General features: G+C 42.5%; 430 protein-coding genes, 23 tRNA genes, 15 rRNA genes, 1 other RNA gene, 8 pseudogenes, 2 riboswitches and 3 other annotated features (1 of these 482 only partly in view). Of the genes and pseudogenes, 73 read left to right on the top strand and 404 right to left on the bottom strand.

What is annotated here, in order from left to right; genetic code table 11:
* The 10 genes from MHI33_RS02380 to MHI33_RS02335 form a co-directional block, all read right to left on the bottom strand.
* Window positions 1-7571, bottom strand: partial view of a non-ribosomal peptide synthetase gene (locus MHI33_RS02380; RefSeq protein ID WP_340908807.1) — the 5' portion only. The gene continues 2560 nt to the left of window position 1, outside the view; the window shows 7571 of its 10131 coding nt (coding positions 1-7571); its start codon is at window positions 7569-7571; its stop codon lies off the left edge, out of view.
* 63 nt (window positions 7572-7634) lie between these two features.
* Window positions 7635-11468 (bottom strand): non-ribosomal peptide synthetase, encoded by a 3834-nt coding sequence (locus MHI33_RS02375; RefSeq protein WP_340908804.1) that lies wholly within the window; start codon window positions 11466-11468, stop codon window positions 7635-7637.
* A 44-nt stretch (window positions 11469-11512) separates the two neighbouring features.
* A complete protein-coding gene (locus MHI33_RS02370; RefSeq protein WP_340908801.1) occupies window positions 11513-22201 on the bottom strand; it encodes a non-ribosomal peptide synthetase in 10689 nt (3562 codons plus the stop codon).
* A 20-nt stretch (window positions 22202-22221) separates the two neighbouring features.
* A complete protein-coding gene (locus tag MHI33_RS02365; protein ID WP_340908798.1) occupies window positions 22222-32928 on the bottom strand; it encodes a non-ribosomal peptide synthetase in 10707 nt (3568 codons plus the stop codon).
* Window positions 32929-33074: 146 nt separating this feature from the next.
* A riboswitch (cyclic di-GMP riboswitch) is annotated at window positions 33075-33167 on the bottom strand.
* Between the two features lie 369 nt (window positions 33168-33536).
* Window positions 33537-34340: an ABC transporter permease gene (locus MHI33_RS02360; RefSeq protein ID WP_185108292.1), complete on the bottom strand. Its 804-nt coding sequence runs from the start codon at window positions 34338-34340 to the stop codon at window positions 33537-33539.
* A complete protein-coding gene (locus tag MHI33_RS02355; RefSeq protein WP_185108290.1) occupies window positions 34333-35202 on the bottom strand; it encodes an ABC transporter permease in 870 nt (289 codons plus the stop codon). The genes MHI33_RS02360 and MHI33_RS02355 overlap by 8 nt, the downstream gene beginning before the upstream one ends.
* A complete protein-coding gene (locus MHI33_RS02350; RefSeq protein ID WP_185108288.1) occupies window positions 35202-36293 on the bottom strand; it encodes an ABC transporter ATP-binding protein in 1092 nt (363 codons plus the stop codon). Before MHI33_RS02350 ends, MHI33_RS02355 begins: the two co-directional genes overlap by 1 nt.
* Window positions 36294-36301: 8 nt before the next feature.
* Window positions 36302-37387 (bottom strand): ABC transporter substrate-binding protein, encoded by a 1086-nt coding sequence (locus tag MHI33_RS02345; RefSeq protein WP_340908790.1) that lies wholly within the window; start codon window positions 37385-37387, stop codon window positions 36302-36304.
* Window positions 37384-39369, bottom strand: coding sequence for a hydantoinase B/oxoprolinase family protein (locus MHI33_RS02340; protein WP_065098775.1), 1986 nt, complete (start codon window positions 39367-39369; stop codon window positions 37384-37386). Before MHI33_RS02340 ends, MHI33_RS02345 begins: the two co-directional genes overlap by 4 nt.
* Complete coding sequence (locus MHI33_RS02335) at window positions 39359-41428, bottom strand: hydantoinase/oxoprolinase family protein (RefSeq protein ID WP_126741562.1); 2070 nt, start codon at window positions 41426-41428, stop codon at window positions 39359-39361. Before MHI33_RS02335 ends, MHI33_RS02340 begins: the two co-directional genes overlap by 11 nt.
* A gap of 367 nt (window positions 41429-41795) precedes the next feature.
* On the opposite strand from MHI33_RS02335, the gene MHI33_RS02330 reads away from it, so the two are divergent.
* From MHI33_RS02330 to MHI33_RS02315, 3 genes and pseudogenes are all read left to right on the top strand, one after another.
* Entirely contained in the window at window positions 41796-42224 is a 429-nt protein-coding gene (locus MHI33_RS02330; protein WP_044140469.1) for a NucA/NucB deoxyribonuclease domain-containing protein, read from the top strand.
* A gap of 295 nt (window positions 42225-42519) precedes the next feature.
* Window positions 42520-43029: pseudogene (locus MHI33_RS02320) on the top strand (methyl-accepting chemotaxis protein); the annotation flags it as partial.
* A gap of 120 nt (window positions 43030-43149) precedes the next feature.
* Window positions 43150-43536: a competence protein ComJ gene (locus tag MHI33_RS02315; RefSeq protein ID WP_113768527.1), complete on the top strand. Its 387-nt coding sequence runs from the start codon at window positions 43150-43152 to the stop codon at window positions 43534-43536.
* Between the two features lies 1 nt (window position 43537).
* Here the strand turns inward: MHI33_RS02315 and MHI33_RS02310 are convergent, their stop codons facing one another.
* Window positions 43538-44344 carry an aminoglycoside N(3)-acetyltransferase gene (locus MHI33_RS02310; RefSeq protein ID WP_065098771.1) on the bottom strand — a complete coding sequence of 269 codons (807 nt, stop codon included), beginning with the start codon at window positions 44342-44344 and terminating at the stop codon, window positions 43538-43540.
* Between the two features lie 28 nt (window positions 44345-44372).
* Window positions 44373-44789, bottom strand: a complete 417-nt coding sequence (locus MHI33_RS02305; RefSeq protein ID WP_044140465.1) for an Lrp/AsnC family transcriptional regulator — start codon at window positions 44787-44789, stop codon at window positions 44373-44375.
* A gap of 115 nt (window positions 44790-44904) precedes the next feature.
* Between MHI33_RS02305 and MHI33_RS02300 the strand changes: the two genes are divergently transcribed.
* A complete protein-coding gene (locus tag MHI33_RS02300; protein ID WP_044140464.1) occupies window positions 44905-45669 on the top strand; it encodes an MBL fold metallo-hydrolase in 765 nt (254 codons plus the stop codon).
* Between the two features lie 55 nt (window positions 45670-45724).
* On the opposite strand, the gene MHI33_RS02295 is transcribed toward MHI33_RS02300, so the two are convergent.
* Window positions 45725-46048: a YckD family protein gene (locus MHI33_RS02295; protein WP_044140620.1), complete on the bottom strand. Its 324-nt coding sequence runs from the start codon at window positions 46046-46048 to the stop codon at window positions 45725-45727.
* A 180-nt stretch (window positions 46049-46228) separates the two neighbouring features.
* Here MHI33_RS02295 and MHI33_RS02290 point away from each other — a divergent pair, with 180 nt between their 5' ends.
* Window positions 46229-47101, top strand: a complete 873-nt coding sequence (locus MHI33_RS02290) for a transporter substrate-binding domain-containing protein (RefSeq protein ID WP_185108286.1) — start codon at window positions 46229-46231, stop codon at window positions 47099-47101.
* 12 nt (window positions 47102-47113) lie between these two features.
* Entirely contained in the window at window positions 47114-47791 is a 678-nt protein-coding gene (locus MHI33_RS02285; protein WP_065098770.1) for an amino acid ABC transporter permease, read from the top strand.
* A gap of 46 nt (window positions 47792-47837) precedes the next feature.
* Here the strand turns inward: MHI33_RS02285 and MHI33_RS02280 are convergent, their stop codons facing one another.
* From MHI33_RS02280 to MHI33_RS02260, 5 genes are all read right to left on the bottom strand, one after another.
* Window positions 47838-49136 carry an arsenic transporter gene (locus tag MHI33_RS02280; protein WP_065098769.1) on the bottom strand — a complete coding sequence of 433 codons (1299 nt, stop codon included), beginning with the start codon at window positions 49134-49136 and terminating at the stop codon, window positions 47838-47840.
* A 113-nt stretch (window positions 49137-49249) separates the two neighbouring features.
* Window positions 49250-50482 carry a PucR family transcriptional regulator gene (locus MHI33_RS02275; RefSeq protein ID WP_044140461.1) on the bottom strand — a complete coding sequence of 411 codons (1233 nt, stop codon included), beginning with the start codon at window positions 50480-50482 and terminating at the stop codon, window positions 49250-49252.
* A 127-nt stretch (window positions 50483-50609) separates the two neighbouring features.
* Window positions 50610-52157: an L-glutamate gamma-semialdehyde dehydrogenase gene (gene pruA, locus MHI33_RS02270; protein WP_058015278.1), complete on the bottom strand. Its 1548-nt coding sequence runs from the start codon at window positions 52155-52157 to the stop codon at window positions 50610-50612.
* Window positions 52158-52180: 23 nt separating this feature from the next.
* Window positions 52181-53098, bottom strand: a complete 918-nt coding sequence (locus tag MHI33_RS02265) for a proline dehydrogenase family protein (protein WP_065098768.1) — start codon at window positions 53096-53098, stop codon at window positions 52181-52183.
* 160 nt (window positions 53099-53258) lie between these two features.
* Window positions 53259-53972: a nucleotidyltransferase domain-containing protein gene (locus MHI33_RS02260; protein ID WP_311771816.1), complete on the bottom strand. Its 714-nt coding sequence runs from the start codon at window positions 53970-53972 to the stop codon at window positions 53259-53261.
* A gap of 137 nt (window positions 53973-54109) precedes the next feature.
* Here MHI33_RS02260 and MHI33_RS02255 point away from each other — a divergent pair, with 137 nt between their 5' ends.
* The gene (locus MHI33_RS02255) at window positions 54110-54424 is read left to right on the top strand and encodes a hypothetical protein (RefSeq protein ID WP_113768521.1); all 315 of its coding nucleotides are present in this window, start codon (window positions 54110-54112) and stop codon (window positions 54422-54424) included.
* Between the two features lie 238 nt (window positions 54425-54662).
* Here MHI33_RS02255 and MHI33_RS02250 read toward each other — a convergent pair whose 3' ends face one another.
* A complete protein-coding gene (locus MHI33_RS02250; protein WP_044140456.1) occupies window positions 54663-55619 on the bottom strand; it encodes an acetylxylan esterase in 957 nt (318 codons plus the stop codon).
* Between the two features lie 235 nt (window positions 55620-55854).
* Here MHI33_RS02250 and MHI33_RS02245 point away from each other — a divergent pair, with 235 nt between their 5' ends.
* Window positions 55855-56640, top strand: coding sequence for a carbon-nitrogen family hydrolase (locus MHI33_RS02245; RefSeq protein ID WP_044140455.1), 786 nt, complete (start codon window positions 55855-55857; stop codon window positions 56638-56640).
* A gap of 111 nt (window positions 56641-56751) precedes the next feature.
* Here the strand turns inward: MHI33_RS02245 and MHI33_RS02240 are convergent.
* The 6 genes from MHI33_RS02240 to MHI33_RS02215 all read right to left on the bottom strand — a co-directional run bounded on the left by MHI33_RS02240 (window position 56752) and on the right by MHI33_RS02215 (window position 63641).
* Window positions 56752-57902, bottom strand: a protein-coding gene (locus MHI33_RS02240) for an IS3 family transposase (RefSeq protein WP_106030396.1) whose coding sequence is annotated in 2 segments (ribosomal slippage) — window positions 56752-57629 and window positions 57629-57902 — 1152 coding nt in all. Because the reading frame shifts where the segments join, the coding sequence is not laid out codon by codon here.
* 234 nt (window positions 57903-58136) lie between these two features.
* A complete protein-coding gene (locus MHI33_RS02235) occupies window positions 58137-59513 on the bottom strand; it encodes an MFS transporter (protein WP_340908753.1) in 1377 nt (458 codons plus the stop codon).
* Window positions 59514-59633: 120 nt separating this feature from the next.
* Window positions 59634-60641 carry a LacI family DNA-binding transcriptional regulator gene (locus MHI33_RS02230; RefSeq protein ID WP_003213988.1) on the bottom strand — a complete coding sequence of 336 codons (1008 nt, stop codon included), beginning with the start codon at window positions 60639-60641 and terminating at the stop codon, window positions 59634-59636.
* 77 nt (window positions 60642-60718) lie between these two features.
* Window positions 60719-61666, bottom strand: a complete 948-nt coding sequence (locus MHI33_RS02225; RefSeq protein ID WP_044139274.1) for a dihydrodipicolinate synthase family protein — start codon at window positions 61664-61666, stop codon at window positions 60719-60721.
* 558 nt (window positions 61667-62224) lie between these two features.
* Window positions 62225-62782, bottom strand: a complete 558-nt coding sequence (locus MHI33_RS02220; RefSeq protein ID WP_106066515.1) for a shikimate kinase — start codon at window positions 62780-62782, stop codon at window positions 62225-62227.
* An 85-nt stretch (window positions 62783-62867) separates the two neighbouring features.
* The gene (locus MHI33_RS02215) at window positions 62868-63641 is read right to left on the bottom strand and encodes an IclR family transcriptional regulator (RefSeq protein WP_065098761.1); all 774 of its coding nucleotides are present in this window, start codon (window positions 63639-63641) and stop codon (window positions 62868-62870) included.
* Between the two features lie 148 nt (window positions 63642-63789).
* Between MHI33_RS02215 and MHI33_RS02210 the strand changes: the two genes are divergently transcribed.
* A complete protein-coding gene (locus MHI33_RS02210; RefSeq protein ID WP_340908748.1) occupies window positions 63790-65148 on the top strand; it encodes a hypothetical protein in 1359 nt (452 codons plus the stop codon).
* A 45-nt stretch (window positions 65149-65193) separates the two neighbouring features.
* On the opposite strand, the gene MHI33_RS02205 is transcribed toward MHI33_RS02210, so the two are convergent.
* The 9 genes from MHI33_RS02205 to MHI33_RS02165 form a co-directional block, all read right to left on the bottom strand.
* Window positions 65194-66510 carry an MFS transporter gene (locus MHI33_RS02205; protein ID WP_268454233.1) on the bottom strand — a complete coding sequence of 439 codons (1317 nt, stop codon included), beginning with the start codon at window positions 66508-66510 and terminating at the stop codon, window positions 65194-65196.
* Window positions 66511-66555: 45 nt separating this feature from the next.
* On the bottom strand, window positions 66556-67758 hold the full coding sequence (locus MHI33_RS02200; protein ID WP_268454231.1) for a CaiB/BaiF CoA transferase family protein: 1203 nt from the start codon (window positions 67756-67758) through the stop codon (window positions 66556-66558).
* A 124-nt stretch (window positions 67759-67882) separates the two neighbouring features.
* Window positions 67883-68263: a cupin domain-containing protein gene (locus tag MHI33_RS02195; RefSeq protein ID WP_065098758.1), complete on the bottom strand. Its 381-nt coding sequence runs from the start codon at window positions 68261-68263 to the stop codon at window positions 67883-67885.
* A 22-nt stretch (window positions 68264-68285) separates the two neighbouring features.
* Complete coding sequence (locus MHI33_RS02190) at window positions 68286-70046, bottom strand: thiamine pyrophosphate-binding protein (RefSeq protein ID WP_340908741.1); 1761 nt, start codon at window positions 70044-70046, stop codon at window positions 68286-68288.
* 34 nt (window positions 70047-70080) lie between these two features.
* Window positions 70081-70857 (bottom strand): type I 3-dehydroquinate dehydratase, encoded by a 777-nt coding sequence (gene aroD, locus MHI33_RS02185; protein WP_340908739.1) that lies wholly within the window; start codon window positions 70855-70857, stop codon window positions 70081-70083.
* Between the two features lie 9 nt (window positions 70858-70866).
* Window positions 70867-72300, bottom strand: a complete 1434-nt coding sequence (locus MHI33_RS02180) for an aldehyde dehydrogenase family protein (RefSeq protein WP_340908736.1) — start codon at window positions 72298-72300, stop codon at window positions 70867-70869.
* Window positions 72297-73154, bottom strand: coding sequence for a citryl-CoA lyase (locus tag MHI33_RS02175; RefSeq protein ID WP_340908733.1), 858 nt, complete (start codon window positions 73152-73154; stop codon window positions 72297-72299). Before MHI33_RS02175 ends, MHI33_RS02180 begins: the two co-directional genes overlap by 4 nt.
* 521 nt (window positions 73155-73675) lie before the next feature.
* Window positions 73676-74497 (bottom strand): ammonia-dependent NAD(+) synthetase, encoded by an 822-nt coding sequence (gene nadE, locus MHI33_RS02170; RefSeq protein WP_044139266.1) that lies wholly within the window; start codon window positions 74495-74497, stop codon window positions 73676-73678.
* Between the two features lie 196 nt (window positions 74498-74693).
* The gene (locus MHI33_RS02165) at window positions 74694-75290 is read right to left on the bottom strand and encodes a DUF1989 domain-containing protein (protein ID WP_106066523.1); all 597 of its coding nucleotides are present in this window, start codon (window positions 75288-75290) and stop codon (window positions 74694-74696) included.
* A gap of 79 nt (window positions 75291-75369) precedes the next feature.
* Between MHI33_RS02165 and MHI33_RS02160 the strand changes: the two genes are divergently transcribed.
* Window positions 75370-76722: an amino acid permease gene (locus MHI33_RS02160; RefSeq protein ID WP_340908729.1), complete on the top strand. Its 1353-nt coding sequence runs from the start codon at window positions 75370-75372 to the stop codon at window positions 76720-76722.
* Here MHI33_RS02160 and MHI33_RS02155 read toward each other — a convergent pair.
* The 7 genes from MHI33_RS02155 to MHI33_RS02125 all read right to left on the bottom strand — a co-directional run bounded on the left by MHI33_RS02155 (window position 76717) and on the right by MHI33_RS02125 (window position 83333).
* Complete coding sequence (locus MHI33_RS02155; protein ID WP_340908726.1) at window positions 76717-77475, bottom strand: YqcI/YcgG family protein; 759 nt, start codon at window positions 77473-77475, stop codon at window positions 76717-76719. The genes MHI33_RS02160 and MHI33_RS02155 overlap by 6 nt on opposite strands.
* Window positions 77476-77654: 179 nt before the next feature.
* Complete coding sequence (locus MHI33_RS02150; RefSeq protein WP_003216904.1) at window positions 77655-78038, bottom strand: UPF0715 family protein; 384 nt, start codon at window positions 78036-78038, stop codon at window positions 77655-77657.
* Between the two features lie 100 nt (window positions 78039-78138).
* On the bottom strand, window positions 78139-78768 hold the full coding sequence (locus MHI33_RS02145; RefSeq protein ID WP_044139262.1) for a LysE family translocator: 630 nt from the start codon (window positions 78766-78768) through the stop codon (window positions 78139-78141).
* Between the two features lie 113 nt (window positions 78769-78881).
* A complete protein-coding gene (locus tag MHI33_RS02140; protein WP_340908723.1) occupies window positions 78882-80069 on the bottom strand; it encodes an MFS transporter in 1188 nt (395 codons plus the stop codon).
* Window positions 80070-80123: 54 nt separating this feature from the next.
* Complete coding sequence (locus tag MHI33_RS02135; RefSeq protein WP_340908720.1) at window positions 80124-81170, bottom strand: Gfo/Idh/MocA family protein; 1047 nt, start codon at window positions 81168-81170, stop codon at window positions 80124-80126.
* Window positions 81167-82033 (bottom strand): HAD-IIB family hydrolase, encoded by an 867-nt coding sequence (locus MHI33_RS02130; protein WP_340908717.1) that lies wholly within the window; start codon window positions 82031-82033, stop codon window positions 81167-81169. Before MHI33_RS02130 ends, MHI33_RS02135 begins: the two co-directional genes overlap by 4 nt.
* Window positions 82008-83333, bottom strand: a complete 1326-nt coding sequence (locus tag MHI33_RS02125) for a DegT/DnrJ/EryC1/StrS family aminotransferase (protein ID WP_065098748.1) — start codon at window positions 83331-83333, stop codon at window positions 82008-82010. Before MHI33_RS02125 ends, MHI33_RS02130 begins: the two co-directional genes overlap by 26 nt.
* Before the next feature lie 109 nt (window positions 83334-83442).
* Here MHI33_RS02125 and MHI33_RS02120 point away from each other — a divergent pair, with 109 nt between their 5' ends.
* Complete coding sequence (locus MHI33_RS02120; protein ID WP_265208794.1) at window positions 83443-84432, top strand: LacI family DNA-binding transcriptional regulator; 990 nt, start codon at window positions 83443-83445, stop codon at window positions 84430-84432.
* A gap of 39 nt (window positions 84433-84471) precedes the next feature.
* Here the strand turns inward: MHI33_RS02120 and MHI33_RS02115 are convergent, their stop codons facing one another.
* From MHI33_RS02115 to MHI33_RS02105, 3 genes are all read right to left on the bottom strand, one after another.
* Window positions 84472-86094 (bottom strand): L-lactate permease, encoded by a 1623-nt coding sequence (locus MHI33_RS02115; protein ID WP_265208795.1) that lies wholly within the window; start codon window positions 86092-86094, stop codon window positions 84472-84474.
* Between the two features lie 39 nt (window positions 86095-86133).
* A complete protein-coding gene (locus MHI33_RS02110; protein ID WP_003217251.1) occupies window positions 86134-87081 on the bottom strand; it encodes an L-lactate dehydrogenase in 948 nt (315 codons plus the stop codon).
* Between the two features lie 217 nt (window positions 87082-87298).
* Complete coding sequence (locus tag MHI33_RS02105; protein WP_113386686.1) at window positions 87299-88729, bottom strand: YfcC family protein; 1431 nt, start codon at window positions 88727-88729, stop codon at window positions 87299-87301.
* A gap of 153 nt (window positions 88730-88882) precedes the next feature.
* Between MHI33_RS02105 and MHI33_RS02100 the strand changes: the two genes are divergently transcribed.
* The gene (locus MHI33_RS02100; protein ID WP_340908709.1) at window positions 88883-90010 is read left to right on the top strand and encodes a M20 peptidase aminoacylase family protein; all 1128 of its coding nucleotides are present in this window, start codon (window positions 88883-88885) and stop codon (window positions 90008-90010) included.
* 47 nt (window positions 90011-90057) lie between these two features.
* Here MHI33_RS02100 and MHI33_RS02095 read toward each other — a convergent pair whose 3' ends face one another.
* The 15 genes from MHI33_RS02095 to MHI33_RS02025 form a co-directional block, all read right to left on the bottom strand.
* Window positions 90058-90780, bottom strand: coding sequence for an SDR family oxidoreductase (locus MHI33_RS02095; RefSeq protein ID WP_340908706.1), 723 nt, complete (start codon window positions 90778-90780; stop codon window positions 90058-90060).
* A gap of 123 nt (window positions 90781-90903) precedes the next feature.
* Entirely contained in the window at window positions 90904-91659 is a 756-nt protein-coding gene (locus MHI33_RS02090; protein ID WP_340908703.1) for an alpha/beta fold hydrolase, read from the bottom strand.
* A 109-nt stretch (window positions 91660-91768) separates the two neighbouring features.
* Window positions 91769-92650, bottom strand: a complete 882-nt coding sequence (locus MHI33_RS02085) for a glycine betaine ABC transporter substrate-binding protein (RefSeq protein ID WP_185108268.1) — start codon at window positions 92648-92650, stop codon at window positions 91769-91771.
* On the bottom strand, window positions 92650-93495 hold the full coding sequence (gene opuAB / locus MHI33_RS02080) for a glycine/proline betaine ABC transporter permease subunit OpuAB (protein WP_044139281.1): 846 nt from the start codon (window positions 93493-93495) through the stop codon (window positions 92650-92652). The genes MHI33_RS02085 and opuAB overlap by 1 nt, the downstream gene beginning before the upstream one ends.
* 10 nt (window positions 93496-93505) lie before the next feature.
* Window positions 93506-94774 carry a glycine/proline betaine ABC transporter ATP-binding protein OpuAA gene (gene opuAA / locus MHI33_RS02075; protein ID WP_044139249.1) on the bottom strand — a complete coding sequence of 423 codons (1269 nt, stop codon included), beginning with the start codon at window positions 94772-94774 and terminating at the stop codon, window positions 93506-93508.
* A gap of 401 nt (window positions 94775-95175) precedes the next feature.
* On the bottom strand, window positions 95176-96270 hold the full coding sequence (locus MHI33_RS02070) for a toxic anion resistance protein (RefSeq protein ID WP_044139248.1): 1095 nt from the start codon (window positions 96268-96270) through the stop codon (window positions 95176-95178).
* A gap of 14 nt (window positions 96271-96284) precedes the next feature.
* Window positions 96285-97901, bottom strand: coding sequence for a YceG family protein (locus MHI33_RS02065; RefSeq protein ID WP_340908697.1), 1617 nt, complete (start codon window positions 97899-97901; stop codon window positions 96285-96287).
* A 70-nt stretch (window positions 97902-97971) separates the two neighbouring features.
* Window positions 97972-98787 carry an HAD family hydrolase gene (locus MHI33_RS02060; protein WP_340908693.1) on the bottom strand — a complete coding sequence of 272 codons (816 nt, stop codon included), beginning with the start codon at window positions 98785-98787 and terminating at the stop codon, window positions 97972-97974.
* The gene (locus MHI33_RS02055; protein WP_034620706.1) at window positions 98784-99893 is read right to left on the bottom strand and encodes a cysteine protease StiP family protein; all 1110 of its coding nucleotides are present in this window, start codon (window positions 99891-99893) and stop codon (window positions 98784-98786) included. The genes MHI33_RS02060 and MHI33_RS02055 overlap by 4 nt, the downstream gene beginning before the upstream one ends.
* Complete coding sequence (locus tag MHI33_RS02050) at window positions 99886-101217, bottom strand: phosphoribosyltransferase family protein (protein ID WP_340913755.1); 1332 nt, start codon at window positions 101215-101217, stop codon at window positions 99886-99888. Before MHI33_RS02050 ends, MHI33_RS02055 begins: the two co-directional genes overlap by 8 nt.
* Window positions 101207-102397, bottom strand: a complete 1191-nt coding sequence (locus MHI33_RS02045; RefSeq protein WP_044139242.1) for an HpcH/HpaI aldolase/citrate lyase family protein — start codon at window positions 102395-102397, stop codon at window positions 101207-101209. Before MHI33_RS02045 ends, MHI33_RS02050 begins: the two co-directional genes overlap by 11 nt.
* Window positions 102398-102495: 98 nt before the next feature.
* Window positions 102496-103275: a TerC family protein gene (locus MHI33_RS02040; RefSeq protein WP_106066540.1), complete on the bottom strand. Its 780-nt coding sequence runs from the start codon at window positions 103273-103275 to the stop codon at window positions 102496-102498.
* Window positions 103276-103412: 137 nt separating this feature from the next.
* Complete coding sequence (locus tag MHI33_RS02035; protein WP_003216935.1) at window positions 103413-103991, bottom strand: TerD family protein; 579 nt, start codon at window positions 103989-103991, stop codon at window positions 103413-103415.
* 41 nt (window positions 103992-104032) lie between these two features.
* Window positions 104033-104614, bottom strand: a complete 582-nt coding sequence (locus MHI33_RS02030; protein WP_034664247.1) for a TerD family protein — start codon at window positions 104612-104614, stop codon at window positions 104033-104035.
* Window positions 104615-104634: 20 nt separating this feature from the next.
* A complete protein-coding gene (locus MHI33_RS02025; RefSeq protein WP_044139240.1) occupies window positions 104635-105237 on the bottom strand; it encodes a TerD family protein in 603 nt (200 codons plus the stop codon).
* A gap of 421 nt (window positions 105238-105658) precedes the next feature.
* Between MHI33_RS02025 and MHI33_RS02020 the strand changes: the two genes are divergently transcribed.
* Both MHI33_RS02020 and MHI33_RS02015 read left to right on the top strand, forming a co-directional pair.
* On the top strand, window positions 105659-106651 hold the full coding sequence (locus tag MHI33_RS02020; protein ID WP_340908684.1) for an LLM class flavin-dependent oxidoreductase: 993 nt from the start codon (window positions 105659-105661) through the stop codon (window positions 106649-106651).
* Between the two features lie 208 nt (window positions 106652-106859).
* Window positions 106860-107900 (top strand): acyltransferase family protein, encoded by a 1041-nt coding sequence (locus MHI33_RS02015; RefSeq protein ID WP_113768655.1) that lies wholly within the window; start codon window positions 106860-106862, stop codon window positions 107898-107900.
* 21 nt (window positions 107901-107921) lie between these two features.
* Here MHI33_RS02015 and MHI33_RS02010 read toward each other — a convergent pair whose 3' ends face one another.
* Window positions 107922-108701 carry a glucose 1-dehydrogenase gene (locus MHI33_RS02010; protein ID WP_065098733.1) on the bottom strand — a complete coding sequence of 260 codons (780 nt, stop codon included), beginning with the start codon at window positions 108699-108701 and terminating at the stop codon, window positions 107922-107924.
* A gap of 120 nt (window positions 108702-108821) precedes the next feature.
* Complete coding sequence (locus MHI33_RS02005) at window positions 108822-109250, bottom strand: cell wall hydrolase (RefSeq protein WP_003217242.1); 429 nt, start codon at window positions 109248-109250, stop codon at window positions 108822-108824.
* A 538-nt stretch (window positions 109251-109788) separates the two neighbouring features.
* Between MHI33_RS02005 and MHI33_RS02000 the strand changes: the two genes are divergently transcribed.
* Entirely contained in the window at window positions 109789-110847 is a 1059-nt protein-coding gene (locus MHI33_RS02000; RefSeq protein WP_185108256.1) for a DUF4352 domain-containing protein, read from the top strand.
* A gap of 97 nt (window positions 110848-110944) precedes the next feature.
* On the opposite strand, the gene MHI33_RS01995 is transcribed toward MHI33_RS02000, so the two are convergent.
* Entirely contained in the window at window positions 110945-111280 is a 336-nt protein-coding gene (locus MHI33_RS01995; RefSeq protein WP_065098732.1) for a hypothetical protein, read from the bottom strand.
* A 376-nt stretch (window positions 111281-111656) separates the two neighbouring features.
* Between MHI33_RS01995 and MHI33_RS01990 the strand changes: the two genes are divergently transcribed.
* Both MHI33_RS01990 and MHI33_RS01985 read left to right on the top strand, forming a co-directional pair.
* Complete coding sequence (locus MHI33_RS01990) at window positions 111657-112208, top strand: hypothetical protein (RefSeq protein ID WP_185108586.1); 552 nt, start codon at window positions 111657-111659, stop codon at window positions 112206-112208.
* A gap of 154 nt (window positions 112209-112362) precedes the next feature.
* On the top strand, window positions 112363-113715 hold the full coding sequence (locus MHI33_RS01985; protein WP_265209170.1) for an IS1182 family transposase: 1353 nt from the start codon (window positions 112363-112365) through the stop codon (window positions 113713-113715).
* Window positions 113716-113836: 121 nt separating this feature from the next.
* On the opposite strand, the gene MHI33_RS01980 is transcribed toward MHI33_RS01985, so the two are convergent.
* Both MHI33_RS01980 and MHI33_RS01975 read right to left on the bottom strand, forming a co-directional pair.
* A complete protein-coding gene (locus MHI33_RS01980) occupies window positions 113837-115012 on the bottom strand; it encodes an ABC transporter permease (RefSeq protein ID WP_340908674.1) in 1176 nt (391 codons plus the stop codon).
* Window positions 115012-115751, bottom strand: a pseudogene (locus tag MHI33_RS01975) (ATP-binding cassette domain-containing protein). The gene MHI33_RS01980 and the pseudogene MHI33_RS01975 overlap by 1 nt, the downstream one beginning before the upstream one ends.
* Before the next feature lie 160 nt (window positions 115752-115911).
* Between MHI33_RS01975 and MHI33_RS01970 the strand changes: the two are divergent.
* Together MHI33_RS01970 and MHI33_RS01965 are read left to right on the top strand one after the other, a co-directional pair.
* Entirely contained in the window at window positions 115912-116613 is a 702-nt protein-coding gene (locus MHI33_RS01970) for a LytR/AlgR family response regulator transcription factor (protein WP_106032912.1), read from the top strand.
* A gap of 11 nt (window positions 116614-116624) precedes the next feature.
* A complete protein-coding gene (locus MHI33_RS01965) occupies window positions 116625-117590 on the top strand; it encodes a sensor histidine kinase (RefSeq protein WP_340908673.1) in 966 nt (321 codons plus the stop codon).
* A 30-nt stretch (window positions 117591-117620) separates the two neighbouring features.
* Here the strand turns inward: MHI33_RS01965 and MHI33_RS01960 are convergent, their stop codons facing one another.
* Window positions 117621-118550 carry an aldo/keto reductase gene (locus MHI33_RS01960; protein ID WP_185108592.1) on the bottom strand — a complete coding sequence of 310 codons (930 nt, stop codon included), beginning with the start codon at window positions 118548-118550 and terminating at the stop codon, window positions 117621-117623.
* Between the two features lie 396 nt (window positions 118551-118946).
* Here MHI33_RS01960 and MHI33_RS01955 point away from each other — a divergent pair, with 396 nt between their 5' ends.
* Window positions 118947-119987 (top strand): DUF4352 domain-containing protein, encoded by a 1041-nt coding sequence (locus tag MHI33_RS01955; RefSeq protein ID WP_113768650.1) that lies wholly within the window; start codon window positions 118947-118949, stop codon window positions 119985-119987.
* 53 nt (window positions 119988-120040) lie between these two features.
* On the opposite strand, the gene MHI33_RS01950 is transcribed toward MHI33_RS01955, so the two are convergent.
* From MHI33_RS01950 to MHI33_RS01940, 3 genes are all read right to left on the bottom strand, one after another.
* Complete coding sequence (locus MHI33_RS01950) at window positions 120041-121126, bottom strand: SEC-C metal-binding domain-containing protein (protein ID WP_113768649.1); 1086 nt, start codon at window positions 121124-121126, stop codon at window positions 120041-120043.
* Window positions 121127-121317: 191 nt separating this feature from the next.
* Window positions 121318-122259 (bottom strand): response regulator, encoded by a 942-nt coding sequence (locus MHI33_RS01945; RefSeq protein WP_113768648.1) that lies wholly within the window; start codon window positions 122257-122259, stop codon window positions 121318-121320.
* Window positions 122260-122263: 4 nt separating this feature from the next.
* On the bottom strand, window positions 122264-123550 hold the full coding sequence (locus tag MHI33_RS01940) for an ATP-binding protein (RefSeq protein ID WP_113768647.1): 1287 nt from the start codon (window positions 123548-123550) through the stop codon (window positions 122264-122266).
* 518 nt (window positions 123551-124068) lie between these two features.
* Between MHI33_RS01940 and MHI33_RS01935 the strand changes: the two genes are divergently transcribed.
* Window positions 124069-125049 (top strand): glutaminase, encoded by a 981-nt coding sequence (locus MHI33_RS01935; protein WP_185108594.1) that lies wholly within the window; start codon window positions 124069-124071, stop codon window positions 125047-125049.
* A gap of 33 nt (window positions 125050-125082) precedes the next feature.
* Window positions 125083-126510 (top strand): alanine/glycine:cation symporter family protein, encoded by a 1428-nt coding sequence (locus tag MHI33_RS01930; RefSeq protein ID WP_065098724.1) that lies wholly within the window; start codon window positions 125083-125085, stop codon window positions 126508-126510.
* A gap of 39 nt (window positions 126511-126549) precedes the next feature.
* Here MHI33_RS01930 and MHI33_RS01925 read toward each other — a convergent pair whose 3' ends face one another.
* The 4 genes from MHI33_RS01925 to MHI33_RS01910 form a co-directional block, all read right to left on the bottom strand.
* The gene (locus MHI33_RS01925; RefSeq protein WP_106029660.1) at window positions 126550-127410 is read right to left on the bottom strand and encodes an alpha/beta fold hydrolase; all 861 of its coding nucleotides are present in this window, start codon (window positions 127408-127410) and stop codon (window positions 126550-126552) included.
* A 309-nt stretch (window positions 127411-127719) separates the two neighbouring features.
* Window positions 127720-128085 carry a VOC family protein gene (locus MHI33_RS01920; RefSeq protein WP_065098723.1) on the bottom strand — a complete coding sequence of 122 codons (366 nt, stop codon included), beginning with the start codon at window positions 128083-128085 and terminating at the stop codon, window positions 127720-127722.
* 100 nt (window positions 128086-128185) lie between these two features.
* Window positions 128186-129568: an amino acid permease gene (locus MHI33_RS01915; protein ID WP_113768644.1), complete on the bottom strand. Its 1383-nt coding sequence runs from the start codon at window positions 129566-129568 to the stop codon at window positions 128186-128188.
* 66 nt (window positions 129569-129634) lie between these two features.
* Entirely contained in the window at window positions 129635-131143 is a 1509-nt protein-coding gene (locus MHI33_RS01910) for a class I adenylate-forming enzyme family protein (RefSeq protein ID WP_265209026.1), read from the bottom strand.
* A gap of 261 nt (window positions 131144-131404) precedes the next feature.
* Between MHI33_RS01910 and MHI33_RS01905 the strand changes: the two genes are divergently transcribed.
* Both MHI33_RS01905 and MHI33_RS01900 read left to right on the top strand, forming a co-directional pair.
* Window positions 131405-131842: a MarR family winged helix-turn-helix transcriptional regulator gene (locus MHI33_RS01905; protein WP_044139220.1), complete on the top strand. Its 438-nt coding sequence runs from the start codon at window positions 131405-131407 to the stop codon at window positions 131840-131842.
* A gap of 273 nt (window positions 131843-132115) precedes the next feature.
* Entirely contained in the window at window positions 132116-133468 is a 1353-nt protein-coding gene (locus tag MHI33_RS01900; protein WP_265209170.1) for an IS1182 family transposase, read from the top strand.
* A 124-nt stretch (window positions 133469-133592) separates the two neighbouring features.
* Here MHI33_RS01900 and MHI33_RS01895 read toward each other — a convergent pair whose 3' ends face one another.
* From MHI33_RS01895 to MHI33_RS01880, 4 genes are all read right to left on the bottom strand, one after another.
* Entirely contained in the window at window positions 133593-134726 is a 1134-nt protein-coding gene (locus MHI33_RS01895) for a zinc-dependent alcohol dehydrogenase (RefSeq protein ID WP_113768642.1), read from the bottom strand.
* Window positions 134727-134875: 149 nt separating this feature from the next.
* The gene (locus tag MHI33_RS01890) at window positions 134876-135898 is read right to left on the bottom strand and encodes a quercetin 2,3-dioxygenase (protein WP_065098719.1); all 1023 of its coding nucleotides are present in this window, start codon (window positions 135896-135898) and stop codon (window positions 134876-134878) included.
* A gap of 80 nt (window positions 135899-135978) precedes the next feature.
* Window positions 135979-136542, bottom strand: a complete 564-nt coding sequence (locus tag MHI33_RS01885; protein WP_065098837.1) for a TetR/AcrR family transcriptional regulator — start codon at window positions 136540-136542, stop codon at window positions 135979-135981.
* A 38-nt stretch (window positions 136543-136580) separates the two neighbouring features.
* A complete protein-coding gene (locus tag MHI33_RS01880; RefSeq protein WP_340908650.1) occupies window positions 136581-138062 on the bottom strand; it encodes an amidase in 1482 nt (493 codons plus the stop codon).
* Window positions 138063-138230: 168 nt separating this feature from the next.
* Between MHI33_RS01880 and MHI33_RS01875 the strand changes: the two genes are divergently transcribed.
* Window positions 138231-139862 carry a S8 family serine peptidase gene (locus MHI33_RS01875; protein ID WP_438498079.1) on the top strand — a complete coding sequence of 544 codons (1632 nt, stop codon included), beginning with the start codon at window positions 138231-138233 and terminating at the stop codon, window positions 139860-139862.
* Between the two features lie 37 nt (window positions 139863-139899).
* Here the strand turns inward: MHI33_RS01875 and MHI33_RS01870 are convergent, their stop codons facing one another.
* Entirely contained in the window at window positions 139900-140439 is a 540-nt protein-coding gene (locus MHI33_RS01870; protein WP_207802147.1) for a DUF402 domain-containing protein, read from the bottom strand.
* Window positions 140440-140554: 115 nt separating this feature from the next.
* Between MHI33_RS01870 and MHI33_RS01865 the strand changes: the two genes are divergently transcribed.
* On the top strand, window positions 140555-140758 hold the full coding sequence (locus MHI33_RS01865; protein WP_044139216.1) for a hypothetical protein: 204 nt from the start codon (window positions 140555-140557) through the stop codon (window positions 140756-140758).
* Window positions 140759-140805: 47 nt separating this feature from the next.
* Here MHI33_RS01865 and MHI33_RS01860 read toward each other — a convergent pair whose 3' ends face one another.
* Window positions 140806-141354: a GNAT family N-acetyltransferase gene (locus MHI33_RS01860; RefSeq protein WP_044139215.1), complete on the bottom strand. Its 549-nt coding sequence runs from the start codon at window positions 141352-141354 to the stop codon at window positions 140806-140808.
* 213 nt (window positions 141355-141567) lie between these two features.
* Here MHI33_RS01860 and MHI33_RS01855 point away from each other — a divergent pair, with 213 nt between their 5' ends.
* Window positions 141568-142785 carry a multidrug effflux MFS transporter gene (locus MHI33_RS01855; protein ID WP_065098717.1) on the top strand — a complete coding sequence of 406 codons (1218 nt, stop codon included), beginning with the start codon at window positions 141568-141570 and terminating at the stop codon, window positions 142783-142785.
* 62 nt (window positions 142786-142847) lie between these two features.
* Here MHI33_RS01855 and MHI33_RS01850 read toward each other — a convergent pair whose 3' ends face one another.
* From MHI33_RS01850 to MHI33_RS01835, 4 genes are all read right to left on the bottom strand, one after another.
* Entirely contained in the window at window positions 142848-143018 is a 171-nt protein-coding gene (locus MHI33_RS01850; protein ID WP_181462024.1) for a hypothetical protein, read from the bottom strand.
* Entirely contained in the window at window positions 143015-143602 is a 588-nt protein-coding gene (locus MHI33_RS01845; protein ID WP_044139213.1) for a DUF1700 domain-containing protein, read from the bottom strand. Before MHI33_RS01845 ends, MHI33_RS01850 begins: the two co-directional genes overlap by 4 nt.
* Window positions 143595-143912, bottom strand: a complete 318-nt coding sequence (locus tag MHI33_RS01840; protein WP_003217253.1) for a PadR family transcriptional regulator — start codon at window positions 143910-143912, stop codon at window positions 143595-143597. Before MHI33_RS01840 ends, MHI33_RS01845 begins: the two co-directional genes overlap by 8 nt.
* Window positions 143913-144015: 103 nt before the next feature.
* Complete coding sequence (locus MHI33_RS01835; protein WP_034320763.1) at window positions 144016-144846, bottom strand: YitT family protein; 831 nt, start codon at window positions 144844-144846, stop codon at window positions 144016-144018.
* Between the two features lie 332 nt (window positions 144847-145178).
* On the opposite strand from MHI33_RS01835, the gene mmuM reads away from it, so the two are divergent.
* The 3 genes from mmuM (at window position 145179) to MHI33_RS01820 (ending at window position 148305) form a co-directional block, all read left to right on the top strand.
* Window positions 145179-146117: a homocysteine S-methyltransferase gene (mmuM, locus tag MHI33_RS01830; protein ID WP_044139212.1), complete on the top strand. Its 939-nt coding sequence runs from the start codon at window positions 145179-145181 to the stop codon at window positions 146115-146117.
* 46 nt (window positions 146118-146163) lie between these two features.
* Entirely contained in the window at window positions 146164-147567 is a 1404-nt protein-coding gene (mmuP, locus tag MHI33_RS01825; RefSeq protein WP_065098714.1) for an S-methylmethionine permease, read from the top strand.
* 117 nt (window positions 147568-147684) lie between these two features.
* The gene (locus MHI33_RS01820) at window positions 147685-148305 is read left to right on the top strand and encodes a hypothetical protein (protein WP_044139210.1); all 621 of its coding nucleotides are present in this window, start codon (window positions 147685-147687) and stop codon (window positions 148303-148305) included.
* Window positions 148306-148649: 344 nt separating this feature from the next.
* On the opposite strand, the gene MHI33_RS01815 is transcribed toward MHI33_RS01820, so the two are convergent.
* A complete protein-coding gene (locus tag MHI33_RS01815; protein ID WP_326480644.1) occupies window positions 148650-149132 on the bottom strand; it encodes a hypothetical protein in 483 nt (160 codons plus the stop codon).
* Window positions 149133-149443: 311 nt separating this feature from the next.
* Entirely contained in the window at window positions 149444-152113 is a 2670-nt protein-coding gene (locus tag MHI33_RS01810; RefSeq protein WP_340908626.1) for a S8 family peptidase, read from the bottom strand.
* Between the two features lie 241 nt (window positions 152114-152354).
* On the opposite strand from MHI33_RS01810, the gene MHI33_RS01805 reads away from it, so the two are divergent.
* From MHI33_RS01805 to MHI33_RS01780, 6 genes are read left to right on the top strand one after another with little or no spacing between them, the layout of a single operon-like run.
* Window positions 152355-152813 (top strand): PTS sugar transporter subunit IIA, encoded by a 459-nt coding sequence (locus tag MHI33_RS01805; protein WP_044139206.1) that lies wholly within the window; start codon window positions 152355-152357, stop codon window positions 152811-152813.
* A complete protein-coding gene (locus MHI33_RS01800) occupies window positions 152810-153139 on the top strand; it encodes a PTS fructose transporter subunit IIB (RefSeq protein ID WP_007498438.1) in 330 nt (109 codons plus the stop codon). Before MHI33_RS01805 ends, MHI33_RS01800 begins: the two co-directional genes overlap by 4 nt.
* Before the next feature lie 36 nt (window positions 153140-153175).
* Entirely contained in the window at window positions 153176-154294 is a 1119-nt protein-coding gene (locus MHI33_RS01795; RefSeq protein ID WP_065098710.1) for a PTS fructose transporter subunit IIC, read from the top strand.
* A gap of 28 nt (window positions 154295-154322) precedes the next feature.
* A complete protein-coding gene (mngB, locus tag MHI33_RS01790; RefSeq protein ID WP_217012762.1) occupies window positions 154323-156986 on the top strand; it encodes a mannosylglycerate hydrolase in 2664 nt (887 codons plus the stop codon).
* Window positions 156987-157043: 57 nt separating this feature from the next.
* Window positions 157044-157928 carry an ROK family protein gene (locus MHI33_RS01785; RefSeq protein ID WP_217012763.1) on the top strand — a complete coding sequence of 295 codons (885 nt, stop codon included), beginning with the start codon at window positions 157044-157046 and terminating at the stop codon, window positions 157926-157928.
* Window positions 157925-159844: a BglG family transcription antiterminator gene (locus tag MHI33_RS01780; RefSeq protein ID WP_340908614.1), complete on the top strand. Its 1920-nt coding sequence runs from the start codon at window positions 157925-157927 to the stop codon at window positions 159842-159844. Before MHI33_RS01785 ends, MHI33_RS01780 begins: the two co-directional genes overlap by 4 nt.
* Before the next feature lie 58 nt (window positions 159845-159902).
* Here MHI33_RS01780 and arr read toward each other — a convergent pair whose 3' ends face one another.
* The 4 genes from arr to licT form a co-directional block, all read right to left on the bottom strand.
* Window positions 159903-160319 carry an NAD(+)--rifampin ADP-ribosyltransferase gene (arr, locus tag MHI33_RS01775; RefSeq protein WP_065098706.1) on the bottom strand — a complete coding sequence of 139 codons (417 nt, stop codon included), beginning with the start codon at window positions 160317-160319 and terminating at the stop codon, window positions 159903-159905.
* Window positions 160320-160786: 467 nt separating this feature from the next.
* Window positions 160787-162208 carry a glycoside hydrolase family 1 protein gene (locus MHI33_RS01770; protein ID WP_126741731.1) on the bottom strand — a complete coding sequence of 474 codons (1422 nt, stop codon included), beginning with the start codon at window positions 162206-162208 and terminating at the stop codon, window positions 160787-160789.
* 19 nt (window positions 162209-162227) lie between these two features.
* The gene (locus tag MHI33_RS01765) at window positions 162228-164087 is read right to left on the bottom strand and encodes a beta-glucoside-specific PTS transporter subunit IIABC (RefSeq protein ID WP_340908610.1); all 1860 of its coding nucleotides are present in this window, start codon (window positions 164085-164087) and stop codon (window positions 162228-162230) included.
* 233 nt (window positions 164088-164320) lie between these two features.
* Window positions 164321-165157, bottom strand: coding sequence for a BglG family transcription antiterminator LicT (gene licT, locus MHI33_RS01760; protein ID WP_034664343.1), 837 nt, complete (start codon window positions 165155-165157; stop codon window positions 164321-164323).
* A gap of 185 nt (window positions 165158-165342) precedes the next feature.
* On the opposite strand from licT, the gene MHI33_RS01755 reads away from it, so the two are divergent.
* Window positions 165343-165543 (top strand): hypothetical protein, encoded by a 201-nt coding sequence (locus MHI33_RS01755; protein WP_185108614.1) that lies wholly within the window; start codon window positions 165343-165345, stop codon window positions 165541-165543.
* A gap of 34 nt (window positions 165544-165577) precedes the next feature.
* Here the strand turns inward: MHI33_RS01755 and MHI33_RS01750 are convergent, their stop codons facing one another.
* A complete protein-coding gene (locus MHI33_RS01750; protein WP_034664347.1) occupies window positions 165578-167197 on the bottom strand; it encodes an APC family permease in 1620 nt (539 codons plus the stop codon).
* Window positions 167198-167540: 343 nt separating this feature from the next.
* Window positions 167541-168509: an oxygen-dependent tRNA uridine(34) hydroxylase TrhO gene (gene trhO / locus MHI33_RS01745; RefSeq protein WP_044139195.1), complete on the bottom strand. Its 969-nt coding sequence runs from the start codon at window positions 168507-168509 to the stop codon at window positions 167541-167543.
* Window positions 168510-168698: 189 nt separating this feature from the next.
* Here trhO and MHI33_RS01740 point away from each other — a divergent pair, with 189 nt between their 5' ends.
* Window positions 168699-169772: an iron-containing alcohol dehydrogenase family protein gene (locus MHI33_RS01740; RefSeq protein WP_407707543.1), complete on the top strand. Its 1074-nt coding sequence runs from the start codon at window positions 168699-168701 to the stop codon at window positions 169770-169772.
* Window positions 169773-169822: 50 nt separating this feature from the next.
* Here the strand turns inward: MHI33_RS01740 and MHI33_RS01735 are convergent, their stop codons facing one another.
* From MHI33_RS01735 to MHI33_RS01720, 4 genes are all read right to left on the bottom strand, one after another.
* Window positions 169823-170650, bottom strand: coding sequence for an aldo/keto reductase (locus MHI33_RS01735; RefSeq protein WP_044139194.1), 828 nt, complete (start codon window positions 170648-170650; stop codon window positions 169823-169825).
* A gap of 90 nt (window positions 170651-170740) precedes the next feature.
* Complete coding sequence (locus MHI33_RS01730) at window positions 170741-171148, bottom strand: DUF5301 domain-containing protein (RefSeq protein WP_340908599.1); 408 nt, start codon at window positions 171146-171148, stop codon at window positions 170741-170743.
* Between the two features lie 27 nt (window positions 171149-171175).
* Window positions 171176-171637, bottom strand: a complete 462-nt coding sequence (locus MHI33_RS01725) for a DUF523 domain-containing protein (RefSeq protein WP_217013225.1) — start codon at window positions 171635-171637, stop codon at window positions 171176-171178.
* A gap of 353 nt (window positions 171638-171990) precedes the next feature.
* Window positions 171991-172449 carry a MarR family transcriptional regulator gene (locus MHI33_RS01720; protein ID WP_003216997.1) on the bottom strand — a complete coding sequence of 153 codons (459 nt, stop codon included), beginning with the start codon at window positions 172447-172449 and terminating at the stop codon, window positions 171991-171993.
* Between the two features lie 216 nt (window positions 172450-172665).
* Here MHI33_RS01720 and MHI33_RS01715 point away from each other — a divergent pair, with 216 nt between their 5' ends.
* Window positions 172666-173433, top strand: coding sequence for a GNAT family N-acetyltransferase (locus MHI33_RS01715; RefSeq protein WP_265209014.1), 768 nt, complete (start codon window positions 172666-172668; stop codon window positions 173431-173433).
* 42 nt (window positions 173434-173475) lie between these two features.
* Here MHI33_RS01715 and MHI33_RS01710 read toward each other — a convergent pair whose 3' ends face one another.
* The gene (locus tag MHI33_RS01710) at window positions 173476-174648 is read right to left on the bottom strand and encodes an MFS transporter (RefSeq protein ID WP_003217034.1); all 1173 of its coding nucleotides are present in this window, start codon (window positions 174646-174648) and stop codon (window positions 173476-173478) included.
* A gap of 77 nt (window positions 174649-174725) precedes the next feature.
* Window positions 174726-174825: riboswitch (purine riboswitch) on the bottom strand.
* 394 nt (window positions 174826-175219) lie between these two features.
* Between MHI33_RS01710 and proS the strand changes: the two genes are divergently transcribed.
* Window positions 175220-176653 carry a proline--tRNA ligase gene (gene proS / locus MHI33_RS01705; protein ID WP_265209013.1) on the top strand — a complete coding sequence of 478 codons (1434 nt, stop codon included), beginning with the start codon at window positions 175220-175222 and terminating at the stop codon, window positions 176651-176653.
* Window positions 176654-176795: 142 nt separating this feature from the next.
* Entirely contained in the window at window positions 176796-176972 is a 177-nt protein-coding gene (locus MHI33_RS01700; RefSeq protein ID WP_167331440.1) for a hypothetical protein, read from the top strand.
* 51 nt (window positions 176973-177023) lie between these two features.
* On the opposite strand, the gene MHI33_RS01695 is transcribed toward MHI33_RS01700, so the two are convergent.
* From MHI33_RS01695 to MHI33_RS01665, 7 genes are all read right to left on the bottom strand, one after another.
* Complete coding sequence (locus MHI33_RS01695) at window positions 177024-177800, bottom strand: sulfite exporter TauE/SafE family protein (RefSeq protein WP_265209012.1); 777 nt, start codon at window positions 177798-177800, stop codon at window positions 177024-177026.
* Between the two features lie 58 nt (window positions 177801-177858).
* Entirely contained in the window at window positions 177859-178089 is a 231-nt protein-coding gene (locus MHI33_RS01690; protein WP_003216954.1) for a sulfurtransferase TusA family protein, read from the bottom strand.
* A gap of 33 nt (window positions 178090-178122) precedes the next feature.
* Complete coding sequence (locus MHI33_RS01685) at window positions 178123-179250, bottom strand: MBL fold metallo-hydrolase (RefSeq protein WP_217013175.1); 1128 nt, start codon at window positions 179248-179250, stop codon at window positions 178123-178125.
* A 14-nt stretch (window positions 179251-179264) separates the two neighbouring features.
* Window positions 179265-179825: a sulfurtransferase TusA family protein gene (locus tag MHI33_RS01680; protein WP_113768621.1), complete on the bottom strand. Its 561-nt coding sequence runs from the start codon at window positions 179823-179825 to the stop codon at window positions 179265-179267.
* A gap of 47 nt (window positions 179826-179872) precedes the next feature.
* A complete protein-coding gene (locus tag MHI33_RS01675; RefSeq protein ID WP_113768620.1) occupies window positions 179873-180226 on the bottom strand; it encodes a rhodanese-like domain-containing protein in 354 nt (117 codons plus the stop codon).
* 14 nt (window positions 180227-180240) lie between these two features.
* Window positions 180241-180723, bottom strand: a complete 483-nt coding sequence (locus MHI33_RS01670; RefSeq protein ID WP_106061691.1) for a DsrE/DsrF/DrsH-like family protein — start codon at window positions 180721-180723, stop codon at window positions 180241-180243.
* A gap of 125 nt (window positions 180724-180848) precedes the next feature.
* The gene (locus MHI33_RS01665; RefSeq protein WP_003217059.1) at window positions 180849-181109 is read right to left on the bottom strand and encodes a metal-sensitive transcriptional regulator; all 261 of its coding nucleotides are present in this window, start codon (window positions 181107-181109) and stop codon (window positions 180849-180851) included.
* Window positions 181110-181291: 182 nt separating this feature from the next.
* Between MHI33_RS01665 and MHI33_RS01660 the strand changes: the two genes are divergently transcribed.
* The gene (locus MHI33_RS01660; protein WP_217013174.1) at window positions 181292-181798 is read left to right on the top strand and encodes a hypothetical protein; all 507 of its coding nucleotides are present in this window, start codon (window positions 181292-181294) and stop codon (window positions 181796-181798) included.
* Window positions 181799-181939: 141 nt separating this feature from the next.
* Here the strand turns inward: MHI33_RS01660 and MHI33_RS01655 are convergent, their stop codons facing one another.
* Window positions 181940-182149: a hypothetical protein gene (locus tag MHI33_RS01655; RefSeq protein ID WP_217013173.1), complete on the bottom strand. Its 210-nt coding sequence runs from the start codon at window positions 182147-182149 to the stop codon at window positions 181940-181942.
* Window positions 182150-182567: 418 nt separating this feature from the next.
* On the opposite strand from MHI33_RS01655, the gene MHI33_RS01650 reads away from it, so the two are divergent.
* The 4 genes from MHI33_RS01650 (at window position 182568) to MHI33_RS01635 (ending at window position 188088) form a co-directional block, all read left to right on the top strand.
* Window positions 182568-184631 carry a thioredoxin domain-containing protein gene (locus MHI33_RS01650; RefSeq protein WP_321160738.1) on the top strand — a complete coding sequence of 688 codons (2064 nt, stop codon included), beginning with the start codon at window positions 182568-182570 and terminating at the stop codon, window positions 184629-184631.
* A 152-nt stretch (window positions 184632-184783) separates the two neighbouring features.
* Window positions 184784-185554 carry a SurA N-terminal domain-containing protein gene (locus tag MHI33_RS01645; RefSeq protein WP_340908580.1) on the top strand — a complete coding sequence of 257 codons (771 nt, stop codon included), beginning with the start codon at window positions 184784-184786 and terminating at the stop codon, window positions 185552-185554.
* A gap of 225 nt (window positions 185555-185779) precedes the next feature.
* Window positions 185780-187114 (top strand): glycerol-3-phosphate transporter, encoded by a 1335-nt coding sequence (glpT, locus tag MHI33_RS01640; RefSeq protein WP_050943401.1) that lies wholly within the window; start codon window positions 185780-185782, stop codon window positions 187112-187114.
* A gap of 92 nt (window positions 187115-187206) precedes the next feature.
* The gene (locus MHI33_RS01635) at window positions 187207-188088 is read left to right on the top strand and encodes a glycerophosphodiester phosphodiesterase (RefSeq protein WP_065097716.1); all 882 of its coding nucleotides are present in this window, start codon (window positions 187207-187209) and stop codon (window positions 188086-188088) included.
* 40 nt (window positions 188089-188128) lie between these two features.
* On the opposite strand, the gene MHI33_RS01630 is transcribed toward MHI33_RS01635, so the two are convergent.
* The 33 genes and pseudogenes from MHI33_RS01630 to MHI33_RS01470 form a co-directional block, all read right to left on the bottom strand.
* On the bottom strand, window positions 188129-189517 hold the full coding sequence (locus MHI33_RS01630) for an amino acid permease (RefSeq protein ID WP_106032882.1): 1389 nt from the start codon (window positions 189515-189517) through the stop codon (window positions 188129-188131).
* Window positions 189518-189735: 218 nt separating this feature from the next.
* Complete coding sequence (locus MHI33_RS01625) at window positions 189736-190494, bottom strand: DUF4097 family beta strand repeat-containing protein (RefSeq protein WP_268483258.1); 759 nt, start codon at window positions 190492-190494, stop codon at window positions 189736-189738.
* A 24-nt stretch (window positions 190495-190518) separates the two neighbouring features.
* Window positions 190519-191202, bottom strand: coding sequence for a bacitracin ABC transporter permease (locus tag MHI33_RS01620; protein WP_268483256.1), 684 nt, complete (start codon window positions 191200-191202; stop codon window positions 190519-190521).
* A 50-nt stretch (window positions 191203-191252) separates the two neighbouring features.
* On the bottom strand, window positions 191253-191885 hold the full coding sequence (locus MHI33_RS01615; RefSeq protein ID WP_445661785.1) for a TetR/AcrR family transcriptional regulator: 633 nt from the start codon (window positions 191883-191885) through the stop codon (window positions 191253-191255).
* 236 nt (window positions 191886-192121) lie between these two features.
* A complete protein-coding gene (locus tag MHI33_RS01610; protein WP_340908572.1) occupies window positions 192122-193069 on the bottom strand; it encodes an alpha/beta fold hydrolase in 948 nt (315 codons plus the stop codon).
* A gap of 201 nt (window positions 193070-193270) precedes the next feature.
* Window positions 193271-193423, bottom strand: a complete 153-nt coding sequence (locus tag MHI33_RS01605; RefSeq protein WP_340908569.1) for a hypothetical protein — start codon at window positions 193421-193423, stop codon at window positions 193271-193273.
* Window positions 193420-193635: a helix-turn-helix transcriptional regulator gene (locus MHI33_RS01600; RefSeq protein WP_003217221.1), complete on the bottom strand. Its 216-nt coding sequence runs from the start codon at window positions 193633-193635 to the stop codon at window positions 193420-193422. The genes MHI33_RS01605 and MHI33_RS01600 overlap by 4 nt, the downstream gene beginning before the upstream one ends.
* Before the next feature lie 188 nt (window positions 193636-193823).
* On the bottom strand, window positions 193824-194429 hold the full coding sequence (locus MHI33_RS01595; protein WP_065097723.1) for an ABC-2 transporter permease: 606 nt from the start codon (window positions 194427-194429) through the stop codon (window positions 193824-193826).
* The gene (locus tag MHI33_RS01590) at window positions 194413-195288 is read right to left on the bottom strand and encodes an ABC transporter ATP-binding protein (RefSeq protein ID WP_025206645.1); all 876 of its coding nucleotides are present in this window, start codon (window positions 195286-195288) and stop codon (window positions 194413-194415) included. The genes MHI33_RS01595 and MHI33_RS01590 overlap by 17 nt, the downstream gene beginning before the upstream one ends.
* Window positions 195289-195293: 5 nt before the next feature.
* Entirely contained in the window at window positions 195294-195665 is a 372-nt protein-coding gene (locus MHI33_RS01585) for a GntR family transcriptional regulator (protein ID WP_003217079.1), read from the bottom strand.
* 162 nt (window positions 195666-195827) lie between these two features.
* Window positions 195828-196955, bottom strand: a complete 1128-nt coding sequence (locus MHI33_RS01580; protein ID WP_335351428.1) for a DUF418 domain-containing protein — start codon at window positions 196953-196955, stop codon at window positions 195828-195830.
* A gap of 128 nt (window positions 196956-197083) precedes the next feature.
* Window positions 197084-197299, bottom strand: a complete 216-nt coding sequence (locus MHI33_RS01575) for a hypothetical protein (protein WP_283924102.1) — start codon at window positions 197297-197299, stop codon at window positions 197084-197086.
* A 23-nt stretch (window positions 197300-197322) separates the two neighbouring features.
* Window positions 197323-197745, bottom strand: coding sequence for a TlpA family protein disulfide reductase (locus MHI33_RS01570; RefSeq protein ID WP_065097726.1), 423 nt, complete (start codon window positions 197743-197745; stop codon window positions 197323-197325).
* A complete protein-coding gene (locus MHI33_RS01565; RefSeq protein ID WP_050943428.1) occupies window positions 197745-198260 on the bottom strand; it encodes a HEAT repeat domain-containing protein in 516 nt (171 codons plus the stop codon). The genes MHI33_RS01570 and MHI33_RS01565 overlap by 1 nt, the downstream gene beginning before the upstream one ends.
* Before the next feature lie 19 nt (window positions 198261-198279).
* A pseudogene (skfF, locus tag MHI33_RS01560) lies at window positions 198280-199670 on the bottom strand (sporulation killing factor system integral membrane protein).
* A gap of 19 nt (window positions 199671-199689) precedes the next feature.
* Complete coding sequence (locus MHI33_RS01555; protein WP_340908560.1) at window positions 199690-200412, bottom strand: ABC transporter ATP-binding protein; 723 nt, start codon at window positions 200410-200412, stop codon at window positions 199690-199692.
* 199 nt (window positions 200413-200611) lie between these two features.
* A complete protein-coding gene (locus tag MHI33_RS01550; protein WP_340908558.1) occupies window positions 200612-201001 on the bottom strand; it encodes a RidA family protein in 390 nt (129 codons plus the stop codon).
* A 170-nt stretch (window positions 201002-201171) separates the two neighbouring features.
* On the bottom strand, window positions 201172-201936 hold the full coding sequence (locus MHI33_RS01545) for an ABC transporter permease (protein WP_340908555.1): 765 nt from the start codon (window positions 201934-201936) through the stop codon (window positions 201172-201174).
* A complete protein-coding gene (locus MHI33_RS01540; protein WP_126741713.1) occupies window positions 201933-202850 on the bottom strand; it encodes an ABC transporter ATP-binding protein in 918 nt (305 codons plus the stop codon). The genes MHI33_RS01545 and MHI33_RS01540 overlap by 4 nt, the downstream gene beginning before the upstream one ends.
* A 14-nt stretch (window positions 202851-202864) precedes the next feature.
* Window positions 202865-203056, bottom strand: a complete 192-nt coding sequence (locus MHI33_RS01535; RefSeq protein WP_277687451.1) for a PLD nuclease N-terminal domain-containing protein — start codon at window positions 203054-203056, stop codon at window positions 202865-202867.
* Window positions 203057-203213: 157 nt separating this feature from the next.
* The gene (locus tag MHI33_RS01530; RefSeq protein ID WP_113768605.1) at window positions 203214-203570 is read right to left on the bottom strand and encodes a DUF2200 domain-containing protein; all 357 of its coding nucleotides are present in this window, start codon (window positions 203568-203570) and stop codon (window positions 203214-203216) included.
* Between the two features lie 405 nt (window positions 203571-203975).
* Window positions 203976-205778, bottom strand: a complete 1803-nt coding sequence (glmS, locus tag MHI33_RS01525) for a glutamine--fructose-6-phosphate transaminase (isomerizing) (RefSeq protein WP_044139155.1) — start codon at window positions 205776-205778, stop codon at window positions 203976-203978.
* Window positions 205779-206352: 574 nt separating this feature from the next.
* A complete protein-coding gene (gene glmM, locus MHI33_RS01520) occupies window positions 206353-207699 on the bottom strand; it encodes a phosphoglucosamine mutase (protein ID WP_044139154.1) in 1347 nt (448 codons plus the stop codon).
* A 25-nt stretch (window positions 207700-207724) separates the two neighbouring features.
* Window positions 207725-209134: a CdaR family protein gene (locus MHI33_RS01515; RefSeq protein WP_065097736.1), complete on the bottom strand. Its 1410-nt coding sequence runs from the start codon at window positions 209132-209134 to the stop codon at window positions 207725-207727.
* Entirely contained in the window at window positions 209127-209948 is an 822-nt protein-coding gene (cdaA, locus tag MHI33_RS01510) for a diadenylate cyclase CdaA (RefSeq protein WP_003217057.1), read from the bottom strand. Before cdaA ends, MHI33_RS01515 begins: the two co-directional genes overlap by 8 nt.
* Window positions 209949-210164: 216 nt before the next feature.
* Window positions 210165-210791 carry an anti-sigma-W factor RsiW gene (gene rsiW / locus MHI33_RS01505; protein ID WP_034664492.1) on the bottom strand — a complete coding sequence of 209 codons (627 nt, stop codon included), beginning with the start codon at window positions 210789-210791 and terminating at the stop codon, window positions 210165-210167.
* Window positions 210792-210805: 14 nt separating this feature from the next.
* Window positions 210806-211369, bottom strand: coding sequence for an RNA polymerase sigma factor SigW (sigW, locus tag MHI33_RS01500; protein ID WP_003217112.1), 564 nt, complete (start codon window positions 211367-211369; stop codon window positions 210806-210808).
* A 183-nt stretch (window positions 211370-211552) separates the two neighbouring features.
* Complete coding sequence (gene rocF, locus MHI33_RS01495; RefSeq protein WP_065097737.1) at window positions 211553-212464, bottom strand: arginase; 912 nt, start codon at window positions 212462-212464, stop codon at window positions 211553-211555.
* 136 nt (window positions 212465-212600) lie between these two features.
* A tRNA-Gln gene (locus MHI33_RS01490) sits at window positions 212601-212672 on the bottom strand.
* Window positions 212673-212676: 4 nt separating this feature from the next.
* A tRNA-Tyr gene (locus tag MHI33_RS01485) sits at window positions 212677-212761 on the bottom strand.
* Window positions 212762-212789: 28 nt separating this feature from the next.
* Window positions 212790-212862 (bottom strand) — tRNA-Thr (locus tag MHI33_RS01480).
* A 3-nt stretch (window positions 212863-212865) separates the two neighbouring features.
* A tRNA-Val gene (locus tag MHI33_RS01475) sits at window positions 212866-212941 on the bottom strand.
* Window positions 212942-212948: 7 nt separating this feature from the next.
* Window positions 212949-213023: transfer RNA gene (locus MHI33_RS01470), tRNA-Glu, on the bottom strand.
* A 221-nt stretch (window positions 213024-213244) separates the two neighbouring features.
* On the opposite strand from MHI33_RS01470, the gene murQ reads away from it, so the two are divergent.
* The 6 genes from murQ to MHI33_RS01440 are packed head-to-tail and all read left to right on the top strand — an operon-like array spanning window position 213245 to window position 220977.
* Window positions 213245-214156, top strand: coding sequence for an N-acetylmuramic acid 6-phosphate etherase (gene murQ, locus MHI33_RS01465; RefSeq protein WP_065097738.1), 912 nt, complete (start codon window positions 213245-213247; stop codon window positions 214154-214156).
* A 14-nt stretch (window positions 214157-214170) separates the two neighbouring features.
* Complete coding sequence (locus MHI33_RS01460) at window positions 214171-215040, top strand: MurR/RpiR family transcriptional regulator (protein WP_065097739.1); 870 nt, start codon at window positions 214171-214173, stop codon at window positions 215038-215040.
* Window positions 215037-216410: a PTS transporter subunit EIIC gene (locus MHI33_RS01455; protein WP_126741710.1), complete on the top strand. Its 1374-nt coding sequence runs from the start codon at window positions 215037-215039 to the stop codon at window positions 216408-216410. Before MHI33_RS01460 ends, MHI33_RS01455 begins: the two co-directional genes overlap by 4 nt.
* Window positions 216411-216429: 19 nt before the next feature.
* Window positions 216430-217785, top strand: coding sequence for a penicillin binding protein PBP4B (gene pbp4b, locus MHI33_RS01450; protein WP_268483216.1), 1356 nt, complete (start codon window positions 216430-216432; stop codon window positions 217783-217785).
* 13 nt (window positions 217786-217798) lie between these two features.
* Window positions 217799-219718: a glycoside hydrolase family 3 protein gene (locus MHI33_RS01445; RefSeq protein WP_340908542.1), complete on the top strand. Its 1920-nt coding sequence runs from the start codon at window positions 217799-217801 to the stop codon at window positions 219716-219718.
* A gap of 11 nt (window positions 219719-219729) precedes the next feature.
* Window positions 219730-220977 (top strand): exo-beta-N-acetylmuramidase NamZ family protein, encoded by a 1248-nt coding sequence (locus MHI33_RS01440; protein ID WP_217013160.1) that lies wholly within the window; start codon window positions 219730-219732, stop codon window positions 220975-220977.
* Window positions 220978-221016: 39 nt separating this feature from the next.
* Here the strand turns inward: MHI33_RS01440 and MHI33_RS01435 are convergent, their stop codons facing one another.
* The 4 genes from MHI33_RS01435 to MHI33_RS01420 form a co-directional block, all read right to left on the bottom strand.
* Window positions 221017-221982 carry a bile acid:sodium symporter family protein gene (locus tag MHI33_RS01435; RefSeq protein WP_044139145.1) on the bottom strand — a complete coding sequence of 322 codons (966 nt, stop codon included), beginning with the start codon at window positions 221980-221982 and terminating at the stop codon, window positions 221017-221019.
* Window positions 221983-222039: 57 nt separating this feature from the next.
* Window positions 222040-223482, bottom strand: a complete 1443-nt coding sequence (locus MHI33_RS01430; RefSeq protein ID WP_268508167.1) for a SulP family inorganic anion transporter — start codon at window positions 223480-223482, stop codon at window positions 222040-222042.
* A gap of 331 nt (window positions 223483-223813) precedes the next feature.
* Window positions 223814-224782 (bottom strand): flagellin Hag, encoded by a 969-nt coding sequence (hag, locus tag MHI33_RS01425; RefSeq protein WP_126741704.1) that lies wholly within the window; start codon window positions 224780-224782, stop codon window positions 223814-223816.
* Complete coding sequence (locus MHI33_RS01420) at window positions 224772-224954, bottom strand: hypothetical protein (RefSeq protein ID WP_113768596.1); 183 nt, start codon at window positions 224952-224954, stop codon at window positions 224772-224774. The genes hag and MHI33_RS01420 overlap by 11 nt, the downstream gene beginning before the upstream one ends.
* 610 nt (window positions 224955-225564) lie before the next feature.
* Between MHI33_RS01420 and MHI33_RS21990 the strand changes: the two are divergent.
* Together MHI33_RS21990 and MHI33_RS01415 are read left to right on the top strand one after the other, a co-directional pair.
* A pseudogene (locus MHI33_RS21990) lies at window positions 225565-225735 on the top strand (tyrosine-type recombinase/integrase); the annotation flags it as partial.
* 505 nt (window positions 225736-226240) lie between these two features.
* Entirely contained in the window at window positions 226241-226396 is a 156-nt protein-coding gene (locus MHI33_RS01415) for an Arm DNA-binding domain-containing protein (RefSeq protein WP_340908531.1), read from the top strand.
* 89 nt (window positions 226397-226485) lie between these two features.
* On the opposite strand, the gene MHI33_RS01410 is transcribed toward MHI33_RS01415, so the two are convergent.
* Together MHI33_RS01410 and MHI33_RS01405 are read right to left on the bottom strand one after the other, a co-directional pair.
* A complete protein-coding gene (locus MHI33_RS01410; protein ID WP_186325117.1) occupies window positions 226486-226623 on the bottom strand; it encodes a hypothetical protein in 138 nt (45 codons plus the stop codon).
* On the bottom strand, window positions 226623-227735 hold the full coding sequence (locus tag MHI33_RS01405) for a Rap family tetratricopeptide repeat protein (protein ID WP_340908529.1): 1113 nt from the start codon (window positions 227733-227735) through the stop codon (window positions 226623-226625). Before MHI33_RS01405 ends, MHI33_RS01410 begins: the two co-directional genes overlap by 1 nt.
* A 271-nt stretch (window positions 227736-228006) precedes the next feature.
* On the opposite strand from MHI33_RS01405, the gene MHI33_RS01400 reads away from it, so the two are divergent.
* Both MHI33_RS01400 and MHI33_RS01395 read left to right on the top strand, forming a co-directional pair.
* Entirely contained in the window at window positions 228007-228528 is a 522-nt protein-coding gene (locus MHI33_RS01400) for a hypothetical protein (RefSeq protein ID WP_340908526.1), read from the top strand.
* An 8-nt stretch (window positions 228529-228536) separates the two neighbouring features.
* Complete coding sequence (locus MHI33_RS01395) at window positions 228537-229487, top strand: hypothetical protein (RefSeq protein ID WP_340908523.1); 951 nt, start codon at window positions 228537-228539, stop codon at window positions 229485-229487.
* Between the two features lie 174 nt (window positions 229488-229661).
* Here MHI33_RS01395 and MHI33_RS01390 read toward each other — a convergent pair whose 3' ends face one another.
* The 16 genes from MHI33_RS01390 to MHI33_RS01320 all read right to left on the bottom strand — a co-directional run bounded on the left by MHI33_RS01390 (window position 229662) and on the right by MHI33_RS01320 (window position 243149).
* Window positions 229662-230462, bottom strand: a complete 801-nt coding sequence (locus MHI33_RS01390; protein ID WP_340908518.1) for a peptidoglycan recognition protein family protein — start codon at window positions 230460-230462, stop codon at window positions 229662-229664.
* 51 nt (window positions 230463-230513) lie between these two features.
* Window positions 230514-230777 carry a phage holin gene (locus MHI33_RS01385; RefSeq protein WP_340908516.1) on the bottom strand — a complete coding sequence of 88 codons (264 nt, stop codon included), beginning with the start codon at window positions 230775-230777 and terminating at the stop codon, window positions 230514-230516.
* 12 nt (window positions 230778-230789) lie between these two features.
* Window positions 230790-231002 (bottom strand): BhlA/UviB family holin-like peptide, encoded by a 213-nt coding sequence (locus MHI33_RS01380; protein ID WP_034620157.1) that lies wholly within the window; start codon window positions 231000-231002, stop codon window positions 230790-230792.
* A gap of 61 nt (window positions 231003-231063) precedes the next feature.
* Complete coding sequence (locus MHI33_RS01375; protein ID WP_217967886.1) at window positions 231064-231207, bottom strand: XkdX family protein; 144 nt, start codon at window positions 231205-231207, stop codon at window positions 231064-231066.
* Window positions 231204-231578 carry a hypothetical protein gene (locus tag MHI33_RS01370; protein WP_340908510.1) on the bottom strand — a complete coding sequence of 125 codons (375 nt, stop codon included), beginning with the start codon at window positions 231576-231578 and terminating at the stop codon, window positions 231204-231206. The genes MHI33_RS01375 and MHI33_RS01370 overlap by 4 nt, the downstream gene beginning before the upstream one ends.
* Window positions 231579-231583: 5 nt before the next feature.
* A complete protein-coding gene (locus tag MHI33_RS01365) occupies window positions 231584-232711 on the bottom strand; it encodes a hypothetical protein (RefSeq protein WP_340908508.1) in 1128 nt (375 codons plus the stop codon).
* 17 nt (window positions 232712-232728) lie between these two features.
* Window positions 232729-233112, bottom strand: a complete 384-nt coding sequence (locus MHI33_RS01360) for a phage tail-collar fiber domain-containing protein (RefSeq protein ID WP_106025136.1) — start codon at window positions 233110-233112, stop codon at window positions 232729-232731.
* 12 nt (window positions 233113-233124) lie between these two features.
* A complete protein-coding gene (locus MHI33_RS01355; RefSeq protein ID WP_340908501.1) occupies window positions 233125-234048 on the bottom strand; it encodes a YmfQ family protein in 924 nt (307 codons plus the stop codon).
* Window positions 234035-235081, bottom strand: a complete 1047-nt coding sequence (locus MHI33_RS01350; protein WP_340908498.1) for a baseplate J/gp47 family protein — start codon at window positions 235079-235081, stop codon at window positions 234035-234037. The genes MHI33_RS01355 and MHI33_RS01350 overlap by 14 nt, the downstream gene beginning before the upstream one ends.
* Window positions 235074-235502: a DUF2634 domain-containing protein gene (locus MHI33_RS01345; protein WP_319610189.1), complete on the bottom strand. Its 429-nt coding sequence runs from the start codon at window positions 235500-235502 to the stop codon at window positions 235074-235076. Before MHI33_RS01345 ends, MHI33_RS01350 begins: the two co-directional genes overlap by 8 nt.
* Complete coding sequence (locus MHI33_RS01340; protein ID WP_106048402.1) at window positions 235502-235783, bottom strand: DUF2577 family protein; 282 nt, start codon at window positions 235781-235783, stop codon at window positions 235502-235504. Before MHI33_RS01340 ends, MHI33_RS01345 begins: the two co-directional genes overlap by 1 nt.
* Window positions 235780-236886, bottom strand: coding sequence for an XkdQ/YqbQ family protein (locus MHI33_RS01335; RefSeq protein ID WP_340908489.1), 1107 nt, complete (start codon window positions 236884-236886; stop codon window positions 235780-235782). Before MHI33_RS01335 ends, MHI33_RS01340 begins: the two co-directional genes overlap by 4 nt.
* Window positions 236887-236897: 11 nt before the next feature.
* Window positions 236898-237560 carry a LysM peptidoglycan-binding domain-containing protein gene (locus MHI33_RS01330; protein WP_340908487.1) on the bottom strand — a complete coding sequence of 221 codons (663 nt, stop codon included), beginning with the start codon at window positions 237558-237560 and terminating at the stop codon, window positions 236898-236900.
* Complete coding sequence (locus tag MHI33_RS01325; RefSeq protein WP_340908485.1) at window positions 237553-242520, bottom strand: transglycosylase SLT domain-containing protein; 4968 nt, start codon at window positions 242518-242520, stop codon at window positions 237553-237555. Before MHI33_RS01325 ends, MHI33_RS01330 begins: the two co-directional genes overlap by 8 nt.
* A gap of 3 nt (window positions 242521-242523) precedes the next feature.
* Complete coding sequence (locus MHI33_RS21985) at window positions 242524-242676, bottom strand: hypothetical protein (protein WP_404841050.1); 153 nt, start codon at window positions 242674-242676, stop codon at window positions 242524-242526.
* Window positions 242677-242699: 23 nt separating this feature from the next.
* Complete coding sequence (locus tag MHI33_RS01320) at window positions 242700-243149, bottom strand: phage tail assembly chaperone (protein ID WP_044139479.1); 450 nt, start codon at window positions 243147-243149, stop codon at window positions 242700-242702.
* 151 nt (window positions 243150-243300) lie between these two features.
* On the opposite strand from MHI33_RS01320, the gene MHI33_RS01315 reads away from it, so the two are divergent.
* Entirely contained in the window at window positions 243301-243390 is a 90-nt protein-coding gene (locus tag MHI33_RS01315) for a putative holin-like toxin (protein ID WP_074041930.1), read from the top strand.
* Window positions 243391-243640: 250 nt separating this feature from the next.
* On the opposite strand, the gene MHI33_RS01310 is transcribed toward MHI33_RS01315, so the two are convergent.
* The 48 genes from MHI33_RS01310 to MHI33_RS01075 all read right to left on the bottom strand — a co-directional run bounded on the left by MHI33_RS01310 (window position 243641) and on the right by MHI33_RS01075 (window position 274623).
* A complete protein-coding gene (locus MHI33_RS01310; RefSeq protein ID WP_044139480.1) occupies window positions 243641-244084 on the bottom strand; it encodes a phage tail tube protein in 444 nt (147 codons plus the stop codon).
* Between the two features lies 1 nt (window position 244085).
* Complete coding sequence (locus tag MHI33_RS01305) at window positions 244086-245432, bottom strand: phage tail sheath family protein (protein WP_340908477.1); 1347 nt, start codon at window positions 245430-245432, stop codon at window positions 244086-244088.
* A 2-nt stretch (window positions 245433-245434) separates the two neighbouring features.
* Entirely contained in the window at window positions 245435-245617 is a 183-nt protein-coding gene (locus tag MHI33_RS01300) for a hypothetical protein (RefSeq protein ID WP_144527395.1), read from the bottom strand.
* Between the two features lie 19 nt (window positions 245618-245636).
* A complete protein-coding gene (locus MHI33_RS01295) occupies window positions 245637-246098 on the bottom strand; it encodes a phage tail terminator family protein (RefSeq protein WP_340908474.1) in 462 nt (153 codons plus the stop codon).
* Between the two features lie 4 nt (window positions 246099-246102).
* Entirely contained in the window at window positions 246103-246609 is a 507-nt protein-coding gene (locus MHI33_RS01290) for an HK97 gp10 family phage protein (RefSeq protein ID WP_340908470.1), read from the bottom strand.
* Complete coding sequence (locus MHI33_RS01285; protein WP_340908468.1) at window positions 246606-246962, bottom strand: DUF3599 family protein; 357 nt, start codon at window positions 246960-246962, stop codon at window positions 246606-246608. The genes MHI33_RS01290 and MHI33_RS01285 overlap by 4 nt, the downstream gene beginning before the upstream one ends.
* On the bottom strand, window positions 246959-247351 hold the full coding sequence (yqbG, locus tag MHI33_RS01280) for a protein YqbG (protein WP_340908466.1): 393 nt from the start codon (window positions 247349-247351) through the stop codon (window positions 246959-246961). Before yqbG ends, MHI33_RS01285 begins: the two co-directional genes overlap by 4 nt.
* Window positions 247352-247356: 5 nt before the next feature.
* Window positions 247357-247749, bottom strand: a complete 393-nt coding sequence (locus MHI33_RS01275; RefSeq protein WP_081277210.1) for a YqbF domain-containing protein — start codon at window positions 247747-247749, stop codon at window positions 247357-247359.
* Between the two features lie 5 nt (window positions 247750-247754).
* A complete protein-coding gene (locus MHI33_RS01270) occupies window positions 247755-248684 on the bottom strand; it encodes a phage major capsid protein (protein ID WP_340908459.1) in 930 nt (309 codons plus the stop codon).
* A 23-nt stretch (window positions 248685-248707) separates the two neighbouring features.
* The gene (locus MHI33_RS01265; protein ID WP_340908458.1) at window positions 248708-249868 is read right to left on the bottom strand and encodes an XkdF-like putative serine protease domain-containing protein; all 1161 of its coding nucleotides are present in this window, start codon (window positions 249866-249868) and stop codon (window positions 248708-248710) included.
* Window position 249869: 1 nt separating this feature from the next.
* Window positions 249870-250787, bottom strand: coding sequence for a phage minor head protein (locus MHI33_RS01260; protein WP_340908456.1), 918 nt, complete (start codon window positions 250785-250787; stop codon window positions 249870-249872).
* Window positions 250784-252304 carry a phage portal protein gene (locus MHI33_RS01255; protein ID WP_340908454.1) on the bottom strand — a complete coding sequence of 507 codons (1521 nt, stop codon included), beginning with the start codon at window positions 252302-252304 and terminating at the stop codon, window positions 250784-250786. The genes MHI33_RS01260 and MHI33_RS01255 overlap by 4 nt, the downstream gene beginning before the upstream one ends.
* A complete protein-coding gene (locus MHI33_RS01250) occupies window positions 252304-253599 on the bottom strand; it encodes a PBSX family phage terminase large subunit (RefSeq protein ID WP_340913752.1) in 1296 nt (431 codons plus the stop codon). The genes MHI33_RS01255 and MHI33_RS01250 overlap by 1 nt, the downstream gene beginning before the upstream one ends.
* Window positions 253600-253607: 8 nt before the next feature.
* Window positions 253608-254492 (bottom strand): phage terminase small subunit, encoded by an 885-nt coding sequence (gene terS, locus MHI33_RS01245; protein ID WP_340908452.1) that lies wholly within the window; start codon window positions 254490-254492, stop codon window positions 253608-253610.
* Window positions 254493-254538: 46 nt separating this feature from the next.
* On the bottom strand, window positions 254539-254787 hold the full coding sequence (locus MHI33_RS01240; RefSeq protein ID WP_065098997.1) for a hypothetical protein: 249 nt from the start codon (window positions 254785-254787) through the stop codon (window positions 254539-254541).
* Window positions 254788-254926: 139 nt separating this feature from the next.
* Window positions 254927-256204 (bottom strand): site-specific DNA-methyltransferase, encoded by a 1278-nt coding sequence (locus tag MHI33_RS01235; RefSeq protein WP_340908449.1) that lies wholly within the window; start codon window positions 256202-256204, stop codon window positions 254927-254929.
* Between the two features lie 54 nt (window positions 256205-256258).
* Window positions 256259-256603, bottom strand: coding sequence for a structural protein (locus MHI33_RS01230; protein ID WP_262089543.1), 345 nt, complete (start codon window positions 256601-256603; stop codon window positions 256259-256261).
* 137 nt (window positions 256604-256740) lie between these two features.
* On the bottom strand, window positions 256741-257016 hold the full coding sequence (locus MHI33_RS01225) for a spore coat protein (RefSeq protein WP_340913750.1): 276 nt from the start codon (window positions 257014-257016) through the stop codon (window positions 256741-256743).
* A 123-nt stretch (window positions 257017-257139) separates the two neighbouring features.
* Entirely contained in the window at window positions 257140-257319 is a 180-nt protein-coding gene (locus MHI33_RS01220; RefSeq protein WP_340908447.1) for a hypothetical protein, read from the bottom strand.
* Window positions 257320-257870: 551 nt separating this feature from the next.
* Window positions 257871-258302, bottom strand: a complete 432-nt coding sequence (locus MHI33_RS01215) for a YrhA family protein (protein WP_340908446.1) — start codon at window positions 258300-258302, stop codon at window positions 257871-257873.
* 10 nt (window positions 258303-258312) lie between these two features.
* Entirely contained in the window at window positions 258313-259959 is a 1647-nt protein-coding gene (locus MHI33_RS01210; protein WP_445661767.1) for a T7SS effector LXG polymorphic toxin, read from the bottom strand.
* Window positions 259960-260089: 130 nt separating this feature from the next.
* Complete coding sequence (locus MHI33_RS01205) at window positions 260090-260473, bottom strand: ArpU family phage packaging/lysis transcriptional regulator (RefSeq protein WP_340908444.1); 384 nt, start codon at window positions 260471-260473, stop codon at window positions 260090-260092.
* Between the two features lie 75 nt (window positions 260474-260548).
* Window positions 260549-260911, bottom strand: a complete 363-nt coding sequence (locus MHI33_RS01200; protein WP_319610212.1) for a hypothetical protein — start codon at window positions 260909-260911, stop codon at window positions 260549-260551.
* A 26-nt stretch (window positions 260912-260937) separates the two neighbouring features.
* On the bottom strand, window positions 260938-261270 hold the full coding sequence (locus MHI33_RS01195; RefSeq protein ID WP_340908440.1) for a YopX family protein: 333 nt from the start codon (window positions 261268-261270) through the stop codon (window positions 260938-260940).
* 19 nt (window positions 261271-261289) lie between these two features.
* Window positions 261290-261991 carry a Rha family transcriptional regulator gene (locus MHI33_RS01190; protein ID WP_340908438.1) on the bottom strand — a complete coding sequence of 234 codons (702 nt, stop codon included), beginning with the start codon at window positions 261989-261991 and terminating at the stop codon, window positions 261290-261292.
* 121 nt (window positions 261992-262112) lie between these two features.
* Entirely contained in the window at window positions 262113-262325 is a 213-nt protein-coding gene (locus tag MHI33_RS01185) for a hypothetical protein (protein WP_268507013.1), read from the bottom strand.
* Window positions 262326-262340: 15 nt separating this feature from the next.
* Window positions 262341-262544, bottom strand: a complete 204-nt coding sequence (locus tag MHI33_RS01180) for a DUF6877 family protein (protein WP_340908431.1) — start codon at window positions 262542-262544, stop codon at window positions 262341-262343.
* A 208-nt stretch (window positions 262545-262752) separates the two neighbouring features.
* Window positions 262753-262977 carry a hypothetical protein gene (locus tag MHI33_RS01175; RefSeq protein ID WP_340908429.1) on the bottom strand — a complete coding sequence of 75 codons (225 nt, stop codon included), beginning with the start codon at window positions 262975-262977 and terminating at the stop codon, window positions 262753-262755.
* 32 nt (window positions 262978-263009) lie between these two features.
* Window positions 263010-263216: an XtrA/YqaO family protein gene (locus MHI33_RS01170; RefSeq protein ID WP_099681638.1), complete on the bottom strand. Its 207-nt coding sequence runs from the start codon at window positions 263214-263216 to the stop codon at window positions 263010-263012.
* Between the two features lie 73 nt (window positions 263217-263289).
* The gene (locus MHI33_RS01165; protein ID WP_319610217.1) at window positions 263290-263571 is read right to left on the bottom strand and encodes a hypothetical protein; all 282 of its coding nucleotides are present in this window, start codon (window positions 263569-263571) and stop codon (window positions 263290-263292) included.
* Window positions 263572-263858: 287 nt separating this feature from the next.
* A complete protein-coding gene (locus MHI33_RS01160; protein WP_340908423.1) occupies window positions 263859-264566 on the bottom strand; it encodes a hypothetical protein in 708 nt (235 codons plus the stop codon).
* Window positions 264554-265003 (bottom strand): RusA family crossover junction endodeoxyribonuclease, encoded by a 450-nt coding sequence (locus MHI33_RS01155; RefSeq protein ID WP_144500299.1) that lies wholly within the window; start codon window positions 265001-265003, stop codon window positions 264554-264556. The genes MHI33_RS01160 and MHI33_RS01155 overlap by 13 nt, the downstream gene beginning before the upstream one ends.
* Complete coding sequence (locus tag MHI33_RS01150) at window positions 265000-265593, bottom strand: hypothetical protein (protein WP_340908416.1); 594 nt, start codon at window positions 265591-265593, stop codon at window positions 265000-265002. The genes MHI33_RS01155 and MHI33_RS01150 overlap by 4 nt, the downstream gene beginning before the upstream one ends.
* On the bottom strand, window positions 265590-265793 hold the full coding sequence (locus MHI33_RS01145) for a hypothetical protein (RefSeq protein WP_340908414.1): 204 nt from the start codon (window positions 265791-265793) through the stop codon (window positions 265590-265592). Before MHI33_RS01145 ends, MHI33_RS01150 begins: the two co-directional genes overlap by 4 nt.
* A 14-nt stretch (window positions 265794-265807) precedes the next feature.
* Entirely contained in the window at window positions 265808-267100 is a 1293-nt protein-coding gene (gene dnaB / locus MHI33_RS01140) for a replicative DNA helicase (RefSeq protein WP_340908412.1), read from the bottom strand.
* Window positions 267072-267359 carry a replicative helicase loader/inhibitor gene (locus MHI33_RS01135; RefSeq protein ID WP_268453807.1) on the bottom strand — a complete coding sequence of 96 codons (288 nt, stop codon included), beginning with the start codon at window positions 267357-267359 and terminating at the stop codon, window positions 267072-267074. Before MHI33_RS01135 ends, dnaB begins: the two co-directional genes overlap by 29 nt.
* A complete protein-coding gene (locus tag MHI33_RS01130; protein WP_277687312.1) occupies window positions 267356-268210 on the bottom strand; it encodes a hypothetical protein in 855 nt (284 codons plus the stop codon). The genes MHI33_RS01135 and MHI33_RS01130 overlap by 4 nt, the downstream gene beginning before the upstream one ends.
* A gap of 201 nt (window positions 268211-268411) precedes the next feature.
* On the bottom strand, window positions 268412-269116 hold the full coding sequence (locus MHI33_RS01125; RefSeq protein WP_268453810.1) for an MBL fold metallo-hydrolase: 705 nt from the start codon (window positions 269114-269116) through the stop codon (window positions 268412-268414).
* On the bottom strand, window positions 269113-270036 hold the full coding sequence (locus MHI33_RS01120) for a recombinase RecT (RefSeq protein WP_277687311.1): 924 nt from the start codon (window positions 270034-270036) through the stop codon (window positions 269113-269115). Before MHI33_RS01120 ends, MHI33_RS01125 begins: the two co-directional genes overlap by 4 nt.
* On the bottom strand, window positions 270033-272006 hold the full coding sequence (locus MHI33_RS01115; RefSeq protein WP_340908402.1) for an AAA family ATPase: 1974 nt from the start codon (window positions 272004-272006) through the stop codon (window positions 270033-270035). The genes MHI33_RS01120 and MHI33_RS01115 overlap by 4 nt, the downstream gene beginning before the upstream one ends.
* Window positions 272007-272108: 102 nt before the next feature.
* Window positions 272109-272327, bottom strand: a complete 219-nt coding sequence (locus tag MHI33_RS01110) for a YqaI family protein (RefSeq protein ID WP_340908400.1) — start codon at window positions 272325-272327, stop codon at window positions 272109-272111.
* Entirely contained in the window at window positions 272324-272521 is a 198-nt protein-coding gene (locus MHI33_RS01105; RefSeq protein ID WP_340908399.1) for a hypothetical protein, read from the bottom strand. Before MHI33_RS01105 ends, MHI33_RS01110 begins: the two co-directional genes overlap by 4 nt.
* A 179-nt stretch (window positions 272522-272700) precedes the next feature.
* On the bottom strand, window positions 272701-272877 hold the full coding sequence (locus MHI33_RS01100; protein WP_159159923.1) for a hypothetical protein: 177 nt from the start codon (window positions 272875-272877) through the stop codon (window positions 272701-272703).
* Window positions 272878-273153, bottom strand: coding sequence for a hypothetical protein (locus MHI33_RS01095; RefSeq protein WP_340908393.1), 276 nt, complete (start codon window positions 273151-273153; stop codon window positions 272878-272880).
* A 1-nt stretch (window position 273154) separates the two neighbouring features.
* Window positions 273155-273412 (bottom strand): helix-turn-helix domain-containing protein, encoded by a 258-nt coding sequence (locus MHI33_RS01090; RefSeq protein WP_260856975.1) that lies wholly within the window; start codon window positions 273410-273412, stop codon window positions 273155-273157.
* Between the two features lie 72 nt (window positions 273413-273484).
* The gene (locus MHI33_RS01085; RefSeq protein ID WP_340908390.1) at window positions 273485-274048 is read right to left on the bottom strand and encodes a hypothetical protein; all 564 of its coding nucleotides are present in this window, start codon (window positions 274046-274048) and stop codon (window positions 273485-273487) included.
* Window positions 274049-274166: 118 nt separating this feature from the next.
* A complete protein-coding gene (locus MHI33_RS01080) occupies window positions 274167-274370 on the bottom strand; it encodes a helix-turn-helix domain-containing protein (protein WP_144459767.1) in 204 nt (67 codons plus the stop codon).
* Window positions 274371-274401: 31 nt separating this feature from the next.
* On the bottom strand, window positions 274402-274623 hold the full coding sequence (locus tag MHI33_RS01075) for a helix-turn-helix transcriptional regulator (RefSeq protein ID WP_340908386.1): 222 nt from the start codon (window positions 274621-274623) through the stop codon (window positions 274402-274404).
* A 161-nt stretch (window positions 274624-274784) separates the two neighbouring features.
* On the opposite strand from MHI33_RS01075, the gene MHI33_RS01070 reads away from it, so the two are divergent.
* From MHI33_RS01070 to MHI33_RS01055, 4 genes are all read left to right on the top strand, one after another.
* A complete protein-coding gene (locus tag MHI33_RS01070; RefSeq protein WP_144459765.1) occupies window positions 274785-275108 on the top strand; it encodes a helix-turn-helix domain-containing protein in 324 nt (107 codons plus the stop codon).
* Window positions 275109-275124: 16 nt separating this feature from the next.
* Entirely contained in the window at window positions 275125-275766 is a 642-nt protein-coding gene (locus tag MHI33_RS01065) for a hypothetical protein (RefSeq protein ID WP_340908380.1), read from the top strand.
* Between the two features lie 75 nt (window positions 275767-275841).
* Window positions 275842-276363 carry an ImmA/IrrE family metallo-endopeptidase gene (locus MHI33_RS01060; protein WP_340908378.1) on the top strand — a complete coding sequence of 174 codons (522 nt, stop codon included), beginning with the start codon at window positions 275842-275844 and terminating at the stop codon, window positions 276361-276363.
* Window positions 276356-277549 (top strand): tyrosine-type recombinase/integrase, encoded by a 1194-nt coding sequence (locus MHI33_RS01055; protein ID WP_340908376.1) that lies wholly within the window; start codon window positions 276356-276358, stop codon window positions 277547-277549. Before MHI33_RS01060 ends, MHI33_RS01055 begins: the two co-directional genes overlap by 8 nt.
* A gap of 93 nt (window positions 277550-277642) precedes the next feature.
* On the opposite strand, the gene MHI33_RS01050 is transcribed toward MHI33_RS01055, so the two are convergent.
* The 5 genes from MHI33_RS01050 to MHI33_RS01030 form a co-directional block, all read right to left on the bottom strand.
* Window positions 277643-277715 (bottom strand) — tRNA-Thr (locus tag MHI33_RS01050).
* 1 nt (window position 277716) lies between these two features.
* Window positions 277717-277791, bottom strand: a tRNA-Asn gene (locus MHI33_RS01045).
* Window positions 277792-277833: 42 nt separating this feature from the next.
* A 5S ribosomal RNA gene (gene rrf / locus MHI33_RS01040) occupies window positions 277834-277949 on the bottom strand.
* A gap of 61 nt (window positions 277950-278010) precedes the next feature.
* Window positions 278011-280941: ribosomal RNA gene (locus MHI33_RS01035) — 23S ribosomal RNA — on the bottom strand.
* A gap of 182 nt (window positions 280942-281123) precedes the next feature.
* Window positions 281124-282672 (bottom strand): 16S ribosomal RNA (locus MHI33_RS01030).
* Together the 16S, 23S and 5S rRNA genes with 2 tRNA genes alongside form the textbook arrangement of a ribosomal RNA operon.
* A 377-nt stretch (window positions 282673-283049) precedes the next feature.
* Here MHI33_RS01030 and pdaB point away from each other — a divergent pair.
* The gene (gene pdaB, locus MHI33_RS01025) at window positions 283050-283814 is read left to right on the top strand and encodes a polysaccharide deacetylase family sporulation protein PdaB (protein ID WP_106066808.1); all 765 of its coding nucleotides are present in this window, start codon (window positions 283050-283052) and stop codon (window positions 283812-283814) included.
* On the opposite strand, the gene MHI33_RS01020 is transcribed toward pdaB, so the two are convergent.
* A complete protein-coding gene (locus MHI33_RS01020; protein ID WP_065097627.1) occupies window positions 283807-284409 on the bottom strand; it encodes a KinB-signaling pathway activation protein in 603 nt (200 codons plus the stop codon). The two genes, pdaB and MHI33_RS01020, sit on opposite strands and share 8 nt — an antisense overlap.
* 90 nt (window positions 284410-284499) lie before the next feature.
* Here MHI33_RS01020 and gerD point away from each other — a divergent pair, with 90 nt between their 5' ends.
* Window positions 284500-285084, top strand: coding sequence for a spore germination lipoprotein GerD (gene gerD, locus MHI33_RS01015; RefSeq protein WP_003217144.1), 585 nt, complete (start codon window positions 284500-284502; stop codon window positions 285082-285084).
* 38 nt (window positions 285085-285122) lie between these two features.
* On the opposite strand, the gene MHI33_RS01010 is transcribed toward gerD, so the two are convergent.
* The 3 genes from MHI33_RS01010 to MHI33_RS01000 all read right to left on the bottom strand — a co-directional run bounded on the left by MHI33_RS01010 (window position 285123) and on the right by MHI33_RS01000 (window position 287500).
* A complete protein-coding gene (locus MHI33_RS01010; protein ID WP_065097628.1) occupies window positions 285123-286181 on the bottom strand; it encodes an Mrp/NBP35 family ATP-binding protein in 1059 nt (352 codons plus the stop codon).
* 103 nt (window positions 286182-286284) lie between these two features.
* Window positions 286285-286998, bottom strand: a complete 714-nt coding sequence (gene cwlD / locus MHI33_RS01005) for an N-acetylmuramoyl-L-alanine amidase CwlD (RefSeq protein WP_065097629.1) — start codon at window positions 286996-286998, stop codon at window positions 286285-286287.
* 58 nt (window positions 286999-287056) lie between these two features.
* Entirely contained in the window at window positions 287057-287500 is a 444-nt protein-coding gene (locus MHI33_RS01000; protein WP_340908368.1) for a YbaK family protein, read from the bottom strand.
* 147 nt (window positions 287501-287647) lie between these two features.
* Here MHI33_RS01000 and MHI33_RS00995 point away from each other — a divergent pair, with 147 nt between their 5' ends.
* Window positions 287648-288217, top strand: coding sequence for a DUF4825 domain-containing protein (locus MHI33_RS00995; RefSeq protein ID WP_106067681.1), 570 nt, complete (start codon window positions 287648-287650; stop codon window positions 288215-288217).
* A 37-nt stretch (window positions 288218-288254) separates the two neighbouring features.
* Here MHI33_RS00995 and MHI33_RS00990 read toward each other — a convergent pair whose 3' ends face one another.
* The 12 genes from MHI33_RS00990 to MHI33_RS00935 form a co-directional block, all read right to left on the bottom strand.
* Complete coding sequence (locus MHI33_RS00990) at window positions 288255-289253, bottom strand: serine hydrolase (protein ID WP_340908364.1); 999 nt, start codon at window positions 289251-289253, stop codon at window positions 288255-288257.
* Between the two features lie 110 nt (window positions 289254-289363).
* Window positions 289364-289837 carry a GNAT family N-acetyltransferase gene (locus tag MHI33_RS00985; RefSeq protein WP_340908361.1) on the bottom strand — a complete coding sequence of 158 codons (474 nt, stop codon included), beginning with the start codon at window positions 289835-289837 and terminating at the stop codon, window positions 289364-289366.
* Between the two features lie 31 nt (window positions 289838-289868).
* Window positions 289869-290615, bottom strand: coding sequence for an amidohydrolase family protein (locus tag MHI33_RS00980; protein ID WP_340908359.1), 747 nt, complete (start codon window positions 290613-290615; stop codon window positions 289869-289871).
* A 97-nt stretch (window positions 290616-290712) separates the two neighbouring features.
* Window positions 290713-291228: a GNAT family N-acetyltransferase gene (locus MHI33_RS00975; RefSeq protein ID WP_319610842.1), complete on the bottom strand. Its 516-nt coding sequence runs from the start codon at window positions 291226-291228 to the stop codon at window positions 290713-290715.
* A 318-nt stretch (window positions 291229-291546) separates the two neighbouring features.
* Window positions 291547-292371 (bottom strand): hypothetical protein, encoded by an 825-nt coding sequence (locus MHI33_RS00970; protein WP_065097441.1) that lies wholly within the window; start codon window positions 292369-292371, stop codon window positions 291547-291549.
* A gap of 75 nt (window positions 292372-292446) precedes the next feature.
* On the bottom strand, window positions 292447-293679 hold the full coding sequence (locus MHI33_RS00965) for a Fic family protein (RefSeq protein ID WP_065097442.1): 1233 nt from the start codon (window positions 293677-293679) through the stop codon (window positions 292447-292449).
* A 178-nt stretch (window positions 293680-293857) separates the two neighbouring features.
* Complete coding sequence (locus MHI33_RS00960; RefSeq protein WP_065097443.1) at window positions 293858-294226, bottom strand: helix-turn-helix domain-containing protein; 369 nt, start codon at window positions 294224-294226, stop codon at window positions 293858-293860.
* Between the two features lie 19 nt (window positions 294227-294245).
* Window positions 294246-296780 carry a MucBP domain-containing protein gene (locus MHI33_RS00955; protein ID WP_065097444.1) on the bottom strand — a complete coding sequence of 845 codons (2535 nt, stop codon included), beginning with the start codon at window positions 296778-296780 and terminating at the stop codon, window positions 294246-294248.
* A 66-nt stretch (window positions 296781-296846) separates the two neighbouring features.
* Complete coding sequence (locus MHI33_RS00950; RefSeq protein WP_065097445.1) at window positions 296847-297554, bottom strand: hypothetical protein; 708 nt, start codon at window positions 297552-297554, stop codon at window positions 296847-296849.
* A gap of 343 nt (window positions 297555-297897) precedes the next feature.
* Complete coding sequence (locus MHI33_RS00945; protein WP_065097446.1) at window positions 297898-298950, bottom strand: replication initiation factor domain-containing protein; 1053 nt, start codon at window positions 298948-298950, stop codon at window positions 297898-297900.
* A 70-nt stretch (window positions 298951-299020) separates the two neighbouring features.
* Window positions 299021-299428 (bottom strand): hypothetical protein, encoded by a 408-nt coding sequence (locus MHI33_RS00940; RefSeq protein ID WP_065097447.1) that lies wholly within the window; start codon window positions 299426-299428, stop codon window positions 299021-299023.
* A gap of 338 nt (window positions 299429-299766) precedes the next feature.
* Entirely contained in the window at window positions 299767-300009 is a 243-nt protein-coding gene (locus MHI33_RS00935) for a hypothetical protein (protein ID WP_056767823.1), read from the bottom strand.
* Window positions 300010-300201: 192 nt separating this feature from the next.
* Here MHI33_RS00935 and MHI33_RS00930 point away from each other — a divergent pair, with 192 nt between their 5' ends.
* Window positions 300202-300594: a helix-turn-helix domain-containing protein gene (locus tag MHI33_RS00930; RefSeq protein WP_056767820.1), complete on the top strand. Its 393-nt coding sequence runs from the start codon at window positions 300202-300204 to the stop codon at window positions 300592-300594.
* 196 nt (window positions 300595-300790) lie between these two features.
* Here MHI33_RS00930 and MHI33_RS00925 read toward each other — a convergent pair whose 3' ends face one another.
* Both MHI33_RS00925 and MHI33_RS00920 read right to left on the bottom strand, forming a co-directional pair.
* Entirely contained in the window at window positions 300791-300937 is a 147-nt protein-coding gene (locus tag MHI33_RS00925; protein WP_155758692.1) for a hypothetical protein, read from the bottom strand.
* A complete protein-coding gene (locus MHI33_RS00920) occupies window positions 300934-302046 on the bottom strand; it encodes an AimR family lysis-lysogeny pheromone receptor (protein ID WP_065097448.1) in 1113 nt (370 codons plus the stop codon). The genes MHI33_RS00925 and MHI33_RS00920 overlap by 4 nt, the downstream gene beginning before the upstream one ends.
* Before the next feature lie 261 nt (window positions 302047-302307).
* Here MHI33_RS00920 and MHI33_RS00915 point away from each other — a divergent pair, with 261 nt between their 5' ends.
* Window positions 302308-303333 carry a tyrosine-type recombinase/integrase gene (locus MHI33_RS00915; protein WP_065097449.1) on the top strand — a complete coding sequence of 342 codons (1026 nt, stop codon included), beginning with the start codon at window positions 302308-302310 and terminating at the stop codon, window positions 303331-303333.
* 155 nt (window positions 303334-303488) lie between these two features.
* Here the strand turns inward: MHI33_RS00915 and rpsI are convergent, their stop codons facing one another.
* The 131 genes and pseudogenes from rpsI to metG form a co-directional block, all read right to left on the bottom strand.
* On the bottom strand, window positions 303489-303881 hold the full coding sequence (rpsI, locus tag MHI33_RS00910; RefSeq protein ID WP_003217273.1) for a 30S ribosomal protein S9: 393 nt from the start codon (window positions 303879-303881) through the stop codon (window positions 303489-303491).
* A 20-nt stretch (window positions 303882-303901) separates the two neighbouring features.
* On the bottom strand, window positions 303902-304339 hold the full coding sequence (rplM, locus tag MHI33_RS00905) for a 50S ribosomal protein L13 (protein WP_003217042.1): 438 nt from the start codon (window positions 304337-304339) through the stop codon (window positions 303902-303904).
* Window positions 304340-304505: 166 nt separating this feature from the next.
* A complete protein-coding gene (gene truA, locus MHI33_RS00900; protein ID WP_106066802.1) occupies window positions 304506-305249 on the bottom strand; it encodes a tRNA pseudouridine(38-40) synthase TruA in 744 nt (247 codons plus the stop codon).
* An 11-nt stretch (window positions 305250-305260) separates the two neighbouring features.
* On the bottom strand, window positions 305261-306058 hold the full coding sequence (locus tag MHI33_RS00895; RefSeq protein ID WP_044139647.1) for an energy-coupling factor transporter transmembrane component T family protein: 798 nt from the start codon (window positions 306056-306058) through the stop codon (window positions 305261-305263).
* Entirely contained in the window at window positions 306055-306924 is an 870-nt protein-coding gene (locus tag MHI33_RS00890) for an energy-coupling factor ABC transporter ATP-binding protein (protein ID WP_340908343.1), read from the bottom strand. The genes MHI33_RS00895 and MHI33_RS00890 overlap by 4 nt, the downstream gene beginning before the upstream one ends.
* Window positions 306900-307742: an energy-coupling factor ABC transporter ATP-binding protein gene (locus MHI33_RS00885; protein WP_044139649.1), complete on the bottom strand. Its 843-nt coding sequence runs from the start codon at window positions 307740-307742 to the stop codon at window positions 306900-306902. Before MHI33_RS00885 ends, MHI33_RS00890 begins: the two co-directional genes overlap by 25 nt.
* A gap of 107 nt (window positions 307743-307849) precedes the next feature.
* The gene (rplQ, locus tag MHI33_RS00880) at window positions 307850-308212 is read right to left on the bottom strand and encodes a 50S ribosomal protein L17 (RefSeq protein WP_003216944.1); all 363 of its coding nucleotides are present in this window, start codon (window positions 308210-308212) and stop codon (window positions 307850-307852) included.
* A 76-nt stretch (window positions 308213-308288) separates the two neighbouring features.
* Window positions 308289-309233, bottom strand: a complete 945-nt coding sequence (locus MHI33_RS00875) for a DNA-directed RNA polymerase subunit alpha (RefSeq protein ID WP_003217009.1) — start codon at window positions 309231-309233, stop codon at window positions 308289-308291.
* A gap of 175 nt (window positions 309234-309408) precedes the next feature.
* Complete coding sequence (rpsK, locus tag MHI33_RS00870; protein ID WP_003217231.1) at window positions 309409-309804, bottom strand: 30S ribosomal protein S11; 396 nt, start codon at window positions 309802-309804, stop codon at window positions 309409-309411.
* A gap of 20 nt (window positions 309805-309824) precedes the next feature.
* Window positions 309825-310190 (bottom strand): 30S ribosomal protein S13, encoded by a 366-nt coding sequence (gene rpsM, locus MHI33_RS00865; RefSeq protein ID WP_003217023.1) that lies wholly within the window; start codon window positions 310188-310190, stop codon window positions 309825-309827.
* Between the two features lie 21 nt (window positions 310191-310211).
* Complete coding sequence (gene rpmJ, locus MHI33_RS00860; protein ID WP_003156543.1) at window positions 310212-310325, bottom strand: 50S ribosomal protein L36; 114 nt, start codon at window positions 310323-310325, stop codon at window positions 310212-310214.
* Window positions 310326-310356: 31 nt separating this feature from the next.
* Window positions 310357-310575, bottom strand: a complete 219-nt coding sequence (infA, locus tag MHI33_RS00855) for a translation initiation factor IF-1 (RefSeq protein ID WP_003217190.1) — start codon at window positions 310573-310575, stop codon at window positions 310357-310359.
* Window positions 310553-310860: pseudogene (locus MHI33_RS00850) on the bottom strand (KOW domain-containing RNA-binding protein). Before MHI33_RS00850 ends, infA begins: the two are co-directional and overlap by 23 nt.
* Window positions 310861-310887: 27 nt before the next feature.
* The gene (gene map / locus MHI33_RS00845; protein ID WP_003217210.1) at window positions 310888-311634 is read right to left on the bottom strand and encodes a type I methionyl aminopeptidase; all 747 of its coding nucleotides are present in this window, start codon (window positions 311632-311634) and stop codon (window positions 310888-310890) included.
* Window positions 311631-312284 (bottom strand): adenylate kinase, encoded by a 654-nt coding sequence (locus MHI33_RS00840; RefSeq protein ID WP_012008711.1) that lies wholly within the window; start codon window positions 312282-312284, stop codon window positions 311631-311633. The genes map and MHI33_RS00840 overlap by 4 nt, the downstream gene beginning before the upstream one ends.
* A 55-nt stretch (window positions 312285-312339) precedes the next feature.
* A complete protein-coding gene (secY, locus tag MHI33_RS00835; protein ID WP_044139651.1) occupies window positions 312340-313632 on the bottom strand; it encodes a preprotein translocase subunit SecY in 1293 nt (430 codons plus the stop codon).
* A 1-nt stretch (window position 313633) separates the two neighbouring features.
* Window positions 313634-314074, bottom strand: coding sequence for a 50S ribosomal protein L15 (gene rplO / locus MHI33_RS00830; protein WP_340908339.1), 441 nt, complete (start codon window positions 314072-314074; stop codon window positions 313634-313636).
* Between the two features lie 30 nt (window positions 314075-314104).
* Window positions 314105-314287 carry a 50S ribosomal protein L30 gene (gene rpmD, locus MHI33_RS00825; protein ID WP_003217067.1) on the bottom strand — a complete coding sequence of 61 codons (183 nt, stop codon included), beginning with the start codon at window positions 314285-314287 and terminating at the stop codon, window positions 314105-314107.
* A gap of 13 nt (window positions 314288-314300) precedes the next feature.
* The gene (gene rpsE / locus MHI33_RS00820; RefSeq protein ID WP_003217179.1) at window positions 314301-314801 is read right to left on the bottom strand and encodes a 30S ribosomal protein S5; all 501 of its coding nucleotides are present in this window, start codon (window positions 314799-314801) and stop codon (window positions 314301-314303) included.
* Window positions 314802-314825: 24 nt separating this feature from the next.
* Complete coding sequence (rplR, locus tag MHI33_RS00815) at window positions 314826-315188, bottom strand: 50S ribosomal protein L18 (protein WP_012008708.1); 363 nt, start codon at window positions 315186-315188, stop codon at window positions 314826-314828.
* Window positions 315189-315220: 32 nt separating this feature from the next.
* Complete coding sequence (gene rplF, locus MHI33_RS00810; RefSeq protein WP_126741734.1) at window positions 315221-315757, bottom strand: 50S ribosomal protein L6; 537 nt, start codon at window positions 315755-315757, stop codon at window positions 315221-315223.
* 31 nt (window positions 315758-315788) lie between these two features.
* The gene (gene rpsH / locus MHI33_RS00805) at window positions 315789-316187 is read right to left on the bottom strand and encodes a 30S ribosomal protein S8 (protein WP_003217040.1); all 399 of its coding nucleotides are present in this window, start codon (window positions 316185-316187) and stop codon (window positions 315789-315791) included.
* A 31-nt stretch (window positions 316188-316218) separates the two neighbouring features.
* On the bottom strand, window positions 316219-316404 hold the full coding sequence (gene rpsN, locus MHI33_RS00800; RefSeq protein WP_008356542.1) for a 30S ribosomal protein S14: 186 nt from the start codon (window positions 316402-316404) through the stop codon (window positions 316219-316221).
* A gap of 22 nt (window positions 316405-316426) precedes the next feature.
* On the bottom strand, window positions 316427-316966 hold the full coding sequence (gene rplE, locus MHI33_RS00795; RefSeq protein WP_340908335.1) for a 50S ribosomal protein L5: 540 nt from the start codon (window positions 316964-316966) through the stop codon (window positions 316427-316429).
* A gap of 25 nt (window positions 316967-316991) precedes the next feature.
* A complete protein-coding gene (gene rplX / locus MHI33_RS00790; protein ID WP_003217151.1) occupies window positions 316992-317303 on the bottom strand; it encodes a 50S ribosomal protein L24 in 312 nt (103 codons plus the stop codon).
* Between the two features lie 35 nt (window positions 317304-317338).
* Window positions 317339-317707: a 50S ribosomal protein L14 gene (gene rplN / locus MHI33_RS00785; protein WP_003216882.1), complete on the bottom strand. Its 369-nt coding sequence runs from the start codon at window positions 317705-317707 to the stop codon at window positions 317339-317341.
* Between the two features lie 39 nt (window positions 317708-317746).
* Window positions 317747-318010, bottom strand: coding sequence for a 30S ribosomal protein S17 (gene rpsQ, locus MHI33_RS00780; protein WP_003216906.1), 264 nt, complete (start codon window positions 318008-318010; stop codon window positions 317747-317749).
* Between the two features lie 25 nt (window positions 318011-318035).
* Window positions 318036-318236 (bottom strand): 50S ribosomal protein L29, encoded by a 201-nt coding sequence (gene rpmC / locus MHI33_RS00775; protein WP_003217155.1) that lies wholly within the window; start codon window positions 318234-318236, stop codon window positions 318036-318038.
* A complete protein-coding gene (rplP, locus tag MHI33_RS00770; protein WP_003217039.1) occupies window positions 318226-318660 on the bottom strand; it encodes a 50S ribosomal protein L16 in 435 nt (144 codons plus the stop codon). The genes rpmC and rplP overlap by 11 nt, the downstream gene beginning before the upstream one ends.
* Before the next feature lies 1 nt (window position 318661).
* Entirely contained in the window at window positions 318662-319318 is a 657-nt protein-coding gene (rpsC, locus tag MHI33_RS00765) for a 30S ribosomal protein S3 (protein WP_003217241.1), read from the bottom strand.
* 3 nt (window positions 319319-319321) lie between these two features.
* Entirely contained in the window at window positions 319322-319663 is a 342-nt protein-coding gene (gene rplV, locus MHI33_RS00760) for a 50S ribosomal protein L22 (RefSeq protein ID WP_007496316.1), read from the bottom strand.
* Between the two features lie 17 nt (window positions 319664-319680).
* Complete coding sequence (gene rpsS / locus MHI33_RS00755) at window positions 319681-319959, bottom strand: 30S ribosomal protein S19 (protein ID WP_003216920.1); 279 nt, start codon at window positions 319957-319959, stop codon at window positions 319681-319683.
* A gap of 57 nt (window positions 319960-320016) precedes the next feature.
* Entirely contained in the window at window positions 320017-320850 is an 834-nt protein-coding gene (gene rplB, locus MHI33_RS00750; RefSeq protein WP_003217065.1) for a 50S ribosomal protein L2, read from the bottom strand.
* Window positions 320851-320878: 28 nt separating this feature from the next.
* On the bottom strand, window positions 320879-321166 hold the full coding sequence (rplW, locus tag MHI33_RS00745; RefSeq protein WP_003217016.1) for a 50S ribosomal protein L23: 288 nt from the start codon (window positions 321164-321166) through the stop codon (window positions 320879-320881).
* Window positions 321166-321789, bottom strand: a complete 624-nt coding sequence (gene rplD, locus MHI33_RS00740; protein ID WP_003217216.1) for a 50S ribosomal protein L4 — start codon at window positions 321787-321789, stop codon at window positions 321166-321168. The genes rplW and rplD overlap by 1 nt, the downstream gene beginning before the upstream one ends.
* A 27-nt stretch (window positions 321790-321816) precedes the next feature.
* Window positions 321817-322446, bottom strand: a complete 630-nt coding sequence (gene rplC, locus MHI33_RS00735; RefSeq protein ID WP_003217069.1) for a 50S ribosomal protein L3 — start codon at window positions 322444-322446, stop codon at window positions 321817-321819.
* Window positions 322447-322483: 37 nt separating this feature from the next.
* The gene (rpsJ, locus tag MHI33_RS00730) at window positions 322484-322792 is read right to left on the bottom strand and encodes a 30S ribosomal protein S10 (RefSeq protein ID WP_003156464.1); all 309 of its coding nucleotides are present in this window, start codon (window positions 322790-322792) and stop codon (window positions 322484-322486) included.
* Between the two features lie 218 nt (window positions 322793-323010).
* Window positions 323011-323970 (bottom strand): alpha/beta fold hydrolase, encoded by a 960-nt coding sequence (locus MHI33_RS00725; protein WP_044139652.1) that lies wholly within the window; start codon window positions 323968-323970, stop codon window positions 323011-323013.
* Window positions 323971-324079: 109 nt separating this feature from the next.
* Window positions 324080-325270 (bottom strand): elongation factor Tu, encoded by a 1191-nt coding sequence (gene tuf / locus MHI33_RS00720; protein ID WP_044139653.1) that lies wholly within the window; start codon window positions 325268-325270, stop codon window positions 324080-324082.
* A gap of 118 nt (window positions 325271-325388) precedes the next feature.
* Window positions 325389-327467, bottom strand: a complete 2079-nt coding sequence (fusA, locus tag MHI33_RS00715) for an elongation factor G (protein WP_340908330.1) — start codon at window positions 327465-327467, stop codon at window positions 325389-325391.
* 54 nt (window positions 327468-327521) lie between these two features.
* On the bottom strand, window positions 327522-327992 hold the full coding sequence (gene rpsG, locus MHI33_RS00710; protein ID WP_003216884.1) for a 30S ribosomal protein S7: 471 nt from the start codon (window positions 327990-327992) through the stop codon (window positions 327522-327524).
* Between the two features lie 120 nt (window positions 327993-328112).
* Window positions 328113-328532 carry a 30S ribosomal protein S12 gene (rpsL, locus tag MHI33_RS00705; protein WP_003216962.1) on the bottom strand — a complete coding sequence of 140 codons (420 nt, stop codon included), beginning with the start codon at window positions 328530-328532 and terminating at the stop codon, window positions 328113-328115.
* Window positions 328533-328644: 112 nt separating this feature from the next.
* Window positions 328645-328893, bottom strand: coding sequence for a 50S ribosomal protein L7ae-like protein (locus MHI33_RS00700; protein ID WP_003216985.1), 249 nt, complete (start codon window positions 328891-328893; stop codon window positions 328645-328647).
* Between the two features lie 145 nt (window positions 328894-329038).
* Window positions 329039-332638 carry a DNA-directed RNA polymerase subunit beta' gene (gene rpoC, locus MHI33_RS00695; RefSeq protein ID WP_065097640.1) on the bottom strand — a complete coding sequence of 1200 codons (3600 nt, stop codon included), beginning with the start codon at window positions 332636-332638 and terminating at the stop codon, window positions 329039-329041.
* 61 nt (window positions 332639-332699) lie between these two features.
* Complete coding sequence (gene rpoB / locus MHI33_RS00690) at window positions 332700-336281, bottom strand: DNA-directed RNA polymerase subunit beta (RefSeq protein ID WP_340908325.1); 3582 nt, start codon at window positions 336279-336281, stop codon at window positions 332700-332702.
* A gap of 255 nt (window positions 336282-336536) precedes the next feature.
* Window positions 336537-337142, bottom strand: coding sequence for a class I SAM-dependent methyltransferase (locus MHI33_RS00685; RefSeq protein ID WP_340908322.1), 606 nt, complete (start codon window positions 337140-337142; stop codon window positions 336537-336539).
* A gap of 96 nt (window positions 337143-337238) precedes the next feature.
* On the bottom strand, window positions 337239-337604 hold the full coding sequence (rplL, locus tag MHI33_RS00680) for a 50S ribosomal protein L7/L12 (RefSeq protein ID WP_003216952.1): 366 nt from the start codon (window positions 337602-337604) through the stop codon (window positions 337239-337241).
* 41 nt (window positions 337605-337645) lie between these two features.
* The gene (rplJ, locus tag MHI33_RS00675) at window positions 337646-338146 is read right to left on the bottom strand and encodes a 50S ribosomal protein L10 (RefSeq protein ID WP_003217048.1); all 501 of its coding nucleotides are present in this window, start codon (window positions 338144-338146) and stop codon (window positions 337646-337648) included.
* Window positions 338147-338215: 69 nt separating this feature from the next.
* Window positions 338216-338356 (bottom strand) — a sequence feature (ribosomal protein L10 leader region).
* A gap of 48 nt (window positions 338357-338404) precedes the next feature.
* Window positions 338405-339103 (bottom strand): 50S ribosomal protein L1, encoded by a 699-nt coding sequence (gene rplA, locus MHI33_RS00670; protein ID WP_065097642.1) that lies wholly within the window; start codon window positions 339101-339103, stop codon window positions 338405-338407.
* A gap of 99 nt (window positions 339104-339202) precedes the next feature.
* Window positions 339203-339628, bottom strand: coding sequence for a 50S ribosomal protein L11 (rplK, locus tag MHI33_RS00665; RefSeq protein ID WP_003216956.1), 426 nt, complete (start codon window positions 339626-339628; stop codon window positions 339203-339205).
* Window positions 339629-339799: 171 nt separating this feature from the next.
* A complete protein-coding gene (gene nusG / locus MHI33_RS00660; RefSeq protein ID WP_003217197.1) occupies window positions 339800-340333 on the bottom strand; it encodes a transcription termination/antitermination protein NusG in 534 nt (177 codons plus the stop codon).
* Window positions 340334-340503: 170 nt separating this feature from the next.
* Window positions 340504-340680: a preprotein translocase subunit SecE gene (gene secE / locus MHI33_RS00655; RefSeq protein ID WP_003216942.1), complete on the bottom strand. Its 177-nt coding sequence runs from the start codon at window positions 340678-340680 to the stop codon at window positions 340504-340506.
* Window positions 340681-340715: 35 nt separating this feature from the next.
* The gene (gene rpmG / locus MHI33_RS00650) at window positions 340716-340865 is read right to left on the bottom strand and encodes a 50S ribosomal protein L33 (RefSeq protein ID WP_012008694.1); all 150 of its coding nucleotides are present in this window, start codon (window positions 340863-340865) and stop codon (window positions 340716-340718) included.
* 76 nt (window positions 340866-340941) lie between these two features.
* Window positions 340942-341598 carry an RNA polymerase sporulation sigma factor SigH gene (gene sigH / locus MHI33_RS00645; RefSeq protein WP_003217132.1) on the bottom strand — a complete coding sequence of 219 codons (657 nt, stop codon included), beginning with the start codon at window positions 341596-341598 and terminating at the stop codon, window positions 340942-340944.
* A 63-nt stretch (window positions 341599-341661) separates the two neighbouring features.
* Window positions 341662-342174 (bottom strand): ribosome-dependent mRNA decay endonuclease Rae1/YacP, encoded by a 513-nt coding sequence (gene rae1 / locus MHI33_RS00640; protein WP_044139659.1) that lies wholly within the window; start codon window positions 342172-342174, stop codon window positions 341662-341664.
* Window positions 342175-342176: 2 nt separating this feature from the next.
* Window positions 342177-342926 (bottom strand): 23S rRNA (guanosine(2251)-2'-O)-methyltransferase RlmB, encoded by a 750-nt coding sequence (gene rlmB, locus MHI33_RS00635; RefSeq protein ID WP_003217141.1) that lies wholly within the window; start codon window positions 342924-342926, stop codon window positions 342177-342179.
* Window positions 342910-343341, bottom strand: coding sequence for a Mini-ribonuclease 3 (locus MHI33_RS00630; RefSeq protein ID WP_003217007.1), 432 nt, complete (start codon window positions 343339-343341; stop codon window positions 342910-342912). Before MHI33_RS00630 ends, rlmB begins: the two co-directional genes overlap by 17 nt.
* Before the next feature lie 3 nt (window positions 343342-343344).
* Entirely contained in the window at window positions 343345-344745 is a 1401-nt protein-coding gene (gene cysS / locus MHI33_RS00625) for a cysteine--tRNA ligase (protein ID WP_065097643.1), read from the bottom strand.
* Window positions 344742-345395 (bottom strand): serine O-acetyltransferase, encoded by a 654-nt coding sequence (gene cysE, locus MHI33_RS00620; protein WP_012008691.1) that lies wholly within the window; start codon window positions 345393-345395, stop codon window positions 344742-344744. The genes cysS and cysE overlap by 4 nt, the downstream gene beginning before the upstream one ends.
* Window positions 345396-345476: 81 nt before the next feature.
* Window positions 345477-345708: a binding site (T-box leader), on the bottom strand.
* Window positions 345708-347159: a glutamate--tRNA ligase gene (gene gltX / locus MHI33_RS00615; RefSeq protein ID WP_268453928.1), complete on the bottom strand. Its 1452-nt coding sequence runs from the start codon at window positions 347157-347159 to the stop codon at window positions 345708-345710. Its footprint overlaps the feature before it by 1 nt.
* 94 nt (window positions 347160-347253) lie before the next feature.
* On the bottom strand, window positions 347254-347730 hold the full coding sequence (gene ispF, locus MHI33_RS00610; protein ID WP_003216928.1) for a 2-C-methyl-D-erythritol 2,4-cyclodiphosphate synthase: 477 nt from the start codon (window positions 347728-347730) through the stop codon (window positions 347254-347256).
* 3 nt (window positions 347731-347733) lie between these two features.
* Window positions 347734-348423, bottom strand: coding sequence for a 2-C-methyl-D-erythritol 4-phosphate cytidylyltransferase (gene ispD, locus MHI33_RS00605; RefSeq protein ID WP_034665643.1), 690 nt, complete (start codon window positions 348421-348423; stop codon window positions 347734-347736).
* A 13-nt stretch (window positions 348424-348436) separates the two neighbouring features.
* A complete protein-coding gene (locus tag MHI33_RS00600; RefSeq protein ID WP_003217214.1) occupies window positions 348437-349537 on the bottom strand; it encodes a PIN/TRAM domain-containing protein in 1101 nt (366 codons plus the stop codon).
* Between the two features lie 153 nt (window positions 349538-349690).
* Window positions 349691-350770, bottom strand: a complete 1080-nt coding sequence (gene disA, locus MHI33_RS00595; protein WP_065097644.1) for a DNA integrity scanning diadenylate cyclase DisA — start codon at window positions 350768-350770, stop codon at window positions 349691-349693.
* A 2-nt stretch (window positions 350771-350772) separates the two neighbouring features.
* Window positions 350773-352152: a DNA repair protein RadA gene (radA, locus tag MHI33_RS00590; RefSeq protein ID WP_034620767.1), complete on the bottom strand. Its 1380-nt coding sequence runs from the start codon at window positions 352150-352152 to the stop codon at window positions 350773-350775.
* Between the two features lie 93 nt (window positions 352153-352245).
* Window positions 352246-354681 carry an ATP-dependent protease ATP-binding subunit ClpC gene (gene clpC, locus MHI33_RS00585; RefSeq protein ID WP_034665649.1) on the bottom strand — a complete coding sequence of 812 codons (2436 nt, stop codon included), beginning with the start codon at window positions 354679-354681 and terminating at the stop codon, window positions 352246-352248.
* Window positions 354678-355769, bottom strand: coding sequence for a protein arginine kinase (locus MHI33_RS00580; RefSeq protein WP_065097645.1), 1092 nt, complete (start codon window positions 355767-355769; stop codon window positions 354678-354680). Before MHI33_RS00580 ends, clpC begins: the two co-directional genes overlap by 4 nt.
* Before the next feature lie 4 nt (window positions 355770-355773).
* Window positions 355774-356331 (bottom strand): UvrB/UvrC motif-containing protein, encoded by a 558-nt coding sequence (locus MHI33_RS00575; protein WP_034620770.1) that lies wholly within the window; start codon window positions 356329-356331, stop codon window positions 355774-355776.
* A 14-nt stretch (window positions 356332-356345) separates the two neighbouring features.
* Window positions 356346-356810 carry a CtsR family transcriptional regulator gene (locus MHI33_RS00570; protein WP_060697832.1) on the bottom strand — a complete coding sequence of 155 codons (465 nt, stop codon included), beginning with the start codon at window positions 356808-356810 and terminating at the stop codon, window positions 356346-356348.
* Between the two features lie 178 nt (window positions 356811-356988).
* Window positions 356989-357104: ribosomal RNA gene (gene rrf, locus MHI33_RS00565) — 5S ribosomal RNA — on the bottom strand.
* A gap of 61 nt (window positions 357105-357165) precedes the next feature.
* Window positions 357166-360096 (bottom strand): 23S ribosomal RNA (locus MHI33_RS00560).
* A gap of 182 nt (window positions 360097-360278) precedes the next feature.
* A 16S ribosomal RNA gene (locus MHI33_RS00555) occupies window positions 360279-361827 on the bottom strand.
* Between the two features lie 126 nt (window positions 361828-361953).
* Window positions 361954-362029, bottom strand: a tRNA-Ala gene (locus tag MHI33_RS00550).
* 8 nt (window positions 362030-362037) lie between these two features.
* Window positions 362038-362114: transfer RNA gene (locus tag MHI33_RS00545), tRNA-Pro, on the bottom strand.
* A 7-nt stretch (window positions 362115-362121) separates the two neighbouring features.
* Window positions 362122-362198, bottom strand: a tRNA-Arg gene (locus MHI33_RS00540).
* Between the two features lie 11 nt (window positions 362199-362209).
* Window positions 362210-362295, bottom strand: a tRNA-Leu gene (locus MHI33_RS00535).
* 12 nt (window positions 362296-362307) lie between these two features.
* Window positions 362308-362379: transfer RNA gene (locus tag MHI33_RS00530), tRNA-Gly, on the bottom strand.
* Between the two features lie 30 nt (window positions 362380-362409).
* Window positions 362410-362492: transfer RNA gene (locus MHI33_RS00525), tRNA-Leu, on the bottom strand.
* Window positions 362493-362499: 7 nt separating this feature from the next.
* Window positions 362500-362575 (bottom strand) — tRNA-Lys (locus MHI33_RS00520).
* A 37-nt stretch (window positions 362576-362612) separates the two neighbouring features.
* A tRNA-Thr gene (locus MHI33_RS00515) sits at window positions 362613-362688 on the bottom strand.
* A gap of 33 nt (window positions 362689-362721) precedes the next feature.
* Window positions 362722-362797, bottom strand: a tRNA-Val gene (locus MHI33_RS00510).
* Window positions 362798-363589: 792 nt separating this feature from the next.
* A 5S ribosomal RNA gene (gene rrf / locus MHI33_RS00505) occupies window positions 363590-363705 on the bottom strand.
* Between the two features lie 61 nt (window positions 363706-363766).
* A 23S ribosomal RNA gene (locus MHI33_RS00500) occupies window positions 363767-366697 on the bottom strand.
* A gap of 182 nt (window positions 366698-366879) precedes the next feature.
* Window positions 366880-368428: ribosomal RNA gene (locus MHI33_RS00495) — 16S ribosomal RNA — on the bottom strand.
* A 342-nt stretch (window positions 368429-368770) separates the two neighbouring features.
* The gene (gene lysS / locus MHI33_RS00490) at window positions 368771-370270 is read right to left on the bottom strand and encodes a lysine--tRNA ligase (RefSeq protein WP_327840498.1); all 1500 of its coding nucleotides are present in this window, start codon (window positions 370268-370270) and stop codon (window positions 368771-368773) included.
* Between the two features lie 90 nt (window positions 370271-370360).
* Window positions 370361-371362, bottom strand: a complete 1002-nt coding sequence (gene dusB, locus MHI33_RS00485) for a tRNA dihydrouridine synthase DusB (RefSeq protein WP_044140419.1) — start codon at window positions 371360-371362, stop codon at window positions 370361-370363.
* Window positions 371355-371588: a helix-turn-helix domain-containing protein gene (locus tag MHI33_RS00480; protein ID WP_044140418.1), complete on the bottom strand. Its 234-nt coding sequence runs from the start codon at window positions 371586-371588 to the stop codon at window positions 371355-371357. Before MHI33_RS00480 ends, dusB begins: the two co-directional genes overlap by 8 nt.
* On the bottom strand, window positions 371540-372043 hold the full coding sequence (folK, locus tag MHI33_RS00475) for a 2-amino-4-hydroxy-6-hydroxymethyldihydropteridine diphosphokinase (RefSeq protein WP_106066812.1): 504 nt from the start codon (window positions 372041-372043) through the stop codon (window positions 371540-371542). Before folK ends, MHI33_RS00480 begins: the two co-directional genes overlap by 49 nt.
* Window positions 372040-372402, bottom strand: coding sequence for a dihydroneopterin aldolase (folB, locus tag MHI33_RS00470; protein WP_080772974.1), 363 nt, complete (start codon window positions 372400-372402; stop codon window positions 372040-372042). Before folB ends, folK begins: the two co-directional genes overlap by 4 nt.
* A complete protein-coding gene (gene folP / locus MHI33_RS00465; protein WP_340908300.1) occupies window positions 372395-373252 on the bottom strand; it encodes a dihydropteroate synthase in 858 nt (285 codons plus the stop codon). Before folP ends, folB begins: the two co-directional genes overlap by 8 nt.
* A gap of 9 nt (window positions 373253-373261) precedes the next feature.
* Complete coding sequence (gene pabC / locus MHI33_RS00460) at window positions 373262-374110, bottom strand: aminodeoxychorismate lyase (protein WP_044140414.1); 849 nt, start codon at window positions 374108-374110, stop codon at window positions 373262-373264.
* A complete protein-coding gene (gene pabA / locus MHI33_RS00455; protein WP_060595368.1) occupies window positions 374107-374700 on the bottom strand; it encodes an aminodeoxychorismate/anthranilate synthase component II in 594 nt (197 codons plus the stop codon). Before pabA ends, pabC begins: the two co-directional genes overlap by 4 nt.
* Window positions 374701-374713: 13 nt before the next feature.
* Window positions 374714-376132 (bottom strand): aminodeoxychorismate synthase, component I, encoded by a 1419-nt coding sequence (gene pabB / locus MHI33_RS00450; RefSeq protein ID WP_044140411.1) that lies wholly within the window; start codon window positions 376130-376132, stop codon window positions 374714-374716.
* A 124-nt stretch (window positions 376133-376256) separates the two neighbouring features.
* On the bottom strand, window positions 376257-377180 hold the full coding sequence (gene cysK, locus MHI33_RS00445) for a cysteine synthase A (protein WP_044140410.1): 924 nt from the start codon (window positions 377178-377180) through the stop codon (window positions 376257-376259).
* 77 nt (window positions 377181-377257) lie between these two features.
* Window positions 377258-378160 (bottom strand): peptidyl-prolyl cis-trans isomerase, encoded by a 903-nt coding sequence (locus MHI33_RS00440; protein ID WP_223250718.1) that lies wholly within the window; start codon window positions 378158-378160, stop codon window positions 377258-377260.
* Between the two features lie 52 nt (window positions 378161-378212).
* Window positions 378213-379088, bottom strand: a complete 876-nt coding sequence (gene hslO, locus MHI33_RS00435) for an Hsp33 family molecular chaperone HslO (RefSeq protein ID WP_283924092.1) — start codon at window positions 379086-379088, stop codon at window positions 378213-378215.
* Between the two features lie 15 nt (window positions 379089-379103).
* Window positions 379104-379880: a type III pantothenate kinase gene (locus MHI33_RS00430; RefSeq protein WP_008341820.1), complete on the bottom strand. Its 777-nt coding sequence runs from the start codon at window positions 379878-379880 to the stop codon at window positions 379104-379106.
* A 162-nt stretch (window positions 379881-380042) separates the two neighbouring features.
* Window positions 380043-381947, bottom strand: a complete 1905-nt coding sequence (gene ftsH / locus MHI33_RS00425) for an ATP-dependent zinc metalloprotease FtsH (protein WP_044140407.1) — start codon at window positions 381945-381947, stop codon at window positions 380043-380045.
* 95 nt (window positions 381948-382042) lie between these two features.
* Entirely contained in the window at window positions 382043-382582 is a 540-nt protein-coding gene (gene hpt, locus MHI33_RS00420; protein ID WP_003217950.1) for a hypoxanthine phosphoribosyltransferase, read from the bottom strand.
* A pseudogene (tilS, locus tag MHI33_RS00415) lies at window positions 382579-384001 on the bottom strand (tRNA lysidine(34) synthetase TilS). Before tilS ends, hpt begins: the two are co-directional and overlap by 4 nt.
* Before the next feature lie 97 nt (window positions 384002-384098).
* Window positions 384099-385106 carry a protein kinase domain-containing protein gene (locus MHI33_RS00410; RefSeq protein WP_034665743.1) on the bottom strand — a complete coding sequence of 336 codons (1008 nt, stop codon included), beginning with the start codon at window positions 385104-385106 and terminating at the stop codon, window positions 384099-384101.
* Window positions 385090-385824 carry a vWA domain-containing protein gene (locus tag MHI33_RS00405; RefSeq protein WP_003217969.1) on the bottom strand — a complete coding sequence of 245 codons (735 nt, stop codon included), beginning with the start codon at window positions 385822-385824 and terminating at the stop codon, window positions 385090-385092. Before MHI33_RS00405 ends, MHI33_RS00410 begins: the two co-directional genes overlap by 17 nt.
* 77 nt (window positions 385825-385901) lie before the next feature.
* A complete protein-coding gene (spoIIE, locus tag MHI33_RS00400; protein WP_340908281.1) occupies window positions 385902-388385 on the bottom strand; it encodes a stage II sporulation protein E in 2484 nt (827 codons plus the stop codon).
* A gap of 204 nt (window positions 388386-388589) precedes the next feature.
* Window positions 388590-388661: transfer RNA gene (locus tag MHI33_RS00395), tRNA-Glu, on the bottom strand.
* 26 nt (window positions 388662-388687) lie between these two features.
* Window positions 388688-388761: transfer RNA gene (locus MHI33_RS00390), tRNA-Met, on the bottom strand.
* 177 nt (window positions 388762-388938) lie between these two features.
* Window positions 388939-389334: a S1 domain-containing RNA-binding protein gene (locus tag MHI33_RS00385; RefSeq protein WP_044140403.1), complete on the bottom strand. Its 396-nt coding sequence runs from the start codon at window positions 389332-389334 to the stop codon at window positions 388939-388941.
* Window positions 389335-389416: 82 nt separating this feature from the next.
* Window positions 389417-389791, bottom strand: coding sequence for an FtsB family cell division protein (locus tag MHI33_RS00380; RefSeq protein WP_003217952.1), 375 nt, complete (start codon window positions 389789-389791; stop codon window positions 389417-389419).
* An 18-nt stretch (window positions 389792-389809) separates the two neighbouring features.
* Window positions 389810-390448, bottom strand: coding sequence for a spore cortex biosynthesis protein YabQ (gene yabQ / locus MHI33_RS00375; protein WP_003217942.1), 639 nt, complete (start codon window positions 390446-390448; stop codon window positions 389810-389812).
* The gene (gene yabP, locus MHI33_RS00370; RefSeq protein ID WP_003217974.1) at window positions 390445-390753 is read right to left on the bottom strand and encodes a sporulation protein YabP; all 309 of its coding nucleotides are present in this window, start codon (window positions 390751-390753) and stop codon (window positions 390445-390447) included. The genes yabQ and yabP overlap by 4 nt, the downstream gene beginning before the upstream one ends.
* 74 nt (window positions 390754-390827) lie before the next feature.
* Window positions 390828-391088 carry an RNA-binding S4 domain-containing protein gene (locus MHI33_RS00365; RefSeq protein WP_003217975.1) on the bottom strand — a complete coding sequence of 87 codons (261 nt, stop codon included), beginning with the start codon at window positions 391086-391088 and terminating at the stop codon, window positions 390828-390830.
* Window positions 391085-392569, bottom strand: coding sequence for a nucleoside triphosphate pyrophosphohydrolase (mazG, locus tag MHI33_RS00360; protein WP_217013149.1), 1485 nt, complete (start codon window positions 392567-392569; stop codon window positions 391085-391087). The genes MHI33_RS00365 and mazG overlap by 4 nt, the downstream gene beginning before the upstream one ends.
* Entirely contained in the window at window positions 392559-394163 is a 1605-nt protein-coding gene (locus MHI33_RS00355; RefSeq protein ID WP_217013150.1) for a putative polysaccharide biosynthesis protein, read from the bottom strand. The genes mazG and MHI33_RS00355 overlap by 11 nt, the downstream gene beginning before the upstream one ends.
* Window positions 394164-394356: 193 nt before the next feature.
* Window positions 394357-394893 carry a stage V sporulation protein T gene (gene spoVT / locus MHI33_RS00350; RefSeq protein ID WP_003217990.1) on the bottom strand — a complete coding sequence of 179 codons (537 nt, stop codon included), beginning with the start codon at window positions 394891-394893 and terminating at the stop codon, window positions 394357-394359.
* Between the two features lie 139 nt (window positions 394894-395032).
* The gene (mfd, locus tag MHI33_RS00345) at window positions 395033-398566 is read right to left on the bottom strand and encodes a transcription-repair coupling factor (protein WP_113768767.1); all 3534 of its coding nucleotides are present in this window, start codon (window positions 398564-398566) and stop codon (window positions 395033-395035) included.
* A 67-nt stretch (window positions 398567-398633) separates the two neighbouring features.
* Window positions 398634-398864, bottom strand: a complete 231-nt coding sequence (locus MHI33_RS00340) for an anti-sigma-F factor Fin family protein (RefSeq protein WP_003217967.1) — start codon at window positions 398862-398864, stop codon at window positions 398634-398636.
* A 55-nt stretch (window positions 398865-398919) separates the two neighbouring features.
* A complete protein-coding gene (gene pth / locus MHI33_RS00335) occupies window positions 398920-399486 on the bottom strand; it encodes an aminoacyl-tRNA hydrolase (RefSeq protein WP_044140398.1) in 567 nt (188 codons plus the stop codon).
* A gap of 139 nt (window positions 399487-399625) precedes the next feature.
* Complete coding sequence (locus MHI33_RS00330) at window positions 399626-400252, bottom strand: 50S ribosomal protein L25/general stress protein Ctc (RefSeq protein ID WP_217013151.1); 627 nt, start codon at window positions 400250-400252, stop codon at window positions 399626-399628.
* A 137-nt stretch (window positions 400253-400389) separates the two neighbouring features.
* Window positions 400390-401343: a ribose-phosphate diphosphokinase gene (locus MHI33_RS00325; RefSeq protein ID WP_003217907.1), complete on the bottom strand. Its 954-nt coding sequence runs from the start codon at window positions 401341-401343 to the stop codon at window positions 400390-400392.
* 22 nt (window positions 401344-401365) lie between these two features.
* A complete protein-coding gene (gene glmU / locus MHI33_RS00320) occupies window positions 401366-402736 on the bottom strand; it encodes a bifunctional UDP-N-acetylglucosamine diphosphorylase/glucosamine-1-phosphate N-acetyltransferase GlmU (protein ID WP_065097659.1) in 1371 nt (456 codons plus the stop codon).
* Between the two features lie 210 nt (window positions 402737-402946).
* Window positions 402947-403243 (bottom strand): septation regulator SpoVG, encoded by a 297-nt coding sequence (spoVG, locus tag MHI33_RS00315; RefSeq protein WP_034324487.1) that lies wholly within the window; start codon window positions 403241-403243, stop codon window positions 402947-402949.
* A gap of 225 nt (window positions 403244-403468) precedes the next feature.
* Window positions 403469-403846 carry a 2-iminobutanoate/2-iminopropanoate deaminase gene (ridA, locus tag MHI33_RS00310; RefSeq protein ID WP_003217959.1) on the bottom strand — a complete coding sequence of 126 codons (378 nt, stop codon included), beginning with the start codon at window positions 403844-403846 and terminating at the stop codon, window positions 403469-403471.
* A gap of 37 nt (window positions 403847-403883) precedes the next feature.
* The gene (purR, locus tag MHI33_RS00305; RefSeq protein ID WP_113768769.1) at window positions 403884-404717 is read right to left on the bottom strand and encodes a pur operon repressor; all 834 of its coding nucleotides are present in this window, start codon (window positions 404715-404717) and stop codon (window positions 403884-403886) included.
* A 55-nt stretch (window positions 404718-404772) separates the two neighbouring features.
* On the bottom strand, window positions 404773-405642 hold the full coding sequence (ispE, locus tag MHI33_RS00300; protein WP_044140396.1) for a 4-(cytidine 5'-diphospho)-2-C-methyl-D-erythritol kinase: 870 nt from the start codon (window positions 405640-405642) through the stop codon (window positions 404773-404775).
* 149 nt (window positions 405643-405791) lie between these two features.
* Window positions 405792-405973: pseudogene (locus tag MHI33_RS00295) on the bottom strand (small, acid-soluble spore protein, alpha/beta type).
* Between the two features lie 163 nt (window positions 405974-406136).
* A complete protein-coding gene (gene veg / locus MHI33_RS00290) occupies window positions 406137-406394 on the bottom strand; it encodes a biofilm formation stimulator Veg (protein ID WP_003217979.1) in 258 nt (85 codons plus the stop codon).
* Window positions 406395-406607: 213 nt separating this feature from the next.
* Window positions 406608-407492, bottom strand: a complete 885-nt coding sequence (gene yabG / locus MHI33_RS00285) for a sporulation peptidase YabG (RefSeq protein ID WP_034620903.1) — start codon at window positions 407490-407492, stop codon at window positions 406608-406610.
* Between the two features lie 133 nt (window positions 407493-407625).
* Window positions 407626-408504: a 16S rRNA (adenine(1518)-N(6)/adenine(1519)-N(6))-dimethyltransferase RsmA gene (gene rsmA / locus MHI33_RS00280; protein ID WP_044140395.1), complete on the bottom strand. Its 879-nt coding sequence runs from the start codon at window positions 408502-408504 to the stop codon at window positions 407626-407628.
* The gene (rnmV, locus tag MHI33_RS00275; RefSeq protein WP_012008650.1) at window positions 408497-409057 is read right to left on the bottom strand and encodes a ribonuclease M5; all 561 of its coding nucleotides are present in this window, start codon (window positions 409055-409057) and stop codon (window positions 408497-408499) included. Before rnmV ends, rsmA begins: the two co-directional genes overlap by 8 nt.
* A 161-nt stretch (window positions 409058-409218) precedes the next feature.
* On the bottom strand, window positions 409219-410421 hold the full coding sequence (locus MHI33_RS00270) for a ubiquitin-like domain-containing protein (RefSeq protein WP_340908261.1): 1203 nt from the start codon (window positions 410419-410421) through the stop codon (window positions 409219-409221).
* Between the two features lie 244 nt (window positions 410422-410665).
* Window positions 410666-411433, bottom strand: coding sequence for a TatD family hydrolase (locus tag MHI33_RS00265; RefSeq protein WP_003217927.1), 768 nt, complete (start codon window positions 411431-411433; stop codon window positions 410666-410668).
* A gap of 81 nt (window positions 411434-411514) precedes the next feature.
* Window positions 411515-413515: a methionine--tRNA ligase gene (gene metG / locus MHI33_RS00260; protein WP_340908258.1), complete on the bottom strand. Its 2001-nt coding sequence runs from the start codon at window positions 413513-413515 to the stop codon at window positions 411515-411517.
* Between the two features lie 520 nt (window positions 413516-414035).
* Between metG and MHI33_RS00255 the strand changes: the two genes are divergently transcribed.
* The gene (locus MHI33_RS00255; RefSeq protein WP_087975202.1) at window positions 414036-414326 is read left to right on the top strand and encodes an AbrB/MazE/SpoVT family DNA-binding domain-containing protein; all 291 of its coding nucleotides are present in this window, start codon (window positions 414036-414038) and stop codon (window positions 414324-414326) included.
* Window positions 414327-414371: 45 nt separating this feature from the next.
* On the opposite strand, the gene rsmI is transcribed toward MHI33_RS00255, so the two are convergent.
* From rsmI to tadA, 25 genes are all read right to left on the bottom strand, one after another.
* On the bottom strand, window positions 414372-415250 hold the full coding sequence (gene rsmI / locus MHI33_RS00250; RefSeq protein WP_065097667.1) for a 16S rRNA (cytidine(1402)-2'-O)-methyltransferase: 879 nt from the start codon (window positions 415248-415250) through the stop codon (window positions 414372-414374).
* Complete coding sequence (locus MHI33_RS00245; RefSeq protein WP_003217970.1) at window positions 415228-415524, bottom strand: GIY-YIG nuclease family protein; 297 nt, start codon at window positions 415522-415524, stop codon at window positions 415228-415230. The genes rsmI and MHI33_RS00245 overlap by 23 nt, the downstream gene beginning before the upstream one ends.
* The gene (locus tag MHI33_RS00240) at window positions 415511-416254 is read right to left on the bottom strand and encodes a tRNA1(Val) (adenine(37)-N6)-methyltransferase (RefSeq protein ID WP_003217966.1); all 744 of its coding nucleotides are present in this window, start codon (window positions 416252-416254) and stop codon (window positions 415511-415513) included. Before MHI33_RS00240 ends, MHI33_RS00245 begins: the two co-directional genes overlap by 14 nt.
* Window positions 416255-416309: 55 nt before the next feature.
* Complete coding sequence (yabA, locus tag MHI33_RS00235; RefSeq protein ID WP_003217957.1) at window positions 416310-416663, bottom strand: DNA replication initiation control protein YabA; 354 nt, start codon at window positions 416661-416663, stop codon at window positions 416310-416312.
* Window positions 416664-416677: 14 nt separating this feature from the next.
* Complete coding sequence (locus tag MHI33_RS00230; RefSeq protein ID WP_003217932.1) at window positions 416678-417505, bottom strand: PSP1 domain-containing protein; 828 nt, start codon at window positions 417503-417505, stop codon at window positions 416678-416680.
* A gap of 2 nt (window positions 417506-417507) precedes the next feature.
* The gene (holB, locus tag MHI33_RS00225; RefSeq protein WP_065097669.1) at window positions 417508-418497 is read right to left on the bottom strand and encodes a DNA polymerase III subunit delta'; all 990 of its coding nucleotides are present in this window, start codon (window positions 418495-418497) and stop codon (window positions 417508-417510) included.
* Between the two features lie 11 nt (window positions 418498-418508).
* On the bottom strand, window positions 418509-418949 hold the full coding sequence (locus tag MHI33_RS00220; protein WP_044140388.1) for a YaaR family protein: 441 nt from the start codon (window positions 418947-418949) through the stop codon (window positions 418509-418511).
* Window positions 418950-418961: 12 nt separating this feature from the next.
* Entirely contained in the window at window positions 418962-419291 is a 330-nt protein-coding gene (locus MHI33_RS00215; protein WP_012008640.1) for a cyclic-di-AMP receptor, read from the bottom strand.
* 79 nt (window positions 419292-419370) lie between these two features.
* Complete coding sequence (tmk, locus tag MHI33_RS00210) at window positions 419371-420009, bottom strand: dTMP kinase (RefSeq protein WP_106067703.1); 639 nt, start codon at window positions 420007-420009, stop codon at window positions 419371-419373.
* Window positions 420006-421415, bottom strand: coding sequence for an aminotransferase class I/II-fold pyridoxal phosphate-dependent enzyme (locus MHI33_RS00205; RefSeq protein WP_340908251.1), 1410 nt, complete (start codon window positions 421413-421415; stop codon window positions 420006-420008). The genes tmk and MHI33_RS00205 overlap by 4 nt, the downstream gene beginning before the upstream one ends.
* 77 nt (window positions 421416-421492) lie before the next feature.
* Complete coding sequence (locus tag MHI33_RS00200; RefSeq protein WP_065097672.1) at window positions 421493-422551, bottom strand: toxic anion resistance protein; 1059 nt, start codon at window positions 422549-422551, stop codon at window positions 421493-421495.
* Window positions 422552-422570: 19 nt separating this feature from the next.
* On the bottom strand, window positions 422571-423185 hold the full coding sequence (locus MHI33_RS00195; RefSeq protein ID WP_106067705.1) for a 5-bromo-4-chloroindolyl phosphate hydrolysis family protein: 615 nt from the start codon (window positions 423183-423185) through the stop codon (window positions 422571-422573).
* 128 nt (window positions 423186-423313) lie between these two features.
* Window positions 423314-423505: a sigma factor G inhibitor Gin gene (locus MHI33_RS00190; RefSeq protein ID WP_044140383.1), complete on the bottom strand. Its 192-nt coding sequence runs from the start codon at window positions 423503-423505 to the stop codon at window positions 423314-423316.
* A 171-nt stretch (window positions 423506-423676) separates the two neighbouring features.
* Window positions 423677-423792: ribosomal RNA gene (gene rrf / locus MHI33_RS00185) — 5S ribosomal RNA — on the bottom strand.
* Between the two features lie 61 nt (window positions 423793-423853).
* Window positions 423854-426784, bottom strand: a 23S ribosomal RNA gene (locus MHI33_RS00180).
* A 98-nt stretch (window positions 426785-426882) separates the two neighbouring features.
* Window positions 426883-426958 (bottom strand) — tRNA-Ala (locus MHI33_RS00175).
* A 14-nt stretch (window positions 426959-426972) separates the two neighbouring features.
* Window positions 426973-427049 (bottom strand) — tRNA-Ile (locus MHI33_RS00170).
* A gap of 95 nt (window positions 427050-427144) precedes the next feature.
* A 16S ribosomal RNA gene (locus MHI33_RS00165) occupies window positions 427145-428693 on the bottom strand.
* A 276-nt stretch (window positions 428694-428969) separates the two neighbouring features.
* Window positions 428970-429233 (bottom strand): pro-sigmaK processing inhibitor BofA family protein, encoded by a 264-nt coding sequence (locus MHI33_RS00160; protein ID WP_003218084.1) that lies wholly within the window; start codon window positions 429231-429233, stop codon window positions 428970-428972.
* Between the two features lie 66 nt (window positions 429234-429299).
* Entirely contained in the window at window positions 429300-429524 is a 225-nt protein-coding gene (locus MHI33_RS00155; protein WP_003218088.1) for a YaaL family protein, read from the bottom strand.
* 18 nt (window positions 429525-429542) lie between these two features.
* Window positions 429543-430139 (bottom strand): recombination protein RecR, encoded by a 597-nt coding sequence (recR, locus tag MHI33_RS00150; RefSeq protein WP_340908240.1) that lies wholly within the window; start codon window positions 430137-430139, stop codon window positions 429543-429545.
* Window positions 430140-430154: 15 nt separating this feature from the next.
* Complete coding sequence (locus tag MHI33_RS00145) at window positions 430155-430478, bottom strand: YbaB/EbfC family nucleoid-associated protein (RefSeq protein ID WP_008342011.1); 324 nt, start codon at window positions 430476-430478, stop codon at window positions 430155-430157.
* A gap of 26 nt (window positions 430479-430504) precedes the next feature.
* Window positions 430505-432217, bottom strand: a complete 1713-nt coding sequence (gene dnaX / locus MHI33_RS00140) for a DNA polymerase III subunit gamma/tau (protein ID WP_065097771.1) — start codon at window positions 432215-432217, stop codon at window positions 430505-430507.
* Between the two features lie 329 nt (window positions 432218-432546).
* Window positions 432547-432811: signal recognition particle sRNA large type (gene ffs, locus MHI33_RS00135), an RNA gene on the bottom strand.
* Between the two features lie 76 nt (window positions 432812-432887).
* The gene (gene tadA / locus MHI33_RS00130; protein ID WP_044140444.1) at window positions 432888-433364 is read right to left on the bottom strand and encodes a tRNA adenosine(34) deaminase TadA; all 477 of its coding nucleotides are present in this window, start codon (window positions 433362-433364) and stop codon (window positions 432888-432890) included.
* A gap of 79 nt (window positions 433365-433443) precedes the next feature.
* Between tadA and MHI33_RS00125 the strand changes: the two genes are divergently transcribed.
* From MHI33_RS00125 to MHI33_RS00110, 4 genes are all read left to right on the top strand, one after another.
* Complete coding sequence (locus tag MHI33_RS00125; RefSeq protein ID WP_065097772.1) at window positions 433444-433998, top strand: isochorismatase family cysteine hydrolase; 555 nt, start codon at window positions 433444-433446, stop codon at window positions 433996-433998.
* A 99-nt stretch (window positions 433999-434097) separates the two neighbouring features.
* Window positions 434098-435345 (top strand): glycoside hydrolase family 18 protein, encoded by a 1248-nt coding sequence (locus MHI33_RS00120; protein WP_235355576.1) that lies wholly within the window; start codon window positions 434098-434100, stop codon window positions 435343-435345.
* Between the two features lie 79 nt (window positions 435346-435424).
* Entirely contained in the window at window positions 435425-436048 is a 624-nt protein-coding gene (locus MHI33_RS00115) for a deoxynucleoside kinase (RefSeq protein WP_044140447.1), read from the top strand.
* Window positions 436045-436704, top strand: a complete 660-nt coding sequence (locus tag MHI33_RS00110) for a deoxynucleoside kinase (RefSeq protein WP_003218104.1) — start codon at window positions 436045-436047, stop codon at window positions 436702-436704. Before MHI33_RS00115 ends, MHI33_RS00110 begins: the two co-directional genes overlap by 4 nt.
* Window positions 436705-436792: 88 nt before the next feature.
* Here the strand turns inward: MHI33_RS00110 and MHI33_RS00105 are convergent.
* From MHI33_RS00105 to pdxS, 5 genes and pseudogenes are all read right to left on the bottom strand, one after another.
* Window positions 436793-436885, bottom strand: a tRNA-Ser gene (locus MHI33_RS00105).
* 129 nt (window positions 436886-437014) lie between these two features.
* Window positions 437015-437350, bottom strand: a pseudogene (locus tag MHI33_RS21980) (methyl-accepting chemotaxis protein); the annotation flags it as partial.
* 597 nt (window positions 437351-437947) lie between these two features.
* On the bottom strand, window positions 437948-439222 hold the full coding sequence (serS, locus tag MHI33_RS00095; RefSeq protein ID WP_106067747.1) for a serine--tRNA ligase: 1275 nt from the start codon (window positions 439220-439222) through the stop codon (window positions 437948-437950).
* 49 nt (window positions 439223-439271) lie between these two features.
* Window positions 439272-439488, bottom strand: a binding site (T-box leader).
* Window positions 439489-439541: 53 nt separating this feature from the next.
* A complete protein-coding gene (gene pdxT, locus MHI33_RS00090; protein ID WP_050945825.1) occupies window positions 439542-440132 on the bottom strand; it encodes a pyridoxal 5'-phosphate synthase glutaminase subunit PdxT in 591 nt (196 codons plus the stop codon).
* A gap of 20 nt (window positions 440133-440152) precedes the next feature.
* Window positions 440153-441037, bottom strand: coding sequence for a pyridoxal 5'-phosphate synthase lyase subunit PdxS (gene pdxS / locus MHI33_RS00085; protein WP_044140451.1), 885 nt, complete (start codon window positions 441035-441037; stop codon window positions 440153-440155).
* 245 nt (window positions 441038-441282) lie between these two features.
* On the opposite strand from pdxS, the gene pdxR reads away from it, so the two are divergent.
* Entirely contained in the window at window positions 441283-442761 is a 1479-nt protein-coding gene (gene pdxR, locus MHI33_RS00080) for a MocR-like pyridoxine biosynthesis transcription factor PdxR (RefSeq protein WP_106067748.1), read from the top strand.
* Between the two features lie 38 nt (window positions 442762-442799).
* Here the strand turns inward: pdxR and MHI33_RS00075 are convergent, their stop codons facing one another.
* Entirely contained in the window at window positions 442800-444125 is a 1326-nt protein-coding gene (locus MHI33_RS00075; RefSeq protein WP_044140453.1) for a D-alanyl-D-alanine carboxypeptidase family protein, read from the bottom strand.
* Window positions 444126-444285: 160 nt separating this feature from the next.
* The gene (guaB, locus tag MHI33_RS00070; protein WP_065097777.1) at window positions 444286-445752 is read right to left on the bottom strand and encodes an IMP dehydrogenase; all 1467 of its coding nucleotides are present in this window, start codon (window positions 445750-445752) and stop codon (window positions 444286-444288) included.
* Between the two features lie 121 nt (window positions 445753-445873).
* On the opposite strand from guaB, the gene MHI33_RS00065 reads away from it, so the two are divergent.
* A complete protein-coding gene (locus MHI33_RS00065) occupies window positions 445874-446812 on the top strand; it encodes a YaaC family protein (protein ID WP_065097778.1) in 939 nt (312 codons plus the stop codon).
* Between the two features lie 41 nt (window positions 446813-446853).
* Here MHI33_RS00065 and rrf (MHI33_RS00060) read toward each other — a convergent pair.
* From rrf (MHI33_RS00060) to dnaA, 12 genes are all read right to left on the bottom strand, one after another.
* Window positions 446854-446969: ribosomal RNA gene (rrf, locus tag MHI33_RS00060) — 5S ribosomal RNA — on the bottom strand.
* 61 nt (window positions 446970-447030) lie between these two features.
* Window positions 447031-449961 (bottom strand): 23S ribosomal RNA (locus MHI33_RS00055).
* Between the two features lie 98 nt (window positions 449962-450059).
* Window positions 450060-450135: transfer RNA gene (locus MHI33_RS00050), tRNA-Ala, on the bottom strand.
* Between the two features lie 14 nt (window positions 450136-450149).
* A tRNA-Ile gene (locus tag MHI33_RS00045) sits at window positions 450150-450226 on the bottom strand.
* A gap of 95 nt (window positions 450227-450321) precedes the next feature.
* Window positions 450322-451870 (bottom strand): 16S ribosomal RNA (locus MHI33_RS00040).
* A 365-nt stretch (window positions 451871-452235) separates the two neighbouring features.
* Window positions 452236-454737: a DNA gyrase subunit A gene (gene gyrA / locus MHI33_RS00035; RefSeq protein ID WP_065097564.1), complete on the bottom strand. Its 2502-nt coding sequence runs from the start codon at window positions 454735-454737 to the stop codon at window positions 452236-452238.
* Between the two features lie 230 nt (window positions 454738-454967).
* Window positions 454968-456884: a DNA topoisomerase (ATP-hydrolyzing) subunit B gene (gene gyrB, locus MHI33_RS00030; protein WP_044139139.1), complete on the bottom strand. Its 1917-nt coding sequence runs from the start codon at window positions 456882-456884 to the stop codon at window positions 454968-454970.
* A 57-nt stretch (window positions 456885-456941) separates the two neighbouring features.
* Window positions 456942-457187, bottom strand: coding sequence for an extracellular matrix regulator RemB (remB, locus tag MHI33_RS00025; protein ID WP_041815080.1), 246 nt, complete (start codon window positions 457185-457187; stop codon window positions 456942-456944).
* 17 nt (window positions 457188-457204) lie between these two features.
* The gene (gene recF / locus MHI33_RS00020; RefSeq protein ID WP_044139026.1) at window positions 457205-458317 is read right to left on the bottom strand and encodes a DNA replication/repair protein RecF; all 1113 of its coding nucleotides are present in this window, start codon (window positions 458315-458317) and stop codon (window positions 457205-457207) included.
* A 16-nt stretch (window positions 458318-458333) separates the two neighbouring features.
* Window positions 458334-458549, bottom strand: coding sequence for a S4 domain-containing protein YaaA (yaaA, locus tag MHI33_RS00015; RefSeq protein WP_003215257.1), 216 nt, complete (start codon window positions 458547-458549; stop codon window positions 458334-458336).
* A gap of 150 nt (window positions 458550-458699) precedes the next feature.
* Window positions 458700-459836 carry a DNA polymerase III subunit beta gene (dnaN, locus tag MHI33_RS00010; RefSeq protein WP_044139028.1) on the bottom strand — a complete coding sequence of 379 codons (1137 nt, stop codon included), beginning with the start codon at window positions 459834-459836 and terminating at the stop codon, window positions 458700-458702.
* Between the two features lie 196 nt (window positions 459837-460032).
* Window positions 460033-461373 (bottom strand): chromosomal replication initiator protein DnaA, encoded by a 1341-nt coding sequence (dnaA, locus tag MHI33_RS00005; protein WP_003214781.1) that lies wholly within the window; start codon window positions 461371-461373, stop codon window positions 460033-460035.

The following is a 461373-nucleotide window of genomic DNA, read 5'->3' as shown; positions in this document are numbered from 1 at the left end:
TTTAATACATCTTCCTGTATGATGCGCCACGATATTCCATCCATCACAAGATGGTGGGCTGCGATAAAGAGTTCAGACGTACGATCACTTGTCTGAAAAAGAATGGCTTTGATCACTTCTCCCCGCTCTAATGACAGTGTTCCTTGACAAGCGCTTGTCTCCAAGCGGATTTGATCCAGCGCTTCCTCATGAGAAACATTCGTCAAATCAAAGAATGTGACACAAGGGGTGATGCCAGGCGCACGAATGGTTTGAATCCATGTGCCGTCTGCTGCTTTTGTATAAATCGCTCTCAGCATATCGTGATGATCGACAAGCTTTGAAAGAACTTGTGATAACTGCTCGGGTTGTATAGATTGCTTGAATTCAATATGAGCTGATAGATTCCAATAATCTTGGTTTGTCATCGATTGCTCAAGGAACCAAGATTGGATTGGAAGCAGACGAACATCTCCTGTAACAGGTGATTGATCATAAGACACAGATACATCTGCTTTTTTCATAGCACGTGCCAGCTGTGAAATGGTCTGTTTTTCAAATACATCTCTCGGCTGTATGATGTAGCCTTCCTGTGCAAGGCGTGCCACCATTTGTATGACAATAATAGAATCTCCGCCAAGCTCAAAGTAGTTATCATGAACACCAATTGAAGGAGTGCCAAGAAGCTGAGTCCACACTTTTTCCAGCACTCGTTCTTCCTCACTGAGTGCCTGTTCTGCTGGTTTGTCTGCTTCTTCCTGTCTCCACACTGGCGGCGGGAGACGCTTTTGATCTACCTTGCCGTTTGGCGTGAGCGGCAGTTCCTCGAGCTCTATGAATAGGCTCGGTACCATATAATCTGGCAGTCTATCATTTAATTTGCGGCGAAGGTCTTGCTGGGTCCATGCACCTTTTTGGACAAAGTAACCGATGAGGCGCTTATGACCACTCCCGTGCTGATGCGGAATGACCGCACATTCTATGATGTCTTCAACACTCAGCATAGCGACTTCAATTTCTCCACATTCGACGCGATGTCCGCGTATTTTCACTTGATGATCGATTCTTCCAAGGCAGTCGATGATGCCATTTGGGAGCCAGCGGCCCATATCACCTGTTTTATATAAACGCTCTCCTTTATGGAAAGGATGCGGGATAAATGATTGCGATGTTTTTTCTTCATCTCCAAGGTAACCTAGTGCCAGCCCTGTTCCTCCAACATAAATCTCTCCAATGACACCTTGCGGAACCGGCTGCAGCTGGTCGTCTAATACATAGGCTTGTGAATAAGCAATTGGCTGACCGATAGGGACGGTCGTCTGCCCTTCGTCTAATGAGTGAATGTGATGCACACAAGAGAACGTCGTGTTTTCAGTTGGTCCATAGCCGTTTAAAAGCCCTTCAGGTAAATACGGAAGTGCCTTACGAATATGAGCAGTTGAAAGCGCATCACCACCGACCAATAATGCATCGAATCCAGATAAAGCTTCTGGATGTTCCTCTGTCAATCGGTTGAACAGCGGCACTGTCAGAAATCCTGTTGTGATCTTGTATGATGTCAGCGTGTTAGCCAGTGTATCCATTGATAAAACCGTATTTCGATCGGTGAGAATCAGTCTTCCCCCGTTTAGAAGAGCTCCCCATATTTCATACGTAAAGGCATCAAAGGAGAAGCTGGCGATTTGTAAAATACGCGTATGTTCATCAAGGGTGACATAATCTGTTTCACAGACAAGCCGGATGACTGCTTGATGCGGGATCAATACCCCTTTTGGCTGTCCAGTTGATCCTGAGGTGTAATTGATATAAGCGAGTCCATCAGGTTTTAAGGCAGCAGGTATGAGTTCTGCTTCTGATAAAAATTCTTCATATCCCTCATCAAGACAAATGAGTTCGGTTTGACTGATGGACACCTTTTTCAGCCATTTATTTTTTGTCAGTAACAGCTGAATACCTGTATCCCTCAGCATATAATCAATGCGGGCATCTGGATATTCAGGATCAATCGGCACATAGGCGCCTCCTGCTTTCACAATCGCCAGCACCCCAAGAATCATTTCAGGCGACCTATCGATGAGCAGCCCTACTGGTTCATGCGGTGTCACACCTCGCTGCTGCAGAGAAGCCGCAAGCCGGTCGACTTTCTCTTGTAACACACGATACGTCCACTGCTCTTCCCCGAATTCGAGGGCGATGGCATCGGGTGACTTTCTCACCTGGGCTTCAAACCGTTCCGTGATGAGAAGCGGGCCTGCATGCTGATCTGTTTTGCCGCTCCATTCATAGAGCAGCTGATGCTTCTCTTTTTCTGGCAGGTAATTCATTTGTCTAATCGGCTGTGCTGGATTTTCACAAATACGCTCAAGCAGATGCTCGTAGTACCGAAGGAACCGGTCCATCGTGTCGTCAGAAAATAAGTCCACATCATACTCCAGTTTTAGTTGAAGACCCTCCGCTCCTTCAAAAACAAACAGAGATAGATCTAATTTGGCGGTATCGTTATCTTCAATGGCTAAAACAGATGTCGCTTCTCCCATCGGAGAAGCCTCAAGCGGCAGATTTTGCAAAACGAACATGACCTGAAACAGCGGCTGTTTGCCAGCTTCACGTACAATATTCAGCTCATCTACGACCATTTCAAACGGCACATCCTGATGCGCATAAGCGCCCATTGTTGTTTCTTTCACCCGTTCTAATAGGTCAGTGAAAGCAGGATTCCCGCTATGATCGATCCGAAGTGCCAGCGTATTGACGAAAAATCCGATGAGCTGCTCCATCTCCGTCCGATTTCTCCCAGCAATGACTGACCCAATCACAAACTCATCCTGTGAAGACAAACGGTGAAGCAATGTAGAAAAGGCAGTCAGTAGCGTCATATAAAGGGTACTGTCAGTTTTTTTAGAAAGCTCAGCCAGCTGATCTGAAAGCGACTTCGACAGGTGGTATTTTTTCGTTTTTCCCTTGTAGGATTGAACGGCTGGCCGCGGGTAGTCATACGGCAAAACCAAATCTTCTACAGGGACTGCAAATTGCTCCTTCCAATAGGAAACCTGCTTTTGCAGCGTCTCTCCAGTCAAATACTCCTTCTGCCATAGGGTGTAATCCGCATATTGAATCGGCAGTGGTGAAAGATCAGGTTCTCGGCGGTCAATCATCGCTGTATACCATTCAGACAGCTCTCTTGCGGCAATCCCAACCGACCAGCCATCTGACACAATGTGGTGAATGGACATTAGCAGCAAATGATCTGTTTCCGACAGACGAATCAGTTTTACCCGAAAGAGCGGATCACGCTCTAAGTGAAAAGGTGTGCTCGCCTCACTTTTTGCCCATTCAGCCGCTTTTTGTTCTTTTTCTTCCTGTGACGTCAGATCTGATAGATCCACCACTTCAATCTCTGGAAGGGTCATATGCTCATGGATGATCTGCACCGGTTCATCGCCGCTCATGGTAAAGGAAGTTCTAAGCGACTCATGCCTTTGCACCATTTGCTGAAGACTGCGCTGAAGCACCTTCACATCTAAAGGGCCATTCATCCGAAAGGAAATTGTATTATTGTAAAAAGGCAGATCAGGCTGTAATTGATAGAGAAACCACTGTCTTTGCTGGGCATAAGACATCGGAATCTCCTGACCCTTTGCCATTTTCCGCACCTGTACCGCTTCATCCACTTTTGCATGCGAATCGATCCATGCCGCTAATTCCCCAAGTCTCGTATGCTCAAAAAGAACAGCGAGCGGCACGTCAAATCCCATTCTTTGTCTCACCGCAGACAGCATTTGCGTTGCCTTGAGCGAATGACCCCCGAGTAGAAAGAAATGATCACCACAGCTGACATTTGAGACATCAAGCAACTCGGACCAAATGCTTGCCAACAGTTTCTCCGTCTCCGTTTGAGGCGCTCTGTCCTCGGCTTCCTGGCCACTTTCCTCAATGAGTGCTTTGAAATGCGCTTCATCCGGCATGCCATCCTCTGATTCTTTCCAGTATTCCTCAGGAAATAGATGGACGGAATATTCACCAGATAGATGAGTCTGCAAACACGTATAAATGGACTGATACAGCCGTTCTTCAATGGCTTTTGTTTTGTCGGTTTTGTAAAAGACATACACGGCTTTCTCTGTTCGGCTCTCCGCATGAAGCATCTCTTGAATGTCCTGCTTCGACCGATCTAATCCCATATAAATGAGAGGTGCATCTGTCATCAAACATGCCAGCATCGTCTGCAAGCCCGCCCGCTTCGGAATCGGAAGATAGCCTCTTTCTTTTAAGATGCCTTTGATCATCGAACCCTCGCTCATGCCGATCTCATCCCACATGCTAAAGCTAAAGCAGTACGGCTTCACGGTAGATGTCAGCCTCTGATAATGAGCAAATTGTTCAACGAACTCATTGGCAGCGCAATAAGCGCCTACGGTCATCCCGCCCTTTAATGTTCGTGCTGATGAGCTAGAAAGAAATAAGACGTTCTGCCGTTTAGAAGCCGCTTCATGAAGCGCAATCGTGCCATATACCTTTGCTTCGTACATCGCATGTAAGGACACAGACGTCATGTCAGCAAGCAGCTCTTCTTGAATGATGCCAGCGAAATGAATCACGCCATGCAGCCTTTTGCCCCGAGCCACCTCTTGTCTCGAGATAAGGGCTTCAAGGGCTTTTGCATCCGTCAAGTCCACTTCTTCATAATGAACAGTGCCGCCGCGTTTTTCCGCTTGTTTCTCAAGTGAGGTCAATACGTCTTGCTGCTCCGCAGATAAAGCTTCTCGTGCCTTTCTTCCAAGCAGCACAAGATGCGCTTGATAGGATGTTAGAAGATGCTCACTTAGCATCCGTCCTATTCCGCCAAGCCCGCCTGTCATCACGTAAAGCCCCGATGATTCAAATGGCGGTTTTTTCCTCTTTTGTTCCCTTTCCAGATGAAGCGGCGCTATAAGAGGAATATAACGAACACCTTCGCGATAAGCAGCGACATGATGACTTGTGCCATGTATGAGCTCTGTCATGATCGCCGATACATGAGAATGACCAACCGATTCTGTTAGAGAAAAATCAAGACATCGCACCTTGATAAACGGCCATTCATGATGGACAGCTGTCATCAATCCCGCTGTTGTTGCTTTTTCCACATGATGTACTTTGTCTTCTGGCAAATTCATCGCATGAGCGGAGACAAAGGTCATCTCTACAGGTTCCTCATAGGCGGCGATCGCTTTTGTTACATACAATGCACTCATGCTGCCAGTCTTCTGGGCTTCCTTCGCTATTTCCGCCTGTAATGTGTCTTTCTTGTTTGTGTAGTTCCAAAGGTGAATGATTTGTTTCACCGAAACGCCATACGAACGGAGCGTCTCAAAGAGTTGTTCGTAGTCTGACGGCCGATTCGGATGGATGATGAAGTGAGTGGGTGTGAGTTGTGTGAATGCTTGACCCGGCTCAACCGTGATATAGGTTTGTTCATGGTTTGAGAGGAATTTCAATTGATCTGCAAGCCCTAACTCATCTGCAAAGATCACCATGTCCCCTGCTGTTTGCTTTTCGGTTTCATGAAGCGGAGCGGGTGTCCACTTCTTTTGATAACTCCAATCAGGCAAGGTGTGTTCATTTTCAAGTCTGATGTCCAGTTCCTTGATGATTTCGTCGAATTCACCTTCCTGCCACCTTGTCTTGAGCTGTGCCCTTTCTATTTTTCCAGAGCTTGTTTTCGGAAAGGCATGCTTCTGGACCGGAATAATCCTTGATGCATAAAGACCCATTTTTGTTGCAATATGGGTTTTGATATGCTGGCTAGCCCTCATGATATAAGCAGGCTCATACAGCTTCGGTGTAAAAAAGAGAATCAGTTCATCGGATGCAGATGCCTCCATCCGAACGGAGCAAGCTGCCACAAAGCTTGTTTCTACGCCGGGTACTTCCTCTGCCATGGCTTCAATTTCATAGTTGTAATAATTTTTCCCGTTGATGATGATCATGTCTTTTTCTCTACCGGTTAATGTCAGCCTTCCTTCATGCAGAAAGCCTAAATCACCCGTGTGGAACCAGCCCTCTGTTTGAAAAACCTCTTGATTCGCTTCGTCATTCTTGTAATAGCCCTTCATTGTCGTCGGCCCTTTGATTTGCACGCTGCCAATATGATCTTCGGGAAGAAGCTCATGCTCATGGTTGACAATACGAATCGTGATACCCGGAATCGGTTTCCCGAGCTCTGTAAAGCTGACTGTTCCAGTTTCGCGTGCCTCTGCTGGTCTTAGCTGCTCTGTCAGCGATGTTTCTTCAAAGGTCAGCACCCCGCTGTTTTCATCTCCCCGCTCAATCGCAAAAGAGAAGACAACAGCTGATGAGATTTCTGACATGCCGAATGCCGGTCTGATGACGTCTCCTTTTAAGCCGTGCGGAGCGAGCAGGTGTAAAAACCGGTGGATCGTCTTCGGTACAACCGCTTCTGCCCCATTGATCATACAAGTCATAGCAGAAAGATCCCAAGACCCTGAAGAGATTTCTTTCTCATAATCATTGATCATCGCAAATGCGAAGTTAGGTGCCCATGTCTTCGTTGCACGATAGCGGTCCATCCAGTCAAGCCAGCGCAGCGGCTGAGCGATGAAGTCATCTGTTCTTGCTCGAATTTGCTCACAGCCTGTGTACACATTGACAAGATGGAACATGACAATGCCGCCAATATGATCTAATGGCATCCAGTCTAACGAGACATCTTCTTGTGTAAACCCATTGGCTGCCACTGTTCCTTTGACATTTGCCAGCACACTTCTATGAGAATGCTCTACGCATTTGGGCATCCCTGTACTTCCAGACGTTAAGATAAAAAAGACGGAATCATCGGGCGTGACTGGGTGTGCTTCTAGATCTCTTTCTAAAGTAAGCATTGGTTCAACGGCTGCAACACGTAATTGATCTGTATGCCACAGTAAAGCTAATCCTTGCACCTCATCAATCAGCGAGTCATCCGTGAGAATGAGCGGATGCTCCAGCAGGTTCCAAGCGTGATGAAGCTTCTTCACTGAGGCGTTCATTTCACGATAGGTCGGGGCTGCTGATACAAGTGTTGGGACAAATCCGCCTAATACACATGCCCAAAAGGCCGTGACCATCGCATGATTCGATGAAAATTGAAAGAACACAGGATCTCCAGGCTCAAGGCCTAGTGCCTTTAAACCCGTCAGAACTCGCTCGGCATCCTCCTTTAACTGCGCGTAGGATTGCGTGAGCTCGTTTTCACTATTGATGATATAAGTCAGCCCGTTTGTTGTTTTGGCTGCCTCAGTTAGAGCGTCCTGCAAGGTTTGAGCTCCTGCACGAACATCTATATCCCCTCCATAGGAAATGGCAGGGGGCATGTCCGCTAAAGCAGGTGAAGCCATTTGCGTTTGTATCCATTCAGCTGCGGCCTCCTGCTCCATGTGATGGTCTAGAAATAAATGAGAGAGGTGATATGGCCGAGGTCGAATGGTTTTTTCACGAGAAAAAACAGCGAAGCGTTCGATTTCGTTGGTTTGTAAAATGGTATTCTGTACATCTTGTAAAATCGTATCCATTGATTCATGTACATTCGATTGATTAATGATTGATGGTTTCATATGAGTTCCTTCCCTTTTTTGACAGGCAGGGCTGCCATTGTGCACCCCTGCCTCATCTAAAGTTTACAAGACTATTTCTCTATTTTTATGATGGACTATTTCTTTAATTAGCTGTGCATTTCGGGCGGCACATTCTTTGTTTTTGAACATGTCCGCGTGCTGACCATAGCCTTGATATTGGCGATAAGCGCCGGTCGTCGCAGCTTCCCAACTTTCCATCCAGTCTGGTATCGCGATGTGCTCTTCGGATTGGATAAAATCAATGTCTGCTTGTATCTCTCCCTGGTTCACCCCCTTAACAAAAGTTTCATAGTAAGCCCTCGTTTTTTGAGCAAGCTCGTCTTGAATGAGCTCCGCTTGGGCCAGTTCACTTTGCCTCGACTGATGGACGATCGCGGCAATATCTTCATCAATGGATCGTCCTTCTAAATCACTTTCTCCTATTTTCTTATAGGAATCGATCATGATGACTTTTTCGACGGTCCGCCCTGCTTGTTCGAGCGATTGAACAAGCTCAAAGGCTAGGTAGCACCCGCCAGAGTAACCCATCAAAGTCAGCGGCCCTTCAGGCTGAAGGTGCTGGATATGCTGAACGTATTGCGTGATTCGGTGATCAGCTTCAATAAAGTCAAAGGCGATCAAACGAACACCATCGAGCGTTTTTGCGGCTTCCTGATAGATAAAGCCATAGCCTGGTAATGGCGGTAGAGCAAAGACTGTTGGCGTTTGAGATTCATTGAATACAAGATAGCCGGCGGCTTTCTGATCCTGCTGTTGAATATAACGGCTGATTGCTTCAATGGTAGGCGTCTCAAACAGCAAGTGAATGGGCACCTGAACATCGAATTCCTTTGACACCTTGGATAAAAGCGACATCGCTTTTAATGAATGCCCGCCAAGCTCAAAGAAATGGTCATCTGTGCTGATATCTTCTCGTTCAAGCACTTCCCGCCACATCACAAGTAGCTTTTGTTCTACCTCATTTATCGGAAGCTTCACATGACGGTTTCCTTGAGACACCTCTGGCTTTGGCAGCTGACGTTTATCAACCTTTCCATTTGGCGTAAGTGGCATTTTCTCAAGTCTGATCAGGTCATGAGGCTGCATGTAAGCCGGAAGTTTCCCCTTCAGCCCTGATTTGATCACATCCAGTTTATCCTTCCACTCCTCCTCACACGTCATATAGGCGAGCAGCCTTGTATGCTGCGTGTTATGCTGATCAGCTATAAGGGCCGCTTGTTTTACACCTGGATGCATGAGAAGGTGGGCTTCAATTTCTGTCAGCTCAATTCGGTGACCGCGAATTTTCACCTGATCATCCACTCTGCCTGCATACTCAATCAAACCGTCCGTTCGAAAATAAGCCAAGTCTCCTGTACGATACAGCCTTTCTCCCGTAGCGAATGGATGCGCGATAAAGACTTGTTTTGTCAGATCAGGACGATTCAAATACCCCTTCGCAAGCCCTTTGCCGCTCAGACAAAGCTCTCCGACCATTCCAATCGGCTGAAGCTGCCTGTGCTGACTCAATATATAAGCACCCGTCTGGTTGAGCGGCTTTCCGATTGGAATCGAACGGGCTTCCATCGGCAGAGCCTCATCGACTGGGTAATAAGTGGCGAATACTGTTGATTCGGTTGGGCCATAGACATTGATGAGTCTGCCTTTCCCCATGACAGCAAAGGCTTTCCTCACATGCTGTACCGATGCCCGCTCTCCGCCGAATAGCACCTTGCGCACACTGCGCATCCAGTCGGTTTCTTCATCAACAAGGAGATTAAATAATGCCGTTGGAACAAACATGACAGAAATGTTTTCCCTTTTAATCAATCCCGTCAGCTCGCCCATGTTTAAAATGGTCTCTTTTTTCGGCAGGACAAGCTTTGCTCCGTTTAAAAGTGCGCCATACACATCAAATGTAAAGCCATCAAATACGCTGTTGGATAATGACAGCAGTGTATCTGTTTCTGAAATGGTTAAGTAGTTTGTATTTTTGACCACCCGGGCAATATTCGAATGGGTCGTCATGATGCCTTTTGGCTGACCTGTTGTACCAGACGTATACATGATGTAAGCCGTATCGTGTAAGCCTGCTTCAAGCGGCAGATTCTCTGAGCTCATCAGTGAAATTTCTTGATCATCTGCAAACAGATACTTTCCATCAAACGCAAGTGCCTTCACTTGACCGATAAAGGATGAGTGAGTCAGAAGATGCGTTGCCCCGCTGTCTTTAAGCATGTATTGAATGCGGCTTTCGGGATAATCGGGATCAATAGGCACATAGATTGCACCTGCTTTTAAGACAGCCAGCAGGCTGACAATTAGTTCAGGCGTGCGGCCGGCTAAAATGGCGATGACCGTTTGATGCACGACCCCATTTTTTTGCAAATGTCTTGCCAATCGGTTGGCTTGTTCATTCAGCTCCGCATATGTCATCGTGTGCTCACCTGCTGATAATGCGACCGCATTCGGCTGTTTGCGGACATTATGCTCAAACCATTTCGACAAATATAGCTGGTCATGCTCAAGCTCGGGCGCATTCCATTCCTCAAGAATCAGCTGCTTTTCCTGTTTCGTGACAAGTGTAAGTGTATGAACCGATTGATCAGGATGCTTGATCGCCTCGCTCATCAATAGACTCAGCTGCTCCTTTAACCGTTGAACAAATTGAGGATCAAATGCTTGTTGATTAAAGGCCAGCTTCAATTGCAATTGTTCTCCTGGTGATGCCAGCAAATTGAGATCATAGTTCGATTTTTCATACACATTCATGTTTTCCACAGTAAACCCTAACCGCGCCTCTTGCTCGTCCTTCTTTGCGGCTGGGACATTTTCAAACACGACAATATGATCAATGAGTGGCTGATGACCTGTCTTTGCCTGAATATCATAAATCGGAATATATTGATGCGGCTCAGCCGCAAGAGATTGCTGCTGCGTTTCTGACAGAAGAGAACGGAATGTCATGTCATCTGTCAGTTGAATTCTTCTTGGGATGACATTGATGAACAAGCCAACCATTCTGTCAACACCAGCCAAATCTGCCGGACGCCCCGACACAACCGTGCCAAACAGCACATCATTTGAACGCTGATATCTGCTCAGCAGAATTGACCAGACCGATTGCAGCACACTGCTTAACGTTGCATTTTGCTGGAACGCTAACTCTGATAAAGCAGCCGTTTCTGCCTTACTCATCGACCATTCCAATTCGCCTAATTCATGTTCATTCGTTTGCTTTCTCTGTTCTTTAAAGGTAGATTGCCCATCAAACCCGGCTAATGATTGCTGCCAATATTGAAGTGATGCTTGTTTATCTTGTTTTTCAAGCCATTGAATATATTCTTTGTACGGTTTAACCGGTTCCAGCTTGTAAGGGATGTCATGTAAAAGGGCATGATAAATCGCAAATAACTCCTGCACCACAAGCCCAAAGCACCAGCCATCAAGAAGGATATGATGATAGCTCCATATCCAGCGATAGCTGGCAGGGCCCGTTTGGAAAACAGTTGCCCGCATGAGAGCATCCTTCGAAAGGTCAAATCCTCTCAGGCGATCCTGTTGTTTAAATGTCTCAAGACGTACAAGCTGTTCGTCTTCAGAAAGATTCTGCATGTCCACCACATCAAGCGTAATAGGACGTTTCTTCAGCACAACTTGGACAGGGCGCTTCACTTTTTCGTGGAGAAATACGGTACGAAAAATATCGTATCGCTCCACGATGACATTCATGCTTTTCTCAAGTAAGTCATGGCGCAGTGTACCCTTTACGTTCATATCCATTTGCTCTACATAAAAGCCCTTTTCTTGGTGATGGAGGGTATGAAACAGCATGCCTTCTTGCATCGGTGACAGATAATACATGTCTTGAACTTGATCCCTTTTAAATGAACTCATCTATTTCATCCTCCCTTCCCGTTTTTATGACTGATCTCATGTTGTTAGGTCAATTTCTCCTCAAGCATGTCAAATATATCGTCCATTTCATCCATATCAAGGTCACCAGCAGAGAAATCACTTGGCGTAAATTCTCGTTCGTGCTGCGCTAAACAATGAGTCATGATGGATTGTATTTTTTCCTTTAGCAATGCCATGAACTGCTGTATCGTCTCTTCATCATATTCATCTGAACAATATGAACAAGACAACATGAATCGATTGTGTTGAACAAGACCACTGAGGTTCAGCTTATAGACAGCTTCTGAATCAGGGCTTGCTTGTCGTCCCATATCATAGGTGGATGGTCCAAAGAGTTCTGTCGTCACTTCCTGATCAATCTGCCCAAGATAGTTCAAGCTGATTTCAGGTTGTACATGTTTTCCTGACGACTCAGTGAGATATTTTAAAATCCCGTAGCCGATCCCTTTATTCGGGACACGCCGCAGCATTTCTTTCGTTCCTTTAATCTCCTCAGCTATGCTCTGATCCGGCTTTGCTTTCAGTACGACTGGATACATACTCGTAAACCAGCCAACCGTGCGGGAGACATCCAGTCCTGATAAAATATCCTCTCTTCCATGACCTTCAAGCTGCACATGTACATGGGACTCACCTGTCCACTCCTGAACGGCAAGACCGAGCGCACATAGAAGAATATCGTTCATTTCCGTTGTGTACGGTAGATGAATGTCGGTCAAAAGATGCTCGGTTTCAGACTCTGAAAGCTGCATCTGTACTGCTTTTGTTTGAGCAACTTTTCTTTTCGTTACTTTATGATCAACAGGTAAAGTGGTGATTGGGGTCCTGTCAATCTCATTCCAGTACTCACTTTGGCTTTTTAACGGTTTGGACTGTGCGTATCGTTCGATCGCCTCTGCCCATTCTTTAAAGGAGTGGGTTTTAGGCGGTAGGACGATTGTTTGTCCTTGAACTGCCTGTTGATAAAGAGACATAAAGTCCTCTAGTAAAATTCGGCATGAGACACCATCAATCACAAGATGGTGTGTCACGATAAGTAAGTGATCGCCATCTTTTGCACGGAAACAGATCACTTTCATGAGCGGACCTGTTTCGAGGTTCAGCTGACGCTGATACTCGTTGGCATAGGTGGAAATGGCTTTTTTCATGTCGTGCTCTTTAGAGACATCATGAGAAATAACCGCAATTGGTTCAGTGAGCTCGCGCTGATTGTATTGCAGGATGCTGCCATCCTCTTGCCTGTATACCATGCGCAGTGCATCATGATGTGAAAGTAATTTCTGCATCACTTGTTCTGTCATCAAAAGGTCAAATCCATTTGGCGCATGAAGCATCATCGAGAGATTCCAATGATGCTGGTCAGTGAATGTTCGTTCAAAGAACCAGCGTTGAATTGGAGTCAACATGACTTCCCCTTCAACCGATGATTGGTCAGCTGTCAGTTGATCAGCTTCTTCGATATATGGGCGTAGCTCCGCAATCGTTGGATACTGGAATAGTAGTTTCATATCAAGCTTCCAGCCCGCTTGTGTGAGCCTGCTTGCCATTTGAATGCCTTTAATCGAGTCTCCACCAAGGAAGAAGAAGTGATCATGAATGCCGACTTGGCTGACGCCAAGCACGTCTTTCCAAATGCCGCATAGAAGCGTTTCGACTTCGTCTCTTGGCGCTTCGTATGCTGTTTGGTTCGCTTCCATATCAGGTGCTGGCAATGCTTTCAGATCGACCTTGCCATTTGCCGTCATCGGCAGTTGGTCAAGCTTGATGATCCATGAAGGCACCATATAGTCTGGCAACGTGCGTTTTAGACTTTCTTTCATGTCGGCCGTTTCTTCATCTGTGATGACGTAAGCGGCAAGCGCATCTTGTTCGCTGGCATCTTTCACCGTTGTCACAACTGCTTCTTTGACTGAATTCAATTCAAGAAGCTGAGCTTCAATTTCTGACAGCTCAATCCGGAAGCCACGAATGTTGACCTGATGGTCTTTTCTGCCGAGATAGATCAGCTCGCCATCCTCCGTCCATTTCACTAAGTCGCCTGTCAGGTACATACGCTCACCTGAATAAAATGGATCTGAGACAAATCGTTTGTTGGTTTCCTCCGGAAGATTCCAGTACCCTCTTGCCAGTCCTTTTCCTACGATCACAAGCTCACCCGGTACGCCTGGCGGCGAGAGATCATATAACGAACCCATAATGTAAAAACGAGTATTAGCAATCGCTGTTCCAATCGGAAGCGTACCTTGATCTGGATTGATGATCCCGCTTGTCGCCACGACGGTGTTTTCTGTTGGACCGTAGTTATTCACGAGTTGATAAGGAACTGGTTTTACCTGTTTCAACTTGTCTCCGCCTGTTAGTAAGTAACGCAGAGAATGATTATCCATTGACATAAACTGCTCGCTTAGCTGGGTCGGCAGGAACGCAATGGTGATATTTTCATCATTGAAATACGCATTGAGCTTGATCATATCGAGACGAATCGCTTCATCAATGATGTGCAGCTCTGCGCCGGCAATCCATGTCGGGAACATTTCCCAAATAGAGGCGTCAAAGCCAAAGCCGGCATATTTGGCGGTTCGGTCCGCATTGGTCACTTGGAAGGCATCATTGTGCCAGAACGCAAGATTCACAAGGGACTGGTGTTCGACCATGACACCCTTCGGCTGTCCTGTCGTTCCAGACGTGTAAATCATATAGGCGAGATCTGTTGGTTTGACATGAACCTGAACATCGTGAGCTTCACCTTCTACGGCATCTTCTATGAACAGGACATGACCTCTGAATGAAGATGGTGCAGTCAGTCCTTTTTGCATGAGAAGAACCTCTGCCCCGCTGTCTTCCAGCATATAAGCAATGCGCTGATCAGGATAATCCGCATCAATTGGAACGAATGCCGCACCTGCCTTAAGGACGCCAAGGACGGCTGCCGTCATATCAAGTGATGGGCGAGTGAAAATACCGACACGGTCTCCTCGTTTTATGCCGTTTGAGATGAGTCTTGAAGCGACTGTATTTGAACGGCTGTTCAGTTCCTCATACGTCCAGCTTGTTCCGCAGAAGGTCGCCGCTTTTTGTTTCGGTGCTTCAAATGCTTTAGCCTCAATCAGTGCATGAACGGTTTGATCTGACGGAACGTTTAGGACAGGACCTGACCATTCATTGATCAGCTCTTGTTTTTCCTCTTCTGTTAAGATCGAAAGCGATGAAATTGGTTCATTTAGCTTCACCAGCATCTCGTCTATAATTTGTTCATAATATCGACTCCAACGCTGAATGGTCTTCTTTTTAAACAGCGCTGTTGCATACTCAAAGCGTAAGCCCACTTGGTCCTTTTCTTCGAATACACCGAGCGTTACATCAAATTTTGCATGAACTGTCTCTTGCTGTTTTTGCGAAAGCTTGAGTCCATTTAGATTCGGTAACGTCATATCACGGTCATCCGTTGTCAGCATGACACTAAACAATGGGTTGCGGCTCGTGTCTTTCGGCAGATCTAACTGTGCCACCAATTCCTCAAACGGAAATTCTTGATGTTCATAGGCTGATAGACTTCGATCTTTCATTTTTTCAAGTAATTGTGCTGTCGTTTCCTCGAGCTGCACTTCATGTCGAAGAGCCAGTGTATTCACAAACATGCCTGGAACCCGTTCGATTGAAGCATGTGTACGTCCTGCTGTGACAGCGCCTATAACGATATCTGTCTGCCCAGTTAATTTGGAAAGGAAAATAGCAAATGCCGTTTGCATGACCATGTTCATGCTCACACCTTTTTCAGCCATGAGTGCTTTAATGGTCTGCACCTTTTCAGAAGATAACCATCTATCGACTCGGTCTCCTTCAAATGACTGTACATGAGGGCGCGGAAAATCAAGTGGCAGTGCCAAATCTTCAGGTGGCTCTGCGTATTGCTCCACCCAATATTGACGCTGTTTCTCGAGCAGCGCTTGCTGCTTTTCTTCCTGTTGCCATACTGCATAATCCTTGTAGTGCAGCTGAACTGGCGGTAACGTCTTTTTCTCATACAGCTCTGCCAATTCTTGAATGAGCAGACTGCGTGTGACACCATCTGCGATGATATGGTGCATATCCATCATGAACATATATTTTTCTTCAGAAAGCTTCGCCACCTTTGCCCTCATTAATGGTGCTTGATGTAATGAGAATGGGGTGATGAATGCGTCTATGACAGGTTGCTCATGACCTTTCTCTACTTCAACAACCTCTAACGTAAACGGCACTCGGCGATACACTTTTTGAACGGGTACGCCATCAATTTCTACAAAGGCTGTCCGCAATGATTCATGTCGTTCGATCAAGGCTTGCAGCACTTCTTCTAGCTGCTTTACATCTAGACTGCCTTCCATCATCAATACGGCAGGCATATGGTAAGTCACTGCTTCTGGATGCAGCTGCTGCAACACATACATCCGCTTTTGAGCAGAAGAGACAGGATAGAAATCTTGCTTCTCCGCCGGCTGAATGGATGTCATGTCCGAGGAACCCACTTCTTCTAAATAAGCTGCCATCGCGCGTATCGTTGGCTTTTCAAAAAGGACTTTGAGCGGCACATGCTTGTTCAGCTTGGCTTGCATTTTTGAAATGAGCACCATGCCTTTGAGGGAATGACCTCCCAATTCAAAGAAGTGATCATGCACACCTATTTGTTCAACCGCAAGTACTTCTGACCAAATATCGCAAAGCGTCTGCTCAAGTGCCGTTTCTGGTGCTACATGCACCGCGCGATTCATATGCACCTCGTGCGGAAGCGGCAGAGACTTCGCATCTACCTTTCCGTTTTGCGTGAGCGGGATGTGGTCGACTTTGACAAAGTACGTTGGGATCATATAATCCGGCAGTGTCTCCGCAAGCTTTTCTCTAAACGTCAGTGTTCCAATCGGTTCAGGCGACGTGTAATAAAGTGCAAGCTCTGGTAAACGGGACATATGAAGTACTTTGACATACACATCTTGAATGGATAATCGTGCACGTGCGGCATGCTCAATTTCCTGCTTCTCAATACGATAGCCGCGGATTTTCACTTGATCATCTATTCTTCCGAGAAACTCAATGTCTCCATTTGCATGCTGTCTGACCAAATCTCCTGTACGATACATCCGCTCTTCAGGAAAATACGGATTTTCCAGAAAAAGCTCTGCCGTTAATTCAGGCTGATTCAAATACCCTCTCGATACACCTTCCCCTGATATATAAAGCTCTCCATGTGCACCATACGGAACGAGGCGCTGCTGACGATTGAGTGCGAGCGCTCTTGTGTGAGCAATTGGCTGCCCGATCACAGAGCGATCCTTCAATTCGCCTAGCTCTTGCTTTATGATCAGCTTGGTCACAGTTCCAATGGTTGTCTCTGTCGGGCCGTAGTGGTTCATCACAGCCACACATGGATGCTGTTCCATAAATATCTCAACGTCTTCAGAGACAATCGGTTCTCCTCCAAGTATGACAAGGCGTAAAGCGTTAAATGCATGATCTTTCGAATCTGCCATCATATGAAATAAGGATGGTGTCATTTTGATATAAGTCAGCTCTTGTTCATCAATTAAACGCATGAGTCGTACCGGGTCTGTATACACATCTTCACGAGGCACATACAGGGTTCCTCCTGCCTTTAAGACAGGGAAAATGCTTGTGTAACCAAGATCGTATGCATAAGAAGAAAGAAGTGCCGTCCGATCGCATTCTTGCAATGTCACCTCATTTGTCAGCCAGTTAACGTAGTGTGATAGATTACGATGCGTGAGCTGAACACCCTTCGGTTTTCCTGTTGTCCCAGATGTGTAAATCACATACGCAAGTTGATCGGCTGATGCTTCCGGCAAATCTAGCGTGCGGCTTTGTAGTACTGCTTTTTCAATCTGCACGACCTGAATCGACTTGTGATGTTGATAGGACCCTGCAAGAGACTCATTTGTTACGATCACTTGTGCACCTGAATCTTCTAATGTGTAGTTGATACGTTCCGCAGGGAAGGCCGGATCAATTGGTACAAATGCACCTCCTGCTTTCATCACACCAAGCATTGAAACGATGACATAGACAGAGCGATCAAGAATCAGCGCTACAGTCTTTTCTTTCTCGACGCCTCGTATCTTCAGTTCACTGCCAATTGCATTTGACATGTCTTCCAGCTCGCGGTAAGTGAGCTTCCGTTGATCATCCATCACCGCAATGGCATCTGGTGTTTCCTTTGCCTGACGTGAAAGTTGGACGTGGAAAGGCTCATGATGATTTGTTTGCACTTCGTCTTTTTTCTCCAACCGCTCTATTTGCTCATGCTGTTCAAGAATAGGGAGCAAGCCGATCTGTTCCTCCGGGTGTTGGACCGCTTCATGAATAATCGCAAGAAGATGAGTTCCGAATCTGCGGATCGTCTCTTCTTTAAATAACGCCGCTGCATAGTCAAAGCTCAGCTTTAATGCTCCTTCTCGTTCAAATGCTTCTAGAGACAAGTCAAATTTGACTGAGTGATGCTGTATGGCATAAGGCGAAATGTGCAGGTCACCGAGCTTTAGCGCGGGAACCTCCATGTTCTGCATGTTAAATGACACGCTAAAGAGCGGGCTTCGGGTTGTATCACGATCTAACGGAAGACGTGCAATTAACTCTTCAAGCGGATAGCTTTGATGAGCAAAAGCATCAACACTCGTTTCTTTTATTTCTTCAAGCAGCTGTAAAAATGTTTTCGTTTGCTCTGGTTTTCCGCGTATCGCAACGGTGTTGATAAACATCCCTGGCATGTCCTGTATATCAGGATGTGTCCGTCCTGCAACAGGGGAACCAACGATGATATCTTCCTGACCGCTATAGGTGGCAAGCAGCACCTGAAAAGCAGATAACAAGAACATGTACATGGTCGTATCTGTTTTCTGAAGCAGGTCATGAATCCGCTGAGTCGTCGCTTGATCACAGCCAAACATGAATCGTTCTCCTGAAAAATCACGTTCCGCTGGACGCGAATAATCCGTTGGCAGCTCTAATACTGGCAAGTCTCCTTCGAATTGCTTCAGCCAATAGGCTTCATGCTCCTTCTGTTTCTCCGTCTCTTCTTCACTTAACTGCCAGACAGCGTAATCTTTATAATGAATGGTTCTTTCTGCAAGAGCTTCGCCATCATAGGCCTTCGCCAAATCTTGTATGAACGTCTTCATGGAGCTGCCATCTGTAATGAGATGATGCGCTTCCAAGACGAGAAGATGACGGTTTTCACTGACCTTCAACAGCTGAGCTCGCAAAAGGGGTGCCGCTGTTAAATCAAATGGCGTCTGACGTTCAGAAAGAAATGCTTCCGCCTCTTCTTCCTTGATGTCATGGACGGGAAGATCAAATGCCGTCCAATCATTCACTCTTTGAACAATGTCTTCTCCATTTATATGAAAACTCGTTCTTAGAATTTCATGCGTTTGGATCAACTGATCGAACGCTGATTTGAGCCGCTGATATTGGAGTGTTCCTTCAAGCGTTAAGACGATTGGAATATGATAATTCGTGCTGTCTGGTTCGAGTGTCTGCAAAATGTATAAACGACGCTGAGCTGGTGATACCGGATATTCATCCGCCTGCTCTGCTGGTATAATCGGATGTCCCATTTCTTCTTGACCATCCTGATCGATATATGCCGCTAATGAACGAACCGTCGGCTTCTCAAAAATCACTTGAATCGGCACTTCCTTTTGTAGCACCTCTTGAATCTTCGCAGACATCATCATCGCTTTGAGAGAGTGCCCGCCAGCCATGAAGAAATGTTCATCTACTCCGACCGTTTTTCCAAGGAGCTCCTCCCAAATTTGAGCGAGTGCCTTTTCTGTCTCCGTCTCAGGCGGAATGATTTCCTTTTTCTCCTGATGCGCTTCGTCCGGCTTTGGTAAAGCTTTTCGATCTACCTTGCCGTTCGATGTGAGTGTAAAAGCATCCAGCTTCATCACATGGTGCGGCACCATATAAGCCGGGAGCTCTTGATTAAATAAATCTCGCACTTCTTCTTCTGTCATTGTCCCTGTGAAGTAAGCGGTGATTTCCTTTTCATCTGAGGAAAACGAATGGACAAGCACAACCGCATCATCTATGCCCGCTTTTTGCTGAAGCACTGTTTCAATTTCACCAAGCTCAATACGGAAGCCTCGAATTTTCACTTGATCATCTGTCCGGCCGAGGAATTCGATCTGGCCATCCGCGCCATACCGAGCCCAATCCCCTGTTCGATACAAACGGCCTGACGGCTTAAAAGGATCTGCCAAGAATACTTGGTTGGTCAAATCTGGACGATGGAGATACCCTCTTGCGACACCATCTCCGCCAACATACAGCTCTCCTGGCGCTCCAATTGGCTGCAATCGTTGATCATCATCTAAAATATAAGCCGACGAATGGTTAATCGGCTGACCAATTGGAATCGGACCCGTTTCATCTCCTCTTACTTCGTAAATGGTCGAGATGGTTGTATTTTCTGTTGGACCATAGGCATTCAGCAAGACAAGTGCTGGATGATGCTGTTTCACAAGCTCCGCACTCTTCACATTGATCACGTCACCGCCTGTAATTAATGTGGTTAATCCTTTGAACATTTGCGGCCGCTGCTGAGCGAGCTGATTAAATAACCCAGTCGTTAAAAAGAGCGCCGAGATCTGATGTGTTTGGATAAATTGTTCGAATCTATTGATATCCAATAAAGTATCACGGTCAACAGGATACAGCGTCGCACCACCCAGTAGCGTGGTAAAGATTTCAAAGGTAATGGCGTCAAAGCTGACCGCTCCTGTATGCGCCATACTATCCGACTTATTCAAGCCTAATTTCTCCTGAGAGCAAGCCAATCTCACAATATGCTGATGCTCAATTTGCACCCCTTTTGGCTGTCCAGTTGATCCAGATGTATACATGATATACGCCAAGTGAGATGGAGACGTCTGGGCTGATACATCCATGTGTGAGTGATGAGGCTTACTCGTCACATGTACAGCCTTGATCTGTTCATCAACTGGCGGCTGACTGTCAGCATGAAGCAAAATGGATGCGCCGCTATCTTCAAGCATCCATCGGATTCTCTCCTCAGGCTGGGAAGGGTCAATTGGTACATAAGCTGCCCCTGCGTGTAGAACTGCTAAGATGGCGATCACCGCATCAGCTGATCGATTCATATACACTGCGACAGCATCTCCTGGCTGTACGCCTTTCTCTATAAGACTGCCAGCTAAACGACTGATTTCTTGTCCGAGCTCCTCGTACGTGAATGTTTGATCGCCTTCAACTAATGCCAGATGGTCAGGCTGCGCCTTCATACGTTCTTTGAGCAGCTCAGGAATAGACAGATGCTTCGGATAATCTCGCTCCGTCTGATTCCACGCTTTTATCTGTTGCTTCTCTTCTTCCGTGATACATGTCACGTCATGAAGGCGTACATCAGTGTTTTGGATGATTTGCTTCATGAGATTAGTTAGATGTTTCGATATGTTTTCAATGACCTTTTCTTCAAAAGCTATGGCGTTGTATTTGATTTTCAATGTCCACGTTTCACCGGGATACACAAGGACATTTAGGTCAAAATTCGTTTGTTCAAATCCGTCCTTTACATCAATGGAAAAACCAAGACGCGCAGACATGGTGTCACCAGACAGCTCCTGATCTAAAGGATAGTTTTCAAACCCAACCAAATGATCAAAGAGCTGCCCTCCAGCAGCTGTTTTCTGCTGAATGTCATAAAGCGGCATAAAATCATAGTTTTCCGCTTCCAATGCATGCTGCTGTACCTTTTGAAACAACTGTTTGAACGTCTGCTTCTGATCCAATGTCACTCGAACGGGTATCGTATTGATAAACAGCCCTGCCATGCGCTCAATTCCAGATACACTTGGAGGTCTGCCCGATACAACGGTGCCGAATGTGACATCATCAGCTGCATGATAGGTGCCTAAAAGAACAGACCAGACCGCCTGAAACAGGTTCGGGGCTGTCACTTGGCATTGTCTTGCTACATTTTGAATGGCTTGTACCGTTTGAGCATCCCATGTAAATGTCCATTCCTGATGGTCGTATTGTCCGTTCGCTTCTTTTTGCTGCAGTAGCCCTTGATGCTGAACCGCTCCATCTAGACGCTCCTGCCAATAGCTTTCCGCTTCTTGTTTATTTTGCTTTCCAAGCCACTGGATATAATCTGCATAAGGCTTACCCTGTGAGCGATCCGGCGTTCGACCGTTCCGAAAAGATTCATAGTAATGAAACAGTTTTTTCATTAAAACACCCATGGACCAACCATCCATGATGATGTGATGGTTGCTCCAAATGAGATGCCAATTTGTTTCATTTAGTTGAAAAACAGCGACCTTCAATAACAGATCATTTGTTAAATGAAATCCTTGCTTTCTCACTTGTTTTTTATATTGATCCAATACCTTTTGCTGCTCTTGATGATTCAGATGTGATAGATCCTCTCGATACACATCGAGATGACGTTCAGCCAGTACAACCTGACGAGGCTTTTGTAATTGTTGATAAACAAAGGCTGTACGGAGAATGTCATATGTCCGTATGAGCTCATTGAGACTTTTTTCAAAAAGAGCGTGATCAAATTCTCCGCTTATTCCAAGCTCAAGCTGTGTGAAATAAGAGGAGGAATTAGGGTCTAGCATGGCATGATAGAGCATGCCCTCCTGCATGGGTGTTAAAGGATATACCTTTTGAATCTTCTGCTTGCTCATATGTCCACCTCTTCGTTTGCTTAAAATATATCCATTAGCTTTTCAAGTTCATCCATCGTGAGATCTTCATCACCCACATCACTAGGTGTCATCTGGGTTTCCTCCTGTGATACGCAATGTGAGATCAGCGCCTTCACATTCTTTTCAAGAAGGTCCTTGAATTGTTCCATCGTACGTTCTTCAAATTCAAGATGATGATAAGAAATCGTCACATGGAGCATGGCTTGTTCGACGAAACCAACAATATCAAGTGCATGAGGTTTCTCTGATTCAGGACTCAGCGATTGGCCTGCATCCCACGTTGAGCGGCTTAACTCACCGATGATCTGTTCATCAAACTGACCAAGATAGTTAAAGCTGATATGTGGCACGAGATCAAATGAGATATCGTCCTTCATCTTGTCAGGGGTTAAATATTTTAATATGCCATAGCCGATTCCCTTGTTCGGGATGTGCCTGAGTTCCTCTTTTAAATGCTTGATCTGATAAGAAAGATCGTCTGCATGCGACATATCCAGTAACACAGGATACATACTTGTAAACCAGCCAATCGTCCGTGATACATTGACCGCAGGGAGGATGTTCTCTCTCCCGTGTCCTTCAAGATGTATAAAGTGTCTATCTTCACCTGTCCACTCTTTCATGGACAATCCGAGTGCTGTCAGCAAAATATCATTGATGTCTGTTTGATATGCTTCATGTACATCTGTCAGCAGACTGCGTGTTTCCTCCTCAGACAATGTAAAACGAATGGTCTGTGTATGAAGCATCCGCTGATCCTCCGTCACATGATCCTTTTGAAGCGGCGTAACGGAATGCGCAAGTACCTTTTTCCAATAAGCTCTTTCCGACAGCAACTCATCTGACATCGCGTATTCCGTCAGCTTCTGGGCATATTCTTGGAAAGAGTGTGTTTTTTCAGGAAGTGTCAGGACTTCCCCGCGCTTCGACTGTTCATAAAGAGCCATAAAATCTTCAAGGAAAATACGCCATGACACACCATCGATGACAAGATGATGTACAGCGAGCAGTAAATGATCCCCTTGATCCGTTCGGAAAATGGCTGGCTTTACTAAAGGTCCTTCCGCTAGCGATATACTCGCCTGCACTTCATTTGCCAGCTTTTCTACCTGCTGGATTTGCTGCGACAGTTCCCCTTGTACTTCTACCACATCAACAGCCACCAAGTTTTCTTCGATTTTTCGATGACGCTGGATCACGCGTCCTTCTTCAAGCGGATACACCATTCGCAAGGCATCGTGATGGATCATGAGCTGCTCCAACACTTGCTGAACGATGGTTTCATCCAAGCCATTTGGCGCTTGGAGCATAACTGATTGGTTCCAATGGTGCTGACTCGTAAAGTTTCGTTCAAAGAACCAGCGCTGAATCGGTGTGAAAATGACTTCTCCTTCGACAGGTGATTGGTCAGCTGTCAGTTGATCGGCTTCTTCGATATATGGGCGTAGCTCCGCAATCGTTGGGTACTGGAATAGTAGTTTCATATCAATCTTCCAGCCCGCTTGTGTGAGCCTGCTTGCCATTTGAATGCCTTTAATCGAGTCTCCGCCAAGGAAGAAGAAGTGATCATGAATGCCGACTTGGCTGACGCCAAGCACGTCTTTCCAAATGCCGCATAGAAGCGTTTCGACTTCGTCTCTTGGCGCTTCGTATGCCGTTTGGTTCGCTTCCATATCTGGTGCTGGCAATGCTTTCAGATCGACTTTTCCATTTGCCGTCATCGGCAGGTGGTCTAGCTTGATGATCCATGAAGGCACCATATAGTCTGGCAACGTGCGTTTTAGACTTTCTTTCAGGTCGGTCGTTTCTTCAGCTGTGATGACGTAAGCGGCAAGGGCATCCTGTTCGCTGGCATCTTTGACCGTTGTCACAACTGCTTCTTTGACTTCTGCCAGCGCAAGGAGCTGCGCCTCAATTTCTGACAGCTCAATCCGGAAGCCACGGATGTTGACCTGATGGTCTTTTCTGCCGAGATAGATTAGCTCGCCATCCTCTGTCCATTTCACCAAATCACCTGTCAGGTACATGCGCTCACCTGGATAAAATGGATCTGGGACAAAACTTTTCTCTGTTTCCTCCGGAAGATTCCAGTACCCTCTTGCCAGTCCTTTTCCTGCGATCACAAGCTCACCCGGTACGCCTGGCGGCGAGAGATCATATAACGAACCCATAATGTAAAAACGAGTATTAGCAATCGCTGTTCCAATCGGAAGCGTGCCTTGATCTGGATTGATGATCCCACTTGTCGCCACGACGGTGTTTTCTGTTGGACCGTAGTTATTCACGAGTTGATATGGAACAGGCTTTACCTGTTTCAGCTTGTCTCCGCCTGTTAGTAAGTAACGCAAGGAGTGATTGTCCATTGACATAAACTGTTCGCATAGGTGAGTTGGCAAGAACGCAATGGTGATATTTTCGTCATTGAAATACGTATTGAGCTTGATCATATCGAGACGAATCGCTTCATCAATGATGTGCAGCTCTGCGCCGGCAATCCATGTCGGGAACATTTCCCAAATAGAGGCGTCAAAGCCAAAGCCGGCATATTTAGCGGTTCGATCCGCATTTGTCACTTGGAAGGCATCATTGTGCCAGAACGCTAGATTCACAAGGGACTGGTGCTCGACCATGACACCTTTCGGCTGTCCTGTCGTTCCAGACGTGTAAATCATATAGGCGAGATCTGTTGGTTTGACATGAATCTGAATTTCTTGTGCTTCGCCTTCTACCGCATCTTCTATGAACAGGACATGCCCTGCGAATGAAGATGGTGCAGTCAGTCCTTTTTGCATGAGAAGAACCTCTGCCCCGCTGTCTTCCAGCATGTAGGCAATACGCTGATCCGGATAATCCGCATCAATTGGAACGAATGTCGCACCTGACTTCAGGACGCCAAGGACGGTTGCCGCCATATCAAGCGATGGGCGAGTCAGAATACCGACACGGTCTCCTCGTTTTATGCCGTTTGAGATGAGTCTTGAAGCGACTGTATTTGAACGGCTGTTCAGTTCCTCATACGTCCAGCTTGTTCCGCAGAAGGTCGCCGCTTTTTGTTTCGGTGCTTCAAATACCTTAGCCTCAATCAGTGCATGAACGTTTCGATCTGACGGAACGTTTAGGACAGGGCCTGACCATTCACTGAGCAGTTTTTGCTGCTGCTTCGGTGATAATAGCTGCATTTGATCTAGCGATTGATCTGGCTCTGATACCATTTGTTCCAATAAATGAAGGAAAAACTCCTTCCACTTTTCGATCGACGACTGTTGAAAGATAGAAGAATTAAAATCGAACACAAGCTCAATGTGATCAGCCGATTCGTTTCCAGTTAAGGTCAAATCAAATTTGGCGATATTCTCTTCGAATGGCTCTGGAACAATGTGAAGTCCATCCATCGTTAAATCACGGATATCCGCATTTTCCATTGAGAACACCACATCAAAGATTGGATGACGGCTAGTGTCTCGAACCGTTTGTACTTGGTCTACCAATTCTTCAAATGGGTACAACTGATGCTCATTTGCCTCTAACACAAGCTGATGAACATTTGACGCAAATTCCGCAGCTGTCAGATGTCCTGCTGGCTTTGTTCTAAGTGCCAGCGTGTTCACAAACATACCAATGACAGATTGAATATCCGGATGAGTTCTGCCCACAATCGGCGAACCGATGATGATATCTTCTTGTCTTGATAGCTTGCTTAAAAGGGTACTGTAGCAAGTGAGCAGGACTGTATACGTCGTACTGTTGAGCGCTCTGACCAGCTCATCCAATTTGGCTTTAAGCGGCCCATTGATTGTAAATGAGACGCGATCTCCTGCGAATGTTTGCACTTTTGGTCTTGGCAGGTCTTCAGGCAGTGCCAGTACAGGCAGGTCTCCTTGTAATTGCTTCAGCCAAAACGCCTCTTCAGCTTCTATTTGTGCAGCAAACGTCTCGCTTTTTGACCAAACCGCATAATCCTTATATTGAACAGGTAATTTCTCTAATTTGTCTCCTCGATACAAGGCTGAAAGCTCCTCAATTAAAATGCCCACAGATGCACCATCTGAAATGATATGATGCATATCAATCAGCAAATAATGGACATTTACGGAAGCAGAAACTAGACCTACTCTGAGTAGAGGCGCCTTTTCTATATCAAATGGACGGATAAAGTCATTCATCAATTCCTGTATGTCTCTTCCGTTCCCTTCGATTGTCTCAATGTCTACGGAGATGTTTGGTTCAATCCGTTGAACAGGTTCATTCTGAACAAAATCAAAGCTCGTTCGGAATGCTTCATGACGATGGGCAAGCTGTTCAATCGCTTTTTTAAATCGTTTTTCATCAAAAGCACCTTCTAGCTTTAAAGCAGCCGGCATATGATAGCTTTGCTCCGCGTCGGTCATTTTCTCCAATACAAACAGCCGTTTCTGAGCAGATGTCACTGGATAATAGGCCGCTTCTTCTGCAACCTCCACCCGCTTGATCTCCGTTTGATCCGCTTGATCAACCGCAAAGGCAAACGCCTCTAATATTGGGGATTCAAATAAAGACTTTAAAGTGAGCTCCACGTGCATCTCTTCATACAGCTTGTTCAGCATTTTCATGCCGCGCAGCGAATGACCACCGCATTCAAAGAAATGATCGTGCCTGCCGATTCGCGGCACTTCAAGAACTTCTTCCCAAATGCGCGCCACGAGACGCTCCGTTTCTGTTTGAGGAGGGATGTACTCATTTACCCCTTGCTCACTTAGGTCAGGCACCGGTAGCGCGCGCCTATCTACCTTGCCGTTATTCGTCAGCGGAAGCTCGTCTAATTGCATGAAGAATGACGGCATCATATACACAGGCAGTTCACGCCCTGCTTGCTCGCGTAAATCAGTTAATGAGACAGACCCTTCGGCTGTAAAATACGCACATAATGTGTCATTTGGAGCTGCAATGACGACGGCTTCCTTTAATTGCGGATGGCGCAGCAGCTGATGCTCAATTTCTCCAAGTTCAATACGCTGACCTCGAATCTTCACTTGATGATCGATTCGTCCAATGAATTCAATCTCTCCATTTGACAGCCAGCGGGCAAGATCACCTGTTTTATACATCGCCTCATCAGGGCGGAAAGGATTTTTCACAAATTTTTCGCTTGTGAGTTCTGGCTGCCCATAATATCCTTTTACCAGTCCATCACCAGCGACACATAACTCTCCTGCTACACCTGGCGGTTGCAGCTGTCCAAATTCATCTACAATATAAACAGCCGTTTGACTCACTGGCTTTCCGATTGGAATGGATAACGCCTGCTCCTCAATGTGATTCACTGGATAATACGTAGTGAAAATCGTACTTTCAGAAGGACCGTACATATGAACAAGTTTGCCTTCCCCTACCGTTTCAAGTGCAGTCATGACATGAGGCACGGAAGCACGTTCTCCGCCAAATAGAACTTTTCTAACGTTCTTCAGGCTGTCTTTTTTCATATCGATAAGTAAGTGAAAAAGAGCTGTCGTGATCATTAAAATACTGACTTTCTCCTTCTCAATCGCTCCAGAAAGCTCATTCATGTTTAAGATATGATCCTTTGGCAGAACAATCAGTTTCGCACCGTTTAATAAAGCACCAAACACATCAAACATAAAAGCATCAAATACATAGTTTGATAAACTCATCACCGTATCTTCCTGATAAATGGCGAGATAATTTGATTGCTTCACTGTTCTCAAAATGTTCCGGTGTGTCACCATATTTCCTTTAGGTTTTCCAGTTGTACCAGATGTATAGGTCAAATTCGCCAAATCCTCTGGCAATACACGAATGTCTATATTGCTGTCTGATTGCTGAACAATTGCCTGATCTTCTGTTTCGATGATGGTTCCTTCGAAAGAAGCAAGTACCGAACGATGGCGCAGCACTTGATGTGTCAATAAGAATTGCGCACCGCTGTCTGTTAAAAAGTGCTTCACGCGTTCATCAGGGAAATCAGGATCAATTGGTACATAGACGCCGCCCGCCTTAAGTACAGCTAGAACAGAGAGTACCATCTCATTAGACCGTTCAAAGAATAAGGCTGCTTTCATCCCTCTTTCAAACCCATGTTCACGTAAATAATGAGCCAGCTGATTCACACGGTCATTTAGTTCTTGGTAAGAAAGAATCACACCTTCACATTGGAGGGCAGACTTATGACCGTGCGCCTGCACCTGTGCTTCAAACTGTGTCACAATGGTTTCTTCTGACGGATAAGGCGTCGGTAACGGATTCCACAGATTCAGTTGAGCTTCTGCTTCTTGTTCAGAGAGTAATCGATAAGATCGAATCGCCTCCTCCGGCGCTTGAACCATCTGCTTCAGCAAATACATATAATGATGCAGCATCTGCTCGGCTGTACTTCGTTTAAATAGCGCCGTACTGTAATCGAGGACAAAGGATAACCCTTGATCTGACTCCATCGCTTGCAGCGTTAAATCAAACTTTGCAATATGGAAATTGGTTTCTTCGATTTCAACTTGCATTTCTCCTATATGCTGGGCTGATCCATGATCTGGCATGAGTGTAAAAACGGTATCGAATAATGGATGACGGCTAAAATCCCTTGGCACATTCAGTTTTTCAAGCAGTCGTTCAAATGGATATTGCTGATGCTCAAATGCATGCATCGTCTTTTCCTTCACTTGCTCGATCAACTGCGACATGCTTCCATTCGGATCAACCTCGGACCGCAAAGCAAGTGTCTGGACAAACATGCCAATCATGTCATCCAAATCTGCATGCACTCGCCCCGCCGCCGGTGTTCCAACCACGAATTCCTTTTGACCCGTGTACTTCGCAAGCAATGTATAGTAAGCAGAAAGCAGAACCGTATACAGTGTCGTGTGGTGTTTTGCCGCAAGCTCCTGCAATTGCACCTTTAACGTTTCATTGATTTCTTTGATCACACGATCCCCTACAAACGACTGGACTGCTGGGCGCTGATAATCGGTCAGCAGCTGTAAAGCAGGAAGATCACCCGAAAATTCCTGCAGCCAGAATGCCTCTTCTTTTTGAAAACCTTGTTGTTCTTGCCAAACAGCATAGTCCTGATATTGAAGCTTCAATGGGTCTTTGACCGATCCCTCGTAAGCATCTGACAGCTCACGCAGCATCAAATCAATCGAAAGACCATCTGAGATCAGGTGATGCATATCGAAAAAGAGCAGGTGCTCCTGGTCATGTAATGACTTCAAGCCAATACGAAGAAGTGGTGCACACTCAAGGTTAAAGGGTCTGACAAATCGCTTCATATTTTCTTCCATCGTGCCGCCTGTTAGCTGTTCGATTTGAAATGGCACGGATGGAGCTATCCGCTGACGAGGAATACCTTTCAACGTATGAAAAGACGTACGCAGCATATCATGACGTATGATGAGTTTTTCAAAGGCTTCCGTCAGCTTCTCTTGGTGCAGTGTTCCTTTTAACCTCACAACAGCTGGCATATGGTATGCAGTGCTTTGCTCCAATTGGCTCACCATATAAACGCGCTGCTGTGGAGGTGACAATGGATAATGGTCTAAGGCAGGTGCTTTAGGTATCACCGTTTCAGAAGATGTTTCCGCTTGCTCAATGTAGGCAGCCAAAGCGGCAATGGTCTGCTGTTCAAATAAAATGGACAGCGGCACCTCCACCTGAAAATCTCGCTGAACATGTGTGAGTACAGTCATTGCTTTCAGCGAATGCCCCCCTCGTTCGAAGAAGGAATCATATATACCAATCTTCTCTTGACCAAGGATTTTTCCCCACAAACGCACAAGCTTCGTTTCGATCTCGTTTCTAGGCGCAGCATAAACAGCTTGAACGGCTTTATCACCTTTTAAGGCAGCAAGTGCACGACGATCGACTTTGCCGCTGACTGTGAGTGGAAATGCATCGAGCTCTTTGAAATAGAGCGGCATCATGTAAGCTGGTAGCTGATGTTTGATAGCAGCTTGCAGCATGTCAACTGACACATTTTCATGACGAGCTTGATAGTAAGCACTTAACACCTTTTCCCCGTCTGCTTCTTCGACAACAAGTACAATAGCTTGATCCACTCCATCTACCTGCTCCATCACTGCTTCAATTTCGCCTGTTTCTATGCGGTAACCCCTTATTTTCACTTGATCATCCATTCTGCCAAGATAATCAATTGTGCCATCCGGAAGCCATCTGACTAGATCTCCTGTTCGATACATCCGCTCATCTGGAGAAAATGGATCTGCCGTAAATACTTTCTCCGTCAATTCAGGCTGATTCACATAGCCTCGTCCAACACCTATCCCTGCAATGCACAGTTCTCCAGCAGCCCCCTGTACCTGTAATTGATCATGGTCATTTAAAATGTAAAGACGGTGATGACCGAGCGGCTTTCCGATCGACACATAACGCTGCTGTTCAGAGGATTCGCGCAGCTCACTTAGTTCTAGGCGATGAACCGCCGCATCGACACACGTCTCAGTCGGACCATACACATTCCACAAATTAAAATCAGGCTCACTCATCCGAACCGCTTCGATAAGAGAATATGCTGCTTTCGCAGGCAATGCTTCTCCCCCAACTAACATATGCCTCAAGGACAGCCCATCTAATTCGGCTGCAAGTAAAAGCTGCACATGCGCCGGTGTTCCGTCCGCTGCTTCAATTTGATGTTTTCTATAATAAGCCGCTAATTGAACACCATTTCTCGTTGTTTCTCGCGGGATGATATGAAGCGTATGCCCAAATAATAGTGCAGCAAAGATTTGTTTCACCGATGCATCAAAATGGAATGGTGCAAGAAGCGCCATTTGAAGCTCACTCGCCTCTTCATAAACCTCATGATGCAAGGCATGGACCAAATGATGTAGCTGAAGATGCTCAATCATGACGCCCTTCGGCTTTCCAGTCGTCCCCGATGTATAAATCATATATGCCAAATCCTCTGGTACCGACTGATCTACAAGCTGTGGCAACAGTTCATCATCTAATGCGATTTGCTGCTGCACGACCATTTTTTCCGAGAGGACACGGTATGTTGAAACGAACGATTCCTCAGTTAACACAATGGAAGCACCAGAGTCCTCCACAATATATTGAATACGCTCCTCAGGTAATGCTGGATCAATCGGTACATACGCCCCGCCAGCCTTTAATATGCCGAAGATCGCCACCATAGCCTCTGCCTTCCGATCCATTAGGACAGCAACAGGCACATCACGCGAGACACCTTTCATTTGTAAAAAACGCGCCAGCTTTTCTGCCTTTTGAAACAGCTCTCCATAAGTAAATGCTCCATTTTCTGCTACAACAGCTGTCCGCTCTGCATACTTATTGGCTGTCTCATCAAACAAGTGGTGAACCGGCTTTTCAGCTGGCTTTTCAAACGGTTTTCTCTCAGATAATTGAAGCAGTTCCTTTTGTTCATCTGGTGGAAGTAAAGGGAGTTTCCCGATCAGCTGGTCAGGCTGGGAGACCGCCGCTTCTAGTATGATCAAGAATCGATCAAACATCTTACTGATTTCTTCTTCGGTGAATACATCTGTACGGTAGTCCAAATCAATGGTCAATGTATCTGTATCCCAGCGGTCCTTTACATGAATGGAAATATCATTCATTCCGCTCCCGCTAAAGATCGGTTCAGTAATAAAAGACAGATTCTCTTTTTTCTGCCACTGCATGACCTGGTATTCTAAAGAAATATCAAAAAGGCGTCCTGTAAACCCTTCTCTTTCACGTAAATCATTCATGAGGAGATTGTAAGGGTACTTTTGGTGACGCAAGATCTTCATTTGATCCGCCATGACCTGTTTGACGAAATCAAGAAATGATTGCGACCCTTGAACAGATGCACGCATCGGAATGGTGGAAACAAACATACCAATCATCTTTTTTTCTTTGGCATTCGTTCGGTTGCCCATAAAGGTTCCAAGGACAACATCCTCCATACCGCTAAAACGATGCAAATACATATAAACAGTAGACATGAACATCGAGAGCATACTGACTTTCTGCTCTTCACAAAACGTACGAAGTTTCTCCTTCAAAGAATCTGGAATATCCCCTGAAAATCGCTCCGCATGTAAACTCATCTCGTATCCCTTATGCGGTTTTAAAGAAGCGAAATCTGGAATATTGGCAAATTGTTCATTCCAAAAAGCTTGGTCTTTTTGAAATCGTTTAGAAGTTTCATAGCTTTGCTCACTCATGATGTGGTCAACGAAGGAAATCTCCTCAACCGGTGAGATGTCTACCCCCTGCAGCATGTCCTGGTACAAGTCGATGATGCGATTTCCCATTAAGATAATGGAGATACCATCCGCCACAATATGATGTGCTTTACAAAACAGCCAGCACTCTTGATCACTGATTTGAAAGACCTTAAATTCAATCAAGAGGCTGTCAATCAACGGCATCGGCTCACGGATTTGTTCATTCGCCCAAGCCCTCACTTCTTCTTCACTCCAGCCCTTCTCCATGCGAATCGGCTGTTCTTCATAAGGCTTGATATATTGAACAGGCTCCTCCTGCTCATGCCGATACACCAGCCTCAACCGAAGGGAGTCAGTTTGGCGAATGTACGCTTGAAGCACGTCAACGACCAAAGATGGATCTAAACCTGATACCGATCTCAATCTGGCGAATCCACCCAAATTAGAAATACTTGTACCTGGATAAAATCTTTCCGTGTAGAATACTCGCTTTTGCGCATGTGTTAAGGGGTAATAAACTGTATTCATTTTCATCCTCCGCCTCTTCTGTGTTTTCTCCACCAATGTGACAACCCTGCACCCTCTATATCAAAAGAACCAAGTCTATTCCATTAAAATAGACAGAATACGGAAAGAAGCCCACCCCGAATAAAACGGAGGGACTCCCATTTTGATTCGGTAACCTGCCGACCATAGTAAAAAAGCAACATTTACCTTAGGACATGGCTTTGCGTCTCTACGTTTCCATAGATTTGCCTTTTTCTTCTTTTCTTTTTAAATATTTTCTATTTACGTCCACTTTATATGAAATTATTGTTTTTTTCACCGAAAAATGGGTGTAAAGATTCATGCGTTATGCCGAATGAATCACATAATAATTTACGATATTTACCGAAAATAACTAATAATAGTTGCGTTCAACCGAAAATAATCGACTAAATACCGCAAAAATTTCATCTTTCCCCTTAAATTTTGCAAATATGACCGAAAATGTAGGATAGAGGTCTCCGTCCACCCTCCACAATTTCTTAAATCTTAAGAACTATATTTCCTAAAAAATTGAAAATATTTACCGTAAAAACAACACAAAAAGAGCTGCCATTTCAAATGACAGCTCCCTTGTTTCTTCATTATATTTACATCACCTTAGACAGGCCAATTGTTTTTTCAATAATGAGCAACGCAATGATAGAAATGATAATAAATATGACAGATATCGCATTGACACTCGGATCAAAGGTTTGCTCAATGTAATTAAACGTCCTGACGGGAATCGTAATCGTTTGAGGAGAGGAAACGAACAAACTAATCGATATTTCCCCAAATGACGTCACAGCTGAAAACACCCCGCCTGCAATAATTCCTGGCTTTATCAAAGGCAGCGTCACTCGAAAGAATGTGCGAATGGGTCCTGCGCCAAGATTCATTGAAGCTAGCTCAAGCCGTGGGTCCAAATTCGATACACTGACGCCTACTGTTCGAACCACATAGGGAAAGCCAATAATGACGTGACCTATAACAAGCGCCCACAAAGACCCCGTAAACCCCATAGCCGTAAACAAATAAAGCATGGCAATCCCTAACACTACTTGAGGAATCATAAGAGGTGACAAAATGAAGGCTTGAATAGCCTCCTTTCCCTGAAAGGAAAGCCTTGCTAAAGCATACGAAGCCATCGTGCCTAAAAGAACCGTGAGAGGCGTTACGATGAATAGCAAAATCACACTGATACGCAGAGACTCCATCCATTCTGGATTCGACACGACCTCTTGAAACCAACGAACAGAGAACGAAGTCGGCGGAAATTCAGGAAAGGCATTTGGACTAAAAGCAGATAGGACAATGACAAGAACAGGTATGGTCAAAAAGAGATAAACCAATGACCCAGCAGTCCAAATCAGGATGGAAAGCAAGCGATCACCTAATGATTTTTTACGCATGCATCCTCGCCTCCCAGCGCTTCAATAGATAGCTTAATAAACTGACCGCCACAAGCACACAAACCAATAACGTAAAGGACATCGCTGCAGCAAGAGGCAAGTTATACACCTGCATGACTTGCTGATAAATAGACAGCGGCAGCAGCGGCTGCATTCTTCCGCCGACTAAGAGCGGAGTGATATAGCTCCCAGCTGCCAGCGAAAAGACAATGATAGCCCCTGTCACCATCCCTGGAATGGTCAATGGAAAGGTCACATGAAAGAAGGTTCGAATTCGTCCAGCTCCTAGACTCATAGAAGCCGGTCGTAAATGACGATCCATATCGGTTAAGCTCGTCGCAATAGGCAGCACTGCAAAAGGCAGCATGACCTGAACATAAGCAATAATCACCGCATTCATATTCCACAACATAGAGAGCGGCTTCTCAACCACATGTAAATCTAATAACATGCCATTGATCAGACCATTTTGTGAAAGAAGGACAATCCATGCAAACGTCCGAATCACAACACTTGTCAAAAGCGGGGAGACAAGTAAGATATAGAAAAATGCCCGCAGACGTGGATGAGGTGCCTTGACGAGCACGTATGCTGCAGGGTATGCCATCAATAAACAAATCACCGTTGTCTGTAAGGCTACCCACACTGTACTTCCAATCGCCTTCACATACGCATCTGTCGTGAACACATGTATATATTGAGAAAAGCTATACGTTTGTAATGTGTTCATCATTGAATCCACATCACGAAAACTGAGGACGAACATCATCACAAGCGGTGCTAGAAGAAATACAACAAGGAACAAACACGCCGGCAGCAGCATGAACCAATGAAATCGCTGATTCTTTTTCTTGATACGCATCACGTATGCACCTTCGAATCTAGGAAAACAATATCTTCAGGCTGCCAATTGATATGAATAGCTTCTCCAGCTTTCGGCAGTTCAGGAAATGCTGCATCGGAAGCATGGACAATCATTTCACCGCTATCGAGCTCTACCACCAAACGTAATGAGTGACCAATATAACTGACATCTGCCAGCACGCCTGATACATGGTTAGACTGAACGTCTTCCCGCTCAGAAGATATGTTGATTCTTTCCGGACGGAGCATGAGTAAATGCTTCTCCTTCTTCTCTTGGTGTGCCGCTGCCTTTAACTGAACTTCCTGCCCGTTTGACTGGATTAAATGAGGAACGATAAATATAGCTTTCGCTTCATCATAGACTGCCTCGAATAGGTTCACTTGTCCGATAAATTCAGCAACAAATCGATTGTTTGGCTGGCGGTACACCTCTAAAGGCGTTCCAATCTGCTGGATTTTCCCCTCTCCTAAAATCCCAACCCGATCAGAAAGACTTAATGCTTCCTCTTGATCATGGGTCACGAGAATGGTGGTAATTCCGACATTCCTTTGAATATTTCGAAGCTCCGTCTGCATATTTTTTCTTAGTTTTGCATCTAGGTTGCTGAGCGGTTCATCAAGAAGAAGAACAGATGGCTGAATCGCAAGCGCCCTTGCAATCGCTACCCGCTGCTGCTGTCCACCACTTAATTGATGCGGCATACGTTTCGCAAACGCCTCTAATTGCACAAGAGATAAACTCTCCATTACCTTCTCTTTGATTTCAGCCTTCTTTTTCTTTTGAACCTTTAACCCATACGCCACATTATCAAATACGGTCAGATGCGGAAAGAGTGCATAGCTTTGAAAAACCATACCCGTTTTTCTTTGATAAGGCGGTAAATTCGTCACATTCTGATCACCAATATAGACGACACCTTTTGTTGGTTCTAAAAAACCGCCAATGATGTTTAATAACGTTGATTTCCCGCAGCCGCTAGGACCAAGAAGGGAGAAAAACTCTCCCTCTTTCACCGTAAGACTGACATCGTTAAGAGCAATCTGCTCGCCGAAATGCTGGCTGATATGTTCTAAATGAATTCCACTCATACGATCACCTATTTTCCTCCGCCTAATACTTCGTTCCATCGATTTGTCCAATTTCCCAGCTCCGAAGTTGCTGTTTCGTAATCTACCCAAGTCAGCTTGCTATAATAATTCTCTCCAACCTTGACCTTCCCCTTAATCTTGTCACCGTATTTCACATCAGAATTCGACATACCATAATAAGATTTTTCCGAGAAAGCTTCCTGAGCTTCTTTTCCACTTAAATAGTTTAATAGTTTGCAAGCCGCTTCCTCATGCTGACTTCCCTTCGTTAAAGCCCAGCTCGCAACTGCTGCAACAGCGCCTTCTTTCGGATATGAAAAACCAATACTCATTCCTTCTTCTTCAAGTGCAAATGCTCGTCCATCCCAATATGGAACTGCTACGACGTCACCACGTTCTAACAAGGTTTGAATAGACCCTGGATTATCTGGAAAAGCAGCAACATGCCCTTTTAATTGCGAAAGGCTTTTAAAAGCTTTATCAATATCCTTAGGATTTGATTCTGTCCCCCCTTGAGCATGGACAAGCGCAGAGAAAAATTGCAACCCGGCTGAATAAGTCGGAGATGAAATGGCTACCTTCCCTTTTAGCTGACTGCTCCATAGGTCTGTCCAGCTGTTTGGTTCCTGCTTTACGAGGTCTTTTCGATAAGCAATTCCAAGCTGACCCATACTAAAGCCTGCTGCATATTGTTTTCCATCAACAGTGAGCTTCTTTTGGACAGAACGGTAAAGTTTTTTGACATTCGGTGCTTGATCTTCATCGATAGGTGCAAGAACGTTTGCTGCAATGCCTCTTTGAATCGTATCAGGCTGTAAAATAAGCAGGTCATACGGTGGATTTTTACCATTTGACGCTTTTAATTTTGTAAACCATTCAGAATCCGCACCAGAGACGGTTTGGACTTTAATTCCCGTATCTTTTTCAAACTTTTCGAGGATCGGTTTGATATTCTTTTCCCAATCGCCCCCGTATACGCCAACGATCACAGTCTGCTGCTGTTTACCTTGATCCTGTCCATTCCAACCGCAAGCTGTCAGCAGTAAAATCATTGACAGAACACCTGCAAAAATAGTGATTAATCTTCTTTTCATGATTCATTTCCCCCTTTTTGTCCATCCATATGACGAAGTGCTTGAATAATATCTTTCTTTGTTAACGGCTCATTTCTATGACTGAAATATTGATGAACTGCATGTTTATAATGTGTACGTTCATTGGCTGGGTAGGAACGCAGCCGCACAGCAAGCTCGCTACTGGCTTCATCCGTCCATACTTTCTCATAAGCTTCTCTGTGTTCTCCGACATCCCACATGATATTAGCAGGATGATTACCCTTTTCACGAAACTGATTCGTTTGCTCCTCATCAATCTTCCATTCATTTTGGTCTAGATACACTTTAACGCCATATTGCTGCAGCGCTCTTTCTTCACTTAATAAACCTGCTTCCACTTCATGAAGGACTTTTTCTTTCTCTCTTGCAAATGGATTTCCCCAACCGCCTCCACTTGGTGATATCAATTGCACAATATCGCCTTTTTCAAGACGCAGAACATCTATTTTCGGCTGGTCTTGTTTTTCACCTATTGCTGTGACTAGCTTGACCTCACCGATAGCTCCCGCTCGTCCGCCCATTAGCCCCCAAGGCTGAAACTTCATACGTTCCATACCTCGTGCGGTCACCATGGATTCAGGCTTGATCATTTCAAATTCCAAACCAATCGCATGTCCGCCTCTGTTTTCTCCTGCTCCGCCTGTGTTTGGCAAAATCTCATATCGGTGAACATGAATATCAATATGCTGTTCTAAACTCTCAATAGGTGTATTCTTCAAAAAGCCAGACGAATGATCAATACCATCTACTCCGTCCGTTCCATTTTGAGCACCACCGCCTCCGCCTAATGGTTCGACAACAGACATTTTCCTGCCGCCTGTTTGATTATCAGGAACAGAGAGAACAACAATAGCTGATTGACCTGCACCTGCTGCCGGCACTGCTTCAGGTAACAGCTTACCAATGGCGCCTAGCACGACATTGAACAACCGCATCGTAATTGAATGCCGAATACCAACAGAAGCCGGGTATTCTGGATGCACTAGCGTCCCTTTAGGGGAAATCACTTCAATCGGATATGTGATTCCGCCATTAATCGGTATATAGGGATCTTTACTAATAATGTAATTAATCAATCCTTGATATAGGAAGGAATGCTTCTGACCATTGGTGACAAGGTTAAAAGCTGTTTTCACTTGCGGGTCACACTCAGAAAAATCAAGCGTTAGCCGCTTTCCTTTGACCGTTAACTTAATTTTCAACCGTATCGGCACATCCGAGATCATATCATCATCTAAATAATCAGCGAATTCACTCGTTCCATCCGGAATGGCTTCAATGACCTTTCCTGCACGAACCTCAGATTGTTTCAGGAGGTCCATCATTCCTTGTTTCACTTCATTTATTCCAAATTTCCCGATCATTTCTTTTAAGCGAATTTCTGCTGTATTTACTGCAGCAATCATTGCATTGATATCCCCATCATTTAAATGACTGGCTCGGCTGTTGGCTCTTAAAAAAGTACGTACGACCTGATTCTCTTTTCCGCCTTCATAAATTTTCACTGGCGGTATTCTTAATCCTTCTTGATGAACATCGGTCGCTGTCGGCGAAATACTCGAGGGCACAAGTCCGCCCACATCACTTACATGAACAAAAGACCAAGCATAGCTGACAATTTCACCATCTACGAAGATCGGCTTAATGATATGGACATCCGGCAGGTGAGTCGCTAAACCATCTGTCGTATAAGGATCATTTGTGATGATAATATCTCCTGGCTGCATCGGTCCGCTCTCTTCAATCGCTTTTTTAAGACTCAGCCCTAAAAAGATTGTGACACCCACTGTCTTCGGATAAACAAAGAAATCTCCAGAAGGCGTGGCTAACGCTGTCGCAAAGTCAGCTGATTCTTTAACGAAAGTCGTAAAAGACGTCCGCTCAATGACATGTCCCATGCCAGATGCAATTGCATTAAAATAACTGCGCATCATCTCAAGCTTTGCTGGATCAGTTCTCATATAAAGCCGCCTCCCTTGAAATCACCAAGTTCCCTGATTGATCAATGCTACCTGCCCAATTTGGCAGAATCAATGTTGTCGTATCATCCTGCTCAATGATGGCAGGTCCATTAATGACAGAGCCTACTGACAAAGTATCTCTGTAATAAATAGCTGCTTCATATTCTTTTTCTTCTATAAAGATTCGCCTGTATTCATGTGGCTTCAAAGATTGTCCGCTGCTTTCATGAACAGGTGTGAAAGGCAGTGGCGGCGTCTCGCCTATGACTCGAACTCGTAAATGAGTAAACTCGATGTTCGCCTGATCATCTCTATGCCCATATTGACGCTGATGTAGCTTGTGAAAGGCTTCAATGAGTTGATGGATATCTTGTTCTTGCTTCAGCCATTCAGCTGATAATGGTAATTCAATCTCAAAGGCTTGTCCTTGATAACGTGCATCTGCCAATAATAGTATGGATGTCTGTTTAATATGCTGAATGTTCTGCTGACTGAACCAATCAGTCGCTTTTCGAGAAAGCATCTCATAATCTTGTTTTAGTTGATCTATCGAGTAGTCTTGTAAACATATTTTCTTCGACAGTACCGCATCATGAATAAAATCAGCGTTCAAGGCACCTAATGCACATAATGTTCCTGGACTTGGAGGAACGACCACGTTTTTCGCATGAATTTCTCTCGCAAGGAAATTCGCTACAACCGGTCCTGCTCCGCCAAACGCTAGTAAACTAAAATCTCTTGGGTCAAACCCTTGCTGCTCCATGACATTGCTTAATTCTGTGTACATATTGGCGACAGCTACTTGAATCAGCTGGTCAGCCGCTTCTTCTACCGTTTTGTTGAGCTGGTCAGCAATTGGCTGAAAGGCCTTTTCCGCCGCGAACAGCTGTAGTTGTAAATGTCCTCCGGCAAAACGCTCTTGATTGAGATAACCACATATGAGGAACGCGTCAGTTAAGGCGGCTTTCATTCCCTTTCCATACGAAGCTGGTCCCGGCTGTGAGCCAACTGATTCTGGTCCTGCTTTGAGAAGCCCACCCTGATCAATCCATGCAACCGAACCCCCGCCTGCCCCTATTGAATACATCGCAACAGATGGAAGAATGATCGGAAAACCTGAAAGCTGATTTGACTGAGCCATTGTAGGCTGTCCATTTTGAATAATGGAGATATCTGCACTCGTCCCCCCAACATCAAACGTGATCAGATTGGATTCGTTTGCAGCGGCTGCAATTCTTGCCGCACCAATGACACCAGCTGCCGGACCAGAAAAAAGTGTTTTAACAGGTGAAGTTGCTGCACTTTCTGCATCCATTAAACCACCATTTGATTGTGTAATGTATGGAGAAATTGGTACACCTTCTTCTTTCAAACGGCTTTTCAATGTTTGTAAATACTGTTTCACCTTTGGTTGGATATACAAATTGACAACAGACATCACAGTACGCTCGTATTCTCTCATTTGGGGCCATAATTCAGATGAAGTAAGGACTTCTAATTGCGGATAATGGTGTTTGATATAGGCTTTTGCCTGTAATTCATGAACTGGATTTTGATAGCTATGTAAAAAAGAAATGACAATACCTGCTAGTCCTTTAGACATAACCTGCTGGACAGCATGATCTAATTGCTGCAGATGGAGAGGTTTTTTGATCGTACCATCGTGTATCAACCTTTCAGAGATTGGATATACATGCTTTCGAGGTATCAATGGTTCTGGCAAACGAGAATTGAAGTCATAAGGAATGGGTAATCGTAAACGCTGTAGTGACAATATGTCTTGAAAGCCTTCCGTCACAAAAAGGGCCAAATCTGCTCCTTTTCTCTGCAATAATGTATTAAGACCGATTGTCATGCCATGTACGAGATATTGGATTTTAGATAAATCAACACCTCTGTCTTTTAGAAGTTTTAGCCCATTGATAATTCCCTGAGCTGGGTCGTCAGTCACTGTGGGTGTTTTGAGTTCAGTTAGCGCCCCTGTTGCTTCATTCATCAGCGATAAGTCAGTAAATGTTCCGCCTATGTCTATGCCAAGCCGATAAGAGACATCCGCCATTTGTACTTCCCTCCTACAATGTAAATAGAATGATATTTTGATAAATTACGACATTTTTTGATATTTGACTCCATATTATTAAAGCATATCGGTCTAGTCAATTTTATTTTTTCAAAATTTCTGTGTGTTAAATTCTTGAAATTAGCCCAAAAAGCAGTGATAAAGCCATTTTGATAAAGCATAATCTTTTTATGAACTGAAAAATTAAAATTTTTATGAATTTTTACAAATGTGAAAAGCAAGAAAATGGATAAAAACCGTTTTTCGAACTTTAAAAGGCGTTTTTTCAAAACCAGGAGTAATTGGTAAGTAATTCTGCTATACTTCTGTTTACAAAATACGCAAACAAGAAAGAGAGCTAGCATCTATGAAACTTCTTAAAATCATTCTCTTGCTTTTACTGATCGTCGTTGGTGTAGCAACAGGCTATATTCAGCTGGAGCAAAGTAAACAAGAGACGACGAATTCATCTTATGACAAAACGATTCACTTCCCATCAGATCGTTACCCCGAAACCGCTAAGCACATAGAAGAGGCCATTGATGAAGGCCATTCATCCGTATGTACGATTGACCGTAAACATAGCGATGAACAAAGAGAACAATCACTTCATGGCATCCCAACAAAGCGCGGGTATGATCGGGACGAATGGCCGATGGCGATGTGTAAGGAAGGAGGAACAGGAGCTTCAGTCAAATATATTAATCCTTCAGATAATAGAGGAGCAGGCTCATGGGTCGGTCATCAATTATCGGATGATCCTGACGGCACAAGAATACAATTTATCATCGATTAACGCCATTTCCCTTTTCTATCTAAAAAAATTTCCTCGTAACTGCATTCAGGTATTTCAAACATTTTTTTCATGCCGATAATCCTTAAGGAGGTTTACCCTACCTTATACCTAAAGGAGTCAAAAAGCATGAAGAACAAGGGGAAACTGAGGCTTGGTGCCAAAATTTTGCTGATCTTTTTAAGTGTCATCATCATCTTTTCAGAAATTTTGGTTATGTGGTGAATCGTGAAATGACAGAAAACATCAAGCACATGGCCACTGAAAAAGCAAAAGGTGATGTAAAGCTAGGCTATGCCTACTTGCTCAAAACGCAGCAATTGAAGCAGCACGAGCAGGCGAGCATGGGAAAGGATTTGCGGTTGTCGCAGACGAAGTGAGAAAGCTCGCTGAGGAATCACAAGCATCATCAAATTTGATTTCCCATCTCATTTCTGAAATCCAAAAAGAGATGACTCATTCAACAAATGCGATCAAACGAGTAAGAGAGGAAGCGGCTCTAGGGACTGTACTTATTTCTCATAAAGAAGAATCATTTATTGATATTCAACAGTCAATGAGAGAAATGGCGGATGGCATCAAGCATTTATCTAGTGCATCACAAAAAATCGCAGCTTATACAAACGATGCGAAACGATCCTTTGCCACTATTACAGAAGGGGTTAAACTAACGAGTGAACATTCACAGCAAGTAGCCGGTTTACCAGAAGAACAATTTGCCGCAACGGAAGAAGTAACTGCTTCATCAGAAGCTCTTGCTCATTTAGCAGGAGATTTAAAAACAATGGTTTCACAATTTCACATCTAGATTCCTCATATAGAAGCGCAAGACGGCGACAATCGTCTTGCTGCCTAACATTCTCTTCAAGAATCATTCTTTCAACCATTCACATTCCAATGAAAATCTTTGTATAAAGGAGTTTTTTAAATGAATAACTTAAACCAAGCCTATTCCCTATCTATCTCCTATCACCAAATCACCGTATACACCGGAAGCAAAACACCACCTGTGATTGACTGGTCAGATGATGACATTCTTCAAGGATTCGCCATGGGAGATCACGGTGTATCCTTTGAAGGGGTCAACAACGGAAAAGCATCTGTTACCGTAACTTTAAATAGCAATATGCCCCCAGCTTCGGCTGATAGAACGGTCACAGTGCCTTTTACGCATGCAAGCGATCAAGTTTATATCACAAGCGTCATGGCTCAGGTGCTGTCTTTCCCTATTCCAAAGGGAGACTACCAGCTCACCTGCTATACTTCTCAGCAGCCTGATCAAGACCTTTATCATATGAATTTCCAAACGGTGTAGGTCACGACTGATCGTACAAATCAAGCCACTTTTCCGCAAAGTCTACCGATTCTCTCACCGGTAATAAATATGAACTGGCAAGCCCGATTTGACCGTGATGATGAGTGCCTCCTGATAGAAGAAAGTCACGGCCGATCTGCTCAAATAGTTCTTCTCTTGTGATAATATCTTGGTACTCTTTCCATACCCTCCATCCATTTTCTAAGATGGGAGCTCCTCTTGTCATGAAGTCTTGCTGAGGGATGCGATATTCAGCCAGATGGAAAGCTGTCAGACTTTCAAAAGACGTACCAATCAGCAGCACCTGAGCCTGAAGATCATACATGCGGGCTAGAGGCGAATGTTCCCCTAATCCAAAAGAAAGTGCGTGGTGTTTCAGAAGCTCATGTTTCTTTTTCCCCCAGGCCGTGAATGAAAAATGAGGATGATTGCTTCTCGCCACGCCCGGGTATTTCCAAAACGTTTCCGCTACCTTTCCCATTGCTGTTGGCATCGAGTAAGCTGGATCAAATGCAGGCATCGTGTCTTTGATCGATTTCCACCATGAAAAAGGAACAGGCGGATCGATCCAATCAGCGGGATCAGAAATCTCTAACGTTTGTGCCGGCATGATCAGTGTCCCCTCTTCTGTTAAGGTTTCCATCAATGCTTGTATGAGGGCAACAGCGCCTCCGTTTACCCAGCCGATAGATGATAAGGATGAGTGAACACATAAAATCATGCCTTTTTTCACACCAAGTTGAACCAAGTCTGCTTTGATTTTTTCCTTTGTCACCGGTTCAGCTTGATTTTCGATTAATTTTTTCATCGTTCTTTTTCCTCCTGCGTCTCTTTTCTTACTGATGAATGAGACGCTTAACCGCAATAGACAGTTTATAATTTGCGTAATTTGTCAGCTCCGTTAAAAACAGATCCAGTTCATCATGACTGAAGAAATGGCCTTCAGCCATATAGCAGCCCTCACCACTTATTTTAAATAAATTCTTGATCTCTTCCTGTCGGTCGAGAAATGACAGAAGTGGTTCGTGATGATGACTGCGAGTATAGAGCTGCATAAATGTTTGGATGGTCTTTTGCGTCCGCCAGTCAATCGAAATGGTATATGCTTCAATCACACCCTCTTCTTCAAGCTTTAACACACGATTTGCAACAGCTTGACCCGTTAAATGAACTTTTTCACCTAGCGCTTTCATAGTTAATCGACTGTTTTTTGAGAGCTCTTTTAAAATATCCATATCGGTTTGGTCTAACATTGGCTCACCTCTTTCAAAAATCAAGTCCTTCTGATGAAAGACTTTCACAACCCTCTGTCACATGGAACTCTTTTAATATACTGTAAACTTAATCAGAAAAAAAGGAGGCCTTTTCATGAAAATCACGCTCATTCGGAATGCTACTTTCTACCTTGAATATGGTCAGGCAACTTTCTTCATTGATCCCTTTTTAGCAGCAAAAGGAACATATCCACCGTTTCCTCATACAGCCAATCAACATTTGAACAATCCGATTGTTGATCTGCCTGTAAACATTGACTTAGACAACATGCTACACCCAGATGCTGTCTTACTCACTCATTTGCACGTGGATCACTTTGATGACGAGGCGAAACAAAAATTAGCCCAAGACCAACCCATTTATACGCAATCGGATAATGACAAAAAAGAAGTTGAAGAGGCCGGTTTCCAGCATGTCACATGCATTGAAGATGAAATAGACATTTATGGTGTTCATATTCAGCGGACAGGTGGACAGCATGGGACAGGAGAAATTGCAAAGCGGATGGGACAGGTCAGCGGTTTTGTTTTCTTTCACCCTGATGAACCTACCCTTTACATTGCAGGTGATACCATTTGGTGTGATGAGCCGAAGGAGGTTATCAATACTTGCAAGCCAGATGTCATTGTGGTCAATAGCGGAGCTGCTCAATTTTTAGAAGGCGATCCAATTACGATGACGAAGGAAGACATTTTAGACGTTCACCGTTCTCATCCAACAGCACAAATTGTCGCTACTCACCTTGAGGCAGTGAATCATTGCTTACTAACAAGAGCCTCTTTACAAGCTTACATTCAAGAGCATCAAGCAGCACAAGCCATTTTTGTCCCTAAAGATGGTGAAAGTCTCTCCTTCTGAATAGATTGATAAACAATAAAAAACCGGCACCTCGCTGCCGGTTTCATCCTTATGGTCAATGGTGCTGTGGTTTTTTCAGCAATGGCACAAATCCGTTGTTTTTCAAATGATTGTAATGTTCATCCATTCGTTTCGTAATATGTGTACCTTGTTCCTTTGTTAACACACCATATTGGACGTACTTCTCAATCACTTCTTTTCGTTTAGAAAGAATTTGCTGCTCAAGCGTTTCAATTTGTTTTTGTTGTTCTGTCGTTAGTTTTACTTGATGCGTTACTGGACGCTTTTCCATTTGGGGTGTTTCTCCATGAGCTGTTTCCATATAAAAACCAGACAACAGCATCACCGATAATATGATCAAGCCACTTATTTTTTTCATCATTTTCTTCCCTCCTTTATTCGCATTTATTTTGTACGCACTTTCCTTTTTTATACATTATCTCACGTTGCAAATTGCACATAATATTCTTACTTTTTCGCTTTTCTTCTGAAAACGTTGTCCTAACAGAAAAAGCGTGCTATGTTTTGTTTTGTATAAAAAATAGAGGAGGATTCTTAAATGAGTCGTTTTTATCATAGAAAATCGATCTGGGTAATGCTTGTTGTGTCTGCTTTCATACTTGTCTTGTCTGCTTGCAGTCAATCAAGCTCTTCTCAGTCTGGAGATTCAAAGTGGGATGAGATTCAAAAGAAAGGGAAAATCGTGGTTGCTACTTCAGGCACCCTTTATCCAACGTCATATCATGATACCGCTAATGGCAAGGATCAATTGACTGGTTATGAAGTGGAAGTGGTCAAAGAAGCATTTAAACGCCTGGATGTGAAAGTAGAATTTAAAGAAATGGGCTATGATGGCATGCTGAGCGCCATTAATTCTGGTCAAGTGGATGCCGCTGCAAATGACATTGACATCACAGATGACAGAAAAGATAAGTTCGCCTTTTCAACTCCTTATAAATATTCTTATGGCACAGCGATCGTAAGAAAAGATGATTTGTCTGGCATTAAAACGTTAAAAGATTTAAAAGGAAAGAAAGCAGCTGGTGCTGCCACAACGATTTATATGGATGTCGCTCGCAAGTACGGTGCGAAGGAAGTCATTTATGATAATGCGACAAACGAGCAATACTTAAAGGATGTCGCTAACGGTCGTACAGATGTCATTCTAAATGATTATTACTTGCAGACACTAGCTCTAGCTGCATTCCCAAAATTAAATATTACGATTCACCCTGACTTAAAATACATGCCAAACGAACAAGGTTTTGTGATGAAGAAGGACAACACAGAGCTTCAAAAAGAATTAAATCGTGTCTTAAAAGAAATGAAAAAAGACGGAACCATGAAAAAGATTTCCGAAAAATTCTTTAATCATGCAGACGTCTCAAAGAAAATAGATGCTGATGTCGAAGATGTCGACATTTCTAAATAAGGAGCCGCAAGCGTGGGAGATATTCATTTAGAATATATATTTAATCCTGCACTGGCAAAGGCGTCATTTCCATTTGTCATGAAAGGCATCTGGCTGACGCTGCTCATTTCCTTTGTGAGCATGTTTTTTGGCACCATTCTTGGCTTTTTTATTGCGCTTGCCAGAATGGCGAATACGTGGATGCTTTGGCTGCCTGCACGGCTGTATATCTCATTCATGCGTGGCGTGCCCATTCTGGTGATTTTGTTTATTCTTTATTTTGGATTTCCTTATATCGGCATTGAGTTTACAGCGGTCACTGCTGCCATTATTGGATTCAGCTTCAATAGCGCTGCCTATATTGCAGAAATCAATCGGGCGGCCCTCTCATCTGTGCCGAGTGGACAGGTGGAAGCTGCCAAATCACTAGGTCTCAACTATTGGCAAACGATGCGCGGTGTCATTTTGCCTCAATCCGTCCGCATCGCACTGCCACCATTGACCAATGTCATGCTCGATTTAATCAAAGCCTCCTCACTAGCTGCGATGATTACTGTCCCCGAGCTATTCCAGCAAGCAAAGATCGTAGGTGGGCGCGAATTCGATTATATGACCATGTATATTTTGGTCGCCCTCATTTACTGGGGCATTTGCAGCGTAGTCTCATTACTTCAGGACTTTTTAGAAAAACGCTATGCAAAATATCTGTAACAAAAAAGAGCAGATCCAAGCGACCTGCTCTTTTTTATATTCAGCTTTAATGTATTAGCCATAACCACGCATATAACCCCAATAAAGTAAGGATCAAGGTTGGGATGGTCAGGATGATTCCGGCTTTCATGTATGCACCCCAAGAGATATGGACGCCCTTTTTCTTAAGAACATGAAGCCACAGCAATGTCGCCAATGAGCCGATAGGGGTCATTTTCGGACCAAGGTTAGAGCCGATGACATTGGCATAAATCAATCCGTCTCTCATGACGCCTGCTGTATCTGTATGACCGATCGCAATCGCATCAATTAACACAGTAGGCAGATTGTTCATGACAGAGGACAGCACTGCGGCAAGCACACCCATAAACATCGTTCCCGCAAGCAAGCCATGCGATGCTCCTTGTTCGATCCATGCCGCCAATATTTCTGTGAGACCGACATTCTTCAGTCCATATACGACGACATACATGCCGATTGAGAAAAAGACAATGGACCACGGTGCTTCTTTTACGACACGTTTTGTCGCCACTTGGGGACTTCTTCTTGCCAGCCACAAGAAGACAAGGGCAATACCGCCCACAATGATGGAGACCGGAACCCCAATGAGTTCCCCTGCAAAATAACCGACAAGCAGACAGCCAAGCACGTACCAAGACAAGCGGAACATGCGGATATCCCGGATAGCTGATGCCGGTTCCTTCGCCTGTGATACATCGTATGTTTTTGGGATAAGCTTTCGGTAAAACACATAAAGCACTAACATGCTTGCTCCAAGTGACACAAGGTTTGGCACGAACATGTTTGCTGTATATTCTAGAAACCCAATATGAAAATAGTCGGCTGATACGATATTGACCAAGTTACTAATGACAAATGGCAAGGAGGTTGTATCTGCAATAAAGCCGCTCGCCATCACAAAAGGCAGGATCATCCGCTCATCCAGCTTTAACGCTCTCACCACAGACAAGACGATCGGGGTCAAAATCAGTGCCGCTCCATCATTCGCAAAAAAAGCAGCCACGACAGCGCCGAGCAATGTTAAATAAATAAACATGCGGACACCGTTCCCTTTTGCGGCTTTTGCCATATGCAGTGCAGCCCATTCGAAAAAACCGATTTCATCTAAAATTAACGAAATAATAATGATGCCAATAAACGCAAATGTTGCGTTCCATACTATTTGCGTCACTTCCCACACATCGCCCAGATGAACGACACCAAAGGCAAGTGCAAGAATGGCGCCTCCACATGCTGACCATCCAATGGTTAAACGTCCTGGCTGCCAAATGACAAGGACGAGGGTCAGGATGAAAATCAAAATGGCCAAGGTGACTGCTCCCAAAGGTGGCCCCCCTTTCATAAAATCCTTATCTATCATACAACGAAACACAGCCGTTGTATGCCATTTTCACATGAAAACCCGCAGGTGATCCCGGGCACCTGCGGATTCGATGACTATTGATCTTTTTTCATCAGCATCAATTCAATAAATAACTCACATCGCTGGCTGAAGTGACTTAAATCGATTGAGGTCATATCAAAGATTTGTTTCATTCGATAATTTAATGTATTTTGATGAATAAACAACTGCTCCGCGGCTGGCTTTAGCTTGCAGTTATTCAATAAGTAGACTTCAAGCGTTTTTAAAAATGAGGTTTGGCTGTCACGGTCTTTTTCTTTCAAACGTAATAAATCTGGATTGAAGTCATTTTTCTTTTTTTGATGACTGTAAATTGAGTCTAAGAACCGGAAAACCCCCAGATTCTCGTAATCATATGGAATCAGCTCTTGTCCTCCCACAATTTTCACAGCCTTCACGACCTCTATCGCTTCAAATCGACTTGTGCTCATTTTCATGACATCTCGATACTCTCTTCCCATTCCAATATACAATGGAGAAGGATGGGCATGCGCTTTCGATTGCAGGTGAGCGATGACGTCAGCCGCAGTCGCTTTCGGTGAGTGCCGGTCTGACAAGCTGCCCAATATGACGACAATGTCGGCTTGAACGGAGTATACGTGATTCACCTTATCTTCTAGCTGCAAATACGTTCGAATGACATCTTTTACATCTTCTGCCGTCTCACTTTTGTTATCGGCAGCGTGTACGACCATGACAGTAAATACCGCTGGCAGCGGGATGCTTAAATTCTCAGCCTCCCACTTCAGTTCTTCTTCTGTATAAAAATGATCATCCATGACCTTTTTGAAAAATTCTTCAATCTTGCCTTCTTTTTTCTCCAGCTGTTTCTTATTCTTATAAATCACTTTTCCCACTTGAAAGGAAGCTTCGTGCAAAAATTGCAGCTCCTCCTGAGAGAGAGAATCCTCAATGTCCTGCACCCAAATAAAGCCCACAACCTCTTGTTTATGCTTGGCGCTCACAGCCACCCGCCGGTTAAACCCGAGCTCGTCATGACCGCTCACATAAAAAGGCTTTGACTCCTTGTGAAGCCGCTCGATGACCCCTGTTTTCTTTAACCAATCGACTACAGACCCCGGACATTCTTTTGAGAAAATCGTTTGCTGATTGACTGGGTCAAACTGCTGAATGCTGTAAGAATTATAAGCAAGGAGCTGACACTCTGTGCTTTCTAAAATGACTGGTTTTTTTAAATACCCGCTAATAAATGCAATTAACTTATCGACATCAAAAAATGTATGAAGCTTTTCTAATATCTCTTCCATCCCGATTGCTCCCTGATTAAGTAATACATTTATCATACTTCTTTCCGGACAGATTTGCATAGAAACAAGTCGTAGACAAGCAAAAAAAAAGCATGAACCCGTGTGCACAGGTTCATGCTTTTCCAACTTAAAACATTTCACTAATCGTTTTTGCCTGCATGTGTAGAGCTAGGTAATCTGGACCGCCTGCTTTTGAATCGGTTCCTGACATTTTGAATCCGCCGAATGGGTGATATCCTACGATGGCTCCTGTGCAGTTACGGTTAAAGTAGAGGTTCCCTACATGGAACTCCTGCTTCGCACGGTTGATATGATCACGATTATTGGTAATGACAGCACCTGTCAAACCATATTCCGTGTTGTTGGCTACTTCAAGTGCCTCATCAAAGCTAGATACTTTCGAGAAGGCCAAGACAGGTCCAAAGATTTCTTCTTGCATCAAGCGAGATGTTGGCTCAAGATCTGCAAAAATGGTTGGGTGAATGAAGTATCCTTCTGAATCATCACTCGTTCCGCCAGTGACTAAGCGGCCTTCCTGTTTGCCCACCTCGATATAATCCGTGATCTTGTCAAAGGACGCTTGATCAATGACAGGTCCCATGTAGACATCCGCAGAAAGAGGGTTCGCTGTTGTTTTCGTTTCTGTGATTTCCTTCACTCGCTCGATCACTTGGTCATACAGCTTCTCGTGGACGACAGCCCGAGATCCAGCTGAACATTTCTGACCTGAAAAACCGAAGGCTGATGTGAAAATGGCATTAGCCGCTAATTCGACGTCTGCATCCTCATCTACAACCACTGTATCCTTACCACCCATTTCAGCAATGACACGCTTTAAATGCTGCTGACCTGGCTGTACTTTTGCCGCGCGTTCAAAGATACGTGTCCCTACTTCTCTTGAGCCAGTGAATGTAATCAGGCTTGTTTTCGGGTGATCGACTAAGTAATCTCCAACCTCTGCTCCGCTTCCTGGTACAAAGTTCACCACACCCTTTGGAAGACCTGCTTGCTCAAGCTCTTCCACAAAACGTGCCGCAATGACAGGAGTTGCACTTGCAGGTTTTAAGACAACTGTGTTCCCTGTAACGATTGGTGCTACTGTTGTTCCTGCCATAATGGCAAACAAGAAGTTCCACGGCGGAATGACGAGCGTCACGCCAGTTGGTGTGTATACGTATTGATTGTGTTCCCCTTCGCGGCTGTTCACTGGTTTGCCTTTCGCCAGCTCCAGCATTTGACGAGCGTAATATTCAAGGAAGTCGATCGCTTCTGCTGTATCTGCGTCCGCTTCATTCCAAGGCTTACCTGCTTCTTTGACAAGAAGGGCTGAATACTCATGCTTTTTACGGCGAATGCTTGCCGCAGCACGGAATATGACGCTGGCTCTTTCTTCTGGAGACGTATAGCGCCAAGTTTCAAATGCTTTCGCCGCAGCCTGAACCGCTTGTTCTGCCTCTTCTTTTCCGGCCTTTGATACGGTTCCAACAACTTCATCCTTTTTCGCTGGATTGATCGAGACAATTTGATCTTTCGTTTCGATTCTTTCTCCATTAATCACGAGCGGATAGGTTTGACCCAGTGATTCTGTTACCTTTGCTAATGCTTGTTCAAACGCTTTGCGATTTTCTTCCTGGCTAAAATCCGTGAATGGTTCATGTTTGTAAGGTGTTGTCATCTTTGTCACGCTCCCGTTTCAAATTATTTTCTCGTCATCCCTTTTAAAGCAAAGGCAATGTTTGCCGGCCGTTCTGCAAGACGTCTCATGTAGTAGCCATACCACTCTCGTCCATATGGGGTATAGACCCTCATTTGATAGCCCTCTTTCACAAGTGCCTGCTGCGTTTCTGACCTCATGCCATACAGCATTTGAAATTCGAACTGACTTGTCGGTATATTGTGTTTTTTCACAATATTTTTCGTAAACTCGATCATTTGATCGTCATGTGTCGCAATGGCTGTATAGTTCCCTGTGAGTAATTGCTTTTCGATCAGTTTCTTGTAATTCTGATCAACGTCTTTTTTGTTTGGATACGCCACTTCGGCGGATTCCTTATAGGCACCCTTTACAAGTCGTAAAAATGGTTGCAGCTCATTGAGGTCATCAAGATCCTTTTCTGTTCTGTACAAATACGCCTGCAGGACCGTACTGACATACTCATATTGAGATTTCATTTCTTTAAAAATGTCCAGCGTTTTTTGACAGCGCTGTTCATCCTCCATATCGATTGTCACCATGATACGGTGTTTTTCTGCCGTATCTAAAATACGTTTCATATTGCGATACACAAGGTCATCGTCAATATCCAGGCCGAGTGATGTCATTTTGAGTGACACGTGGGAATTGAGTCCCGCCTCAGCAATCCGCTGAATGGTTTGAATACACTCATCCGTCCGCTCATTTGCAATCTCTGCCTTAGTGACAAACTCACCAAGGTGATCGACTGTTACAGCCATTCCTTGATCATTTAATCGTTTAATGACAGAGATAGCGCTCTCAAAATCTTTCCCACCGATGATTTTCTTAGATGCAACAGCACTTCCCCAATTACGAGCAATATGGTTCAAGAGACTGCTTTTTGACAAAAACAAGAAGAAATTTCTTGTGACCGACTCCATAAAGGGCACCTCCCACTCTTTGTAAGCTATGTCTTTATTGTAAGGCTCATAAGCTGTCCGCTACAATATTTGAAGATGACAAAAATTCTGACTTTTTTTGTGGTTTTATCACAATAAGAGATAAAAAAGAGCCTGCCGCTATCCGGCTGGCTCTTCCCTCCTACGCCCACACCTCATCAAGGGTAGACTGCAGCAGCTCATTTAATTCTTGTATCAGATTGTCTTTCGGCTGATTGTAGCTTTTCACCAATTCATCAAAACGCGCCAGTTCTTTATCAATAAATGGATGGACATGAGCGAGACCGTTCTCTACATCCATTTCTTCTCCATCCATTTTACGTTTGAGCAGTTCGTGAATTTCTGCTAAAAGCGGGCCTTCCTCCACTAGCTCCTTGAGCAATTCATGAAAGTCCATTGGTGGAACTGTTCGGTAACGTTCAATCCACTGACAGGCAAGAAGCGGACGAAGCACATAGAAATACTTCTTGATTCGCACCTGCTCTCCTCGTAAATGCCGACTCTCATTCCGCTTCGCCATATTGAGGTAATGATACATCAAAGCCGCAGGGTAAAACGCTCGATCCTTTAATTCTCTTAGCTGCTTTGCCAAAGAGAAAGATTCAGCATAGATAATATCAGAAGACAGCCATTCCATAATGGATGGATTTGATTTATTGAATAAGCGAAGTGCCTTTCTAAGCTCCCAGCCGCTGATATCAAGCACGTCATCAATCGGTCGTTCAATGACATCACGATGCTCTTCCATCGCCCAATACCATTCTTTCCGGGGAACATATAAAAAACGAACATCATAATCACTATCGGTCGAGGGAAATCCCCATGCCCTACTGCCTGATTCGACGGCAAGACAAATCTTTACGTCATACGTTTCTTCTCTTCCTTAATACTCTCTCTCAAGCGTCCATCAACTCTTTCTATAGAATTCTGCATGACTTCTTCACGTTTTGGGAAAATACGAATAAGACATATATGAAAAAGGAGTTGGATCTGATGTCTATATCTCGCATTATGAAATGGATCACTGGGATTTTTGAAGCTTGCCTTGCCATCCCTGTGATCGGAGGTCTATTCGTTATCAGCAATGGCTATTCACCGCTTATGGTCATGCTTATTCTGCATATTATCACACTCGTCTTATCGAGGCGAGACCAGGGACCAATGATTGGAAGCATCATTGGAATTGTCACATCCTGCCTTGCATGGATTCCGATTCTCGGATTCATTCTTCATATCATCACTGCCCTTGCCCTGATTATCACCGCGTTAGTGCATGATGAAAAAACGAGACAGAATACGAGCTATTAAAAAAGAGGCCCTCCTAGAGAGGCCTCTTCAGCGTATAGACAAACCCTCGCATTCGTTGTCAGGTCTGCGCGCTGGTGCTCACGAATGTTCAATTCGCTCCGCGCCAGTGCTCGCCCTTCCTAGACTTCAAAGGTTTTCTATCACGCTGAAAAAAGAAGACAAAGTGCTAAAATAAACATCATTTTAGCACTTTGTCAACAATCTAAAGAGGCCCTCCTAGAGAGGCCTCTTTGTTCTGTTAATTCGTTAAATGCTTTTGTAAGAAGGCAAGCTTCTCTGTTTGAAAAGCCGGGATGTACTCGTGTCCAAAGTAGCGATACACCTTTAAATCTTTATCTGTTTCTAAATGGTTATATACCGCAAACACAGTAGATGGTGGGGTGATTTGATCGATCAAACCGATGGCCATCAATGTGGGCTGTTTCACCCATCCGGCTAAATTGATCAAATCAAAATAGCTTAACGTCTCAAATACCTTTTCTTCCGCTTCTGGATCGCTGTTTCTGCGAAAGTATGAATTGATTTCTAAATAAGGCTGCTCCAATGCCACATCTACTGCACGTTCAAAATTCGATAAGTACGGATAATCTGCCACGACGACCTTCGGAATGTCTGAAAGTGCTGCAGCTGCAACCGCTAATGCACCACCCTGGCTCCCGCCCACCACGCCGACCCGGTGTTCATCCACTTCCGGGAAGGACTGAATCACGGCGAGCGCTCGAACCGCATCTAAATAAACACCCCGATAATAGTAGGTCTCTTTCGATAAAATGCCTTTTGTCATCCACCCCAAAGCCTGCGCGCCTGGTGTCACTGTCTTATCTTCACTGCCGCCTTGACCGCGGACGAGCATACCAAATGTCGCATAGCCATGCAGTGCCCAGTTGACGATGTCATGAATGCCGCCGTCATAGCTGGCATTATAGCCATGAAAATGTACGAGTGCTGGATGTGGGCCTGTTTGATCTGGTACTGCATACCAGCCTTCAATTCGAGAATGACCAAAGCTTTGATACGTCAGGCGGTACACCTTCACTCCCTTTACTGGATAATCATAAGGTTCAAGTGCTGGCTCTGCCTCCACTTGGTTCAGTTCTTCAAGCGATGCCTTCCAAAAGTCTGAGAAATCAGGACGTGCTGTTTTCTTCGGTTTATACTTTTTTAGCTCTTCTAATGGTAAATCAAACAATTGCATATCCTACTATCCCCCTTTGTTTTATTAGTTGTGTGTATCATATCACTGTTTTCTTGACGAAGAAAGCCATTTTCTATACAAAAGACAAAACCTTCTGACATTTCTATTGGCAAAGAAGTTTGAAACCTTTATGATAAAGAAACTGGCTTGAAAACTAGAGATTCTCAGACAAAAAAATCGATCGATCCATTCATGGATTTCATATTTGCAATCATCGAATAAAGGAGGAACCTGTATGAAAATCGCCCTTGTCCAAATGGACGTACAAATTGGAGAACCTGATGTGAACTTTCAAAAAGCAGAAGCATTTTTAGAAGAAGCGATCCGCGAGCAGCCTGATCTGATCATTTTACCCGAAATGTGGAATACCGGTTACGCTCTTGAACAAGCCGATCAGCTTGCGGATGTAAACGGTGAACGCACAAAACAGCTTTTCTCTTCCTTTGCCCGTAAACACCAAGTAGTTCTCATTGCAGGAAGTGTATTGAACAAGCGCTCAGAAAGTGACAACATCACCAACACGATGTATGTCTTTAACCGCCAAGGTGAGCTTTTAGTCGATTATGATAAAATTCATTTATTCCGCTTAATGGATGAGCACAACTATTTAACCGCTGGTGATCAGCTTGGTTTATTTGACTATGATGAGGATGTGAAGATTGGGGCCATGATCTGCTACGACCTTCGCTTTCCGCAGCTTTCCAGAACACTTGTCAACAAAGGGGCGAAGGTGCTTATCAATACGGCGCAATGGCCTTCAGCAAGAGTGGATCATTGGCGCAGCTTGCTCATCGCAAGAGCAATTGAAAATCAGTCATTTATGATTGCTGTTAACAGAACAGGCACAAGTAGAGACACTGAATTCCCTGGCCACTCCATGGTGATTGATCCACTTGGCCGTATTTTACTTGAAACAAACCATGAGGAAGATATTTATTATGCGGACATTGATCTTGAGCTAGTGGATGAAGTGAGACAGCATATTCCTGTGATGACAGATCAGCGGCTGGATGTCTATTAAAAAGCGAAATATTCGTGTTTAATTAAACGTTTGTTTAACCCACTTCTATATAGAAAAAAGTCTACTATAACGGGACTGACCCCCGTTTTTGAGACAGGGATCAAAACACCTTTATACAGCCAATTGCCGATAGTTTATCGGTGATTGGTTGTTTAGTTTCGTTTGAATACGAATGTTGTTATAATAATAAATGTATTCTTTGACAGTGCGTTCTACGATGCTGGTCGTAGTGCGGTCAATCCTGTTAAGATAGAACGTTTCAGACTTTAGTGAGGAATGAAACGATTCGATGGAGGCATTATCAGCGGGCGTCCCTTTACGGGACATGCTCATGGTAATGCCTTTTATATGAACAGCTTTCTGATACTCGTAAGATGTATACACAGAACCTTGATCGCTATGTAACACGCAATTCTCAGGCAGTGCTGGGAGCTGATTAAGTGTGTTTAAGATAAAGTCTGTGTCCTGCTTATCACCAATCGTAAAAGCAATCACTTCTCCATTATATAAATCCAATATACTGGAAAGGTACAATTGTTTCTGTCCATAAGGCAAATACGTGATGTCCGTTACTAGTTTTTCAAGAGGGCGATCAGACTGAAAGTTCCGATCCAGTATATTACCGGCCACGGCATAGGGCTGCCCATTCTTCTTACGCTTTTTCATTTTAACCCGGCATTGCCACTGGTTTTTCTGCATGATACGTTGAACAGTTTTATGGTTAATACGCATTCTCCTTTTTAGTATGGCTGTGATTTTTCGATAACCATATCGATATTTGTGCTTTCGGCACAACGTGCCGACCTGTTTCTCTAGTTGTCTTTTAGAATGATTCTGAGTCAGATCCTTTTTCCATCTATAATACGAAGTACGTAAGATGCCTAAATGGACACAGATGTCCTGTACCGTCATCGTTTTGCACAATTCTTCTACCAGTTTGATTGACGTTTCCTTATCAACTTCCTTTCCAATTCGTTGTACTTTTTTAAAACTTCATTCTGTTGACTCAAATAGCGATTTTCTGCCTGCAGTCTCTCTAATTCGGAAGAGTACTCGGGACCCTTTCCATAGGTATATTGTTTTCCAACAGGCTGTTCGAACCGGTGTGTATCCCCAGCTTTATGCCACCTCACCCATGTCTGAACCTGCGTCTTATTCTTGATATTCAATTTCTGCATGATCTCTTTCATAGGTACGCCTGCCAATCTCATTTCTACAGCCTTCTGTTTGACTTCAACCGGATAACTCACTCTTGTCCCCATAGAAAAAACACCTCCATGTTTTATTTCGGATCACAACGATCCATTTTCAAACTTGAAGGTGTTTTTTATTTGTCTCATCTTATGGGGTCAGTCCCTAACAAGTAGACTTTTTTATTTTGAGCATAAATCCCAGCCAAGCCTGAGTTTTCTCAGCTTCCGGATCTGTTTCGAGTCTTGAGTTATGAAGGGCTATATTTCCCGGCGCTCTTCAATCAAGCCTAAACTTTTATTGAATCACGGTGCAATATCCTCTAATACTTTCTCGCGCGTTTCGATCATTTTAAAAGCAAGAATTGCTCCCACTACAGTCACACTTGCAAAAAGAATAAAAATAGTTGAAACACCGCTTACCTCTAAAATAAAGCCTATCATAATAGGAGCGATCGCTGAGGCCAGCCTAAGCCACGCTGTAGCAAATGCCGTTCCAATCACCCTCATACGTGTTGGATAAATTTCAGGTGTATATAGATAGAGAAGAACTGTAATCGTCCCCATCATTCCGTAAGCAGCGGACCCTAAATATATCACACTTTCTGGAGAACTCGCTCCGCTGATCCATAAAGCAGTTAATAAAGCACCTGTTACGATAAATGCAATGGTTGCCCAGCGCTTTCGTCCTACTTTATCAATTAAAAATGCACAAGCGAATACCCCTATGGTCTGTAAAATATTTGTGAGAGAGGCTGCCCTTAATGAATCTCCAACTGGCAAATTGTAAACCGTATTATAAAGACTTGGTAACCAGTTATTTAAACCATTTGATACAAAGTAGGCAGAAAACCATAGTCCCCATACAATCAGTGTTCTTTTACGGTAGAAAGTTGAAAAAAGCTCTTTCCAGTCGCCCTTTTCAGTACTGCTAAATACTTGCTTTGCTACAGGCATTCGTTTGTCAGTACTAGCTTCAATTTCTTCAATAATTCTTTCGGCCTCATCTAACCTGCCTTTCGAAATAAGCCACCTTGGAGATTCACGTAACATAAAAAAGAATACAAAGACGATTAAACCTCCAATGCCTCCAATCAAAAACATCCACTTCCACCCAAAGCTAGGTACAACAAATGCGCCGATTTGAGCTGAGATCATTAAACCTAAAGGAAAAATCATCTCATAAAGCATAAAAAATCTGCCTCTCCCTTGAGCCCGGGACAGCTCATTGATATATGAAGCCGCTACCGGCACCTCTCCTCCTACCCCAACCCCTTGTATAAAACGAAAAATAAACAGTGCCATAAAATTACCTGAAAACACACATGCAATACTCATGACGGACATGAGGAGTACAGTCCACTTTGCACTAAATACACGGCCACGCCTTTCTGCTAACCATCCAAAGAAAATGGCACCAATCGCTTGTCCTATATAACCAGACCCAATAAGAAGACCAATTTGAGCAGGTGATAAACTCCACATGCCGATGAGAACTGGGAGAACAAACGCTAAAGACAGAGCATCAAAAGCATCAAAAAAGGTGGCAGATCCCATAATGATACGAGGCTTTAAATGCCATCTAGAAAAAGGTACACTTTCCATTCTCGTCAATAGTTGTGAAGCTCTATCAACAACTTGCCCATCATGAGAATTTGAATTTCCGCTGACTTCTAACGTCATGATATCTCCTCCTTATTAGAGGAAATGATGCAAAAGTACATGCCGAAGAGCGCTAAAGAAATCGCTTACATTTCAAATCAAGAGACATTCTAAAGCGTTCATACGAGTTTTCAGCATCTATCATTTCTTTTTTGGCGTTCCCGTGGTGCCCCGATCTATATAGTACATAGGGAAGATATGTTCCATCGCTTCTAACTGTTCTCCTTCTAATACCTGTGTTAATAAAGAAACAGCTTTTCTCCCCATTCCAACTAAATCAACATGAACTGAAGATAAAGAAGGGGTTAGAAAACTTGCAATGGGCACATCATCGGCACCAACGACAGACAAGTCATGAGGTATAGACACATTTGCGTGATCTGCAGCTTTCATGACCCCCATCGCCAAAAAATCTGAAGAGCAAACAACTCCAGTCATGTGCTGGTTTCCTTGGAGAAATTGAGAAACCACTTCTACTACTTTTCCCCCATCAAATTCATCTAACTCAAACACAAGCTCTTTGTTCATTGTTAACCCTAAATTTTTAAGTGTGCGCTCATACCCCTTGTAATACCTCACACTATGCATCGAACTCATTGGACCATTGACCAGCCCAATGGTTCGATGACCTTTCTCAAATAAGGCCGTTACGGATTGACACACACCTTCTTCATCATCTGGCCTGACACATGGGAAAGGAGAATCCTCTAAGTAACTTCCAACAACAATAATGGGAATAGCTAAACTTTTTAACCAATCCATGCTCAATTCTTCATTTCTTGGAGAAAATAAAATGGCACCATCTACAGCTTGCGTTTCAAGTAATCGCTGCTGCTGTATAGATGTAAATGACATCAACATATTGAATTCAGTCTCATCTAATTCCTTCGCTATACCATCTAAAATCGTCGAAAAAAATGGATTATTCAAAATATATGAACCTCGCGGAACCACGACAGCTATATTCCCAGTCTTTCTTTTAACGAGCCCTCTAGCTCCTAAATTAGGACGATAGCCTAACTCATCAATCACTTGTTTGATTCTTTCAGCCGTTTGAGCACCTACTCCTGGTTTACCACTTAACACTCGGGAAACAGAGGCGATAGACACTCCAGCTTTCAATGCGACATCTTTAATACTTACTGACACATTTCATACCTCCGGGAGTCTGTTGTTTTATACACTATTATAACCTGACTCACCTTCATCATGAAATCAATGGTCTGTTATCTACCGACGTTTTCCTTAAGCAAACCAACACTTTGAAGTCCCTGACGAATTTCTTCTTTTTCCTCATCAGTTAAAGGTAGTACCGGCTTCCTAGCAAGCGAACTACTGATCAAACCTCGCTGATACATCGCTTCCTTCATGCGCAGATGAGAAGTAGATGAAGGTTCATCCATTTTATACACAGCATGCTTTAATTCGAATATTCTATCGTAAACTTTATTAGCCGCTATAAGGTCTTTTTCTTCCACACATTTCACAAGTTCAGCGATCAAATCTGGCACGAAACAGCCGAAACCTACAAGTGCTCCATCAATCCCTTGAACCAATGTTGGCAATAAATATTCATCGTGACATGTGAGTAACGATACATCTGGTGCATGTTTTTTCAATGCCCGTACATCGACCTCGTATTGTGCCATGTCTCTTTGACCAATTTTAAACGAAACAACATTCTCAATTTCCGACATTTCTAGTAATTGACTGGTTGTATATGAGGTTTTTGTCCATGTTGGATATTGATGGACAATGATTGAAATATCAATCGCTTCTGCAACATCTTTAAAGAATTGGACAGGTGACTCAGGCTGCATACCGAATCTTAGCCATGAATGTGGCGGCATGAGAAGTATACCTTCACCACCAGCTTCTTCAACGGCTTTTGCATGCTGGATTGCTTCAATTGTCCCTTCAGCAGAAACCCCAGAAATGACAGGTACTTCCCCTTTTAATTCGTCGGCTGCAATGCGCACTGCCTCAGCTCGTTCATGTGGCAGTAAAGTCATAATCTCGCCAGTATGTCCATTGACAACAATCCCGTTAATCCCTTTGTGATCCGCCACCCATCGGACAAGCTTACGAAAAGCAGGTTCATCAATTGAATAGTCATCTTTAAAAGGAATTAAGACAGCAGGGAATACACCGCTCCATTTTTCTTTATTTTTCATAAACAAATTCCTCCCCATTCGTTATAGTAAACGTTTACGGTAAGCGTTTACGTAAACTATCATAGAATGATATTGTGAATGATGTCAATATTATTTTTTAATAATTACAATAATTCAAAAAACTCTTGTTGAATTTTAGATACTATTTTATTTTTCCAAAAAAAGAAAATGAGGGATATATTTTGTTTACCACATCAACCAAAAAACCTCATCTTCGTGAACTGGTTGAAGTATGATACTTCTTTTTCCAAACGGCAACATACCAAAAAGAGGATAAATAAATTTTTATTGTCAAAACATCATCATATCTACGAAAGAAAAGGCATCAATAAAAAAAGTCTACCCTAAACGGTAGACTTAGATTGTTGACAAAGTGCTAAAATGATGTTTATTTTAGCATTTTGTCTTCTTTTCAGCGTGATAGAAAACCTTTGAAGTCTAGGAAGGGCAGCTACTTTTGCGGAGCGAATTGAACATTCGTGAGCACCAGCGCGCAGACCTGCGGGCGAATGCGAGGGTTTGGCTACACGCTGAGTCTACCCTAAACGGTAGACTTTTTTATTTCGAATATAAATCCCAGCCAAGCTTGAGTGTGTCCACAATATAATTGGCGACTTCCTCAGCCTCTAAATGATCTGTTTCCACCCTGGAGTTATGAAGAGAATAAATCTCCCGGCGTTCTTCAAACAGCTCTTTCATTTCATCAAGCGTCCGGTTGTGAAGAACAGGGCGGTTTTCAATTAAAATATCAAGCCGCTGCTTCCAATTCTCCCAAGATAGGTCAAGGAAAAGAACCGTACAATGCTTCAAGCAGGCACGTTTGATTTCTTCCTGTTTGAATGCACCGCCTCCAAGTGAGACGATCTTGAGTTGTGTATGTTCACATAAATCGACGATATAATCCTTTTCAGCCTGCCTGAAGAATGCTTCTCCTTTATGCTGAAACATCTCTGGAATCGTCATGTTGTATTTTTTCTCAATCTCCTGATCGACATCAATAAAATCTCGATATAGCTTTTTGGCAACCAGCTGCCCAATGGTTGTTTTCCCAACACCCATAAAGCCAATGAGAACAATATTCCGCTGTCTTACAGGGATTTCTCTATTGATTTTCATGATCGTGACACGTCCTCCTTACGACAAGGAATGCTACATAATGTTTCTATTATATGATAAATGGAGCGCGAAAAGATAGGCAATCTTAAAAATTGTGTTTGACGACGTAGCCGAGCTGTTCAGAAAGCCTCTGTGCCTGTTCTTTCACTTTTTGCTGCAGCTGGGGAATGACTTCTTCAGTAAACCGGTGGGTTGGACCAGATATGGATAAACAAGCCTTCACTTCCCCATGAATGTTAAAGACTGGTGCCGCTACTGCCGCAGATCCTACCTCTCGTTCATCGATGCTGCAAGAAGTATACGTGTCAAGAATATGTTTACATTCCTTTTGCCAGTCATCTCTCATCACATGATCAGCCTCAGACGCTAATACTTTTTGTTGAAATTCTTCACTTTGAAATGCCAATAATACCTTTCCGCCTGCACCTGCGTATAACGGCAGCTTCTCACCAACCTTGACAAGATGTCGAATCGATTGCAGCCCTTCCGCTTGTTCAATACAGACCCTGCTTGTTGCATCCAGTACATACAGGTTGACGGTTTCTTTTGTTTCATCACGAAGTGCGTACATGAGTGGTTTAGCCAGTTCTCTCAATTGAATGGACTTCCCTGCAATGTATCCAAGGAGATAAAGTCTTTGACCCAATCGGTATTTCATTGTGTCTGGATTCTTTTCCACAAAATGATTCATTTCAAGTGCCTTGAGCAGTCTCGTTGTAGTAGACATTGCTAAATTCATCTCTTTTGAAATATCCGTTAGCGTCAGCTCTTGACGTTCTTCACTAAAACAATAAAGAATATCCAAAGCGCGCTGAACTGTGCGCAGTCCTGATTCTTCTTTTGACTTCTTATCAGCCATGTTCAGTTTCTCCTTTTCCCCTTTGATTTCTTATCGACATAAACGATCGATTTTGCTATAATCCATTTTAAACGTTCCACTAAAAGAAAACAAATTCCACCAGTCGGAATAAAAACGATTGGAGAGGTTTGATGGAGGAGATATTTGAATGTACCTGCTCGTTTTTACACTTCTTATTAGCCTATATATTGTTCATCAACTATTTCCCGCTCCCATACTCTCCTATTTTGTTGGTCTGCTGGCCGCTGCATCGCTCATCATTTCTTTTAAGAAAGCAAGTGGCCTTTATTTGAAAACAGGTGGTATGTTTCTCATGATTGGCTTGATCTTATTCTTCTTATCCGACGAGCCATTGCACACGTTTTTTCTTCACTTTCATTCCATGCTAGGCTTGCTTTCTCTATTTTTCATGCTGCCTTTTATTCATTCTCTCATACATGTTGGACATTTCGATACACAATTAAATAAACTGCTCACACTGCATACAACGAGCACAAACCAGCTTTATCGCAAGAGTTCATTTGTCACTCATATTCTTGGCATGTTTTTAAATATCGCGACGATCCCCTTACTATATACATCGATCAAACCGTCGCTGGATTCCCTAAAAGAACAAGTGAGACAACATCTTTATACACGCAACCTTTTAAGGTCATATGCATTATGTTTAAGCTGGAGCCCTGTTGAAGTGCTCGTAAGCGTCACCATTGATGCAACCAAACTCAAATATTATCACATCGCACCCGTTACTTTTGGTTTAATGGTCATCGTGCTGGCGACAGATTGGATGCTCTTTTCTCGTCAAAGCAAACGACACCCAAACATCATTCAGTCCGCAGAAACAAACTCCAATCCTCGTCGAATTAAGCGAAAAACCCTTCAGCTTGCTTTCATGCTGCTGAGTTTTATGACAGCCGTCTCACTTGTCGATGCATGGATTGGGAAAGGCTATTTATTCGCTGTTGTGCTGACAATTATTCCATTTGCTCTATTATTCTCTTCTGTCATCAAAAAAAGAAAACAATATATAGCCGTCTCTGTCCCTCATTGGAAAGAAAGAACCCGTCAGCTCTCCAACTATATGTGTCTATTTTTAAGTGCTGGCTTCTTTGTCGATATGCTGCTTGCCACAAACAGTATGCAGCCGATTCAAGCATTTATTGTCAGTATATCAGAACATGCCATTTTGGTTTATTGTGTCATTGGGTTATATTTTCTGATCACCGCTCTTTGCGGTTTTCACCCGCTCGTCTCGCTTGCTTTGTTAGTTAGCCTGATGGCACCTGTCATCCAAGAACTTCCTGCTCTTCCCATTGCCATCATGCTTATCGTTGCTGGAACATCAACTGTCATGTTTAGTCCTTTTAATGTTTCTGTCTCCCTGTTAGCTGATTTGATGAAGGTCAACCCTTACCGTATCACTCGCTGGAATATATGGTTTGCTGGCTTTTATATCGGCATGGGTATCGCATGTGCAACGATCATCACCGTTATCTTTTATTCATAAAAAAGAGAACTCATCTTGGTTTGAGTTCTCTTTTGCTTCGCTTTCTCACTCTGGTTTTAATTGAATACGTTCAATTTTCCCTACGATAAAAATGTACGACAATGCCCCGCCTAATGCGACTAAACTGACGAACAAAATCCCCCCGTTGTAAGAGCCTGTCGCCGACACGATGAATCCGATAATAAGCGGAGTGATGATCCCAGCTAAATTAGCAAAAAAGTTAAATACACCGCCAGCCAGCCCAACCATTTCCCTTGGTGCCACTTCAGACAGCATCGTCCAAGAGATATTAGACAGTCCTTGTGCAAATGAAGCGATGGATAAAATGGTCAGCACAAGCGGAATATTCGTTGTAAAGTTCGCTAAAACAATGGTACTCGTCAGAAGCAAGCCAACCACTACCGGCAGCTTCCTCGCTACATTAACGGATACGCCCTTTTTAAGCAGCCAATCAGACACATAACCTCCAAACAATACCCCAAAGAATGCAGCAATATAAGGAAGAGAAGCCGCAAAACCTACCTTAAGAAACGCCATATTTTTCGCCTCTGCCAAATAGGTCGGAAACCATGTTAAAAAGAAAAAAAGTGTAGACGCAACAGAGAATTGGCCAATATAGAGCCCGATCAATTTACGATATTTTAGAAGGGCTGCAAAATCTGCCCATTTCAGCTTCTCCTGTGATGCGACTGTCAGCCCTTCACCTTGCCGGATTAATTCTAACTCCTCTTCATTCATCTTCGGATGCTCTTTCGGTTCGTGATAATACTTGTACCAAAAGAAAGCAAATATGATACCGAGCGCACCTGCCGTAATAAAGACGGTTCTCCAATCGAATGTCGCCATGATCCAAAAAAGAAGAGGTGTCGCAAATGCAAGACCCACATACTCTCCAGCAGTATAAACACCTGTTGCAAAAGCCCGTTCCCGCCTTGGAAACCATGTGGTGACAATTCGGTTATTCGCAGGAAATGCGGGAGATTCTGTAATCCCAATAAACAAACGACAGCCGAATAAAAAGGCAAAGCTGTTCGCAAACGCCTGCATGCCTGTGAAAATAGACCAAGTAATGAGTGATATCCCATACGTTACCTTTGAGCCAAATTTATCGAGAATAAAACCGCCTGGTATTTGCATCGCTGTATATGTCCAGCTAAATGCTGAAAAAATGAGACCTAATAAGGCAGGATTTAATTGCAATGAAGATTGAATAGCAGGTGCAACAATGGATACACTGGCTCGATCAATATAATTAATGGCGGTAATAAAAAACAACAGAATCAATATGCCAAAACGGGCTTTCGTTGGCTTTATATAAGCGGGCCGCAATTCATTCCCCTTCAGTTCTGAATGCACTTTCATAACCATCCTCCTTTGTTTCCGCAGCGTGCGATTCGGTTGAGTGTCTTAAATAACCCCTTTTTCTTCCAATCGTTTACACTCTTCTTCTGTTAAGCCAAGCATATTTGTTAAAATCTCATAATTATGTTCGCCTAAATCAGGTGCAATGTGACGGATATTTCCGGGTGTTTTTTCAAATTTCGGAATGATCCCGGGCACCTTTACTTTTCCAAGACGGGGGTGATGCACCTCGACGATATTCTCTCGTGCTTTAAATTGCGGATGCTCAAAAATATCCTGAATACTTAAAATTGGGCTCACAGGAACGCCATGAGTATCTAGAATTTCTAATACGTCATCCCTTGTTTTCGACGCGATCCATTGAGAGACGATCGCATCCATCTCTTTGTTATGCTTCAGCCTAGATGCATTGACCGCGAATTTTTCATTCTCTAATAAATCTAAGCGATTCATCGCCTCTGCCAATCGATTGAAGGTCGAATCCGTACTCGTCACAAGAACCAAATAATGCCCATCCTTTGTCTCATAGGTGCCGGCAGGGCTTGAATGACCGCTTAACCCCGGTGAACGCTCACGCACCTTCCCAAGCTTGTCATATTCAGCAACCAAAAATTCTAACATACGAAAGACAGATTCATAGAGGCCCAAATCCACCATTTGCCCAGTTCCTTCTGGATGTGTATCTCTGTAATACATCGCTGTCACAGTAGCAAACGCCACATATATGCCTGCAATATAATCAGTTAAAGAAAAGGAAGGACTGACTGGATGCCGGTCTGGAAACCCTTGAATATATGTAAAGCCGCTAAACGCTGTCGCAGGTGTTCCAAATCCGGCCTTGTCCTTAAACGGACCCGTTTGTCCATAACCCGATACACGAATCATAATTAATTGAGGGTTAATTTCTTTTAATACGTCGTACCCTACGCCCCATTTTTCGAGTGTTCCAGGGCGGAAATTTTCAATCAACACATCGACCTGACCTGCAAGCTTTTTAAAAATGTCTTTTGCTTCGTCTTTGTGCAGATCCAGTGTTAGAGATTTCTTATTCCGTGAGAGACCTGACCATCTAAGTGGTTCACCTTCTGCAAAAGGGCCAACATGCCGCAGCGTATCGCCTTTACCAGGAATCTCGACTTTGATGACCTCTGCACCAAAATCCCCTAGAAGCACCGCGCCATAGGGTGCAGCGATCATTGTAGAGACGTCTAATATTTTCATTCCTTCGAGCGGTGTATTCATATTCATTGCCTGACTCCCTTTCATTCAAGTGATGAAGGGCTAAATAACTTTCTATTTTAGCCCTTTTCATCTTTCAGATTGACTCGGAAGACCCTGATGATTCAAAAGGAGGGCTTACCGGTGCAGTTTTTTAATCCTTCGGAAGCTGCCCTTGCGGTGTGTAAAGCCAAATGAGCCATAAAGGTTCATCTCCTGTATTTACATGCTGGTGCGAGACACCGTCTGGAATGAACATGAAATCATTTTGTTTAAAGGACTGCCTTTCTCCATCACAAATGACTTCGCCAGATCCTTTAATCACATAATCAAATTCCTCTGAACCCGGGTGATTGTGCACTGAACTTGCTTCCCCAGGTTCAAAAATGGTGAGACCCGCCATCATATGCTCTGACCCAACAGTATCTGGTGTAATAGTTTGAAATACCTTTCGAATCATTTGCTCCTCTGGATGATCTAAACCTAACCATAATGGGTTCCCATCTTGAAACGGATTCATTACTTTAATTTTCATTGTTCATTCCTCCTCGTTATATTTAATTCACGCTAACATGTGAGCGCTTTGAATTTGGTGAATAAATATCATTAATATTCCAATGTCCATCCGTAGGGACAGGATCATTTTTCATTGCTACATCAATGACGCAAGGCTCTTGAGATGCAATGGCTTCAGCTAAAGCTTCTTTGAATTCAGAAGCAGAGGTGATTTTAATCCCCTTCATCCCATAACCTCTTGCAATGGCAGCAAAATCCGGAGAATAGCTTTCTCCACCTTTCCTGAAAACAGTACCGTACGTCGTTTCATAGTGCGCCATTTGCAAGCCAGCTATTGTTCCAAATGCACTGTTATTCATCACAATCCACACAACAGGAATGTTCTCTTCAACGGCTGTTGCGAGAACGGATGGATTTTGACCGAATCCGCCGTCCCCAACGAGTGACACAACGACACGGTCAGGCTGGGCAATCTTTGCCCCAAGTGCAGCAGGGGCTCCAAATCCCATCGTTGCAAAGCCGCCTGGTGTTAGAATGGTCCCTGGCGTCAACACAGGAAATTGCTGTCCGACCCCATTTTTATTCCAGCCAACATCCGTTGTAATAAAGGCATCTGGCGGTAATATTTCCCGCACTTCCTGCAAAATACGCTGCGGCTTCATTGGGAAGGATTCATCTTGAATGTTCGTCAGATTGCTCGCCTGAAAATCCTTACGATATGCCGCAATTTCCTTTTTCAATTCAGGTCGATTCAGCCCTTCTGGCAATCTTTCTCTCGCCACTCGATTGAGCACACTCAAGGCCTGCTTAAGATCGGCTACTGCTCCTATGTCAACAGGATAGTTACGTCCAATTTCATTCGGATCAATGTCAATATGAATGAGCTTGGTTGACGGGAAACGGAACGTATAATTTGATTCCCACGAACTCGCATCAGCTTCAGCAAAACGGGTGCCTAAAGCCAATATATAGTCCGCCGCTTTGCACTGATCATTGATAAATTTTGTCCCCCAAAATCCTGTCATTCCAAGGGTCATTGGGTGATCATCTGGCATGGCTCCTTTCCCCATCAAAGAATGGGCGACAGGGATACTTAGATGATCAGAGAATGCCTTTAATTCTTCAGCTGCATCAGCTAGTAAAATGCCTCCCCCTACATATAAGAGCGGCCTTTCTGCCTGCAGCAATCGATCTAATATTCGATTGGCCGTTTGATCATCAATTGAAGGTTTTTCAATGGTCTGTGTATGATGGTTGATTTGTTCAAACAAGGACACATCTAGGTCTTTTGAGAACACATCCATTGGAACAGATATCAACACTGGGCCAGGACGGCCGCTTTCAGCTAACTGAAATGCTTTTGATAAAATCTCTGGAAATAATTCTGGAATATCGACTCGCCATGCTCTCTTCACAAACGGCCGGTAAATTTCGTATTGAGAGGCATCGGAATGAAGATTGATCTCTTGATGTGGGTGCTTTCCGTAGTAATGACTCGGGACATCTCCTGCAATGACAACCATTGGAATGGAATCAAGTGCTGCATTCGCTACCCCTGTTGCCGCATTGGTGAGTCCTGGACCTAGATGACTGAGAACAACAGCTGTCTGTTTCTTTGCTCGCGCATAACCATCTGCTGCATGTGCCGCTATCTGTTCATGTCTGACATTTACAAATTGAATCGAGCTTTTTTCAAGCGCTGATAAAAAAGCAATATTCGTATGACCGCAGAGACCAAAAATATGCTCGACTCCCCGATTCTCTAAATACTGAATAACCTGTGTAGAAATATTCTTCTTCATGTTTCTCTCCTCTCACGGTGCAGCTATGAATCTGCTACTCACTTATTCTTTGAAAAACAATCGATAGAACGCTGTTCAAATCCTGTATCGCCACTTGCCCGGGAGCTGAGCTTTCTTTCCCTACAGCAAAGGTCATGACAGATCCAAAAAGTCCACCAACCATTCTTGTAAAAGCCCCATATTCCCCCATTGCCATCGAAATAACTGGAATCGACAGCTGCTTGTTCGCATGGCTGGTCGCCGAGAGCAGTGTTAATGCATCCTCATAGGAATGCGGCATCACTGCAATCTTTGCGATGTCGGCGCCGACTGATTCTGCATTGACGAATAGCTGCATGAGACGATCCAACTCAGGGGTGCGCTGGAAATCGTGATACGACACAATCAAGTTGACCCCATTACTTTTAGCCGCCTGACTGACTTGCTGTAAATGTGTCACATCATGCATCAATTCATAATCAACGGCGTCCACAAGCTGTGTGGAACAAAGCTCGACAAGCAGAGAAACCTTCTCATTTTCTGAGAGTGATATACTTTCGCCGCCCTCCTTTTCAGAGCGGATGGTGAATAAAAATGGTATGCCCTTTGCCTTTTCTACCATTCCCTTAAGGGTTTCTATGACTTGTTCCTTGTCATGAAGGTGATGAAAAAAATCCGCCCGCCACTCTATCACATCAGGCTTCTTCTCAGTTAATACCTCGACCTCATGAAACAATTCTTCCTTTGTTTGCCCGATGAGCGGCGTACAAATCATTGGCTGACCGCCAGTCTGCACACTTTTTACCTTTTGCTGAAATGCATTCACATTCATACGCCCCTTTCACAGACCATTTGGAAGCACGATCATTTTGGTTTCGGTCATCTCCTCAATAGCGAAACGCGGACCTTCTCTTCCAAGACCACTTCGCTTAATTCCTCCATAAGGCCAATGATCCAGTCTAAAATTTGATGTCCCATTGATGACAACACCGCCAGTTTCAAGCTCTTTTGCTGCGTGTAACGCAACATCCAGCTGATTCGTAAAGATCCCTGCCTGCAATCCATATCGACTATCATTTGCTTCTTTAATTGCCTCCTCCAGCTCCGCATAAGGGAGAATGCTGACAACTGGGCCGAATACTTCCTCACAGACGACCTTAGCCTGTTTCGGAGGGTTCAGCAAAATAGCCGGTGTGATGCTCGCTCCATTTCTTTTTCCCCCACATAAAAGCTGTGCCCCCATACTCTCTGCCTCTTGTATCCATGTCTCAACTCGCTGCGCGGCCTGTACATCGACCATACAGCCGATATCACTCTCACTGGACAGCGGATCTCCAACGACAAGCTGCTCTACTTTTTGTTTTAATACCTCAGTAAACGACGGCATAATTTCCTGGTGGACATAAATTCTTTGGACAGAAATACAGCTTTGACCAGAATTACTAAAGCCTGTCTTGGCACAGAGGGATGCGGCTTGTTCAATATCAGCATCGTGATGAACAATCGTCGCGCCATTCCCTCCGAGTTCGAGCAATACTTTTTTTAATCCCGCAGAAGTTGTAATATGCTCTCCTCCGGCAGCCCCGCCGGTAAAAGAGATGAGATTCGTTCTTTCATCAGTGACTAACTGTTTCCCAGCGTCGACCCCGCCAATCACAAGCTGCAAACTTGCCTCAGGAAACCCTGCTTCGAGAAGGAGTTTGACAAACGCTGAGGCAACAGCTGATGTTTGCGGTGCAGGCTTCAAAATAATGACATTCCCTCCCGCAAAAGCTGGACCAACTTTGTGACAAATTAAGTTGAGCGGTGCATTAAAAGGGGTAATCGCCAGCACAACTCCGACTGGTACTTTAAATGTCATGGCCATTGCTCCCTGCCCACGCGATGATACATTGCCTGGAATGGTCTCACCTACTAATCGATTCGCTTCTTCCGCCGACTGCGCCAGCGTCTCGATTGATCGTGAGACTTCATCTCTTGTATTTTTAAGTGGTTTGCCTAATTCTAACGAAATCAGTTTTGCGAAATGGTCTTTTTGTTCTTCAAGCAAGGCGGCTGCTTTTGTTAGAATCTTTGAGCGTTCAATTGCCGATATTCCCGCTATTTGTTTTTTAGCATGCTGCGCAATAGAAAGTGCCTGTTCTATGTCTTCTGGTGAGGCGAGATATGATGTACCGATCCTTTCTCCTGAGTAAGGATTTGTGATATCTGTTTTCACACGATCGGAATCCATCCACTCGCCGTCTATATATGATAACGCTTTCAAACTACTCAAATTTTCTCTCCCTCCTTTAGGTGCCGCGTTCCATGTCCTGCATAACGAACCAATCTTTCTTCGTTCGGACAAGGTCCCTTCACGAGGGCTCCCTTTGTCAGCTCCTCATATGCATGCGCCACGATGCCCATTCCTCTGGATAAGGAAAAAATGCCTTTTGCTGCTTCTGCTGGAATGTTTAATTCACATTGGATTGCAGCAGATACACCGTCTATATTCATCGTGATTTTCTTCCCTTTCAGGTGTTCAAGCTCATGTCTAATCGCTTCGGCTAACCGTAAATATATCCCACTGATAAGGCCTTGCTGGACATATGTGTGACTCAGCTCATATAGACGTCTAACCCTCGGATCATCATCATGAAGCTGATGGCCGATCCCCGGGATTTTTTCCTTGCGAGTTAACCATGTGTGACATACTTGCTTGGCCGCAGACTGTATATCCTTTTGATCATCGTAGATCGCTTTGGCTTCGTATAACTTACGCATGGCCTTCTCTCCGGCTCCGCCATGAATATCACCTAATAAATTCACCCCTGTTGCAACAGAGGAATTAAACGAAATACCGCAAGTCACCGCCATTCTGGCTGCTGCAATAGATGGCGCTCTTGGTCCATGGTCCGCACCTGCGACAAGAACACTTTCAAAAAGAGCTGCTTTTGAATCATCCAATAATTCACCAACAAGCAGTAAATAAAGCATTTGTGGATACGACAGTTCGCCAATAAGTTCTTCAATCGGATAACCTCGAAGTTCAATTGAATTTTTTTGAATATGACTAATCTCAGTTTCCCACCAAGCGCCTCCCTCTTTGTAAATTTCCAGTGCACTTCGATTTTTCATTGTGTCAATCATTCCTTTAGCTTCTTATTTGGAGGTGAACCACCCCTTTATTCCATCCAGTGGAATCTAATTTCACTTTTCGGAATGTGATTTCATTGTAAGCGCATTCTTTTTCTTCGTCAATCATTTTTTCTGAAAATACTGTAAATAGAAGTAAAATTAAGTGAATCGAACTAATTATACTTGCTTTTTTTGATCAAAAAAATCTTTATTTAGTTAAATGGACTTAAGTAGATCGTTCTACTAATTTAATGAATTTTTGGTTATTTTGTCAAACCCACTTGAAATTCGACATAAAAAAACCTCTCCGTCTACTGGAGAGGTCTCTAATTGTTGACAAAGGGCTAAAATGAACATCATTTTAGCCCTTTGTCTTTTTTTCAGCGTGATAGAAAACCTTTGCAGTCTAGGAAGGGCGAGCACCGGAGCGGAGCGAATTTGACATTCGTGAGCACTGGAGCGCAGACCTGACAACGAATGCGAGGGTTTGTCTACACGCTGAAACCTCTCCATCTTCTGGAGAGGTCGCTTTTTTATTTCCACCAGTCATCAAACATGGAAGCGGGTACTTGGCGTTTATGCTCTGATTGAACATAGCGCTTTTCAATCGCTTCTGCTGCTTGTTCTGACACGGGCTTACCTTCTAAGTAATCATCAATTTCATTGTACGTAATGCCTAGTTCTGTTTCATCCGTTTGCTGAGGTTTGTCATCAAGCAAATCAGCTGTCGGTTTCTTTAAGTATAGGCGCTCTGGTGCTTGCAGCGCTTCTAGCAGTGTCCGGCCTTGGCGTTTCGTCAGACCTGTGAGCGGGAGAACGTCTGCACCGCCGTCACCATACTTCGTGAAGAACCCAGTGACTGCTTCGGCTGCATGATCTGTACCAATGACAAGTAATCCTTCTTCTCCTCCGACAGCATATTGCGCGATCATTCTCATACGTGCTTTGACATTCCCTTTATTAAAGTCAGACAACGGTCCGCCTGTGTCTTTTTGATATTGTTCACTGAATGCCGTCACGGCAGGCGCAATATCATATTTCCACGACTTGTCCGGCTGAATAAATGATAAAGCGAGCTGGGCATCATCTTCATCCTGCTGCACGCCATGCGGGAGACGCACCGCAATAAAGACTGCCTCTTCTTTTCCTTCTTGACGCAGTTCAGATGCAGCGAGCTGTGCAAGACGTCCAGCGAGCGTTGAATCCTGTCCGCCGCTAATGCCGAGAACGAATCCTTTCGCGCCGGTTTTTTTCAAGTAGTCCTTTAAAAATCCAACCCGTTTTTCAATCTCCTGCTTCGGGTCAATTGAGGGCTGCACATGCAACTCTTGGCTGATCTTTTTTTGCAAACTCATACACTTTTCCTCCTAAGCATCCTCTACATGAAGAGAACAGGTTTTACTCTAAATTCATTGATTTGACAACGTTTTTTGAATCTTCATTATACCATGTTTTCAGTAAGAACATTTTGTAAGACGTTCCCCTATTTCATCAATGATCAAACATTCACAAATGAAAAAGACCCTGTCTATAAGGACTGGCCCTTTTTTTTCAATCAATTTCTACCCGTATAGATGTACAGCTTGCGCCATTACACTTCCCAATATCAGCAGGGCATGCGGATACGGCCACAATGAGATCCATTTCGGCTCGCAGACGAATGTAATCACCAGGAAGCGATTTTGGCTGCTCCACAGACAGCTTTCCTTTTTCATCAATGACTGTATTCATAAAGGCATTAAAAGGATAGTACATATCCTCCTTCGGAATCCCAAATGGTTCGAAGGCAGTCCTTAAATTATCGTAGCATGTATGCATGACCTCTAAATGCGTCCGTCCGTATAAAAGCTGGTACATTTCTTGCCGGCAGGCGGGCATATATAAATCATGGCACTCGACTGTATCTTCAATGACCGTAAACATCGGTTTGTATAAATTAGAATAGAGCTTATCGCCTTTTTTCACTTTGGACGAAAATAGACTGTCCATTGTCGCGCCTTGGTCAAATTTTTCATAAAAATCCTTTTCGTGATAGGCCATGACATCTGCTACTTGCTGGCCTTCAACATCAACCACCCGCATACATTGGCCTTTTCCTAAACGAAAGCCATGTCCATCCTTTGGTAAAATCACGTATTCTCCGTTCAACACATGCACTCCTTTCCTTAACAGTATGCCCAAAACGTCCCCTTGATCATGTATAAAAAAAGGAGCCAGTCACAAGCTAATGTCATTGAAACAGAAAGGTGTTGCACATGCATTGAAAGAAGAACAATCTTTATCTTGGTGGCAGCTTTCTCTCATCGGAGTAGGCTGTACAATTGGTACCGGTTTCTTCCTTGGTTCCAGCATCGCCATTACAAAGTCCGGTTATTCCGTCTGCATTTCTTTTTTACTTGCTGCAGTTGGAACCTATCTCGTCTTTAAACATTTGGCTGCGATGACGGCTGATAACCCTGATAAAGGGTCGTTTTGCTCCTATGCTCGTAAAGCATATGGACGCTGGGCAGGGTTTAGCAATGGCTGGGTGTATTGGTTCGCAGAAATGCTGATTACAGGAAGTCAGTTAACAGCGATTTCTCTTTTTACCCGCCACTGGTTTCCATCTGTGCCGCTCTGGGTGTTTTCTGCAATTTATTCCGCTCTTGCCCTGCTCGTGATTATCATAGGGCTTTCTTCTTTTCAAAAGACAGAAAATGTCCTTGCGGTACTGAAGACAGCGGCGATTTTTCTATTTATGATCCTTGCTGTGCTTGTGTTATTCGGCATTCTGACAGATCATAAACCATCCCTTCACCTCCCAAACAAAGATCACGAATGGATGCCGCTCGGTCCGCTTGGTCTTTGGAATGGATTGATTTATGCGTTTTATGCATTTGGGGGAATAGAAGTCATGGGGCTGATGGCGGTTCATTTAAAGGACCCGAAGGATGCAGCAAAGTCTGGACGCGTCATGCTGATCATTCTAGCGGTCATCTATATCGTCTCAATTGGACTTGCTCTCTTGCTTGTCCCAGTGACAGCCTTTAATGAGAACAGCAGTCCCTTTATTACATCATTAGAGCCATTTCATTTATCAATCTTTCTTCATATCTTTAATGGCATTTTCATTATTGCCGGCTTTTCGACATTGGTTGCCTCACTCTATGCAGTCACGACGCTGCTTGGCACGATGTCGGAGCATCAAGATGCACCTGCTTGTTTTAAACAAAAAGACCCATCTCATGTCGGATGGCCTTCGATTATTTTAACTGCTGCTGGATTAATTGTCTCGATTTTGCTTGCACTCTTTTTGTCCAAACACATCTACGAGCATCTCACAACAGCAGCCGGTCTTACCCTTCTGTACACGTGGGTCTTCATTCTGTTCTCAAGTAAAAAGCTATCAAAGCCATCCACTCGCCAAACGTGCGAAATGTTTCTTGCGCTGCTCCTGATTGGAGCCGCCATTTCAGGCACTTTAACAGAGGCAAGCGGACGACCTGGCTTTTTTATCAGCCTTGGGATCATTGCAGTGATTGCCATCATGGTGCTATTTATGAGAAAAAAGTGGAAGCAGCAGGATCAGACCGCATCATAATTTCATCATGTTTCTTAATGCAGTAAAAGGACATTTGGCGGAGGCTGGTTTCTCCGCCTCATCATCTGAGAGGAAATATTGTTTCCATTCCAGATTTTTCTGATCACCATACCACTTTAACGCTGGATGAACATCTACTTGATCATATGCCTTGAGCCTTTTCCGAACAAGTTTGCTCATTTTTTGACCGAATGTGGTAGATCCGTTCATCTTCTCAAATACCCATCTTGGTTGAAATGCCCACATCACATAAGGAAAGTGACGACTTTTTCTAAGCTTGTGAGCTGGTGTTGCGCATAAAATAAAATAGGGTTCACCATGAAAACAAAATTCCCATTCATGATTTTCTGGATCTGTCGGAATGTCCTCGGGCCACTTCATTTCATCCTTTTGATGCAATTGCTGAACGAGCGACCAAAACTGTTCCTCATACTCTTCGAGCGAATATTCCCTCAAATCCTGCGGTGTCTCAAAAAAGCAAACAAATGAGGCATATTGACCCGTTTCTTTCGAACAACTTTGATATTCTCTCAAGAGCTGGGCCAATTCATCAACCGCTTCCTCTTCCCTCGGGTCACCAACAAACCCATACCGTAAATGATCAAGAAAAAACCCCTGCCTTCCGGGTACACAAGGGAATGTATCTGCCTCATCTCCTACCATCTCTCCAAAGAGCGTAAAAGCATCCTGCTTCCATTCTTCTAGTGATCGTAGATTTTGATCAAGGCAACTTTTTGCATATAACTGGGCCATTTCCTTCCACCTCGTTTTAGCGTCTTCTCCATAGCCTATGAGAAAAAAAGGCTGTGGTGACTGTCCCTAAGCGACTTTCCTTGCGCATTCCAGAGGTGGATGTTCTCGTTCAAATTCAGCATGTATGTGCGTCTTTCACTCCATGCTGCTTCTTTTAATAGAGCGCTTTTGTATCTTCCCTATGATCGGTTCTTCATCAAAAAGACAGAATCGAGCACCCAATAAATGAGGGCTGAGCAAAAGCTAAACAGATAGACTTTGTAGCTAATGAACACAACCAGTCCATAATCAATCCATAACGCTAACGCAGAGCAAATCACCCACGCCGCAAGAAAATAAACAAGTAAGTCACGGCCTCGAAACCTTCTAGGATGCCTGTGTAAAACAAGCTGAATCGGTGCAGCAAACACTACATAAGCGATTAAAATCAGCAGACTTGTCATCTCCACATAACCAAAGCCTGATTCAGTCGGGATAAATAGCATGGTATATACGAATGTTGCTGTGATGACTGATAAGATCAGCATGCACAAATAGTTGAATACTGGAAGAAAAATACGCATGGCAAAGCTCCTTGAATCCATTTTATATCTCAACATTATTCAAGAATGTGTTATATCTGTCAATCCTTACAAAAAAGCAGACTGACATGAGTCTGCTTTTCTACCCAATCAACGCCATGATCCCTTGATACCCAAAATAAGCGCCGAAACCAAGTAAAGATAAGCCTGCAAGCACGGATAAGCCATGTAAGACACGTTCACTTAAATAGCGCCTAAACGAACTAGCAAGCAGTGCCATGCTGAAATCCCAGATCAACATGCCGATAAAAATAGCCATGCTGTACATCAGCAATTGAGATGCCCCATACTTTTCGATCGTATTGGCCAAAATACTGCCGTAGATACCAAGCCAAAATAAAATACTGAGCGGATTGGAAAGAGAAATAAAAAATCCCGTCATGAACGACTGATTAATTGAAGTGTTTCCCCCATCCTTTTTTGGGCTCTCCTGCAAATTGATTTTACGTAGGCTCTCAATGCCGGTATAGGTCAAAACAAAAAAGCCGAATAGCCACAAAAAGGTTTTCACAAGAGGTGCGGTCAAAAGCTGGGCGACACCAAAATAGATGAGGAGCATATAGACAATATCCGCAGCCATTGCCCCCACACCAAAAATCCACGCGTGCCAAAATCCACTTTTAATCCCTCTGTCGATTTGAGCTGCATTGACTGGCCCAACAGGCGCTGAAAGTGACAACCCTAAAAAGATATAACCAAAAAACACCGCCACATAGACGTCCTCCTTTTGATGCTGACTTGTACATATTATTCAAACGTTCTATGGTTTAGTACAAGTCCTTTGTCATCTTTTCAGGCGGACTCAGGGGAAATAGCGGGTATCGCTTACCGATCCGCTTTCAGTACCGACTGCTGTGGGAGAACGGTTTCTTTTTTCTTCACACGTTTCATTTGAATCGCAGCTGCAAACAGAAGAACAGCTAAGAAGGCGAAAACAAAGACGGCACTTGCTGCTCCTGCCCATTCAAGACTAAAGCCGATCAAGAAGGACAAGCAGGCTCCGCCTAAACTTGCGGCTGCAATAAAGTAGCTTGTGGCCTCGTCGATGGCATTTTCAATCATTAATGCAGATGCAGTCAGTGCGATTGGGAACATACCAGCTGCGCACAGGCCGATGAAAAAGATGAGAAGCAGCTGGGCGGCAATGTGGGTTGTCATGGCAAAAACCACGAGCAGCAGAATCATGAGTGCTGCGCTTAGCTTTAAAAAACGCAGCGGGTGCAGCTGATCTGCTTTTCTCGCAATCACGGTTCTGCCGATGACAATTGCTGTCCAGAAAGTGGAGACTGCAAAGAGACCCCAATTGTCTCCCCCCTTCTCCAGCATGATCGACGGCAAAAAGTTCGCAAAGTTCGTTTCAATCCCTGCGTAGAAAAAGGCAAAGCAAATCATGATCACCACAATGATTCGATTGTTTCGATCAACAAGTAAGGACGGTTTTCTCACCCCATTGGAGGAAGAAGTCATCTGTCCACGAGGCAATTTGTTCATAAAGGCAAGCCAGAGCATCAGGAAGAAAGTCAGTGCACCGACTTGAAATAAAAACACATAGTGCCACGTCTGTTCATTGACAGTCAGTAAAATCACAAGTGGAAACAGCAGCGCTCCTAACCCAAAGAAGACCTCCATGATACTGATTCGCTTCGCACTGTTTGCCATCGAAATCACATACGCTCCGGCTGTTGTCTCAAGACTGCCCGCCCCGCTCCCAAGAAAAAAACCTGCCAGCACAAGTGTTGACCAGCCAGGAACCAAAAGCCCAAGCAGAAGTGATCCGATCATCAGCAAAAGACCCATGGTCAGAACAGCGCCATAGCCTTTTTTCCTCACAAGGATGGGGGATAACAGAACCCCTGTCAAAAAACCAATAAACTGAAAAAAGATTAAAGAAGATAATTCCCCAGGACCCTTATCGTAACTAGACAGTAAATAAGGAGTTAAGCTGCCAAAAAACACATGAATGGTCCCAATAAAAAAATAAAAGACACAGCCAAAATAAAATATTTTTTTCATCTTTTCACTTCCTCTAAAAAGGAGCGGAGTTTTGACATCCTCCGCTCCACCTCTTTAATATGCCCGGGAAGACTCGACAGCCTCTTCCCTCTCGAAGCATGTATTAAGCGCAGCCTGTGCGCGATACCCGTCTACAAAATCAGCAACTTTCATATAAGATGGATATGGATCTGTATTCACCCAGTGCATCAGCTGATCACGGAACGTATCAGACCATCCGTAAAATTCATTTGGCGGATCTGTCAGCAAGGTTTGCGGCATTTGATGACGCTCCACACACAAGCCATCGCTGATCTCATATTCGTTTTGCATGTTCGTATGGTATTTGAATACCTTGTCATGACCAACGACTTCCACACTAAATCCGCATTCCTCAGGCTGCGTGCTTTTGGATGTGACCAAGTGAAAGAACACTTGATTCTCCATCTGACCGAAAATTTCGGTATGATCATCCACCTGTACCTTTTTCTCTTCCTTTTCCTTTACATGCGTCAGCATCTTGGTATTAAGTGATTCTTTCTTCATTTCACTGCCAAATAAGTACCACAGCATATCAATTAAATGAATGCCCAGATCCCCTAATGCACCGCTCGTACGCAGACTCTCACCGCTGTCTCTCCATGAAAATGTCTTTCTTCTGAGGGCACTGTTTTTCTTAAAATGAGTCCTGACAGTCAAAATCCGGCCTAATTCACCATTGGCAATCAAGTTCTTCAAAATATTCACAAAGGATAAGTAACGATAGTTAAAGCCCATACTGGCTTGAACCTGGAACTGTTTGGCTGTCTCCACCATTTCCTCCGCTTCCTTCAGCGACACAGCCATCGGCTTTTCACATAAAATGGGCTGTCCCGCTCTTAGTGCCTGAAGGGCATGGTCTTTGTGACAAAAATTAGGGGAGGCAATGATCAACCCGTCAGATGCATCTGCTAAAGTTTCGATACTTGAATACACACGTCCGCCATACTGTTTAATGAATCCCTGTGCAACTGACTCGTGTAAATCATAGACACCGGATAACTCTGCACCTTTGATCGTTGATAATGCTCTTGCATGTGCTTTTGCAATATTCCCTGCTCCAACAATTCCAATTTTCTTCATGAATGTGCCTCCTCATGTTTATACATCACTGTTTTCAGTGTTTCATAGATTCCTTTTGCATAACCATGATGACAAATTTGATGATGGTGCCGCTTGGCTTCGGCCGTCGCATTTTGGACGAGGAAACCGTGCGTGACGGATTGAAGCATCCGCAAATCGTTCCCACTATCTCCAAAGGCAAAGCCTTGATCTTTCGATAAATCATATTGGTTCAGCATAAAGCGGACAATTTCATCCTTCCCTGTGCCGACTGGTAAAAAATCAACATCATAGCAATCAGCAGGGTCTCCTGCAAGCGGATTGCATTTGTTGATGTTGACCGCCACCCCGCGCTCTTTGGCAAGTGTTTGGATAAATGATAGATGATGAAGATCTGTCCGTTCATCCTGCTCCTGATAATAGAAATTCTTCTTATACCCTGAGCTGCCCAGCTGCGTTTGCGGTCTGAGATGAATTCCCTTTTCACGTATAGTTTCGAGGATGTCTTCAATTTTTTCATCTGAGAAGCCCTGCGCATCCAGCCGCTTCATCCACTCCGCATCTGGCTGTCCAAAATGAGCATCGGATGTATACACAATCTCAGTCCCTAAGTTCGACGCAATGAAATGCGGGAATTGATGAAAACCGCCTGTTTCCATTTTACTTGTCACAGAATCGAGGCTGCTTCCCGTGACCCATCCAAGCATTAGCTGTCCTGCTTCACTCTTTTCTGCCACAAAGGCTTCCAGCCGCTTTACATCCTCTCTCTGCTCATCGGTCATTCCGTGAGAATAATAGGTTTCATCAAAGTCACAGAAGACGATCCACTTCGGATTTTTCGGCTGATTCAGCAGCTTTTTATTGAATGGAAGACTTGATAACATGATGAACCCCCTCGATGACCTTCTCCTGATCTTGCAGCGGCATGCCTGGATACAGCGGCAAGTGAAGTAATTCCTGTGCTGCTTTTTCCGTTTGTGGAAGTGTCGTTTGTTTATACTTTTGAGAAACAAGATTTGTTTGATGCTGATGCGATAGAATCGGGTAATAAACATCTGTTTCTATGCCCATTTTCAGCAATTTCGTTGCAAGCTTATCTCGTTCTCCCTTCAGCACTCTGATCGGGAACAGATGCCAGACATGATCATCCGTCAGCTTCGGAAGCTTCAAGTATCCTTCATCCTCAAGCGTTTGCAGCTGGTCAATGTATCGCTTTGCTAAGTAAAAGCGTTTAAAGTTTTGTAATCCTAAATACTTCATGCGTTCGAGTCCGATCGCTGCCTGCAAATTATCAATTTTCGAATTAAAGCCGTAGTCACTGCGTTTGACATTTTTCTTTCCTACTTCAAAGCCGTGATAGCTGATCTCCATGCATTTTTCTGCTAAGGCTTCATCATTTGTCGCGATGGCTCCTGCCTTGCCGCAGACACCAAGATTTTTGTATGGATTAAAGCTGAGAACAAGCCCATCTCCATATGCTCCAAGGTCAGTGCTGCCGATCGCCTGACAGCCATCTTCAATGATTTTCAGCCCATGCTTTTTCGCAATCGCCGAAATGGCCTTCATATCCGCTTGTTTTCCATATAAATGAACCGGAAGAATGCATGCCGTTTGATCTGTGATATGCTTCTCTATTTCACTCGGTGCCAAGCAGTAAGTATCTGGATCAATATCGGCATAGACAGGAACAGCCCCAATCGCCAGCACTGCATTTTCTGTTGCAGCAAAGCTATTCGCTGGCAAAATGACCTCATCTCCTGGAGTGACGCCTGCTGATATAAGGCTGATCATTAGAGCATCTGTTCCACTTGACGTGGCAATGACATATTTCTTCCCTAAGTACTCAGCTAGCTGCTTTTCAAACGCCGGGATATATGGCCCTGAAGTAAAACGGCCAGAACTCAATACTTCTTTCAACACCTGCATAATATCATCGATTTCATCCTCTGAAATCAGTTTATCAACTGGCAGAAACGGTATCTTTTTTTCCTTATTTTGTTTATAATGGAAGAGAATTTTTTCCAATCCTGTGTGCCCTATATCTTGCTCGAGGAACGTCACCAGCTTTTCATTTGCTAGGTGCTTCTCAACTGAATCAGACTTTACTTGAACACCTTGATTGATCATATCCAGCAAAGGAAGATAATCCTTGCTTTTACCTGATATCTTCGTCAATATTTGCATTCCATTCCCTCCAATTAATCAATTCCATTTGTTAATATTTAACTTGTTTCACATTGTAAATGATGTTATCGATTTCAGAACAATAACTTTGTGTAAAGGATTTGTTAATATGTGTACAATTTATGAAATTGCCAAACGCTGCGGGGTTTCAACCACCACCGTTTCCAGGGTGCTGAATCATCATCCATATGTGTCAGAGGAAAAACGCCAGCTCATTTTACAGGTGATGAAAGAAATGGAATATACACCGAGTTCAGCGGCTCGCACCCTTCGTTCACATCAGACAAAAACCATTGCTGTGTCTGTCCCGGCTGTGGACCATCCTTTTTTTGCACAATTCATTAAAGGAATTTCAAAAGAAGCACTGGATCAAGGCTATAAAGCCATCGTGCTTCAGACGTTTTATCAGGAATCATTAGAGCTTGAAGGGCTTCAATTATTAAAAAGAAGAGAAGTAGATGGGGTCATATTAGGGGCATTAGAAAATCCGTGGGAAAAGATCGAGCCATTTTTAACGAACGGCCCTATTGTCATGGCGAATGAATATCATCAAACAGCAGACATCCCGATTATTGGATACGACGAGCGGGAAGCTGCCTATAAAGCAGTTGACTACTTGATTCAGTCGGGGCGGAAATCGATCGGGTTTTGCTTTGATACAGAAAGCAGTGAAGCACAGAAACAAAGGAAACAGGGCTATCTCGATGCTCTTTCTGCACACGGCTTGCCGCTGCATGACGATTGGCTGTTCGGCGAGGCCTTCACCATTGAAGACGGTTTTCGCTTAATGGATGTCATCCATGACATGAAGAATGCACCTGATGCCATTTTCACCGGTAATGACCAAGTCGCAGCAGGGCTCATTAAACAGGCCATTTCATATGGTTATCAAATTCCTAAGGATCTAGCGGTGATTGGCTATGACAATCAAGACATTTGCGAGGTGACGGCTCCAACGATCACCACAATCGACATCCCGATCGTAGAGCTTGGCCAGCGGTCTGTGCAGCAAATAATCGAGATCCTGCAAGACCAAAAACCATTACAGCGTGAACATATCCAGCTGCCTACCCAGCTCGTAACAAGGGAATCGACATAAACAAAAAAAGACTGAGAGCTGTCCAGTCTTTTTTTAAACCTATATAAATTGAGCAAGAATGAATGTCCATACACACACTATGCCGAGCAGGATGAAGCTGTACTTCACAGTCTTTTGGAAGAGCTCAGATTCTTTACCTGTTTCTCCAACTGCTGCTGTAGCAATGGCGATAGATTGTGGAGAAATTAATTTCGCCATGACCCCGCCTGTTGTATTTGCTCCGATTAACAAACCTGCTTGTGAGCCGATTTGAGAAGCAGTGACCGCTTGAAGGTTACCGAATAAGGCGTTGTTACTCACGACAGATCCTGTAATAAACACCCCGATCCAGCCAAGCACTGGGCTGACAAGCGGGAACAAATCGCCTGTTTTGGCAAGTGCAAGCCCAATGGCTGAACTTAGTCCAGCGAAGTTCGCCAAGTTGGCAAAGCCCATGACAAAACAAATGGTGAGAACTGGTACCCAAAGCTCTTTCACTGATGCTTTTAAGCAGGCAGCGCCTTCTGTTAATGTAATATGTCTGCTAAACAAACCTGTCAGCATCACCGCAATCAGAATGGCAGTACCCGTTGCACTGATCACATCAATTTTAAAGATCGCATCAATAGGTGTTGCTGTTTGTGCAATTGGTGGTAATTTCACAATTTGCTGATGCAAAAATGGCATTTTCACTAAAATGGTTGTCCAGTTGAGCGGGCCTCCTACAGCAAACAATGCTTTAAATGCTGGCAGACTCCATACCGTAATCACGGCAGTTAAAATATAGAACGGAGACCATGCTTTCAGCACTTCAACGCCGCCATACGTTTGTTTCTGTTCAATGGCTGGTGCTCCTTCTTCACGATAAATATGTTTCGGCTGCCATTTTCGAAGAAATAAAGCCAAAATCCCCATACTTGCTAAAGCTGAAATAATATTGGCAAGCTCAGGACCCATTGTCACCATTGTGACAGCTTGCAAAATGGCATAGCTTCCACTCACAACAAGCAAGGCAGGGAGCGTTTCTTTAATCCCTTTGAATCCGTCCACAATGAGAATGAGTAGGAACGGAATACAGAATGAAATAAATGGAATCGTAAACACAAGGGTTTGAGATAATGCAAGCGGCGTCATATTGCCCATTTGCGCCCCTGTAATGACTGGGATACCCACAGCACCAAATGCGCCAGACGCAGCATTGGCAATTAAGCAGAGCATCGCAGCTTTCAGCGGTTTAAACCCAAGCTCTGTTAAGAGAGCGGCACTAATCGCAATCGGTACACCAAACCCAGCGGCTCCCTCTAAAAATGCGTTAAAACTAAAACCAATTAATAAGAGCTGAAGACGTTGATCTTGAGAGATTCCTGCAATACTAGAACGAATAACATCGAATTTACCAGATTTCACAGCAATTTTATAGAGCCACACCGCCATGATGACGATATATCCAATCGGCCACAGCCCATTAGATATACCGAGCAGCACAGCAGATAATGCTTTTTCAATTGGCATATGAAAGAAGAAAACCGCTGTTACAAAGCTGACGATTAAGGTAAAACAAGCGGCTAAAACACCTTTTAACTTAAATACGGTTAATGCAAGTAGGAAAAACAAAATTGGAAGCATTGCTACCAACGCACTCACGAATTCATTACCAAACGGATTATATATTTGCTGCCACATAGTGATTCATCCTTTTCTGCTCAGATAGGTTGCTTTTGATTAAAAATGAGGAGCCAAAATCTCTTTTAACACATTCACACTGTGCGCGAATTGTTCTTTTTCTGTATCATTCAGTGCAAGCTCTATCACTTCTGTTGCGCCATTTCGATTCACAAGGGCAGGTACACCAATGTAGACATCTTCTGCTCCGTACTCTCCATCTAAGTAAGTGCTGACAGTCAAAATACTGTTTTCATTGTGCAGAATCGCTCTTGTTATGCGGGCCAAACTCATCGCTACGCCGTAGTAAGTAGCGCCTTTTTTCTCAATGATTTGATAAGCGGCATGACGGACATTTTCCATCATCTCATCTAAATCTTCTTGTTTGTATTGATCATTTTTCTTCATTAATTCTGTAATCGGTACACTTCCGATATTCGCATGACTCCAAACAGCAAGCTCTGTATCGCCATGCTCTCCAATGATGTACGCATGCACATTGTGTGCCGCTGCGTCAAAGTACTCACTAAGCATGTATCTAAACCTTGCAGTATCAAGTGTAGTTCCGCTGCCGATCACTCGTTCTTTTGGCAGTCCACTGAATTTCCAAGTCGCATATGTTAAAATATCAACAGGGTTTGTGGCGACTAAGAAAATACCATCGAATCCACTTTTCATCACATTGTCTACAATGCCTTTAAATATATTTAAGTTTTTTTCAACAAGGTCAAGTCTCGTTTCACCTGGCTTTTGGTTCGCTCCAGCACAGATACACACAATGTCCGCATCCTTACAATCCTCATAATCTCCATACCATGTGTTCACCGGATGCGGAGCAAATGCTTTCCCGTGGTTTAAATCCATGACGTCACCCATTGCTTTATCTTGATTCAAATCGATGACAACCAATTCATCTGTGATCACTTGATTTATTAATGTAAAGGCATAACTGCTACCTACAAAACCTGCTCCAATAAGTGCTACTTTGTTTACTTTTTCGTTTGTCATTTATCTCATCCTCCTGAGTAAAACTAGGTTGTTTTTCTTATGTGAAGTATTTCACATTCTTATTGTGCAATACTTCACAAACTTTTGCAAGGGGGTTTCGGAAAAAAAATATGTAGCGAATTTGTGAACACACTTATTGTGCTTTCAAAGAGCTGTATACATGCATATTTCTTACAAGAAAAAAGCTGCCAAGCCATTGTCAGCAGCTTTATACATGTTAATAAGGTCCCCAATTGATCATCACGCCGATACAAATAAAGACAAGGCCAATGACAAACCAAATGAGCGCAAGTGGCACCATAAAACGAAGCCACTTCACATAAGGAATACCACTTGCAGCAAGCACAGCCATGAGCACACCTGACGTCGGATTGATACAGTTAACCACCCCTTCGCCAAGCATCACCGCTTCTACAGCGACCTGTCTTGTGATGCCCATTAAATCAGCCAGCGGCGCAAGAATTGGAATAAAGACAACCGCTTCTCCTGAACCTGATGAAATCAAAAAGTGAAGAAGTGCACTCGCAATATACATCCCGATCGCACCAGCAATTGGACTAAATCCTGTCAGCATACTCGCCAAGCCATTAACCACGGTATCAAGCAGCTTACCATTTTCCAAAATGACAGAAATGCAGCGTGCCATTCCGACAATGAGTGCGCCGTAAACAAGGCTTTGACAGCCGACAATAAACGTTTTCGCAATATCATTGGCTGCTAATCCGCCAAGCAATCCAGCAGCAATCGCCATGAAAATGAAGACTCCTGCCATTTCCTTATCGGTCCAGCCAAGCTGAAGCGCGCCATATAAGAAGCCCCCAAGAGACAATCCACACACTGCTAAAATCAGCTTATGTCTGCCCGTAAATGCAGGCTTGTCCACAGATTCTGCATCAGATCCGCCAAGCCCCTTCGCAGGAAACCATTGATCACCAAGAAGACTTCCCTTTTCTTTATTCTTTAGGCGTCTTGTATATAAATAGATGTACACAATACTAGATATAAGAAAACAAAGATAAATAATGACACGCAGGCCAATGCCAGAAAAAATCGGCAGCTCTGCAATCGTCTGAGATAACCCCAGTGGAGATGGAGACAATATGGTTGCGTTAAACCCGGCATAACAGCCGATGTAAATCACCGCCGCTCCTGCCACAGCATCCCATTTCAAGGATCTTGCCACAATGATCCCGATTGGAATAAATCCTATAACAGAGTTCACGACAATGCCGGTCGTTCCAAGCACTGAAAATAATCCTCCAACGATACAAATAAACAATAATTGCTTTGTTTGAAACCTGCTGATGACATGGTGAATCATTCCGTTAATGGCACCTGTTTTCTCCAAAATGGCTATGGTTCCACCAGTAAATAGAATGAGAAAAATAATAGAAGAAGACCCTACCATCCCTTCCTGAATGGCTGTAAAAAAGCCCACTGGACTTACGGGTGATTGATCAATGCGATGATAGCTGCCAGGAACAGCTGTTGTAATTTCCCCTGACGTCTTTCGGTCAAATTCACCTGCTGGCACAAAATACGTTGCAACGGTACAAATGAGCGCAATGATAAATAAGAGAACATACGCATCTGGCATTTGAAGTTTTCTTTTTTGTTTCTCTGGTGGTAATACTGCTGCTGTTTTCATGTGTCAAAACCCCTTTGTCCCGATCGAGATTTCACTTAATTTTCTGAATAATCAAATGATGTGTTATATTATAAACACTGATGATATTTAAGATCAATATTATTTCACTAAAAGAATATTTTGACAGATTTTCTGTCAGCAAGGAGGCTATTCATGACAACTTTGACAAACGACATGCAGCAAACGGTGAAAGACATCTTTGATCACCTGCACGCCCACCCTGAAATCAGCTGGGAAGAAACGAATACGACGGCTTATCTTGAGGACTTATTAAAGAAAATGGGCTGTCAGACTCGAACATTTGACGACTGTACAGGAGTGATCGGTGAAATTGGAGAAGGCGCACCAGTGGTCGCTGTGAGAGCCGATATTGATGCACTTTGGCAGGAAGTAGATGGTGAGTTTCAAGCCAATCATTCATGTGGTCACGATGCACACATGACAATGGCTCTCGGCACCTTCATGGCATTAAAAGAAAAGGAACTCCCAAACGGCACCATCCGGTTCATTTTTCAGCCTGCTGAGGAAAAAGGCGGCGGTGCGCTGAAAATGATTGAAAAAGATGTGCTAGCAGACGTTGATTACTTATACGGAGTGCATGTGCGCCCAATTCAAGAAACATTAAACGGACGCTGCGCACCTGCGATCTTGCATGGATCGAGTAATCATTACATCGGCACAATTATTGGTGAGGAAGCCCACGGTGCACGCCCGCACCTAGGGGTCAACGTCATTGAAGTGGCTTCTACCCTCGTGCAAAGACTCGCGCATATTCATGTCGATCCAAGAGTTGCACATTCTGTGAAAATGACCAACCTACATGCTGGCGGAGGCAGTTCAAACATCATCCCTGGCAAAGCTTCTTTTACATTAGATGTCAGAGCACAAACAAATGAAGTGATGGATGAACTAGAAAAAGAAATTGAAAGAGCCGTACATGCTGTAGCGGATGCCTTTGGTGCTTCCATTACCCTTTCAACAGATCATCGTCTGCCTGCCGCCACCTTAAATGAGGAAGCCGTTCAGATGATGTCTCAAGCCATTGAAAAGGTTTTAGGCAAAGAGCAGCTCGATCCTCCGCTTGTAACGACAGGCGGAGAGGATTTTCACTTTTATGCAGCAAAGGTTCCGCATATCAAATCCACGATGCTTGGTTTAGGCTGTGATCTAAAGCCCGGTCTACATCATCCGTATATGACATTCGACCGCTCTGCTATTTTTACCGGCATTGAGATTTTGACTGAAGCTGTTTATCAAACCCTTCAGCAGCATTCATCATAAAATCAAAAAACCACCCGTTTTTTCTTTAAACGGGTGGTCTGATTGTATTACGCATTCAAATCTGTCATTGCTGGGACGTTGATTTCTTTTACACAGGATACCCTTGATAAATGAATCACACATCTCGCAAGCTCTACTATATCCTGTACAGGAATTCTCGTTTCATCATATAGAGCGATGGCTTTTTCGGCACCATCTTCATATGGTACCTCCGCTGCCAGCTCTCCTGGATTGATACTGGATACAGATATTTTATCTTTTCTCACATGCTCTCTTAGTGCATTCACAATTCCGCGCAGGCCAAATTTAGATGCAACAAAAGAAACTTGCGGTAGGTTTGTATGATCAAGTCCCGCCGTTGAACCAATCACGATGATTTTTCCATTCTCCGATTTTCTTACGTGCGGAAGCAGTGCTTGGATGTAAGTAATCGTAGACGTGACATTCACATTGATTAAATGAGCGATATCCTCTGGCTGATCGTGATCAAATGAATAATCATCTTCAAAGCCTCGTTTTTCCCATAAGCCGACGTTATAGATGAGGACATCAATGGTTTTGTCCCCCAATGCTTCGATCATGTATGGGATATGAGATTGGCTTGATAAATCAATTTTCAGCCAAATTCTATGTACACCGTCATCTAATTTCAAACTGCTCGGTTCACTTCGAGACACAATCCAAACTGTATCTCCGCTTGTCGGAAGACCTTTAACAAAAGCATCCCCTAATCCTTGACTTGCACCGAATATGATATAGTTTTTACTCATAGCTCCTCCTTCTACGTCTCATGAGCTTTCAGTCAGACAGTAGCTCATCTGTAAGCGTTTTATACCTCTATCATATAGGTTCTAAGATTTGGCTGCCTCTTTTATGCCTGTCTTTACTTTCAGTTACTTGATTTCCTTTAATTCCACTGGTAATGTGCGTTCCTCTATAAAGCATTGAACCATATCCATAAACAGTTCTTTCTTCTCAAACGTAAATGTATGTCCAATAGCGGGAACGACGACACCTGCTGCCTGCGGATGTGAATTCGTTATTTTCTTTGCTGACCGTTTCATGATGCCTTTTTCCTTTTCCCCCACTGTGACAAGAATTCGTGCCTTCGCTTGTTGAAACGTGTCTGGGAGCTTGTAATGGAGATTTTCTTGAAACATCGTCAGAAGGGTTTTCTTCTGCAAATTCTTCGAATCCGCCACATAGTGATTGAGTACATCGTTTGGAAGCCCCATTTTTTCAGCTTGGAGCTCGATAAACCAATCTTTCTTTAATAATGGATACGTAAGAGGTAAAAGAGGTCTCACCATCAAGTAAAGCCATGGCAGCGGCATTACAAGAGCGCTATTGATGACGGCTATGTCTACGATGTCAGGCTCTTTTGATAACACCTCAACGGCAACCTGTGCACCTAGAGAGAAGCCAACGAGTATTACTTTATGTCCTTGCGCATGCTGCTTGATCCATGAGATGACTTCAAGAGCACTTTCTCTCATGGAAAATGACTGTTCATCTGCTCTAGTCCCGTGACCAATGAGGTCAGGCGTATAGCATTCATACGCTTCCTTGAATGTTTTTATCTGCTCCTGCCACATCCAGCTACTTACTCCTCCACCATGCAGGAAAATCATGATCGGCTTAACCATCATCGACAACTCGTCCACCTTCCTTATATATAAGAAAAAAAGCAGCCGCTTTTTGAGCAGACTGCTTTTTCATATGCTCCCTTCTATTATAAGGGAATCTCATCATAATTGGCTATTTTTTCAAATCCTCAATCGAGTTGACGTTCTTCATATATGTCGGAACAACTAGACCCATGCGAAGACCTTTCATACTTGTGCCTAGATCATCATATTTCCCTTTAAACTTCGCTGCATACGTTTTATGCGTATTTGGTAGCCAAGCAGATAACGAGGCATCCGCACTTCCAGTTGCAATTGCTGTCCACATTGGACCTGCTTCCACCTGAGTCAAGGTTACTTTAAATCCGAGCTCACGCAGTACTTCTGCAGCAACATTGGTACTTGCAATCTCACTATCCCACGCAACGTAGGCAAGATTGACTTTGTCACCATTCGACTTTTTCACGCCTTTTGTCCATTTCGCTACTTGGTCTTTATGTTTCTTCACATATTTAACGGCGGCATCCTTTGGATTGATACCATCTTGGATATCCATCATGACTTCGCCCATGTCATCTTGAGACCATTTAAACTGACCAAGCATTTTGGCTGCATCCGGCTGATCCTTTGCAAACCCTTTACGTGAAATCGTATGAATCTCTTCCGCTTCACCGTAAGATTTCTTTGGATCATCTAAATATTTTAAATCATAGCGAGAAAACATCCAGTGTGGATTCCAGCCAGTGATGATGATTGGCTTTTTACGGTCGTAAGATTTTTTGAGAGTTGCAGTCATGGCTGCACTTGATGCAGACACAACCGTCCAATCCTCTAAGCCGTAATCCTTTTTCGCTTGATCCGTTAGCGCCATAATTCCTGAACCGGGATCAATGCCGATAATGGTTTTATTCACCTGCTGTGCTGCACTCGCATTTGAGTCCGACTTTGCGCCACAAGCGGCTAGTAAAAAGACAAGCAGGGCGGTCATCCCAATGTAGAGAGACTTTTTCCACATTAAGCATTCCCCCTGGTTTTTTTCGTTTTAATGTTTTGTGTAATACGGTCAAGTGTAATTGCCACAATGACAATGGCAATACCTGCTTCAAATCCAATTCCTGTTTTCAGCTGCGTTACCGCACTATATACTTCTGAACCAAGTCCTGGTGCACCTACCATTGCCGCAATGACGACCATTGATAGAGCAAGCATGATACTTTGGTTAATACCAGCTAGGATGGTTTTTGTTGCAAGTGGAAGCTGAACTTTGAACAAACGCTGGAATGTCGTTGAACCAAATGCTTCTGTTGCTTCAATTAAATCAGCTGGTACTTGTTTAATACCGAGAATCGTCATACGAATCGTTGGCGGCATAGAGAAAATAACCGATGCCACAACTCCAGGCACAACGCCAATGTTAAAGAAGAAGATGGCTGGTAATAGATAAACGAATGCAGGCATTGTCTGCATTAAATCTAAGATAGGTGTCACAATTTTACGCACAGTTTCCTTCTGTGATGCCCAAATACCGATCGGAACCCCGATTACGATGGAAATGACCACAGCTGTTAAAACGAGCGCAAGTGTTTGAAGCATTGGATGCCAGTAGCCTAAATAGTCAATCAGCAAGAATCCAATAAGTGTAAAAAGAGCAATTCCTCTTGTACTGATCCACCAAGCAATGCCTGCAAAAATAAGGGTTAAAATAATGGATGGAATCACACCAAGTACTGCCACAATTCCATTTACTGTACCTGCTAATCCATTTGTGATCCCATCAAAGAAACCACCAAAGGTTAATGTTAACCAGTCAACAAATCGATCGATATAATCCGCGAACGGAATTCTAGGTAAATCACTCATACTAAACATCTTATTCTACCTCCTGTGCAGAAGGCTCTTGTGTTTTAATTTCCTCAAGCTTGTTAGAAGACATGTTGATATACTCATCATTACCTGATAACGCACCAATTAATGCACCTCTGACCACAATACCCTTCATTCTGTTTTTCTCATCGACAACGGCAATTGGAATGTTTGCCGCATCAGACACCGCATCAAAGATTTCTGTCAAATACGTTGATTCCAATACTGTCGTGAATTCTTTATCAAGAACAGTTTCAAGCGATGCTCCCATTTCTGCCGCCTTTTTCGCTGCTTGTGCAGAAATAACACCTAATAAATGCTTTTTCTTATCGACTGCATAGATTGACGAAATTCCAAGGTTTTTCATGAGCGTAAGTGCAACACGAGCCCCTTTGTCGATCTGAACTGTTTCTGCACGTTTCATAATATGACCAGCGGTTAATACTTTAGAAAGGTCGACATCTTCAACGAAACGTTCAACATATTCATTCGATGGGTTCATCAAAATTTCTTCTGGTGTTCCGATTTGGACGATATTCCCGTCCTTCATGAGCACAATGCGGTCGCCAATCCGAAGCGCCTCATCTAAATCATGGGTAATGAAAATGATCGTTTTTCCTACAGATGTGTGAAGCTCAAGCAATTCATCCTGCATGTCTTTACGAATTAATGGATCGAGTGCGCTGAATGCTTCATCCATTAATAAGATGTCAGGGTCATTTGCTAATGCACGTGCCAATCCAACACGCTGCTGCATCCCACCACTTAATTGGTTTGGATATTGCTCTTCAAAGCCTTCAAGTCCAACAAGCTTTAAAGATTCAAGCGCTTTTGAGTGGCGCTCTTCTTTGTCTACACCTTGTAATTCAAGACCATACTCTGTGTTCTCAAGAATGGTGCGGTGCGGGAACAATGCGAAGTTTTGGAAGACCATGCTGATCTTTTTCCGTCTGACTTCACGCAATTGATCCTTTGACATATTTGTTATCATATCCCCATCAATATATATTTCGCCGGAGGTTGGTTCGATTAACCTGTTTAGCAGCCGCACAAGTGTGGACTTTCCGCTCCCTGATAGCCCCATGATGACAAATATCTCGCCGTCATACACATCAAAATTTGCTCGATTGACACCAACTGTTGCGCCAGTCTCTTTTAGGATCTCTCTTTTTGTTTTCCCTTTTTCAAGCATTTGAGTTGCTTTTTTAGCATTTTTACCGAAAATTTTAGATACATTATTTATCTTGATTTTGATATTTCTCTCTTCAGAATTCATATTTTCCCTCCAAATTAGCATCTTTATAACCGTAACATAAGCGTTATGATGCGAACAATCTTTAGAATTCGCTTATTTCTGCACAATATGTATGAATTCCCTATAAGAGGTCTGGTGATTAGAGTTTATACGCCGTATTACTCGTAAATCCTATAGAATGCTTCATAAACAACATAATTTACGGGGTATTTCCTCTCATCAGACAATATTTTACTGGAAATTCCTAATTGTGCTAAAAAATAACTCAAATCCTCACCATAGCGAACTTTTTCAAACATGGGTGAACCATTCCTCTGAACAGGATTTACCCGAAAATGGTCACATAGAAACCTTTTTCATTCAAATTTTAATTAAAATATTAAAAAACTGCCTGCAACTTTAGTTACAGACAGCTTATTTTTTTAGGACTCTAGGGCAGCTCGCTTAATATTATCTTGTAATTCAAGCATACGCTTTGTTCCATCTTCGCGTAATCGTTTGTTTTCTTCTTCGATCTGTTTTGTCTCTTTCATCCCTTGTACAATCGTATTAAAGGAAGATTCGATCGTTTCAATGTCGATACTTGGACGTCCAGACAATTTGGCAATCTCCACACTTTGGCTTGAGATGTTTTCAGCATTTCGTTTCAGCATTTCATTTGTTCTTCTATCCAGCTCACTCATTGAATCAGCCACAAGCTTTTGTCTTTTCGCTGTCACAGCTTGAATGATGCCATTTTTAAAGATCGGAATCGTGATAATGAACGCTGAGTTGATTTTACCGATTAGTTTCGTATTCCCACGCTGCAGCAAACGAATTTGCGGTGCTGTTTGAAGAGCCACCATCCGTGCCATATCAAGGTCATATACACGCTCTTCCAACGCTTGAATGCCGTTACGAAGTGTATCAAGCTCCATTTGTGCGAGCTGGTTTCCACTAGCTGCTTTTTCTTCATAAGAAGGAACCAATTGCTTTAATTCCTCGATTTTCATTTGACCTGCAACGACATACTTTTCAAGCTCCATATAGTATTGAATGTTATGCTCATACATTTCTTCAAGCGTCACAGTCGATTTTGTCATTTCGTCTTTATATTTACTGATTTCCACATTAATTTTTTCAATCTCTGCACCGAGCGTTTGATATTTACTGAAAATCTTTTCAATCATGCTGCCGCCGCGTTTAAAGATTTTTGACAGTAAACCACCCTTTGGCTCGTCAAAATCATTTTTATCAAAACGATCCATAATTTTTCCAAGCTGCGTCAGCATCGTTCCTGAGTCAGTGACACTAGTTGAACGCATCATCGAAAGAATACGATCAGAGAACTTAGAGATTTCAACGGCCGGCTGTTTTCCGTATTCAAGCAGATCCAGCTGATTTTTCGCATCGATCTGTCTTGCAATATTTTGCACTTCTGGTTCATTTCGAAGCTGAACGCGAATATCGTCTGCCTTCTCAATGGAGATTTCCTCTTTATCAATTGAAATGATGTCATTTCCGTTTGTATTTGTCATAAGCTTTGATCTCCTTATCGGTTTTTAATGGATTGAAATAATTTTCTTACGATGGACGGCTCTTTAAACTCCTGGTTCATAACCATCTCATCAAGCCAATGGGTATCAAATAATTGGTCATCTATATATCGCTCGATACACTGGTATCCCGCCGGATGATACACGAAGAGATCCACACCCATTTCATTTAGGAAAATGAGGGCAGCCGCATCAGAACGAGTCAGCTCACCATTATATTCCGTATGATATAAAATCACTTTCGGTACAGTTTGTGCATAATCAAAGGTTTGAATGAGTTCAATGAGCTCCTGGCCGATATGCAGTACCTGTTTGAATAAATAAATACGGACATCTAATTCAGTCTCATTGCCTTCTTTTATTAGCTTCGGATGCTGACAGATTCGAGATATCGCCTCTGCTATCGCACGCTGCGTCCCCTCATATAGATGAGAAAACTGCCACACGTTGCTTTTCATTAATAATTCAGGATCAATCTCTCCAGCAGAAGAAAGGGCATGCTGATAATGAAATTGATAATTCGAAGACACTTCTTTCGTAAAAGGAAAATGGCGAATGGTCTTCGTCTCTTTCCATTCCATTAACGTGTGGATACGATCCCAGTATTCACGCTTGTCTCGAGTGACCCCCATCATTTTCGCAAAGAGATTCGGGATCTGTATCGTGTCGCGGTCTGCTTGAAAATTAGGGCGGATAAAGGAACGTTCCTTTGCAATTAAAAACAACTCATCATACGTTGTCTTCAGCGTAATAGAATGAGGAGTATGATCTCTGAATTGCCAAGGCTTATACAGCATTGAATCTTCCGTGTGGAGCACCTCTTCAAGCTCTCTTGTCGAGCGGTACGCCACCGTTGACTTCCTCTCAGGCTTTTCAGTAGGGAACGGTTCCAGCTTTGAAGTCCCCGGATACTGATCAATAAAAGTCAGCTTTTCTTCTGGATCTAGTTCGCGGAACGAATCCTCGCCCTCTGGATGAAATAGCACAACATCACAGCCAATCAGCATGACATAGTAAAGAAAATAAAGCTGACTTTTATTCGCCTCTCCATACCAAATGACAGCCGGCATTTTTTCTTCTATATTGACTTCCTTCAGCCATGGACCTAGATGATTATTTGAGAACTTTACTACATCCAGCAAAACCCGGCGGAAATCGGGATGCTGAAATCCCCCTTCATGCAGCTGTTTGAAATGCTCAAACACCTTGATCAATGAAAGGCGGATATGCCGGTTCATTACAGGGTTTGGATGGCGTACAATCAGCTGTTCACCATCTAAGAAAGCCACAAAGCGATTCACAGATAATCCTTTTTCTTCTTGGTTAATCAAATGAATGCGTTGAAGCGCTTGAAAATGCTCCGGCTCAATATGACGATTGAGCGTTTCACTTAAAATATGAATGCCATCTGTTTCATATAATTCATGTAAATAAATAAAATAATCGGTTGCATCATGCGGAGTTCCAAGGACCCGGGCGGCGAGACGCGGCAAGGACAATGTATGCTCGTCCTTGACATAACCGTCTCTTTCAGGGAGCGGCTTTTTCAGCACGTTTTTCCAGGCTTCCTGCTCCGCCCGTGTTTGGTTAACATTGATTTCTTTATAACTCACGCCGCTCCTTCCTTTCTCCTATATTTTCTCGAAAGCTACTACTATCATATCATTCACCCTTCTACTTCTGCTATCGAATCGAAGGCTTTTTTGCGGTCGTCATCTGCTTCATGACACAAGCGGTGATTTCATCTGCTGCTGCCATGCCAGATGCTGCTGTCGGCTCAAGTAATGAATCAAAGTCGAGCACTTCTCCATGCCTTGGGGCAAAGCCCATATCTGCCTGACGAATGAGACCTGCATCTAAGAGGGAATCACCCGCACCGTATACATATTCAAGCTCCAACCGTTCCTTTAGAAAAGCAACAGCATCCCACTTATTGAGCGGTTTCGGAATAAAGTAAAGCTTCCGTCCTTGTAGAGACACCTGCCAGCCTCTCTCCTCGCCCCACTGCTTCAATTCAGCAAGTGGAATGCGAGACAGATACTCATCTTTCATAATCAAATAAAGAAATCTTCCCTCGGCTGTCCGGGTACGCTTCACCCATGCCGCAACTGGAAGTTCGGAGATGGCTCTTAGCATCTCTCTGACTGACATACACGCTTTGAGCCTCTCATCAACGATGACCTGCCAATCCTCAAGCGGCTTGCCGCGATGAAGGATACATCCCCCATTTGTCGTGATAGCATACTCCGGTTTGAGCTCTTGCTGAAAGAAGGTGATCCGTTCATACTGAGCGGTCGTTCTTGTCGTCACTGGAATGAACCAGCCCAATTGATGAATCGTCTGCAAAGACTTCTTCGTTTCAACCGACATATAGGAAAGCGGACGTTCATCCAGCATTTCAACTAAAGCATAATCTCCTTCATACGTATACTGATCCAGCACTCGATGTGAGTAAATCAGTGTGCGGTCTAAATCACTGGCAAACGCACTTGTCTTCATGACGTCTGCTCCAGCGGACGAATGAGTCCACAGCACGTATAGGACATATTGGCGTATTCAATGACAGGAACGCCCCTGTCCTCTGCCAGAAGCAAAATATGCTTTAGCTTCTCCTGAGACCCAGGCTGTATCAAGATTTTCCAAGGGATTCTTCTCAGCAGCACACGGGTCGTCTCACCAACACCCGGCTTAATCAAATGGGTATTTTCAATTTGAAACTCCTGACCGATCGCTTCAATGGACGCCATTCCCCGCCAATCCGCAGGCATTCCTTGCGTGAGAATGGTCTCTGCTTTCTCTCCTACATTTGGTTCGAGGCTAGAAAATGCTTCTTCAATTGTATCCACATACAGATTGGACACATCCTCATCAAGCAGCTCTTCATAATATTTTGCCCCATGGAAATCATCGGCATTGATCCAGCGGTTGTTTAGTACCGTACGACTAACAAGTCCAGATACAGTCGAATTCAGGCAAGCACTTGGAATGAGAAAGTCCTCTCTCGTTCCGTAGACATGTGTACAATAGCCAGGATCAGCGAGTACAGCTAGTTCACTAGAAAGACGAATACCGTACTTTCTTTCAAAATCAATCACCGCTTTTTGGAGCTCTCTCGAAATCGCACCTTTTCCGGTCCATCCATCAATAAAGGCAATCTCATAGCCCGGATGTTCCTTGAGCATATAATGTAGCGCATTCTCATCTATTCCTCGATCACGAATAATCGAGATGCTGTAATGAGGCAGTTCAAGACCATATGTCTTTCGAATATATCGTTTGATGAGTACCCCGATCGGCGTTCCCGCTCTAGCCAAACTGCAAAGCACCGTTTGGAAGCCTCGCTTTTTCACAATCTGTTCTGCTACAACAGCTACCGCTTCTGCTACCTTCTCCTTACTTTCTTTCAGAGATTCATAGAATAAATCCATATAAGATTCGGTTGGTTTATATTCAATCGGCAGCATTTCTGAATAATGCGCACCACTCTGAATCGAACGCTCCCGCTCCTCTGTACTTTTCTCCATCTCAATGGATGATAAATCTTTGAGTAAGAAGGTTACATCCTGCTCTGGATAGCTTCCCATCTTTGTATACACATTAGCCATTCACCTTCACCTCGTCTGATAAAGTCACAATATGCACATGCTTCACATGCCGCTCGGCAAATAAATGAACAAGCGGAAGCAATGCCTCCTGAGAGACCTTTTTCTCAAAGAAGAGAAATACATCATCGTATTGACCTTTTGGTATGTTGTACACGTAGTGCTGAATTCGAGCATCCTCTGGACTCACAAAGGTGAACCCATTTTGAACAGCGTATCCATCCTTTTCAACGGGATGAATTGGGCTTCTCGTCGTTGAATGAAAGAGAACACCTTCTCCCATATGTGCAGCCACTCTCATCGGTACATACATCAGTTCACCTGTTCCTAAACAAAGTGTCTGCTTTCCTTTGCGTTCCTTCTTCAGTTTCAGTCCAGCCTCTGCAGCTGCTTGGTCGATGGCTGCCGTATCTGCTGCGTTTAAACCAAAACGACCCGTTTCATGTATATATGGCGAATGACCAGCCGAATTGGTTGCATGAGAACGTGCATACGGCTTTTGCTGAAAGAAGGATTGAAGGGAGTGAACAGAGAGACTTGGCAGATCCTTTTGCTCAGCTATCTTATACGAATAAGCTGGTTCATCCAGCGTTTTGCCTCGAAAGACCATTTGCCCTTTTAATAAAGACAATGAGGTGATGTGAATACCAAGCTCCTCTTCAAGCTCACACATGGCTTTCTCGTGCTCCTCTGTCCGCCAGTCTAAAATAGAAAGAATCATGTAAGAATGTCGCGGGTGCTTTGCATGAAGGTCCCGAATGATATTGATATTCGTACGGCCTGTCGTGACTTCATCATCTACTAGCACGACGGGACGGTCTGTGCGAAGTAATGCTTCGTCTGCATAACAAAGCTGATCCGTTGCATGCGAATGCTCTTCTTCAAATACCAATGAAGGATCAAGATCCAGCAGCTGTTCACGTGTCGTATGAATGTAAGATGCTCCTTCTAATACGTCATACACACCGTGACCAAGAGCTGTGGCTGTTTCTGCAAAGCCGATCACGATCGGCTGTTTTCCTATTGAAAGCTTCTCTTTTTTGAGCGCTTCGTAGGCTTTAGTTAATACCGTGTGGTCATCCGTCTTGAGTGCTTCTACTAAAAGCTCTTGATGCGGAGACGTCTTGCCTGTTTGCTCTTTGGCATACGCCATGGCTAAAAGACCCGAGACAAGGAGCGGTTTTACTGGATGAACAGGAATGTGCTTACCGAGCACCTTACTAACGAATAAAAAGGCTCTTTTTTTGTTCACCCTTGCTGCCATGTCAAAGAGATGCTCTTTTTCTAGCTGAAGCGCACCTTCTTTGAGAACAAGCTCAACTTCCATATGTTCCAAGATGCTCAGCGTATGCGGCTTCTGCTTCTGTGAGTATGTCGATATAGCTTCTATTTTCATGAAACACCCCGTAAATATCTGACTTCATTATAATGTGCTCTGCCCATCTGTAATGGGGCTTCGTTTCATTCATTTTATTAGAGAAGGTACTCTTCATTACGCCAACTGTGCCGTCTGCATGTTCAAGAATGCTTAATGCATCCATATACTCTTCCTTCGTTACAACATACATGCTTTGAACCGGCTTGAGATGTGTTGGATGAATGACCGTCTTTCCATGAATGCCGTTAGCCACATCGAGTTTTGTCTCCTTGAGTAAACCTTGTACGTCATCAAATTCAGATGAAGACGATTCACCACTCTTATGAGAAAGTGCCCGGATGAATGGCTTTTGTTCCTTTCGTGCAGGGCCAAAATGCTCCCACACAGCACCTGATACCACAAAGGAACGGCCAAAATAATTGGTGATATCTGTGATCAAATCAGCAATCAAATTAATCTCATAAATGGTCGTGTTACGATCACGGCGAATTCCGTACAAACCGCAAAGATCCGTTGCCCCAATGCGAATATTCAAAATATATTCTTCGTCATTCAGCAAGATCTGCTTTAACTCTGACAACACCGTATATCTTGTTTCTTTTTCTAGTAAATCGGGTGTTTCCAAAATGGGCATCCCATAAAGGGTTGTCTGCGTTTGGGACGATGCCTGTTTCAGACTGTCCAAATAATCCTTCGCATTATGAACCGAGCACTTCGGGAACACAAAACCGGTAAGTAATTGAAGAGAGGAGCCGAGCAAGTCTGCCATTTTGAGCAGCTGTTTCGGCGAACGAACGCGAATAAATATAAGAGGCAAATGTTCAGCCGTTTCAGGCGCATGCGTGACTTTCTCTTTGAGACTGGCCAATTGTGCCACTAGATTCTGTTCAGCCATGTCCACTTCTTGATCACCGATGGCATCCTCCAAGCAAAATACAACAGAGCAAAGCGCTTCATATTTCTGCGACAGCAGCATATCTGCTATATCTTGTCTTGTCGCAGGCATATACAAAGTAGCACCTAATGCATGCGCAAGTACATGCCTCGGTGTCAGTGAATGCATCGCCCCCGGCCGCTTGAAAAAAAGATCGTGCTGCATCGCCTCTGATAAAAATCGAAAATACCGCATGCTGTGCCACCTCCTGTTGTTTAGAGAAAATAAATCAATGACCTGATGATTCAAAAAAGGATGGAGCCGCTAGTCAACTCCATTCCTTTTTGATCGTCCTATTCTTCTTTTGAAGCCGCAGCTTCGTTTGTCACATCTTGATGTTTCTTCTTATTCATTTTATGAACAATAAACGTCCCGATAAATGCTAGGATAATAATCGCAAAGAATGCGACATGCGGAATTTCAATATGAGCAGCACTTAAGCCCATTTTGATGGCAATAATTCCAATGAGAATAAACGCTGTATTCTCAAGCTCTGGAACACGGTCAATGAGGACAAGGAATAACTGTGCCACTGTACGCATCATGAGAATTCCAAGCATTCCGCCTAATAGCAGAATCCATACTTCCTCAGATACAGCGAATGCCGCAAGAATACTGTCCACCGAGAAGGCAAGGTCCATAATTTCCACAGAAATAACGGTTGCCCAGAACACGCCAAATACACGAATCATCCAGCCTTCTTTTTTCAATTCCTTCGCTTCGTCATCGCCGTCACCTAACCAGAAGTGCTTAATGACAAGCCATGCTAAATATGCAGCTCCGAGAACCTTAATCCACCAAAACTTAATAAGCAGCATCCCTACGCCAATGAATAGAAAACGGAAGAAATAAGCGCCAATTAATCCGTAGGTTAATGCCTTTTTACGCTGCTTTTCTGGTAAATGTTTCACCATGACAGCTAATACAAGTGCGTTATCTGCTGATAACAATCCTTCAAGCACAACAAGGGTCCCAATGAGCCCCCAAGAGACAGGGTTTGTTAATACCTCTGCCCACATATGCCAATCAAAAAACGAGGCATACGTGTCCAACATATGTTTCAAAATATCCAACTGTTTTTCCTCCTATAAGTGTAGAAGCATCAGCAGGCTTTCGCCTGCTGTTATTCTTGATCGCTGTTTCTTTCTCACTTTGGAAAAGGCCCTCAAATGAGTCATTGGCAGCGCCTCTTGAATTTTGTTTCTCTCGTTTATACTTCTAACCCATAATTTTGACAAAGAGCTGCAAGTCCGCCAGAGAATCCGCTTCCGATCGCGTTAAACTTCCAATCGCTTTCGTGTCGGTACAATTCACACACTACGACAGCCGTTTCAATTGAGAAGTCTTCCCCTAAATCAAAGCGAATCAATTCTTCCCCGCCCTCTTCATTTACAACACGAACAAACGCATTTGAGACTTGTCCAAAATTCTGGCTGCGCGTCTCTGCATCATGAATCGTCACTGTAATTCCGATACGATCAATGTTAGCAGGAATTTTTGAGAAATCAACGAGAATTTGCTCGTCATCTCCATCTCCTTCACCGGTCCGGTTATCACCTGTATGAGTGACACTGCCGCTTGGGTGCTGAAGGTTATTATAGAAAACAAAATCTGTGTCTTGCTGACAACGATTGTTTGCATCCACTAAGAATGCCGAAGCGTCCAAATCAAATTCGGCTCCGCCAGAATATTTATTCGTATCCCAGCCAAGACCAATCATCACTTTCGTCAGCCCTGGGTTGGTTTTTGTTAAATCGACACGTTGTCCTTTTGAAAGCTGAATCGCCATATTCGTCCCTCTCCTGTCTCCTGAAAATATAAAACTAGCCGTTACCCGATATCTAAACCGAAGTCCGTTGCAATGCGGGCAAGTCCGCCTTGATAGCCCGATCCGACAGCTGAGAATTTCCATTCCCCGCCATGACGGTATAATTCACCTACAATAATCGCTGTCTCGATGGAGAAGTCCTCTGCCAAATCGTATCGAATCAGTTCTTCATTTGATGCCGCATTTAAAATACGCACATATGCGTTCGTGACTTGTCCGAAATTTTGACTGCGCGCTTCCGCATCATGAATCGTAATGACAAATGAAATCTTCTCAATACTCGCTGGTACAGCTGATAAGTCGATATTGACCTGCTCGTCATCTCCGTCGCCTTCACCAGTGCGGTTATCGCCTGTATGTACGACACTGCCGCCTCCGCCAGTTGTTTGATTGTAAAAGACAAAATCCGATGGAGAGCTTGCCTTACCTGCCGCATCTAAAAGAAATACACTTGCGTCTAGATCAAAGTCATGTCCGCCGTCATACTTATTGACGTCCCAGCCAAGACCGACGACCACTTTTGTTAAACCTGGATTTGTTTTTGTTAAATCAATTTTTTGACCTTTCGCTAAAGAAATTCCCACTAGGAACCTCTCCCTTCTAATTAAATGTAGTTTCTCGTAATATCGGCAAGCTTCGCATCATTTGTACCGTCCCCAACAGCCGCAAACTTCCACTCATTCTCGTGACGATAAAGCTCTCCGACGATTAATGATGTTTTCCCTGCATACTCATCTTTTAAATTATACTTCACTAATTCTTGATTGTTTGAACGATCAACGATGCGAATGTACGCATTTTGAATCATACCAAAATGCTGATTTCTTCTAAGTGCATCATAGATGTTCACAACAAACACCAATTTATTCACATTGCCCGGCACCTTGCTCAAGTTGACGAGGACTTGTTCATCATCTCCGTCTCCTTCACCAGTCAGGTTGTCACCTGTATGCTCGACACTGCCGCATTTGCTTTTCAAGTTGCCAAAATAAATCAAATCTTTATTTTCCGTAAATTTATCATTTTTCAGCATGAGCACTGAAGCATCACAATCAATATCAGCGCCGCCTCCGCCGCCAAACAGCTTTCCTAAAAATCCGCCGCCTTGTGATACAGGGTCCCAGCCAAGTCCAACAAGAATATTCGTTAGCCCTGCTTTGCCTTTTGTTAAATCAATACGTTGACCTTTTTCTAATGTAATCGCCAAATCAATCACTCCTCCAGCATAATAAAAATCTATTTATTAAGCGATGGACCCTATTAAAATCATCATACATGAAAATTCGACAAAATTCATGAAATGACATTGGAGCCTCTTACTCTTTTTTCTATTTACTAGTATATACGATCTACGTTCAAGATAGGTTTCAAACAGATGATATTTTTTTAACGAAAGATCCATGTTGAAAATGGTTCATGTCGTAAATGAAGTGTTTCATGTGAAACATTGTCGAAAATTCTCGTCCACAGCTCTTGCTGATAAATAACGTATTGATGTGTTTTCGTATGTTGATATAGAAAAGATAAAGCATGAAATCAAAGGATAAACCCTTTCGTTTCCTTCTATTCAAGGATTTCTTTATACTGAAATGAAGAACATTGACCGTGTAAATGAAAGGATGTTGATGATGCCATCACTTCACATATTAGATCAAGTCGCTATTCCTAAAGGTCAGACAGCGCAAAAGACATTGATTCACACAACGCAGCTGGCTCAACTTGCGGAAACTCTTGGGTATGAGCGTTATTGGTTTGCTGAACACCACAGCACAAGAGGGCTCGCTAGTACAGCACCTGAAATATTAATGGCACATATCGCCGCTCATACATCGACCTTACGTACCGGGTCTGGCGGCATTTTACTTCCGCAGTACAGCCCCTTTAAAGTAGCAGAGGTCACGCGGCAGCTTGAGGCTCTGTATCCTGGACGAATAGAAATCGGTGTAGGCAAATCTCCGGGCGGGATTGAAAGGACGAGACTTGCTTTGACAGACGGCGTGCATAAAGATCTATCTCAGTTTGACCGCCAGCTGAAGGATCTTCTATTTTACTTATCAGACAGCCTGCCTTCTAGGCACCCGCATGCAGGAGTCAAAGCTTCTCCGCTTGTTGATGCTCATCCGCCGGTTTGGCTACTTGGTCTCGGAGAAAATAGTGCCGTGCAGGCAGCGGAACTTGGGATCAACTATATTTTTGGTCACTTTATCCACCCTGCACGCGGCAAACAAGCATTTGAGACGTATCGGTCTCACTTTTCTCCATCTGTCTTTTCCACCCAGCCGCACGCTATGTTTGCCGTGTTTGTCATTTGTGGTGAAACCGATGAAGAGGCCGAACGGATCGCCAGCAGTACAGATTTATGGCTGCTGCGTGTTGAAAAAGGACTGGACAGCCGCGTCCCTTCTATAGAAGAAGCCAGTACCTATCATTACACCACGCAGGAAAAGAAAAAAATGTTACAAAACCGCCAGCGGATGATCGTCGGCTCAAAGGCAACGGTGAAAGAGCAATTACTTAGCTTGATGGACCGCTACCAAACGGATGACATCATGATTCTAAACAATTCATTTGATCCGATAGAAAAACAGCGCTCCTTCAAACGAATCGCCGAATTATTTTGAAGCCAATTCCCTTGGCTTTTTTTTACATTGTCATAAAAAATGGGAAATGTAACATCAAGATGTCAAAATCCTTCCGCCTGTCATCTGATCGCAACTGTGTCTTCTAATCGTTAGCGAACTGTAAACGCATAAGGGGTGTACCTTTTATATAGTAGAGGTACATATGAAAGACCCGTTTACGACGCTAGAAGGAAGGAGATGACAGGCCATGAATAAGAGACTCGAATGGGTCGATGCGGCTAAAGGGATCGGTATTCTGCTCGTGGTCATGGCGCATGTGCCCATTCCAGATTCGTTAAAGCAATTCATTTACTCTTTTCATATGCCGCTTTTCTTTTTACTATCCGGCATGATGTTTCGATCATCCTCACTCCCTGCTCTGTCATTTATTCAGAAGAAAGCCAAGAGCTTACTCTTGCCCTATCTCTATTTCTCCATCATTACGTATGTTTTTTGGTTCACCGTTACTCGTTTTTTTGCCTTTAAGGGACAAACGGATATTGACCCTTTCGTTCCGTTTACAGGTATTTTTATATCCAATGCAGATGAAGCTAGACTCACGCATAACCCAGCCATCTGGTTTTTAACGACACTCTTTTTAGTGGAAATGATCTTTTTCTTTATGCATCGTCTGACAAAAGGGAAACCTGCTGTCTTGATCTTACTGACCGTCCTTTGCGGAGGTGCTGGATATGCCTCTACCTTGCTTTTAGACCAAAGCCTACCGTGGAATGCCAATGTCGCCTTGACGGCTGTTGTGTTTTATTCAATTGGCTTTTTGGCAAAGCAATGGTTTGTGGAATTAAAGACAGACCCAACCCTTCTTCTATGTACAGGTCTGCTTGTACTGACTGCTTACATGCAAAGCTTTAATTCACGAATCGATATGCGCGTGAATGACTATGGTGATCTTTTTCTTTTCTATGCATGTGCACTGCTCGGTTCAGCTGCCGTGATTTATTTAAGCTTTAAATTCAAAACGTCCCCTATTTTGACCTATCTCGGTCGAAATTCCATTGTGATTCTCGTCTTGCAGTTTGCCGGCATCGATATCATGAAAGCACTTGTTTATTATGGACTTGGCATCAGTATTGCAGATACAGCGCAGCTTTCCTGGACTCTCTTTTACACGATCGGAACATTGCTGCTCATGGTGCCATGCATCTCCTTCCTAAGCAAATACCCGATGCTACTCGGCAAACCAGCCAAAGCCGCACACCGCTACGAACAAAAAACATCCGCCGGCTGAATGGGCGGATGTTTTTTTGAATTAATCATTGATTTGAGAAGGATAAAGCGTCATTCCTCCATCTACAAATAAAGTGGTACCTGTGATATACGAAGCTTCCTTAGATACGAGGAATGCAGCGGCTGACCCAATCTCCTTCGGTTCACCAAATGCTCTCATCGGAATCTTTTCAAGCTGCTTTTGTTTTTTCTGTTCATCCTGCAAATCATCATTCGATTCGGTCGCCATTGTACCTGGTGCAATCGCATTGATCCGAATACCTGCTTCCGCATAATCAAGAGCCAGCGTTTTTGTCATCATGTTCATTCCGCCTTTGGAAGTGGAATAGTGAACATTGAACGGGCGCGGTATTTCCTGATGAACACTGGATATATTTAAAATCGATCCTTTGATGTCATGCTCCATCATATAGGCGATTGCAGCCTTTGCCCCTAAAAAGGCGCCTGTAATATTCACATCAATGACTTTTTGCCATTGCTCAAGCGTCATCTCATGCGGCATCGCTTCTTCGCCGTTAAAGCCTGAATTGTTGACGAATACATCGACTGTTCCGAAATGCTCCAGTGCTGTATCCATGATGGATTGAATTCCTTCCTCTTCGGAGACATCTGCGTGTACTTTCACCGCCCTACCTCCGCGCTGCTGAATGGCTTGGACCGTTTCTTCAGCACCCTCTTCATCACCTTTATAGTTCACAACCACATTCATCTGCTCTTGTCCAAATCGTAATGCGATGGCTTGTCCGATTCCTTTTGAAGAACCTGTGACAATGGCTGTTTTTCCTTTTAAATCTTGATACATCTTTATTTCCTCCTATCACGTGCTTCATCTAGTTGATACACAATGGTTACCCATTTTGAAAAAAAGAAAAACACAATCCTCTGCAATCGTTGACTAAGAGGATTGTGCTGTTCATCAAACTTAAAAGGTGTTATAGACATTTTCACATGTTTCAGCGGTTGGTTGATAAAAGCAATGAGACTTATACCTTGCCACAAACGGCTGATTGTACCAAGTCGGTGGACAATTACCAGGCGGCTTAAAATACCAAAGGCTGAATTTTGCTGGCCAAAATCGTTCTCCGTTAATATTCCTCCGTGCAAGTGTTTTTTCTGTTTCTCGTGCTCGTTGATAAAAATAACCATGCGTGACTGCTTCAAATGCATGCTCTTGATAAATCATTTGTGGAATCGTACGCAGCCCTTTAAAGTCAGAGCAGTTGGCACGCAACCGGTTGATGCCCACATTTCCTACGAGCAGCATCCCTTGCTTTCCTTCACCTTCTGCCTCCGCTCTCAGAAGTCTGGCCATGAGATCAATATCAGAGCTTGTCGCTCTTACCACTGCCATACATCCACCTCCATTCGTTTCTCTTTTATTTTATGTAGGGTTTCTGTGTAGATGACTGCCATTTTGACGGGAAAAGACACCTTCAGTGTCGAGAGCCTGTCTAAATACCTCAACATTTTGCTGGACATGTGTCTCTCTGGCAACAACACACAAACCAAGTGATCATGCACATAACAGGAAAAAATATTCATTACTATAGACTCATTTACAAGTCATAAAAATCCTTCTAATTGCGACACCATTATCAAAAACAGTCATTTGAACCTATTCAACAATCCGACTCAAAACCTTAAAATATAAAATGTTGAGTTTTTACAGGAGACATCAAATCATAAATTTACAAGTTTCTCCTCTCAACTTAGTGTCATTTTTACTACTTGAAGCTGTGCAAACTTAGAAACGCACTGAAGTATTGACAGTACTTTCGCTTCATTCTACAGTAAAAAACACACAGTGTTTTTCTTTTTGTGCAAAAAGAACGATATGAACTAAAGCTTTCCAATGAAATTCATCATAAACCCGAGGAGGAAAACACGTCATGTTTAAAAAGAAATTATCCCTGTTTCTTCTGATCTTGTGTGTCACTGTTGTCGCTGCTGCTTGTAGTGGTGGAAAAGAAAAGTCAGCTACGAAGGAAAAAGATACAAAATCCCTTGATGCAGCAGAGGTAAAGGTAGAAAGTGCTGAGTACACATTACCACCTCAATACGATACATCTGTACAGGATGATCAGTATGTACTAAAAGTGAACGTATCTGTAAAAAATATCAGCAAAGAGCCTCTAAACGTTGATAAAAGCAACTTCACGCTTTACCAAGATGACTCACAGGTGTCTACGATCTCTCCAGATGACTACAACGAAGTATTATCTTCAAGCTCTCTAAATGCAGACAAAGTATCAAAAGGCGGTCTTTTCTTTGTTGTTGACAAAGAAAAAGACTATCAGCTTGTGTACACAGAGCCAGGTAGTGGTTCTAAAAAAGATGACAAAACACTAGAATTCGATATTAAAGGTAAAGACTTAATGAAAAAAGCAGATACACTTCAAGCATCTGCAAAAGCCCTTTCTTCTTATATTGATGTCATGATTTTTGGTAAGAATAACGACGAATTCGAAAAACTAACAGGTGATAACAAATCAACTGTTGTCAACCAATTTGATAAATCATTCAAACAAGGCTACATCACGTCATCAGGTATTTCTTCTAGCTCAGCGAAGGACGAAAACCTTGATAAGCTTCTAAAAGCTGTAAAAGAAACATTAGCTGAAAAATCAAAAGTATCAACAAAAACAAAAGCCATCAGTGGTGATAAAGCCGTTGTGACTGTAACTCTTACACCAATTGATGCAAGCCCGCTTGTCGATCGTTTAAAAGAAAAAGCGACTGAGTTCTACAGCAAAAACCGTACTGCGTCTTATGATGAAGCACAAAAATATTTACTCTCGATCTACCCAGAAGAGTTCAAAAAATTAGGACCTTCCTCTTCTGAAGAAACAGTAGAAGTCAACATGAAGAAAAATGACATCGACCAATGGAAACTTGATTTGAACGATTACAAAACAAGCTCATTAGTTGAAAAGTTCATCAAGAACTAAGAAAAAACCCCCGATGCCGGGGGTTTTTTCTTATCGTTTTTTGTTTGATCCCTATATTTAATTCCGAATTACAGCCAAGAAAGTAAGATACGGTCTATTATGAAGGAGTTTCTTTTACAGCTTCATACTCTTTTATCACCTCAACCGGATCAACCGCATCCTCATCTTGTACGTATTCCTCTACATAAGGATCCATTAATTTCTCAAACTTTTGTTCGTCGTCTACTAAAGCAACATACGTTTCATATCCTTCAAAATCAGATGGATATAAATGTGCAACGGAACTACCCGTTTCTAATGCCTCATCTATCGCTTTTCTTAATTCCAATAATCCTTTCCTGTTCCCCAAAATAAACGCTTCAAAATGGTGTGTTTGTTGAGCATATATATTACATAGCTCTAGCACATCATCGTCTACTGTTTGATAAGACATACACGAATCACCTCATTAATCGAATTGGGATAATAATGTAATTTCTCCCTTCCATTATGCCATTCCTTTCACCCGATAGTGAATCTCTTTTATATAAATCTCTGGATATAAAAAAACTTGCAGATAAAATCTACAAGTTTTTAGCTTTTTTATTTCGCAAGCATTCACTTTTCTTTCATAAACAAACTTCTCACGATGACAAACATCAATTACTTACATAGTACGTGAATATTAAGAATGGGATAGCAAAGTAATACGTATCTAGCTGCGTAGCTCCTGCTCTCATGGTATTATTATCACTGGCATCCCTATAAAAGAACTCCAAAAGCTCATTCATTCTACGGAGGTCCTGTTAAATAATTAATAGAGGTGAATCATGTATAATTACGAAAAGCTATATAAACAGTATTTATATAAAAAAGATCAATTGATTTTTACTAAAGAACGAGTCGCTGAGATTATAACGTCTAAATTTAAAGCTAGAGAATTTTCAAAAACAAAAATTTTAGATTTAGTAAATGATGATCACTTTGAATATACTAAGATATATAAATGTTTTGTCATTGATGATCCAAGTATATTGATTCAATTGTTTTCAAATGAGGAAAAAAAGAATCATCGTGAAGAAATACTTGATAATCGTGAACATCCCTTAAACCCCAAGAGAGTCAAAGAATGGGAGTATAATCACTTATTGTTTGATGAACAAGAAGGTAGAAGAATTGATATCATTTTAGAAAGTAAAGATGGATTATATATTTCAGAATCTCAAGTAAGAGCTAGCTGCGAAAAGCTTGATAGGTATATGAATGCTTTAATTGTAGGTGCAATTATTGAAAATGAGTTAGAAGAATATCCAGTTGATATTCATAACGAGCATTTTCAATTTTATTTAGAGAACTTGGATCAATTCGGTTTCTTAAACTGAAAAATACGGTGATCGGTATTCACTTGAAAACGCCCTCTATCAAAGAGGGCGTCAGGCTGTCGAGAAAATCTCGACAGCTTTATTTTTTTCCTTAAAGTTTCCATTCCCCCGTTTTATAATAGAGAAAAGCATACTAAAGGAAGGTGTTTTTCTCATGTTCCACACTAGAAATTCTTCTCAGCACGAAGCCGAATTTGTATTGCTAGATCAACTGGTCGAAGAGGATCACCTGCTTCGTAAAATTGATCAGTACATTGACTTTTCATTTATCGTAGATAAAGTAAAACCGTATTATAGCGAGAATAAAGGTCGTCCTTCTCTTGATCCACTTATTTTATTCAAAATGATGTTTATCGGATACCTGTACGGTATCCGTTCTGAAAGACAACTTGAAAAAGAAATTTACTATAACATGGCGTATAGATGGTTTTTAGGTTTGAACATCAATGACCCCGTTCCCCACCACTCGACCATTAGCTGGAATCGTCGTACTCGATTCAAAGATACAACGATTTTTCAAGACATTTTTGATGAAATTGTGCTTCAAGCCATTAATCATGATATGGTAGGAGGCCGCGTTCTTTTTACTGATTCGACTCATCTTAAAGCCAATGCCAATAAACATAAATATACGAGAAAAACGATTGAACAAGATACTCAGAACTATATAAATGATTTAGAAGAAGCGATCCAAGAAGATCGAGTGGCACACGGAAAAAAGCCCTTAAAGGTAAAAGAGGAGGTGAAAACGAAAAAAGACATTCGTCAAAGTACGACTGACCCTGAAAGTGGCTATCTTTATCGTGAAAATAAACCAGAAGGCTTTTTCTACCTAGACCACCGTACAACGGATATGAAGTACAATATCATCACGGATGCCCATGTCACGCCCGGCAATATCCATGACTCTGTTCCGTATCTTGATCGATTGGATCACCAAATCGCCCGATTTGGTTTTCAAGTAGAAGCTGTTGCCCTTGATTCTGGTTATTTGACAACCCCAATCTGTAAAGGTTTATCCGATCGCCGTATTTTTGGTGTCATCGCACATAGACGCTTTCATCCAACAAGAGGATTATTTGAGAAGTGGAAATTTCAGTATGACTCTGAACATGATCACTACATATGCCCAAATGGTGAGAAGCTATTATATACAACAACTGATCGAAAAGGTTATAGGTTCTACAAGTCAGATCCTAAAAAATGCGTATCGTGTCCTTTCCTTGAGCGCTGTACAAGATCGAAAAATCATCAAAAAGTGATCTCAAGACATGTATGGGAGGAACACAAAGAAAAGATCAGACAAAATCGTCTGTCTGCCTCTGGAAAAGAGCTATATCAAAAAAGAAAAGAAAAAATAGAGCGAAGCTTTGCAGATTCAAAACAACTGCATGGGCTTCGCTACTGCCGGTTGAGGGGAAAACAAAATGTGAGTGAGCAAGTGCTTCTCACAGCTGCCTGTCAGAACATGAAGAAGATTGCCATACACCTAGCGAAGCTAGGCTAGGTGTGTGGGAGGCCTTTTTCATTAAATCTCATCCATCATCATTACGATGAAAATAAAAAAGATTGTAGAAAAACATGAGTTTCTCTACAATCTGACGCCCTCTATCAAAGAGGGCGTTTCTTTATTTCGCAAGCATCCATTTCTCTTGCATAAACAAGCTTCTCACGATGACAAACAAGATGACGACTGCGAGAGCCGAGGAGCCGAGTGTCAGAGTGACGGCCATCGGATCGATGATGCCAAACATCAATTGCTTACAGAGCGCATGAATATTGAGGAATGGGATTGCAAAGTAATACGTATCTAGTTGCGTAGCACCTGCTCTCATGGTAAAGAACATTGGAAGCACACCTAGTGTAATGATCATCGACATGTACGACTGTGCCTCTTTGACTGAGCCCGAAATGACGCTGAGCAGCAATTCAATCATAGATACCATGAAGGAGAAGATGATAAGCGCCGCAAACATGACGGCGATAATGCTCCACATTTGATCACCAAAGTTCAGTGCTTGTTTTAGCTTTTCTGTAAAGAGCAGCGTGGATAAAAGCAGCATGCCGATCGCCACAATTCCACTTAAAATCCCGAACATGGAGACAGCCAGCCATTTTCCGATGAGAATTTGGAGTCTGCTGGCAGGTGTCAGGAACAACGCTTCAATGGATTTTCGGTCTTTTTCACCCGCTACAATATCAAGCGCAGCTGGCAAAGCACCTGAGATGACGGAGGTCACCAAAATCATTGGAAGAAGAATCGACAAAAGCATAGAGGTCATGCCATTTTCTCCTTCTTCGCCCTCTTCTACATCAACAGCCTGCACCTGAAATGGGTGAACAACAGATGTATTGATTTGATCAGCGGCTAAACGCTTTTCTACGACTTGGTTTTGATACTGCTCCAGTAAGGATTGCAGCATTTGAACCGCGATGACCGAATCATCATCTGTTGTATACCCATGAATTTTAATTGCAAATGATTGTTGATGCTGAAGCATGTCGTCTGCCTCTTTCGGCATTTCCAGGTAAGCATTCGCCTTTCCATCTTTGACAGCTTGCTGCGGGTCATCAAATGTTTCAAGTGTGAGGTTTTTGACCTCTTTGATCATTTGATTCATTTCAGTTGGAAGCGGTTCATTCACTGCGACCGTATAGGTTTCATCTCCTGGATCTGCAATCATGCTTTCATAAAAGAACACCAATCCAAGCATCGTCAAAAGAGGAATCAGCACTGTTAAGAGTAGCGTTTTTCGGTCTCTTAGCGCATCTGTCATTTCTTTTTTAAATACGGTTTTCCACATTATGAAATCCCCCTAGCGAGCTTCGACATAAAGATATAGTTCAAGTCATCACTTTGTTCCTGTGTATATAATTCTGGAAGTGTCCCTTTATCACAAGCTCTCCTTGATGAATCATCATGACACTGTCACAAAGCTGGCTGACTTCTTCCATGATGTGGCTTGAAAAAAGGATGGTTTTATTTTGCTGCTTGAGCTGATGAATAAAGTCTCTGAAAATATTACTTGATGTAATATCCAAGCCTGTTGTCGGCTCATCAAATAAAATAATGTCAGGATCATGAATCAAGGTTCTGGCAATCGCCACCTTTTGTTTCATTCCTCTTGAGAATCCTTTCACCTTTCGATCCATATATTGTCTCATCCCAAAACGCTTTGCCAAATCCTCTATTCTTGCTTTGATTTCATGCTGATCTAAGCCATACAATTTGCCAAAGTATTCAAGGTTTTCTCGTGCCGTCAAACGATCGTAAAGCCCCGTCTCACCGCCAAACAAGACACCAATTCGCTTTTTCACTTCCGTTGATTCTTTCACCGTATCAAAGCCTGCGACAGTGACTGATCCGTGCGTAGGTTCTAACAATGTGGCTACGGCGCGTAATAACGTGGTTTTCCCTGCACCATTTTCTCCTAGGATGCCAACGACTTCCCCTTCCTTCACGGAGAACGTCATATGTTTCATCGCTTTCACGACTTTTTTCTTATCTTTAAACCAGCAGCTGCAATCGCTGAGAGTAATCATTTGGTTCGCCCCTTTCAACTTTCTAAGTCTATGATAGAAAAAATAACGCTTCCCTGACATAAAAATGTCGCGAAACGTCCTTTTTCTGTCTTGAAATGATCTATTTTAAAAAACAAATGATAAAATAGACAAATAATACGATGAGTCATAGGTGATTTTTATGATAAAAGTAGGTCTCGTTGACGATTACCGAGTAGATTTAGAAAAACTGCATGCCATTGTAGGCAGAATGGAGACTGTGGAGATTGTCTTTGTCACGCAGTCAGCAGAGGATGCTTACGAGAAGGTCAAAAAAGGAGATATTGATCTGTTGTTCGCAGACATTGAAATGCCCGGAATGTCCGGTTATGAATTAGCGGATCTCATTCACTCTCATGCACTGAATGTCGATGTTGTCTTTGTGACAGGAAACAGCGGATATGCGGTCCATGCGTTTGATTTAAATGTTCACGATTATATTATGAAGCCCTACCAAGCCGATCGAATTGCCAAATCCTTAGAACGCTACATGTCCACCAAGCAGGAGAAAAGCATTCATGGACGGCTTCTCATTAAACAGCAGTCAGATATTCATGTGCTGCAAAAGAAGGATGTCATTTTTGTTGAGCGAACAGGCAGGTCAACCACCATTGTCACAACAACAGGAGATATCCAAACATATCAGACATTAAACGAGTTAAAGGGCGATCTAGCTGAAAAAGATTTTATCCGCTCCCACCGATCGTTTATCATCAATATTCATTACATTAAGAACTTCTCGGCGTATGCCAAAAATTCATTTATCGTGTCTTTTGAAGGTACAGATAAAAAAGCCATGATAACCAAGCAGCAATTAGAATACTTTAAGAAATACTATTTTTAAGGAGAACGAACGTGAACGCTTTCTATCTTGGATTCCGCATGTATGCTCTCATATGGCTAGGTCTTGCGTTTCATGCAGCTGCTGAAGCTATTCTGCCGCTATCATCAGGAGTGCTGTGGCTCCTCACTTTTTGTGTGATTTGTCTTTATACATTTTTCATATACAAAAGGTTTTTGCCTCATGTGAGTGGTTATGTGATGTTGGGCGCTTTTGTGCTCTTTACCTGTGCAGGTCTACCCCTTTTTCTGACGCAAGAAAATGGATTAAGCTTTCTTTTAGTTTTGATCATCCTCATGACAACAGATATCCTTTCATTGAAGATGATGCAGACGGAGAGACGATTAAACGGGCGGCTTCAAGAGCTGATCAACGCAGAATCAAGAACCAATGAATTGCTGCTTGAGCTGCGCAGTAAACATCATGAAACAGCTAGACATTTAAATGCCTTTTCCGCGACGAACGACGAGCATGAGATCAAGGATTTGATTCAGCAATACGTAAAACATTTCCCTTGGATGAAAGGAGAAAATGCCTATTTGGCCTCAACCCTGCATTCCTTTTTCCAACGGGCTGAAAAAGAGGACATTGCCCTTTCTCTAGACCTTCAAGCACCTTTTTCATCGCTTCCCTTTTCTAAGGCGGATCAGGTTAGTTTCACTGGCAACTTGCTTGATAATGCCCTAGACGCAGCGATTGAAGCGAAGCAAGCCGGGAAAGAGGGCAGCATCTCGATTACGACCTCTATTCGGAGCGGGCTCTTTTTAATCCATTGTGAGAACAGCACAAAAGGAATGGAAAAACACGTGTTAGACCATTTGTTTAAAAACTTTGGCCGCTCGACAAAAGGCGGGGATCATCAAGGAATGGGCACGTATATCATTCATCAGCTTGTTGAAAAGGCAGACGGTACTCTTGATTTCACTTACCGTTCTCCACATTTGCGGCTTGTCATCAAAATCCCCCTCACGATGTCATAAAAAAAAGGTGCAGCTAAGCACCTTTTTTGATTAAGAGAAAATGTGGTCAATTTGATTGATTTCCTCTTTTGTTAATTGAACTTCGTTTGTTTTTAGGTTTTGCTGAACTTGCTCAGCTCGTTTTGCACCTGGAATGATGGCGTCGATGCCGTCCTGTGCTAAAAGCCAAGCGAGTGCGACGTGTGCCGTTTCGGCGTTCTTTGATTGTGCAATTACCTTTAGCTTGTCTACTCTTTCGAGGTTTTGAAGGAACGCCTCGCCTTGGAAAAGCGGATCTTTTGCTCGAATATCATCAAATGTCGCATCCTTCGTAAATTTCCCAGTCAACAAGCCTGATGCCAATGGGAAATACGGAATAAAGGAAATACGATGCTCGACGCAGTATGGGAGAAGATCCTTCTCTGCCTCACGTTTCAGCAAAGAATACTCCGACTGAAGCACATCTAAGTAGCCGTCTCGATTAAAGGCTTGAAGTTGTTCAAAATCAAGGTTAGATGCACCAATGGCCCTGATTTTCCCTTCATCCTTCAATTCCTTTAATGTACCTGCTACTTCTTCCAGCGGCGTCCGGCCGTCTGGGAAATGCATATAGTATAAATCAATATAATCTGTTTGCAGTCGTTTCAGGCTATGTTCGACCTGCTCTCTTAAAAAGTCCCGGCTGTTATCCAACTCAATTTGTCCGTTTACTTCTTTATGAGCCCCCTTTGTCGCAAGGACGAGGTTCTCTCTACCGCCTCTTTTGGCAATAATCTCACCGATCAATTCCTCAGAACGGCCCAGCCCATAAATAAAAGCAGAATCTAAGAAATTGACACCTTGATCAAGAGCTGTCTCCACAAGCTCTCGTCCGGCATCTTCACTCAGGTTGGGGAACAAATTATGTCCACCTACCGCATTCGTACCAAGCCCTATCGGATTCACCTGTAAATTAGTTCGTCCAAGCGTTACCTTTTTCAAAAGCTCATCTCCCTTATCTGCTTAATCATCCTTATTTTCCCATGAAACCTTTTCAACATTCAAGTATCCTGCTCTCTGAAGCACAAACACCCTCACTTCATGATTTTTACGTAAAAAACATTTAAAACCGATCATAAATCTACAAATTAATTCTTATTGACCGGTATATTAGACTCACAAATTTCCTTTTATTATTGATTTTTGTGTAAATTTCTTTCAAAGATAGGCACTAAAACCTATTCCTCATCATGATCGAATTTCGATAGAATGAAAAGTACAAATCGTCATAAGGAGATTTTCCCCTGTAACACCCGAATATACCATTCTATCTGTTTCTTTTTTCATAGTCAGATAGCGGGAATGAAATGACGAAAGAAAAGCAAAGGAGCATCAACTGTGAATCTTAAAAAAATAAGCGCACTCCTCATGATTTCATTCGTGATGATCATCTCTGCAGCTTGCCAGAGCTCAGCCAAATCAAGCAACGCTGATCAAAAATCAACAAAAACAGCAGAGGTAAAAGTCGATAGCTACGAATATACGTTACCAGAAGACTCAACAACTACGCTTAGAGACAATGAATTGGTGCTAAAAGTCAACCTGACGATTACAAATAAAGGTGACAAAGCTCTATCATTATATAGCTCTGACTTCTCCCTTTATCAGGATGATGCCAAAGTATCTGATTTAAAATTTTACGGCAGTAAAGACCGTCTTGACCTCGGTTCATTGAACAAAGGCAAATCTCAATCAGGTGCTCTTTATTTCCTTGTAGACAAAGGGAAAAAATATCAGTTCGTTTACCAAGACAGCATCAAGAAAAACAGTGATTCGATCGAAATCGACCTAGATGGAAACAAAATACTTGATACAGCGAAAAAGCTGGATAACCCTGCAAAGGCGCTTTCCGCTTATACTGATATCATTGTCTTTGACAAAAAGAACGATCAATTTGCAGATTTAACGGGCGACAACCAATCCGATGTCGTGAATAAATACCACGACATGTTCGTAAAAGACTTCAAAAGAAGCGCCGGAATGTACGGCAATGAAGTAAGTGACCGTGATATTCTGTCTATGTACAAACGGATTCAAGACACCATGAAGGATAAAACCAAAGTAGAAACAAGTGTAAAAACCATCTCTAATGACGAGGCGAAGGTTGTCGCTCAAGTAACAGGCATTGATGCTTCTAACTTAAAAGACAAGCTAGACAAGCAAAGAGATGAGTTTTACAACGGCAAGATCCGCTCTAAAGAAGAATTGTATAAGAAAAGCTTAAACTTGTACGCATCTGAATTCGAGAAGCTTCCTCCAGTCTCCAGCCCGGCTGAATACGAAGTGAAAATGAAACGTAATGGGGATGGTCAGTGGAAAATTGACCTTAACGATTACAATACATCGCAGTACATGAGCGGTTTTATTAAAACAAGATAATCATGAATTAAAAAAGACGCTGGCCCAATGAAGGTGCCGCGTCTTTTCTTATGCTATACAGTCGCCTCTTGCTCTTCTTTCACCGCTTTTTCAATATCTTTAAAACGGCTCGATACAGTAGACGCACTAATGCCATACTTTTTCGCTATTTGCGCTTGAGAAAGCGGGGCATCGCTTGCAAGTGAATGAATGTAGTATTCGATTCCCGCAGCAAATGATGCTGCTTTACGGATCACAGGTGATTTCTGATCACAATAGGCTTTCCACACAGTTAAAGCGCCATCAGTCAAGCTTTGGTCCCCGTGTTCCTTCATTCCGTCTTCAATCAGCTTAGCTGTTTCCAGTTGAACGTCATTTGCCCAGTCCATGCGATCTGCTGTTAGACCTGTATCGCCTTCTGTTTGAGCAGATGTTTCTGATTCTTCTACTTCTTGCTTCGCAAACATGCACTCCAACACGTCAGGGAATGATTCTCTCATAAATGTGCTGCGCGTTCCTCCATTTGCCTCATATGCTTCAACAAGCTGACGAACTTGAAGAAGAAGCGTATCTGTAAACTCCTTCGCAAACATCGTATATTGAATGAAAAACTCTGCTTTTTCTTCAAATTGAACAGGGAATCCAAGTACGAGACTTCCCTTTTCAGGCAGCACTGTTTGATCCGGTTTTACATCTACTTCAACCTTTTCAGCTGTCACCATATTCTCAAAGTAAAGAGACTCGTCCGTTTTTTCATTTAATAAAAGCAAAGAAGGCTCCATGTCTGTCCATGATTGAACCACTTGTTTTGTTTTCGGACGGGTAATATCCTCCGCTTTCTTTGTCAGGAATTCTTGGAAGATGGTTTCTTTCTGATCCGTTAATGGACGGAAGAAGATACCCCATACACTCAAATGAAAGACTGAGATTTGTTGCGTTTCTTTATCCATATCTGCAAGAAAAGAAAACTCATTAATGAATTGATTGATGGCTCTCTGATGTTTAGAGAATGCGTAATTCATTAAATCCTTTTGAACTTGTACAGCTTCCTTAAACACAAGCTCAGACGTTTGTTCTCCGCCTGACTTTTGACCACAGCAATGTTTATATTTTTTTCCGCTCCCACAAGGGCAGAGCGCATTTCGTTTAATTTTTCCCAAAATAAAACCTCCGACATTCTAGTCTAACCTCACTATTTTAACAAACGATTGCACAAGAGAGTTTTATTTTCAAGAAAAAAGAAAAATCAGAATGATCAGTTAAATAATAAAGATACTTGAAGATCACGACAAATCATAGGAATAGCGGTCTTTTTCTGTTTATTTTCTCCAATCATTCCAATAGATTTTCTTTAGCTCATTCCCTCAAATAACTGCTTTGCCTCAAAATAAAAGATTTGAACAAACTTCTTCGTATTGACTCTGCCCGTTGATCCTGCGGATGATGAGGTCTTCTGCATTTCTTTCATTCTTTGGCTGACATCGGTAAAGTCAAAAAACTTCGACGCATAGTGCTCAAACTTAGGATTCGAGAAATCTGTTAATCCTAGTGAAGCAAAATGATTCAAGGAATGATGAATAGCGCGTCTAATCCGCTGCTCTGCCGCTTTCACTTCCCTCATCACTTCGACATCGGTTGCCCCATGATCCAGCTTCCTCTCCGCTGTTTTGATAAAGAGCTGCTTTAGCGGCGGGAAATTAACCTCATGAGAATTGGCTGACTGAGTTTCATGTAAGTAGATCAGTATCTCAAGTAAATCCTTAGAACCGCTCTCTCCGACAATTCCTAGTTCTGATAAGAGAAATTCCCCCGCCTCTTTCATCGTCCTTTTCTTCAATCCATTGCCCGTTGTATTATGAGAAATCACAGGCTCTAACGGCAGCACATGGCGAAGGGAAGCTTGAATATCGCAAATCGATTTCTCGAGTTTGATCCGCTCTATGACTTTTCGAATCACACTGACGATCTCAATTCGATTGACAGGTTTATGAATATAATATTCGATCCCTAATTCATAGGCTTCTGCCATCATCTCTTTCGCCTCTACTTGGGAAATCATCATGATTTTACCTTTGAATTCAGGGTGAATATGACGAATGGTTTGAATGCCATCTCTAGCAGGCATCAAAAGGTCAATCAGAAGGATGTCTATTTTTTTTAGATTCAATGAATGGGCTTCTAATCCAACACCGTCATCGGCTTCATCCACGACCTCTCCCAAATCTTCATCCTCAATGATTTGTCCTAAAATCGAGCGTATTGCACGATCATCATCTGCAATGAAAAATCGCATACACTCACCCTCTCTGTATTAAATTTTGTATAGGAAGGAGTAGCTGAAAAGCTGTTCCCTTTGTTTCTCTTTGTTCGATTTTAATTGTACCGCCAAGCTCTTTAACCAGCTCTTTCACATAGGATAAGCCAATCCCAGTTGATGGTGTTCCATATGCATCAAATTTAGAAGTATAGCCTGGATCAAATACTATTTCTCTCATTTTTTCAGGAATCCCCGGGCCATCATCTTCAATCCGAATCTCTATTTTATCATGACTTCCTTTCAATACGAGTGAGATCATTCCGTTATCCTTTATGGCTTCAACCGCATTTGCCATTAAATTATTAATGAGCGATAAAAAAATGAACACATGATAATCATGCAAATGAATGCCTCTTATATCAGATATAAAGGAGATGTTTTTCCCTAGAGAGAACGCATACTTTTCTTGAATGCGGAGTACAATTTGAACGAGTTCTTCTGCCTTCATATAGTCTTGCATATTTTCCTTAGAAATTAGCTTCGAAAGCCCAGCATATATACGCTGATTATCCTTTTTCACTTCATGGATTTCTCCTGCAAGCTTCAATAGCTCCTGACTCACTTTCTTCCCTGCTTCGTGTTCATGCAAGAGACGATAAAGCCTGTATGATTCTTGCGTAATGTGCTCTGTATGTTTTAACGTTTTCTTTAAATGAACCGTTTCTTCGTATAAATTTGAAATGACCATCATCATATGCTCATTTTGTTTCATGATTTGCTTCTCTCTTGATTGTGCCTCATATAGCTTCATCATATTAAAAAAGCTGATTACGACAAAGCTGTGAGCAAATGCAATGAGAAACATATCACTCAGCTTTGATAGCGTCATCGTCGTATCAAACACTAAAAATTGTACAAAGAGCTCAACAAAATCAGCCACTAATTCAATCATGAGACCAATGATGCCAATAAAAATAGAGCGCTGTTTAAAACGTCCCGTACGGACGGCAAAGAACAGGAATGCATATGTAAAATAGAAAAAGAAACTTGGGAATTGCTGATAAAATGATGCAGCGAGATCAGCATGATGCTGCATCAGATCTAAACCTACTCGAAAAAGCACAATGGCTGCGCCTGTTAAAAACCCGGGCAAGAACGGTCTAGATTTCCTTAAGAGTAATAAACAAAAGAAAAACGCAGGTGCCCCAAAGCTGATCCGGAACGTCTCATTCACAGGATAAAACTTCAGTTCTCCTGCAAGCGGCACAATCACCACCATAAAAATTAATATGAATGCGTCTTTTTTAACAAGCTGGTTTAAACTCAAATGACTGACACCCCTTCCCCTTTTTGCATAGCCACAGTATACAAGGAGACTCTTTTCTTCACAACGTACAAAAAAATAATTTTCACAGCTCCTTCTTTCCTCAAAATCCTTTTTTATGACTATTCACCGAGACGGCATGGTGACCTTTCAGCTATTCAGCATTTTGGATATTGTCTACAATAATGGGAATTGTTTAGACAATAAGCGACAAACCGATTTTTTATTTGTAAGTTTTTCTGTAGATTTTCGTCAGATTGTGTAGTTTCCAAGATAAATTGAATGAACAATTTTAGTGAAACTATATGTAAGCGTTTTCTGAATTTTCACTAAAAACCCTTTTTGTTTTTTCGCCGCCAAAGCCTTCATTTGAACATATATTTAGGTGTAAAGGAGTGGTACAAGCAGCGCATGACAAGTTCTTTGAAGATGTGTAACATGTTTTCGTGCCTATTTGATCGCATTTTTTGTCATCCGCCAATTCAATAGGGTACTTTTTGATTTTTGATTGGAGGAATCGTATGAAAACAGCAATTTCTAATAATATACAACACGCATGCCAGTCTTCTGTTGATCAATGGGCAGAAGAAATTCGTCCGTATTACAAAAATGGACAAAACGCTGGCTATATTCCAGCACTCGGAAAAGTGAATTCCTCTCAACTTGGTATCAGCGTGATAGGCCCAGATGGATCATCTGTACGATATGGTGATTGGGACGTTCCCTTTACCCTGCAAAGTATCTCAAAAGTCATCAGCTTTATAGCTGCCTGTTTAGGAAGAGGCGTTCCTTACGTCTTGGACCGGGTAGATGTAGAGCCAACTGGTGATGCATTTAATTCCATCTATCGTCTTGAGATGCATAAACCAGGGAAGCCCTTTAATCCAATGATTAATGCTGGAGCTATTACCGTATCCTCCATCCTTCCCGGAAAGACTTCTACAGAAAAGCTAGCATATATTTTCGATTTAATCGAAAACTTAATAGGAAAGCGTCCATCTGTCAATGAAGAGGTTTATCAATCAGAATGGGCAACTGCGCACCGCAACCGTGCTCTTGCTTATTACTTAAAAGAAACCAATTATTTAGAATCAGATGTCGAGGACACATTAGAAGTGTACTTAAAGCAATGTTCCATCGAGGTTACAACAGAGGACATCGCCTTGATTGGGCTGATTATATCAAGTGATGGCTATCATCCCTTTAAACAGGTCCAAGTCATTCCAAAAGATATCGCAAGACTAACAAAGGCATTGATGCTGACATGCGGCATGTATAATGCGTCTGGTAATTTTGCTGCTTTCGTAGGCGTTCCAGCCAAAAGTGGTGTGTCTGGAGGAATTATGGCTTGCGTTCCGCCAAGCGCAAGAAGAGAATTTCCATTTCAGACAGGCTGCGGAATCGGTATTTATGGTCCCGCCATTGACGATTGCGGAAATAGTATTACCGGTGTCATGATGCTGAAAAAGCTCGCAAAAGAGTGGGATCTCAGTATTTTTTAAAATGAACAGTCATGAATTCGAAGAGGTGATGTTATGAACGAAAAAGCTTTGCTATCTTATTTAACACATACAAATGATTTTATTTGGACTTATATTGTCATTGCTCTGTTACTTGGAGTTGGGGTCTACTTCACATATAGAACACGCTTCCTGCAAGTGAGAATGATTAAAGAAATGGTGCGTGTCCTGAAAGAAGGAAGAAAAGAAAAAGAAGGGATATCACCGTTCCAAGCATTTGCCATCAGTATGGCGGCACGTGTAGGAACAGGAAATATCACAGGGATTGCCATCGCCATTGCAATTGGTGGACCTGGGGCAATCTTTTGGATGTGGATCGTAGCGATTATCGGTTCTGCCTCAAGCTTTGTTGAAAGTACGTTAGCCCAGGTGTATAAAGTGAAAGATAAAACAGGATTTCGCGGTGGACCTGCTTATTACATGGAAAAAGGGTTAAACAAGCGCTGGATGGGAATTTTATTTGCGATTCTGATTACAATTTCTTTTGGAATCGTCTTTAATGCGGTGCAATCAAATACAATCACTGTCGCTTTTGAAAACTCCTTTGGATTAGACCGTTTAACAGTCGGTATTGTGATGGCTGTTATTTTTGCAGCAATTATTTTCAAGGGAATCCAAGCCATTGCAAAAGCTTCTGAATACATTGTCGTTGTGCTGGCTCTAGCTTATATCGGAATTGCATTCTTTGTTATTGTGACAAATATCACTGAACTTCCTGGTGTCATCAGTACGATTGTGAAACACGCCTTCGGGTTTGAACAGTTCGCTGGTGGAACATTAGGCGGCGCATTATTACAAGGGATTAAACGCGGTCTTTTCTCGAATGAGGCTGGTATGGGTAGTGCACCTAACGCAGCAGCAACAGCTGTGACAAGTCACCCTGTAAAACAAGGATTAATCCAGGCGTTTGGCGTGTTAACAGATACATTAATTATTTGTACAAGCACAGCCTTCCTTGTCCTGTTCTCTGATGCATACAAAACAACGAACCTGCAAGGAATTGAATTAACACAGGCTTCACTCAGTCAGCACATTGGACCATGGGCCTCTGGATTCCTTGCTATCATGATTTTCCTATTCGCCTTTAGTACATTAATCGGTAACTATTACTACGGTGAAACGAACATTGAATTCCTTGGAGCCAACAAAGTTTGGCTTAACATCTATCGAATTGCCGTTATTGGAATGGTTCTTTTCGGTGCAGTTGCTACTGTTCCTCTCGTGTGGGGTCTAGCCGATCTCTTCATGGGACTCATGGTCATCGTCAATCTCATCGCCATTACCATGCTGTCTAAGGTCGCCTTTGCAGCATTGAAGGATTATACGAGACAGAAAAAAGAAGGCAAGGATCCTGTCTTCTATAAAAATGCCGTTCCAAACAATGAGAAAATTGAATGCTGGGACGACGAACCTGCTTCGTTGAAAAAGAATCATATTGGGTAAAACACAAAAGCTCTGGTCCTCTGACCAGAGCTTTTTTCTTTAGTTCAAAAATTCGAGTATAAGTTTGTTCACCACTTCTGGTTTTTCATGATTGATCCAATGAGAGGCATCATCGACAAAAATCAGCTGACCATTTGGGCAAATCTTCATCGTTTCCTTCGCCAGCTTTCTGCTTAAAAACTTGTCCTCCATCCCCCAGATCATGCGAACAGGTACTAGAATGCGCTTTGATATCGGCTTTTCAAAGCCACCCTTTTTGATGGCGCGGTACCAATTCAGCATTGAGGTCATGGCCCCTGGCTGCGTCCAAGCCAACTTATAGCTTGATACATCTTCCTTCGTGAACAAATGGGGTCTTGCAGTCAGCCCAATGGCTTCATCCAGCTTTTGAAAGTGATTTTCCTGGAGAGCTGCCTCTGGCACATTCGGGAGCTGAAAGAATGCGATATAGGAGCTCTTCTTCCACTGCGGGGGATAAAATGGAAGAACCTTCATCATGACCCGCGGATGCGGCATGTTGACAATGATTAGTTTCTCTACATATTGAGAACGTGTGGATGCCAAATGCCATGCAACTGCCCCGCCCCAATCATGACCACCCACAATCGCCTTTTGATTCGGACTAAGCGTCTTAATCAGCCCTACGATATCATCTCTCAGTTGATCTAATACATAGGATTCGATTCCTTCTGGCTTATCACTTAGATGGTAGCCTCTTTGATCAGGAACGACGACACGATAGCCTGCCTCAGCCAGGGGCATAATTTGGTTCTTCCAGCCGTACCAGAACTCAGGAAATCCATGCAGCAGTATAAGTAGCGGGCCATCCTCAGGTCCAGCCATTGCTGTGTGAAGTGTTACACCATTTGTTTGGATTGATTGAAATTCAATTTGCTCCATCCCTTTGCCACCTTTCTCCTTGTTCTTTTATTCTTCCAACATAGCATATTTTCCATTTTTCAGAAAATAAAAGCACTCCCAAAAAAACCTTCACAATGGTGAAGGTCTAGATTGTTGACAAAGTGCTAAAATGATGTTTATTTTAGCACTTTGTCTTCTTTTCAGCGTGATAGAAAACCTTTGAAGTCTAGGAAGGGCAGCTACTTTTGCGGAGCGAATTGAACATTCGTGAGCACCAGCGCGCAGACCTGCCAACGAATGCGAGGGTTTGTCTACACGCTGAACCTTCACAATGGTGAAGGTCTTCGTCTATTTCATATAATTCAGCACCCAGATCAACCCATTTTTGCGGTCCTGTACTTGTCCGTGAAGTGCCCCAAAGAACGTATCCTGTAATTCGACCAGTACATCTCCATCAGCTTCTAGCGCTTCATATACAGCCTTTAGTTCTTCTTCATTGTCAAACTGCATAATCAATCTGAGATGTTCAGGCTTTGGTGTTTGGTCAAACGTATCTGAAAAGTGAAGCAGCGATTCTCCAAGGTGCAGTTCTGCATGCAGCACACGGTCTTGATGTTCATTTAAAATATGAATATCACCGCCAAAAATCCCTTGATAATATTGAAGAGATTCCTTCACATCGTCTACCACAATATAAGGACTAACACTAATCATACCCCTCATCCTCCTCTTATTCCGTCCATCTTCTCTTTTATAGCTTATCCCAAATCGTATGAAAAAAGGCACAAACCGTCAACGGATTTGCACCTTTTTCTCATGAAGATTTCGCTAATTCACTATGTTTGTTTGAATACGCTGCGTACATGACGACACCGATTAACAGCCAAACGCCAAAGTAAAGCCACGTCCGGCCTGGTAAGTTGAGCATAAGGAACAAGCAGCAGCCCATTGAAATAATAGGTAAGACCGGCACAAATGGAACCCGGAATCCCCTCTCAAGCTGCTGATGTGTCTTTCTCAAAATGAGCACAGATAAACTCACCATTGCAAACGTCAATAAAGCACCGATATTCGCTAAATTGGACAAGTCCTTTAAATCAATAAACCCTGAAATAACAGCTGTCATGCCGCCAATCATCCATATGCTTGCAACAGGCGTATCGCTTTTGTTTATTTTCGAAAACACTTTCGGCAAAAGACCATCTCGTCCCATCGCATAGGCAATTCGAGTTGCTGCATAATTATTGGCGAAAATCACAGCCATCAATCCAATGACCGCACCGACAGAAATAATACCGGCTACGCTATTTTGATGTACACTTTGCAAGACATAGGACATAGCCTCTGTGACATTCAGTTTTGTATAGTGCACCATACCTGTCATAATCAAACAAACGACAATGTAAATGATCGTGCAAATGAGTAATGAGCCAATAATGCCAATTGGCAGGTTCCGCTGCGGATTTTTCACCTCTTCTGCAGAAGCAGAAATCGCATCAAATCCTAAGAAGGCAAAAAACACAGCAGCAGCACCGGCAATGACGCCTTCTGCACCAAACGGCATGAACGGCTGCCAATTGGATGGCTGTACATAAAACCCGCCTACTACAATGAAAAGAACAATAATACCGAGTTTCACAAACACCATGATATTATTGAATTTTTTACTTTCTTTCGTTCCTCTTGATAAGATCCACGCAATCAGTAAGGCAATGATAATAGCTGGCAGATTCATATATCCACCTTGTTCCGGTCCCGCTAAAAATTGATGGGGGATTGAAATCCCAAACCCCTCAAGCAAGCTGTTGAAATAGCTCGACCAGCCACTGGCGACAGCTGAAGCAGTCAGCATATAAACGGACAATAACGTCCATCCCATTAGATGCCCGACAAGCTCACCCATCGTTGTATATGAATAAATGTACGCACTGCCGAATACAGGCAGCGCTGAAGCCATTTCTGCATAGCAAAGTGCTGCCAAACTGCACACAATCGCTGCGATAGCAAAGGAAAAAATGACAGCCGGCCCTGCATCCTTAGCCGCTGTAATTCCGGTTAACACCATGACCCCCGTGCCGATCACTGCCCCTATACCAAGGAGCGTGAGATCGAGCCCGCCCAGCGTTTTCTTTACCTTTTGCTGCCTGCTCTGTTCTAACAAATCGTGAATGTGTTTCTTACGTAGAATATGTCGCAAACCCTTTCCCTCCAAAACGTTAGAAAAACAGAAAATCATTCAAATTTCATTATAGCAGAATAGGCACTACGCATTCACAACCAATTCACGTAAATCTTTCTTCATGATTTTACCAAGCTTATTCTTTGGCAGCTCCTGTATGAAATGGATGGAGGGCACTTTGTAATCTGCCAAACGTTCCTGGCAATAGTTCACAACATCTTTTTCGCAAAAATCGACGGAATCGTCTTTTACGATATACGCACTTGGCACTTCACCATATAATTCGTCCGGTACCCCAATGACAGCTGATTCAATCACACCTGGAATTTGATCAATGACTTCTTCTACTTGGTCAGGATAGATATTATCCCCGCCGTACAGAATCACATCTTTGTATCTCCCTGTGATGAAAAGAAAACCGTCTTCATCTAGATACCCTGCATCCCCCATATGGAACCAGCCATCTTTCAGCACCTTCTCTGTAGCGTCAGGCTGATGATAGTAGCCTAGGAAATAAAATGGGCTTCTCATAACGACTTCGCCAATCTCTCCAGCTGGCAATGTCTCCTCTGTCTCAGGGTGCATGATTTTCACTTCTACATCCGGATCCACTTTACCTGCAGAGCCCATTTTATCCTCGCCCATCGCTGGATGCCACGCACTCACAACCCATGCTTCGGTACTTCCATAGCCATGCATCATCTGAATGCCTACTTCTTTGTAATCTTTAATTAAGCGTACCGGCACCTTCGTACCGCCAGAAATCGCAATTTCAAAAAATGAGAGATCGTACGAACCGCGTTTCATTTCTTCTAGCATGTACGTGTAAGCTGATGGGAAAGCCATCATGAACGTAATTCTTTCTTTCTCAATCGTTTCTAAAATGCGCTTCGGTGTTGCATCATGTAAGAAGACGAGCGTATACCCTTCAATCGCAGCTGCGATCAGGTGATTAATCGAACTCATATGATACAGAGGGTGACTCGCCAAGTACCGTTTTCCTTTCAGATCGAAACCTCGATTCCCATGTCTTGTTAAAAATTGATAGATTCGTCCATGTCCGACCATACAGCCCTTTGGATTCCCCGTTGTCCCAGAGGTGAATAAAATCATCGCTAGATCCTCTTCTGATACCTCTTCAGCAAGGTTACTTCCATCATTTGAAGCCAAAATGTCTTCAAACAGCTGTGTTGTTTTCGCATTGACACCGGATTCCACCATCAGGCAATCTTCTAAAAACACATTCACTGCCGCAATGATGTCACGGAATTCACGGTCAAAAAATAAAGCCTTTGGCTCTGCTTTTTTCAAAATACCTTCCAGCTCAAAGGAAGTAAGCTGCCAGCTAAGCGGAACTGCGACTGCACCTGCTTTAATGGCTGCCAGCATAATCGTTGAAAAGTGATGATGGTTTTGACAAATAAAGCAAACACGGTCCCCTTTTCGAATCCCCTTTTGATGTAAGTAATGAGCGAGCTGGTCAATGCGTTTTGCATATTCTTCAAATGTATAAGACACACCCCCGCCAGTTACCGCTTCAATTTGTGAAGAGCGTTCCATTCTGTCGTTAAGTAATGCCTGTAATGTATTCAATATCTTCATCTCCAAACGTTTGATTTACAAAAGCCAATTTCCAGTGAATGGATTGGCAGATTTTATCTCATTCACATTCTAAAATAAAACCAGCTGAAAGTAAAATCATTTCAATTTGGAATTGTTCTTTATATTAATTGATAATATAGGTAATTTTATAGCCGTCTTCCATTTTGGTTTAAATGATGATAACTATTATGATAAGATAGACCTAGTAATTGATCGGAAAATGCGAATGCAATAGGAAAAGAGGTATGGAGAATGCAACATTTCGAGCTAGAGGCAAGTTTATTAGACCATGCGCTGACAAAGTATTTAAAGGCGACGAAACAAATAGATGAAGAGAACATCCCGAAAAACGTCACGAATGTGAAAGGGTTTATTTTACGCATCATTTATCGTCATCAATCATGTACTGTGAAAAATATTCTGCAGGAAGTTTCATTATCTCCCTCTGCAACAACAACCGCTCTCAATCACTTAGAAGATGAAGGGCTGATTATCCGCTCTCGAAATAATAATGACCGCCGTACTGTATGGATTGAACTCTCTGAATCAGGTGAACAAATTGCAAAACAAATGATCGACAACCGCCAGCTGCTTGTCAATCAGCTGTTCGACCACCTTTCAGAAGAAGATAAAAAAACATTTTTTGAATTAATCGAAAAAATGATGGACGAGCACACATTAAAGGCTTAGGAAAATTCCTAAGCCTTTGTCCTCTTTTCAGCGTGATAGAAAACCTTTGCAGTCTAGGAAGGACGAGTACCGGAGCGGAGCGAATTTAGATTCGTGAGCACCGGAACGCAGACCTGACACCGAATGCGAGGGTTTGTCTACACGCTGAGGCTTAGGGATAAACCTAAGCCTCAGGCTGTCGAGAAAATCTCGACAGCTTTATTTTTTTCCTTAAAGTTTCCATTCCCCCGTTTTATAATAGAGAAAAGCATACTAAAGGAAGGTGTTTTTCTCATGTTCCACACTAGAAATTCTTCTCAGCACGAAGCCGAATTTGTATTGCTAGATCAACTGGTCGAAGAGGATCACCTGCTTCGTAAAATTGATCAGTACATTGACTTTTCATTTATCGTAGATAAAGTAAAACCGTATTATAGCGAGAATAAAGGTCGTCCTTCTCTTGATCCACTTATTTTATTCAAAATGATGTTTATCGGATACCTGTACGGTATCCGTTCTGAAAGACAACTTGAAAAAGAAATTTACTATAACATGGCGTATAGATGGTTTTTAGGTTTGAACATCAATGACCCCGTTCCCCACCACTCGACCATTAGCTGGAATCGTCGTACTCGATTCAAAGATACAACGATTTTTCAAGACATTTTTGATGAAATTGTGCTTCAAGCCATTAATCATGATATGGTAGGAGGCCGCGTTCTTTTTACTGATTCGACTCATCTTAAAGCCAATGCCAATAAACATAAATATACGAGAAAAACGATTGAACAAGATACTCAGAACTATATAAATGATTTAGAAGAAGCGATCCAAGAAGATCGAGTGGCACACGGAAAAAAGCCCTTAAAGGTAAAAGAGGAGGTGAAAACGAAAAAAGACATTCGTCAAAGTACGACTGACCCTGAAAGTGGCTATCTTTATCGTGAAAATAAACCAGAAGGCTTTTTCTACCTAGACCACCGTACAACGGATATGAAGTACAATATCATCACGGATGCCCATGTCACGCCCGGCAATATCCATGACTCTGTTCCGTATCTTGATCGATTGGATCACCAAATCGCCCGATTTGGTTTTCAAGTAGAAGCTGTTGCCCTTGATTCTGGTTATTTGACAACCCCAATCTGTAAAGGTTTATCCGATCGCCGTATTTTTGGTGTCATCGCACATAGACGCTTTCATCCAACAAGAGGATTATTTGAGAAGTGGAAATTTCAGTATGACTCTGAACATGATCACTACATATGCCCAAATGGTGAGAAGCTATTATATACAACAACTGATCGAAAAGGTTATAGGTTCTACAAGTCAGATCCTAAAAAATGCGTATCGTGTCCTTTCCTTGAGCGCTGTACAAGATCGAAAAATCATCAAAAAGTGATCTCAAGACATGTATGGGAGGAACACAAAGAAAAGATCAGACAAAATCGTCTGTCTGCCTCTGGAAAAGAGCTATATCAAAAAAGAAAAGAAAAAATAGAGCGAAGCTTTGCAGATTCAAAACAACTGCATGGGCTTCGCTACTGCCGGTTGAGGGGAAAACAAAATGTGAGTGAGCAAGTGCTTCTCACAGCTGCCTGTCAGAACATGAAGAAGATTGCCATACACCTAGCGAAGCTAGGCTAGGTGTGTGGGAGGCCTTTTTCATTAAATCTCATCCATCATCATTACGATGAAAATAAAAAAGATTGTAGAAAAACATGAGTTTCTCTACAATCTGAGGCTTAGGGATAAACCTAAGCCTTCTTTTTTATGGCTTTAAAATGACCTTTATACAATCATCCTTCTTATCATTAAATATGTGATACGCATGAGCGGCATCATCTAACGGCAATTGATGTGTGATGATTGCTCTAGGATCAATTTCACCGGTTGTCACTTTTTGATAAAGCTTTGACATGTACCCTCTTGCTGGGGCCTGCCCCATTTTCAGCGTGACGTTTCTTGCGAAAAAAGCGCCTAATGGAAACATATTGTACAGCCCCCCATACACACCAGTCAGCTGAACCGTTCCACATTTCCGAACAGCTTTTGTAGCAATTTGAATCGGTCCAATTGTTCCGCCTTGCAGCTTGAGTTTCTGCTCAATTTTTTCAAGCGGCGATTTCTTCCCGTCCATTCCCACACAATCGATCACAACATCGGCTCCACCCTTGGTGAGCTCCTTTAACGTTTCTCCCATGTCTGGGTCTTCTGTAAAATCAAATACTTCTACGCCGCTCATCCGCTTTGCATGTCGCAGACGGTAATCAATGTAATCGACCGCAATCACACGTTCTGCCCCTTTTTGCCATGCAAATTGCTGTGCCATTAACCCAACAGGTCCACAGCCTAACACAATGACCGTATCACCTTTTTTCACACCGGCGTGCTCCACGCTCCAATAAGCAGTTGGAAGAACATCCGATAAGAACAGCAGTTGTTCATCCTCAAGCTCACAATCACCTGGGATCTTAAACGGGGTGTAATTTCCAAAAGGCACGCGTAAATATTCTGCCTGTCCTCCAGGGTAGTTCCCATATTTCTCACTATATCCAAAAAGTCCACCCGAATCGTAGTGCGGGTTTGAGTTGTCGCATTGGCTTTCTAAGTGGTGATGACAATATTGGCATTGACCACATGCAACGGTAAATGGGATAACGACACGGTCTCCCTTTTTCACTGCCGTGACATCCGGTCCAACTTCCTCCACAATCCCCATTGGCTCATGCCCAATCACATAGCCGATTGGAAGCGGGAAATTACCCTGATACAAATGTAAATCAGATCCACAAATTGCTGTTGATGTCATTCGGATGATCACATCTTCCCGATCTTGAATAGATGGCGCATCTACTTTCTTCACTGCAATGCTATTTTTCCCCTGATAAGTAACAGCTCTCACATGCATTTCCTCCTTTAGCGAAAATCATCTGTACATAGCTTCACCTTGAATGGATGGTTCATTCATCAGATCAGGATTATTAAAAAACAAAAAAGCCTGTCGATCGGTTCGACAGGCGCTTATTCAATCATGTGTAACGCGTTACATATTTATCCTTTTTCGATAAAGACCAAATCATATTGAGAGGAAGTCTCTCGATCAATCATCAAGTTCCCTTCTTGAATAAAATAAGGACATATACTCGGGCTTTGTGATTCTTCAAATTGCTCATACAACTGCTCAATCTTTCCAGGGAGCAGTAAAAGCAAAAATTTATTAGAATGGGACACGAATTCATAAGAGTGAATTGTATCCGGCGGTATATAGGCAAAGTCACCCGGCATCAGGCATATATCCTCTCCGTTCAATTGAAGATTCATTTTTCCCTCAACGCAATAGAGTGCTTCTGTATGTACTTGATGATAATGCGGAGGAAAATACTTTCCTTTCGCGCCTTCAATCACAAAATGACTGAATCCGCCTCCAGTTGTTTCTGTTGTTGCGATCAGCTCATGAAGCTGACCATCAATAATGTATTGCTTCCCTTCACCAGCCTCTAATACGTAGGGCTGCACCGCCTGAGGGAGCTGACTATGAAATAATACGGAGGGCTTAGTTGTATTTGACAGCTGCCTGATACCATGCATCAATATGAGATCGCTTTCTTTTTCAGCTTGTTCAAAGCTGTCTGCATCGAAAGCATGATCGGTCATCGGCCATTCGTTCCGCTGAAGCCTTTTCCCAATTTGCTGATAGACATCTGTCATTTGTCCGCCCAACGTATATGAAATAAATCTTGTTTTGTGACTATGCATTCTGTAGCCATGGATCGTTTTGGGCGGGATATGAATATAATCGAAGGCTGTGACCATATATTTTTTACCGTCCAAGATCACTTCAAGCTTTCCTTCCAGCACAAAAATGGTTTCAAATAAGTGCTCATGACAGTGAAGTGGAAAATAAGCTCCTTTCCCACCTGTGATTAAGACAAGCTCAAACAGCTCATTCGTTTGATTTGCTTCTGCCAGCACATGAACAAGCTGATTTTCCAGCCCATACAGCTTCCCTGAACCAGACACGGTATAAAAAGAGGTTCCTTCGGATTGCTTGATCGATTGCGGTTGCTCCGACATCCCATCACTCCTCATGACTAATTGACTATCTTTATTATATAGACCAATTGATATAATAGATAGACAATATGCGAGAGATTTTACTCTTCTCGCATAAATAAGTGTCTAAGGTAACATTTCACATGTTCTAACGGGGTCGTTTGTTTGAGTGCGGTTGTCATCGATAGACCCCCAATCACCATTGAATGAAGGAGAGAAGCCAGCTCATCCGCTTTGTTTTCTTCATATCCGCTGTTCATGAGCTTTTCTTTCACAAGCTTTTGCCAGCGGATCATTTCTTGTTTACATGCAGTATGAAGCTGCGTATGTTCTGGCTTGGATTCTGCCGCCAGCAAGACAATCGGAATGCCTCTTTCATTTTCTTGCTCCGTAAATCCCCGAATGATATTTGTCATAAAGCGGTCGATGGCGATATAAGGATCATCCGAATAGGCAAAGCTTTCTTCAATTCGATCGATGACCTTTTGACTAATATATTCAACGGCTGCTATGGCTAGCTCTTCTTTTCCGTTTGGAAAATAATAATAAAGAGATCCTTTAGGCGTGCCGCTCTCTCTAATGATTTGATTCAATCCTGTCGCATGATACCCCTGTTTTCGTAAAAGAAGTGCGGCCGTTTGAATAATTCTATCCTTCGTACTCACGTGTGACACTCCTTTCCCTCCAATAGACAAATGTCGTTTCAACGTATGAGTTGATTTGTTCCTTTCCAAATCGAAGATGTCTCCATTTCTGCTGCAAGCCGAAGAAGCCAATCCTCTTTCCCCTTAGGTGCTGTTACCTGTACCCCTAAAGGCATGCCCGCCTTAGTGAGATGAACAGGAACGCTCATAGAAGGCTGACCCGTTAAGTTGGCAAGCTGTGTAAATGGTGTGTAGGTCAGACTCTTTAAGAACATGTCATAAATGAGATCCTGCTGCGCTTGCATTGAGAGAGATGACACACGTAAAAGTTCAGTGATTTCTTCTTTCGAATGCATCAACTCACCAACCTTAGGAGCAAAATAGGCAGTCGCTGGTGTCACAAAGAGATCATAGGTTTGATGAAATGACGCCATTTGTGCAGCTGCCATATCCCATGCATCAAGACTTTCTGTGTAAGCAGCTGCGGTTACATTTTTGCCAGCCTCCGCCAACACCCATGCCACGATGTCTGTTTCCTCCGGATTGATTGGACGTCCTAATGAACGATTCAAGGACGTGAATAATGCAGACATTTCTCCGCTGTTCATGACGTAGTATTGCTGCATCAGATGAATCCCATCGATTGCAGGCCCTGCTTCTTCTACTTGGTGCCCTTGATCACTCAGCCATTTCACTGTTTGCTGCACCGCCTGCTTCGCTTCCTCACTGACCTTCGTACCTACTGGTGATTCTACACTGTAAGCAATTCGCATAGAAGATGGACGTTTCACTAGATCTTCTTGATAGCTGCCGTCATATAATGGCGTTTGGAAAGCTGCTTCAGGCTGAATGACTTGAAGCAGATCAAGAAGAGCTGCACTGTCCCTCACTGTTTTTGTTAGTGTAAAGTCAATGGATGCCCCTTGCCACTGCCTTCCTGCGCCTGGTCCTACCGGCGTTCTTCCTCTTGTTGGCTTGAGACCGAACAAACCTGTAAAGGATGCTGGAATCCGAATGGAACCTCCACCATCACTTGCTCCACCAGCAGGTACGATGCCGCTTGCAACAGCTGCTGCCGTCCCGCCGCTTGAACCGCCAGGGGAATAGCCAGGATGCCAAGGGTTCCTCGTTGGACCATGTAAAGCAGGTTCTGTTACATTCCTTAATCCAAATTCTGGTGTGTTTGTATGTCCCATCATGAGAAATCCAGCCTGCTTCAATCGCTGGACAAAGTGGGAGTCCGTTTTTGCCTTTACATCCTTTAACAATGCAGCACCTGCTGTCAGCGGTTCATTTTCCAGTCCTTGCGATATATTTTTCAGTACAAATGGAACGCCTGCAAACGGCTGATTCGTATGTAATGTCTTGATTTCTTTTAATACTTGATCTTGTCTTGTCTGAATCAACGCATTTAGTTCAGGATTGACCTCATTCAATCTAGCAAATGCAGCTTGTACAAGCTCATCTGGTGTTACCTGCTTATTCCGTACAAGTGCTGCCAAGCCTGTCGCATCATACGTCATATACTCTTTTACGTTCATCAGCATATCCTACTTTCTCTTATTATGATCTCTCTATTGTCTACTAGATTTGTATGAATTTCAATTTCAGGTTACTTGTAAAAAAACTTTCTGACAAACAATATGATTCTTCTAACCATCCTTCTCATTTCTCCGATATAATAGAGAAAAAAAGACGGAGGTCATCGTATGCAAGGGGCTATCGCCTTGAAAAAGAAAATCGTCGTAGTCATCGCGTTTCTTCTTGCGTTGACAACTGCCTTGCCTTACCATTCGCAGGCAGCTGTACCGCCAAAAGAAACAGATGTCATCATCGTCTATAAAAACCAAAAAGGAAAGCAAACAGCTATTGAAGAAAGTGAAAAAGTGAACGCACAGTACATACATCTTCCCGCTGTCGCTGTGACAGCAGATGAACAAGCGGTCACGTCACTCAAAAAAGATCCAAACATCGCGTATGTCTCAAAAAACATAAAGGTCAAACTCGCTTCTTCTACGATGAAAAAAACCGCTGCCTCTACGAATCAGGATGCATTGGTTCAAAAATCTTACAACCTGCAAAAGCTGAATGTAAAGCAAGCGATAAAAGAAGGCGTCACGGGGAAAAATGTGAAGGTAGCCGTTTTAGATACTGGAATTTCTCCACATGAGGATTTAAAGATATCCGGCGGTAAATCATTTGTGAAGTACACAACTTCCTATAAAGATGATCAAGGGCATGGCACACATGTAGCAGGCACGATTGGTGCGCTCAATAACGATTATGGCACAGTCGGCGTCGCTTCTGGTGCGAAGCTATATGCTGTAAAAGTGTTAGATAAAAAGGGAGAAGGCGACTTGTACAGCCTGCTTCGAGGAATCGATTGGGCCATTAGCAACAAGATGGATATTATGAATTTAAGTCTAGGTTTTGAAGACAATATCCCTATTTTGCGTTCAGCAGTGGATGAAGCATACAAAAGAGGACTGCTTGTGGTCGCTGCAAGCGGGAATGATGGGAAGAAGAATCATATCAGCTACCCTGCCGCGTACAATAGCGTCATTGCCGTTTCTGCAACGACGGACAAAGACAAACTCGCGTCTATCTCAAATACAGGGAAAGGTATTGAATTTTCTGCCCCTGGTCAGAACGTCATCAGCACTTATTTAAAAAATGAATATTGGTATGCAACAGGTACATCACAAGCCACGCCGCATGTCACAGGCATGCTGGCACTGTTGAAGCAGCTTCACCCGAAGAAAACAAATGTTCAGCTTCGCACCTTATTACGCAGCTATACAGTGGATCTTGGCGCAAAAGGAAAGGATCCACAATTCGGCTATGGCCGCGTGCAATATATAGCACAATCAAGCTTTTTGAAGGCTGCGACTAGCGCTGTCAAAACAGCCGAAACTTCTAAAAAGCAGGCAGATGTCAATCAAGCCAAAACGAGAATTGGCCGACTCACTGCAAGTAAACCAAAAACAGCACTCACTGAACGGGTGAAAAAGGTACAAGGAACCATTGATATCCGCTTGGCACGTGCAAAGGTTCAAACAGCCGAAAAAAGCAAAACACAAGGCGCCATTAAAAGCGCACAAACGGCCATCAAAAAGTTAAACAAAGGTAAAGAAAAAACAAGCCTGCAAAATCGGCTCGACAAAGTCAAAAAACAAGTCGCCTATCAAAAGAAAGTGACAGACGCCAAACAAAAGGTCAAAAAAGCGGAAACCAAACGAACGAAGAAAACAAAAGCAGCAGCGCAAACCGCTGTCAAACAGCTAAAAGCTTCTAAAACGAAAACCAGTTTACAAAAACGATTAAACCGTATCAAGGTGTAACAGAAAAAACGATTCCTCGCTGAAAGGAATCGTTTTTTTATTTCAACAGCGGCGCAAACAAGCTGTGATGATATTTCCCTTCGACATCTGCCCTCACTTGATCGAGTATGCTTTCTAACGAAGCCATCACACCCTCTAATGCCCGGCGCACTGAACCTTGTTCAAAATCCGCCAAACTCTCCGGCAACTCATCTTCATCCAATACAAAAAAATCACCATTCGGAAGAACGAGAAGATCAACAATGAGGTCTTCAAACATGACCAGCTGGCCGTTGAACCATGTATTCCCTACAATATTAAAATAAGACCCAAGTTCCTTCCCTTGATCATCCCTCCAGAAGTAAATATTGTAAGGTCGATCCTTCCAATAATAGGCGGTCGTATAGCTCCCTTTTGGAATGGTCAGACTACCATCGCCTGCCCTCATCGTAAACGTGTCTTCAATCTTGTGAAAAAGTACAGCCAGCTGTCCCTGAACATCTAACAGCTGACACGTATGTTCCACAACCTTCTGATCGTATTTGATTTTTCTCTCGGTTACTTCATCCCACCGATCCGCATGTAGCGAAAACACCATGTCACAACTCCCTCTTGCATCTAGTTTCTCTCTTTCCAGTATACACCGATTTTTTTTTGAAAAAATAAAGGGTTGCTGCATTCACATATGGAAGACCTATGATGAGGTGAAATAAATGAACGGAATCTCGATTCTTGAGAACCTTACACAGCTTGGACAAATCATCCTCATTTTTTGTGGCTATGCCCTTTATTGGCGGCTGGTGAAAACAAAGAGAGAACGAAAGCTATCTCCTTATGAGCACATGTTAAAATTCTTTGTTATGTTCGGTTTAATCTCGTGGTTGGTATCATATTGGGCGCTTGTACTGTGGGCGTAAATTGAAAAAAGGAAGAGCTGTCCATTGGGGACGTGCTCTTCCTTTTATTACGCGTGATGTGATGAACCAGCCGGCTGTTCTTTTTGGATGACATATTGATAGCTTTTGACATGCGTCCCATTTTGATTCACAAATTCTTTATCTAGTGCACGCTCAAAGCCCATTCTTTCATATAGACGAATGGCAGCCTGCATTTTATCAGATGTATGAAGGTACAGAACATTTTCGCCCCATGATTGCGTGAGTTCAATACTTTTACGTAACAATGACTCTGCAATTCCTTTTCCCCTGACATCGGGATCTACTCCTAAAAACCGGACGATGGCTGATGTAATGCCCATTTCGGGTTTGTCATACGCTTGCTCTGATGACCGGAACATTTGAAGCGTCCCCACGACCTTACCTTCAAGCTCCGCCACAAGCATCAGCTCCATGTTCGGATTATCTACAGCTGCTGCAAGCGCAGCAGAATAATTTTGCCAGCCTTCCTCTGTAAATTGAGGTTCATATTGTGAATAGGACTTGATTAGTACTTGTCTGATCGCTTCATGATCTTCTTTGACTGCTTGACGAATGATCAGCTCTTGCTGCTCCATGTCAGCACCTCCTGCTCTCTATTGCTAGATATACGTATCATGCAAATACTGCATGTCGATGACCTTGTTCTTTTCTCTACTCATTCAATGTAAAGAGTCTCATTCGAAAGATCAATCATTTTGCACGGAATCCTCTTTGAAAATTTCCATTGAAAAGGAGCGCTTGATTCATTATGCTGTTTTGAGGAAGTATACGAGGAGTGTAATGATCATATGAGTTCTTTATCTTATCCCCAAGAATCGAAAAAAAACCGATTTCTCCTTGCTGCATTGCTTGGGTCTTTAACAGCCCTTGCACCGCTTGCAATGGATATGTATTTACCTGCTTTACCTAATATTGCACGTGATTTTGAAGCGAGCACGGCTTTGTCCCAATTAAGTCTGATGGCTTGTCTGATTGGACTGGCGCTTGGACAGCTGATTGCAGGTCCTATCAGTGATACGATCGGCAGAAGAAAACCGCTGATGATCGGCTTAATCATTTTTATCGCCGCATCCCTTTTATGTACGGTGGTCACGTCGATTTGGACGTTCATCCTCTTAAGATTGATTCAAGGGCTCGCTGGTTCAGCAGGCATTGTCATTGCACGAGCCATTGTGCGTGATCATTATGAAGGCTCAGAAATGACGAAATTCTTTGCACTGCTCATGTTGGTCAACGGGGTTGCTCCGGCAGCTGCACCTATCGTGGGCGGACAGATGTTACGCTTTACCACATGGCAGGGTGTATTTGTTCTATTAGGAATTCTCGGGGCCTTGATGCTGCTGAGATCCATTTTTTCACTTCAAGAAAGTTTACCTGCGGAGCGCAGACAGACAGGAGGCTTTCAACAGATTGTTGGTGCCATGAAGATTTTAGCGAGTGATCGTCTCTTTGTTGGGTATGCCCTCTCCCAAGGTCTTGTATTCGCAGCGATGTTTGCTTATATTTCTGGCTCACCATTTGTGCTTCAGGAGCTTTTTCACCTTTCTCCACAAGGATTCAGTGCTGCCTTTGCGGTGAATAGTCTCGGGATCATCACGGCTGGACAAGTATTTGCCCGCGTCGCTGCTAAAATCGGCGAAGAGAAGGTTCTTCGCATTGGATTGCTGATAGCTGCCTTAGGCGGCGTCACCTTATTTTTGATGATCTCCATTGATGCAGGGTTGTATGGTATTCTCATTCCGCTCTTTTTTGTGGTCTCAAGCGTTGGAATTGTCGGCACCTCTGCCCCGTCTCTTGCGATGCAGCATCACGGCGCACATGCAGGAAGTGCAGCCGCACTCATTGGTGTGGCACAAATGCTGCTAGGCGCCTGCATGACGCCTCTTGTCGGACTAGCCGGAAGCCAAACAGCCTTTCCAATGGGTCTGATTATTATGCTTTGTGAACTAGGTGCACTTTGCTGTTATTTCTTCTTTGTGATTCGAGCGAAAAAAAGACCCGCATAAGCGGGTCTCAGATTGTTGACAAAGGGCTAAAATGATCTTGATTTTAGCCCTTTGTCTTCTTTTTATGGCTTGCTCCAATTGATGGTGCGGAACACATTGTTCTGGTCATTGTTGTGATATGCATCTAGGTCAAAGCCTGATAGTCCAAAACCAATTACCATTACAATTCCCCCGACAACGGTGAAGATGATCCCCCATTTGATGCATTGCTTTTTTAAATCATTCACATTCATATTCTCACGACCTTCTTTTTAAACATTCCCATGAATGCCTTAGTGGTTTGAACAGTCATTTGAACAAATAGCTTTGTCAAATACACCGTGGCCATGCCGCATAATAATCCGACACCTAATAGAAGAATACCAACGCCAATCTGCGTCACTACCACATGCAAACCGTCCTGAAAGATAAATGGAGAACCAATGATGCTCCAAAAACCTCCGAGCAGACCAACTAGCGTCATTGTACCTGTCACGAGCGGAATGCACCAAATCACCATATACACAGAAAGAATCAGCAGGAAGACTGTTGCTAGAATACTACCCCATAACGGAAAGCCTAAAATGAGGATGGAGAGCCTTGTGGCTTTTTCTCCAAACGTCGGCACCTGAACGGTTTTGATTCCTTGTTCCTTCAAAATCCCTTCAGCGATGATGGTAGGCTGCCCGACTTGATCGACCGCTTCCTGTTCACTGTATCCATCTTCCTGATAATCCTCGATCATTTCATCGTAATACTCGATGAACCGATCACTTTCTTTTTCGCCTAGACGATGCAGGTGCTTCTCTAAGCTGGCTAAAAATTCTTTTTTATTCATTGCCCTGTCCTCCAGAAATAAAGTCGTAAATCGCCATCACTTGATCCCATTCCGCTAAAAACTGCGCCATATGCTCACGGCCGCTTTTTGTCATCCGGTAGTATTTTCTTAATCGACTATTGTGTTCTTGGGAATAGGTCTCTACATAATTGTTTTGTTCTAACCGTTTTAATATCGGATATAATGTCGATTCTGAAATCTCAATACAATGGGACATATCTTTAATCATTTGATAACCATAGGAATCGCCTTTCTTTAATACCGCCAGTACACAGAATTCCAGCAACCCTTTTTTTAATTGTGCATTCATGATTACAACTCCTAACCATTTATACTATACATTACATAGTATCATGTGACAAGGGGTATCAAGTATAAAAAAAAGACCCTAATGGAATGGGGTCTTCTCGTTTTTATATATTCACAAATCCTTCTCCGAACACATCACGCACGTCATGGACAACAACGAATGCATCCCGATCAATTTTCTTGATGATTTTCTTTAGGCGCATAAGCTCTTGCTTTTGAATGACTGCATAGAGAATTTCCTTCGATTCCTTTGAATAATGACCGCGGCCGTTTAAAATCGTCACGCCTCGATCCAAGGTGTGATTGATTTCTTCGGCAATATCATCTTTGCATGAAGAAATAATCGTTACTGCCTTTTTCGTGTTAAGCCCTTCTATCACGAAGTCCATCACCTTTGTTGCCACGTACAGCATCACAATCGTGAACATTAATTTTTCCGCACCAATAATAAAGTAGGAAGCAAATACGACGATCAGATCAAAGAACAAGATGGCGTAGCTCACGTTCCAGTCTAAATACTTGTTGGCAATTCTCCCGAGTATGGCAGAACCCGCCGTTGTACCGCCTGCTCTTAGCACAAGACCAATCCCAATTCCGATAATGATTCCTGCGAAAATGGCTCCAATGATCAATTCGTGAACATTCACGACCCATGTTGTGGTCAGGTGTAAAAATAGGGAGTTACTCGCGACGGCAACCACAGTATAAATCGTCGTCTTCTTGTCCAAATATTTATACCCCACAAGCAGCAGGATGGCATTAAACACTAGGTTCGTCAGCCATGGTGCAATTTCAAACAAATAATAGAAAATGATGGACAGCCCCGTTACACCGCCTTCACCAAATTCAAGCGGAATGACAAACATGTTCACTGCGGCGGCAAATAAAAAAGAACCAATTAGAATCATTGCGATATCTTTTACACATTTTTTCAATTTCTTCTTTCCTCCTTTTTTAAGCATATAAAAAACCCTCTTTCTTCACGAAAGAAGACAGTCGTTGAACAAAAAAAATCAAAAGACAGCGCCTTTTGACGAAGCTTTCTGAAATGAACCTTTCCATAATATATATCTCTTTTTAGAGGCTGTCAATGACTTGGTTTTCTATTATTTTGACTGCATGTTTATGCATGTAAACCCGCATGTTTTCAGGGTTTTTCCGCGGTCACATGCTTTTTCCTCTCCTTGACAAAAACACTTTAGTCATTTAAACTACTGCCTCATATCATATCCATCATTTCCGACTAAAAAGGAGGGTGTTCAATTCGATGAATCCTATTCAAAGCCGTTTACAGGCTCACGCACCTTTAATTTTAGACGGTGCACTTGCAACAGAGCTTGAACGAAAGGGCTGCAATTTAAACGACAGTTTATGGTCAGCCAAAATACTTATTGAACAGCCAGAATTGATTCAGCAAGTACACTTGGATTACTTCCAAGCCGGAGCTGACTGTGCCACAACAGCGAGCTACCAAACAACGATTGATGGCTTCGCTGAAAAAGGCTATTCAAAAGAAGAAGCCATTGAACTAATGAAACGATCTGTCACTTTAGCAAAAGAGGCACGCGATCTTTTTTGGCAAGATGAAGCGCGTCGTAAAGGGCGGACAAAACCATTTGTCGCAGGATCTGTGGGGCCATTCGGCGCTTATTTGTCTGATGGTTCAGAATATAAAGGAAATTACGGACTCACAGAGCAGGCACTCATTGATTTTCATAGACCAAGGATTCAGGCATTAGTAGAAGCTGGTGCAGATATTCTTGCGTGTGAAACGATCCCTTGTCTCATTGAAGCAACGGCCATTGCAAAGCTGCTGCAAGATGAATTCAGTGGTGTATCTGCTTGGATTACATTCAGCGCGAAGGACGACCTTCATATTAGTGAAGGAGATTTGCTCAGAGAATGTGTACAAGCACTGGAACCTTATGAACAGATCGCTGCTGTTGGTGTAAACTGTACGCCGCCGCAATTTATCTCTTCTCTCATTCAAGAGATGAAAAAGGGGACGAGCAAGCCGATTGTCGTGTATCCAAACTCAGGAGAATTATATGATCCTGAAGAAAAGGTATGGAGCGGAGATACGCCTCAGCATACATTTGGTGAATGTGCGCATCAATGGTATCAAGACGGCGCGCATATCATCGGCGGCTGCTGCAGGACAACCCCAGAAGATATTACGGACATCTTAAAACTAACCACATCATAGCATCATGAATCATCACACATACTTCTAAGCAAAAGGGCGGGAAGACATGGAACAAGCAAAAGATGAGTCACAACAATATCAACGAAAAATGACGAGCCGCCACCTGTTCATGCTTTCGCTAGGCGGCGTCATTGGAACAGGGCTCTTTTTAAGCTCTGGGTATACCATCAGTCAGGCTGGGCCTGCGGGAACGATTCTTGCCTATCTTGTCGGGGCATTAATTGTGTACCTCGTGATGCTCTGTTTAGGTGAGCTGTCTGTTGCAATGCCGGTTACAGGGGCATTTCATACGTATGCAACAAAATATATTGGACCCGGCACAGGCTACACAATTGCTTGGCTGTACTGGCTGACATGGACAGTCGCACTCGGATCGGAATTTACAGCGGCAGGGCTTTTAATGCAGCGCTGGTTCCCGGACACATCGGTTTGGATGTGGAGCGGCGTCTTTGCTCTTCTTATCTTTTTACTCAATGCGTTTACAGTTAAGTTTTTTGCAGAATCAGAGTTTTGGTTTTCCAGCATTAAAGTAATGGCTATTATTCTCTTTATTATTCTTGGCGGAGCTGCGATGTTTGGCTTGATTCCGTTAAAGGGCGGTGAGGCCGCTCCATTCTTTTCTAACTTCACCGGGGAAGGTGGACTTTTCCCAAACGGCTTTTTACCAATTTTAATGACGATGCTGGCCGTCAATTTCGCTTTTTCAGGTACGGAGTTAATTGGGATTGCTGCGGGTGAAAGCGTCAATCCTGACGAGACCATTCCAAGAGCGATTCGCACTACCGTACTGCGTCTTGTCTTGTTTTTCGTTGGAACAATCGTGGTCTTAGCCGGCTTGATCCCAGTGGAAGAAGCCGGGGTGATCAAAAGTCCATTTGTTGTGGTGTTTGATCACATCGGGATCCCATATGCCGCAGATTTCATGAATTTTGTCATTTTGACAGCGATCTTATCTGCCGCAAACTCTGGACTATACGCTTCATCCCGTATGCTCTGGTCACTTTCTGAGGAACGGACACTGCCTAAAAAACTGGCGAAGCTAACATCAAAAGGAATTCCTTTGAATGCACTGATTTTAAGTATGATCGGCGGGATTCTTTCTTTGTTATCAAGTGTCATCGCACCAGAAACGGTATACCTTGTCCTTGTTTCGATCTCAGGACTGGCCGTTGTGATCGTGTGGATGGGGATTGCTGCCTCACAATTTATGTTTCGGAAACGTTTTTTACAAGAAGGCGGACAGCTCCATGATCTTTCCTTTCGAACCCCGCTCTATCCAGTGGTTCCGATTGCTGCCTTCTTCCTGTGTCTTGCCTCTGTGATCGGCATTGCCTTTGATCCAAATCAGCGGATTGCCCTTATCTGCGGCATCCCTTTCATCGCGCTCTGCTATGCTGCCTATTATGTGACAACTTGGATTCAGAAAAAGCGTGAAGAACCTGGTGTATAACGCCAGGTTTTTTTCTAACAGTTTGACAAAAAAGGATATCGCTAGTAAAAGAAGCACACTTTGGTATATGATAGGAATCTATGATTTTCAGGATGAACCAAGGGAGTTGTCACTAATATGGAAATGACCATTACAAGAGCATTAAGTGAACTGAAAATGTTAGACAAGAGAATCAACCGAACCGTTGATGAAGCCGTACTTGGTGGATTGATGATCGGGAAACATATACAGCACGGGTTTCAACATCAAGAAGACATCGAAAAGAAGGCGAAGGCTGATGACCAATCGATTCAAGCATTAATCAAACGCCGGAATGCCATCAAATCAGCCATCGTTGTGTCGAATGCGACGACAACGATTGATGTTGCGGGTGTCAGCATGACGGTGGCAGAAGCGATTGAACGGAAGACGTCGATAGAATACGATATTCGTTATTTACGGAAATTGAAAAAGGTGTACACAGAGCTAGTAGACAAAGCAGAACAAACCAATGAAGATGTGAAGAAGAGGCTCGACCAGCATTTAGAAACCCTATTTGGAAAAGACGGAAAAACACAAGCGGCTGCCAACCAAGAGATCGTCAAATCGTTCCTCGCTGAAAATGAGGCGACGATCATCGATCCGCTTCGTCTTCGAGTGAAGATTGAAAAGCTTTCGACCGAGATTGAGGATTTTCAAATGGAAGTTGATTTTTCCTTGTCAGAAAGCAATACACTAACGAAAATACAGATCAATTAATAGATTTTGTTAGTGAGCCGAAAATCGATAGAACTAAACACCTCCGAGGGAAAGGTCATTCCCTCCTCATCTGATCATCTCTGGATGATCCTTGATAAAAGCTCAAAGCTGAAGGTTCAAGGATCAACGTTCAAGTGTAAAAGTTCTTATCCATCAAAGCTCAGAACTAAAAGGTAAACGCTCGATCGAATCTGGGAGTCACGGCTCATGAGTGTTTGTTTATCGACTCTTTCGGTTGCCGCCCAGCAGGTTTGCTAACAAAAAGAAAGGGATGTCACATGATGACATCCTTTTTTCTATGAAAAAAACGACAAGGCTTCAGCCAAGTCGTGTCCCCCAGCAGATTAGTTACGTAATGTATATGCCAAATGGTAAACACTTGTGACATTTGATGATAGCTTGATGTCATTTGAAGTGAACGTCACTGGAACGATATCATAGTAATGTGTAGACCAGCCTGCATTATTGTATGTAAGGTAGCCTGCACCTGAAGGAACTTGAATCGTTAGTGAAAATTGTCCATTTACGTCTGTTGTGCCTGTCGCTGTTTGAGCATATGATTTAATTGCTGCTTCAAAATAAAGCTGGATCGGCTGATTGGGCATGAGATTTCCACTTGTATCTTTTAGTGCTCCTTTAAAAGTAGCTGGATAATAAGAACCCACGCGATATTTACTGCCATAGCCGTAATTCACTAATCCACTATCGGCTGCTGTGACACTTGTTACTTGAACGGAAGCTGGTACTGCCCCTGTTTCCTCTGCATGTGCAAATGTTGGGAATACGAGAAGCAATGATAGAAAGAAAGCAAACATGATTTTTTTCATCGATAAATCCTCCTTTTTTTTCCTGCTATATTACTATCGACATTAATTGGTATTTTTCCAGTAACAAGCAAAAAAACTTCCCTTTTTTAGAAAGGGAAGTTCCAGATTGTTGACAAAGGGCTAAAATGATCTTTATTTTAGCCCTTTGTCTTCTTTTCAGCGTGATAGAAAACCTTTGTAGTCTAGGAAGGGCGAGCACAGGAGCGGAGCGAATTTGACATTCGTGAGCACCGGAGCACAGTCCTGACAACGAATGCGAGGGTTTGTCTACACGCTGAAACTTCCCTTCTTTAGAAAGGGAAGCTCTCCTCTTACTTTTTCACAACAACGACCTTCACCGCTTTGCTTTCTCTTTTTCTCACATCAGAAGCGGTCACATACAAGACTGTTTTGGCTTTTTGCGGTTTTATTTGAGCAGTAAATGCGCCCTTGTTATTTGTTTTTACCGTTTTGATGACTTTCTTTGATTTGTTTTTCACTTTAATGGTCAATCCTGCACCCGCAGTCCCTTTGACCGTTTTACTTTTGACCGTTACTTTGCCCACTTTCGGCTTAGCTGGTGCTTTGCCTTTTTTGACGACTGTTTTGAGCGTTGTAGCGGCCTTTCCTTTTGAAATCTTAATGTGAAGGACTTTGTTTTTATTCTGATGCTTGATCTTCACGCTAAAGGTTCCATTTTTGCCTGCTGTGCCTTTTCCAAGCAGGGTTTTGCCTCTATACACAGAAATAGCAGCGCCTGCCTTTGCTTTACCTGTCACCTTTTGATGCTGATACTCCACTTTGCTCACAGATGCGTTCAGTTCGACAGCACTTAAAGCAGCAAATGCATTCAGTCTGCCATGTCCTGTCATCCAATCGATCCCTGGAATTTTCGGATCGACAATTGGCTCATCGTTTTCATCATAGAAAACGTCATCTGTTCCATCAACAGAAGTAAAGGAGATATTATCGGCTGTGCTTTGCAAGATATTCCTTACTTGATTCGGCTTTAAGGTTGGATTTTTAGAAAGCAGTAATCCTGCTGCCGCTGCCACATATGGTGTCGCCATTGATGTCCCGCTCAGGTATGAGACATTCCCATCTGGCATTAAGCTTGGAATATCAGATCCTGGTGCAGACATGCTCAGTCCTTTACCATAGCTTGAGAATTCAGCGGCAATATCCATACGGTTGCTTGCACCAATGGCCATTGCGTACTTTGATGTCGCAGGATAGCCCATTTCTGGAACGCCATCATTTCCACTCGCCACGACCACTAGTACATTTCTTTGAGCCGCGTAGTTCATTGCATATTCAATCACCCGGCTGTAGTAGCCACCAAGACTCATGTTGATGACCTTTGCGCCTTTATCCACTGCATGCTTGATTCCAAGTGCAATATGCTCTGTATCTCCAAAACCATAGGCATCCAGCACCTTCACCGGAATGATGCCCGTATGTTGGTTGAGACCTGCCATCGAGTAATAATTATCGGCTTTTGCGGCAATGATGCCAGCTACGTGCGTACCATGTCCATTGTCATCAATCGCATCTTTGTTTCGTCCAATGAGATTCGCACCTAAGTCCGTACGAACAGTCCCGCTTAAATCAGTCAAACGACTGTCTACACCTGTATCCACAACTGCAATTAATGTTTGCTTCATTTTGCTTGTGCCAATCAGTGTATTCATTTGTTCAAACTTCACATCAGCGCCTTTTTTCCCGCTGTTTTGCGCACTGTTTTTCAGGGGCCACTGGTAACCATACTGCACGTCATTGCTTAGTGCACGATAGGTTTGAACAGGCTCCGCGAATTCAACATTCGGCATGCTGGACAGCTTTCTCGCAGTGCTTTTGATCACAGCTTTGCCTGCTTTTAAAGTCTTTCCAGCTGATTCTTGCCCTGCTGGCACATCATAGACATACATTCCTTTAAACAAAGGACTTACTGACTGCGATGTCACACGGTTTTCTTGGATTCCATAGCTTTTCATCTTCTTTTTCGCAGATTGAAGCGTGTGGCCATCCTTTAATTTAAAAATGATCTTATTCGTCTTCACTTTCTCTTCTTTTACAAGCTTTTGCTTCTCTAATACATAACCGATCGATTTTCCTTCAAGCTGATCGATTCCAATCTGTTGACTCACTGCTTCTAATTCCTTTTTTAAATAGGCAGGACTTGCCCCTTTGAGCATATCAAAAAGGGAACGGATCGCCTGTTGTTCTTTCTTTGTTACAATATGACCGCTAAATGCACCATTTTTCTCTACGTCATTTAGCAGTGACTTTAATGTCAGCAGATGATTGTATACCTTTTGCTGCTCATTTTTTTGTTTGATGAGTTTCGATTTGAGAAATGGCTTTGTTTTTTGAAGCACACGGCTCAGCTTCTGACCATTTGGTGTTTCATTAAAACGTTTATCTTCAATTGTACGAATCGATTGGAGAATTTCGCGCCCGTACTTCTTCTCAATAATAATGATACCAGGCTCATCGTCTTCAGGGAAAACGGGTTCAGAAGGCGGAAGGTTAGCTCCTTTATACCCGATTGTATAGGCCGCATCCTCTTCCTCATCACGGCTGTCTTCCTCCGACCCTAAGTAGAGCACTTTGACAAAGTAAGGACCTGACCATGCATGCGGGAAATCTACCTCTGTCTCTCCACTTGCAGTGTCCACACGATATCTCGAATAAGTGTCATCCTTCATCGCTCTGTCTTTACTTGGATAGACCGATACGGATAACATTTGTTTACTTTTGACAGAAATTTTCATATGTGTATGTTTTGCCACCTCTTGTGCTGATGGCGTGATTTGGTACCATGACTCTTCCATTTCATTCTGTAATGTCCCTGAGATGACTTCACCATTTTTTAACCCAATGGCTTCATTGACATTTGTTCCTTTACTGGCAGCTGCTGCCTCGTATCCAGGTAATACCGCCATACAGAGAATAATGGCCATGAGTACGACCACACAAGATTTGACCTGCTTTTTGAACATGAAAAGACCCCCTTATCTTTTGTAATACCTTGGAAGAATATCACAGAAATGCATTTAGTAGAATCTGTTTTTTGCATAATTAAACTCGTTTTAAGCTAGGATTTGAGATAACAGACAGCAAGACGAATAGCTTCATAAACTTTTTGCCATTTCAAACGGAAAATGATGCTATTTAACCATGTCGAAAAGTACATTACAATCAACTTGTAAGCGCTTAACAAACAAGAGAGAAGGGATCAGCTTGTTTCAAAAAGATCATGTTTTCACACAAGTAAACGGACGATCAAAGAATGAGATTTTACAATACATTGCCGAGAAAGCTGAAGACCTTCAGATTACAAACGATCAGGCGGGGTTATTATCAGATTTGTTGATTCGCGAAGACGAAGTCTCAACAGGACTTCAACAAGGCTTCGCCATTCCTCATACAAAAAGCTCCGCTGTTCAAACGGCTTCACTTCTTTTTTTAGAGCTAGAACAACCGATTGAATGGGGAAGCTTTGACGATTTACCCACAAGTTATTTATTTACACTGCTCGTTCCATTAGAAGAAGCAAATGTCACACACTTGAAATTACTGTCAGGGATTGCGACAAGCCTCATGGAACCGGCTTTCATCGAAAAAATACAACCAGGTCAAACCACTGACTACTATTACGAAGTCATTGAACAACAATTGAAAGAGGGGATTACACAATGAAAATTGTCGGTGTCACTTCATGTCCAGCAGGGTTAGCTCATACACCAATGGCAGCAAAGGCGTTAGAAAATGCGGGTAAACAGCTCGGTCACGAGATCAAAATCGAGCAGCAAGGGATTATGGGACAGGTAAATGGCATTACAGCAGAGGAAGCAAAGCAGGCAGACCTCTGCATCATTGCCTCCAACCAGCACATCAACGATGCGGAACGTTTCTCAGGCATTCCCACAGTACGTGTCGAGATCGGACGCGCCTTAAAAAATGCCGAGCAAATCATCACAAAAGCTGTAGCACTTGTTGAAAAGAAAAAATCTGAATCTCAATAAACGTGAGCAATGCCATATAGAAAGGAGCAAAGCAAAATGAAAGCAAAATTAAAAGTCATTGAAGGCCATCTCATGACCGGTATTTCTTATATTCTTCCTGTAATCATTGGCGCCTCCCTTATCGTTGGTTTAGCCAAACTAGTCGGATTAGGATTTGGTGTTTCAGATTTAAACGCCTATAAGGATGCTGGCGGCATTTTACACGGCGCCTATTTAATGGAGCAGGTTGGCTGGACAGGCATTGGGTTAATGAACGTCCTGCTCGCTGGATTTATCGCCTATTCGATTGCGGATAAATCAGGGCTTGCAGCCGGCTTCATCGGCGGTGCCCTTGCCAGCTCAACGAATGCTGGATTTATCGGTGCCGTTATTGCAGGCTTCTTCGCAGGATATGTCGCTCTTTTTGTGAAACGGAAAATTCAAATTAAAGGCTCCGCAGCCGGACTTGTTCCTCTGCTCATCTTACCGCTTATTACCGTTGGCTTAACTGGACTTCTCATGTCCGTTCTACTGGGCGGGCCTTTAGGCGCTTTGAACACGGCATTAATTGAATGGATCAAAGGTATGGTCGCTAACGGGACAAGCACACTCGCACTCGCTCTCATTTTAGGTGCGATGATTGGCTTTGATCTTGGCGGACCAGTGAATAAATCTGCTTGGATGGCCGGTAACGCGCTCTTCCTATCAGGCGTCTACCTCCCTGCCATTCTCGTCAATATTGCGATTGTCATTCCGCCGCTTGGATACGGGCTTGCGACACTGATTCGAAAACGCAACTTCTCTCCAACCTTTAGAGAAGCCGGACGTGGCGGCCTTGTCATGGGCATTATCGGTATTACAGAAGGAGCGATCCCTTTTACCCTTGTCAATCCTTTGAAATTGATTCCGCTGAATGTCGTCGCTTGTGCTGCTGGAAGCGGGGTCGCTGCATTATTAGGTGTTCATGACATCATGCCGCCAATTGGTGGACTATATGGCTTCTTCTCAGTTGGAAACTGGTGGGCTTATTTAATCGGTGCCCTTACTGGCGCACTCGTCATCGGTATTGGTGCCAACCTGCTTGTGAATTTCTCTGAGAAAAAAGAACCAAAAACACCTGAGCATGATCAGAAGCAGAAAGAAGAAGACGATTTTGACCTTGTACTAGAAGGATAATTTGCACATAGAAAGGTGTCGTTGATCAATGACTGTCAATGTACATGTGATTCCACATACTCACTGGGACCGGGAATGGTATTTCACCACCTCCCGCTCCCGTATCTACTTAATGAAAAGCGTAATGGACATTTTAGACACCCTTGAAACAGATGACAGGTTCCATTACTTCATGCTCGATGCTCAGGCATCCTTATTGGATGATTACTTGAAATGGCGTCCTGAGGATGAGAGTCGAATCAAAAAGCTCGTCACAGCCAAACGTCTCATCATCGGCCCATGGTATACCCAAACCGACCAGCTCGTCATTTCAGGTGAATCGATTGTACGGAACCTGCAATACGGGATTGAACGCTGTCAGCAGTTCGGTCATGTGATGAAAGTCGGCTATGTCCCTGATTCCTTCGGTCAATCCGCGCAAATGCCTCAAATTTACCGCGGATTCGGCATTGTGGATACAGCTTTTTGGCGCGGCGTTTCAGACCATATGACGAATCACACTGAATTCAATTGGCAAGGTGCTGACGGTAGTGAAGTCTTTGCGGTAAACCTGCCATTTGGCTACTACTACGGTGGAAATATTCCTGAAAAGGATGAGGACTTACAAGCCTTTTTATCTGAAAAAATCGGTGCGCTGCAAGCAAAGGCAACCACAAAGAATGTCTATTTCCCAAATGGCTTTGATCAGGCACCGATCCGCAAAAACCTGCCTGACTTATTAGAAAAAGCCAATGAACTTGACGAGCACCACTATCAAATCAGCAGTTTAGAAGATTACATTGCAGCAGTGAAAAAAGAGCGAACGTCTTTTGAAACTTTAGAAGGAGAGCTCATTCATGCGAAGCATATGCGGATTCACAAATCTATTTTTTCAACACGAGCTGATTTAAAAATCTTAAACAATCAAATTGAAAACTATCTCGTCAATGTGGTGGAGCCTATCCTCACGATCAGCTATTCACTCGGACACGACTATCCGCATGATACGGTTCGTGATATTTGGTACCTCATGTTTGAAAATGCAGCGCATGACAGCATTGGCGGATGTAATAGTGATACGACGAATCAAGATGTCTTCTTCCGCTACAAACAGGCAAAGGAAATCGCCGAGAATCTTGTGGACTTACACATGCGTCTCATCGCTATTCGACTGCAAACTGAGCAAGACATCACACTTACGTTATTTAATACATTGCCTTCAAAGCGTTCTGAAGTCATTGAAGTCGAAACCTTTATCACGGAACGTCCATTTACGCTAAAAGATGCGCATGGGAGAACGCTTCAGTACACAGTGAAAAACAAAACCGATGTCACAGATTATGTGCTGGCACAGCAAATTTCTCTTAACCCAAGTAAAGAAGTGTACATGCCAAAACAAGTATGGAAAGCCGTTTTACTGATCGAAGCCACCAGCTTACCATCCGTTGGTTATACACAAGTCAGCATGGTTTTCGATGAATCAAGCGAATCTGCATGGGAACAAACAGAAGGACGCGCGATTGAAAATACGTATTACCGCATTACGGCAAATGACAACGGATCACTGGAGATCACAGATAAACAAACAGGCCGGACATTCTCTGAGCAAATGATCTTTGAAGACAATGGAGACGACGGGGATTCCTACAATTATTCACCACCGCGTGAGGATCTGTATGTGTCATCCAAGGATCTTTCTTCGGCAGACATCAAAGTGTCTAAAAGCGGCTTGCAAGAAGAGCTCACCGTCCAGCTTACTCTTACTGTCCCTTATGACTTAGAAGAGCGCTCTCAGCAATCAGTCACGACTTCACTCCCAATCACAGCGAAGATAGCATTAAACAAAGATGAGCCTGTCATCCGTTTTCATGTCGATGTCGACAATCATGCGTTAGACCATCGTCTGCGTGTCCTCTTTGATACAGGCATCGCATCAAAGGTATCACTGAGCGATCAGCAGTTTGGAACCATCGAACGCCCAACAGAGCTCACGCAAGAACTTGAATGGTGGAGCAATGAACATTGGGAAGAAAAACCGATCACCATTGAACCGATGCAATCCTTTACTGCACTTCGTGATGAAGCATACGGTGTCGCTCTGTTGACGGACTGCGTGAGAGAATATCAGATCACAGGAGAAGGCTACACAACGATTGCGTATACGCTTTTCCGTTGTTTCGGAAAAATGGGGAAAGAAAATCTTCTTTACCGTCCAGGACGCGCATCTGGCGAAAAAATTGTTGAGACACCTGACGCTCAGCTACAAGGTGCACTGTCGTTCTCATTTGGCATGCACTATAGCAAGGATGCTGTCAGCGAGGGGCACTTAGCGCAGCTTGCCAAGCGGTATACAACCCCAGTTCAATGCTACGAACGGGCAGACTTTTTAAACGGTCGTTTAATTTTCTCTTTCCGAGATGAAAAAGAAGACTTACAATCTACTTATAGCCTGCTTGACATTGAGACAGACGGAGCCATTCTAAGCGCTCTGAAAAAAGAAGAGCATGGAACAGGCATTGTCATCCGTCTCTTCAATCCATATTTAACGCGTCAAACAGCCGCTTCAATCAATAGTTCATCTCTACAACACGGAGAAACAGCGAATTTAGGCGAAACACCTGAAGGACATATACTCAAAGCACAACATGGATCATTACACATTGAACCGCTCACACCTTGTCAGGTACAAACCTACATTGTAAAGAAAAAATGAACATGTAGGGGCGGGATCCATTTGGATTCCGCCCCTCTTTAATGGAGGGCATTGATCATGCGAATTGGAGGCATTGAAGCAGGCGGAACAAAATTTGTCTGCGGCTACGGAACAACAAATGGAACGATTGAACACATGACTTCCTTTGCAACAGGAAACCCAATTGAAACATGCCGGCAAGTGATCGATTACTTTACAAAGCATCCTGTCGATGCCATTGGCATTGGAGCATTCGGGCCTGTCGATGTAAAAGAACAAAGTCCAAGCTATGGGACGATTTTAGAGACACCCAAAACAGCCTGGCGCCAATTCCCTTTACTTTCTACTTTAAAACAAGCCCTTGGGCTCCCGATGAAGCTTGATACCGATGTGAACTGTGCAGCACTCGGAGAAGCCCGCTTTTCAGTTGAAGCAGAAAAACCGGCATCTTTGGTCTATATCACTGTTGGAACTGGAATAGGCGGCGGTGCCTATATTGAACACCGCCTCATTCACGGGTTGCTGCATCCAGAAATGGGTCATATCACAGTGCAGCGGCACCCTCATGATTCCTTTGGTGGCTGCTGCCCTATACATCATGATTGTTTAGAGGGGCTGGCATCTGGACCTGCCATAGAAGGACGCTATCATACACTGGCACCCATGCTGCCAGAGGATCATCCTGCCTGGTCACTTCATGCCTACTATCTCGGGCAGATGACCGCCAATTTATTACTCACCCTTTCGCCAGAGCGCATCATTCTCGGCGGAGGTGTGATGAAACAGCCCGCTATGCTGCCGCTCATTCTTGATGAAACAGAAAAACGGCTTCATGGGTATTTGCAACTGCCAAAGCCTTTAAATGAAATTATCACCAAGCCATCCTTTGATGGATTATCAGGTTTAATGGGCGCTATCGCTCTTGGTAATGATGCCTTACAGGCGCAAGGAGCCGCGCAATGATGATGACGGCAGATCCTCGAACCTATCAGCTGATTCAGCGGCTATTTGAAACGAAGGGGTTCGTGAAGCTGGAGGAGCTTACTGCCTCTTTTCGCTTATCTGACCGCTCCATCCGCAATTTAATTAAAGAAGCAAATGAGCAGTTAAAGGAAGCTGGAGCCAAGATTAAAACGATCCGCGGAAAGGGATACACCCTATTAACGAGTGATCAAGACGCCTTCCTGCTTTGGCTTCATCAACAAAAGCTTCCTGCCCGCTCTCTCGTCCCCGTCATGCCAGAAGAGCGTGTACGATTTATGATGAGAAAGCTATTGCTTCAACCGGATTACTTAAAAATTGACCAGCTGGCTGAAGAACTGTTTATCAGCCGCATGACGGTCAGCAGTGATTTGAAAAAAGGACGAGAGCTGTTAGCCCGTTACGGTATGACCCTTGTGTCAAAGCCTGGATTTGGCTTGAAAATTGAGGGAGACGAGTTGCAAAAAAGAACATGCTATGCAGACTTACTCCTTGAAGAAGAGCCCGCACTTTCTCATATCACCGAGCGGGAGCAGCTCCATTTTCCCGATATTTCTCTTGAAACCATTCGATCTATTGTCCTGACGAACCTGCATCAAGAGTCATTGCTCATTAAAGACATTGCTTTAAAGAACTTAGTCATTCACTTAGCAATTGCGATTCAGCAAACACGAAAAAACCAGCGAATATCGGCGAGTACCACTCGTACACAACGATCACCAGTCTTGATGAAAATTGCCCAAAAGATCATACAGCAGGTGAGTGACACCTTTCATGTCACCTTATCAGAGGATGAAACAGATTACTTAGTCATGCATCTATTGGCAAATCAAACGTGGAAAGAAACCGCCCAGCATCAGACGACAGTGGAAGTTCAGCAGGCGGTTGCGGTCTTTCTACAGCACATTGAGAAAATGAGCGGACATCGATTTGCAGATGACAACATCCTGCAGCAAGACTTGATGCTTCATATGAAGCCATTATTAAATCGAATCCAATATGGCGTATCCTTACAAAATCCGCTTTTGCATGAGATCAAAGCGTCCTATCCATACCCGTTTGATTTGGCTGTCAGCGGGCTGAATGCCTTACAGCTGGTGCGGACGCCAAATGAAGATGAGGCAGCATATGTTGCCCTGCATATCGCCGCTTCATTTGAAAGAAGTCAGCTCGATACCTCGCAAAAAAAGAAAGCCATTATCGTGTGCGGGTCTGGATTAGGGACGGCAAGACTGCTTGAAATTAAATTAAAGGCAGCCTTTCAGCACGAGCTGGACATCGTCGAGCTTTATTCCTATCAGGATTATCTCATGAGCACCACCCTGCCCTGTGATGTCATCATTACAACCGTCCCACTCGCATCAAAGGGAAAACCAGTGATACAGGTCAGCGCCTTTTTTGAACATCATGATGTACAGCGGGTGAATGAAGTCATTCATTTATTAAATGGACACGGGACTCCCTCGAAAGAACTGATGGCGTTTTTTCAAGAACGATTGACCTTATTGAACGCTGACCTATCCAGTAAGGACGAGGTATTAGACACACTATGCAGCCGTTTAGAAACGTATCAGCTAGTATCGTCATCTTTTCGGTCCTCGGTGCTTGAGCGGGAGCAAATGTCGTCTACCTATCTTGGAAGAGGAATTGCCATGCCGCACCCGCTCATCACAAATGAAGGCACATCCTGCGTAGCCATCGCACACTTAAAACAGCCAATTGACTGGCAGGGAGACCAAGTATCACTTGTCTTTTTATTAGCCATTCATAAAGATGACGCAGCCTGCATGAATCAATTCTTTGAACAGGCCGTCGATTTACTGGACAATCCAAACCGCATTCACTCCCTGAATCAATCGAAAACATATGATGAGCTGATGGATGCGTTGTTTCAATAAGATCAAACAAAAGGCCGCCCAGCTATTGATGAGGCGGCCTTCGTGTGATTGAGAATCATCAATCGTATATGACATTTTTTCCTTCTTCACTTAATTTCTTTAAAGAGCTCAGCATATGATCGATTTCTTCATCGGAATGTCTTTCCCATGAACCTAATTCTGCGACGATTTTCAAAGGGGATTTCGACCGATAAGAACGTGTGGGGTTACCCGGAAATTTTTTGTCAGTCAAATTCGGATCATTTTCAAACTCGCCTAATGGTTCTACAAGATAAATTCTCTCTTTCGCATCAGATCTTGCTAATTCAGCACCCCACTTGGCTGCGTTTAATGTTCCGGTGAAATAGATATGGTTTGATTTTTGATCTTGATAATTCGATAAATACTGCGGTTCAAGCAGATCTCCAATCTTCAATTCCGCTTTCGTCCCATGAAAAAACGGGCCAGGATCTAAAACTTGTTGCTTGTCATTCATATAGCCGCACCCCTTATCGTTTTTGACTTGCGTATAACAGTATACGGCCTGATCTGGGCGGAAAACAGTCTATAAATGAGATTACATTCGGGGTATAATGATAGTAGAGAGTAAGAAGTGATTCGATCTAAAAAAACGGAAACTTCTCATTAACACCAACAATGACAAAAACGAGAATCCCTTCCACAGCTGACAGAGTCACAATCACGCCATGGTTCATTGGGTATTCCCTCGCAATCAATTTCTGACCTATATAATTCAAAGCATAAAAAATGAAAAACAATAAAAAAAACAGAAAAAGAATCGTCATCATATAAACAACCCCTCCCTTACAATGGATATTAAACCATTTTTTACAATATATCATCAGACTATCATTTTAGAACAACTCGAACAATATCATCTTGCCATTAGAGTGAACGAAAAATAGCCAACCACCCACATGAGGTGATTGGCTTTTTTATTTGTTACTCCCCGATGTTCTCTCCATTTTGCTGAATCAAGGTTTCATACCAGTAAGAGCTCTTTTTACGGATTCTCTTCAGGTCTTTTAGGTCAAATTCATCGCGGTTGACGTAGATGAATCCGTAGCGCTTGGAGCACCCTTGGTGTGTGCTGATTAAGTCGATAGCGGACCACGGGCAGTATCCGAAGACCTCGACGCCGTCTGTGATCGCCCATTTGATTTGTTCGATATGCTTTTCTAAATAGTCAATTCGATAATCATCTTGAATCGATCCATCTTCCTCTAATTTGTCGAAAGCACCCAATCCGTTTTCCGTGATAATAAGAGGCAGCTGATAACGGTCGTAAATCTCACGCATCGTTGATCGGAAGCCGACAGGGTCAATCTCCCAGCCAAACGCATTTTTACTTAGGAACGGGTTGTTGCCACCTTTGTATACACCGTCTTCACCAGATTTCAAATGCTGATCTCCGCCGCGTGCAAATTCATCCTTGCCATCTCCTTTACTCGCTTCAACCGTTTGAGATGTGTAGTAGTTAAAGGCAATGAAGTCCGGCTTCGCGCTTTTCAAAATATCCATATCTCCCTCTTCGATGACAGGAAGAATGTCTTTTTCCTTCATGTATGCCCACGCAAGGTTGTTATAACGGCCGAAGACTGCCATATCAAGATAAAGCCAGTTGCGGATCGCATTGTAATTCGCCGCAGCAAGCACATCCTCAGGCTTTGGAGAAGCCGGATAAATGAGCGCGATGTTTGGCGCTGGTCCAATTTTCGCTTCGGGCAACATTTGATGACAAAGCGTCATGGCTTTCGCCTGAGCGACGAGCATATGATGGTTCTGCTGATACAGTTCTTTTTTCGGATTTTCTAAATTTGGATCAAGTGTACCGAGCGCTGATCCATGTAAGATCATCATGTTTTGTTCATTAATGGTCAGCCAATATTTCACCTTCTGACCATACTCCTGAAATAGAACCTTTGCATACCGTTCAAACGCATCTACTGTCGCACGATTTGACCAACCGCCTTTTACTTGAAGTGCATGAGGCAGATCAAAATGATACATCGTCACGATTGGTTCAATATCATAGCGGCGCAGTTCATCGATGAGAGAATGATAGAATTCAATCCCCTTTTGATTGATCTCCCCATCTCCATTTGGAATGATCCGTGTCCATGCAATAGAGAAGCGATAAGCCTTCAAACCCATTTCTGCAAACATCTTCACATCCTCTTTATAGCGGTGATAGTGATCGCTTGCGACTTTAAAATCTGTTGTTCCTTCAGGGTAACTTGCTCTCATATCAATGACAGATGGTCCTTTGCCATCCTCGTTCCACGCACCTTCTACTTGATAGGCGGATGTAGATCCGCCCCAGAAAAAGTCCTTTGGAAATGGTGCTAGTGTTGAATATCTCATAATTTCTTCCTCCTCTTGATTAAACGAGATGTAAAAATGATTGTCCTGGTGTGATTTGTTTTTCTTCTGTTTCTATGATATCGCTAAACTCACCTGAATTGGTAATAATCACTGGTGTTGTGACGGACAGGCCGGAAGCTTGGATGGCTTCAATATCAAACTCCGCAAGCAATTCGCCCTCTGTGATGGTTTGCCCCTGTACGACCTTCGGGGTAAAATGCTGACCGCCTAATTGTACGGTATCAAGTCCAATGTGAATGAGCACTTCTGCTCCGCTTTCAGAAGTAAGACCGTACGCATGTCCTGTTGGGAACACCGTTGTCACAACTCCTGATACTGGTGCAAACAGCTTGCCTTCTGATGGAATGATGGCTGCACCCTTTCCTAGTGCACCAGATGAGAATGCCTTATCCTGTACTTCCTCTAGCTTGATCACCTCACCCTTTAAAGGACTTTTCACATGAGCTGCTTTGACCCCATGTTCGTTTTCCATTGTTGGTGCGGCAACCGGTGCTGACGTTTCATCTTCATCTACTGGATCCTTAAATCCAATCAAGTAAGTCAAGACGATGGATAGAACAAACGAGACCGAGATTCCGATGATGAACCCTGTAAACCCTTGTCCGTAGAAAATCGGAAGTGTCAGTAAACTTGGAAGTCCTGACGCAATCGCAATACTTTGTGAATAACCGATGATCGCACCGCCGACCCCAGCAGAGATAACGGCTGCAATAAATGGTTTTTTCAAACGAAGTGTGACCCCGTATACAGCTGGCTCTGTGATCCCAAACACGGCAGAAACCGCTGTTGATCCAGCCAATGATTTCAGCTTTTTATTCTTTGTTTTCAGCATAACACCGATGGAAGCACCGGCTTGTGAAAATACAGCTGGCGCAGTCGCCGGCTTGATATGATCTTTTCCATGGACGGCAATATTATTTAAAATCACTGGCACTAGACCCCAGTGGATACCGAAGATCACAAGAACCTGCCATGCCATCGCAATTAAAGCACCTGCAAGTGTAGGACTAAAGGAGAATACTTTCAGCAAGACAGCGGCAATGCCGTTCCCTGCATACACACCAAATGGTCCGAATACAATGAGTGTCAGTGGAACAACCGTGACAAGTAAAATCAGTGGAGTAATAAAGTTTTTGACACTTTCATGAATGACTTTGTTAAAGAAATGTTCGATATATCCCATGACAAACACTGCCAAAATGATTGGAATAACCGTTGATGTATAAGACATTAAGACGACCGGAATACCGAAGAAGGTCACATCTCCGCCGCCTTTTGACAATTCTTGAATGGTTGGGTAAATGAGTGCACCAGCAATCGTCACAGCGACAAATGGATTCGCTTTAAACTTCCTCGCCGAAGTGAATGCGAGCAGTAATGGCAGGAAGTAGAACAAGCTGTCAGACGCAGCAAATAAAATTTGATACGACGTATCTTCAGGTGATAACCATTTTGCATTGATACAGATCCCTAATAGACCTTTTAAAATACCAGCACCTGCCATGACACCGAGAAGTGGTGTGAAAATACCAGAGACAATGTCGACGAATTTTCCGAAAAGACTCGTGCTCTCTCCACCTGATTTTGCAGATGAAGAAGTGGACTCCTCTAATAGATTTGTAAACTCCCCAATCTCTCGATAAACCTCTGGTACAGTATTGCCAATGACTACTTGAAATTGGCCGCCGCTTTCCATAACAGTTACAACGCCATTTAATTTTTCAATGGCTGCTTTGTCTGCTTTTGATCGGTCATTTAATGTGAAGCGAAGTCTTGTAGCGCAATGGACCAGTGAATGAACGTTTTTCTCTGTGCCAATGAGTTTGATAATGTCTTCTGCTAATTGACGATAACTCATACAAAAACCCCCTTTTTTTCAAAAAAATACGTTTTTGGGCAAAATAAAAACCTAAACGGGCACCAAAAATAGTCGCAACTGCTATTGCGCTTTTTCAGTGAACGTTTAGGTTTTGCCTGCCGAACAGTCACAATCCTCTAAGACGATCATTGTGAAACCGTATTCTTTTATGTTTATGAGCAAATAGTACCACTCTGCTTTTCTTATGTCAACGCTTTCTTTTAAAACTACCTTTATTTTTCTCGTTTGATCAATCGATTCAAATGAATAGATAGATACAGCATCTCCTCTGATGTGAGATCTCGGTGATAGGTTTGATAGACATATTCTGCGATTTTCTTTGCACATTCGTATGCCTTCGGATATTTTACCTTGATAAGCTGATACAAGTCATGATCTTCGCTGACAAGCATTGTTTCGTTCATCAGACGCTGGACGAAAAAGCGTAAATGCGTGAGAAAACGATAAAAGTTGAGCGAATCTTCATCAAATTCCATATTGAGATGATATTTCACAATGGTGAGAATGGCGTTTACTTCTTTTGTGATATTGACCGTTGTATTCATGTCCTCATTGAGCTCTGCATTAATGATATGCATAGCAATAAAGCCTGCTTCATCCTCAGGCAATTCAATATGTAGACGCTCTTCAATCATCTCAAGGCAGTCCTTTGCCACAAGAAATTCATCTTTGTATAAGCGTTTAATCTCCCAAATGAGCGAATTCTCAATGAGGTGATTTTTCTTCAATCGTTCGATGGCGTAATGAATATGGTCTGCGAGTGATACATGCAGACTTTCGTTTAATCTTCGGTTCAGCTTTGTATGTGCATATTGAATCATTTCTTCGGTTACCTTGACCACATCATACGGAACCTCCAGAAGCAGCATTTTCATCCGCTCATGAACGGAATGATCCTCTAGTCGAAAGACTTTATCGATTAACGACTCGTCTACCGGGTCCCCGGGTCGCCGCTTGAACGCGATACCTCTCCCCATGACGACGATTTCTTTCCCTTGTTCATCTATCACACTAATGACATTATTGTTTAGAACTTTTTGTATCTGCAACCCCAAACACCTCCGTCTATGAACCACAATCTTCTCTCAAAATATGCTCTCATCTTAACATAACTGTCAAATCACTTGGTGTTTTTATCTGACTTTTGCAATAGATTTCACCATAATTCTCCCCCGTCATAGCTGGTCTGATCCTTCAATTGCCTGCATACAATACTCCGAGGAGGTGACCTTCAGTGAAGGCTTTTTTCTGGTCTGCATCATTTCTTTTCATGCTTCTATTCACACTCGTCTTTCTAGGAATCGTGTTTTTGCTTAGTGGACAAGGCATGAATCAGCTTTGGAAGTATGTGCTCATCTCATTTGTCACAGCAGCCGTTTTGCGCGGTGTCACCACTTGGCTAAGGCAGCACGTGATGCATCATTTATCAAAATAAAACGGCTGCCCGTAATATTCAGGCAGCCGTTCCTTTATTCTTTGGATGATGCGGCTTCTTGCGTAGAAGTACGCAGCTCATCATTGATTTTTTTCGCATCCTCTAGAAATTCTGTTTCAAATCCACTTTTGAGTGCCCACATATAAAATAGCAGAGCAACCACTGTAATAAGAGCCATGTCCCAGCCATAATGAATGACGTTATAGCCGCCGAATTTGTCACTGCCAAGGCAGGAAATCGTCATCATCACAAGTAAGTACACGACCATCCAAGCACCCGCCTTGAAGTTGCGGCCGAAGCCTTTCCACTTCGCTTTTGCTTGATAGTAAAAATAGATAGGAAGACCGATGAGAATAATGAATAGCACCTGACCTGTTAACGGCCATCTCGCCCAATACAGCGTCAATGACGCAAAGACAAAACCGAGAGGAGCAATAATGCTGAGTCCTTTTATTCGAAGGGGACGATATAAATCTGTCCCTGTCTTTCTCAGTGTCATGACAGTTACTGGGCCTGTCAAATAAGAAATAAGTGTCGCAACAGAAATGATTTCCGCAAGTACACCCCAGCCTCTAAACAAAAACAGAAAGATAAACGATACGGCTAAGTTAAAAAACATCGCTGGACGAGGCACGCCATAAATAGGGTGCAGACGACCAAGTACACTTGGCATGTATTTGTTTTTTTCCATTCCATAAATCATACGGGATGTCGTCGCCGTATACGTAATGCCTGTACCAGAAGGTGATACAAACGCATCTGCATATAAAATCAGAACCAGCCAGTTAATCCCAAGCGCAATGGCAAGGTCAGCAAATGGCGAGTTAAAATTCAAATGTCCCCATCCATTCACAATCATGGACGGATCGACAGCACCGATAAAGGCGATTTGTAAAAGAACATAAATCACAGTCGCAATCAAAATGGATCCAACAATAGCAATCGGAATTGATCGGCCTGGATTTTTCGCCTCACCCGCCATATTAATCGGGCTTTGGAAGCCATTGAAGGCAAACACAATTCCTGATGTCGCAACAGCTGTCAGCACACTCGCCCAGCCATTAGGGGCAATACTTGTTCCAGAAGTAAAATTCTCACTATGAAAACCTACGAATAAGAGCGCACCAATTGTTAATCCTGGAATGACAATTTTAAACACGGTAATGAATGTATTGGCTTTTGAAAATAACCCTACTGTCCAATAATTGAGCAGAAAGTAAATCACAAGAAGCACACTGGCGACCATGAGCCCTTCTGTCGTCAACACCCCTTTTGTGACCAAATGGCTTGTCCACTTTGCCCATTCCCAAGGCCATGAACTCATATACTGGACAGAAGCCACCGCCTCAACCGGAATGACGGAGACAATTGCGATCCAGTTTGCCCAAGCGGCAATAAACCCGATAAAAGAGCCGTGTGAATATTGCGTATATTTCACCATTCCCCCTGCCTCTGGAAACATCGATCCGAGTTCACTATAAGACAAAGCGATAAATAAAATCACAACCATCCCAATCAACCAGGATAAAATAGCAGCAGGACCTGCAATTTGAGCGGCACGCCAAGCACCGAATAGCCATCCTGAACCAATGATTGAGCCAAGACCTACCATCATTAAAGCGAAAGTTCCCATTCTACGATGTAAATGATTCATGTTCATAACACCTTTCGATTAAATTACAAAGCATGTGCCCAAGTAAGCACCTTTCTTTCATTGCAGCTCACTTTTCATTCAATTGACAAATATTTCTTCAACTAAATCTTTACCCTTGTTCATTTTTTCGCCTGTTTTATAATCTCTCAATTCTCCATTTTCTGAAATAGTCGAACATGCTTATTTCTTAAGAAAGCGCTTTTTCAATGCTTCAATCTATTAGACTGAATAACTACCTTTACCCTTATTTTGAAAAAAACAAAACAAAAAAGAAAGAGGAAATGAACCCCCCTTTCTTCTGAGCCCTATCATGTATAGAAAAAAGGATAAAGGGGGTTTCCCTCTATCCTTGTGAGATTGCTTGTTCTTGTTCAATCACAGCTAGTCTTTCTTGCACTTCTTCTTCAGACAGGTTGTGCTGTTTCACATAAAGGTTACGTTCACTCGTACGACATTCATGGCTGCAGCTGCGCATATACTTATGCTCGCTTTCTTCTGTTGCAATCATTTTGCGGTTACATGCAGGGTTTGCACAGTTCACATAACGCTCGCAAGGCTCACCAGTGAAGAAATCTTTTCCGACAACCACATGCTCTGTTTGATTCACGGGCACTGTTAAGCGAGTATCAAACACATAGCATTGACCATCCCAAAGCTTCCCTTGAACTTCTGGATCTTTTCCATACGTGACTATTCCGCCGTCAAGCTGAGAGACATCTTCAAAGCCTTCACGCTTTAACCAGCCAGAGAATTTCTCACAGCGTACGCCGCCTGTGCAATACGTCAGGATTTTTTTCCCTTCAAGAATCTCTTTATTGTCACGAATCCACTCCGGTAATTCGCGGAATGTCTCAATATCAGGACGAACTGCCCCTCTAAAGTGGCCGACATCAAACTCGTAATCATTACGCGCATCTATCACAACGGTATCAGGTGATTGCATTTGCTCGTAAAACTCGACCGGGCTAAGATGTTTACCTGTTAGTTCTAACGGATTCACGTCATCTTCAAGGCTCAGATTCACTAGTTCATTCCGATGGCGGACGTGCATTTTTTTAAACGCATGACCATCTGTTTCATCAATTTTGATCGGCATAGACGCAAAGCGCGGATCTTCTTTTAATGCTTGCATGTACTTGTCCGTTTGCTCAAGAGTTCCTGAAACCGTTCCGTTTATACCTTCTGATGAAACAAGGATACGGCCTAACAAACCAAGCTCCTTACAGAATGCTAGATGCTCTGCTGTAAACGTCTCTGGGTCCTCAATGGGGACATATTGATAGTAAAGTAAGACACGATATTGTTTTTCCATATATATAAACACCTCTTAAATTTAATGAGAACATACCGTTCTTTATCATACAGGAAATACATACCTAAAGGCAATGACAGCGGCTCAATTCCATAAAACGGAAGGGTCTTTCTTCTCATATTTGACAGAACTTTCAGTAAAATGAGATGATTTATGAAATATGATGTTGTAAAGGAGCAGAACGCAATGATCCAGCCAGAAGATATCGTCAGAAGCGGTCCAAACCAATTTATTTCTCAAAAAGGCATTTATCATGAACTCGATTCACTTGTTTCTCCATCCTTCCAGTCGCCCGCTGTCGTGACGGGATATGATTCATTTCATGCTTTTTCACAGTATACAAAGCTTCCGCCATATTGGCCTGTTGTTCAGCACCAAGGATACAGTTCACCCAATGCAATCACTCGAATTGCAGAAGAACTGAAAGAGGCAGATGTGGTGATTGGGATTGGAGGCGGCACGATTTTAGACACCGCCAAGTCAGTAGCAAAGGCTCTTCAAATTGAAGTGATCATGGTTCCAACCATCCCGGGGACATGTGCTGCATCTACACCGCTTAGCGTCATTTATGATGACAAGGGAAATTTCATGAGAGTCGATTACCATAAACGGTCCAGCTACCTCACGCTCATTGATCATACATTTTTGCTCTCGTCTCCTCTTTCCTACCTTCAAAGTGGGATTGGAGATACGCTGGCCAAATGGTATGAAGCAGAAGCCATTATTCGAAATGCAAAGGATTCCTTGCCGCTCATGGTGCATGCAGCACTAAAACAGGCGGTATACGTGAGGGATATTCTTGTTTCCCATAGCGAAGAAGCTGTCCACAGCTTGCAAACGGGTCAGCTTTCGCAAGCATTTGCAGATGTAACGGATACCATTATTACATTAGCTGGCACGGTCGGCGGCTACGGAGGACGCTACGGAAGAATGGCAGGAGCCCACGCCATCCATAACGGATTGACGTTTATTGAGGAAACACACCATATGTTACATGGTCAAAAAGTGGCATATGGCATTCTTGTTCAGCTTGCCGCAGAAAATCGAATGAGCGAAGTAGAAGAATTACTTGAGCTTTATGAAACACTCGGATTACCTAGAAATATGCGTGAGCTTGGCATCACAGCTCAGCTGGAAGAAGCCGCAGAAACAGTGGCAAGCCATGCTGCACGTGCAGACGAAACCTTTTGCCTGATTGGAGAGTATTCCAAAGAGCAAATTGTCGACGCCATTCAAGTCATTGAAAACGTAACAGCCTCATAAAATCGTTCAATTAGAAAAGCACAGGCATCCCACCTGTGCTTTCCTTTCGATTAAAAATCAAAGTTATCTGGATCTGGACCTGTGCGCTCATCTTCATTGAGCTGATCGATGACGCCCATCTCATGTGCGGACAGCTCGAAATCGAAGACTTGTGTGTTTTCGATGATTCGACTCTTCGTCACAGATTTTGGAATGGTGATAATACCATGCTGCAAGTCCCAGCGAAGAATGACTTGTGCCACGGATTTGTCATGTTTTTTCGCAATATCCTGAAGAACAGGATGGTTCAGCAGCTTCCCGCTGCCTAATGGTGACCACGCTTCTACATGAATCCCTTTCTCCTTGCAGTAGTCTCGTAAAGGCTCCTGCGTCAGCTTGGGATGCAGCTCGATTTGATTAACCATTGGCACAACTTCTGCTTCTTCTAATAGATCATCTAGATGGTGCTGATGGAAGTTACACACACCGATGGCTCGAACGCGTCCATCCTTATACAGCTTCTCTAGTGCTTTCCAAGTATCTTTATATTTACCTTCAACTGGCCAATGAATTAAATAAAGGTCTAATACATCTAACCCTAGCTTGTTCATACTTGTTTCAAAGGCTTCAAGTGTTGATTCATAGCCTTGATCACGATTCCACACCTTTGTCGTAATAAACAGCTCATCGCGAGAGATGCCTGATTGCTGAATGGCTTTGCCTACCCCTTCTTCATTTTGATAGGCAGCTGCTGTATCAATGCTGCGGTAGCCCGCTTCAAGAGCGTCTGTGACTGCATTTACAGCCTCATCCCCATCTTTTACTTGCCATACACCGAAGCCTAGCTTCGGCATTTTTACTCCGTTTGCTAATGTGACTGTATCTGTTAATCCACTCATCAAACAAACCTCCGCTTCATTTTTGCTTACCAAGGACTATACCCAAATTTTTGATTGATCATGCATGAATTTTCGCTGGTGTTATTTGATCTATTGTCCTATATCGAATTGATTGGCGTCAACGATTTGGTATTCGCTTGTTTGATCTTTCTTTTTAGAAAAATCATATGTCATTAAAAATGCCTGATCATAGAAAGTCAGACCGTATGTTTCCTTCTTATTCTCATACACCCTGATCCAATAAGACTCTTTTGTGGCTTTTGTGGCTTCATTGGTTTTTTTTAATGTCACATCTGAAAGTTCCTTCAACAGCTTTTGAATGTCTTCTTTCTTGTCCAAAACAACACGTTTATCATCATGCTCAATTTGAATCGAAGTCACCTTATTTTGATCAATCGAGACCACATCATCGAATGAGTATGTTTTGGCATTGATCATAAAATAAATACCAATTCCTATTAAAATGACTACAACTACACCAATGATCCACTTTTTCAACCTAACTCCTCCTTCTATTCGCCACACCTATTGAAACAACGACATCCAATCCTCCTCCTCAGAGAACACTTCAATCCCGTGCTGTTTCAGCAAGGCGGACGTCACACCATCTCCCGCTTTTGTCTTACCGTTAAACTCTCCCAGATAAATCATCCGACTCCCGCAAGAAGGGCTGTACTCTTTTAGCACAACCGCTGTTGCTTTCAGAGACTGAACCTGTTCCAGCGTCGCTTTCGCACCTTTGACATACATCTCTGTGACATCAGTTCCATGCACATCAACAACAGCAGCCTGCCCCCGTAAAACATCATGTCCATCTCCGTCAATGATTTCTGCGGGAGGTCTAGGCGTAGAGAAGCCGCCAAGCAGTTCAGGACAAACTGCCACAGCCTTTCCTTCCTGCACAAGCTCTTCGATTCGCTGATCTAATCGATGGCTGCCATTATACCGGACCTTCAACCCAGCAAGACAAGAGCTGACCACAATCATGAATGTTCCTCATTTTTATGGATTGAACGTTTTTTACTAACTTTAAAATAAATACATACAGGCAGATAGAAGATCGTGTACCCTAAAAAGGGCAAGGCACAATACAAAGCAGACGCCCAAACAGGTTCTTCAACTCCTGTGATGCCAAAAAAGTAAACAAATAATAGCAAGCTGACAAACAATCCCACGAACGGCATGATGGTTGCGGACTTTTAAAAATTTTCCATCATTTCTTTCCCCAAAGAAACTCCCTCCCTTTCAACAAAACCACGAATAACGTCAATATATGTTAATTTTACCATATAAAAAACCGAAATCATCTCATTTTCTACGATGGTTTCGGTTTTTTAAATCTATATTTTTTCTTTCCATGCCTTCAAAAAGCGCTCAATCACTTGTAATTCATCTTCATGAAACTGCTGGAGAAATTCTAAGTAGGACGCGACAGCTTTCTCATGTAATTCATCATGCAGTGCCGCCAATTGCGTGCCTTTCTCTGTCAATGAATAGTAGACAGATTTTTTATCCCCTTGCCGGTGGCAATAGTCCACCATGCCTTTATCGATTAGTTTTTTCACAGCTTTTGTAATAGCGGGCTTTGATAGTTTCAGTTGTTGAGAAAGAAATGTATTATTTGATTCGTTTGGATTGGCTTGAATCATTGATAAAATGTGAAGCTGTGTGAGTGTCCAATCTTGCTTGAGTGTATCAGTCGTGGTAATCAGTGGATCTGTTGGATCATTCCTTCTCTTTTCTCTATGAATAATCAGATCTTGAATCGCTTTTAATACAATCTGCTCTTTAGTCTCCATCTGAACCTCCACTCTTAACTGGTTAATAAAATGGTACTAATAATTAAGATAGGAGTCAAAAGAAATGTCAGTGTGATAAAAAGAACAGGCCATCAGACCTGAAAATGGTATATGTACTTTTCTACTAGATGATCTATGATGTCACAGCTCCTCTTTCTTTTATTTGCTATCATTCATAGGGGATGACATCCAATTTTTGATGAAAAAGGTGAGCTAATGAAAACCGAACAACACATCGCCATTCGCCAATTAGAAGAAAAGATCCACCTGTTTTCTTCAGCTGTGAACGGAACCTCCCTCGCAACGGACGATTTCGTACTATCCAATACTCACATATCGACAGACACATTCAATTTGCTATTACCGACATCAGCGCAAATCAAAGATCCGCAAAAAGTAAAAACGACCATCGAACACTTGCAATCACAGAAACCATCATTCAGTACGTGGGTGGATCACCGCTTACTTCATCCTGATTGGACTGATTTACTAAAGGAATATCAGCTTGAAGAGGTTGAACGTAATACCATCATGATGCTTGAACAGACAGAAGGCATGAACCCATTCACACCTTCATCGCTTTTAATCAAAGAAGTACTTGATGACCAGACACTGCTTGATTACAAAAATATCTTTATCGAGCTATTCAAAGAGTCACCGGAGGCTATCGCCTTAGAGAACTATTTCCAGCGTTTTTCGCTTGAAGCTATACAATCACGCGCTCGCATGTTCGTCGGATATGCAGACCACAAACCGGTCACAACAGGCTTATTACTCGAAGCAACCGATAGCTACGGTATTTATGATGTCATCACAAAGGCAGATCACCGCGGAAAGGGACTTGGCAGTGACATGTTTCATTACCTTCTGACCCAGACAGACAACAAACAGAAGCGCGTCCTGTTACAAGCATCGTCGGACGGCAAAAATATTTACCAACGTGCCGGCTTTCAACCAATCGGCGAAATGGTTGTTTTTGAATAGAACATAAAAAAAGCTGCCTATCATAGGCAGCTTCATAGGCAGCTATTCAGCACGATGCTGACGATCCATATAAAGTGGTGGTCTTTTCAACGAAATCACCGCACAGCTAAACGCAATCAGCACAAACACTGCACCGAACTTCGCCAGATCAACAGATGAACCGGTCATCGTAAATAGGACACCGCCAACCGCTGATCCAATTGAGATACCAATTTGCAAGGCCGATGTATTTAAGCTTTGCTGAATATCAGACGTCACAGGATCTGTTTGAATCAAATAGCTCTGCAAGGCAGGCGTTAATGCCCAGCTAAGCGCTCCCCATAGGACAACCATGATCATAAAGAGGACAAACACACCCGCTGTATAAGGAATGATAAACAACACAACCGCAAACGCGATTGTCACCAGCAAAATGGCTTTCCCTGAACCCAGCTTGTCACTAAGCCAGCCGCCTAACCCATTCCCGCCAATAGATGCAAGCCCGAAGACCAAATAACAAATACTAATCCAGAACGGGGTCATATGCAGAACTTCCATTAAAAACGGAGTGAAATAAGAATAAAGCATATAATGACCTGCAAGCATAAACAAACTGATCAAATGTGCACTAAAAATTTTCGGATGCCCTAAAGCACGAATTTGCTCTCTAAGAGGTGTCACTTTTTCAACAGGCATTTTCTCCAATAGGAAATAAATTAGCACCATCGATATCGCTGATAAAATACTGATTCCTAAAAACATCACTCTCCAGCCAAAGCTCTCTGTAATAAAAATACCGATCGGTACACCGAGAACAAGTGAAGAACTAATCCCAATAAAAATCAGCCCTAATGCCTTCGCACGATGCGCTGGTTCCACCAACTTAGCAGTGATCGTCAGTGACAACACCACCACTAGCGCTGTACTCATTGCGATCAATACCCTAGAGATCATGACAAGGGCAAATGTCGAACTAAAATATGTGAATACATTCCCTATTGTAAACACCAATAACGCGATTAAATAAAGACGCTTTCGTTCAATTTTAGCTGTGGCAGTCAGCAGCACAGGTGCTGAAATGGCATACACAATGGCAAATACGGTGATAAGCTGCCCAGCTGTCGCAAGAGATACATTCAAATCCTCTGCAAGGCTTGGCAAAATGCCTCCGACCACAAGCTCAACTAATCCAACCGCAAAAGTAGAAACGGCTAATAAATATACTCTCCAGTTCATGTCTAACATCCCTTCTCTATATCATCGCTTTCACTTTTGATACAGGGTGAAGACAAACAAAAAAACCCTGATTACAAAAAAGGAAAGCACGCTTTTGTAATCAGGATTTATCGGATCCTGGTAGAAACCCTCAAACCATATTATTGAGGTTATACAAGTCTATTTTTCTTCAAATATAGTAGCATATGCTTACATAACTGGCAAGCTATAAAAATAGGAAATGACTGCAAATTCACGATCAAACAAAGCACTCTGAACAGCATGAAAAGAAACCCCAGTACAACTTGCTTTCTCCTGCATTTACAGGTAAACTGATGAAAAATCAACGAACATTGATCAACGTAGATCTGGAATAGTAGCTTGAATTGACCTTTAACAGAGAGGGAACGGTGCTGAGAAGTTCCTACTGACATCTTCAAGTGAACCTGCCGATTTAGTTCTGTTTCATACAGCGGTTCATACCGTTATCATGGTCGAGTGTAAAGCTGTGCTTTAAATTAGGGTGGTACCACCAGGAATGGTCCCTAACTTAAAGCACAGCTTTTTTGTTTTTTAAAAGGAGGAATATGCAATGTCAAAGAAACAATTTGTTGAAAAAATCACAAGCATGGAAGACGACTTTGCCCAGTGGTATACAGATGTTGTCACAAAGGCGCGCCTCGTCGATTATTCAAGCGTCAGAGGCAGTATGATCATTCAGCCATACGGCTTTAAAATTTGGGAGAATATTCGGGACGAACTGGACCGCCAAATCAAAGAAACAGGGCATGAGAATGTGTATATGCCGCTCTTTATCCCAGAAAGTCTGCTGCAGCAGGAAAAAGACCATATCGAAGGCTTCGCTCCTGAAGTGGCGTGGGTCACACATGGCGGTGAATCCGAATTACAGGAAAGGCTCTGCGTCAGACCGACCTCTGAAGTACTGTTCGCTGAGCATTACAAAAACATCATTCATTCCTACCGTGATTTACCGAAGCTTTATAACCAATGGGCGAATGTCGTCCGCTGGGAAAAGACCACACGTCCATTCCTTAGAACGCTTGAATTCCTATGGCAGGAAGGACACACATGCCATGAGACGGAGCAAGAAGCGATTGAGGAGACAGAAAGAATGCTTCACATCTACGCTTCTCTTTGCGAAGAGCTCCTTGCCATTCCTGTCATTAAAGGGAGAAAAACAGAGAAGGAAAAATTCGCTGGTGCCCGCTTCACCTATACGGTTGAAAGCCTGATGCATGATGGAAAAGCGCTGCAAACGGCCACTTCTCACTTCTTTGGAAACGGCTTTGCCAAAGCATTTGGCATTGAATTCTTAAACCGCGAAGGAAAGCTAGAGCATGTCCAGCAAACCTCTTGGGGCTTCACCACAAGAATCATCGGTGCCATGATCATGGTGCACGGCGATGACAGAGGACTCGTCCTTCCGCCAAACATTGCGCCAACCCAAGTGCGAATCGTGCCAATCGCCTCTCATAAAGAAGGTGTACTCGATCATGCCTACGAGTTGAAAGATCGACTCACCCGCATCGTACGTGCTGACATTGATGCAAGCGATAAACAGCCAGGCTGGAAGTTCAACGAATGTGAAATGCAGGGCATCCCTCTACGTGTCGAAGTAGGACCAAAGGACATCGAAAAAGGACAGGTGATGCTCGCAAGACGAGACACTGGTGAAAAGCAAGCTATCACATTAGATGCACTTGAACAAACCATCACATCCACGCTTGAAGATATTCAACGGACGATGTACGAAAAGGCGAAAGAGCGATTACATGAAAAAACATCAAAAGCTCACACCATCGAAGACATTGAGCACATTCTTTCAGAAGAAAACCGATTGATTAAAGCCATGTGGTGTGGTGACGAAGCCTGTGAGAACCACATTAAAGAAAGAACAGGGGCGACCTCACGCTGTATCCCATTTGAACAGGAATCTGTTTCAGACACATGTGTCTGCTGCGGAAAACCTGCATCTGATATGGTGTTCTGGGCAAAAGCCTACTAATAATATGGACAAAAGAGAAGCATCCTGGAAATGCTTCTCTTTTGTTAAAAAGATCCAAACACCCATTGACCTCACCTACACGATCCCCTATAATTCATATTAATATAATCGGTTTTTAAGACTTTAACTGGAGTGGTGATGTATGAAGCGCTGGCCCTCACTATTTGCCGAACGTTGCCCAAAATGTAAAACAGCATTAGAAGTCTCTAAGTCCAATGCCCTGCAAGGCAAAGTCGTGAAAACATGCCCCAACCTTCATTATCAAAAAGAGTACCACCCAGCACTTGAAACGTATATCGAGCACGATGACGTCAAATAAAAAAGACCAACACGTGTGAAGCAGCTGCTGCTTTCTCTGTTGGTTTTTTCTTCAAAATAGATCCAGCCAAATTTTTATCGCTGTCGCTGTAATCATCACGGCAAGTAGCCATTGCAAGTAGACGGCATTGATTTTCTGACCGACCTTTGCACCAATCGGAGCGGCAATCAAACTTGCCGCCATTAACACAACAGCAGGAAGGAGCATGACTTGACCCGTCAATACCTTTCCAGTAGATGCACCGATGGCAGAAAGAAACGTAATCGCAAGTGACGACGCAATGGTCATCCGTACAGGAATTTTTAAAATAGACAGCATCACCGGCACCAAGATAAATGCTCCTCCTGCGCCTAAAACCCCTGAAACACTGCCGATCACAAAGGCAATACCAGCGGCCAGCCCTTTATGAAAAGTCACTTCTCCCTCTGCGTCTGCACGCTGCCCTTTTTTCGGAATCAGCATGAGGATAACGGCTACAATGGCGAGCAATCCATAGACGAGATTCATCCCTTTCTCCGGCATGAAGTGTGATATATAACTGCCTAATAAGCTGCCTGCCAATATACTGCTTCCCATATAGAAAATCAACGAGCGATGTAAAAATCCACTTTTCCGATACGCCAGTACACCACCGAGCGTCGAAAAAAGCACTTGAATGGCGCCAATTCCTGATACCTCATGTGCCGATAGTGCCATCACACCGACCAGTGGCGGGATATAAAGCAGCATAGGATAGTTGATCACAGATCCCCCGATCCCCACCATTCCTGATAAGAAGGAACCAATACATCCGATGATAAAAAGTGTAATCAAAAACGCAAAATCCACGCTGGTCTCCTCCTTCGCAAAAGGAAAAGGGGATCTTCAGCAGATACCCCTACATCCTTTAGGACCCTTTTCTCACCCAGAACTTCAGCACATCTCCTTCATCCGTCTGCGTGATCAATTCATGTCCGCTTGACTTCGCCCATGCTGCTAAGTCAGCTTTAGCCCCTTTATCTGTTGCATGTATTTCTAATACTTGACCCTCCGTCAAGTCATTCATTTTTTTCTTCGTCCGAATAATCGGCATTGGGCATGCAAGCCCTGTGACGTCTAATATTTGATCTGATGTCATTTGATTGTTCCTCTCTTCTTATTTTATTGGACATTACCGAATCGCACAACGGTTTGGACCAATTTCCATTTCACGCTTCGCTTCATCATCTGGACTCAGCTTCCCCATATTGGTTTGACGAATGTCTTGATAGGCGTTTGGCTGTGCAGGCAGATTCTTCGTGACCATTTGTCTAAATACGTCATCATCTTCAATATTCAGTCCATGATTTTCTTCAAATAGAACGCCTAGCTCCTTCCAAACGCTTCCGTCTTTATTGACTTCATCCATGATCATGAAATGCGCTGGTAGCACAATCAATTCTTTCGAAAGTGCTCTATATCGGTGATAAAGTGTTTCTCTCAAATCACCTACCCAGTCCTCCGCCATTCCAGCGAGGTCAGGTCTTCCAATCGAATCCACGAACAAAATATCACCTGAAAGAAGATATTGCCGATCCACGATAAAAGATGTTGAACCAATCGTATGCCCCGGCGAGTAAAGGGGGTGAATATCAATTGAAGCCGCTCCAATCGTTATGCGCTGCCCTTCTTCAAGTCGGTTATACTCAAAGATCACTTCTTCTGCATCTTTTGGCGGCAGCCAGTAGTTGGCACCAGTCTTTTCAGCCAGTTTTTTCCCGCCAGAAATATGATCTGCATGAAGATGAGTATCTAACACTTGCGTTATAGAGACATGATGCTTTTTAGCAAAACGAATATAAACATCCGTCATTCTAGCTGCATCTACAATTGCGGCTTCTCCATTCGACATGATCATATAAGACAGACATCCCTTGCCCATTCGCACAAATTGATACAGCTCTCCACCGCCGCTTAAATCACCGATTTTCACTGGCTCTAGATGCTCACTCCACGCCTTCATGCCGCCTTCTAAATAATGGACCGTTCTACCCACCTCTGACAGCATCTCCGCGACCATGATAGAGGAGCCTTCCTTGGCACAAACCACCAACACTTCACGATCATGAGGAATGTCATGCAAAATGCCCTCTACTCCTTCAAGGAGATCAAAATAAGGCACATTCATATGAACTATTGCTTCCCCTTCGATCTTCCAATCCTGAACATCCGCTTGATTTCGCACATCTAGCAAAAAGAGCGGTTCCTTGCTCACGATCTTTTTTGTTAACTGCTCTGCGTTCATCGCTGTTACTGTCATGTTTCATTCAGCTCCTATTTTTCAATCGCTCCTGTCCAGCTATTCATGCCTGGCACGATATTCATCAATTGATGAAATCCTTTTTCTTTTAACTTTTGCGCAGCTAATTCACTTCTTCTGCCTGAATGACAGATCAGGTAAATGTCCGTCTCTCGGCTCAATTCCTCTGCACGTTGTTCAACCTCACCAAGAGGAATATGAACAGCTCCTGGAATATGCCCCGCCTCGTATTCATCAAGCTCTCGCACATCTAAAATAAACAAAGATGGATCTTCTTTTACTTTCTGTTGAAAAGTCTCCAAAGACATTTCCGAAATCATGGACTTCCCTTCTTTCTCTTGTTCTCCGCCCTTACGAATCAAATGATGAAGCACCTGACCTTCTACTGTTGTTCCTAAAAATTCGTGACCGGCACTTTTTGACCATGCCGCTAGATCCGCTGCTGATCCTTTATCGGTAGCTTGCACTTCCAGTACGTCTCCTGGTAAAAGCTCATTCATTTGTTTTTTTGTTTTCACAATCGGCATCGGGCATGCCAATCCTTTTGCATCTAAAATGACAGTTGGTTGCTGCATGTCTTATCCTCCTTCATATAGGGGTGGGGGTATATTTTATTGCGCATTTAATGCCAAGTATTCATGCCACCCTTGATGTTTGTAATCTGAGTAAATCCTTGCTTCTTCAATATTTTCGCCGCCTGCATACTTCTCATCCCGCTTTGACATATCACATAAACCTCTTCATTTTTCTCAAGCTGAGAAGCTCGTTTCTTCAAATGAGACAACGGGATGTTTTGAAAGCCATTGATATGATTTGTTTGAAATTCACTAGGAGAGCGTACATCAATGAGCTGTTGACCTTTGCTTTTCAGCTTCTTTTTCATATGAGCTGCATCCATTTGCTTCACACCTCGAACCGGCAGAAAGCGGCTCACGATTAACCCAATCACCATGATGAGTAAAATCGTTTGTACCATCCTGCTTCACCTCACTAGATAAATAAATTCACACGTCCAATTTCAGCCTCTGCTAAATATGCCGCTACACCAGCATATTGAATGTCATTTAATAATTCTTTCTCCTGTAATCCTAAAAGATCCATCGTCATTGTACATGCCACGAGGTTAATATCCTGCTCCTTCGCCATCTCAATAAGCTGCGGCAAGGTCATGGCGTTGTGCTTTTTGATCACATGCTTGATCATTTTCGGCCCCATTCCTGCAAAGTTCATCTTGGACAGCCCCATACGATCAGCCCCGCGCGGCATCATTTTGCCGAACATTTTTTCTAAAAATCCTTTTTTCATCGGTACCATCTCATCCTTACGCAAGGCGTTCAGCCCCCAAAACGTATGGAAAATGGTCACCTCATGATCATAGGCTGCTGCACCATTGGCAATAATGTAAGCAGCCATCGCTTTATCATAATCTCCACTAAATAACACAATCGTCGTGCGTTTTTTCTGTTCTTCCATTCTGCTCCTCCTTATTTACATTACCCATAGGGGTATATTATAATTAAAAAATATATACACATACCGGTAAGGGTATATTATAACAAGTAAAAAAATTCGTCAACCTCCAAAGGCTGAGGAATTTCTTACCGGCTTTTCACCAATAGCTCAACTGCCTCTTTCACAAGACCCTCCGTATCCTTGCCTTGTTCAAGACTTTCACGGACACATTGCTCAAGATTTGTACTCACAATCACACCCATTGCCCGATCAATGGCATTACGTGATGCAGACAGCTGCGTGACCACCTCGCGGCAATCCTTGCCTTGCTCCATCATCGCAAGAACCCCTTTAATCTGCCCTTCAATCCGGCGAAGACGATTCTTCATCTGCTGATTATATTCCATGAATAAGCACTCCTTTCTATTCTTTCTATGACAGATAGTATACCCTAAGAGGTATTTAGTCAAACGACTTGCCCTTTTCTTTTGTAGAAAACGAATGTGAAAAGAATTGCACATTCCACCATTTATTGATAAAAAGTAAATAATCAACGAACAAGAAATCATTGAAGAAAAGAGGGCAACCCATGACTTTACAGCATTATATTGGATCAAACAAAGAACTGCCGCTTGGGACCATTGGTCAAAATCCTACCTATAAACCACTCTCTGAACTCAATATCAAATTGTTTGATCAAAAACAAAAAAAGCACAAAACCTATCAAAAAGAAGAGCTTTTGATAGAAGTATTTGAAACAGAAGAGGATTTCGAAGGCATTCACATTGATTATCTAGATCCTGTCTATGAAGCGGTAAGAAACAAATTCACGCATCCTTTTGTTTATGAATTAGAAATCATTCATTCTCTTCGTGCACTTTTTCAATTCATTGAAAAAGTGCTGTCAAAAGGAGAAACCATCGAAATCTATTCTTGTCTAAATGAACTCGAAACGAAAGAAAAGGATGATCAATTGGATGTAGAAATTGACCTAAGCAAAAAACAGTTTGGGAAACATATCGTTTTTAAAGACATTGATGAACTGATCGCTAAGTTTGAATTAGAACACCTACAATATGTGTTAGTGAAGAAATAAAGGAGAATTGACAAATTACATCAAAATGCTGTGTTATTAGAGATTGTAGAAGCGTAACCTTGGTTAAGCAAAGATCAATTGAAGTTATTAATAGAAAAGCGAATATAAATGTAACAGGTAGTTGAAGGAACCAAAATCCCCTCAATTACCTCTTTGCAGATCATCGTAAACTTTTTCAAAAATCTCTATTGGCATTGAATACTTCGTTGTCTTATCATTACGGTAATTAACCACTATATCAATGTGATTTTGCTTTTTTTCAAATTCAATAATTGAATTCTCCCATCTATCTCTAACGGAAATAACACAATTACCGTTTTTCTTTTCCTTTTTCTGATAAACATAATCCATTTCATCTCTCCGTTCTCATTATTTTGTATTAGATAAGCGAATAGATGTCGCGTCTCAATTAGAGATACCCAAGAAACATGAATTTAAAGAAACTAAATGTCGTGAGCAAGTTTAAAAACGTATAAAGATAATTTCTACCATAAATACTTAATATAATACCAACTGGACCTAAGACATAATTCATTAACCATATTCCGCTTCCATATCCAAATATCCAATTAGGGACCCAAAGTAGAACACCTATTACAAAGCATAGTAATGATAAATGGCTCATTGTTTTTTTAGACATCAGAACTCCCCACATTCTAAAATAGCAACCTATATTTTAACAAAATGATACACTCAAATTCTGACTTAGTCTCTACCCCTTAAGAAATTTAAGATGAAATTAAACTAATTATGAAAAAGCAGGTGACCCATGTCAAACAACCAAACACCCAACACACTCATCACTGAAAAATCACCATACCTCCTTCAGCACGCCCACAACCCAGTTCACTGGTACCCGTGGGGGCAAGAAGCATTCGACAAAGCCAAACGTGAAAATAAGCCAGTGCTTGTCAGCATCGGTTATGCCACTTGTCACTGGTGCCATGTCATGGCACACGAAAGCTTTGAAGATCAACAAGTCGCTGACATCTTAAATGAGCATTTCATTTCAATCAAAGTCGATCGTGAGGAGCGTCCAGATATCGACTCGATGTATATGTCTGTTTGTCAGATGATGACGGGGCAAGGCGGCTGGCCGCTCAATGTGTTTGTCACGCCTGATCAAAAGCCTTTTTTTGCGGGGACGTATTTTCCAAAGAGAAGTGCTTACGGGCGTCCTGGCTTCATCGAGGCACTGACACAGTTGCTGGACGCATATCACAACGACCGCGATCATATCGAATCATTGGCAGAGAAGGCGACAAATAATCTGCGAATCAAAGCAGCAGGGCAGACAGAAAGTACGCTCACTCAAGAGGCGATCCACAAAGCCTATTATCAGCTCATGAGCAGCTTTGATACGCTGCACGGCGGATTCGGCTCCGCGCCAAAATTTCCTGCACCTCATATGCTTTCATTCTTGATGCGCTATTACGAATGGACTGGGCAGGAAAATGCGCTATATGCAGTCATGAAAACGTTAGATGGAATGGCAAATGGCGGTATATACGACCATGTCGGTTCAGGTTTTTCTCGTTATTCAACAGACGAAAAATGGCTTGTGCCTCATTTTGAAAAAATGCTGTATGATAACGCCTTGCTGATGGAAGCTTACACAGAAGCGTATCAGCTCACTCAACAACCTGAATATGAAAAGCTTGTCCACCGCCTGATCCACTTTATCAAGCGAGATATGATGAATCCGGGCGGCTCCTTTTATTCAGCGATAGATGCAGATTCTGAAGGGAAAGAAGGACAATATTACGTTTGGTCAAAAAATGAGATCATGACTCATTTAGGCGAGGACCTCGGTGCATTATTCTGCGCTATCTATCACATCACAGAAGAGGGGAACTTTGAAGGGGCGAACATCCCTCATACCATTTCCACCTCTTTTGATGACATCAAAGCCTCTTTTTCGATTGATGACCATGCGCTTCAGTCTAAGCTGCAAGAGGCTCGGCACATTTTACAATCTGTCAGACAGCAGCGACCCGCACCGCTTGTCGATGACAAGGTACTCACATCATGGAATGCACTGATGATCTCATCTCTAGCCAAAGCAGGAAGGGTCTTTGATGCAGAGGAAGCAATCTGTATGGCAAAACAGGCGATGTCTTTTCTAGAAACACACCTCGTCCAACATGATCGTCTCATGGTCCGATATAGAGAAGGTGACGTAAAGCACCTAGGCTTTATCGAGGATTATGCTCATATGCTAAAAGCGTATATGTCTTTATACGAAGCGACCTTTGAATTAGCATGGCTGGAAAAAGCGACAGCCATTGCCAAGAACATGTTTGAGCTGTTTTGGGACAAGGAAAAAGGGGGCTTTTTCTTCTCAGGATCAGATGCGGAAGCGCTCATCGTTCGAGAAAAAGAAGTGTACGACGGCGCCATGCCTTCTGGTAACAGCACCGCACTCAAGCAGCTTCTCATGCTAAGCAGACTGACCGGACGTCAGGATTGGCTGGACACATTAGAGCAGATGTTCAAAGCCTTTTATGTCGATGTCTCTTCCTATCCAAGCGGGCACACAGCGTTTCTGCAAGGGCTCCTCGCTCAATATGCAACGAAAAGAGAAATCATCATTCTCGGAAAAAACGGCGACCCTCAAAAAGAACAGCTTTTACAGGCGCTTCAAAAACGCTTCATGCCATTTGATATCATATTGACTGCCGAAACAGGGGAGGAATTAGCAAAACTCGCGCCCTTTACAAAAGATTACAAAACGATCGATGGCAAAACCACCGTGTATATTTGTGAAAACTACAGCTGCCGCCAGCCAATCACCAATATCGACGAAGCGATGGAACAATTATTCCACGATTGAGTCTGTCACAAGATGACTATGAGAAGACAAAATGAGGACAAACAGATAAAAAACATGTCAATCCGCTAACAAATTGTCTGTACGGTTTTATTTTTCCTAAAAAACGGTTAGAATGCGCACTAGATGTTCTCATACCGAAGGGAGAGAAAATGATGAAAAAGGTATCATACACACTCATCGCTTGTTTGTTATCTGTTGGGCTTGCAGCCTGCTCGTCAAACGATGCCAAACAAGATAAGCAAAACGATTCAGCCAAAAGCAAGGAAACAACACAGGCTGACCAAAAAGAACAGCAAAAGCAAATGGAAGAGATGCAAAAGAAATTAGACGCACAAAAAATTGATGATCAAAAGGTCGTTGCGACCGTCAACCAAGACAAAATCACAGGTAATGAATATAATAGCGCTCTATCAACCATTCAAGGACAGCTTCAGCAATCTGGGCAAGACCCAACATCTAAAGAAGGCGCAAAAGCAGTCAAGAAACAAACCATTGATGCGCTCGTAGGTCAAGAGCTCATTCTGCAAGATGCTGAGAAGAAGGGCATCAAAGCCTCTGACAAGCAGGTAGATAAACAGCTAAAAGAAGAAAAGAAACAATTCAAAGACAACGCTCAATTTGAAGAAGCCCTTAAGAAAAGCGGACTCACCATGGATCAGCTGAAAAGTGACATTGCCGACAGCATCAAATATAGCCAGTATGTCGACAAAGAAATCAAACCAGCGTCCGTCTCTGAAAAGGACGTTAAAGCGTACTATGATCAATACGCTGATGAAATGAAAAAACAAAAGCAAAAAGCACCAGAGTACAAAGAGGTTAAATCACAAATTAAAAAACAGCTAGAATCTCAAGAAAAGCAGAAAGAAGTACAAAAAGAAATTGAAAAACTAAAGAAATCTGCGAAAATTAATGTGTCTCTGTAACAGCTAAGAAAAAATCCGCCATTGTGCGGATTTTTTTCGTTATTTGATGAACTGTTTTTCCAAAATTATGACAAAAGCCTCATCATAAACGTCTCTTCCATCCGATATGATGGGAGTACAAAAGAAAGCGTTATCAATTCTTTTGTCTCTTAAAAAGTACAAGATCAAACGCTGATCTCGTACTTTTGCTTCAGTCAATCGGACAACGACAAGAGGAGGATCTTTATGTTCAAATGGTTTAAACCCGCTCCGCATATCGACAGGCTCGATGATGCCAAAACAGACGAGACGTATAAGCGGCTACGGCTGCAAGTCTTTTTAGGCATCTTTATCGGGTATGCGGGCTACTATTTGCTGCGGAAAAATTTCGCTTTTGCTATTCCGTATCTACAGGAAGAAGGGTTCACGAAAAGTGAATTAGGCTTTGTACTCGCAGCTGTCTCCATCGCTTATGGCTTTAGTAAATTCATCATGGGGATGATCTCAGACCGCTGTAACCCAAGATACTTTTTAGCCACTGGACTCTTTCTATCAGCCCTTATCAATATCCTATTTGTCTCATTTCCATGGGTGACGTCAAGTGTATGGATCATGTTCTTATTCATGTTTTTAAACGGCTGGTTCCAAGGCATGGGGTGGCCGCCATGCGGACGGACGATGGCGCATTGGTTTTCGGTTAGTGAACGCGGAACGAAAATGTCCATATGGAACGTCGCTCACAATATCGGCGGGGGAATTCTTGCACCGCTCATCACCTTAGGGATTGTGCTGTTTGCGACGTGGAAAAGCATCTTTTTCTTCCCTGCCATCATTGCCATTATCGTCTCCTTCGTGATCATTCTTCTCGTCCGGGATACCCCGCAATCCGCTGGTCTTCCGCCAATCGAGGAATATCGCAATGACTATCCGGCACAGCAGTATGAAGATCAAGAAAAAGAATTAACAGTGAAAGAGATTTTATTTAAGTATGTACTCAACAATAAATTCCTTTGGTATATCGCCATTGCCAACGTCTTTGTGTACTTCGTCCGTTACGGTGTCGTGGACTGGGCGCCGACCTACTTAACAGAAGCAAAGGGCTTTTCACCAGAGCATTCACGCTGGTCATATTTTCTTTATGAATATGCAGGCATTCCCGGCACATTATTGTGCGGCTGGATCAGCGACCGCTTCTTTAGAAGCCGCCGTGCACCAGCAGGCGTCCTCTTTATGGCTGGGGTGTTAATTGCGGTGCTTGTTTACTGGTTAAACCCTGCTGGCAATCCAATGGTCGATAACATTGCCCTCATCAGCATCGGCTTTTTAATTTACGGACCTGTCATGCTCATTGGACTTCAAGCCATTGACCTCGCTCCTAAAAAAGCGGCTGGCACTGCGGCTGGACTCACAGGCTTCTTCGGTTATATTGGCGGCTCTGCCTTCGCCAATGCGATGATGGGCGTCGTCGTGGATCATTACGACTGGACAGGAGGCTTCATTTTATTGGTTGGTTCTTGTGTGCTTGCAATTGTCTTCCTAGCGATGACTTGGAATACAGGGAAGCGCGTAGAGCAAGCTTAATGAAAATCACATAAAAGATTCATATCCGCCCAACATGCCCTTTACATCTATTTCTTATGATGGAGGCAGTTACCGTAAAAGGAGGATAAAATATGAAGAAAAGTAGATTACTTGCTTTCGTGTTGCTCTCTTTTGCTTTACTGTCTATTGCTTGGGTGCCGACCACCGTATCAGCACATGAACATCTTTTATCTCCAGATCGTATTCTAACCGTTGCACATCGCGGAGCATCAGGGTATGCACCAGAGCATACCCTGGCTTCTTACAAACTCGCCACAAAGATGAATGCGGATTACCTCGAACTCGACCTTCAAATGACAAAGGATGGACATCTCATCGTCATGCACGATGAAACCGTTGACCGCACCACAAACGGAACGGGCTGGATCAAAGACCTCACACTTGCCGAAATCAAACAGCTTGATGCTGGTACTTGGTTTAATGAAGTCAATCCCGACAGACAAAACGCCAACTATATCGGACAGCGAGTCCTCACATTAGATGAAGTGCTGCGCTATTTCGGTAAACGAGAAAATTATTATATTGAAACAAAAAAACCAGACATCTATCCGCAAATGGAAGAAAAACTATTGGCGACCCTAAAAAAACATCATCTTCTCGGGAAACACACAAGAAAAGGGCAGGTCATTATCCAATCCTTTAGTCAAGACAGCCTGCTAAAACTACAGAAATTAGATCCACGCCTTCCAAAAGTACAGCTATTAGACAGAACACAAATGACGTCCATCACAGATGATCAGCTCGATTTCATCAAATCTTATGCAGTGGGTGTCGGACCGAATTTTAGAGCATTGACACTTGAAAACGTACAGCAGGTCAGAAGCCACGGACTCCTCCTCCACCCATATACGGTCAACAACGAAGCAGATATGACCCGTCTACTGCAATACGGCGTCACCGGTCTTTTCACCAACTTTCCAGATGTCTTTAACCGTGTAAGAGCTTCACTCTAAACAAAAAAAGGCCTTGCGGTCCATCCCGCAAGGCCTTTGATTATTTTACCGTTTGATCAGAAGAAGCTGTTTCGATCGGCTTCCGTTTCCCGATCCCAAAGACATAAAAGCTAAGCGCTACTACAATCAAGAACCCGATTGCCACAATTAGAGAAATACGCGTATCCTGATTAATGAGCATAAATACAAGCACCATCAATAAGAAACCGATTGTAAGATAATTAGAAAACGGCGCTAGCGGCATTTTGAATGGATGCTGATCAAGCGCAGATCCCTTCGCCTTTCTAAAGCCGATATGACTAATCAAAATCACAAACCATGGCACCATACCAGGAAGTACACTCGCACTATACACATAGACGAAAATGTTTGGTGGCGCAACATAATTGAGGACAACTCCTACCGCTAGACCAATCAGCACAGCGAATGTCCCAAAATACGGCACACCATTCTTTGAAATTTTGGTGAAGAAAGCAGGCGCCTGCCCATTCACACCTAATGTATAAAGCATACGTCCCGCACTGAAAATCCCACTATTACAGCCGGACATCGCTGCTGTAATGACGACAAAGTTAATAATACCAGCGGCTGCTGTAATCCCAATTTTCGCAAACGTCGCCACAAATGGACTGCCAAGGGTATTCAGCTGATCCCAAGGATACACTGTCACAATGACAAAGATCGCACCGATATAGAAAATCAAAATACGCCAGATGATACTTTTGATGGCATTGGTCAGCGTCTTTTCTGGATTTTGCGCTTCACCTGCTGTAATCCCAATCAGCTCTACACCCTGATAGGCAGCAATGACGAGCGACAACGCAAACAAGAATCCGGTAAATCCACCTGTAAAGAACCCGCCGTGCGCCCACAGATTAGACAAGCCAATAGGCGTCCCGCCATTTCCAAATCCAAAGAAAATAATGCCTAGACCTGCAATGATCATTAAAATAATCGTCACAATCTTGATCATTGCAAACCAAAATTCGAACTCACCGAACGATTTAACCGAAATCAAGTTGGCCGCTCCCAAAATAATCATCGCAATTAATCCTGGAATCCACGCTGGCAGCTCCGGAAACCAATATTTCATATAAGCGCCTACGGCAATAATTTCTGACATCCCGACAATGACCCACTGGAACCAGTTACTCCAAGCTGTCATATACCCCGCAAGCGGATGAATATATTGATGACCAAATGTAGCAAATGAACCTGTACTCGGTTCAACGTATAACATTTCTCCCATCGCACGCATAATAAAAAAGATAAAGATACCACATACTGCGTACGCGAGAAGAACCGATGGACCTGTCCATTGAATGGCCTTGGCTGACCCCATAAATAAGCCAACACCAATCGTGCCGCCAAGTGCGATCATTTGAATATGGCGGGCACTTAACCCTCTCTTTAATTCCTTTTGAGCCACTTTTCTTCCCCCTCATCAACAAACAACATAAAAAATAAAAATCAGAATGTTCATTCTAATTGAGAAACATCAATCTTTCGATGTATATTATCATAATAAATCTACCCTTAAAATACAATTGTTTTTTTGAGGGAAACACTATTAACGGAATATTCCGACATAAAGAGATGCTCAAATTGTTTTATATTGATATATTGAACCAAGGGGTGAAAGTCACTTCAAAGCTGATGACTTAATAAAAACTGACCGCCTCTTATATCAACCTCAAAGAATCGCAGTCCATTTTTATGCACCATTTTGTCCTTCTCTCGATGACAAGAAAAGTCATTCCGGAAAGCGCCGGATCTTTTCTTTACATAACAAGTAAATCCATCATTTTCCGGTATCGCCACTTTGACATTTGCTCCAGTTGAAGTAGATTTAAGTGAATTTAGCATGTTTGTAGAATGAATCTGCATCCTTCTACCTGTTACATGCAGATCAACGTCCGAAAAGGCACCCGTCAACTCAACTTTTGACGATGTGGCGTGCAGTAATAATCTTTGTGTGGTCAGTTGCCGACTAGAAATAAGCCCACCTACTGTCTCTAAATGGAGATGCTTGATGTCACCTGATAGCATCGTTTTACCGGAAGTTAAATGACAAGAGACATTTTCCGCCTTCAGTCTCTCTGCCTGAAGATTTGCTCCTTTACAACGAATGGAAATGGACTGTAATTGTCGTTTAGGGAGAAAAATAGCGACATCAGTTTTATAAAGTTGAAGCCCTAAGCTGAGTATTTTTTTCCGTCTATCTTTAATGAACAATCGCCCATCCTTTACCTGATGACTCATCAAATAACGATTTGGAAACACTTGATTGGCCGTTTGACGAATGATGAGATAAGGACGGTCATGGTGTTGAATACACACCTCTCCGAGCAACCAATCCAACGATAATTCTACGACCGATTGTTCAATTTGAATCGTATGCTCCATATGTCTCCCTCCTTGTATACTCGCTTATCTCGCTTGAAGCCGTGTCATGCGGCCCCATAATTCCAAGATCACAATGAGGACAGCTATCATCATGACTCCTGACAAAATGAAATTCATTTGATCATTTCCATAAACAGCGATTAATACGTTTCCTAAAACAGCACATAGAACAATCGCAGTCAGAATGGTCATGAAAGTAGACCTCTTCATTACCCCCACTCTCATCGCAATCATGCCAATACCATTGATACAACAAGTAAACACTAGGTACGTTTTGATCACAGTGAACATCACATCAGCTGTCAGTGCATCTTGAACAATAGGGAAGAATGTTTCAGTGACACTAAACACAACAAATGAAGGAATGATACTACACAGCATGACAATTGTAGAAAAGCAAAGCATCCAAACCATTCTCGAAAGGAGGGATGACTTCATACTGGATGAATGAGGTTCATGTTCTTTCAATGCAGTCACTATTACTCGACAATACATCATGGCTGTGACGATCGAAAAAAAGATCATCCATACTATACTGGTCAACAAATAGATATTCTGATATTGCTGAAAACCTATTTCCTGTTCAACCTGTGCAACAAACGCGACAAAATAAATAAACACCAGCAGTACAATACTGACAATCATACTAGCTTGAATATAATGTTTCATATGGCTTTTTCTTAGCTCAAGTTTTACGAAGTGAAGCATAAGGCATCCTCCTATGAAATGAATTTTGCTTTTGACTCTTTTCTGACCATTTAGGTTCTTGGCTGATCATAACCACCAATCCCAGCATAATGCGCTGTGACCTTTTGAATAAATAGATCACTCACCACATCCACTCCGAGACCTTTCATCATCTGTTGTAAAAACAGTAAACGCTGGCTAGTTTCCTGCTCATCACGAGCAAATAGCGTTGGGTTCAGCCATATATTGACGAGAAGCATAAACACTTCTGCCACTTCACCAGGAAATGCAGTCTTTATCGAACCATCCTCAATTCCTTCAAGAATCAGCTGTTTGATTTTAAGCGCATCCTGATTTACGCCTGCTTTCATTCCCTCAACCACAAATTGCGGATTTTTGATCTGGTCAACCAAGATCCCATCAATCGAATGAGATTTTGAATCTGCCACTAGTTGCTCTAAAATACGCTGCAACTTCTCTTTCGCATGCGCTGCCTCTGTATGCTTAATCAGATCTTCAAGCTTCTCAGTCGCATGACGAAATTGCCTCTCCATCACGGCACGTAATATTTCTTCCTTCGATTTAAAATGATGATAAATAGTCCCTTTAGACATGTTCAATTCTTGGATGATATCCTGCAAACTCGTCTTTTCGAATCCTTTTTCCTGAAACAGCTTCGTCGACACATCTAAAATTTGCTTGATTGTCTTTTCTGGATATTTATTTCTGGCCAAATAAAACGCCCCCTTTTACATACCGACCGTTGGTATGTATATTTGTATTTTTCATTATAAACTGTTCTTAAAGATTTGTATAGAATAAAAAAAAAGACCGCTCACACGGTCTCTTCAAGTACAAATTGTAAATTTTTCAACACTAGAAAATGAAAATATTGTTCAATAAACTTGGGTAACTAGATAATGCGGGGAAGGTATTATTACTAACGGTGACTCTCGATGTTAGATAAAAATTCTCTAAAATCAGCTGCGAGTTCCTTCGATTTCGTATGATGCAAATAATGGCCGCCTTTGAAAGTAACTACTTTTCCGTGATCTACATTTTTCAGTAGATCTTCATGCATTGGTTTCCAGCTTGGTGTTTCTTTCTCCGTTTGATCCGCTAGATAGAAAACAACGGGGAGATTCTTAGGGAAATGTATGCGTTGAGCATTTTTAAAATTATTCGTGAAGTTTTCTGCCTCACTAGCTTGGCTTTCATCCAAGAAATTTCGGAAGGTCAGCATTTTAATCTGAGCTTTCGTTTGATCATCCACTTTAGGCATCACCAGTTGGTCTGGATTCACTTTCACTATCAATCTGTAAAAGCCGGATTGATGAAGCAGCTGTAAGCTGGAGACTGGCAATTCATCTGCATCCTCCTGCTTAGGAACACTGCTGTCAATTCCAACAAACGCTTGGACTTCTTTTTCATATTGATTCACATATTCTAATCCATAAATGCCAGAGATCGAATGACCCATCAACGTATACTTTTTAATGTTAAGCTTCTGCAAACATTCATGAATCTCATCTACAATGTTTTGACTTGTCCGTACTTTATCTGTATCGTCACTTAAACCATATCCAAATGGTTCAATCACTACGACTCTATAATAAGGTGATAATTCATCTACTAGAGGCTTGAAATCTAGCACTGGTGAAGCAGTTCCATAGCCTGGGAGAAGTACAATCGTTTCTTTCCCATCGCCTTGAATGAGCACATTCATTTGCTTCCCATCCACCAAGACCTTTTGCCCATAAGCTTCTATTTTCCCCTTCTCCCGTTCATTACTAATGAGGCTTACAAAATAAACAGTAGCTAGAAAAACAACCATGACCGTGATAATGGTGCCTATGGAGATCAGCATGATTCTCAATATTTTTTTCATTGGTTTTCTCTTCCCTTCATGATGAAGAACTCTAGCCTACATCCCTCGATGAAAATTAATATTTTCTTTCACAATAGATGATGCCGATTGTATTTGCGCAAACACTTGATACATACATAAAAGTAATCGCTATATAAAACCATTCTGTTGGAGATGAAAATTGATGGACTAAAGATTGAATGATAACAACTAATAGATAAGCTAAAGCAACACTACAATAGAAAAACTTCCTGCTTTCGCTAGAATAAATTGACCTCGTTCATCATGTTTATATTCACGGTTTTTCTTAAATTGAAAGGCCGTGCTTAAAATAGAAAGGATAATCAAAGAATAAAGAATGATCGTCGTCATCATTGTGGTTCCTCCTTGTCGACCTCTTGAAATACGTCATACAAATCAACTTCAAATGTCCTAGCAATTTGAAAGGCTAATTTTAAAGACAAAGAATATTTACCATTTTCAATCGCTGCCACAGTTTGACGAGTCACACCTAACTTCTCTGCCAAATCCTTTTGTGTCCAGTCTCTTTCTGCCCGTAATACCTTAATTCGATTTTTAATCTCCATTTGAAATCCCTTTCTTAAAGGATGATTTATTTAACAATATGTTAAAAATTATTAACATTATGTTAATTAATAATAACCTCTTTTCTTCTGTATGTCAATTTCACCAGATGCAAAAAAATAAGAATCATCCATTTTGAAAGTCTTACCTCAAAATGAATGATTCTCTAAAAATGATGTGATCATCTGAATTAGAACACTTTCCTCTGGTAAATCGCAGTAGAAAGTCCCCAAGACAGCAAGTAGATGAGCATAATCAGCACAGTTGATCCCGTATATAAAATAGGGATCGATAAATTCATCATAAAATCAGTGACCCCACTGAATTGCTCTGCTAAATAGAGAACAACTGGCGGTCCCATAGCAGATAATAGGATAAAGCCAATGAGCACTGCCGTTGTGATATAACCAGGCTTTAAGATATAAAACAATGGAAACGTACACGCCGCGAACAATAAAAACAACCCGCTGCCAAGAGCAATATCCGTCATCGAAAACAGCTTCCCAAAACTAAATAAAGCAACACTTGTCAGCCCGATCGCAATGACCATATAAAAAACGGCACCAAGATAACGAGATGCAATAATTTCATTCCGTGTATAAGGCAAAGAATTTAATAGAATATTCGTTTCTGCCTTCTCATCATAAGCGTATGTGTTAAATGGAATGAAGACACTAGCGACTAGAAACGTCAATACTGGATGGACATCCATGAAAATAAAAAATAAGATAAACGGAATAAAAATAAGTAACTGCTTCTTTTGCAAAATCACATCACGCTTAATTAAATGAAACATGCGCAACCCCGCCTTTCAAATAAAACATGATATCCTCAAGCGACGCCGGTTCAATCACAACAGCATCCCCAAAAATAAGTTTCACCTCATCAATCCGATCTGTTAATGCTTCAAATCCGGCTGCCGTACGCTGAATATGGATAAACGCCTTTTCTGTGTCTCGATCCAATAAATCCAGGCTCCCCTTCACCAGCGCATAATTCTCCGCCACCTCATGAATCGACTGTTGAAAGACCAATCTTCCATTTTGTATAAACGCAATATAATCCGCAATGCGATCTAAATCAGTCGTCATATGCGTCGAGAAAAAGATCGTTCGATTTCCATCAATCATCAATTCTTGTAACGTGCCGAGCAGCTCTCTTCTAAAGACCGGATCCAACCCAGCAGTTGGTTCATCCATGATAATCAGCTCGGCATGATGCGACAGCGCAATCGCAAGTGACGCCTTCATCTGCATCCCTTTTGAAAATGTTTTGATCGCTTTATTCAGCGGCAGACCAAACTGTTCAATATATTGATAAAAAAGCTGGTCATCCCAGCGTTTATAGGCAGGTGCCACAATTCGTTTAATGTCCTTTAAATTCAATCCTGGGAAAAAAACGTTAGCATCGTAAACAAAGCCGATTCGTTCCTTAATCTCTTTTTCATGGGTGCGGTAATCTAGTCCGAAGATTTTAACCTCACCCGAATCTGGTTTTAATAAATTCATAATCATTTTAATCGTGGTCGACTTACCAGCGCCATTTTCTCCAATAAACCCTGTAACAAAGCCTTTTTTGACCTGTAAATCAAGATTCTGAACAGAAAAGTCCTTGAATCGTTTTGATACTCCTTTGAATTCAATCACGTGCTCCACTCTTCTCACTCCTCATACAAGAACTTTAATAACTGCTGCAATTCATCAAAAGATAAGCCTAATTCCTTGCCGTTTGTAACAACTGCTCCAAGCTGTTCCTCAATCACCTTCAATTTCTTCTCTCTCATGACCTCTAGGTTTTGCTCGGCAACAAATGATCCCTTACCGACAATCGAATAAATAAATCCTGCCTTCTCTAACTCTTCATATGCTCGCTTTGTTGTGATGACGCTGATCTGCAAATCCTTCGCTAGCTTTCGAATAGACGGTAGTGCCGCACCTTCCGCCAGCTCACCCGTTAAAATCATCGATTTAATTTGATTCGTAATTTGCTCATAGATGGGCTCCTTAGAGTGGTTTGAAATCGTAATTTGCATATAAAAACCTCTTTTTTTCTGTACTGGTGTTTGGAACGAAATATTGTATATACACTATATATACATTATATACACACTGAAAGAATAATCAACCATTTTTTGATTGCAACTCAACTAAAAAACCGCACAGCTTTTCAGCTATGCGGCCTTCCCCAACAAAATTTATCTCCAATACACCCATTTTCCCATCATCCACTCCACCGGACCTCTTCTCCATTTTTTCAAATAGAGATAGCTGATGAACAGCTGTGCTGTATACAGTCCGACAGCGAGCAGCAGTCCAAACATTGATCCCATTTGTCCAAATAGACCAAGTCCATAAGAATAGAAAATCGTTGTACAAATGATCGACTGCGCCAAATAATTTGAAAGGGACAAACGACCAAGCCCTGCAAGCAAACGTTTGAGGCCTTCGGCTGCCTTCGAATAGTAAAAAACAATAAAAGCTTGAATATACCCGATCGCCAGCACATATCCACCGAGAACCATAACGAATTCACTCCAAGGCGCATCAATGAACGTCGCACATTTTAGTGCAAGGCCGACGACAATGACCCAGACCCAGCCTTTGCGATAGGCCATCCCTCGATCTTCTTCTGTGAGATGCCCTCGTTTACCAATCACCATGCCTAGCAAGGCGAACGGCCCCACCGTCATCGTACCGAAAAGAAACCCTAGTATCGGCATAAACGTAATGCTCACGATCGCCAAAATAATGGTCACAATCATCATATCGTCTTCAACCGTAATCCGGCTGAGCAAAATATCAGCATAATCACCCTTCGCATACACATCGGTTAATAATTCATCAGTCCCATGAACAAGTTTCATCATGTATGGCGAAACGACTAATGACAATGCACCTAACACACCCGACCAAATCAGCATTGTTTTGATCCGGCTGCTCATAAACATCATCAAGAAAAGCATACAAGCTCCATAATAAAGAAGAATGTCACCATTCCAAATAAAGATGTAATGCAGCATTCCAAGCACAATCAGACCAAAACCACGGCGGACGACAATGGCATTCGTATTTAGTCCCTTAGCTTTCGTAGATTCAATCAGCTTGATAAAAGAATACCCAAACAAAAAGGAGAAAATCGGATAAAACGACCCCTGGAACAAAATTTCCGTTACATAAACGCCAAATTCCTGCCCCCAAAAACTCGAATCAAACATTTTCTCAAAATCATAATCATATTGAAAATTAAGCATATTCACGATCAAAATACCTAATAAACTAAAACCACGCAAACTATCAATTAACTCAACCCTAGACCCCTTCAACTCGACAGCTCCTTCGGAAAATATAAAAGCATATTTATCCTACCACACTTTTAAAAAATTGGTCTCTACACCCATGTAAAAACATGCGTTTTAAGGTAAATTTAATAAAAAAACCTAGAATATACATTCTAGGTTTCATACGAATGAATTGATGAATGATGACTTTCTTCTTTCCGCGTCACACGTTTCAAATAAAACAAAATCCCCAATCCCCAAAAAATCAACGTCAGCTCCCAGTCTGCAGAAATCGAAAACCATTTCAATATCATTAAAATCAACAAAACCGCTCCAACACCGGCGAAAAAAACCGTGTTTCTTTTTAATTCTTTGTTTGATAGAAACAACACTCTCTCCTCCCTGATACTTACTAACTAATTGAATGTTTTTCTAACTTTTTCAATATTTTTTCCAAGCCGCTATCTCCCATTTTTCGATCTATTAAATTTCCCTCTTCATCTATAAGGCAAAAGCTAGGTAACCCTTGAATCTTATACTTTGCAACAATCTCATAATCCTGATCCAACACAATAGGAGCGGTCATATTTTTTTCCTCTGCATATTCTGAAACAACATCTGCCGACTTTTCATCTTCTGTATATGGAACATGGACACAGGTTAAATGAATACCCAACTGATTTACACGATGTAGAATGTGGTCGGTTAATTCTTCACAATGCGGACAGTTGACTGACCAAAAGTATAGAAGCTGCTGTCCCTCAGATAAACTCCTTTGATCTGAAGGAAAAATCCAAGGGAGGTGCTCAGGCCAATTGAGTTTTTGCGTTTCCACTATTCATCCCCCTTTTCCTTTAGCTGAAAAGCAATAATCTTCCCTAATGCTTCCTCTGCAGCAAAAGGAGTGACGCTGCCTGTTGGATTTTCTTGTTCTTGTTTTAAGCACTCGTACATGTTTTTTTCAATTTTTGATGGATCAATCCAAGAGATACACCATGATGCCCAGAAACAAGTAGGTCCCTCATAACGTTTAGCCAGTGCCAGAAGGAATGGCAAGCTAGGCTGTCCAATCCTCATGAGTGACATGGCAGCGGCCATTCTTGTATCCTCTTCTTCACTTTCTAATAGCTGTGCTAGTGGCTCAGCTGCTTCTCCCGCATCTGCTCCAAATTCACCAAGTACAGCTGCTGCAATGTTCCGCAGAGATCCTTTTTCTTTTAAAGCCTCAACAAGGACGGGTACTGCATCTTTTCCGAACTTTCTCAATTCCCCTATTGCTTGAACGATCGTTACTTCATTTGTATTTGCCAATTGTTGAACTGATTGAGACAGCTTATTTTCTGGTTTCATTGACAATCAACTCCTCTGTTTAATGAACCGCACGGTATCGATAACAAAGCACATAAAATCCTGCTCCAGCCACTAGGGATACAATTGTTGTCAACAAGCCATCAGTGATTAGATGAATGCTAATCATAACCATAGCACTGATCACAGACGCAAATAGCAATGATCGATAATAGGCGGCCAAAGCAAAACTCCTTTCTCTTCTCAGAGGCTGCATAAAGGCAAAGAGCCGTATGGCCAAAAACCATATATAAACTCCTCCACCAAATAAGGTCCAATACAATACATCCTGAATCTCAATTAAATAAAGAGAAATCAAGTAGAACGCATACAGCCAAAAGGTTTGAAACACTTCTAACAGAATGATTTTTTGATATAAAGCACCTGGAAAAAGATAGAGCACTCCTGTTTGTGCGTGTCTTACAATCCCAGCATAATATGAACTAAAAAGAACGGATGAAGCGATGACGATTAAGAATAGATTCAGCCAATCAGAAAAATAAGTAAGGACGACATAGTAAGTACCAATTAACAGCATGGTAGATAACAAATGAAAGGCAGCATACTTTTTTACCAGCAATAATTCAATCCAAAGAAAAGCCCAGCTACCCGTTAATGACGAAAGCCCCCACCACGTCTTGACCTTTTTTTGAACAATTGGACTTGATTGAATATGTTTCCCCTCAAATTCTTCCCAAAATACTGCCTCTTTGACTAAAGACTCCTTCATCTCTAAACGATGACTAGCCCTATACATCATGATGAAAGATAGGAACATTACTCCAATAAAGATGAAGAAAGAATGGAGAACTCTCCGATCATACGTCCAGCTTGAAACATCAAAGAATCAGCAATGTTCATCAAGAAGGGCTGTTTCATCATGAATTGATTCAAAACCAGCAGTGCAAAGAAGCCAAACATCAATACAAAACCGAGTATGAGCAGGCGCTTATATACTCGAATGGTTCTAGCACAAGACATCGCAATCATCCAAGTTTCAGCCAAACATAACAGCCCTGTCAGGATGAGTGATTTTCCAAGCAGAAACGGGTACTGCTGCGTCATAAAAAACAGAAGTAGATCCGCAGCCACAGCAGAAACAATGAGAAGAGCCCCTCGCCAAAAAATGTGATATAACCATACACTGATGACAACTGTCCATAGAGAAGCGCCATTTCCATATAACCAAATGATATCGTTCATTTGACTAGGCAGCCGATTTGTAAACAAGCCAAACCCCGTATAGAGAACAAACAAACAGGCAATGATCCACCCAGCTGCAACGGCATTCCAATCACCCATACTTGAAACTGCGCTTAGCTGAAAACCAATAGCCGCAATGAAAAGAAGTAAGATCAGAAAAGGCATTTTCTTTTCTTGATTTTTACTGATCAAGCGTCTTTGAGATTTCATCCATAAAAGGGAGAGTGTGTTATTCACTTGACCACTCCCCCAGAAGTTGAATGACTTCTGCCCTCCACTCACTCTGTTCTTCCTTTAATTGAGGAACATCCATATTTTTCATGATGGCGCCGTCTCGTATCAATACCACCCTACTGGCCGTATCGAGAACGAACTCCAGACTATGAGTCGACACAAAGACCGACCCACCTTGACTGCTTTTTTGTCTCAGCCAATCCGCCAGCCACTGTTTTGACGGAATATCTAACCCGACAGTCGGTTCATCTAATATAAAAAGGGAGGCATCTTGAACAATGGCCCCTGCTAAGACGACACGCTGCTTTTGGCCTCTTGACAGCCTTCCGCACAGTTCGTTCATCTTTTTTTCCATATGTACTTCTTTCAACGCTCCATATACCTTTTCCTTGATCTGTTTTAAGCCTTTATGATATCCACGAGCACGGAATTGAACATGTTCAGCAGCCGTTAAGTCTGGATACAAATACGGCTGATCAGGAATAAGAGCTACTTGTTTTTGGACATGGGAATGACCAGGCGGGAAACCCTCAATGAGAATTTCCCCTCCATCTGGTTTATATAGCCCCGTTAAACACCGAATCGTTGTCGTCTTCCCGGCACCATTAGGCCCGAGTAGCGCCACAACCTCACCTGCTTCGATGGAAAATGACAGACCCTCTATCCCATCACCATTGCTGTATCGTTTGCTTATATTCTGAACCTCCATGAATGGCATCAAATCTCTCCCTTACTATTAGAGTGATGTATGCTTATCAATGGTGTTTTTTACGATGACATGTAAATGTAATTAGACCCACTCAATATTTACCCTGATATTACCATACAGACAATAACAAGATAAGGGTATAGAGGTAATTTCTTAAAATTTCACAAAACAAAAAAGATTGAGCATCAACCACCCAATCTTTTACCGATTAAATCTCCTGACAAGCCCAAGCATCCACTTCTACCTTAAGAGCAGGAGAAGCCAATGCCACCACATAAATCATCGTCATACAAGGCAGATGCTCGCCCAAAAACTGCCCCATGATTCGTTTTCTGCTCTCCGCATCGAACTCTCCTACGAGATAAAATACTAATTTCGTTATGTCTTCTACCGTCATGTCTGCCGCTTCTATGTTTCGCTTCACATTCTCTAATGCTAGTTGGAGCTGCTCTAATGGACTCTCTGGAATTGTTCCATCCGTCTCCATCCCTACTTGACCTGATAGGGTTAACCACCGCTGTGGTCCTGTTGTTTCTATTTGATGAGTATATGGTGCAACTGGCGGGTGAATGGTCTCCGGATAACGTGATGTTCTCATTGATAAAAACCCCTTTTCTGAAAATACAATCAATTTATATCCATCATATCAAACTTTCTTTCTCACTCAGATTGATATGCTTCTAGTGACGCTAACAAAAAAGCCTTCCAAATAAAAAGTCTCCTATAAAATAGACCCTTTAGATCTTCATATCCAAAGGGTCCACCAACCTATAATTCTTGTTTTCTAAAAAGAAACCATCCGATGAGAAAAAAGAAACCAATCAATACAGATACACCTAGAAAGCTTGTAAGCGCCTGATCCGAATAAGTCCCTCTATGAATCATCTCCTCGGCCGCACTTGTCACGCCTTTAGGCGCAAACTTCCCTAATGTATCCTCATAAAATGAAGGAACGGTAAATAGAATAAGGTTGATCAAAAGCGATACACCGCCAGCTGTGACGGAACGTGTAAAGAATGCCGAAGCACAAATGGTCGATACCACAATCAGCAATAAATTGGGGTAATAAAGAAGCATTCCTTTTACCACATTGACCCAATCCACATGCCCAAATTGGATGTCCACATAATAAACGGAGGCAAGCACTGCCACTACCAAACTAAACAAGGTCAAACAAGCATAGGCGCATATTTTCGAGACATAATAACTCATTCGACTGATTGGTTTCACCATGATCATCGCCGTCACCCCAGAGGCACGCTCTCCTGCGATCGTCCCCATCACAATCATAATGAGAATAAAAACGCCAAGCGAATCGAACTTACTCAATGCACTCGCTAAAGCCTCACCAGCGCTAGGCTCTGGTATATAAAATGTGGACCCTTCAGGTAGATTCGCTGATTTCGACAAAAGATCTGGCAGCATTTTAAGCGTAATAGGCTGTGTGATCATTAAAATCGTAAAAATAATCGGCACAAATAACATTTTATAACTAGTGAATAACTCCCTAAATTCCTTTTTAAACATCATCACGCCGTCACAACCTTCATGAAAATATCTTCAAGCGTCAGCTTAGATAGTCGATAATGGAGGAGAACACCGCCAGCTTCAGTGATGAGACGAGGCAGCTCCTTCAATGCCATTTGTTGATCGTTGACTCGCACCTGATAAGCGTCTCCTGTTTCAATGCATTCCTCCACCCAATCCCGCTCCTTTAACAAAGCCACTAGTTTCGTATTCTGTTGTTCTAATTGAAATTCAATCACTGGCTGGATATAGTCTTCTTTGATCTGTTTCATCGAAGAGGACATCTCAATTTTTCCACTGTTGATCATGATAATATGATCCGCCACTCGTTCAATGTCGTCTAAAATATGGGTCGACATAAAGATCAACATCTCATGCTTTAGACGCTCAATCAAAGTCAGGACATCTTTCCTTCCCATTGGATCAAGTGCAGACACAGGCTCATCCAAGATCAGAACCTTCGGGCTGTTGATCAGTGCCTGCGCAATGGCAAGCCTTTGCTTCATCCCTCCGCTATAGCTGCCAATGGCACGATCCTTCGCCTCATATATCCGGCAAAGCTTCAACAGCTCCTCTGTTTTGGAGCGAATGATGTTTTTCTCTAATTGAAATAACCCGCCAACCCAATGCATCCACTCCTGCCCCGTCATATCCTGATAAAATGCAGGCTGCTGCGGACAATAGCCAATCACATGACTAATGTCATCCATGTCCTTTGTCACATCCAAACCCGACACCTTCACGACGCCAGACGTAGGACGAGCAAGCCCCGTCAAAATCCGAATCGTCGTTGTCTTCCCCGCACCATTGGCTCCTAAAAAGCCGACACATCCAACCTCCCCAACAGAAAACGAGACATTTTTTAAAACTTCATTCGGGCCATACGATTTCGTCAGCCCATGACACTCCAGCATATTCAAGCGAATTCCCCCTTTTAAGATTGTTTACGGCCAAAAATGAAATACGCAATAGGACCGGCACTCGCCACAAACACAATCACCAAAGCCCAAATCCACTTCACTTCTCCTCTGATCCTCGATGGATCTCTTTTCAGCAAATCAAACAAACCAATCACCATTAAAATGGCTTGTAGCAAAATAAGAGGTAAAATCAGCTTCATGTCCATCCACACCACTCCTTTTTCATACGTCAATTTGTTTTGGTATTACTTCTTTTGACGACATGAAGAGGGAATTCGTTCAAATGGGTTTTATTTTTATTGGTCAAATGGTCTATATAAAAAAAGCCCAGTGAAGGTTATTCACTGGACTTGCTTGTTATGATCATGAAGAACACCGCAAAATCTTTTCCATCGCCTTTCCTTTTGCTAACTCATCAATCAGCTTATCTAGATACCGAATGTTTTTCATGGTTTCTTCCTCAATGTCTTCTACTCGAACACCACAGATGACTCCTTTGATTAAACTACGGAAAGGATGCAGCTCAGGGGCCTCAACAAAGAAGTTTTCAACATCTATCTGTTGATTCACCCGTTCCTGCAACTCTTCCGGACTGTGCCCCGTCAACCAACAAATGATCGTATCAACTTCAGCTTTCGTTCGTCCTTTTCTCTCTGCCTTTGCGATATAGAGAGGATAGACTTTTGCAAAGCTCATTGTATAGATTTTAGGTTTGGTCATGTGTTTTTCTCTCTTTCTTTTTAAAATATTCAAGCTGTATGGTCTTCTCTACATGCTGCTCTCTTAGTATGCCTATTCTCTTTTTATTACCTGCATCTTTTTTGAAAGTCTATATTTATGAAATTGAACGAAACAGAATCCTAGAAATACACAAATCGGTCCTTCGACGGTAGCAGGACCGCCAATCAACAAATAAGAGCTTATAAACAATGCGATATAAACGATGAAGAAAAAAAAATTCCCCTTTTCTCCTTTTTTAAATATTCACTCATAATGATTCTGCTCCCTTGAACATGTACGATCTTATCGAATCTATCTTTCATTTTATTTAGTTCTTTAGACACAAAAATACCCCTTTAGACAATTATATCTAAAGGGGTATCAAAAATCCGATTTTATTTAAACCTACTCCACCGTCACACTCTTCGCAAGGTTACGTGGTTTATCCACATCACACCCGCGGTGAAGGGCTGCGTAGTAAGCGATTAGCTGTAATGGGACAACAGATGCAAGTGGTGCAAGTGCTGGGTGTACAGCTGGAAGGACGAAACGGTCGCCTTCGTCTTCTAGACCTTTTAGTGAGATGACACATGGGTTTGCGCCGCGTGCAACGACTTCTTTGACGTTTCCGCGAATGCTGAGGTTCACGTGCTCTTGCGTTGCAAGGGCAATGACCGGTGTGCCTTCTTCAATTAAAGCAATCGTGCCGTGTTTGAGTTCTCCCCCAGCAAATCCTTCTGCTTGGATGTAAGAGATCTCTTTTAGTTTTAGTGAACCTTCAAGGCACACATAGTAATCAAGTCCTCTTCCGATAAAGAATGCGTTACGTGTCACTGTGAAGAAGTCACGAGCGATTTGTTCCATTTCATCCTTTTGATCGACAAGGGCTTCCATTGCGTTTGCTACAATCCCAAGCTCTTTCACAAGGTCGAAGTCAAGAGATTGACCATTTAATTCAGCTGCAACGGATGCAAGGATCGCAAGAACAGCGATTTGCGCTGTGTAAGCTTTTGTTGAAGCCACTGCGATTTCTGGTCCTGCATGAAGAAGCAATGTGAAGTCCGCTTCACGAGAAAGCGTAGATCCTGGTACGTTTGTGATCGTTAATGCTTTATGACCAAGTTCTTTGACTTGAACAAGTACAGCACGGCTGTCCGCAGTCTCCCCAGATTGAGAAAGGAAGATGAACAACGGTTTTTTCGATAGAAGCGGCATGTTGTAAGAGAATTCACTTGCTACATGGACTTCTACAGGTACTTTCGCCCAGTCTTCAATGTATTGTTTACCGACAAGTCCAGCATGGTAGCTCGTTCCACAAGCCACAATGTAAATGCGGTCTGCTTCTGCTACTGCGCTTGCGATATCGCCAGCGACTGACAGCTTGCCGTTTTCGTCTTGATATTCTTGGATGATTTTGCGCATAACAAGCGGCTGCTCATCCGTTTCTTTTAACATGTAGTGAGGATATGTGCCTTTCTCGATGTCGCTTGCGTCTAGCTCAGCGATATAAGAAGGACGTGTCATGATATCACCGTCAAGGTTTTTGATGATCACCTCGTCTTTTGTGACAATGACCATTTCTTTATCCATTAATTCCGCATATTCGTTTGTTACTTGAAGCATCGCCATTGCGTCAGAAGCTACAACGTTGAAATCTTCTCCGAAACCAACCAATAATGGGCTTTTGTTTTTCGCCACATAGATTGTTTCTTTGTTTTCGTTATCGAAAAGGGCAATTGCGTAAGAGCCTTTTAGTTGAAGAAGCGTTTGACGGAAAGCTTCCTCTGTATCAAGACCTCTGCTTACAAATTGTTCGATGACTTGAACAACAACCTCTGTATCTGTGTCGCTTTTTAGTGGGACGTCTTGTAAATATTCGCGTGTCAATTGTACATAGTTCTCGATGACACCGTTATGAACAAGCGTAAAACGGCCAGAAGCACTTTGATGCGGATGCGCATTTAGATGGCTTGGTACACCGTGTGTTGCCCAACGTGTATGTCCGATTCCAGCTGAAGATGCTACGTTTGCATCAACAACTTCACGAAGCTCAGCGATACGTCCTTTTTCTTTGAACACATGCACGCCTTCTTCGTTTGCCACAGCGATACCTGCTGAGTCATACCCACGGTACTCAAGCTTCTCTAAACCTTTTAATAAGATTTCCTTCGCATCATTCTGACCAATATAACCTACGATTCCACACATAAATATTCTTCCTCCCGATCATGTGAAAGGGACAAAGAAAGCCTACTAAAATAGAAGGGACATTTCTTCGTCCCTCTCTACATGTTTAATTTGGGAGATCATGTGTATTCCCTTTGTACAAAGAGTCACCTCTTTGCTTTAAAGAAACACTTACGGCTGTGATCTCTTTTCTGATCAGCCGGGAGGCATCCGCCGAAAATTCGATAACCTCCATCCTCGTCAACTAAGCATCTTTCGTCCGATCGCTTAGTTCGGGCGCTATAATTATAAGAGAGTTGCTGAACATCTACCCTGCCTTTCCTGATAGAATAAAAATCCAGTAACACAAGGATGATTGTACTATAAGGTCTGACCTCCGTCAATCACAATGTAGCGGGTGATCCCTTCCTTTTAGAAAGTAAGACCTCCATACACTATATGCGATGTGGCTTGTCACGTTCTACCTTTGATGTGCTCTCTTATGTATGAAGACAACAGGAAATTGCCCTCGCCTATAAGATTCGTACAAATCCATCCATTTATGACGTTTATTCGAAAAAAAAGCAAACCGCTACTAGCGATTTGCTTTCATCTATTACTCAATACCCATTTCCTCTTTCACAACAGCGGTAATTCGAGTCACATATTCATCACATAGCTCTTTTGTTTTCGCCTCTGCCATGACACGTACAAGCGGCTCTGTTCCAGATGGACGAACAAGAATGCGGCCGTCACCGTTCATCTCTTTTTCAACCTCTTGAATCACTGCTTTTACTTTTTCATTTTCTTCTACTTTATATTTATCAGACACTTTCACATTCACTAGAAGCTGCGGGAATTTTTCCATTTCAGCGGCAAGCTCTGACAATGTTTTTCCTGTTGCTTTGAGTGTATTGACAAGCATGATTGCAGAAAGCATGCCATCACCTGTCGTATTGTAATCAAGGAAAATCAAGTGGCCTGATTGCTCACCGCCGACATTATACCCATCCTTTTTCATCGCTTCAACCACATAGCGGTCACCAACAGCGGTTTGGATGCTCTTAATGCCTTGTTTCTCAAGCGCTTTATAGAAACCTAGGTTACTCATGACCGTGGAGACGACCGTGTCATCCTTTAATCGGCCTTCGCCCTTCAAATAACGTGCACATATGTACATAATTTGATCGCCGTCTACAATATCACCTTTTTCATCGACAGCAATCAGACGGTCACCGTCACCATCAAACGCAAGACCAATATCTGCACCCTTCTCCTTCATAAAAGCAGAAAGTGCCTCTGGATGAGTTGAGCCTACACCATCATTGATATTCAATCCGTTTGGTGATGTTCCCATTGTGGACACATCTGCATCTAAATCCGCAAATAAATGTGTCGCTAGAGAAGAGGTTGCACCGTGTGCACAGTCAAGCGCCACGTGAATACCTGTGAAATCCTCGTCTGCTGTCTGCTTTAAGAATTGCAAGTATTTCTGACCGCCTTCAAAGTAGTCATTTACCGTTCCAAGATCCGCTCCAACTGGGCGTGGCAATTGATCGACCGGCTGATCCATCAGCTGCTCAATTTCATTCTCCTGTTCATCAGACAGCTTAAAGCCGTCACCGCCGAAGAATTTAATTCCGTTATCTTGAACTGGGTTGTGAGAAGCAGAGATCATGACACCCGCTTCTGCGTCCATTGCTTTCGTTAAATAAGACACTCCAGGTGTTGAAATCACACCTAAACGCATCACTTCAGCCCCAATTGAAAGTAAGCCTGCAACGAGCGCTCCTTCTAACATATGACCGGATACACGTGTGTCTCGCCCAACGAGTACCTTTGGACGTTCTTTATCCTTCGTGAGCACATAGCCGCCAAATCTCCCAATTTTAAATGCGAGCTCTGGCGTTAATTCGCTATTCGCCACACCCCTTACACCATCAGTTCCAAAGTACTTGCCCATGTTTCAATCGCTCCTTTTTTACCATTCAAGAGGACGCTTCGTCCTCTTTTTTATCTTCTTTGATCCGCTGTCTTTGACTTGATTCTTTCTTTGCTTTATCTTGCGTGGATTCTTCTTTACTCTTCTCTTCCTGATCATCGTCATCAGAAGATGGCTTCTTCTGATCATTTGTAGACGCTGGCTGATCTTCTGTCTCAGTAGAAGTCAGTTTCACTTTGACCTTTGAACTCGATAACGTCCACGTCACATTTTGAGGACCGTTCACTTGAATTGTGACCTCATGTGTTCCTTCGTTCAAGTCCCCAACATTGATATAGGCTTCAACATCTGAAGCCTTTAGTTTATCAATCGCACTTTTTGATCCCTTTGCTGTTAACGTGAGTCGTCCAGAAGATGGGCTCACAAAATCAGAGGTGAGATCCTTGCTCAGACCTACGACAGAAATTGGTACATTATCGATCTTTTTTTCTTGCGCTGTTGCAACCTTCACTTTGATCTTCACCGTTTCGGGCGATACCTTTTTCACACCATCTGGTAGGGGAATGTCGGCATCAATCTCCGTATCATCTTTGATCTTGCTTAGGTCCAACTTGACACCATCAATAAAATCAAGCGAATCCAGCACTTTTTGAGAACCGTACACTGTGACCTCACTCGGGCTTGTCTCAATGCTTGAGATACTGATCCCATCCGGCAAACTGCCAGTCCGCTCTATTTTAAACGGAACCTTTTTGCTTGGACTTGAGATGGGAACTGTAATATTCACCACAGACGGACTCAATTCGACTGGCAGCTCATTCCCGCTACTATCATACACAGTGAGCTTCGCTTCCTTTTCAATTTGCTGATCGACATCCTCTAGGTTCACAAATGCTTTAATGACAGAAATTTTGTCGATCACGTCCTTAGAACCTGTGACTGTAACTTTTTTCGGATTCACAATAGGCTGTTCAGGTGAATAGCCGTCTTTGATTTTATTTTGATTATAAAATTCGGTTTCCACAGGAAATTCTGCTGTTGTTTTTTCTTGTATCGTCACCGTCGTCACAGATGGATTGATCGATAGTGTGAGTCCTTTTGATACATCTCTTGCCTTCAGCTCCACTTTATGAGTACCTGTGGATAAATTCTGCATATCTGCATATATTTCAAAGTTCTTTGTTTGTCTTGCTGTTTTCACAGCACTCGTTGACCCTTTAATCGTCACATTAACTGTTTGCGGCACACCAGTAACGACGTACTTCTCGTCATCATAATACGCTTTAACAGGAATGTCAGTTAGGGTTGCTTCATCTGTCGTCGATGTTGGGAAAAAGGATTCACCGATTTTTTTCGGCGTGGGCGCTTGCGCTGAATTGACTGCACCATACAGCAATAAAGCGAAGACCAATGCAAAAAGCTTTACGGCCCAGCGATTATTCAAAATCTTATCCATTTTTCTTGCCCCTCCAATACCATTTGGTCGAGGAAGCATCTTTGCTGTTCTTACTAAATTCAGCAATCAGCATTTCTTCAAGCGCTTCTTCTGTCAATTCTCGGTGGAGATCACCATTTCTCGCGACAGAAATGCCGCCTGTCTCCTCAGAAACGATGACGGTCAAGCTGTCTGTCACTTCGCTAATTCCGACTGCCGCCCGGTGACGCGTCCCAAGTTCCTTAGAGATAAAAGGACTTTCTGACAGCGGTAAATAACAAGCCGCAGCTGCAATCTCATCACGCTTCATAATGACAGCCCCGTCATGAAGCGGTGTATTTGGAATGAAAATATTAATGAGCAGCTCTGAACTCACCTTTGCATTCAAAGGAATTCCAGTCTCTATGTAATCATTCATCCCAGTATCACGCTCAATTGTCAGCAGCGCGCCGATTCTGCGTTTTGCCATATAGTTAATTGCTTTTGTAATTGCCTCGATCGTTTTCTGCTGCTGTTCCTCTACAGGTGTCCCGCTTCTTGAGAAGAAACGGCCGCGCCCAAGCTGCTCAAGCGCTCTCCTTAGCTCTGGCTGAAAAATAATAATGATCGCAAGGAATCCCCACGTAATCGCTTGATCCATCAGCCATTGAAGTGTGTTAAGACCGAGATACGCACTTCCCATCCTGACGAGAACAATGACCACAATTCCCTTTAAAAGCTGAACCGCTTTTGTTCCGCGGATGACCATCATTAATTTATATATCACATACCAAACAACGAGAATATCAACAGCATTACCGAGGTACTGCAAAATAGGAATATCCCCTAAAGCCATTTCCTCGTCCTCCAGAATTTTCAGTTATTCTTCGTTTGATGCATTTTTGATAAAAAAAGAGCCTATGTGTAAATACATAGCGTGGCTATTATATCACATTTTGTTTCAGCAAGGAAAACAGTTGCCATATATGGCTAGCGTGCTAGCTCGTATACATTCTGACCTATAATATAGAAAAAGAGCAGCCCCTAAAGAGACTGCTCTCGACCCGTATAATTACTTTTGCTCCTCTGGTCCAATGACCCGCATCACATTTTGTGCTGTAGATTTCATTTTGTACCAGATCCAATCAAACACTTCATTAATTTCATTAATTTGACCAGTGACTTGGCCGGCAGAAGCAGTCAGCTGTTCCCCATTGACGACGGTGACATTTCCATCAACCTTGCCTTCTACAATCAGCTTGCCATTTTTGACAGTGACATCACCTTTTACGGTTTCCCCTTTAGGTACGGTCACTGTATCATTTACAACAACGAGATTCGGCTGCTTCGACACACTGAAATTATGATCGGTATTCCAGCTTGTAAACAGACTGCCTCCCATCAAAATGAGAAAGAGGGCAGCGGCCACCATCAGCGGATGAGCTTTGATCCATCTTTGAACCGACACACGCTTTTTTTCCTTTGGAAGACCTGCCATCACCTTTGCAGTGAAATCAGTTGGTGCTTCTATATGAGATGTACTCTGCACAAGCGCGATGGATTTCTCAATTTGTTGAAAATGAGTACGGCACTCCTCACACGATTGCAGATGGCTTTTTAATTCTTTTTCGTCTTGGGGCTCAATGTCCCCGTCTAAATACTGATGCATAAGCAGGACGATTTTTTCCTGACAGCTCATCAAAATCACCTCACTCAAAGGTCTCTCAACTGTTTCCGGAGAGCCTCTCTACCCCTGTGTATTCTCGTTTTCACCGTACCAACGGGTATATTTAGAATCTCACTAATTTCTTTTAACGAGAGTTCATCAATATACTTTAATACGATGACCGAACGATATTTATCGGGTAATCTTAGAATTTTTTGCTGAATGGTACTCGATAATTCAAGAGACACCACCTCTTCCTCTGGCAAAATGCCATCAGCAGCAATTTGAGAATACATATTCAATCCTTCTGTTCCTGCCACCTCTGCATCTAAATAATAATCCGGCTTTTTTTTGCGAATACGATCGATGGTCAGGTTGGTTGCAATGCGGTACAGCCACGTAGAAAACTTACGATTCACATCAAAGCTTTCAATATTCACATAGGCACGAATAAACGCCTCCTGTGCAATATCCTCTGCTTCGTGTGCATTCCCAAGCATACGGTAGCACAGCTGATAAATTTTGTCTTTATACAGGTCTACGATGTCTGCAAATGCGTTCTGGTCGCCTTTTTTCAATTGCTTAATTCTCTTTTTAATCATTGTGTCCATAGTATATTCAACCTCTGCCTTCACCGGTCTTTATGTATACGAACCTCTTTCCAAAAGGTTTCATTCTCCTCTAAAAAATAGTGTAACAAATTTTTGACAGCGTGTTACGCATATCTACCAGTAAAAACCTTAATATATCCTTAAATTTATCCAAAACAAAAAAGAACGGGAACAAGTCCCGCTCTACAATAGCTTTTCGCCCATTAACGATCCAATTAATGCAACAGCTGCTTCGGCTGTTTTATTTTTTTCATCCAAAACCGGATTCACCTCAACAAATTCAGCTGAAGTCAAAATACCGGCTTCTTCTAAAAGCTCCATAGCAAGATGACTCTCCCGGTAGCTAATGCCGCCTGCCACAGGAGTTCCTACACCAGGACACTCGGCTGGATCTAATCCATCTAAATCAAGCGACAGGTGGACACCATCTGTTCTTTCCTTTAAATATGCAATCGCTTCCTCCATCACTCTTGTCATCCCTAAACGATCTATTTCATGCATCGTATACACTTTAATGCCTTTCTCTCTAATCAATGCCCGCTCTCCTTCATCTAAGGATCGAGCACCAATTAAAACAACATTCTCAGGCTTCAATTTTGGAGAATAACCGCCAATGTTCGTCAAATCAGCATGCCCAAGGCCAAGACTGACTGCAAGCGGCATACCATGTATATTTCCAGAAGGAGAAGTTTCCTCTGTATTTAAATCACCGTGAGCATCATACCAAATGACACCTAAGTTTTCATAATGCTTGGATACACCAGCAAGTGTGCCAATGGCAATGCTGTGATCACCGCCTAAAATGAGCGGGAATGAGCCTGATTGCACTATACTGTCAACCTTCTCTGCCAGCAGCTGATTCGCACCAGCATTCTCCGTTAAATTTTTTAGCTTTTCACTTGTATATAAACCTTTTTCATCATCTCTTTGTTCAACCGGAATATCCCCGAGATCCTCCACATCAAATGAAAGCGATTCCAATTTTTCTTTTACGCCTGCACACCGAATCGCACTCGGTCCCATATCGACGCCCCTTCTCATTTGACCCAAATCCATCGGAACCCCGACAAGCGTGACCTTCTTTTGATCTCCCATATGTACATCCCCTTTCCCTTCATGCTTATATTTTACTTTCTCGGTGCCTTCTGACTCAACTCAACAATATTTTGAATAGTTATACATTCCGCCTGCCAGCATAAAAAAAGACACCTTTTTGAAAAAGGTGTCTTAACTGGGCTAGCTGGATTCGAACCAACGCATGACGGAGTCAAAGTCCGTTGCCTTACCGCTTGGCTATAGCCCAAAAATGGTGGAGGGGGGCGGATTCGAACCGCCGAACCCGGAGGGAGCGGATTTACAGTCCGCCGCGTTTAGCCACTTCGCTACCCCTCCACATATGGAATTGATAAAGAAAAAACAGTGCCGGCAAGAGGACTTGAACCCCCAACCTACTGATTACAAGTCAGTTGCTCTACCAGTTGAGCTACACCGGCATATGGTGGAGGATGACGGGCTCGAACCGCCGACCCTCTGCTTGTAAGGCAGATGCTCTCCCAGCTGAGCTAATCCTCCACATCAATGGTGACCCGTACGGGATTCGAACCCGTGTTACCGCCGTGAAAGGGCGGTGTCTTAACCGCTTGACCAACGGGCCAATTTGTCAAGTTTGACTGTTTCCGTGAAGCTGACAAAAATTATTATATACAGGTTGTCCCCCTTTTGTAAAGGGGATTTTTATTTTTTTTATTTTCTAACTATTCACCTTCAATTAGCACCACTTTTTGATTGAAATATAATTTCAATATTTAAATATAATGTTGAAATTTCATATCATACTGAATATACTGAAAATGAAGAAATAAGGAGGAATGTCGCATGCAGCCATCTCAATTGCGTTCTTTGACAACAGAATCAAGAAATCCTAACACAATGGGAATATCACAAGCAAATCCACTCGAAATGCTCCAAATGATTAATGAAGAAGATATGAAGGTCGCTCAAGCAGTCAACCGTGTCCTACCACATGTCAAAACAGCAAGTGACTTCGCCTATGAATCCATCTCAAATGGGGGCAGACTCGTTTATTTAGGAGCCGGGACAAGCGGCAGACTTGGCGTGATGGATGCTGTCGAATGTCCCCCTACCTATAGCGTCTCACCTGATGTGATTGTCGGCATCATGGCAGGCGGAGACTCTGCTTTTTCACATGCTGCCGAAGATGTGGAAGACAGTGAAGAAGCCGGCAAACAGGATTTAGTACACATTCACCTGACATCAAAAGATACAATCGTCGGTATCGCCGCCAGCGGTAGGACACCCTACATCATCGGCGCTTTAAACTACGCTAAATCCATCGGCGCAAAAACAGTAGCCCTCAGCTGTAATGAACAAGCAAAAATTAGCGAACTGGCAGACTGCGCCATTGAAGTCATTGTAGGACCAGAAGCCATCACAGGGTCAACACGAATGAAAGCCGCATCCGCTCATAAAATGATTTTAAATATGCTTTCCACCTCTGTCATGATCAGACAAGGGAAAGTATATGAAAACCTGATGGTTGATGTAAAAGTCAGCAATCATAAATTAAAAGAACGCGCCATCACCATCATTCAACATGTGACAAACGCTCCCTACGAACAAGCCGTGAAAACGCTTGAAGCGGCAGACTTAGAAGTCAAAACCGCCATCGTCATGCTTCAAACAAACACAGACAAGAAAACAGCCAAGGATTTACTCAACAAAACGAATGGTCATATCGACAAAGCCATCGCACATCATCAATCCTAAAGGAGGCAGTGCTCATGTCAGCAGGTGGACTCACCCTACTACACACAATGAAAGCAAAGCTCCCCCAATCTGAAAAAATCATTGCAGACTATATCCTTGCCCATCCTGACAAAGTCATTAAGAGCACAGTACACGAAATCAGTCAGGCAGCCGGTGCAAGCAGCTCTGCAGTCATCCGCCTTTGTAAATCTCTCGGGCTAGATGGCTATCACGATTTAAAAATGCGAATCGCTGGAGACTTGATGTATAGCGATAAACAAGGCTACCGTGATATCGAACAAGATGAACCGCTTCAATCCATTATTCAAAAAACAGCAGGAAACTCGATTCAATCGATTAAGGACACCGCTTCTATTTTAAATGCAGAGGCATTAGAAAAAGCTGTTCAATTACTGCTGCGTGCAAATCAAATCCATTTCATCGGCGTCGGTGCATCTGGCATCGTCGCAGCGGATGCCCAGCAGAAATTTCTCAGAATCAATTATGCAGCGACTGCCTTCACTGACATGCACATCGCATCAACGGTCATCGCAAATGCAGGAAAGAATGACATCGTGTTCGGTATTTCCTTTTCAGGAGAAACGTTAGATATCATTCAAGCCCTTCAGCTCGCAAAAGACAATCAAGTGAAGACCATTGCTTTGACGCATCCAGGTCAAACAAGCGTTTCTGCCTTATGTGATGTTCACCTATCGACGTCCGGTTCCAATGAAGCACCTTTTCGCAGTGCAGCCACTTCCTCTAGAATGGCACAGCTCTACTTAATTGATGTCTTGTTCCTCAGCTTAGCTTCCCGTCAATATGAAGAGACGGCGCAATATATTGACAAAACAAGACATGCCATCCGCTCCATGAAACGAAAATCAAAGGGGGATTCAACATGAGTCATCAAACGAAATATCAGCAGTTGGCGAAAGACATTCTTTCTCTCTGTGGTGGTTCTGAAAACATCTCTTCCCATACACATTGTATGACGCGTCTCCGAATTACACCAATTGACAATGAACAAGTTCAGCTCAATGCAATCAAAGAACTCGATGGTGTCATTGGTGTCGTTGAGGCAGAAACGCTGCAAATTATCTTAGGTACTGGTGTTGTCAACCAAGTATCAAGTGCGTTTGAACAACTGCTAAATGCCTCTGACTCGTATGATTTAAACAACGAAGCACAAAAAAACAAGCAAGCCATTTCACAAAAGAACCGCACACCGTTCAAACTGTTCTTACGACGCATTGCCAGCATTTTTATTCCTATCATTCCAGCACTCGTTGCATCAGGTCTTATTACAGGGATTACAAAAGCAATCGTGCAAGCGGGCTGGCTTGATGGAAAGTCTCAAGCAGCGATCATTTTAACCGTTATTGGTTCAGGCTTGTTCGCATATCTCGGTATATTAGTCGGAACAAATGCTGCAAAGGAGTTTGGGGGCTCTCCTGCATTAGGCGCATTAGCTGGTATCCTCATTATTAACCCAGCCTCCGCAGACATTATGCTATTTGGCACAAATATTCTACCAGGCAGAGGCGGGCTTATTGGTGTTCTTCTAGCTGCCATCTTTATGGCGCTTGTGGAAACAAGAATCAGACGATTCGTCCCGCAATCACTTGATATCATCGTCACACCAACCATCACACTACTCATTACAGGCATTTTTACGTACGTTGTCTTCATGCCAGTCGGCGGATTTATATCTGATGCCATTACCTCAGGATTAACTTATCTATTAAATATGGGCGGGATCTTCGCTGGATTTGTTCTTGGTGCGACCTTCCTTCCACTTGTTGTAACAGGACTTCACCAAGGACTGACACCGATTCATATGGAACTCATTAATTCCATAGGAGATGACCCGCTTTTGCCGATTCTCGCTATGGGCGGTGCAGGACAGGTAGGTGCGGCATTCGCCATTTATATGAAAACAAAAAAGAAAAAACTCAAAAGGGCCATCGCGGGTGGACTTCCTTCAGGGATGCTTGGCATTGGTGAACCACTCATTTTCGGTGTCACACTCCCGCTGGGACGACCATTTCTCACCGCTTGTCTTGGCGCTGGAATCGGCGGTGCATTTCAAGCCTACTTCCAAATTGCAACGAAGGCGATTGGTGTATCAGGTCTCCCATTAACCTTTATTGTTCACGCACATCAAATGCTTCTTTACTTAATCGGACTCTTTATTGCATATGTCGCTGGATTTATTTTCACATACTTATTTGGTTTTCATGATGATATGGCTGTTGAATTTGAGGAAAAATAAGCAATAGGAGGGCTAACTCTTGAAGAAATACTTTCTCTTAATGACAAGTCTGCTCATGCTCCTTGGATTACCAGCACAAACATTTGCAACTAGCTCCCATCCTGTATCGTCTTTGTCTAAAACAGCACCTGAAGAATATCCCGTCTTAAAAAAGGCAAAACGACCGGAACAAGTTGGTTTTTCTTCTAGGCAGCTTAGGAAGGTTGATCACATGATTCAAAACGATATCAAAGCAGGATTTCCAGGAGCCGCACTCATCATTATCAAAGACGGAAAAATCGTCCATCAAAAAGCCTATGGCTACAGGCAAAAATACGAAGGCACAACCGAACTCAAATCCTATAAGAAAATGAAAAAGAATACACTGTTCGACTTAGCATCCAACACCAAAATGTATGCGACGAACTATGCCCTGCAAAAGCTTGTCTACGAGAAAAAACTGGATGTGAACGAAAAAATACAAGCCATTCTGCCAGATTTTAAAGATGAACCAGATGCAAAGGTAACCGGCAAAGATCAGCTCCATGTAAGAGATCTTCTGACCCATTCTGCCGGACTCCCTTCCAGTGTCTTATTTTATAGCAAAGAAGCAGCCGGCACCTTTTATTCTCAAGATAGAAAGACAACGATGAAATGGTTGCCGAAGGTGCCTCTGCAATACAAACCAGGCACCCAGCACATTTATAGTGACATTGATTACATGCTGTTAGGCATGATCATTGAGAAAAAAACAGGTATGCCTCTTGATCAATATGTAGAGTCGACAATCTATCGGCCGCTAGGTCTCAAACACACAATGTTCAATCCACTGCAAAAAGGATTTAAGCCGAAGCATTTTGCAGCAACCGAACGTTTAGGTAATTCGCGAGATGGTGTCATTGATTTTGAAAACATTCGCAGGTACACCCTGCTAGGCGAAGTCCATGATGAAAAAGCATTTTACTCAATGGCAGGAATCTCTGGTCATGCTGGACTTTTCTCTAACATATCAGACATGGCCGTGCTGCTCCAGCTCATGCTGAACAAAGGAGGCTATGGAAAAACCACCATCTTTGATCAAGCTTCTATCGATCTCTTTACAGCCTCTTCTGATACAAACCCAACATACGGGCTAGGCTGGCGTAAAAACGGTCATACTGACATGGAATGGATGTTTGGAAAACATGCAAGTAACGAAGCCTATGGACATACCGGCTGGACCGGAACCATGACAATGATTGATCCAAAACATAATCTAGGTATCGTCTTGCTGACAAATAAGAAACATTCGCCTGTCGTTTCACCTGAAACCAACCCAAATCAATTTGAAGGTGACCTTTTCCCAACTGGCACTTATGGAAGCATCATGACCGCCATCTACGAATCTTTTAAGTAAAAGGAGGAATTCGATGTTAAAAGCACTTTTCCCCGCTGCTTTGGTTTTAGCTCTGCTAACCCCTTCCATTCCAACGGAAAAGGTTAGCTCTGCCCCTCTTCCAACCGCAAAACAAATGGTACAAAACATGTCTTTGGATGAAAAGATAGGTCAAATGCTTATGCCAGACTTTCGTAATTGGCAAACAAAAGATGAATCCGCACCTACAGGCTTAACAAAGATGAATAAAGAAGTATCCCATCTTGTAGAAAAATATCATCTAGGCGGTGTCATCTTATTTGCGGAGAATGTCGTTGATACGAAACAAACCGTCAAACTCACCCATGAATTTCAAAAAGCATCACCAAAGATTCCATTACTCATTTCAATTGATCAAGAAGGTGGAATCGTCACAAGATTACAAAAGGGAACACATTTCCCAGGAAATATGTCGATTGGTGCCTCTAGAAGCAAGAAAAATGCATACGACACAGGCAAAATCATCGGCAAAGAATTAAACGCACTAGGGATCAATACAAACTTCTCTCCTGTGCTAGATGTGAATAATAACCCAAACAACCCCGTCATTGGCGTCCGTTCCTTTAGCTCTGATCCTGCTCTTGTCACTAGGCTTGGCCTTCAAACCATGAAGGGACTTCAAAAGGAGAAGACTATTTCGACACTCAAGCATTTCCCGGGACATGGTGATACAGCCGTCGATAGTCACTACGGCTTGCCGCTCGTAGAACATGACCTAGATCGTCTTAAAAAGGTGGAGCTGTATCCGTTTCAACAAGCGATCAACGCTGGTGCGGATATGGTCATGACCGCTCATGTTCAATTTCCTGCCATTGATGATACAACATATAAAAGCAAAAAAGATGGCGAGGACATTATGGTTCCAGCAACCTTATCGAAAAAAGTCATCACACACTTATTAAAAGAAGAGATGGGCTTTCAAGGAGTTGTCGTAACAGACGCCCTAAACATGAAAGCGGTTGCAGATAACTTCGGACAGGAAGAAGCCGTAGTGATGGCCATTAAGGCTGGCGTCGACATCGCCCTCATGCCAGCACCAGTCACCTCTCTTAAAACTGAGAAAAACCTTGAGAATGTGTTCAATGCTGTAAAACAGGCAATTGTAAAGAAAGAAATTCCGATGTCTCAAATCAACGAATCTGTTGAAAAAATTCTTCAATTGAAGATCAAACGAGGCATCATTTCTTCCAAAAAACCTATCACCCTTGAGAAAAAAATCAAAAAAGCCACTCAAATCGTTGGGAAAAAATCGCACCGGAACGCAGAACAAAAAATGGCGCGTGAAGGGATCACCCTGCTTAAAAACAACGATAAGACCCTACCCTTCAAGCCTAAAAAGAATGATAAAATCTTGGTCATGGCACCTTACGAAGATCAAACAAAAGCCATGTCTGTCACAATTGATTCTCTGATCAAACAAAAAAAGATCAAACCTGTACGTATCCAATCATATGCTTTTGCGGATAAGACCTTCACCAAAGAAACAGCCAAAATGCTTCAAGATGCTGACTATGTGATTACCGGCTCTTACGTTGTCCAAAATGACCCAGCTGTGAATGATGGTGTGATTGATGACAATGTACAGGACCCGAAAAAATGGGCGACTGCCTTCCCACGTGCTGTCATGAAAGAAGCTGCAGCACAAAAGAAAAAAATGGTCATCATGAGCCTAAGAAACCCTTACGATGCGGCAAATTTTGAAGAGGCGGATGCCTTACTAGCTGTTTACGGTTTTAAGGGCTACTCAAACGGACAATTCAACCAGCCAAATATTCCTGCTGGGTTAGAAGTCATATTTGGCACTGCATTACCTAAAGGCAAACTGCCTGTAGATATCCCATCTGTCACTCATCCAAATCAAACCCTGTATCCATTCGGCTATGGACTCAACTTGAAAGGGAAACAGATCAAATAGGAGGGATTCTCTTGAAAAAAACAGCAAGCTTAATACTCGCAAGCATTCTCATTATGAGCACATTGACCGCCGCCTCCCCCGCAAACCAAGAACGAACAGATACAAAAGGAAAAAAAGCAACAGTCAAAACTGGGATCGAAACACTACTCTCAGGCAATCTTTCATGGTTAAAAGGGAAAAGGGTCGGCCTCATTACGAACCCAACTGGTATTGATGCAAATATGAAAAGCAGTGTCGATCTCCTATTTGAGCATCCAAATATCAAGCTTACTGCTCTATATGGACCTGAACATGGTGTGCGCGGCGATGCACAGGCAGGAGAAGGCGTCGAATCCTATACCGATGAAAAAACAGGTCTTCCTGTTTACTCTCTCTATGGAAAAACAAGAAAACCAACCCCTGACATGCTCAAAAATGTAGATGTCTTGCTGTTTGATATTCAAGATGTTGGCGCTCGTTATTACACCTATATTTACACGATGGCCTATGCGATGGAGGCTGCGAAAGAAAACAACATTCCCTTTGTTGTCCTAGACCGTCCAAACCCCATTGGCGGACTAAAAGTAGAAGGCCCTGTCTTAGAACCTGAGCACGCTTCATTTGTAGGGCTCTATCCAATACCATTAAGACATGGGATGACCACTGGTGAACTAGCAAAATTCTTTAACAAAGAGTTTCATATCAATGCTGATGTCACAGTCATCAAAATGAAAAATTGGAAGCGTTCCATGACGTTTGATGACACGAAGCTGCCATTCGTCCTTCCTTCACCTAACATGCCAACAGTGGATAGTACCTTTGTATATCCCGCCACAGGATTAATTGAAGGCACAAATGTCTCTGAAGGCAGAGGAACAACAAAACCGTTCGAGCTCATTGGCGCTCCGTATATCAATAGCAATGAGCTAGCAGATTATTTAAATCAATTAAAACTAAAGGGTGTGAAATTTAGACCCGTATCATTCACCCCCACTTTTTCTAAACATGCAGGGAAGCTATCACACGGTGTGCAGCTATACGTCACAGACCGCTCTTCATTCGAAGCGGTAAAAACAGGGTTATCCATCATCAAAGCCATACATGATTTATATCCAAAAGACTTTCAGTTTCTTCAAACAGGTAGCTTTGATAAACTCATCGGAAATGGTTGGATCAAAGAAGAAATCAATCAAGGTACTTCCGTCAAACACATCATGAAGCGCTATCATCACGACCTCAAATCATTTGAAAAGAAACGGAAGAAATATCTCATCTATTAATTCGCAAAAAGACCTCCATCTCATAAAATGGAGGTCTTTTCATGATAAAGATTTAGTCACAGCAGGCGCTTTCAGCTCAAAACGATTGAGTAAGAAACCAAACAAGGCAGCAAGTACTTGCTGAAACAGCATACCAATCACAACAGGGACAGCAACAGCAGGCGGAAAAAAGCTAATAGCAAGCACAGCTCCGGCACTAATATTTCTCATGCCGCCCGTATACACAATGGCCACAATTTCCCCTTGAGTACATTTCATTACCTTTCCAATCAACCATGCAAAAGCATACCCACTCATCGCAATGAAAAAGACAGTCGCTGCTTTGCTAAAAAATGCAGCATCCAGTTCACGCAAATATGGGGCGACAACAGAACTGTTAATCGATACGACAACAAACAAGCCTAATTTTGAAAAAGGAGCCAAGGTCTGACTAATTGTTTTCGTCACAGATGGCTTTGCATACTGACGAACGAGCATTCCTAAAATAGAGGGCAGCACCACCATACCAAACAGCCCTTTCATGATCGCAACCATGTCCATATGGACCTGTGTACCGACGAAGAGTGACAAGCTTACTGGCACAATCAATGGCGAAAGCAATGTATCAATTAAAATGATAGATAACGTTAACCCGACATTCCCTTTATACATCGCCGCCCATATTAAACTAGACACACCTGTTGGAATCACCATCGCAAGAGTCAAACCGGTGATCGTCATAGAATCGCCCGCAAATATCAAATGCCCCGCTGACCAAGCATAAAGAGGCATCAGCACATGCAAAATCATAAACGATAAAATCAAAGGCAATGGATGCATCACCGTATGCTTTAAAGCTGAAAAAGTAGATGACAAGCTCCCTGAAAATGTCATAATGGCAAATACCCAAGGCACCATAAACGTAAAATCTTTTAAATAGGCCGCCAATAAAACACCAAGTAGCACACTAATAGGCGTAATAAGCGGCATCATCCGGCCGAGCACTTGGTTCAAACGCACAAGCATGCCGGCCACCTCCATCCTTCACTTTCTACCCTTTCTATTGTAACAAACAGAAAAAACTTATGAAGAACCATTCACCTGTTTCACAAGATTTCGACTTGATGTATCCATTCCAACTACGTCTACTTGTACGCCAGCTGCTTGATACTTTTCCTTTACACGTTCTATCGCTGCCACACCCGATTCATCCCATATACGCGCTTCAGATAGATCAATCACAATGGCTTGGAGATCTTTTCCCTGACGGAACGCTTGGATGAAATCAGTCACAGAAGCAAAGAAAATTTGCCCTTTAATTCGATAAATCCAAGTACCTGCTTGGCTTTCTGTAGAGGAAATATGGAGCTTCGATATTTTTGCTACAAAGAATACCGCACTTAGCAGCACACCTGCAAAAACACCTTTTGATAAATCATGAGTTAACAATACCGTCACGACCGTGACAATCATCACAATAGAATCTGTTATCGGATTCTTTCGTAACTGCTGAAAGGAACTCCAATCAAATGTCCCAACGGAGACCATAATCATGACAGCTACAAGAGCAGCCATCGGAATCTGAACAACAACATCACCAAGTACAAAAATGAGAACCATTAAAAAGGCACCCGCTACAAAGGTAGAAAGACGGCCACGCCCGCCTGCCTTCGTATTAATCACTGATTGACCAATCATCGCACAACCAGCCATACCACCAAAGAACCCTGCAACCACATTGGCAATCCCTTGACCTCTCGCTTCCTTGTTCTTACGACTAGACGTCTCCGTCATATCATCAACAATCTGTGCAGTTAAAAGAGACTCAAGTAAACCTACCATCGCTAGCGCTAAAGAATAAGGAAAAATAATAGCAAGTGTCTCCCAGCTAAACGGAACTTGAGGAATCAGAAAAGCAGGCAAAGTACTAGGAAGCTCTCCCATGTCTCCAACTTTTCTCACATCAATATGTCCAAATACAGCAATGATCGTCATGACAATAATCGCAATGAGAGGGGATGGTATCACCTTTACCACCATCGGCAATAAATAAATGATCAGCAAAGCGCCGCCTGTCATTGTATACATGGCCAACGATTCCCCTACGAAATGTGGAAGCTGAGCCATGAAGATCATAATAGCCAACGCATTCACAAAACCAACCATTACGGATTTCGGAATAAACTTCATCAGACGAGACACTCGGCAAAATCCAAACACAATTTGAATCAGACCTGTTAAAATCGTAGCCGCAAACAAGTACTGCAATCCATGATCGGCTACCAAATCAACCATAACCAGAGCCATAGCCCCTGTAGCAGCCGAAATCATACCTGGCCGTCCACCAACAAACGAAATGACAATGGCAATACAAAACGAAGCATACAATCCAATCTTCGGATCAACGCCCGCAATAATCGAAAATGCAATCGCCTCAGGAATTAAAGCCAGAGCCACTAAAATACCCGCCAGCACATCCTGACGCACATGTCCAAACCATTCTTGCTTTACAAATAAATCTTTCAAACCATCTACTCCTTTTTATACACATACCGCACACAGAAAAGAAGATCAATCAAACCTGGAGATGAAGAAAGGAAAATAAACAATGCTTCACTTTCGGGGAAAAAGAGGAACGTACAGAGTCTTTTGTTAGAGAGGATAACCATCACTTTAGTAAGAATATAAGAAAGGAACTAAGGAATCAAGCACAAAAAGAAGGAATGTGTAGAAAATTGATACAAAGCTTCCTTATCAATCGATTTATTCCATTTTCATGATTCTATTTGTCACTGAGCAAGTCCAACATTTTAAAACAAACAAAAAAAGCCCCTATATAAATGGGGCTTTTGGTTTATTAACGTAATAATTGAAGTACGTTTTGTGGCTGTTGATTCGCTTGTGCAAGCATAGCTTGAGACGCTTGAGAAAGAATGTTGTTCTTAGTGAACTCACTCATTTCTTTTGCCATGTCAACGTCACGGATACGAGACTCAGCAGCTGTTAAGTTTTCAGCAGATGCACCCAAGTTGTTAATAGTGTGCTCTAAACGGTTTTGTACTGCACCAAGTTTTCCACGTTGAGCAGATACTTGGTTAATAGCTGCATCAACAATACTTAGTTGAGTATCAAAACCAACATCATCTGCTTTTGCATCATTGTCAGCAAATTTTCTTACATCGATGTTTTTAACGGCTTGATTGGCTACAACATTACCATCATCATCTTTAACTCCTAATGCATCGGTACTCATTTTATCAATATTAACTGAAATTTGTTGAGTTGCGTTAGCACCGATTTGGAACACTAAAGCATTACCACTTGCTGGGACTTCAGGTGTACCTGTATCTGGGTCATCTGGATCTGTCGGCGGAATTGCTGGTGTTCCTGGAATTCCTTTAAAAGTACCATCTAATAATTTTTTACCGTTAAACTCTGTACGATTTGAAATTCCATCAACTTCTTCTTGTAAAGCTTCAATCTCATCTTGAATAGATTGAAGATCTGTGTTTTTATCTTGTGTACCAGTGTTTCCAGCTTGAACCACTAATTCACGTACACGTTGAAGGATTGAGTGAGTTTCAGTCAAAGCACCCTCAGCTGTTTGGATAAGAGAGATACCGTCTTGTGCGTTTTTAGATGCCATTTCTAATCCGCGGATTTGTCCACGCATTTTCTCAGAGATTGCAAGACCAGCTGCGTCATCTCCTGCACGGTTGATTTTAAGACCAGAAGAAAGCTTCTCCATGTTCTTTTGGCTCGCACCGTTGTTTGCAGACAAACGGTTTAAAGTGTTAAGTGCTGCGATATTGTGGTTAATTCTCATTTCCTATTACCTCCGTGTAATTTTTTTCGAGCTTATCTGTCAAGTCCATTTGGATGAGAAGCTCTTCCTTAGAATTTCCTATTTCTAAGGCATGTGTATAGTAGTAATGCAGAGCACCTTTTGGCTCTCTAACTTTACTACCATATGTAACACCAGTTATGGCATTAATCATGAAATCTCCTTCTTTTAATGCTCACCATAACAATGAGTATTGTGTTACCTACTATAGACAGATCTACCATATATTTTAGTTTGTGGAAATTGTTAATTTCACAAATTCGACACATTTAAAAAGCACATAGGGGTGATAAAATTCAATAAATTGCGTTTTGTGGAATATTAAGTAAAATAAAAATGACATTTTACGATAACAGGGGAGAAACATGATTAGTGTAAAACCGTGTGAAAACAACACTTTTTCACATACCCTAAAAACACTCGATAAAGTAACAGAGAAAAGAAAAAGGATTTTGAGAGAAGGATTCACTTCAAAAGAAGAACAATGAAAGTTGCAAATGCAAAAGAATTGCAGCTTCACGCATTTTCAAACGATGAAAAATAAACATCAAAAAAGCCCCTGTTCTCTATGGTCAGGGGCTTTACTTTTTTTCATTTTTTCAATACTTTTTGAAGAGCTGCTTTTGTCTTCGATCCGTTCCATCTCTTATATGTGGCACAACGTTGGCCAATGGAATGCCTTGCTCTGTCTTCAGCTGGACGAATTAGCATTGTGCGTTCTCAACTACCTTTTCAAATTTAAATACATGATGGGAGCGATTCGCAAAAAGGCTCGATATAAGAAAATTCATTTGCATGATATGCGTCATACTCATGCTACTATGCTAATAAATCAAATCAGCTAAATACCTGGGTTTAATATTAAATCTGTCTCTCAGCGTTTAGGTCATGCGTATGTTAAAACAACTCTTGATACGTATACACATACGGTCTAGTGGCGGATGCTTTAACAAACTTATTGCAAATTCGATAATTGGTCCCCAATTTGTCCCCAAGTAAATAAAAAAGGACATAAAAAAAAGCCTTCTCATCATCGAGAAACCCTGTCAGATCAACATTTAGAGGAAAGCTTCCAAGCGGGCTCGAACCGCTGACCTCTTCCTTACCATGGAGGAGGTCAGCGAAAACATTACACAATGTTAGAAAGTGAAAGACTGGTTTAATAAGGTTTAAATTGAACACTGTATGGTTTAGACAATTCAAAAAAGGTTTAGACAATTTTAGTTCGATCCCAATTCGATCCCAATCTGCTCCCAAAGCAGGCCGATGTTCAAAGACCTGCTTTCTTTTTTAAACATTGTATGCTTTGGTAATCAAAGTTGTATCGAAAAGAGATTAGATGGGATAAAGAGAAAAATGAATGGTGGTTCTGATTATATTGCTTTTTATGGGATATTCAGTAAGATAGATTTATCATATTACAGAAATAGGAGGGGAAACATGATTAATGTAAAACCGTGTGGAGACAACACTTTTTCGTATATCCTGGAATCACTCGATAAAGAAACGGGGAAAAGAAAAAGAATTGTACGCAAAGGATTTTCTTCAAAAAACGAAGCAATGACAGCAGCAGAAGCAAAATTAAAAGAAATGTAGATGCTGAAAATAATCCAACACGTTAGCAAACTTACGTTCCAACGATTCCTTGAAAAGTAAAAAACCCTTCTAAGATGAGAAGGGTTTTATTAAGTACCGACTGGTTTTTCTGCTAATAACATATAAGTTCCGACCGGTTTCTCTGTAACATGAGCATTCATTGAGCCCGCATAACTAGCCGCTACTATCGCGCCCAGAGCAGCTAAACAAAGAATTAAGTTTTTCATTAGACACCCTCCAACTGCTTCATTTTCCTCTCGGCTAAAATAGCAAGATTAGAGAATTCCAGAGATTCTTGAATATAACTTCTCGCCTCATAATATTGCGAAATGATTAAAGCGAGATCGCGCACACTATCCGCATCATTCTGTTCAAATAAGTAATGAATGTAGCTCCTGCACTTATTAACGCTCTCTTCAGGAGTTTTCTGGAACAACTCATAAATAATGTTTATTTTAGCCTCATACACTTTATTCTCTTTTTTATTTAAGTTTTCCTGTGCTTTTTTGTAATAATAAATAGCTTGATCGGATTGTCCTATTATGAAGAGTTCTTTTGTGATCATATAGAGGGAGTTTATGTAATAAACGGACTGTTTCCATTCATCATTTCTAAATGCTTTTTTCAGAGCATTTATGCAATTTTGAGGTCTTTTAGCAGCTGAATAAGTGATACTTAAATTATGATGGATCATAGCCTCAAAAAAAGGATCTTCAAGTTGTTTGGAAATTCGTATTGCTTCGAAATAAATATCCTCAGCTTTATCATATTGGCCCAGCTCTGTATAGTTATGCCCCACAACCATCATAGACGTCGCAAGCTTTTTTTGGTAACCTTCATTTCTTTTATAAATGTGCATTGCATCCTTTATATAATTTAAAGATACTATGTTTTGACCAAGCATCATATAAAGAGAGGCTACCTTTGAATAAAACTCAGCAGCTTCAATATCATCGGGAATATTTGAAAGTTTTTTCTCAGCGATTTTAAAAAGACTAATTGCGTTACCATAATTACGATTATGTGATTCGTATAGAGCTTCAAATAAAAAGAAATAATACTCAATCATATTATCTGTTTTTCGAATTTCTTTCTTATGTTTCTTACTGAAATACGAGTGCTTTGGGAACTCTTTACCTTTGTCCTGGTGAAGCATCATTTTATGTCTCTCTTCAAGCAAAGAATAATACATCAATACTTCTTGGTCTTCTTCCATTTCATCAAACAGAGCCCTGCCCTCTTTGAAATATTTCTCGGCAACCTCAACATCTTGCTGTTTTATAGCCATATACCATTCATTTAAGATATTAGCAACATACTCAGAAGCAAGTTTACTCATAATAAACACCTCTTTCTGTCCAAATTCTAAATACTCAAACAAATATTAACATATGTTTACCATAAAATATAATATATAGAAGTTTTTTCGTTCTAACGCAAAATCATGTTTCGTTGTCCCGCAAGGAGTTTTTTCCTGTTTTTTTTGGACTGTAAAAACAGGGATAAATTAATGATTTGTCGAATCTACAAGGCTTTTTGTTCATTCATAAAAAAATGTTAGACCCGTATAATTGCGGTGTATCAAAATTACAGAAAAGGAGTTTTCATGTATGAAAAAAGTTGTTTTACCATTAGCCGCCACTCTTGCTTTAGTTTCTAGCTCAATGTTTTCTTTACCTAAATCAGCAGATGCAACGTCAAATAACACTGAAGAAGAGTGGGTCACTGTTGAGGAATCTTCACAGAGTTCAGCATCAATTCTAGAAACAGCAGTAGGTGACAAGAATGCTGGTATATTAGCAAAAGATTACACCTCAACTTGGAATCTCAAAAAAATACGATCTGGCAGTGGCTCATGGAAATGTAAGTATTCAATGCTTACTAAAGCAAAGGCAAAGATGAAAATTAACAAAATTGAGGCCAAATCAAGATTGTATAGCCAAAAAGGCGGTCTTACTAAAAGTGCTACAGATTCAAATAGTAACTCAAACTATGCCGGGGCAGAAGCATTAGGTGGAGTAACTGGCGGATGGGGTTGTAAAGGATCGGCTTACGGCAATACTAAATATGAGCGAAACGGTTATAAAACTGTTAATCATCAAAAGAAATATGACATATTTGATATTCTATAAAAATATACATGAAGATTAGAATCCAGTTCTTAAACTGCTTTCTGGTTATAGGAGTATGCTTTTTATTAACAGGTTGCATTTCTGATAAAAAAAAAGAAAGTGTTCCAGCTACTCCTTCACCTATTGAAAAATATAATGACGAACAAGAAGATATTACAGGCCCTGGATCAGAAACAGTTTCTTATGGCTTATATGAGGTAAACGGGGAAATCCTAGACACATTAGATATTGGAGCCAAGAAAGGACGAACATACAAAAAAGTCTTATCCTTTAGCCATTATCTAAGTGAAAAAAGAAAATACAGCCTAGTAATTCTTTCAGATTTTCAAACTATACCATTCAAAGCTGACAACAAAAAGCGCTCAAACTCTTATACATTCACAATGAATAAAAACACTGTGAAAAAAATTCAATTAGAATTTGAAAGTCCCCCTAATCACAGAGAGTTAAGTTTATTGATTATCCCTGAAGCAGAATTCCAGTTAGAGACTGAGAATATAGATATTGGTTCAGGACTCCAAGATATTATCACCCTAAGATACATTAAAAACAGTCAAAATCACCAACACGTTGAACACCTTCCCCCCTTACAAACGACTGGAGAACTATCAGGAGAGGAAGCATTCCTTACCTCCCAAGAACGAGGAAATAAGATTCTATTTAAATCCAAAGCTAATGAAAAAGCATTCTTACAAATCTTCAATGCAAATGATAGGAACCTAGATTATGCTGTAGTTGCTTTTTCAGGTACAAAACAAGTGAAATTCAATAACAAGACTGTATCATTTATTTCTGTAAAAGGGGAATCAACTAATATTTACGAAGTTAATATTCCTAAAGTTAAAGAAAAACAAAACTATCAAATTGTCCTATTTCCTTCTCCGTATAAGACAGGTAAAATTGAGGATGGTTTAAACAATAAGAGTTACTCGACTTTTAGGACTTTAATAGAGCCGTAAGGGGGAATTAGTATTGCTTCTGTGGATAATAATTATCTTACTGATCATTTTAATTGGGTTTACGGGTAACATTGTTTCTTTGCTCCGTGAACAGAAACAGTCTAATCAAAAAATTATTGAACTGTTAGACGAAAAAAAGAAATGACCTTCCTCCATATGGAGAAAGGTCTTTTTTTATTTTAATAGCTTTTCTAGCTTCGCTTTTGTCTTTGGACCGTAGATGCCATCGGCAGCAAGACCATGCATCGACTGGAACCGCTTGACCGCATTTGCCGTTTTCGGTCCATAATAGCCGTCAATCCCGTTGTTTTTCGCTCCTTTGTCTGGGTAGTAGTAAACCGCCGCTAGGGCTTGCTGTACGCCTTTTACTGCTGATCCCTTTGTAAGAGGCTTTGTAACTTTTAAAATGCCTGCTGGCAAGCCATATGGATTTTTAGCAGGCTTGGACGCTGTTGTTTTGGATGGTTCTGCTTTTGTTGGTTTAGCATTCGGTTTTTTACTTGTATGAGCAACGGCAATCCCCGCCTTGAAGCTGTCCCAGCGATTAAGCAGCTTTCGTGGACATTGTTTACCGCTCCATCTCTTATGTGGTACAACATTTGCCAATGGAATGCCTTGCTCTGTCATGAGCTGACGAATGAGCCATTGAGCATTTTCAACCGCTTTTTCAAAATTGCCGTCTGCGTTTTCACAAATCTCAATTCCAATTGACTTCATGTTTCCGGTTCCTCGGCCATCCCCTGCATGCCAGCCGTTTTCATTTAACGGCAGATGTTGATAGATAACTTTATCATCCACTGTATAGTGCCAGCTTGTTGCTGTATTAGGATTTTTCACATAATTAACATGACGCAAGGCATTTGCTCCTTGGTCAGTGTTAGCTGTGTTATGAACCGTAATATATAAAGGCTTCATATAGTTGCCTGGTCTGTTGCGGTTACTCTTTGGAATAAGATCTTTAATGATTTTTACCACGTTCATCGTCTCCTTTTGGTGTATTAAAAAGAGCCACCTCATGGCAACTCCTTACTTCGTTAATCCTTTTTCTTTTAGGACTTCTTTTTGTTGCTTACCTTTGTCGGTCACATAGTTGTTTTTAAACCATGCGACAAGGGTTGTAGCGATTGTAAAGATCATTGAACCAGCAAGGTACAATGTCTCAGCCAATGATGTGATTTGATCTTCTTCAATCGGTAAAACTGGTTTACCGAAAATAATTAAAGTTTGGTTGATCAATGCCATAAAAAGAAGCACTGTGCGAATCACAGTACCTTTGTCGAATGTTTTCATAAATGATTCCTCCTATTTTAAATTCCGTTCAATTTTGTCGAGCTTGTCGATCACGACGTCATACTTCTCACTAAACTTTGCTAACACATCATTTTGCGCTTCGATTTGCTCATTGAGTTTATTTTCTCGTTCCTTTGTTGTGTTTAATACGTAAAACAGCACCCAACAAAAAAGAACCGCAAAGGGTCCTTGTGTCATTAAATACTGCGCCAAATCCATTTCCACCATACTCACCTACTCCCTCACTTTGTCCACCCCCTTAAAGAAGGCAAAATAAAAAGCCCCTCTAGGCTTTGTACTGTTCTCCTGTTATTTCTTCATAGTCTGCAATTGTGATATAGCCAATATCAACATAAAACGCAATGTCCGGCGGTTCATAACACTTCCATTCCCAGAACTGTTTTATATCACTTAATGTTGGATACATCATTTTGAATCACCACCTTTCAAAGATTCAAGTTCCATCATCAACTGCGCAAATTGCTTGGCCATCTTAGCCTCACGAATTTTTGCTTCAGCTGCGTCTTTTGATAATTGTGCAACTTGTTTAGTTAACACCGCATTTTGCTGTTTTAACAAATCTATATCATACGGCGGTTGCTCTGTTTGTAAGCTATCAATGTATTCCCGGGTTGCCGACTCGCTCCATGTCTTGCTTGTGGGATTGTATTTCGCGATGTACAACCCTTCTTGCGGTTGAACGTCTGTAAACCCCTCTGGAATCTCAGCGTCATCGGGTATTTCTTTATCCCCACCAGGTACATACTTGTTGTTTTTATCAAATGCATATATAGGTTTCATACGGTTCACTCCTTTGCTTTAAACATGCAATTCACCACGATGAAGTCTTTATTACTCGTGGTATCTTGTATACAAAATCGGCCATCTGTAGCGATATACTGCCTACTAAACTGTGGCCCCTTAAAACCACCGGTGCTTGAAGCTATGCCGACATTATAGAGAGGAAAAGGTGGCTCACATCCTTCTGGTAATGTAAACGCTGGGACTTCCCCCAATGTGCCGCCTGCTATAGCCCCTGTGACATGCACAATACCTAATGCATCTTTTGCAACTCTTACCCGATAATCATTATTGACCTCAGATTTATAAGTTTTCCACCCATTCCTGATCGTCGGAAACTTCCAGTCGAGTTTTGCATCTCCACTGGTTGTAATCCTCTCCCATCCTTTGAAACCTTGAGCATGGAACGTACCGATCCAAGTGATGTTATCAAATGACCTAGTTGCTACGATACGTTTATACACTACTTCATTTTGTTCATAGGCTGTTTCAAAAACATCAACGTAATAAAAGCTTGTATCATTTTCTACTGGAGCATTAAGGAGTTGAGCTCCCATATATGGCCCAGTTGGTAAAGTGAATATATCAGTACCATTTGGAACTCTTGCAACTCTTCCATCGTTTGGAGTAAGCCTATATAACTGCCCGTTGTTCCATTTATCTTTTTCATCTGCTGTCGGAATCTGAGTCCACGTGATAGATATATGGGTAGAATTATAGTAGAAGTAATATGCATTGCCTGACGTGTCTACCGCAAATCCGGTTCCGATGTTGTTTTGTCCCACCGTTTGTATCCCTCTTATATAGGCGTTATTAGGCGCAGGGGAATCTTCTACACCTGGAGAAGCGATAAAAGTACAGGTTCCCTTGTCCTTGATCGCATCAAAAATATTTTTGTCAGCTGGAACAGAGATCAAGTATTTGCCGTCATCAGCGGTAATTTTGTATATCTGCGATTCATTCCATTTCTTCTTCTCTGATTCAGATGCATGCGGTTTGGTATCGCCAATATGGCTAATGAGTTGATCTAACAGTCCAGTATCATTTTCAAGTAATACTTTCACCATGTCATTGAACAGATCCGCATGAGCTTTGTCGCTTGTTTCAAAAGCCTTAGGAGATTTAATGTCCATCTATGAGCACTCCTTTCCTAGTAAATATCATCAATCTCAAAAATAAATTCGATGTCGCCGTCTTTTTGTTTGTCTGTCATGGTGCGGATCGCAGTAAACTTTCCATCTTCATCAACAAGAGCTAGTTCATTGATAACTTCTCCAGCAAGCTCCCCTTCAGCGATGGTACATGTGTACCGGATCTTCGCCGGTTCCATGAATTTATAGGAATCAATGTCCTTTTGAACAAGTTCACTCTTTAACTCTTGTTCTGTTCCATCCAGAGAGATTGGTTTTCCGTCCTTCGTTCCACCTTTTCCGAAAGCCATCTTGACCACTTTCGTGAGCTTCGTTCCCTCTGCTCTAGCCTTCGCCATTTGTTGCCGAGCATAAAGCGTTGTAACGGTTAATTGATCAGCCATTATGATCCTCCTTTATAAATCTATTTGCTTGGACGTGGCAGCTAGATATTTTGAACCGTCTAGCGGTACCGATCCATCAAGCGTCCAATATTTCTGCTTAATGATTACACTTCCGCTCTGATCATTTGATACATGAGCAGCCATGCGGAATGTTACTTTCCTTTTTTCTTTATTTACGTGTTTGAAACGAGATCGAAGTGTAAGAGCTGCTTGTTGATCCGTTTCATGTTTGGCTCCTACCATGACATATCTTGTACGTCCAAGAACTTTCACTTCTTTTTTGAGCTTCATGGCCATCTTTAAAGATTGTCTGAAGCGTACTGGAATATCTGTTGAATTGCGCGATCCGCTTAAATAAAAAGTTCCATTTAATAAAAATTCACCATTGAGTAAGATAGGAATGTGATCAAAAAAGCCCACTCTGCTACGCAGTGTGAGCCGGTTACGATAATCTTTGATTTCATGAACATCAGTATGATGAACGCTTGTGAATTTATAAGCCAGGTGTGCAGGCTTTAAGTTTTCAAACGTCTCCACAATGTATCTGGTGTTCTGCAGGTCATCCAAATTAACACGAAGGGAGAAATGATAGCGGCCTGACGTTAGACGAACCACCGCGCTAGGATTCTTCAGGAAGCGGTTGACTGCCCTCTCTAAAGAAGCATAAGTGATCGGTGGAATGTTAGACATGAGATTCAAAATACGTGCCCTTCGCAACTCAATAGAATCACCTGATTCACGCTGCACCTTCAGCATCCTTTCCCATCGATTAAGCCCCCATGTGGCAGTGAACGGAAAGAGCTGATCGGTCATATCGAAAATAGAATCGTCTAGCCTTTCCATCTCTGGAGCCTCTGATCTCATTAATTCATCAAATTCAGTGATCTCCGTTAGATAAGAAGGTAAATAGGCGTTCATATCATCATACTTGCTCATTGACGATCACCTGCCCTAGACGCGGGATTTCAATATCTTGGAGCGGCAAGTTTTTGGATTCACCGTTGATCAAGACATCCGAATAGTCCGATACACTATCCGCATGATACAAAATGTCATTGATCGCTGACATTCTTATCACATTTTCTTCAAAGGCAAGTGATTTCAGAAGCGCTTTGACCTTCTTTTCAATCTCCTCTTGTGCATCTTCAATGGAGTAATCCATTTTAAGCTCCACAGATACGGACACCTCAACATCTTTCCACTTGGCACTTTCAACTGTTGCGGTCGCTCCAATCGGTGCTTGCCCTTCTCCTTCTCCTGGAACTGGATCAATGTACTCTTGGACCTTATTGACGAGCAGATCCGTCGCAACATCAAAATTTCCATCTGTGATGACAATTTTGACCGTACCTTCTCCGTTCCAAAGAGGAAAAACCTTTGCCCTGCCAACTCCTTCAACTTCTTCAGCCCACTTTTTATAATGGGCTTTGTTGGCACTGACAGCCTCCCGCCTTGCCCTCATCAAGTACCGCTCATACAGTGCTTCATCGTCTTCTTCTTCTTGACCAGGTATTTTCAGCTCCTCGAAAATGACCGATTCTAAACCTAGTATGTTATCGAGCGATAGGAGCGGCAGTTCTGCAAAATTCCCATTACCTACAGCACCAGTCGTCTCACACTTCAGCGTGCCGTCAGACTGATACTGGAAGTACAGATTGTCGATATAAAACCTTGATTCCGTTGGTATTCTGATACCTTCAGGTGAGACTTCAACGGACCATACAGCACTTGTGGCCGCTTTACGAGTGATCCCCACTTCAGCAGCTCGTCTATCTAAAAATTCTCCCTGCGCTGTATCCGCAAAGACAAGATCGAATACCTGATCTAGCCATATATAAGATTGAGCAAGTTCCGCAGCTGCAGGAGCCAACGCATTCCATATCACGCTGTTTTCACGTTTATCAATATCATCAGGTATACGTTCCAACATGCGTTCCATGATGGCTTCATAAGACTGTTCTTCAAACATCTTCGCCAATCACCTCCTCGATCTCCAAGGTTCCCTCATCTGTCACCACTTCAAATATCACCTTAAAGGCTGCCCCCTCTTTAGTGATCTCAAAATCTTGCACACTTTCAATTCTTTCATCAACAAGAAGTGCTTCTTCAATGAGCCGTGGGATCTCCATCTCCTTGTATTCGTCCGTTGATTCTTCATCAGACACAGCTTCTTGAACCTCACATCCTACGTCATGGCTATAAACAGCATGCGAATATCGTTCCGTTCTTAAGGCCATATAGACGAATTGGCGAATGGCATCAAGACCATTGATCTTTTCATTGGTTAGACGTCCTGACTCGAAGTCGATACGGTAGGTGGTCGAAGGTTCAACAATATCATCTTCATCTTCCTCAAAATCTTCAATTTCCTCTTCTGGAGAGAGTGCCATTATGAACCACCTCCTACTACTTTATCTAAGATGTAAAACGTTTGGCCGCCTGTCATCGCAAGGACCATTACACTATCGCCTTCTTCTAGCTCATCATCTTTTCCCTCGTCTAAGCGGGCTGGCCAGATGAGAAGTTCTTCAGGAATGATGAGTTTGTCATTCTCATTGAGTCGAACGCTTAGAGGGGAAACAGACACCACATCACCAAGTATCAAGTCAGTTGGCGATTGTGCATCCACAGCATTGACGGCCAATCGCTTAATTGCCTCACTTAGTTTCATGACTGATTCCCCGTTGGGATGGAATTTTTCTCAACGACATCGATCGTCATGGTGTGTTTTGTTCCTTTGAATTCGTGGCTGTCCTGATCGATCCAGTACGTTTTTTTGATGCTGATATCCGGAATGATGATCCGGACAGGCATGCCGCTTTGTAATCCAGGAATACCTAGAGCTTGAATACTTTTGAGTTCTTTTTTCACGCCCTTTTTCTGTGAGAGACGAACATCAGCCCGCTTTTGCAACTGTGCTTGGTTGATCTCTCCTGACACTCTTTCAACGTGCTGAAGAATTCCATATTTGCTTCTTGCTGAACTATCATTCGCCACAGCCAGCATTTCAATTTCTTTCTTTTGAGTAACCATTTTTGGTTTCTTTGGCTTTGTTGGTTTGGTCGTTTTCTTATCTTTTTCTTTATCTTTGTCAGTAGTCTTAGATTTCTTTTTTTCCTTCTTTAAAACTTTTATTTTATCCACGTGTGTTGCCCTCATCTTTACACGTGTGGCCGTTTCTTCAATGGAAGTGCTGTACTGATAATCAATGAGATTGACACCTGATTCAATGACCCATACTTCAGACGGATCAGGCCATGCTCTTAGCCCCATCTTGCCTTTAGCAGAATAGATTTGATAGTTACGTCCTGTTTGTTTCTTTGTTTCCCTTAGAGCCTGCAAAATGATGTCATACAGGCTTGTATCGTTTTTGAATACAAGTGATTTTATGACATGACCGGTATTGGCGATGGAGGTCATCGGGATCTGAAAATCTTGACCAAGCCGCTTCATTATTTGATCAGCCCGTTTGTTTGCAAAGACATATACATCCTGGTTCTTCACCAAATACTGAAGCATGTCATAAGCAGTAAAAGTGAGCTTTTCTTCCTTCGGCGTTCTTGCAAAGACTGTACCTCGAAAGAGTTCTTTTCCTTTCCATTTGAAAAGAACAGTGTCACCCTCTTTGATGCTGTAATATTTTTGTGAACCCTGTTTAGTCACGATCGTTGCTTGTATTGAGCGGGGGGCCTGATACCTTTGCCCCCGAAGTGTCACACTTTCTGTCACAAGCTCGTACATGGTGCCGCTTCTGATGGCAAAAAGCTCAATCAATGTCAGCCCCCCTATTGTGGTATTTTTAATTTTTGACCAGGGAAAATCCAATGCCCTGGTTGTCTAATATTGCGCCTACTCCGCTTGATCATCGCAGCTTTATTCGCATTCCAAATGCGCCGCCATTTTGTGCTATCCCCATAGAAGCGGCCAGAAAGATCCCACAAGGTATCACCCTTTTTAACGGTGTACACTTTTGGTGCGCCTTTTGAGCTGCGTTTTTTGTTGCTCTTTTTGGCTTTCCGTTTGATTTTTCTAGGTGATGCGGTTTTGTATTCTTTTAACTGCAGCGTGAATTCACGATCACCGACGTCATACGTACCTTCATTGTGATTGAAGCTTTCTATGCTGCATTGCATATTTATTTTTGTCCCCGTTACAATGAGCCGCACAGACTTCTTTGACCGCATCATTCGTTCTATTTTCGCTATCGCATTCTCTGGTGATGGGATGCTTTTATATTCAGCGATCGGTGTATACTTCTTCGGAAAAAAAGCTGTAAATGAAATTTGGCGAGCCCCTGGTACATCCAAGAATGTGAGCTCGCCAAAAGAGGCGACCTTTACCGTTTCATTTTGTACGTTGTTATTGAGTTCCAATTTCTCAGGAAGAACAGGGAATCGTAATTTGTCCTTCCCTTGCGAAATCCACAATTGATATTTTGATTTAGCCATCGATCACGACTCCCTTCGTTCCTGTGTTGATTTCATTCTCTAACTCATCAATGAGCATCTGCTTGATCTTCTCTGCAAGGTTTTCTGCGTCTTGGCCATTATGATAATGCTGCTCACCATTAAAATTAATGATGATCTGTTTTGATCCACCTGAAGCAGACGGTGCATTCGCTGTGCCAACTGTTACTGTTTGCACCTGCCCTTGTGAAAGTTCAGAAGATGTAGCGGTGGCCGGATCGTATACGTCCATTCCTAAAGCCTGTGCAGCTTGAGCCAACAAGTAGCGACCACGTATGCCACGCTCTTCAGGAATAATCCATTCACGCTTGTTTCCTTCACCGACTCTAGCGATTTGTTCTTGTGTGATTAGACCGCCGTTTGCATAACCCTTATATGGTCCACCGTTTCTCATACTTCTTAATCCAGGCGTGTTAAAGACTGTTCCATATCTACCCTTAATGTAGTTAATGGCCGCAACAGCATTATGAATTGGGTTCCAAATGTCATTCATACCCTTGCCTTTATTAGAGTTAAATGTCGGCCCAATGGTTTGCATTAAGCCTTTAGATGGTGTTCCCTTTTTGGCGTTGGAATCCCATAAGTTGATCGCTCTCGGATTTCCATTCGATTCATGCTGCGCAATGGTCATCAGACCTGGTAGCCAGCTCATCGATGTGCCAGTTGCCATGAGAGCTGCCATGAGCCATTGCTGAACACTAAGACCCGAAGCCCCCATACCGCTGAATGCACCGATTAATGAACCGGCTTGATTCTCTGCGAATTTCTTCACGTCAACTGAATCAAGTCCTTTGACGACACCGATCGATGCGAATTTTCCAAGACTCATCATGACACGCGAAGGAGAATGAATGTCTAATTCTTCTCTAAACGCCTGTTCTACTTTCTTCGCCATGTCCTTGGCTGCTTGTGTCACTTCGCTTCCTTTGGAACGCATGCCGCTGTTAAATGCGTCAACCAGTCCAGCTCCCCATGTAGGAGACTCTTGACGAGCGAATAAGAAAGGTTGTCTTACATTTTGATCTAAGAACTGACCTGTGCCAGTTGGTGTCATGTTTTGACCTGAGGCAAAGCCGGTGACAGTTTGTGCTCCGTAGAGCGGTGTTGATGCCTGAATTTGAGTAAATGGTTGTTTGATATTAGCTTGTTTCCACTGTTCAAGTGAAACAACTTTGCTGTTTAATCCTTTTTCAAAGTCAGTGCTAAACTGTTCCCCGTATTTAGAAGCGTTGCCGGTCTCACCAATTGATACCGATCCGCTTGCAGAAGTTGAGACTGATGGAGCTGCAGCCGGTCTCATAGGAGAAGATGAACCAGCTTGTGAAATAGGTGATGCACCGTTTGGCATAACAGACATTCCAAGATGAGAGGCAGCCTGAGCAAGAAGCATCTTCCCTCGGCCTTTGTTGTTTTCGGTCGGGATGACAAACTCCTTGCCCGCCTCGCCGATCCATGAAAGAGTTGGCTTTGTGATATAACCACCGGTGGCGTTTCTTTCTTCTTTCTTCCCTTTAGGTTTCCAACCTGTCTTTTCTTCACCTTTACTTTCAAAGAATTCAAACGCCTTCCCACTAACTTCTTTAATTTTACCGACTACATTTCCTACAACTCCAAAGATGCCATCCCATGTCTTTTTTAAAGTTGTTGCAAAATTTTGCAACGGGGAAAACACATATTTTTCAAACCATCCACTTACCCCTTTCCAGATACCTTTGATCGTTTCCCATGCTTCTTTAAATTTTTCCCACACGAAGGAGATTGCTGGCTCTGCATACTTTTTATATGGCTGCCATACGTACTCATCAAACCAACCGGCAAGCACCACCCATGATGTTTTAATCCGGTTCCATGTACTGTTAAATTGGTTCCAGATAAACATGATGGCTGGCAAAGCATATGTTTTAAAAGGCTGCCAGACGTTTTCATCAAACCAAGTTGATAGGGTTACCCAAGTCTCCTGAATCCAATTCCACGTATTTTTAAACAACACCCACACAATCATGATCGCTGGAAGTGCGTATAGTTTAAATGGTTCCCATACATTTTCATTAAACCAAGCAGAAAATGCACTCCAAGTCTCCTGAATCCAATTCCATGTATCATCAAGTTTGTTCCATATCACTCCGACGGCCTCTACTGCATATTGACCAAATGGCTCCCATACATTTTCATAGAACCAAGTGGATGCTGCTCCCCAGATGGCACTAATCAATTCCCATCCCACGACAAAAACACCAACTATAAAGTTGATGATTGGAACTGCAAAGTTATAAATAGGTATGAATACTTTTTCCATGAACCAATTAGAGACCTTTTCCCAAGTGGCTTTAATTTTTGTCCATGCTTCTTCAAAAAAACCACCAATAGGTTCAGCGACATTGTCATTGAACCAAGTGGAAAAAGTGCTCCATGTATCTTTAATCCATTGGACTGCATTCTCTGCACCTTTGACAAGCCCATCCCATTTCTTCTTGATGGTCCCGTCATCAAACATCTTACCGATCCAGTTACCGAGATCGCCGCCAAAGATGCTGCCTAATACTCCACCGATAGCTGTTCCGATTCCAGGCGCGATCAATGTCCCTAGTGCAGCTCCACCGATACCGCCGCCCAGATTACCAGCAAACCCACCGATCTTTTCTCCTTTGTTGTCATTATTCATACCGATAAGTTCAGTGGCCGCAATCAGTGTACCAAGAATAGGAATACGTTTTCCGATGCTCTTGGCACCTTTACCGATACTACCCAACAGTCCACCACCGCCACGCCCTTGGTTTGGTGTGGTTGGTCTTACTGGCTCTCCTCTATTGATCCAAGGCTGACGATATTCGGGAGGTCTTGGGTTCCTTGGTGGTCTTGCTCCTCCAGCTCCGCCAATTATACCGCCGCTTGTTCCTGGTCCTAATCCTCCGTTTAAACCTTTGCCCCATTTGAAGAGTGCAAATGCTCCTGAAAGAATGGATTTAAGCGGCTTTAATAATGTGGCTACTTTTCCGAGGAATGCGAGCGCAAATGCATTGGCAATCAAGGCCCCTGCAATTGATCCCTCACCAGTTAGGGCATTCAAATTGATCTCACCGATCTTCTTAGTGATACGAATGCCTAATTGTGCAGGATCAAGAGCTTCTAAAAATGATTCAATAAATATCTTTCCTGCTTTGGCTCCTGCATCGGTAAAACTATCTTCGGATGATTTGTCATCAATACCAAGTAGACCATTGATCACACCGTTTATGATGCCACCATAAGTCTTACCGACATTCTCGGCCATTTTGAAAAGACCTGGTTTCCCAGTCTTATTCCACCACTCGCCAAAGACGTCTTTTGTGTTATCTAAGACGAGCTTCCACCGAGTTTCAAAGCTCATTTCACGATATTTCTCAAGCTGATCAAAGTGCTTCTGCAATTTGGGGTTATCCTTAAATTTGACCTTCAGTTCTTTCATTTGCTTCTTGGAAAGTTTTTCTCCAGGGAACAAAATCTTAAACTGATCACCAATGAATCCGAATACGCTTTTGGTCGGATTTAAAAAGCTCTTTGCAAAGGCTTTACCAGCCTTTTCAGCTTTATTGGAAAGATCGGTCAGTACAAAGGAATATTCTCCTCGCCACGTTCTGAATGCTTCAAGAGCGGGTTGGAACGCAGCTGCAAGCCCTTTACCCCAAGGCATAAGGATGCTGTTATTGATGAATGATTTAACACCTAAGAATAAGTTGGCCAAGTTGTCCGACATTTTGATCATCATGTCATTGTATTTGCCGAATTCCTTCGTTACTTCCGGCCATGTCTTAGAGATGTCTTTTCCGCTCTTTGCAAGATTTTCGAGCTTGCCTCTGGCATCACCAGAGATCGCCCCCATTTCTTGAAGAGCTGCCGTTGCGTCACCGATAGGACGCCCCGATTTAATGCCGTCATATAAACGCCCCATCCATAGCGCAACTTCGGAAAACGGTCGTTGAACACCTGCAGCAACGTCACCGACTAGCTTCATGCCTTCAGTAGTCGATAGAGCGTTCCCTGTGAATACTTGGAGAACACGACTTGACTCAAATATCTCGTCACGTGTAAATGGCGTTTGACCAGCAAAGGCTGTCAGCTCGTCTAGTCGTGCATCTGCTTTCCCTCTACTACCTAAGAGAGTTTCAAACGCAGTGGTCATGTTCTGGCGATCCGCAACCATTTTGAGCGGTACGACAATACCGCCTGTTGCACCGGCACCGACTCCAAGCAAACCAAGCGTACTGGTGACAGCTGACACGATCCCTCTCAATGGCTTTGTGATAAGATCAAGAACCTTGATTGTGGTTGTGTAAGTCCGTCCCAAATGGGTATTTGCAAATGAGACAGCTCCACGTACCGGAGCGGTGAATCGGTCTATCGCATTGATCGCCACCCTGTATTCAGTCCCTAACGTGTTCCTTGTATAAGACGCTATACGGCTGACTGTATTACGAACCATATCGACCGCTCTGATTGTATAGCTATATCCACGACCTAGTTGACGAGCTGCATATGATGCTATGCGCCTAATGCTTGCAGATGCCCGATCATATACGGCTATGGTAAATTGCTGAACTTTGCCCAAATTGCGATAGATATAACGACGCAGCCTGACCAGCCCTGGTGTTGCCTGATCCTTAATGCGCATCAGGATGCTATGAGTACGCGGCATCTTACGTTGTATGAAACCGTTGAACTTTTTCAACGCCTTTGTGGCCAGATCATTGACATCCAATGTGAGCTGATAAGTTCGAGCAAGATCACGCAATACGAAACGCTGCACACGTCTTAATGCAATCGTGGCATTGTCCCGCACTCTCAATGTGATTGGCCGCTCTGATCTGCGGCGCAATCTATCAAGGCGTTCCATATCTCCTCTGATCAAACGCAATTTACGCGTGATTCGGTCTTGTAAATCAAACCGAGCAGTCAAATGAGCCATGTCTTATCCCCCTTTCTTTGCTTCTTTTTCAAGAACCTCTAGTTTGTGCCTGATGAGTCCAAATAGGAATGATTTGAATGGTCTTGGTGATTCGTATAAATCTAAGAGTTCAGACGGGGAGTAATGAAGCTCATGCATGCAGTAATACAGATACACAGCCTCTTTGTCCCCGTCTTTTATTAGTTTTTTGCTGCTTCTTCTAAATCTTCAATTTCATCTTCAAATCCGTTGACCTCAATGGCTTTGTTTAACCAGTTCGCATATTCACCGCCGACAGATAGGACACGCTTTGCCACTTCGACTGGATCTTGTGTGCTGTATGCTTCACGAAGTTCTTTTGATTTGAAGTCTGGGTAAATGGTTGATTCAACCGCGATACGTGCGTAGAATCGTTGGGAATCCAAGTCTTTCACACGTCCACGACCTTTAACATTTTTGAAAGTCGTGTTTTCTTTCTCCAGTTCATCGATGCGCTCTGTTGTGATCGCTTTGAATACGAATGGAATCACTTTACCTTCTTTGTCAACGAAACGCTTTGAGATAATGGATTTGACTTCTTCCGCTTCTGTTGTTTGTCCTGGCATAAAGAATGAAAGATCATATGTGTTGTTTGTTTGTTTTTCGCTCATGTTTAAAAACTCCCTTTGATTTGTTTTTTTCGAATACAAAAAGCACATCCATTTTTGAATGTGCTTTCCAATCTTTTCATGTATAATATAATTCGTACAATTGAACGGCTTGCTCAAGGGTGTCTGGCTCATCCCCGATAGGAAGGGGGTGATGCTCATGTCAACGTTCCAAGCGATTTCCCTAATGCTTTTATTCGGGATGTTTATCCTTGCTTTGTTGACGTATATAAATAAAAAATAGACTCCCCTTGAGCTGTGGTAGGTAAAAGGGAAAGTCTATCCTTAATACTATCAGATTGATAAGCCAGCCCCTTGAAGGGCCTCATTGTACATTGCCGGGATGTTGTCGCATCCTGGCTTCTTTTTATTTTATGCAAATTGCTTTGCATGTAAACATAATTTTGTATCGGAATGCTCTGAGCATTCTCTTTGCATTATAGCATATTCGGTTTTTATTTTGCTAATTAATTAGCTAATTTCCTCCACATTTCTTAGAAAGAATCCTTCAGCTTCTCAGGAAGATCAAAGTCCTCAAACGTGAAAGGAACCTCTTCTTCAAGTGCTTCCGAATCTACATCGAGCCCAGCAATTTTAGCTGAATCAAAGTTCACATCAAACAATGTGACGCGCTCGGTGCCGCGGCCAGATGATTTGTCATCCAGAACAGCTTGAATGGTGAAGTACGGATCTTGCCCCTTCTTCACGTAATTCAACATCAACTGAACGAAACGTGATGTGACTTTATAGAAAGTCGCTGTGCCAGTACCATTCGCACCGGTTGTCTTATGACCCGTCATACGGCGACCCATGACATTGACCTCTGATTTATTCTTCTCCACGTTTGCTTCAAACGTTTTGATGAACGCCATTTCCTCACCATCGAGGAAAAGACGCCCTTCCTTACCTGAAATGGTATTCTGCGCTTTAAAAGCCATCTTATTTCACCTCTACATTGAAATAGAATTTTTCAGCTGCATCAACTGGTTGAACAGCTAGATCAATCAAGAAACCGTCACGATCTTCATTAAGAGCAATTACAATATCTGTTTCAGAATCAAAACCAGTGATTCCAGATCCGTCTTGGAGCTGCGTGAGATATTGCGTGATGAGTGTTTTCACCAGCTGCAACCCGTCATCAGATGCCGGAATATCGTTCCCATTTGCTTTGCGTAACTTAATCAAATCCTTCAATTCTCTCGTTAGATCGTTGTTGATCGCATCGAGCACTCGAATGATCTTGTTTTTACCGAATGTCTTGTTTTTCTCCGTTGTATAGCTTGTTAGAGAGTTGATGTCCTTCTCAACGCTCACTGTGCGATCACGCGCATCAAACGTGAACAAGAATTCGCCTTGTGATAAGCGGTATTCCACTTGATCATTATCAAGACGCTCTAACGTATCAACAGCCCCTTCATATTCAACAAATGTCAGTGACTGATTGAAGTTGGCTCCTGCAGATGCACCGGCAACCCATGCAGTTGCTTTGGCTGGCGTAATCTCTGTGCCGTCTTCTAACAGAACACCGCTTGTGACATTGATAATTCCTTCATGATCAGCTGCGTAGTTAGCCACAACGCCTTGCACCTTACGTCCTTGATCATCACGCAGCCGCTTAATGAAAGCCACAAATGTCGCTTTTAACTGCTCGCTAGTGTTATTAGGCAGCGCGATCACGTCAAAGTATTCTGTTTCAGCTGCTTCAAGAAATGCTGTGTAATCTGCCACGCTTGGCACACCGTTTTTCCCACCGCTTAGTGTTACGCCAGCTGTGATTGTCACTTCACCTTCACCAGAGAATGAAACATATTTGTTTTGCTTCAGCTCTTTGACATCAGTGACAATTTGCTTATCAACAATGTCTGTACCTACGTAAGTCACCACATCACGCTTGGAGCTGTCCAATACGTTTTCAGTGACTTGGATTGTGACCTCATTACCTTTCTGTCCGCCATAATTGGCAAGCACATTGAAATTCTCGCTGATTTGAGCCTTTGCAGGCTCCCCTTCATTCAGGCGGTAAAGTAAAACCGTTTGTGCTTTTTTCTTTGCTTCTCGGAAAAGAAGCAGTGACTTGTCATCGATGTTTAATCCGATTTTTTTATTTAAGTCCTCGATTCCTGAAATAGAGATGAACGTCTTAGGCTCTCCCCAACTCATCGTAATCGGAAGTGCAACGGTTCCGCGATTACCTAACGTGATTCGCTGCTGTGCTGTGGTTTTGAAATTGAAGTAGATACCAGGACGTTTTTTCTCTGTACCTGGTGTAAAAGTACCTCCATTCATGCTTAAACCTCCTTAGACAAAAAAGCATCAATCTGCTTCTTTGCTTCTGTTTTTGTAATTGGTTGATCTTTGATATAAAAAAGAGCACCTTCAAGAATTTCAGGCTTTACGCCAAACAATTCCTTGCTGTGCTCTTTCAAGGCTTCAAATGAGAACCCCGGTTCCTTTTGAATAACCGGTGTCACTTTCTCTTCTTTCACCGGCTCACTTTTTTTCTTGGTCACTTTTTATCACCCCATCTGAAAAATTTATGTCGTCTAGGCTTGGCTGCGCATCTCGGTTGTACCAATAGGCGCTATCCCATGCGAGGATGATCGTTGCCACACCTTGATCAGCAATCCTTGTTTCAGCCCTCTTAATGCGGACATATTGATCGAGCGGTTCACCTTCCTCACTGATCATTTGAATGATGTTTCGATCAGCTGATAAGGCATCAACGATGGTTTCTGCCGCATCATGAGCCTGCCCAGAGTCCTTGTGAAACACTTTAATATGCAGCGTGTATGTTTTAAGGAACGTTGAAACAGTATCGTTTTTTGTGTTTGTCCATGCGACTGGAAAGTACATCGATGGGATCTGGAACTGTTCAGGAATCTCCTTCTCATATACTTTCACTGGAAACCGCTTGTAACAATAATGCATGATGGCGCCGACTTCTTGATTCATTCCATCACCGCCCGAATTGTTCATCGATCCATTGCTGCAGCTTACGGTCCAATGAGTGTTCAAACATCTGTTCAAAAATTGAAAGTGCATTATCCCAATAGCCGCTTCCCTCAACCCATTGGAACTTTAGAAGCATTCCTGTTTCAGCGTTTGGATCGTATTCAAACCGATCACCAACCCATCTACCAGGAACCCATCGCCTGTCCTGATTTTTACTAGGATCAATTGTAAAGTGTCCATCGTTTGTGTAAGATGCATATTCCAAGTTGGTCCCTACATCCAAGGTAAGACCACCGCTGCTCATAGAAAATACGTTTTCTTGGTCTCCCATTTGGAATGAGTTGAGCAAACGGCGAGCATCCACCGTTTTTGTTCGGATAACTTCATCTTGAACGATGTCTAGGAACTCATAACCCATCGCTTCCAACCATTCTTCATATTCAGCTTGCAAGCCGCCATTAACAGCTGCATTCAAGTCCTCAATGAATTGATCAAGACCATCAATCCTCATAGGCTTTCACTCCTCATCGCTACCACCTCAATATGATGGTTTTTGATCCGTCTGGGCTTTTGCAGTTTCAAAGTAATGCCTTCCCATACTACTTTGTCATTTATTCGGACATCAGCATTACTAGGAAAATGAACAAGGTACGATTGATGAATGGTTGCGTTTGGCTCCTGCTGTGTGATGGATTGGTTCTTTTCAGTAAAGTAACATGCTTGATCAACTTGATCAGGCTCATCAGGATATGAAAAGACCGGCTGCGCATCTTGGACAGGTATTCCATAGAGATTGCCTGTTTTTTGTTCTTCCTTCAGGTGATATATGTCGCATCGATCCGTTAATAAAGATTGATAGCTCATAGCGATCTCAACCTTAATTTGATGCTGCCTGGATCTTCTGGAGCTAATACCGGCTCAATGAAATCTATCAACAGGTTATACACATCTGGTTTTGAAACGGCGTTTCCGTCTGCCAGTGTATAAGAGTAGTCACCAATCTTTTCAGATTTATAACCCTTTATGATTGATTCATCCCCATTGATCAGTGCGAAGAACTGTGCCATTTTAATCAATGCGATCTTCGCCTTTTCAGGAAGCGGCTGATATTTTTCGTTTGAGAAATCATGACCTACGATCTGAAATACTTCAGCTTCAGCCTCAATGATGTCACTGATTAAGAGTTCGTCAGAGCGGTTTTTCACGCTCTCGAATACGGTATATGCCCTAACATCTTCAGGAGAGATCAGCATCAGCCTTACTCTCCTGTTTTTTCTTGTTGCTGTTGATGATCGAGGATGAAGGCAATTCTTTCACTCTTATCTTTGAGTTGAGACGGATCGCCGCCAAGATCAATAACAATGGCTTCTTGTTCAGTTTTGTTCATGCCCTTCAGTTCTGATTCAGTGTAGATTTTTTGTTCTTGTTGCGGTTCTTCTTCCTCTTTTGGTTCCTCTTCCGGCGGCTTTTCTTTTGGTTGATCATCCGTTTTTGAATCATCAACAGGAGCTTTCACTTCCTTACAAGCAAAAAATTCATTGCCATCGAGATATTGAAAAACTTTTTTCTCAATACCCTTAACTTGGTTAACAAGAAAGACATGCCCCATCACAGCGTATGTCTTTCCCTTGATCAAAACCGCTGTATACACATTGATCACTCCTTGACCTTGATAATCTTAGCAACAGCATCCTCTTCCTCAAATTTGCTGTCGAGCTTCGCAGTCAACACAATGATGAATTTACGTCTACGGATATCCTTATCAACTTCAATGCGGATGTTACGAGAGAAGCCAAGAATAATGTTTTTCGGATGAGTCAATAAGATGTCTGAAACATCTGTGCCGTCCTCTCCAATTCCATATGGCTGCATGTTTGCAATACCTTTGACCGGCACACCGAATGCAGAAGAAAGTCCACCTTGTACAGCTGCATCTCCTAGATTCGTTTGACGATCCGCTACTTTGTCTTTCCACTCCACTTCTTGGCCCGGAGACGTATAGAAACGGAATTCTTGCGGAATACGCAAATATTTAGATGGAACAGCTTTGTATCCTTGTTTGAATACTTGGCGTGTAAGTGGTTCACCCGCAACATCTACAATATGAGATTCCGCTTGTTTACGAATACCATCAAGTTGCGCTAGATATGCATCATTAGATTTCGTATCACCATTCAAAATCAATTCTTCAATATCGACCGCTGCTCGTTCCGCAAGCATTTGCATGATAGTGTTTTGTAAATTGTCACCCTCAATGTTGTTCTCCAACGTATCATATGTGATATTTACTTCAGCGATGACTTCTTTTGCATTAAGCTCCACAGTGCTTGTTGTTGGCGCAGTCTTTTGCTCATTAGTTAAACCTACACCTTCTTGACCAGGACGAAGAATCCGCTGACCAAAACCGATTTTTTCGATTTTTTGTGCATCACTATCCATTGGAATAACACGTGCATCTTGTAGCAGTGTTGGTGCATTTTGCACCATACGAATAAATGTGCTAGATTGGGTCGGATTCATGAGACCGCCTGTCTTTAAAGTACCCAGCGTCACTTCCGCTTTGTTAATTACCTCTTGATTTCTCACTCTAGTTCCTCCTTTTTCTCGGCTTAAAGCAAGCCGCCCCATACCGTTTCAGATTTTTGTAAGTCTTGTTGTTGTGCATCCTCTACACCATTACCTTGTGGACGTGCCTTTTCCAGTGCTTCGACTCTTTCAACAACTGGAGCCATTGCCTTTTCTACAGCTGCGGCCATTTCTTTTGCGACCTCTTCATCAATTTGTTTTTCTTGCGGATCAGGTTGCTGCTCGCCTTCTCCTTTTTCAAGGTCTTCAAGGCGTTTTACAACTGGTGCAATTGTTTCATCTAGCATCTTTTGCAGATCTTCTTTGTTCACTTCTTCTTCCTCCTTCTCTTCCGCTTGACTTAATAAGCTGTCTATAGCGGCTCTTGCATTTTTCAATTCAGTTAAGTTAGCAGCTGAAAACTTTCGGCCAGCTTTTGCTACTTCTTTAGGTGGGTCAGTTTGGATCCCCGCCAAGTCATCAGTAAGCAAAATCTCTTCTGTGATTTCCACAAAATCTTGCAGTGCTGCCCTCACCTTTTCAGGATCAGTCTCCAAGTCCCCATCGTCGTAAGAACCCCATTTATACAAAACGGAATTCAGCGCCTCTTGTGCCGCCCAAAACTCACGACGCATGCGGCCTTTGTCGTATCGGTTCTTTACTTCTCCTTTAAGAAAGAAGTTTTTGAGCAAAGAAAAAAGCCCCCTCTCATCAGAAGCTGGCTTGTGATCCTCTTGTTTTCCTATATCCGCTGTTCCGGCCATTGAATATCCGGTGATCTCGCCCTTTTGAATCTGTTCCCAAATTTCATCGGAAGCCTTCGTCACAAGAACCCACGATCCTTTTTGAATCAGTTCATCGCCCATTTCAAAGTCAGAAGGAGCGATATAAGATTCGACGACTTCCCCAACACCGCCTTGGAAGTCGTGCTGCTTGTCGATCTCACGTGCATCCTTCAGGAACCCATGAGCGGCTTTTTCGATCTCTTCTGGTGTCATGTAATCCCCATGTGCATCAGCAACGTGTGGTTCATATACAATACCGTACACAAGACGCTGCACATCATCAGCTTTCGCAATGACCTTTATCTCTTTTTGAAAGTCTGGCTGCTTTTCTGATTTCATAAAAAAGAACTGCTTTTGATTAGCAGCCTTGTCTACATATGAAACGTGTGTGATTTTTGCGTTAATCAATTCGCGTGGCAATTCATTCACCTCCTTTCAAAACTGCTTCTCTAATTTCTTCTTTTTCCTCTGCTGACAATCCTAAAATAGCAGGATCAACCACAGGGCCCACAGCACAATGGCAGTTTACCCGCTCTTTTGGAGTTAGATTTGTATCTCTCGGAAACATACACCGCTCTCCGCTGCCTGGTATCTCAAATTCTTCATCCAAAGGAATGATCGTGCCGTCCAGCTGCACATGACTTTCTCTCGACTGATTCTTTTTCCCTCCGCTATGCTTCCATCGTTTTCCCGTCACAGCTGGAGATTGTACATATGATTCATGTTGAGCAACAGAAGAAGCGGTCAACACTTCAGTTACAGCTGTCACACGTGCGCGCTTCCGGCTGAATTCGGGAAGGTCTTTCAGCTCCAATTCAATCTCTTGGATAGAGCGTCCTTCTTTTATTCCCTCTTTCAACGTTTGTTCAATTGCCTCATGAGTATTCAGCTTCATCAGCTGCGCCAACTCCTGCGACCAGGATTCAATCCACTGTTCAGTTTTCTCAGAAAGCACCTTGAATGGAATATCTGCATCGATGGAATACATGATCTTCTCAGCCAGCTGCGTGACAGTCAAAGTCAAGAATATGGCCGTTTCTTTTCCGAACAGCTCCGCAAATTCATCTGAAGTGAATAAATCATTATTAAAGAACGCTAGAATTGATTCTAACGTCTCCGAATCATCCTTGGATACAAAACCATTCAGTGCATTCAAAAACGTCCTACGTTGCAATCTAAGAAGTTTTGCGGTGGTTTTCTCATACTCTTCCACCAAAGAGGGAACGTCCTTCAGTTCAGGGAAATCTGCTACAGCTGCTTCCAGTTCCTTGACATCATCCTCTTCCGCTTTTTGAACAAAGGTATTGATGTTTTTTATCAGCTGATCAATCTTGCTCATTTGCGGATCTCCTCTAGTTCATCCCTAAGGTCTTTGAGGATCGATACCAATTCATTCTGAGAACCTGCTGACTTCTGAAAAACCGTATCAAGCAAGCTAGTTGATGCCTTTGGCTTCGCCTCAATTGGTCGGTGATACTCTTCCTCTGGCCATTCCTCTAACGTTTTTCCTAGAATACGTCCCGCCAAATCTCGTAAATCGTTTGGCGATACTGCCCCAGCCTGAATAAACGGTGTAAGAACCTTTGCAATTTCGAGCGGATCACGAAAGTCAGGACCATTTAATATAAGGCGCACATACCAGAGATCGAGATCAGGAAGAAAGAGTGTATTGAGCTTGCCAGTGATGATCATTCGCTCTGGCTGAAATACCTGCTCTTCAGTTGTCTTTCGAGCAGTGTCAGCTGTCGCCTTGTTATAATCCTGTGACTCGCCTGTGTAGATCGGCGGCAAACGGAATGAGGAACGTATCTTGTTTCTCGTCTTCTCATCATATTCAAGGAACAGCGCATCCTCCTGGAGAATCTCGGCCAGTGATTTTATATCAACCTTTACATTAGCCGGCTCTTCATCGTTAGATATCTCATCCTTTTTAGGAATCCCTTCCACTTCGAGTAACAGGAATTTATGTGCATTGTCTGATCCCTCAATGCCGTTCATGTATTCCTGCAGCTGCTCATATGAAGATTCAGAAAGCATTCCATTCTCTACAGTAATTGCAGCTGGCACATGACGACCTTGTTTAAAGTACAGATAGTTCAGCTCTTCAGCTTTGCGGGCTCCATACATATTGACGATGTTACCAATCCAGCGAGGAACACCATATGTACCGCTTCCTATCTTGAAGTGAATGACTTCGCTTGCTACAAGATTAGAAGGAGTTTCTTCACTGTATTCTCCCGTAGCAGCGTTCAATGTTCTTGGATCGCCGTACTCCTTGAAGAATACTTTTTTAGTGTTGACCTGCTGCACATACTTTCTGAATCTCTTCATTCTTTTGAGAGATTTGACTTGACCATGATCGGTATATTTAAAGTCGATCTCGACAGGATCACCTATCTTACATATTCGCATGTGTTGAGCATCTAAATATTCAATCCCTGCTGGTTGCCCTGTGCCATTACGTAAAACTTCAAGAAAGCCATTCCCTGTCCGCTCCCGATCCTCTATCACATAACCTAGAACCACTTCGGCTGACTCGTCATAGTTCATATATCTGGCGAACTCTTCAAGTTGGGTCCACTCTTTCTCAGCTGCCTTTTTCTTTCCCTCTGGTGCATTCTCAGCGTTAAAGTCGAAAGTATATTCAAGTCCCAAGCCGAATCCTAGAATATTCGTTTTATACGCATCGATGCATTGCTGAAGAATGGTAGAATACTCGGCCATTTGTTTGAGCTCTTTGATATTGTATGGCGGCTCGATCACATCATCAGCCTCGTAATTAAATCCATCCTCATAAATCTGCTTAGTGGTTTCAGACACATTGGCCTTCATCACTGTTGCTCTGACTGTTTTCATCAGCGTGACCTCCTTTCTCTATTTGGGCGTGTCCGCTCTTTTGGTTTCTCTTTCAGATCGGTGACCTCATAATCATCTAACGCATACCAGATAGCCGAAAAAGTATGAGGGTCAATCTTAAACTCGTCTTCTATGATGTTACCGTTCTTGTCTGTCTTGTACGTGAGCGGCTGAAGCTCATAGATCGTGTTTTTGCACGAGTCGGAACAAATGATTTTCTTAAATCGCTTGATCTTCTTGGTGTACTGCAAGCGTGACCCTTGGAACTTATGAGCGGGCACCATGTTGTATCCCATCTTGCGGAAATATGCGATTGTCTTTTGTTCATTGTCGGCCTTTATGAGCTCTTTTGTTTCAATGAACTCTTTCAAGTCCTCAACCGTGACATCATCAGTTTTGCCGCGATCGTAATACTCCCAATAGATATATAGATACTTCTTCTCGTGATCTACAGCCAACCTTACAACAGCGTTATATGAATCAACGAAACCAAAGTCCATTCCCGCTCTAAGCAAAGGGCGATTAATATTTGAGATGGCCAGCATCACATCTTCATGCGGCTGCACCTCGAATTGTGGCAGCACACGAATTCCGTTTACGCCAAAATGGCCTTTTCGAGCTATGCGATAAAGGTCGGGATCATATTCTTTTAATTCGTCCAGCTGCTTGATGTAACTGACCGGAAGGAACAAGTTGTCTTCAGCTGTAGAATGATGATAGTACATATCTTTGATAGCAATCGTTCGCTCTTTGTATAACCTTTCATCATCCAGGACAAAGCGGTTGTTCTGATCATCCTTAAAGAAGTGACGGTATGTCCAGTTATCCTGGCCGACAGGGTTCGTCGATAGGATCATGTGCAGCTGTAACGTTGGATGACGCAAACGACCAAGCAGCTCCTTAAATCCCTCGTACTTAACCTCAGAACATTCCTCAATCCATATGATTGAGATGTTGTTGATCGACTTTAACTTGGCTGGCTTGTCCAGACCTTTGAATATGATCCGGCTGCCGTTATGGAATTTCAGCATGAGCGGTGATGTCCGGCACTGAATGACATGATCGAGTCCAAGATCATTCACGATCTCTTCAAACAGCGAAAAGGTTGAATCCCTGTGTGTGTCATAGACTTCACGAATCACAAGGGCTGTCCTCTTTTCATCCAGTAACTTTAAGATGAGTTTCAACGCAATGTGATAGCTTTTAGATGATCCATAACCACCCACCAAGAACTGAAACTTCTGATCCCAGTCAAAAAGAAAGTCCTCAAAGTGTGGATTGACCTCTTTTTCCATCAGTTGCATCAGCCATCACCTTTTTTCTTTGCTCTCTTAATCGTTATCTGTACAGAGTCATCGACAGGTCGAGCGGTGATTCGCTCCAGTTCTGCCTCTCTCGTTCGGTTTGCAAGATCAAGACCACGCAGCCTCAATTCATGCTCTGACATAGTTTTCATTATGTCGTGTTTCTGCCTAATGGCTTTAAGACGCTTGTCTGTTACTCGCGTCAATGCTTCCTCTATTTCAAGGATGCGGTCAATCACAGGTAATTGAGTTTCTTCCACCTCAGTGACTACAAGACGTTCATTGATAATTGGAACGTATTTAACAACACCATTCTCGCTTGTCGAAGGTGCGACATCTTTTGTTTTTCTAAGTTGCTGAAGAACACGTCGCTGATTATCGGTTAAACCATTTTCATACTTCATGATCCGATGCATCATGCGCCGCTCTCGAATACTAAGCTCACGTATGGTCAATTCAATTTGATAGAGCGGATCGGTCTCAATCTGTTCAAAGAGCTCCTTTTCTGTGTCGTCCATATAATCGAACATGATAGATTCATATTCACCTGTTCGCACAGAATTTCTGTTTCCTTTTGGAGCACCACCAGTATTCCCTTTAGCATTTTGGTTACCAGGTGGAGCTTTACCGCCTTTATTCCCTTTGGCATTTTTACTGCCTTTTGGAGCTCCAGGACGTTTAGTAACGTTACCATTGGTTTTCTCTTTCGGTTTAGTAACGTTACCATTCAATTTCTCATCCCAAGAGTCTTGGTTCTTCCATTTGCGGATAAGCGATTGTGAACACTCTAATTCTTCAGCAATGTCTTTCAGCAAACGGGTTCCGTTGCTTTCTTTCCACAATTGGAATGCCTGGTCTCTTTTGGGATTTCGCGGTCTAGCCATTACATATCACCCACCTCCGAGCTGTTGAATTAAGTTTGAGTTGTTTTCAAATTTCATCATTTTTCAGCAGGTACATTTCTAATTCAATGAGCTTCTTCAAGTCTTCCACAGTAGTCAACTTTATGTTTCCTGCTTTGAAATCTCTCACCCATTGAGCAATAGCCGCCTGCGTGATCTTTCTTAAATTTGCAGTGGCTTTCTCTATGTCTTCAGCTTGTTCAGCCTGTAGTAAAAGTAGCATCTCTTCTCTTTCTTCATCATAACGAGAACGGATGTTCTTATTTTCTCTTGCCATACTCCCTGTCCTCCATTACAATATGGTTTGAGAGCGTGATATTTTCGCACAAACGCGGCCGCGTCTTGATCACGCTCTTAGGCAGGGAGGTTCTTTCTGTCTTTGAAGGGAGGGTGTTGTCAGCACCCTCTTTTTTATTTTATAAAGAAGATATCAACTCAGGTTCAATTCCCGTAAATTCAGTGAATCTCTTTTTAATTACATCGCAAAAATAAGGATCAAGCTCTAAAAGAAGGGCCTCTCTATCCGTTTGTTCACATGTCATCAGAGTTGATCCGCTACCTCCGAAGAAATCTACCACTCGATCACCTTTTTTACTGCTGTTACTTAATGGGATATTAATAAGATCAAGCGGCTTCTGAGTAGGATGTACATATTTTGTAACATCACCACGTGAAACTTCCCATATTGTTGCTGGTTCTCCTTCTTCAGTGGTATCAGCTCTCCACACAGTGACTTGCTTTCTATCACCATACCAATTAGGTGCACACCCTTTCTTGAAAGCGTAAAACACAGGTTCATGCATATAGCGATATTGCGACCATCCGAATGTAGGTGAATTTTTCACCCAGATACACTGCGATCTTATATCAATACCAGCATTACGCATCTCATTTTCAAAAGCACGTTGATATGAAGCAGCATGAAAAACATAGATAGCTGCCTTTTCATTCATGATCCTTGAATAATTCAGGAAAACTTCTCTTAAAAACAAATCAAACTGATCATCATCCATAGAATCGTTTAAAATCGATGCATGGCCATCATCATTTAACTTTTTGCTATCACTTTTAACCGCTACATTGTAAGGTGGATCAGTTATGACTAGATCTGCTTTATGGCCAGACATCAATCGGTCAACATCCTCTATCTTTGTTGCGTCTCCACACACTAGGGTATGCCGGCCAAGCCGCCATACATCCCCATACTTTGTTTCTGGTTCTTTTATATTGTCTAGTGCCTCTTGCACATTAAAATTATCTTCCTCAACAATCACGATTTCATTTTCAATAGAAACACTGTCTAATAGGTCTTCATATTCTTCTTCAGTAAATCCAACAGTTTCTAGATCAAGATTGTTATCCTTTAGTTCTGTTAGAATTTTTTCAAGTTTGTTTTCATCCCAATGGCCGCTGATTTTGTTTAATGCTACGTTTAGGGCCTTTTCATCCTGGTCATTTAAAGAAACCACTGATACCAGAATTTCACTTGGATTGTCCTCCATCAATACTTTGAAACGTTGATGTCCCCCTACGAGATGACCTGTCCGTTCATTCCAGATGAGCGGATCAACGTATCCAAACTTGTCTATGGATTGTTTTAGTGAATCGTACTCGGGATCTCCTGGCTGCAGATCGATGCGGGGATTATATGGTGCAGGGTTAATTCTATGTACGGGGATTGTTTTGATATTCATGATGTTTCCTCCTATTAAAACAAAAGATGCCGCCCAGGAGGCGGCATCAGCTGCTTACTTGATGTAAAACTCGTTTGTGTAGAACGTACCAACAGTTTCAACATGATTACCATGTTTGTCGTGGCGTTCTACGTCCACTCTGAATCGATAAGTACCTTTCTTGTTACCTAGTGATTCCTTAATATCGAATTCATCGTACTGTTTCTCTGCTGGGTTCAGCGGGTTAGGTGAATTCGTTTTGATCGTAACCCATTTCCCTGCAACTTTTCGTTGAGGAATAAGGTTTGGTCCACAAATGTAATCATTGTGATTCTGAACCGCAACAACCACAACCTTGTCCTTTCCTAAAATGTGATTCGCTTTTTTTGGATTCGCAGATACACCAAATTTTGATGCCATGCTTATCAGCTCCCTTTTTATATTTTCGCGCTCCTATCCCTCACCAAAGCACTTGCAGCCATACACCCCAAAAAGATGACTATTCCCATAAAAAAAACGCCCCAGAGGGACGCTCAATATCAAAGTAAGGTTAAATGTTATCTATTCACACGACGACAACAAGGATTTTTCAAGTCACTTCCACAATCGTACTCTTCAACACAGCACTCATTCTCATACGATTCTGTCACTGGATAAAAATTCTCAATTTTTTTGATGTGTTTATTCACATTTGTAATATGAGTTGGATGAATTCGTCTGATTGTATTCTCACTAGTTGTTTTTTTGACGATATTACGTGTTGGTGAAACAATTGTTTCGTCCTTACAATTACAATTCTTTCTCCTACGAGAACCAAAGAAAAAATCGTCCATTCTGTTGCGGCTCATATCAACACCCTTTCAACAGTTTTGACTTTCATCACAGCATATGAAAAAATAGTCAGATTGTCCTCCACAAGTATCATTAAAAATGGAAAAATCCACTTATTAACCATGTTATTTTCTTCGGACCCGGCCGCCTTGTCGTTGATACGTTTCGCGTCTCGTTCCCATGATTTCTTCCCAATCTCGCGTTGTTATCGGATCAGCATTGCTCTTCTTCTTTCTATTAGAACCAGGAGCAATGCTTTTAAATTGCTTTAATGTCTCTTTAGAAACAGAAACCCTGATCTCCATTTCACTCTCTCCTTGCCGAATAAGCACCACCTTACGCTATTCGCTTAAATAGATTTTTGAATGATGACTACACTCCGAGAGGATGCCAAGTACAGTCAATCATCAAGTAAAATGAAAAACTGTCCTCGATACGGCTGCCGCAGACTAGCTGCTATCCAGGCTCAGAATGTCCCTCTCGTATGGCCACATTCCTCAACACCTTTGTTCCGTATCCAGATACGCCATTGATAAGGGAAAGACGCGTCTCCCAATAAAAAAAGCGGACACCAATCAAGGCACTTAAAGTGCTCAATGATCAGCGTCCGCAGGTTCTTCCTTCTGGACAAAATATTCACGTTCGTTTTGCTTGTCTCTATCATACGATGATCCGCTTAAGAAAAAAGGTCCCCTTTTTATCCCCCTTTTTGTCGGTTTTTTATCGGCTTTTTCTCGGCAAGGAGTCCAATAAACACAAAAAACCTTGATAGGCATAAAGCCAATCAAGGTTTTTTTATGAACACTGTTTTTCTAACGTAAATGTATTTCCTTCAGATACTATCTACAAATGTCCTTTACAGCACACTTTTTATTGCTTCATTGATCATATCTTCAAAGCTTTTATATTCTTCCATAATATCCCCACTAGGCTTATCTAGTTCAAGGAACACACAATTATCTATATCAAAGCAGTACCAAGAAATGCTTGAATCTCCAAAGAACAGGTAATCACTATTCCACTCATTATCTCGCCAAATTTCATTTGCTCCTATAAAACCATTATTCTCATCATCAGATTGCGCATTATATATAACTAATCCATTAAATTCTAAACCATTTGCTATTTTCAACAACTTTTCATATTCACTTATCCATATATTTTCTCGTATATTTTTTGAAACCCACTCTTTTATTAACTGAATATTTTTATCACCCGCAGGTGACATAATGGATTTCCCATCTTGATTTTTAATCTTTTCAATTTCTTCTAGTAATTCTAAAACCATAATTACACCTCTATCCTTTAGTCGTTGGATATATAGACCCTTCTGGTATTGGCCATTTAATATTTATTGATTCACCTACATTCAAACCTTTAGTTAATTCTTTTTGAGAATTAGTAAGAACTTTGTGATATGGATCATTTTTGATTAGTATTAAATTTTTAAAATCATTCGTCCCTCCATCATCTAATGGTAGCTTATGATGAACCTGATATCCATCTGGTACTAACCCTTTTTTTAGATTTTTAATATCCATTTCAGTTAAACCTGAATTTATGAGTGGCTTAATTTTTTTCTCATCGCTTACTAAATCTTGCAAGAAATTTTTTCTAACTGAATTATTAAATTTATTTCTCAATTGTTTGAAATCTTCTCGTTCACGCTTAGTATAGATTACTTCTGTTTCAAAAATGTCTTTTAATAGAACTTCTTTCCCTTTCAATTTACCAACATGTTCAGTTTTTTTAATAGTACCTATCTTCCCATCGAACCCTTTCGCCCCAAACGGTAAAAGCATTGCAAGCGCAGCATTCATACTCGCCTCTTGTTGTTCTTTCGAGATCTTATTCCCAAACATATCTCGCCCCGTAATCGCTTCGCTGAATCCGTTTGTGGCGGTGAGGCCATATAAACCTTTTTGAGATGTTTTTAAAGCGTCAAAAGATTTTTGTGACGTCTTGTAGATGTCGATCGCTCTTACTGCGGCTGACGTTGTTTGAGTCGTTTTATAGACGGCCTTTCCGCCTTTGAAAATGCGTCCTGCCCAACCGACAATAGGGATGTAGCCGGCTGCTGCCATGCCACCTGCAGCGACTCGTTGGCCTGCGGTGAGTTCCTCGCCTGTTATTGGATCAATGCCTGTTGCGGCTCTTTTTGCATCATTCACACCTATTAACTCATTTACAATGTTCCCTCCATAATCGAGGGCTTTTTCATACCAAGGACGGTTGGCGAGTGCTTCTTGTTCCTTTGCAATCTCGCGGGCTTCTTCTTGTTCTTTTTTGATTTTAAGGTATTCTGCAGTTTGCTTCTCAATATCGCTTTTTGCCTTGTAGATTTCACTATCTTGAAATGCTTTTTTGTCAAAATTCATAGGTGAAATGGATTTCCCGTCATTCGTGGCATTCATCATTTCTGCATACAATGCCATTGTAGCCTTCTCCTCAGTCTCTGACAAAGAATATTCATCTTTTAAATTTTGATCAAGCTCGCTTAGATCTTTGACCGTCTTTTTTCGTTCATCTTCCGCATCTTCGATCTTTTCATCAAAGGTTTTACTATCAAATACCTCTAGAGAAATGAGGTCATCAATATCTTCAAAAATAGTTTTGAGCGCATTTTTTTGATCCTTCACAATGCTTTTGGCATTTTTGATGCCCATATGTACTGCATTGTCTAAAAAGTGTTCTTCTACAAAGGTGTCACCGCCAAAGCTCGTATCATCCAGTGTACCGGATACACCTTCATGAAAGGCTGCTTGCTTATCAATGAAACTGATAAACATGTCCACATTTCCTGCTAGCTCTTTATAGAAACTTTTAATGTTGTCGGCACCTTTTCCGGTGAAATCATCACCAAGGTTTGCCACGCCTTGTAGAGCCTTTTTTAAATCAACCATTTGTTCGCGGAGTTCCCGATAGTGTTTTGCCCTTGCGTCCATTGCACTTGTAAGTGCTTTTGCATCAAGTATCTTCCCCAGAAGAAGTCACTCCCTCCTATTCATTGACAAGGTCAATCTTACCAACACAAAACTTGTCATTAAATAGGAATAAAGATACAAAAAACAGCACTCATATGATTCCGAGTGCTGTTGAAAAATTAAACGTCGCTTGCTTCTTCAATTTGTAATACCGGTCTTTCTTCAGACCCAGTTCTTCACACACCTCCAAATCCTTAACCACACGTGATGTCAGGTATTTCATACGGATGATGTCTTGCTCAATTTCATCTAGGCTGTTTTCTAGCGCTCTTTCTATCTGCCGGACCTTCAGTTCATTTAAAACTTCCTGGTTCCTAAGAGAAGGAAAAAGACCTGTTGCGCCGTTTGCTTCTTGTTCCTTTTTGTTTTCTTCCTTAACCTTCAGGGCCCTGTAGACCTTAAGCTCCTTGATCAGAGCATTTCTAACTTGCTTCTCATCGATCGCTGGCAGTAAGGTTAATTGTTCAGCTCCCATTTCCTCAACCTCCTATAAACAATGAAAGACATAGACCAGGGCAATTTTGCACCGATCTATGTCGTATGATTTTATTCAGTTATTCGCAACCTGCATTGAAGAAGGATACATCGCTTCTTCAACCTTTTTTAAGATCCCTTTTTCGATTTTCGTTAGCTTATGACCAAGCATTTCTGTATGGAGAATGTTGTCCTTGATGGCTGCTAGTTCTGATCTATCAAGCATAAGTTCTTCAATTAAAATCCACTCACCCATTTTTATAAATGCAACAATACAGTCAGCTTGATAAACATGTGATTCTACATCAATGTTATTTGTAATATCATACAAGTCTGTGTTTTCCCTTTTTGATGCAGTAAAGATCATATCAAGTAAACTTTCATTTCCTTCTTTGATTATTTTCTTTGATAATTTAAAACGAAACTGTTCTTTAAGCATTCTACTCCCCCTTATTATTGCGCGATCTACAATAGATCAGGATTTTGATAGATGTTTCCGATGACCTCAAAAGTCTTTCCACAAAACAGATAATCACGAAGTGGATGAGTTCGTAGGTCTCCTAAGTAACCAATTACGCAAAAACATCCTTCATCAAAGACAACTTGTGCTGAGTTCTTTTGGTCATCAACTATAATATCCCCCTCATAAATCTCAACGCCGTTATTATCCTTTAATCCGGTGTACTGCATATAATCACCATGTTTATCAGCGAAAATTTCATTGACATCACCATCAAATGTTGGTGCCATCATCCCAATTCGAATTCCATACCAACCTCTAAACTTGATTTCTCTCATTCTGTCTCCTCCTAAGCCGCTAGGCTGTTTTGATTCCGTTAAAGATAGGTCTCCATCCCTCAATAAAGCTCATAGCCTCTTCAAAATCTTTTTGGAGGATGTTTGGATAAGCATTCACCCTGTAAGCGTCTTTTAAATTCTTCCATAACGCCGAGTAGAGTCTTCTCGTATTTTCATAGATTGATTTATCGACCATATCCTCGTTCCATAGCTTATGCACTCGTTTGTTAACAGCATTTTTCATGGCTTGTTGTTGTGAATAATCCAAGGTTATTTTTTTATCAAGATCATCACGAAGTTGCTTTATATCTTCTTTCATTCCGTCAACATCCTCGTTCAATTGAATGGTTAATTTCATGCTTGCAAGCAGGCTTTCTTTATCACTCATAGCTTTTGGTCGTTCCTGTGACTGGATGTATTCTTTTATTCGCTTAAACTCTTGAATGAATCTAATTTTTGTTTGAACAGCTTCTTTCGTGTTGTAGCTGAATACGATCAATGTAAATGCTTCCTCGGTTAGGTCGTATTTCGGGTATTGTTTGCCTCGCACTTCATGAGTTGACGGCTCAAAATTGAGCTGTGAGAATTCTTCGCCTGCATATTCCATTTGAAATTTGATGTCTCTCAAGACATTTTTATGCTCTTTTCCAAACATTTCAGCGATCGTCACGCTGTCCGTTACCACTTCATTTTCTTTTACGAATACTAATTGTTTTTCCATTCGTATGTCCTCCTTGTCATTTCTAGTGTTGTGTTTCATTGCATCAAACCAACGATCACGATGATCGCAATGATAGCCATCAGAGTGAAGATGACAGGACCGTTTGACTCATGCTTCTCCATTAGTAATCCCCCTGCAAATCTTGTATATCACCTTGATAAAACGTGTTTTGCTTAATGACTTCAAAAATAATTGGCCGTTCTCCTAATTGAGTACAAGATCCATACATTTCAATTAATGCGTTTCGCATTTCGTCCTCACTAGGATAGTGATCCCATCCTCCCAAAAGTCTTATGCCTTGTACGTTTAAATAAAAAATGCTTCTCAGTTTCACAATGATCTTCCTTTCTTATTTCAATTTTGCTTGCGCCTGTTCATTAAATCGGCGCAGCAGCTCATCTTTAATTGTTTCAGCTTTTTTTCTTTGTCCTTTGATGTAATGGCTATTGATGCGATCACCAGACAGCACCGCATCCCCAATACGCCGTTTGATGTCATCGAGAGCCATCCAAAGCCCTTCATATGACATGTTTTCAGATGGTTTAAATTCCATATGTTCCTCCCTCAGAAAAGTGTCAGCTGTTCCTGGTGTTGTTCTTTTTGCTTTATTAAAAAATGCCTGGCTTCAAACGCTCCATAGTATGAGCCAGAGCGATTAAACTTTGATACATAATAATGAGCGGCACCGAGAGGAAAGAGAAAGTATTCTACGCCCTTTTCTAACGGTGTAAACTCATCAGTAAGACATATTCCCTTCAAGGTCATGCAACGCTTTCCCATGGCAATTGTTCGACCCTTTTCATGCTTCCAGCACAGCCGACTTTACCAAGATTCCGACGTGCTGCTTGATAGGTAGGATACGTGTCATGCTCGCTCCATTTCCCATCTGTAAGCAGCTCAGAGCGCCAATAGGCAACATACCCGCTCGCAGTATTGAAGATACAAAATTCAGCGTATGGTGATTTTGAATACCAGATTTCTTTCACTTTGAATGCCTCCCTGCAGGAGGAAGCTCCTGCTATAGATTTATTTTGTGTGAACTGCTGTAGTTCAAGTTTGTGAATTGGCCGTCACGTGTAGTGATTTCCGTTTTACCGTAAATAGGTGCTTCAGCTAAAAATGCTTCGTTAGAATGGCCGTCTAGGATAATGACTTTAACTTCCCCTTTTTCAAAAAGCTGATCAATTGAGATGTTAGAGTCTATATGTTTGTAAGGATTATTCATGCGCACAAGGCCTCCCATGTTATAATGAATTGTCGAGATTCATTAGAGCCGGAGCCTTGTGCTTTGGTTCTTTTTATTTGCCCTGGAGAGCTTGCAAATCACGCACACACATTCTAAATAGGTGTTCGTCATTTAAGTCTAAGGACAAGTCAATCAGAGCCTTCAAATCATCTTCAGTGATCGTTACATCTAGATTTTTAGCCCAATGTTTAGGAACGGCTGTAGACTTTCCTTTAAGCGGCTTCACTAAAATATTTCTGTCAGTGACTTTAAGTACGTAACCAGATATATGAAACATTCTGCGTGCAACTTCACCCAAAGCTTCCACCCAATCGCCTTCTACTATCTGTTTCATTTCTTGAAGCTCCTTCCGCATTTAGTGCAAATTGGACCATTAAAAACCCGCGTGCTAAATTCCAGCCAATAACCACGCTGCACCGAAACTATGTTTCTACATTTGAAGCAAAAAAAGTGTTTATGATTGAAGAGAAACTTGATTTTATCAATCATTCGACAATCCTCCATCCTTTCCTGATCCGACTGTGCAGTTCATATTTTTTAAGTGGTTCATAGAGGTGGACGCGCTGTCCATCCTCTTCGCGATAAAGCAAGAACCACCGTTTTGAGCGTTTGCGTGCCATCTTAGGCTGCCCCGTCTTCCTCATCTTTTTGATCATCTTTAGGAAGATCATATTCATCTGGAGCGCTATCATCTGAACCCTTTTCGTCTTCAGCTACTTCTTCAGCATTTTCCTTTTGCACTTTTTGCAACGGATCAGCTTCGTTGGCTTGATCCTCTTTCCAATCCCACCATTTTTCAGCAAGCGGAGCCACTGCTGCTCGGTAGTCATTGATCAGATCAACGACGGCGCCGGATGACATCTCAAGCTCTGTGGCCAACTTACTGTAAGATTCTCCTTCAATGCGTCGTTTCACGATATCTGCCATATTCTCAGGGAAACCTTCCTGTTCTGGAGCCATACCTTCAATGATGAATTGATCCACCACTTCACGCTTAATCTCCATCGACTTTTCTTCAATTTTTGGTTTTTCTTCTGGTAAACCTAGTTCAGCTTCGAGCTGTTCTGACTCAGGTTTTGCTATATGGACCACACCGCTCTGATCTACTTCATAATTTACAATTGGTCGTTCGGTGTTTGCGTTAATCTGCACGTTATACCGGACAATATCGCTCTCAATTTCAACTCGGACATCGTTGTCGATCATTTCAGCTAGATTTTGAATGCTGTTTCCTAGCTCCTTGGTCGAAATTTCAAGAACCAATTCGGTGACACCTTTAGGCTTGTGATTCACTTTTTTAACGAAACCATCAAAATTTACAAAAGACATATTTGTTCCTCCTCGTGGGTTGGTGTAAGAGTAGATACTTCGACTTCAATTCTTGGTGTGCTGCTGTAAAACTTACTTACATGTAGATCGACTATCTGGCTATCATCCTGCCAAATGACTTTATTCAGGCCATCTTTTATCCCTTTGATGTAGTTATCAACATCCGGCTTCTTAGCTGGTCTCAGCTCGCCTCTTTCAGCTTCTGCGGCCTTTTTCTTGCTGAAACTCTTTAGTAATGATTTGTAAACTTTAACCCTCAATTCCAGAGGACCTGTAAGGAGTTGTTCGGGACGATGATCACTAGCAGCCAGCTTGACATAAGACTTAAAGTCTCTTGATTTTTTCGGATCATACAGCCTCGTCATGCCATTTACAGTCGTAGCCCGAGGTCTTCCCTGTGCAACCGGCTCTGCGTAAATGGTGAATGCTATTTTCATAGTTTTTCAGCTCCTTGAACATAACGACTTTTCGCATGGTACAAGTACCCTTCCTCATCTTCGTGATCCCAGCCATTTACGAGATCAGCTGGCATGATTTTCACCTTTGTTTCACAGCTATTACATGCGGTGAATTTAAAGCCCTTAAAAACCTGTTTATCCTGTTTCAATCCACACTCAGGACATTGAAATTTAGTCTTACATTTCACGCGATCTCCAATGCTAGCACTTAAAGTTCGTTCATTATTCAAAAGATCAGTTGATTTCGGTCTCACTCTTTTTGGTTCTGCTATTTTTGAAGGATCTGGAGTAGCTTTCTTTTCATCGTTTGACTTAGACATAGATTGATATTGATGAAATGGCTTGCTGTGATTGGTCGCTTTGTCAGTATGAGTTGGTTCTATCGCTCTGTTAACTGGTGATGGGGCAACTGCTGAAGCCCTTTGTCTTCCGTTTGGATTTAAAGAACCTCTATGCAAGTACATGTCTAGTTTAGTGATCAACTGACAGAATTCTTCAGCGGTGTAATTATCCGCTTCAAAGTTCACTTCTTTACCATTTGAAAAGTCTTGGATTTGTAATTTAATCATTTCGCTTCCTCCTCAATCTTCATTCTGGCGTTGAAAGTCTCAATATCTTTTCCTTGTTCAAATTTGGCTGTAATGACTAGCATTTCGAGTTCATAGAGAGTTTTATCTGCGAGACTTGCAATCTCATTCGCTTTATATCCAATGCGCTTCAGTTCATTGAGTAGGAACTGCCGACGATATTCGCTTTTACTATTTGTCATATTTATTCCTCATTTCACATTGCGGCTTCCATTTGCCGCGATAGATTTATAAACTTCCCGTACTCTTTCACGAATGCTGCGTTTATGGTTCCTGTTGATCCATTCCGTTGTTTTGCAAAAATGATTTCAACAATGTTTTTAGCTTCACTCTGTTTGTTGTAGTAATCATCCCGATAAAGAAAGGTCACAATATCAGCATCTTGCTCAATGCTCCCTGAATCTCGCAAATCAGACATCATTGGTCGTTTATCATTTCGCGCTTCTACACCGCGTGAAAGCTGTGATAACAAGATGATCGGAACGTTGAAACTTCTAGCCATATTTTTAAGTTCTCTCGTGATATCACCAACCTCATGATTTTTGCTCTCAGCTTTACCAATCGGCGTGATAAGTTGAAGATAATCAATGATGACTAAATGATCTTGATCAGGATGATCTTTCTTGGTTTTTCTTATCCTGGAACGGATGTCAGCTAATGTTTGGGTAGGCTGATCATGAATATAAATATCTAACTTTTCATATTCGCCCATCGCACTATGGGCACGATCATAATCATCCTCACTAAAGAACCTCTTTGGATTTCTCCACTTTGTCCCTTCAATACTCCCTATACTGCTTAACATTCGGTGTGTTAATTGTGTATCAGACATTTCTAGCGAAAATACGTCCGTTACTCCGCCATTTACCGCGTTATTATAACCAAGGTTAAGAGCGAACGCTGTTTTACCCATCGATGGACGAGCAGCCACAATAATCAAATCACTCTTCTGCCAACCGCCTGTCATGGCATTCAGATCCGCAAGACCCGTGTTGACTCCTGTCAGATCACCATGATCTTCTTCCATGCTCATAAATATTTCTGTTAGAACATCCATTTTCGTGCGAGTCTCTTTTACACCAACCTCTTGAGCTTCAATGGTTTTTTGATAAAGCTCAGTGATGCCCTCATCAGTAGGGGAACTGGCAAATGCTAAAGCTGCACTTTGCACATCTCTCAGTCTAAAAGCCTCGTAAATTAATGTTTCATAGGTTTCAAATGAATGAGTAGATGGAACAGCACTTGCTAGGTTAGTTAAGTATTCAAATCCACCAACGGCATTTAACGTGTCCCCCATAGATGCAGCGATATTGGCCATTTCAACAGGCTTACCTAGCTTGTCCACTTCCCTCATCGCTTCAAAAATTTGCTTGTGACGCTTTTCAGCAAAATGTTTAGGCTCTAAGGCTGTTTCCTTGATTAGATCGCCTTCAAGGATGATACAGCCGAGCAAAAACTGTTCAGCCTCTACGTTTCGCAAATTTTGCATTCTTTTCCCACTCTTTCTGCTTCTCTAGAAACTCGTTTTTCTCTTGTTGATGTACTTGTATCTCCGCAATAGCAGGAGGGAAACGTTTTTCAGCAATATGCTGATTGATCTTTTTTAAAACAGGTTCATATGGTAGTGCCGTTAAATGCTCTAACCAAAGCTTGATTCTTTCTTTTCCAATCTCATCTGTAGATAGTTCAAATCTCGGATACGCAGCTGCTATTCTGGTTAAGATGATCATCGCTTGTTCTTCAGTCATGCTAATCCTCCTCCAAATTTAATGCCTTTTTCTTTGGCATAAGCCTCTAATGCTGATAAGTTGTCTTGTTGTTTCTTAGGTTTAAATTCAGATACGTTGCTAGGTTGATTGTTTTTGGCATGCCATCGATCAAGAATGCCCTTTTCCAGATATGAAAACGATTTGATGCCATCCGCTCTATGTCTTGGTCGGTATTGATCGAATATCTCGTCGATCCACACCAATATGTCTTCAAGGGGTATGTGCTCCTGAATGATCCTCTCAATGGCCTGTGCATCATTAGGAGTGATCATCAATCCTCCACCTCTTCGTGATAGATACTTGTCTTCGATTTGTTGGAAAGGAGAATCATTTCCTACTGGCGATCTCTCTTCTTCCTCTTCTTTAAATTCTTTAATTCTTAAATTCTTAAATTCTTGTTTTGGTTCTGCAATCGTTCCGCAATCGTTCTGCAATCGTTCCGTTGAAGGTTCATTAGCCGTTCTGTAATTAGAATTGTTTTGACCGTCTAAGCCTTGGTATGACTCGTATTTCACTATGGTGAATAGTGTTCCAATATCCGTTTCGCAAACGGTGACCATACCGTTCTCAACAAGTTTCTTTATGGAACGTAAAATTGTACTTTTAGATACTTTTTTTAGGGCTCTTCGTTCCTTGTAACAAAGGTCCTCACACAACTTAGAATAGGAGCGGATATACTGACCCTTCTTCAATTCAATGCCGTTAATTTTGATCCCGTCTTGATGGCTTGCTTTCAATAACAACAATGTAAAAAGCCTAAAAGTAGTAACATCATTCCAGATTTCATGATCAAATATCTTGCGATGTAGTTTTATCCATCCAGTAGACAAACAAATTCCTCCTTCCCAACTACTTGCGTTTGAGCCTACAAATAGCGTATTTGCCTTCAATTTTTATCACTTCGAGATGCGGTTCATACTTGGCCATGTACGTGCTTATATACATAGCCAATACCTTTTTCCGCATCTGTGGAGCGACTGATCTGGCCATCGTAATAAAACAATAGGGATAAGCTGTTTTAAAAAGCTCACTCATTTGGGAACATAGACAACCTTTCCTGTTTGTTTTGCTATTTCTTCTTTAAACAACCGTTCATCACTGTTTGTGTCAGATAAGTGCAGTAACCATATTTCTTGCACTTTTGACAAGTCGTTTGCTGCTAGGAATGTCTTTACATTCTCTAGGCTGAAATGCGACTGTATGAGCCGATTACGCATGCTTTTGTGAATGCTCCCATTCTCAATATTTGCATCAATGATCGCTTCAGAGTAATTGCATTCGACCATGATATGAGTGAGTCCAGGAAACTTATATTTGATGTAATAGGTGTCAGTAGCAAAGAGCAGCTTGTCACCGTCCTCATTAGCCAATAGGAAGCCATACGGCTCTGATACGTCGTGTTGAACATCAAAGGGCATAATTAGCCACGTGCCGATCCTAAACGTCTGTCGAGCTTTTACTAGATTAATTCTGTGGTGATTTTCCACTCCAAGAGCTTTTGCCGTTCCATGAGACATATAACAATCGATTCCTACACGCAATACATCTTTCAATGCCTTACAGTGATCACCATGTTCATGAGTAATTAGACAACCAGCGAAGCTCATATTGAAATCAAAAGCTCGTTGCATCACTTTAAAGGTGATACCACACTCCAAAAGGAGCGGGGTCTTACCATCAGTCACCCGATAGCAATTCCCCTTACTACTTGATGACACAGCGTTTATTTCAATCAAAATGGTGGTTCCTCATTCAATGCAGACGGCTTTTCATCATGTTCATTTGATGGTTGTGGCTCAGGTTCTTCACGTTGCTTTATTTCAGGTGGTTCTTGATGTTGCACTGGATCTTCTACCGGCTCCTTGAAATCCACATCAATAATTTCTGAGTTTGCATTCTCACTAATTTCTTTTTTCACTTCATCCGGAGTAACATCCACCCGCTCGTTGTCATACTCATTTTCAGTCGAGTTATTAATAGCTTGTACAAGTAGATCGCTGTCATCGCTTGTGTTTATATATCTTTTGGCAGCACGATTAATAACTGTTCTTTGGGCCATTTCCTGCGGAAACTTTTTCTGAACCGCACCACTTGTTTTCGATTGACTCCAAGCAGTTTCGATTTCTTTCTTTGTCATCGGGGTTAGTAACTCAATGTCATCAATGGTTTTTACAACTGCATAAGCTCCAATGATGTCTTTATCTCGGTTTTCAAGCTTCGTTTCATGTTTAATGAGTTTTTCTTGCCCTCCATCAATCTCATATTCAAAGACATCCCCTTCATAAATCACGTTTGACCATATATCCTTGACATTGGTCAAACGTTTCAGCACTGCTTGTGTGCCAAAATACGAGCGGTTCATCTGCAATTTATTCCCGTACACAATGAAATAACATTGAGTTTTTGCAGGGCTTAAACCTTGAACAACCATATCTAGCAAGGAATTGGCAATAGATTCTCTGGTGCAGACATCTAAAGCGGGCCTCCCTGATTTATCCTTCACTTCTTGAAGTTTAAAAAATGCACTCTTTAATGCATTGCTAGCATTATAGTTTGATGGCAGGACTAACCCTTCATCTTGTAATCTGCCTAGACTATTGTTCACATCATCTGTAATATTTTTTTGTAAGTGTGCCAATTGATTCTGGTTACTCATCTGTATCCTCCTGTAACGTCATCTTGATTCACAACTCGCAACTGCTTGTCTTGTTTAGAAACGATCAAGCTAATAACTTGAGCATTCACATCGATTAGATTCGTAACCGCCTCGCTGTTATCAACGAAGATCGGCGCAGAAATACCATAATGCTCATTTAACGTATTGATGATGTCTAAACCGACATTAATACGTGCCGCATTGTTTAGGCCTTTAGAGTAAGGCACACCTTCATACAGCGTTTCACAGGTCTCGGTTAACCCACCATTCACTTGCTCTTCAAAGAGCTTGAAGCGGGCATACTTGAATTTGCTGTTTATCCGTTCTTCCATAAGGCTCATCTTGGTTCTGATGAACTCTTCAATCAGGAATGACTGCTGTTCTACCTCGTTATAGTCATCAGCCATTTTACGTTCTTCTTCCTTTAGCTCCTCAATTCGATTGAGGGCTTTTTGAGCTTGATCGATGCGAGAAAGATCGTTGCGGATCAAGGTCATTTCCTGCTGTTTTTCCTTGATCTGTTCATTAATAGCTTGAACAGACCCGCTCGTTTCTTGCTCATCAGACTGGATCTCGTTATTGATCTTTTCGATCTCCTCGATCTTGGATATATACAATGGATTATCGGAAAGCGGAGCAATGGACGCTTCAGCTTGCTCCATATCTTCTTTCAGTTTTTCAACGGCTGCTGTCGTAAATTTCTCTTCCAAGATCAAAAGCTGAATCTTCTCATCAACCTCGTATAACTCGTTCTGCTTATTGTCATACTCAATTCCTAATTGCTTTCCCTTATCGACTATGCGCTCAAGGGAGACACTTTTTTGCAAATTGAATTTTTCAATAGCAGTTTGAATTTTTTCTTCCGGCAGTGGTTGTCCGCATGTTGGACAAGCAGTTTGATGATCCTCAAACGATTCTTCGTACTTTTTAGACCATTCTTCCCGCAACTCAACACGCTCTTTGTCTGTTTGAGACAAAAAGGATGTTAGGTGATCCTTTTTAGTTTTTAAACTGTCAAGGTTATGCTTGATTTGAGAAAGACTGTTTTTCGCTTTGTAGTAGGCTTCTTTTTTCTCATTCACTACCTGGAATCTTTCTGTGTCGTGGTCATTTTTTATTTGTTGCAGATCGCCTTCGAGCTGAAGCATACGTTTCTTACGATCTGCTCCTGCATCCACTCTGATAGAGTGGGCTTCCTTCTCCAGATCATCTATTGATGCCTGAAGCGCTTTTAAATCTTCTTTTTTCAATTGCTCCTGGTCTATATCCGTTACATCATCAATAGAGCGGTTAATTTCATCTATCCTAACCGGATATTGTTCCAAGAGTTTAGTGATCTTTTTACGTTTTTCAGCAAGTATGCTCTTTTGTTCATCAAGACTTCTTTCATCTAAGATCGATTGAAGTTTTGACAATGAATTGTTTTCTGAAATAACGTCCTCATCAGTCACAGCACCACCGATCTCCATGAGAACGTTTAGGCGATCCTGCCACTTCATTTGTTCATTGAAATAAGAAGGAGAAGTTATCAGTTTGAAAATGTCCTCAGAGATAATGTCATTGACCTTCTCAGTGAACTCTTTTTTCTTAACTGGCACGCCATTGACATAATAGTCAGTGGTATGGCCAGAAAAGACTTGCTTTGCTGATCCCCGTTTCTTGGTCCATTTCTCTGAATAGACCTTTTTCAATTCAACGGACTTTCCATTGATTAAGAGTGCAGCCGATACCTCATGATCAACGCCGCTTACCGCTTTGTTATCCTTTGAGAGTGTCTTGATCTCAAAGTCTTTTTTGTTTTGGCTGTCTTTATCAAAGAGCAGCCACATGAAAGCATCAAACAACGTTGTTTTGCCTGTAGCGTTACCACCATAGACCTTTGCACTTTCTCCACCTGTTTCAAGGGTGAATGATTTTACACCCTTGAAATTTGATAGATGGAGTTCTGCCAACCTGATATTTTTGGTCATGATATAACCTCCATTGATTTACAGTGCCAACCTGCTATAATAGAGGTTGACACGCTTATTCTATTTTTCTTTTAATTGGTTCACTTGCCGGAGTGAACCTTTTTATTTTGCATTCACAAAGGTAAAATCGAGTTGTTCCTTCAAGTAACGATTCAAATTATCCAGCAGAATCATTTCCCCAACATTCTCATCAACGACGTATTCATCATTAGAGAAGATCTCATCCCCGAAGTAGTCAGTTCCAACAACATCGACAACTTCAATGCCTTTTGGGTATCCAGTAGCATTTATCTGTGTAATCATTGGATGTTCAATGTTCATGCTATTACCCCTACCTTTCTTCGGATCGCATCGGCTTTGAGCTTTTTAAACTTCTCAAACGCCTCTTGATTAGGAAAATAGAAATGTGGACTTCCCTTATCATCCATGAGAATGGACCCATTAACTTTAGATAGTCTGACTTGATCACCAGTGTGATCACTGAATGGTTGAATAACCGCTTTTTCAAAAAACATAGTCCTCGTCCTCCTATGATTTATTGATGCTTATTCGCATCGTCCGACTGCGGATGGTGCATGATTTGAAGGGGATGGGGGGTGTGCATATATTCCATCCGCAAGCCGGACGACAAGAATAAAACTTGTCGTGCTCTTTAAAGAGCGATATAATAAATTCGATCATTTCAATATCCGATTTAAGCAGTGAGTGTAGGAGCTTGCTGCTTTTTTCTTTGTTCTAAACCTAAACGAGCTTTGACCTGCAATTCAGCTTTAGCCAATGCAATTTCGCCTTCCTCGCTGAATCGCTCATTACATACCTCAATGACTTCCTTTGCTTTCATTAACTTACTTGCCACAAATACAAATTTCATTTAAATCAATCCTTTCAATTTTGTTTTTAACGATTTCGAATATGTTACTGGTGTAATCTTTGCAGCTTCTTTCAATAGATGTACCTTAGATTGTTTTTCATACCGCTTGATTACTTTTAATGATTTAGCAATATCTTCGTGAAATACTAATGCTGTATCTGTATCACCATTCTCCAAAGCTTTCATCAATAGCTTTTGCAGCTCATCGATGCAAATCATTTCTCTTGTTATGCCCTTGTTATCAATGCTTTTAAAGATTGAATTTCGTTTCTTCATCTCATCCTCCGAATAGGGCCATTATGGCCGTAATTTGCTGTGTGACTGCCAGCGGGTCAATGCCGCATAATGTTGCAATCATTGCTTCTTTTGCGTTTGTGGCTTCCATCCATCTGACGTATGTAGGAACATCAAGCATCTTTTGATCATTCTCGATCTTTGAGATGCAACTCCTCGAGCGGCTAAGCATTTCCGCAAGTCTTTCTTGGGAAATGCCTGCTTGCAATCGCGCTTTACGAAGCACCACACCCAACTTCACAACCTCTCCACCCCCTTTCAAGGTTTATATGGATCATGTAATCAATTAAAGATGTTTTACCCTTTGAAGTGATTAGGCTCTTTCCGCTTTCTTTTTCAGGAAGAAAATAGCGTTAGGATTTGACCCGTATTTTTGCCGGAAAGCTTCACGCCCTTTTTCCTGAACTTCACGCGGAGACATCACAGGGGTGGTGGCTGCCGTATATGGGTCCCAACCTTTAACAGTCACACGGTTTTGCAAATTTTTATAACTAATACCGTTTGATTCAGCTAACTTGACAATATCCTCTGAGAATTTACGACGCTTGGTTCTTGGAGAAAGTTTACTCATTCTCTTAGCACGCTCATGTGTATCTATCTTTGGCGTTGTAGCAGCCTTTTCGCTATCCCATCCTATCCTCAATCTTCCAACGAAGATGGATCTTGAGACGCCATTTTTTTCAGCAATCTTTCCCCATTTACTCCATTCCACTCTGCCTCTTTCTCGGTCTTGAAACTTAACCGGCTTAGTTAATGCTCGTTGTTTACTCCAACCTTGTCGGCGTATTCGCCAGATGAGTGTATCCTTACATATGCCGTTTTCTTCGGCTTGCGCAAATTCTTCCGGTGTAATGTAAAAATCATATGGGTTATACATTTTTGTTTCTCCTTTCAGGAGTAATTATGAATATCTTTATAGCTTCAATGTTCCTATCTAGAACATGTTCCTATTTGGAACAGGCAATAAATAGAAGATGCTGTAAGCTATGAAGTGATTATGCTTCTTCTGCTTCCTGCGGTTGAACACTTTCATTGATTTGCTTGTTGATCCACTCATTCAGGGAATCAATCCGGAAGTAAATTTTCTTTCCTACTCGAAAGTGAGGGAGACGTTTTGTTCTACACATGATATAAACCGTTTCCTTATGAATTCCTAAGAACTTAGCTGCTTCAGATGGCGTTATTACTGTACGTTGCATAAAATAAACAACTCCTTTCACATGAATGAAACTATTGGTTTTCTATTTCATTAAAAAAAATAGTCCATTTCAACCCTAAAACAGGGGCAATTTTCTTTGCAACATTTGGTGAAGGTCTACGATCACCTCTTTCAATAGCTCCATAATATTGAGGTGTTATAGAAGCTCCAGATAACTCGACAACTTTTTGATGAGTTAGTTGTTGTTTTTTCCTAGCTTCCTTTAGGATAACTGATACTTTGTTCTCTTTCATATTAACAACTCCTTTTTTGAAACAAATTGTTTCATGTAACTCTATGATAAATAAAACAAATTGTTTCGTCAACTCTTATTTAGAATCAATTTGTTTCTTTTTGTTTACGAAACAATTTGTTTCTTTATAATGTACATTATTAAGGTGGTGAGAGGCTCTTTATGATTTCCTTTGGTGACAGATTAAGAAAAGCTCGTATTAAAAAAAAATATACTCAAAATGACATGGCTCAATTTTTAGGCATGACAAGTCAAGGTTATGGAAAATACGAAACAGGAAAATCTGACCCTGATGTGGATACACTAGTGAAACTAAGCACACTCTTAGATGTCTCGTTAGATTACCTCATTAAAGGAGTTGAAACTGATTACATTGATGACCTCTTAAAAGACCCTGAAACTTTGTTGGCTGGTCGTGATGGAAATATTACAAAAGAAGAAGCAAAAAAACTTCTCACTTGGTTAATGGAACAAGATTTAAAGTGAACTTTAGGGGGAAATTATGATCAATAGCAAAAGACTAGTATTCCTATTTATAATTTGTTTAATATTCCTCAGTGCATGTAGCAATAAAAATACCGCTACTACTGAAGAATCTAACAAAGACAAAAAAAAAGAAACAAAGCAAGAAGAATATGTTGACGGTCCTTTGACAAAAGTAGGTCAAAAGAAAAAAGGTGAAGATGGCCAACTATATGAATTAAAGAAAATTAAAGTTGTTGATCAATCGACTGACCTTAATCCTTTAACAGTAACTATTCAAGACGTAAAAATTTTAAGTATAACTAACATTTCGAATGATCTTCTTGAATCTTATCAAGATGGGATTAAGTTGAAATTGAAAGACCCTATCAATTACATACAAATTTCTTATACTGCAGAGAACAAAGGGAAAATTGATTTACTGTGGCCACAAATATCACATATAATTTTGAATACAAAAGAACAAGTCAACGTTAAGGAGAATAACATTGTCGAATCAGGAGAATGGGATCTGTTTGCGGGAGCTAAAAAAAACATAACTCAAGGAATTATCTTTGAGAGCAATCCGAAAGATATAAAGGAAATCACTTTTGTACTAAATGATTCCATTGGCAATGGAGCAGTTGTCACACCTAAAAAGAAAGTTAAAGTGACTTTCTAAATAGATACTCATAGCGAGTATTTATTTTTTTGAAACAAAACAGAACATATATTCTCACCATGTGGAGTGACTAACTTGAATTACACGTATTCCGCTTTAGAACTAGAAATAAAAGAGCTTTATGGTCAATTACAGATATATGACATGCAACCATTAAATATTGAAAATGTAGCTAAGCACTTTGATATTTCCCTTATATACAAACCAATTGAATCAAAGGCATTTAGTATTCGCAACAGGAAAGCAATTTTCATAGACGAAAGGAAAGACTCGCTTCAACAAAGAGAAGATTTTTGTCATGAACTTTGCCATATTTTAAAGCACACAGGGACTCAAAATCATGCTCATTATCTCTTTAAACAGATGCAGGAGAACCAGGCTAATGCATTTATGTACCACTTTGCGATTCCGAGTTTCATCCTAAATAAGATAGATATACCTAATTCAATATATGAAGCTGTACCTTATATATCTAGTAATTTTGGAGTTTCTTATGAATTTGCTCATCAAAGGCTAGATATGTTTTTACGAAATGTTATTTCAAATCCGAAGTATTATTTTCAGAAGCAATATGAAGGGGCTGTAGATTATGCCTAATATAGAGAAAAGAGGAAACAAATCATTTAGACTAACTGTAGAAGTTGGAACACCAGGAAAACGAAAAGTTGAACGCAAAACGATAAGGGTTGAAGATAGTAATCTTTTGAAAAAAACTAAGAAATTAAGAGAATATTTAGAGGCTGAGTGGTACACATTCAAGAATGAGATTGAAGCTGGCCTATACATTAAGCCCCAATTAAGGACATTTAGAATGTTTCTCAATGATTGGGAAGAAAAATACGGTGTCAAGTCATTAGATGTAAGCACTCTTGAAACATATGATTATATAGTAAACAAAGAAATTCTCGAATTTTTTGGAGACATGGAGCTCGAAAAGGTACAGCCAATTCATATTCTAAATTTTCTTGATGACTATACTAAAAAGAATCCAGATGCATCAAGTTCCAGTGTACATGCTCGATATAGAATTTTAAGAGATATTTTTGGTAAAGCATCTGATTGGAAATTAATTAATGAAAATCCTGTAGCTGCAATAAAAAGACCAAAAGTAACATATAAAGAATATGATATTTATAACGAGGAAGAGATTAAATCAATTTTTAAATTGTTAGATCAGGAAGCTTCATTACATCATAGGGTAGCGATAAAATTTGCTTTCACTGGTGGCTTTAGACGAGGAGAATTACTTGCAATAGATGAAAATGACCTCATATTTGATACAAACGAAGTGAGAGTAGACGAGAGTTTACAATACACGAAAAAATATGGTTATCGCTTTAAGTCACCAAAGAGTAAATCCTATAGGACAATTACATTGCCAGCTGAGGTAATGAAAGAGGCTTATCTATTATTGAAAGAGGTGAAGAAAAATAAGTTGATGCTAGGTGAACTTTGGGAAGGGTGGCCTGAAGATAAAGACAAACTACTGCTTTTTAGTGGAGATCGTGGCAAACCTCTTTATCCAACATCATTAAATACGTGGTGGGATCGATTTGTAAAAAGGCACGATATTAAAAAAATACGATTGCATGATATGCGTCATACTCATGCTACAATGTTAATTAACCAAATTGGAAAAATACCTGGCTTTAATATTAAGTCTGTATCTCAACGTTTAGGGCATGCAAATGTAAAAACCACGCTTGAAACTTACACGCATGCATTCAAAGAAGCAGACACTTTGGTTGCAGATGCAATTTCAAATCTATTGCAAGCTAAGTGATCCGATCCCAATTCGATCCCAAGCAATTAAAAAAGGACATAAAAAAAGCCTTCTCATCATCGAGAAACCTTGTCAGATCAACATTTAGAGGAAAGCTTCCAAGCGGGCTCGAACCGCTGACCTCTTCCTTACCATGGAAGTGCTCTACCTACTGAGCTATGGAAGCATGGCTCCGCAGGTAGGACTCGAACCTACGACCGATCGGTTAACAGCCGATAGCTCTACCACTGAGCTACTGCGGAATGATAAAGTAACTTCTTCCATTGGAAGGATATAAACAAAAAGCTTGGCGGCGTCCTACTCTCACAGGGGGAGACCCCCAACTACCATCGGCGCTGAAGAGCTTAACTTCCGTGTTCGGTATGGGAACGGGTGTGACCTCTTCGCTATCGCCACCAAACCTGATGGAGAGAATGTTCTCTCAAAACTAGATAACAATGTTCAAGCTTCACATTAGAATATAGGTTAAGTCCTCGATCTATTAGTATCTGTCAGCTCCACGTGTCACCACGCTTCCACCTCAGACCTATCAACCTGATCATCTTTCAGGGATCTTACTTCCTTGCGGAATGGGAAATCTCATCTTGAGGGGGGCTTCATGCTTAGATGCTTTCAGCACTTATCCCGTCCGCACATAGCTACCCAGCGATGCCCTTGGCAGAACAACTGGTACACCAGCGGTGCGTCCATCCCGGTCCTCTCGTACTAAGGACAGCTCCTCTCAAATTTCCTGCGCCCGCGACGGATAGGGACCGAACTGTCTCACGACGTTCTGAACCCAGCTCGCGTACCGCTTTAATGGGCGAACAGCCCAACCCTTGGGACCGACTACAGCCCCAGGATGCGATGAGCCGACATCGAGGTGCCAAACCTCCCCGTCGATGTGGACTCTTGGGGGAGATAAGCCTGTTATCCCCGGGGTAGCTTTTATCCGTTGAGCGATGGCCCTTCCATGCGGAACCACCGGATCACTAAGCCCGACTTTCGTCCCTGCTCGACTTGTAGGTCTCGCAGTCAAGCTCCCTTGTGCCTTTACACTCTGCGAATGATTTCCAACCATTCTGAGGGAACCTTTGGGCGCCTCCGTTACATTTTAGGAGGCGACCGCCCCAGTCAAACTGCCCACCTGACACTGTCTCCCTGCCCGATAAGGGCAGCGGGTTAGAAGGTCAATACAGCCAGGGTAGTATCCCACCGATGCCTCCACCGAAGCTAGCGCTCCGGTTTCCAAGGCTCCTACCTATCCTGTACAAGCTGTACCAACATTCAATATCAGGCTGCAGTAAAGCTCCACGGGGTCTTTCCGTCCTGTCGCGGGTAACCTGCATCTTCACAGGTACTATAATTTCACCGAGTCTCTCGTTGAGACAGTGCCCAGATCGTTGCGCCTTTCGTGCGGGTCGGAACTTACCCGACAAGGAATTTCGCTACCTTAGGACCGTTATAGTTACGGCCGCCGTTTACTGGGGCTTCAATTCGCACCTTCGCTTACGCTAAGCGCTCCTCTTAACCTTCCAGCACCGGGCAGGCGTCAGCCCCTATACTTCGCCTTACGGCTTCGCAGAGACCTGTGTTTTTGCTAAACAGTCGCCTGGGCCTATTCACTGCGGCTTCTCGGGGCTTTAACACCCTAAGAAGCACCCCTTCTCCCGAAGTTACGGGGTCATTTTGCCGAGTTCCTTAACGAGAGTTCTCTCGATCACCTTAGGATTCTCTCCTCGCCTACCTGTGTCGGTTTGCGGTACGGGCACCTCTCACCTCGCTAGAGGCTTTTCTTGGCAGTGTGGAATCAGGAACTTCGCTACTAAATTTCGCTCGCCATCACAGCTCAGCCTTTACGGGAAACGGATTTGCCTATTTCCCAGCCTAACTGCTTGGACGCGGATATCCAATACCGCGCTTACCCTATCCTCCTGCGTCCCCCCATTGCTCAAATGGTGAGGAGGTGGTACAGGAATATCAACCTGTTGTCCATCGCCTACGCCTTTCGGCCTCGGCTTAGGTCCCGACTAACCCTGAGCGGACGAGCCTTCCTCAGGAAACCTTAGGCATTCGGTGGACGGGATTCTCACCCGTCTTTCGCTACTCATACCGGCATTCTCACTTCTAAGCGCTCCACCAGTCCTTCCGGTCTGACTTCACAGCACTTAGAACGCTCTCCTACCACTGTTCGTAAGAACAGTCCGCAGCTTCGGTGATACGTTTAGCCCCGGTACATTTTCGGCGCAGAGTCACTCGACCAGTGAGCTATTACGCACTCTTTAAATGGTGGCTGCTTCTAAGCCAACATCCTGGTTGTCTAAGCAACTCCACATCCTTTTCCACTTAACGTATACTTTGGGACCTTAGCTGGCGGTCTGGGCTGTTTCCCTTTCGACTACGGATCTTATCACTCGCAGTCTGACTCCCAAGGATAAGTCATCGGCATTCGGAGTTTGACTGAATTCGGTAACCCGGTAGGGGCCCCTAGTCCAATCAGTGCTCTACCTCCGAGACTCTTACCTTGAGGCTAGCCCTAAAGCTATTTCGGAGAGAACCAGCTATCTCCAGGTTCGATTGGCATTTCACCCCTACCCACACCTCATCCCCGCACTTTTCAACGTGCGTGGGTTCGGGCCTCCATTCAGTGTTACCTGAACTTCACCCTGGACATGGGTAGATCACCTGGTTTCGGGTCTACGACCACGTACTCATGCGCCCTATTCAGACTCGCTTTCGCTGCGGCTCCGCATCTTCTGCTTAACCTTGCACGGGATCGTAACTCGCCGGTTCATTCTACAAAAGGCACGCCATCACCCTTTAACGGGCTCTGACTACTTGTAGGCACACGGTTTCAGGATCTATTTCACTCCCCTTCCGGGGTGCTTTTCACCTTTCCCTCACGGTACTGGTTCACTATCGGTCACTAGGGAGTATTTAGCCTTGGGAGATGGTCCTCCCGGATTCCGACGGAATTTCACGTGTTCCGCCGTACTCAGGATCCACTCTGGAGAGAACAACATTTCAGTTACAGGGCTGTTACCTTCTTTGGCGGGCCTTTCCAGACCTCTTCGCTTATATCGTTCCTTTGTAACTCCGTATAGAGTGTCCTACAACCCCAAGAGGCAAGCCTCTTGGTTTGGGCTGTTCCCGTTTCGCTCGCCGCTACTCAGGGAATCGCATTTGCTTTCTCTTCCTCCGGGTACTTAGATGTTTCAGTTCCCCGGGTATGCCTTCTCATACTCTATGTATTCAAGTATGGATACTACTCCATTACGAGCAGTGGGTTTCCCCATTCGGAAATCTCCGGATCAAAGCTTGCTTACAGCTCCCCGAAGCATATCGGTGTTCGTCCCGTCCTTCATCGGCTCCTAGTGCCAAGGCATCCACCGTGCGCCCTTTCTAACTTAACCATTTCTTACTTTAGAAAGAATCACTATGTGTGATGAACTTTGCATTGCATTCAATGTGAATGTATTACTTATTGTTATCTAGTTTTCAAAGAACAATCCTGTCTCGCTAGAGACATGTCTTGAAGGAATGATCCTTCAAAACTAAACAAGACGAAAACGCACACTGCTCCATATATCCTTAGAAAGGAGGTGATCCAGCCGCACCTTCCGATACGGCTACCTTGTTACGACTTCACCCCAATCATCTGTCCCACCTTCGGCGGCTGGCTCCATAAAGGTTACCTCACCGACTTCGGGTGTTACAAACTCTCGTGGTGTGACGGGCGGTGTGTACAAGGCCCGGGAACGTATTCACCGCGGCATGCTGATCCGCGATTACTAGCGATTCCAGCTTCACGCAGTCGAGTTGCAGACTGCGATCCGAACTGAGAACAGATTTATGGGATTGGCTAAACCTTGCGGTCTCGCAGCCCTTTGTTCTGTCCATTGTAGCACGTGTGTAGCCCAGGTCATAAGGGGCATGATGATTTGACGTCATCCCCACCTTCCTCCGGTTTGTCACCGGCAGTCACCTTAGAGTGCCCAACTAAATGCTGGCAACTAAGATCAAGGGTTGCGCTCGTTGCGGGACTTAACCCAACATCTCACGACACGAGCTGACGACAACCATGCACCACCTGTCACTCTGTCCCCGAAGGGAAAGCCCTATCTCTAGGGTTGTCAGAGGATGTCAAGACCTGGTAAGGTTCTTCGCGTTGCTTCGAATTAAACCACATGCTCCACCGCTTGTGCGGGCCCCCGTCAATTCCTTTGAGTTTCAGTCTTGCGACCGTACTCCCCAGGCGGAGTGCTTAATGCGTTAGCTGCAGCACTAAGGGGCGGAAACCCCCTAACACTTAGCACTCATCGTTTACGGCGTGGACTACCAGGGTATCTAATCCTGTTCGCTCCCCACGCTTTCGCTCCTCAGCGTCAGTTACAGACCAGAGAGTCGCCTTCGCCACTGGTGTTCCTCCACATCTCTACGCATTTCACCGCTACACGTGGAATTCCACTCTCCTCTTCTGCACTCAAGTTTCCCAGTTTCCAATGACCCTCCCCGGTTGAGCCGGGGGCTTTCACATCAGACTTAAGAAACCGCCTGCGAGCCCTTTACGCCCAATAATTCCGGACAACGCTTGCCACCTACGTATTACCGCGGCTGCTGGCACGTAGTTAGCCGTGGCTTTCTGGTTAGGTACCGTCAAGGTGCGAGCAGTTACTCTCGCACTTGTTCTTCCCTAACAACAGAGCTTTACGATCCGAAAACCTTCATCACTCACGCGGCGTTGCTCCGTCAGACTTTCGTCCATTGCGGAAGATTCCCTACTGCTGCCTCCCGTAGGAGTCTGGGCCGTGTCTCAGTCCCAGTGTGGCCGATCACCCTCTCAGGTCGGCTACGCATCGTCGCCTTGGTGAGCCATTACCCCACCAACTAGCTAATGCGCCGCGGGTCCATCTGTAAGTGACAGCCGAAACCGTCTTTCATCCTTGAACCATGCGGTTCAAGGAACTATCCGGTATTAGCTCCGGTTTCCCGGAGTTATCCCAGTCTTACAGGCAGGTTACCCACGTGTTACTCACCCGTCCGCCGCTAACATCCGGGAGCAAGCTCCCTTCTGTTCGCTCGACTTGCATGTATTAGGCACGCCGCCAGCGTTCGTCCTGAGCCAGGATCAAACTCTCCGAAAAAGTACAAAACCGAAGTTTTGTTTTTCGTCAGCGTTTGACTGACTACCTATGATATAACATAGGATTTTTTTATAAAACTCGAATTAACAGGTACGTTTTGTCTTGTTTAGTTTTCAAAGATCATCTTCGCCGTTCTTAGCGGCTTTAATAATGTAACATTTTGCTTCATCTTATGTCAACAACTTTTTTTAAGTTTATTTCCCGAAGCGTTTTGTCTTTGTCACCGTGTGTCAGCGACGATTAATAATATATCACGAAAACTTTCTATTGGTCAACGCCTTTTCAAAACTTTTTTTGAAATAGTTTTATTGTGCATCTCAAACCCTTGTCCTGCATACAATCAAGTAACAATCTTGGACAAGGCAGGAGTGTTTGAATTGAGTCGATTATATGTGTTGCCTATTAAACGGCTGAAGCAAGTTGTCATTATTCTTGTAGCAGCCCTTGCAGCTGCAACGTTTTTTTATGTACAAAAGGCACCGCCGCTGTCGGTATTTAAAACAGAACACGGACCACGAGCTATTTATAAAGGCGAGACTTCCTCAAAACATGTCTCCCTCACATTTAATATCGGCTGGGGAGATGAGAAGGCTGTTCCTATTTTAAATGTCCTTCGAGAGTACGATATAAAGAACGCTACTTTCTTTCTGTCTGCTTCTTGGGCTGAGCGTCATCCTGATATCGTCAAACAAATTAGAGAGGACGGTCACCAAATCGGCAGCCTTGGCTATGCTTATAAAAATTATAGCCAGCTTGAAGATAGTGAAATCAAGCAAGATCTTGTCCGGGCACAAAATTCATTTCAAAAGCTTGGACTAGATGACATTCAACTATTAAGACCGCCAACTGGGCAATTTAACGAAAAAGCATTGAAAATTGCCACACAATACGGTTATACCGTTGTTCATTACAGCGTCAATTCACAGGATTGGCTGAATCCAGGCGTCGATCAGATTGTTCAGAATGTAAATGATCGAATGAAAAGCGGAGACATTGTTCTCCTCCATGCCTCAGATTCAGCAACCCAAACCGCTCAAGCCTTACCAGCTATTTTGAAACAAATTAAAGAAAAGAATTTAAAAAATGTGACGGTTGGCGAACTGATCTCCAATACCAAAACAAAGTCATCGGAAGTTAAGTAGCTTTCGCCTTTGAAAAACGCGGCATAGCTAATAACTGAAACGCATTACAGCCTAATAGCGGGAATAGCATTAAATACAGCCAGTCCTCTTCATTGACTCTGAGCGCCGGGAACCATTCTAGCGACGTGATGACGACCATGAGAAACATTGCGGAAACAAATGTTTTCTTAGAGGACTGCTGCTGTTTAAAGTAAGCCACGATCAATGCGAACACACCAATAAAGACAGGCAGCCATAGGTATGGAAGAAATGATTCATTCTCCCCGAAAAACAAAAATCGCAAGTAAGCTAAATCAAACAGCACAAAGATCACCAGAAACAGCTGAATGGTATTCCATAAAGAATGTGATCTGAATATCTCTAAAGCAAACCGGTGCACCGTCAAAAAGACAACAAACCCCATCTGACTAATGACACTAAAAATCATCCCCACACCAATGAACCAAAATAACACAGATGCGATTTCTAGAATGTCAAACGATATAAAAAGCTTCTGATATTTCCCCCACTCCAGCGCAAAGCCTACCACGCTTGTCATGACCGCTCCAACAGCTAGCACAGAGAAGAAAAAACGAACTAAATCCCGACTTTTCATTGAATTGACCCAACCCCTATTTTTGTTATGTATAAATTTACGTGAAACATTCATATTAAAAGTAAGACATGTAACGAAAGGAGCCACAGTATGTCAAAAGGCATCTTGCGTATAATGAGCTGTTTTCTCCTTTTATCTCTAACAGCTTGTGCTCCCAAAACCCAATCCTCATCTAATATGGACTATGACGAAACAAAGAAAATGGTCGTCGATATATTGAAGACAGATGACGGTAAAAAGGCCATTCAACAGTTATTAAATGACGAGGCAATGAATGAAGCTTTGGTAATGGATGAACAAACTGTGAAAAAAACGATAGAGAAAACACTGACTTCTGATAAAGGCAAAGAGTTCTGGAAGAAGGTCTTTGAGGATTCTAAATTTGCCGAGACTTTCGCAAAATCCATGCAACAACAGCATGAAAAGATGTTAAAACAGTTAATGAAGGACCCTGACTATCAGCAATTGATGATGGATATTCTCAAGGATCCTGAAATGGAAAAGAAATACGGTGAACTGGTGAAAAGCAAAGAGTTCAGAAAGCACTTAGAAAAAGTTATTACGGAAACATTAAGCAGTCCTCTTTATAAGAAGAAATTCGAAGATGAGCTTAAAAAAGCAGCATCTGAAAGCAGTGATTCCGGATCAAAAGGCAGCGAAGAAAGCGGCAGTTAAACATCACCCGAGTGAACATACATCCACTCGGGCTTTCATTATGCTTTTACTGCTAATTGTTCAATGACTTTATTCGCAATGTATTGATACACTTCTCCCGTTGGATGACTCGCATCATAGACAGATGGAGCAAAATCATCTTCATTCCAATCAGGCTGCCTTAAAGGAATTTGACCAAGGACCGATACTCGCAGCTCTTCTGCCAGCTTGTCCCCGCCCCCTTTTCCAAAGACATATTCTTTCTCACCTGTTTTTTTGCTTTCATAATAGCTCATATTCTCAACGACCCCTAGCACCTCGTGATCTGTTTGCAGTGCCATTGCGCCTGCTCTAGCAGCAACGAAGGCAGCTGTAGGATGCGGTGTTGTGACAATGATTTCTTTACAGCTTGGAAGCATTGTATGAATATCAAGCGCCACATCTCCCGTTCCAGGCGGAAGGTCTAATAGTAAGTAATCTAATTCTCCCCACTCGACTTCGTGGAAGAAGTTATTTAGCATTTTACCAAGCATCGGTCCTCTCCATATGACCGGTGCATTTTCTTCAACAAAAAAGCCCATTGAAATCACTTTGACACCAAAGCGTTCCACAGGTATGATTTTTTCCCCTTTAACCGTTGGTCTGACGGTGATTCCCATCATATCCGGTACACTAAAGCCATAAATATCTGCATCAATCAGTCCGACTTTTTTTCCTAGACGAGCCAGTGCTACAGCAAGGTTCACAGACACGGTAGATTTCCCAACGCCTCCCTTTCCACTCGCAATCGCTAAGAACTCAGGCGGATTTTTAGAGTTGAGCAAATTTTCTTCCTCATCTTGTGACGGCATAAACCTTTCAAGTGTTTCTTGAGGTAGTTCTTCAAAACGAAGACCTACTGTGTTAGCACCCTCTGCTTTCAAGGCTTTTACGATGTCTTGCTGAAGCTTCATCTGCTCAGCAGTGCCCGTTTTGGCAATAGCCACCTTTAAGCTCACATGTTCTTTTTCAGGCTTTAGGCTGATTTCCTTGATGGCATCCAGCTCACCAAGCGGTATATGAAGGAAAGGTTCGTCCATCTTCCCAACTAGTTTTCTCACATCATCTTGTCCGATCATAGCAGAACCTCACCCTTTATTGAATTCGTTTACAATCCAAGTATATCATACATATCCTTACAATGTCTGTCCTGTTTGCCTGTGTTCAAAAGGAAAAAGCCCCTTATTCAGGCGGCTCTTTTTGCTCTGTTAAATATCTTAAAATGCCTTTATAAATGGATGCGGCTATTTGATCTTGATATTTAGGTGTTGCCAGCTGACCGGCCTCTTTCGGATTGGAGAGAAACCCAATCTCCACAAGAGCTCCTGGCTTTGTCACATTTTGCATTAAATAAATACCATTGATCCGCTTTGCCTTTCGATCTGTGTTTTCAAGATTATTGCGTAATTCATCTTGTATGAACTTCGCTGCCTTTTCATTTTCTTCATACCTTCCGTAAAAAAACGTCTGTGCGCCGCTCCATTTGTTCGATGGGATCGCATTTAAATGAATACTTAAATAGAGATCGGCTTCAGACTCATTGATGGCTTTTACACGGTTTCTTAAATCCTCCGCTTTCTTCCGGGCATATCCCTTTGTGTTCTTTGATGATAAATCAGAATCATCCTCGCGGGTCATAAGAACAAGGGCCCCCTGCTCCTGTAAATAGTCACGTATCTTCATGGATACATCCAGCGCAATCTCTTTTTCAAGCAGCTCTCCTCCCACAGCCCCGCCATCTGGACCGCCATGACCCGGATCTAAATAGATGATCTTGCCGCTCAGAGGCAAGTTCCACGATTTCCACGAATCATCATTTAGAAATTGAAACCTGAATAAGAATAAGAGGACAATAAACCCGATTAAAAACCCTGTCCATTTCAGCTTTCTTTTCATCCCTGTCCCTCCCATACACCATTATTTTATAGATATGGGACAAGGGCTGGAAATATGCTTAGTGCAGCCGAAGCTTATGCCTTTTTTCTGATTCTCGAAAGCCTTCCTGCCACCACATGCTTAAAAACTCCTTCGCAAATGGATACAGACACGACATCCTCCGCTCCATTCGGAACATATTCCCCCACGATTGCAAACACCCTGCTAGCTCCTCAACCAGCTCATCTTCTTCATGAACTGACCGCTTCTTTATATCATCGAACGATTCAGCGTACTTGCTCGACTCACCGTATCTCCCACCTGCTAAAAAAGCTTCAATGGCGAAATCGATGCAGCCATCACTCATAATCCCAGCTGGATCGTCTGCAAATGGGAACAGCTTCTTCGTGAATTTCTCGGAAGCGACCGTCACCTGTTGAAGAGACAATGTACGCAACAGCTTCTTTTCAAGCGTGACATCTCGTTTTGTTTTCAATTGATAAAATGAAAGAACTTCTGCCATGGACTGAACTCCTTTTTTTCTTTGTATTGTTCGTTGGTTTGAACAAAACATGCAGTTCAGTAAATGGAAATCAATGAGCTAATGGATTGGAAAATTGTGATAAGATGAACATTTATATATAGAAAGAATGGAAAAGGGGCAAAATCAATGAAGAAATGGATGTATATCCTGCTGCTACTAACAGTCGTCTTATCTGGATGCAGCAGTCAAGCGACCAAGCAGAAGAGCGACATAAAAGGAATAGAAGACATATCCTTAAAACAGCTTTCCAGGCACAAAAATTCTTACATTGGAGACAACGGAGCAATCGGCGCTATTTTATCAGATCTTCCAGGTAACGTGATTCGTGAGTATGAAATCGTAGATGAAAAAGCGCTAAAAGTGACATATGGCGTGAAGGAAAATGCCACTTATACAGAAGAACAATTTGATGCATTTTGGTTTGATAAGAAGGATACCATTGAAAAAAACTACTTATATAATGCATTGGCACTTTTTATTCTTATCGATAACGTAAAGCAAGTAACACTTAATATGAGCTCTAAAGACGAGCCGTCCGTCACGTTTAAAAGAAAACAGCTAGAAAAAAAGCTCCCTCACTCTTTTAAAGTGTACAAAGACGATACAGCGCTTTGGCAAAAGGAACTGATTGATGGAGTTGTGAAGTCAAAAGAGAAACGTCAAGATGTATACAAAGCGTTTCCCATCAAGAAATAATAAAAACAGAGGGGCGTCACCCTCTGTTTTTTGATAATTATGTAGTAAAAGCTTGAATCAATCGTTGTCGAAAGTTTTGATCTGCTACTACGGTAAGTATAAATTCATCGAACACTTCCCCCATCCAGTGAGAATTCTCCGCTTTCAGGTCGTTGATGAATAGAGAAATCGATATAGTTGATGTATCCGTTTTTCGATATAAAGCAGCAGTGACAACAAACAACGTCGATCCCCCTTTATACCAAATATATTGATCTGTTTCCGTCTTCAATGTTTCTCCCAGCACAATTTGGCTAAAAAGACGCTTTTCTTCTGTTGTTAACAGCTCATCCTGTAGACGTTTCATAAAATGTGCATATTGATTCGTTGTAGACCTTGTCATCTTTTGCGTCAGTAATGATTGAATACGCAAGCTTAACAAGTTCTTTTTCATCAATTTTTCTTCTAACGCCTTTTTATGCTCTGGGTCATTTTTCATGATATTAAAAATCTCAATCATCAGAGATTTGTATTGTTCATCAGTTACATCGCTCATTTGCTTTAATGCATCCTGCTCATGATCAGATACATAGGCTGGCCACAACAGCTTGGGTGTCAGCGGCATGAGTTCATCATGTTCTGTAAGACCTGCTTGTTTCATCTGATCATTGATCTTTTCTAAGTCGAGCAAGTCAATCAAATAATCAGTACAAGCATTCGAACTGAATTGCATCATCCCTTTGGCAACATCTAATAAAGTTGCATGCTCAGAAAAATCGTTGACCTCCAGCCAGTATGTGTGAGCACCGCCATCGGTTCTATCAATATAAAACCGCTCTATATCAGACAATGTCACTTTTTCATCTAGCTTGATGTCACCGCTAGAGACGGTTTTAACAAAATGAAACAAAACCATTAATTTCATCGTACTTGCAAGTGGTGTTTTTTGATCACCATTCCAATCTAATACCACATCTTCATTTTCAATGATTGTCACTGATACGTCCTTTTTGTTTTTTGTGACAAATGTCAAAAGATCTTTCTTTGTTTTATTCAAATGTTTCTCCTTTCCCAACCACTATAGATTCTCATCTTCAATATAACAAATATTTGAAACAAAGGCACAAAAAAGCAAAGGATTGTGAATACCTTTGCTTCTTTCTATGTTTATTGACGATGAAGTTGCAGCTTCATCCCATCATGCGTGGCTTCAAAGCCCAACATTTCGTAAAAACGGCGTGCATCTGGTCTCTGTTTGTCTGTTGTCAGCTGAATCATATGACAGCCGCGGTCACTTGCGCGTTGAATAGCCCATTTTATCAACAATGTGCCAATTCCTTTTCCTCTATGAGACGAGGCCGTACGAACTCCTTCTATTGATGCTCTCCATCCTCCTTGATGTGTAAGAAATGGCGTCATGGTTAATTGGAGAACACCTACAGCTTCTTCCTGATCACACGCAACAATGAGTTCAATATTTGGATCAGCATCTATTGAATGAAAGGCTTCGATATAGATTTCTAACAATGGTTGCGTGTAACGCTCTCTTTTTTGACCTAACATATCATCCGCGAGCATGAAGACGATTTTATCGAGATCATCCAGCTTGGCTTCTCTGAACGTCAGTTGACTTAACCCCATTGAACACACCTCCTATGAAATGAAGTGGAACTTATTGACCAAAATACCATTGATGCGCGTTCTTATATAAGATGTGGTCAGCTGCTTTTTCCTCAAATAGCTGTTGAATCAACTCAACATCACCGTATTCAAATGGGCGCTTTGCTCTTGTGGATGGAAGGTCTGTACCAAACATCAGCGCTTCAGGATTCGTTTGATAAATAGATGTCAATGCCTGTTCAACTTGTAAATCGACACGTCCAAAGCCTGTTGCTTTCACACGTACTCCCTTGTCAACAAGCTTTAGCAAATGCGGCAAGCCTTCTTCCGATAAGCCTAAATGATCAATCGAAACGGCCGGCAGCTTTTCAAGCGTTGATGAGATGTCAGGGAGATGCTTAGCGTCTATATAGAGCTCACTATGCCACCCAGCCAGCTCATACACCCTTCTCGCAAAATAATCGAGCTTTGAAATATCCTCCGAACCGCCCCGCTTCACATTAAAACGTAAAGCCTTTACCCCTTGTTGATTCAAATGAACAATCTCATCATCAGTTGCTGTAAAAGGTAATTGAGTCACACCACAAAAAGCTGGACCCAGTTCATCTAGCGCTTTCAACAAATAGCCTTGATCAAAGCCTTGAAATGACCCGGACACAATCGCTCCACCGACAATCCCCAGATCAGATGTGTCTCTCTTATAATCATCCACCACATAACTAGGCGGTGTATACCCTTGGTTTTCCTGAATGGGAAAATTAAAATCAATGATATGAAAATGTGCATCAAAGATCCTCATGCGCGCGCCCCTCTTCTGCTTATTTGATCTGATTATATCAATAGCGAAAGCCAAGGGATATTTGGAATGACGAATTACTTCATATCATGAAAACTTATCAAGTTTTCCATTCCTCTCGCAAGATGGCATAATAAAACTCATCCCACCACTCACTTTCCTGTGGTATACACTTTTTAAAATAACCCTCTTTTCTCATCCCCATTTTCTCCATCACTCTCCACGATGGCACATTTTCAGGCTGACAAGTGGCAATGATCCGATGTAAATTCATTGTGTGAAAGCCATGATGCAGTACAGCATACGCCGCTTCAGAAGCATAGCCTTTGTTTTGATATGCAGGATTGAAGACCCAGCCAATTTCATACGTGTGATCACCAAAGTAAGGATGAAATGCGATATGCCCGATGCATGTATGATCTTCTTTTAATACAACAGCGACATACTTAGCATCTTCATGACGATTATTTTTGACAAATTCCTTCGCATCTTCTTTAGAAAATACATCTTCCGGAATATACTTCATTACCGCCGGATCAGATGTATATGCATAGACATCCTGCCAATCATCATCCGTAAATGGTCGAATGAGACATCTTTCTGTCGTTAGATTCATAGGACAACCTCCATCTTTTTTAACAGAAAACTTCTATACTCATATTTTATACGTATCCAAGAGGAAGAGACCAGTCATGATCTATCACATAAAACGCACAAAAAAAAGCACCAGCACGAGGCTGATGCTTTTTTTATAAGGTTTGTTTGTAACAAACCTTTGTAAAACGTCCATACAATATAAAATTGATTAACGTTTTGAGAACTGAGGTATCTAGATACAGCAACATCAAACAAGTATTTGTCTATTACCGGTATATTACTCAAAAGCTGTCGTACAACTTCAAAGATGATGAGTTTCCCCACTCATCACCAACTCTTATATCAATATTTCTAATCTAGAATAACTATCCTCAATAAAACATATTAAATCTTTCACATTGACAATAATGTAAAAATCTCCACCAAATTCAATCCGATCGAACAAATTTTCATACTCTTCTTCATCTATTACACCAAGTGCAAACAATTTATTTATCTCACTCTTTTTTGAGGTGTGATCTTCACTTATATTTTTTTCTCCAGGATACACTGTAATGCTTAGACAACAATTAATTAATTCCTCTGTAGTTGAGGAAGTATTAATCACTAGAGGAAATCTCATAAGATCAATAGACTTTCCAAGCTTACTAACGTACGGAGAAAATTCAAGACCTGATTGAAACCCCCTCTTTGTATGTCTATTTGTTTCTGTTGGGTGAATTGCACAAAGAGAACGTATATATTCAATAAATTGTGAATCTCCTGAAGTATTCCCACCATATTTTCTTTTAAAATCATCCAAAACAAAGAAATTATTAACCTGAGGTTTTTTAAATTCTTTCTTCGATAAATTTGCAATTATTTGATTGGTTATCGTTTCTATTTGGCTTGCATAATTGAGTAATTCGATGAATTTAAATCCAACATAATCTTTTTCAAAATCAATTTTCATTTCGCTGCTATTCAAATACATGCCAATTTCTTTTACTCGAGTTAAACAAGCCATTAAAAAATTCCATTTGTATTGTTCCTGTTTGATTTTCCCTGTATTATATTTAATCCCTTTAGCATTTTCAGAATAGCCGTTTTCTAACAATCGTTTATTGACCCGCTCAACGATACTGATATCAAGATTACATCTGAATTCTGTACTTTTTTTCATAAACGGTTACCCCATTGAGTTTACTTTAATAATACCACCTAGTTATACCTTCTGCGGAATTAGAAACTTTATATTTTAAACTCTAAGTGTGTTCTCCAGAAAACCCTCATTTACTTTAAATGCTTTAGGTCTTAGGCTAACTTGTTCTATATAACCTTCAGACTCTAATTCGCTCACTATTTTGTCCACTTTATATCTCGTTATATTAACAGCATCCATTAGTTTCGTTATTGAAATATTAGCATCATTATTTACAAACACAGAAATATCAACCATAAATTTTAATATTAGCCACTTGTCTCGGCTACTCTCTACAAAATCTTCATTAAAGAATTTTGCTATTCTCTCACGTTTCCCCAAACTTATTTCTAAATCCTCTATAATCTCTTCTTGGCCCATAGATAATAATTCAAGCATATCCATTAAATAAAATGTAAGTTCTCCTTTATTCAATGGATTGGGTACTCCTTCAAGTGCCTTATAATACTTATTTTTATTCTTATTAACAGCATATGAAAATGTTATAGCGGAGTATCTCTCAAGATATCTAGATAAATAACTGCAAACCAATAATCGCCCTGTTCTTCCGTTTCCATCATAAAATGGATGTACATACTCATAAAAATAGTGAGCAACCATATAACGATATAATTCAGGGTGTTCATCATCTTCCAAGTATGTTATAAGTGTATTTAAACACTCTATTATTTTGTCCTCGGAACTAACTCCTATATGTGTGATCGATAAACCATTGTTTACCTCAACATAACCTTTTCGGAACAACCTACCGTCGGGCTCATTACTACTATCAATTTCCTTCGAAACTAAATCATCATACAATTCTCTAAAATCCCGCACAGTTTTAAACGGTTCAATATCATCGATAAACAAATATGTTTTCATAAGACCCGTAAAACGTTTGTTACGATTTTCCGATCTATTTACTCCTTCTAATACACTTTCCAGTTCTTTTTTTGTACTTCTTATCCCTTCAATTTCATTGTTACTCTGCGCTTCATTAACAATCATTTTATGAAAATATGGTTCTAATATATATTGCGGCAGTTTCGCAATTAATGATGAGATTCTTGAACTATTTTTTAACACCTTATTATTTAATTGCATCAAATATGGTATGTTAACGTAAAATAAGGAGTGATGACACTGAGTCAGTTTACCTTTTCTAAATCCTTGCACAGATAATGGGGTTAGATAGGAACCATAACTATTTATACGCTTTTTATATTCTTCTTCGGCAAATTGTTCACCTTTCTTATAAAAAAGCTTTGTTAATTTTTCATATTCCACAATTCCAACCTCCCTTATTTTAAATTATGCCCATTTTTTAAAATTATATAACTAATAACGTGATTTTAAAACAAATTATTTTCCGTTTTCAAATACAAGACCCTGACATTATAAAAATCCCCTAAAAATATTGATTCTTTTCACCTAGCTGCTATTCAACGTTTTAAACCGTAATCCATCAGATATAATCATAAAACTTCTTTGCGCTTATATGATAAGTCCATTTGGAGCTTAATTTCACCGCTGTACCAAAAGGTAAGACAGAACGTTGCAATCCAACACGTACAAATTGTTCTGACTTCCCCAATAACTTAGCCGCTTTCTGCACAGATATTCTCCCACTATCCGTACTTATTTCATCAATATGCTCTAAAGGACTAATCCCAAGAACTTCAAATATCTTAATTTTTCTATTTTGATTAGGTTCATTCTTACCTGATACATATTGACTTATTGAAGATTTCCCTATCCCCGTCAACTTTGACAATTCCGCCTGTGTCATATTTGTTTCATCCATAGCTTTTCTTAAAATTTCTGCAAAACTCAATCCACCTATCTCCTCTCTGTTATTTGTTTTTTATCCATTCCATGTCCTCTTTTGTCCATCCCTCTGGTAAACCATTTGGAAATGGATCATCTGCATACACTGGCTTCAAAAGAACCTCGTCATATTCCTTCGTTTCCGAATCCATATGAGCATACATATGGGCGTATAGCTCTAGTTGTTGTTGCACATCCACCATAACGAGATTCACACCCATAGGCTGTGATTTCAGTTTCATGCCATACTTCCCCATATACGACCAAATAGGGCTATAAAACTTACGACCACCATCCACAAGATCATACGTGATTCTTTTATCTTTCTTCTCGACCTGTTCATCATTAAATAGGTGTCCTGTATGACGCTCCACGTTTATATGCGGAAGCTCATACGTAATATCATACACCGATGTTTCGCCCTTCATTTCACTGCTATGCTTCGTTTCTTCCATTTCAACTAAAGAACGGTTTCCGCTTTTCTTGTATGTCAAATAACTATCGACCATATTAGTAGGGACTTCAAAATCAAATGCAGGCGCAACCTTTCCGCCGATTTCATTTTCATAATGAAGATTCACTTCCCTTTCAAAGCCATAACCTGTTTTCTTTCTTGGAATTTGACTAATCGGTATACTTAACTGTTCATAAAACACCTTTCCCATCAAAGGCGTTTTTTCTGTCATGACAACACCCTTGTAAGACAGCTTTTTGTCTTTTGCCGCATCTGCCTTGATCGTTTTTTCACTCGCTGCGTATCCATCCGTTGTAAGTGAATTTTTCGCAAAATCAATTTTAAAATCGTTTTTGCTGAAGTCTGTGAACTTCACTGTGTAAAGAGCCTTGTCATTTACCTTCAAATACTTCGCAGGGATTTTCATATCAATCTTCTTAGGTAACTCTTTTGCTGTATACGTTTTTGATGTGACCTTTGTTGAGCCACGATATAGCCCTACTGTGATTTTTTTGTCGGACATTTCTTTCAAGCTAGACTTGTAATTCAATTCTTTTGACAATAATACTTTGACAGGCAGACCCTTTTCCCATTGCGCTGTATAGATTTGCAGTTTTTCAAAGCCTATTTTTGCGAGTGGTTTGTCATAATAATAATTAATCGTGATGTTTTTTGACCCCACTGTTCCGCTTTCTTTGTTTCCATCAGTCCTTACATAACGATAGGTGTATTCTCCACTTTTGATAGAAGGGTGCTTTTCTGCATACTTTTCTCCACGCACCTTTTTGTAATTCTTAGATTCTTTTATCTTTTCACCTGTGCGATCATCAAAATAATTTACATTTATAGATCGCTCCAAATTGTAATAAAACTTGATCGTCACATCTTTGTTGCCTAATGTCCCAGCTTTATTTTTCTGATCAACAGGGATGAATTTTTCTTTCCCTTTCGTGATAGACGATTTTGGCGCAAATGAATACGTTGAACCTATGTTTCTGGTATAGCTTTCTTTTTTAAGGAGATCACCCGAATACTTGTCTAAATGTTGTACATTGATGTTCTTTTGACGCTTCTCGAATTTTGCTTTGAATGACGTAGTATTATAAGGGTCTTTGAACCATTCCATGAACCCTAATACTTGATAACTACCTCCAGACGGTTTAGTTAATAAGGGTTGATATATAGCCATATCACTTTCAAGTTTTCCAGTAGTATAATTTACCCCTACATCCATCTCAGCTTCTAAGTGTACTTTTTGATAGCCATATACTCGCATAGTACCATTTGTTACTTTTTTTCCCGTTGACTCATTTACAATTGTGACACCCCTAGGCACTTTAATTTTCACACTGTTTTTCTTAGATGTTTTTAAAGTTGTTGTTTGTGAAACTTGTTTATTTCCTTTCACAAGGACCGATAGATCATTGTCAGAAAATTTGATAGCATTATCTAAATCATCGCCATTTATAACTAAATCCCATAGTTCGTCATACTTGGGAAGATTCTTTCCAGAACTTCCACCAGAATATAAACGGTCTAAGATCAAAGATGTAATGACAATACCTTGATTTTTATTTTTAAAGATATTTTCTTGACCACCCCACCCATAATACAAAGCCCTTTGCACTCTCGCATTATCATAAGGTGTCGCTTCTTTATACTTTGAACCTGTCGGCGGTGACGCTTTTGAATGCTGAAAACAAAAGGCCTGTTTCCCATCTACCCTAAAATCTCCGACAACTGAACCACGATAAGTGACTGCTCCTTTATATTCAATTTTGGGAGCCGCTGCCTTCGCTTTGGATGGCTTTAGAAAAGAAAAAATGGAAGCGATAATCCCTTGTTTGTCTTCAAGGTCGCTTTCCATTAATAATTCTTGATTTGCATCTCCTTTTTCAATCAATCCGTTAAGCGTTGCTTTGACACGTTCACCGTCAACTAGCATATAGAGAACTTCGCCATTCATTTCTAAATATCCGTCATGGTTAACACCAAATGTTTCTATTCCTTCACCTTTTGCATGAACAGAAGGTGAATATCCTATGATCACACTAAATAGCATGATTACAATTACCGCTAAAAGTTTTTGCGACGCTTTATCTTTCATTTCGACACCTCACACATTTTTTCAAAATAAAAAAGGCATCCATTTCAGAATGCCTTTCGATCACTTTTACTTATTCAATTCATCCCATGGTACACCGTCAAGATCATTCGCATCAGCTATGCCTTTTTCATAAGTTCTACCCGATGATTTATCACCACCATGATTCTTGATATTTCCTTCACCTGTTTTAATACCAGTTGTAGACGTACCACCTTTTGAACGTTTAGGCACTGTTTTTTTAGGAGTGTTCACATGACTATATGACTTTTTAGGACTGGTTGATTGTTTGGGTTTTTTAGAGCCTGTTACCGATCTGTTAGAACTGGTAGACCCATTAGATGGCTTCGTTTGGCTGTATGATTTATTAGAGCTAGTTGAACCATTAGAAGAGCTATATGACTTCTTAGAAGCAACTACTGGAGCTTTAGAAGTTGAAGTATTGTAATTCTTCTGCTCCACCTTATTTATCGACTGGCTCTTTTCTTCTTTTTTGATTGCTACTGTTTCAGTTTTCTTTGAATCTGCTTTTTTGCTTTTCTCTACCTTGTCCTTTTTAGGGCTTTCCTTCTTCTTCACTTTTTCTTCTTTCTGTCCCTTAGTTTCAGTCTTTTCAACATTGGTGACAGAAACCGTTTTTACTTGCTGTTTTTCCTGTGTTTCAAGTGTTTCTTGCTTTGCGTTAGCATTAAAACCCCAAATAGTACCGCCTACTAATACGCCCGCCAACCCTAGACCAACAACAGCTTTGACCATTGTATTTTTCTTTGCTTTCATTTGTCTAATCCCCCTATTTTTCCGCTATTCGTTAAGTCAATTATATCACTAATTAGCATTAATTTACATAAAAGAACAAAAAGAAAAACAATCAATCCCCCTATTCCCCCAAATCTTTGGGGGACTCCCTCGCCGGTAGGCAGCTCAAAAGGTGTGATGACCTTTTGAGACATTAAAAGGGTATTGGGGGCGCTGATTGTTTCAACTCCTTATCCTCACTTCGTTCCGGTACCGTTGACACAAGCCATGTACGCACCACTAGACTTTAATTTACTCAACCTTGGACAAGTCTGAAAGAGCTTTTGCATGAAAGTCCTGCCTCTAATGATCTTTTCCAACTTGATCACCCCATCTGCCTTTCTGCTAAGAACGTTTCTAGCATGTCTATATGCTTCTTTTCTAACTTCGCATTAAGGAGCATGTCAGATATATAATTCGTTCCCTTGGCTTTATCCATTTCCAACACAACACGCATGATAGGCGCACAGTTATTTTTAAGCCACACATATGATTTCTCAAAAGTATCTTTTTCAGCTTTCACAGCAAGTCGTAGTTTTCCAACATCACCAATAAACTTTGCCCAAAACTTGCTAGGCTCCCAGTGCCTTTTATGTCTTTCATCTTTGTCCACAAATCGAACATAATAGTTAATGACCGAAATGGCGATATACGTCAAATTCTCTTTTCTCAACAATTCTTGAATAGCTTTTTCAGCACGATCATCCTTTAAACGCAATTCGTATCTATTCCACTTCTTATCAATATCATCATAAGGAATATCATATTTTTGAGCTTGCTCAAATCCTTTTTGATAGAAACAGAAGTAAACATCCGATTTCTTTGAACCCATGTAGAGAGTCATTCCATAAGGCTTCCCTCCATCAAGCAAGGTTGAACCATCATACGATATACTTTTAAATTTTGTAATGCACTCTTGCCGCCTAATTCTTTCACAAAGTGCAGGAATAGAAAAATACGTTTTTTTATCATCTATCGCAATATCAAGCCTTGTGAATTTTCCTTTTTTGTCCTTACATTCTCGAAAGAAATCAAACCACGTTTTCTTTTGACATTTTAGGAATGCTTCAAACTGTCGGCAACCTTGACCCGACATTTCGATAAGCACACCTCTTTCATCATCTGGTTTACTATAGAACACCTTGATCATATCCATTTCATACGTACCAATATATCCGTAAAAGCCTGTCGGCTTATGTTTCATAAATTCTTCATGTAGGTTTAATACGTTTTGGATAATATCCTTTACATCATGTGTTTTAAAACTCACACGTACATAGTCAACTATTGATGTGACAGTGTTCTCAACGGTTTCTTTTTCTTTTCTTGTCATTTGTACCCCCCTGTTAGCTTGGGGGGGTTGGACTAATCCCGTCATTCGCTCCGCTCACTCCTCCCGTCGCTGGGCGCTACCGCTGCCGCTTGCGGCTGTCGCCGCCTGCGCGCCCTTACGCTCCTATTACGCACTTCTTTTTCAATCCATTCCCCAATAGTTCAGACGCAAATACACCAGCAGGATGAACTAAGCCATCCTCAACTAAAACTAATCGACTGCATTTTTCAATTAACGCATGTGTCTTGCATAGGAAGTACAAACCTAATTCACGTGCTATCGTGAAAAGTTTGTCCTCTATCGTTTCATTCACATGAATGATGAAAACATCTTTATTTTTGTAATATTGCAAGAAGCCATCTATACGACCTAATGGTTGTGTGTTAATACAAATGTTTAATTGTTGGCAAATTTCATAAACGTCATTTGTCCCAAATTCTTTTAACAATGAATCCACTTTATGTTTAACTTCCGTCACAGTATAAATAAGAATCACTATCCCTTCTTGAATGAGATCAATCATATATATCCGCTCTGGTTTCCCATCATGGCGCTTATCAGCCGTTTCACTCGACCTAGTAGGCTATTTATAGCCATCAAGTTGATTAATGGTGACAACTATCCCGCACGCTTTTTCTAGCCTGCTTACAGTTTGGTATACCGATTACTGTCAATCGCCAAAAACGACGCATATAGACATTTCATTCAAGAAGCCCTATAATAAAATTGTCTAGGTTTTATTATTGGGCGTTCTTGATTCAGTCAAGGCGCTTTTTTTGTTTGTATGTACTTTTTTCAAAGATCAACCTCTCCTAAACACTTCTTCTTTGACAGTCCATCAATGGTGTATACTCACATTGATCAACTGGCCATCAACGAATTGATTTCTTTCATTCCGACTTTATAATGTTTCTTGATCCGCCTTAGTGATACACCTTTAAGCAATAACCTTTCGATAATCCCTTTACTTAATGGCTGTTTAAGATAATGGTTTATAATCACAATATCCAAAGCCATTTTCATTCGTACTGACCAACTACCTTCTAGCGTCTTAGCAATTAACACTGCTTTTCTCATATTTTGTTTTGTATCTGTATAATTCATCTAACTACCTCGAAATGATTTATAAGACTCGAAAAACCACATTTGATGACAAATATGACTCACTTTTAATTTATTATAGCACTGTAAGTTCAAACTTACAAGTTATCCAAAGTTTTTTTTAACTATTTGTCAACCCCATGATATAATACTTAATACAAGAAATAAGCAGGATAAACAAAAGAAGGTGTAAACTTGGAAAATAACATTGTTGGTAAAAAAATTAGACAAGTTAGAAAAGAACATGGATATTCTCAAAGAAACCTTGCTAAGGAATTAGGAATTACAGGCAGCTATTTAAGTAAAATCGAAAAAGGACAAACTTTATCTATTCCTTTATTAGAGAAAATAGCTCAGTTTTTTAACCTTCATACGTCTTATTTTTTTACAGACGATGAAGAATTAAATAATTTCTCCAATAATGAAAAATCACTTTTATTTGAACCTGACCTTTCATTAGACAACATCAAAGAAAAGTATAATTTCATAAAATATAAAGATCGAGAAGTTACTGATGATGAATTAAAAATTATGTTAGACGTTCTCGAAGCCTACAGAAATTCTAAAAATCAAGAAAGTGACGACTAGGAAATTTTAGCTGTCTCTTTCTTTTTTTTCTCTAATTTCTCCACCAACTTTTTAAAAAATTCTTCAAAACTCACTACCCTTTTCACTAAAAACAACTCCTTTCACATGTAACAATTTCCTTTTTTCTGAAAAATAAAATTATGAAATAGTCTGAAAAAACACCAAAGACGCTACCTTTTATAGGTAACGTCTTTTATTAAATAAAAAACTTTTCTTGTTCAATTGTTTTCACTTCTTTACTTTTCAAGCCAATTGGCGGGTCAACCATAGGTTTAAAGATTATTGAAGAAGATAAAGCAACTGTTAAAATCCCTACACCCATTACCACCTTAACAATTTTCATACAATCACCTCCTTTAATATAGATGATTCAAAGGAGTCTATCTTCAAAAGTTCTATTTTCGGTAACCTAGCTCGAAACACATCATTATTCCCTAAAAACAAATGCATAGATAGTAATAGTTTGACACAATTCTTTTCTTTAATTCCTTCAAATAAAAGAACATATGCTTGTTGTTCCTTATCGAGTTTTATTTGTGTTTTAGCTTCACCTATCAAAATTTTTATAAACGGATTCAAATAGTCAACTTCTTTACCCCACCAAAATTGGAGTATAGATATATTTTCTTTTATGTTATCTGCAACATTAAATCTTTCAATATCCTCATTTATGCTTAAACAATGATTTAAGTATTCATATGCCCTCTCATACGATTCCATCATATAAGATATTCCTAGTATAAAATAAGCTGTTGAGTCAAATGTAGGTCCCATACGAGAAACTAAAATTCTTTCAGAAGCTTGCCGAGCTAATTCAACATTGTCCTTAAATTTTAATGCTATATGTGATACAGCTTCATCCAGCCGAACCATAAAAGCCTTATAAATAAAGGGGTCAGAAATTTCAGAGATTTTTTCTTTGATTCCTTCAATGTAATAGTTAGCAATTTCTAAATTCTTATTATAAAAAAAACTGTACATTTCCAGTATCATTAATAAAGCTTCCATTTCAGCGCTGTGAGCTTTAAATTTCTTAAGTTCCGACAAAAATTCTCGCTCGTTATAGTCAGTCTGTTTAGCTTGAAACTGCCAATGATAAATTTGACTCCATTCCCTAACCTCTTCATTTTGATCAATAAGCCCTTTTTCGATTAAATGGCGGGATAGATCATGTATTCTTTTTACATGGGCATATTCCAAAGCAATTCTTTGATTTTTCTTTCTAGTTATATTCATAACATAACTAGTCATCAATTCAATTTCTTTTTCTGGCGCTAGCAATTGAACCAAATCTAAGACCATTGAAAAAGAAATTTCATGCCCACTAGAAAAGAACTTACTTAATTGACCTTCACTAATTCCAGTCTCTAATGAGACTTTTTTTTGTGTTAGTCCTTTTGACAAAATACTTTCTTTTAAATAATTCCGAATATTAATTTTATCATCAAGCATCCCATCACCATTTTTCGCTTAAATTTAACATATATCAAATAAAAAACATGTCGATATTTGACGATTAAATCACTTTTTCCAGTTGAATAATATGACTCGTTAGTGTTCAATATAGCACTTATAGTCATCTTTTTCAACTTATTTTGAACTGAATTATGATTTTTAGTCAACTTTTTGCTATAATCCTATGTAAATCATCTATTCCAAACATAAAAAATGACTAATATGACTCGATTCACAGTTTGAAAGGTGTGTCATATATTGAAAAATCCAAATGGATACGGTTCAGTTTATAAGTTATCTGGAAAAAGAAGAAAGCCTTGGGGTGTAAGAAAAACTATCGGGTGGGATGAAAACGGCAAGCAGCTATACCAGAATATTGGATACTATGCAGATCGTTCAGAAGCAATGATGGCACTAGCTGAATTCAATAAGAACCCATATACAACGGAGGCTTCCCAAGTCACTTTTGCCGAATTATTCGATTTATGGTCAAAAGAAAAGTTCAAAAAAGTCTCAAAATCAAATATAAACGGCTACAATGCTTCTTTTAAAATTTCTCAAACGTTACACAATATGAAATTTGTCGACATCAGAAAAACACACCTTCAAAAAGTAATTGATAATTGTAATAAAAGCCATGCGACATTAAGAAAAATAAAAGTACTATTCAACCAATTATTTAAACACGCACTTGAAAATGATCTTGTACAAAAAGATTACTCAAAATTTGTTGAAATCGGAGCGAACACCGAAGAAAGTAAGAGAAAGCCTTTCAGCAAAAACGAAGTAAGCACTTTATGGACTTGTGTAGATCGCATGGACTTTATAGATACCATTTTAATCATGATCTACACTGGTTTAAGACCAGGCGAACTTCTTTCAATAAAGAATGCCGAAATTGAATTAGATAAGCGAATCATGAGAGGTGGGAGCAAAACAAAGGCAGGCAAAAACAGAGTTATTCCTATCCATGAAAGAATTCTCCCTTTTATTGAAGCTCGTTACAACAAATCAAACGAATATTTAATTGTAAACCATGAAAATAAACAGATGAAATATTGGAATTACTATGAGGAGAAATGGAAAAAAATCATGGAACAATTAGAAATGGAACATAAGCCACATGATTGTAGACATACATTTGCTTCGAGAATGCATTTATACGGAGCAGATAAACTTTATATCAAAAGAATTATGGGACACGCTTCTAGTGACATTACAGACAAAGTTTACACGCACACAGATATTGAACAATTAATAGCCGCTGTTGATCTACTTAAATAAAAGGGTAAATGACCCTTTTATTTTCTCTGATTATTTGTCTATTACCTGTCTATTACTTGTCTATTACCAAGAAAATTTGATGGGTTTTCACAAGTCATTAATAATGAACAAACCCCACAACCATAGTGATTGTGGGGTTTGCATTTTGAACCAAATTAACGTTTTGAGAACTGAGGTGCGCGACGTGCGCCTTTAAGACCGTATTTCTTACGCTCTTTCATACGAGGGTCACGAGTAAGAAGTCCAGCACGTTTAAGTGATGTACGGTACTCAGGATCTACTTCTAGAAGAGCACGAGAGATACCGTGACGAATTGCTCCAGCTTGACCAGAGAATCCACCACCGTGAACAGTTACAAGAACATCGTAGCTGTTAGCTGTTTCTGTGATGTTCAAAGGCTGTTTCACGTCTTCGATTAAAGCAGCGAATGGAATGTATTCAGTAATTTCACGATTATTAACGACGATACGGCCTTCACCTGGAACTAAGCGAACGCGCGCTACAGAACTTTTACGACGACCTGTACCGTAATATTGAACCTGTGCCAAATTGTTAACCTCCCTTATAATTAACCGCGAAGTTCGTAAACTTCAGGTTGTTGTGCTTGATGTGGATGCTCAGAACCACGGTACACATTTAATTTTTTGAACATTTGACGGCCTAATGGACCCTTTGGAAGCATACCTTTGATAGCAAGCTCCAACATTTTTTCAGGGTAGTTTGTACGCATCTCAAGAGCAGTTCTTTGTTTCAAACCACCTGGGTGCATAGTGTGACGGTAGTAAATTTTGTCCGTCAATTTCTTACCTGTTAATTCGATTTTCTCAGCATTGATGATGATGACGTGATCACCTGTATCAACGTGTGGTGTATAAGTTGGTTTGTGCTTACCGCGCAAAAGTGATGCTACTTCAGTAGAAAGACGACCTAGAGTCTTGCCTGCCGCATCAACAACTAGCCATTTGCGCTCAATTGTGCTTGCGTTCGCCATTGGTGTTGTACGCATGAGTTTCCCTCCTAAATAAATCAATAATTTTTCCTTGAATCAAATGCTACGTTCTATTTCAAAACACAAGATAAGTCTTCCGGGGCTTATTTGTGGGGTTGAAATACATACCATATGATATCTTATAACTTTCTGCTTCCTGTGTCAAGAACATGTTACACCTGGTTTAGTTGTCATAGAAAACTTCCCATAAATACAGTCCGTGACTAGGCGCAGTCTTGCCTGCCGCTTCGCGATTTCGGGCGGCAAGCATGGCTTTTATCTCATCAGGGTGAAATTTACCAGATCCGATTTCAAGTAACGTTCCAGCGATAATTCGCACCATGTTGTATAAAAAGCCATTTCCTTTCACACGCATTTCAAGCCCGTCTGAGACGTTTTTCCACTCGAGGGTGTAAATATCCCTCACCTTGTCCTGAACCTCTGTATTGGCCGCACAAAAGCTTGTGAAGTCGTGTGTGCCAATGAGGTGTCCAGCAGCTTCTCTCATTTTGTCTGCATCCAGCCGGTAAGGGAAGTGGCAGGCATACTGTCTCGTGAACACATTTTGGTGCGTTTCCGTTGAGACCTTATAACGGTACTCCTTCGAAACGACACTAAAACGTGCATGAAACGACTCATCCACTTCCTCAGCCTTTAGAACTCTGATGTCATCCGGCAGGAGACTATTGAGGGCAAAAGGCCATCTTTCCATCGGAATCGAAAGCGGCGTGTCGAAATGGATGACCTGCCCCTTCGCATGGACGCCGCTGTCCGTCCGGCCAGAAGCCACAATCGGAATCAGTTCATCCTGTTTGTGCATTCTTGCAAGAGCCGACTCGATCTCCATCTGAACAGTTCGCTGCCCAGGCTGCACCTGATAGCCTTTAAAGTGTGTTCCATCGTAGGATACGGTACATTTGACCTTCATCTAGGAATCACCTAATTTCTCAGAAGCACAAGGAGTGCTGTTAACAGGATGAATAGGAGCAGTGTGAACGTGTCTTTCATGCCCCAGACAAGCTGACGGTATTTCGTCCGCCCTTCTCCTCCGCGGTAGCCTCTCGCTTCCATAGCGGTCGCCAGTTCCTCTGCACGCTTAAACGCACTGACGAACAGCGGGACAAGTAAAGGAACGATGGCTTTCATGCGATCTTTAAGAGGTCCGCTTGTAAAATCAACACCTCTTGCCATTTGCGCCTTCATGATTTTGTCCGTCTCTTCTAGTAAAGTTGGAATAAACCGAAGAGAGATGGACATCATGAGAGCAAGCTCATGAACGGGCAGTTTGATTTTACGGAATGGGTGAAGCAGCTTTTCCATACCGTCTGTCACTTCTATAGGCGTTGTGGTTAACGTCAGAAGTGTCGTCATCATGATGAGATAGACAAAACGGAGAGAAATGAAAATCCCCTGCTTTAGACCTTCTTCATAAATATTTAAAAAACCAAAGTGAAATAGCAAGGCGCCATCCTTTGTCATAAAAATATGCAGAATGAAGGTAAACAGGACAATCCACAGGATCGGCTTCATTCCTTTGAGAATAAAGTATAGCGGCACCTGAGAAACCATCACCACAAGAAGGGTAAAGACACCTAAAAGCCCGTAAGTGATGTAATTATTAGCAAAAAAGACAATAAAGACAAAAAAGAAAATTGATAACAGCTTTGTCCTTGGATCAAGACGATGGACAAAGGATGAACCTGGCACATATTTGCCGATAATCATACTATCCATCATAATGTCGTGTCCTCCTGATAAAGAGCTGTTAAAGCTTCTGCCATTTCATCCATGGTCAGAAGCGGTCTTGGAAACGTAATGCCCAGCTTTTCTTCTACAGTCTGCTGGAATTTAATCGTTTCTGGGAGGTCGAGACCAAACGAAGACATATCTGTACGATTGGCAAACAATTCTATCGGCGTACCTGTCGCCTTCACCGTTCCTTTATGCATCACAATCATTTGATCCGCATAATGAGCAGCGTCCTCCATACTGTGTGTAACCAGAATCGTGGTGAGGTTTGCCTTTTGATGAAGCTCATAGAACATGTCCATGATTTCCTTTCGTCCGCGTGGATCTAACCCTGCAGTCGGCTCATCCAGCACAAGCACTTCTGGCTCCATCGCTAGAACACCTGCAATCGCCACACGTCTCATTTGACCGCCGCTTAGTTCAAAGGGAGATCGAGATAATAGGGATTCAGGAAGACCAACTAGCTTCAGCATTTCCTTCGCCTTTGCTTCTGCCTTTTCCTGAGGAACACCGAAATTCATCGGACCAAAGCAGATATCCTTAAGGATCGTTTCTTCAAAGAGCTGATGCTCAGGAAACTGAAACACGATGCCTACTTTTTTCCGGAGGGACTTTAAATCCTTCTGCTTTTTATTGGCTTGTAAGACGGTATCTCCAAGCGCAATGCTCCCCTTCGTTGGTTTGAGCAAGCCATTTAAATGCTGCAACAACGTGGACTTTCCAGAGCCCGTATGACCAATGACAGCGACATAGCTGCCCTCTTGGATAGAAGCATTGACATCATACAAAGCGAGACGCTCAAACGGCGTTTTCATTTGATAACGATGCTCTAATTCTTTGATCGTAATGTCCATAGCTCTTTCACCAATCCTTCTTGTGTCAAATGGGCATTTGCAAGCGGTACACCTTGCTGCTTCAATTGTTTGCTCAACCGATAGGAAAATGGCAGATCAAGTCCAATTTGAACTAGCTGTTCGTCTAGTTCAAATACTTCCTCTGGGGTTCCCTCGGCAAATTTTTTCCCGTCATTCATGACAATGACCCGATCTGCCTTGGCGGCCTCGTCTAAATCATGTGTGATGGAAATGACTGTGACCGTCCCTTGTTCCTTCAATAGTCTAACAGTCTCTAACACTTCTTCACGGCCAATCGGATCAAGCATCGATGTTGCTTCATCCAAGATCATAATGTCAGGGCTTGCGGCAAGTACACCTGCAATGGCGACTCTCTGCTTTTGCCCGCCTGATAGATGGTGCGGCTCTTGATCAAGAAACTCCTGCATATTGACCTGTTTGACAGCCCAATCTACACGTTCTATCATCAATTCCCGCTCAACCCCGTTATTTTCTAAACCAAAAGCCACATCATCACGAACCGTTGAGCCAACGAATTGGTTATCTGGGTTTTGAAAGACCATTCCGACCTTTTTGCGAATATCCCAGACACTCTCTTCTTTCAGCTCAATCTCTCCAACCTTGACCGTTCCAGCATCCGGTAAAATGAGCCCATTCAGTACACGGGCAAGTGTGGATTTACCTGAACCGTTATGACCAACAATGGCGAGCCATTCATTTTGATTCACATGCAATGACACTTGATCTAAAGCGGGCTTGTCCGCATCCTTGTGATAACGAAATACAATGTCCTTTACGTCAATTAATGTCTTCCCCATCTCTACCGGACCTCCTCTTGCTTATTGTTAAAAAGCCGTAGTATCTAAAAAAGGGCATAGATCCAGTTATGAACTGTCCCGCCCTTTCTTAGATACACGCTATGTGATTAAACTAATTCAATGACAGCCATTGGTGCGCCATCGCCGCGACGAGGTCCAAGCTTCATGATACGAGTGTATCCACCTTGGCGATCTTCGTAGCGAGTTGCAACGTCAGCGAATAATTTTTGAAGTGCATCTTGGTTTGTTTCAGCATTAGCTACTTCATTACGAATGTAAGCTGCAGCTTGACGGCGAGCATGAAGATCTCCGCGTTTGCCAAGAGTGATCATTTTTTCAACTACAGAGCGAAGTTCTTTCGCACGTGTTTCAGTTGTTTCGATGCGTTCGTTGATGATCAAATCAGTCGTTAGGTCACGAAGCATTGCTTTACGTTGTGCACTAGTGCGTCCTAGCTTTCTGTATGCCATGTGATGTCCCCTCCTTAGTTAGAGAATGCTGTATGAATAAAAAACACACGAAAATCCTAGTTCACAATGAAACTAGTCAATCGTCTTTACGAAGACCCAGTCCAAGTTCTTCTAGTTTCGCTTTCACTTCTTCAAGAGATTTACGTCCAAGGTTACGCACTTTCATCATATCCTCTTCTGTCTTGTTAGCAAGCTCTTGAACAGTGTTAATACCCGCACGCTTCAAACAGTTGTAAGAACGAACAGAAAGATCAAGCTCTTCAATTGTCATTTCAAGCACTTTTTCTTTTTGGTCTTCTTCTTTCTCAACCATGATTTCAGCATGCTGAGCTTCGTCAGTTAACCCAACGAAAATATTCAGGTGTTCAGTTAAAATCTTAGAACCTAGAGCGATCGCTTCTTTCGGTCCTGTGCTTCCATCAGTCCATACATCTAGTGTTAATTTATCATAGTTTGTGATTTGCCCAACACGGGTGTTCTCCACTTGATAAGTCACACGAGATACAGGTGTATAGATTGAGTCGATCGGAATCACACCGATTGGCTGATCGTCTCTTTTGTTTGCATCAGCAGGATTATACCCGCGACCTCTTTGTGCAGTTAAGCGAACACGGAAGCTCGCATTCTTGCCAAGAGTTGCGATGTGGAGATCTGGATTTAAGATTTCAATATCGCTGTCGTGTGTAATATCAGCAGCTGTTACAGTACCTTCATCTTGTACATCAATTTCAAGCGTCTTCTCTTCTTCAGAGTAGATTTTGAGTGCAAGCTTTTTAATGTTTAAGATAATCGTTGTAACATCTTCAACCACGCCTTCGATCGTTGAGAATTCGTGTAAGACACCATCTATCTGGATCGATGTTACAGCTGCACCAGGAAGTGAGGATAAAAGGATACGACGAAGGGAGTTCCCTAAAGTGGTACCATATCCACGCTCAAGTGGCTCTACGACAAACTTGCCATACTTGGCATCGTCGCTGATTTCAACCGTTTCGATTTTTGGTTTTTCAATTTCGATCATCTAATAAAACCCTCCTTCAAAACGTCGAAACCTCGAATAGAATCATATGAGATTCCATCCGAAATTCCTCATTGTTTAGTCCCGTATGTGCTCAGGCAACGAGTCGTGTATTCGTCTCATAAATAACTGTATCATAACCCATTATTGACAGGGACACAAAATCTATACAAACAAATTACACGCGGCGACGTTTTGGTGGACGGCATCCGTTATGAGGAACTGGAGTTACGTCTCTGATTGCAGTAACTTCAAGACCTGCAGCTTGAAGTGCACGAATTGCAGCTTCACGACCAGAACCAGGACCTTTAACAGTTACTTCAAGTGTTTTAAGACCATGTTCGATAGAACCTTTAGCAGCAGTTTCAGCAGCCATTTGTGCAGCGAAAGGAGTAGATTTACGAGAACCTCTGAATCCTAATGCACCAGCACTTGACCAAGAAATTGCGTTTCCATGAACATCAGTAATCGTTACAATCGTGTTGTTGAAAGTGGAACGAATATGAGCGATTCCAGCTTCAATATTCTTTTTCACGCGACGTTTACGCGTATTTTGTTTACGAGCAGCAGCCATTCTTTAACTACCTCCTTTACTTATTTTTTCTTGTTAGCTACAGTACGACGCGGACCTTTACGAGTACGCGCGTTGTTTTTTGTGTTTTGTCCACGAACAGGAAGTCCTCTACGATGACGGATTCCGCGGTAGCTTCCGATTTCAATTAGACGCTTAATGTTAAGTGAAACTTCACGACGAAGGTCACCTTCTACTTTAAGTTTGTCAATGATATCACGGATTTTACCAAGTTCGTCTTCAGTTAGATCGCGAACGCGAGTGTCTTCAGAAACACCTGCTTCTTTAAGGACTTGTTGCGCAGTCGTACGACCAATTCCAAAAACATATGTTAAAGAAATGACAACACGTTTATCACGTGGAATATCTACACCAGCAATACGAGCCATGATTTGGGCACCTCCTTGTTATTAGCCTTGTTTTTGTTTATGTTTTGGGTTTTCACAGATCACCATTACTTTTCCTTTTCTGCGAATAACTTTACATTTTTCACAGATAGGTTTAACAGATGGTCTCACTTTCATGTGTTTCCAACCTCCTTCTTCCGGAGTTGCTTTATTTGTAACGGTACGTAATTCTACCACGAGTTAAGTCATATGGAGATAATTCTACCGTAACTTTGTCTCCAGGTAAAATGCGAATGAAGTGCATACGGATTTTTCCTGATACATGAGCCAAAACTGTATGACCATTCTCTAGTTCAACTTTGAACATTGCATTTGGCAAAGTTTCTGCTACAGTACCTTCCACTTCAATTACATCGTCTTTCGCCATTCAAGTGTTCTCCCTTCTTCAAATCAGTAACTTGCTCTCTGACAAATGTCCAAATGAGTTCATCTCAATTGTCCATCTATCACCCGACCTGTTTTGAATATACTGTTCTGAACTTCCGGAGATACGCAACCATAAAAGGTTATATGATTGATATTTTTTCTTAGGAGAATGAAATTTACGCTTTTCTCCGTCTGCGATTAGTACATGGTCAACACCGAACATGCCGATGACACCTGTATACTGATCTTGTTCTTTCCTTTGGACTATACAGACAACCTGCCCGATTTGGGCCTGAAAGGCTTCAGTGAAGACCTAAATCTTAGTCAGTATATCAAAACCTGTATCTGTAATCGCAATCGTATGCTCAAAGTGAGCACACTTTTTCCCATCAACCGTTACAACCGTCCAGTTATCAGCCAATGTTTTCACATATCGGCTGCCTGCGTTCACCATCGGTTCGATGGCCAACACCATTCCAGGTTTTAGCCGCGGGCCTTTGTTGGGCGGACCATAATGAGGAATTTGAGGGTCCTCATGAAGATCCTGTCCGACCCCATGTCCAACATATTCTCTAACAACTGAGAAATTCTCGTTTTCTACATACGTTTGTATGGCATGGGAAATGTTCGACAGACGTTCGCCTGGCTTTGCTTCCTGTAAGCCTTTATATAGAGATTCCTCTGTGACTTCCAGTAGTTTGCGGTCTTCATCACTGATTACCCCAACTGGATAAGTCCAAGCAGAGTCACCATGATAGCCATTTAACTTTGCGCCAATATCGATACTAATGATGTCACCATCACGTAAAACCCGTTTACCAGGAATACCGTGAACGAGTTCTTCATTCACCGAAACGCAAATGCTCCCGCGAAAACCATTATACCCTTTAAAAGATGGGATTGCACCCTGCTTTGTAATAAAACGTTCGGCAATTTGATCCAATTCTTTTGTCGAAATACCTGGTTTTATATGTTTCTTCAGCTCTTCATGAGTCAGTGCGACAATGCGTCCAGCTTCTCTCATAATCTCAAGCTCGCGAGGAGTTTTACAGATAATCATTTATTTAATCCCCCAAGCAGGTCCTTGATATCTGCATATACATCGTTAATGTGTTTTGCACCATCAATGTTTGCAAGATATCCTTTTTCTGAATAGAAGTTCAGTAAAGGTTCAGTCTGCTTTAAGTTTACTTCAAGTCTAGTCGAAACGGTTTCTGCATTATCATCTGCACGTTGATAAAGCTCGCCTCCACACTTATCGCAAACATTTTCTTTCGCAGGTGGATTGAATACTAAATGATAGGTTGCTCCGCAATTTTTGCAAATTCTTCGGCCAGTCAGACGCTCCATCAAAGCATCTTTATCGACTTTAATATTAATGACATAATCAATCGTTCTGCCAAGGTCCTTTAGAATGTCTTCTAAAGCTTCAGCCTGAGCGACTGTTCGCGGAAATCCGTCCAGAAGAAAACCTTGTTCACAATCATTTTTGCCAAGTCTTTCTCTAACAATACCGATTGTGACCTCATCAGGAACAAGCTCTCCTTTATCGATAAAGGATTTTGCTTCGAGCCCAAGTTGTGTCTCCTCTTTCATAGCAGCGCGGAACATATCTCCTGTTGAGATATGAGGGATCCCATAATCATCAACAATTCGTTCTGCCTGAGTGCCTTTACCAGCACCCGGAAGCCCCATTAAGACTAAGTTCATTTCGGATTTCCCCTTCCTTACTTAGAGAGGTTGGGCAGGAGCCCAGCCCTCTGTTTTATTTCATAAATCCACGGTAGTTTCGTTTCACTAATTGGCTTTCAAGCTGTTTCATTGTTTCAAGTGCAACACCTACAACAATGAGAAGACTTGTGCCACCAATTTGTGCAGCGGAAGGTAATCCAGCGAATTGAATGAAAAAGATAGGAAGTATTGAAATCACGGCTAAGAAAATGGCGCCCACGAACGTGAGTCGGTACAAAATGCTCGTAATTCTATCTTGAGTCATTTTCCCTGGACGAACTCCCGGGATATAGCCACCCTGCTTTTGCAGATTTTCAGCCATTTGTTCAGGATTCACTTGGACAAAGGCATAAAAATATGTGAAAGCAACAATCAGTGCTACATAAATCGTCATACCGATTGGCTTAGTATAGTCAAAGTTGTTGGTTATCCAAGTTGTCACATTATTGGTTCCGAAGAACGATGCGACCGTCTGCGGAGTAATAATGAATGAAACGGCAAAGATGACTGGAATCACCCCTGCTGGATTCACTTTCAATGGAAGGTGCGTTGCTTGACTAGCAGACATTTGTGCACGGCCAGTTCCTTTTGAATATTGAATCGCAATCTTTCTCACTGCCATTTGAATGTAAATAACACCGACAACAATGACAAGAATAGCAATGACAATAAGGGCAATTTTCAGGATTTGCATGAACAGCTGTCCATCTCCACCTACAAATTGCTGAGCGTACACTTGTTTTAATGTTTGAGGGATACCTGCGATGATACCGGCAAAGATAATAATCGAAATACCGTTACCAACACCGTGAGCAGTAATCTGCTCTCCCAGCCACATTAAAAATGCTGTTCCCGCAGTGAGTACGACCGCAATTAAGAGGTACGTTGAAACACCTGGGTTTTCAATCAGCATGCCTCCTGCCATATTGTTGAATCCATATGACATTCCTAACGCCTGGATAAAACCTAGAACAATTGTAAAATACCTTGTGAATTGTGCTAATTTTCGGCGGCCAACCTCTCCTTGCTTTGACCACTCAGTGAACTTCGGAACAACATCCATCTGCAAGAGCTGAATGATGATCGAAGCAGTGATATACGGCATAATCCCCATTGCAAGAATGGAGAATTGGAAAAGTGCCCCGCCCCCAAACGTGTTGAGGATCCCGAAAACACTCATTTGATCCTGTGCCTGGAGAACTTCGGCGTTCACATTAGGCACAGGGATGAAAGCACCTATACGAAAGACGATTAACATTAAAAGAGTGAATATAATCTTATTCCGTATATCTTTCACGCGCATAAAATTGGAGATTGTCTTAAACAAGTTAGATCACCTCGGCTGTACCGCCAGCAGCTTCAATCGCTTCTTTAGCAGAAGCAGAGAATTTATTGGCTTTTACAGTTAATTTTTTTTCTAATTTACCGTTGCCAAGAATTTTTACTCCTGCTTTTAACTTGCTTATTGCACCAGTCTCTAGAAGAAGTTCAGGAGTTACTTCCGTTCCTTCGTCAAAACTGTTTAATCTGTCTAAGTTGATTACCGAGTAATCTTTACGGTTGATGTTTGTAAAACCACGTTTTGGAAGACGTTGGAATAAAGGCATCTGACCACCTTCGAAACCAGGGCGTACACCGCCGCCAGAACGAGCGTTTTGACCTTTATGACCTTTACCAGAAGTTTTACCGTTACCTGATCCAATACCACGACCAACACGGTTGCGTACTTTACGTGAACCTTCTGAAGGCTTCAATTCATGAAGTTTCATTTGGGCACCTCCTTATCGATTAAAAATGTTTTATTGTTCTTTAACAGAAACTAAATGAGACACCTTGTTAATCATGCCGCGGATCGCTGCATTGTCTTCATGTACGACTGTTTGGTTTGTTTTCTTAAGACCAAGAGTACGAACAGTGACACGCTGATCTTCTGGGCGACCGATTACACTGCGTTTGAGGGTAATTTCTAATTTATTTGCCATTAATGTTCCCTCCTTATCCTAACAGGTCTTCTACAGATTTTCCACGAAGCTTCGCAACGTCTTCAGCACGTTTAAGTTCACTTAAACCCTGAAGTGTTGCGCGGATCATGTTGATCGGTGTATTAGAACCTAGAGATTTAGAAAGGATATCAGCTAGACCAGCAAGCTCAAGAACCGCACGCACTGGGCCTCCAGCGATAACTCCTGTACCTTCTGAAGCAGGCTTCAATAGAACGTTTCCTGCACCGAATCGACCGATGATTTCATGTGGAATTGTAGTTCCAACCATTGGTACTTCAATTAAATTCTTTTTCGCATCTTCAACAGCTTTGCGGATCGCTTCTGGTACTTCTTGTGCTTTACCAGTACCGAAACCTACATGACCGTTTTTGTCACCGACAACAACTAAAGCTGCAAAACGGAAACGACGTCCACCTTTAACAACTTTCGCTACGCGGTTAACCGTAACTAAGCGTTCTTCTAACTCTAATTTGCTTTGGTCAATACGACTCATTCGGATGTGTCCCTCCTTCTTTTATTAAAATTTAAGTCCAGCCTCACGAGCAGCTTCAGCTAGAGCTTTTACACGTCCATGATATAAGTATCCTCCGCGGTCAAATACCACGTTAGAGATTCCTTTTTCAACAGCACGTTTTGCAACAAGTTCGCCAACTTTAGTAGCAGCTGCAGCGTCAGAACTATTCTCGATCTTTAAATCTTTATCAAGAGTAGAAGCACTTACAAGTGTTACACCGTTAACATCATCAATTACTTGAGCGTAGATGTTCTTGTTAGAACGGAAAACGTTAAGGCGAGGTCTTTCAGCAGTACCTGAAAGTTTCGCACGAACACGAGCGTGTCTTTTAAGACGAGTAGCGTTTTTACTAGTTTTCGTAATCATCCGAGTCACTCCTTTCTTCACATTAAGCGATCTTACTTACCAGTTTTTCCTTCTTTACGGCGAACGAATTCACCTTCGTAACGAATTCCTTTACCTTTGTAAGGCTCTGGAGAACGGACAGCGCGGATGTTAGAAGCTAGAGCTCCCACACGCTCTTTATCGATACCTTTAATGACTACTTTCGTTTGAGATGGAACTTCGACTTCAACTCCATCCTCAGGAACGATTTCAACTGGATGAGAGTATCCAACGTTAAGAACAAGTTTGTTTCCAGATTTAGCTGCACGGTAACCGACACCGATAAGTTCTAAACCTCTTTCGAAACCTTTAGATACACCTTCAACCATGTTTGCAATTAAGCTACGTGTTGTACCATGTAATGCACGGTGTTCTTTATGATCAGACGGACGGCTTACAGTTAAGACGCTGTCCTCAATTTTAATTTCCATATCAGGGTGAAATGTACGAGTTAGTTCACCTTTTGGTCCCTTTACTGTCACTGTGTTATCGTTGTTTGTCACAGTAACTCCTGAAGGGATCTCGATTAGTTTTTTACCTATACGAGACATACCAAGCACCTCCATTCATCTTAAACTTTTTTTACCATACGTAAGCAAGTACTTCTCCACCAGCTTGTTTAGCACGGGCTTCTTTGTCCGATAAAACACCTTGTGATGTAGAAATAATTGCGATTCCAAGTCCGTTAAGTACACGTGGTACTTCATTTGATTTCGCATATACACGTAAACCAGGTTTACTGATTCTTTTTAGACCAGTGATAACACGTTCGTTGTTTTGGCCATATTTAAGGAACATACGAATAATTCCTTGTTTGCTGTCTTCAACATATTCAACGTCACGGATAAAACCTTCACGCTTTAAGATTTCAGCAATTTCTCTTTTGATTTTGGAAGCCGGTACTTCTAGCTTCTCATGACGTACCATGTTCGCATTGCGAATACGAGTCAGCAAATCTGCAATCGGATCTGTCATAACCATTATTTAATAACCTCCTTCCCATTTATGGGGATTACCAGCTGGCTTTTTTAACGCCAGGAATTTGTCCTTTATATGCAAGTTCGCGGAAACAAATACGGCAAAGTTTAAACTTGCGAATTACTGAATGTGGACGTCCACAACGTTCGCAGCGCGTATACTCTTGAACTTTAAACTTTTGTTTGCGTTGTTGTTTCGCAATCATAGACTTTTTAGCCACGATTTCGCCTCCCTTTCATTGATTATTTCTGGAACGGCATACCTACTTGAGTTAATAACTCACGTGCTTCTTCGTCCGTATTGGCAGTCGTAACGATAACGATATCCATACCGCGGACTTTTGTTACTTTATCGTAATCAATTTCTGGGAAGATTAACTGTTCTTTAATACCAAGCGTGTAGTTTCCACGACCGTCGAAAGATTTCTTAGAAATCCCGCGGAAGTCACGTACACGTGGTAAAGATACAGAAATAAGTTTATCAAGGAAATCGTACATGCGCTCTCCGCGAAGTGTTACTTTCGCACCGATTGGCATTCCTTCACGTAGACGGAATCCAGCAATAGAATTCTTCGCACGAGTAACGACAGGTTTTTGACCAGCGATAAACGTTAATTCTTCAACAGCAGTATCGATTGCTTTAGCGTTTTGAACGGCGTCACCAACACCCATGTTGATCACGATTTTTTCGATTTTTGGCACTTGCATTACTGATTTGTATTCAAACTTAGAAACTAATGCAGGTGTAATTTCTTTTACATACTTTTCTTTAAGGCGGTTCATGAGAAAGACCTCCCTTCCTTATTTACTATTTATCTAGAACTTGCCCAGATTTTTTCGCTACACGGACTTTCTTTCCGTCCTCAACTTTATACCCAACACGTGTCACTTCACCCGTTTTAGGATCAAGCGGCATTACGTTTGATACGTGGATCGGCGCTTCTTGTTCAGAAATTCCGCCCTGAGGGTTAGCTTGGGTTGGTTTAGAGTGTTTTTTCACAAGGTTAATACCTTCTACTAAAACACGGTCATTCTTAGGGAAAGCAGCAAGGATGACTCCTTGTTTACCTTTATCTTTACCAGAGATAACCACTACTTTATCGCCCTTTTTAACATGCATTTAATCGCACCTCCTTGAGTCGCGGATTGTATTCATTAAAGTACTTCTGGTGCTAGAGAAACAATTTTCATATAGTTGTTTTCACGAAGTTCACGTGCTACTGGTCCGAAGATACGAGTTCCACGTGGGCTCTTGTCGTCACGGATAATGACACATGCATTTTCATCGAAGCTGATGTAAGATCCATCGTTTCTGCGAGCTCCGCTCTTTGTACGAACGATAACTGCTTTCACAACTTCACCTTTTTTGACAACGCCTCCTGGTGTTGCTTGTTTAACCGTACAAACAATGACATCACCGATGTTAGCCGTCTTACGTCCAGAGCCACCAAGAACTTTAATCGTTAGTACTTCGCGTGCGCCAGAGTTGTCAGCTACTTTTAAACGAGTCTCCTGTTGAATCATTAATGTTACCTCCTTTCGGAAAAAGAAATCCGAACTTTATTAGATAATAACGGCTTCTTCGACAACTTCAACTAGACGAAAGCGTTTAGTCGCAGATAAAGGACGAGTTTCCATGACCTTTACGATGTCTCCGATTTTTGCTTGGTTGTTTTCATCATGTGCTTTGAACTTCTTAGAGTATCTTACACGTTTGCCATAAAGTGAATGCTTTTTGTATGTTTCAACTACAACAGTGATGGTTTTATCCATTTTGTCAGAAACAACACGACCTTGATACACTTTACGTTGGTTACGTTCGCTCATGTTTGCGGGGCCTCCCCTCTAATTATTATTTATTAGCAGCGATTTCTCTTTGACGAATCACAGTTTTCATGCGTGCGATTGATTTACGCACTTCACGAATGCGAGCAGTGTTTTCAAGTTGCCCAGTCGCTAATTGGAAACGAAGATTGAAAAGTTCTTCTTTAAGAGACTTTACTTTTTGTTCAATTTCAGCAGTGGTAAGGTCACGAATTTCATTAGCTTTCATTTGATTCACCACCAATTTCTTCACGTTTTACGAACTTCGTTTTAATTGGCAATTTGTGAGATGCAAGACGAAGAGCTTCACGAGCAACTTCTTCAGACACACCAGAAATTTCAAATAAAACTTTGCCTGGTTTTACTACAGCTACCCATCCTTCTGGAGCACCTTTACCGGAACCCATGCGGACCTCTAGAGGTTTAGCTGTGTATGGCTTAGAAGGGAAAATTTTAATCCAAACTTTACCGCCACGTTTCATGTAACGAGTCATAGCAATACGAGCAGCTTCGATTTGGCGGTTCGTGATCCAAGAAGCTTCTTGAGCTTGGATACCGTACTCACCGAAATGTACTTCAGTACCACCTTTTGCACGACCACGCATTTTTCCACGATGTTCTCTGCGATACTTCACGCGTTTTGGCAATAACATATTATTTTCCTCCTTCCGCAGTATTCTTCTTAGTTGGAAGGACTTCTCCACGATAGATCCATACTTTTACGCCAAGCTTACCATAAGTAGTGTCAGCTTCAGCAGTAGCATAGTCGATGTCAGCACGAAGTGTGTGCAACGGAACAGTACCTTCACTGTAATATTCAGAACGAGCAATATCTGCACCGCCAAGACGACCAGAAACCATTGTTTTGATTCCTTGTGCTCCAGCACGCATTGTGCGTTGGATTGTTTGTTTTTGTGCACGACGGAATGAAATACGATTTTCAAGTTGACGAGCGATGTTTTCAGCAACTAGCTGAGCATCAAGATCTGCTCTTTTGATTTCAAGAATGTTGATGTGTACACGTTTGCCAGTTAGGCTGTTAAGAGCTTTACGAAGTGCTTCAACTTCAGATCCGCCTTTACCAATTACCATACCTGGTTTAGCCGTGTGGATTGTGATATTTACGCGGTTTGCAGCACGTTCGATTTCTACTTTAGAAACAGACGCGTCAGACAAACGCTTGCTGATGAATTCACGGATTTTCAAGTCTTCATGTAAGAAGTCAGCGTAATCTTTTCCTGCGAACCATTTAGATTCCCAATCACGAATGACGCCAATACGAAGACCTACTGGATTTACCTTTTGACCCACGGATTATCCCTCCTTCTTTTCTGATACAACGATTGTAATGTGGCTAGTACGTTTGTTAATTGCGCTCGCACGACCCATAGCACGTGGACGGAATCTCTTAAGTGTTGGACCTTCGTCAACGAATGCTTGAGTAATCACTAGGCTGTTAGCGTCCAACTCGTAGTTGTGCTCAGCATTTGCGATAGCAGATTTTAATACTTTTTCAATAATTGGTGAAGCAGCCTTAGGTGTAAGGTTTAAGATAGAAACTGCTTCTCCTACTTGCTTACCTCGGATCAGGTCCATTACTAGACGTGCTTTACGAGGAGCAATACGGACTGTTCTTGCGACAGCTTTAGCTTGCATTTAAAAGCCTCCTCTCATTAGCGTCTTGTTTTTTTATCGTCACTAGCATGACCTTTGTAAGTACGGCTTGGTGCGAATTCGCCCAATTTGTGACCTACCATATCTTCAGAAATGAAAACAGGTACATGTTTGCGTCCGTCATAGACAGCGATTGTGTGACCGATGAATTGTGGGAAAATTGTAGAACGACGAGACCAAGTTTTTACGACTTGCTTTTTGTCAGTTTCATTCAATTTCTCGACTTTAGCCATCAAATGATCATCAACAAATGGTCCTTTTTTTAAGCTGCGAGCCATTGTGGAACCTCCCTTCGTGATTGAACTACGGTCCTAAATGAACCGTAGACAACCCCGTTACTTGTTTTTACGACGACGTACAATGAATTTATCAGACTTGTTGGTTTTCTTACGAGTCTTGAATCCAAGAGTCGGTTTGCCCCATGGAGACATTGGTGATTTACGTCCGATTGGAGCGCGTCCTTCACCACCACCGTGTGGGTGATCGTTAGGGTTCATTACAGAACCACGAACTGTTGGGCGTACGCCTTTCCAGCGTGAACGTCCAGCTTTACCGATGTTAATTAATTCGTGTTGCTCGTTTCCAACTTGACCGATAGTCGCACGGCAAGCAGAAAGAATCATACGAACTTCTCCTGAGTTCAAACGTACAAGAACGTATTTACCTTCTTTACCAAGAACTTGAGCAGAAGTACCAGCAGAACGAACTAATTGTCCACCTTTACCTGGTTTTAATTCAATGTTATGCACAACTGTACCAACTGGGATGTTGATAAGTGGAAGAGCATTACCTGGTTTGATGTCAGATTCTGGTCCAGAAGTAACTTCAGTACCAACTTGGATTCCTTTAGGAGCAAGAATGTAACGTTTCTCACCATCTGCATAGTTTACAAGAGCGATGTTCGCTGAACGGTTTGGATCATACTCGATTGTAGCAACGCGTCCAGGTATACCGTCTTTATCACGTTTAAAGTCAATGATACGGTATTGACGTTTATGACCGCCACCTTGATGACGAACAGTCATTCTACCTTGGTTGTTACGTCCGCCTTTTCTGTGAAGCGGCGCAAGCAACGATTTTTCTGGTTTGTCAGTCGTGATTTCAGCAAAATCTGAAGTAGTCATGCCACGACGACCATTACTGGTTGGTTTATACTTTTTAATCGCCATTTTGAATTTCCCTCCTTCTTTTTAAGATTTACGCTTCAAAAATTTCGATTTCTTTGCTGTCAGCAGTTAATTTCACGATCGCTTTTCTGCGACGGCTAGTCATACCAGTGTAGCGTCCAACGCGTTTAGATTTTCCTTTGTAATTTTGAACGTTGACTTTCTCAACTTTCACTCCAAAGATTTCTTCAACAGCGTCTTTCACTTCTGTTTTGTTAGCTCTGACATCAACTTCGAACGTATACTTCTTCTCTGTCATTAGATCAGCAGAACGTTCAGTAATGATAGGGCGCTTTAGAACATCACGAGGATCTTTCATTATGCAAGTCCCTCCTCTACTTTTTCAACCGCTGCTTTAGTGATCAGAAGTTTCTCGTGGTTGACAACGTCAAGAACGTTGATACCGTTAGCTTCAACAACTGTTACTCCAGGGATGTTACGAGCAGATAAAGCAACTGTTTCGTTTGCATCCGCAGTGACGATCAACGCTTTCTTCTCGACAGATAATCCTTTAAGGATGCCTGCGAATTCTTTCGTTTTCACTGCATCAAGAGTCAGATCTTCAAGAACGATGATGTTGTTGTCGATTACTTTAGAAGACAATACTGACTTGATAGCCAAGCGGCGAACTTTTTTAGGTAATTTATATGAATAGCTGCGTGGTGTTGGACCGAATACGATACCGCCTCCGCGCCATTGTGGTGAACGGATAGAACCTTGACGAGCACGACCAGTACCCTTCTGTCTCCAAGGCTTACGACCTCCGCCACGTACTTCAGAACGAGTTTTTACTTTGTGAGTTCCTTGACGTAAGGAAGCTCTTTGCATAAGAATAGCATCGAATACTACGCTTTCGTTTGGCTCAATTCCAAACACAGAAGCGTTTAATTCGATTTCACCGTTAGTAGAACCGTTTTGGTTAAATAATGCTACTTTTGGCATGACTTGTTTCCTCCTTTCCTAAGAGAGTTATTTAGATTTAACTGCACTCTTTACAGTTACTAGAGATTTTTTAGCTCCTGGTACATTTCCTTTGATCAATAGAAGATTGCGTTCCGCATCAACTTTAACGATCTCAAGGTTTTGGACAGTGATTTGCTCTCCGCCCATACGACCCGGAAGAAGTTTACCTTTGAACACTCGGTTTGGATCAACAGGTCCCATTGAACCAGGACGACGGTGGTAACGTGAACCGTGAGTCATTGGTCCGCGTGATTGTCCGTGGCGCTTGATAGCCCCTTGGAATCCTTTACCTTTTGATGTTCCTGTTACATCTACGATATCTCCATTTGCGAAAATATCAACTTTGACTTCCTGACCAACTTCATACGCATCTAACTCCGCACCGCGTAATTCTTTTACGAAGCGCTTAGGAGCAGTTTCCGCTTTAGCAACGTGGCCCTTCTCTGGTTTGTTAGAAAGCTTTTCACGTTTGTCGTCAAAACCGATTTGGATTGCTTCATAGCCATCCGTGTCAGCAGTCTTCTTTTGAAGAACAACGTTAGCAGCAGCCTCAACAACAGTTACAGGGATAAGATCACCGTTTTCTGCGAATACTTGCGTCATACCAATTTTTCTACCTAAGATTCCTTTGGTCATTAGTCACACCTCCTATAATATGTGTTTTCTATTTGAATTAAAGTTTGATTTCGATATCTACACCAGATGGTAAATCTAAACGCATAAGTGCATCAACTGTTTGTGGAGTTGGATTCACGATGTCGATTAGACGTTTGTGAGTACGCATCTCAAATTGCTCACGAGAATCTTTGTACTTATGCACCGCACGAAGGATTGTGTAAACTGATTTTTCAGTTGGAAGCGGGATTGGACCAGATACACTAGCACCAGAACGCTTAGCCGTTTCAACAATCTTCTCAGCAGATTGATCAAGAATTCTATGATCATATGCTTTTAAACGAATACGAATTTTTTGTTTTGCCATTATTTTCCCTCCTTTTCGCCTACTTACGTTAGACAGTTCTCCGTGAGAAAAACCTGATCACCTTGCCATGGCAAAGCGGCCGGGTGTGTCAGCAACCTCTCACTTCATCGCAGTCAAAGACCAACATGCACTATTGTACCAAATTGGCCTGCGTGTTGCAATAATAAATCGGATAAATTTATGATTTGCACACTTTTCATATTATACAGGGGTTCAGCCTATAAATCAAGCTTTCCCTGAAGATGATGTACAGCCGTCTTTTTTATGGTACGGATAAATTCTTCTGGCTCTTCTAGATGCGGGGAATGTGCAGATTCTTTAAAGGTGAACCATTCTTTGACTGGTGCTGTTAATTGCTCAACATAAGGTTTTGATACAGCAGCTGGTGTAATCATGTCATATTCACCAATGATAAAGTAACAAGGTATTAATATAGTAGAAACTCGGTATTCAATGCTCTCATTCATCAATTCATCCCATAGAATGTCCTGACTAAGCATCTGTCCTTTAAGGAAATTCCACTTATCTTTGAGCTGATATTCCTTACTAAAAAGAAACCCGCGCAGCATTTGAATAAGCGGCTTCCACCTATGTGTGAGACCTACGCTTCCGAGCTCTTTATATAGAGAGAACAGAGCATGAGCTGATATTCGTTTCCACGGAGGAGGCGTCAGTAATCGCAGGCACCAAGTAAACAACCGATTTCTTTCGTATTTCTCCAAAAGAAGCTCGTACGACACACTATCTTCTTTTATTACATCTACTACCTGACTAATTCCATAATAAGCATGATATAGATCTGGGCGCTTATGTACTGCTTGTATGGCGATTAATGACCCCCACGAATATCCGGCGATGTACAATTTTGATTGACCTAGATATGAAAGGACTTTCTCTGTCAGTTCAATCGTATCTTCAATAAATTGCCGAATGGTCATGGAAGTATCGGAGGGATTCTTTTGATAGGAGAGTCCCGCGCCACGCTGATCCCAATGAACAACTGTAAAATCGTGATTAAGTTCCTCATGAAATGAGTCGATATAGCTGATTTGAGCGGAACCGGGCCCACCGTGTAAAAATAAAAGAACAGGCTTCGCTTCACTAGTGTGATCTTCTTTGATCATAATCCATTGGTCAACCCCGCCGATTAACCATTTCTTCAAATATGTCTTCGCCATTCCAGTGATCCTCTCGGTTCCATTTAGATTCTATAGCTTATAGTAGCCGTTCTGATCTGGAAAAGCAAAAAAAGAGACCCTTTTGCAAGGAGTCTCTTTTATATGTTTATTACTTAATGATATTTGAAACGACGCCAGAACCTACAGTACGTCCACCCTCACGGATAGAGAAACGAGTTCCTTCTTCGATAGCGATAGTAGAGATAAGTTCAACTTCCATCTCAGTGTTATCGCCAGGCATTACCATTTCAGTACCTTCTGGAAGATGTACGATACCAGTTACGTCAGTTGTACGGAAGTAGAACTGCGGACGGTAGTTAGCGAAGAATGGAGTATGACGTCCACCCTCTTCTTTAGAAAGTACATAAACTTCAGCTTTGAAACGGCTATGTGGAGTGATTGTACCTGGTTTAGCAAGTACTTGACCACGTTGGATATCTTCACGAGATACACCACGAAGTAGTGCACCGATGTTGTCACCAGCTTCAGCATAGTCAAGAAGCTTACGGAACATTTCAACACCTGTAACAGTTGTTTTACCATTGTCTTCTTGAAGACCGATGATTTCAACTTCGTCACCGACTTTAACTTGTCCACGCTCAACACGACCAGTAGCAACAGTTCCACGACCAGTGATTGAGAATACATCCTCAACTGGCATCATGAATGGCTTCTCAGTGTCACGCTCTGGAGTTGGGATGTACTCATCAACCGCATCCATAAGTTCAAAGATTTTTGCTTCGTAATCAGCATCTCCTTCAAGAGCTTTAAGAGCAGAACCTTTGATAACTGGTACATCATCACCAGGGAAGTCATAGTCAGAAAGAAGGTCACGAACTTCCATTTCAACAAGTTCAAGTAACTCTTCATCGTCAACCATGTCACATTTGTTAAGGAATACTACGATGTATGGAACACCTACGTTACGAGAAAGTAGGATGTGCTCACGTGTTTGTGGCATTGGACCATCAGCAGCAGATACTACTAAGATCGCGCCGTCCATTTGAGCAGCACCAGTGATCATGTTTTTAACGTAGTCAGCGTGTCCTGGGCAGTCTACGTGTGCATAGTGACGAGTGTCTGTTTCATACTCGACGTGTGAAGTTGAGATTGTGATTCCACGCTCGCGCTCTTCTGGAGCACCATCGATTTGGTCATATCCCATAGCTGATCCTTTACCAGACTTCTTATGAAGAACTGTTGAGATAGCAGCAGTTAGAGTTGTTTTACCATGGTCAACGTGTCCAATTGTACCAATGTTAGCATGCGATTTGGAACGGTCGAATTTTTCTTTAGCCATTCTAAAAATCCTCCTTAAAGGTTCATTGTATTTGGTATAGAGTGATAGAAAGTGAAGAGTTATCTCTCACTTTCTGATCTTCAATAGTAGTTATACTTTAGTTTAAAGGCAAAATCAATTATTCACCTTTATTTTTTTTGATGATTTCTTCACTGATGCTCTTAGGCACTTCTTCGTAGTGATCCATATGCATAGTGAAAGTACCGCGTCCTTGTGTGTTAGAACGGAGTGAAGTTGCATATCCGAACATTTCAGAAAGTGGAACCATTGCGCGAACAACTTGAGCGTTACCGCGAGCTTCCATACCTTCTACACGTCCACGACGAGATGTGATATCACCCATGATGTCTCCCATGTATTCTTCAGGGATAACGACTTCCACTTTCATCATTGGCTCAAGTAGAACTGGGTTACATTTGCTGACAGCATTTTTCAATGCCATAGATGCAGCAATTTTAAACGCCATTTCGTTCGAGTCAACATCGTGGTAAGATCCATCAAATAATTTTGCTTTGATGTCGATTAATGGGAATCCAGCTAATACACCATTTTCAAGTGAATCTTCAAGACCTGCTTGAATTGCTGGAATGTATTCACGTGGAACAACCCCACCGACGATTGCATTTTGGAATTCGAAGCCTGCGCCTTCTTCGTTTGGTTCGAATTCGATCCAAACGTGTCCGAACTGACCACGTCCACCAGACTGACGTACGAATTTACCTTCAACTTTTGCACCAGAACGGAATGTTTCACGGTACGCAACTTGAGGAGCACCTACGTTAGCTTCCACCTTGAACTCACGCTTCATACGGTCAACAATGATATCAAGGTGAAGCTCACCCATACCAGAGATGATCGTTTGACCAGTTTCAGGGTTTGTTTGTGTACGGAATGTTGGATCCTCTTCAGCTAGTTTAGCTAAAGCGATACCCATTTTATCTTGGTCAGCCTTTGATTTAGGCTCGATGGCTACATCGATAACTGGCTCTGGGAATTCCATAGACTCAAGGATAACAGTATCTTTCTCGTCACAAAGAGTGTCACCAGTAGATGTATCTTTAAGACCAACAGCTGCTGCGATATCCCCTGCATATACAGTAGAGATTTCTTCACGGCTGTTTGCGTGCATTTGAAGGATACGTCCAACACGCTCACGCTTGTTCTTAGAAGAGTTCTTCACGTATGAACCTGAAGCAAGTGTTCCAGAGTATACGCGGAAGAAAGTTAGTTTCCCAACATAAGGGTCAGTCATAACTTTAAATGCAAGAGCTGAGAATGGTGCGTCATCAGTAGACTCACGAACAACCTCTTCATTTGAATCTGGCAGGATACCTTTGATTGCAGCAACATCAGTTGGTGCAGGAAGGTAATCAAGCACAGCATCAAGTACAAGCTGAACACCTTTGTTTTTGAAAGCAGATCCAACAAGAACTGGGTAGAATTCAACATTCAACGTTCCTTTACGGATTGCAGCTTTCAATTCAGGAATTGTAATTTCTACACCCTCAAGGTATTTTTCCATAAGCTCTTCATCAAGCTCAGCGACAGCTTCAATAAGGCTGTTGCGAAGCTCTTCAGCTTTGTCTTTATACTCAGCAGGGATTTCTTGTGCATCAGAGCGAGTTCCAAGGTCATCTTCGTAGAAGTATGCTACGTTATCTACAAGGTCGATGATTCCTTCGAATTGATCTTCAGCGCCGATCGGCAATTGAATTGCATGAGCGTTCGCTTGAAGACGATCTCTTAATGTGCTTACAGAGTAAAGGAAGTCCGCACCGGTTTTATCCATTTTGTTAACGAATACGATACGAGGTACTCCGTAAGTTGTTGCTTGGCGCCAAACTGTTTCAGTTTGTGGCTCTACACCTGATTGTGCATCAAGAACCGCTACCGCACCGTCAAGTACACGTAAAGAACGTTCAACTTCAACAGTGAAGTCTACGTGTCCTGGTGTATCGATGATGTTTACACGGTAACCTTTCCATTGTGCTGTAGTAGCAGCAGAAGTGATTGTAATACCACGTTCTTGCTCCTGCTCCATCCAGTCCATTTGGGAAGCTCCTTCGTGAGTTTCACCAATTTTATGGATACGACCAGTGTAGTATAAGATACGCTCAGTCGTTGTCGTTTTACCAGCATCGATGTGAGCCATGATACCAATATTACGAGTTTTGTCTAAGGAGAACTCTCTTGCCATTGGGTAATTTCTCCTTCCTTATTAGGGAATAGTTTTTTTAGTTTGGTATAAATCCTACCAGCGGTAGTGAGCGAATGCTTTGTTCGCTTCTGCCATTTTGTGTGTATCTTCACGTTTCTTAACAGCAGCACCAGTGTTGTTAGCTGCGTCAAGGATTTCGTTAGCAAGACGCTCTTCCATCGTTTTTTCTCCACGAAGACGAGCGTAGTTTACTAACCAGCGAAGACCTAAAGTAGTACGACGGTCTGGGCGAACTTCTACAGGAACTTGGTAGTTAGCTCCACCTACACGACGTGCTTTAACTTCAAGAACTGGCATGATGTTTTTCAAGGCTTGTTCGAAAACCTCCATCGCTTCATTACCAGTACGTTCTTTGATGATATCAAATGACTTGTAGAGAATTGTTTGTGACTTTCCTCTTTTACCGTCGATCATCATTTTGTTGATCAAACGAGATACAAGTTTAGAATTGTAAATTGGATCTGGCAATACGTCTCTTTTTGCTACAGGACCTTTACGTGGCATCTGATAGCCTCCCTTCTCATTTAAAAGGATTTCTATCTGTCTCTCATCTCAATATCATTGTCAGTTGCCTGACTCCACTGATCTGATATCAACTTCTAAAAACCCTTATGTTTGTTTGTATTATTTACTTTGTTTAGGGCGTTTTGTTCCGTATTTAGAACGTCCTTGCATACGACCGTCAACTCCGGCAGTATCAAGCGCACCACGAACGATGTGGTAACGTACACCCGGTAAGTCTTTTACACGTCCGCCACGGATAAGTACTACACTGTGCTCTTGTAGATTATGTCCGATACCAGGAATGTAAGCTGTTACCTCAATCAGGTTAGACAAACGTACACGAGCATATTTACGTAGTGCTGAGTTTGGTTTTTTCGGTGTCATTGTGCCGACACGAGTACAAACCCCGCGCTTCTGTGGAGATGTTACGTTAGTGTGCTCTTTTTTGAAACTGTTGTATCCTTTGTTAAGTGCAGGAGACTTTGAGTTTTCAACTTTACTCACGCGTCCTTTGCGTATTAGCTGATTAATTGTAGGCATGTTGTTATTCCTCCCTTCGTTGCTTTTTTTATAACCCACATACCCAGGTGGTTCATTAAAAGGCAAAAAACAATGCTTTTGCATTTACACATGCAAAAACAAAACAAGTACGCTATAACATAATGGCAACAGCTGCTGCTCCAACTTCAATTCCGCAGGCTTTGCCGAGCTTTTTCATGGAATCTACCACTAAAATGTCTACACCCTTCTCTTGCGCTAGTTTTGTTACACTAGCTGTTAAAGCAGGATCAGCATCTTTCGCTACGACGATTTCCTTTACTGAATCTCGTTTCAGAGCTTTTACTGTTTGCTTCGTACCAATAATAATGGATTGGGCCTGTGATACTTTATCATAAGACATCGAATATCCTCCAAAGTAACAGGTTTTATTTTGAGCACCTTGGTTATATTATCATCATGGCAGAAGGATGTCAATATCATATGACAGATTATCTTGACATCCTTCACCATTTTTTGATGATTTTATAGGAATCTCACGAGAAAGATTACTCTACAGGAACCATATCGTCAGACGGCTGCACTTGTGAAACCGGCTTAACTTTACGGTAGTTTGGCATTCCTGTTCCAGCTGGAACAAGTTTACCGATGATAACATTCTCTTTCAAGCCAAGCAGTTCATCACGTTTTCCTTTGATCGCCGCATCTGTTAGGACACGAGTCGTTTCTTGGAAGGATGCCGCAGACAAGAATGAGTCTGTTTCAAGCGATGCTTTTGTAATACCAAGAAGAACTGGGCGGCCTGTTGCAGGACGCTTTCCTTCGAATAGTACTTTTTTGTTCGCTTCAGTGAATTGATGTACATCAAGAAGTGTGCCTGGTAATACATCTGTATCCCCTGCATCAGCGACACGCACTTTACGAAGCATTTGGCGAACCATTACCTCAACGTGCTTATCTCCGATCTCTACCCCTTGCATACGGTATACTTTTTGTACTTCATGAAGCAGATATTCTTGAACAGCTGTCATATCAGTCACTTTAAGAAGTTCTTTCGGATCGATCGAACCTTCTGTCAGTACTTGACCACGAGTGACTTTGTCACCTTCAACAACTTTCAGACGCGCATTGTAAGGAGCTGTGTAAGAACGAGTTTCAACGTCGCCTTGAACCACAATTTCCTGCTGCTTGTCACGAACATCGTTAATTTCAGCAACGACACCATCAATTTCAGAAATCGTCGCTTGCCCTTTCGGATTACGCGCTTCAAATAGCTCTTGGATACGAGGTAAACCTTGTGTGATATCGTCTCCTGCTACCCCACCGGTGTGGAACGTACGCATTGTAAGCTGTGTTCCTGGCTCACCGATTGATTGAGCAGCGATGATTCCAACTGCTTCACCGACTTCAACGTCAGTGCCAGTTGCAAGGTTACGGCCGTAGCATCGTTTACATACACCATGAGGCGTGTTACATGTAAATGCAGAACGGATCCATACTTCCTCAATCCCTGCTTCGACTACTTCAAGTGCTTTATCTTCATCAATTAGCTCGTTTTCGTCGACCATGACTTCGCCCGTTTCAGGATGAACAATTGGTTTTCTTGCAAAACGTCCAATTAGACGTTCTTCAAGTTTCTCAATAATTTCATTTCCTTCTCTAATGGACTTCGCCAAGATTCCACGGTCTGTACCGCAATCTGTTTCACGGATGATGACATCCTGTGCAACGTCAACGAGACGACGCGTGAGGTAACCTGAGTCAGCTGTTTTAAGGGCTGTATCGGCAAGACCTTTACGCGCTCCGTGAGTGGAAATAAAGTATTCTAATACGGTTAAACCTTCACGGAAACTAGATTTGATCGGAAGTTCAATGATACGTCCAGCCGGGTTGGCCATCAGACCACGCATACCAGCCAGCTGAGTGAAGTTAGATGCGTTACCACGCGCTCCAGAGTCACTCATCATGTAGATTGGGTTGACTTCATCAAGGGACTTCATCAGTTTACCTTGGATGACATCTTTAGAAGAACTCCAGATCGAAATGACTCTCTCGTAACGCTCTTCTTCAGTAATCAAACCACGTCTGAATTGCTTCATGACGTTATCTACTTTTGCTTGCGCTTCTTCAAGGATCTTCTGTTTATCATCTAATACGACGATATCAGACACCCCAACCGTAATACCCGCTTTAGTAGAGTATTTGAAACCAAGATTTTTCATGCGGTCAAGCATTTTAGATGTCTCAGTGATATGGAATCTCTTAAAGATTTCCGCAATGATTTTACCTAAAATACCTTTTTTGAACGGCGCATTAATTTCTTGTTTCTCAATCGCAGCTTTGACATCTTCACCTTTTTCAAGGAAGAAGCGGTCAGGCGTTTTTTCTTCAATATTGCTCTTTGTCGGCTCATTCATGTAAGGGAATGATTCCGGTAAGATTTCGTTAAAGATTAGTTTTCCAACTGTTGTAATCAACAATTTAGAACGCTGTTCATCAGTGAATGTCACATTCTTCAACGAGTTAGCTGCAACAGCTACACGTGTATGAAGATGCACATACCCATTTTGATAAGCTATAAGGGCTTCGTTAGTATCTTTGAAGACCATACCTTCTCCGATAGCACCTTTACGCTCAAGTGTAAGGTAGTAGTTACCAAGCACCATATCCTGAGATGGCGTAACAACAGGTTTTCCATCTTTCGGGTTCAAAATGTTTTGAGCAGCAAGCATTAAGATACGAGCTTCAGCTTGAGCCTCAGCAGATAATGGTACGTGAACCGCCATTTGGTCACCGTCAAAGTCAGCGTTGTAGGCTGTACATACAAGTGGATGCAGACGAATTGCGCGTCCTTCCACAAGTGTAGGTTCAAACGCTTGAATACCAAGTCTGTGAAGAGTCGGTGCACGGTTTAGTAAGACTGGGTGCTCGCGAATCACTGATTCTAAAACATCCCATACTTCCGGCTGCACGCGCTCAATTTTACGCTTCGCACTCTTGATGTTGTGAGCTAAACCTTTTTCAACAAGCTCCTTCATCACGAATGGTTTGAATAATTCAAGAGCCATTTCTTTCGGAAGTCCACACTGATACATTTTCAAATGTGGTCCTACGACGATAACGGAACGTCCAGAATAGTCAACACGTTTACCAAGCAAGTTTTGACGGAAACGTCCTTGTTTCCCTTTCAGCATATGAGAAAGAGATTTCAATGGTCTGTTACCTGGTCCTGTTACTGGTCGGCCTCTACGTCCATTATCAATCAAGGCATCGACAGCTTCTTGAAGCATACGCTTCTCGTTCTGAACGATGATGCTTGGCGCGCCAAGATCTAATAAACGTTTCAGACGATTGTTACGGTTGATGACACGACGATAAAGGTCGTTTAAGTCAGAAGTAGCAAAACGTCCACCATCAAGTTGAACCATTGGACGTAATTCTGGCGGAATAACCGGAAGTACATCAAGAATCATCCATGATGGTTTGTTTCCTGAGTTACGGAAGGCTTCTAGCACTTCAAGGCGTTTAATCGCACGTGTACGACGCTGTCCTTGAGCAGTTTTCAGCTCTTCTTTCAGTGCATCTACTTCTTTTACAAGATCGATATCTTGAAGAAGTTTATTGATTGCTTCTGCACCCATAGCTGCTTGGAATGTATTACCGTATTTATCTAAATAAGCACGGAATTCCTTCTCAGAAAGAAGTTGTTTCTTCTCAAGCGGTGTGTTGCCCGGATCTGTCACAACGTATGAAGCGAAGTAAATCACTTCTTCTAATGCACGTGGTGACATATCAAGAACAAGACCCATACGGCTTGGGATACCTTTGAAATACCAAATGTGGGAAACTGGGGCAGCCAGTTCGATATGCCCCATTCTCTCACGACGGACTTTTGCCCGTGTTACTTCTACACCACAACGGTCACATACAACACCCTTATAACGAACGCGTTTATACTTTCCACAATGACATTCCCAGTCTTTTTGCGGTCCGAAGATACGTTCACAAAAGAGACCATCTTTTTCAGGTTTCAGTGTACGATAGTTAATCGTTTCAGGCTTTTTCACTTCACCAAAAGACCAAGAACGGATTTTATCAGGTGATGCGAGACCGATGTTCATATACTCAAAATTGTTCACATCTAGCAAGGGGCCTACCTCCCTTTTAATCTTCGGGTTATACCCTAGTCACTTGCTCTAATCGTTTCTGCTATTCTTTTGTGACTGCGTCACGTTCAAGATCGACAGGTGCGAGGTCTGCAGCATCTTCGTCATTAGATAACGCTAATCCGTCTGCTTTCTTCGTTTCCTCATCGTCTTCTAAATCTCTCATTTCTATCTCTTCTTCATCGCCAGATAGGATTTTGACATCCATACCTAAACTTTGAAGTTCTTTGATTAACACTTTGAATGATTCAGGGACACCTGGTTCAGGGACGTTATCCCCTTTGACGATGGCTTCGTATGTTTTCACACGACCCACCACGTCATCCGATTTAACTGTTAAGATCTCTTGAAGTGTGTATGCTGCACCGTAAGCTTCAAGTGCCCATACTTCCATCTCTCCGAAACGCTGACCACCAAACTGTGCTTTACCGCCAAGTGGCTGCTGCGTAACAAGTGAGTATGGTCCAGTTGAACGAGCGTGAAGTTTGTCGTCAACCATGTGAGCCAGTTTGATCATGTACATGATTCCGACTGATACACGGTTATCGAATGGTTCACCAGTTCGACCGTCATAAAGGACTGTTTTCGCATCACGGGACATACCTGCTTCTTCAAGCGTTTCCCAAACATCTTCCTCACGCGCACCATCAAATACTGGTGACGCAATGTGGATGCCAAGGTAACGTGCAGCCATACCCATATGAAGCTCAAGTACCTGACCGATGTTCATACGAGATGGTACCCCTAGAGGGTTTAACATGATATCAATCGGTGTTCCATCTGGAAGATACGGCATATCTTCTTCTGGAAGGATTTTAGAGATAACCCCTTTGTTACCATGTCGTCCAGCCATTTTGTCACCTTCAGAAATTTTACGCTTCTGAACGATGTATACGCGGACTAACTGGTTAACACCTGGAGGTAATTCATCTCCATCTTCACGGTTAAAGACTTTGACGTCGTGGATAATTCCGCCGCCGCCGTGTGGAACACGTAGAGATGTATCACGTACTTCACGAGCCTTTTCACCGAAGATTGCATGTAATAGACGTTCTTCAGCTGTTAGTTCTGTTACACCTTTAGGCGTTACTTTCCCTACAAGAAGGTCTCCGTCTTTTACTTCTGCACCAATACGGATGATTCCACGCTCGTCAAGGTTGCGCAAAGCATCTTCCCCAACGTTTGGAATATCACGAGTGATTTCTTCCGGCCCAAGCTTTGTATCACGAGCTTCTGATTCATATTCTTCAATATGAATAGATGTGTAGACGTCATCTTTTACAAGGCGCTCACTCATGATGATCGCATCCTCGTAGTTATAACCGTCCCAAGTCATGAAGCCGACCATAACGTTACGTCCTAGAGCCAATTCACCTTTTTCCATTGAAGGACCGTCTGCAAGGATTTCTCCTTTTACGACTTCATCTCCAACACTTACGATTGGACGCTGGTTGTAGCAAGTCCCTTGGTTAGAGCGGACAAATTTCAGCAAGCTGTATTTGTCTAGGTTTCCTTTGACTTGTTGTCCGTCGACATCTTCATAGCGGCGAACCCAAATATTTTTTGCTTCAACACGTTCTACAACACCTGGGTAACGGCAGATGACAGCAGCACCAGAGTCTTTACCTGATACATACTCCATACCTGTACCAACAATCGGTGATTCTGGCTGCATCAAAGGCACAGCCTGACGTTGCATGTTCGCTCCCATTAGAGCACGGTTAGAGTCATCGTTTTCTAAGAATGGGATACATGCTGTTGCTGCAGAAACAACCTGCTTTGGCGAAACGTCCATGTAGTCAACACGGTTTCGAGGAACAACGGTGTTTTCCCCTCTGAAACGAGCAATGATATTATCATCGATAAACGAACCATCTTCACCTAATATAGCATTCGCTTGTGCTACAACGTAGTTATCCTCTTCATCAGCAGTTAAGTAATCGATTCTCGGTGTCACTTTACCTGTTTCAGGATCAACCCGGCGGTAAGGTGTTTCAATAAAGCCGAAACGATTCACTTTTGCAAATGAAGATAGAGAGTTGATCAAACCAATGTTTGGACCCTCTGGTGTTTCAATCGGACACATACGGCCATAGTGAGAGTAGTGAACGTCACGAACTTCCATTCCTGCACGCTCACGTGTCAAACCACCAGGCCCAAGCGCTGACAGACGACGTTTGTGCGTCAATTCAGCAAGCGGGTTTGTTTGATCCATGAACTGAGAAAGCTGAGAGCTACCAAAGAACTCTTTGATAGAAGCGATCACAGGACGGATGTTGATCAGTTGCTGAGGTGTGATCGTGTTTGTGTCTTGGATCGACATTCTTTCACGAACAACACGCTCCATTCTGCTTAAACCAATACGGAATTGGTTTTGCAGAAGCTCACCTACAGAACGCAGGCGACGGTTACCAAGGTGATCGATATCATCTGTGTCACCTACACCATGAAGAAGGTTGAAGAAGTAACTGATCGATGCAATGATGTCAGAAGGCGTGATGTTTTTCACAGCTTCCTCTACGTATGCATTCCCGATCACGTTGATCACTTGCTCGCCTTCTTGATCAGACGGTGCATAAATCTTAATAGATTGAAGTTCTACTTCATCTTCTACTACGCCACCATTTGGATAAAGCTTTCTAAATCCGATGCCGTTTTCTAAGTATGGAAGAACTTTATCAAGAACTCTTCTGTCTAAAATTTGACCTTTTTCTGCTAGAATTTCACCTGTTTCAGGGTCAACTAACGTTTCAGCCAATTTTTGATTGAACGTTCTATTTTTAATATGAAGCTTTTTATTAATCTTGTAGCGTCCAACATTTGCTAGGTCATATCTCTTCGGATCGAAGAAGCGAGAGTCTAGCAGGCTTTTCGCATTTTCAACAGTTGGCGGCTCTCCAGGACGGAGGCGCTCGTAGATTTCGAGAAGTGCTTTATCCGCATTCTCTGTATTGTCTTTTTCCAGCGTGTTGCGTAAGTATTCATTCTCGCCAATGAGGTCAAGAATCTCTTGATCAGAGCTGAAGCCGAGAGCACGCAAAAGAACCGTAACCGGCAACTTACGTGTGCGATCGATGCGTACATAGACTACATCCTTCGCATCAGTTTCGTATTCTAACCATGCGCCACGGTTTGGAATGACAGTCGCAGTAAAACCTTTTTTACCGTTTTTGTCTACTTTACCACTGAAATATACACTTGGAGAACGTACTAACTGAGAAACGATTACACGTTCCGCACCGTTAATGATAAAAGTACCTGTGTCTGTCATGATTGGGAAATCACCCATGAACACATCTTGGTCTTTTACTTCTCCAGTTTCTTTGTTAATTAAACGAACTTTCACTCTTAGTGGAGCAGAGTAAGTTACATCACGTTCTTTTGATTCTGCTACAGGATACTTAGGATCCCCTAGGCTGTAATCAATGAATTCAAGAGAAAGGTTACCAGTAAAATCCTCAATTGGGGATATATCTTGAAACATCTCTCTAAGACCCTCATCAAGAAACCACTGATAAGAAGAGGTTTGAATTTCAATGAGATTTGGTAATTCTAACACTTCGCTTATGCGTGCGTAGCTTCTGCGCTGGCGGTGTCGTCCATACTGAACTAGTTGACCTGTCAACTGATTCACCCCTCAAATCATGCGTATTATATGTGTAAAAAGTATTTCAGCCTTTCAAATGTCAGTAAAGAAATACTTTTACAAGACAAAAGAAAAAAGGGTTTCTAAAATAAGAAAACCACATCCAAAAACAAATACCGATTTTATTAGTTTTCCCAAATATGCATAATTTATACAAAATAGTTGTTTTTTAAGCCTATCAAGCAAAATATACACATTGGCATTTTATAATGTTAACACAGCTAGGAAACTGCGTCAAACTTTTTTAGCTTTGATAATATAGTAGCCCTTTTTCTTCAATACAACTTCGACTTCTCCAAAGAGCTGTTCTAATTTCTCAATCGCAGATGGTCCGCCCTGCTTTTTCTGAATAACCACCCACAACTCACCTTCCGGCAATAAATGATCAGCACTTTTTTCAAAGATCGCATGTACAACTTTCTTCCCTGCCCGTATTGGGGGATTGGTCAGTATAGAGGCAAAAGCAGCTGATGAATGAACATTCGAGAACAAATCACTTTGATAGATGCGGACATTATCAATGGGATTATGTTTAGCGTTTTCCTTTGAAAGTTCGACTGCTCTTTCGTTCACATCAATCATATGAATGGTGCGGCTCGTCATTTCGTTTGCTAACGATAAGCCAATCGGTCCATAACCGCAACCGACATCTAAGACATCGCCATCCACGTCAGGTTCTTCAAAAGCTTCAATTAAAAGCCTCGAACCAAAGTCGACTTCTTTCTTAGAAAACACTCCACTGTCACTTGTAAAAGTAAAGGTACGGTTTCTCAAGGTGAAGTCCCATGTCTGTTTATTGCTTTTCACTGATGGCTTTTCCGTATAATAGTGGTCACTCATGGTGAATGGACCTCCTCTGGATTCAATCGTTTCAGGAGAATAGAAAAGAAAAAGCTCGCCAGTAAAAGCGAGCTTTCCCAAAAGATTAGGCGAAGATTACTTAACTTCTACAGAAGCGCCAACTTCTTCAAGCTTAGCTTTAAGTTCTTCAGCTTCTTCTTTAGCAATACCTTCTTTAAGTGGTTTTGGAGTGTTGTCAACAAGTTCTTTAGCTTCTTTCAAGCCAAGACCAGTGATTTCACGAACCACTTTGATAACTTTGATTTTTTGGTCTCCAGCACCAGCAAGTACTAGATCAAAATCAGTTTTCTCTTCAGCAGCGGCACCACCAGCTGCAGCTACAGCTACAGGAGCAGCAGCAGTTACGCCAAATTCTTCTTCGATTGCTTTTACTAAGTCGTTTAACTCAAGTACAGTTGCTTCTTTAACTGAAGCAATGATTTCTTCGATATTTAAAGCCATTTGTAATTCCTCCATTTTAAGTTTTTTACGTTAAGTACGCATTAAGCGCCTTGTTCTTCTTTTTGATCTGCAACTGCTTTAGTAGCAAGAGCAAGGTTACGAACTGGAGCTTGAAGAACGCTAAGCAACATAGATAGTAAGCCTTCGCGAGACGGAAGTTCCGCAAGAGCCTTCACTTCTTCTACAGTCGCTACGTTTCCTTCGATGACACCAGCTTTGATTTCTAAAGCTTCGTGGCTTTTCGCAAATTCGTTGATGATTTTCGCAGGTGCGATAACATCTTCGTTACTGAATGCGATAGCGTTTGGACCTGTTAAGAAATCGTTTAAACCTGTTAGTTCAACTTGTTCAACTGCACGGCGAGTCAAAGTGTTTTTGTAAACTTTGAATTCTACGCCAGCGTCACGAAGCTGTTTACGAAGTTCAGTCACTTCAGAAACTGAAAGACCGCGGTAATCTACAATTACAGTAGACATACTATCTTTAAATTTAGAAGTAATTTCATCAACGACAACTTTTTTTGTATCGATTGCATTGCTCATGGTTACACCTCCTGTACATTGTTTGTGTAACACTTATACCGATCAGGCCATCACGTTCCTAACGAACGGTTCTCCATATAAAAAGCCTCCATTAAGACATGGAGGCTGTATATACAAGCATACGTTAACGTAAGACTGTGACATATACACCTCGGCGGGTTAATTAAGCCATAAGGCCCCTGCTGTCTACGGTATAAATGGACATATTCTATTTTACAACATTTTGATATTATCAAAATGATTGTGATAAGTCAAGATTTATTTTGCAGAGAAAGAAGATGGATCCACTTTCACGCCAGGGCCCATAGTAGATGTAACAGAAACGTTTTTCACGTATACACCTTTAGCCGCTGCAGGTTTTGCTTTAAGGATTGTGTCATAGATTGTTGCAAAGTTCTCAACAAGCTTTTCGTCCTCGAAAGAAACCTTTCCGATTGGCGCGTGGATGTTACCAGCTTTATCAACGCGGTATTCTACTTTACCAGCTTTGATTTCATTGATTGCTTTTTCTACTTCGAATGTAACAGTTCCTGTTTTAGGGTTTGGCATAAGACCTTTTGGTCCAAGTACACGACCGATCTTACCAACTTCACCCATCATGTCAGGTGTTGCAACGATTACATCGAAATCGAACCAGCCTTGTTGGATTTTAGCGATGTAATCAGAATCTCCAACATAGTCTGCTCCAGCAGCTTCTGCTTCTTTTGCTTTTTCGCCTTTAGCGAACACAAGAACGCGTTGAGTTTTACCAGTTCCGTTAGGAAGTACAACTGCACCGCGGATTTGTTGGTCGTTTTTACGAGGGTCTACGCCCAAACGAAAAGCAACTTCTACAGTCGCATCAAATTTCGCTGTATTTGCTTTTTTTGTAAGAGAAACAGCTTCAGCTACATCATACGCTTTAGTACGTTCGATTAGCTTAGCAGCTTCTACATACTTTTTACCTTTTTTAGCCATTATAAAAATCCTCCTTATGTGGTTTTAGCGGAATAACCTCCCACGAATAAGGGTTGCGAACTTGTCAAAACCAAACTCGCAACCCAACAAGACAATAAATTAATCTTCGATGACAATACCCATACTGCGTGCAGTACCTTCAACCATGCGCATAGCTGATTCAACGCTAGCAGCGTTTAAGTCAGGCATTTTTGTTTCCGCGATTTCGCGTACTTTATCACGCTTAACAGTTGCCACTTTATTACGGTTAGGTTCACCAGAACCAGACTCAATACCAGCTGCTTTTTTAAGTAAAACTGCAGCAGGTGGAGTTTTAGTAATAAATGTAAATGAACGGTCTTCAAAAACCGAAATTTCAACAGGAATGATAAGACCAGCTTGGTCAGCTGTACGAGCATTAAACTCCTTACAGAATCCCATGATATTAACACCGGCTTGACCTAGTGCAGGTCCAACTGGTGGAGCTGGGTTAGCTTTTCCAGCAGGAATTTGCAATTTAACAACTTTAACTACTTTTTTAGCCACGAGACACACCTCCTTAAAGTCCGTGATGTGGTAATAGGGGAATCCCCCTCCCACTCAACAACTTCATTCTTTATATGAATGACGAAATAACTAGCTAGCGATCTTGAGCGAACTCAAGACGTACCTTTGCTATATTACCACTTCTATACACTCATTTCAAGCTCTTTTGAATTACAATTTATCGATCTGCGTGAACTCAAGTTCCACGGGTGTTTCTCTACCAAACATATTAACGAATACTTTGACTTTGCTTTTATCGTAATCAATCTCTTCGATAGAACCTGTGAAGTTCGCAAATGGTCCGTCGATGACCTTGACTGTTTCTTTCAATTCAAAGTCGATTTCTGTTTTGCGTTCTTCAAGACCCATTCTTTTTAGAATGGTTTCAGCTTCGCCTGGCAAAAGCGCAGTCGGCTTTGAGCCTGATCCAGCTGATCCAACGAATCCTGTGACACCTGGTGTATTACGAACAACATACCAAGAGTCGTCTGTCATCACGATTTCCACTAGGACATAGCCAGGGAACACTTTCTTTTTGACAACTTTTTTCTTACCATTTTTAATATCTGTTTCTTCTTCTTCTGGTACGACGACGCGGAAGATCTTATCTTGCATGCCCATTGATTCAACACGCTTTTCCAAGTTCGCTTTTACTTTATTTTCATAGCCAGAGTACGTATGCACAACATACCAATTCTTTTCCATTTCGTTCAGGACTATTTAGTCCTTCCCTCCCCACATTTCGTAATGTCTATTTGACGAATCTCGAGTACCGGTAAATATTTTCAAGCAATTGAAAAAACCCGTAAAACGGGTTTTTTGGCAAGTCATATTATGATCTATTATAGCACGTTCAGCAGACCATTATTCAAGTATTAATGAATTAATTCGATTAATTGTGAGATTCCTATATCAAGAAAAGAGAAAAAGATTGCAAAGAATACGACTGTTAAAATAACAGTGATTGTGTAACGAATCATTTCGTTTTTCTTTGGCCAGCTGACCTTCTTCATTTCTTTCCCGACACTTTTTAAGAAACTGATAATACGCATTGTAAAAGACCTCCACAGATTAAAGAACGCAAATCTTACTTCGTTTCTAAATGTGTTTTATGTGAATTACAAGTCTTGCAATATTTCTTAACTTCTAATCTTTCAGCTGCTGAAGCATCACTTTTCATTGTCGTATAATTGCGGCTTCCGCAGTCTTTACAGGCTAGAGTAATCTTTTTCCTCATATTTACACCTATTTTCTCGACATCATTTCCTTAGTACCTTATCACAGTGTCGAAAAAGCTGTCAATATAGGTTTGATTAGAGACTAATCTCGCGAAGCTCTAAATATTTCTCTAATTTTCTCTTTACTCTTTGGAGTGCGTTATCAATTGATTTCACATGACGGTTTAAATCTTCAGAAATCTCTTGATAGGATCTACCATCAAGGTAAAGCACAAGAACCTTTCTTTCCAGCTCGCTTAGTAGTTCACCCATCTTCATTTCGATATCATCAAATTCTTCTTTGCTAATGATTAAATCTTCTGGGTTAAGCGCTTTAGCACCGGAAATGACGTCCAACAATGTTCTGTCTGATTCTTCATCATATATTGGCTTATCTAATGATACATAGGAATTTAACGGGATATGTTTTTGGCGAGTAGCTGTTTTAATTGCGGTGATAATTTGGCGGGTAATACATAATTCTGCAAAAGCCTTAAATGAAGTAAGCTTGTCCTCTCTGAAATCGCGGATAGACTTATAAAGTCCGATCATCCCCTCTTGGACAATGTCCTCTCGATCCGCTCCAATCAAGAAATAAGATCTTGCTTTTGCACGTACAAAATTGCGGTATTTTGTTATTAAGTAATCTAGCGCATCACTATCTCCGACATGAACCCTTTCAATGACTTGTTCATCTTCCAACTGGCAAAATTGCTCTCTGATGGATTTATCCTTGCTGTTGTTTAGATTCACTTCGATCCCCCCGACCGCACCTAGATAGAAATATTATACATTAATGGTTGAAATATCGTCAAGCTATTCTAGATTCCCACGCCGCCATTTTTCAAACGTTTTCAATACATCTTCTGACAATTCAATCTTAGATGCTGGTTTATCAGAAGTAATCTTTTTGACTCTCGTTTCAATCTTTCGTTCGATCACTTCAATCTCTCTCAAAAGCTCTCGAGCCGACTTTCGAAGAGCTCCTTGTCCAAAGATTGCCCATTGTTCTGTAAAGTCTGAGGTCGCCACATGAATCTGCGTCCGAATATTATTCAAATCCTGGGCAAGCTTTTCAATCCGCTCATCAGCTGTTTCATTCTCTCTTGTAAAGATGACCTCTACTCGGTGATTGATCCGCTTTTTTTCGATTCCTTTGACCATATGGGCATCGAATACGACAATGACTCGATACCCTGTGTATGCTTGATATTCTGCTAAATGTTGAATCAGTATGTCTCTGGCTTCTTCAAAGCTGTTTTCCTTTAAGTGCTGCAGCCGTGGCCAAGCACCTATCATGTTGTATCCATCGACTAAGAGGATGTCCATCTCTATTCTCCTAACGGATAACGTTTTCGATACACTTCATACATCAATAGACTAGCGGCAACTGATGCGTTTAACGAAGTGACCTTTCCGGCCATAGGCAGCTTAATCAGAAAATCACACTTTTCTTTGATCAATCGGCCAATCCCTTTTCCTTCACTGCCAATCACGAGAGCAAGTGGCATCGTGCCATCAAATTGTCTATAATCCTGTTTGGCAGACGCATCTGTTCCTGCGACCCAGATTCCTCTTTCTTTCATCTCATCAAGAGCTCTTGAAAGATTGGTGACTTTGGCAACAGGAATATGTTCAATTGCCCCAGTGGATGCTTTGGCAACGGTTGTCGTTAAGCCGACCGCTCTCCTTTTCGGAATCACAATCCCGTGTGCACCTACAGCATCTGCTGTACGCATAATGGAACCTAAATTATGCGGGTCTTCAATTTCATCTAAGATAAGAAAAAATGGCTGTTCATTCCGCTGTTCAGCGATTTGATATAGATCGTCCAATTCTGCATATTCATATGCTGCTACTTGTGCAACGATTCCCTGGTGCTGACCTGTGACCATTTGATCAAGCTTTTTCCTCGGAACATACTGAATGGTGATATTTTGTTTTTTTGCGAGTTCAATGACCTGCTGGGCTTGTCCTTTTACAGTGTTTTCTGCCATCCAGAGCTTGTATAACTCCCGATCTGACTTCAGTGTTTCAATCACTGCATTTTTCCCAATCACATAATCATGTTGCTGACTCATTTGTCTTCCTCCCTGACGTTCCGATTTCAATCGCCTGACTAATCAGCTCTTCTAAGCGTTCGTCCTGCTTTTCAATAAATAAATAACCCATGAGCGCTTCAAACGCCGTGCTATAACGATACGTTTGCACGTCTGTGTTTTTAGGCACTGTGCCTGATTTTGCATTTCTTCCTCTTTTCAGCACCGCTTCTTCTGCTTCAGTGAAAAAGCCTTGCTGCTGAAGCGTAAATAAAATAGCTGCCTGAGATTTAGCTGAAACAATTTTGCTTGCTCGTTTGTGCAACTCATTTGGTTTTGTCGCCCCCGTTTGGAGGAGGTGATGCCTCACGTAGACTTCAAAAATGGCATCACCCATATAAGCAAGCGCAAGTCCATTCAACTGTTTACCGTCTTTCAGCTTTTCAAAATTCAACATGACCTATTCTCCTCTTTTCCAGCGAGTACCTTGAGGAGTGTCCTCCAATACAATATTCATGCTCTTTAACTGGTCACGAATTTGATCAGATAGCGCAAAATCACGATTTCTTCTAGCCTCATTGCGTTTTTCAATTAACGCTTCTACTTCTTCGTCAAGCGTATGCTTTTCTTCTAATGAGAAGCCAAGAACAGACGTGATTTCTTGGAACAAGCCGATAAATGCCTTGATCACTTCCTCCGAAGTATGATCATTTTCCATATAATAATTCGCCTGTTTCGCAAGTTCGAATAAAACAGAGATCGCATTTGCCGTATTGAAGTCATCATTCATTTCAGAAATAAATGTCGCTCGCTGCTCTTCCACCTTCGCCAGCCATTCAGCATTGTCTTCTGTCATATTCGTGCTGCTTTCAAGGCGATGATGTAAATTAGCATACGACGTTTTGAGTCGGTTAAACGCACTCTTTGTGCTCTCTAGTAAGTCCATTGAATAGTTAATTGGATGTCGGTAGTGAACCGACAACATAAAGAATCGAAGTACATCAGGATCTTGTTCTTTCACAATGTCGTGCACGAGCACAAAGTTGCCAAGTGATTTTGACATTTTTTCATTCTCAATATTAATATATCCGTTATGCATCCAATACTTTGCAAAAGGTTTCCCTGTCAAAGCCTCAGATTGAGCGATTTCATTTTCATGGTGAGGGAAGGTTAAATCCTGTCCGCCTGCATGGATATCGATCGTATCACCTAAATATTTTTTAACCATGGCCGAGCATTCGATGTGCCAGCCTGGGCGTCCTTCGCCCCACGGGCTATCCCATGAGATTTCTTGGTCCTTTGCAGCCTTCCATAAAGCAAAGTCCAGCGCATCTCGTTTCTTCTCACCTACACGAATACGGGCACCTGTCTTCAGTTCATCAATCGACTGGTGAGAAAGCTTTCCGTAGCCTTCAAATGAGCGTGTGCTGTAATACACGTCACCATCTGCTTCATATGCGTAGCCTTTTTCAATCAATGTCGCAATAAATGCAATGATATCATCCATATTTTCCGTCACTCGCGGGTGAAGGTCAGCTTTTTTGCAGCCTAGTGCACTGACGTCTTCAAAGTAGGCTTGAATAAAACGGTCAGCAATCGTCGGGACATCTTCCCCGAGTTCATTGGCTGCTTTGATGAGTTTATCATCCACATCTGTAAAGTTTGAGACAAAGTTCACATCATAGCCGCTGTATTCTAAATACTTACGTACAGTGTCATAAACAATAGCAGGCCTTGCATTCCCGATATGAATGTAGTTATAAACGGTTGGTCCGCACACATACATCTTGACCTTTCCTGGCTCAAGCGGGACAAATTCTTCCTTCTTACGTGTCAATGTATTATAAATATTGATTGTCATGATTGTTCTTCCTTTCTGCTCAATGAAGCCAGCTCACCTTTTAGCTTTTCCATTTCTCGTTCCAATTCTTTGAAACGATCGGAAATTGGATCTGGCAAATCTTGATGATTGAGATCACGATTGATTTTCTTACCATTTTGAACGACGACTCGCCCAGGTATACCGACAACGGTGGAATGGTCGGGTACGTCCTTTAACACGACCGATCCCGCTCCAATCTTGGCTCCTTTTCCGACTGTAATGGAACCAAGCACCTTTGCACCTGTCGCAATGAGCGCATCGTCTAAAATGGTCGGGTGCCGCTTTCCCTTTTCTTTCCCTGTTCCCCCTAATGTCACGCCTTGGAAAACAGTGACGTTGTCTCCAATTTCACATGTTTCCCCAATCACCACTCCCATGCCGTGGTCAATGAAGAAGCGCCTGCCAATGGTTGCCGCAGGGTGAATTTCCACCCCTGTGAAAAACCGGCTGACCTGAGAAATGATCCGCGCAAGAAAGTACAGCTTCCGCTTATAAAATGCATGCGCGATACGATGAGCCCAAATCGCATGAAGCCCTGAATAGGTTAGCACTACTTCAATATAGCTTCTAGCAGCAGGATCTTGATCAAACACAGTATCAATATCTTCTTTCAGCATTTTGAAAAACACATGCTCCCCCCGTTCTTCCCCATCAATCTCTCTTCGGACTTGCTCTCTTTTTTGGACAAATAAAAAACGTCTCTGCCATATGACAGAGACGTTTTGAAAACGCGGTTCCACTCTGTTTAGAAAGCCCTCATTTCGCAGCCTTCTCAACTTAATCCCATAACGGAGGGTACCGCCCTTGCATACTAACGTACTCGTGTTCCTCAAGGGTCTTGAGGGTGCATTTCCAACATCTGCCCATAAGTCTCTTTCAGCCAGTGAAGACTCTTTCTGTGATGGACGAAAACATTGTACTTCTCCCTCGCAACGATTTCCTTATATTTGTTTAATGCGGTTTAATACCGTTTCTTTACCTAGTAGTTCAATACTTTGCGGAAGTTCTGGGCCATGCGTTTGTCCTGTGACAGCCACACGAATTGGCATGAATAGTTTCTTGCCTTTATGCCCTGTTTCTTTTTGTACCGCTTTAATAGCAGCCTTGATTTCATCAGGTGTGAAAGATTCAAGTCGTTCAAGCTGACCAGCAAAAGATGCCATGACTTCTGGTACTTGCTCCTCTGCTAGAACTTCCTTTGCCTCTTGATTATACTCAATTTGCTCCTTAAAGAACAACTCTGTTAACTCAACAATTTCTGCTCCATAGCTTAATTGTTCGTGATACAGAGCAATCAGCTTGCGCACCCACGTGTTTTCTTCATCTGATAGCTGCTCGCTTACCTTGCCTGCCTTTTGAAGATGCGGAAGTGTTAACGCAACAACTTGATCAAGATCAAGTGCTTTCACGTATTGGTTATTCACCCATTTTAGTTTATGCATATCGAATAGAGCTGGTGACTTAGAAAGTCGGTTTACATCGAAAATGTCGATGAATTGCTCTTTTGTAAACAGTTCTTCTTCGCCCACTGGAGACCATCCAAGTAGTGCAATGAAGTTGAACAGGGCTTCTGGTAAATAGCCCAAGTTTTTATATTGCTCGATGAATTGAATAATGGATTCATCACGCTTGCTTAATTTCTTGCGGTTCTCGTTCACAATCAGCGTCATATGTCCGAATAACGGAACATCCCAGCCAAATGCATTGAAGATCATGATTTGTTTAGGCGTATTCGAAATGTGATCCTCTCCACGGAGAATGTGAGTCATTTTCATCAAATAATCATCCACTGCTACAGCGAAGTTATAAGTTGGCGTACCATCTTTCTTCACAATGACAAAGTCACCGATGCCGTCTGTCTCAAATGAAATATCGCCTTTGACCATGTCGTCAAATTTAATGATTTCTCCTTTTGGCACTCGGAAGCGGATGCTTGGCTCTCTTCCTTCAGCAATCATCTTGTCCTCTTCTTCTTTTGATAAATGACTGCATTTACCAGAATATCGAGGCATTTCACTGCGGGCGATTTGTGCTTCACGCTCTTCCTCTAGCTCTTCAGCCGTACAATAGCACTTATACGCCAAGTCCTTCTCTAGCAGCTCGTCATAATACTTTTTATAAATATCATTACGCTCTGATTGTCTGTAAGGGCCGTAGCCGCCATCTTTATCAATGCTCTCATCCCACTCAATACCGAGCCATTGCAGGTGGCGAAGCTGGCTTTCTTCTCCGCCTTCTACATTACGCTTTTGATCCGTATCTTCAATTCGAATAATAAATTTGCCGCCTTGACTGCGTGCGAACAAATAGTTAAAAAGAGCCGTTCTAGCATTCCCAATATGTAAATGACCAGTTGGACTCGGTGCATAACGAACACGCACTTCATTTCCCATGAGTTTAACTTCCTTTCATCTGCATCATGTTGTCTGACACCAATTTTTTATAAACGTATTTTATCATCAAATCTCATTCTCATCAAAATGAGTTTTACTTTTTCTGAAGAAGCACCGTTGCCTGAGAGGCAATTCCTTCGCCTCTTCCTGTAAATCCGAGTTTCTCTGTCGTTGTTGCTTTCACATTCACCTGTGTGACATCTGCCTCAAGCGCTTCAGCAATCTTCTCACACATTGGTTGAATGTAAGGTGCCATTTTGGGCTTTTGCGCCATGATGGTGCAATCAATATTCACAAGTGTGTAGCCTTTTTCCTTTACTAGTGCCCACACATGCTGCAGTAATTTAAAAGAATCCGCATCCTTAAACTCAGGATCTGTGTCTGGGAAATGTCTGCCGATATCTCCTTCAGCAATCGCACCTAGGCAGGCATCTGCCACTGTGTGAAGCAGTACATCAGCGTCTGAATGCCCAAGCAGCCCCTTTTCATAAGGGATGGTGACCCCGCCGATAATCAAAGGTCTCCCCTCTGTTAATTGATGTACATCAAAGCCTTGTCCTATTCTCAACATGATCTAGTACCCTCTTTCCGCATCCATAATTGCCTTGGCAACCAATAAATCATCCGGTGTCGTCAGCTTAATATTGGTGTAATCTCCTTGGACAATATACACGTTTTCACCATGTAATTGTTCCACAAGACTGGCGTCGTCTGTTCCAAGGAAACCGGTCCGCTCTGCATATTCATGCGCCTCTTTTAAAATAGAATGACGAAAAGCTTGTGGGGTCTGGACTGCCCACAAGCTCTGACGTTCAATGGTTTGTTCCACTTTGCCTTCTTGAACGCGTTTGATTGTGTCTTTCACTGGTACCGCTACAACTGCGGAGCCTTTTTCAATCGCTGCTTTAACGAGCAAGTCAATCTGTGTATGCTTAATAAAAGGCCTTGCCCCATCATGAACAAGCACGATGTCCGCATCTTTCACAGCCTTTAATCCTTCGTATACACTTTGCTGACGTTCTTCACCGCCAGTGACAAGTGAAACAGGCGTTTGAAAAGCGTGTACCTTGAGTAGCCTTTCAAAGTCTTGACGCTCCTCTTCATTGATCGCTAGGATCATGCGTTTGCATTGCGAATGAGCGTCAAATACCTTTAGTGTATGAATAATGACCGGCATTCTTTTCAGCTCAATAAAAAGCTTATTGCGGCCGGCCTTCATTCGTTTCCCCTGCCCCGCAGCCGGAATAACTACTTCATAATACATGTTCGTTCTCCCTTTAGAGCGCCTTCTCCAGAAGTTTTGGCTTCGCAAAAATCATTCTTCCAGCAGCAGTCTGCAGCACACTTGTGACGAGCACATCGATGTCTTTTCCAATGTAATTGCGTCCTTCTTCGACCACAATCATCGTACCGTCATCTAAGTAAGCAACACCTTGGTTATGCTCTTTCCCATCTTTAATGACCTGTACCTTCATTTCTTCCCCAGGCAGCACAACCGGTTTCACCGCATTGGCTAGATCATTGATGTTTAACACTGCTACTTTTTGAAGTTCGCATACTTTATTTAAATTAAAATCATTTGTCACAACAACACCTGAAGTTAATTTAGCGAGCTTCACAAGCTTGCTATCAACCTCTTGAATGTCTTCAAAGTCACCTTCGTAAATTTCAACTTTGATATCTAATTCTTTTTGAATACGATTTAAAATATCAAGACCTCTTCGGCCTCTATTTCTCTTTAATACATCAGAAGAGTCTGCAATATGCTGTAATTCCTCGAGCACAAATTGAGGAATGACCATGACACCTTCTAAGAATCCAGTTTGACAAATATCTGCGATTCTTCCATCAATGATAACACTTGTGTCTAAAATTTTCAGCTTTTTATCTTCTATTTCAGGTTCATCATCGGCTGCTCCTTTTTTCTTGGTGACCTTTGCAGATCGGGAGAACAGCCCCATCATTTCATCCTTCTTTTTAAACCCTACCTGAAATCCAAGGTATCCTAAAAAGAAAGCCAGGAAAATCGGAATAATAGTACCAAAAATATGATATGGGATATTGTTTAGCGGGATCACGTTTACAATAAGATATGCTAGAATAAGTCCAAATACTAATCCGAAACTTCCAGAAATAAGATCAGGAAGAGGCGCCTTTAATAGAGAATCCTCGATCCATTTCACCCAATTAACCACATAGCCTGTGCACCATTTACCGATGATAAAGAACACAGCGGCTCCTATTAGTGCTGAAGAGTAAGCATTTGTTATAAAAGGTATGTCCTTTACATTTAACAGCAGAAATAACTCTGGAATGATAAAAATCCCTACAACTGCACCAAAAATGATAAAAAACGCCTGAACGATTCTTTTTAACATACCTTCACCTCCTTTATTTTTCATCTGTCAATCCACCCTCACCTGACATTGATATATGTTTAAGTTTCCTATCATGATCAATAGAAAACAAAAGCATCATTAATATACCCATATTCATCCATTTTTAACCGTGTTTAGAGAAAATTTCTCTTCTTACAGCTGTCGGTCGATATAATGTTTTTCTTGCAGCCTCTTTAATCCTTTTTTTATCTTTTTCGCTCTTACTTCTCCAATTCCTTCTACTTCATCCAAATCTTGTACATCTGCTTCCATAATTCGATCTAACACACCGAACGCTTCAACCACGTTTTCGACGATTGGCATAGGCAATCTAGGGATTTTGTGAAGCAATCTATAGCCTCTTGTGTACACATATTCGTCAATATTTGTAGAAACTGGATAGCCAAGTAACTTGTACAGAATGGAGTCATCTAAAAGCTCAAAGCTAGACATATCTTGGAGCTGTTTAAGCAGAACATACGGATCTTTAATTTTTTCTTTCACGTAATCTTTAATAAATAAAGCCGCTTCCTGCTCCATATCTGTAATCAATTCATTGACTTGCAGACGGATCAAATGTCCTTCTGTTCCGAGCTCTTTGATATACATATTGATTTCATTTTTGATTCTAAGCACCATCTCGTAACGATGCAGCACGGATAATACATCACCAAAGGTCACAAGCTCTTCAAATTCTAGGGCGCTTAGCGCAGAAATGGCGTGATCTAAAATGGTTTTATATTTCTCAAGTGTTTGTATGGCTTGGTTGGCCTTCGTTAAAATAAAACCAATATCTTTCAGCGTGTAACGACGATTCCCTTGGTATAAGGTAATGACATTCCTCCGTTCAGAAATCGCAATGATTAAGCAACCTGTCTGCTTCGCTACACGTTCAGCAGTACGGTGTCTCATGCCCGTTTCCGATGAATGGATTGTTGCATCTGGCATGAGCTGTGTATTCGCATACAAGATCTTTTGACCAGAATCGCTTAAAATAATGGCCCCATCCATTTTCGCCAATTCATATAAGTGTGCTGGAGAGAAGGCAGAATTAATGTGAAATCCTCCATCGACAACACTCTTTACTTTGTCGTTATAACCAACAACAATAAGCCCGCCAGTATTGGCTCTCAGGACATTTTCGATCCCAGCCCGAAGAGGTGTCCCTGGTGCCACAAACTGTACGATATCTAAGAGATCGAGTTCTTTCGCTCCTTTTTTCTCTTTTTCCATTTCTATGATCCCCCTAGTGAAATTCGAAGTGCCTCCGCTACATTTTCTACACCAACTAACTCAATCCCTCTCGGCTTTTTCCATCCATCTATATTCGCCTGAGGAATAAACATTCGCTTAAATCCTAGTTTCGCAGCTTCCTGCACACGCTGTTCAATTCTTGATACTCTTCTGACTTCTCCCGTCAAACCGACCTCTCCTATAAAGCAATCCGCTTGATGCGGCGCTGCGTCTTTAAAGCTCGATGCAATGCTGACCGCAATGGCCAAGTCAATTGCTGGTTCGTCAAGCTTCACACCGCCTGCGACCTTTAAATACGCATCCTGGTTTTGCAGCAGTAGTCCAACACGTTTTTCTAAAACCGCCATGAGTAGTGACACTCGATTATGATCAAGACCAGTGGCCATTCTACGCGGATTTCCGAAGCTTGTCGGTGAAATTAATGCTTGTATCTCGACAAGAACAGGTCTTGTTCCTTCCATTGAGGCAACAACACACGAACCAGATACACCTGCCGAACGTTCTTCTAAGAAAATTTCGGATGGGTTTAATACTTCCGTGAGCCCTTCCTCTCTCATTTCAAAAATCCCTAGTTCATTCGTCGAACCAAATCGGTTTTTCACCGCACGCAAGATACGAAACGTATGGTGACGCTCGCCTTCAAAATAAAGAACCGTGTCCACCATATGCTCTAAAAGGCGTGGACCTGCGATCGAGCCTTCTTTGGTCACGTGACCAACGATAAATATTGGAATACCATTTGTCTTGGCAATCTTCATCAGCTGTGCTGTACATTCTCTCACTTGAGATACAGACCCAGGAGCTGACGTAATATCGCTTTGATAAACGGTTTGAATCGAATCCACCACGACAAAAGCGGGTTTCATCTCTTGTATAGCAGACGTTATATACTCCATATCGGTTTCAGCCAAAACATGTAAAGAGGTGCTTTTTATGCCAAGGCGGTCCGCTCTTAGCTTCGTTTGTTTAATGGACTCCTCACCAGATATGTATAATACATTCTGATTTTTGTCTGAGAGCTGTGCTGATACTTGTAATAATAATGTGGACTTCCCAATCCCAGGATCTCCGCCAATGAGAACAAGAGAGCCTTTGACAATTCCACTTCCTAATACTCGGTTAAATTCTTCTAAATTCGTTTTGATTCGGGGTTCATCAGATGTTTCAATTGCAGATATAGGTGAAGGTTTTTGAATGGTTTGAACAGAATGATTAAAAGCACTTCGACGGTTTGCCGGCTCTTTGCGAACGACCTCTTCTGTCATACTGTTCCACGTGCCGCAGCCTGGACATTTCCCCATCCATTTGGCTGACTCATAACCGCACGATTGGCATATAAATTTTGATTTTGTCTTAGCCATAGATTGAAGAATACAACTCCTTATACTGGTCAGAAAATAAGTAAAGGGAGGCATACACCTGACTGGTATGCCTCACACTTTTTTCTTACTATATTAGTTCGTAGCAGCCGTCGTTTTTACGACAATTTCTCCATCTTCCACATCTAATACGATATGTTGACCTTTTTCAATATTACCCTTAAGAAGCTCCTCAGAAAGTCGATCCTCCACATGCTTTTGAATCGCTCTTCTTAACGGACGCGCACCGTACTCAAGGTCTACACCTTCGTCGGCAATCTTCGCTTTTGCTGCTTCTGTCAATTCAATTGAAAGGTCTTGTTCTTTTAATCGTTTCGTCAATTGATCAGACATGAGAGAAACGATCTCTTTTAAATGTTTCTTTTCAAGTGAATGGAAGACAATGATTTCATCAATACGGTTGATGAATTCTGGTCTAAACGCACGTTTCAACTCGCCCATCACTTTGCCTTTCATATCTTTGTAATTTTGACCTTCATCCTGCACGTTAAAGCCAACATATTTATTTCGCTTCAGTTCACTAGCTCCAACGTTGGATGTCATGATCAAAATCGTATTTCTAAAGTCAACGGTACGCCCTTTAGAATCAGTCAGACGACCATCCTCTAACACTTGCAGTAAGATGTTGAATACATCTGGATGCGCCTTTTCAATCTCGTCTAAAAGCACAACAGAATAAGGTTTTCTTCTCACTTTTTCAGTCAGTTGTCCGCCTTCTTCATAGCCAACATACCCTGGAGGTGACCCAACAAGTCTAGATGTAGAGTGTTTCTCCATGTATTCAGACATATCGATACGGATCATCGCTTCTTCATCACCGAAAATAGACTCTGCGAGTGCTCTTGCAAGCTCCGTTTTACCAACCCCTGTTGGGCCTAAGAAGATAAATGAGCCGATTGGACGTTTTGGATCTTTTAGACCAGCACGCGCACGTCTCACAGCTTTTGCTACAGCGACAACCGCTTCATCCTGCCCGATTACACGAGAATGGAGTAATTGTTCCATATTCAGAAGCTTATCTGTTTCTGTTTGGGCAATTTTTGAAACAGGCACTCCCGTCCAGCTAGAGACAACCATTGCGATATCATCAACTGATACCTCTGAATTCTCCTGTCCTTGCTTTTCTTTCCAAGATTTCTTGGTGACTTCTACTTTTTCACGCAAACGCTGCTCTGTATCGCGAAGAGAAGCTGCTTTTTCAAATTCTTGACTTTGAACAGCCGCATCCTTTTCCTTGCGTACTTCATCTAGCTTTTGCTCTAGTTCTTTTAGGTTAGGCGGTGTTGTGAAAGAACGCAAACGGACTTTCGAACCTGCCTCATCAATTAAATCAATCGCCTTATCTGGAAGGAAACGATCAGAAATATAACGGTCAGACAGCTTCACCGCCGCCTCAATCGCTTCATCTGTGATGGACACACGGTGATGTGCCTCATAACGATCTCTAAGACCTCTTAAGATTTGAATACTTTCATCAACAGATGGCTGATCTACTTGAATTGGCTGGAAACGTCGTTCAAGCGCAGCATCCTTTTCAATATATTTACGGTACTCATCTAACGTTGTCGCCCCGATACATTGAAGCTCTCCACGTGCTAAGGATGGTTTGAGAATGTTAGATGCGTCAATCGCACCCTCTGCTCCACCAGCACCAATCAGTGTATGAAGCTCATCAATGAAGAGAATGATATTTCCTGCCTGACGAATTTCGTCCATGACTTTTTTCAAACGATCCTCAAATTCACCACGATATTTCGTACCCGCTACAACGGTTCCCATATCAAGTGTCATCACTCGTTTATCGCGCAGGATTTCAGGCACTTCATTATGAATAATTTGCTGTGCAAGACCTTCAGCGATGGCTGTTTTACCAACACCAGGCTCACCAATTAGCACAGGGTTATTTTTTGTTCTTCTGCTTAGTACCTCAATGACACGCTGAATTTCTTTGCTTCGTCCAATGACTGGGTCCAAGCTGTCTTCTTTCGCAATAGCTGTTAAATCTCTTGCCAAGCTATCTAATGTTGGTGTATTTGCATTGCTATTAGAACCAGCGGCAGATGCACCTGTTTCATTGCTGCCAAGCAGCTGCAGGACTTGCTGACGTGCTTTATTTAAGCTCACTCCGAGGTTATTTAAAACGCGGGCAGCTACACCCTCTCCCTCGCGAATAAGACCTAATAGAATATGTTCTGTCCCTACATAGGAATGACCTAGCTTTCTTGCTTCATCCATTGAAAGCTCCGTGACCTTCTTCGCTCTAGGCGTATAATGAGGAATAGCTTGAGACACCTCTTGCCCTCTTCCAATCAAGCTTTCGACTTCTTTTTGGATTTTATCTGAAACAAGGCCCAGTGCTTCTAACGCTTTTGCGGCGATGCCCTCACCCTCACGTACTAGACCAAGTAAAATGTGTTCAGTACCAATGTTCTTATGGCCTAGGCGAATGGCTTCTTCTTGTGCAAGTGCTAATACCTTTTGAGCTCTTTCAGTGAATCTTCCAAACATCATATCGTTTCATCCTCCTGTCCATTCCTATGCATTTCTAAACGCAGCCTTTCTCTAATAATCGCTGCTCGTTTTATATCTCGTTCATTTGGCTCCAAAGCTCCTCCAGAATATTGTTGAAGAAAGCCAGGCTGTGTCAAAATCATGAGTTCATTCAGTATATTACTTGAAAGCCCCTTAATGATACCTAAATCAATTCCAAGGCGCACATCTGACAAACACTTAGCTGTTTCCTTTGATTCAATCATGCGACAATTGGACAAAATCCCTAACGAACGGTACACTCTGTCCTCAAGTTCAATTTTAGATGTTTGATATAACGCTTTTCTTGCAGATCGCTCTTGTTCAATGAGCTGAGCGGTCACACTATTTAAATCATCTACAATATCCTCTTCTGATTGACCAAGTGTCATTTGATTTGAAATTTGAAAGATGTTCCCTATTGCTTCGCTGCCTTCACCATAAATTCCTCTGACGACAAGACCTAATTGATTAATCGCCGGAATTATTCGGTTCATTTGTCTTGTGAGGGCTAAAGCTGGTAAATGCATCATGACCGAAGCCCTAATACCTGTACCTACATTGGTTGGACAGCTTGTTAAGTATCCTCGTTTTTCAGAAAACGCATAATCCACTTGCTCTTCAATCCAGTCATCTACCTGGTTAGCCGCTTTCAGTGCATTGGCTAGTTGGAATCCTGGGAATAAGCATTGGATCCGAATATGGTCTTCTTCATTCAGCATCACACTGATTTCTTCATTTTCAGAAAGCAAACAACCACCAAATCTTGATTCTGCTAAGTTTGGGCTGATCAAATGCTTTTCAACAAGTACTCTCTTTGCTAAAGGCTGCGTTTCATTCATTCGAATCAGAACAAAGTTTCCGATGTCCTTCACTTCCTGGCTAGCAAACTTTTGCTCGAATTGCTTGAGAACAGCTTCAGCCTCTTCCTGAGAAAACTGAGTTGGGAAACGAACATGCTCTAGGTTTCGTGCTAGCCTGATTCGACTGCTTAGAACAATGTCACTTTCTGGTCCTTTTTGTTTCATCCATTGACTTAAAGCGTCTTGAATAAAATGCTGGAGCGACATGTTGTTAATCTCCCTCCCTCTGCTGAGATTGCTCATGCTCTAATGCACGAATTTGATCTCGAACTTCCGCTGCTTTTTCAAACTCTTCTTGTTCAATTAACTGCTTCAGTTCTTGCTGCATCAACTCAAGTTTCCGGCGCACATGAAGACTGCCGGCAATCCGTTTAGGCACTTTTCCATGATGGACTGTATTTCCACTATGGACTTTCCTTAAAACAGGGTTCAGATACTGATCAAATGAACGGTAGCATTCTGCACAGCCAAAACGGCCTGTTTTTCTGAATTGTTGAAAGGTTAAGCCACACTTAGGACATTGATCCACTTCTCTTGCTTCTTGAAAAATAGATGATCCCTTATTCGCACTTGTGGTAAAGCTAGGATCAATATTCAATAAACCCGATAATAAGTTGTGAATCGAGAAACCTTGGTTTCCACTCATAGCATATGAATCACTGTTTTCTTTTGCACATTGTTCACATATGTGCATTTCCTGTTTTTCTCCATTTATAACTTTCGTAAAGTGAAAAGTGGCTGGTCTCTCATTGCATTCTTGACAAATCAATCTTTTCACCCGCTTTACTTTAATTTCAAAGCATTTAACATCGCTATCATCATCCGAGCCCTCAATTCATCCCGTTCAGGTAAATCAATGTGCAAAACAGAACGGTCCATGACACTGATCATCATCTTTGCTTCTCTTTCAGATAAAATGTTATTTTCGACAAGACGCATGATGATATGATCAGAGGCAGCCTGTGATAAACGATGATATATTTGGGAAATAATGTTGTTCAATAAGTCGACTTCATCATTCATTTTGACTTTAATGATGCGGATATAGCCACCGCCGCCACGCTTACTTTCAACGATATAGCCTCTCTCGCTCGTAAAGCGTGTATTGATAACATAGTTAATTTGTGAAGGTACGCATTGAAACTTATCTGCAATTTCATTGCGCTTAATTTCTAATATTTCTCGACCATTCTGATCCAAGACTTCTTTCAAATACTGCTCGATGATATCAGAAATATTTTGTGCCACTCCGCCTCCTCCTCCATTGACTTTGACTATATTTGACTTTAATCTTACTATAAATTTTTTCGGTCGATTTTTCAAGATAATCGCTCAACTAAGAATATTATTTCCACATTTATATGGTGTCAAACCTCTCAAAAACACAAAAAAAGATCAGTTCCTTATGGAACTGATCCTTAGAAAAGCTTGGCGGCGTCCTACTCTCACAGGGGGAGACCCCCAACTACCATCGGCGCTGAAGAGCTTAACTTCCGTGTTCGGTATGGGAACGGGTGTGACCTCTTCGCTATCGCCACCAAACCTGATGGAGAGAATGTTCTCTCAAAACTAGATAACAATGTTCAAGCTTCACATTAGAATATAGGTTAAGTCCTCGATCTATTAGTATCTGTCAGCTCCACGTGTCACCACGCTTCCACCTCAGACCTATCAACCTGATCATCTTTCAGGGATCTTACTTCCTTGCGGAATGGGAAATCTCATCTTGAGGGGGGCTTCATGCTTAGATGCTTTCAGCACTTATCCCGTCCGCACATAGCTACCCAGCGATGCCCTTGGCAGAACAACTGGTACACCAGCGGTGCGTCCATCCCGGTCCTCTCGTACTAAGGACAGCTCCTCTCAAATTTCCTGCGCCCGCGACGGATAGGGACCGAACTGTCTCACGACGTTCTGAACCCAGCTCGCGTACCGCTTTAATGGGCGAACAGCCCAACCCTTGGGACCGACTACAGCCCCAGGATGCGATGAGCCGACATCGAGGTGCCAAACCTCCCCGTCGATGTGGACTCTTGGGGGAGATAAGCCTGTTATCCCCGGGGTAGCTTTTATCCGTTGAGCGATGGCCCTTCCATGCGGAACCACCGGATCACTAAGCCCGACTTTCGTCCCTGCTCGACTTGTAGGTCTCGCAGTCAAGCTCCCTTGTGCCTTTACACTCTGCGAATGATTTCCAACCATTCTGAGGGAACCTTTGGGCGCCTCCGTTACATTTTAGGAGGCGACCGCCCCAGTCAAACTGCCCACCTGACACTGTCTCCCTGCCCGATAAGGGCAGCGGGTTAGAAGGTCAATACAGCCAGGGTAGTATCCCACCGATGCCTCCACCGAAGCTAGCGCTCCGGTTTCCAAGGCTCCTACCTATCCTGTACAAGCTGTACCAACATTCAATATCAGGCTGCAGTAAAGCTCCACGGGGTCTTTCCGTCCTGTCGCGGGTAACCTGCATCTTCACAGGTACTATAATTTCACCGAGTCTCTCGTTGAGACAGTGCCCAGATCGTTGCGCCTTTCGTGCGGGTCGGAACTTACCCGACAAGGAATTTCGCTACCTTAGGACCGTTATAGTTACGGCCGCCGTTTACTGGGGCTTCAATTCGCACCTTCGCTTACGCTAAGCGCTCCTCTTAACCTTCCAGCACCGGGCAGGCGTCAGCCCCTATACTTCGCCTTACGGCTTCGCAGAGACCTGTGTTTTTGCTAAACAGTCGCCTGGGCCTATTCACTGCGGCTTCTCGGGGCTTTAACACCCTAAGAAGCACCCCTTCTCCCGAAGTTACGGGGTCATTTTGCCGAGTTCCTTAACGAGAGTTCTCTCGATCACCTTAGGATTCTCTCCTCGCCTACCTGTGTCGGTTTGCGGTACGGGCACCTCTCACCTCGCTAGAGGCTTTTCTTGGCAGTGTGGAATCAGGAACTTCGCTACTAAATTTCGCTCGCCATCACAGCTCAGCCTTCACGGGAAACGGATTTGCCTATTTCCCAGCCTAACTGCTTGGACGCGGATATCCAATACCGCGCTTACCCTATCCTCCTGCGTCCCCCCATTGCTCAAATGGTGAGGAGGTGGTACAGGAATATCAACCTGTTGTCCATCGCCTACGCCTTTCGGCCTCGGCTTAGGTCCCGACTAACCCTGAGCGGACGAGCCTTCCTCAGGAAACCTTAGGCATTCGGTGGACGGGATTCTCACCCGTCTTTCGCTACTCATACCGGCATTCTCACTTCTAAGCGCTCCACCAGTCCTTCCGGTCTGACTTCACAGCACTTAGAACGCTCTCCTACCACTGTTCGTAAGAACAGTCCGCAGCTTCGGTGATACGTTTAGCCCCGGTACATTTTCGGCGCAGAGTCACTCGACCAGTGAGCTATTACGCACTCTTTAAATGGTGGCTGCTTCTAAGCCAACATCCTGGTTGTCTAAGCAACTCCACATCCTTTTCCACTTAACGTATACTTTGGGACCTTAGCTGGCGGTCTGGGCTGTTTCCCTTTCGACTACGGATCTTATCACTCGCAGTCTGACTCCCAAGGATAAGTCATCGGCATTCGGAGTTTGACTGAATTCGGTAACCCGGTAGGGGCCCCTAGTCCAATCAGTGCTCTACCTCCGAGACTCTTACCTTGAGGCTAGCCCTAAAGCTATTTCGGAGAGAACCAGCTATCTCCAGGTTCGATTGGCATTTCACCCCTACCCACACCTCATCCCCGCACTTTTCAACGTGCGTGGGTTCGGGCCTCCATTCAGTGTTACCTGAACTTCACCCTGGACATGGGTAGATCACCTGGTTTCGGGTCTACGACCACGTACTCATGCGCCCTATTCAGACTCGCTTTCGCTGCGGCTCCGCATCTTCTGCTTAACCTTGCACGGGATCGTAACTCGCCGGTTCATTCTACAAAAGGCACGCCATCACCCTTTAACGGGCTCTGACTACTTGTAGGCACACGGTTTCAGGATCTATTTCACTCCCCTTCCGGGGTGCTTTTCACCTTTCCCTCACGGTACTGGTTCACTATCGGTCACTAGGGAGTATTTAGCCTTGGGAGATGGTCCTCCCGGATTCCGACGGAATTTCACGTGTTCCGCCGTACTCAGGATCCACTCTGGAGAGAACAACATTTCAGTTACAGGGCTGTTACCTTCTTTGGCGGGCCTTTCCAGACCTCTTCGCTTATATCGTTCCTTTGTAACTCCGTATAGAGTGTCCTACAACCCCAAGAGGCAAGCCTCTTGGTTTGGGCTGTTCCCGTTTCGCTCGCCGCTACTCAGGGAATCGCATTTGCTTTCTCTTCCTCCGGGTACTTAGATGTTTCAGTTCCCCGGGTATGCCTTCTCATACTCTATGTATTCAAGTATGGATACTACTCCATTACGAGCAGTGGGTTTCCCCATTCGGAAATCTCCGGATCAAAGCTTGCTTACAGCTCCCCGAAGCATATCGGTGTTCGTCCCGTCCTTCATCGGCTCCTAGTGCCAAGGCATCCACCGTGCGCCCTTTCTAACTTAACCATTTCTTACTTTAGAAAGAATCACTATGTGTGATGAACTTTGCATTGCATTCAATGTGAATGTATTACTTATTGTTATCTAGTTTTCAAAGAACAATCCTGTCTCGCTAGAGACATGTCTTGAAGGAATGATCCTTCAAAACTAAACAAGACGAAAACGCACACTGCTCCATATATCCTTAGAAAGGAGGTGATCCAGCCGCACCTTCCGATACGGCTACCTTGTTACGACTTCACCCCAATCATCTGTCCCACCTTCGGCGGCTGGCTCCATAAAGGTTACCTCACCGACTTCGGGTGTTACAAACTCTCGTGGTGTGACGGGCGGTGTGTACAAGGCCCGGGAACGTATTCACCGCGGCATGCTGATCCGCGATTACTAGCGATTCCAGCTTCACGCAGTCGAGTTGCAGACTGCGATCCGAACTGAGAACAGATTTATGGGATTGGCTAAACCTTGCGGTCTCGCAGCCCTTTGTTCTGTCCATTGTAGCACGTGTGTAGCCCAGGTCATAAGGGGCATGATGATTTGACGTCATCCCCACCTTCCTCCGGTTTGTCACCGGCAGTCACCTTAGAGTGCCCAACTAAATGCTGGCAACTAAGATCAAGGGTTGCGCTCGTTGCGGGACTTAACCCAACATCTCACGACACGAGCTGACGACAACCATGCACCACCTGTCACTCTGTCCCCGAAGGGAAAGCCCTATCTCTAGGGTTGTCAGAGGATGTCAAGACCTGGTAAGGTTCTTCGCGTTGCTTCGAATTAAACCACATGCTCCACCGCTTGTGCGGGCCCCCGTCAATTCCTTTGAGTTTCAGTCTTGCGACCGTACTCCCCAGGCGGAGTGCTTAATGCGTTAGCTGCAGCACTAAGGGGCGGAAACCCCCTAACACTTAGCACTCATCGTTTACGGCGTGGACTACCAGGGTATCTAATCCTGTTCGCTCCCCACGCTTTCGCTCCTCAGCGTCAGTTACAGACCAGAGAGTCGCCTTCGCCACTGGTGTTCCTCCACATCTCTACGCATTTCACCGCTACACGTGGAATTCCACTCTCCTCTTCTGCACTCAAGTTTCCCAGTTTCCAATGACCCTCCCCGGTTGAGCCGGGGGCTTTCACATCAGACTTAAGAAACCGCCTGCGAGCCCTTTACGCCCAATAATTCCGGACAACGCTTGCCACCTACGTATTACCGCGGCTGCTGGCACGTAGTTAGCCGTGGCTTTCTGGTTAGGTACCGTCAAGGTGCGAGCAGTTACTCTCGCACTTGTTCTTCCCTAACAACAGAGCTTTACGATCCGAAAACCTTCATCACTCACGCGGCGTTGCTCCGTCAGACTTTCGTCCATTGCGGAAGATTCCCTACTGCTGCCTCCCGTAGGAGTCTGGGCCGTGTCTCAGTCCCAGTGTGGCCGATCACCCTCTCAGGTCGGCTACGCATCGTCGCCTTGGTGAGCCATTACCCCACCAACTAGCTAATGCGCCGCGGGTCCATCTGTAAGTGACAGCCGAAACCGTCTTTCATCCTTGAACCATGCGGTTCAAGGAACTATCCGGTATTAGCTCCGGTTTCCCGGAGTTATCCCAGTCTTACAGGCAGGTTACCCACGTGTTACTCACCCGTCCGCCGCTAACATCCGGGAGCAAGCTCCCTTCTGTTCGCTCGACTTGCATGTATTAGGCACGCCGCCAGCGTTCGTCCTGAGCCAGGATCAAACTCTCCGAAAAAGTACAAAACCGAAGTTTTGTTTTTCGTCAGCGTTTGACTGACTACCTATGATATAACATAGGATTTTTTATAAAAACTCGAATTAACAGGTACGTTTTGTCTTGTTTAGTTTTCAAAGATCATATTGGTGGAGCCTAGCGGGATCGAACCGCTGACCTCCTGCGTGCAAGGCAGGCGCTCTCCCAGCTGAGCTAAGGCCCCATAAAAGATGGTCGGGAAGACAGGATTCGAACCTGCGACCCCTTGGTCCCAAACCAAGTGCTCTACCAAGCTGAGCTACTTCCCGATCTTAATGGCGCGCCCGAGAGGAGTCGAACCCCTAACCTTTTGATCCGTAGTCAAACGCTCTATCCAATTGAGCTACGGGCGCTTATTGTATAATGCCGAGGGCCGGACTTGAACCGGCACGGTAGTCACCTACCGCAGGATTTTAAGTCCTGTGTGTCTGCCAATTCCACCACCCCGGCGTGGATGGTATAAGCGGAAGACGGGATTCGAACCCGCGACCCCCACCTTGGCAAGGTGGTGTTCTACCACTGAACTACTTCCGCATTACAGGATTTCTTTATTTTATTTGGCTATGCGGGTGAAGGGACTTGAACCCCCACGTCATAAAGACACTAGATCCTAAGTCTAGCGCGTCTGCCAATTCCGCCACACCCGCATGAAAATGGTGAGCCATGAAGGACTCGAACCTTCGACCCTCTGATTAAAAGTCAGATGCTCTACCAACTGAGCTAATGGCTCGCTTTAAAAGCGACTTGTCTATCTTACCATATGAAAGTGGTGCCGGCAAGAGGACTTGAACCCCCAACCTACTGATTACAAGTCAGTTGCTCTACCAGTTGAGCTACACCGGCTTTATCTATCCTAACATTATGTAAGAATAAATATGGTGGAGGATGACGGGCTCGAACCGCCGACCCTCTGCTTGTAAGGCAGATGCTCTCCCAGCTGAGCTAATCCTCCATATTGTGTTGTCATTTCGAATGTCTCTCGATCCGACAAGTAGTATTATATAATGATAAGATATTGTTTGTAAAGACTTTTTTAAAATAATTTCCGAATTTATTTTAACGTTGTTTTTTTCATCTTTTCATTAAGGCACCTAAAGAAGTTTACCACTTGTCTCATCATTTTAAAAGTCTTTTTTTCATTTTTTTATGTTTTTTTGTTAAAAACCGCTCTAATAAAGCTTTATTGGTGTGAAATGACCCTTTTCATGCTTTTTATATGCTTGTTTTATTCAATATATCTTCTCATACAAATCATCTAGAGAAGGGAATCTTTTATTATTTTATTTTTCTGAGAAATCATTTTCGTGTAAAAATATCCGTAAATGATGCTATTCTTTACTATCTTCAATATTAAAGTGTTACTGGGGCAACAAGTTGTTGTTGATTCTTTCTTGTTCTTATACTTAGAGCGGGTGAAAAAATTAACTGAAGGTGCTATATGTTCTTTGGCAATACTCAGTTATCTAGTGTGTCTCTAAACAGCCCTCTGTATCTGAATGCCAAAGAAAATTCTTATTGACTGCTTTCTATGTTTTGATCTTCATCCTAAACGAATTGAACGACCGATCCACACAACAGCTGCGTTGTTCAATGAGAATACATGAAAGTGAGACGAACGGAAGGATTAATTGATCGATGAGACTTACTACATCATCACTTCTCACTTTACAAAGTGATTTAATAGAAATAATTTTTTCAAAAACACAAAAAAGACCAGTTCCAAATGGAACTGATCCTTAGAAAAGCTTGGCGGCGTCCTACTCTCACAGGGGGAGACCCCCAACTACCATCGGCGCTGAAGAGCTTAACTTCCGTGTTCGGTATGGGAACGGGTGTGACCTCTTCGCTATCGCCACCAAACCTGATGGAGAGAATGTTCTCTCAAAACTAGATAACAATGTTCAAGCTTCACATTAGAATATAGGTTAAGTCCTCGATCTATTAGTATCTGTCAGCTCCACGTGTCACCACGCTTCCACCTCAGACCTATCAACCTGATCATCTTTCAGGGATCTTACTTCCTTGCGGAATGGGAAATCTCATCTTGAGGGGGGCTTCATGCTTAGATGCTTTCAGCACTTATCCCGTCCGCACATAGCTACCCAGCGATGCCCTTGGCAGAACAACTGGTACACCAGCGGTGCGTCCATCCCGGTCCTCTCGTACTAAGGACAGCTCCTCTCAAATTTCCTGCGCCCGCGACGGATAGGGACCGAACTGTCTCACGACGTTCTGAACCCAGCTCGCGTACCGCTTTAATGGGCGAACAGCCCAACCCTTGGGACCGACTACAGCCCCAGGATGCGATGAGCCGACATCGAGGTGCCAAACCTCCCCGTCGATGTGGACTCTTGGGGGAGATAAGCCTGTTATCCCCGGGGTAGCTTTTATCCGTTGAGCGATGGCCCTTCCATGCGGAACCACCGGATCACTAAGCCCGACTTTCGTCCCTGCTCGACTTGTAGGTCTCGCAGTCAAGCTCCCTTGTGCCTTTACACTCTGCGAATGATTTCCAACCATTCTGAGGGAACCTTTGGGCGCCTCCGTTACATTTTAGGAGGCGACCGCCCCAGTCAAACTGCCCACCTGACACTGTCTCCCTGCCCGATAAGGGCAGCGGGTTAGAAGGTCAATACAGCCAGGGTAGTATCCCACCGATGCCTCCACCGAAGCTAGCGCTCCGGTTTCCAAGGCTCCTACCTATCCTGTACAAGCTGTACCAACATTCAATATCAGGCTGCAGTAAAGCTCCACGGGGTCTTTCCGTCCTGTCGCGGGTAACCTGCATCTTCACAGGTACTATAATTTCACCGAGTCTCTCGTTGAGACAGTGCCCAGATCGTTGCGCCTTTCGTGCGGGTCGGAACTTACCCGACAAGGAATTTCGCTACCTTAGGACCGTTATAGTTACGGCCGCCGTTTACTGGGGCTTCAATTCGCACCTTCGCTTACGCTAAGCGCTCCTCTTAACCTTCCAGCACCGGGCAGGCGTCAGCCCCTATACTTCGCCTTACGGCTTCGCAGAGACCTGTGTTTTTGCTAAACAGTCGCCTGGGCCTATTCACTGCGGCTTCTCGGGGCTTTAACACCCTAAGAAGCACCCCTTCTCCCGAAGTTACGGGGTCATTTTGCCGAGTTCCTTAACGAGAGTTCTCTCGATCACCTTAGGATTCTCTCCTCGCCTACCTGTGTCGGTTTGCGGTACGGGCACCTCTCACCTCGCTAGAGGCTTTTCTTGGCAGTGTGGAATCAGGAACTTCGCTACTAAATTTCGCTCGCCATCACAGCTCAGCCTTCACGGGAAACGGATTTGCCTATTTCCCAGCCTAACTGCTTGGACGCGGATATCCAATACCGCGCTTACCCTATCCTCCTGCGTCCCCCCATTGCTCAAATGGTGAGGAGGTGGTACAGGAATATCAACCTGTTGTCCATCGCCTACGCCTTTCGGCCTCGGCTTAGGTCCCGACTAACCCTGAGCGGACGAGCCTTCCTCAGGAAACCTTAGGCATTCGGTGGACGGGATTCTCACCCGTCTTTCGCTACTCATACCGGCATTCTCACTTCTAAGCGCTCCACCAGTCCTTCCGGTCTGACTTCACAGCACTTAGAACGCTCTCCTACCACTGTTCGTAAGAACAGTCCGCAGCTTCGGTGATACGTTTAGCCCCGGTACATTTTCGGCGCAGAGTCACTCGACCAGTGAGCTATTACGCACTCTTTAAATGGTGGCTGCTTCTAAGCCAACATCCTGGTTGTCTAAGCAACTCCACATCCTTTTCCACTTAACGTATACTTTGGGACCTTAGCTGGCGGTCTGGGCTGTTTCCCTTTCGACTACGGATCTTATCACTCGCAGTCTGACTCCCAAGGATAAGTCATCGGCATTCGGAGTTTGACTGAATTCGGTAACCCGGTAGGGGCCCCTAGTCCAATCAGTGCTCTACCTCCGAGACTCTTACCTTGAGGCTAGCCCTAAAGCTATTTCGGAGAGAACCAGCTATCTCCAGGTTCGATTGGCATTTCACCCCTACCCACACCTCATCCCCGCACTTTTCAACGTGCGTGGGTTCGGGCCTCCATTCAGTGTTACCTGAACTTCACCCTGGACATGGGTAGATCACCTGGTTTCGGGTCTACGACCACGTACTCATGCGCCCTATTCAGACTCGCTTTCGCTGCGGCTCCGCATCTTCTGCTTAACCTTGCACGGGATCGTAACTCGCCGGTTCATTCTACAAAAGGCACGCCATCACCCTTTAACGGGCTCTGACTACTTGTAGGCACACGGTTTCAGGATCTATTTCACTCCCCTTCCGGGGTGCTTTTCACCTTTCCCTCACGGTACTGGTTCACTATCGGTCACTAGGGAGTATTTAGCCTTGGGAGATGGTCCTCCCGGATTCCGACGGAATTTCACGTGTTCCGCCGTACTCAGGATCCACTCTGGAGAGAACAACATTTCAGTTACAGGGCTGTTACCTTCTTTGGCGGGCCTTTCCAGACCTCTTCGCTTATATCGTTCCTTTGTAACTCCGTATAGAGTGTCCTACAACCCCAAGAGGCAAGCCTCTTGGTTTGGGCTGTTCCCGTTTCGCTCGCCGCTACTCAGGGAATCGCATTTGCTTTCTCTTCCTCCGGGTACTTAGATGTTTCAGTTCCCCGGGTATGCCTTCTCATACTCTATGTATTCAAGTATGGATACTACTCCATTACGAGCAGTGGGTTTCCCCATTCGGAAATCTCCGGATCAAAGCTTGCTTACAGCTCCCCGAAGCATATCGGTGTTCGTCCCGTCCTTCATCGGCTCCTAGTGCCAAGGCATCCACCGTGCGCCCTTTCTAACTTAACCATTTCTTACTTTAGAAAGAATCACTATGTGTGATGAACTTTGCATTGCATTCAATGTGAATGTATTACTTATTGTTATCTAGTTTTCAAAGAACAATCCTGTCTCGCTAGAGACATGTCTTGAAGGAATGATCCTTCAAAACTAAACAAGACGAAAACGCACACTGCTCCATATATCCTTAGAAAGGAGGTGATCCAGCCGCACCTTCCGATACGGCTACCTTGTTACGACTTCACCCCAATCATCTGTCCCACCTTCGGCGGCTGGCTCCATAAAGGTTACCTCACCGACTTCGGGTGTTACAAACTCTCGTGGTGTGACGGGCGGTGTGTACAAGGCCCGGGAACGTATTCACCGCGGCATGCTGATCCGCGATTACTAGCGATTCCAGCTTCACGCAGTCGAGTTGCAGACTGCGATCCGAACTGAGAACAGATTTATGGGATTGGCTAAACCTTGCGGTCTCGCAGCCCTTTGTTCTGTCCATTGTAGCACGTGTGTAGCCCAGGTCATAAGGGGCATGATGATTTGACGTCATCCCCACCTTCCTCCGGTTTGTCACCGGCAGTCACCTTAGAGTGCCCAACTAAATGCTGGCAACTAAGATCAAGGGTTGCGCTCGTTGCGGGACTTAACCCAACATCTCACGACACGAGCTGACGACAACCATGCACCACCTGTCACTCTGTCCCCGAAGGGAAAGCCCTATCTCTAGGGTTGTCAGAGGATGTCAAGACCTGGTAAGGTTCTTCGCGTTGCTTCGAATTAAACCACATGCTCCACCGCTTGTGCGGGCCCCCGTCAATTCCTTTGAGTTTCAGTCTTGCGACCGTACTCCCCAGGCGGAGTGCTTAATGCGTTAGCTGCAGCACTAAGGGGCGGAAACCCCCTAACACTTAGCACTCATCGTTTACGGCGTGGACTACCAGGGTATCTAATCCTGTTCGCTCCCCACGCTTTCGCTCCTCAGCGTCAGTTACAGACCAGAGAGTCGCCTTCGCCACTGGTGTTCCTCCACATCTCTACGCATTTCACCGCTACACGTGGAATTCCACTCTCCTCTTCTGCACTCAAGTTTCCCAGTTTCCAATGACCCTCCCCGGTTGAGCCGGGGGCTTTCACATCAGACTTAAGAAACCGCCTGCGAGCCCTTTACGCCCAATAATTCCGGACAACGCTTGCCACCTACGTATTACCGCGGCTGCTGGCACGTAGTTAGCCGTGGCTTTCTGGTTAGGTACCGTCAAGGTGCGAGCAGTTACTCTCGCACTTGTTCTTCCCTAACAACAGAGCTTTACGATCCGAAAACCTTCATCACTCACGCGGCGTTGCTCCGTCAGACTTTCGTCCATTGCGGAAGATTCCCTACTGCTGCCTCCCGTAGGAGTCTGGGCCGTGTCTCAGTCCCAGTGTGGCCGATCACCCTCTCAGGTCGGCTACGCATCGTCGCCTTGGTGAGCCATTACCCCACCAACTAGCTAATGCGCCGCGGGTCCATCTGTAAGTGACAGCCGAAACCGTCTTTCATCCTTGAACCATGCGGTTCAAGGAACTATCCGGTATTAGCTCCGGTTTCCCGGAGTTATCCCAGTCTTACAGGCAGGTTACCCACGTGTTACTCACCCGTCCGCCGCTAACATCCGGGAGCAAGCTCCCTTCTGTTCGCTCGACTTGCATGTATTAGGCACGCCGCCAGCGTTCGTCCTGAGCCAGGATCAAACTCTCCGAAAAAGTACAAAACCGAAGTTTTGTTTTTCGTCAGCGTTTGACTGACTACCTATGATATAACATAGGATTTTTTATAAAACTCGAATTAACAGGTACGTTTTGTCTTGTTTAGTTTTCAAAGATCATTTTCGTTATCGCTCGCAAGCGACTTTAATATCTTAACATTTCGTATTGGTTAAAGTCAAGAAGTTTTTTCAATTTCTTTTTTTAACCTCGTTGCTGTTTTGCGGCAACGAATAATAATATACCATCTTGATTCTTTCCTTGCAATAGTTTTTTTAAAAAAAATTTCATTTTATGAAAAATAAAAAGCGCCCTAGTTAAAATGGCGCTTTAATTGATGTATTAGCGGTTTCTCATTTGTGGGAAAAGCAGTACATCTCTGATTGATGGAGAATTTGTTAATAGCATGATTAACCGGTCGATACCGATTCCTAGTCCGCCTGTTGGAGGCATACCATATTCTAATGCTTCAACAAAATCGTCATCCATTAGATGCGCTTCGTCATTTCCTTCTTCACGTTCTTTTAATTGAGCTTCAAATCGTTCTCTTTGATCGATTGGATCGTTTAGCTCTGTGAATGCATTAGCATGTTCACGACGTACGATAAATAGCTCAAAGCGATCAGTGAAGCGAGGGTCTTCAGGATTTTTCTTAGCTAATGGAGAAATCTCCACTGGGTGTCCGTAAATAAATGTAGGCTGTACCAATGTTTCCTCAACTTTTTGCTCGAAGAACTCATTGATGATATGACCTACTGTCATGTTTTTCGTAATTTCAATTCCGTGATCAGCTGCATGCTGTTTCGCTTCTTCTACAGACATCTCCTGCCAGAAGTCTACACCAGTTGCTTCTTTGACCGCTTCAACCATATGGAGTCTCTTCCATTCAGGCTTGAGATCAATTTCATCTTCTCCATATTGAATCGTGGTTGTTCCTAGTACCTCTTCGGCAATATGAGCAATCAAGTTTTCAGTTAGGTTCATGATGTCTTTGTAATCTGCGTAAGCTTCGTACAGCTCGATCATAGTGAATTCTGGGTTATGACGAGTTGATACACCTTCGTTACGGAATACACGGCCAATCTCGTATACTTTCTCTAGACCACCGACAATGAGGCGTTTTAAGTGCAATTCAATCGCAATACGCATATAGAGCGGCATATCCAGTGCATTATGATGAGTAATGAAAGGACGTGCTGATGCACCACCAGGTATGCTGTGCATAGTTGGTGTTTCAACTTCTAGGTATCCTTTAGAATCTAAGTATCTTCTCATAGATTGAATGATCTTGCTTCGCATGATGAACGTCTGCTTGCTTTCTGGATTTACAATCAGGTCAAGGTAACGCTGACGATAACGTTGTTCAACATCTTTAAGTCCATGATATTTATCAGGAAGTGGGCGAAGTGCTTTTGTGAGAACCTCAAAGCTAGTCGCTTTAATAGAAAGTTCTCCTACATTCGTTTTAAATACCGCTCCTGTTACACCGATAATATCGCCTAGGTCTGAGCTTTTGAATAATTCGTAAGCTTCTTCTCCTACACTATCTTTGCGAACGTAGATTTGAATTTGTCCTTCTAAGTCTTGTATATGCGCAAAGCCAGCTTTCCCTTTTCCACGCTTTGTCATCATACGTCCAGCGATTGTCACTTGGGCAGACTTTTCTTCTAAGTCTTCTTTAGAAAACTCATCGTATTCAGCAATAATTTGTGCAGATTGATGAGAACGGTCATATCGTTCACCGAATGGATCGATACCCTCTTCTCTCATTTTATTCATTTTGTCACGTCTGACCTGGAATTGGTCATTTAATTCTTCGTTATTAAGCCCTTCATTACTCATTTATATCACTCCAATAATGTATTTTGCAGAGAAAAGCAGAAAAACTGCCAGTACATGCACTAGCAGTGAGCTACAAAAAGAAAGATAGTCTTATCCTACTTTTATACTTTGAAGCTCTTTTGCCTCGGCTTCGACCGTAAAGTCATCAAGAACTTGTACAAGCTCCGCTCTCGTTTCACTTTGATTGATTTGATTTCTCACGTCCGCATTGCCTCGGACACCTTTTAAGTACCATGCTGCGTGCTTTCTCATTTCTCTGACAGCCACATGCTCGCCTTTTAGATCAATGAGTCTGTCTAAGTGAAGCTTACACACTGACATCTTCTCACGTACATTTGGCTCTTCTTTCAGTTCACCCGTTTCTAAATAATGAACCGTTCGATAGATCATCCACGGGTTTCCTAGTGCGGCTCTTCCGATCATGACAGCATCTACACCCGTTTCATCAAGCATACGTTTTGCATCTTGAGGGGTTTTGACATCTCCATTGCCGATGACAGGAATGGAAACAGATTGTTTGACCTCTTTTATAATATCCCAATTCGCTGTTCCTTCGTACATCTGCACACGTGTCCGTCCGTGAAGCGCAACCGCTTGGCCACCTGCTCGTTCAACAGCACGGGCATTGTCGATAGCGAAGATATGATCTTCGTCCCAGCCCATTCTCATTTTCACCGTAACAGGTTTATCTACAGCATCTACAACAGCAGAGACCATTTCATAAATCTTGTTTGGATCAAGCAACCATTTCGCTCCTGCATCACATTTCGTAATCTTCGGTACAGGACAGCCCATGTTGATATCAATAATGTCCGCTGTGGTATTCTGATCTACAAACTTTGCCGCTTCAACGAGAGTGTCTTTTTCTCCTCCAAATATCTGAAGGCTCAAAGGCTTTTCCCGTTCATCAATGTATAGCATACCCATTGTTCTTGCATTATTGATCAGGATCGCCTTGTCACTGACCATTTCAGCGCAGACTAAACCTGCTCCAAACTCTTTCACTGTCAGTCTGAAGGCAGAGTTACACACACCAGCCATAGGTGCGAGCACCACTTTGTTTTTAATGTCGATATCTCCGATTTTAAACATCATTTCCCCTCCTTCCTTCTTCAAGAATTGGCGAAAGTTCTTCCACCGTTATATTTAAAGCATTTGCTATTTGACCAACCAATTGGTTTGTTGGTAATCGATTGCCTCGCTCAATTTCTCCTAAGACAGAGACAGAGATGCCCAGTCTTTTCGCGAACCCTTCCTGAGTATACCCTTTTAGCTTTCGGTATGCACGAATTCTTCTACCCCACATGTCTTTTTCCATATGCTTACACCTTCTTGGTCTGTTACGGCATTTATTTGCACTTCACCGATTTCTGGGCAAATCTCACTCATCGGAACGAGAACGAATAAACGTTCGTACATTCTAGGATGTGGCACTACAAGCTGTTCTGTTTCAATATTTTCACGATTATAAAGTAAAATGTCAAGGTCAGCCGTTCGCGGTCCCCATCTCACTTCTCTTGTTCTGCCTAACTCTTGCTCGATTTTCTGAGTAAGTGTCAGTAGTTCATTTGGACGAAGCGAGGTGGTAATTTTCACAGCCATATTTAAAAAGTCATCTTGGTTTTCGTAACCTACAGGTGTTGTTTCATATATAGATGAGATTGATTCTACTTGAACCTCTGGATGTTCGTGCAGTTTTTTGACGGCTTCTTTTAAATAGGTTTCCTTTTTCCCTATGTTCGAACCTAAAGCGATGTATGCGGTATTGTTCATGCGCGCGATCTCGTCATTTCAATGGCAACAGACTGATAGTGTCCTGGAATTGGCGGATCTGGTTTGATCACCTTCACTGTACATTCCTGAACTGTCGGGAAGTCCTTTAACACTTGGATTGCAATTCTTTCTGTCAGTGTTTCAACAAGGTTGACGGATTCACCCTCTACAATGCTTTTGCAGATTTGGTAGAGCTCCGCATAATTGATGGTCTCATTGAGGTCATCCGTTTGTCCGGCTTTACTTAAATCAAGTGAAGCTGTTAAATCCACACGGAACCGCTGTCCTAATTTATTTTCTTCTGCAAATACGCCATGGTAGCCGTAAAATTCCATTCCATTTACATATACTTTATCGATGATAAGCGCCTCCCTTATTCAACATGGCATCCATCATTTTTGCCATTCTTGCGATTTCTTTTACATCATGTACGCGAACCATCGCACTGCCTTTTTGAATCCCAAGGCAGACCGTAGCCCCCGTTCCTTCAGTACGTTCTTCCGGTGGCAGGTCTAAGACAGCTCCGATGAATCGTTTTCGAGATGTAGCTAAGAGCAGTGGATACCCAAGGTGACAAAAATGTTCGAGCTCATTCATGACCATCAGGTTGTCCTCTTTATTTTTCGCAAACCCTACACCTGGGTCCAATATGATCATGTCATCACGGACACCGGCTTGTTTCGCAATTTGAACACTTTCTTTCAAATCTACGATCATATCTGAAATTAGATGTGTGTAGTTTCGCTCTGGCCGATTGTGCATTAAAATAATCGGCACATTGTGCTTCGCTGCCACATGCGCCATTTGAGGATCTGCCTTCGCTCCCCATACATCATTAATGATGGAAGCTCCGGCTTTCACTGCTTCATCTGCCACATGGGCTTTATACGTATCAATGGAAATCGGTACATCCAATTCTTTTGTGATCTTTTCAATGACGGGAATGACTCTTGAAAGCTCCTCTTGTTCTGAGACAAATGCCGCTCCTGGGCGAGTCGATTCTCCGCCAATATCAATGATATGTGCCCCGTCCTCTATCAGCTGTGCTGCATGAGCCAGCGCTTTATCCACTTGATTAAACTTTCCTCCATCTGAAAAAGAGTCAGGTGTGACATTTAAAATGCCCATAACCAATGTCTTTTCTTCATAACTAAGGGTGTGGTGCTTGGCTTGTATGATTTTAGGCTGTTTTATCACTTGTTGTGTCATTGTGTCCACCTACTCTTTATGATCTAGACGTTCTTTTGTATATTGTGTTCGCAATTTTGTTGAGAATATCCGGCTGTTTTGGGAAAAGGAGATTTCCCCTATACTTCTGAAAGGCACAATCCCTTGAACAGAATTGGTCATCCATGCCTCATCAGCTGATAGCAAATGGGAGACCGGGTATCGCCCTACTTTTAGTGAAGCCTCCATCGCTTGGAGTGTTTCGATACAATATCGACGAGTGACCCCATTTAAAATGCCTGTATCCAGTGACGGTGTATAGATCACATCACCTTTTCGCCAAAATACATTAGAGGTAATTCCTTCTGCCACATCATTTTCTTTTGTTAAAAAGATGCCTTCTAACGACGGATCATTTCCCACTTCTCTTTTTGCGAGCATGTTGTTCATATAATGATGAGACTTGAGGCGCCTTGGACCTTCTGGCGTATTTCTCCTTGTTTGAAGAATGACTCCCTGTTTCTCATCTAAAACAGATTCGGGCCGGAATGGAGAGATCATGACAAACACGACAGGCTCTTCATAAGGATCTGCAGAAAATCCATTGCCTCTGCCTGCAGATACATTGAAGCGAATTCTCGCATGACCACCGGCTATGTCGTTTTTATTCAGTAAGGTATGAATGATGTCGAGTACAAATGGTTTCTCTATTGTGGATTCGATGCAAAGGTCACGCAATGATTGATTGAGCCTTTCAAGGTGCCAATCTAACAGAAAGACTTGTCCTGCCAGGCTGGTAAATGTTTCGAATACACCGATGCCATATAGAAAACCATGATCAAAAGGAGAAAGAGTCGCGTCTTTCTCCTCTATATACTGACCGTTCAGATAAATGATCATGCGTTTACTTCATGCCCCTTTTTACGATAGGTTTCAATGAAATTTTTAAGCATTTCTTTTCCGAAGGACGTCATAATCGATTCAGGATGAAACTGTACACTTTCAATCGGCAGCTCTTTATGGCGAATGGCCATGAGCTCACCTTCCTTTGTGCTGGCTGTTGCGTCAAAGCACTCCGGCAGCGTCTCGTTTTTGACAATTAATGAATGATATCTCGTTGCGACAAGCGGATTTTGGAGTCCAGTGAAGACACCTTTTCCGTCATGAGCAATCTCTGACGTTTTACCATGCATTAAGCGTTCTGCACGAATGACATCCCCGCCAAAAACTTGCGCGATGGATTGATGACCTAGGCACACACCGAAGATCGGAATACTTCCCGCAAAGTGCTTGATCGCCTCCATACTAATTCCCGCTTCATCAGGACTGCATGGCCCCGGGGAAATCATGAGAAAATCTGGCTTGAGTTCTTCGATTTCTTGAATGGTTACTTGATCATTCCGTTTCACGATCAATTCTTCTCCAAGCTCACCTAAATACTGGACCAGGTTGTACGTAAATGAATCATAATTATCAATCATTAATATCATGCTCTGCTCACCTCTAACTCAAAATAGTCTCTTCTTTGCTCAACTGTAATGCTTTTTTCACTGCATAGGCTTTTTTAATCGATTCTTTGTATTCGTGCTTTGGTACAGAATCGATGACGATCCCAGCACCCGACTGCATAAAGGCTTTGCCTTCAGTGCAGTACGCCGTACGAATGACAATGTTAAAGTGCATATCTTGATTGAATCCAAACCAGCCTATAGATCCAGTATAAAGCCCACGCCTTGTCGGCTCAAGCTCTTCTATGATTTCCATTGTTCTCACCTTTGGAGCACCTGTAATTGTGCCGCCTGGGAATACAGCTCTCATGACATCTACTGCATCACAATCATCACGCAGTTCCCCTTGTACGTTGGATACAATGTGCATCACGTGTGAATATTTCTCAATCGCCATAAATTCGTTCACTTTTACTGAGCCATAAGTGGACACGCGTCCAAGGTCATTCCGCTCTAGATCCACGAGCATCACATGCTCCGCGCGTTCTTTTTCATTTTCAATGAGCTCTTTTGCCAGCGCTTGATCCTCAGCATCGTCTTTGCCTCTTGATCTTGTACCCGCAATCGGTCTTGTTTCTAATTGAGTCCCCTTTTTCTTAATAAGCAGCTCTGGAGATCCACAAACGATTTGGAAATCAGGCGTGTGCAGATAAGACATATAAGGAGATGGATTGACTTGACGTAACGTTTTGTATAAATCATAAGGGTGGGTGTGGAGCTGTTCATCTTGTCTGATGGACAAATTCACTTGGAACACATCACCGCTTGCGATATATTGCTTAATCTTCTCTACTGCTTCTCCAAAGGTTTCTTCGGTAAAAGGCGCTGCTGGTACAAATTCTGCAGAAGATTCATGAACAGGTGATTGCGCTGATTCTTTTGCAGAGCTTGTCCACTTTTGCTTCAAATCTTCGAGTCTTTGATGAGTGTCACTCACGGGTTCCGCTCCCTCTGTGTGAGTAATCAGCCACAGCACGTTTTCTTCATGATCAAAGACCGCAACATCATTAAACACGAGAAAATAAAGATCTGGTGTTTTCAGGTCATCAATGGACAACATCTTAAAATGTTCAATATATCTAGCATAATCATAGCTTAAAAATCCAATCGCTCCGCCTTGAAAATCAGGGTATTCCTCATTCGTTTCGGTTTGAAGGGTTTGGAACCAATCCGTAAACGCTCTGAATGGATCACCTTCTTTGAACAGCACCTCATCTTGATAATGGATGGTTGTCATCCCGTCTTTACCCTTCGCTTTAGCGATTGGGTGAATGCCAGCAATGCTGTAGGAACCACCGCGAGCACTTTCAAGTAGAACATGGTGTGTTTCGCCAGCAGTTAATTGTTCGTATCTTTTCAAGAATGCATCTTTCGTAAAAGGAATTTTGATGCCCATCGGCCTGCGTTGTGTCATGTTATCATCCTTTTTCATTTTCATTAATCTTATTGTAATGCAATCCAATTTATTTAGAAAATAGTATTTGCTTTCCATCTACAGATTTCATAAAAAAACCCCAGCAAATGCTGGGGTAATTGGTTTAATCGAATTGATAAAGAGGTGTGCTGAGGTAACGCTCCCCATTACTTGGGATAATTGCCAGAACCTTTTTCCCTTTACCAAGCTTCTTCGCTGTTTGAAGTGCTGCGTAAATAGCTGCTCCTGAAGAAATACCGCCAAGGATCCCTTCCTCTTTCGCTGCTCTTCTTGCAAGCTCAAATGCATCTTCGTTTTTCACTTGGATAATGCCGTCATATACTTCCGTGTTCAAGATGGAAGGGATAAATCCTGCTCCAATCCCTTGGATTTTATGCGGGCCTGGCTTTCCGCCTGATAATACAGGAGAATCTGTCGGCTCTACCGCATAAAGCTGAATCGATGGGATGGCTTCTTTTAGGACTTCACCAGCACCCGTAATTGTGCCGCCCGTACCAACACCTGCAATAAATGCATCAAGCTCGCCGTCAAACTGTTCAAGAATTTCTTTTCCTGTAGTACGGCGGTGAATCTCCGCATTGGCTTCGTTGCTAAATTGCTGAGGCATGAAGTAACCGTGCTCTTCTGCCAATTCTTCTGCCTTTTTGATGGCACCTTTCATTCCTTCTGCACCTGGTGTTAATACAAGCTCTGCACCATAAGCGCGTAAAAGGTTGCGGCGCTCCTGACTCATTGTGTCTGGCATCACTAGAATTGCGTTAATTCCTTTAGCTGCCGCTACCATTGCAAGACCGATCCCTGTGTTTCCGCTTGTTGGTTCGATGAGCGTGTCGCCGGCTTTTAAAGTACCTTTCGCTTCAGCATCTTCGATCATCGCTAACGCAATACGATCTTTTACACTGCTGCCCGGGTTCATATATTCAAGTTTCAAGTAGACATCCGCACTGTCTTCATCTACTAAACGGTTTAATTTAACGACTGGTGTATTTCCTATTAGTTCAAAAACTGAATTTGCAATACGAGCCATCACTAACACCTCTATCTCCGAGTAATTTTATTGTATTAATATTAAATTATCAATTTCGAAAAATTTTGTCAATGCTTTTAGTCCTGCTCGCCATCGTAAAACCATGTGACTTTTGCTTCTTTCCACAGGGTTTTGACATTCGCCTTTTCACCTAGATCTTCCATGGCAATCTGCCTTTTGATCTGATTTTTGACTTCTTCATAAGAGAAGGAGCGGCCATTTAATTTTTCTTTTAGTTGAATAATGGCATACCCATTTTTGGTCTCGATCGGTTCTTTAGTCCATTCATCTGGCTGAAGCTTTTGAGCTTCCTGTATGTATAGGGCTGGGATACTTTCTTGTTCTTCTGTCACAAACCCAAGATCTCCGCCATATGGAGAGGTGTAGCGGTCAATGGAGCGTTCAGCTGCCACCGCCTCGAAGCTAGATCCGCCTTTCAGATCCTTCAATACATTTTCAGCTTCGCCTTTTGTCTTCACGACGATATGACGAATACGGTATGAATCATCATATTGATATAAGTCCTTGTTTTTTTCATAAAAGGATTTCGCTTCTTTTTCGGAAACGACAGCATCTCTCGTTAAAAGCTGCTCTAATAAAATTTGATAACGAATCTGTTCTGTCCAGTCCTTTTCACTCGTATGTCCATCTTCGTAGAAATTATTAGATACCGCTTTAAGCATCAGCAATTCACGATTGATTTCTTTTGAGGACACCTCAAGCTTGTTTTCTTTCGCAAGCTGATCGACCACCTTCTGATTAATCATTTGCTCAAGTGTTGCCTTTCCATAGCGGTCTTCCATCTTCTTTAACCATTCTTGACGTGTCACCTTCTCTTTTCCAATCGACGCAATTTCTTCACCGCTCTTCCCGTTTGAAGAAGCCTGTGACATTTGCGACTTTGTTAATACATATGCAATAACACCGGCATTGATCATAAGCAACACAAGGATAAATGTCCATACTACTCTTGCTTTCAGTCTCATCATTCGTCTCCTTTCCATTCAAAAAAGAAAACCCGCTGCTTAGAGCTTAGCGGGTTATTTCTTCACGTAGCTCTTCTAGCTCTTCTTTTGTAAATACATACGTTTCGTTACAAAAATGGCATTGAGCTTCTGCTTGTCCCTCTTGTTCAATCATGTCTTCAATTTCGGCTTTTCCTAGGCTGATAATGCCATTAGCAAAACGTTCTTTTGAGCAGTTACAAGAGAATTCGACAGGTACAGTATCTAAAATTTGAGGTTTTTCTCCGAGTACTTCTTCTAAAATTTCTTCTGGTGTCATCCCTTTTTCAATGAGTTTAGAAATGGGTTCAATGGTTGAGAGCCGCTTTTCTAGTCTTTCGATGACAGCATCTTCTGTTCCAGGTAGCAATTGAATGATGAAACCGCCAGCTGCGAGAATCGAGTTATCTGGATTGACGAGAACCCCTACACCAACAGAGGAAGGCACTTGCTCAGAAGAGACAAGATAATAAGTGAAGTCATCTCCAATTTCACCTGAGACGATCTCCGTTTGTCCTGTGAAGTGATCTTTCAGTCCGATATCTTTGACAACACTTAACGTTCCAGATGTCCCGACTGCACGTCTAACATCTAGCTTGCCATGTTCATTTAAGTCAAAGTGGACTTGTGGGTTTGAGACATATCCGCGCACCTGGCCCTTTGCGTTTCCATCAGCAATGATGGCACCGATTGGTCCACCGCCTTCAATTTTGACCGTTAGCTTATTTTCGCCTTTCAGCATAGCACCCATCATGACTGTAGCTGTCATTGTTCTGCCAATCGCTGCTGATGCTGTTGGCCATGTATGGTGTCTTCTTTGTGCTTCGTTGATTGTATCTGTTGTGTTTGCAGCATATGCTCGGACTTTTCCGTCATATGCTAACGCTTTAACTAAGTAGTCCATTCGATTTTAAACCTCCTATAGTACACCGACACGATTACGTTCATAAATGAGTTGAAGTCCTTTTAATGTTAAGAACGGATCGACAATATCAATGCAGTCTGATTCATTTCCAATCAATGTCGACAAACCGCCTGTTGCAATGACTTTCGGTGTTTGTTTCGCTTGCTGCTTCATCCGTTTCACTATTCCCTCGACTTGCCCAACATATCCATAAAGGATGCCGGATTGCATTGCACTGATGGTGTTTTTTCCAACAATGTGATCTGGACGGACAATTTCAATTCTTGGCAGTTTCGCCGCTCTTGTATATAAAGCCTCTGTTGAGATGGTAATACCAGGTGCAATTGCCCCACCCATGTATTGTTTTTGTTCATTGATATAGCAGTAGGTTGTCGCTGTGCCAAAGTCTACGACAATGAGAGGTGCCCCATATAGATGAATCGCCGCTACTGCATTCACAATTCGATCAGCCCCGACTTCCTTTGGATTGTCACACATAATGTTTAATCCAGTTTTCATTCCAGGCCCTACAATTTGGGGAGTTATGTGAAAGTACTTCTCGCACATTCTTTCTAATGCAAACATCATTGGCGGGACAACAGACGAAATGATAATTCCTTCTATTTGGTCAAACATCAGCCCGACATAATCAAATAAAGACCTGATAGCCATACCAAATTCATCTTCTGTTTTATGACGGCTTGTTTCAATTCGCCAATGGTAGTTTAGATCGCCATTATGATAAACACCTAAAACGGTATTTGTGTTCCCTACATCTATCACGAGTAACAACTTCATCACCACTTTGAATAGTTTCTCAAAAAGAGCATTTTTCGACTTTCTATCATACCATACACGAATTGAGTTCCATTTGTAAACAATTCGAAACCGATCCATTCAGGAATCGAAATAAAAAAAGCTGCCGGTGATCCCGGCAGCTTTCACAGAAGGAGATTAGATCTCCTCATCTTCTTCTTTTTTCTTGATGTTCACTTTCACATCATCGTTTTTCTCTTCGTCATCTGCGTATACACGCTCTGGAAGCTTTCCAGTTTCGTAAAGAGATTTAATTTGCTCAGCATCTAATGTTTCAACTTCTAGAAGGGCTTGTGCGATGATTTCTAGCTTATCTTTATTCTCAGTGAGAATTTGTTTCGCACGTTCGTAGCTGTCCTTGATGAAACGCTGAATTTCTTGGTCAATTTCGTAAGCGATCGCTTCACTATAATTCGGCTCGTTGTTAAAGTCACGGCCAAGGAATACTTGACCTCCTTGTGCTTGACCGAATTGAAGTGGACCAAGTTTATCAGACATACCGAACTCTGTAACCATTTTTCTTGCAATGCCAGTTGCACGCTGGAAGTCGTTGTGAGCACCTGTACTTACTTCACCAAACGTAATTTCCTCTGCAACACGACCGCCGAGCAAGCCGACAATTTTATCAAGAAGCTCTGGTTTCGTTTGGAAATAACGGTCTTCTCTTGGAAGCATGACCGCATATCCGCCTGCCTGACCACGAGGAACGATCGTTACTTTATGCACCATGTCCGCTTCGTCTAGGATAAGACCAATAACGGTATGACCCGCTTCATGGTAAGCCACGATATTACGTTCTTTCTTCGAAATGACGCGGCTTTTCTTAGCCGGCCCAGCGATGACACGGTCAGTCGCTTCGTCGATATCACGCATATCAATTTTCTTTTTGTTATGACGGGCAGCAACAAGTGCTGCTTCGTTTAGTAAGTTCTCAAGATCTGCTCCAGAGAACCCAGGTGTTCTGCTTGCAATGGCTTTCAAATTCACTGCATCATCAAGCGGTTTGTTTTTCGCATGAACCTTCAGCACTTCTTCACGGCCAATGACATCTGGGCGGTCAACCGTAATTTGACGGTCAAAACGTCCCGGACGCAGCAATGCAGGATCTAGGATATCTGCACGGTTCGTCGCAGCGATGATAATAATACCTTCGTTCGCACTAAAACCATCCATTTCAACAAGAAGCTGGTTAAGCGTTTGTTCACGCTCGTCATGACCACCGCCAAGACCGGCTCCACGCTGACGACCCACTGCATCAATCTCATCAATAAAGATTAAGCATGGTGCATTCTTTTTCGCATTTTCGAATAAATCACGTACACGTGATGCACCGACACCGACGAACATCTCGACGAAGTCAGAACCACTGATGCTGAAGAAAGGAACGCCTGCTTCTCCTGCAGATGCTCTCGCAAGCAATGTTTTACCTGTACCTGGAGGTCCTACTAGTAAAACCCCTTTAGGAATTCTTGCGCCAAGCTCCGCAAATTTACGTGGGTCCTTCAGGAATTCAACCACTTCTACAAGTTCTTGCTTTTCTTCATCTGCACCGGCAACATCTTTAAATTTCACACGTTTCTTCTCTTCTGTGTAAAGCTTCGCCTTACTCTTACCAAAGTTCATAACACGGCTTCCACCGCCCTGAGCTTGGTTCAATAAGAAGAAGAACAGGATAAAGATGATGATGAACGGAATGATGGTTGTCAGGACTTGCAGCCATCCATTTGTTTCAGGTGCTGGTTCTACTTTTACATCTGTATTCTTAAGTGCACTGTAAATCTGGTCAACACCTTGACCATCTGGAACATGGGTAATGAAGTATTGATCTTTCTTCGCGCCATCTAATTGACCACGAATTTCATAAACCCCTCTTACAGGCTGAATGGAGATACTCTCCACTTTTCCCGCACTTAGATTTTGCGAAAATTTGCTGTAAGACATGTTCTCAGGCTTTTGATTAGGGGATCCTAACCAACTGACTACCCCTATCACAAGTAATAAAATAAGTATATAAAAAATCGTATTACGAAAAACCCGATTCATTCCTTACCTCCTCCCACAGTAAGCACAACTATGGTCAATAGTATCATAGAAAATCATTCCAATACAACCAATAACCTCATGTATACGTATGCTGATTAGCCTTCGTAAACAGATGGTTTTAACACTCCAATATACGGGAGGTTTCGGTAACGTTCAGCGAAATCCAATCCATAGCCGACAACAAATGCATCTGGAACTTCAAATCCAACATAATCTGCTTTGATGTCTGCTTTACGACCGCTTGGTTTATCAAGCAATGTCACAATTTTTATGGAGTTTGCTTTACGGTATCGGAAAAGCTCTACCAGATAGCTCAAAGTTAACCCACTGTCGATGATATCTTCCATAATTAAAATATCTCTTCCTTCAACAGAAGTATCTAGATCTTTAATGATCTTTACTTCTCCTGAAGATACGGTAGATTTTCCGTAGCTAGATACATCCATAAAATCAAGTTCTAAATATGTATCAATGTGTTTGATCAGGTCTGCCATGAATGGAAGAGCCCCTTTCAAAACACCAATAGCCAGGGGAAATTTACCATCATAATCGCTGGTTAATGTTGCACCCAGTTCCTTCACTTTTTGCTGGATCTCTTCTTCTGAGATCAAAACCTTTTCAATATCTTGTTTCATGCTTTTGCTTGCCCCCTACAAATTTTCATGCTGTCTATATTGTAATACAATGAGATCGCTGTTTGTCATATCAATTTCTTCAAAAACGGATTTTTTCAGACCTGGGATCCAGATGATTTGATTCTCCGAGTCAGTGACGATCGGCCAGCTGTCTCTTTCTGCAAGAGGCACTTTTTTATCAATAAATATATCCTTCACCTTTTTTGATCCATTCATCCCTTTAAGTTTGATTCGATCACCATTTTTTCGTGAGCGAATGATCAAAGGGAAACGAACATGATCTTTTTGAAGCAAGAAAAAATGGTTTCCGTTCCGTGCATCCTTCGGAACATGATTTGATACCACGATAGACTGCCCATTTGGAAGGAAAAGCTTCTCTCCAAGCTCACCCTTTAAGTGAAGAGCATAAGACTGGTCTAGTACAAGCGATCGTTCAAAGGTAAACATACAGTAATCATAAGACTTGACAGCTTGTAAACCTTTTGGCAAATCTAATGATCCAGACGGTTGTTCAGTATGAGATAACCAGTCCAAAGTCCCTAGAATATGCTGGTTTGAAAACGCTGATTGAGTGTTTTCATAAAGATAGTTTAATATTAGTTGAATGCCTCTTCTTTGTAAAGGCAAAGGCAGGTCAAGCAAAGGCTTCGTTTTGATCTTAATTTGCTTAGGCGATTGATTAATTATCACTTGGTTCATTTGTTCCTTTGTTAATGCCTGCAAGTATTGCTCATCTTCAGTCAGCATGTCACTTACAAACTGAAAGCTTTCATGTACATGAGGTGCCTCTTCTTTTAACACGGGAAGAATGTGTCTTCTTATCCGGTTTCTCAAGTAGTCATCTGTGTGATTGCTTTGATCAATGACATAGGGAATATGTTCTTTTTCACAAGCGTTCAGCACGTCATCCTTGGAATATCCAATGAGCGGCCGAATCAGCCATCCATCTTGATAAGGACGTTTTGCTTGGATACCTGCGAGTCCTATTCCAACAGTCCCTCTCACAAGCCTCATCATCATTGTTTCTACTTGGTCGTCTCCATGATGTGCAAGCGCTAGAAATTGAGCGTTGTATTGCTCCATCAATTGACGAAAGAAAGCATATCTGCACTCTCTTGCAGCTGCCTGTTTGTTTAAGTGGTTTTCTTTTGCATATTGGGTAACTTGTATGCGGGCCGATTCAAAAGGAATTCCTTGCTCCTTGCAGTACGCCTCAACAAATGCCAAATCAGCAAAGGATTCTTCTCCTCTGAACATGTGATCTACATGGGCTGCAATCAGCTGATAGGAACCTTTTTGACGTTTGTTTAGTTCGTGCAGTAAAAGCATGGAATCTGGTCCGCCAGAAACCCCGACAATGACTGTCGTATTTTCAAGGTAAACATCATGTTTTTTCAAAAATGATTCAATTCTATTCACAACTTCCTCCTCACAAAGAGCAGGTAATTTAAAGATATACATATCCTATCACTTTCAGTAGCTCCAAGCAAAGATGAAGCCTGCTTTTTTACAGGGTCTATAGCAGGAACAAAACTACATATGCACAGTAAAGAGCAAGTACACTGCACACGATAAGAACAGTTTCAAAAAGCCCACCTGATTTTTTGCGTACTGGTGTTCTTTTTGCTGCTGCAACTCTCGATCGTGAAGTCACCTGTTGATTTTGTTGAACAGCGGGCTTTTGCCCGTTTTTTTGCTGCTGCTTCTTTTGACTCGCTTTTCTTGAAGCGATCAGCTGTCCTTCTTTCAGCATCGCACTCTTCATAGCCGCCGCTGATTGATATTTACCTTGTAGAGCAGCCTTTAACACCCTTTCATATCGCTTTAATAAAGGATGTCCTTCAATGGCTCTGTAAAGCTGCTTTTCCGGTTCTGCTCCTTTTTTGAATTCTTTCTTATACGCACAGTTCACCATCACCATGCTTAAGGCAAACAGATCATAAGATGGCTCTGCCTTTCTTGTGCCAAATCCCCAATAGCCTCGATCAAAAAACTCGGTATATTCCTTGATTGCCCTGCCTGCTTTTGTCGTTCCTCCTACATCAATGCACCGAATCGCGGCCGGTGGACCTGACACGATGAGATTATCTGGCTTCAAGTCACCAAAAATCCAGCCTTCTTGATGTAAATGAGCCAGGTTAGATAAAAGCTGAACCATTAAAACAACGATCCACTCATCACCTTTTTGTTTTACAAATTCAAGCAGTAATGGGCCTCTGACATACTCCATCACATAAAAGGAACGCTTTTGAAGCATGCCGGGATAAATCGCATCATCCATATCATAAAAAGAAGGCCCCATGGTTTTCACAGGAGCCTTAGAAAAGGATTTTAATACATTGACTTCAGATGCAATGAGCATACTGTCATCACTCACTTTAAGGGCTACTTGACCATTTGGCGATTCTGCTAGATAGACAATACCGTTCGCCCCTTTTCCTAGCTCTTTTACAATGCGGTAATGATGGTGATGCCATTTCCCTTGAATCACCGTGCCTAACGGAATGTTAGAAGCCGAATTCATCATGCTCTTCCTTTGCTTCAAGCAGCCCTTTACGTGAACGAACTGATTTGAAATGCTGGAGTGCTTCTCGAAGCGCTGGTCCAGTTGGAGTAATTCCTCCCGTGGTCAGTTTCGGGAAAATAGATGACAGTGAATCGAATCGAGGCGTCCAATTCAACACAATTTCAGCATCTGAGTTTTTCCCGGGAAATATACACATCCCAAACTGATTTTCACCAATTCTTGAATTTAAACTAATGGAGAGGTCAATGAGTGCTTCTTTAACGGTAGGCAGCTTCGGTTTCATACTTGCACTTGTATCAACAAGCACAAGTACTTGAAGGTGAACCGTCTCTCCTAACTCATCGACTACTTCCATCACTTCCCCACGCTTATCAGGCGGAAGCTCTTCAATTTCAGTATCTTTGCCAAGTATTTGCTGCAATTCTTTATTCACAACACCTTGTAAAGTTTGTGTCATCGCTTTTTTTGTAACCATTTGTACCGTTTGAGATAACTGCTGGACGTAGACAACTTGATGAATGCCCCCACCTGCGAGGGCAATCCCCTCGACTTCTTTCATTGCTTCATGATCGTGTCTGTTTTCCTCCATAATGCCAATGACATTGACTGTAATCCCTTGTTCCTTTGCCAATGAGGCAATCGCAAGTGGATCTTCCCCGTGATTTGAGCAGCCATCTGTAATCAATAAGATTTGGTTTACGTGACCTTTTCGCATCTTCATTCCTCCTGGGATCGTAACTGAATGCTTTATATCCCCATCATCGCCAGAAGAAATTCATATTATACGATATTTCAAGAAATCTCTTGTTTCTCAAGATAGAATGTCCCCGTCGGAATAGATGCCCATTTTGGTGTATTGTGATCAAGCCTGATGACAACAACCGTCATATCGTCGTCGATTTGACCCGATCTTGTTCGAATGACCTCTTCCATTAATAGATCAGCAATCTCTTGCGGATCTTCTGTTTTAAAGCTTTTCATTTTGCGCTTCACCCAAAGATCATGATTTTCAATATGCTTTGGTCCTTCAAAAATGCCATCACTCATCATAATCAGCAGATCTCCTGCTTTCATCTGTTCACTCACAACTTCCACTTCAAATTCATCAATAATCCCAATCGGTAAGTTGCTCGCTTGTACCTTCATCACCTGATCACCCCGTTTAATAAAACTGGGTGTTGAACCGATCTTAAGGAATTTACAGCTCGCATCCTGTAAATCAATAATGGATAAATCTAATGTTGAATAGATTTCATCTGTCGTTCGTAAAGATAAAATACTATTAATGGTTTTGATCGCCACTTTTTCATTGATACCTGATGCCAATATTTTTTCTAACAGCTTAATCGTTTCATTGCTTTCAAAATGAGCCCTTGCTCCATTGCCCATTCCATCACTAATAGCCGCGGCATATTTGCCCGCACCCAGCTCCATCATGCTGTAGCTGTCTCCAGACACTAATCCTCCGCCTTTTGCTGCATGCGCTACGCCTGTAGCCACTCGATATGATTTTGCAGAGCCAAATACAACGTGGCAATAGCCTGTTGGGTGCTCTGCACACTGCTCTGCTTTGACTAAAATCTGTTCTTCTAAAATATCTGAGAGCATAGGGGCGATGATTTTTTCACATTCACCATGTCCTTGGCAATATGGGATTCTCATTTCAATATCGACATTCCCCTGCTCCAAGCTATAAATTTCTACTTGCTGAATTTCAATTCCAAAGTGCTGAAGTGCTTCTATCATCTGCTCTTCTTGAATAAAATGCTGTTCTCTTTCCCGTTTTATTTCCCGGGAAAAATCCTCCATCACTTGTGAGACACCCATCAGTTGTTCAGCTACTAGTCGTCTGCTGTCTTGGACTTTTTTCTTCAGAGTCTGGTTGGCTTTATAGTAAGCGATCTCCTCTTCAATCAATTCCTCGACATGTTTTGATTTTGAGCAGTGCTGGCTAAATTTCTTCTTCAATTTCCGGTTTTGCTCGTAGGTTTTTTCATCAGATTCATGCATAACTTGTTTCATCAGTTCATAGGTTGTATCAAAGTTCTGCACCCAGCATTTATTTTTCTTATAGCACGTTTGACAGGATCGTTCTGTGATCGTACTTAAAAAAAGATCTACATCCTCTTCCTGTTTCTTTTCTTCAGGAATGGAATCGTAAAATGTCGCAAAACTCTCAGACAGCGCATGAAATACGTTAGAAAATTGATCTACCTTTTTTGCTGTCACATCTCGTACTTTCCGGGCGTATTGCTGCTGTTCCTGTACATGCTCTACCGTACCAGGAATATATTTCGCTACCTTAGAGGTCACTGATTGTGGCGTGAGCAAGAAGAGCGCAACCGCAATCAGTGATTCATATAGCGTGGTTATGAGTCCTGCTGATCCTTCTCCGTACAAGGAAATAAGTAAGGAACCCACAATTAAGCCAATGGCTGCGCCTGCTTTCTTCCCCTCTTTCAGCAATCCCCCTAATAAACCTGAAAAGGCAAGAAGACTCATCTGATAAAGGTTTCCGATGTTAGCGAGACCGAGAATTAATCCAGTCACGACACCCACTGTACAACCAATACTCGCTCCTCCAATAAAGGCAAAGCTCAGCACTACATATCGTGACAAAATATGCTCTGCCTGCATTCCTTGAAATGTGATGCCAGCCAGACCTGTTAAAACTGAGGCAATTAATATCATAAAGCAAATAATTTCTTCAACCTTTAAGGAGTGTTTGATTTTCCTGACTGTAAAAATCGGCATGCTTTGAAGGAAAATCAGTGTCAAAATGAAGGCAAGTCCTGCTTCGACACCCGCCATGACGTAATCGTAGCTTTGCACAGCACCTTGCTCTAGGTAAACAAATGCTCCTCTGGTGATCAGCATTGACAGCACAATGACAACCGGCAATGTTTTCACTGGGTCTTTTATGATGAAAGAAACCACCTTGGACATAAGAAGGAATACGATCAGCGACGCAAACACAAACAATGCATTTTGAGGTGATATCGTCATGGCTCCAGCAAGTAAAGCGAGACAAGCAAGCATGGACTTATCTCTTTTGATAAGCAGCATGGAGCCAAAGAAAGGCAGAGCAAACGGCATAATTTCAGATAATATAAAGGCTCGTCCTAATAAAAAACCAAGAACGACATAAATAAACCCTCTATAGAAAAAAAGAGAATGCGTATGATGAAGAAACAGGTTTTTCATCTTTTTTAACCCTGCACTGATTCTTTCAAACCCCGCTCCTGTTAAATCAGTTCTTCTTTCTAGTTTTTCCATCTTTTCATCCCCCACCTGATATTCGTTGCTTGTCATTATAGCGAAGGTGAAAAAGAAATTTTGTCAAAAGAAGTTGTCGTTTCCATAAAACGTTCGACGCTTTATTCGTCAAAGAGGCATACTTTCTTGAAAGTCGATGTCTTTCATCAGAATTTTACGAAGACACAAAAAACCAGCTTTCCTAAAGAAAGCTGTTTTCGAAGATGACCCGTACGGGATTCGAACCCGTGTTACCGCCGTGAAAGGGCGGTGTCTTAACCGCTTGACCAACGGGCCTTGCTTTTATGTTCTAATAAAAAGGATAGCGGCGGAGGGGATCGAACCCCCGACCTCACGGGTATGAACCGTACGCTCTAGCCAGCTGAGCTACACCGCCATAATAAAAATGCGCTAAGAAGCACAAGATCTATAATACAAAGGAATCGCTTGTCCGTCAATAGGAAGTTTTAAATTAAATGACGAAATCTCAAAAAATGTCGTATGGATCAAGAAAAAAAGCACCTGCGGACAGCAGGTGCTTTGTTGTGAAAGATATATAGAAAGCAGCAACAAGTTAACCTCTTCTTGCTCCGCGTCCCCCACGTTTTGATTCCGTGTTACGTTTTAAAGATGTTAAGCGGTCTTCACTATCTTTTAAGAATTTGTTCATTTTTTGCTCAAACGATTCCTTTGGACGGAAATCATTTCTGACCGGTCTTGATTGTTGTTGAGGACGATCTTTTGCTTTTTTAATGGACAAGCCGATTTTACCGTCTTTTTCAACGTTAATCACTTTCACTTCAACTTGTTCACCGACTTTTAAATGCTCATTAATATCTTTTACATAGTTATCGGCTACCTCACTGATATGAACGAGACCAGTTGAACCGCCTGGCAACTCCACAAAAGCTCCAAAATTTGTAATGCCCGTAACTTTCCCTTGTAACTTGCTGCCAACTTCAATCGACATAAAAAAAGTGCTCCTCCTTAGACTTATAAAAAAATCTCATTTGTTCAATTATACATAAACTGAATTTTAAGTGTCAACAAGGCTAATCGCTCTTATTGCCCACATCAAAGATTTTTTCGCCTTTTTTGGACATATAATAGTCTCGTCGTGCCAGTTCGAGTACGTATTCCTTGCTTTTCAGCTTTTTAATTTCATCAGAAATATCTTCCTGCTTTGTTTGTAATTGCTTTAATTCTTTTTCGAGCGCAACCTTCTTCTCTTCTTTTTCCTTTAATGAGGACGATTGCGACCAGAGGGCACTTGTTACCAAGACAGCAAACATGAGCACGATCACACCAAACACAGTAAGCCTTCTAAGGAGTCCTCGGCGTTTGCGTTTTAAGCGCTGTGCTTGCTGTTCCATTTGTTTTTGGTAATCATTTTGAATTTGTGCGATATTTCTTTTTCTCTTGTTCAAGGTTGAAGGCCTCCTCTCTTACTTTGTCCAGAATTGTTTCCATTTCGTTTTGATGGTACCAGATAATTTCTTGGTCCCTTGTAAAATTCCTGCTCCTTTAGAGAAAAACAATCTCATTGATGTTCGCCATTTTTCGGGAATCCGATGAATAATGGTCACATTAAGTAACCAGATGAGCGGATAACAAACAATGGACAGCACCTTCCACACGAGCCGAAACGTAAAACGAACAAGACGTAAGAGCGAGTGGAACAAGAACAGTATAACACTTATGACCATTGTGACAATCCAACGGATCGGCTGGAAGACGATCGACATGACCAGCCTTTTAAGGATGAGAACGGTTTGATAAATACACATCGTGATAAACTTGAGAATATTCATATACAGCTGTTTCATCAATGCCTGATACATCGAGAAACCTAGTGCAACGGCTAGAAAGATATAAAGCCTGAATTCTCCCTCATTTGTCAGCAGCAGAACATAAAAGAATAAGAGACCCTGTACCAGCCAAAAAAGGAGATCATGTATAATCAAAAGCCATTTTGCTGTCTTTTCCCGATTCACAAACAGCTTGTACGTATCAAGCGATGCGCCCAGCCAGATGCCCATCGCTACCATCGAAAGCATCGTATAAAACTGGACTGTCAGCGTCATTTAAACAGCTTGCTAAAAAACCCTTTAGCTTTCTCCCCGTGCTGCTCATCTACATAAATTAAGTCAAAGACACGTCCTTTAATCGACACAACGCCTTTTTCGACGTCTAGGTTTTTCATTTGCAGATTTTCTCCGCGGATAGCGAGAATTCCCATGACCGTCTCAAGCAGAAATTCTTCATTATCAAAGCTTTCCACCTGTTTGACGCCGGTAATATCTAAATGCTTTCTGTTTCGCATTGTGATATTGTGTTCCGCTTCTGATGACAGCTTCGTGCCTTGAGGTTGATTATAATATTGATTCATTTATACATCCCCCATATCTCATACTTGCATTGTTACTGCATTGTATGTGACAGGAGGATCATTTAGAACAAGCCCTATTCTGCTGTTTTTTCTTCTTTTAGCACAGTATACATGCCAGCGGCTTCTTCTTTTTTCGTCGTGTCCTTTAACTCATTGACTTGAACCGTCACAAGTTTTTGACCAAAACGGATTTTAAGCTCGTCTCCTTCTTTCACGTCAGAGCTGGCTTTCGCCTGTGTGCCGTTAATAGAAATTCTGCCTTGATCAGCTACTTCTTTTGCCAATGTTCTTCTTTTGATTAAACGGGACACTTTTAAAAATTTATCTAATCTCATGTATGCTCACCTCTTTCTATACGTTTGGCATCGTTCCATAGATCGTCCATTTCCTCTAGCGTTAAGTCCTCTAATGAACGTCCCATGTCCTTTGCTTTTTGTTCAATATGCTGAAAGCGTCGCATGAATTTTGTGTTGGCGGAAGCGAGCGCCGTTTCAGGCTCTAGCTGATAGAACCTTCCAATGTTGACGAGAACAAACAAAAGATCTCCAAATTCGTCTTTCATCTGCTTCGTTGCACTTTCGTCCGGCTTCTCTGCCACTTCAACGAGAAATTCCTGCTTTTCTTCTTCGTATTTGTTCCAAATATCTTTCACATCTGTCCAATCAAAGCCTACTTTGGCGGCTTTCTTTTGGAGCTTATATGCCTTTGTTAATGCTGGAAGCGTCGCCGGGATGGATTGCAACATAGAGGCTGCCCGCTCCGGCTTCTCCTGCTGCTTGATTTTTTCCCAGTTGACGACCACTTCTTCTGCTTCAGACACATTTGTGTCGCCAAACACATGGGGATGTCTACGAACCATTTTTTCTGTGACATGCTGGATGACGTCATCAATTGAGAAAAAGCCGTCATCTTCACCAATTTGAGCATGAAGTAACACCTGCAGCATCACATCTCCGAGCTCTTCCACCATATGGTCTGGATCATCTTCATCTATCGCTTCAAGCAGTTCATAGCATTCTTCAATTAAATAGGGTTTGAGTGACTCATTGGTTTGTTTTTGATCCCATGGACAGCCGCCCGGACCTCTTAATGTACGGATGACGTCACGGAAGGTGTCAAATTGTTGATAAAGCAGCTTTTCATCTTGAATCGGAGGCACATAAACACTCGTTAAGTTATTTATCGACACATCTCGATCAAGTTCAAATAAAGGAACGGCAGTAATCTGTTCCAGGCTGCTTCCAGCCGCCGTCACAATATAGACTTCATAATCGTCTGGAAGCTTTTCCATCAGCGTGAGTTTCACATTCGAAGCGGTGATCTGATCATATACCTGACAAATGAGGACATGCTGGGTCAATTTCAGATCGTCCGCTCTCATATCTCCTGCATCAACGAATTGGAATCCCTCGATTGGGTCGATCTGCAAGGAGTTAAACGTCGCATCCAAAAAGCTTTGTCCACCAGCAACAGACACCTCAATCCCGCGCTCTTGCTGTTGAGAAACTAATAGCTGGACGGTCTTTTCTGCGACAAATGGGTGACCTGGTACTGCGTACACAATCTCCTTTTCCGCAGCCTCTGCAAATAAAATTTCCGTGATTTCCTGATAGACCGAATCAAACTGATCGTGCTTTTCATAAATTTCATCAAAAAAGGTCAGCGATGGGACCTCCTGCATCAACTCTGCGGTAAGCGGATGGTCCTGCGTTCTCATAAATACTTCTTTCGCCTGCGTCAGCTGCTTGTATACACCGAGCGTCAGCTGATCCATGTCGCCTGCCCCAAGACCGACGACGGTAATCTTACCTGCCATTTTGATTCCCTCTCATCTGTTTAAAATATAAAATCTTTTCTCCTAATGGAATGAGTCTCCATTCCTCGTCCGTAAATACTTCTAGCTTAAGAATACTATATAAAAAGGCGAAACCACCAATAAAAACTGACGTCAGGCTCTCTAAAACGGAAAAAGGACGTTTTTCAAAGGGAATGACCCAAGAAAACAGTGCCTGATACCCTATTAAGACGATGGCCATGAAAGCGGCCGATAAAAGAATTTTCACTGGAAACAGCTCTCTCAACGAAATCCATCCTTTATACCTCAAATAAACGGCATTGAGCAGAGCGGCAGCGAGGAAACCGCACACGGTTGACCATGCCGCACCATAGATGCCAAATAGCGGCACAAGTGCAAGCGTGAGTATCCATTTCACCAGCACACTGAGAATCACCACAACAGCCGGATACACAGTATGCCCGAGACCTTGAAGTAAAGCTGCTTGCGTAATCGCTATCGATGTAAATGCGATGGAAATACAGAATATTTGCAGCGCATCGGTACCTAAATCATTACGAAAAAGCATGGTATTGACTGGCGAAAGAATACAAATCAGCCCAACTGCTGAACCAATCCCTAAAACCGACGTGGTTTTAAACGATGTACATACTTTTTGCCTGATCGCTTCATGCTCTCCATTCCTCATGGCCGCTGATAAAAATGGCACAAGAGAGGTCCCGATGCTAATGGCAAACACTGTCCCTAGCTGTAAAAACGGCTGCCCTCGGTCATACACACCTTTTGCCGCCTTTGCCGCGGCTTCACTCAGTCCCTCACTGCGCAGCAACGCATACAGATGAAAGGCATCAATCATTTGCATCCATAAAATGAGCAGTCCGCTGACACAAATCGTGAATGTATACAGCACCAAACTCTTCAAAACATCCTTTTTCCGAAGTGTCGCCTGCTTAACTGTCATAGGTGCAGAAGACTGTTTTCGGTAAGTCAGCCAAAGAAAAAGAAGTAGTACAAGCGAGGACGCGCTTCCCACTATGGAGGAGAAGACCGCACCCGCACCCGTTTCATAAAGCGAATAACCGTGCCTGACGAAATAGAAGGATAAAACAAGCAGGACGCCTACCCTGATGAGCTGCTCAACCAATTGAGAAACAGCCGTTGGAAGCATCATACCGTCACTCTGAAAAACGCCTCTCAGCATCACGGTAAGCGGCAGGAATAAAAACACGAAAGCACTCATTTGGATGAGCAGGATTAATTGACTGTCCGCCATAAGGCTCGCAATTCTACCTGCCCCTATGTAAAGACAAAGAAATAAGACCAGGCTCAGTAAAGTGATATAGACCAAAGATACCCTTGTAATGATCCTTCGATTTTCTTCCCCATGCTCACTCAGAAGCTTGGACACCATGACAGGAAACCCTGTGGTGCCGAGCATGATCGCAATACCAAGGAAGGGGTACACTTGCTGATAAATATAAAACCCTGTGTCTCCTACGATGTTCTGGAACGGAACACGATAAACGGCACTTAGTACCTTTGATAACAAGCCTGCGATGGTCAAAATCACCGCACCTTGGAAAAGCCAATGCGGCTGATTCACAGCATTTTTCATGGATGACTCCTTTAAAAATAGATCTACAGTTAAACGCACTCATTATATCATACGTGAATGAAAAGCCGTTTCTTTCTAAGGAGTAGACGGCATATTCCCCGTTTTGTTTCATTCCATATAAAAAACGCCGACAAAATCAAATGATTTCATCGGCATTCTTTCGTTTCATCAAAATGATATAGAATTATTAGACCTAGTGTTCCATTTGACGGGCTAAGAAGCCAGCTGCTGTTTCTGCCGCTTTATGCTCCACTTCCCCCATTGAACGCTCTTTAGAAAATAAGACGACGGCGCCAATCGGATCTCCGTTTGCAACAATAGGTGCAATGGTATAAGCAGATACGTCATCATCAATACCATCGACAAGTTGAATTTCTTTTTTGCTTTCTTCTAATACAGAATTACGCTGGTCCATTGTTCGTTCAAGTAAATCACTGATGGATTTGTTTAAGTACTCTTTTTTCGAACTGCCGGATACAGCAATATACGTATCTCGATCACAAATCAGGATGGAATGACCCAAACTGTCGAATAATGCATCAGCATATTCCTTCGCAAAGTCTCCTAGCTCACTAATCGGCGAATATTTCTTCAAAATGACTTCTCCATCGCGGTCGACGAAAATCTCAAGCGGATCTCCTTCCCGGATGCGCAATGTTCTGCGAATCTCCTTCGGAATAACCACTCTACCTAGATCATCGATGCGACGTACAATTCCAGTTGCTTTCATTCACTGCTGCCTCTCTTTCGTTAGATGATGTGTTGGGTGAATGGAGCAAAAGCGTCCACTTTATGCAACATTCACCACTTGACCCTGAGATTAGTATCCGTCACATCAACCGTAATATACACGAGAGACAAACAAATTTTTATGAAGATGGAATGGTTTCTTTTTTCACATCTTGAAGACCTCGAAGCATATTCAGAACAATATCTAGCCATTCTTCCGTCTTCTTGCCTTTCGTTTGGACAGAAATAATTAGCTTGCTGCCTTCCATTCCTAGGCCAATATCACGGCCATATTTACTGCCGAGGGCAAATAATTTTTGACCGTCGATTTCACTGCTTGCTTGCTCTTCAAGGGTGAGTCTGACAATCCCTTTCTCCATCTTGATCAATTCGACACGTTCCTGCACTGCGTATACTTTCATCGTCGCAATTGTGAACAAGTCCGCCACTTCTTGCGGATATTCACCGAATCGGTCGATCATTTCATCTTGAAGCTCTTTTCTCTCTTCAATTGATCCAATCGCTCTGAATTGTTTATACATCTCGATCTTTTGCTTCCCATCCGAAATGTATGTGTCCGGGATGTAAGCATCGATTTGCAGATCGATTTCCGGTTCGAATTTATCTTGAGCCGTTGTATCGCCTCTTCTTTCTTCAATGGCTTCTTTCAGCATTTGAGAATAGAGGTCGAATCCAACAGAATCAATGAATCCATGCTGCTGTGCACCAAGTAAATTTCCTGCTCCTCGAATCGTTAAATCACGCATCGCAATTTTAAATCCTGATCCGAGCTCTGTGAATTCTTTAATAGCTTGAAGTCTCTTCTCTGCTACTTCAGACAGAACTTTATCTTTTCTATACGTGAAATAAGCATATGCGACACGATTCGAGCGTCCTACTCGTCCTCTTAGCTGGTACAGCTGAGAAAGCCCCATTTTATCGGCATCGTGGACGATGAGCGTGTTCACATTTGGAATGTCGACTCCCGTTTCAATGATGGTGGTACTGACCAATACATCTGATTCACCTTCAAGGAAATTGATCATCACTGATTCCAGCTCGTTCTCACTCATTTTCCCATGTGCATAGCTGACTTTCGCATCTGGAACTAGCATGGAGATTTCATCTGCTTTGCGTTCAATATCCTCGACACGGTTGTACAGGAAGTACACTTGACCACCGCGTGCTAGTTCTCGCTCAATCGCTTCTCTGACTAAAGCGCCATTGTACTCGACCACATAGGTTTGAACAGGGAAACGGTTTTCAGGCGGTGTTTCAATAACCGATAAATCCCGTACGCCAAGCATAGACATATGCAGCGTACGCGGAATTGGCGTAGCCGTTAATGTCAGTACATCGATATTGGCTTTCATCTGTTTAATTTTCTCTTTATGGGTCACACCAAAACGCTGCTCTTCATCAATAATCAACAGACCTAAGTCCTTATAGACAATATCTTTAGAAAGCAAACGATGTGTACCGATAACCATATCTATCGTTCCATTTTTCAACCCTTTTAACGTTTCGGTTGTTTCTTTTCTTGTACGGAAACGGCTCAGCTGAGCAATTTTGACCGGATAGTCTTGGAATCGGTCCATAATCGTGTCAAAATGCTGCTGCGCTAAGATGGTTGTTGGCACAAGCAGAGCAACCTGCTTCCCGTCAGCAATCGCTTTGAAGGCGGCTCGAATCGCCACTTCTGTTTTTCCGTATCCCACATCTCCACAAAGCAGGCGGTCCATTGGACGCTCCCGCTCCATGTCTTGTTTGATTTCATGAATCGAACGGATTTGATCATCTGTTTCCTGGTAAGGGAACGCTGATTCAAACTGGCGCTGCATCTCATGATCAGGTGAGAAGGCATACCCTTTGCTTGCCTCACGTTCTGCATACAGCTTAATGAGATCATCTGCAATGTCCTGAACAGAAGTTTCTACTTTTTTCTTCACGCGTTTCCAGTCACTACCGCCTAGTTTGTACAGCTTTGGTTCTTTACCTTCTGATCCAACATACTTCTGTACCTGATCAATTTGTTCAACCGGTACATAAAGCTTGTCGCTTCCTTGATAATGAATATTTAAATAATCTTTATGAATGCCGCCGATTTCAAGCGTTTCAATTCCTAAATACTTACCGATCCCGTGGTTAATGTGCACCACATAATCGCCGACTTGAAGCTCTGAATAGCTCTTAATTCGCTCTGCATTGGTCAGCTTTTGCTTACGTGCCTGCTTCTTCACACGTTTCTTGAAGAGCTCGCCTTCTGTGATCACGGCAATTTTTGATAACGGCAGTTCAAAGCCTGTTTGCAGCTCACCTTGTAAAATATACACCTGTCCGCTTACAAGCTCTGCGTCCGGCTTGGCAAGAGCAGCTTCAATGTCATAATCATGTAAGACAGAAGACAGTTTGTCTGTCCGTTCTTCATCCGCACCTAAGAAGACAACTGTGTATTGTTGTTTTTTGTAGCGTTCAATTTCACTCGCAAGCACATTCATCTGCCCGTGGAAATTCTGCATTTGCTTACTAGATACATTGACGATATTTTGCGGATTTGTCTGCTGGACATGTCTCAGGAACAAGGAGTAGTACAGAATCGACCGCGATTGCTGATTGATTAGTTGTTGGAACGGGAAAGAAAGGGATAAATCATGAAGAATATTGCCTTCTTCAAGCAGGCTAATTGTCCAATCCACTTCTTCCTGCTCAAGCTGTTCTTCCATCTCCTGAATCCTGCTAATTTCATCTAAAATAATAATCGTATCCTGTGATGTGTAATCTAGCAAACTAGCAGGTTTTTCATAGAAATAGGACAGGTACTTCGTCATTTCCTGTGTCACGATACCTTCTAGCAGCTTCTCTCGATCAGCAGAAATATGTTGATGCAGCAATTCTTTTTGCTGGTCCGAGTTGAATTTCTTTAAGCTCTTCGCAAGTCCTTGATCAAGCTGTTCAATGGCTCTCACTCGTTCAGGCCCTCTCACAATCAGCTCTTTTGCGGGACCGATTTTAATTTCTTGAAGTGTTTCTAATGAACGCTGTGTATCCGAGTGGAACGTTCGAATTGAGTCTACTTCTGTATCAAACAGCTCAATACGAATTGGATGATCTTCCGTTAACGAATAAATATCAATGATTCCTCCGCGCACACTAAAATCTCCGGGCGCAGCAACCATCGACGTCCGGTCATAACCGATTTGTACAAGCTGTTTTGAAAACGCCTCCAAATCAATTTCTTCACCAAGCTTTAAATGGATCTGACTCTCCTTCCAGAGCTCAACTGGCGGAAGCATTCGACGCACCGCAGCAGCCGGGGTGACGATAATGGGGTTTTCTCCATTCGCCAGCCGGTTCAGAACATCTAGACGCTGTGCTCTGAGCTCAGGGCTCGCAACGGCAATTTCTGAAGCAATGAGTTCATTCACAGGATAAAGAAGGACCGAGCGATCTGACAGCACACTGGCAAGATCATCTGTTACCTTCTGCGCTTGATACAAGTTGTGAGTCACAATAAACATCGGCCGCTTAAGTTCGTCTGATATAGCGGCTGTAAATAAAGATCTGACGGAGCCTGATAGTCCGGCGAGCAGCTGTGCTTTTAACCCTTCCTTTAGCCCATTAAAAATGGACTGAAAATCATCACTTTGTTTGATAAATGATTGTATATTTTTCATTTGGCTCCTCCTCCCTGCTTGTTTAAAACAGAAAAACGCTTTGGTCTATTATCTACACCAAAGCTTTTTATTGAATAAAGGTATGATACTGATGGTAATCAGGATTTCTTTCGAGCGCCTCTTGGCAATCCTCACAAATGGTTTGTACATGTAAATCACCATTTTCCCTATAAGAAATCATATCGTTTCTTTCCTCATTTGTTAAGTGATGAAATCCAAGTGCTTCACTTTGAACAGCGGATTCATCTAGACTGCCAACCTTTACACCACAGTGCCGGCAGTAATAATGCAAAGCCATACGTGATCCTCCCATGCTGAGATTTTATGATCAGTATGTGCTTTGCTTATCATTCTTATACCTTTTTGTTAAAATCATTCATCACTTCCAAAAATGGCTTAGTTAAAGCCGCCTCACAAGCTTCGACAGACGCCTGAATGGCTGATGCAATGTCAGGCTGCTCCTCTTCTGAAAAGCGTCCTAGCACGTAATCGACGACCTTCATGCCATTTTGAGGGCGTCCAATGCCGATACGGAATCGATCAAACTCAGGTGACCCTAAATGCTGAATCAACGATTTGATTCCATTATGTCCGCCAGCACTTCCTTTTGTACGCAAACGAATCCGGCCAGTTGGCAAATCAAGATCATCATAGATGACTTTCAAATGTTCAAGAGGAATATCATAGTAATCCATTAGCGGACGCACGCATTCTCCTGATAAGTTCATATATGTAAGCGGCTTTACAAGTAGAACCTTTTGCCCTGAAACAAACCCTGTTCCAAACAGTCCATTGAATTTTGATTGATTTAAAGGGATGTCCCATTTTTTCGATAATTCATCTATTGTCATAAACCCGACGTTATGTCTTGTTTTTTCATATTCTTTTCCTGGATTACCTAATCCAACGAATGCAATCATGAAACCAATAACCTCCTTTGTCACAAAGCACACGCCTAAAAAATGAGCCAATAGGATTGCCTCATGTAAAACGTATGAATTCTTTTCATTCTAGCACAAAAGACGCAACCGCGGGAGGGTTACGTCTCTAAATGCCCAGTTATTCTCCATCGTTATCCTTTTCTTTAATGGCCTCAGGTTCTTTTGGTTCCTCTGCGCTATCTGGTTCAGGAACCTCTGATTGCTGAGGTGGTAAAATGGATGCCACGACTTCTTCTGGATCGTTATTCACTTGATATGATGACTGAACAGACAAATCAGCGACTGTTAGGACATCATTCACTTCTAAGCTTGTAATATCTGCTTCAATATGCTGAGGGATATCTTTTGGTTTCGCTGTAATGGATAGTTCAAATAGTGGCTGCTGAAGCACACCGCCATCTTTAACTCCTTTAGATTCGCCAATCAGCTGTACAGGTACATCTGCTTCAATTTCACGCTGTAAGTCGACTACTTGGAAATCTGCATGGACAAGCTCATTTTTTAGCGGATCTGTTTGTAATTCTGTGACCATCACGGATTTTGTTTCACCGTTCACGTCTAATGTGATGATTGTATTCTTCCCTTCATCACGTAAGGTCTTTAATAAATCGATGCTGTCTAGTGAAACAGCCATGCTTTCTGTATTTTTTCCGTATATGACACCAGGAACGTGTCCTGAATGACGGATTTTTTGCAGTGTGGAACGTTTGAAATCAGTTCTTTTATTTGCTTTTAAAGTTGCCATATTCAGCACCATCCTATTTCATTTTTGTCACTACTCTCATAATTACCCATAACCGAATCATTTTAAACTTATTTGCTGTGAATGATGATAGCAAAAAGACCCCAAGCGGATGCCTAGGGCCTTTTTTAATCAGAAAATTAACTGAAAAGGTAGCTCACAGATTCTTCTTCATGTACACGGATGATGGCTTCTGCAAGCAAAGGCCCAACTGAAAGCGGAATGAATTTTCCAACTTTCTTGTCATCTGTTAAGTGAATACTGTTTGTCACAACTAATTCTTTAATTTTAGAATTTGTGATACGTTCTACTGCTGGTCCAGACAATACTGGGTGAGTACAGCAAGCATATACTTCAGCCGCTCCATTTTCCACAAGTGCATTTGCAGCAAGTGTAATGGTACCAGCTGTATCAATGATATCATCGATGAGAATCGCCGTTTTGCCTTCAATGTTACCAATGATGTTCATCACTTCAGCAACGTTTGGCTTTGGACGACGTTTGTCGATAATTGCGATTGGCGCTTTCAGGCGATCTGCCATTTTACGCGCACGTGTTACACCACCGTGGTCAGGAGACACAACGACGATATCATTCAAGTTTTTCTGTTCGAAATAGTTTGTTAAGATTGGCACAGCCATTAAGTTATCGATTGGAATATCAAAGAAACCTTGGATTTGCGGCGCATGAAGATCAAGTGCAATGACACGTGTAGCACCCGCTGTTTCAAGTAAGTTCGCAAAAAGCTTCGCAGTGATTGGCTCACGAGGTTTTGCCTTACGATCTTGACGTGCATATCCGTAATAAGGGATCACAATATTGACCGTTTTCGCAGAAGCGCGTTTTAGTGCATCTACCATAATGAGCAGCTCCATGATGTGCTCATTCACTGGCGCACTAGTGGATTGAATGACATAACAATCACAGCCACGAATACTTTCTTCAATATTGATTTGGACTTCACCGTCACTAAAGCGTTTAACAGAGCTCTTTCCTACATCAACTCCGATACGATCGGCAATTTCTTTCGCAAGTTCAGGGTTTGAATTCAAAGAGAATATCTTTAAATTCGCATCAGCATAACGATTAGACATGGTAAACCTCCGGGTATTTGGATTATTTTTTATGAATATTTTTCACATAATCTTCTTTATTGACTTGTCTTGCTCTAGCAATAGACAATGCATCCTGCGGTACATCTTCTGTAACCGTTGAACCAGCTGCAACATATGCCCCTTTTCCGACAGTGACTGGTGCCACGAGATTAGAATTACAGCCAATAAAAGCGCCATCTTCAATCTTCGTTAAGAATTTGTTCTTCCCATCATAATTGACTGTAATAGAGCCACAGCCAAGGTTTACATCAGTTCCGACCTCTGCATCTCCAATATAGCTTAGATGAGATGCTTTGCTGCGGTCACCGAAAACCGTTTTCTTGATTTCGACAAAATTCCCGATCTTCACTTCATCGCCAATTTTCGACAACGGGCGAATATGAGCAAACGGCCCAATTGTCACATCGACTCCAACCTCACTATCGCAGACGACAGATTGCTTAATCACTGTGCGGTCTCCGACGATGCTGTCAACAATTTCAGTGTTTGGTCCAATAGTTGCGTCTGCACCGATTTTCACATTCCCTTTGATGACCGTCCCAGGATAAATCATTGTATCTTCACCGATAACTGCATCAGGTGAAATATACGTGTTCTCAGGATCAATCAAGGTCACACCATTCTTCATATGCTGATGATTAATACGTCGCTTCATGAATTGCTCTGCTTGTGATAGAGCGATACGATCATTGACTCCAAGTGTTTCTTCAAAATGCGGTGTTTGATATGCAGCTACTGTTTGCCCTTCATTCTTTAAGATTTCAATGACGTCTGGCAAATAGTATTCGCCCTGTGCATTTTCATTCGACACTTGCTCAATCACACGGAAGAGATCTTCATTTGAAAAACAATAAGTCCCTGTATTAATTTCATTCACTTGACGTTCCGCATCATTCGCATCTTTATGCTCCACAATTTTCACGACAGCACCGGTTTCGTCACGAATAATACGACCATAACCTGTCGGGTCATCCGCATGTGCTGTTAAAATAGTGACTTTCGCTTGATGTTTTTGATGCTCGCTCAACATAGCTTCCATTGTCTCCGCTGTCAATAATGGCGTATCACCACAAATGACAATGGTTGTTCCCTTTTCCTGCGCAAGGAACGACTTTGCTTGTTTGACGGCATGTGCTGTTCCCAGCTGTTCTTCTTGAAGTGCATACTCACTTCTGTCTCCAAGCTGCTCTTTAACGTTCTCTGCTCCATGACCGACAATCGTCACTAGCTTGGCTAAAGAAAGCTTTAACGCTTCATCTGCCACATGCTCGACCATTGGCTTTCCGCAAACTGGATGAAGTACTTTGTATAGCTTTGACTTCATTCTCGTTCCTTTTCCCGCTGCTAAAATCACTGCGAACCGCTTATCCATTGATTGGCCTCCAATATCCCTATTATCCATAGAAAAATATATCCTAAATAAGGACTGATTTCAAGGATACATGAGGAAGTACAATATTTTTCTAACGGATGAAACATATAAGACACATGAAAGACACATGAGGAAAAACGCAAAAAAGACAGCATTTAAAAGAAAACATTCCATTTTCTCTTAAAGCTGTCTTTTTGGTTTTACTTATGGTTAAGAAGCTCCAGCTTCTTCATATTCAATTGTTTCTTCCTCTTCGCCTAAGCGATGATATTCATTTAATACAGCATCTTGGATTTTCCCCCGAGTACCTGAATTAATTGGATGTGCAATATCGCGAAACTCTCCATCAGGCGTGCGTTTGCTAGGCATTGCAACAAACAACCCATTGTTTCCATCAATCACACGAATATCATGAACAACAAATTCGTGGTCCAGCGTGATGGATGCAATCGCCCTCATGCGACCATCGGTATTCACGCGGCGTAATCTTACGTCAGTAACTTCCACAGTAGTTCACCACCTTTTCCCAATATAAAAGCATTACTTAGGTATTCAACGATTGTGGTGATTCTCCTGCTCTTTTTTTAAACTTTTTTTGAAATATCGGGATATTTATACATTTTTTGTCATTTTAGTGACGACGCTTACATTCTTTGCGTGAAAAAAAGACATCATAATGATGTCTTTTCCTGCATATGATGAAACCAAACGGCTTTCGTTAAGATTGCCTGTTTACTTTACTAATGCAATCACTTCAATTTCTACAAGTGCATCCTTAGGAAGTCTTGCTACTTCCACACAAGAACGGGCTGGCTTATGTGTATGGAAATACTCACCGTACACTTCATTTACTTCTGCGAATTGTTCCATATCCTTGATAAAAACTGTTGCTTTCACAACTGTCTCAAAGGAAGCACCTGCTGCTTCAAGTACGGCCTTAAGATTACGGAACACTTGATGAGTTTGTTCTTTAATATCTCCATTTACAAAGTCTCCAGCTGCTGTTAATGGAATCTGCCCGGAGCTGTAAAACATGTTATTGACAATAATCCCTTGAGAGTAAGGTCCAATGGCTGCTGGTGCATGTTTGGTTTGAACAACTTTTGTCATATCAATCTCTCCCATTCAACTACATGTTTATCAACGCTTAAGCTTTCGAATGAAAAAACTCGTGGAAATTGCCTTCATTGATCTCAATGATCTTCTGCTTCATATCAATGGTTGAAAGCTTTAAAAGCGATACATATTCATCAACGAGACGTTCATCTACGCCTTCATCTTCTAAAAGAACACCGATCCCTGCAACATTTGCATTAAATTCCTCAAGCAAATTCACCATGCCGTTAATGGTTCCGCCCGCTTTCATAAAGTCATCAATGATCAGGACATTGGATCCTTTATCTAAGCTTCGCTTTGCAAGTGACATGGTTTGAATTCGATTAGACGAACCTGACGCGTAGTTAATACTTACAGTTGATCCCTCAGTTACTTTATTATCTTTTCTAACGATCACAACCGGCACATTTAAATAACCAGCAACAGAATAGGCAATAGGGATACCCTTTGTCGCAACAGTCATGACGACATCAATCGCACGGTCTGCAAAGATGGTCGCAAATAGCTTACCGATTTTCGCAAGGATTGATGGATTCCCTAAAACATCGGTTAAATATAAATAACCGCCAGGAAGTACACGTTCAGGAGTCGATAGAGCTTCTCCGATATCGTTTACCACGTCGTCTGCTTCTTTTAGGTGAATCTTCGGAATATATTTCACTCCGCCAGCAGCACCAGGTACAGTAAGCAATGTGCCTATTCCCTGCTGTTCGAAGGTCTGTTTGATAATCGTTAAGTCTTCACTAATGGAGGACTTCGCAGATTGATATCTTTCTGCAAAAAAAGTTAACGGTACTAGTGCGTGCGGGTGGGCTAACAAATAATTTGTTAAGTCCACCAATCTGCCGCTTCGACGAAACTTCATGAACTTACCCCCAGAACCCGAATAATTTATGATAAATATAACTTAATATACGGATTTAATCAAGGGCATTTTGTTCGCCGATCATGCGGACAGCGTATACTTGATCACAAAATCCTCTCAGTCCGTTATATATTCTTTGTACCTTCGATTCATATTGAATCAAACCAAATACTGTAGGGCCGCTTCCACTCATTAAAACAGCGTCAGCACCGAAACGCTTCATCTGCCTTTTGATCATATCTACTTCTGGATACATCTTTAATGTCACAGACTCTAGAACGTTTCCGAGTGAGCCGCACATCTCTTTATAATCTTTCGCTTCAATCGCTTCAATCATACGCTTTACATTCGGGTGTTCTACTTTGCTTGCGTCATATTGTCTATAGACTTCTGCTGTAGATACCCCAATCACCGGCTTCGCTAAAATCACCCAGCAATGCGGCGGTGCCGCAATATGCTTCAGCTTTTCTCCACGTCCTGTCGCTAGTGCTGTGCCTCCGTGTACACAAAAGGACACATCTGAGCCGATCTCCGCTCCAAGCTCAGCTAGTTCATCTAACGTGAGGTTTAACTTCCACAAACGATTTAAGCCGCGAAGTGCTGCTGCTGCATCACTGCTGCCTCCAGCTAACCCTGCTGCGACTGGAATTGTTTTTGTGATGACAATGGATACACCTTTTTGAATACCGAACCTTGTTTTAAGTAATTTAGCCGCCTGATAAGCCAAATTACGCTGATCATCAGGCACGAATCGATTATGAGATGATACACGAATTTCATCCTTGTCCAGCTCCGTCAGCTCTAGTCGATCTGCAAGGTCTATTGTTGTCATCACCATCTCCACTTCGTGATATCCATCCGGTCTTTTTCCATGAACATCAAGTGAGAGATTAATTTTCGCCGGTGCTTTTTCTAAAATACGCAAACATTTCACCTACTTCTCCATCTAAACATAAGTATCAATATTGTATCACATTTGATGGATCTGATGAATATAGGCTTTTACGCCGAGCACACTGACTTTTTCATCAAAAAAAGCCAGAGACACCCGAGGTATCCCTGACCGTTTTTCTATCATTGATTCTCATCCTGAGCCATGTGCTGTTGAGCTAATTCAATGGCACGTTTGACCATATTACCTGCGTCACGCGCACGAATCTCTCCCCAGCCTCCATTTTGACGGTATCATAAAATCCAAGATCCTTCGCCAGCTCGTATTTGAACTCATCTGACATAATGCCTCGGCGTCTACCCAAACGAAACAGCCCCTTTAGTCGAGAATTCGAATCAGCGCCACTGCTTGTGTGGCTTTCTTATTTTGTATCGAATCCTTTCTTTTACCCCTTTCAAAAAATGGACAGACTCCCATTCAGAAAAAAAGGCAAAACAAAAAGCAGTAAACAAAAAGTTCACTGCCCATTAATAGGCGACTGAGCTAGCGGTATCATCGAACGTTAATTCGACCGTCTCAGTCAGTATATCTGCATAACTATAAGAAACTCTTTCAAACGAATTCTCATCTTGATCTAATTGAATCACAAATACAGAAGGGTACGTTTCAGCTAAAATGCCCGAACGCTCAATTGTTTTACGGCGGCCCCCGTTAGCCTTTAACGTCAAACGTTTACCTAAGTTACCATCAAGCGATCTTTTGATGTCGGACAAAGTCTTCGCCATTGCATCCACCTCACTGAGATAATTATACAACAACGGCCCGTTTTTGTCAAATAAAAATTAAATTATATCAACGAACACGAGCCATTGTCAACAAAATAATTTTGACAAACTTCTACCTTTTCTTCTCCCTATTTTTCTCAATTTCCGGTGAATTATGTATCCTTTTGCAATTTCTTTTTGAACATAAAAAAAACCAGACTGAAATCAGTCGGGTTATGTCGATTCATGATCTCTTTTATATGGCATACCTACCCTTAGAACACCCTTCGTCTCGATGCCTCCGAGCCCTTTTTCTCTTGTTAATGTATTTCGGAGCACATCCCACACGTTGATTCGATCTACAAATGGAGTGAAGCTGATCTTCGCAACGATATAGACGGGGTCGAGCGCATGGATATTCACACGGGAAGGCGAGCTCGCAAAATTGGCACCTGCTTGGATCAATGATTCGAAATGAGATTGACAGGCACCAGCAAAGATCACAAGCTGATCTAAATGAGGGATTTTCCGTCTGGCTTTTTGAACCGTTTCAACGAAATGCCGAGAATGACGATAGGCACTGATATCATGTACTCCGCCCTTTTGCTTGGAATACGCATCATGTCCTGTGATAACCAATATATCTGGTCGATATTGATCAATTAACGAGTCAATCATGCTTGGCATTTTCTTCTCATGGCAATGCACCCCATACACAGGTACACCAATTCGTTCATATACATCTAAGCATTTCTTTAAGTATGAAGCATCTCCATCTAAATGAAGGACCTTTCCAGGCATGTGAAAATACTGCTCCTGATGCTGATATTGTCCAGAAGTATAATACTCTTGTTTTTCCCGCAGCAGCTGATAATCCTGTCTTAGTAAGTCGAGCGATTCATTGATTTTTCGTTCGTCATTTTTCTCTCTAGTCAGCTGTTCCTCTTTTTGAACCTTGACGAGATCTGACAACTTGGCATCAGCAATCAGCCTCACTTCATTCCCATGCAATATGGCGGTGGCTTCGTGCTGATCGGTCTCATCAATTCGAATGATTCGAAACAAAATATCCATTTGATAGGATGCCCTTGTCACCATATCTCCTATTTGAAATTGCATGCTTTTCACTCCACAATCAGGCTCATATCCTGTTGGTATCGTCTTGCGCTAAATATGTTCGTCTTTCATGGTGCTGTTCTTTCTAACCTATGCCCGAACAAACGAAGTGGTGAAAAACAAAAGAAAAAAGCCCTTAAGACAGGGCTTTTTGTAAAACATTCGACAAACGGGCAAATTCCTCAATGGATAATGACTCGCCGCGGCGCTTTCCATCAATGTCTGCTATTTGAAGTGCTTCTTCAATGATCGCTTTATGTTGCTTTCCATCAGGTAAGTTGTTCATGAGATTATTCATCAATGTTTTTCGGCGCTGACCAAAGCTCGCACGGATCAATTGAAAGAAAAACTCATTATTTTCTACTGAGACAGCAGGCGTTTCACGAACAGTCAGCTTGATCACAGCCGAATCGACATTTGGCTGTGGAACGAAAACCGTTTTAGGCACAACCATCACCGTTTTCGCTTCCGTATAGTATTGAACTGCGATAGACAGCGAATTGTATTCCTTTGATGAAGGGACAGCGGCCATACGATCTGCTACTTCTTTTTGTAGCATAACCACAATCCCTTTCAATGGAAGGTTTTCTTCAAGCAGTTTCATAATAATCGGTGTCGTCACGTAATATGGAAGGTTGGCGACAACCATCACTTCTTTACAGTCAGCAAAATTTTCCTCGATGACCTTCCTCACATCCGCCTTTAATACGTCTTGATGAATGATCGTAACATTATCATATGGAGAAAGCGTATCGTTTAAAATGGGCAATAAACGCTGATCGATTTCAAAAGCGGTGACTTTCTTTGCACGCTTAGCGAGCTGCTCGGTCAATGCACCGATACCAGGCCCAATCTCAATCACGCCGGTCTCATCCGTCACCTCTGCGTGATCGACAATACGATCGAGTATATTTGTATCAATTAAAAAGTTCTGCCCTAAGCTCTTTTTAAAAGAGAAACCGTATTTCTTCAGTATTTCCTTCGTTCTGATGGGTGTCGCTATATCTTTATTCATCGGCTTCCTCCTGCATGACGGTCTTTAAGGCCGCAATAAAATCATGTTTGGTTATTTGGAACATGTGAAGGCGCTTATGCAGCTGCTTCGCATTGGTATATCCTATATTTAATAGCACACCTAGTCGTTCTCGGCGGCGTTTCGATGATTCGCCTCCGATTAGGCCTGCGTCAAATAAGTCATCTAATGTAATGTCACTTTCCGTTACTTCCATTTCCTCATGGACATGGGCAAGGCATTCCCGAATACTGTCCAAGGAAGCATGCTCGACACCAATTCCTTTGTCCCGCTTCGCCTTCGCAAGATGTTTTGGCAAAAATGCGTGCTTACAGCCAGGAACCGCTTCTGCGATGGTTTTCCGGATCTTCTCCCCAGGGAAATCAGGATCAGTTAAAATAATGACCCCTCTCGTCTCCTGAGCAAGACGCACTTGTTGAATAACTGTATCGCCAATGGCTGATCCGTTTGTTTCGATCGTATCTGCATCAACTGCCATCTTCACCCTCGCAGTGTCGTCACGACCTTCCACTACAATGATTTCTTTGATTTTCATGTATTCCTCCGCTTGCAAAAACAATAAACAATTTTTGGTTAAAAAAACGAAACCTTTTATGCTGTTTTTGCGTCTAATTAATTAGAAAACAGTGCTTCTATTATAACCAAAAAAACAGAGGGTGCGCAAAGCCCTCTGTTCATATAAATGATTTGATGTGTTTATTTGAGTACTCTAATTTTCACTCGTTTATTTCCCCATTGATAAGCTGCCGACTTATTTGGGACGAACACATCAATTTTATTCCCTTTTATAGCAGATCCAGTGTCTGATGCAACGGCATATCCATAGCCTTCCACATACACTTTAGAGCCTAGCGGAATGACACTCGGATCAACTGCTATGACCTTTGCACCTGGATTTGATTTTAAATTATAGCCTGTTGACGTTCTGCCCGTACATCCAGCACAGCTCACTGTATAGGCTGTCGACGCCACATAGAATTCTTTTCCTGACGATTCATTGCTTCTTGAAACGGCAGGTGTCGCTTTAGGCTCTTTTTGGGACTCTTGTGTACCAATGGCCACTAAACGATCCTTGCTATCTTTTTCAGTCACTTCTTTAATCAATTCTTTAGACACCACTTTGCCGTTTTCTTTCACAATGGCATAGTGCTTCTTCAATTTACCTTCTTCACCTTTTTTAAGCACCTTCTCTTTACCTTTTTCAAGAGAACGATCCTTTTTATGTTTGGTATCAAAAGCAATTTTCTCTTCCACTACATCGGTGACTTTTTCCACCCGAGTGATCTGGATATCTGCGCTTTTTTTAGAAATATGACTATGTAACGCAGGTTTGATCTTATCGTGCTTCTTGAGCTTCAGCTCTTGTTGCTTTAAAAAGTCAGCGACCGTAGTCGAAGTGGTCCACACTTTTTTCTCTTTTCCTCCATCATTTACGCTGACCTGAAAGGCCTGCTCAACCACAAGATCCATATCCTTTTTAATCTTGTCATTCTTTCCTGGAGTTACTTGATCGTGCTTCCCAATATCTATCTTCTCATTCTTCAATAATGCTCCTACCGTCTGATCTGTTGTCCATATCGTTTTCTCTTTCCCATCTAGGGTCAGATGAACCGGTATAGCCGCATCATACACAATGTTCATGTTGTCTTCAATCTTTGTATTTAGACTTGGAGAGATATGATCCTCCGCCTTGGTCTTTATTCCAAGGTCTGAAAACAGCTGTGCTACTGTCTCTTCATGTGTACGAATTGTCTTCTCTTTACCATTGATTGAAATGGTAATAGACTGCTTAGTGAGCTCATGCGCACCGTAAGCCGTCCCAGTTCCAGCTAAAAGCAAGCAAACAACTAGTAATAAAACCTTGCCTTTTCCTAGCTTAACAGAAAACAGATTTTTCATTTTTTGTACGATGAAAAACGCCTCCTTCTCCTCGGAGAGATTATATAGAGTATCTCAAAACCTGTCAACCCTTCCACCCACTGTACAAAAATGCTCGATTGTACCCCTATTATGGGAGTTTAATGGAAGGAAGGGAAGAAAGACTTATCGACAACTTATCCTATGAAGAGGCGTAAACGTGTAGAACATTTTCGTTATGTTTCACAAATGGACAAGCTTAAACAAGGATTGACATCATATACTGTCAGTTTATACCGAAAACTTTTTTCGCATTTTTTGTGGTCACTTCAGCAAGCTCTTCAAAGCTTATATCTCGTAACTCTGCAATCTGTTCTGCGATATATTTCACATAACTCGGCTCGTTGCGTTTTCCTCTAAATGGCGCTGGCGTTAAGTATGGGCAGTCTGTTTCAATTAAAAGCCGGTCACTTGGTATGTCCTTGACAACTTCCTTCGGTTTTTTGGCATTTTTAAATGTCACGGGTCCACCGAATGAAATATAAAAGTTCATATCCATACACGCTTTTGCGATTTCTAGGCTGCCAGTAAAGCAATGCATAATCCCTCCAACTTCAGCCGCTCCCTCTTCCTTTAAGATCGTCACGACATCTTCCGTTGCGTCACGATTATGAATAATGATTGGAAGATTCACTTCTTTCGCAAGAGCAATTTGACGTTTAAAGACTTCTTTTTGCACATCTTTTGGCGACTTGTCCCAATAGTAATCCAGACCCATTTCTCCAATCGCAACGACTTTTTCATGTTGAGATAATTCTTTGATCCACAGCAAATCCTCATCTGTCATATCGATGGCGTCAACTGGGTGCCAGCCAATGGCTGCATAGATGAAATCATACTCTTCAATTAATTCCATTGCTCTCGTAATTGTCGAGCGGTCAAACCCTACCACCACGATTTTTTCGACTTTTTCACTCTTCGCTCTTTCGATCACCTGCTCTAAGTCTTCATTATATTGTTCCGCATTTAAGTGGGCATGTGTATCAAATAACATCGTTGATTGCTCCTTTCGACAATTCTGCTAAAAAACAAAAGGTGTTCGACGAAATGTTACACGTGGAACACCTTTGTTGATTTATAAAATTTTTGTTCCATTCGTTAGAGATTGATCCACTTCAAGAACCTGCAATTTCCCGCTAGTTTCTCCAGTTAAAATCATTCCCTGGGAAATTTCCCCTCTGAGTTTAACTGGTGTGAGATTCGCTACACAGACAAGCTTCTTCCCTACTAATTCCTCAGGTTGATAATGCTTGGCTATCCCTGAAACAATTTGTCTCTTTTCAAATCCAAAATCAAGCTGCAGCTTTAAGAGACGATCTGCTTTTTTCACTGGGGCTGCTTCCAGTACCTGTGCGACTCGAAGATCAACTTTTGAGAAATCATCAAAAGCAATTTCTGCTCCCAGCTCAGGTAATTCTGTTTCTTCTATTTCTACTTTCTCTTCTTCTACCTTTGGTGCACTTCCCTGCATTTTCTCTTTAATATATGCTACTTCTTCTTCAACCTCTAAACGCGGGAACAAAGGCTCGCCTTTTTGTACCGTCGCTTGTTGAATCGCACCGAAAGTTAGAATGCTATCCCAGCTTTTAAGCTTCTCTTCTTCAATGCCAAGCTGGAAGAAGATTTTCTCAGGTGTTTTCGTTAGGAATGGCGTTAAGAGCACTGCTGTGATGCGCAATGACTCTGCTAAATGATACATGACAGAATGCAGCTCTTTTCGTTTTGTTTCATCCTTTGCCAGCACCCAAGGAGCTGTCTGGTCAATATACTTATTGGTTCTGCTGATTAATGTCCAAACATTTGAAAGAGCCACCGAGAATTCAAGATTTTCCATCGCTTCTTCATAGGCTTTGACTGTTTGCTCAGCTACTGCTTTAAGTTCCTCATCAAACTCATTAACTGGACCCTTATAGCTGCTTAATGTCCCGTCAAAATATTTTTGTACCATCGCAACTGTACGGTTAAGCAAGTTACCTAAATCATTGGCAAGATCATAGTTTACACGTTCCACGAATCCTTCTGGTGTAAACACACCATCCGCACCAAATGGTACTTCACGAAGGAGGTAATAACGAAGGGCATCAAGACCGTAGCGATCAATTAATGTGACCGGATCTACTACGTTCCCTTTTGATTTAGACATCTTACCATCTTTCATCAGCAGCCAGCCGTGTGCAAAAATTTGTTTCGGCAGCGGCAGATCGAGTGCCATCAGCATAATTGGCCAATAAATCGTATGGAAACGAACAATTTCTTTCCCTACGAGATGCACGTTGGCAGGCCAATATTTTTTATATTTTTCATCCTGATCAGTTCCGTAACCAATCGCAGTTAAATAGTTGAACAACGCATCAATCCATACATAGATGACGTGCTTTGGATTGTTTGGAACTTTAATTCCCCAGTCAAAGGTTGTTCTTGATACAGCTAGATCCTCTAAACCTGGTTTGATGAAGTTATTGATCATTTCATTCTTTCTTGATTCAGGCTGAATGAACGTTGGATTCTTTTCGTAATAGTCTAGTAAACGATCCGCATACTTACTCATACGGAAGAAATATGATTCCTCTTTAATTAATTCGACAGGATGCCCGCTGTCAGGGCTTTTCCCGCCAGTGACTTCTCCTTTTTCATTCCGCTCAACATCCACAAGCTGTGTTTCCGTATAGAATGTCTCATCAGGAATACTGTACCAGCCTTCATATTGATCTAAATAAATATCACCTTGATCAAGTAGCTTTTGAAACACTTGCTCAATGATTTTCGTGTGTCTTTTTTCTGTTGTACGGATGAAATCATCATTGGAAATGTCGAGTTTCTTCCATAGTGATTGAATGTCTGCTACGACCGGATCTAAATACTCGATCGGTGTGATGTTTTGTTCTTCAGCTTTTTGCTGAATTTTTTGTCCGTGCTCATCTGTACCCGTTAAATACATCACATCATAGCCTTGAAGACGTTTATAACGAGCCATAGCATCCCCTGCTACTGTCGTATAAGCATGTCCAATATGTAATTTTCCGCTCGGATAGTAAATAGGTGTTGTCAGATAGAACGTTTTTTTCTTTTCCGGCATGTTGGAACCTCCTGCGTGTGTGTAAAAGTCAAAAACTCCCGCCCAATGGACGAGAGCGGTTATCATCATTACATGAAAATGTGTTAGATCCATTTATTAAATTTTGCACTTGTGCTTTCTCTATGATACCATCTTAGCCTTTAAGATCAAGCATATATACATAGAACAAGATGAAATGATCGAAAAAGATGAGTTTTTCAAAAAAAACGACAAACCTGTCGACATTTTGTCGAATATTGTCGTATGAAATCTATCTCCAGATTTACAATTGTCTAATTTAGGGCAAAAGTCTTGTTAATCTGAACTCGTCATTTCTCATATTTTCATAGAAAAAACCCGCAAAATCCTTATAAATCAGTAGTTTCAAGGTCTTTTGACTTTAAGAGTCATATTTTACAAACAATAGTAAACAAAATGATTGACGATTTATGGAAACCTTGTTATGCTATGAATGTAAGGAATTTGTCGAATAATGACGAAGATAATATTATATTAAGAATAAGAACTCTTTGGGAGGAGAATGAAGATGAAATCTACAGGTATTGTACGTAAAGTTGACGAATTAGGGCGCGTGGTGATTCCAATCGAACTTCGCCGTACTCTAGGAATCGCTGAAAAAGACGCTTTGGAAATTTATGTTGATGATGAAAAAATTATCCTAAAAAAATATAAACCAAACATGACTTGCCAAGTTACAGGTGAAGTATCAGACGATAACCTTAAACTTGCTAATGGTAAATTAGTTCTTAGCCGTGAAGGTGCAGAGCAAATCATTAACGAAATCCAAAACCAACTCCAATCACAAAAATAAGTTTGATATAAAAAAGGTTCTTGCACCGTTTGCAAGAACCTTTCTTTATTGTTCAATATGATAGGCATCATATATGTTGCGCTTTGGTACACCACGTTCGACGGCTGTACGTTTAATGGCTTCCTTCGACGTTAATCCTTCTTCTATGTAATGGATCACGTGTTCTTTTTCTGATAAGGACTTCCACCAGGCTTCTTCATTTAGCTCTTCTTCATCTTGATCGTTACCTTGTACGACAAGACAGAATTCACCTCGGATTTGATTCTCTACCGCCCATGTCAGCACAGACTCTAAATCTCCACGAATAAACTCTTCAAATTTTTTCGTTAGTTCTCTCGTAATGGCGATATTCCGGTTGCCCCACACTTCCTTCATCAAAGTCAGCGTTTCTTTTAACCGATGAGGCGCTTCATAGAAAATGATTGTTTCTTGACGCTTCTTCAAAGCTTCGAGCTGTTTTTTCTTTTCCTTTTTTTGTCGGTCAAGAAATCCATAAAAGAAAAATGGCTGCGGCGTGATCCCTGAGGCAATGAGTGCTGTAAGTGCAGCATTTGCTCCAGGTAACGGAACGACATAACCGCCGATATTAGTAAAGTCACTGACCACTTCAGCACCTGGATCAGAGATCGTCGGTAAACCAGCATCACTCACTAGTGCGATGTTTTTTCCTTCTTTTAACCATTCGATCAACTTGTGGCCGCTGCTGTCTTTGTTATGCTCATGATAACTCGTTAATGGCGTATCAATTTCATAGACATGACAAAGTTTTTTCGTTTGTCTTGTATCCTCTGCAGCAATATAGTCTACATCTTTTAATGTTTGGATGGCTCGAAACGTCATATCTTCTAAATTGCCAATTGGGGTTGGGACGAGATATAGAATGCCCATATCTGATTGACCATCAAAGCTTTTCTGTGTTTTCATGTGCCGCCTCCTTTTCAATACGCATTTCTTCTATATAAAGATCTTTCTTTTTCCGTGTCCACGTTTTAAAACGATATTCTTGCTGCATGGCTTCTCTTTTGGTTGCAAAACATTCATGATAATACAGCTCAACCGGCCGTCTAGCTCTTGTATATTTTGCTCCCTTTCCACTATTGTGGGTCGTCAGTCTTTTTTGTAAATCATTTGTATAACCTGCATATAGGCTGCCGTCCGCACATTTCAATACATAGAAATAATGATTATGCTTTTCCATACAGTATCGTCCTGATTTCCTCAGTATACTCTTGATCATCTCCATAAACAAAAAGAGGCGGGAGAATTTTCAGATCTGGTTTTCCATCTTTTATTCCCTCTACTAAGATGGTATTGGCTTCCTTACCCTGTTTGGGATAAACAAATTGAATTCGTTTTGGCTCAATTCGGTACTTCTTCATCAATTCCACAATCTCAAGTAGCCGGCCAGGCCGATGAACCATCGCCAGTTTCCCTCCTTGCTTCAGCAGCGTGGAAGAAACGCGAATGACATCTTCTAATGTACAATGAATTTCATGCCGAGCAATGGCCAAGTATTCATTTTCATTGATTTCTTCCTTAGAAGGTGTCTTAAAATATGGCGGATTACATGTGATGACATCTACTTTGTGATTGCCGTAGCGTGATGGCATATCATTCAGATCTCCATGAATCAGTTCTATCTGCTTTTCAAGTTGATTATACGCCACACTTCTTTTTGCCATATCAAACAGCCGTTCTTGAATTTCGACCCCAGTAATGGAGGCCTTAGATCGTGTCGAAAGCAGCAATGGCACAATGCCATTTCCCGTACAAAGATCAATAATCTCTCCTTTTTGGATGGGCACATACGCAAATTTTGCTAATAACACTGCGTCCAATGAAAAGGCGAAAACCGTTTTACTTTGAATAATCTTCATATCTTCGGCGAGCAAATAATCTAATCGTTCATCTTCTCTTAGTGAAACCATGATGTATCCTTTCTTTTCCTGTGAAAAAGGCTTCCGATTCAGCGGAAGCCTTTTCTCATTTTTTATTTAAAAATGACAGACAGAACAAACAGTCTCCCTCTTTACGTATGCTCCCATAATGTACATTGCAAATATGGAAGCCCTCCTGATATAACCGAGCCAGGTTATCATGACCTTCTCCTATATCAGAATGACCTGGTTTCTGAGCAGAATCATTCTCTGTCTCAGACGATTTGTCCCGATCGGACTGATCCAGACGTTCACGCAAGTGCTGATTCTCCATCTGCAGCTGATGATTTTCTTCAATCACTTCACCGATATGATTTTTCAAATCACCTAACTGGCGATAAAGAGAACCAATTTGTTCTTCTAAATTGATCACCGTATCAAATAGTTCCTTTTTATCCAAGGTGGCACACCTCGTTACTCAGTTGTTTGTGCAGATACAACGCCTTCTTGTAATAATTCTTCCCAAGTATATTCTACCACTTTTTCTTGCCCGGTTAATTCAACTTGCAAAATTCGTTCTAAAATGTTGAGCCCTACTACCTTTGCAGAGCCACTAGATGTTTGAATCGTTTCACCGATATCAGGCAATTGTTCTTTCGCTGTTTCATACTCATCATTCTCATACTTCAAGCAGCACATCAAACGACCGCAAAGCCCTGAAATTTTTGTGGGATTTAGCGACAAGTTTTGATCTTTTGCCATCTTAATGGATACTGGTTCAAAGTCTCCTAAGAATGTCGAACAGCAAAGCATTCGCCCGCAAGGTCCTATGCCACCCAGCATTTTTGCCTCGTCTCTTACACCAATCTGGCGAAGTTCAATTCTCGTTTTGAAGATCGATGCAAGATCCTTCACTAGCTCGCGGAAATCTACTCTGCCATCCGCTGTGAAGTAGAAGATGACCTTGTTTCGGTCAAATGTAAATTCAACATCAACCAGCTTCATTTCAAGCCCATGTTCACTTACCTTCTGAAGACATGTATCAAAGGCTGTCATCGCTGCCTCTTTGTTTTCCTCAACGATGAGCCGGTCTCGTTCATCTGCTACACGAATCACCTTACGCAGAGGAAGAACGACATCGTGTTCATCTACTTTTTTATTAGCGATGACCACTTGTCCGTACTCAACTCCTCTGACCGTCTCTACAATGACACAACTATCATTTTCTATATGAAATCCATTAGGATCGAAATAATAGATTTTGCCCGCTTTTTTAAAGCGAACACCAATTACGTTGTACAAGCTTATCCCTCCTGCAACATCAACACCAATTGCTCCATCAGCCCTTGGGCATTCACGTTGGATTGAAGTCTCTTTTTCGCTTCTAATACAGCAAGGATCTGGTTCGTCACCATCTGCTGTGTGGAATGCAGCGCGTGCTGCTTCATTGTCTGGAATAAGTCTTGATAAATGACTTTATCTTCATTTCCTATTTGAATCGACAATACATCACGATATATAAATAAAAGCATATCCAGACCTGTTTCTTGAAGGTCTTTCTCTTTGAAAAAAGGCATCCATTGATCTTGTATATAAAAAAATGCATGTTCTTTTCGCTGGTGTAAGACTTCATACAATTTTATCACTTTCGCTCTAGACTCTGCAAACTGATCATTTCGACTTAATTCGAGTGCTTCTGCTAAATTGTTGGTTAAATTCGACAAAAGCCTTGCAAGATGCTGAGATACGCCTTCTTGTAATAGCTGCTGCTCCAAGGATTGTGGCTGCAGCGGCTGAAAGCTGAGCATCTGACATCTTGAAATAATCGTATCCAACATTTTATGCGATTGCTCAGTGATTAAAATTGCCATCGTTTCCCGGTTAGGCTCCTCTAGGAACTTTAATAAACTGTTCGCGGCATTGACCGTCATTTTGTCCGCATGAAGAATGATATACATTTTTCGGTGAGATTCCACACCTGCTTTTGTAAATTCCTCTTGCAATGCCTGTACTTGCGCTTTCTTAATTGATTGACCATCAGGCTGCACGAGATGTAAATCGGGATGGTTTCCTGACTCAATCCTTTTGCAGTTTTGACAGGATTCACACGGTTCCACTCCTGATTCCAAGCAAAAAAAGCTCTTAGCCAAAAGCATCGCAGCATCCCGCTTACCAGTACCTTTTTTTCCTTCAAATAAGTAGGCATGCGCAAGTCGGTCTTTATCAATACTATTAAAAATCAGCCGCATGACGCGCGGCTGCAAATCATTCATGTCATCCCAGCTAATTGCCATGTTATCACTCTCTATGTGTAAAGGTTAATCAATAAACCTTTTATTTCTCCAATACGTTCAAGCAAATCAATAGATGGCTTCTCTTGGTCCATCATATCCTCTGTTAATTCAATCAGCTTTTCATCTAATGCTTTGACTAAAGCGAGTGTACGCGTGTTGCCATAAATGTCAAAGCTTCTTGATGTTTCTATATTTAACCCATTATCGACTGTCTCTTTCACAAAGCGCTTCACAAGACCTTTAAACCTAGCCAAGTCCTTTAAGTTTCGTGACTTTGTCAGCTTTTTACCGAACACTTCGATATCACTCAGCATAACCGTCAGCTGCTCTAAGCGCATTTTGCCGCTTTGCGTCTCCATCGATGCTTTAAAGGAGGCAGATGTCTGGCTTCCTTTCATGCCTTGGAGTTCACGCTTTTCTAAAAGCAGCCGCATATCTTGATTAATTTTCACAGCAACCCATCCTTAGAATTGATGAAATTGTTCAACTGGCAGAATAAAGACAGTAGCTCCACCAACTTCAACCTCAACAGGGTATGGTACATATGAATCTGCGTTACCACCCATTGGAGATACAGGTGCAATCATTTGATCACGTTTGCGGCAATTTTCTTTTATAAGCTGCAATGCTTTATCCACTCGGACATCATCACAACCAATGATAAAAGTCGTATTCCCAGACTTTAAAAACCCACCAGTTGAAGCTAATTTTGTCACGCCGAATTGATGTTCAGTCAATATTTTCAACAACTTGCTGCTATCTTGGTCCTGTACAACGGCAACAATTAATTTCATTTGATTGGCCTCCTTTGTTTTAGGCACAGGTGACATGCCGATGTCTTCCTCTATATTATAACAACGATTGGGAATGAGGTCATATTTGATTTTTCTTTAATGTGTCCTGAATCACTCGAAGTACTTCTTCATAAACATTTTGCATCGGCTGAGAAGCATCCACTACATGGAATCGTTCTGGTGATTGCGCAATAAGTAGTTCATAGCCTTCTCTGACCAACTGGTGGAAATTCAGCGTCTCCATGTCTAATCGATTCTTTTCTCTTCCTTGATTGGCGTGAATTCGCTTTAGCCCTTCCTCAGGTGTAATGGAAAAGTAAATCGTCATTTGCGGCATCGTGCCATTAATAGCAAAGTCGTTAATTGATCTGACTTGGTCAATTCCAAGCCCTCTCGCATAGCCTTGATAAGCAAGAGAGCTATCAACAAAACGATCACACAAGACTGTCTCTCCGCGCTGCAATGCCGGTTCTACCTTTTCAGCCAAATGCTGCCTTCTTGCTGCTGCATACAGCAATGCCTCTGTTTTCGCGTCCATTTTTGTATTTTTTTCATTTAAAATGACTTCACGGATCTGCTCAGCAATGTCAATGCCACCCGGCTCGCGTGTCGCCATCACTGCATATCCTTGACGTTCCATTTCTTCGTACACTTTTCGTATCACTGTCGTTTTTCCGGCACCCTCTGGCCCTTCAAACGTAATAAACATACCGCTCATAGTGTCTCCTCTTCTATATAAACATATAATTTTCTCTGATGAATGACCTGACTTGCTTGAATATGAACCTCGTGACCAAGCAAACGGTTTAACGCTTCAATTTGTTCTTTTTCAATACGCTCTCCCTTAATCATCAAAGGAATTCCAGGTGGATAGGGAATAATGGATTCTGCACTCATCCGGCCTGCTGCATGTTCAAATGGGACAGCCTCTATATCTTGATTTTGTTCATCAGTCTCAATAGATACCGTCTCATTTTGGGTATATTTTTTTCCTTTGAGCAATGAATCACTTTGCTTAAGAGCCTGCTCGATCCGCTTGAAAGGGACGTCCTTCCTCTGTTCTAAGCTAAGTACAAGTAAAACCTGATGTTCGTCCGCAAGCTCTGGATGAACATCCACTGATTCAAGCACCTGCTTTAGTTCGTAACCAGTCAGTCCTTTTGTTGATCGAATGACGCATTTTAAAGGATCGGAATGTAGCGAGTCAGGTTCAACCACTTCAAGATGGGTCAGACGGTTGAACTGATCTTTCAGCTCTGTCAGTTCTTTCATGATTACATCCAATGTCCCTTTTCCTTTGATCTCCTCGACATAAGCTCTTGCTACATCTAATGAGGCCATAATTGGATAAGAGGGCGAACTACTTTGAAGCATCGTGAGCAAGGTTTTCAAACGCTTCGCATCGATTCGGTCCCCTTGAAGATGAAGATAGGAACCCATCGTCATTGCCGGAAGGGTTTTATGTGCTGATTGTACCACCACGTCCGCTCCATAGGAAAGAGCAGATAGAGGAAAGGCACCGCCTAATACAAAATGCGCACCATGTGCCTCATCAACCAAAACAACCATTCCTGCTTCATGACACATGTGAATCAGCTTTGATAAATCAGCTGCATGTCCGTAGTAGTTCGGATAAGTCAAAACGATTGCCCGGCAATGAGGATGTCTTGCTATGGCTTTTCTCACTATATCTTCCGTCACATGTGTTGGAACGTGCAAGTGTGCGTCTATCTCAGCGTCTATCAGAATAGGCGTTGCCCCTGCAAGCTCGATCGCATGAAAGACAGACTTATGGCAATTACGCTGAACAAAAATCTCGTCTCCCGTGCGGCATGCTGTCATCACCATCGCCAAATTTCCGACTGTTGTACCATTCACAAGGAAGAAGCTTTGATCTGAACCATATAGCTTAGTCAATAAATGTTCTGCCTCTTGGATGACCCCAGTCGGGTGATGAAGATCATCTAGGCCTTCAAGCTCCGTCACATCCAATTGAAGGATTGAAGCATAGTGAGACCGTGCCTCATCAAAAAAGACATCTCCATTGTGATGTCCTGGAACGTGAAAAGAATAAGGCTTCTTTTCCGCATGCTGTGCTAATGCTGTATATAAAGGTGTTCTCAAACAAATCGACCCTTTTCACTTTAACGATATCTTAAGTCTATTATAACGTCCAAACAAGTGAACCGAAAGATGGTTTCTCATTCCTTTATTGGATTCGCCAACTGCTGCTCTGCCTCATACATACTGCTTTTCAATTGAGCTCGCTCTTGGCTTCCATGCTCTTTCACCTGTAACGTTTCCTGTAATGTTTCAGCTAATTGACGTTGAACCTTTTTCAAGGTATCTATAGGGGCTAAAGATGCCTCTTCAAAAATCTGCCCCTGCTGTTTCGATACATTTTCATATGTTTTTTGGATTCGGTCCTCAAGAACTGAATTGGCCCGCTGCTGAATATGCGTTAATGCAATCGACATTTGGTTGATCCATAGAGGAATAGATGCTGAAACAGTTGATTGAATGTGATTGGCCAATGTATGATTCGTATGCTGGATCATCCGAATTTGAGCATTACATTGCAATGCAATTTGCCGGCTTAACAGCAAATCATACTTTCGTTCCTTTAGTCTCTCCACATACTCTTCTTCATTGACTTCTTGACTCATCAATTGCTCCTCTAACGTCCGTTCAACAGAAAGTTGCGTTTCTGAAAGAGGCTGCTGCTCTAACGTTGTCATTTTCGCTTCAACTGCGGCAACCTGCATCGTCATCTCTTGTAAATATGTTTGATTTTCTTCAAATAAACGCTCTAATAACATATGGTCCGAGATTAATACGCCTCTTGCATATCGAAGCCTTGCTGACAATCTCTCGATCTGTGATTTTGCATGTTGAAAACGTGATATGATCTCCTGAGTAGATCGCTTATCCCGTTGAAACCATTTCAAAAAAAAACCCTGTTTCTTTGGCACTAAATCCTCAGGCTCCACTACATGTAGCTGCTGCAAAAAGGCCTCCAGCACGTCTCCTATTTGATCAATATCTTTTTTCTCAACATATTTCATCATCTGTTGTGATTGTTCCAATAGTCGTTCCTGCACACGTGTACCATAGAAAAGGAGCTTTTGCGGATTTTCAGGGATCTGCTGAGCTCGCTGCACAGCTTCGTTTTTCTCTTCATCAGATAAGGTATCAAACACCCGAAACTGAAGATCTGTATTGGGGATAGGCGGTGTTGTGGCGTGATCTTCCGGTTTCATCGAGTTTGACTCCTTTCATCTATTTCTTCATCATTTTATCAGCTACTTCAAGCTCAATATGAAGAGCTTCTATATCTCTTCCTAACACTTGCTGCAAATCATTCGTCAATTGCTTTTGCAGCTCTGTCAATGTCACTCGGGTTTGGCTCAATGTCATTTCCAGCTCATGACTACGATTGGGCTGATTATACAATAGTGCATATTTCTCAGTTAGTTCAACGACAGAATCCAAGCTTTCAAAATAAAAACGCTGTGCATCATAAAAGCGATTAGGCTCTTTTTTTGTTATTGTATAGATTCGTCGCGCAAGCCGAAAAACTTCATAATTATATTTGATCGTTTGTACGTTTTTCACAGCAAATAAAGCTTTTTTTAAACGCACAAGCTTTTGTCCTGCTTCTTTTAAATGCTGTTTGATATATACATAATCACTTCGAGACAGTCCGTGTTTCTTTAAAAACAATTGGAAAGCAGTCCATCTGCTCCCTACAAACATCACGCCCCACCCAATCATCGCATACAGTATCGATAATCCAGCATGATGATGGAAAACCCCTATACTGACGGTTAAAATCACAAGCGAAAAAAAAGTAGAGAGGATGGCCCATATAAATGTATAAAAGATTGATTTCATGTTCATCGACTCCTATGAATAATCAGGCTCTCTGTTTATCTTATTATGAATTACGGATGATGTCCAAACTAAGTTCCAAAAAACAAGCCCAATCCTTCATAGCTCATAAAAAAAGACCATCTAGTGGTCTATGAATACAAAGGCGGCGTATGAAGATTTTTAAGCTTTCTCACATAATCGGAATAGCTAGGATCCGAGGTCGATGTAGAAATTAACTTTCGCTCACAGTCGCGGCACAAAAACTGATGATATAAATAAATTCCCTTTGTCTTTTTCTCTTCACAAATCAAACAAATCGCTTCTCGCTCTTTTATGCTCATTGTGACACCTCCACTTATAGCTTCAGTATGCCCTAGCGCTTTCAATTGTATACAAAATTAAGAATGTTTTAGATGGTAGTTTAGTATATGTATCCATGTCAGATCGGGTGTTTGTTCCTTTTCTTAAAAAACAAAAAAGACCAGTTCCTTATGGAACTGATCCTTAGAAAAGCTTGGCGGCGTCCTACTCTCACAGGGGGAGACCCCCAACTACCATCGGCGCTGAAGAGCTTAACTTCCGTGTTCGGTATGGGAACGGGTGTGACCTCTTCGCTATCGCCACCAAACCTGATGGAGAGAATGTTCTCTCAAAACTAGATAACAATGTTCAAGCTTCACATTAGAATATAGGTTAAGTCCTCGATCTATTAGTATCTGTCAGCTCCACGTGTCACCACGCTTCCACCTCAGACCTATCAACCTGATCATCTTTCAGGGATCTTACTTCCTTGCGGAATGGGAAATCTCATCTTGAGGGGGGCTTCATGCTTAGATGCTTTCAGCACTTATCCCGTCCGCACATAGCTACCCAGCGATGCCCTTGGCAGAACAACTGGTACACCAGCGGTGCGTCCATCCCGGTCCTCTCGTACTAAGGACAGCTCCTCTCAAATTTCCTGCGCCCGCGACGGATAGGGACCGAACTGTCTCACGACGTTCTGAACCCAGCTCGCGTACCGCTTTAATGGGCGAACAGCCCAACCCTTGGGACCGACTACAGCCCCAGGATGCGATGAGCCGACATCGAGGTGCCAAACCTCCCCGTCGATGTGGACTCTTGGGGGAGATAAGCCTGTTATCCCCGGGGTAGCTTTTATCCGTTGAGCGATGGCCCTTCCATGCGGAACCACCGGATCACTAAGCCCGACTTTCGTCCCTGCTCGACTTGTAGGTCTCGCAGTCAAGCTCCCTTGTGCCTTTACACTCTGCGAATGATTTCCAACCATTCTGAGGGAACCTTTGGGCGCCTCCGTTACATTTTAGGAGGCGACCGCCCCAGTCAAACTGCCCACCTGACACTGTCTCCCTGCCCGATAAGGGCAGCGGGTTAGAAGGTCAATACAGCCAGGGTAGTATCCCACCGATGCCTCCACCGAAGCTAGCGCTCCGGTTTCCAAGGCTCCTACCTATCCTGTACAAGCTGTACCAACATTCAATATCAGGCTGCAGTAAAGCTCCACGGGGTCTTTCCGTCCTGTCGCGGGTAACCTGCATCTTCACAGGTACTATAATTTCACCGAGTCTCTCGTTGAGACAGTGCCCAGATCGTTGCGCCTTTCGTGCGGGTCGGAACTTACCCGACAAGGAATTTCGCTACCTTAGGACCGTTATAGTTACGGCCGCCGTTTACTGGGGCTTCAATTCGCACCTTCGCTTACGCTAAGCGCTCCTCTTAACCTTCCAGCACCGGGCAGGCGTCAGCCCCTATACTTCGCCTTACGGCTTCGCAGAGACCTGTGTTTTTGCTAAACAGTCGCCTGGGCCTATTCACTGCGGCTTCTCGGGGCTTTAACACCCTAAGAAGCACCCCTTCTCCCGAAGTTACGGGGTCATTTTGCCGAGTTCCTTAACGAGAGTTCTCTCGATCACCTTAGGATTCTCTCCTCGCCTACCTGTGTCGGTTTGCGGTACGGGCACCTCTCACCTCGCTAGAGGCTTTTCTTGGCAGTGTGGAATCAGGAACTTCGCTACTAAATTTCGCTCGCCATCACAGCTCAGCCTTTACGGGAAACGGATTTGCCTATTTCCCAGCCTAACTGCTTGGACGCGGATATCCAATACCGCGCTTACCCTATCCTCCTGCGTCCCCCCATTGCTCAAATGGTGAGGAGGTGGTACAGGAATATCAACCTGTTGTCCATCGCCTACGCCTTTCGGCCTCGGCTTAGGTCCCGACTAACCCTGAGCGGACGAGCCTTCCTCAGGAAACCTTAGGCATTCGGTGGACGGGATTCTCACCCGTCTTTCGCTACTCATACCGGCATTCTCACTTCTAAGCGCTCCACCAGTCCTTCCGGTCTGACTTCACAGCACTTAGAACGCTCTCCTACCACTGTTCGTAAGAACAGTCCGCAGCTTCGGTGATACGTTTAGCCCCGGTACATTTTCGGCGCAGAGTCACTCGACCAGTGAGCTATTACGCACTCTTTAAATGGTGGCTGCTTCTAAGCCAACATCCTGGTTGTCTAAGCAACTCCACATCCTTTTCCACTTAACGTATACTTTGGGACCTTAGCTGGCGGTCTGGGCTGTTTCCCTTTCGACTACGGATCTTATCACTCGCAGTCTGACTCCCAAGGATAAGTCATCGGCATTCGGAGTTTGACTGAATTCGGTAACCCGGTAGGGGCCCCTAGTCCAATCAGTGCTCTACCTCCGAGACTCTTACCTTGAGGCTAGCCCTAAAGCTATTTCGGAGAGAACCAGCTATCTCCAGGTTCGATTGGCATTTCACCCCTACCCACACCTCATCCCCGCACTTTTCAACGTGCGTGGGTTCGGGCCTCCATTCAGTGTTACCTGAACTTCACCCTGGACATGGGTAGATCACCTGGTTTCGGGTCTACGACCACGTACTCATGCGCCCTATTCAGACTCGCTTTCGCTGCGGCTCCGCATCTTCTGCTTAACCTTGCACGGGATCGTAACTCGCCGGTTCATTCTACAAAAGGCACGCCATCACCCTTTAACGGGCTCTGACTACTTGTAGGCACACGGTTTCAGGATCTATTTCACTCCCCTTCCGGGGTGCTTTTCACCTTTCCCTCACGGTACTGGTTCACTATCGGTCACTAGGGAGTATTTAGCCTTGGGAGATGGTCCTCCCGGATTCCGACGGAATTTCACGTGTTCCGCCGTACTCAGGATCCACTCTGGAGAGAACAACATTTCAGTTACAGGGCTGTTACCTTCTTTGGCGGGCCTTTCCAGACCTCTTCGCTTATATCGTTCCTTTGTAACTCCGTATAGAGTGTCCTACAACCCCAAGAGGCAAGCCTCTTGGTTTGGGCTGTTCCCGTTTCGCTCGCCGCTACTCAGGGAATCGCATTTGCTTTCTCTTCCTCCGGGTACTTAGATGTTTCAGTTCCCCGGGTATGCCTTCTCATACTCTATGTATTCAAGTATGGATACTACTCCATTACGAGCAGTGGGTTTCCCCATTCGGAAATCTCCGGATCAAAGCTTGCTTACAGCTCCCCGAAGCATATCGGTGTTCGTCCCGTCCTTCATCGGCTCCTAGTGCCAAGGCATCCACCGTGCGCCCTTTCTAACTTAACCATTTCTTACTTTAGAAAGAATCACTATGTGTGATGAACTTTGCATTGCATTCAATGTGAATGTATTACTTATTGTTATCTAGTTTTCAAAGAACACGTTGGTGGAGCCTAGCGGGATCGAACCGCTGACCTCCTGCGTGCAAGGCAGGCGCTCTCCCAGCTGAGCTAAGGCCCCGATTTAATAGAAGATGGTGGGCCTGAGTGGACTCGAACCACCGACCTCACGCTTATCAGGCGTGCGCTCTAACCAGCTGAGCTACAGGCCCATCTTTCATATCGAAGATATGATGTTGTAGGATCTTTTGCAAGTTCCTTCAAAACTAAACAAGACGAAAACGCACACTGCTCCATATATCCTTAGAAAGGAGGTGATCCAGCCGCACCTTCCGATACGGCTACCTTGTTACGACTTCACCCCAATCATCTGTCCCACCTTCGGCGGCTGGCTCCATAAAGGTTACCTCACCGACTTCGGGTGTTACAAACTCTCGTGGTGTGACGGGCGGTGTGTACAAGGCCCGGGAACGTATTCACCGCGGCATGCTGATCCGCGATTACTAGCGATTCCAGCTTCACGCAGTCGAGTTGCAGACTGCGATCCGAACTGAGAACAGATTTATGGGATTGGCTAAACCTTGCGGTCTCGCAGCCCTTTGTTCTGTCCATTGTAGCACGTGTGTAGCCCAGGTCATAAGGGGCATGATGATTTGACGTCATCCCCACCTTCCTCCGGTTTGTCACCGGCAGTCACCTTAGAGTGCCCAACTAAATGCTGGCAACTAAGATCAAGGGTTGCGCTCGTTGCGGGACTTAACCCAACATCTCACGACACGAGCTGACGACAACCATGCACCACCTGTCACTCTGTCCCCGAAGGGAAAGCCCTATCTCTAGGGTTGTCAGAGGATGTCAAGACCTGGTAAGGTTCTTCGCGTTGCTTCGAATTAAACCACATGCTCCACCGCTTGTGCGGGCCCCCGTCAATTCCTTTGAGTTTCAGTCTTGCGACCGTACTCCCCAGGCGGAGTGCTTAATGCGTTAGCTGCAGCACTAAGGGGCGGAAACCCCCTAACACTTAGCACTCATCGTTTACGGCGTGGACTACCAGGGTATCTAATCCTGTTCGCTCCCCACGCTTTCGCTCCTCAGCGTCAGTTACAGACCAGAGAGTCGCCTTCGCCACTGGTGTTCCTCCACATCTCTACGCATTTCACCGCTACACGTGGAATTCCACTCTCCTCTTCTGCACTCAAGTTTCCCAGTTTCCAATGACCCTCCCCGGTTGAGCCGGGGGCTTTCACATCAGACTTAAGAAACCGCCTGCGAGCCCTTTACGCCCAATAATTCCGGACAACGCTTGCCACCTACGTATTACCGCGGCTGCTGGCACGTAGTTAGCCGTGGCTTTCTGGTTAGGTACCGTCAAGGTGCGAGCAGTTACTCTCGCACTTGTTCTTCCCTAACAACAGAGCTTTACGATCCGAAAACCTTCATCACTCACGCGGCGTTGCTCCGTCAGACTTTCGTCCATTGCGGAAGATTCCCTACTGCTGCCTCCCGTAGGAGTCTGGGCCGTGTCTCAGTCCCAGTGTGGCCGATCACCCTCTCAGGTCGGCTACGCATCGTCGCCTTGGTGAGCCATTACCCCACCAACTAGCTAATGCGCCGCGGGTCCATCTGTAAGTGACAGCCGAAACCGTCTTTCATCCTTGAACCATGCGGTTCAAGGAACTATCCGGTATTAGCTCCGGTTTCCCGGAGTTATCCCAGTCTTACAGGCAGGTTACCCACGTGTTACTCACCCGTCCGCCGCTAACATCCGGGAGCAAGCTCCCTTCTGTTCGCTCGACTTGCATGTATTAGGCACGCCGCCAGCGTTCGTCCTGAGCCAGGATCAAACTCTCCGAAAAAGTACAAAACCGAAGTTTTGTTTTTCGTCAGCGTTTGACTGACTACCTATGATGTTTCATAGGATTTTTTTATAAAAACTCGAATTAACAGGTACGTTTTGTCTTGTTTAGTTTTCAAAGAACTTGTTTACCGCTTCAGAAGCGACTAGAACATCATACCACATTTAAATTGTTAATGTCAACAACTTTTTTGTTATCATGTTTTTTCGTTTCTTCGTCATCAGCGACGTATATTAATTTACCACCATACAGAATCAAAGTCAACAATATTTTTCATTAAATAATAAATTTTTCAATTACGACTAAAGCTGCTACGCCTGGGATGCCCAATAAACCACTGATTCCACTTGTTACAGGGTTAATAGAGACATGTAATCCTAGACTCTCACCAAATAGATTGAGGCAAAATAAAAAAAGAGCACCTGCCACAAACTTTATTCCGATCAGCCCTAACCATTTGATGGGGTTCGCTTGAACACCTGACATAAACAACAATAGTACAGCAAGCAAAATTGACCCGATCACAATAACAGGTTCCATAATCCTCTCATCTCCTCTTCATATGAATAGTACAAGCATATGAGAGGACTATGTAAAATAGACCTGCTATCTCCAGTTGTTTAAACGTAAATTCCTCTTTTTCGCTTCTCTTAGATAGAAAAAGTACTTCGCTTGAGCAAGCTTTAATTCGAATAGAATGTCCGGTGAAGGCTCAACGCTATTTGCGACAAGCTTTTTTTGTCTGTTCCATTCTTCCTTTTGCTTAAAAAGCTGTTGAATTAATTTCTCATCGAATTCTTTTCGAATTGATTTTCTGCGAAGAAAACCCATGTACCGTACTTCTCCTTCCTACATCTCACGTCTGCCCTCTAGAGCTTTAGACAGTGTGACTTCATCCGCATACTCTAAGTCTCCACCTACTGGTAGTCCGTGAGCAATACGAGAGAGTTTAATTCCTGATGGTTTCAACAATCTAGAGATATACATGGCTGTAGCCTCTCCTTCAATGTTTGGATTCGTTGCAAGGATTGCCTCTGTCACTTGATCGTCTTGCAATCTTTTTAACAGATCAGGAATTTTAATATCCTCTGGACCAATGCCATCCATTGGCGAAATAGCACCATGAAGTACATGATATAAGCCGTTGTATTCTTTCATCTTTTCCATCGCGATCACATCTTTTGGATCTTGTACTACACAGATAACAGATTGATCTCTTCTTGTATCTTCACAAATATAGCAAGGATCTTGATCTGTGATATGGCCGCATACCGAGCAATAAGTTAAATTACGCTTTGCGTTAACAAGCGCCTTCGCGAAATCTAGTACGACATCTTCCTGCATACTAAGAACAAAAAAAGCCAGACGGACCGCAGTTTTCGGTCCGATTCCTGGCAATTTCATAAAGCTGTCAATCAGCTTTGATATTGGTTCAGGATATTGCATCTTCAGTTATTCCTCCTAGAATAAACCTGGCATGTTCATTCCTTTTGTGAATTGACCCATTGTTTCATTTGTTAACTCATCAACTTTTTTCAATGCATCGTTTGTCGCTGCAAGTACAAGATCTTGAAGCATATCGATATCTTCTGGATCAACAACTTCTTCATTGATTGCTACATCGACAACTTCTTTTTGTCCATTTACTTTTACAGTGACCATACCGCCACCAGCTGTACCTTCAAGGACTTTTTCTGCAAGCTCTTCTTGAGCCTTAGCCATATCCTTTTGCATTTTTTGCATTTGTTTCATCATTTTTTGCATATTTCCCATTCCACCACGCATATGAACACCACTCTCTTTCATTTTTATTAATCTTTAATTTCAATTAAATCGGTTCCTACTAACTTCTCTGCTTCTGCAATCAATGGATCCTCTTCAGCAGGAGTCCCCTGACCATCTGCCTGTTCATCTGGCTGATGATCTCTTAAAAATTCTTCTCTTATTTTACCCCATTGAGCGTCAGGAACGCCAACTAATTCCACTCTTTTCCCTAACATAGACTCTAGTAGCTGCTCAAGGTTGGTTCGAACACCACTTTTATCTTCAGCAACCATTTTACAATGTATTTCAAACTTGAATTTTAAAACAAAGGCATGAGTAGCAGCAGCAACTGGTTCACTATCCGTTAATAGTGCAGCGTGAGACACCTTATTCTGCAGTTTCAAGTGGGCAAGGAGTTCTCCCCATTTACCTTTAATTTTTTCTAGCTCTGGACGTTTTGCCTCTTTTAGAATCTCGTGAATTCGACCGACAGGTGCACGGTATCCATTTTTGTTACTCGTTTGTGGTCGAGGTGCTTCCTTTTTTTCTTGAGGATGATGAGAATGAGACATTGGCACACCCTCAGCTTTTATCCTAGATAGCTCCTGTTCCAACCTATCTATTTTATCCGTTAGCGCCGTTAAATCAGCGTTAGCATGAGCTTGTGGTATTCCAGCCGTTGACTGACATAGCTTGACAACAGCTACCTCAAAGAAAATCCTTGGATGATTCGTCCATTTCATTTCTTGGTGACTTTTATTCAGCACTTCAATTGTTTCATATAGAAATTGAGGTGTCACACGATCCGAAAGCGTCACGAAATTTTCATCGACCTTTACCTTTTCAAGGACCCCTTCCAGATCTGGTGCTGTTTTATAAAGCAGCATATCTCTAAAATAAAAAATCATGTCCTCTATTAATTTAGCAGCATCTTTCCCCTGCTGAAGTAATTCATTTAAGGTATCTAACGCCACAGCAATATTTTGATCAAAAATTGCTTCGGCTAGCTGACTAATGAATTGCTGAGAAACAGCTCCTGTAATGAGCAGCGCATCATCAATTGTCAGTTGCTCACCACTAAATGAAATTGCTTGATCTAAGAGGCTTAGTGCATCACGCATACCGCCATCAGCTGCACTAGCGATAATCTCGAGCGAGCCCTCTTGTACATTTAGGCTTTCTGCATCTACAATTTTCTGCATTCTTCCAACAATATCTTTTGTTGTGATTCGTTTAAAATCAAATCTCTGGCAACGAGATATGATGGTAAGAGGAATCTTATGAGGCTCTGTGGTAGCCAAAATAAAGATACAATGAGCGGGCGGCTCCTCTAACGTTTTAAGGAGGGCATTAAACGCCCCGATAGAGAGCATATGTACTTCATCTATAATATAAACCTTATATGTAACCGCCGAAGGAGCAAATTTCACTTTATCACGTATATCACGGATTTCATCTACCCCGTTGTTTGAGGCAGCATCTATTTCGATCACATCTGAAATCGAGCCGTTAGTAATCCCTTTACAGGCATCACATTCATTACAAGGTTCACTCACAGGTGACTTTTCACAGTTCACTGCCTTCGCAAAGATTTTAGCAGCACTTGTTTTACCTGTTCCTCTAGGACCTGAAAATAAGTAAGCATGAGAAAACTTCTTCTGCAAAAGGGCATTTTGCAACGTTTTTGTGATGTGTTCTTGTCCAACAACATCCTCAAAAACTTGAGGTCTGAACACTCGATACAAAGCTTGATAACTCACAAATACGCCCTCCTCCATTTATCATCTTTTTTATTATACATGATGCACCGATCAATTCAAAAGCACACCTTTATTTTCTAATAAACGAAAATGATGATTTCAACTATAGATTTTCTACTTTCTATGAATCAAAAACCTTTTTTCTAGATTTTCGAATTGATCTGCCACACCATAAAGAACACTAGTTCTCATCATGATTAATAAAAAAACAAAAGACTCTAAAAAGATTTTTTGGCTATTTGTATAAACAAAGCAGCTGAGCTATTCTTTAAACAGCAACAAAAAACTCACCTAGATTAACTAGATGAGTTACATTTAATATTGATTTACCGTGCACCTTCTGTCGATTCGCTACCCCAAGCGTTACTTAAACAGTTAGCTCGGCCCAGGCAACCCTGCGGCACATGAGAGGTTTCACTTAATGCTGCTTCCTTCCGGACCTGACATGGTTCATGAATTCCCATTGCGCAGGACCCAGACGTCAACACCACTTATTTAAGGCAGACCTTGAAGTAAACGAACCTTGAGAAGGGATTCGGCCTCGCTAGAGCGGATTGCGAGTACAGGGCACCGCTACCTCCCCGCTTAGCACGGCAAAATGAATATTAAATTGTTAGTGACGCAGACATAAGTATACCTTCTTATAGCCGAAATTGCAAACGACATCCATTCATTTACTTTTGGCTTGTTTCTTTCGCTGACGGAGATTTCGGAAGAACTGACTTAACAGCTCACCACACTCATTTTCAAGTACACCACCAATGACTTCAGACTGATGATTGAACCGTTCATCATCCAGTAAATTCATTAAAGTACCTGCACATCCACCTTTTGGATCGTATGCACCGAAAACGACCTTTTTCACTCTAGAAAGGACAATCGCTCCCGCACACATAGGACATGGTTCAAGCGTCACATAAAGTACAGCATCCTCTAAACGCCAGCTTCCAGCCGTTTTACACGCTTCATCAATGGCAAGTAATTCTGCATGTGCAATTGAACGCTGCTCTGTTTCCCTTAAATTATGAGCTCGGCTCACAATTTGGTCATCAACAACGATGATGGCACCGATTGGTACTTCTCCTATTTGTTCTGCTTTTAAGGCTTCAGAAATAGCTTCTTGCATAAACTGTTCATCTCTCGTCATAGCACGGCTCTCTTTTCATGTTTTTTAAAAGGATATTGAGGTTAACATATTAGCACAATCTTTTAAAGGGGGTCTTACTTTGTCAAAGCACCAAAAGGCACTGCTTATTATCGACATGATTAATAATTTTGATTTTGAAATGGGACATGTGCTCGCTGATAAAACAGAGCAAATGACCAATAAGATTTTAGCTCTTAAAGATCATGCTTTCAAGGAAAATTGGCCGATTATCTATATCAACGACCACTATGGTCTCTGGAAGGCTGATATTCAAGCTGTGATGGAAACATGTAAAAATGAAAGAAGCGCCCCTATTTTAGAGAAAATGGCACCATCTAAAGATGATTACTTCTTAATTAAACCGAAGCATTCTGCCTTCTATGGAACTGCATTAGAGACACTCTTAAATGAATTAGGTGTGCAAGACATCATTTTGACCGGAATTGCAGGAAACATTTGCGTTCTGTTCACTGCAAATGACGCATACATGCGAGAATACAACTTAATTGTACCTAAAGATTGTATCGCATCAAATGACGACAGAGACAACGAATACGCTTTAACGATGATGGAGAACGTTCTACTAGCAAAAATCACCACTGCTAAAGAGATCACGAATGAAAATCAAACATGATTTATCCATAACCCTCATAAATTGTTAGCAATAACAAAGGGGGCGTTGACTATTCAAATTTATGTTGTCAAAAGAGGAGATACTTTAAACGAAATTGCCATGCGTTTTAAAACAACAGTCAATGAAATCATCCGTACCAACGATATTGAAACACCAAATCAACTCGTCATTGGACAAACAATTGTCATTCCAATTAGAGGACAATTTTATGAGGTCAAACAAAATGACACACTTTATCAAATTGGAAGACGATTTCGAATTTCAGTGGAAGAGTTGGCACGTGTGAATAGAATACGGCCTGAAGCGATACTTCCTATTCGCTTCTTGCTCTATATTCCTCAAAGACCTAAGAGGAACATTAATTCGAATGCTTACATTGAACCACGGGGAAATCAAGTCAGTGAAAACTTAAAACAAGCAGCTAGAGAGGCCTCTCCATATTTAACGCATTTAGGCGCCTTTAGTTTTCAAGCGCAAAGAGATGGAACACTGAAAGAACCACCGTTAGATCAGCTACCTCAAATAGCCGCTCAGAGCAGAACCGTTTTATCCATGGTGGTGACTAACCTAGAGAATGATAAATTCAGTGATGAACTTGGGCGAATTCTTTTGAATAACCAATCTGTCAAAGCCACATTTTTAAATGAAATCGTTCGTGTTGCAAAAAAGTATCAATTAAAAGAAATCCATTTTGATTTTGAATATTTACGTCCCGCTGATAAAGATGCTTACATTCAATTTTTAAGAGAGGCAACAACCCGCTTCCATCAAGAAGGATGGACAATATCTGTTGCGCTTGCCCCTAAAACAAGTAGTCAGCAAAAGGGAAAATGGTATGAAGCTCATGACTATGAAGCCATTGGGAAGATCGTCGATCATGTTGTATTAATGACCTACGAATGGGGATACAGCGGCGGCCCTGCGCAAGCAGTCTCTCCCATTGGACCTGTCCGCCAAGTCATTGAATATGCACTGACCGTTATGCCAGCCAATAAAATTGTTATGGGCCAGAACTTATACGGCTATGATTGGACGCTACCTTACGTTCAAGGCGGCCCTATTGCTAAAGCTGTCAGTCCCCAACAAGCGATTGCAATTGCTAGAAGTAATAATGCCTCCATTCTATATGACGAAACAGCACAAGCACCTTATTTTCGTTATACAGATGCCAATAATAAAGAGCACGAGGTATGGTTCGAAGATGCTAGATCAATTCAAGCAAAGTTCAACCTCATCAAAGAGTTAAACTTGAACGGAATTGCTTATTGGAAATTAGGTCTATCCTTCCCTCAAAATTGGCTCTTATTATCCGATCAATTTAATATTGAAAAAAGAACGACATCGTAATCCGTTCGCTCTATCTCTCGGAAGGGGTATGGTACAATATACATTGGTTTGACAACTTTATAGATAGAGGAGAACGCCTATGTATCCTGCCCCTTTTATTGCAGTGGAAGGCCCAATTGGAGCCGGAAAAACAACTTTGGCTACAATGCTTGCGAAGGAATTTCAATTTCCTTTAGTAAAAGAGATTGTAGAAGAAAATCCATTCTTAGATAAATTTTATGAAGATATGGAACAATGGAGCTTTCAGCTTGAGATGTTCTTTTTATGCAATCGGTTCAAACAATTAGAATCTATTCAAGAAAACTATGTGAATCAACAGCAGCCGATTGTCACTGATTATCATGTCTATAAAAATATGATATTTGCAGAAAGAACATTATCAAAAAAGCACATGGACAAATACAGAAAGATCTATCACCTGCTAACAGATGATCTTCCTAAACCAAATGCCATCATCTATATAAAAGCCAGCCTTCCTACCTTACTTGAAAGAATACAGATGAGAGGACGCTCTTTTGAAGAAGACATTGACCCGGCTTATTTAAAAACACTCATTGAAGATTATGAGCTGGCCATTGAGCATTTAAAACAGACTGACCCAGGGCTTCCTATCATTACAATTGAAGGAGATCATACAGACTTCGTTTCCTCACAGCAAGATTACCAGCAAATTGTACAGAACATAAAGGAGCAAGTGCTATGAACAATATCGAAATACCAAAGGATGCAGTGATCACAATCGCCGGGACTGTTGGTGTCGGAAAATCAACTATGACTAAAACAATAGCGGACAAGCTTGGCTTTCAAACCTCTCTTGAAAAAGTAGATGATAACCCATACTTAGAGCCCTTTTATTCAGATTTCCAAAGATGGAGCTTCCATTTACAGGTCTATTTCCTAGCTGAGCGTTTTAAGGAGCAAAAACGGATTTTTGAATCTGGTGGAGGATATGTGCAAGATCGTTCAATTTATGAGGACACAGGCATTTTCGCAAAAATGCATGCGGACAAAGGTACGATGTCTGAAGTAGATTATGAAACGTATACGAGTCTATTCGAGGCGATGGTGATGACACCTTACTTCCCTCACCCTGATGTTCTCATCTATTTACACGGGGATTTAGATCATATTTTACATCGTATTGAGGAACGCGGCAGAGAGATGGAAACTCAAACGGATCGAGCCTATTGGGAAGAAATGTACACGCGATACACGGAATGGATCGAACAATTCGATTTATGTCCAGTGATTAAAATTAACATTGAAGATTATGACTTACTTCATGATGAAAGCTCACTTGATCCCATTCTTCATGAAATAGCTTCTGTTATTCAAAAAAATCGCTCTAAAACAAAATAAAAAAACCGCTGCATTTCGCGAATGCAGCGGTTTGACAATTCCAATTTTTATGCTTGCGTTTCAATTCAACTAAGGTAAAAAATCAATATGGCGGAGGAAGAGGGATTCGAACCCCCGCGGGCTTTGACACCCCTGTCGGTTTTCAAGACCGATCCCTTCAGCCGGACTTGGGTATTCCTCCGTATCGACAAGAATTAATATACCATATCGTTTTATTTCAAGTCAACATCTTTTCGAAAAAAATTTCAATAAGTTATTTTGGTATGAGAATCTGCCCATAAAAAAGCAGCCATCGACGGCTGCTCTTGATCTATTTTGTATCCTGTCTAATCTCTTCAATAAAATGATTCATCTCTTCTTTAAACTCATTTAATGATTCAATAATTTTCGTAAAGTCTGTCACTTGTTTTGCTTGTTCATTTGTTGAACTGCTGATTTGTGAGATGTTTTCAGACAAAGTGCCAATGCTGTCTTGGATCTCTTTTAAGAAGGTATTAATGGTTTCAGCCGCTTCCTTTGATCCATCTGATAATTTACGAACTTCATCAGCCACGACAGCAAACCCTTTTCCATTCTCTCCTGCTCTTGCTGCTTCAATTGCAGCATTTAGCCCTAGCAAGTTGGTTTGTCTAGCAATCCCGCCAATGGTTTTGACGACTTCTTCAATATTTGCAGATTTCTCTTCCGCTCTTCCTGCCTGTTCGCTTATTTCTAAACTTGTGGCAGCCAGCTCTTGTGAATGCGCAGCAATTTGCTCAATTCCACTTTGAAGTTCTTTCGCTACATCATTGATATGCTCCATATAACCGCTTAATTTCTTTTCACGATGATGTGAAAAAGCCACTAAAAAAGAGCCAATTACTTTTCTATTTTCATCAAAAATCGGGTAACCTTTTACTGCAATTTCATAACCATATAAAGACTCTGGTAAATGACCGTCATATTCTTGTCCTCTTAATGTCGTCGCCACGTTTTGGTCTTCTGGGTTCAATGGGTCCCCAACCTTCATGCCAAAATCTATTGTTTTAGACGGATAGTAACAAAGCACCTTCTCTGTATCAGTGATGCCGAAAAGGATACTTTCATCTAGAACTTTTCTAATTAATTGAGCCATTTCAACATAATAGTCAAGCCTATTCAAGGTTATTCCTTCTTTCCTAGAAGCTTTTAGTATTTCTATCGGCTAAATTTAGGAAAACTGTAGGACTTTTGGTAAAAAGAAAAAAGATGCCATAGCGGCATCTTATTTCATTACTTCTTTATTTCCCATATAAGGACGCAGTACTTCAGGAATGATCACAGTGCCGTCCTCTTGTTGATAGTTTTCTAAAATGGCCGCCACGGTTCTTCCTACTGCTAAACCAGATCCATTTAATGTGTGCACATGCTCTGGCTTGGCTTTAGGCTCTGGACGGAATCGAATGTTTGCACGTCTTGCTTGGAATGCTTCAAAGTTACTGCAAGAAGAAATTTCACGATACGTATCTTGGCTCGGAATCCATACTTCGATATCGTATTTTTTCGCAGCCGTGAATCCTAAATCTCCCGTACACATGCTCATGACACGGTATGGCAGGTTTAATAGCTGTAGGACTTTTTCTGCTTGATTTGTTAGTTTCTCTAATTCTTCATAAGAATCTTCAGGTCTAACAAATTTCACAAGCTCTACCTTATTAAATTGATGCTGACGGATGAGTCCGCGTGTATCTCTGCCGGCAGATCCAGCCTCTGATCTAAAGCAAGCACTGAATGCTGCATAATTGATTGGCAGCTGTTCATCTTCAAGGATTTCGTCACGGTGCATGTTGGTGATTGGCACTTCAGCCGTTGGAATGAGGAAGTAATCTTCTTCTCGAATTTTAAAGGCATCCTCTTCGAACTTTGGAAGCTGACCAGTTCCTGTCATGCTTGCTCTGTTAACCATATAAGGTGGAATCACTTCAGTAAAACCAAACTCATCCACATGTAAATCGAGCATGAAGTTATACAGTGCGCGCTCTAAGCGTGCGCCAAGCCCTTTATAAAAAACGAAACGGCTTCCTGTCACTTTTCCTGCACGTTCAAAATCTAGAATATCTAACTCATCCGCTACGTCCCAATGTGGCTTTGGCTCAAATGAGAATGCCGGCTGTTCGCCCCATTTTCTCACTTCCACGTTGTCATCTTCTGTTTCCCCAACGGGTACAGTGTCATGAGGGATATTCGGAATAGAGAATAGAATATGCTGCAAGCTTTCTTCTACTGTTCTTAGCTCATCATCCAGCTTCTTAATCTCATCTCCTACCTCACGCATTTCTTGAATAATGTGATCGGCGTCTTTCTTTTCTCTTTTTAGAACAGCCACTTGCTGTGATACTTCATTTCTTCGGCTCTTTAATTCTTCTGTTTTTCCGATTAATTCTCTTCTTTTTTGATCCAGCTCACCAAACTTATCAAAATCTGCTAAATCTTCGCCTCGGTGTGCTAATTTTTCTTTGATTTGATCAAAGTCCGTGCGCAGTTGTTTAATATCCAGCATGTGTAACACTCCTTTTTTTATCGAAAAATAAAAAGAGCCCTCATCCCATGAAAGGGACGAGAGCTCTCGCGTTGCCACCCTGATTGAAAACATGCAGAAGCATGCTTTCCTCTTTCCTCTGTAACGGTATCACCGTAAATGCTTACTTCTCGTGTTTCAGCATTTCGCTCAAGGATGGATTCAGACTGCATCTTTCACCGATTCGCACCAACCATCGGCTCTCTGAGAAAGAGGGGCTTCTTACTATTTCCCGTCAACGCTTTTTCGATCTTTGATTGTGATTTTAATGTACTATAAGTTTTATCTCTTTTCAACCGTTTTATACAGCGAGCTTCGTTTTATAGGACTTCACCATTTCAACAAACAGTTGTGTTAACCGGTGGTCGTCTGTCAGCTCTGGATGAAAAGAACAGCCTAAGATATTGTTTTCCTTCGCCATCACAATCCTGCCATCATATTCAGCCATGATGTCTACACTCTCATCTGCACTGATGATATGAGGCGCACGGATGAACACTCCTGTAAACGGCGCATCCAGTCCTTTTACTTCTAAATCTGCTTCAAAGCTGTCTACCTGTCTGCCAAATGAATTCCGTGCAACAGATACATTTAACAGTCCAAGATGAGCATCGTCTCGATCTTCTATATGCTTTGCCAGCATAATCAAACCGGCACAGGTCCCGAAAATCGGTTTCCCTTCTGCAGCGAACGCTTTGATCGGTTCAATAAATTGGTACGTATCCATGAGTCTTCTCATCGTCGTGCTTTCTCCACCAGGGATAATAAGACCGTCAACAGATGCTAGCTCTTCTGCTCGTTTGATGATCTTCCCTTCTGCAGCGCAAGCTTCAATCGATTGAATATGCTCTCTCACGGCTCCTTGAAGCCCTAGTACACCAATTGTTAGCATGTTCGTTTGCGCTCCCTTAATTACCAGCCACGCTCTTGCATACGCTCTTCTGGCAGTAGATTTGAGATTTCAATTCCTTTCATGGCTGTTCCAAGCTCTTTTGAAAGCTCTGCAATGAGACGGTAATCTGTGAAGTGAGTCGTTGCTTCAACAATTGCTTTTGCAAATTTCGCTGGATTGTCTGATTTAAAAATACCAGATCCAACAAATACACCGTCTGCTCCAAGCTGCATCATTAACGCAGCATCTGCTGGTGTCGCAACGCCTCCCGCTGCAAAGTTAACAACTGGGAGCTTGCCGTCTTTTTTGATTTGAAGCAATAAATCATACGGTGCTCCCAGGTTCTTCGCTTCTGTCATCAGTTCATCTTCACTCATTGCTGCTACTTTACGAATCTGAGCATTGACCTTTCTCATATGACGGACAGCTTCTACAATGTTGCCTGTCCCAGGCTCTCCTTTTGTGCGAAGCATAGAAGCGCCTTCTGCGATACGGCGGGTTGCTTCACCTAAATCACGGCAACCACAGACAAAAGGTACTGTGTATTCATTTTTATTTAAATGGAATTCCTCATCTGCGGGCGTCAGCACTTCACTCTCATCGATATAATCAACACCAAGTGCTTCAAGAACACGAGCCTCGACGATATGGCCGATACGTGCTTTTGCCATGACTGGAATCGTTACTGCATTTTGTACTTCCTCTACGATTCTTGGGTCTGCCATACGGGCAACACCGCCGGCTGCACGGATATCAGCTGGTACGCGTTCTAGTGCCATAACTGCCACCGCACCTGCTTCTTCTGCGATCTTTGCCTGTTCAGCATTGACGACATCCATAATGACGCCACCCTTTTGCATTTCTGCCATTCCACGTTTCACTCGTTCAGTTCCCTTATTGCTCACAATAGTTTCCTCCCATTTGTCAATTCGATTGATTTACCCCTTTATCATACAAGTGAGGTAGTATAACAATAAAGAGAATAGTATAACAATTCAATCCGCCGACAAATAAGCTTATACCCTTTTATATAAACGATTCCCTGCTGAAAATATGTCATTTTTCCTTTGAGGTGTCATTTACATGCTATAATGCAACTATAACAATTCAAATTCATGTATAACAATTTTGCACTCAATGGAGGTATCTCATGCATATTGATATCCATCGACATTCTGATACATCGCTTTCAAATCAGATTTACTTTTCAATCATTGATCATATCCAATCAGGTTTGCTTCAGCAGGGAGATAAGCTGCCAACTGTACGTGATTTAGCAAAGCAGCTGAATGTGAGTCTTGTCACGGCAGCAAAGGCATACACTCGGCTGAAGGACGACGGATATTTAACGACTGTGCAAGGAAAAGGAACGTTTGTGGATGAGTTGCAAAAGCAGTCAGAGATTCCGGTTCCATCATCTACCTCTTTTGATTGGCAGTTATCCATTCCGGATTATTTACCACGGTCTCAATTTGCTCAGTATCACTATGTCGAAGAAGCGATCAACCTTTCTTCCTCTATGATCGATCCAGGGCTTTTGCCAAACCGTTATTTAGAAAAAGAAATGCAGCATGTCCTAGCGAGACATCCTCAAATCATGTCAAAGTATGGGGAAATTCAAGGGGATCTTCAGCTTCGGCAGGTCATTCAGTCTTTTTTAGAAAAGCTAGATGTGCCTTCTACTCCTGAGAATATCCTTGTAACTAGTGGTTCTCAGCAAGGGCTTGATCTGGTTGCACGTGCGTTTATCGGTCCTGATGATGTAGTTGTCATGGAAGCACCGACCTATCCAGGCGCCATTGATGTCTTTATGGGGAGAGGGGCAAGAATTATTACAGTCCCGGTTGATCATGAAGGAATGAACATGAAGCAGCTTCAAAGCATTTGTGATAAATATAAACCAAAGCTCATCTACACGATTCCTACTTTTCACAGTCCAACAGGCGCCAGTATGTCAATGAAACGCAGAAAACAACTTCTCTTACTGGCTCAAAGTATTGATTGTCTTATTGTAGAGGATGATCCTTATCGTGAGCTTTATTTCGAAAAGAAGCCGCCAGCACCTATCAAAAGTCTGGATCATGATGGACACGTCATTTATTTACGAGGTTTAAGTAAAACACTTGCTCCAGGATGCAGAATTGGGATTATTACTGCTTCAGGCTCGATATTTAATCGTTTATTAGCTGCAAAGGCCAATAATGATTTAGGCAGCCCTCTTCTCACACAAAAAGCCATTCTGCCATTTCTGACTTCAAAGAAAATGATTGATCATACGAAAAAGTTGAGAACCGCCTTGATGGTGAGACGTGATTTAATGATAAATGTATTAACGAAGCATGCACCAAAAGATGTGACGTGGCAAATTCCTCAGGGTGGGCTCAATTTGTGGCTTAGCTTTCCTTCCTGGGTCGATACACGTGCACTTCTGCATGAGGCACGTAAGCAGCAAATCACCTTTCTGCCTGGCTCTGTGTGCTATCCTGGAGAGCCGAAGCAAAACTATATCCGCCTCAGCTTTTCTTATGTGAATGAAAAGGCACTGACCGAGGGAGTGGAAAAGTTATGTGGTATTTTTCAGCAAGCCTTGTCCACTCCTCAAAATCACAAACAATCGCTTTTCTTTTAATAAAAAAACTGCTCTCATGCATAGAGAGCAGTTTTTTATTAGAACCAACCTTTAACTGTGTCAACGATTCCGCCCCAAATGCCAGCGAAGAATCCACCTACACTACGCATTGCAAGGATGAACCAGTTTGCTTTTTCATCGCCTGTTTTCGTTATAAGCTCAACACCTGATTGATCTTTATTCAAATAGCCGTAGTCCTTCTCATCACCTGAATAAGAAGTCGTCAGCATGCCAACCTTCGTTCCTTTTTTAATAGGAGCTTCTAGTTTCGTTTTCTCGATATTTACTTTTGCTTTAAAGCTCTTTTCGTCGCCATTTTTTACTGGCACAGAGAAAGCTTCTTTCGTAACGACAGGTACTTCTTTGTCTTTACCTTTGTCGACTTCGATGTTTTCATGTCCTTTGATCTGTTGACCTTTTTTGTACATTTCTTTCATCGTGAAGTTTTTAAACGCATAATCGAACAGTTTTTTCGCCACGTCAAAACGTGCTGTATGAAGATTACCTTTTGCATTCAAGATCACTGCGATGACACGCATGTCACCTTGTTTAGCGGTACCTGTGAAGCTAGAACCAGCTGAATCTGTAGAACCTGTTTTCAGACCGTCTACACCTTTATATTCCTTCACAAGTCCTTTAAGCATGAAGTTCCAGTTAGGCATGTCCATTTCATCATCTGTGCCTTCTCTGAACTTTGTTTTCGCAATACTTGATGTTTCAAGAATTTCTGGGTGGTCTTTGATGAGATGCTGTGCAAGCAATGCCATATCTTTCGCAGATACTTCACTTTCTTCATCAGGACCTGTACCTTTTGGCTGTTTGCCATGTAAGTCTTTATTTTCTAGTCCAGTTGCATTCACGAATTTGTAGTTTGTTAAACCTAATTCTTTCGCTTTTGCGTTCATTTTTTCAACGAACTTCGATTCTGATCCAGCAATCACTTCTGCTAAGCCAATTGCTGCTGCATTTGCGGAATAAATAGCCGTTGCTTGATAAAGTTCTTTCACTGTATACGAGCCATCTTTTCTCAAAGGAACGTTTGATAAACTGCGGTCCTGAGAAATTTCGTATACATAATCATCTGGCGTATACGTTTGATCCCATTTCACTTTGCCTTCAGCAATCGCCTCTAGTAATAGATACTCTGTCATCATCTTTGCCATACTTGCAATAGGCAGTCTTTGCTCTGCGTTTTTACTATAAAGAATCTTACCTGTAGAAGCTTCAATTAGGATCGCTGCTTTCGCATTCACATTGAATGGATCTTCAGCTGCTTTTGCTTTGGACATTGGTGTAAATGCTGTCACAATCAATGCCAGTGCAAGGATAGAGACCATAAGCTGTTTCAATATCTTGCTGTTCAATCGTCATACCTCCGTTATCATCTTTTTTCGACATATTTCATATATATTTAATCCACAAGGGCTTATTTCAACACAACAGTATAAATTTTATCACAATAAAGACAAAAAAAATAGACAGAGTCATAGACCCTGTCAAATGTAATTTGATTGTCACAATTTATCAAGAAATTGTGTAGTTTGGTGATTCTTTTGTAATTTGTACATCATGTGGATGACTCTCACGAAGTCCTGCACCAGTCATGCGAATGAACTGTGCATCTTCTCTAAGTGAGCGTAAGTCCTGCGTTCCACAATAGCCCATACCAGAACGGATACCGCCAACGAGTTGATACACTGTATCAACGACTGGTCCTTTGTATGGTGTACGGCCTTCAATACCTTCTGGAACGAATTTTTTATTATCTTCTTGGAAGTAACGATCTTTACTTCCTTTTTCCATTGCAGCGACTGAACCCATACCGCGATAAACTTTGAAGCGTCTACCTTGGAAAATTTCTGTGTCCCCTGGGCTTTCAGATGTACCAGCTAGAAGGCTTCCAAGCATTACAGCATGTCCACCAGATGCTAGAGCTTTTACGATATCACCTGAATATTTAATTCCACCATCTGCAATAATAGCTTTACCATGTTTTCTTGCTTCTGTTGCACAGTCATAGATCGCTGTGATTTGTGGTACACCAACACCTGCAACAACACGTGTTGTACAAATAGATCCTGGTCCGATACCGACTTTCACAATATCTGCTCCTGCTTCAAACAATGCTTTTGTTGCATCGGCTGTTGCAACATTACCAGCAATGATATTAAGAGAAGGATACGTTTCACGGATTTTCGATACAGTGTTTAGAACACCTTGTGAATGTCCATGAGCAGTATCAATGACAACGACATCCACATTGGCTTCGACTAATTTTCTCACACGAGTCATTGTATCGCCAGTGACACCAACAGCGGCACCAACAATTAAACGGCCATGTGCATCTTTAGAGGAGTTAGGGAATTCGATCACTTTTTCAATATCTTTGATGGTGATGAGACCTTTTAACGTTCCTTCGTCATCTAAAAGAGGTAATTTTTCAATTTTATATTGCTGTAGAATTTTTTCAGCTTCTTCTAACGTCGTACCTACTGAAGCTGTCACAAGTTCCTCTTTTGTCATCACATCGCTAATCTTCATTGAATAATCCGAAATAAAACGAAGGTCACGGTTCGTAATAATACCAACAAGCTTTTGATCTTCTATGTTATTTACAATCGGTACACCTGAAATACGGTACTTACCCATTAGGTGCTCTGCATCAAATACTTGATGCTCAGGTGTTAAGAAGAATGGATTTGTAATAACGCCGCGCTCTGAACGTTTTACTTTATCCACTTGTTCTGCTTGTTGCTCTATAGACATGTTCTTATGAATGATACCAAGACCACCTTGACGTGCCATTGCAATCGCCATTTGTGATTCAGTCACCGTGTCCATTCCTGCACTGATAATTGGAATGTTTAGTTTTAATGTGCTTGTTAACTCAACTGATAAATCGACATCTCGCGGAAGTACTTCAGACTTAGCTGGAACAAGCAAAACATCGTCAAACGTCAAACCTTCTTTTGAAAATTTACTTTCCCACATTAGTAAATCCCCCTCTTTTCGGCAAAATATTATATGTAGATTATCAACTAGCAAACAGCATGTCAAGGAAGCAACAAACAGTTGCAATTTTTAGAAAATATAAAGAGAGTTGAGGAAGAAGATGAAAAGTTCAGGATGGAAGGATTTAAAACGTTTTTACTCACTTGAAACTTCCCAAAAATTTCTATATCAACAATATGAGAAACGGAACATTCAAGATGCAAACCAGCAAGCCTATAAAAACTGTGAACGGTTTATTTATTTTTTAAAGCATGGCCATACGTTCTACGAACAGGCAGCTATCGCCCCACTAGAACTGAAGCCCATTTTATTATTTTATGGAATGGCTCAGTTGCTAAAGGCATGTTTACTGACAGTTGATCCTCACTATCCTTCTCAAACCTCTGTTTTGGCCCATGGCGTAACATCGAGAAAGAGAAAGAAGCAGCACTACCGTTTTAGTGAAGATGAAGTAAAAATTCAGCGAAATGGACTATGCATGCATGTGTTAAAGCATTTATTTCATTTAAATGGCCTTGAAGATGAGCGATTTACGATGATTCATCTCCTTTCAAAGATACCTGAAATGAGTCATATTCTGGAGTTTCAAAAGCAGCCCTCGACATTAGTTAAAGTGGAAAAGGCCAATGGGATGATGATTCAAGATCATATTCCATTGCTTTATAACATGTCTGCTGAACGTTTTATTGAATACTTTGAGTTTCATACAAGTTGGAAACTCAAACTGAGAGAAGCCAAAAAGCTGACGTTTGATGTATCTCTAGAAGAAAACCCAGCGCTCGCTACTCATCTTCATTATGATTTAGAAATGGATCAATGGTATATTCCGTCAACGCGTGATTCATTTTTAGGGATTCCTGAGATTATCAGCCATTACTTATTAATGTATAATCTCAGTATGATTGCCCGCTACGAAACTGAATGGTGGTACGAGCTGCTGTCTCAATACATTAGTGATGATTATGTCATGATTGAGCGCTACATGGAGATTGCCGAAGAGAAGTTCCCAGCTTATATCATGATGCTGTTAGAAGAATAAACAAAAAAGACCAGTTCCAAATGGAACTGATCCTTAGAAAAGCTTGGCGGCGTCCTACTCTCACAGGGGGAGACCCCCAACTACCATCGGCGCTGAAGAGCTTAACTTCCGTGTTCGGTATGGGAACGGGTGTGACCTCTTCGCTATCGCCACCAAACCTGATGGAGAGAATGTTCTCTCAAAACTAGATAACAATGTTCAAGCTTCACATTAGAATATAGGTTAAGTCCTCGATCTATTAGTATCTGTCAGCTCCACGTGTCACCACGCTTCCACCTCAGACCTATCAACCTGATCATCTTTCAGGGATCTTACTTCCTTGCGGAATGGGAAATCTCATCTTGAGGGGGGCTTCATGCTTAGATGCTTTCAGCACTTATCCCGTCCGCACATAGCTACCCAGCGATGCCCTTGGCAGAACAACTGGTACACCAGCGGTGCGTCCATCCCGGTCCTCTCGTACTAAGGACAGCTCCTCTCAAATTTCCTGCGCCCGCGACGGATAGGGACCGAACTGTCTCACGACGTTCTGAACCCAGCTCGCGTACCGCTTTAATGGGCGAACAGCCCAACCCTTGGGACCGACTACAGCCCCAGGATGCGATGAGCCGACATCGAGGTGCCAAACCTCCCCGTCGATGTGGACTCTTGGGGGAGATAAGCCTGTTATCCCCGGGGTAGCTTTTATCCGTTGAGCGATGGCCCTTCCATGCGGAACCACCGGATCACTAAGCCCGACTTTCGTCCCTGCTCGACTTGTAGGTCTCGCAGTCAAGCTCCCTTGTGCCTTTACACTCTGCGAATGATTTCCAACCATTCTGAGGGAACCTTTGGGCGCCTCCGTTACATTTTAGGAGGCGACCGCCCCAGTCAAACTGCCCACCTGACACTGTCTCCCTGCCCGATAAGGGCAGCGGGTTAGAAGGTCAATACAGCCAGGGTAGTATCCCACCGATGCCTCCACCGAAGCTAGCGCTCCGGTTTCCAAGGCTCCTACCTATCCTGTACAAGCTGTACCAACATTCAATATCAGGCTGCAGTAAAGCTCCACGGGGTCTTTCCGTCCTGTCGCGGGTAACCTGCATCTTCACAGGTACTATAATTTCACCGAGTCTCTCGTTGAGACAGTGCCCAGATCGTTGCGCCTTTCGTGCGGGTCGGAACTTACCCGACAAGGAATTTCGCTACCTTAGGACCGTTATAGTTACGGCCGCCGTTTACTGGGGCTTCAATTCGCACCTTCGCTTACGCTAAGCGCTCCTCTTAACCTTCCAGCACCGGGCAGGCGTCAGCCCCTATACTTCGCCTTACGGCTTCGCAGAGACCTGTGTTTTTGCTAAACAGTCGCCTGGGCCTATTCACTGCGGCTTCTCGGGGCTTTAACACCCTAAGAAGCACCCCTTCTCCCGAAGTTACGGGGTCATTTTGCCGAGTTCCTTAACGAGAGTTCTCTCGATCACCTTAGGATTCTCTCCTCGCCTACCTGTGTCGGTTTGCGGTACGGGCACCTCTCACCTCGCTAGAGGCTTTTCTTGGCAGTGTGGAATCAGGAACTTCGCTACTAAATTTCGCTCGCCATCACAGCTCAGCCTTTACGGGAAACGGATTTGCCTATTTCCCAGCCTAACTGCTTGGACGCGGATATCCAATACCGCGCTTACCCTATCCTCCTGCGTCCCCCCATTGCTCAAATGGTGAGGAGGTGGTACAGGAATATCAACCTGTTGTCCATCGCCTACGCCTTTCGGCCTCGGCTTAGGTCCCGACTAACCCTGAGCGGACGAGCCTTCCTCAGGAAACCTTAGGCATTCGGTGGACGGGATTCTCACCCGTCTTTCGCTACTCATACCGGCATTCTCACTTCTAAGCGCTCCACCAGTCCTTCCGGTCTGACTTCACAGCACTTAGAACGCTCTCCTACCACTGTTCGTAAGAACAGTCCGCAGCTTCGGTGATACGTTTAGCCCCGGTACATTTTCGGCGCAGAGTCACTCGACCAGTGAGCTATTACGCACTCTTTAAATGGTGGCTGCTTCTAAGCCAACATCCTGGTTGTCTAAGCAACTCCACATCCTTTTCCACTTAACGTATACTTTGGGACCTTAGCTGGCGGTCTGGGCTGTTTCCCTTTCGACTACGGATCTTATCACTCGCAGTCTGACTCCCAAGGATAAGTCATCGGCATTCGGAGTTTGACTGAATTCGGTAACCCGGTAGGGGCCCCTAGTCCAATCAGTGCTCTACCTCCGAGACTCTTACCTTGAGGCTAGCCCTAAAGCTATTTCGGAGAGAACCAGCTATCTCCAGGTTCGATTGGCATTTCACCCCTACCCACACCTCATCCCCGCACTTTTCAACGTGCGTGGGTTCGGGCCTCCATTCAGTGTTACCTGAACTTCACCCTGGACATGGGTAGATCACCTGGTTTCGGGTCTACGACCACGTACTCATGCGCCCTATTCAGACTCGCTTTCGCTGCGGCTCCGCATCTTCTGCTTAACCTTGCACGGGATCGTAACTCGCCGGTTCATTCTACAAAAGGCACGCCATCACCCTTTAACGGGCTCTGACTACTTGTAGGCACACGGTTTCAGGATCTATTTCACTCCCCTTCCGGGGTGCTTTTCACCTTTCCCTCACGGTACTGGTTCACTATCGGTCACTAGGGAGTATTTAGCCTTGGGAGATGGTCCTCCCGGATTCCGACGGAATTTCACGTGTTCCGCCGTACTCAGGATCCACTCTGGAGAGAACAACATTTCAGTTACAGGGCTGTTACCTTCTTTGGCGGGCCTTTCCAGACCTCTTCGCTTATATCGTTCCTTTGTAACTCCGTATAGAGTGTCCTACAACCCCAAGAGGCAAGCCTCTTGGTTTGGGCTGTTCCCGTTTCGCTCGCCGCTACTCAGGGAATCGCATTTGCTTTCTCTTCCTCCGGGTACTTAGATGTTTCAGTTCCCCGGGTATGCCTTCTCATACTCTATGTATTCAAGTATGGATACTACTCCATTACGAGCAGTGGGTTTCCCCATTCGGAAATCTCCGGATCAAAGCTTGCTTACAGCTCCCCGAAGCATATCGGTGTTCGTCCCGTCCTTCATCGGCTCCTAGTGCCAAGGCATCCACCGTGCGCCCTTTCTAACTTAACCATTTCTTACTTTAGAAAGAATCACTATGTGTGATGAACTTTGCATTGCATTCAATGTGAATGTATTACTTATTGTTATCTAGTTTTCAAAGAACACGTTGGTGGAGCCTAGCGGGATCGAACCGCTGACCTCCTGCGTGCAAGGCAGGCGCTCTCCCAGCTGAGCTAAGGCCCCGATTTAATAGAAGATGGTGGGCCTGAGTGGACTCGAACCACCGACCTCACGCTTATCAGGCGTGCGCTCTAACCAGCTGAGCTACAGGCCCATCTTTCATATCGAAGATATGATGTTGTAGGATCTTTTGCAAGTTCCTTCAAAACTAAACAAGACGAAAACGCACACTGCTCCATATATCCTTAGAAAGGAGGTGATCCAGCCGCACCTTCCGATACGGCTACCTTGTTACGACTTCACCCCAATCATCTGTCCCACCTTCGGCGGCTGGCTCCATAAAGGTTACCTCACCGACTTCGGGTGTTACAAACTCTCGTGGTGTGACGGGCGGTGTGTACAAGGCCCGGGAACGTATTCACCGCGGCATGCTGATCCGCGATTACTAGCGATTCCAGCTTCACGCAGTCGAGTTGCAGACTGCGATCCGAACTGAGAACAGATTTATGGGATTGGCTAAACCTTGCGGTCTCGCAGCCCTTTGTTCTGTCCATTGTAGCACGTGTGTAGCCCAGGTCATAAGGGGCATGATGATTTGACGTCATCCCCACCTTCCTCCGGTTTGTCACCGGCAGTCACCTTAGAGTGCCCAACTAAATGCTGGCAACTAAGATCAAGGGTTGCGCTCGTTGCGGGACTTAACCCAACATCTCACGACACGAGCTGACGACAACCATGCACCACCTGTCACTCTGTCCCCGAAGGGAAAGCCCTATCTCTAGGGTTGTCAGAGGATGTCAAGACCTGGTAAGGTTCTTCGCGTTGCTTCGAATTAAACCACATGCTCCACCGCTTGTGCGGGCCCCCGTCAATTCCTTTGAGTTTCAGTCTTGCGACCGTACTCCCCAGGCGGAGTGCTTAATGCGTTAGCTGCAGCACTAAGGGGCGGAAACCCCCTAACACTTAGCACTCATCGTTTACGGCGTGGACTACCAGGGTATCTAATCCTGTTCGCTCCCCACGCTTTCGCTCCTCAGCGTCAGTTACAGACCAGAGAGTCGCCTTCGCCACTGGTGTTCCTCCACATCTCTACGCATTTCACCGCTACACGTGGAATTCCACTCTCCTCTTCTGCACTCAAGTTTCCCAGTTTCCAATGACCCTCCCCGGTTGAGCCGGGGGCTTTCACATCAGACTTAAGAAACCGCCTGCGAGCCCTTTACGCCCAATAATTCCGGACAACGCTTGCCACCTACGTATTACCGCGGCTGCTGGCACGTAGTTAGCCGTGGCTTTCTGGTTAGGTACCGTCAAGGTGCGAGCAGTTACTCTCGCACTTGTTCTTCCCTAACAACAGAGCTTTACGATCCGAAAACCTTCATCACTCACGCGGCGTTGCTCCGTCAGACTTTCGTCCATTGCGGAAGATTCCCTACTGCTGCCTCCCGTAGGAGTCTGGGCCGTGTCTCAGTCCCAGTGTGGCCGATCACCCTCTCAGGTCGGCTACGCATCGTCGCCTTGGTGAGCCATTACCCCACCAACTAGCTAATGCGCCGCGGGTCCATCTGTAAGTGACAGCCGAAACCGTCTTTCATCCTTGAACCATGCGGTTCAAGGAACTATCCGGTATTAGCTCCGGTTTCCCGGAGTTATCCCAGTCTTACAGGCAGGTTACCCACGTGTTACTCACCCGTCCGCCGCTAACATCCGGGAGCAAGCTCCCTTCTGTTCGCTCGACTTGCATGTATTAGGCACGCCGCCAGCGTTCGTCCTGAGCCAGGATCAAACTCTCCGAAAAAGTACAAAACCGAAGTTTTGTTTTTCGTCAGCGTTTGACTGACTACCTATGATGTTTCATAGGATTTTTTTATAAAAACTCGAATTAACAGGTACGTTTTGTCTTGTTTAGTTTTCAAAGAACTTGTGTGTCACTCTCTTAAAGCGACCACTTAAATATATCATATATCTCTATCAACAGTCAACATTTTTCTTAAAAAACATTTTGTTTTTCTAAGAAGTTTTTACTGGGGAATGAGATAAAAAATAGAGCCTCTTTTTGCTCCTTTGAAAGATTAACACATATCTATGAAAAAAGCATTATAAATTTCAAAAAAAGTGATGTTTTTTCAAAAAAAATAAAGCCGGTGAAGAACCGGCTTTATTTTACTCAGATTGCTCTTGATCTGACTCTATATTTTCTACGTTCTCTTCATTATCTTCATCGTCTTCTTGTGATTGTTCAACTAATGCCACTGTTGCGACATGTTCCTCATCACCAAGACGGATTAGGCGGACACCTTGAGTGACACGGCCTGTTGTCGAAATGTCTGAAACGGCCATACGAATGATGACACCGCTCCCTGTAATAATCATCAAGTCTTCTTCAGCTTCAGCATTGGTCGCCTTCACTGTGATAAGCGGACCATTGTTGTCAGTGATCTTGCATGTTTTAAGACCTTTACCGCCTCGAGTTTGAACACGATATTCTTTTTCAGGCGTTAATTTACCATAACCTCTTTCAGTTACGATCAATACGTTTGCATCTGGCTCAAGGATTTCCATTCCAACGACGATGTCATCCTCAGAAAGTGTGATCCCTTTGACCCCAGCTGCCGTACGTCCCATTTCACGAACATCTGTCTCGGCGAAACGAATCAGCATCCCCTTTTTCGTCCCAATGATGATTTGTTTTTCTCCATTGGTTAAACGAACGGCCATCAGTTCATCTTCGTCACGCAGGCTCAGAGCAATAAGACCATTGTTTCGAATGTTTGCAAACTGAGACAATGTAGTTCGTTTCGATACACCGTGTCTTGTTGTAAAGAAGAGGTACGAATCTTCATCAAATTCGCTTACTGGGATAATGGCGTTAATCCACTCTCCTTTTTCTACTTCAAGAAGGTTAATAATCGGAATCCCTTTCGCTGTCCGTCCGAATTCAGGAATCTCATACCCTTTCGCACGATAGACCTTCCCTTTATTGGAGAAGAAGAGGATTGTATCGTGGGTCGATGTTGAGATCAGTTGTTCAACGAAATCATCCTCGTTGGTCCCCATTCCTTGGACACCTTTACCGCCTCTTTTTTGACTGCGGTATGTTGATGCAGGGAGACGCTTGATATAACCATTATGCGTCAGCGTAATCACGATGTTCTCAACAGGAATCAAATCTTCGTCTTCAATTGTTTCAATACCCGCTGTCACAATTTCAGTACGGCGAGTATCATTGAAGCGATCTTTGATTTCTATTAATTCTTCTCTAATGATTTCAAGTACTTTCTCATTGTCTGCTAAGATGGCTTTTAATTCAGCAATCAAATCAACAAGTCCTTTATATTCATCTTCTATCTTTTCTCGTTCTAGACCAGTCAAACGCTGAAGTCGCATATCAAGAATGGCCTGTGCCTGTTTTTCAGACAAGCTATAGTTTTCCATCAAACCATTTCTCGCAATTTCTGCAGTTTGAGAGCCTCTAATTAAAGCAATGACTTCATCTAAGTGATCAAGTGCAATTCTCAGACCTTCTAAAATGTGTGCTCTTGCTTCTGCTTTACGCAGCTCATACGCTGTTCTTCTGCGAATGATCACTTTTTGATGCTCTAGATAATACTCAAGACATTGTTTGAGGGACAAGACTTTCGGCTGTCCATCAACAAGTGCTAATAAGTTGATACCAAAAGACGTTTGAAGTGTCGTTTGTTTATAAAGATTGTTTAATAGAACATGAACGTTTGCATCTCTACGCAGTTCAATGACAATACGCATACCATTACGATCTGATTCATCGCGCAAATCTGTAATGCCATCAATCTTTTTATCACGCACAAGATCAGCAATTTTTTCAATTAAACGGGCTTTGTTGACTTGGTAAGGGATCTCATTGATAACAATGCGCTGTTTACCACTAGATGTTTCCTCAATATCCGATTTTGCTCTTAATGTGATAGAGCCGCGCCCTGTCTCATACGCCTTCCGAATACCACTTCGGCCAATGATTTGACCTGCTGTTGGGAAATCTGGGCCTGGGATGATATCCATAAGTTCCTGTGTGGTCATTTCAGGGTTTTGACTGATAGCCAATACCCCATCAATCACTTCACCTAATTGGTGTGGCGGAATATTGGTCGCCATTCCTACAGCAATTCCTGTCGCTCCGTTGACCAATAAGTTCGGGAATCTTGCAGGCATCACCATTGGCTCTCTTTCACTGCCGTCATAGTTATCTTGATAATCAATGGTATCCTTAGTGATATCACGGAGGATTTCCATAGAAATCTTCGATAGACGCGCCTCGGTATAACGCATCGCCGCTGCTCCGTCTCCATCGACTGAACCAAAGTTTCCATGACCATCTACTAACATATAACGATAGTTGAAGTCTTGCGCCATACGAACCATCGCTTCGTATACAGCGCTGTCACCGTGAGGGTGATACTTACCGATAACTTCCCCGACGATACGTGCAGATTTCTTAAATGGTTTATCACTTGTCATACCTAGGTCATTCATCGCATACAAAATTCTTCGATGCACGGGCTTTAATCCGTCACGCACATCCGGTAATGCACGCGACACAATCACACTCATTGCATAATCTAAAAAGGACGTACGCATTTCTTGGCTGATATTCACTTCGCGTACATTTGGTGTATGTTGTTCACTCACTATAAGAACCTCCCTTTACGTATCACATGAAATAAATTATGTGGGAGTAAAATATGTATTTATCTTCACAAGACTATTCTTCATTATATCAATAATCTCTGCTTTATACACATTAATTTACTAGAAAATCAACGAAACATAGAAAACCAGGACATTCGTTTCACAGGCCTAAATCTTGAAAAACAACCTTATTCCAAACAAGAAATAAGGTTGTTCTCAAGGGGACCTATCTAAATATCAAGATTTTTCACGTATTGTGCATTTTCTTCGATAAAGTTTCGTCTCGGTTCTACTTTATCTCCCATCAACATTTCAAATGTCTCATCAGCATCAATCGCATCCTCAAGCGTCACTTGAAGAAGTGTTCTCGCATCAGGATCCATTGTTGTTTCCCAAAGCTGAGTTGCGTTCATTTCTCCAAGACCTTTATAGCGCTGAAGTCCAGGTTTTGGTGTTTGAGGCAATGTCTTTAGCAGCTCATCTAGCTGTTTATCGTTATACACATACTCAACACGTTTACCTTGCTGCACTTTAAATAAAGGTGGCTGCGCAATATACACATAACCGTTTTCAATGATTTCACGCATGTAGCGATAGAAGAACGTTAAGAGCAGCGTGCGAATATGGGCACCATCGACATCCGCATCCGTCATGATCACAACTTTGTGATAGCGAGCTTTCTCTAAAGTGAAGTCTTCACCGATTCCAGTTCCTAACGCTGTAATCATAGAACGAACTTCGTTGTTCGATAGAATTTTATCTAGTCGCGCTTTTTCAACGTTTAAGATCTTCCCTCTTAACGGTAAGATCGCTTGGAAGTGACGATCACGGCCTTGCTTAGCAGATCCGCCCGCAGAATCTCCCTCTACGATATAAAGTTCAGAGATGGAAGGGTCTTTAGAAGAACAGTCCGCCAGTTTCCCTGGTAAGCTGGAGACTTCCAGTGCACTTTTACGTCTTGTCAGCTCACGTGCCTTTTTGGCAGCCATTCTTGCACGAGCTGCCATCACGCCTTTCTCCACAATTTTCTTTGCAGCATCAGGGTTCTCTAAGAGGAATTTCTCAAGTGCTTCAGAGAAAAGGGAGTCGGTAATGGTTCTTGCTTCTGAGTTCCCAAGCTTTGTCTTCGTTTGTCCTTCGAATTGAGGATTTGGATGTTTGATGGAGATAATGGCTGTTAAGCCTTCTCGCACATCTTCACCGCTCAAATTCGAGTCTCCATCTTTGAATACGCCATTTTTACGAGCATAATCATTGATGACACGCGTCAGCCCTGTTTTAAAGCCTGCTTCGTGTGTTCCGCCTTCATACGTGTTGATATTGTTGGCGAAGGAATAGATGTTGCTTGTATAGGAATCGTTATATTGTAATGCCACTTCAACCGTGATTCCATCTTTTTCACCTTCAATGTAAACGGGTTCTTCATGAACGACTTCTTTTGAGCGATTTAAATGTTCTACATAGCTCTTAATACCGCCTTCATAGCAGTATTCATTTCGTCGTTCTTTCCCCTCACGTAAATCTTCAATAACGATGTTGACACCTTTTGTTAAGAAAGCTAACTCACGTACACGGTTGGCAAGTGTGTCGTAATCAAATTCAATGGTTTCAGTAAAAATTTCTGTATCTGGCACAAAATGAGTGGTTGTCCCTGTAACATCTGTTTCACCAATGATCTCTAAATCTCCAACTGGAACACCGCGTTTGAATTGTTGATAATGAATTTTCCCATCACGATATACGGTCACGTCTAAGGTCGTAGATAACGCATTAACAACAGATGCCCCTACGCCATGCAGACCGCCAGATACTTTATAACCGCTGCCGTCAAATTTACCGCCAGCGTGAAGAACAGTCATAATAACCTCTACAGCAGGACGTCCCATTTTCTCATGAATCCCAACAGGAATTCCGCGGCCATTATCTTTCACTGTAATGCTATTATCCTTTTCAATTTGCACCGTAATATCTGTGCAATATCCAGCTAAAGCCTCATCAATACTGTTGTCGACAATTTCCCATACAAGATGGTGAAGTCCTTTTGCACTGGTTGACCCAATGTACATTCCTGGACGTTTTCTAACAGCTTCTAGTCCTTCAAGCACCTGTATCTGATTTTCATCATAACTATTATGTTGCTGTTCCATTGCCACGTACATTCACCTACACTTTTCTTAAACGATATATTTATATGAATTGAGCTTTTAGACTTCAATTTCAATCACAAATGAAGCACGTTTTTTGAGCGTGCTTGAGGAAAGAGGAGAGTAATAAACAGATTTAGTTGTGACGACGATGGATTTGGGTGTCCCTTGTGATAACGAAATGATTTGTCCTTCTTGTTTTTGGAGAAACTCTTCTACAACAGAAGACGACCTCATTTTGTAATCAACAATTGCGACAATCTCTCGTGTAGAAACAACACAATCATCACCTAAATGAATATACAAGACCCACACCTCATTTATCAGTCAATTACTTTTCCACTGGCTACTCTGAAAATTTCCGCTTCTTTCAAGGTGGCGTGATCGATGCCTTCAACACTTGTTGTGGTGACGAAGGTCTGTACACGTCCCTGAATGGTATGGAGCAAATGAGACTGTCTGTAATCATCAAGTTCAGATAAAACATCATCGAGTAGAAGAATGGGATATTCTCCAATCTCTTCGTGTATCAAGTCGATTTCTGCCAGCTTTAGTGAAAGAGCTGTTGTTCTTTGCTGCCCTTGAGAGCCATATGTCTGAACATCCCGACCATTCACAAAGAAAAGAAGGTCATCTCTGTGAGGTCCCCACAGCGTCACTCCTCGGTCTATTTCTCTGTCTCTTAGTTTCTGAAACGATTCTTCATAGCTATTCTTTATTTTCGACAAGTCTGACGCTTCTGATACCTCTATCGCCGTGTGGTATTGGAGCGTGAGTGTTTCTAGCTCTCTAGAAATGCCAAAATGCAACGGCTGCGCCCATTTTTCAAGCTGTTTCGTAAAAGTCAGTCGTCTTTTGACAACTTTCGCTGCCGCATCAATCAACTGCTCTGTTAAAACCTCCAGCATCGCTTGATCCTTTTGTTTTCTTGTCTGCAATTGTTTCAAGTAATGATTCCGCTGAGAGAGAATTTTTTGATAGAGCGATAAATCATGCAAGTAGACAGCAGAAACTTGTCCAATCTCCATATCGAGAAATCTTCTGCGGATTTGCGGGCTGCCCTTTACAAGACTTAAGTCCTCTGGTGCAAACATGATGGTATTTAACGCACCAACATAATGACTGAGCTTCTGTTGTTCAATGTGATTGACCTTGCCCCTTTTCCCTTTTTTTGAGATCACGAGCTGCATTGGGAGTGGACCATTTTTTTTGATGACTCTACCTTCTATTTTAGCATAGTCTTGGTCCCATCGGATAAGTTCTTTATCATTTGACGTACGATGCGACTTTGCCATCGACAATACATAGATCGCTTCCATCAAGTTCGTTTTACCTTGGGCATTCTCACCGATCATGACATTCACCTTGTTGTCGAATTGAAGCTCGGTGTGTTCATAGTTTCGGTATGAAGTTAACGCCAGACTTTGAATGTACATGTATTGTCACCCGTTTCTAATTCACAACTTGAAATGTGCCATAACCTTCTATCTCGACAACATCTCCTGGGTATAGTTTGCGTCCCCGTCTATTATCTGGCTCTTGATTAATGAACACCTCATGTTCACTTAAAAACCATTTCGCCATTCCGCCAGATTGGATAACTTCGGCTAATTTCAAAAATTGCCCTAATGTAATCATTTCTTTCTCAATGGTTATAAGATTAGGCATTGTATCGACCTCTTTCAATATCACTAATATCTAATTGTACTAAAAAACAAGACAAGAAGGAAAGGGGGAAAGCGAACTGGGATGAAAGAAAGCATGGTAAACGAGAAGAAAAGCTGCTGTGCACTCTCACAGCAGCTATTTTAGATTGAATTAATATGTTCTGACTGGAAGAATCAACTGCAAGATTGAATCATCATTTGGCGTGCGCAATAGGAACGGTCTCATGGCTCCAGTGAAGCTTACATGAATTTCAGTTCCCTCTAATACTTTTAACGCATCTAGCATATATTTTGGACTGAAGGAGATTTTGAGGTCCTCCCCTTTAATGTCATCTGCTTGAACCGTTTCGACTACTTTACCAATTTCAGGTGAATTAGAAGAAATCTCAAGGCTTTGTTCAGGATCAGCTGACAGCTTTACGACGTTATTGCGCCCTTCTCTTGCCAAAAGTGATGCGCGATCAATGGCTTGAAGGAATTCCTTCGTGTTGACCACGACATCCGTTTTACTTTCCTGCGGGATCAGGCGAGCTGTATCTGGATAATTACCATCCAGCAATCTTGAGAAGAACAACACGTTTTGTGCTTTAAAGAGAACTTGCGTTTCTGTAATTACGATGCTCACAAGATCTTGTCCGTCATCAAGGATTCTACTTAACTCTGTTAAACTTTTCCCTGGAATCACGACATTGTATGAGCTTTCCTCGTCAATATCCAACTTTGCTTTTCTTAAAGCAAGACGGTGGCTATCCGTCGCTGTGCATATTAATTCACCTTTTTCTACCCTCCAGTTTACACCTGTCAAGATAGGTCGTGTTTCTGAGGTGGACACTGCAAAAACGGTTTGACGAATTAAGTTTTTAAGCAGGTCTGTCGGAATTTGAAATGCATGATGCTCTTCAATTTGCGGAAGATGCGGATATTCCTCAGCATCTAAGCCGTTTAAGTTAAATTCCGCTGAACCAGAACGGATGATGGTGAGGTGATTTTGTTCTACTTCAATTTCGACAGTAGCCATTGGCAGTTTCTTCACAATTTCACTAAAGAAGCGGGCCTGAAGCACAATACTCCCTGGACGATCAATCGTGATCACTTCTAAATCTCCATCTCTTAGAGAAATAAAGGATTCAATTGAGATATCGGAGTCACTTCCTGTGAGAGAAACCCCCTCATCAGATGCAACAATTTTTATCCCTGTCAAAATAGGTATCGTTGTTCTAGAGGATACGGCCTTTAATACATCTTGGACACTTTCGACAAGACGATCTTTTTGAATCGTGAATTTCATAGTGGTCCTCCTAAATTTTCTTAATGACATGTATATATATTTTATTAATAAAAATCGTAGAAGTAATAGTAGGGCTTGTGAATATGTGGATAAGTCGGTAAAAAGAAAGGAAAGACAGCCTATCCACATGTGGACAGACTGTGTATGACTATGCTCTAGTTATTCACATTTTCCCGTACTTATTATATCAGCTAGGTTATTTCAATTGTTCTTTTATTTCTTTCACATGCTGCTGAAGCTGTTCATCTTCAACGATTAATTTCGAAATCTTCTCATGAGCATGAATGACAGTCGTATGATCACGACCTCCAAATTCTTCTCCTATTTTAGGCAGAGAGGAATCGGTCATTTCTCTAGAGAGATACATGGCAATTTGTCTTGGATAAGCAACTGACTTCGTACGTTTCTTCGCTTTGAAATCCTCTAAACGAATATTAAATTGCTGCCCTACAATTCTTTGAATATCTTTAATTGTAATGATCCTTGGCTTCGACGAAGGAATGATGTCCTTTAGCGCCTCAGCTGCTAGATCCGCATTGATGTCTTTATTAATTAAAGAAGAGTAAGCAACGACACGAATCAAAGCACCCTCCAGTTCACGAATATTGCTGTCGATTTGATTGGCAATATAAAGCATGACTTCATTTGGAATGTCTAAGCCTTCTGCTTTTGCTTTTTTTCGTAAAATTGCAATACGTGTTTCTAAATCTGGCGGGGTAATGTCTGTGATTAAGCCCCATTCGAATCGAGAGCGTAATCTGTCTTCAAGTGTCGGAATTTCTTTCGGCGGCCGATCACTAGAAATGACGATTTGCTTACTTTCTTCGTGAAGTGTGTTGAATGTATGGAAAAACTCTTCTTGTGTTTGTTCTTTTCCTGCTAAAAATTGAATATCATCTATCAAAAGCACATCGACATTCCGATAGCGATTACGGAAATCGACAGCTTTGTTGTCTCGGATTGAGTTGATAAATTCATTTGTGAATTTTTCAGATGATAGATAGACCACTTTGGCTGATGGATTATGGTCGATGACATAATGACCAATCGCATGCATCAAGTGAGTCTTTCCTAAACCAACGCCCCCATAAATAAAGAGCGGATTATATGCTTTTGCTGGTGCTTCCGCAACTGCAAGTGAAGCGGCATGCGCAAATCGGTTGCCTGAACCAATAACAAAAGTATCAAATGTATATTTTGGATTCAGCATATTTTGTGGAATATCGACGGGATCTTCTTTAGACATTTTTTTAATTGGAGACTTTGGCATAGCTTCCACTTCATCTTGATTTTGAGGAATGATAAATTTAATGCTGAGCTCTTCACCTGTCAGTTCGTAGATGGTATCAGCAATTAAGTGAAGATATCTTGATTCCAGCCAGTCTCTAGCAAATTCATTAGGTGCCGTAATTGTGAGCGTATCACCTTGAAGAGAATGGGCTTTTGTCGATTTCATCCATGTCTCAAAACTGGGTTTGCTCAACTTTGTCTCTATTTTTTGAAGTGCTTTATTCCAGAGATCCAAAATATTTTCCAT

The organism is Bacillus sp. FSL K6-2971, assembly GCF_038006405.1.
In the GTDB taxonomy this organism is placed as follows: Bacteria; Bacillota; Bacilli; order Bacillales; family Bacillaceae; genus Bacillus; species Bacillus pumilus.
The sequence above is the reverse complement of the archived record's forward strand: the minus strand, read 5'-3'. Positions and strand labels throughout refer to the sequence as shown.

Bases quoted from the DNA above. Each gene is read 5' to 3' on its own strand.
- MHI33_RS02375 (WP_340908804.1), bottom strand. From the start codon at position 11,468: ATGAGTTCATTTAAAAGGGATCAAGTTCAAGACATGTATTATCTGTCA.
- MHI33_RS02370 (WP_340908801.1), bottom strand. From the start codon at position 22,201: ATGAGCAAGCAGAAGATTCAAAAGGTATATCCTTTAACACCCATGCAG.
- MHI33_RS02365 (WP_340908798.1), bottom strand. From the start codon at position 32,928: ATGAATACAGTTTATTACCCCTTAACACATGCGCAAAAGCGAGTATTC.
- MHI33_RS02360 (WP_185108292.1), bottom strand. From the start codon at position 34,340: ATGCGTAAAAAATCATTAGGTGATCGCTTGCTTTCCATCCTGATTTGG.
- MHI33_RS02355 (WP_185108290.1), bottom strand. From the start codon at position 35,202: ATGCGTATCAAGAAAAAGAATCAGCGATTTCATTGGTTCATGCTGCTG.
- MHI33_RS02350 (WP_185108288.1), bottom strand. From the start codon at position 36,293: ATGAGTGGAATTCATTTAGAACATATCAGCCAGCATTTCGGCGAGCAG.
- MHI33_RS02345 (WP_340908790.1), bottom strand. From the start codon at position 37,387: ATGAAAAGAAGATTAATCACTATTTTTGCAGGTGTTCTGTCAATGATT.
- MHI33_RS02340 (WP_065098775.1), bottom strand. From the start codon at position 39,369: ATGAGAACTGATCCAGCAAAGCTTGAGATGATGCGCAGTTATTTTAAT.
- MHI33_RS02335 (WP_126741562.1), bottom strand. From the start codon at position 41,428: ATGGCGGATGTCTCTTATCGGCTTGGCATAGACATAGGCGGAACATTT.
- MHI33_RS02330 (WP_044140469.1), top strand. From the start codon at position 41,796: ATGAAACTTCTTAAAATCATTCTCTTGCTTTTACTGATCGTCGTTGGT.
- MHI33_RS02315 (WP_113768527.1), top strand. From the start codon at position 43,150: ATGAATAACTTAAACCAAGCCTATTCCCTATCTATCTCCTATCACCAA.
- MHI33_RS02310 (WP_065098771.1), bottom strand. From the start codon at position 44,344: ATGAAAAAATTAATCGAAAATCAAGCTGAACCGGTGACAAAGGAAAAA.
- MHI33_RS02305 (WP_044140465.1), bottom strand. From the start codon at position 44,789: ATGTTAGACCAAACCGATATGGATATTTTAAAAGAGCTCTCAAAAAAC.
- MHI33_RS02300 (WP_044140464.1), top strand. From the start codon at position 44,905: ATGAAAATCACGCTCATTCGGAATGCTACTTTCTACCTTGAATATGGT.
- MHI33_RS02295 (WP_044140620.1), bottom strand. From the start codon at position 46,048: ATGAAAAAAATAAGTGGCTTGATCATATTATCGGTGATGCTGTTGTCT.
- MHI33_RS02290 (WP_185108286.1), top strand. From the start codon at position 46,229: ATGAGTCGTTTTTATCATAGAAAATCGATCTGGGTAATGCTTGTTGTG.
- MHI33_RS02275 (WP_044140461.1), bottom strand. From the start codon at position 50,482: ATGGAAGAGATATTAGAAAAGCTTCATACATTTTTTGATGTCGATAAG.
- pruA (WP_058015278.1), bottom strand. From the start codon at position 52,157: ATGACAACACCTTACAAACATGAACCATTCACGGATTTTAGCCAGGAA.
- MHI33_RS02265 (WP_065098768.1), bottom strand. From the start codon at position 53,098: ATGGAGTCGGTCACAAGAAATTTCTTCTTGTTTTTGTCAAAAAGCAGT.
- MHI33_RS02255 (WP_113768521.1), top strand. From the start codon at position 54,110: ATGTCTATATCTCGCATTATGAAATGGATCACTGGGATTTTTGAAGCT.
- MHI33_RS02250 (WP_044140456.1), bottom strand. From the start codon at position 55,619: ATGCAATTGTTTGATTTACCATTAGAAGAGCTAAAAAAGTATAAACCG.
- MHI33_RS02245 (WP_044140455.1), top strand. From the start codon at position 55,855: ATGAAAATCGCCCTTGTCCAAATGGACGTACAAATTGGAGAACCTGAT.
- MHI33_RS02235 (WP_340908753.1), bottom strand. From the start codon at position 59,513: ATGACGTTAGAAGTCAGCGGAAATTCAAATTCTCATGATGGGCAAGTT.
- MHI33_RS02225 (WP_044139274.1), bottom strand. From the start codon at position 61,666: ATGAAAAATAAAGAAAAATGGAGCGGTGTATTCCCTGCTGTCTTAATT.
- MHI33_RS02220 (WP_106066515.1), bottom strand. From the start codon at position 62,782: ATGAAAATCAATAGAGAAATCCCTGTAAGACAGCGGAATATTGTTCTC.
- MHI33_RS02215 (WP_065098761.1), bottom strand. From the start codon at position 63,641: ATGGCTGATAAGAAGTCAAAAGAAGAATCAGGACTGCGCACAGTTCAG.
- MHI33_RS02210 (WP_340908748.1), top strand. From the start codon at position 63,790: ATGTACCTGCTCGTTTTTACACTTCTTATTAGCCTATATATTGTTCAT.
- MHI33_RS02205 (WP_268454233.1), bottom strand. From the start codon at position 66,510: ATGAAAGTGCATTCAGAACTGAAGGGGAATGAATTGCGGCCCGCTTAT.
- MHI33_RS02200 (WP_268454231.1), bottom strand. From the start codon at position 67,758: ATGAATATGAATACACCGCTCGAAGGAATGAAAATATTAGACGTCTCT.
- MHI33_RS02195 (WP_065098758.1), bottom strand. From the start codon at position 68,263: ATGAAAATTAAAGTAATGAATCCGTTTCAAGATGGGAACCCATTATGG.
- MHI33_RS02190 (WP_340908741.1), bottom strand. From the start codon at position 70,046: ATGAAGAAGAATATTTCTACACAGGTTATTCAGTATTTAGAGAATCGG.
- aroD (WP_340908739.1), bottom strand. From the start codon at position 70,857: ATGAATGTGAATGCATTTCAGCAAAAGGTAAAAAGTGTGCAGACTGGC.
- MHI33_RS02175 (WP_340908733.1), bottom strand. From the start codon at position 73,154: ATGATTGACACAATGAAAAATCGAAGTGCACTGGAAATTTACAAAGAG.
- nadE (WP_044139266.1), bottom strand. From the start codon at position 74,497: ATGAGTTTGCAAAAAAAGATCAGCCAAGAGTTGCATGTGCAGCCCTCA.
- MHI33_RS02160 (WP_340908729.1), top strand. From the start codon at position 75,370: ATGTCATTGAAACAGAAAGGTGTTGCACATGCATTGAAAGAAGAACAA.
- MHI33_RS02155 (WP_340908726.1), bottom strand. From the start codon at position 77,475: ATGGCCCAGTTATATGCAAAAAGTTGCCTTGATCAAAATCTACGATCA.
- MHI33_RS02150 (WP_003216904.1), bottom strand. From the start codon at position 78,038: ATGCGTATTTTTCTTCCAGTATTCAACTATTTGTGCATGCTGATCTTA.
- MHI33_RS02140 (WP_340908723.1), bottom strand. From the start codon at position 80,069: ATGAAAAAAATATTTTATTTTGGCTGTGTCTTTTATTTTTTTATTGGG.
- MHI33_RS02135 (WP_340908720.1), bottom strand. From the start codon at position 81,170: ATGAAGAAAATTGGAATTGTTGGAGCAGGGAATATTGCAAAAGCACAT.
- MHI33_RS02130 (WP_340908717.1), bottom strand. From the start codon at position 82,033: ATGTTATCAAGTCTTCCATTCAATAAAAAGCTGCTGAATCAGCCGAAA.
- MHI33_RS02125 (WP_065098748.1), bottom strand. From the start codon at position 83,333: ATGCAAATATTGACGAAGATATCAGGTAAAAGCAAGGATTATCTTCCT.
- MHI33_RS02120 (WP_265208794.1), top strand. From the start codon at position 83,443: ATGTGTACAATTTATGAAATTGCCAAACGCTGCGGGGTTTCAACCACC.
- MHI33_RS02115 (WP_265208795.1), bottom strand. From the start codon at position 86,094: ATGTGGCAGCAAATATATAATCCGTTTGGTAATGAATTCGTGAGTGCG.
- MHI33_RS02110 (WP_003217251.1), bottom strand. From the start codon at position 87,081: ATGACAAACGAAAAAGTAAACAAAGTAGCACTTATTGGAGCAGGTTTT.
- MHI33_RS02105 (WP_113386686.1), bottom strand. From the start codon at position 88,729: ATGAAAACAGCAGCAGTATTACCACCAGAGAAACAAAAAAGAAAACTT.
- MHI33_RS02100 (WP_340908709.1), top strand. From the start codon at position 88,883: ATGACAACTTTGACAAACGACATGCAGCAAACGGTGAAAGACATCTTT.
- MHI33_RS02095 (WP_340908706.1), bottom strand. From the start codon at position 90,780: ATGAGTAAAAACTATATCATATTCGGTGCAAGTCAAGGATTAGGGGAT.
- MHI33_RS02090 (WP_340908703.1), bottom strand. From the start codon at position 91,659: ATGATGGTTAAGCCGATCATGATTTTCCTGCATGGTGGAGGAGTAAGT.
- MHI33_RS02085 (WP_185108268.1), bottom strand. From the start codon at position 92,650: ATGTGGAAAAAGTCTCTCTACATTGGGATGACCGCCCTGCTTGTCTTT.
- opuAB (WP_044139281.1), bottom strand. From the start codon at position 93,495: ATGAGTGATTTACCTAGAATTCCGTTCGCGGATTATATCGATCGATTT.
- opuAA (WP_044139249.1), bottom strand. From the start codon at position 94,774: ATGAATTCTGAAGAGAGAAATATCAAAATCAAGATAAATAATGTATCT.
- MHI33_RS02070 (WP_044139248.1), bottom strand. From the start codon at position 96,270: ATGACAAATACAAACGGAAATGACATCATTTCAATTGATAAAGAGGAA.
- MHI33_RS02060 (WP_340908693.1), bottom strand. From the start codon at position 98,787: ATGAAGACAAGTGCGTTTGCCAGTGATTTAGACCGCACACTGATTTAC.
- MHI33_RS02055 (WP_034620706.1), bottom strand. From the start codon at position 99,893: ATGGCTAATGTGTATACAAAGATGGGAAGCTATCCAGAGCAGGATGTA.
- MHI33_RS02050 (WP_340913755.1), bottom strand. From the start codon at position 101,217: ATGGAAGTTGAGCTTGTTCTCAAAGAAGGTGCGCTTCAGCTAGAAAAA.
- MHI33_RS02045 (WP_044139242.1), bottom strand. From the start codon at position 102,397: ATGCGGTATTTTCGATTTTTATCAGAGGCGATGCAGCACGATCTTTTT.
- MHI33_RS02035 (WP_003216935.1), bottom strand. From the start codon at position 103,991: ATGGCGATTCAGCTTTCAAAAGGACAACGTGTCGATTTAACAAAAACC.
- MHI33_RS02020 (WP_340908684.1), top strand. From the start codon at position 105,659: ATGCCATCACTTCACATATTAGATCAAGTCGCTATTCCTAAAGGTCAG.
- MHI33_RS02015 (WP_113768655.1), top strand. From the start codon at position 106,860: ATGAATAAGAGACTCGAATGGGTCGATGCGGCTAAAGGGATCGGTATT.
- MHI33_RS02010 (WP_065098733.1), bottom strand. From the start codon at position 108,701: ATGTATCAAGATTTAAAAGGAAAAACAGCCATTGTCACAGGTTCTTCA.
- MHI33_RS02005 (WP_003217242.1), bottom strand. From the start codon at position 109,250: ATGGCAGTGGTAAGAGCGACAAGCTCTGATATTGATCTCATGGCCAGA.
- MHI33_RS02000 (WP_185108256.1), top strand. From the start codon at position 109,789: ATGTTTAAAAAGAAATTATCCCTGTTTCTTCTGATCTTGTGTGTCACT.
- MHI33_RS01995 (WP_065098732.1), bottom strand. From the start codon at position 111,280: ATGTCTTATCAAACAGTAGACGATGATGTGCTAGAGCTATGTAATATA.
- MHI33_RS01990 (WP_185108586.1), top strand. From the start codon at position 111,657: ATGTATAATTACGAAAAGCTATATAAACAGTATTTATATAAAAAAGAT.
- MHI33_RS01985 (WP_265209170.1), top strand. From the start codon at position 112,363: ATGTTCCACACTAGAAATTCTTCTCAGCACGAAGCCGAATTTGTATTG.
- MHI33_RS01980 (WP_340908674.1), bottom strand. From the start codon at position 115,012: ATGTGGAAAACCGTATTTAAAAAAGAAATGACAGATGCGCTAAGAGAC.
- MHI33_RS01970 (WP_106032912.1), top strand. From the start codon at position 115,912: ATGATAAAAGTAGGTCTCGTTGACGATTACCGAGTAGATTTAGAAAAA.
- MHI33_RS01945 (WP_113768648.1), bottom strand. From the start codon at position 122,259: ATGCGATTTTTCATTGCAGATGATGATCGTGCAATACGCTCGATTTTA.
- MHI33_RS01935 (WP_185108594.1), top strand. From the start codon at position 124,069: ATGAAAACAGCAATTTCTAATAATATACAACACGCATGCCAGTCTTCT.
- MHI33_RS01930 (WP_065098724.1), top strand. From the start codon at position 125,083: ATGAACGAAAAAGCTTTGCTATCTTATTTAACACATACAAATGATTTT.
- MHI33_RS01925 (WP_106029660.1), bottom strand. From the start codon at position 127,410: ATGGAGCAAATTGAATTTCAATCAATCCAAACAAATGGTGTAACACTT.
- MHI33_RS01920 (WP_065098723.1), bottom strand. From the start codon at position 128,085: ATGATTAGTGTTAGTCCTTATATTGTGGTAGACGATGTGAAGGAATCT.
- MHI33_RS01905 (WP_044139220.1), top strand. From the start codon at position 131,405: ATGCAACATTTCGAGCTAGAGGCAAGTTTATTAGACCATGCGCTGACA.
- MHI33_RS01900 (WP_265209170.1), top strand. From the start codon at position 132,116: ATGTTCCACACTAGAAATTCTTCTCAGCACGAAGCCGAATTTGTATTG.
- MHI33_RS01890 (WP_065098719.1), bottom strand. From the start codon at position 135,898: ATGTCGGAGCAACCGCAATCGATCAAGCAATCCGAAGGAACCTCTTTT.
- MHI33_RS01880 (WP_340908650.1), bottom strand. From the start codon at position 138,062: ATGAACGTAAAAGAGTATATGACGTATGATGCGACAGGCTTGGCAGCA.
- MHI33_RS01875 (WP_438498079.1), top strand. From the start codon at position 138,231: ATGCAAGGGGCTATCGCCTTGAAAAAGAAAATCGTCGTAGTCATCGCG.
- MHI33_RS01870 (WP_207802147.1), bottom strand. From the start codon at position 140,439: ATGGTGTTTTCGCTACATGCGGATCGGTGGGATGAAGTAACCGAGAGA.
- MHI33_RS01865 (WP_044139216.1), top strand. From the start codon at position 140,555: ATGAACGGAATCTCGATTCTTGAGAACCTTACACAGCTTGGACAAATC.
- MHI33_RS01860 (WP_044139215.1), bottom strand. From the start codon at position 141,354: ATGGAGCAGCAAGAGCTGATCATTCGTCAAGCAGTCAAAGAAGATCAT.
- MHI33_RS01855 (WP_065098717.1), top strand. From the start codon at position 141,568: ATGAGTTCTTTATCTTATCCCCAAGAATCGAAAAAAAACCGATTTCTC.
- MHI33_RS01850 (WP_181462024.1), bottom strand. From the start codon at position 143,018: ATGAATGTGAATGATTTAAAAAAGCAATGCATCAAATGGGGGATCATC.
- MHI33_RS01845 (WP_044139213.1), bottom strand. From the start codon at position 143,602: ATGAATAAAAAAGAATTTTTAGCCAGCTTAGAGAAGCACCTGCATCGT.
- MHI33_RS01840 (WP_003217253.1), bottom strand. From the start codon at position 143,912: ATGAATGCACAATTAAAAAAAGGGTTGCTGGAATTCTGTGTACTGGCG.
- mmuM (WP_044139212.1), top strand. From the start codon at position 145,179: ATGAATCCTATTCAAAGCCGTTTACAGGCTCACGCACCTTTAATTTTA.
- mmuP (WP_065098714.1), top strand. From the start codon at position 146,164: ATGGAACAAGCAAAAGATGAGTCACAACAATATCAACGAAAAATGACG.
- MHI33_RS01820 (WP_044139210.1), top strand. From the start codon at position 147,685: ATGGAAATGACCATTACAAGAGCATTAAGTGAACTGAAAATGTTAGAC.
- MHI33_RS01815 (WP_326480644.1), bottom strand. From the start codon at position 149,132: ATGAAAAAAATCATGTTTGCTTTCTTTCTATCATTGCTTCTCGTATTC.
- MHI33_RS01810 (WP_340908626.1), bottom strand. From the start codon at position 152,113: ATGTTCAAAAAGCAGGTCAAATCTTGTGTGGTCGTACTCATGGCCATT.
- MHI33_RS01800 (WP_007498438.1), top strand. From the start codon at position 152,810: ATGAAAATTGTCGGTGTCACTTCATGTCCAGCAGGGTTAGCTCATACA.
- MHI33_RS01795 (WP_065098710.1), top strand. From the start codon at position 153,176: ATGAAAGCAAAATTAAAAGTCATTGAAGGCCATCTCATGACCGGTATT.
- mngB (WP_217012762.1), top strand. From the start codon at position 154,323: ATGACTGTCAATGTACATGTGATTCCACATACTCACTGGGACCGGGAA.
- MHI33_RS01785 (WP_217012763.1), top strand. From the start codon at position 157,044: ATGCGAATTGGAGGCATTGAAGCAGGCGGAACAAAATTTGTCTGCGGC.
- MHI33_RS01780 (WP_340908614.1), top strand. From the start codon at position 157,925: ATGATGATGACGGCAGATCCTCGAACCTATCAGCTGATTCAGCGGCTA.
- arr (WP_065098706.1), bottom strand. From the start codon at position 160,319: ATGAATGACAAGCAACAAGTTTTAGATCCTGGCCCGTTTTTTCATGGG.
- MHI33_RS01770 (WP_126741731.1), bottom strand. From the start codon at position 162,208: ATGAGATATTCAACACTAGCACCATTTCCAAAGGACTTTTTCTGGGGC.
- MHI33_RS01765 (WP_340908610.1), bottom strand. From the start codon at position 164,087: ATGAGTTATCGTCAATTAGCAGAAGACATTATCAAACTCATTGGCACA.
- MHI33_RS01750 (WP_034664347.1), bottom strand. From the start codon at position 167,197: ATGAATCATTTACATCGTAGAATGGGAACTTTCGCTTTAATGATGGTA.
- trhO (WP_044139195.1), bottom strand. From the start codon at position 168,509: ATGGAAAAACAATATCGTGTCTTACTTTACTATCAATATGTCCCCATT.
- MHI33_RS01735 (WP_044139194.1), bottom strand. From the start codon at position 170,650: ATGAGTGGATTAACAGATACAGTCACATTAGCAAACGGAGTAAAAATG.
- MHI33_RS01725 (WP_217013225.1), bottom strand. From the start codon at position 171,637: ATGATTGTGGTCAGCTCTTGTCTTGCTGGGTTGAAGGTCCGGTATAAT.
- MHI33_RS01720 (WP_003216997.1), bottom strand. From the start codon at position 172,449: ATGGAGACTAAAGAGCAGATTGTATTAAAAGCGATTCAAGATCTGATT.
- MHI33_RS01715 (WP_265209014.1), top strand. From the start codon at position 172,666: ATGAAAACCGAACAACACATCGCCATTCGCCAATTAGAAGAAAAGATC.
- MHI33_RS01710 (WP_003217034.1), bottom strand. From the start codon at position 174,648: ATGAACTGGAGAGTATATTTATTAGCCGTTTCTACTTTTGCGGTTGGA.
- proS (WP_265209013.1), top strand. From the start codon at position 175,220: ATGTCAAAGAAACAATTTGTTGAAAAAATCACAAGCATGGAAGACGAC.
- MHI33_RS01700 (WP_167331440.1), top strand. From the start codon at position 176,796: ATGAAGCGCTGGCCCTCACTATTTGCCGAACGTTGCCCAAAATGTAAA.
- MHI33_RS01690 (WP_003216954.1), bottom strand. From the start codon at position 178,089: ATGACATCAGATCAAATATTAGACGTCACAGGGCTTGCATGCCCAATG.
- MHI33_RS01685 (WP_217013175.1), bottom strand. From the start codon at position 179,250: ATGACAGTAACAGCGATGAACGCAGAGCAGTTAACAAAAAAGATCGTG.
- MHI33_RS01680 (WP_113768621.1), bottom strand. From the start codon at position 179,825: ATGCAGCAACCAACTGTCATTTTAGATGCAAAAGGATTGGCATGCCCG.
- MHI33_RS01675 (WP_113768620.1), bottom strand. From the start codon at position 180,226: ATGGTACAAACGATTTTACTCATCATGGTGATTGGGTTAATCGTGAGC.
- MHI33_RS01670 (WP_106061691.1), bottom strand. From the start codon at position 180,723: ATGGAAGAACAGAAAAAACGCACGACGATTGTGTTATTTAGTGGAGAT.
- MHI33_RS01665 (WP_003217059.1), bottom strand. From the start codon at position 181,109: ATGGAATATAATCAGCAGATGAAGAATCGTCTTCGCCGGATTGAAGGG.
- MHI33_RS01660 (WP_217013174.1), top strand. From the start codon at position 181,292: ATGACTTTACAGCATTATATTGGATCAAACAAAGAACTGCCGCTTGGG.
- MHI33_RS01655 (WP_217013173.1), bottom strand. From the start codon at position 182,149: ATGGATTATGTTTATCAGAAAAAGGAAAAGAAAAACGGTAATTGTGTT.
- MHI33_RS01650 (WP_321160738.1), top strand. From the start codon at position 182,568: ATGTCAAACAACCAAACACCCAACACACTCATCACTGAAAAATCACCA.
- MHI33_RS01645 (WP_340908580.1), top strand. From the start codon at position 184,784: ATGAAAAAGGTATCATACACACTCATCGCTTGTTTGTTATCTGTTGGG.
- glpT (WP_050943401.1), top strand. From the start codon at position 185,780: ATGTTCAAATGGTTTAAACCCGCTCCGCATATCGACAGGCTCGATGAT.
- MHI33_RS01635 (WP_065097716.1), top strand. From the start codon at position 187,207: ATGAAGAAAAGTAGATTACTTGCTTTCGTGTTGCTCTCTTTTGCTTTA.
- MHI33_RS01625 (WP_268483258.1), bottom strand. From the start codon at position 190,494: ATGGAGCATACGATTCAAATTGAACAATCGGTCGTAGAATTATCGTTG.
- MHI33_RS01620 (WP_268483256.1), bottom strand. From the start codon at position 191,202: ATGCTTCACTTCGTAAAACTTGAGCTAAGAAAAAGCCATATGAAACAT.
- MHI33_RS01610 (WP_340908572.1), bottom strand. From the start codon at position 193,069: ATGAAAAAAATATTGAGAATCATGCTGATCTCCATAGGCACCATTATC.
- MHI33_RS01605 (WP_340908569.1), bottom strand. From the start codon at position 193,423: ATGATGACGACGATCATTCTTTATTCTTTGATTATCCTTTCTATTTTA.
- MHI33_RS01600 (WP_003217221.1), bottom strand. From the start codon at position 193,635: ATGGAGATTAAAAATCGAATTAAGGTATTACGGGCAGAAAGAGACTGG.
- MHI33_RS01595 (WP_065097723.1), bottom strand. From the start codon at position 194,429: ATGTTTCATTTAATTAAGCGTGATGTGATTTTGCAAAAGAAGCAGTTA.
- MHI33_RS01585 (WP_003217079.1), bottom strand. From the start codon at position 195,665: ATGCAAATTACGATTTCAAACCACTCTAAGGAGCCCATCTATGAGCAA.
- MHI33_RS01565 (WP_050943428.1), bottom strand. From the start codon at position 198,260: ATGAAACCAGAAAATAAGCTGTCTCAATCAGTTCAACAATTGGCAAAT.
- MHI33_RS01555 (WP_340908560.1), bottom strand. From the start codon at position 200,412: ATGCCATTCATGGAGGTTCAGAATATAAGCAAACGATACAGCAATGGT.
- MHI33_RS01550 (WP_340908558.1), bottom strand. From the start codon at position 201,001: ATGAGAACATCACGTTATCCGGAGACCATTCACCCGCCAGTTGCACCA.
- MHI33_RS01535 (WP_277687451.1), bottom strand. From the start codon at position 203,056: ATGGACATGAAGCTGATTTTACCTCTTATTTTGCTACAAGCCATTTTA.
- MHI33_RS01530 (WP_113768605.1), bottom strand. From the start codon at position 203,570: ATGACCAAACCTAAAATCTATACAATGAGCTTTGCAAAAGTCTATCCT.
- glmS (WP_044139155.1), bottom strand. From the start codon at position 205,778: ATGTGTGGAATCGTAGGTTATATTGGTCAGAATGATGCGAAGGAAATC.
- glmM (WP_044139154.1), bottom strand. From the start codon at position 207,699: ATGGGCAAGTACTTTGGAACTGATGGTGTAAGGGGTGTGGCGAATAGC.
- MHI33_RS01515 (WP_065097736.1), bottom strand. From the start codon at position 209,134: ATGGATAAGATTTTGAATAATCGCTGGGCCGTAAAGCTTTTTGCATTG.
- cdaA (WP_003217057.1), bottom strand. From the start codon at position 209,948: ATGGCTTTAGGGGATATTCCTATTTTGCAGTACCTCGGTAATGCTGTT.
- rsiW (WP_034664492.1), bottom strand. From the start codon at position 210,791: ATGAGCTGTCAGGAAAAAATCGTCCTGCTTATGCATCAGTATTTAGAC.
- sigW (WP_003217112.1), bottom strand. From the start codon at position 211,369: ATGGACACAATGATTAAAAAGAGAATTAAGCAATTGAAAAAAGGCGAC.
- rocF (WP_065097737.1), bottom strand. From the start codon at position 212,464: ATGGGAGATCAAAAGAAGGTCACGCTTGTCGGGGTTCCGATGGATTTG.
- murQ (WP_065097738.1), top strand. From the start codon at position 213,245: ATGCAGCCATCTCAATTGCGTTCTTTGACAACAGAATCAAGAAATCCT.
- MHI33_RS01460 (WP_065097739.1), top strand. From the start codon at position 214,171: ATGTCAGCAGGTGGACTCACCCTACTACACACAATGAAAGCAAAGCTC.
- MHI33_RS01455 (WP_126741710.1), top strand. From the start codon at position 215,037: ATGAGTCATCAAACGAAATATCAGCAGTTGGCGAAAGACATTCTTTCT.
- MHI33_RS01445 (WP_340908542.1), top strand. From the start codon at position 217,799: ATGTTAAAAGCACTTTTCCCCGCTGCTTTGGTTTTAGCTCTGCTAACC.
- MHI33_RS01435 (WP_044139145.1), bottom strand. From the start codon at position 221,982: ATGCTTGTGCGTTTGAACCAAGTGCTCGGCCGGATGATGCCGCTTATT.
- hag (WP_126741704.1), bottom strand. From the start codon at position 224,782: ATGAGAATTAACCACAATATCGCAGCACTTAACACTTTAAACCGTTTG.
- MHI33_RS01420 (WP_113768596.1), bottom strand. From the start codon at position 224,954: ATGATTAATGCCATAACTGGTGTTACATATGGTAGTAAAGTTAGAGAG.
- MHI33_RS01415 (WP_340908531.1), top strand. From the start codon at position 226,241: ATGATTAATGTAAAACCGTGTGGAGACAACACTTTTTCGTATATCCTG.
- MHI33_RS01410 (WP_186325117.1), bottom strand. From the start codon at position 226,623: ATGAAAAACTTAATTCTTTGTTTAGCTGCTCTGGGCGCGATAGTAGCG.
- MHI33_RS01405 (WP_340908529.1), bottom strand. From the start codon at position 227,735: ATGAGTAAACTTGCTTCTGAGTATGTTGCTAATATCTTAAATGAATGG.
- MHI33_RS01400 (WP_340908526.1), top strand. From the start codon at position 228,007: ATGAAAAAAGTTGTTTTACCATTAGCCGCCACTCTTGCTTTAGTTTCT.
- MHI33_RS01395 (WP_340908523.1), top strand. From the start codon at position 228,537: ATGAAGATTAGAATCCAGTTCTTAAACTGCTTTCTGGTTATAGGAGTA.
- MHI33_RS01385 (WP_340908516.1), bottom strand. From the start codon at position 230,777: ATGAAAACATTCGACAAAGGTACTGTGATTCGCACAGTGCTTCTTTTT.
- MHI33_RS01375 (WP_217967886.1), bottom strand. From the start codon at position 231,207: ATGATGTATCCAACATTAAGTGATATAAAACAGTTCTGGGAATGGAAG.
- MHI33_RS01370 (WP_340908510.1), bottom strand. From the start codon at position 231,578: ATGAAACCTATATATGCATTTGATAAAAACAACAAGTATGTACCTGGT.
- MHI33_RS01365 (WP_340908508.1), bottom strand. From the start codon at position 232,711: ATGGACATTAAATCTCCTAAGGCTTTTGAAACAAGCGACAAAGCTCAT.
- MHI33_RS01360 (WP_106025136.1), bottom strand. From the start codon at position 233,112: ATGGCTGATCAATTAACCGTTACAACGCTTTATGCTCGGCAACAAATG.
- MHI33_RS01355 (WP_340908501.1), bottom strand. From the start codon at position 234,048: ATGAGCAAGTATGATGATATGAACGCCTATTTACCTTCTTATCTAACG.
- MHI33_RS01350 (WP_340908498.1), bottom strand. From the start codon at position 235,081: ATGTTTGAAGAACAGTCTTATGAAGCCATCATGGAACGCATGTTGGAA.
- MHI33_RS01345 (WP_319610189.1), bottom strand. From the start codon at position 235,502: ATGGCACTCTCTCCAGAAGAGGAAATTGAAGATTTTGAGGAAGATGAA.
- MHI33_RS01340 (WP_106048402.1), bottom strand. From the start codon at position 235,783: ATGAAACTAAGTGAGGCAATTAAGCGATTGGCCGTCAATGCTGTGGAT.
- MHI33_RS01330 (WP_340908487.1), bottom strand. From the start codon at position 237,560: ATGGCTAAATCAAAATATCAATTGTGGATTTCGCAAGGGAAGGACAAA.
- MHI33_RS01325 (WP_340908485.1), bottom strand. From the start codon at position 242,520: ATGGCTCATTTGACTGCTCGGTTTGATTTACAAGACCGAATCACGCGT.
- MHI33_RS01320 (WP_044139479.1), bottom strand. From the start codon at position 243,149: ATGAGCGAAAAACAAACAAACAACACATATGATCTTTCATTCTTTATG.
- MHI33_RS01315 (WP_074041930.1), top strand. From the start codon at position 243,301: ATGCTCATGTCAACGTTCCAAGCGATTTCCCTAATGCTTTTATTCGGG.
- MHI33_RS01310 (WP_044139480.1), bottom strand. From the start codon at position 244,084: ATGGCTTTTAAAGCGCAGAATACCATTTCAGGTAAGGAAGGGCGTCTT.
- MHI33_RS01305 (WP_340908477.1), bottom strand. From the start codon at position 245,432: ATGAATGGAGGTACTTTTACACCAGGTACAGAGAAAAAACGTCCTGGT.
- MHI33_RS01295 (WP_340908474.1), bottom strand. From the start codon at position 246,098: ATGAATCAAGAAGTCGGCGCCATCATGCATTATTGTTACAAGCGGTTT.
- MHI33_RS01290 (WP_340908470.1), bottom strand. From the start codon at position 246,609: ATGAGGATTGATGGTCTTGATCAATTCATTGAGGACTTGAATGCAGCT.
- MHI33_RS01285 (WP_340908468.1), bottom strand. From the start codon at position 246,962: ATGAGCTATCAATCTTTATTAACGGATCGATGCGACATATATCACCTG.
- yqbG (WP_340908466.1), bottom strand. From the start codon at position 247,351: ATGCTGATCTCTCCTGAAGATGTTAGGGCATATACCGTATTCGAGAGC.
- MHI33_RS01260 (WP_340908456.1), bottom strand. From the start codon at position 250,787: ATGAGCAAGATTGATCAGCTGATAAAAAACATCAATACCTTTGTTCAA.
- MHI33_RS01255 (WP_340908454.1), bottom strand. From the start codon at position 252,304: ATGAAAACAGTCAGAGCAACAGTGATGAAGGCCAATGTGTCTGAAACC.
- MHI33_RS01250 (WP_340913752.1), bottom strand. From the start codon at position 253,599: ATGGAAAAAGAGGTCAATCCACACTTTGAGGACTTTCTTTTTGACTGG.
- terS (WP_340908452.1), bottom strand. From the start codon at position 254,492: ATGGCTAGACCGCGAAATCCCAAAAGAGACCAGGCATTCCAATTGTGG.
- MHI33_RS01240 (WP_065098997.1), bottom strand. From the start codon at position 254,787: ATGGCAAGAGAAAATAAGAACATCCGTTCTCGTTATGATGAAGAAAGA.
- MHI33_RS01235 (WP_340908449.1), bottom strand. From the start codon at position 256,204: ATGAATATCAAAACAATCCCCGTACATAGAATTAACCCTGCACCATAT.
- MHI33_RS01230 (WP_262089543.1), bottom strand. From the start codon at position 256,603: ATGGCATCAAAATTTGGTGTATCTGCGAATCCAAAAAAAGCGAATCAC.
- MHI33_RS01225 (WP_340913750.1), bottom strand. From the start codon at position 257,016: ATGGACGATTTTTTCTTTGGTTCTCGTAGGAGAAAGAATTGTAATTGT.
- MHI33_RS01220 (WP_340908447.1), bottom strand. From the start codon at position 257,319: ATGGAGATCAGGGTTTCTGTTTCTAAAGAGACATTAAAGCAATTTAAA.
- MHI33_RS01215 (WP_340908446.1), bottom strand. From the start codon at position 258,302: ATGGTTTTAGAATTACTAGAAGAAATTGAAAAGATTAAAAATCAAGAT.
- MHI33_RS01210 (WP_445661767.1), bottom strand. From the start codon at position 259,959: ATGGACGCAAGGGCAAAACACTATCGGGAACTCCGCGAACAAATGGTT.
- MHI33_RS01205 (WP_340908444.1), bottom strand. From the start codon at position 260,473: ATGGGAGCTGAACAATTAACCTTACTGCCAGCGATCGATGAGAAGCAA.
- MHI33_RS01200 (WP_319610212.1), bottom strand. From the start codon at position 260,911: ATGCTTAAAGAACAGTTTCGTTTTAAATTATCAAAGAAAATAATCAAA.
- MHI33_RS01195 (WP_340908440.1), bottom strand. From the start codon at position 261,270: ATGAGAGAAATCAAGTTTAGAGGTTGGTATGGAATTCGAATTGGGATG.
- MHI33_RS01190 (WP_340908438.1), bottom strand. From the start codon at position 261,991: ATGGAAAAACAATTAGTATTCGTAAAAGAAAATGAAGTGGTAACGGAC.
- MHI33_RS01180 (WP_340908431.1), bottom strand. From the start codon at position 262,544: ATGGAATTTAAACCATCTGAAAACATGTCATATGAAGGGCTTTGGATG.
- MHI33_RS01170 (WP_099681638.1), bottom strand. From the start codon at position 263,216: ATGAATAATCCTTACAAACATATAGACTCTAACATCTCAATTGATCAG.
- MHI33_RS01165 (WP_319610217.1), bottom strand. From the start codon at position 263,571: ATGAAACAGATAGTAGAAGGCGATTGGGTGGAAGCTTTGGGTGAAGTT.
- MHI33_RS01160 (WP_340908423.1), bottom strand. From the start codon at position 264,566: ATGTCTTTTGTAAATTTTGATGGTTTCGTTAAAAAAGTGAATCACAAG.
- MHI33_RS01155 (WP_144500299.1), bottom strand. From the start codon at position 265,003: ATGAAAATAGCATTCACCATTTACGCAGAGCCGGTTGCACAGGGAAGA.
- MHI33_RS01150 (WP_340908416.1), bottom strand. From the start codon at position 265,593: ATGATTAAATTACAAATCCAAGACTTTTCAAATGGTAAAGAAGTGAAC.
- MHI33_RS01145 (WP_340908414.1), bottom strand. From the start codon at position 265,793: ATGACAAATAGTAAAAGCGAATATCGTCGGCAGTTCCTACTCAATGAA.
- dnaB (WP_340908412.1), bottom strand. From the start codon at position 267,100: ATGCAAAATTTGCGAAACGTAGAGGCTGAACAGTTTTTGCTCGGCTGT.
- MHI33_RS01135 (WP_268453807.1), bottom strand. From the start codon at position 267,359: ATGACTGAAGAACAAGCGATGATCATCTTAACCAGAATAGCAGCTGCG.
- MHI33_RS01120 (WP_277687311.1), bottom strand. From the start codon at position 270,036: ATGAGTAACCAGAATCAATTGGCACACTTACAAAAAAATATTACAGAT.
- MHI33_RS01115 (WP_340908402.1), bottom strand. From the start codon at position 272,006: ATGACCAAAAATATCAGGTTGGCAGAACTCCATCTATCAAATTTCAAG.
- MHI33_RS01110 (WP_340908400.1), bottom strand. From the start codon at position 272,327: ATGAACATTGAACATCCAATGATTACACAGATAAATGCTACTGGATAC.
- MHI33_RS01105 (WP_340908399.1), bottom strand. From the start codon at position 272,521: ATGTTTTTTGAAAAAGCGGTTATTCAACCATTCAGTGATCACACTGGT.
- MHI33_RS01100 (WP_159159923.1), bottom strand. From the start codon at position 272,877: ATGAAATTTGTATTTGTGGCAAGTAAGTTAATGAAAGCAAAGGAAGTC.
- MHI33_RS01095 (WP_340908393.1), bottom strand. From the start codon at position 273,153: ATGAAGAAACGAAATTCAATCTTTAAAAGCATTGATAACAAGGGCATA.
- MHI33_RS01085 (WP_340908390.1), bottom strand. From the start codon at position 274,048: ATGTATAACCCATATGATTTTTACATTACACCGGAAGAATTTGCGCAA.
- MHI33_RS01080 (WP_144459767.1), bottom strand. From the start codon at position 274,370: ATGCAACGTACAGTAATAACGCCATCTGAAGCAGCTAAGTTCTTAGGA.
- MHI33_RS01075 (WP_340908386.1), bottom strand. From the start codon at position 274,623: ATGAAAGAGAACAAAGTATCAGTTATCCTAAAGGAAGCTAGGAAAAAA.
- MHI33_RS01070 (WP_144459765.1), top strand. From the start codon at position 274,785: ATGATTTCCTTTGGTGACAGATTAAGAAAAGCTCGTATTAAAAAAAAA.
- MHI33_RS01065 (WP_340908380.1), top strand. From the start codon at position 275,125: ATGATCAATAGCAAAAGACTAGTATTCCTATTTATAATTTGTTTAATA.
- MHI33_RS01055 (WP_340908376.1), top strand. From the start codon at position 276,356: ATGCCTAATATAGAGAAAAGAGGAAACAAATCATTTAGACTAACTGTA.
- MHI33_RS01020 (WP_065097627.1), bottom strand. From the start codon at position 284,409: ATGAAAAGTCGGGATTTAGTTCGTTTTTTCTTCTCTGTGCTAGCTGTT.
- gerD (WP_003217144.1), top strand. From the start codon at position 284,500: ATGTCAAAAGGCATCTTGCGTATAATGAGCTGTTTTCTCCTTTTATCT.
- MHI33_RS01010 (WP_065097628.1), bottom strand. From the start codon at position 286,181: ATGATCGGACAAGATGATGTGAGAAAACTAGTTGGGAAGATGGACGAA.
- cwlD (WP_065097629.1), bottom strand. From the start codon at position 286,998: ATGAAAAGAAAGCTGAAATGGACAGGGTTTTTAATCGGGTTTATTGTC.
- MHI33_RS01000 (WP_340908368.1), bottom strand. From the start codon at position 287,500: ATGGCAGAAGTTCTTTCATTTTATCAATTGAAAACAAAACGAGATGTC.
- MHI33_RS00995 (WP_106067681.1), top strand. From the start codon at position 287,648: ATGAAGAAATGGATGTATATCCTGCTGCTACTAACAGTCGTCTTATCT.
- MHI33_RS00985 (WP_340908361.1), bottom strand. From the start codon at position 289,837: ATGGGGTTAAGTCAACTGACGTTCAGAGAAGCCAAGCTGGATGATCTC.
- MHI33_RS00980 (WP_340908359.1), bottom strand. From the start codon at position 290,615: ATGAGGATCTTTGATGCACATTTTCATATCATTGATTTTAATTTTCCC.
- MHI33_RS00975 (WP_319610842.1), bottom strand. From the start codon at position 291,228: ATGAATCTAACGACAGAAAGATGTCTCATTCGACCATTTACGGATGAT.
- MHI33_RS00970 (WP_065097441.1), bottom strand. From the start codon at position 292,371: ATGAAAAAAAGTACAGAATTCAGATGTAATCTTGATATCAGTATCGTT.
- MHI33_RS00955 (WP_065097444.1), bottom strand. From the start codon at position 296,780: ATGAAAGATAAAGCGTCGCAAAAACTTTTAGCGGTAATTGTAATCATG.
- MHI33_RS00950 (WP_065097445.1), bottom strand. From the start codon at position 297,554: ATGAAAGCAAAGAAAAATACAATGGTCAAAGCTGTTGTTGGTCTAGGG.
- MHI33_RS00945 (WP_065097446.1), bottom strand. From the start codon at position 298,950: ATGACGGGATTAGTCCAACCCCCCCAAGCTAACAGGGGGGTACAAATG.
- MHI33_RS00940 (WP_065097447.1), bottom strand. From the start codon at position 299,428: ATGATTGATCTCATTCAAGAAGGGATAGTGATTCTTATTTATACTGTG.
- MHI33_RS00935 (WP_056767823.1), bottom strand. From the start codon at position 300,009: ATGAATTATACAGATACAAAACAAAATATGAGAAAAGCAGTGTTAATT.
- MHI33_RS00925 (WP_155758692.1), bottom strand. From the start codon at position 300,937: ATGAAAATTGTTAAGGTGGTAATGGGTGTAGGGATTTTAACAGTTGCT.
- MHI33_RS00920 (WP_065097448.1), bottom strand. From the start codon at position 302,046: ATGCTTGATGATAAAATTAATATTCGGAATTATTTAAAAGAAAGTATT.
- rplM (WP_003217042.1), bottom strand. From the start codon at position 304,339: ATGCGTACAACACCAATGGCGAACGCAAGCACAATTGAGCGCAAATGG.
- truA (WP_106066802.1), bottom strand. From the start codon at position 305,249: ATGAAGGTCAAATGTACCGTATCCTACGATGGAACACACTTTAAAGGC.
- MHI33_RS00895 (WP_044139647.1), bottom strand. From the start codon at position 306,058: ATGATGGATAGTATGATTATCGGCAAATATGTGCCAGGTTCATCCTTT.
- MHI33_RS00890 (WP_340908343.1), bottom strand. From the start codon at position 306,924: ATGGACATTACGATCAAAGAATTAGAGCATCGTTATCAAATGAAAACG.
- MHI33_RS00885 (WP_044139649.1), bottom strand. From the start codon at position 307,742: ATGGGGAAGACATTAATTGACGTAAAGGACATTGTATTTCGTTATCAC.
- rplQ (WP_003216944.1), bottom strand. From the start codon at position 308,212: ATGGCATACAGAAAGCTAGGACGCACTAGTGCACAACGTAAAGCAATG.
- MHI33_RS00875 (WP_003217009.1), bottom strand. From the start codon at position 309,233: ATGATCGAAATTGAAAAACCAAAAATCGAAACGGTTGAAATCAGCGAC.
- rpsK (WP_003217231.1), bottom strand. From the start codon at position 309,804: ATGGCTGCTGCTCGTAAACAAAATACGCGTAAACGTCGCGTGAAAAAG.
- rpsM (WP_003217023.1), bottom strand. From the start codon at position 310,190: ATGGCTCGTATTGCTGGTGTAGATATTCCACGTGATAAACGTGTTGTC.
- rpmJ (WP_003156543.1), bottom strand. From the start codon at position 310,325: ATGAAAGTGAGACCATCTGTTAAACCTATCTGTGAAAAATGTAAAGTT.
- infA (WP_003217190.1), bottom strand. From the start codon at position 310,575: ATGGCGAAAGACGATGTAATTGAAGTGGAAGGTACTGTAGCAGAAACT.
- map (WP_003217210.1), bottom strand. From the start codon at position 311,634: ATGATTATCTGTAAAACTCCTCGCGAGCTTGAGATTATGAGAGAAGCT.
- MHI33_RS00840 (WP_012008711.1), bottom strand. From the start codon at position 312,284: ATGAACTTAGTCTTAATGGGGCTTCCGGGTGCTGGTAAAGGCACTCAG.
- rplO (WP_340908339.1), bottom strand. From the start codon at position 314,074: ATGAAACTTCATGAATTGAAGCCTTCAGAAGGTTCACGTAAAGTACGC.
- rpmD (WP_003217067.1), bottom strand. From the start codon at position 314,287: ATGGCAAATAAATTAGAAATTACCCTCAAACGCAGTGTAATCGGTCGC.
- rpsE (WP_003217179.1), bottom strand. From the start codon at position 314,801: ATGAGTCGTATTGACCAAAGCAAATTAGAGTTAGAAGAACGCTTAGTT.
- rplR (WP_012008708.1), bottom strand. From the start codon at position 315,188: ATGATTACGAAAACTAGTAAAAACGCTACTCGTCTTAAAAGACACGCT.
- rplF (WP_126741734.1), bottom strand. From the start codon at position 315,757: ATGTCTCGTATAGGTAAAAAACTAATCGAGATCCCTTCAGGAGTTACT.
- rpsH (WP_003217040.1), bottom strand. From the start codon at position 316,187: ATGGTTATGACAGATCCGATTGCAGATTTGCTGACTCGTATTCGCAAT.
- rplE (WP_340908335.1), bottom strand. From the start codon at position 316,966: ATGAACCGCCTTAAAGAAAAGTATGTAAAAGAAATTACACCTGCATTA.
- rplX (WP_003217151.1), bottom strand. From the start codon at position 317,303: ATGCATGTTAAAAAGGGCGATAAAGTAGTGGTTATCTCTGGTAAAGAT.
- rplN (WP_003216882.1), bottom strand. From the start codon at position 317,707: ATGATTCAACAGGAGACTCGTTTAAAAGTAGCTGACAACTCTGGCGCA.
- rpsQ (WP_003216906.1), bottom strand. From the start codon at position 318,010: ATGAGCGAACGTAACCAACGTAAAGTGTATCAAGGTCGTGTTGTTTCT.
- rpmC (WP_003217155.1), bottom strand. From the start codon at position 318,236: ATGAAAGCTAATGAAATTCGTGACCTTACCACTGCTGAAATTGAACAA.
- rplP (WP_003217039.1), bottom strand. From the start codon at position 318,660: ATGTTATTGCCAAAACGCGTGAAGTATCGCAGAGAACATCGTGGAAAA.
- rplV (WP_007496316.1), bottom strand. From the start codon at position 319,663: ATGCAAGCTAAAGCTGTCGCAAGAACAGTCCGTATTGCTCCTCGTAAA.
- rpsS (WP_003216920.1), bottom strand. From the start codon at position 319,959: ATGGCTCGCAGCTTAAAAAAAGGACCATTTGTTGATGATCATTTGATG.
- rplB (WP_003217065.1), bottom strand. From the start codon at position 320,850: ATGGCGATTAAAAAGTATAAACCAACCAGTAATGGTCGTCGTGGCATG.
- rplW (WP_003217016.1), bottom strand. From the start codon at position 321,166: ATGAAAGATCCTCGTGATGTTCTAAAGCGCCCTATCATTACTGAACGT.
- rplD (WP_003217216.1), bottom strand. From the start codon at position 321,789: ATGCCAAAAGTAGCATTATTTAACCAAAACGGTTCTACTAACGGTGAA.
- rplC (WP_003217069.1), bottom strand. From the start codon at position 322,446: ATGACCAAAGGAATCTTAGGTAGAAAAATTGGTATGACGCAAGTATTC.
- rpsJ (WP_003156464.1), bottom strand. From the start codon at position 322,792: ATGGCAAAACAAAAAATTCGTATTCGTTTAAAAGCATATGATCATAGA.
- MHI33_RS00725 (WP_044139652.1), bottom strand. From the start codon at position 323,970: ATGGCGAAGACATATTTGAAGAAATGGTTAATCGGCGGGGTTGACCAA.
- tuf (WP_044139653.1), bottom strand. From the start codon at position 325,270: ATGGCTAAAGAAAAATTCGACCGTTCCAAATCGCATGCTAACATTGGT.
- fusA (WP_340908330.1), bottom strand. From the start codon at position 327,467: ATGGCAAGAGAGTTCTCCTTAGACAAAACTCGTAATATTGGTATCATG.
- rpsG (WP_003216884.1), bottom strand. From the start codon at position 327,992: ATGCCACGTAAAGGTCCTGTAGCAAAAAGAGACGTATTGCCAGATCCA.
- rpsL (WP_003216962.1), bottom strand. From the start codon at position 328,532: ATGCCTACAATTAATCAGCTAATACGCAAAGGACGCGTGAGTAAAGTT.
- MHI33_RS00700 (WP_003216985.1), bottom strand. From the start codon at position 328,893: ATGTCTTATGATAAAGTATCACAGGCCCAATCCATTATTATTGGTACG.
- MHI33_RS00685 (WP_340908322.1), bottom strand. From the start codon at position 337,142: ATGAGTGACCACTATTATACGGAAAAGCCATCAGTGAAAAGCAATAAA.
- rplL (WP_003216952.1), bottom strand. From the start codon at position 337,604: ATGGCTTTAAATATCGAAGAAATCATTGCTTCAGTTAAAGAAGCAACT.
- rplJ (WP_003217048.1), bottom strand. From the start codon at position 338,146: ATGAGCAATGCAATCGATACAAAAAAAGTTGTCGTTGATGAAATTACT.
- rplA (WP_065097642.1), bottom strand. From the start codon at position 339,103: ATGGCTAAAAAAGGTAAAAAGTATGTAGAAGCTGCTAAGCTAATCGAA.
- nusG (WP_003217197.1), bottom strand. From the start codon at position 340,333: ATGGAAAAGAATTGGTATGTTGTGCATACGTACTCTGGCTATGAAAAT.
- secE (WP_003216942.1), bottom strand. From the start codon at position 340,680: ATGCGTATTATCAGTTTCTTAAAAAGTGTCGGGAAAGAAATGAAGAAG.
- rpmG (WP_012008694.1), bottom strand. From the start codon at position 340,865: ATGAGGAAAAAGATTACTCTAGCCTGTAAAGACTGCGGAAGCCGCAAT.
- rae1 (WP_044139659.1), bottom strand. From the start codon at position 342,174: ATGGACATCCTCTTAGTCGATGGATACAACATGATAGGTGCTTGGCCA.
- rlmB (WP_003217141.1), bottom strand. From the start codon at position 342,926: ATGAGTCAGCAACATGATTATGTGATTGGGAAAAATGCAGTGATTGAA.
- MHI33_RS00630 (WP_003217007.1), bottom strand. From the start codon at position 343,341: ATGTTGAATTTTGAAAAGCTGAAAGACGGTAAACAGTTGAATGGACTT.
- cysS (WP_065097643.1), bottom strand. From the start codon at position 344,745: ATGACAATCAATATTTATAATACATTGACACGTAAGAAGGAAGAATTT.
- gltX (WP_268453928.1), bottom strand. From the start codon at position 347,159: ATGGGAAATGAAGTGCGTGTTCGTTATGCACCGAGTCCAACTGGTCAT.
- ispF (WP_003216928.1), bottom strand. From the start codon at position 347,730: ATGTTGAGAATAGGACAAGGCTTTGATGTACATCAATTAACAGAGGGG.
- ispD (WP_034665643.1), bottom strand. From the start codon at position 348,423: ATGTATTATGAAGTAGTTATTCCGGCTGCGGGGCAGGGGAAACGAATG.
- MHI33_RS00600 (WP_003217214.1), bottom strand. From the start codon at position 349,537: ATGTTAAAAAGAATCGTTCAGGCGTTTTTTATCATTTTTGGTGCAGTT.
- disA (WP_065097644.1), bottom strand. From the start codon at position 350,770: ATGGAAAAAGAGAAAAAAGGAGCGAAAGAACTCGATCTCTTAGATATC.
- radA (WP_034620767.1), bottom strand. From the start codon at position 352,152: ATGGCTAAGACAAAATCAAAATTTATATGCCAATCGTGCGGTTATGAG.
- clpC (WP_034665649.1), bottom strand. From the start codon at position 354,681: ATGATGTTTGGAAGATTCACTGAAAGAGCTCAAAAGGTATTAGCACTT.
- MHI33_RS00580 (WP_065097645.1), bottom strand. From the start codon at position 355,769: ATGTCGCTCCAGCATTTTATTCAAGACGCTTTAAGTCAATGGATGAAA.
- lysS (WP_327840498.1), bottom strand. From the start codon at position 370,270: ATGAGTAATGAAGGGCTTAATAACGAAGAATTAAATGACCAATTCCAG.
- dusB (WP_044140419.1), bottom strand. From the start codon at position 371,362: ATGTTTAAAATCGGAGATATCGACATTAAAAACAAAGTGGTGCTCGCA.
- MHI33_RS00480 (WP_044140418.1), bottom strand. From the start codon at position 371,588: ATGGAAAAAGACATGTGGGGTAGAAGAATTCGTGCATACCGAAAGCTA.
- folK (WP_106066812.1), bottom strand. From the start codon at position 372,043: ATGAACAATACCGCATACATCGCTTTAGGTTCGAACATAGGGAAAAAG.
- folP (WP_340908300.1), bottom strand. From the start codon at position 373,252: ATGACACAACAAGTGATAAAACAGCCTAAAATCATACAAGCCAAGCAC.
- pabC (WP_044140414.1), bottom strand. From the start codon at position 374,110: ATGATCATTTATCTGAACGGTCAGTATATAGAGGAGAAAGACGCGACT.
- pabA (WP_060595368.1), bottom strand. From the start codon at position 374,700: ATGATATTAATGATTGATAATTATGATTCATTTACGTACAACCTGGTC.
- pabB (WP_044140411.1), bottom strand. From the start codon at position 376,132: ATGACACAACGCAGGCCGATGGGCATCAAAATTCCTTTTACGAAAGAT.
- cysK (WP_044140410.1), bottom strand. From the start codon at position 377,180: ATGGCTCGTATTGCAAATTCAGTTTTTGAACTAATAGGAAATACACCA.
- hslO (WP_283924092.1), bottom strand. From the start codon at position 379,088: ATGGACTACTTAGTTAAAGCGTTAGCATATGACGGAAAAGTCCGAGCA.
- ftsH (WP_044140407.1), bottom strand. From the start codon at position 381,947: ATGAATCGGGTTTTTCGTAATACGATTTTTTATATACTTATTTTATTA.
- hpt (WP_003217950.1), bottom strand. From the start codon at position 382,582: ATGAAACAAGATATTGAAAAGGTTTTGATCTCAGAAGAAGAGATCCAG.
- MHI33_RS00410 (WP_034665743.1), bottom strand. From the start codon at position 385,106: ATGAATTCGGCTTCTAACATTCCGTTAGGCACGGTGATTCAAGGGAAA.
- MHI33_RS00405 (WP_003217969.1), bottom strand. From the start codon at position 385,824: ATGCGAAAAGGTCACGTAAACCAAATCTTATTGATTACAGATGGCTGC.
- spoIIE (WP_340908281.1), bottom strand. From the start codon at position 388,385: ATGGAAAAACTAGAAAGAAGAACTGATTTAACAGGAGCGGGGTTTGAA.
- MHI33_RS00385 (WP_044140403.1), bottom strand. From the start codon at position 389,334: ATGTCGATTGAAGTTGGCAGCAAGTTACAAGGGAAAGTTACGGGCATT.
- yabQ (WP_003217942.1), bottom strand. From the start codon at position 390,448: ATGACGCTGACAGTCCAGTTTTATACGATGCTTTCGATGGTAGCGATG.
- yabP (WP_003217974.1), bottom strand. From the start codon at position 390,753: ATGAATCAATATTATAATCAACCTCAAGGCACGAAGCTGTCATCAGAA.
- MHI33_RS00365 (WP_003217975.1), bottom strand. From the start codon at position 391,088: ATGAGATTAGATAAATTTTTAAAAGTGTCCCGTTTAATCAAAAGAAGA.
- mazG (WP_217013149.1), bottom strand. From the start codon at position 392,569: ATGGCAGGTAAGATTACCGTCGTCGGTCTTGGGGCAGGCGACATGGAT.
- MHI33_RS00355 (WP_217013150.1), bottom strand. From the start codon at position 394,163: ATGAAAAATGCTGTGAATCAGCCGCATTGGCTTTTCCAAGGTGCGGTG.
- spoVT (WP_003217990.1), bottom strand. From the start codon at position 394,893: ATGAAAGCAACTGGAATTGTACGTCGCATCGATGATCTAGGTAGAGTG.
- mfd (WP_113768767.1), bottom strand. From the start codon at position 398,566: ATGAAAAATATACAATCATTTATCAAACAAAGTGATGATTTTCAGTCC.
- MHI33_RS00340 (WP_003217967.1), bottom strand. From the start codon at position 398,864: ATGGCTTTGCATTATTACTGCCGGCACTGTGGTGTAAAGGTTGGCAGT.
- pth (WP_044140398.1), bottom strand. From the start codon at position 399,486: ATGATTGCATTCGTTGGATTAGGTAATCCAGGAAAAGAATATGAAAAA.
- MHI33_RS00330 (WP_217013151.1), bottom strand. From the start codon at position 400,252: ATGGCAACTTTAAAAGCAAATAAAAGAACTGATTTCAAACGTTCCACA.
- MHI33_RS00325 (WP_003217907.1), bottom strand. From the start codon at position 401,343: ATGTCTAATCGTTATGCTGATGCGAATTTAAAGATATTCTCTTTGAAT.
- glmU (WP_065097659.1), bottom strand. From the start codon at position 402,736: ATGGATAAGCGGTTCGCAGTGATTTTAGCAGCGGGAAAAGGAACGAGA.
- ridA (WP_003217959.1), bottom strand. From the start codon at position 403,846: ATGACAAAAGTTGTTCAAACCAAACATGCACCAGCAGCCATTGGACCT.
- purR (WP_113768769.1), bottom strand. From the start codon at position 404,717: ATGAAGTTTCGTCGAAGCGGCAGATTGGTGGACTTAACAAATTATTTG.
- veg (WP_003217979.1), bottom strand. From the start codon at position 406,394: ATGGCGAAGACTTTGTCCGACATCAAAAGATCGCTTGATGGTAACTTA.
- yabG (WP_034620903.1), bottom strand. From the start codon at position 407,492: ATGCAATTTCAAATAGGAGATATGGTGACAAGGGCATCCTATCAAATG.
- rsmA (WP_044140395.1), bottom strand. From the start codon at position 408,504: ATGAATAAAGATATAGCGACACCCATCAGAACGAAGGAAATACTGAAG.
- rnmV (WP_012008650.1), bottom strand. From the start codon at position 409,057: ATGAAAATCAAAGAAATCATTGTAGTGGAAGGTCGTGACGACACTGCG.
- MHI33_RS00270 (WP_340908261.1), bottom strand. From the start codon at position 410,421: ATGAAAAATCTGTTTTCTGTTAAGCTAGGAAAAGGCAAGGTTTTATTA.
- MHI33_RS00265 (WP_003217927.1), bottom strand. From the start codon at position 411,433: ATGTTATTTGATACACATGCCCACTTAAATGCGGAACAATATAATGAA.
- metG (WP_340908258.1), bottom strand. From the start codon at position 413,515: ATGCCGGAAAAGAAAAAAACGTTCTATCTGACAACACCTATTTACTAT.
- MHI33_RS00255 (WP_087975202.1), top strand. From the start codon at position 414,036: ATGAAGATGAAATCTACAGGTATTGTACGTAAAGTTGACGAATTAGGG.
- rsmI (WP_065097667.1), bottom strand. From the start codon at position 415,250: ATGAAAACACAGAAAAGCTTTGATGGTCAATCAGATATGGGCATTCTA.
- MHI33_RS00245 (WP_003217970.1), bottom strand. From the start codon at position 415,524: ATGGAAAAGCATAATCATTATTTCTATGTATTGAAATGTGCGGACGGC.
- MHI33_RS00240 (WP_003217966.1), bottom strand. From the start codon at position 416,254: ATGGTTTCACTAAGAGAAGATGAACGATTAGATTATTTGCTCGCCGAA.
- holB (WP_065097669.1), bottom strand. From the start codon at position 418,497: ATGGCAATTAGCTGGGATGACATGAATGATTTGCAGCCGCGCGTCATG.
- MHI33_RS00215 (WP_012008640.1), bottom strand. From the start codon at position 419,291: ATGAAATTAATTGTTGCCGTTGTACAGGACCAAGATAGCAGCAAGTTG.
- tmk (WP_106067703.1), bottom strand. From the start codon at position 420,009: ATGAGCGGTATGTTTATTACGTTTGAAGGGCCAGAGGGTGCCGGAAAA.
- MHI33_RS00200 (WP_065097672.1), bottom strand. From the start codon at position 422,551: ATGAAACCGGAAGATCACGCCACAACACCGCCTATCCCCAATACAGAT.
- MHI33_RS00195 (WP_106067705.1), bottom strand. From the start codon at position 423,185: ATGAAATCAATCTTTTATACATTTATATGGGCCATCCTCTCTACTTTT.
- MHI33_RS00190 (WP_044140383.1), bottom strand. From the start codon at position 423,505: ATGAGCATAAAAGAGCGAGAAGCGATTTGTTTGATTTGTGAAGAGAAA.
- MHI33_RS00160 (WP_003218084.1), bottom strand. From the start codon at position 429,233: ATGGAACCTGTTATTGTGATCGGGTCAATTTTGCTTGCTGTACTATTG.
- MHI33_RS00155 (WP_003218088.1), bottom strand. From the start codon at position 429,524: ATGGGTTTTCTTCGCAGAAAATCAATTCGAAAAGAATTCGATGAGAAA.
- recR (WP_340908240.1), bottom strand. From the start codon at position 430,139: ATGCAATATCCTGAACCAATATCAAAGCTGATTGACAGCTTTATGAAA.
- MHI33_RS00145 (WP_008342011.1), bottom strand. From the start codon at position 430,478: ATGCGTGGTGGAATGGGAAATATGCAAAAAATGATGAAACAAATGCAA.
- tadA (WP_044140444.1), bottom strand. From the start codon at position 433,364: ATGACGAGAGATGAACAGTTTATGCAAGAAGCTATTTCTGAAGCCTTA.
- MHI33_RS00120 (WP_235355576.1), top strand. From the start codon at position 434,098: ATGCGTTTTAAAACAACAGTCAATGAAATCATCCGTACCAACGATATT.
- MHI33_RS00115 (WP_044140447.1), top strand. From the start codon at position 435,425: ATGTATCCTGCCCCTTTTATTGCAGTGGAAGGCCCAATTGGAGCCGGA.
- MHI33_RS00110 (WP_003218104.1), top strand. From the start codon at position 436,045: ATGAACAATATCGAAATACCAAAGGATGCAGTGATCACAATCGCCGGG.
- serS (WP_106067747.1), bottom strand. From the start codon at position 439,222: ATGCTGGATATTAAACAACTGCGCACGGACTTTGATCAAATCAAAGAA.
- pdxT (WP_050945825.1), bottom strand. From the start codon at position 440,132: ATGCTAACAATTGGTGTACTAGGGCTTCAAGGAGCCGTGAGAGAGCAT.
- pdxR (WP_106067748.1), top strand. From the start codon at position 441,283: ATGCATATTGATATCCATCGACATTCTGATACATCGCTTTCAAATCAG.
- guaB (WP_065097777.1), bottom strand. From the start codon at position 445,752: ATGTGGGAAAGTAAATTTTCAAAAGAAGGTTTGACGTTTGACGATGTT.
- MHI33_RS00065 (WP_065097778.1), top strand. From the start codon at position 445,874: ATGAAAAGTTCAGGATGGAAGGATTTAAAACGTTTTTACTCACTTGAA.
- gyrB (WP_044139139.1), bottom strand. From the start codon at position 456,884: ATGGAACAGCAACATAATAGTTATGATGAAAATCAGATACAGGTGCTT.
- recF (WP_044139026.1), bottom strand. From the start codon at position 458,317: ATGTACATTCAAAGTCTGGCGTTAACTTCATACCGAAACTATGAACAC.
- yaaA (WP_003215257.1), bottom strand. From the start codon at position 458,549: ATGCCTAATCTTATAACCATTGAGAAAGAAATGATTACATTAGGGCAA.
- dnaN (WP_044139028.1), bottom strand. From the start codon at position 459,836: ATGAAATTCACGATTCAAAAAGATCGTCTTGTCGAAAGTGTCCAAGAT.
- dnaA (WP_003214781.1), bottom strand. From the start codon at position 461,373: ATGGAAAATATTTTGGATCTCTGGAATAAAGCACTTCAAAAAATAGAG.